Source organism: Microbulbifer sp. CNSA002, from assembly GCF_047324085.1.
GTDB lineage: Bacteria > Pseudomonadota > Gammaproteobacteria > Pseudomonadales > Cellvibrionaceae > Microbulbifer.
Map to the genome: position 1 here is coordinate 4,222,390 of NZ_CP172449.1, position 461,373 is coordinate 4,683,762.

The 461,373-nt window shown below is 49.0% G+C and carries 370 protein-coding genes, 4 tRNA genes, 1 other RNA gene and 2 pseudogenes (2 of these 377 cut by a window edge); 198 read left to right on the forward strand and 179 right to left on the reverse strand.

Annotated features, from left to right (window positions below):
* From ACG1BZ_RS18790 to mpl, 4 genes are all read right to left on the reverse strand, one after another.
* Positions 1-1,215, reverse strand: the beginning of a protein-coding gene (locus ACG1BZ_RS18790) for an efflux RND transporter permease subunit (RefSeq protein WP_413663149.1). The gene continues 1,368 nt to the left of window position 1, outside the view; the window shows 1,215 of its 2,583 coding nt (coding positions 1-1,215); the start codon lies at positions 1,213-1,215; its stop codon lies off the left edge, out of view.
* Positions 1,216-1,333: 118 nt separating this feature from the next.
* Positions 1,334-1,621 (reverse strand): SelT/SelW/SelH family protein, encoded by a 288-nt coding sequence (locus ACG1BZ_RS18795; RefSeq protein ID WP_282931461.1) that lies wholly within the window; start codon positions 1,619-1,621, stop codon positions 1,334-1,336.
* Positions 1,611-2,243 (reverse strand): flavin prenyltransferase UbiX, encoded by a 633-nt coding sequence (locus ACG1BZ_RS18800; RefSeq protein ID WP_413663150.1) that lies wholly within the window; start codon positions 2,241-2,243, stop codon positions 1,611-1,613. The genes ACG1BZ_RS18795 and ACG1BZ_RS18800 overlap by 11 nt, the downstream gene beginning before the upstream one ends.
* A 61-nt stretch (positions 2,244-2,304) precedes the next feature.
* Positions 2,305-3,687, reverse strand: a complete 1,383-nt coding sequence (gene mpl, locus ACG1BZ_RS18805) for a UDP-N-acetylmuramate:L-alanyl-gamma-D-glutamyl-meso-diaminopimelate ligase (protein WP_413663151.1) — start codon at positions 3,685-3,687, stop codon at positions 2,305-2,307.
* A gap of 287 nt (positions 3,688-3,974) precedes the next feature.
* Here mpl and ACG1BZ_RS18810 point away from each other — a divergent pair, with 287 nt between their 5' ends.
* Positions 3,975-5,237 (forward strand): 6-phosphofructokinase, encoded by a 1,263-nt coding sequence (locus ACG1BZ_RS18810; protein ID WP_282931458.1) that lies wholly within the window; start codon positions 3,975-3,977, stop codon positions 5,235-5,237.
* A gap of 66 nt (positions 5,238-5,303) precedes the next feature.
* Here the strand turns inward: ACG1BZ_RS18810 and ACG1BZ_RS18815 are convergent, their stop codons facing one another.
* The 3 genes from ACG1BZ_RS18815 to ACG1BZ_RS18825 form a co-directional block, all read right to left on the reverse strand.
* Positions 5,304-5,666 (reverse strand): VOC family protein, encoded by a 363-nt coding sequence (locus tag ACG1BZ_RS18815; RefSeq protein WP_413663152.1) that lies wholly within the window; start codon positions 5,664-5,666, stop codon positions 5,304-5,306.
* Between the two features lie 30 nt (positions 5,667-5,696).
* Positions 5,697-6,065 (reverse strand): hypothetical protein, encoded by a 369-nt coding sequence (locus ACG1BZ_RS18820; RefSeq protein WP_413663153.1) that lies wholly within the window; start codon positions 6,063-6,065, stop codon positions 5,697-5,699.
* Between the two features lie 456 nt (positions 6,066-6,521).
* Positions 6,522-9,374 (reverse strand): ExeM/NucH family extracellular endonuclease, encoded by a 2,853-nt coding sequence (locus ACG1BZ_RS18825; protein ID WP_413663154.1) that lies wholly within the window; start codon positions 9,372-9,374, stop codon positions 6,522-6,524.
* Positions 9,375-9,638: 264 nt separating this feature from the next.
* Here ACG1BZ_RS18825 and ACG1BZ_RS18830 point away from each other — a divergent pair, with 264 nt between their 5' ends.
* Both ACG1BZ_RS18830 and ACG1BZ_RS18835 read left to right on the forward strand, forming a co-directional pair.
* Positions 9,639-10,109 (forward strand): MarR family winged helix-turn-helix transcriptional regulator, encoded by a 471-nt coding sequence (locus ACG1BZ_RS18830; RefSeq protein WP_413663155.1) that lies wholly within the window; start codon positions 9,639-9,641, stop codon positions 10,107-10,109.
* 2 nt (positions 10,110-10,111) lie between these two features.
* Positions 10,112-11,086: a S41 family peptidase gene (locus ACG1BZ_RS18835; protein ID WP_413663156.1), complete on the forward strand. Its 975-nt coding sequence runs from the start codon at positions 10,112-10,114 to the stop codon at positions 11,084-11,086.
* Positions 11,087-11,114: 28 nt separating this feature from the next.
* Here the strand turns inward: ACG1BZ_RS18835 and ACG1BZ_RS18840 are convergent, their stop codons facing one another.
* The gene (locus tag ACG1BZ_RS18840; RefSeq protein WP_413663157.1) at positions 11,115-11,714 is read right to left on the reverse strand and encodes a pyridoxamine 5'-phosphate oxidase family protein; all 600 of its coding nucleotides are present in this window, start codon (positions 11,712-11,714) and stop codon (positions 11,115-11,117) included.
* Between the two features lie 103 nt (positions 11,715-11,817).
* On the opposite strand from ACG1BZ_RS18840, the gene ACG1BZ_RS18845 reads away from it, so the two are divergent.
* The 3 genes from ACG1BZ_RS18845 to ACG1BZ_RS18855 all read left to right on the forward strand — a co-directional run bounded on the left by ACG1BZ_RS18845 (position 11,818) and on the right by ACG1BZ_RS18855 (position 15,475).
* The gene (locus ACG1BZ_RS18845; protein ID WP_413663158.1) at positions 11,818-13,272 is read left to right on the forward strand and encodes a PLP-dependent aminotransferase family protein; all 1,455 of its coding nucleotides are present in this window, start codon (positions 11,818-11,820) and stop codon (positions 13,270-13,272) included.
* 260 nt (positions 13,273-13,532) lie between these two features.
* On the forward strand, positions 13,533-14,342 hold the full coding sequence (locus ACG1BZ_RS18850; protein WP_413663159.1) for a right-handed parallel beta-helix repeat-containing protein: 810 nt from the start codon (positions 13,533-13,535) through the stop codon (positions 14,340-14,342).
* Positions 14,343-14,542: 200 nt separating this feature from the next.
* Positions 14,543-15,475 (forward strand): ADP-ribosylglycohydrolase family protein, encoded by a 933-nt coding sequence (locus tag ACG1BZ_RS18855; RefSeq protein ID WP_413663160.1) that lies wholly within the window; start codon positions 14,543-14,545, stop codon positions 15,473-15,475.
* A gap of 178 nt (positions 15,476-15,653) precedes the next feature.
* Here the strand turns inward: ACG1BZ_RS18855 and ACG1BZ_RS18860 are convergent, their stop codons facing one another.
* The 5 genes from ACG1BZ_RS18860 to ACG1BZ_RS18880 all read right to left on the reverse strand — a co-directional run bounded on the left by ACG1BZ_RS18860 (position 15,654) and on the right by ACG1BZ_RS18880 (position 21,467).
* Positions 15,654-16,697: an alpha/beta fold hydrolase gene (locus tag ACG1BZ_RS18860; protein ID WP_413663161.1), complete on the reverse strand. Its 1,044-nt coding sequence runs from the start codon at positions 16,695-16,697 to the stop codon at positions 15,654-15,656.
* 25 nt (positions 16,698-16,722) lie between these two features.
* A complete protein-coding gene (gene msrA / locus ACG1BZ_RS18865; protein ID WP_413663162.1) occupies positions 16,723-17,316 on the reverse strand; it encodes a peptide-methionine (S)-S-oxide reductase MsrA in 594 nt (197 codons plus the stop codon).
* Between the two features lie 62 nt (positions 17,317-17,378).
* Positions 17,379-18,563: an iron-containing alcohol dehydrogenase gene (locus ACG1BZ_RS18870; protein WP_413663163.1), complete on the reverse strand. Its 1,185-nt coding sequence runs from the start codon at positions 18,561-18,563 to the stop codon at positions 17,379-17,381.
* Between the two features lie 105 nt (positions 18,564-18,668).
* Positions 18,669-20,081, reverse strand: a complete 1,413-nt coding sequence (locus ACG1BZ_RS18875) for an aldehyde dehydrogenase family protein (protein ID WP_413663164.1) — start codon at positions 20,079-20,081, stop codon at positions 18,669-18,671.
* Positions 20,082-20,093: 12 nt separating this feature from the next.
* Positions 20,094-21,467 (reverse strand): glutamine synthetase family protein, encoded by a 1,374-nt coding sequence (locus ACG1BZ_RS18880; RefSeq protein WP_413663165.1) that lies wholly within the window; start codon positions 21,465-21,467, stop codon positions 20,094-20,096.
* A gap of 162 nt (positions 21,468-21,629) precedes the next feature.
* Between ACG1BZ_RS18880 and ppa the strand changes: the two genes are divergently transcribed.
* The gene (gene ppa, locus ACG1BZ_RS18885) at positions 21,630-22,166 is read left to right on the forward strand and encodes an inorganic diphosphatase (RefSeq protein WP_282931443.1); all 537 of its coding nucleotides are present in this window, start codon (positions 21,630-21,632) and stop codon (positions 22,164-22,166) included.
* An 83-nt stretch (positions 22,167-22,249) separates the two neighbouring features.
* On the opposite strand, the gene ACG1BZ_RS18890 is transcribed toward ppa, so the two are convergent.
* From ACG1BZ_RS18890 to ACG1BZ_RS18900, 3 genes are all read right to left on the reverse strand, one after another.
* Positions 22,250-22,723, reverse strand: coding sequence for a hypothetical protein (locus tag ACG1BZ_RS18890; protein WP_413663166.1), 474 nt, complete (start codon positions 22,721-22,723; stop codon positions 22,250-22,252).
* An 18-nt stretch (positions 22,724-22,741) separates the two neighbouring features.
* Positions 22,742-23,548, reverse strand: coding sequence for a serine O-acetyltransferase (cysE, locus tag ACG1BZ_RS18895; RefSeq protein WP_282931441.1), 807 nt, complete (start codon positions 23,546-23,548; stop codon positions 22,742-22,744).
* 156 nt (positions 23,549-23,704) lie between these two features.
* Positions 23,705-24,424 carry a M15 family metallopeptidase gene (locus ACG1BZ_RS18900; protein ID WP_413663167.1) on the reverse strand — a complete coding sequence of 240 codons (720 nt, stop codon included), beginning with the start codon at positions 24,422-24,424 and terminating at the stop codon, positions 23,705-23,707.
* 260 nt (positions 24,425-24,684) lie between these two features.
* Between ACG1BZ_RS18900 and ACG1BZ_RS18905 the strand changes: the two genes are divergently transcribed.
* The 6 genes from ACG1BZ_RS18905 to ACG1BZ_RS18930 all read left to right on the forward strand — a co-directional run bounded on the left by ACG1BZ_RS18905 (position 24,685) and on the right by ACG1BZ_RS18930 (position 28,762).
* Positions 24,685-24,969, forward strand: a complete 285-nt coding sequence (locus ACG1BZ_RS18905; protein WP_108735343.1) for a TfoX/Sxy family protein — start codon at positions 24,685-24,687, stop codon at positions 24,967-24,969.
* Positions 24,970-25,143: 174 nt separating this feature from the next.
* Positions 25,144-26,028, forward strand: a complete 885-nt coding sequence (htpX, locus tag ACG1BZ_RS18910) for a protease HtpX (RefSeq protein WP_282931439.1) — start codon at positions 25,144-25,146, stop codon at positions 26,026-26,028.
* Between the two features lie 117 nt (positions 26,029-26,145).
* Complete coding sequence (locus ACG1BZ_RS18915; RefSeq protein ID WP_413663168.1) at positions 26,146-26,490, forward strand: hypothetical protein; 345 nt, start codon at positions 26,146-26,148, stop codon at positions 26,488-26,490.
* Positions 26,491-26,518: 28 nt separating this feature from the next.
* Positions 26,519-27,028 carry a hypothetical protein gene (locus ACG1BZ_RS18920; RefSeq protein ID WP_413663169.1) on the forward strand — a complete coding sequence of 170 codons (510 nt, stop codon included), beginning with the start codon at positions 26,519-26,521 and terminating at the stop codon, positions 27,026-27,028.
* A gap of 285 nt (positions 27,029-27,313) precedes the next feature.
* Positions 27,314-28,369, forward strand: a complete 1,056-nt coding sequence (locus tag ACG1BZ_RS18925; RefSeq protein WP_413663170.1) for a S1C family serine protease — start codon at positions 27,314-27,316, stop codon at positions 28,367-28,369.
* A gap of 48 nt (positions 28,370-28,417) precedes the next feature.
* Positions 28,418-28,762: a Rieske (2Fe-2S) protein gene (locus ACG1BZ_RS18930; protein WP_108734344.1), complete on the forward strand. Its 345-nt coding sequence runs from the start codon at positions 28,418-28,420 to the stop codon at positions 28,760-28,762.
* 18 nt (positions 28,763-28,780) lie between these two features.
* On the opposite strand, the gene sfsA is transcribed toward ACG1BZ_RS18930, so the two are convergent.
* Positions 28,781-29,482: a DNA/RNA nuclease SfsA gene (sfsA, locus tag ACG1BZ_RS18935; protein WP_413663171.1), complete on the reverse strand. Its 702-nt coding sequence runs from the start codon at positions 29,480-29,482 to the stop codon at positions 28,781-28,783.
* Positions 29,483-29,740: 258 nt separating this feature from the next.
* Between sfsA and dksA the strand changes: the two genes are divergently transcribed.
* From dksA to ACG1BZ_RS18960, 5 genes are all read left to right on the forward strand, one after another.
* Positions 29,741-30,178 carry an RNA polymerase-binding protein DksA gene (gene dksA / locus ACG1BZ_RS18940; protein ID WP_108734345.1) on the forward strand — a complete coding sequence of 146 codons (438 nt, stop codon included), beginning with the start codon at positions 29,741-29,743 and terminating at the stop codon, positions 30,176-30,178.
* A gap of 29 nt (positions 30,179-30,207) precedes the next feature.
* Positions 30,208-31,131, forward strand: a complete 924-nt coding sequence (gene gluQRS / locus ACG1BZ_RS18945; protein WP_413663172.1) for a tRNA glutamyl-Q(34) synthetase GluQRS — start codon at positions 30,208-30,210, stop codon at positions 31,129-31,131.
* 142 nt (positions 31,132-31,273) lie between these two features.
* Complete coding sequence (locus tag ACG1BZ_RS18950; RefSeq protein WP_169337099.1) at positions 31,274-31,450, forward strand: hypothetical protein; 177 nt, start codon at positions 31,274-31,276, stop codon at positions 31,448-31,450.
* The gene (locus ACG1BZ_RS18955; protein WP_413663173.1) at positions 31,440-34,403 is read left to right on the forward strand and encodes an ATP-binding protein; all 2,964 of its coding nucleotides are present in this window, start codon (positions 31,440-31,442) and stop codon (positions 34,401-34,403) included. Before ACG1BZ_RS18950 ends, ACG1BZ_RS18955 begins: the two co-directional genes overlap by 11 nt.
* Before the next feature lie 129 nt (positions 34,404-34,532).
* Complete coding sequence (locus tag ACG1BZ_RS18960) at positions 34,533-35,924, forward strand: sigma-54-dependent transcriptional regulator (RefSeq protein ID WP_282931423.1); 1,392 nt, start codon at positions 34,533-34,535, stop codon at positions 35,922-35,924.
* Positions 35,925-36,107: 183 nt separating this feature from the next.
* On the opposite strand, the gene ACG1BZ_RS18965 is transcribed toward ACG1BZ_RS18960, so the two are convergent.
* Positions 36,108-36,587, reverse strand: coding sequence for a hypothetical protein (locus tag ACG1BZ_RS18965; protein WP_413663174.1), 480 nt, complete (start codon positions 36,585-36,587; stop codon positions 36,108-36,110).
* Positions 36,588-36,737: 150 nt separating this feature from the next.
* Here ACG1BZ_RS18965 and pcnB point away from each other — a divergent pair, with 150 nt between their 5' ends.
* The 7 genes from pcnB (at position 36,738) to ACG1BZ_RS19000 (ending at position 44,226) form a co-directional block, all read left to right on the forward strand.
* Positions 36,738-38,114 (forward strand): polynucleotide adenylyltransferase PcnB, encoded by a 1,377-nt coding sequence (pcnB, locus tag ACG1BZ_RS18970; RefSeq protein WP_413663175.1) that lies wholly within the window; start codon positions 36,738-36,740, stop codon positions 38,112-38,114.
* Entirely contained in the window at positions 38,114-38,590 is a 477-nt protein-coding gene (gene folK / locus ACG1BZ_RS18975; RefSeq protein WP_282931421.1) for a 2-amino-4-hydroxy-6-hydroxymethyldihydropteridine diphosphokinase, read from the forward strand. The genes pcnB and folK overlap by 1 nt, the downstream gene beginning before the upstream one ends.
* Positions 38,591-38,691: 101 nt before the next feature.
* Complete coding sequence (locus tag ACG1BZ_RS18980; RefSeq protein WP_413663176.1) at positions 38,692-39,378, forward strand: deoxynucleoside kinase; 687 nt, start codon at positions 38,692-38,694, stop codon at positions 39,376-39,378.
* 5 nt (positions 39,379-39,383) lie between these two features.
* Positions 39,384-40,196, forward strand: coding sequence for a 3-methyl-2-oxobutanoate hydroxymethyltransferase (gene panB, locus ACG1BZ_RS18985; protein WP_413663177.1), 813 nt, complete (start codon positions 39,384-39,386; stop codon positions 40,194-40,196).
* A 78-nt stretch (positions 40,197-40,274) separates the two neighbouring features.
* Positions 40,275-41,066 (forward strand): acyl-CoA thioesterase, encoded by a 792-nt coding sequence (locus ACG1BZ_RS18990; protein WP_413663178.1) that lies wholly within the window; start codon positions 40,275-40,277, stop codon positions 41,064-41,066.
* A gap of 398 nt (positions 41,067-41,464) precedes the next feature.
* Complete coding sequence (locus ACG1BZ_RS18995) at positions 41,465-42,502, forward strand: endonuclease/exonuclease/phosphatase family protein (RefSeq protein ID WP_413663179.1); 1,038 nt, start codon at positions 41,465-41,467, stop codon at positions 42,500-42,502.
* A gap of 164 nt (positions 42,503-42,666) precedes the next feature.
* Positions 42,667-44,226 carry a hypothetical protein gene (locus ACG1BZ_RS19000; RefSeq protein ID WP_413663180.1) on the forward strand — a complete coding sequence of 520 codons (1,560 nt, stop codon included), beginning with the start codon at positions 42,667-42,669 and terminating at the stop codon, positions 44,224-44,226.
* A gap of 70 nt (positions 44,227-44,296) precedes the next feature.
* Here ACG1BZ_RS19000 and ACG1BZ_RS19005 read toward each other — a convergent pair whose 3' ends face one another.
* The 14 genes from ACG1BZ_RS19005 to ubiM form a co-directional block, all read right to left on the reverse strand.
* Positions 44,297-45,265: a zinc transporter ZntB gene (locus ACG1BZ_RS19005; RefSeq protein WP_413663181.1), complete on the reverse strand. Its 969-nt coding sequence runs from the start codon at positions 45,263-45,265 to the stop codon at positions 44,297-44,299.
* A gap of 51 nt (positions 45,266-45,316) precedes the next feature.
* On the reverse strand, positions 45,317-45,721 hold the full coding sequence (locus tag ACG1BZ_RS19010; RefSeq protein WP_413663182.1) for a GFA family protein: 405 nt from the start codon (positions 45,719-45,721) through the stop codon (positions 45,317-45,319).
* Entirely contained in the window at positions 45,714-46,364 is a 651-nt protein-coding gene (locus tag ACG1BZ_RS19015; protein WP_413663183.1) for a hypothetical protein, read from the reverse strand. Before ACG1BZ_RS19015 ends, ACG1BZ_RS19010 begins: the two co-directional genes overlap by 8 nt.
* Positions 46,365-46,478: 114 nt before the next feature.
* Entirely contained in the window at positions 46,479-48,602 is a 2,124-nt protein-coding gene (pnp, locus tag ACG1BZ_RS19020; RefSeq protein WP_413663184.1) for a polyribonucleotide nucleotidyltransferase, read from the reverse strand.
* A gap of 263 nt (positions 48,603-48,865) precedes the next feature.
* On the reverse strand, positions 48,866-49,135 hold the full coding sequence (rpsO, locus tag ACG1BZ_RS19025) for a 30S ribosomal protein S15 (RefSeq protein ID WP_252083174.1): 270 nt from the start codon (positions 49,133-49,135) through the stop codon (positions 48,866-48,868).
* A 146-nt stretch (positions 49,136-49,281) separates the two neighbouring features.
* Positions 49,282-50,223, reverse strand: coding sequence for a tRNA pseudouridine(55) synthase TruB (truB, locus tag ACG1BZ_RS19030; protein WP_108734360.1), 942 nt, complete (start codon positions 50,221-50,223; stop codon positions 49,282-49,284).
* Positions 50,224-50,226: 3 nt separating this feature from the next.
* A complete protein-coding gene (gene rbfA, locus ACG1BZ_RS19035) occupies positions 50,227-50,625 on the reverse strand; it encodes a 30S ribosome-binding factor RbfA (protein WP_108734361.1) in 399 nt (132 codons plus the stop codon).
* Positions 50,626-50,714: 89 nt separating this feature from the next.
* Positions 50,715-53,609 carry a translation initiation factor IF-2 gene (gene infB / locus ACG1BZ_RS19040; RefSeq protein ID WP_413663185.1) on the reverse strand — a complete coding sequence of 965 codons (2,895 nt, stop codon included), beginning with the start codon at positions 53,607-53,609 and terminating at the stop codon, positions 50,715-50,717.
* A 64-nt stretch (positions 53,610-53,673) separates the two neighbouring features.
* On the reverse strand, positions 53,674-55,176 hold the full coding sequence (nusA, locus tag ACG1BZ_RS19045) for a transcription termination factor NusA (protein WP_413663186.1): 1,503 nt from the start codon (positions 55,174-55,176) through the stop codon (positions 53,674-53,676).
* Between the two features lie 42 nt (positions 55,177-55,218).
* Complete coding sequence (gene rimP, locus ACG1BZ_RS19050) at positions 55,219-55,683, reverse strand: ribosome maturation factor RimP (protein WP_108734364.1); 465 nt, start codon at positions 55,681-55,683, stop codon at positions 55,219-55,221.
* 136 nt (positions 55,684-55,819) lie between these two features.
* Positions 55,820-55,896: transfer RNA gene (locus tag ACG1BZ_RS19055), tRNA-Met, on the reverse strand.
* A 37-nt stretch (positions 55,897-55,933) separates the two neighbouring features.
* A tRNA-Met gene (locus tag ACG1BZ_RS19060) sits at positions 55,934-56,010 on the reverse strand.
* A 41-nt stretch (positions 56,011-56,051) separates the two neighbouring features.
* Positions 56,052-56,128, reverse strand: a tRNA-Met gene (locus tag ACG1BZ_RS19065).
* Positions 56,129-56,416: 288 nt separating this feature from the next.
* Positions 56,417-57,583 carry a 5-demethoxyubiquinol-8 5-hydroxylase UbiM gene (ubiM, locus tag ACG1BZ_RS19070; RefSeq protein ID WP_413663187.1) on the reverse strand — a complete coding sequence of 389 codons (1,167 nt, stop codon included), beginning with the start codon at positions 57,581-57,583 and terminating at the stop codon, positions 56,417-56,419.
* Positions 57,584-57,778: 195 nt separating this feature from the next.
* On the opposite strand from ubiM, the gene ACG1BZ_RS19075 reads away from it, so the two are divergent.
* Positions 57,779-58,570 (forward strand): PhzF family phenazine biosynthesis protein, encoded by a 792-nt coding sequence (locus tag ACG1BZ_RS19075; protein WP_413663188.1) that lies wholly within the window; start codon positions 57,779-57,781, stop codon positions 58,568-58,570.
* Positions 58,571-58,657: 87 nt separating this feature from the next.
* A complete protein-coding gene (locus ACG1BZ_RS19080; protein WP_413663189.1) occupies positions 58,658-59,080 on the forward strand; it encodes a GFA family protein in 423 nt (140 codons plus the stop codon).
* Positions 59,081-59,162: 82 nt separating this feature from the next.
* Here ACG1BZ_RS19080 and ACG1BZ_RS19085 read toward each other — a convergent pair whose 3' ends face one another.
* Positions 59,163-60,323: an NnrS family protein gene (locus tag ACG1BZ_RS19085; protein WP_413663190.1), complete on the reverse strand. Its 1,161-nt coding sequence runs from the start codon at positions 60,321-60,323 to the stop codon at positions 59,163-59,165.
* 595 nt (positions 60,324-60,918) lie between these two features.
* On the opposite strand from ACG1BZ_RS19085, the gene ACG1BZ_RS19090 reads away from it, so the two are divergent.
* Positions 60,919-62,346, forward strand: coding sequence for a hypothetical protein (locus ACG1BZ_RS19090; protein WP_413663191.1), 1,428 nt, complete (start codon positions 60,919-60,921; stop codon positions 62,344-62,346).
* A 35-nt stretch (positions 62,347-62,381) separates the two neighbouring features.
* Here ACG1BZ_RS19090 and ACG1BZ_RS19095 read toward each other — a convergent pair whose 3' ends face one another.
* Positions 62,382-63,770, reverse strand: coding sequence for an MFS transporter (locus ACG1BZ_RS19095; RefSeq protein ID WP_413663192.1), 1,389 nt, complete (start codon positions 63,768-63,770; stop codon positions 62,382-62,384).
* Positions 63,771-64,355: 585 nt separating this feature from the next.
* On the reverse strand, positions 64,356-64,514 hold the full coding sequence (locus ACG1BZ_RS19100) for a hypothetical protein (RefSeq protein WP_413663193.1): 159 nt from the start codon (positions 64,512-64,514) through the stop codon (positions 64,356-64,358).
* A 535-nt stretch (positions 64,515-65,049) separates the two neighbouring features.
* Here ACG1BZ_RS19100 and ACG1BZ_RS19105 point away from each other — a divergent pair.
* From ACG1BZ_RS19105 to ACG1BZ_RS19125, 5 genes are all read left to right on the forward strand, one after another.
* Positions 65,050-66,393, forward strand: coding sequence for a hypothetical protein (locus ACG1BZ_RS19105; RefSeq protein WP_413663194.1), 1,344 nt, complete (start codon positions 65,050-65,052; stop codon positions 66,391-66,393).
* A 583-nt stretch (positions 66,394-66,976) separates the two neighbouring features.
* Complete coding sequence (locus tag ACG1BZ_RS19110; protein WP_413663195.1) at positions 66,977-68,272, forward strand: hypothetical protein; 1,296 nt, start codon at positions 66,977-66,979, stop codon at positions 68,270-68,272.
* A gap of 496 nt (positions 68,273-68,768) precedes the next feature.
* On the forward strand, positions 68,769-70,079 hold the full coding sequence (locus tag ACG1BZ_RS19115) for a hypothetical protein (protein WP_413663196.1): 1,311 nt from the start codon (positions 68,769-68,771) through the stop codon (positions 70,077-70,079).
* A gap of 1,245 nt (positions 70,080-71,324) precedes the next feature.
* A complete protein-coding gene (locus ACG1BZ_RS19120; protein ID WP_413663197.1) occupies positions 71,325-72,419 on the forward strand; it encodes a hypothetical protein in 1,095 nt (364 codons plus the stop codon).
* 496 nt (positions 72,420-72,915) lie between these two features.
* Entirely contained in the window at positions 72,916-73,215 is a 300-nt protein-coding gene (locus ACG1BZ_RS19125; RefSeq protein ID WP_413663198.1) for a cysteine peptidase family C39 domain-containing protein, read from the forward strand.
* A gap of 545 nt (positions 73,216-73,760) precedes the next feature.
* Here ACG1BZ_RS19125 and ACG1BZ_RS19130 read toward each other — a convergent pair.
* On the reverse strand, positions 73,761-74,600 hold the full coding sequence (locus ACG1BZ_RS19130) for a right-handed parallel beta-helix repeat-containing protein (RefSeq protein ID WP_413663199.1): 840 nt from the start codon (positions 74,598-74,600) through the stop codon (positions 73,761-73,763).
* 1,262 nt (positions 74,601-75,862) lie between these two features.
* Here ACG1BZ_RS19130 and ACG1BZ_RS19135 point away from each other — a divergent pair.
* The 5 genes from ACG1BZ_RS19135 to ACG1BZ_RS19155 all read left to right on the forward strand — a co-directional run bounded on the left by ACG1BZ_RS19135 (position 75,863) and on the right by ACG1BZ_RS19155 (position 80,849).
* A complete protein-coding gene (locus ACG1BZ_RS19135; RefSeq protein ID WP_413665889.1) occupies positions 75,863-75,973 on the forward strand; it encodes a hypothetical protein in 111 nt (36 codons plus the stop codon).
* A gap of 511 nt (positions 75,974-76,484) precedes the next feature.
* On the forward strand, positions 76,485-77,843 hold the full coding sequence (locus tag ACG1BZ_RS19140) for a hypothetical protein (protein WP_413663200.1): 1,359 nt from the start codon (positions 76,485-76,487) through the stop codon (positions 77,841-77,843).
* A 128-nt stretch (positions 77,844-77,971) separates the two neighbouring features.
* Positions 77,972-78,136, forward strand: a complete 165-nt coding sequence (locus tag ACG1BZ_RS19145; protein WP_413663201.1) for a hypothetical protein — start codon at positions 77,972-77,974, stop codon at positions 78,134-78,136.
* A gap of 278 nt (positions 78,137-78,414) precedes the next feature.
* On the forward strand, positions 78,415-79,638 hold the full coding sequence (locus ACG1BZ_RS19150) for a hypothetical protein (protein ID WP_413663202.1): 1,224 nt from the start codon (positions 78,415-78,417) through the stop codon (positions 79,636-79,638).
* Positions 79,639-80,033: 395 nt separating this feature from the next.
* A complete protein-coding gene (locus ACG1BZ_RS19155; RefSeq protein ID WP_413663203.1) occupies positions 80,034-80,849 on the forward strand; it encodes a NosD domain-containing protein in 816 nt (271 codons plus the stop codon).
* 147 nt (positions 80,850-80,996) lie between these two features.
* Here ACG1BZ_RS19155 and ACG1BZ_RS19160 read toward each other — a convergent pair whose 3' ends face one another.
* A complete protein-coding gene (locus tag ACG1BZ_RS19160; protein WP_413663204.1) occupies positions 80,997-83,450 on the reverse strand; it encodes a glycoside hydrolase family 19 protein in 2,454 nt (817 codons plus the stop codon).
* A gap of 846 nt (positions 83,451-84,296) precedes the next feature.
* On the opposite strand from ACG1BZ_RS19160, the gene ACG1BZ_RS19165 reads away from it, so the two are divergent.
* On the forward strand, positions 84,297-85,250 hold the full coding sequence (locus tag ACG1BZ_RS19165) for a hypothetical protein (protein WP_413663205.1): 954 nt from the start codon (positions 84,297-84,299) through the stop codon (positions 85,248-85,250).
* 376 nt (positions 85,251-85,626) lie between these two features.
* Here the strand turns inward: ACG1BZ_RS19165 and ACG1BZ_RS19170 are convergent, their stop codons facing one another.
* Both ACG1BZ_RS19170 and ACG1BZ_RS19175 read right to left on the reverse strand, forming a co-directional pair.
* Entirely contained in the window at positions 85,627-86,133 is a 507-nt protein-coding gene (locus ACG1BZ_RS19170; RefSeq protein WP_413663206.1) for a hypothetical protein, read from the reverse strand.
* A gap of 282 nt (positions 86,134-86,415) precedes the next feature.
* Positions 86,416-87,873, reverse strand: a complete 1,458-nt coding sequence (locus ACG1BZ_RS19175; RefSeq protein WP_413663207.1) for an MFS transporter — start codon at positions 87,871-87,873, stop codon at positions 86,416-86,418.
* A 76-nt stretch (positions 87,874-87,949) separates the two neighbouring features.
* Between ACG1BZ_RS19175 and ACG1BZ_RS19180 the strand changes: the two genes are divergently transcribed.
* The gene (locus tag ACG1BZ_RS19180; protein WP_282931385.1) at positions 87,950-88,384 is read left to right on the forward strand and encodes a helix-turn-helix domain-containing protein; all 435 of its coding nucleotides are present in this window, start codon (positions 87,950-87,952) and stop codon (positions 88,382-88,384) included.
* A 20-nt stretch (positions 88,385-88,404) separates the two neighbouring features.
* On the opposite strand, the gene cueO is transcribed toward ACG1BZ_RS19180, so the two are convergent.
* The gene (gene cueO / locus ACG1BZ_RS19185; RefSeq protein WP_413663208.1) at positions 88,405-89,976 is read right to left on the reverse strand and encodes a multicopper oxidase CueO; all 1,572 of its coding nucleotides are present in this window, start codon (positions 89,974-89,976) and stop codon (positions 88,405-88,407) included.
* A gap of 236 nt (positions 89,977-90,212) precedes the next feature.
* Between cueO and ACG1BZ_RS19190 the strand changes: the two genes are divergently transcribed.
* The 3 genes from ACG1BZ_RS19190 (at position 90,213) to ACG1BZ_RS19200 (ending at position 93,196) form a co-directional block, all read left to right on the forward strand.
* Complete coding sequence (locus tag ACG1BZ_RS19190; RefSeq protein WP_413663209.1) at positions 90,213-90,947, forward strand: tetratricopeptide repeat protein; 735 nt, start codon at positions 90,213-90,215, stop codon at positions 90,945-90,947.
* Between the two features lie 43 nt (positions 90,948-90,990).
* The gene (locus ACG1BZ_RS19195; RefSeq protein WP_413663210.1) at positions 90,991-91,494 is read left to right on the forward strand and encodes an endonuclease V; all 504 of its coding nucleotides are present in this window, start codon (positions 90,991-90,993) and stop codon (positions 91,492-91,494) included.
* A 343-nt stretch (positions 91,495-91,837) separates the two neighbouring features.
* The gene (locus ACG1BZ_RS19200; protein ID WP_413663211.1) at positions 91,838-93,196 is read left to right on the forward strand and encodes a hypothetical protein; all 1,359 of its coding nucleotides are present in this window, start codon (positions 91,838-91,840) and stop codon (positions 93,194-93,196) included.
* Between the two features lie 1,045 nt (positions 93,197-94,241).
* On the opposite strand, the gene cas6e is transcribed toward ACG1BZ_RS19200, so the two are convergent.
* The 23 genes from cas6e to rlmE all read right to left on the reverse strand — a co-directional run bounded on the left by cas6e (position 94,242) and on the right by rlmE (position 127,337).
* The gene (gene cas6e / locus ACG1BZ_RS19205) at positions 94,242-95,012 is read right to left on the reverse strand and encodes a type I-E CRISPR-associated protein Cas6/Cse3/CasE (RefSeq protein ID WP_413663212.1); all 771 of its coding nucleotides are present in this window, start codon (positions 95,010-95,012) and stop codon (positions 94,242-94,244) included.
* Positions 95,013-95,022: 10 nt separating this feature from the next.
* Positions 95,023-95,781 carry a type I-E CRISPR-associated protein Cas5/CasD gene (gene cas5e, locus ACG1BZ_RS19210; protein ID WP_413663213.1) on the reverse strand — a complete coding sequence of 253 codons (759 nt, stop codon included), beginning with the start codon at positions 95,779-95,781 and terminating at the stop codon, positions 95,023-95,025.
* Positions 95,782-95,789: 8 nt separating this feature from the next.
* Positions 95,790-96,866 (reverse strand): type I-E CRISPR-associated protein Cas7/Cse4/CasC, encoded by a 1,077-nt coding sequence (gene cas7e, locus ACG1BZ_RS19215; protein ID WP_282931378.1) that lies wholly within the window; start codon positions 96,864-96,866, stop codon positions 95,790-95,792.
* A gap of 183 nt (positions 96,867-97,049) precedes the next feature.
* Positions 97,050-97,628 carry a type I-E CRISPR-associated protein Cse2/CasB gene (gene casB / locus ACG1BZ_RS19220; protein ID WP_413663214.1) on the reverse strand — a complete coding sequence of 193 codons (579 nt, stop codon included), beginning with the start codon at positions 97,626-97,628 and terminating at the stop codon, positions 97,050-97,052.
* Entirely contained in the window at positions 97,628-99,229 is a 1,602-nt protein-coding gene (gene casA, locus ACG1BZ_RS19225) for a type I-E CRISPR-associated protein Cse1/CasA (RefSeq protein WP_413663215.1), read from the reverse strand. Before casA ends, casB begins: the two co-directional genes overlap by 1 nt.
* 739 nt (positions 99,230-99,968) lie before the next feature.
* A complete protein-coding gene (locus ACG1BZ_RS19230; protein WP_413663216.1) occupies positions 99,969-100,514 on the reverse strand; it encodes a hypothetical protein in 546 nt (181 codons plus the stop codon).
* Between the two features lie 2,955 nt (positions 100,515-103,469).
* Positions 103,470-105,509, reverse strand: coding sequence for a protease Lon-related BREX system protein BrxL (brxL, locus tag ACG1BZ_RS19235; RefSeq protein WP_413663217.1), 2,040 nt, complete (start codon positions 105,507-105,509; stop codon positions 103,470-103,472).
* 51 nt (positions 105,510-105,560) lie between these two features.
* Positions 105,561-108,185 (reverse strand): BREX-1 system phosphatase PglZ type A, encoded by a 2,625-nt coding sequence (gene pglZ / locus ACG1BZ_RS19240; RefSeq protein ID WP_413663218.1) that lies wholly within the window; start codon positions 108,183-108,185, stop codon positions 105,561-105,563.
* A gap of 25 nt (positions 108,186-108,210) precedes the next feature.
* A complete protein-coding gene (locus ACG1BZ_RS19245) occupies positions 108,211-108,948 on the reverse strand; it encodes a hypothetical protein (protein ID WP_413663219.1) in 738 nt (245 codons plus the stop codon).
* Position 108,949: 1 nt separating this feature from the next.
* Positions 108,950-110,080: an AAA family ATPase gene (locus ACG1BZ_RS19250; RefSeq protein ID WP_413663220.1), complete on the reverse strand. Its 1,131-nt coding sequence runs from the start codon at positions 110,078-110,080 to the stop codon at positions 108,950-108,952.
* On the reverse strand, positions 110,077-113,664 hold the full coding sequence (gene pglX, locus ACG1BZ_RS19255) for a BREX-1 system adenine-specific DNA-methyltransferase PglX (RefSeq protein WP_413663221.1): 3,588 nt from the start codon (positions 113,662-113,664) through the stop codon (positions 110,077-110,079). The genes ACG1BZ_RS19250 and pglX overlap by 4 nt, the downstream gene beginning before the upstream one ends.
* Positions 113,665-113,717: 53 nt before the next feature.
* Positions 113,718-114,407 (reverse strand): hypothetical protein, encoded by a 690-nt coding sequence (locus ACG1BZ_RS19260; protein ID WP_413663222.1) that lies wholly within the window; start codon positions 114,405-114,407, stop codon positions 113,718-113,720.
* Positions 114,408-114,430: 23 nt separating this feature from the next.
* The gene (locus ACG1BZ_RS19265; RefSeq protein ID WP_413663223.1) at positions 114,431-115,075 is read right to left on the reverse strand and encodes a hypothetical protein; all 645 of its coding nucleotides are present in this window, start codon (positions 115,073-115,075) and stop codon (positions 114,431-114,433) included.
* Between the two features lie 119 nt (positions 115,076-115,194).
* The gene (brxC, locus tag ACG1BZ_RS19270; RefSeq protein ID WP_413663224.1) at positions 115,195-118,896 is read right to left on the reverse strand and encodes a BREX system P-loop protein BrxC; all 3,702 of its coding nucleotides are present in this window, start codon (positions 118,894-118,896) and stop codon (positions 115,195-115,197) included.
* 23 nt (positions 118,897-118,919) lie between these two features.
* On the reverse strand, positions 118,920-119,501 hold the full coding sequence (locus tag ACG1BZ_RS19275) for a DUF1788 domain-containing protein (RefSeq protein WP_413663225.1): 582 nt from the start codon (positions 119,499-119,501) through the stop codon (positions 118,920-118,922).
* A gap of 34 nt (positions 119,502-119,535) precedes the next feature.
* The gene (locus ACG1BZ_RS19280) at positions 119,536-120,141 is read right to left on the reverse strand and encodes a DUF1819 family protein (RefSeq protein WP_413663226.1); all 606 of its coding nucleotides are present in this window, start codon (positions 120,139-120,141) and stop codon (positions 119,536-119,538) included.
* A gap of 630 nt (positions 120,142-120,771) precedes the next feature.
* Positions 120,772-120,857, reverse strand: a tRNA-Leu gene (locus tag ACG1BZ_RS19285).
* Between the two features lie 9 nt (positions 120,858-120,866).
* Positions 120,867-121,301 carry a preprotein translocase subunit SecG gene (gene secG, locus ACG1BZ_RS19290; RefSeq protein ID WP_413663227.1) on the reverse strand — a complete coding sequence of 145 codons (435 nt, stop codon included), beginning with the start codon at positions 121,299-121,301 and terminating at the stop codon, positions 120,867-120,869.
* A gap of 70 nt (positions 121,302-121,371) precedes the next feature.
* Positions 121,372-122,106: a triose-phosphate isomerase gene (gene tpiA, locus ACG1BZ_RS19295; protein ID WP_413663228.1), complete on the reverse strand. Its 735-nt coding sequence runs from the start codon at positions 122,104-122,106 to the stop codon at positions 121,372-121,374.
* Positions 122,107-122,225: 119 nt separating this feature from the next.
* Positions 122,226-123,578, reverse strand: coding sequence for a phosphoglucosamine mutase (gene glmM, locus ACG1BZ_RS19300; protein WP_282931361.1), 1,353 nt, complete (start codon positions 123,576-123,578; stop codon positions 122,226-122,228).
* 94 nt (positions 123,579-123,672) lie between these two features.
* A complete protein-coding gene (gene folP, locus ACG1BZ_RS19305; protein WP_413663229.1) occupies positions 123,673-124,518 on the reverse strand; it encodes a dihydropteroate synthase in 846 nt (281 codons plus the stop codon).
* 91 nt (positions 124,519-124,609) lie between these two features.
* Positions 124,610-126,529, reverse strand: coding sequence for an ATP-dependent zinc metalloprotease FtsH (ftsH, locus tag ACG1BZ_RS19310; RefSeq protein WP_413665890.1), 1,920 nt, complete (start codon positions 126,527-126,529; stop codon positions 124,610-124,612).
* Positions 126,530-126,716: 187 nt separating this feature from the next.
* Complete coding sequence (rlmE, locus tag ACG1BZ_RS19315; RefSeq protein ID WP_108734402.1) at positions 126,717-127,337, reverse strand: 23S rRNA (uridine(2552)-2'-O)-methyltransferase RlmE; 621 nt, start codon at positions 127,335-127,337, stop codon at positions 126,717-126,719.
* A gap of 143 nt (positions 127,338-127,480) precedes the next feature.
* Here rlmE and yhbY point away from each other — a divergent pair, with 143 nt between their 5' ends.
* The gene (gene yhbY / locus ACG1BZ_RS19320) at positions 127,481-127,783 is read left to right on the forward strand and encodes a ribosome assembly RNA-binding protein YhbY (RefSeq protein ID WP_413663230.1); all 303 of its coding nucleotides are present in this window, start codon (positions 127,481-127,483) and stop codon (positions 127,781-127,783) included.
* 34 nt (positions 127,784-127,817) lie between these two features.
* Here the strand turns inward: yhbY and ACG1BZ_RS19325 are convergent, their stop codons facing one another.
* From ACG1BZ_RS19325 to ACG1BZ_RS19340, 4 genes are all read right to left on the reverse strand, one after another.
* Positions 127,818-128,192 (reverse strand): hypothetical protein, encoded by a 375-nt coding sequence (locus ACG1BZ_RS19325; protein ID WP_413663231.1) that lies wholly within the window; start codon positions 128,190-128,192, stop codon positions 127,818-127,820.
* A gap of 1 nt (position 128,193) precedes the next feature.
* A complete protein-coding gene (locus ACG1BZ_RS19330) occupies positions 128,194-129,801 on the reverse strand; it encodes a S41 family peptidase (RefSeq protein ID WP_413663232.1) in 1,608 nt (535 codons plus the stop codon).
* A 213-nt stretch (positions 129,802-130,014) separates the two neighbouring features.
* Positions 130,015-131,406, reverse strand: coding sequence for a Re/Si-specific NAD(P)(+) transhydrogenase subunit beta (gene pntB / locus ACG1BZ_RS19335; protein WP_413663233.1), 1,392 nt, complete (start codon positions 131,404-131,406; stop codon positions 130,015-130,017).
* A gap of 15 nt (positions 131,407-131,421) precedes the next feature.
* Entirely contained in the window at positions 131,422-132,969 is a 1,548-nt protein-coding gene (locus tag ACG1BZ_RS19340) for a Re/Si-specific NAD(P)(+) transhydrogenase subunit alpha (RefSeq protein ID WP_413663234.1), read from the reverse strand.
* A 773-nt stretch (positions 132,970-133,742) separates the two neighbouring features.
* Here ACG1BZ_RS19340 and ACG1BZ_RS19345 point away from each other — a divergent pair.
* The 7 genes from ACG1BZ_RS19345 to ACG1BZ_RS19375 all read left to right on the forward strand — a co-directional run bounded on the left by ACG1BZ_RS19345 (position 133,743) and on the right by ACG1BZ_RS19375 (position 144,921).
* Entirely contained in the window at positions 133,743-134,330 is a 588-nt protein-coding gene (locus tag ACG1BZ_RS19345; RefSeq protein WP_413663235.1) for an ANTAR domain-containing response regulator, read from the forward strand.
* A 7-nt stretch (positions 134,331-134,337) separates the two neighbouring features.
* Positions 134,338-135,402, forward strand: a complete 1,065-nt coding sequence (locus tag ACG1BZ_RS19350) for a CmpA/NrtA family ABC transporter substrate-binding protein (protein WP_413663236.1) — start codon at positions 134,338-134,340, stop codon at positions 135,400-135,402.
* 180 nt (positions 135,403-135,582) lie between these two features.
* Positions 135,583-137,046, forward strand: a complete 1,464-nt coding sequence (locus ACG1BZ_RS19355) for a NarK family nitrate/nitrite MFS transporter (protein ID WP_413663237.1) — start codon at positions 135,583-135,585, stop codon at positions 137,044-137,046.
* On the forward strand, positions 137,036-138,817 hold the full coding sequence (locus ACG1BZ_RS19360) for a protein kinase domain-containing protein (RefSeq protein ID WP_413663238.1): 1,782 nt from the start codon (positions 137,036-137,038) through the stop codon (positions 138,815-138,817). Before ACG1BZ_RS19355 ends, ACG1BZ_RS19360 begins: the two co-directional genes overlap by 11 nt.
* Positions 138,818-139,087: 270 nt before the next feature.
* Positions 139,088-141,625, forward strand: coding sequence for a nitrite reductase large subunit NirB (gene nirB / locus ACG1BZ_RS19365; protein ID WP_413663239.1), 2,538 nt, complete (start codon positions 139,088-139,090; stop codon positions 141,623-141,625).
* A gap of 87 nt (positions 141,626-141,712) precedes the next feature.
* Positions 141,713-142,159, forward strand: a complete 447-nt coding sequence (gene nirD, locus ACG1BZ_RS19370; protein WP_413663240.1) for a nitrite reductase small subunit NirD — start codon at positions 141,713-141,715, stop codon at positions 142,157-142,159.
* The gene (locus ACG1BZ_RS19375) at positions 142,159-144,921 is read left to right on the forward strand and encodes a molybdopterin-dependent oxidoreductase (RefSeq protein ID WP_413663241.1); all 2,763 of its coding nucleotides are present in this window, start codon (positions 142,159-142,161) and stop codon (positions 144,919-144,921) included. The genes nirD and ACG1BZ_RS19375 overlap by 1 nt, the downstream gene beginning before the upstream one ends.
* 68 nt (positions 144,922-144,989) lie before the next feature.
* On the opposite strand, the gene ACG1BZ_RS19380 is transcribed toward ACG1BZ_RS19375, so the two are convergent.
* Positions 144,990-145,949: a LysR family transcriptional regulator gene (locus ACG1BZ_RS19380; protein WP_413663242.1), complete on the reverse strand. Its 960-nt coding sequence runs from the start codon at positions 145,947-145,949 to the stop codon at positions 144,990-144,992.
* Positions 145,950-146,324: 375 nt separating this feature from the next.
* Between ACG1BZ_RS19380 and ACG1BZ_RS19385 the strand changes: the two genes are divergently transcribed.
* The 3 genes from ACG1BZ_RS19385 (at position 146,325) to ACG1BZ_RS19395 (ending at position 148,230) form a co-directional block, all read left to right on the forward strand.
* Positions 146,325-146,927, forward strand: coding sequence for a LysE family translocator (locus ACG1BZ_RS19385; RefSeq protein WP_413663243.1), 603 nt, complete (start codon positions 146,325-146,327; stop codon positions 146,925-146,927).
* Positions 146,928-147,010: 83 nt separating this feature from the next.
* Positions 147,011-147,424, forward strand: coding sequence for a VOC family protein (locus ACG1BZ_RS19390; RefSeq protein WP_282931346.1), 414 nt, complete (start codon positions 147,011-147,013; stop codon positions 147,422-147,424).
* An 80-nt stretch (positions 147,425-147,504) separates the two neighbouring features.
* Positions 147,505-148,230, forward strand: coding sequence for a dienelactone hydrolase family protein (locus tag ACG1BZ_RS19395; protein WP_413663244.1), 726 nt, complete (start codon positions 147,505-147,507; stop codon positions 148,228-148,230).
* Between the two features lie 92 nt (positions 148,231-148,322).
* Here the strand turns inward: ACG1BZ_RS19395 and soxR are convergent, their stop codons facing one another.
* The gene (gene soxR / locus ACG1BZ_RS19400; protein WP_282931344.1) at positions 148,323-148,811 is read right to left on the reverse strand and encodes a redox-sensitive transcriptional activator SoxR; all 489 of its coding nucleotides are present in this window, start codon (positions 148,809-148,811) and stop codon (positions 148,323-148,325) included.
* Between the two features lie 84 nt (positions 148,812-148,895).
* On the opposite strand from soxR, the gene ACG1BZ_RS19405 reads away from it, so the two are divergent.
* From ACG1BZ_RS19405 to ACG1BZ_RS19425, 5 genes are all read left to right on the forward strand, one after another.
* Positions 148,896-149,051 carry a hypothetical protein gene (locus tag ACG1BZ_RS19405; RefSeq protein WP_413663245.1) on the forward strand — a complete coding sequence of 52 codons (156 nt, stop codon included), beginning with the start codon at positions 148,896-148,898 and terminating at the stop codon, positions 149,049-149,051.
* 18 nt (positions 149,052-149,069) lie between these two features.
* A complete protein-coding gene (locus tag ACG1BZ_RS19410) occupies positions 149,070-150,293 on the forward strand; it encodes an MFS transporter (protein WP_413663246.1) in 1,224 nt (407 codons plus the stop codon).
* Positions 150,294-150,385: 92 nt separating this feature from the next.
* Positions 150,386-151,351 carry an ABC transporter ATP-binding protein gene (locus ACG1BZ_RS19415; RefSeq protein WP_413663247.1) on the forward strand — a complete coding sequence of 322 codons (966 nt, stop codon included), beginning with the start codon at positions 150,386-150,388 and terminating at the stop codon, positions 151,349-151,351.
* Complete coding sequence (locus tag ACG1BZ_RS19420) at positions 151,348-152,109, forward strand: ABC transporter permease (protein ID WP_413663248.1); 762 nt, start codon at positions 151,348-151,350, stop codon at positions 152,107-152,109. The genes ACG1BZ_RS19415 and ACG1BZ_RS19420 overlap by 4 nt, the downstream gene beginning before the upstream one ends.
* A 58-nt stretch (positions 152,110-152,167) precedes the next feature.
* Complete coding sequence (locus tag ACG1BZ_RS19425; protein ID WP_413663249.1) at positions 152,168-152,632, forward strand: GFA family protein; 465 nt, start codon at positions 152,168-152,170, stop codon at positions 152,630-152,632.
* On the opposite strand, the gene ACG1BZ_RS19430 is transcribed toward ACG1BZ_RS19425, so the two are convergent.
* Positions 152,613-153,245, reverse strand: a complete 633-nt coding sequence (locus tag ACG1BZ_RS19430) for a TetR/AcrR family transcriptional regulator (RefSeq protein WP_413663250.1) — start codon at positions 153,243-153,245, stop codon at positions 152,613-152,615. The two genes, ACG1BZ_RS19425 and ACG1BZ_RS19430, sit on opposite strands and share 20 nt — an antisense overlap.
* A 134-nt stretch (positions 153,246-153,379) precedes the next feature.
* Between ACG1BZ_RS19430 and ACG1BZ_RS19435 the strand changes: the two genes are divergently transcribed.
* The gene (locus ACG1BZ_RS19435) at positions 153,380-154,498 is read left to right on the forward strand and encodes an efflux RND transporter periplasmic adaptor subunit (protein WP_413663251.1); all 1,119 of its coding nucleotides are present in this window, start codon (positions 153,380-153,382) and stop codon (positions 154,496-154,498) included.
* A 120-nt stretch (positions 154,499-154,618) separates the two neighbouring features.
* Positions 154,619-157,738, forward strand: a complete 3,120-nt coding sequence (locus ACG1BZ_RS19440; protein WP_413663252.1) for an efflux RND transporter permease subunit — start codon at positions 154,619-154,621, stop codon at positions 157,736-157,738.
* A 63-nt stretch (positions 157,739-157,801) separates the two neighbouring features.
* On the opposite strand, the gene ACG1BZ_RS19445 is transcribed toward ACG1BZ_RS19440, so the two are convergent.
* The 3 genes from ACG1BZ_RS19445 to ACG1BZ_RS19455 form a co-directional block, all read right to left on the reverse strand.
* Complete coding sequence (locus tag ACG1BZ_RS19445) at positions 157,802-158,704, reverse strand: MBL fold metallo-hydrolase (protein ID WP_413663253.1); 903 nt, start codon at positions 158,702-158,704, stop codon at positions 157,802-157,804.
* Positions 158,705-158,761: 57 nt separating this feature from the next.
* Positions 158,762-159,553, reverse strand: coding sequence for a glycerophosphodiester phosphodiesterase (locus ACG1BZ_RS19450; RefSeq protein ID WP_413663254.1), 792 nt, complete (start codon positions 159,551-159,553; stop codon positions 158,762-158,764).
* Between the two features lie 163 nt (positions 159,554-159,716).
* Positions 159,717-161,153 (reverse strand): hypothetical protein, encoded by a 1,437-nt coding sequence (locus tag ACG1BZ_RS19455; protein WP_413663255.1) that lies wholly within the window; start codon positions 161,151-161,153, stop codon positions 159,717-159,719.
* Positions 161,154-162,023: 870 nt separating this feature from the next.
* Between ACG1BZ_RS19455 and ACG1BZ_RS19460 the strand changes: the two genes are divergently transcribed.
* The 11 genes from ACG1BZ_RS19460 to ACG1BZ_RS19510 all read left to right on the forward strand — a co-directional run bounded on the left by ACG1BZ_RS19460 (position 162,024) and on the right by ACG1BZ_RS19510 (position 172,561).
* Positions 162,024-162,455 carry a response regulator transcription factor gene (locus ACG1BZ_RS19460; protein WP_413663256.1) on the forward strand — a complete coding sequence of 144 codons (432 nt, stop codon included), beginning with the start codon at positions 162,024-162,026 and terminating at the stop codon, positions 162,453-162,455.
* Positions 162,452-162,880: a CsgE family curli-type amyloid fiber assembly protein gene (locus ACG1BZ_RS19465; protein WP_413663257.1), complete on the forward strand. Its 429-nt coding sequence runs from the start codon at positions 162,452-162,454 to the stop codon at positions 162,878-162,880. Before ACG1BZ_RS19460 ends, ACG1BZ_RS19465 begins: the two co-directional genes overlap by 4 nt.
* Positions 162,880-163,299, forward strand: a complete 420-nt coding sequence (locus tag ACG1BZ_RS19470) for a curli assembly protein CsgF (RefSeq protein WP_413663258.1) — start codon at positions 162,880-162,882, stop codon at positions 163,297-163,299. Before ACG1BZ_RS19465 ends, ACG1BZ_RS19470 begins: the two co-directional genes overlap by 1 nt.
* A 32-nt stretch (positions 163,300-163,331) precedes the next feature.
* The gene (locus ACG1BZ_RS19475) at positions 163,332-164,204 is read left to right on the forward strand and encodes a CsgG/HfaB family protein (RefSeq protein ID WP_413663259.1); all 873 of its coding nucleotides are present in this window, start codon (positions 163,332-163,334) and stop codon (positions 164,202-164,204) included.
* Between the two features lie 59 nt (positions 164,205-164,263).
* A complete protein-coding gene (locus tag ACG1BZ_RS19480) occupies positions 164,264-164,806 on the forward strand; it encodes a hypothetical protein (RefSeq protein WP_413663260.1) in 543 nt (180 codons plus the stop codon).
* A gap of 467 nt (positions 164,807-165,273) precedes the next feature.
* Positions 165,274-166,296, forward strand: coding sequence for a hypothetical protein (locus ACG1BZ_RS19485; RefSeq protein WP_413663261.1), 1,023 nt, complete (start codon positions 165,274-165,276; stop codon positions 166,294-166,296).
* Between the two features lie 449 nt (positions 166,297-166,745).
* Positions 166,746-167,765 carry a hypothetical protein gene (locus ACG1BZ_RS19490; protein WP_413663262.1) on the forward strand — a complete coding sequence of 340 codons (1,020 nt, stop codon included), beginning with the start codon at positions 166,746-166,748 and terminating at the stop codon, positions 167,763-167,765.
* A gap of 244 nt (positions 167,766-168,009) precedes the next feature.
* The gene (locus tag ACG1BZ_RS19495; RefSeq protein WP_413663263.1) at positions 168,010-168,891 is read left to right on the forward strand and encodes a hypothetical protein; all 882 of its coding nucleotides are present in this window, start codon (positions 168,010-168,012) and stop codon (positions 168,889-168,891) included.
* Between the two features lie 411 nt (positions 168,892-169,302).
* Positions 169,303-170,187 carry a hypothetical protein gene (locus ACG1BZ_RS19500; RefSeq protein ID WP_413663264.1) on the forward strand — a complete coding sequence of 295 codons (885 nt, stop codon included), beginning with the start codon at positions 169,303-169,305 and terminating at the stop codon, positions 170,185-170,187.
* A 306-nt stretch (positions 170,188-170,493) separates the two neighbouring features.
* Positions 170,494-171,384 carry a hypothetical protein gene (locus ACG1BZ_RS19505; protein ID WP_413663265.1) on the forward strand — a complete coding sequence of 297 codons (891 nt, stop codon included), beginning with the start codon at positions 170,494-170,496 and terminating at the stop codon, positions 171,382-171,384.
* A 295-nt stretch (positions 171,385-171,679) separates the two neighbouring features.
* Positions 171,680-172,561 (forward strand): hypothetical protein, encoded by an 882-nt coding sequence (locus ACG1BZ_RS19510; protein WP_413663266.1) that lies wholly within the window; start codon positions 171,680-171,682, stop codon positions 172,559-172,561.
* A gap of 227 nt (positions 172,562-172,788) precedes the next feature.
* On the opposite strand, the gene ACG1BZ_RS19515 is transcribed toward ACG1BZ_RS19510, so the two are convergent.
* Positions 172,789-173,010, reverse strand: a complete 222-nt coding sequence (locus ACG1BZ_RS19515; RefSeq protein ID WP_413663267.1) for a hypothetical protein — start codon at positions 173,008-173,010, stop codon at positions 172,789-172,791.
* Between ACG1BZ_RS19515 and ACG1BZ_RS19520 the strand changes: the two genes are divergently transcribed.
* Complete coding sequence (locus ACG1BZ_RS19520; protein ID WP_413663268.1) at positions 173,009-173,884, forward strand: hypothetical protein; 876 nt, start codon at positions 173,009-173,011, stop codon at positions 173,882-173,884. The two genes, ACG1BZ_RS19515 and ACG1BZ_RS19520, sit on opposite strands and share 2 nt — an antisense overlap.
* A gap of 540 nt (positions 173,885-174,424) precedes the next feature.
* The gene (locus tag ACG1BZ_RS19525; RefSeq protein WP_413663269.1) at positions 174,425-175,300 is read left to right on the forward strand and encodes a hypothetical protein; all 876 of its coding nucleotides are present in this window, start codon (positions 174,425-174,427) and stop codon (positions 175,298-175,300) included.
* Between the two features lie 57 nt (positions 175,301-175,357).
* Here the strand turns inward: ACG1BZ_RS19525 and greA are convergent, their stop codons facing one another.
* The 7 genes and pseudogenes from greA to dapB form a co-directional block, all read right to left on the reverse strand.
* Positions 175,358-175,834 (reverse strand): transcription elongation factor GreA, encoded by a 477-nt coding sequence (greA, locus tag ACG1BZ_RS19530; RefSeq protein ID WP_413663270.1) that lies wholly within the window; start codon positions 175,832-175,834, stop codon positions 175,358-175,360.
* An 87-nt stretch (positions 175,835-175,921) separates the two neighbouring features.
* Positions 175,922-179,149 (reverse strand): carbamoyl-phosphate synthase large subunit, encoded by a 3,228-nt coding sequence (gene carB, locus ACG1BZ_RS19535; RefSeq protein ID WP_413663271.1) that lies wholly within the window; start codon positions 179,147-179,149, stop codon positions 175,922-175,924.
* A gap of 112 nt (positions 179,150-179,261) precedes the next feature.
* Entirely contained in the window at positions 179,262-180,410 is a 1,149-nt protein-coding gene (carA, locus tag ACG1BZ_RS19540; protein WP_282931318.1) for a glutamine-hydrolyzing carbamoyl-phosphate synthase small subunit, read from the reverse strand.
* Positions 180,411-180,740: 330 nt separating this feature from the next.
* Positions 180,741-181,316, reverse strand: coding sequence for a YfiR family protein (locus tag ACG1BZ_RS19545; RefSeq protein ID WP_413663272.1), 576 nt, complete (start codon positions 181,314-181,316; stop codon positions 180,741-180,743).
* A gap of 168 nt (positions 181,317-181,484) precedes the next feature.
* Complete coding sequence (gene rimK / locus ACG1BZ_RS19550) at positions 181,485-182,393, reverse strand: 30S ribosomal protein S6--L-glutamate ligase (protein WP_413665891.1); 909 nt, start codon at positions 182,391-182,393, stop codon at positions 181,485-181,487.
* Between the two features lie 129 nt (positions 182,394-182,522).
* Positions 182,523-182,807: pseudogene (locus ACG1BZ_RS19555) on the reverse strand (ATP-dependent zinc protease); the annotation flags it as partial.
* Between the two features lie 224 nt (positions 182,808-183,031).
* Positions 183,032-183,847, reverse strand: a complete 816-nt coding sequence (gene dapB / locus ACG1BZ_RS19560; RefSeq protein ID WP_413663273.1) for a 4-hydroxy-tetrahydrodipicolinate reductase — start codon at positions 183,845-183,847, stop codon at positions 183,032-183,034.
* A gap of 232 nt (positions 183,848-184,079) precedes the next feature.
* On the opposite strand from dapB, the gene ACG1BZ_RS19565 reads away from it, so the two are divergent.
* A complete protein-coding gene (locus tag ACG1BZ_RS19565; protein ID WP_282931315.1) occupies positions 184,080-184,529 on the forward strand; it encodes a hypothetical protein in 450 nt (149 codons plus the stop codon).
* A gap of 125 nt (positions 184,530-184,654) precedes the next feature.
* Here ACG1BZ_RS19565 and dnaJ read toward each other — a convergent pair whose 3' ends face one another.
* The 3 genes from dnaJ to grpE form a co-directional block, all read right to left on the reverse strand.
* The gene (gene dnaJ / locus ACG1BZ_RS19570) at positions 184,655-185,779 is read right to left on the reverse strand and encodes a molecular chaperone DnaJ (protein ID WP_282931314.1); all 1,125 of its coding nucleotides are present in this window, start codon (positions 185,777-185,779) and stop codon (positions 184,655-184,657) included.
* A 228-nt stretch (positions 185,780-186,007) separates the two neighbouring features.
* Entirely contained in the window at positions 186,008-187,954 is a 1,947-nt protein-coding gene (gene dnaK / locus ACG1BZ_RS19575) for a molecular chaperone DnaK (protein WP_413663274.1), read from the reverse strand.
* Between the two features lie 123 nt (positions 187,955-188,077).
* Positions 188,078-188,698, reverse strand: coding sequence for a nucleotide exchange factor GrpE (grpE, locus tag ACG1BZ_RS19580; protein WP_413663275.1), 621 nt, complete (start codon positions 188,696-188,698; stop codon positions 188,078-188,080).
* A gap of 228 nt (positions 188,699-188,926) precedes the next feature.
* Here grpE and recN point away from each other — a divergent pair, with 228 nt between their 5' ends.
* Complete coding sequence (recN, locus tag ACG1BZ_RS19585; protein WP_413663276.1) at positions 188,927-190,594, forward strand: DNA repair protein RecN; 1,668 nt, start codon at positions 188,927-188,929, stop codon at positions 190,592-190,594.
* A 281-nt stretch (positions 190,595-190,875) separates the two neighbouring features.
* A complete protein-coding gene (locus ACG1BZ_RS19590) occupies positions 190,876-191,475 on the forward strand; it encodes a 1-acyl-sn-glycerol-3-phosphate acyltransferase (protein WP_413663277.1) in 600 nt (199 codons plus the stop codon).
* A 50-nt stretch (positions 191,476-191,525) separates the two neighbouring features.
* On the opposite strand, the gene fur is transcribed toward ACG1BZ_RS19590, so the two are convergent.
* Positions 191,526-191,936, reverse strand: a complete 411-nt coding sequence (gene fur / locus ACG1BZ_RS19595; protein ID WP_282931309.1) for a ferric iron uptake transcriptional regulator — start codon at positions 191,934-191,936, stop codon at positions 191,526-191,528.
* 278 nt (positions 191,937-192,214) lie between these two features.
* Here fur and ACG1BZ_RS19600 point away from each other — a divergent pair, with 278 nt between their 5' ends.
* On the forward strand, positions 192,215-192,559 hold the full coding sequence (locus tag ACG1BZ_RS19600; protein ID WP_413663278.1) for an outer membrane protein assembly factor BamE: 345 nt from the start codon (positions 192,215-192,217) through the stop codon (positions 192,557-192,559).
* Here the strand turns inward: ACG1BZ_RS19600 and ACG1BZ_RS19605 are convergent.
* Together ACG1BZ_RS19605 and ACG1BZ_RS19610 are read right to left on the reverse strand one after the other, a co-directional pair.
* The gene (locus ACG1BZ_RS19605; RefSeq protein WP_413663279.1) at positions 192,556-192,909 is read right to left on the reverse strand and encodes an RnfH family protein; all 354 of its coding nucleotides are present in this window, start codon (positions 192,907-192,909) and stop codon (positions 192,556-192,558) included. The genes ACG1BZ_RS19600 and ACG1BZ_RS19605 overlap by 4 nt on opposite strands.
* On the reverse strand, positions 192,906-193,346 hold the full coding sequence (locus tag ACG1BZ_RS19610; RefSeq protein ID WP_413663280.1) for a type II toxin-antitoxin system RatA family toxin: 441 nt from the start codon (positions 193,344-193,346) through the stop codon (positions 192,906-192,908). The genes ACG1BZ_RS19605 and ACG1BZ_RS19610 overlap by 4 nt, the downstream gene beginning before the upstream one ends.
* A 190-nt stretch (positions 193,347-193,536) precedes the next feature.
* On the opposite strand from ACG1BZ_RS19610, the gene ACG1BZ_RS19615 reads away from it, so the two are divergent.
* The 7 genes from ACG1BZ_RS19615 (at position 193,537) to ACG1BZ_RS19645 (ending at position 202,802) form a co-directional block, all read left to right on the forward strand.
* Positions 193,537-194,955 carry a sodium-dependent transporter gene (locus ACG1BZ_RS19615; RefSeq protein ID WP_413663281.1) on the forward strand — a complete coding sequence of 473 codons (1,419 nt, stop codon included), beginning with the start codon at positions 193,537-193,539 and terminating at the stop codon, positions 194,953-194,955.
* Between the two features lie 15 nt (positions 194,956-194,970).
* A complete protein-coding gene (gene smpB / locus ACG1BZ_RS19620; protein WP_282931304.1) occupies positions 194,971-195,450 on the forward strand; it encodes an SsrA-binding protein SmpB in 480 nt (159 codons plus the stop codon).
* A 40-nt stretch (positions 195,451-195,490) separates the two neighbouring features.
* Positions 195,491-196,837 carry a sodium-dependent transporter gene (locus ACG1BZ_RS19625; RefSeq protein WP_413663282.1) on the forward strand — a complete coding sequence of 449 codons (1,347 nt, stop codon included), beginning with the start codon at positions 195,491-195,493 and terminating at the stop codon, positions 196,835-196,837.
* Between the two features lie 172 nt (positions 196,838-197,009).
* Positions 197,010-197,399: a transfer-messenger RNA gene (gene ssrA / locus ACG1BZ_RS19630) on the forward strand.
* Positions 197,400-197,994: 595 nt separating this feature from the next.
* Positions 197,995-198,588 (forward strand): hypothetical protein, encoded by a 594-nt coding sequence (locus ACG1BZ_RS19635; protein ID WP_108734457.1) that lies wholly within the window; start codon positions 197,995-197,997, stop codon positions 198,586-198,588.
* A 459-nt stretch (positions 198,589-199,047) separates the two neighbouring features.
* Positions 199,048-199,500, forward strand: a complete 453-nt coding sequence (locus ACG1BZ_RS19640) for a nucleoside deaminase (protein WP_413663283.1) — start codon at positions 199,048-199,050, stop codon at positions 199,498-199,500.
* Positions 199,501-200,240: 740 nt separating this feature from the next.
* Entirely contained in the window at positions 200,241-202,802 is a 2,562-nt protein-coding gene (locus ACG1BZ_RS19645; RefSeq protein WP_413663284.1) for a hypothetical protein, read from the forward strand.
* A gap of 478 nt (positions 202,803-203,280) precedes the next feature.
* Here the strand turns inward: ACG1BZ_RS19645 and ACG1BZ_RS19650 are convergent, their stop codons facing one another.
* Positions 203,281-204,168: a LysR family transcriptional regulator gene (locus ACG1BZ_RS19650; protein ID WP_413663285.1), complete on the reverse strand. Its 888-nt coding sequence runs from the start codon at positions 204,166-204,168 to the stop codon at positions 203,281-203,283.
* Positions 204,169-204,278: 110 nt separating this feature from the next.
* On the opposite strand from ACG1BZ_RS19650, the gene ACG1BZ_RS19655 reads away from it, so the two are divergent.
* From ACG1BZ_RS19655 to ACG1BZ_RS19685, 7 genes are all read left to right on the forward strand, one after another.
* Positions 204,279-205,253 (forward strand): MBL fold metallo-hydrolase, encoded by a 975-nt coding sequence (locus ACG1BZ_RS19655; RefSeq protein WP_413663286.1) that lies wholly within the window; start codon positions 204,279-204,281, stop codon positions 205,251-205,253.
* A gap of 82 nt (positions 205,254-205,335) precedes the next feature.
* A complete protein-coding gene (locus ACG1BZ_RS19660; RefSeq protein ID WP_413663287.1) occupies positions 205,336-207,168 on the forward strand; it encodes an amidohydrolase in 1,833 nt (610 codons plus the stop codon).
* Between the two features lie 56 nt (positions 207,169-207,224).
* On the forward strand, positions 207,225-208,448 hold the full coding sequence (locus ACG1BZ_RS19665; protein ID WP_413663288.1) for an MFS transporter: 1,224 nt from the start codon (positions 207,225-207,227) through the stop codon (positions 208,446-208,448).
* A 711-nt stretch (positions 208,449-209,159) separates the two neighbouring features.
* Positions 209,160-210,005: a pirin family protein gene (locus ACG1BZ_RS19670; RefSeq protein ID WP_413663289.1), complete on the forward strand. Its 846-nt coding sequence runs from the start codon at positions 209,160-209,162 to the stop codon at positions 210,003-210,005.
* An 862-nt stretch (positions 210,006-210,867) separates the two neighbouring features.
* A complete protein-coding gene (locus ACG1BZ_RS19675) occupies positions 210,868-211,857 on the forward strand; it encodes a restriction endonuclease (RefSeq protein ID WP_413663290.1) in 990 nt (329 codons plus the stop codon).
* Between the two features lie 18 nt (positions 211,858-211,875).
* A complete protein-coding gene (locus ACG1BZ_RS19680; protein ID WP_413663291.1) occupies positions 211,876-212,169 on the forward strand; it encodes a hypothetical protein in 294 nt (97 codons plus the stop codon).
* A gap of 181 nt (positions 212,170-212,350) precedes the next feature.
* Positions 212,351-212,671: a hypothetical protein gene (locus ACG1BZ_RS19685; protein ID WP_413663292.1), complete on the forward strand. Its 321-nt coding sequence runs from the start codon at positions 212,351-212,353 to the stop codon at positions 212,669-212,671.
* A gap of 69 nt (positions 212,672-212,740) precedes the next feature.
* On the opposite strand, the gene ACG1BZ_RS19690 is transcribed toward ACG1BZ_RS19685, so the two are convergent.
* Both ACG1BZ_RS19690 and ltrA read right to left on the reverse strand, forming a co-directional pair.
* Entirely contained in the window at positions 212,741-213,205 is a 465-nt protein-coding gene (locus ACG1BZ_RS19690) for a hypothetical protein (RefSeq protein WP_413663293.1), read from the reverse strand.
* A gap of 510 nt (positions 213,206-213,715) precedes the next feature.
* The gene (gene ltrA, locus ACG1BZ_RS19695; protein WP_413662121.1) at positions 213,716-215,014 is read right to left on the reverse strand and encodes a group II intron reverse transcriptase/maturase; all 1,299 of its coding nucleotides are present in this window, start codon (positions 215,012-215,014) and stop codon (positions 213,716-213,718) included.
* Positions 215,015-215,743: 729 nt separating this feature from the next.
* On the opposite strand from ltrA, the gene csrA reads away from it, so the two are divergent.
* Positions 215,744-215,953, forward strand: a complete 210-nt coding sequence (csrA, locus tag ACG1BZ_RS19700) for a carbon storage regulator CsrA (protein WP_413663294.1) — start codon at positions 215,744-215,746, stop codon at positions 215,951-215,953.
* Positions 215,954-216,120: 167 nt separating this feature from the next.
* On the opposite strand, the gene ACG1BZ_RS19705 is transcribed toward csrA, so the two are convergent.
* A complete protein-coding gene (locus ACG1BZ_RS19705; protein ID WP_413663295.1) occupies positions 216,121-217,323 on the reverse strand; it encodes a serine hydrolase domain-containing protein in 1,203 nt (400 codons plus the stop codon).
* Between the two features lie 49 nt (positions 217,324-217,372).
* Complete coding sequence (locus tag ACG1BZ_RS19710) at positions 217,373-218,218, reverse strand: alpha/beta hydrolase (protein ID WP_413663296.1); 846 nt, start codon at positions 218,216-218,218, stop codon at positions 217,373-217,375.
* Between the two features lie 220 nt (positions 218,219-218,438).
* On the opposite strand from ACG1BZ_RS19710, the gene ACG1BZ_RS19715 reads away from it, so the two are divergent.
* Positions 218,439-220,604, forward strand: coding sequence for a winged helix-turn-helix domain-containing protein (locus ACG1BZ_RS19715; protein ID WP_413663297.1), 2,166 nt, complete (start codon positions 218,439-218,441; stop codon positions 220,602-220,604).
* 140 nt (positions 220,605-220,744) lie between these two features.
* Here the strand turns inward: ACG1BZ_RS19715 and ACG1BZ_RS19720 are convergent, their stop codons facing one another.
* Complete coding sequence (locus ACG1BZ_RS19720) at positions 220,745-221,668, reverse strand: LysR family transcriptional regulator (protein ID WP_413663298.1); 924 nt, start codon at positions 221,666-221,668, stop codon at positions 220,745-220,747.
* Positions 221,669-221,814: 146 nt separating this feature from the next.
* Here ACG1BZ_RS19720 and ACG1BZ_RS19725 point away from each other — a divergent pair, with 146 nt between their 5' ends.
* A complete protein-coding gene (locus ACG1BZ_RS19725) occupies positions 221,815-222,939 on the forward strand; it encodes an alkene reductase (protein ID WP_413663299.1) in 1,125 nt (374 codons plus the stop codon).
* 323 nt (positions 222,940-223,262) lie between these two features.
* Here ACG1BZ_RS19725 and ACG1BZ_RS19730 read toward each other — a convergent pair whose 3' ends face one another.
* Positions 223,263-226,076 (reverse strand): Ig-like domain-containing protein, encoded by a 2,814-nt coding sequence (locus tag ACG1BZ_RS19730; protein ID WP_413663300.1) that lies wholly within the window; start codon positions 226,074-226,076, stop codon positions 223,263-223,265.
* Positions 226,077-226,717: 641 nt separating this feature from the next.
* On the opposite strand from ACG1BZ_RS19730, the gene ACG1BZ_RS19735 reads away from it, so the two are divergent.
* From ACG1BZ_RS19735 to ACG1BZ_RS19760, 6 genes are all read left to right on the forward strand, one after another.
* The gene (locus ACG1BZ_RS19735; RefSeq protein WP_413663301.1) at positions 226,718-227,077 is read left to right on the forward strand and encodes a hypothetical protein; all 360 of its coding nucleotides are present in this window, start codon (positions 226,718-226,720) and stop codon (positions 227,075-227,077) included.
* Positions 227,078-227,191: 114 nt separating this feature from the next.
* Positions 227,192-227,572: a DUF5329 family protein gene (locus tag ACG1BZ_RS19740; protein WP_413663302.1), complete on the forward strand. Its 381-nt coding sequence runs from the start codon at positions 227,192-227,194 to the stop codon at positions 227,570-227,572.
* A 26-nt stretch (positions 227,573-227,598) separates the two neighbouring features.
* Complete coding sequence (locus ACG1BZ_RS19745) at positions 227,599-228,159, forward strand: DUF4166 domain-containing protein (protein ID WP_413663303.1); 561 nt, start codon at positions 227,599-227,601, stop codon at positions 228,157-228,159.
* Positions 228,160-228,266: 107 nt separating this feature from the next.
* Positions 228,267-231,284: a DUF2339 domain-containing protein gene (locus ACG1BZ_RS19750; protein ID WP_413663304.1), complete on the forward strand. Its 3,018-nt coding sequence runs from the start codon at positions 228,267-228,269 to the stop codon at positions 231,282-231,284.
* 887 nt (positions 231,285-232,171) lie between these two features.
* On the forward strand, positions 232,172-233,056 hold the full coding sequence (locus ACG1BZ_RS19755; RefSeq protein WP_413663305.1) for a hypothetical protein: 885 nt from the start codon (positions 232,172-232,174) through the stop codon (positions 233,054-233,056).
* 36 nt (positions 233,057-233,092) lie between these two features.
* Positions 233,093-234,355 (forward strand): hypothetical protein, encoded by a 1,263-nt coding sequence (locus ACG1BZ_RS19760; RefSeq protein ID WP_413663306.1) that lies wholly within the window; start codon positions 233,093-233,095, stop codon positions 234,353-234,355.
* A 390-nt stretch (positions 234,356-234,745) separates the two neighbouring features.
* Here the strand turns inward: ACG1BZ_RS19760 and ACG1BZ_RS19765 are convergent, their stop codons facing one another.
* Entirely contained in the window at positions 234,746-235,612 is an 867-nt protein-coding gene (locus tag ACG1BZ_RS19765; protein ID WP_413663307.1) for an alpha/beta hydrolase, read from the reverse strand.
* Between the two features lie 396 nt (positions 235,613-236,008).
* Between ACG1BZ_RS19765 and ACG1BZ_RS19770 the strand changes: the two genes are divergently transcribed.
* From ACG1BZ_RS19770 to mnhG, 12 genes are all read left to right on the forward strand, one after another.
* Positions 236,009-236,746, forward strand: a complete 738-nt coding sequence (locus ACG1BZ_RS19770) for an OmpW/AlkL family protein (RefSeq protein ID WP_413663308.1) — start codon at positions 236,009-236,011, stop codon at positions 236,744-236,746.
* A 170-nt stretch (positions 236,747-236,916) separates the two neighbouring features.
* Positions 236,917-237,348 (forward strand): DoxX family protein, encoded by a 432-nt coding sequence (locus ACG1BZ_RS19775; RefSeq protein WP_413663309.1) that lies wholly within the window; start codon positions 236,917-236,919, stop codon positions 237,346-237,348.
* 47 nt (positions 237,349-237,395) lie between these two features.
* On the forward strand, positions 237,396-238,367 hold the full coding sequence (locus ACG1BZ_RS19780; RefSeq protein WP_413663310.1) for a glutathione S-transferase family protein: 972 nt from the start codon (positions 237,396-237,398) through the stop codon (positions 238,365-238,367).
* Between the two features lie 105 nt (positions 238,368-238,472).
* Positions 238,473-239,375 (forward strand): LysR family transcriptional regulator, encoded by a 903-nt coding sequence (locus tag ACG1BZ_RS19785; RefSeq protein ID WP_413663311.1) that lies wholly within the window; start codon positions 238,473-238,475, stop codon positions 239,373-239,375.
* Between the two features lie 102 nt (positions 239,376-239,477).
* Positions 239,478-240,170 (forward strand): pirin family protein, encoded by a 693-nt coding sequence (locus ACG1BZ_RS19790; RefSeq protein ID WP_413663312.1) that lies wholly within the window; start codon positions 239,478-239,480, stop codon positions 240,168-240,170.
* Positions 240,171-240,389: 219 nt separating this feature from the next.
* Entirely contained in the window at positions 240,390-242,675 is a 2,286-nt protein-coding gene (mbhE, locus tag ACG1BZ_RS19795) for a hydrogen gas-evolving membrane-bound hydrogenase subunit E (protein ID WP_413663313.1), read from the forward strand.
* Positions 242,672-243,091, forward strand: a complete 420-nt coding sequence (locus ACG1BZ_RS19800; protein ID WP_413663314.1) for a Na+/H+ antiporter subunit B — start codon at positions 242,672-242,674, stop codon at positions 243,089-243,091. Before mbhE ends, ACG1BZ_RS19800 begins: the two co-directional genes overlap by 4 nt.
* A 1-nt stretch (position 243,092) precedes the next feature.
* Positions 243,093-243,467, forward strand: a complete 375-nt coding sequence (locus ACG1BZ_RS19805) for a Na+/H+ antiporter subunit C (protein ID WP_413663315.1) — start codon at positions 243,093-243,095, stop codon at positions 243,465-243,467.
* Positions 243,464-244,969 (forward strand): Na+/H+ antiporter subunit D, encoded by a 1,506-nt coding sequence (locus ACG1BZ_RS19810; RefSeq protein ID WP_413663316.1) that lies wholly within the window; start codon positions 243,464-243,466, stop codon positions 244,967-244,969. Before ACG1BZ_RS19805 ends, ACG1BZ_RS19810 begins: the two co-directional genes overlap by 4 nt.
* Before the next feature lie 21 nt (positions 244,970-244,990).
* Positions 244,991-245,464, forward strand: a complete 474-nt coding sequence (locus tag ACG1BZ_RS19815) for a Na+/H+ antiporter subunit E (RefSeq protein ID WP_413663317.1) — start codon at positions 244,991-244,993, stop codon at positions 245,462-245,464.
* Positions 245,464-245,799 (forward strand): cation:proton antiporter, encoded by a 336-nt coding sequence (locus tag ACG1BZ_RS19820; RefSeq protein ID WP_413663318.1) that lies wholly within the window; start codon positions 245,464-245,466, stop codon positions 245,797-245,799. Before ACG1BZ_RS19815 ends, ACG1BZ_RS19820 begins: the two co-directional genes overlap by 1 nt.
* Positions 245,789-246,133 carry a monovalent cation/H(+) antiporter subunit G gene (gene mnhG, locus ACG1BZ_RS19825; RefSeq protein WP_413663319.1) on the forward strand — a complete coding sequence of 115 codons (345 nt, stop codon included), beginning with the start codon at positions 245,789-245,791 and terminating at the stop codon, positions 246,131-246,133. Before ACG1BZ_RS19820 ends, mnhG begins: the two co-directional genes overlap by 11 nt.
* A 3-nt stretch (positions 246,134-246,136) precedes the next feature.
* Here the strand turns inward: mnhG and ACG1BZ_RS19830 are convergent, their stop codons facing one another.
* From ACG1BZ_RS19830 to ACG1BZ_RS19845, 4 genes are read right to left on the reverse strand one after another with little or no spacing between them, the layout of a single operon-like run.
* On the reverse strand, positions 246,137-247,237 hold the full coding sequence (locus ACG1BZ_RS19830) for a 5-(carboxyamino)imidazole ribonucleotide synthase (protein ID WP_413663320.1): 1,101 nt from the start codon (positions 247,235-247,237) through the stop codon (positions 246,137-246,139).
* Between the two features lie 12 nt (positions 247,238-247,249).
* Entirely contained in the window at positions 247,250-247,741 is a 492-nt protein-coding gene (purE, locus tag ACG1BZ_RS19835; RefSeq protein ID WP_282931253.1) for a 5-(carboxyamino)imidazole ribonucleotide mutase, read from the reverse strand.
* 6 nt (positions 247,742-247,747) lie between these two features.
* The gene (locus tag ACG1BZ_RS19840) at positions 247,748-248,677 is read right to left on the reverse strand and encodes a sodium-dependent bicarbonate transport family permease (protein ID WP_413663321.1); all 930 of its coding nucleotides are present in this window, start codon (positions 248,675-248,677) and stop codon (positions 247,748-247,750) included.
* A 2-nt stretch (positions 248,678-248,679) separates the two neighbouring features.
* On the reverse strand, positions 248,680-248,898 hold the full coding sequence (locus tag ACG1BZ_RS19845; protein WP_413663322.1) for a hypothetical protein: 219 nt from the start codon (positions 248,896-248,898) through the stop codon (positions 248,680-248,682).
* A 113-nt stretch (positions 248,899-249,011) separates the two neighbouring features.
* On the opposite strand from ACG1BZ_RS19845, the gene ACG1BZ_RS19850 reads away from it, so the two are divergent.
* From ACG1BZ_RS19850 to ACG1BZ_RS19860, 3 genes are all read left to right on the forward strand, one after another.
* On the forward strand, positions 249,012-249,941 hold the full coding sequence (locus tag ACG1BZ_RS19850) for a LysR family transcriptional regulator (RefSeq protein WP_413663323.1): 930 nt from the start codon (positions 249,012-249,014) through the stop codon (positions 249,939-249,941).
* Between the two features lie 293 nt (positions 249,942-250,234).
* Complete coding sequence (locus ACG1BZ_RS19855) at positions 250,235-251,029, forward strand: OmpW/AlkL family protein (RefSeq protein WP_413663324.1); 795 nt, start codon at positions 250,235-250,237, stop codon at positions 251,027-251,029.
* 152 nt (positions 251,030-251,181) lie between these two features.
* Entirely contained in the window at positions 251,182-253,542 is a 2,361-nt protein-coding gene (locus ACG1BZ_RS19860) for an autotransporter outer membrane beta-barrel domain-containing protein (RefSeq protein WP_413663325.1), read from the forward strand.
* An 80-nt stretch (positions 253,543-253,622) separates the two neighbouring features.
* On the opposite strand, the gene ACG1BZ_RS19865 is transcribed toward ACG1BZ_RS19860, so the two are convergent.
* On the reverse strand, positions 253,623-254,540 hold the full coding sequence (locus ACG1BZ_RS19865) for a glycosyltransferase family 2 protein (protein ID WP_413663326.1): 918 nt from the start codon (positions 254,538-254,540) through the stop codon (positions 253,623-253,625).
* Between the two features lie 211 nt (positions 254,541-254,751).
* The gene (locus ACG1BZ_RS19870) at positions 254,752-255,654 is read right to left on the reverse strand and encodes a bile acid:sodium symporter family protein (protein WP_413663327.1); all 903 of its coding nucleotides are present in this window, start codon (positions 255,652-255,654) and stop codon (positions 254,752-254,754) included.
* Here ACG1BZ_RS19870 and ACG1BZ_RS19875 point away from each other — a divergent pair.
* The 12 genes from ACG1BZ_RS19875 to katG all read left to right on the forward strand — a co-directional run bounded on the left by ACG1BZ_RS19875 (position 255,653) and on the right by katG (position 270,028).
* Positions 255,653-255,790 carry a hypothetical protein gene (locus tag ACG1BZ_RS19875; protein WP_413663328.1) on the forward strand — a complete coding sequence of 46 codons (138 nt, stop codon included), beginning with the start codon at positions 255,653-255,655 and terminating at the stop codon, positions 255,788-255,790. The genes ACG1BZ_RS19870 and ACG1BZ_RS19875 overlap by 2 nt on opposite strands.
* Before the next feature lie 127 nt (positions 255,791-255,917).
* Positions 255,918-256,871 (forward strand): DUF1853 family protein, encoded by a 954-nt coding sequence (locus ACG1BZ_RS19880; RefSeq protein ID WP_413663329.1) that lies wholly within the window; start codon positions 255,918-255,920, stop codon positions 256,869-256,871.
* A gap of 125 nt (positions 256,872-256,996) precedes the next feature.
* Positions 256,997-257,554 carry a GbsR/MarR family transcriptional regulator gene (locus tag ACG1BZ_RS19885; protein WP_413663330.1) on the forward strand — a complete coding sequence of 186 codons (558 nt, stop codon included), beginning with the start codon at positions 256,997-256,999 and terminating at the stop codon, positions 257,552-257,554.
* 317 nt (positions 257,555-257,871) lie between these two features.
* The gene (locus ACG1BZ_RS19890) at positions 257,872-259,260 is read left to right on the forward strand and encodes a cytochrome ubiquinol oxidase subunit I (protein WP_413663331.1); all 1,389 of its coding nucleotides are present in this window, start codon (positions 257,872-257,874) and stop codon (positions 259,258-259,260) included.
* Entirely contained in the window at positions 259,257-260,276 is a 1,020-nt protein-coding gene (gene cydB / locus ACG1BZ_RS19895) for a cytochrome d ubiquinol oxidase subunit II (protein ID WP_413663332.1), read from the forward strand. Before ACG1BZ_RS19890 ends, cydB begins: the two co-directional genes overlap by 4 nt.
* 205 nt (positions 260,277-260,481) lie before the next feature.
* Positions 260,482-261,174: a TetR/AcrR family transcriptional regulator gene (locus tag ACG1BZ_RS19900; protein ID WP_413663333.1), complete on the forward strand. Its 693-nt coding sequence runs from the start codon at positions 260,482-260,484 to the stop codon at positions 261,172-261,174.
* Between the two features lie 314 nt (positions 261,175-261,488).
* On the forward strand, positions 261,489-261,740 hold the full coding sequence (locus tag ACG1BZ_RS19905) for a YdcH family protein (protein WP_282931240.1): 252 nt from the start codon (positions 261,489-261,491) through the stop codon (positions 261,738-261,740).
* Between the two features lie 83 nt (positions 261,741-261,823).
* Complete coding sequence (locus ACG1BZ_RS19910; protein WP_413663334.1) at positions 261,824-262,426, forward strand: glutathione S-transferase N-terminal domain-containing protein; 603 nt, start codon at positions 261,824-261,826, stop codon at positions 262,424-262,426.
* Positions 262,427-262,762: 336 nt separating this feature from the next.
* Positions 262,763-264,301 (forward strand): ethylbenzene dehydrogenase-related protein, encoded by a 1,539-nt coding sequence (locus ACG1BZ_RS19915; RefSeq protein ID WP_413663335.1) that lies wholly within the window; start codon positions 262,763-262,765, stop codon positions 264,299-264,301.
* Positions 264,301-264,942, forward strand: a complete 642-nt coding sequence (locus ACG1BZ_RS19920) for a DUF1566 domain-containing protein (RefSeq protein ID WP_413663336.1) — start codon at positions 264,301-264,303, stop codon at positions 264,940-264,942. Before ACG1BZ_RS19915 ends, ACG1BZ_RS19920 begins: the two co-directional genes overlap by 1 nt.
* Before the next feature lie 88 nt (positions 264,943-265,030).
* Positions 265,031-267,379 carry a DNRLRE domain-containing protein gene (locus ACG1BZ_RS19925; protein WP_413663337.1) on the forward strand — a complete coding sequence of 783 codons (2,349 nt, stop codon included), beginning with the start codon at positions 265,031-265,033 and terminating at the stop codon, positions 267,377-267,379.
* Positions 267,380-267,754: 375 nt separating this feature from the next.
* Entirely contained in the window at positions 267,755-270,028 is a 2,274-nt protein-coding gene (gene katG / locus ACG1BZ_RS19930) for a catalase/peroxidase HPI (RefSeq protein ID WP_413663338.1), read from the forward strand.
* 71 nt (positions 270,029-270,099) lie between these two features.
* On the opposite strand, the gene ACG1BZ_RS19935 is transcribed toward katG, so the two are convergent.
* Positions 270,100-272,307, reverse strand: coding sequence for a DPP IV N-terminal domain-containing protein (locus ACG1BZ_RS19935; RefSeq protein WP_413663339.1), 2,208 nt, complete (start codon positions 272,305-272,307; stop codon positions 270,100-270,102).
* 412 nt (positions 272,308-272,719) lie between these two features.
* On the opposite strand from ACG1BZ_RS19935, the gene ACG1BZ_RS19940 reads away from it, so the two are divergent.
* Positions 272,720-273,157, forward strand: coding sequence for a hypothetical protein (locus ACG1BZ_RS19940; RefSeq protein ID WP_413663340.1), 438 nt, complete (start codon positions 272,720-272,722; stop codon positions 273,155-273,157).
* A gap of 137 nt (positions 273,158-273,294) precedes the next feature.
* Here ACG1BZ_RS19940 and fghA read toward each other — a convergent pair whose 3' ends face one another.
* The 3 genes from fghA to ACG1BZ_RS19955 form a co-directional block, all read right to left on the reverse strand.
* Positions 273,295-274,152, reverse strand: a complete 858-nt coding sequence (gene fghA, locus ACG1BZ_RS19945; protein WP_413663341.1) for an S-formylglutathione hydrolase — start codon at positions 274,150-274,152, stop codon at positions 273,295-273,297.
* Positions 274,153-274,166: 14 nt separating this feature from the next.
* Positions 274,167-275,300 (reverse strand): S-(hydroxymethyl)glutathione dehydrogenase/class III alcohol dehydrogenase, encoded by a 1,134-nt coding sequence (locus tag ACG1BZ_RS19950; RefSeq protein ID WP_413663342.1) that lies wholly within the window; start codon positions 275,298-275,300, stop codon positions 274,167-274,169.
* Between the two features lie 174 nt (positions 275,301-275,474).
* Positions 275,475-276,488, reverse strand: a complete 1,014-nt coding sequence (locus tag ACG1BZ_RS19955; protein ID WP_413663343.1) for an AraC family transcriptional regulator ligand-binding domain-containing protein — start codon at positions 276,486-276,488, stop codon at positions 275,475-275,477.
* A 233-nt stretch (positions 276,489-276,721) separates the two neighbouring features.
* Between ACG1BZ_RS19955 and ACG1BZ_RS19960 the strand changes: the two genes are divergently transcribed.
* Complete coding sequence (locus ACG1BZ_RS19960; RefSeq protein ID WP_413663344.1) at positions 276,722-276,964, forward strand: DUF6868 family protein; 243 nt, start codon at positions 276,722-276,724, stop codon at positions 276,962-276,964.
* Positions 276,965-277,109: 145 nt separating this feature from the next.
* On the opposite strand, the gene ACG1BZ_RS19965 is transcribed toward ACG1BZ_RS19960, so the two are convergent.
* The 3 genes from ACG1BZ_RS19965 to ACG1BZ_RS19975 form a co-directional block, all read right to left on the reverse strand.
* Positions 277,110-277,685: a PhnA domain-containing protein gene (locus tag ACG1BZ_RS19965; protein WP_413663345.1), complete on the reverse strand. Its 576-nt coding sequence runs from the start codon at positions 277,683-277,685 to the stop codon at positions 277,110-277,112.
* A 272-nt stretch (positions 277,686-277,957) separates the two neighbouring features.
* Positions 277,958-278,374, reverse strand: coding sequence for a CBS domain-containing protein (locus ACG1BZ_RS19970; RefSeq protein ID WP_108734525.1), 417 nt, complete (start codon positions 278,372-278,374; stop codon positions 277,958-277,960).
* Positions 278,375-278,448: 74 nt separating this feature from the next.
* Entirely contained in the window at positions 278,449-278,877 is a 429-nt protein-coding gene (locus ACG1BZ_RS19975; RefSeq protein ID WP_282931225.1) for an Hsp20/alpha crystallin family protein, read from the reverse strand.
* Between the two features lie 315 nt (positions 278,878-279,192).
* Here ACG1BZ_RS19975 and ACG1BZ_RS19980 point away from each other — a divergent pair, with 315 nt between their 5' ends.
* Positions 279,193-279,630, forward strand: coding sequence for a host attachment protein (locus tag ACG1BZ_RS19980; protein ID WP_413663346.1), 438 nt, complete (start codon positions 279,193-279,195; stop codon positions 279,628-279,630).
* 52 nt (positions 279,631-279,682) lie between these two features.
* Here the strand turns inward: ACG1BZ_RS19980 and ACG1BZ_RS19985 are convergent, their stop codons facing one another.
* Complete coding sequence (locus ACG1BZ_RS19985) at positions 279,683-280,585, reverse strand: acyltransferase (protein WP_413663347.1); 903 nt, start codon at positions 280,583-280,585, stop codon at positions 279,683-279,685.
* A 570-nt stretch (positions 280,586-281,155) separates the two neighbouring features.
* On the opposite strand from ACG1BZ_RS19985, the gene ACG1BZ_RS19990 reads away from it, so the two are divergent.
* The 3 genes from ACG1BZ_RS19990 to ACG1BZ_RS20000 all read left to right on the forward strand — a co-directional run bounded on the left by ACG1BZ_RS19990 (position 281,156) and on the right by ACG1BZ_RS20000 (position 283,140).
* Positions 281,156-281,824, forward strand: a complete 669-nt coding sequence (locus tag ACG1BZ_RS19990; protein ID WP_413663348.1) for a hypothetical protein — start codon at positions 281,156-281,158, stop codon at positions 281,822-281,824.
* A 134-nt stretch (positions 281,825-281,958) separates the two neighbouring features.
* Positions 281,959-282,564 carry a cytochrome b gene (locus ACG1BZ_RS19995; protein ID WP_413663349.1) on the forward strand — a complete coding sequence of 202 codons (606 nt, stop codon included), beginning with the start codon at positions 281,959-281,961 and terminating at the stop codon, positions 282,562-282,564.
* Positions 282,565-282,576: 12 nt separating this feature from the next.
* Positions 282,577-283,140 carry a YceI family protein gene (locus ACG1BZ_RS20000; protein WP_108734532.1) on the forward strand — a complete coding sequence of 188 codons (564 nt, stop codon included), beginning with the start codon at positions 282,577-282,579 and terminating at the stop codon, positions 283,138-283,140.
* Positions 283,141-283,189: 49 nt separating this feature from the next.
* Here the strand turns inward: ACG1BZ_RS20000 and ACG1BZ_RS20005 are convergent, their stop codons facing one another.
* Positions 283,190-284,584 (reverse strand): cytosine permease, encoded by a 1,395-nt coding sequence (locus ACG1BZ_RS20005; protein WP_413663350.1) that lies wholly within the window; start codon positions 284,582-284,584, stop codon positions 283,190-283,192.
* A 715-nt stretch (positions 284,585-285,299) separates the two neighbouring features.
* Here ACG1BZ_RS20005 and ACG1BZ_RS20010 point away from each other — a divergent pair.
* From ACG1BZ_RS20010 to ACG1BZ_RS20020, 3 genes are all read left to right on the forward strand, one after another.
* Positions 285,300-286,274, forward strand: a complete 975-nt coding sequence (locus ACG1BZ_RS20010) for an FHA domain-containing protein (protein WP_413663351.1) — start codon at positions 285,300-285,302, stop codon at positions 286,272-286,274.
* A gap of 107 nt (positions 286,275-286,381) precedes the next feature.
* Entirely contained in the window at positions 286,382-288,964 is a 2,583-nt protein-coding gene (locus ACG1BZ_RS20015; RefSeq protein WP_413663352.1) for a protein kinase domain-containing protein, read from the forward strand.
* Between the two features lie 126 nt (positions 288,965-289,090).
* Positions 289,091-291,649, forward strand: a complete 2,559-nt coding sequence (locus ACG1BZ_RS20020; protein WP_413663353.1) for a protein kinase domain-containing protein — start codon at positions 289,091-289,093, stop codon at positions 291,647-291,649.
* On the opposite strand, the gene ACG1BZ_RS20025 is transcribed toward ACG1BZ_RS20020, so the two are convergent.
* The gene (locus ACG1BZ_RS20025) at positions 291,646-292,185 is read right to left on the reverse strand and encodes a hypothetical protein (protein ID WP_413663354.1); all 540 of its coding nucleotides are present in this window, start codon (positions 292,183-292,185) and stop codon (positions 291,646-291,648) included. The genes ACG1BZ_RS20020 and ACG1BZ_RS20025 overlap by 4 nt on opposite strands.
* Before the next feature lie 1,230 nt (positions 292,186-293,415).
* Here ACG1BZ_RS20025 and ACG1BZ_RS20030 point away from each other — a divergent pair.
* The 6 genes from ACG1BZ_RS20030 (at position 293,416) to ACG1BZ_RS20055 (ending at position 300,740) form a co-directional block, all read left to right on the forward strand.
* Positions 293,416-295,197 carry a trans-sulfuration enzyme family protein gene (locus ACG1BZ_RS20030; RefSeq protein ID WP_413663355.1) on the forward strand — a complete coding sequence of 594 codons (1,782 nt, stop codon included), beginning with the start codon at positions 293,416-293,418 and terminating at the stop codon, positions 295,195-295,197.
* A gap of 110 nt (positions 295,198-295,307) precedes the next feature.
* Positions 295,308-296,606, forward strand: a complete 1,299-nt coding sequence (locus tag ACG1BZ_RS20035; RefSeq protein WP_413663356.1) for a S1C family serine protease — start codon at positions 295,308-295,310, stop codon at positions 296,604-296,606.
* A complete protein-coding gene (locus ACG1BZ_RS20040; RefSeq protein ID WP_413663357.1) occupies positions 296,597-297,637 on the forward strand; it encodes an FHA domain-containing protein in 1,041 nt (346 codons plus the stop codon). The genes ACG1BZ_RS20035 and ACG1BZ_RS20040 overlap by 10 nt, the downstream gene beginning before the upstream one ends.
* Positions 297,634-298,707, forward strand: coding sequence for a histidinol-phosphate transaminase (gene hisC / locus ACG1BZ_RS20045; protein WP_413663358.1), 1,074 nt, complete (start codon positions 297,634-297,636; stop codon positions 298,705-298,707). Before ACG1BZ_RS20040 ends, hisC begins: the two co-directional genes overlap by 4 nt.
* Positions 298,708-298,783: 76 nt before the next feature.
* Positions 298,784-299,725 (forward strand): penicillin-insensitive murein endopeptidase, encoded by a 942-nt coding sequence (gene mepA / locus ACG1BZ_RS20050; protein ID WP_413663359.1) that lies wholly within the window; start codon positions 298,784-298,786, stop codon positions 299,723-299,725.
* Between the two features lie 4 nt (positions 299,726-299,729).
* Complete coding sequence (locus ACG1BZ_RS20055) at positions 299,730-300,740, forward strand: D-alanine--D-alanine ligase (RefSeq protein ID WP_413663360.1); 1,011 nt, start codon at positions 299,730-299,732, stop codon at positions 300,738-300,740.
* Between the two features lie 53 nt (positions 300,741-300,793).
* Here the strand turns inward: ACG1BZ_RS20055 and ACG1BZ_RS20060 are convergent, their stop codons facing one another.
* Complete coding sequence (locus ACG1BZ_RS20060; protein WP_282931208.1) at positions 300,794-301,363, reverse strand: HNH endonuclease; 570 nt, start codon at positions 301,361-301,363, stop codon at positions 300,794-300,796.
* Between the two features lie 786 nt (positions 301,364-302,149).
* Here ACG1BZ_RS20060 and ACG1BZ_RS20065 point away from each other — a divergent pair.
* From ACG1BZ_RS20065 to tcuB, 7 genes are all read left to right on the forward strand, one after another.
* Positions 302,150-303,637 carry a PQQ-dependent sugar dehydrogenase gene (locus ACG1BZ_RS20065; RefSeq protein ID WP_413663361.1) on the forward strand — a complete coding sequence of 496 codons (1,488 nt, stop codon included), beginning with the start codon at positions 302,150-302,152 and terminating at the stop codon, positions 303,635-303,637.
* Between the two features lie 50 nt (positions 303,638-303,687).
* A complete protein-coding gene (locus ACG1BZ_RS20070) occupies positions 303,688-304,002 on the forward strand; it encodes an exodeoxyribonuclease VII small subunit (RefSeq protein ID WP_413663362.1) in 315 nt (104 codons plus the stop codon).
* Between the two features lie 15 nt (positions 304,003-304,017).
* Positions 304,018-304,911, forward strand: a complete 894-nt coding sequence (locus tag ACG1BZ_RS20075; RefSeq protein ID WP_413665892.1) for a polyprenyl synthetase family protein — start codon at positions 304,018-304,020, stop codon at positions 304,909-304,911.
* 95 nt (positions 304,912-305,006) lie between these two features.
* Entirely contained in the window at positions 305,007-306,923 is a 1,917-nt protein-coding gene (gene dxs, locus ACG1BZ_RS20080; RefSeq protein WP_413663363.1) for a 1-deoxy-D-xylulose-5-phosphate synthase, read from the forward strand.
* A 140-nt stretch (positions 306,924-307,063) separates the two neighbouring features.
* Entirely contained in the window at positions 307,064-308,914 is a 1,851-nt protein-coding gene (locus ACG1BZ_RS20085) for a DUF885 domain-containing protein (protein WP_413663364.1), read from the forward strand.
* A 100-nt stretch (positions 308,915-309,014) separates the two neighbouring features.
* On the forward strand, positions 309,015-310,403 hold the full coding sequence (gene tcuA, locus ACG1BZ_RS20090) for an FAD-dependent tricarballylate dehydrogenase TcuA (RefSeq protein WP_413663365.1): 1,389 nt from the start codon (positions 309,015-309,017) through the stop codon (positions 310,401-310,403).
* Positions 310,390-311,457, forward strand: coding sequence for a tricarballylate utilization 4Fe-4S protein TcuB (gene tcuB, locus ACG1BZ_RS20095; protein WP_413663366.1), 1,068 nt, complete (start codon positions 310,390-310,392; stop codon positions 311,455-311,457). Before tcuA ends, tcuB begins: the two co-directional genes overlap by 14 nt.
* Positions 311,458-311,475: 18 nt before the next feature.
* Here the strand turns inward: tcuB and ACG1BZ_RS20100 are convergent, their stop codons facing one another.
* The 4 genes from ACG1BZ_RS20100 to ACG1BZ_RS20115 all read right to left on the reverse strand — a co-directional run bounded on the left by ACG1BZ_RS20100 (position 311,476) and on the right by ACG1BZ_RS20115 (position 317,428).
* Positions 311,476-313,554, reverse strand: a complete 2,079-nt coding sequence (locus ACG1BZ_RS20100) for a TonB-dependent receptor (RefSeq protein ID WP_413663367.1) — start codon at positions 313,552-313,554, stop codon at positions 311,476-311,478.
* Between the two features lie 584 nt (positions 313,555-314,138).
* The gene (gene speA, locus ACG1BZ_RS20105) at positions 314,139-316,073 is read right to left on the reverse strand and encodes a biosynthetic arginine decarboxylase (RefSeq protein ID WP_413663368.1); all 1,935 of its coding nucleotides are present in this window, start codon (positions 316,071-316,073) and stop codon (positions 314,139-314,141) included.
* Positions 316,074-316,083: 10 nt separating this feature from the next.
* Complete coding sequence (locus ACG1BZ_RS20110) at positions 316,084-316,413, reverse strand: DUF2218 domain-containing protein (RefSeq protein WP_413663369.1); 330 nt, start codon at positions 316,411-316,413, stop codon at positions 316,084-316,086.
* 331 nt (positions 316,414-316,744) lie between these two features.
* Complete coding sequence (locus ACG1BZ_RS20115) at positions 316,745-317,428, reverse strand: response regulator transcription factor (protein ID WP_413663370.1); 684 nt, start codon at positions 317,426-317,428, stop codon at positions 316,745-316,747.
* A gap of 476 nt (positions 317,429-317,904) precedes the next feature.
* Between ACG1BZ_RS20115 and ACG1BZ_RS20120 the strand changes: the two genes are divergently transcribed.
* The 6 genes from ACG1BZ_RS20120 to ACG1BZ_RS20145 all read left to right on the forward strand — a co-directional run bounded on the left by ACG1BZ_RS20120 (position 317,905) and on the right by ACG1BZ_RS20145 (position 326,716).
* Positions 317,905-319,287, forward strand: coding sequence for an MATE family efflux transporter (locus ACG1BZ_RS20120; protein WP_413663371.1), 1,383 nt, complete (start codon positions 317,905-317,907; stop codon positions 319,285-319,287).
* Positions 319,288-319,412: 125 nt separating this feature from the next.
* Positions 319,413-321,254: an IucA/IucC family protein gene (locus ACG1BZ_RS20125; protein WP_413663372.1), complete on the forward strand. Its 1,842-nt coding sequence runs from the start codon at positions 319,413-319,415 to the stop codon at positions 321,252-321,254.
* The gene (locus ACG1BZ_RS20130) at positions 321,241-323,160 is read left to right on the forward strand and encodes an IucA/IucC family protein (RefSeq protein WP_413663373.1); all 1,920 of its coding nucleotides are present in this window, start codon (positions 321,241-321,243) and stop codon (positions 323,158-323,160) included. The genes ACG1BZ_RS20125 and ACG1BZ_RS20130 overlap by 14 nt, the downstream gene beginning before the upstream one ends.
* Positions 323,144-324,451 carry an AMP-binding protein gene (locus ACG1BZ_RS20135; RefSeq protein WP_413663374.1) on the forward strand — a complete coding sequence of 436 codons (1,308 nt, stop codon included), beginning with the start codon at positions 323,144-323,146 and terminating at the stop codon, positions 324,449-324,451. Before ACG1BZ_RS20130 ends, ACG1BZ_RS20135 begins: the two co-directional genes overlap by 17 nt.
* A gap of 43 nt (positions 324,452-324,494) precedes the next feature.
* Entirely contained in the window at positions 324,495-325,871 is a 1,377-nt protein-coding gene (locus ACG1BZ_RS20140) for a DUF6005 family protein (RefSeq protein WP_413663375.1), read from the forward strand.
* Positions 325,868-326,716, forward strand: a complete 849-nt coding sequence (locus ACG1BZ_RS20145; RefSeq protein ID WP_413663376.1) for a sugar phosphate isomerase/epimerase family protein — start codon at positions 325,868-325,870, stop codon at positions 326,714-326,716. The genes ACG1BZ_RS20140 and ACG1BZ_RS20145 overlap by 4 nt, the downstream gene beginning before the upstream one ends.
* A gap of 53 nt (positions 326,717-326,769) precedes the next feature.
* Here the strand turns inward: ACG1BZ_RS20145 and ACG1BZ_RS20150 are convergent, their stop codons facing one another.
* Positions 326,770-327,657, reverse strand: coding sequence for a carbon-nitrogen hydrolase (locus ACG1BZ_RS20150; protein WP_413663377.1), 888 nt, complete (start codon positions 327,655-327,657; stop codon positions 326,770-326,772).
* 58 nt (positions 327,658-327,715) lie between these two features.
* Positions 327,716-328,750, reverse strand: coding sequence for an agmatine deiminase family protein (locus tag ACG1BZ_RS20155; RefSeq protein WP_413663378.1), 1,035 nt, complete (start codon positions 328,748-328,750; stop codon positions 327,716-327,718).
* Between the two features lie 475 nt (positions 328,751-329,225).
* Here ACG1BZ_RS20155 and ACG1BZ_RS20160 point away from each other — a divergent pair, with 475 nt between their 5' ends.
* Complete coding sequence (locus ACG1BZ_RS20160; protein ID WP_108734565.1) at positions 329,226-329,543, forward strand: DMT family transporter; 318 nt, start codon at positions 329,226-329,228, stop codon at positions 329,541-329,543.
* Between the two features lie 39 nt (positions 329,544-329,582).
* On the opposite strand, the gene rsgA is transcribed toward ACG1BZ_RS20160, so the two are convergent.
* Positions 329,583-330,701 carry a ribosome small subunit-dependent GTPase A gene (gene rsgA / locus ACG1BZ_RS20165; RefSeq protein WP_413663379.1) on the reverse strand — a complete coding sequence of 373 codons (1,119 nt, stop codon included), beginning with the start codon at positions 330,699-330,701 and terminating at the stop codon, positions 329,583-329,585.
* Positions 330,702-331,290: 589 nt separating this feature from the next.
* On the opposite strand from rsgA, the gene pulA reads away from it, so the two are divergent.
* Both pulA and ACG1BZ_RS20175 read left to right on the forward strand, forming a co-directional pair.
* Complete coding sequence (pulA, locus tag ACG1BZ_RS20170; protein ID WP_413663380.1) at positions 331,291-334,617, forward strand: pullulanase-type alpha-1,6-glucosidase; 3,327 nt, start codon at positions 331,291-331,293, stop codon at positions 334,615-334,617.
* Positions 334,618-334,769: 152 nt separating this feature from the next.
* The gene (locus ACG1BZ_RS20175) at positions 334,770-336,044 is read left to right on the forward strand and encodes an amidohydrolase family protein (RefSeq protein ID WP_413663381.1); all 1,275 of its coding nucleotides are present in this window, start codon (positions 334,770-334,772) and stop codon (positions 336,042-336,044) included.
* Between the two features lie 125 nt (positions 336,045-336,169).
* On the opposite strand, the gene ribA is transcribed toward ACG1BZ_RS20175, so the two are convergent.
* The 13 genes from ribA to ACG1BZ_RS20240 form a co-directional block, all read right to left on the reverse strand.
* On the reverse strand, positions 336,170-336,787 hold the full coding sequence (gene ribA, locus ACG1BZ_RS20180; protein ID WP_108734569.1) for a GTP cyclohydrolase II: 618 nt from the start codon (positions 336,785-336,787) through the stop codon (positions 336,170-336,172).
* Between the two features lie 17 nt (positions 336,788-336,804).
* Positions 336,805-337,440, reverse strand: a complete 636-nt coding sequence (locus ACG1BZ_RS20185; protein ID WP_413663382.1) for a TIGR02281 family clan AA aspartic protease — start codon at positions 337,438-337,440, stop codon at positions 336,805-336,807.
* An 18-nt stretch (positions 337,441-337,458) separates the two neighbouring features.
* Complete coding sequence (locus ACG1BZ_RS20190; RefSeq protein WP_413663383.1) at positions 337,459-337,947, reverse strand: phosphatidylglycerophosphatase A; 489 nt, start codon at positions 337,945-337,947, stop codon at positions 337,459-337,461.
* 42 nt (positions 337,948-337,989) lie between these two features.
* Positions 337,990-338,931, reverse strand: a complete 942-nt coding sequence (gene thiL / locus ACG1BZ_RS20195; RefSeq protein ID WP_413663384.1) for a thiamine-phosphate kinase — start codon at positions 338,929-338,931, stop codon at positions 337,990-337,992.
* 10 nt (positions 338,932-338,941) lie between these two features.
* A complete protein-coding gene (gene nusB, locus ACG1BZ_RS20200) occupies positions 338,942-339,385 on the reverse strand; it encodes a transcription antitermination factor NusB (protein WP_282931196.1) in 444 nt (147 codons plus the stop codon).
* A 69-nt stretch (positions 339,386-339,454) separates the two neighbouring features.
* Positions 339,455-339,925, reverse strand: a complete 471-nt coding sequence (gene ribE, locus ACG1BZ_RS20205) for a 6,7-dimethyl-8-ribityllumazine synthase (RefSeq protein ID WP_108735355.1) — start codon at positions 339,923-339,925, stop codon at positions 339,455-339,457.
* Between the two features lie 77 nt (positions 339,926-340,002).
* Positions 340,003-341,124, reverse strand: a complete 1,122-nt coding sequence (ribBA, locus tag ACG1BZ_RS20210) for a bifunctional 3,4-dihydroxy-2-butanone-4-phosphate synthase/GTP cyclohydrolase II (RefSeq protein WP_413663385.1) — start codon at positions 341,122-341,124, stop codon at positions 340,003-340,005.
* 78 nt (positions 341,125-341,202) lie between these two features.
* The gene (locus tag ACG1BZ_RS20215; RefSeq protein WP_108734575.1) at positions 341,203-341,865 is read right to left on the reverse strand and encodes a riboflavin synthase; all 663 of its coding nucleotides are present in this window, start codon (positions 341,863-341,865) and stop codon (positions 341,203-341,205) included.
* Positions 341,865-343,010 carry a bifunctional diaminohydroxyphosphoribosylaminopyrimidine deaminase/5-amino-6-(5-phosphoribosylamino)uracil reductase RibD gene (gene ribD / locus ACG1BZ_RS20220; RefSeq protein WP_413663386.1) on the reverse strand — a complete coding sequence of 382 codons (1,146 nt, stop codon included), beginning with the start codon at positions 343,008-343,010 and terminating at the stop codon, positions 341,865-341,867. Before ribD ends, ACG1BZ_RS20215 begins: the two co-directional genes overlap by 1 nt.
* Complete coding sequence (gene nrdR / locus ACG1BZ_RS20225; RefSeq protein ID WP_108734577.1) at positions 343,007-343,474, reverse strand: transcriptional regulator NrdR; 468 nt, start codon at positions 343,472-343,474, stop codon at positions 343,007-343,009. The genes ribD and nrdR overlap by 4 nt, the downstream gene beginning before the upstream one ends.
* Positions 343,475-343,627: 153 nt before the next feature.
* Positions 343,628-344,896, reverse strand: a complete 1,269-nt coding sequence (gene glyA / locus ACG1BZ_RS20230; protein ID WP_108734578.1) for a serine hydroxymethyltransferase — start codon at positions 344,894-344,896, stop codon at positions 343,628-343,630.
* A gap of 219 nt (positions 344,897-345,115) precedes the next feature.
* Positions 345,116-345,613, reverse strand: coding sequence for a porin family protein (locus tag ACG1BZ_RS20235; protein WP_413663387.1), 498 nt, complete (start codon positions 345,611-345,613; stop codon positions 345,116-345,118).
* Positions 345,614-345,762: 149 nt separating this feature from the next.
* Complete coding sequence (locus ACG1BZ_RS20240) at positions 345,763-346,251, reverse strand: outer membrane beta-barrel protein (protein WP_413663388.1); 489 nt, start codon at positions 346,249-346,251, stop codon at positions 345,763-345,765.
* Between the two features lie 480 nt (positions 346,252-346,731).
* On the opposite strand from ACG1BZ_RS20240, the gene ACG1BZ_RS20245 reads away from it, so the two are divergent.
* Together ACG1BZ_RS20245 and ACG1BZ_RS20250 are read left to right on the forward strand one after the other, a co-directional pair.
* Complete coding sequence (locus ACG1BZ_RS20245) at positions 346,732-347,307, forward strand: hemerythrin domain-containing protein (protein ID WP_413663389.1); 576 nt, start codon at positions 346,732-346,734, stop codon at positions 347,305-347,307.
* A 28-nt stretch (positions 347,308-347,335) separates the two neighbouring features.
* Complete coding sequence (locus ACG1BZ_RS20250) at positions 347,336-347,779, forward strand: STAS/SEC14 domain-containing protein (RefSeq protein ID WP_282931190.1); 444 nt, start codon at positions 347,336-347,338, stop codon at positions 347,777-347,779.
* Between the two features lie 68 nt (positions 347,780-347,847).
* Here ACG1BZ_RS20250 and ACG1BZ_RS20255 read toward each other — a convergent pair whose 3' ends face one another.
* The 4 genes from ACG1BZ_RS20255 to ACG1BZ_RS20270 form a co-directional block, all read right to left on the reverse strand.
* A complete protein-coding gene (locus ACG1BZ_RS20255) occupies positions 347,848-348,549 on the reverse strand; it encodes a putative adhesin (RefSeq protein ID WP_413663390.1) in 702 nt (233 codons plus the stop codon).
* Between the two features lie 369 nt (positions 348,550-348,918).
* On the reverse strand, positions 348,919-349,581 hold the full coding sequence (locus ACG1BZ_RS20260) for a putative adhesin (protein ID WP_413663391.1): 663 nt from the start codon (positions 349,579-349,581) through the stop codon (positions 348,919-348,921).
* Between the two features lie 400 nt (positions 349,582-349,981).
* Positions 349,982-350,647 carry a fumarate/nitrate reduction transcriptional regulator Fnr gene (fnr, locus tag ACG1BZ_RS20265; protein ID WP_413663392.1) on the reverse strand — a complete coding sequence of 222 codons (666 nt, stop codon included), beginning with the start codon at positions 350,645-350,647 and terminating at the stop codon, positions 349,982-349,984.
* A 226-nt stretch (positions 350,648-350,873) separates the two neighbouring features.
* Entirely contained in the window at positions 350,874-351,740 is an 867-nt protein-coding gene (locus ACG1BZ_RS20270) for an SDR family oxidoreductase (RefSeq protein ID WP_413663393.1), read from the reverse strand.
* Positions 351,741-352,042: 302 nt separating this feature from the next.
* On the opposite strand from ACG1BZ_RS20270, the gene ACG1BZ_RS20275 reads away from it, so the two are divergent.
* The gene (locus ACG1BZ_RS20275; RefSeq protein ID WP_413663394.1) at positions 352,043-353,065 is read left to right on the forward strand and encodes an adenosine deaminase; all 1,023 of its coding nucleotides are present in this window, start codon (positions 352,043-352,045) and stop codon (positions 353,063-353,065) included.
* 52 nt (positions 353,066-353,117) lie between these two features.
* Here the strand turns inward: ACG1BZ_RS20275 and fnr (ACG1BZ_RS20280) are convergent, their stop codons facing one another.
* From fnr (ACG1BZ_RS20280) to ACG1BZ_RS20300, 5 genes are all read right to left on the reverse strand, one after another.
* On the reverse strand, positions 353,118-353,789 hold the full coding sequence (gene fnr / locus ACG1BZ_RS20280) for a fumarate/nitrate reduction transcriptional regulator Fnr (RefSeq protein ID WP_238152063.1): 672 nt from the start codon (positions 353,787-353,789) through the stop codon (positions 353,118-353,120).
* A gap of 127 nt (positions 353,790-353,916) precedes the next feature.
* Entirely contained in the window at positions 353,917-355,299 is a 1,383-nt protein-coding gene (gene hemN, locus ACG1BZ_RS20285) for an oxygen-independent coproporphyrinogen III oxidase (RefSeq protein WP_413663395.1), read from the reverse strand.
* 123 nt (positions 355,300-355,422) lie between these two features.
* Positions 355,423-356,121, reverse strand: a complete 699-nt coding sequence (locus ACG1BZ_RS20290) for an OmpW/AlkL family protein (RefSeq protein WP_413663396.1) — start codon at positions 356,119-356,121, stop codon at positions 355,423-355,425.
* A gap of 398 nt (positions 356,122-356,519) precedes the next feature.
* The gene (gene mmsB, locus ACG1BZ_RS20295) at positions 356,520-357,425 is read right to left on the reverse strand and encodes a 3-hydroxyisobutyrate dehydrogenase (RefSeq protein WP_413663397.1); all 906 of its coding nucleotides are present in this window, start codon (positions 357,423-357,425) and stop codon (positions 356,520-356,522) included.
* A gap of 72 nt (positions 357,426-357,497) precedes the next feature.
* Positions 357,498-358,604 carry an enoyl-CoA hydratase/isomerase family protein gene (locus tag ACG1BZ_RS20300; RefSeq protein ID WP_413663398.1) on the reverse strand — a complete coding sequence of 369 codons (1,107 nt, stop codon included), beginning with the start codon at positions 358,602-358,604 and terminating at the stop codon, positions 357,498-357,500.
* A 180-nt stretch (positions 358,605-358,784) separates the two neighbouring features.
* Here ACG1BZ_RS20300 and ettA point away from each other — a divergent pair, with 180 nt between their 5' ends.
* Both ettA and ACG1BZ_RS20310 read left to right on the forward strand, forming a co-directional pair.
* On the forward strand, positions 358,785-360,449 hold the full coding sequence (gene ettA / locus ACG1BZ_RS20305; protein WP_413663399.1) for an energy-dependent translational throttle protein EttA: 1,665 nt from the start codon (positions 358,785-358,787) through the stop codon (positions 360,447-360,449).
* A gap of 1,445 nt (positions 360,450-361,894) precedes the next feature.
* Positions 361,895-362,872, forward strand: a pseudogene (locus ACG1BZ_RS20310) (IS30 family transposase).
* A 1,753-nt stretch (positions 362,873-364,625) separates the two neighbouring features.
* Here the strand turns inward: ACG1BZ_RS20310 and ACG1BZ_RS20315 are convergent.
* The 3 genes from ACG1BZ_RS20315 to ACG1BZ_RS20325 are packed head-to-tail and all read right to left on the reverse strand — an operon-like array spanning position 364,626 to position 370,511.
* The gene (locus tag ACG1BZ_RS20315) at positions 364,626-366,743 is read right to left on the reverse strand and encodes an ATP-binding cassette domain-containing protein (RefSeq protein ID WP_413663400.1); all 2,118 of its coding nucleotides are present in this window, start codon (positions 366,741-366,743) and stop codon (positions 364,626-364,628) included.
* Positions 366,733-369,465: an ATP-binding cassette domain-containing protein gene (locus ACG1BZ_RS20320; RefSeq protein ID WP_413663401.1), complete on the reverse strand. Its 2,733-nt coding sequence runs from the start codon at positions 369,463-369,465 to the stop codon at positions 366,733-366,735. Before ACG1BZ_RS20320 ends, ACG1BZ_RS20315 begins: the two co-directional genes overlap by 11 nt.
* Positions 369,466-369,467: 2 nt before the next feature.
* Positions 369,468-370,511, reverse strand: coding sequence for an HlyD family secretion protein (locus tag ACG1BZ_RS20325; protein ID WP_413663402.1), 1,044 nt, complete (start codon positions 370,509-370,511; stop codon positions 369,468-369,470).
* A 1,628-nt stretch (positions 370,512-372,139) separates the two neighbouring features.
* Here ACG1BZ_RS20325 and ACG1BZ_RS20330 point away from each other — a divergent pair.
* The gene (locus ACG1BZ_RS20330) at positions 372,140-372,457 is read left to right on the forward strand and encodes a hypothetical protein (protein ID WP_413663403.1); all 318 of its coding nucleotides are present in this window, start codon (positions 372,140-372,142) and stop codon (positions 372,455-372,457) included.
* A gap of 90 nt (positions 372,458-372,547) precedes the next feature.
* Here the strand turns inward: ACG1BZ_RS20330 and ACG1BZ_RS20335 are convergent, their stop codons facing one another.
* Both ACG1BZ_RS20335 and ACG1BZ_RS20340 read right to left on the reverse strand, forming a co-directional pair.
* Positions 372,548-375,535, reverse strand: coding sequence for a TonB-dependent receptor domain-containing protein (locus ACG1BZ_RS20335; protein ID WP_413663404.1), 2,988 nt, complete (start codon positions 375,533-375,535; stop codon positions 372,548-372,550).
* A 572-nt stretch (positions 375,536-376,107) separates the two neighbouring features.
* The gene (locus ACG1BZ_RS20340) at positions 376,108-376,809 is read right to left on the reverse strand and encodes a glutamine amidotransferase-related protein (RefSeq protein ID WP_413663405.1); all 702 of its coding nucleotides are present in this window, start codon (positions 376,807-376,809) and stop codon (positions 376,108-376,110) included.
* A gap of 315 nt (positions 376,810-377,124) precedes the next feature.
* On the opposite strand from ACG1BZ_RS20340, the gene ACG1BZ_RS20345 reads away from it, so the two are divergent.
* The 4 genes from ACG1BZ_RS20345 (at position 377,125) to ACG1BZ_RS20360 (ending at position 382,331) form a co-directional block, all read left to right on the forward strand.
* Entirely contained in the window at positions 377,125-378,726 is a 1,602-nt protein-coding gene (locus ACG1BZ_RS20345; protein WP_413663406.1) for an AbgT family transporter, read from the forward strand.
* 736 nt (positions 378,727-379,462) lie between these two features.
* Entirely contained in the window at positions 379,463-380,521 is a 1,059-nt protein-coding gene (locus ACG1BZ_RS20350) for an AraC family transcriptional regulator ligand-binding domain-containing protein (protein WP_413663407.1), read from the forward strand.
* Between the two features lie 396 nt (positions 380,522-380,917).
* Positions 380,918-381,172 (forward strand): hypothetical protein, encoded by a 255-nt coding sequence (locus ACG1BZ_RS20355; protein ID WP_413663408.1) that lies wholly within the window; start codon positions 380,918-380,920, stop codon positions 381,170-381,172.
* A 52-nt stretch (positions 381,173-381,224) separates the two neighbouring features.
* Positions 381,225-382,331, forward strand: a complete 1,107-nt coding sequence (locus tag ACG1BZ_RS20360) for a YHYH protein (protein WP_413663409.1) — start codon at positions 381,225-381,227, stop codon at positions 382,329-382,331.
* Positions 382,332-382,413: 82 nt separating this feature from the next.
* Here ACG1BZ_RS20360 and radA read toward each other — a convergent pair whose 3' ends face one another.
* Positions 382,414-383,808, reverse strand: coding sequence for a DNA repair protein RadA (radA, locus tag ACG1BZ_RS20365; protein WP_413663410.1), 1,395 nt, complete (start codon positions 383,806-383,808; stop codon positions 382,414-382,416).
* Between the two features lie 261 nt (positions 383,809-384,069).
* Here radA and ACG1BZ_RS20370 point away from each other — a divergent pair, with 261 nt between their 5' ends.
* The 8 genes from ACG1BZ_RS20370 (at position 384,070) to ACG1BZ_RS20405 (ending at position 390,869) form a co-directional block, all read left to right on the forward strand.
* Positions 384,070-384,513 carry a pseudoazurin gene (locus ACG1BZ_RS20370; RefSeq protein ID WP_413663411.1) on the forward strand — a complete coding sequence of 148 codons (444 nt, stop codon included), beginning with the start codon at positions 384,070-384,072 and terminating at the stop codon, positions 384,511-384,513.
* Between the two features lie 13 nt (positions 384,514-384,526).
* Complete coding sequence (locus tag ACG1BZ_RS20375) at positions 384,527-385,324, forward strand: MBL fold metallo-hydrolase (RefSeq protein ID WP_413663412.1); 798 nt, start codon at positions 384,527-384,529, stop codon at positions 385,322-385,324.
* 82 nt (positions 385,325-385,406) lie between these two features.
* Positions 385,407-385,754 carry a hypothetical protein gene (locus ACG1BZ_RS20380; protein WP_413663413.1) on the forward strand — a complete coding sequence of 116 codons (348 nt, stop codon included), beginning with the start codon at positions 385,407-385,409 and terminating at the stop codon, positions 385,752-385,754.
* Between the two features lie 108 nt (positions 385,755-385,862).
* Positions 385,863-386,351, forward strand: coding sequence for a DUF411 domain-containing protein (locus ACG1BZ_RS20385; RefSeq protein WP_413663414.1), 489 nt, complete (start codon positions 385,863-385,865; stop codon positions 386,349-386,351).
* A gap of 11 nt (positions 386,352-386,362) precedes the next feature.
* A complete protein-coding gene (locus tag ACG1BZ_RS20390; protein ID WP_413663415.1) occupies positions 386,363-388,153 on the forward strand; it encodes a copper resistance system multicopper oxidase in 1,791 nt (596 codons plus the stop codon).
* Entirely contained in the window at positions 388,146-388,892 is a 747-nt protein-coding gene (locus ACG1BZ_RS20395) for a copper resistance protein B (protein ID WP_413663416.1), read from the forward strand. The genes ACG1BZ_RS20390 and ACG1BZ_RS20395 overlap by 8 nt, the downstream gene beginning before the upstream one ends.
* A 146-nt stretch (positions 388,893-389,038) precedes the next feature.
* The gene (locus ACG1BZ_RS20400) at positions 389,039-390,310 is read left to right on the forward strand and encodes an alpha/beta hydrolase-fold protein (RefSeq protein ID WP_413663417.1); all 1,272 of its coding nucleotides are present in this window, start codon (positions 389,039-389,041) and stop codon (positions 390,308-390,310) included.
* A 49-nt stretch (positions 390,311-390,359) separates the two neighbouring features.
* The gene (locus ACG1BZ_RS20405) at positions 390,360-390,869 is read left to right on the forward strand and encodes a DinB family protein (protein WP_413663418.1); all 510 of its coding nucleotides are present in this window, start codon (positions 390,360-390,362) and stop codon (positions 390,867-390,869) included.
* A gap of 114 nt (positions 390,870-390,983) precedes the next feature.
* Here the strand turns inward: ACG1BZ_RS20405 and ACG1BZ_RS20410 are convergent, their stop codons facing one another.
* Positions 390,984-392,054, reverse strand: a complete 1,071-nt coding sequence (locus ACG1BZ_RS20410; RefSeq protein ID WP_413663419.1) for an MBL fold metallo-hydrolase — start codon at positions 392,052-392,054, stop codon at positions 390,984-390,986.
* Positions 392,055-392,188: 134 nt separating this feature from the next.
* Between ACG1BZ_RS20410 and ACG1BZ_RS20415 the strand changes: the two genes are divergently transcribed.
* Entirely contained in the window at positions 392,189-392,800 is a 612-nt protein-coding gene (locus ACG1BZ_RS20415; protein WP_413663420.1) for a TetR/AcrR family transcriptional regulator, read from the forward strand.
* Between the two features lie 89 nt (positions 392,801-392,889).
* Here ACG1BZ_RS20415 and gbpA read toward each other — a convergent pair whose 3' ends face one another.
* The 4 genes from gbpA to ACG1BZ_RS20435 all read right to left on the reverse strand — a co-directional run bounded on the left by gbpA (position 392,890) and on the right by ACG1BZ_RS20435 (position 398,923).
* Positions 392,890-394,542: an N-acetylglucosamine-binding protein GbpA gene (gene gbpA, locus ACG1BZ_RS20420; protein WP_413663421.1), complete on the reverse strand. Its 1,653-nt coding sequence runs from the start codon at positions 394,540-394,542 to the stop codon at positions 392,890-392,892.
* A gap of 785 nt (positions 394,543-395,327) precedes the next feature.
* Positions 395,328-396,155: a DUF417 family protein gene (locus tag ACG1BZ_RS20425; protein ID WP_413663422.1), complete on the reverse strand. Its 828-nt coding sequence runs from the start codon at positions 396,153-396,155 to the stop codon at positions 395,328-395,330.
* Positions 396,156-396,310: 155 nt separating this feature from the next.
* A complete protein-coding gene (locus tag ACG1BZ_RS20430; RefSeq protein WP_413663423.1) occupies positions 396,311-396,679 on the reverse strand; it encodes a cupredoxin domain-containing protein in 369 nt (122 codons plus the stop codon).
* Positions 396,680-398,923, reverse strand: coding sequence for a heavy metal translocating P-type ATPase (locus ACG1BZ_RS20435; RefSeq protein ID WP_413663424.1), 2,244 nt, complete (start codon positions 398,921-398,923; stop codon positions 396,680-396,682).
* Positions 398,924-399,123: 200 nt separating this feature from the next.
* Here ACG1BZ_RS20435 and ACG1BZ_RS20440 point away from each other — a divergent pair, with 200 nt between their 5' ends.
* From ACG1BZ_RS20440 to ACG1BZ_RS20460, 5 genes are all read left to right on the forward strand, one after another.
* Positions 399,124-400,431 carry a DnaT-like ssDNA-binding domain-containing protein gene (locus ACG1BZ_RS20440; protein WP_108734619.1) on the forward strand — a complete coding sequence of 436 codons (1,308 nt, stop codon included), beginning with the start codon at positions 399,124-399,126 and terminating at the stop codon, positions 400,429-400,431.
* Complete coding sequence (locus ACG1BZ_RS20445; protein WP_413663425.1) at positions 400,343-401,008, forward strand: replication protein P; 666 nt, start codon at positions 400,343-400,345, stop codon at positions 401,006-401,008. Before ACG1BZ_RS20440 ends, ACG1BZ_RS20445 begins: the two co-directional genes overlap by 89 nt.
* Positions 401,009-401,150: 142 nt before the next feature.
* On the forward strand, positions 401,151-401,861 hold the full coding sequence (locus ACG1BZ_RS20450) for an outer membrane beta-barrel protein (protein ID WP_413663426.1): 711 nt from the start codon (positions 401,151-401,153) through the stop codon (positions 401,859-401,861).
* A 217-nt stretch (positions 401,862-402,078) separates the two neighbouring features.
* Positions 402,079-402,789: an outer membrane beta-barrel protein gene (locus tag ACG1BZ_RS20455; protein ID WP_413663427.1), complete on the forward strand. Its 711-nt coding sequence runs from the start codon at positions 402,079-402,081 to the stop codon at positions 402,787-402,789.
* 591 nt (positions 402,790-403,380) lie between these two features.
* The gene (locus tag ACG1BZ_RS20460) at positions 403,381-403,818 is read left to right on the forward strand and encodes a VanZ family protein (RefSeq protein ID WP_413663428.1); all 438 of its coding nucleotides are present in this window, start codon (positions 403,381-403,383) and stop codon (positions 403,816-403,818) included.
* Here the strand turns inward: ACG1BZ_RS20460 and ACG1BZ_RS20465 are convergent.
* Positions 403,796-405,676, reverse strand: a complete 1,881-nt coding sequence (locus ACG1BZ_RS20465; protein WP_413663429.1) for a phytase — start codon at positions 405,674-405,676, stop codon at positions 403,796-403,798. The two genes, ACG1BZ_RS20460 and ACG1BZ_RS20465, sit on opposite strands and share 23 nt — an antisense overlap.
* Before the next feature lie 131 nt (positions 405,677-405,807).
* Positions 405,808-408,411 (reverse strand): TonB-dependent receptor, encoded by a 2,604-nt coding sequence (locus ACG1BZ_RS20470; protein WP_413663430.1) that lies wholly within the window; start codon positions 408,409-408,411, stop codon positions 405,808-405,810.
* A 229-nt stretch (positions 408,412-408,640) separates the two neighbouring features.
* Here ACG1BZ_RS20470 and ACG1BZ_RS20475 point away from each other — a divergent pair, with 229 nt between their 5' ends.
* Both ACG1BZ_RS20475 and pstS read left to right on the forward strand, forming a co-directional pair.
* Positions 408,641-410,563, forward strand: coding sequence for a PhoX family protein (locus tag ACG1BZ_RS20475; protein ID WP_413663431.1), 1,923 nt, complete (start codon positions 408,641-408,643; stop codon positions 410,561-410,563).
* 111 nt (positions 410,564-410,674) lie between these two features.
* Positions 410,675-411,757, forward strand: coding sequence for a phosphate ABC transporter substrate-binding protein PstS (gene pstS / locus ACG1BZ_RS20480; protein ID WP_413663432.1), 1,083 nt, complete (start codon positions 410,675-410,677; stop codon positions 411,755-411,757).
* A 1-nt stretch (position 411,758) separates the two neighbouring features.
* On the opposite strand, the gene ACG1BZ_RS20485 is transcribed toward pstS, so the two are convergent.
* A complete protein-coding gene (locus ACG1BZ_RS20485; protein ID WP_413663433.1) occupies positions 411,759-413,621 on the reverse strand; it encodes a diguanylate cyclase in 1,863 nt (620 codons plus the stop codon).
* Between the two features lie 917 nt (positions 413,622-414,538).
* Between ACG1BZ_RS20485 and ACG1BZ_RS20490 the strand changes: the two genes are divergently transcribed.
* Complete coding sequence (locus tag ACG1BZ_RS20490) at positions 414,539-414,898, forward strand: putative quinol monooxygenase (protein ID WP_413663434.1); 360 nt, start codon at positions 414,539-414,541, stop codon at positions 414,896-414,898.
* Between the two features lie 128 nt (positions 414,899-415,026).
* On the opposite strand, the gene ACG1BZ_RS20495 is transcribed toward ACG1BZ_RS20490, so the two are convergent.
* Complete coding sequence (locus ACG1BZ_RS20495) at positions 415,027-415,761, reverse strand: sulfite exporter TauE/SafE family protein (protein ID WP_413663435.1); 735 nt, start codon at positions 415,759-415,761, stop codon at positions 415,027-415,029.
* A 149-nt stretch (positions 415,762-415,910) separates the two neighbouring features.
* Positions 415,911-416,519, reverse strand: a complete 609-nt coding sequence (locus tag ACG1BZ_RS20500) for a MarC family protein (protein ID WP_413663436.1) — start codon at positions 416,517-416,519, stop codon at positions 415,911-415,913.
* A 156-nt stretch (positions 416,520-416,675) separates the two neighbouring features.
* Here ACG1BZ_RS20500 and aceK point away from each other — a divergent pair, with 156 nt between their 5' ends.
* Together aceK and ACG1BZ_RS20510 are read left to right on the forward strand one after the other, a co-directional pair.
* Positions 416,676-418,430 carry a bifunctional isocitrate dehydrogenase kinase/phosphatase gene (gene aceK, locus ACG1BZ_RS20505; RefSeq protein ID WP_413663437.1) on the forward strand — a complete coding sequence of 585 codons (1,755 nt, stop codon included), beginning with the start codon at positions 416,676-416,678 and terminating at the stop codon, positions 418,428-418,430.
* Between the two features lie 56 nt (positions 418,431-418,486).
* Entirely contained in the window at positions 418,487-418,996 is a 510-nt protein-coding gene (locus ACG1BZ_RS20510; RefSeq protein ID WP_282931142.1) for a hypothetical protein, read from the forward strand.
* Between the two features lie 127 nt (positions 418,997-419,123).
* Here the strand turns inward: ACG1BZ_RS20510 and ppk1 (ACG1BZ_RS20515) are convergent, their stop codons facing one another.
* Entirely contained in the window at positions 419,124-421,175 is a 2,052-nt protein-coding gene (gene ppk1, locus ACG1BZ_RS20515) for a polyphosphate kinase 1 (protein WP_413663438.1), read from the reverse strand.
* Between the two features lie 359 nt (positions 421,176-421,534).
* A complete protein-coding gene (gene ppk1 / locus ACG1BZ_RS20520; RefSeq protein WP_413663439.1) occupies positions 421,535-423,583 on the reverse strand; it encodes a polyphosphate kinase 1 in 2,049 nt (682 codons plus the stop codon).
* A 385-nt stretch (positions 423,584-423,968) separates the two neighbouring features.
* On the opposite strand from ppk1 (ACG1BZ_RS20520), the gene ACG1BZ_RS20525 reads away from it, so the two are divergent.
* The 3 genes from ACG1BZ_RS20525 to ACG1BZ_RS20535 all read left to right on the forward strand — a co-directional run bounded on the left by ACG1BZ_RS20525 (position 423,969) and on the right by ACG1BZ_RS20535 (position 427,583).
* Positions 423,969-425,441 carry a Ppx/GppA family phosphatase gene (locus ACG1BZ_RS20525; protein ID WP_413663440.1) on the forward strand — a complete coding sequence of 491 codons (1,473 nt, stop codon included), beginning with the start codon at positions 423,969-423,971 and terminating at the stop codon, positions 425,439-425,441.
* A gap of 72 nt (positions 425,442-425,513) precedes the next feature.
* Positions 425,514-426,980: a protein adenylyltransferase SelO gene (locus ACG1BZ_RS20530; RefSeq protein WP_414686423.1), complete on the forward strand. Its 1,467-nt coding sequence runs from the start codon at positions 425,514-425,516 to the stop codon at positions 426,978-426,980.
* A gap of 183 nt (positions 426,981-427,163) precedes the next feature.
* Positions 427,164-427,583: a DUF2147 domain-containing protein gene (locus ACG1BZ_RS20535; RefSeq protein ID WP_108734638.1), complete on the forward strand. Its 420-nt coding sequence runs from the start codon at positions 427,164-427,166 to the stop codon at positions 427,581-427,583.
* Between the two features lie 64 nt (positions 427,584-427,647).
* Here the strand turns inward: ACG1BZ_RS20535 and ACG1BZ_RS20540 are convergent, their stop codons facing one another.
* The 4 genes from ACG1BZ_RS20540 to ACG1BZ_RS20555 all read right to left on the reverse strand — a co-directional run bounded on the left by ACG1BZ_RS20540 (position 427,648) and on the right by ACG1BZ_RS20555 (position 434,907).
* Entirely contained in the window at positions 427,648-428,727 is a 1,080-nt protein-coding gene (locus tag ACG1BZ_RS20540) for an HlyD family secretion protein (RefSeq protein ID WP_282931136.1), read from the reverse strand.
* On the reverse strand, positions 428,720-429,169 hold the full coding sequence (locus tag ACG1BZ_RS20545; RefSeq protein WP_413663442.1) for a MarR family winged helix-turn-helix transcriptional regulator: 450 nt from the start codon (positions 429,167-429,169) through the stop codon (positions 428,720-428,722). The genes ACG1BZ_RS20540 and ACG1BZ_RS20545 overlap by 8 nt, the downstream gene beginning before the upstream one ends.
* Positions 429,170-429,306: 137 nt before the next feature.
* The gene (gene parC / locus ACG1BZ_RS20550) at positions 429,307-431,556 is read right to left on the reverse strand and encodes a DNA topoisomerase IV subunit A (RefSeq protein ID WP_413663443.1); all 2,250 of its coding nucleotides are present in this window, start codon (positions 431,554-431,556) and stop codon (positions 429,307-429,309) included.
* Positions 431,557-431,859: 303 nt separating this feature from the next.
* The gene (locus tag ACG1BZ_RS20555) at positions 431,860-434,907 is read right to left on the reverse strand and encodes a hypothetical protein (RefSeq protein ID WP_413663444.1); all 3,048 of its coding nucleotides are present in this window, start codon (positions 434,905-434,907) and stop codon (positions 431,860-431,862) included.
* A gap of 698 nt (positions 434,908-435,605) precedes the next feature.
* On the opposite strand from ACG1BZ_RS20555, the gene ACG1BZ_RS20560 reads away from it, so the two are divergent.
* Both ACG1BZ_RS20560 and ACG1BZ_RS20565 read left to right on the forward strand, forming a co-directional pair.
* The gene (locus tag ACG1BZ_RS20560) at positions 435,606-436,211 is read left to right on the forward strand and encodes an ATP-binding cassette domain-containing protein (RefSeq protein WP_413663445.1); all 606 of its coding nucleotides are present in this window, start codon (positions 435,606-435,608) and stop codon (positions 436,209-436,211) included.
* Entirely contained in the window at positions 436,208-437,008 is an 801-nt protein-coding gene (locus ACG1BZ_RS20565; RefSeq protein ID WP_413663446.1) for an ABC transporter permease, read from the forward strand. The genes ACG1BZ_RS20560 and ACG1BZ_RS20565 overlap by 4 nt, the downstream gene beginning before the upstream one ends.
* Before the next feature lie 72 nt (positions 437,009-437,080).
* Here ACG1BZ_RS20565 and ACG1BZ_RS20570 read toward each other — a convergent pair whose 3' ends face one another.
* The 3 genes from ACG1BZ_RS20570 to ACG1BZ_RS20580 form a co-directional block, all read right to left on the reverse strand.
* On the reverse strand, positions 437,081-437,386 hold the full coding sequence (locus ACG1BZ_RS20570; protein ID WP_282931129.1) for a hypothetical protein: 306 nt from the start codon (positions 437,384-437,386) through the stop codon (positions 437,081-437,083).
* Between the two features lie 292 nt (positions 437,387-437,678).
* A complete protein-coding gene (locus ACG1BZ_RS20575) occupies positions 437,679-438,086 on the reverse strand; it encodes a GFA family protein (RefSeq protein WP_413663447.1) in 408 nt (135 codons plus the stop codon).
* 389 nt (positions 438,087-438,475) lie between these two features.
* Positions 438,476-443,674 (reverse strand): DUF748 domain-containing protein, encoded by a 5,199-nt coding sequence (locus ACG1BZ_RS20580; protein ID WP_413663448.1) that lies wholly within the window; start codon positions 443,672-443,674, stop codon positions 438,476-438,478.
* A gap of 258 nt (positions 443,675-443,932) precedes the next feature.
* Between ACG1BZ_RS20580 and selD the strand changes: the two genes are divergently transcribed.
* From selD to cobB, 3 genes are all read left to right on the forward strand, one after another.
* On the forward strand, positions 443,933-446,215 hold the full coding sequence (gene selD / locus ACG1BZ_RS20585; RefSeq protein ID WP_413663449.1) for a selenide, water dikinase SelD: 2,283 nt from the start codon (positions 443,933-443,935) through the stop codon (positions 446,213-446,215).
* A 207-nt stretch (positions 446,216-446,422) separates the two neighbouring features.
* Positions 446,423-447,730 carry an NAD(P)/FAD-dependent oxidoreductase gene (locus ACG1BZ_RS20590; RefSeq protein WP_413663450.1) on the forward strand — a complete coding sequence of 436 codons (1,308 nt, stop codon included), beginning with the start codon at positions 446,423-446,425 and terminating at the stop codon, positions 447,728-447,730.
* 195 nt (positions 447,731-447,925) lie between these two features.
* On the forward strand, positions 447,926-448,636 hold the full coding sequence (gene cobB, locus ACG1BZ_RS20595) for a Sir2 family NAD+-dependent deacetylase (protein ID WP_413663451.1): 711 nt from the start codon (positions 447,926-447,928) through the stop codon (positions 448,634-448,636).
* On the opposite strand, the gene ACG1BZ_RS20600 is transcribed toward cobB, so the two are convergent.
* Positions 448,633-449,196 carry a SixA phosphatase family protein gene (locus ACG1BZ_RS20600; protein WP_413663452.1) on the reverse strand — a complete coding sequence of 188 codons (564 nt, stop codon included), beginning with the start codon at positions 449,194-449,196 and terminating at the stop codon, positions 448,633-448,635. The genes cobB and ACG1BZ_RS20600 overlap by 4 nt on opposite strands.
* Positions 449,197-449,365: 169 nt before the next feature.
* Positions 449,366-449,842: a DNA binding protein gene (locus ACG1BZ_RS20605; protein WP_282931121.1), complete on the reverse strand. Its 477-nt coding sequence runs from the start codon at positions 449,840-449,842 to the stop codon at positions 449,366-449,368.
* A 550-nt stretch (positions 449,843-450,392) separates the two neighbouring features.
* On the opposite strand from ACG1BZ_RS20605, the gene ACG1BZ_RS20610 reads away from it, so the two are divergent.
* Positions 450,393-450,839, forward strand: coding sequence for a CBS domain-containing protein (locus ACG1BZ_RS20610; protein WP_413663453.1), 447 nt, complete (start codon positions 450,393-450,395; stop codon positions 450,837-450,839).
* Positions 450,840-450,850: 11 nt separating this feature from the next.
* On the opposite strand, the gene ACG1BZ_RS20615 is transcribed toward ACG1BZ_RS20610, so the two are convergent.
* Both ACG1BZ_RS20615 and ACG1BZ_RS20620 read right to left on the reverse strand, forming a co-directional pair.
* Positions 450,851-452,692: an SLC13 family permease gene (locus ACG1BZ_RS20615; RefSeq protein ID WP_413663454.1), complete on the reverse strand. Its 1,842-nt coding sequence runs from the start codon at positions 452,690-452,692 to the stop codon at positions 450,851-450,853.
* Positions 452,693-452,820: 128 nt separating this feature from the next.
* Positions 452,821-453,411, reverse strand: coding sequence for a hypothetical protein (locus ACG1BZ_RS20620; protein WP_413663455.1), 591 nt, complete (start codon positions 453,409-453,411; stop codon positions 452,821-452,823).
* Between the two features lie 350 nt (positions 453,412-453,761).
* Here ACG1BZ_RS20620 and mnmH point away from each other — a divergent pair, with 350 nt between their 5' ends.
* Positions 453,762-454,865, forward strand: a complete 1,104-nt coding sequence (gene mnmH / locus ACG1BZ_RS20625) for a tRNA 2-selenouridine(34) synthase MnmH (protein ID WP_413663456.1) — start codon at positions 453,762-453,764, stop codon at positions 454,863-454,865.
* Between the two features lie 6 nt (positions 454,866-454,871).
* On the opposite strand, the gene ACG1BZ_RS20630 is transcribed toward mnmH, so the two are convergent.
* The 9 genes from ACG1BZ_RS20630 to ACG1BZ_RS20670 form a co-directional block, all read right to left on the reverse strand.
* Entirely contained in the window at positions 454,872-455,801 is a 930-nt protein-coding gene (locus ACG1BZ_RS20630; protein ID WP_413663457.1) for an SDR family oxidoreductase, read from the reverse strand.
* A 23-nt stretch (positions 455,802-455,824) separates the two neighbouring features.
* Positions 455,825-456,199: a VOC family protein gene (locus ACG1BZ_RS20635; RefSeq protein ID WP_108734658.1), complete on the reverse strand. Its 375-nt coding sequence runs from the start codon at positions 456,197-456,199 to the stop codon at positions 455,825-455,827.
* A gap of 55 nt (positions 456,200-456,254) precedes the next feature.
* Complete coding sequence (locus ACG1BZ_RS20640; RefSeq protein ID WP_413663458.1) at positions 456,255-456,623, reverse strand: DUF2750 domain-containing protein; 369 nt, start codon at positions 456,621-456,623, stop codon at positions 456,255-456,257.
* Between the two features lie 61 nt (positions 456,624-456,684).
* Entirely contained in the window at positions 456,685-458,046 is a 1,362-nt protein-coding gene (gene rlmD, locus ACG1BZ_RS20645; protein WP_413663459.1) for a 23S rRNA (uracil(1939)-C(5))-methyltransferase RlmD, read from the reverse strand.
* 43 nt (positions 458,047-458,089) lie between these two features.
* On the reverse strand, positions 458,090-458,797 hold the full coding sequence (locus ACG1BZ_RS20650) for a M48 family metallopeptidase (protein ID WP_413663460.1): 708 nt from the start codon (positions 458,795-458,797) through the stop codon (positions 458,090-458,092).
* Between the two features lie 33 nt (positions 458,798-458,830).
* Positions 458,831-459,259, reverse strand: coding sequence for a hotdog fold thioesterase (locus ACG1BZ_RS20655; protein WP_413663461.1), 429 nt, complete (start codon positions 459,257-459,259; stop codon positions 458,831-458,833).
* A gap of 83 nt (positions 459,260-459,342) precedes the next feature.
* Positions 459,343-459,957 (reverse strand): DUF2799 domain-containing protein, encoded by a 615-nt coding sequence (locus ACG1BZ_RS20660; RefSeq protein ID WP_108734663.1) that lies wholly within the window; start codon positions 459,955-459,957, stop codon positions 459,343-459,345.
* A gap of 55 nt (positions 459,958-460,012) precedes the next feature.
* Entirely contained in the window at positions 460,013-460,663 is a 651-nt protein-coding gene (locus tag ACG1BZ_RS20665) for an MBL fold metallo-hydrolase (protein WP_413663462.1), read from the reverse strand.
* Positions 460,664-460,713: 50 nt separating this feature from the next.
* Positions 460,714-461,373, reverse strand: partial view of a hypothetical protein gene (locus tag ACG1BZ_RS20670; protein ID WP_413663463.1) — the 3' portion only. The gene runs 234 nt beyond the window's last position; the window shows 660 of its 894 coding nt (coding positions 235-894); its start codon lies off the right edge, out of view — the gene reads right to left on this strand; the stop codon is at positions 460,714-460,716.

Genomic DNA, 461,373 nt, shown 5'->3' on the forward strand with positions numbered 1-461,373 from the left:
CGACAGCAGCAGAGCCACAGTCACACCCATCGTCATCATCCAGCCAAAATCGATAACCGGGCGAATGCCGCTCACCACCAGGGACACAAAAGCCACGATGGTGGTCAGTGCGGTATACAGGCAGGGCTTGGCCATAAAGCGCACTGTCTGCAATACCAGCTTTTCAAGATCCCAATCCGGGTTCTGGGCAATATATTCCCGGTAGCGCACCGCCAGGTGGATGGTAATTGCCAAGGTAATAATTAGCAGCAGTGCGACAAAGTTGGCCGAGATCACTGTCAGTCGCCAGTCCAGCCAGCCGAGTAGCCCCAGCATCACCACCGCAGTGGTAACACAAGTCATCAGCGGCAACAGCACCCAGCGCGGCTGGCGGAAAATCAGCAACAGAGTAATCACGATAAAAGCGAGAATCCCCACACCGAATACCAGCAGGTCGCTCTTAATAAACGAAATCATATCGGCGGTAATCATGGTGACACCACCGAGGAACAGCTCCGCTTCGCCATTGTAGCCAGCCAGAATCGCGCGCACGGTATCGACTCGCTGGTGGGCAATTTTCTCTTGCCCAGTACGATGGGCCAGATAGACGGCGCTGATCTCCTCCAGGCGAACGGCCTCTTCCGGAGTCAGTCCCTCTGTATTGCGCTTACTGCGCAAAGCATCCCGCTCGCGCACCATCTCGATGCCGCGGCTATCCAGTTTCAGGTTCGCCAGTATGGCCGTCGTCTGCCCGTCCGGGCTCAGGATCAACTCCCGATAAATCGGGCTGGAGAGGAACTCTTGCCGGGCCATATCCCGATCGACATCGGGCCTGGCGAGCGTGCGCACCTCATCGCTGATATCGGTGAGAACCAGCTTGGGGCTGTACAGCAGTGGGACATCGAGAATGCTCTGCACACTGGACACACCATCTACCTTGGCCAATTCATCCCGCAACTTGCCCAGGGTTTCCAGGGACTCATCACTGAACAGGTCCCCAGTCTTGGAGCGGTAAGTGACGACCAGGAAGTCGCCACTGGCATAGCGCTCGGAAATCTCGCGGAAATAATCCAGGGATTTATCAGCTTCCAGAGTGAGGGAATCGGCAGAGGCATCGATCTTCAGGCGGGACAATCCGAGGGCTGCCAGCAGGGTTAACAGGCCGATAACCACCAACACCACAGCGGGCCGCTTGGTCACCAAGTATTCATAAGACTTCTGTAAAGCTGACAGCATAAATTTCCGCTTCTTTCCAAACTAAAAACTGGCCGCATTGCGGCGCGCATATTGTTCGCCTATGCGATGAATTAGCAAACCTAAAATTTGCCACCGCACCGTTTTATTGGAACTTTTTTCAGGGATTGTCGATATGCCCCAGGTCGCGTTCGGGAAACAGGGTATCCCTGACGCGACGTTTGAGCTCCTTAGCACCGGGAAAGCCGCCGTCACGCTTGCGCTCCCAGATCAAAATTTCGCCAATCCGAATCTCGAATACTCCCCCAGTACCCGGTTGCAATGCAACCTGATTAAGGTCATCGGCGAAAGTGTGCAGCAATTCCTGGGCCATCCAGGTGGCTCGCAACATCCAGTTGCACTGCACACAGTAGTGAATCGTAATACTCGGTTTTATCTCATTGCCCATCCTGCTCTCCCCAGCTGGGCAACAGCTTCTGCTCGATGCCCAACTGGTCGAGCAACCGCGCCACCACGAAGTCCACAATATCTTCCACCGAACTGGGCCTCTGGTAAAAGCCAGGGCTGGCCGGCAGGATCATGGCCCCCATGCGGGTGAGTTTCAGCATATTTTCCAGGTGAATCTCGGAGTAAGGCGCCTCGCGGGGAACCAGAATGAGCTGGCGGCGCTCTTTCAGGGCTACATCCGCAGCCCGCTCAATCAGGTTGTTCGATGCTCCACAGGCCACCGCAGACAAGGTGCCACCACTTGCCGGGCAGATCACCATACTGGCTGGCGCCCCGGTTCCAGAAGCCACCGGGGAAAACCAATCGCGCTTGCTGAAAAGGGTCAGCTGGCCTTCCTGCGCGGCAAAACGATCGGCGAGGAAATTCTGCAACTCGCGCTCATCGCCCTCCGGCAACTGCATATCAGTTTCGGTGTTGATGACCACCTGAGCCGCCTCGGATAGCAGCAGCCATACGCGCACATTCGAAGCCAGCAGGCACTGAAGCAGGCGCAAACCATACTGGGCGCCGGAGGCCCCGGTCATAGCCAGGGTCACGGTCTTCTCGAAAGGAGATTGATGCAAAGTCGATACCTTATTAAGCCCTGCGAGCATAGGGCTGCGCAGGAAACATTAGTCTTCTGACTTAGAGATCGTATTTCTGTTCCAGGGCACCGATAAGGCGCTGGTGGATACCGCCAAAGCCGCCGTTGCTCATCACTACGATATGGCTACCGGAATCGGCTAGCTGCAACACAGATTCCACACCATCTTCAATCGAATCAAAAGTTTTGGCCGGCACCGATGAGTGGTGGGCGACGTCTTCCAGGGACCAGTTAACCCCCTCAGGCTGATACCAGAGCACCATATCGGCCCCGGAGCAGGAGTCGGCCAGCTTGCCCTGGTGCACTCCCATACGCATGGTATTGGAACGCGGTTCAATCAGGGCAATGATTTTATCCTCCCCTACCTTCGCCCGCAGACCATTGAGGGTGGATTCAATCGCGGTAGGGTGATGGGCAAAATCATCGTAAACACGGATGCCGGCCACTTCTCCCAGGCACTCCATACGGCGTTTAACCCCCTGGAAGCGTGCCAGAGCTGCCGCACTCAAATCTGGGGTGACACCCACATGCCGCGCCGCAGCCATAGCCGCGAGGCCATTTTGCACATTGTGCTGCCCGGTCAGGTCCCACTCGACCCGCGCCACAGCTTCGCCTTTAAACTGAACCGTAAAGCTGCTGCCATCAGCGGCAATATCCACTGCGCACCAATCACCCACTCGCACACCATCGGCAGACTCGCTGCCAACCCGCTGTACTTCACTCCAGCAGCCTTTATCAAGCACCTGCTCTACATTCTCTTCGGCAGAGGCCACTATCAGGCCGCTAGCAGGCACAGTTCGTACCAGGTGATGGAATTGTTTCTGGATTGCCGCCAGGTCCTCAAAGATATCTGCGTGGTCAAATTCGAGATTGTTGATAATCACCGTGCGCGGGCGGTAGTGCACAAACTTGGAACGCTTGTCGAAAAAGGCAGTGTCATACTCATCCGCCTCAACAATAAAGAAGGGAGACTCTCCCAAACGAGCAGAGACACCAAAATTAGCCGGGACCCCACCGATCAGGAAGCCAGGCTGCATATCTGCCGCTTCCAAAATCCAGGCCAGCATACTGGCGGTGGTGGTTTTACCGTGAGTCCCGGAAACCGCCAATACCCAGCGGCCACCCAGGAAGTGATCGCACAACCACTGGGCGCCAGAGGTGTAAGCCAACCCTTTTTCCAATACCGCCTCTACTGCCGGATTTCCCCGGGACATGGCATTGCCAATAATCACCAGGTCCGGGGCGGGCTCCAGCTGTGCGGGATCATAGCCCTCGGTAATTTGGATACCCGCCTGTTGCAACTGGGTGCTCATAGGTGGATAAACATTGGCGTCACTGCCGGTTACGCGGTGCCCTTCCGCCACCGCCAGTTGGGCCAAACTGCCCATAAATGTGCCGCAAATACCTAGAATATGAATATGCATAGCGGAAAAATGTACTCCTACGGGTTGCGGCGCAAGCTTAACACGGCAAATCGGGCCAGTAATTGCCAAATACCCCAGTTACCATGCAATTTACTCGCTATTCCATTAGACTCCGCCCCCGCATTGGTCGGCCTCATCCCCGGTACGGTGGTAGGAATTTTCCCGAAAGGGTCGACACCCGATACGAGCTCCCGGTTATCCCCACTGGCACAAATGTTTAAAACTAGATGCGAGGCGGATTACCGGATCGGGATACTTCTCTATATCTCTATAAGCACAGGATAACCATGTCGAAAAAGAACGCCTTTTATGCGCAGTCCGGTGGCGTTACCGCCGTGATCAACGCATCCGCCTGCGGCGTAATTGAAGCTGCGCGTGAAAACCCGGACCAGATTGGCAATGTCTACGCAGGGCTAAACGGTATTCTCGGCGCGCTGCGCGAGGAGCTGATCGACGTGAGCCAAGAGAGCGCAGAAGATATTGCTGCACTGCGCCACACCCCCTCCGGTGCCTTTGGTTCCTGCCGCTATAAACTGAAGAGCCTGGAAGAGAACCGCGCAGAATACGAGCGCCTGATCGAAGTCTTCAAAGCGCACAATATTGGCTACTTCTTTTACAACGGTGGCGGCGACTCCGCAGACACCTGCCTGAAAGTATCCCAACTGTCCGAGACCATGGGTTATCCAATCCAGGCCATCCATATTCCCAAAACTGTGGATAACGACCTACCCCTGACCGACAACTGCCCGGGCTTTGGCTCCGTTGCCAAATATGTTGCCGTTTCCACCAAGGAAGCGGCCATGGACGTGGCCTCCATGTGCGCTACTTCCACCAAGGTATTTATTCTCGAGGTGATGGGCCGTCACGCGGGCTGGATTGCCGCTGCCGGCGCTCTGGCCCAAGAACAGGAAGGCGATGCACCCCACATTATCCTGTTCCCGGAAATCGCTTTCGATAAAGAGAAGTTCCTCGCCAAGGTACAAAAGACCGTAGACGAGAAAGGCTACTGCGTTATCGTCGCCTCCGAAGGCGCCCAGTACGGCGACGGCACCTTCCTTGCCGATGCCGGCACCACTGACGCCTTTGGCCACAAACAGTTGGGCGGTGTTGCACCGACCCTGGCCAACATGGTCAAAAGCGAACTCGGCCTGAAGTACCACTGGGCCCTGGCAGATTACCTCCAGCGCGCCGCCCGCCATATCGCTTCTGCTACCGATGTTGAGCAAGCCTACGCCGTAGGTCGCGCCGCAGTGGAAATGGCTGTAGCAGGCAAAAATGCCATTATGCCTGCCATTATTCGCGCAGAAGGTGAAGAGTACAGCTGGTCCATCGCAGAGGCGCCGCTGTCTGAAGTCGCCAACGTAGAAAAATTTATGCCGCGCGAATATATCAGCGAAGACGGCTTTGGAATTACTGAAGAGGGACGCAAGTACCTGCTGCCATTGATTCAAGGCGAGGACTACCCTCCCTACAAAAATGGCATTCCCCAGTACGCCACCCTGAAAAAGCAGCTGGTGGAAAAGAAGCTGGGTACCGATTTCGAAGCTTAATAGAAACGGTTGCCAGTCTCCCAAAAGCCTCCGAGTAAAATCGGGGGCTTTTTTCTGTAAACGCCTCTACGCAGACTCCACATCAGACCAAACCGCAAATTCATTGCCGCAAGGTTCCCTAAAATGGAAGCGCCTGCCACCGGGAAACGGGAAAATTGGCTTGGCTATTTCGGCTCCGCATCGCGTGACCTTCTCCAGGGTACCCTCCAGGTCGCGGCTGTATAACACCACTAATGCAGATCCATTTTCAGTAGTGCTCTGCAGCTCTGCCTTGAAAAAGCCACCGTCCAATCCAGCATTTGAAAAAGCGGTGTACTCCGGACCGTAATCGGTAAAAGTCCAATTAAAAGCCTCGGTAAAGAATGCTTTTGTCTTACCCAAATCCCTGGAGGGCAACTCAATATAATTAATTTTCTCGCACTCTCTCATAAGCTCACCATTTTCCTTATTTTTCAATTTTCAGGCTGTAGGTCGCACCGGAGTATTCACCACCTGAAAACTGCCATTTGCCAGCGCTAGTGGCCGATCCTGATAGAGAATAATGGCGCGATCCATCATCTGTACAAAATCGAGCATCGCATAAAGCACCACACCTTTTCGCCCCTGATATATATCAGGCCGATAAATCAACGCCGCCATCCTATCGTCCATGGCTTCATAGGTATATGAAGCTTCCCCAACTAATTTTCCCGACGCCGTAACGTAACAATGTGTCGCGGTTTCATAGGTTACCGTGTGGGTAGAAAGGTCGGGGAAATCACCTTGTTTTGAATAGTGTGTGCCGGTCCATTCCAGGCTTAAACCTTCCAATGTCTTAAATGCCTGCAAACTATGTCTCCCCCAGTGGTTTAATAGCTTCGCTGATCACTAGTAACTGATTTACCTGAAGCAATAAAACACACGCTGACTGAAAACGACACTCCTTGCATTAAATATTTATCTATTTTGATACGTCTCCGATAGGCCCCAATGATACCTCAATACTCCAGAAAGACATCTTAGGCATTTAACTCAAGTCTTTTTCCAATTCAGGGATCGGGCACGCACAAACACTTTCCCCTCCAATAATCCATATAATAAAGATTTTAATGGCTCGCAATGGAGTCTTGCCGGGCTACCAATATGAAAACGAGGAAGTGAAACACTCGGGCATATGCCCAAGGAGGTAAAGATGAAAAATACGTAATTAACGTGGGGAGAAAAGAAAACGGCCGAATATCTCTTGCCTTAATATCCGACCGTTCAATATGTGGAGTTAATTATTTATTGTTGTTGATATCCATCTCAGTGCCAAAACGGCTTGCGAATCTCAATTTCACGGTAGGCTTTATCTTCATTACCCAGATCGTCTTTCACTGTCAGGGTAATTTCATAACTACCACCGGTGGCATAGCGATGCAGTGCCATGGGGCCGGAGCGGCTGGTGCCATCACCAAAGTCCCACTCATAGCTCAGGTTACCGTCGCCATCGTAACTACTGCGCTCTTCAATCCACACCCAGCGCAGGAAGGTGTGGACTTTAAAATCAGCCCGAAGATCAACAACCTCCTCAACTGGTACAAGCTGCTCAACGGTGGAGATCGCTCCCCGGTCGTCCTCAACCTGGAGAATTACAGAATAAGTGCCTGCTGCATCGTAGCTATGACTGGGGTTTTGCTCAGTACTGGTAGTGCCATCACCAAAATCCCAGGCCCAGCTAACGATAGTGCCATCGGTATCGACGCTGCTGTCGAAGTAGTTCACTTCGAAGCCTTCAACACCCCACTCAAACCCAGCAACCGGCTCCTGGTTATCTGCCCCCAGATCCAGCTCAACCACAAGCGGATCGTGATCTGAAGCGCGGAATGCATCAGTCGAGTAGAAACTCTCCACCTGCTCATCGGTTTTATTCTCGATGTTGTAATCCAGCACCCGAGGCTCGTCGGCATTGATATGCCAATCGGCCGCACCTGTTACCAAAGGAGCCAGTGACTCACTGGCGAGGGCGTGATCCAAGTAACCGGACTCACCGCTGTAGACATAGGAGTAAGCTTCTCCTTCACCGAAAACCTCCAACAAATCAGCGTAACCAGCGTCCTTTAGAGTGCTAATTGGGTTTTCGCGGGCGTAGCTATTGAGGTCGCCGAGCACCAGAACACGGTCGTTGCCGCTACCTGTCGGGTCAGAATCAATCCATGAAACCAGGGCATCTGCAGCTTCGGTGCGCAGGGAGTTCCAGCAGCCCTGTCCATCACCCAGATCATCGTTCAAACTGCCATCTTCGGGACAGCTTCCCTTCGATTTAAAGTGGTTGACCACCACGGCCAGCTCTTCACCACTTGATAGTTCGGCAAAAGCCTGTAGCAGAGGTTGGCGGTTACCGTCATCAAAGGGATAGCTATCAGTTGTCGCGGCAGCGCCTACAGGCATTACCCGATCGCTGCGATAAATTAGCCCTACAGTAATTTCATCGGTGCCCAGTTGTGTCAGGTCTGGATTAATAAATTGATAGTTTTCACTGCCAGTAGCCGCGTTAAGGCCATTAATTAAATCCTGAATAGCACTTTCCGAACCGTAGCCATCGTTCTCAATTTCCATTAAACCAACTACATCGGCATCCAGGCCTAAAATAGCGGAGATAATTTTATGTCTCTGGCGCAGGAATTCATCTTCAGTATCAGCCCCACGGGAAGTAGGGAAACCGCCGCCATAACCATCGCCATTGAAATAATTCAGAACATTAAAGCTGGCGATCTTTAAACTGCCCTTACCCGGTAATTGTGGATCGTTTTCACGCAGGTTGGCAGCAACAAATTCTGGCGCCTCCACGGGATGTACTCGGTAGGCGCTGTAGCTATATCCCATTACACCGCGCAATCCCTCTACCGTATCGCCATTGCGTAAGGTATTACTGGCACTGAGGCCGGAGACGGGATAAGGCACAGCTTCCGGGTTCTGCACACTGGAACCATCGTCCAGCACAATCCTGTTCAGATCGTTTGCACTTTCCTGTGCTACGGCTGCAACCCCAGGCTCATTGTTGTGGGTGGGAGTATAGAGGCGGCCATTGGCCAGGGTGACTTCACCATAGCGCCCCAGGTTATAGTGATCATTCACTGTCAGGGCTTGCGGGAACTCAACCAACATACCCTCGTATTGCTCCTGCTCTTCGGCAGAACTAAACGGCAGTGTAACTTCCTCGGCAGTCACACTGTAGCCGCTACCACAAACCGTGACGCCATCAACCTCGTCTAATTCAGTAAAGTCATAGTATTCAGTAACCACACCACCGACGCGAACCAAGTCCCCAACTTGCACAGCTACACCGAAGCCTTTGTCGTGTACAAACAGTCCTTCAGAGGTATTGATCTGGCCATCCTGATCACTGTCTTCCTCTTGCAGGAAGAAGCCGGAAAGGCCGGTGCTGGTATCTTGGAAGTCACCAACAACAACCGCTTCAATTTCGTGGCGCTCATTCTCCAGAGTGCTTTCAAACTCATCACCCTGAACCTGGCTGATTAACGTAGAAATATCTCCGCAATCGCCGAGAACAACATCGTCATCACCGCCGTCATCTCCACCACCAGTGCCGTCTTCGCTGTGCCAGCCGAGGTTGGAAAAGTCATCCTGACCCAAGCTAGACCACTCTGAATCTGGGTCAAAATCCGTACTGCCGTCGGCACGACCTTCACTCACACTCCAGTCGCGGATTAAGGTTTGATTTTGGGTCCCCAGACTGCTGTCGCCCCATTGGCTACCGGGATCAACACCGATCTGGCCGATAACATCCACATATCCATTGGGGCCACTCAGGGCAACCGCATCATCCCCGTTAAACAGGCCGCTGGTATAAATCTGATCGGCTACTGACAGGATTGAGGAATCAGCACTTGCGTGGGCGAATACGTAAACATCGCCGTCTGCCAAGCTGCCACTTAGGGCGATGGTTGAAGCCGCCGCAGAGGAGCCATTGAAGTAAAGTTCAATGCTGTAGCTACTGAGGTCAACCGCTGCACCCGTGCCATTGTAAATCTCAAGGGCCTTATTATTGCTACTGCCCTCGATATATTCAGAAATAATGAGGTCGCTGGCTTGAACCTCTTCAGCCAAAAATGGTAACCCCAAGGCTGCAAGGGCAGCCAAGCCAATCTCTTTCATAATGTTCTCTTCACTCGTACCTGACACAGATTACGCGGCGCAAAGATTGGCGGTTAATTCCTAAAGTTCGATGAATGAAATATGAAATTTAAATTTCAGCTCTTTGTTCAAAAATCCATTTCACACAAAACCCGCCAAACTCGCCACACAATGCAAAAAAAGCGCCAAAGAATTTGTGCGGGGTGATGAATAGCGGCAAAGAAGCTTGAAAAGTTCGCCAAAAATTATATAGTCACTTATATAAGTGCTTATGGAACAGCTTTTATGAAATACAGCCAACTGGGGACTCAGCTTCGTCACCTTCTGGAATTACTGGATGGCGATGTAGCAGAGAGCTATAGGGCCTGTGGCCTGGAGAATTACAAACCCCGCTACACCCCGATAATGCGTGCACTTATCCACAAGAGAGATATCACCATTAGTGAGGTGGTAGCGAGCACCCATATTTCCCAGCCCGCAGTGAGTCAAACTGTAAAAGACATGATTAAACAAGGGCTGGTACAGACCTCTTCTGGAGAAGATGCTCGCCAGCGCAAAATACGCTTGACCCGCAAAGGCAGTGCGTTGATACCCAAGCTAAAACAGCAGTGGATAGCAACTCTGGAAGCTGAGCAGTCCCTCAATAGCGAATTACCGACAGAACTATCAGAGCTGCTCAATCAAACAATTCAAGCTTTAGAGAAACGCTCTTATTTAGAGCGGATAAAAGAAAATCTATCAATAGAGGCTACATAAATATGAAACGCCAACTCAAGATGAGTTTAGCGGTATTTATCAGTTTTTTTTCCGTATCTCTCGCGGCAAGTTCCGGCGCAATGAGTTCCTGCCAGTTTGAGACAGGCCCGGTTATTAAAGCTGCTGCAGTAGCTATTCAGAAGCACTATATATTGGAGGAAAAAGGACAGGCGCTATCCGCTCAACTCAATAGCCTGGCAGAATCCAAACACTTTAATCATCTTTGTAGTGACTACCAACAATTAGCCAGCGCACTTACCAAAGAAATTCGCACCCTTTCCGGTGATAAGCATTTCTATATAGAGCATATAGATAACCAAAAAGAAGCCCACAATTGGATTGAACAGTGGCAGGCTGAAGCGCCCAGCAATAACTACGGCGTTAAGAAAATTGAGATTCTTCCCGGTAACATTGGCTACCTTTCTCTCTCCTCCTTCCACACCTATAAAAATGCCCACCAAACCCTCGCTGCGGCTTTCACCCTGCTTCGCCACAGCGAGGGCCTAATACTCGATTTACGCAGTAATGGCGGCGGAGACGAAGAAACCGCCAATGCTGTTCTGCAGTCATTTATTGACCCCCATTCTCCCTTTCCCTTTGTTATTGAAAGCCGCAAGGGGAGAGAAATACCGAAACGTATTTCACCTCAACCCTGGCCCAGCTATGGGAGTGACAGACCAATGGTCATTCTGATTGATGGGAGATCCTTCTCTGCATCTGAGAGTACCGCCTTCGCACTACAACAGCTGGGCCGAGCCACGATTGTCGGTAATGCCAGCGCCGGTGGGGCACATATGATGGAGTCTCCCCAATCCCTCCCCTATGGCTTTGAAATCGGTATCCCAGATAAACGCCCGGTTTCTACGATTGCCGGCAGCCGCCCCAACTGGGAAGGACAGGGTGTTATCCCCGATATTGAAGCCGGCCAGCAGGAGATCATTCAAATCGCATTAAAAGTAGTGACAGAGGCCCTATAAGGCTCCCTTTACTTTGCTAAATTGAGCACTAGCGAAACGGGCACACAGGCTTGACCCCGCTCCACACAGGCAGAGCCGAATCCTCTTTATTATCTGATGGCGCGCCAGTTCGGCTTTTGAAAGCCCCCTCCTCTATGGTCAGGCGCATCAAAGCTGTTCCCTTGCGCTCCTGTAGGCTGGGGAGGCGCACCTGATCCCAGCGCTCCGGCTCTATATCTTCAATAATCGCTTTAAAAACTGCATCAAATTCCCGCTGCTCTTTGACCCTCTCACCTCGGCAAAACAATACCGCAGAGCGATAATTAGCACTGTGATGATAAGCTGACTTGGCCAGTACCCACTCATCGCAGCGGGCAAATGAAATACAGACCTGTTCTCCTGCCTCCAATAGTTTTTGTAGCCGGCTCTTGTTAGCCAGGTGAAAATACAAAAACTCCCCCAGACGCCAAATGGTTAAAGGAATAATGATGACTTCACCGTCTTCAATAAAACCGACATGGCCCAGTTTTAGCTCATCGACAAGCTTATAAACATCCTCTCGCCGATAACTGGCACGTTTCGGGGCACGACGTACACGACTCTTCGCTGAGGTTGGCAATTCATCAGAGATTGGCGAATGTAAATTCATAAAACCTCCTTTAATTCACTCTGGTATGAAATAGATATCGCCAATGTAGGATCTTGCTGGTACGCTGATAAGCGCCAGTTTTAACTATTTTATGGTGCCAGTTTTGAGTGCCGCCGAGCTTACAGACCTAACTCTCGAATCAGGCCAGCCGCTACAGGAACAGTTGTATCGACAATTGGTAGATTGGATCTGCAACGGCCGGCTGGCTGCTGGTACCAAGCTCCCCTCCTCGCGCCGGTTGGCTGAATCCCTCTCTATCAGCCGCAATACGGTGACATTAGTTCTGGACCAGCTGAAAGCGGAAGGCTTCCTTACCAGCCATCCTGGGAAAGGCGTATTTGTATCTCCCGAATTGCCGGCCTACACAAAGAAAACACACAGGCAGGGTTGGCAAGCACAGAAGAATAGATACTTACCATCACTTTCTCACTATGGTGATTTTGCACAGACTTTATCTTGGGGTAAGAAAAGTGAAGATCAATCTCTTCCCTTCACCCCCGGCCTACCGGATCTAAGCGCATTTCCATTCACTATTTGGAATAAATTATACCGCCGCCACCAATCCAGGTTAGCTCTCACAGGTTACGGGCAAAGCCAAGGTTATTTACCTTTGCGTATGGCACTTACGGAATACTTGCGCAACTCCCGGGGAGTTCGCTGTAACACTGAACAAATTATTATTACCAATGGAGCTCAGGAGGCCCTGAATTTATGTGCACTAGTCGCGATTAACCAGGGAGACAAGGTTTATATAGAAGATCCGGGATATCGCCGTGCTCGAGCAGCTTTCCAATCTATTGGAGCAAAGCTCGTACCAGCGAACCTGAAAGATAAGCACTTGGATGTTGATAAGCTGGTCAATAGTGCAACCCAAGCCAAGTTACTTTTTACCACACCAACACATCAGTACCCTATGGGTGGTGTTATGCCTGCTGGTGAACGAATCAAATTATTGGATTGGGCGACAGAGGCAAGCTGCTGGATAATTGAAGATGATTACGACAGTGAATTTTCATTCCAACACAAACCCATCGCAGCACTCCAGGGCATGGGAGAAAATACACCTGTACTCTACATGGGGAGCTTTAGTAAGACCTTACTACCCAGCCTACGATTGGGCTATTTAGTGGTGCCTAGTTCCACAGTAGAGGCATTTACCCAAGCCAAAGAAATGTTATCTGGCCACTCCCCCTTAGTCACACAAGCCGTCGTGGCAGACTTTCTCGACGAGGGGCATTTTGTGCGACACCTTCGCAAAATGCGTGCTAACTATATGAAGAAATGGGAACATTTCTGTCAGCTTATTCGAGAAGAAGTACCACCTCCAGCCGGACTAATTGCCAGTAGCGCCGGTATGCACTTGGTAATATCTACGCCGGGACACGACGACATCACCCTTTCAAAAAAACTACGCGAATACGGATTTGGCAGCACACCACTATCGCTCTTCTATTCCAATAAAACTGAAGATCCAGGATTGGTGCTCGGGTTTGCCAACACAACTTTCGAACAGAGGGCAGATTGCGCAAAGATTCTCGCAAAAACCCTGAAAAAGTAGCCATAACACACCCAAACAAAACTTATTTTTATAATGCAGGTTTCTTCATTTTTCGCACCAGCATTAAGCACCTCCACCTAAAATAAAAAAGTAAATATTTTAATAGAATAAAAACAATCTATTATCACCAAAATATCAAATAAAACCCAATAAATTAGGAAAAATTTCCTATGGCTCTTTCCCAAACCTAGGTCACAATCTCCATGGCTTTGGGTGTTCACTCTCTTTTTTAATTACTCAGATAATTAGGGAAATTTGATATGAAAAATAGAAATATGAATTCTATAAAAGCATCATTGCTCGCTGTATCCGGTATTGCCGCACTATCGCTCTCCGCCGCCGCTTCAGCTGTCAGCTGTGGAGATACCATTACAACCGCAGAATCACTTACCAGCGATATTCTAAACTGCGCAAGCCATCCTGCACTCGTGATAGATGCTGGCGGATCACTCGATATGGCGGGTTACCACCTCAGCTGCGATGGCAGTGGAATTGGCATTCAATTGAAAGACAGCGATAGAGTCCTTGAGGATACTGTTGGTGGAAGCACTATCACAAACTGTAACAATGGCGTATCTGCCGAAGGTGATGGCAGCCATCAAATCTTTGATATCACTGCTTCGTCAAACTCTATTGCAGGAATCGCCCTTTGGAGTTCAGGTAATACTGTTGAAGCCTCCGATGCTAGCGGTAATGGGGGTATGGGTATACGCGTTATGGGTGACGGTAATCGTGTGAGATACTCTTATGCATCAAGTAACGGTCTCCAAGGAATAAAGATCGTTGGTGACAATACTCTCATCAGATTCAATGAGACGAATCTCAATACGTCGAGTGGGATTGTAATTGATAGTGGGGATGGCGGCATTGTTGCCAACAATCTATCAGATAATAACGGCGTTAACGGCATTATGATGTTGGGATTGGGTCAAGTCGGATACTTGATCATTGGCAATACCGCGGAAAATAATGCCGGCGCAGATCTTGCTGACCACAATCACCCTGCTTGCACTGGCAATGTATGGATTAGAAATACTTTTGGAAGTGCTAACGATGCCTGTATTAATTAAATGATATAGCGACTTTAGTGGCGAGCCGATTAGTTTTAAATATCGGCTCGCTCTCACCTAAAATAAAACCCTTTCCCTCGACGGCCATCAACTGCCAATATATGTTTTCTAGAATAAAACTGTTACTTATAACAGCAATTAATAGTGGTCCTTATAGCTAGTAGCGACTTCCCCTGAGAATAAGGTATAGAAATCAAAAAATGATAAAGCTGAGTAAATATAGAGGTTGCTTTAAAGGAATAGCCATCGGCGATTCATTTGGCGCCCCGTACGAGGGTGGCGTTCTAGAAAGACAACTCTGGAAAATTATCGGGAAAACCGAACAGGGTAAAAAGCGTTACACCGATGACACGCAGATGTCTATTGATATTGCGACCTCCTTTCTTGAGCATAATTACCTTGATCAGGACCATATAGCCAAAAAGTTTGCCCAAAGTTATCGCTGGAGCAGAGGGTATGGTCCCAGTGCAGCGAAACTACTCAAAGGCGTCAGGGATGGTAAACGCTGGCAAGATTTAAACCGAAAAAAATTTAAGCATGGTTCTATCGGCAATGGGGCCGCCATGAGAGCACCTATTATTGCCCTCTGCCATCCCCAAAATGACTATCGCCTCAAGCAATATGTACAATCGGTGTCTGAAATTACCCACGCCCATCCAGTTGCTGTCGAGGGAGCATACTTGATCGCTATCGCCATCTGTGAATCCCTGCAAGACCGTTCAAACAGAGAGATATTGAACAAACTGGAAGTAAGTTGTAAGTCCGAATTATATCGCTACAAACTGGAAAAGTGTGCGACTCTACTGTTTAATCAGAAAATCCCACATCCGCAGCAAATCAAGCAATGGCTAGGTAATGGCATTACCGCGCCAGAGTCCTGTATCACCGCCATTTACTTTGGACTTAAGTATCGAAACTCTCCTTTAACGTCTGTATTAGCTAATGTTTTTTCTCTAGGTGGTGACACAGATACCTTGGGTGCCATGGCTGCTAGCATCTGGGGGGCATTAAATGGAGAAGACCGAATGGAAAGCATGGCCGACAAGGTCGAAAACATCGATTTCATTACCGAGCTTTCTGAGAAACTCTATTTCACCCAATATCAGCATGAAAAAGCCTTACAACCCGCATAGCCTACTAAAAAGGGAGAAGGGAAGAATACACCGCGCTTGGACCCTATGGTGATTCTTTTCTTCCACCCCAGTAGTAAGCCTTAAACAAGTAGAGCAGATCGTAAAATAACCAAAATGTTAATTTAAAAATCTCTGACAGCTTAACCAGAGCACCATGAGGCTATTAAGAAGTGCTTTATTAGGACTGGATACTTCTCACCCTGACCAAAAGCTTTTCGATACTTTCAACAGTAGTACGCGCCCCAATAGCGCCAACAAAGAAGAAATGGTTACCTGTAACGGTCTGTGAAAAATAAGCGGAAGACGAGCGGATAATAAGCTGTACTAGCTCCCATCTTTCCCTTGGAATCTGCTCTGGAGATGCACCTCCTAAAAGTTTACTGGCAAGAACTCGATTGCGAATAAATGCCCAATCATCAATATTGCACAGCACGTTTTCCAAATCCCCCATTGAATCACTCTGAATAACAACGGGAATTGGATAGTCCAAGAAGTCAAAGGTGTTTGCCGTTTTCAATGCCCTGGAAAGATCTTCCTTAAACCCTTGCCCATCATACATTAACCCAGTGCCAATAAGCGCGATGGGAATTGCTCCAAGGAACGCCTCCCGATAGATATCTTTGGGGATAATTGTGTGTTGGTTTAGAGCATTCTGCTCATCAAGCGCGGCCAAAAAGGCAGGATATATGCCCTTTCGACTGGCCATCCCATCAACTGTCATTTCGATGGCCTTGGCATTAGCTTCGGGAAGAAAGCCCGGCAACGCGGGTTCTGCGGCCATAGCCACAAAGCATTCAATCGAAAAATTCAAGGCTTTCGCCGCCCTCGCTAGAGCCCCAGCGATTTTCCCTCCCATACTCCATCCGCACACCACTACCGAATTTGGAAGGTTATATTCAGACAAAATCTTGGCAATAATTTCTGCAGCCTGATCTCCCCAATCTTGAATTGTAAACTCCGGGTGAGTACTGCAAAAAACCGCATTTTCCATAGGGTAAGAAATAGCAAGGAAGGGAAAATCCGCTCGATTGACCCAGTGACTTATAAAATCATCTGAGCGGCCACCGGGATAGCCGTAGAAAATACGCGCTAGATGTGCTGTGCCTGGAATAAATACCATTAGCGGATTGGTACTAACCGCCGGTATATAACGGTAAAGCACTGGAAAATCATTGATTGTTTCCAGGACTTCCCCGTCAAACAAAGTGGGACTCGGTGCCATATTCACCCTGCGGAGAGGCAATCCGTTAACTTGGCGCTTTCCCCCAGACCTCCTCTAAGCGCTTATCACGCCCACAGCGGTAGCGATAATACTTGTAACGCAGGGGATTACGTTGGTAATAGTCCTGATGGTAGGCCTCTGCGGGATAAAAGGTTGCAGCGGGTTTTATTTGTGTCACCACCTTTTTACCCAACTCCGCTTCTACCTTTTTCTTGCTCTCCTCTGCTAACACCTTTTCTTCTTGATTGCCGTAAAAAATCTCGGCTCGGTACTGGTCACCGCGATCGCAAAATTGACCACCGGAATCAAAAGGGTCAACGTTGTGCCAAAAAATATTCAGTAAGTCGGAATAGCTGACTTTATTCGTATCGTACTTTACCTGAACAACTTCCGCATGCCCCGTACCACCGGAAGATACCTGTTCATAGGTCGGGTTTTTGACATGGCCACCGCTATATCCTGAGGTGGTTTCCAGGACGCCATCGACCTTGTCGAATGGCGGCTCCATGCACCAGAAACACCCTCCTGCAAAAATAGCCGTGCGAATATTCGATGAATCCTGAGCCAGGGAAATACTGGCCAATGAGAGGAACAAGAGAGCAATAATACTGCGCATCATTCAGTCCTTTACCGATTGTCGATGGAACACATTCTCTTCTGTCGTCTATTCGCAGGAATTTATTACAGGGTGACGGTACCTTCACAGGCGCGCAAGAAAATATCCCGATACTCTATCCCGTTAAAACGCATCGGGTTAGTACTAGCGGAAGGCTCCACCGATGCCATTTTCCCAACTCTGTCGGCATCAGTGTCATCAATTCCAATCTCCGACAGGCTGTGGGGAATCCCCAACTGTTTGCGCAATCCGAGCAACCAGTTGAGTACCGCATCAAATCCGCTATCAAACATCTCATTACCGGCCAGTTGTAGATAAAGTGCCAGATGCCCCATAGGCACCTGGATGGCTGGACGGTTGGCGATCAGAACGTAGGGCATCAATATCGCATTTAACAAACCGTGGTGCTTGTCATACAGGGCCCCCAATGGATGTGCCAGGGCGTGGATAGCGCCCAAGCCCCGCTGGAAAGCTGTAGCCCCCATACAGGAAGCTACCAACATTTGCTGACGCGCCTCGAGTTCTGCGCCTATAGCATAAGCTCGAGGCAAATACTCCTTGATCAGGCGCATCCCCTCCAGGGCGATTCCCTCGGCCATAGGATGGTATTGAGGGGAGTAAAAAGACTCGAGATTGTGTGACAGCGCATCCATTCCCGTCGCTGCGGTGAGGTCTGGGGGTAACCCCATTGTCAATTGAGCATCGAGAATAACGATATCCGGCATCATGCGCGGATGGAAAATCAGCCTCTTAACCTGGGCTTTCTCATCGGTAATTACCGCAACCCGGCCAACTTCAGAACCTGTGCCAGCCGTCGTGGGAATGGCAATCAGCGGTAAAATACCCTCTGGGTCCACACGCCTGTAGTTGTCGCCAATATCCTCAAAATCCCAAATACTGTGCTGCTGTCCCGCCATAAGGGCAATGGCTTTGCCCGCATCCAGGGCCGAGCCCCCGCCCAAGGCAATGACCCCATCGCACTTCTGCTCACGCAGCTTGGCCACCCCATCGGCGATATTTATCTCATTGGGATTACCTTTGATTTTGGAAAAAACGCTAACTTCCAGACCCTCCTGTTGGCATGGGTTAATCGCACTATCGACCAGTGGCAATGCGGCGACTGTAGGATCAGTAACTAACAGAGGCTTGTGAATATTCAGCTCCAGGCAAGCTTCAGCCAATTCAGTAATGCGACCGGGGCCAACCCAAACGGTCGTGGGATAATTCCAATTGACATGGTATTTATCCACAATTTCCTCTCTGACGTTCTGTCACTTTTGCATATTCAAAATAGGCTGTGACCTTTCGGAAAACAGGCAGACAATTTCACTTTCTGCATCCGGCAATCGTTCCCGCTAACCATCATGTTTAAAATGAAATGACTTGGGGCGGGTTAAATTCTCAAATCCAATTTTAGAAAGCGTACATCCACGACCAGATTGCTTAACACCCGTCCAGGCCAATTCCGGATCCAGGTAATCACAACGATTTAAAAAAACAGTGCCGGCCTCTAAATACCCTCCCATCTCCATTGCAACATCTTCATCGCGGGTAAAAATAGCCGCAGTAAGACCAAATGGGCTGTTATTCATAAATTCTAGAGCTTCGCCATCATCGTGCACTTTCTGCACCCCCAGCACCGGCCCAAAAGTCTCCTCACGCATCACTCGCATGTGGTGTCGCACCCGGGTTAACAGTTGCGGTGCCATATATTGGGTACCCCGCTTGTCCATTGGGAATTCATTCACATCCAAGTGGACCTTCGCACCCTCTGCTATCGCTTCATCCACCTGTGCGCGAGCCCGGTCTGCAGCTTCCGCACGCACCAAAGGCCCCAAAGTGGTTTCCACTTTATCCGGGCGCCCCAGTCGATAGTCACGCAGTAAGTCGACCGCTTGGGAAATAAACTCAGAAAAAATATCTTCATGCACATAGGCCCGCTCAATACCGCAACAGGACTGCCCGGAATTAAAATAGGCGCCGTCGACTACCGCAGCCACAGCCTGATTAATATCGGCGTCGGCGCGGACATAAGCTGGATCTTTTCCCCCCAGTTCAAGTCCCACTTGAATAAATCGACCGGCAACTGTGCGTTCTAGATTCGCGCCAGCGCCAACCGAGCCGGTGAAGGCAACATGCTGGATTTCCCCCGCACAGGCTAATCGCTGGGTATAAGCATGATTTAAATGAAGAAACTGAAAGACACCGTAGGGCAGTCCCGCCTCGCGAAAAATCTCCACCATTCGCTCAGCACACAGCGGTGTCTGCGCCGAGTGTTTTAAAATCACTGCATTGCCCGATAGCAGTGCCGGTACCACTGCATTAACCGCCGTCAGATAAGGGTAATTCCACGGGGCAATTACCAGGGAGACCCCTAAGGGCTCGCGGCGGATAAACCGGGTAAAACCCGGCTTCTCAGGTAACTGAATGTCAGCGAGGGCTTCAGTAGCAAGCTGTGCCATGGTCTGCGCACGATCCATAAACCCGTTAATTTCTCCTCCTGCATAACGGATTGGACGCCCCATCATCCAACACAGCTCCCGCCCCAAACGCTCTTTTTTAACGGCAAATATTTCCACAGCCCGCTCGACAATGGCGATGCGCTCATTGAGGGGAGTTCGCCTCCATGCTTTTTGTGCTTTACTGGCCCGATCCAGCACTACACGGATTTCCACCTCTCCCGCCAGAGCGCGCTCTACATAAACACTGTTATCAATAGGGGAAATACACTGAAGGTGGTGCATGATTTTTGTAGTCTTCATCGGCATCGATACTCCCAATTAAATAATTTCGAAGTACCGCTCCAACTCCCAGTCACTCACATGGCGGCGATATTCCCGCTCCTCCCATTCGCGACTGGCAGAAAAGTGTTCAACAAAGTCGCTGCCAAATAATTCCTGTGCCGCTTCTGACGCCTTAAATTGCTGAGTGGATTCCCACAGTGTACCCGGCAACACTTGTTCGTTTTCCAATTCCAGCGAGTAAGCATTACCGGCGACAGGCTCACTGGGCTGCCACTGCTGCATAACACCGTAAAGACCCGAGCCCAAAGCTGCTGCCAGTGCTAAATAGGGGTTGGCATCGGCGGCCCCCAAACGGTATTCGACGCGCTGGGAAGTGTCGCCGCCGGGGATAGCACGCAGTGCCGTTGTGCGGTTTTCCACTCCCCAATTGGCTCCCGTCGGCGCCCAAAAACCGGGTACCAGGCGGCGATAACTGTTAACGGTCGGTGCCATCAGGGCAAGGAGTTGCGGCATCAGCCTTTGCTGCCCAGCTATGAACTGACGCATTATCTGGCTGATACCATCTGGCTGGCTCGAATCGAGAAAGGCGGAATCACCGCTGCCACTATTGCGCAGTGACAAATGAATATGCCCGCTTTGCCCCGGGTACTCACTGGACCAGCGGGACATAAAAGTAGCCATCAAACCCATCCGCTGTGCCAACACTTTCATAAAGGTTTTAAACAGAGCAGCTTTGTCTCCAGCGGCCTCAGCACCATCGACTGCAATAGCCGCCTCTAAAACTCCCGGGCCTGTTTCCGTGTGTAAGCCCTCCAAGGGGAAATCCATGCGCTCGCTCAGCTCCAGGATTTCCCGATACAGCTCTCCGTGTACGGAATTTCGCAGTATGGAATAGCCAAACACATCAGGGGTAAAAGGCTTTAAATTGCGGAAACCCTTGTTCCGCACTGAATCGGGCGTTTCGTCAAACAGGAAAAATTCGTACTCCAGGGCGGCACAGGGATCAAATCCCAATGCGCGACAGCGTTCAATCACCCTGCGCAGAACTGCGCGGGGGCACAGCGCCTGGGCTCGACCATCAAACTCCGCGAGAAACAACAACATATCGCCTTCAAAAGGCACATCACGGCAGCTATCGGGGAGTATACGTACCGGGGCGTCTGGATATCCGGTATGCCAACCGGTATAACGAGTGTTATCGTAGAGCTGATCCTTAACATCCCAGCCCAGGACCACATCACAAAACGAGAAGCCCTTTTCCAGGGATGAGAGGAATTTGGCGCGGCTCATATATTTGCCACGCATTACACCATCGGTATCGAATAAGCCCACTTTGACATGACTGAGGCCTCGTTCTTCGACAATTGCGTGGGCCTCCTGAGCGGTTTTTACCTCCCGTGCCTTTACCATGACTGGTCCTGCCCCGTTGTTGTTATCTCCGAGTTACAGGATAGACCCGCCAGACGAGCTTCGACGCCAAAAACCCGGCGCAGGCGTGACTTTCAGCCGAGCCCCTCAGCATATATAATCCGCGCTCCAGATTTTCAGTTATCTATTCATTCAGGACCAGCAATGAGCTTCGAAAAGATCCCGGCAGGTAAAGAACTGCCCAACGATATCAACGTAATCATCGAGATCCCTGCCAACCACGACCCGATCAAATACGAAGTGGACAAGGACTCTGACGCAGTATTTGTGGATCGTTTCGTTGCCACTCCGATGTTCTACCCAGCAAACTACGGCTATGTGCCCCAGACTCTGTCTGAAGACGGTGACCCCCTGGACGTGCTGGTTGTAGCGCCTTACCCGGTAATGGTTGGTTCTGTAATCCGCTCTCGTGTTGTTGGCGTTCTGAATATGACCGACGAATCCGGTGTTGACGCCAAACTGCTGGCCGTACCACACACCAAGCTGACCAAGCTGTACGATCACGTTGAAGAAATCAGCGACCTGCCCGAGCTGCTGATCAAGCAGATCGAGCACTACTTCGAAAACTACAAAGCCCTGGAAGCGGGCAAGTGGGTTAAAGTAGAAGGCTGGGCTGACGCCGAAGCTGCACGCAAAGAAGTTATGGCTTCCCGCGAGCGCTACCTGAAAGAAGAAGGCTAAGCCTCACTTCTTTCAGAAGACTCTGAGCAATAAAAAAACCGGCCTAGTGCCGGTTTTTTTATTGCCTGTTAGGAGAGACCCTGTCAGTTAACTTCCCAATTGGGAACAGGGACCGGAGACGGCTCCTCCCCCTTGCGCTCACTCTCATCCAGAAGCTGGCCTTCCGCTGCACGCAAACTGAGATGCTCTACCTCAACGCTGACCGGTTCCACCGACTTGCGTTCATGCTCCTTTACGAGGTTTCCCTCCATGGGTGCCAAGGTCCACTGCGGTTTGGCCGCAGCTTCCTCCTTGGGCTTGCTCTGCTCAGTAACAGCTGTTCCGCTTTCATCCTTAATGCTGACCTGTGCGCCTATTTTGGCCAGGTTTGCCTGAAACTGCTGTGCTTGGGGCAGAGACAAGCCTTTTTTCAGTACCAGCGGGCGCCCACTGAATAGTTTCTCTATCGCCTGGGGATTACTTTTAAACAGGCGCACCATACTGGCTTTTACATCACCAGCGGTAAAACCCGCCACCAAGTCACCGCGAAAAACCAAACTGTAGGTAGATTGCGACATCAATAATATTTCCCTGAGTTACTCTTCCGAATCCAGAGTCTGGTCCATGGTATAAGCCGGAGCCCCTTCAACACGCCCTCCTACCTGGCGGGCGGGAACACCGGCGACGGTTGTATGAGCGGGCACATCGTGCAAGACCAAGCTACCGGCGGCAATTTTGACGTCCTCTCCCACCTTAACCGGACCCAGTACTTTAGCACCGGCGCCAATCATCACTCCGGGGCCAATTTTCGGATGGCGATCGCCGCTGCCGCTGCCACTGCCGCCCAATGTCACCGAGTGGAGAATCGAGACATTGTCCTCAACCACACAGGTCTCCCCCACCACTAATCCAGTGGCGTGATCGATCATAATCCCGCAGCCAAATCGCGCTGCTGGGTGGATATCCACCGAGAACTGTTCCGATACCTGGCTCTGGAAATAGAGCGCCAAGGTATGGCGGCCTTGATTCCACAACCAGTGCGCTATCCGGTGGGATTGCAGGGCGTGAAAACCCTTAAAATACAGGAAAGGCGTCAGGTACTGGTCGCAAGCCGGGTCCCGGTCATACCAAGCGCAAATATCCTCGCTCATACAGTGGGAAATACTCGGATCATTAGCCAGAGCCGTGGCAATCACTTCCTGAAGTGCGGTTGCCGTGAGGGCATTGTGCTCCAACACCGAAGCCAGGTGATCCGCCATAGCATCACCCAGAGACTTGTGGCGCAAAATGGTATTGTGGAAATAACTTGCCAGGATAGGTTCGCCAGCAGCCGCCTCTGAGGCTTCAGCCCGCATCGCCTGCCAGATATCCCGCTGCCCTTGAACGGCTGCTTCCTCACCCATAATTCATCTCCCTTATATTCCCCAGGGCATTCACTGCGGCGCAGCTTGGCAGGATCACTAGCCCCTTTCAAGAGGAAGCCTCCATCGCAAAGTAGCTTTCTTGCCACCCCCCATTGAGGTGGTAATGAACTGTAACCAACCTATCTCAACAGGCCGCTATAGTTGCCCATTAAATGGGGGGTAGCAGTGATCCGGAACCCAGATATAGCGCGTATAGATTTCCTGAAGGTGCTCGCAAACCGCAGTGCCCAGGGATAGTTCTGACTCCTGCAGCAACTCGGACAGGCGCTCCACGCTGAGAAGTTCCTGAAGCTCTCGGGCCCTGGGGGCATAGCTCAGGTGCCAGCGTTCCGGTGCGACTCCGCCGCGATCCTCTGCATAGGGCCGGAACAGCCCATAACTATTACCCGTGCTGATTTGGTTATCCAGCCAGCGGTGGAAGGCGCCAAAAACTCCGTCGTCCGCCACCTCCTGGGGGGTGAGCTGGACTGCATAGTCAGCGGGGACTGCCGCCGCATCGATAATATCGAAATCGGTACCCCAGTGGTGACGGGATGCTCCCGGCAATGCGGACCAGCGCAGGATAGCGAAGATCAGCTCCCGCTCGCTTAACTGTTCAATATCCAGGGGAGTACCGTGACTATCGAGAACCGGGCGGTGACCCTGCGCTTTGGCATTCCAAATCAACAGTTGTCGATCAAAGGCGCGAAAACCGGAAACGATTTTAGGGGCAAACCCCTCTTCACGGGCATCCCGACTCAAGCGCTGGAAGGCGATCAGTGCTTCGGGATGTAAAAGCTGGTCAGAAGCTGGGTCGACAATGACATGCTCATCGCCGAGTCCAAATAACATACGCTTCAGCGGTGTCGATAACATTTGCATCTCATTATTAGGCGAACTCCAAAGGGCAGGCTAAATTATTCAACAGGCTATGCCTACTTTAACAGAGCGCAGACAATCGCCCTTAACTATGGCACCAAAGCAGGGGCACCAAAGCAGGGGCACCAAAAGCAGGCGCGCCGCACAATAATCTGGCGGTAATGTTTGTTAGCCACCTGTTAATTTATGTTAAGTTCAAAGCCGCAGTCGAGGGGTTGGCTGCGACAACGGACGCTCAAACTGGTAGGGAAAACCGAATGCACCCGAGTCAATCAGAACTATTAAAACTAAAAAACCTGGGCCTGGCCTCGGTCAATATTCTCCACTCTATTGGCATTCGCTCCCACGATGACCTGCGCAGGGTTGGGCCTGTCGAGGCCTTTATCAGCATTCGCAATCGGGGGATTAACGCCTCCAAAGTAATGCTCTACGCTCTTCAGGGCGCGCTGATGGATGTGCACTGGAACGACCTGGAGCCAGAACTGAAACAACACCTCACCAGCGAGGTCGACCGCCTCCTTGCCACCCAAAACTCTGACTAGCAATTCCCCTCAAACACCACGGAAAGCGTCGCAGACACGCGCACTCGACGGACTCGGCACAGCAGGCCAAGCTGTGCCGATCTACAGTAAGGCAAGTTGCGCCAACCCTATCTAAACTTACCGGTGGAGCCGCGGAATAATTCCGTAAAGACACTCACTCAAAGGAGAGATCCGATGTTGCGCATTGGGCTATTCCTGCTGACCAACCTTGCTGTCCTTGTATTGGTTGGCATTATTTTCAATATTTTTGGGATTGGGGGAATTCTTCAGGCAAACGGTGTCGATCTCAACCTCGGCGCCTTGTTGCTGATGTGCGCGATTTTTGGTTTTGGTGGATCTTTTATTTCCCTGCTCTTATCGAAAACCATCGCACGGGTCAGTACCCGCACACAAATTATCGAGCAGCCCCGCAGTGCCGATGAACAGTGGCTGGTAGAAACCGTACGGGAACTCTCCCGCAAAGCGGGCATCGGTATGCCAGATGTGGGGATATTTCCAATGCCCCAAGCGAATGCCTTCGCCACCGGTTGGAATCGCAACAGCGCTCTGGTCTCTGTCAGTGCCGGTCTGTTGCAGCGCTTCAGCCGAGAGGAAGCCCGCGCCGTTATTGGCCATGAAATTGGTCACGTGGCCAATGGCGATATGGTGACGCTGGCACTGATCCAGGGCGTGGTAAATACCTTTGTGATGTTCCTCGCCCGCTTGGTTGGGTTCTTCGTAGACCGGGTTATCTTGCGCAACGAAGAGGGATTGGGCATCGGCTATTTTGTCACATCCATTGTTATGGACATCATATTCGGCTTCTTCGCCATGATGATTGTCGCCTGGTTCAGTCGCCGCCGTGAATATCGGGCCGACCATGCCGGCGCCACACTGGCCAGCCCTCAATCCATGATTGCCGCACTGCAACGGCTCAAGGTGGAGTCCGATCGCGGCCACGAGGAACCCCTACCCGGCAATATGAAAGCCTTCGGTATATTCGGTAGTATGGGAGCGCTTATGGCCACGCACCCACCACTGGATGATCGTATTCTCGCCCTGCAAAACTTCCGTAATTAGTATCTAATTTGGTAGATAATCACAGCTGTACGTTCATTTTCTCACAGAGTTGTAACTTAAAAGGGTCACTTTCTGTGTGAACAGACGTAAATTAAAGCAACCATGAAAAGAGGTGCCATGAAGTACATCCCACTACTCGTCGCCATATTTTTAATTGGGTGTTCTCCTTCATGGAGTGACGGCCCTTACGAGATTTATTGGATAGATGGCGAAAAAGCCCTTGGTTTTAATTTGGGGGACGATGCTTATATACGCCGTATCGATGAACCACATCATATCAGTGCAAACGAGATGTTCGTCTCAGTCTACGCTTGCCCTGAGGGTGCCTGCGCTTACTATTACATAGATCGACTTAAAGACCACAAATTTGCAGATTCTTCCGAGTTTGTTTTTGGCCCCTACACAGAAAAGACCTTTGTTCAATTGGAACAAAAGCTACAACTACCAAAACTGGAGCAATAATAAAAACATGAGAAAAGCATCAAGATTTATGCCTAAATACAAAACTGAAAAGGCAAGTAAAGCTACGTTATTTGTTTTTCTCGCAGCAGTGTTAGCTCTCCTTATTTACCAGCCAATGTTCTTTTTATCTTTAGCTGGTTTAGCATTATTGGCCATAATTTGGGGCACTGTCGAACAGCGCAAAATTGACAGGCATTTCCAACGACTATGTAACAACCGCAAAGGTTTATCCATTTGTGAATTTGCCCGGGAGTTTGATCGCAAAATTGTAGACACATGGATTATTAGAGCGGTGTATGAGCAACTACAAGCGGCACTTCCCACCAAACAACTGGTCCCAATTCAAGCATCAGATGATTTCTTTAAGACCCTAAAACTGGATGAAGATGATCTCGATCTGGACTTAATTGAGGAGATCGCACAAAGAACCGGGCGAACCCTTGAGGACTATCAAAGCAACCCCTATTTAGGCAAGGTAACAACGGTCCGGAACCTGGTACTGTTTTTTAATCACCAGGCCTGTGGCGAGGCAACCTGACAGGCCGAAACAGGTTTTGCATCACGAAACAAAACTAGCGCATATGTCATCATTAATCCCACCGCAGAAATTTCATTGCTCCAGCAGCAGTCGGCGACACTCAGCCAAAGTGAGTTCCGATCCATAGCCCCCAGCTTTAAATCTCGCCAGCAGCCCCCAATAAACAGCCAACACCGCATAACGATTGCAAACAAGATACACTTTCAAAACAGCAACAAACAAAAAGGAAGACGACAGTTACAGACGTCTCTTCTAATCCGGCAGTTCAAAGGGAGGATTGTATTAATGACTCTACTTAAAACTCTACGCGCCAGCTTAATCTCAGTCTTTTTGCTGCTTACGCCAGCAATATCTGCACAGGCGGAAACCTTTGCCACCGACGACGAACACAACACCATGCAGGTGTTCAATTTTGCCAGTCCGTCGGTGGTCTATGTCACCAATGAAACCCTGGTGCGGGATCGCAGGACCCTGCGCCTCCACTCAGTGCCCAAAGGCGCCGGCAGCGGATTTATCTGGGACACTCAGGGCCATATTGTCACCAATTTTCACGTCATTGAAGGTGCGCGGCAAATCACTATTACTTTGCAGGATCGCAGTGAGTGGCCAGCCGAGCTGGTGGGATCCGCACCGGAAAAAGACCTGGCAGTTCTGAAAATTAACGCTCCCAGGGAGTTGCTAAAACCGCTGGTTGTGGGCACCTCCAGCAATCTCGCGGTAGGCCGTAAAGTACTGGCTATCGGCAACCCGTTCGGCCTGGATACCACTCTCACCACCGGGGTGGTCAGCGCCCTGGGGCGGGAAATTGAAGCCGCCAACAACCGCACCATTCGCAATGTTATCCAAACAGATGCGGCCATTAATCCAGGTAACTCCGGCGGCCCATTGCTGGATTCCCAAGCGCGTTTAATCGGGGTCAACACCGCAATTTACAGCCCCAGTGGCGCCAGTGTCGGTATTGGCTTTGCGATTCCAGTGGATACGGTCAAAAAAATTGTGCCGGAACTGATCAATCACGGCCGCCTGGTGCGCCCGATTATTGGTATCGAATCCGCCCCGGACCAGTGGAGTAGCCGCTACGGCTTTGAAGGGGTCGCCGTATTGCGTACCGCTCCCGGGCTTCCCGCAGAGAAAGCCGGCTTGCGCGGTATCCACCGCACCCGGGGTGGCGGCTGGGAATTGGGCGATGTGATTGTAGAAATAGAACAGCAGCCGATTCGCAGCTACGACGATTTGCTCAATGCCCTTGAAAAGCACAGTGCCGGTGACGAAATCACTATCGGCATACTGCGTGACGGGACAATTCGCTACACGTCCATTAGACTCGCGGCACCCGAATAAGCAGGCGATTGCGCCCTGAACAAGAATTAGGCCGGGAGCCGATAACCTATGCAGAAGTACTTCCTGTGTCGCTATGACGAATTAAGCGAAGGTCAATCCAAAGGGTTCTCCCTCGGAGACACTGCCGCCGGCACTGACAATGTGTTTGCTGTGATGAAAGATGGCGAGGTCTACGCCTACAAAAACACCTGCCCCCACCGGGGCATCAACCTGGACTGGCAGGAAGACCAGTTCCTCGATCCCGATGGCGCACTTATTCAGTGCGCCTCCCACGGCGCGCTATTCCTGATTGAATCTGGGGAGTGTATCGCCGGGCCCTGTACTGGTGATGCCCTGACCCCAGTACCGGTGGAATATGCACAGGACGGTCTCTACGCATTACTGGCCGACTGACAGCCCCCGGCCTTTCCCTCACGGGAGAAAAGGCAGGGCCTCCACCAGCTCGACGCCTTCAGCACCGAGGTTCGCGCGGTATGCGAGCACTTGCACACCAGCATCGACAGCGGAATCCAGGGCCTCAGCATAAGCGGGATCAATTTCCCGCGCCGCCTGCACCGTCTCGATACCGCTGTGTTGAACGCAGTAAAAAAGTACCGCCCGCACTCCGCTCTCAGCCAGCTTTTGCAGTTCGCGCAAATGCTTGGCGCCCCGGGCACTTACCGCATCGGGAAAGTAACCCTGTGCCCCATCTGCCAGGGTCACATTTTTCACTTCTACGTAGCAGTCCCCGTCGGCACCGGACAACAACAGATCGATACGGCTGTTTTCCTCGCCGTAGCGCACTTCCCTGCGCAGGGATTCATAGCCCTGTAACTCGCTGACTACGCCGGACAGAATGGCCTCTTCAACCAGAGCATTGGCGCGGCCTGTGTTCACCCCCGCCAGGGCTCCATCCGGGGTCGTACAGATTTCCAGAGTGTGACGGTACTTGCGCTTGGGATTGCCAGAATCGGAGTACCAGCAGTCTCCCCCCTCCACCCAACAATTCTTCATAGACCCCGTATTTGGGCAGTGGATGGTAAACACGTCGCCACTGGCAGATTCCACATCGGCGAGAAAGCGCTTGTATCGGCGCAAAAGTGTTGCCTTTTGCAACTGAGGGGTAAATTTCACGGGCTGGACCACTTGGCTGTAATTTCAGGCGCCACAAAATAGCAGACAACTATTTGTGGCGCGAATCGCGCAGATTTGATAGCTTCCTCGCTCTCGGTCGCCAGGGGTATCGGTACCGAGAACAGGATTAGCCTGACACCGCAGCGAATTTGATAGGTGAAAAAAGCATCACTTAGAAAGATTCCGGTCTAGGCTAGATTGAATTTGGTGGTATCGCCCCCATAAAGGGGGGCCCGTATAGAAAGAGAGGCAACGACTATGCCCAAAACTGCTGCGAGCACCGAATCTCTGCACGGCTTTGAGCCCTACAAGGAGACGCAGGGCGAAGAGTACATGAATGAGAAGCAGCAGGAGCATTTCCGCAACTTGCTGTTGGCCTGGAAGGCCGAGCTGATGGCGGAAGTGGACCGCACCGTTTCCCACATGAAAGACGAGGCCGCAAACTTCCCCGATCCCGCAGACCGCGCCAGCCAGGAAGAAGAATTTAGCCTGGAATTGCGCACCCGCGATCGCGAGCGCAAGCTGATCAAGAAGATCGATGCCACCCTGGAGCTTATCGACCAGGATGACTACGGTTTCTGCGAAGCCTGTGGTGTTGATATCGGCATTCGCCGCCTGGAAGCCCGTCCAACTGCCACTCTGTGCGTGGACTGCAAAACCCTCGCGGAAATCAAGGAGCGGCAGATCTCCGGCTGATCCACAACCGATAGCGGCACGGCGTTCGCTTGCGATCGCCCTGCTCGGAGGGGGCGATCAATGTATCGCCCCTATTCATTTTGAACAGCACAACTCCCTATATTGGTCGCTTCGCACCCTCCCCGAGTGGACCGCTCCACTTCGGCTCACTGGTGTGCGCCGTCGGCAGCTACCTCGACGCTCTCGCCCATGGCGGACACTGGCTCCTGCGCATGGAAGACCTCGACCCTCCCCGGGAAGAGCCCGGCGCGGCAACCCGTATTCTGAAATCCCTTGAAGCCCACGGACTGCACTGGCACGGCCCCGTCGAATGGCAGAGCAAGCGCTACGCACTCTACGAGGAAACCCTGTCCACACTGCGCCAACGGCAACTGATTTACCCCTGCGACTGCTCACGCAGCCAGATTAAGAAAAATGGTGGACATGCGAACGACTTCTGTCGCCTTAAATACGATGTGAGCGAACCCTCAGCGCTGCGATTGCAATGCGCGGGCGGCGAGGAAGGCTTTGTGGATATTTGGCACGGAGAGCAACGGCAGCTCATCCGCGAAGACACCATTCTCAAGCGCCGCGACGGCCTCTATGCCTACCAACTGGCAGTCGTTGTCGACGATATCGACCAACAAATCAACCAGGTGGTGCGCGGCTCAGATCTATTGGATACCACCGGTGCACAACAGCGCCTGTTTAAAATCCTCGGCGCTACTCCCCCCCAGTTCGGCCATCTGCCGCTGGTGATGGGCCCTGACGACAGGCAAAAACTCAGCAAACAAAATCACGCGCCGGCTATCGACGACAACATGGCTTCCGGTAACCTGTGTAAGGCTTTACAGTTCCTCGGCTTCAAACTGCCAAACACTGCCCTAACAGAATCCCCCGAGCATATTCTCAAGTGGGCTACCGCACGCTGGCGCCGCCACCAGATAGATATGCGCAACCGCCAATTGCACTGATTCCAAGCTGCACTTACCATTTCCGCGCCAGCCGCCCTTAGGGGTCCGGCTGATAACCCGCGTTGACGATTACACAGGGATGACTTCTCACCGGTACAGTGCGCGGGCAACAAATTTCTCTAGCGGGTTTTCAAGGCGATCTATGAGTAACCGCACACTATTAATTCTGCTGGTGCTGGTGGGTTATGTATTCTCCCCCACCATCTTTACCTGGATGATCAATCCCGTCGGCGCCTGGTACCGGCCGTTTATCCTCTGGTTCGTGCTGATCCTACTGGCGATTTTTATCCAGTGGAGGCGCAAATCAAATGAGCTTTGATATTGCCCACATTGCCCTGGTGGGAGTGGCTTATATCGCCACCCTGTTTTTTGTTGCCTTCGCCACCTCCAAGGGCTGGCTGCCTTCCCGCTGGGTGCGGCATCCACTGGTTTATGTGCTCTCCCTGGGCGTATCGTTATCGGCCTGGACCTTCTACGGTATCGTCGACCTGGCCTGGCAATATGGTTACGGGGTACTCGCCTACTATCTGGGCACCGGCGCCATGTTCCTGTTTGCGCCAGTAGCCCTGGAACCACTGGCGCGCCTGGCACAGCGCTACCAGCTGTACTCCCCGGCAGATCTTCTGGTGTTCCGCTATCACAGCCGCCAGGCGGGGACTCTCGCCACCCTGTTTATGCTGTTGGCGCTGCTCCCCCTGATCGCCCTGCAAATACAGGCGGTATCCGAGACCCTGGCGCTGCTGTCGCGGGATAGTGTGGCAGCCCTGGCACTGCCAGACAGCGGTGTATCAAGCAAAAACCTAATCGCATTTTTCTACTGCGTGCTGCTGGCGGTATTCACCAGTATGTACGGCGCCACCCGCGAGCGTGGCGAGGGCCTGGCCAGCGCCATGGCGCTGGAGTCCCTGGTAAAACTGGTGGCACTCACCGCGGTGGGTGGCTATGCCATTTACGGCGTCTTCGGTGGATTTTCCGGCCTGGATGAGTGGCTGCTGGAGAACCCCGATATGCACCAGCTGCTCTACACCCCCATCAAGCAGGGCTCATCCCACACCCTGCTGCTGGTGTTTATCGCCACTGCCGTGGCTATGCCACATATTTTTTACCTGAGTATTGCCGAGCGCCCCACCGGACAGGCAATGCGCACCGCCAGCTGGGGCTTCCCCCTGTTCCTGCTGCTGATGGCCCTGCCTATCTTTCCCATCATGTGGGCAGGCTTTGCCTTGGATGTGGCCGGCCCGGTGCAGTACTTCTCCCTGGCGGTTCCCCGCGCCAGTGGCTCGGCCCTGCTCACCACCCTGGCCTTTATCGGCGGCCTGTCAGCAGCCACTGGCGCATTAATTATGATCACCCTGGCCCTCGCCACCATGGTGATGAACCACTGGCTGCTGCCCGGCACCCGCTGGCACTCTGAGGACAATATGTACCGGCAGCTGGTGTGGCTGCGCCGCGCTCTGATCGCCGCTCTATTTATTGCCGGCTTTGCCTTTTACCTGTTACTCAACAACCGACTCTCCCTGTCGGACCTGGCCCTGCTGGCATTTATCGGATCACTTCAGTTCCTGCCGGGGATTTTTGCTGTAATCCACTGGCCGCGAGGTAATCGACGCGGATTTGTCGGTGGTCTGCTGGCGGGCATGTTGCTTTGGGGGGGCGGCCTGTTAATTCCGTCAATTTTTGGGATTACCGGCATCACCCTGCCCGGCACCTCCCTCCAAATCCCCCTGGGGATGTCTATCTGGACACAGATCACCACCCTGTCACTGGGGGTCAATGTCCTGTTATTTGTCGGCCTATCTCTGTTCACCCGCACCAGCAGCCTGGAGCAGTACGCCGCTGACCTGTGTAGCGACGACACCATCGCCCAGGCTCTGCGCCTGGGACTGGATGTGGAATCCGCCGCAGATTTTCGCCTGCGCTTGGCTGAAAGCCTCGGAGCCGCTACTGCAAATAAAGAAGTTAAACGCGCTCTCGCCGCCCTCAATCTGCCGGACAACGAGCGCCGCCCCTACGCCCTGCGTCAACTGCGCAACAAGCTGGAGTCCAATCTCTCCGGCCTGCTGGGGCGTGTTCTGGCGGTGCAAATTATTGATCGACACTTCCCGTTCCAGAACAGCGATCAGCCGGCAAACAAGGACATTCACCTGATCGAGACCCGATTGGGCCGTTATAAGCATCAGCTCACCGGCCTGGCCGCAGAACTCAATAACCTGCGTCTGTATCACCGCCAAATGCTGGAAGAGCTACCGATGGCCGCTTGCTCCCTGGGGCGCGACGGAGAAGTCCTGTTGTGGAACTACGCCATGCAGGACCTCACCGGTATCAGTGCCAGCGAGGTAATCGGCTCGAAACTGGAATACTTGGCGGAACCCTGGCGCAGCCTGCTGGGGGAATTCGCCCTATCCACCGATGCCAGCCGCTTTAAGCAACAGGTGAGCCTCGACGGCAACAGCCACTGGCTCAACCTGCACAAGGCGCGGCAAAAACGCAGCCGCAGCGACCGCTCCCGCGACGAGCGCGGCGATGCACAAATGTTGTTGCTGGAGGACATAACCGAAACCCAGGTATTGGAGCAGGAACTTATCCACAGCGAACGCCTGGCCTCTGTGGGCCGCTTGGCCGCCGGCGTGGCCCACGAAGTGGGCAACCCGGTAACGGGAATCGCCTGCCTGGCGCAAAACCTCCAGTACGACTGTGACAATCCGGAAGTCCTGGAAACCGCCGACCAGATCTTGAGCCAGACCCAGCGCATCAGCCGTATCGTCCACTCCCTGGTCAACTTCTCTCACAGCGGCAACCAGGAAGACAGCGAGCGGGCCCCAGTGGACCTCTATGCCTGTGTACAGGAGGCGGTCAACCTGCTGTCCCTGCAACGGGATAAGACCGAGGTCCAGTTTGAGAACCGGGTACCTGAAGACTTGATCGCCCCGGGAGACAACCAGCGCCTAATCCAGGTGTTTATCAACCTGCTCAGCAATGCCCGCGATGCCAGCCCCGATGGCGGCCAGATTGTAATCGAGGGCTATCGCAAGAGCGGCAGCGCCTGTGTCTCTGTCACCGACAGCGGACCGGGAATTTCAGCTCAGCATCGTGAACGGATTCTGGAGCCCTTCTTCACAACGAAAGAGCCCGGCGAAGGTACGGGGCTGGGGCTGGCAATGGTTTACAGCATTGTCGAGGAGCACGGCGGCCAGCTGGAATTGGTCAGTCCCGCAAATCCGGAAACCGGGACTGGCGCCCGATTTATTGTGCAACTCCCCCTGGGAGACTGAGGTGGCTGGACAACCATATCGATCATTATTTGTGCAAAAATAATCCGATTAACCGTTTTTGAGTTGCATCGAAACGGCGCCCGGGTAAAACTAGGCGCTTACTGAGCATTTTGTAACCAGGCGTAACATATGAGCCACATCCTCATCGTCGAAGATGAAGCCATTATCCGAACGGCGCTGCGCAAGCTTTTAGAGCGGCACCGCTACAAAATCAGTGAAGCGGGTTCTGTGAAGGAGGCGCTCACCAAGTACCGCCTCAATGAAGTTGACCTGGTTATCTCCGATCTGCGCCTGCCCGGCGCACCGGGCACCGACCTGCTCAAGCACGCCGGTGATATTCCGGTACTGATCATGACCAGTTACGCCAGCCTCCGCTCTGCGGTAGATTCCATGCGTATGGGCGCCGCCGACTATATCGCCAAGCCCTTTGATCACGACGAAATGCTCGCAACCGTCCGCCGAGTCATAGGCAAAGCGGAGCAGAATCGCGCCCAGCCCGTCAACGAGAAAGAAAATACCGGCACTATCGCCGGCATGATTGGCAGCAGCCCTGTAATGAGGGAGCTCTACGGTCGCATCCATAAAGTTGCCCCCACAGATGCCACCGTCCTGGTCCACGGTGAAACCGGTACCGGTAAGGAACTGGTTGCCCGGGCTATTCACGAGGAGAGCCGCCGAGCCAACAAACCCCTGATCTCCGTCAACTGTGCCGCAATTCCCGACACACTGATTGAATCGGAGCTGTTCGGCTACGAGAAAGGCGCATTTACCGGTGCCCAGAGTTCCCGCGAGGGACTGGTAGCGGCAGCCGACGGAGGAACCCTGTTCCTCGACGAAATCGGTGAGCTGCCCCTGGAGGCACAGGCCCGCCTGCTGCGTGTATTGCAAGAGGGCGAAGTGCGGCCAATTGGCTCGATCGAATCCCGCAAAGTGGATGTGCGCCTGGTAACAGCCACCCACCGCAACCTGCGCCAGCTGTCAGCGGAGCGTAAATTCCGGGAAGACCTCTACTACCGCATCAATGTGGTGCAAATGACGCTTGCCCCCTTGCGCGAGCGAGGCAGAGACGTCCTAGCATTGGCAGAGCACCTGTTAGAAAAGTTTTGCACCAAGATCGAGCGTCCTTTATTGCGCTTGTCACCGGAGGCCATCCAGGCTGTTACCACCTACACCTGGCCCGGTAACGTGCGCGAACTCGAAAACGCCATTCAGCGCGCTGTGATCCTGACGGATAAGAACAGCCGTGAGATCGACCACAAAACCCTGGACATCGATCTGGACCTGGTACCGATCGAAGAAGCCGATGGCATCCCTCGCCCACGCAGCCTGCACACAGACCCCCGCGAGGACCTGTCCCTGGAGGACTACTTCGCCCGCTTTGTTATTGAACACCAGGACACCATGAGTGAGACGGACCTGGCCAAGAAGCTCGGCGTCAGCCGCAAATGCCTGTGGGAACGCCGCCAAAAGCTGGGTATCCCCCGCAAGAAGAGTCGCCGCAGCGCTGCCGCAGAAGTGTAAAAACTAACCCTATCCCCTGGGGGCTTCCGCCCCCTGCTCCCATTCCTCCCCCACCTGCCAGTCTCCTCCATTACTTTGTTACCCCACCCCCACAGGGGTTACCAACCAGAGTGTTACCCACACCCACCCAGAAGTAACAACTCTCGCACCTTCCGTAACGCAATGGCTCTCAGAAAAGTTCCGTCAAATTTCGTAAAGATCGTAACTTATTGATTTATAAGGATTTTTAAAAGTTGGCATACTAAGTGCTTTACTCTTAGTACAAAAATTGAAAACAGCCAACAATAAAAATAAATGACTGTTAAAAGCCCTATAACAACTAACAATAAGTGGGGCGAAACATAATAAAAATAATGGGGCGGCCGACAATAAAAGCAATGAGTGGCCAAAACCGCAAGAACAACAATAAACAATAACAATAAAACTCAAGAAGAATAAGAATAACAACAAGCGCGTTGCAAACTGACTGAACTGTACCTGGGAGAGGGTGTTTGCTTGAAAGCAAATTGAGAGCGCAAGGAAGCCGCTGCCTTCATACTGGTAATAATAATTCCCATATTTCTTTTCCCCCGAACTTACAGGCACCCGCATATTGCGGGCGCATTCCTTTGCGTGTGTTAGAATCGCGCCCGCGAGTTCCGATCTCTGAGGGTAAACAGCCACTGAGGCTCCTTTCCGGACTCGCTCCTGGGGTAGCCCAGGTATAGAGGCTCCAGCAGTGCCATCGTGAATCTCCCCAGAGGGACCACCACTTATACAGGCCGCCAACCAATGCGTGGCCAAGCACAGCGGGGCTTTCCCGGCCATCCCTAAATGGCAGCAGTCAACATAGACAGCCGTATGCTCAACAACCTGATTAGTAGTATCAAACGCTGGCGCAAGCCGGCCAGTAAAGGCCCCAGGGTTATCGCCCGCAACGACCACAGCATCTCGCGCCGAGAAATTAGCCGCGCGGCCTTAACAGTTATGAAGCGCCTTCAGGATGCCGGATACCAGGCGTATATCGTAGGTGGAGGTGTACGCGACCTGATGCTCGGCGGTCACCCCAAGGATTTTGATGTGGCCACCGACGCCACTCCAGAGCAGGCCAAGGTGCTTTTTCGCGGCGCACGCATTGTCGGTCGTCGCTTTCGCATCCTGCACGCCCGTATAGGCCGTGAAGTTATCGAAGTGACTACCTTCCGCGGTCACCACAGCGATGGCGAGACCCACGAGGCCAAGCAGTCCGAACACGGTATGCTGCTGCGTGACAATGTCTATGGCGACCTGGAAAGTGATGCCATGCGTCGAGATTTCACAGTCAACGCGCTCTACTACACCACCAAAGGGTTTGAAATCCACGACTACACCGGCGGTGTCGAGGATATTGAAAAGCGCCTGATTCGAATGATCGGCTCCCCAGAGGTCCGCTACAAGGAAGACCCGGTGCGCATGCTGCGCGCAGTGCGCTTCGCCGCCAAGTTGGATTTCACTATTGAAGGCACGACGGAAGCTCCCCTGCACGAGCTGGCGCCACTGTTACGCAATATTGCCCCGGCTCGTCTGTTCGATGAGATTCTCAAGCTGCTGATGAGTGGCCACGGAGAGCGCACCTTTGAGCTGCTGCGCCAGTACCAGCTCTGGCAACACCTGTTCCCGGATAACGCCGCACAAATTGAGGCCAACAACGCGGCCCTGAAACTATCCCAACAAGCCCTGCGGAACACGGACCAACGTATCCGCGCCGATATGCGTGTTACCCCAGCGTTCCTCTACGCCGCCCTACTCTGGCCTGCGGTGAGCACCGAGCAACAAAAGCTGATTGCCAAGGGCACCCCACCAGCGCCAGCGCTGGCCCAAGCGGCACAAAAAGTTACCAGTTCACAGCTGGCCCACACCGCTATTCCCAAGCGCTTCTCAATCCCCATGCGGGAAATCTGGGACCTGCAACAGCGCCTGCCCCAGCGCGGTGGCAGCCGGGCCCAGCGCTTACAGGAGCACCCCCGTTTCCGCGCCGCCTACGACTTCCTGTTGCTGCGGGAAGAAAGTGGCGAGATTGAAGCGGGCCTGGGCAAATGGTGGACCGACTTCCAACAGGCCGACGATGAGCAGCGCCAGCAAATGGTGCGCAAGCTACAGCGCACAGGCAGCGGTGGGCGCCGCAACCGTAACTCTCGCGGCCGCCGTCGCAAGCCGAGAGCAGAACAGTAATGGAAACGGTATACATCGGCCTGGGCAGTAACCTGGCAGAGCCCGGCAAACAACTGCGCAGCGCCCTATCGGCCATGGAACGAATCCCCAGTACAGAATTATTGGGGTGTTCGAGCTTTTACCGAAGCGCCCCAGTCGGCCCCGGCGATCAACCCGATTACATCAATGCCGTCGCAGCATTGAAAACAGCACTGTCCCCGCTAGCACTACTGGACCAGCTCCAATCTATCGAGCTGTCCCACGGGCGCGAGCGCTCCATCCGCTGGGGCGCCCGCACCCTGGACCTGGATATCCTGCTGTTTGGGGAATCTCAAATCGATGAGCCCCGCCTACAGGTCCCACACCCGCGCATGGCCGAGCGCAACTTCGTACTGCTACCCCTTTCTGAACTGGCTCCCGCGATGGAACTGCCCGGATTGGGAGCCCTGCCAGCACTCTTACAGGGCTGCCCGGAAAACCGCCTGGAAAAGGTTTGATCGACTGAGGCTCCCCAACTACTCGACGGGCGGCCCTCTCAATAGTACTTTTGCGTTTGCAACTCATCAGGGAAGACCCCAGACAAAGAGGAGTCGCTCAAGTGGTTATCGAAAAACCCGAGACCAGCACAGCTGAACTCAACCGGTCTAATAAAACACCGCCTAAGTTTATCGCGGTGGAAGGCAATATTGGTGTGGGAAAAACCACACTGGCAAAGAAGCTGGCCTCCACATTCAATTACGACACGCTGTTGGAATTACCCGAGGAGAACCCCTTTTTGGAGCGTTTCTACCGGGACCCCCAAAATGCCGCACTGCCCACCCAGCTGCACTTTCTCCTCCAGCGATCACAGCAAATCCAGGCACTGCGGCAGGACGATATCTTTGAGCCGGTGCGGGTGTCGGACTTTTTGATCGAAAAGGACCAGCTGTTTGCTGAAGTCACCCTGGATAAGGATGAGCTGCACCTGTACCAACAGGTGTACAAACATCTCACCCTGGAAGCACCCAAGCCGGACCTGGTGATCTATTTGCAAGCCCCCCTCGATGTGCTGCAAGCCCGAATCCGCAATCGGGGAATCCCGGCTGAGCAGGCGATAAGCAATGAGTACCTCGCCACCCTCAACAACGCCTACACCCGCTTTTTCCATTTTTACGATGAGGCGCCTCTACTCATCGTCAATACCGAGGAGATCGACATTGTCGATAGCCCAGAGGACTACCAACAGCTGGTCGAATATCTGTTCACGATCACCAGTGGCCGGCACTATTACAACCCAGGAAGTTAATCGTTATGTATGCACCCTCTGAATTAGAAAAGCTCGTAACCGTTCAAACCCTGCGAAAAATGAAAGCGAATGGTGAGAAGTTTATTACCGTTGCTCTCTACGATGCCCCTATGGCTGCGATGGCACAAAAGTCCGGGGTTGAGACACTGCTCGTCGGAGATTCCCTGGGCATGACCGTGCTGGGTTACGACAGCACCGTGCCAGTGACGATGGAGCAAATGATTTACCACGTCGAGGCGGTCGCGCGCGGCAATAAGAAGTCCCTGATTATGGGGGATATGCCGTTTATGACCTACGCCACCCCAGAGCAGGCACTCCAGAATGCAACCCGGATCATGCAGGCCGGTGCACATATGGTGAAGATTGAGGGAGGCGCCTGGCTCGCCGACACCGTGAAGATCCTTACTGATCGCGGTATTCCCGTTTGCGCCCACCTGGGCCTCACTCCTCAATCAGTACACAAACTGGGAGGCTATCGCGTTCAGGGGCGCGACGAAGAACACGCCAAGCAAATTCTCGAAGACGCCTTGCAACTCGACGAAGCCGGAGCTGATCTGTTGGTGCTGGAATGTGTTCCCGCCGACCTGGCAAAGCGTATTACCGAAGCCGTATCCATGCCCACCATCGGCATAGGCGCGGGCCGCGACTGCGATGCCCAGGTACTGGTAATCAATGACATCCTGGGCCTCACCCAACAGCCCCCCAAGTTTTCCAAAAACTTCCTGGTAGAGGCCGAGGATATTCCCGGGGCCCTGCGCAAATACGCCGAGGACGTCAAGCAGGGCGTTTTCCCCGGCGAGGAACACATATTTAAATAATACTCCCCTCATCCGGGTGCTTCTCACCCGGTATTTTTCTGCGGCAGGTCCCACCTGCCGCTCTCAAGCGGTAACACTATGACTTTCGACCAACTAATCCAGGATTGGCTCTCGACCAATGGCGCCACTTCTGTGCCCGAAGGCTGGACCCAGGGGCGAGCTACATTTGGCGGCCTTGTAGCCGCAATGCTGTATGAGCAGATGGCTTCAGAGCTGCCCTCTGAGAGCAGCTTACGCTCTTTTACCACCTCATTCGTAGGCCCGGTTGCCCCGGGGGAGATTAACACCCGTGCGGATGTCCTCCGCGCAGGCCGCTCTGTCACTCAGGTACAGGGGCACCTCGATCAGAATGGTGCCGTTATGCTGGCGGGCCTCGCCAGTTTTGGTCGCGGCAGGGAGTCATCCGTTCTCGCCAAAGGTCCCTCAGCACCGGAGTACCCCACCCCGGATAAATGCCTGCCCCTGCCCTATATCGAAGGTGTAGTACCGGAGTTCACACAGAAGTTCGATTACCGTATCGCATGTGGGAGCCTCCCTTTCAGCGGCGCGAAAGAGAGAGTTTTAGGTGGCTGGGTACGATTCAAGGATGGCAGTAAAGGCCGTACCGGTATCAGCCACTTACTCGCACTGATCGATGCCTGGCCACCGGCGACACTCCCGATGATGAAAGAGCCGGCTCCCGCCAGCTCATTAACATGGACAGTGGAGTTTATGGAGCCACTCCCAGAGCGCACCGCTTCTGACTGGTGGCAATACGAGGCCGAAGTGGAACAGGCTGAGGATGGCTACGCAGTAATACAGGCCCGCTTGTGGGATGCCGATGGACGTTTAACCGCCCTCTCCCGCCAAATGGTCACTATCTTTGGTTAACCAGCACTCGTCGATCAACTATCCCTTTACCGCCACTCATTGAGTGCCTTGGCTCCACGGATGGAACCATTTAAACGGTCCTAAAGAATTTTGTAACTTTTCTGCAGCCTTCAGATAACTCTAAATAATACTTCCCGATCCTGCTTAACCCGCCTAACGAATCAATTATTACCTGCATAAAAATATACAACTTTCGTGATTTTTATTATTTTTTTATGAAAAAAATAATTCGCGCCGCCCTTACAGAAAAATAAAATAAAAAAAACCTCCTTTACTCCAATTTGTAATCTACGCTATCCATCATCCCCTCCATCGAAAACAAAGGGGCCGCCAGAGAAACGCCCCAATTTTCGACCCCACTACAAAACCGTCGGTAATAACAAAGTTGGAGAGCAATAATGATAAAAAGAATATTTTTTTCACTCACACTTCTATTCAGCCATTCCGCCGCAGCAGTAGATTTTGAAGACGTTTGGGATGCAATTACTTCTTGTAACTGGTTTGAATTTATTGATGATGTCGACGATACCGGCTCAAAAGACCTGGACGGCTATGAATACGGTGACACTGAATTTGCCGATGCCAATTCAGGCAGTTTTGACATGATCGTCTACAACATGGATGGATTTTTGGAGTGTATAGGCGGCAACAGCAAGTCTGACTTCAAACAAATTATTAACACTTTTGATAATAACCCCAAAGACCTCTGGTTGATGCAGGAGGCTTGGAGCAAAACCAAAGCCAATTATCTGGACGACGACGACAAGCTCGATAACGACACAGTCCCCTATCGCTCCAAACACTGGAAAGGCACTGGTACCAGCTTTGGCAATGGCCTGCTGACCTTTTCCAAGTTTCCGTTTGACCGAGATAATCGCGATGACGACGACTACACCTTCGCCACTTATGAGGAGGAAACTTTTGATAAGTGCGCAGGTAATGACTGTGATACCGAAAAAGGCTTTACCGTAGCAAAAGTTGAAGTGACCAAAAACTTCCATATTCATGTGTACAACACCCATATGGATGCAGGACACCAAGACGATGACCTAAATGCCAAAGCCAAGCAACTCGACCAGATTGCCGATATGATCGTCGCCCACTCAAGTAATGCCACAGTCATTTTGGCTGGTGATTTCAATATGGCGTTTGATGAAAATGACGACGGCTGGCGCGGTACAAACTACCAAACCTGGAAAGCATTTTTTGCCAAAACCGGCGGCAAGCATGCCTGCCAATATATGCTATCTGGCAGTGACACCAGCTTGGAAGCCTGTGCTGATGAACTTCAGGACGATACCGATCATGTCGTCGTTATTAATAACAACCCCAATTACACGCTGGACGTAACCAATTATTATATTGGCTCCGCGGAGTACACCGGGCTGAGCGACCACGACCCAGTATTTGTAGACTTCTCATGGGTTAAGCACTAAACGAGCGGTTCACAGCCTCTTCCGCAGGGGATCGGAAGGGGCTTAACCAATTTACCGACAGAGTGAACGACACCGGACTGAAAACACAATCCAGCTACAATTTTGCTTATTGAGGAGAACTTTAACCCACGCATAAACCGCATGCTTGGCGGGAAGGGCTTTCAGTGGACAGGATTAAGAACCTAGTTGTCGGGAGTGGTCCTGCGAGTATCGCTACAGTCAAGGCATTGCAAGATATTGGGCAAGAAGTCGAAGTCATTGACGTCTCATATGATCTTGAGCATCACATTAAGCACCAGGTTCACTCCTTATCGCAAAAACATGTGGACAGCTGGAAAGATGAAGAAAAAAAACGGATTTTCCCTCCCCCCAAAGTCTCCAGCAGCGGCGTAGAAAGAAGGTATATCTTTGGGTCTGATTTTCCTTATAGAACCCCAGAACACTTTCAAGTCAACACAACCAACTGCAACACAGAGTTTTCCCACGGCTTTGGTGGCCTTGGAAACGTGTGGGGTGCAGCGATCCTTCCCTACAGCGAGCGCCAATTAAGAAACTGGCCACTCTCCCTAAGTGAACTGGCCCCATCTTACAAAAATGTTCTCCGATTTATGCCAATAAGTGCGGAGCCAGACAACCTCCAGACAAAATTCCCACTGTTTTCGGAAAATTTTGAAACCCTGAAAAGAAATCCAGCAACAGATTTTATATTGCAAAAACTCACCAATGTCGAAGACAACCTCCGGGGCAATGGCATTGAGTTTGGTCGGGCTCGGTTAGCCGTGGATGCAAGCTCTGGCAAACGTGGATGTCGATATTGCGGGCACTGTCTTTACGGCTGCGCATATCAATCCATCTTCAACCCCAAAACATTATTTGAAGATTTGCAAGAGGATGGTTTGACCATACACCAGGGATTTGTTGTATTGGAGCTGAAAGAGAATAAAGAGGGAGTCGAAGTTATTGCGGTTAGCATAGACGATGGAAAGGTATACAATTTTTTTGCAGAGAAAGTCTTCTTGGCTGCGGGGCACTTCGCCACAACTACTATCGTAGCAAGATCCCTTAACCTGCTAAATACACCCATCGAGATTCAAAGCAGTCAATATTTCTTTTTTCCTTTTCTCACCTATAAAAGACACCACTATGAAATTGAATTCACATTAGCAGAAATTTTCCTGGAAATAGAGAACGCGAACATAAGCCCAGAACAGATTCACCTTCAGTTATATGGCCGCAGCCAAATCATTGAAGACCAGGTTGCGGCTTTATTGCCATCATTTATCTCAAAAGATCTTGCTTTGGACCGTTTATATATCATTCAGGGTTTCTTATCTTCGGAAGATTCGGATACTCTGGAATTGACTTTAACTAACAAACGTCCAGATAGCTCTACAGTAGAAATAAAAGGGATTGAAAACCCCAGGGCCCGCTGGGTTATAGCAAGAACTCAATCATTGATAAGGCGCAGTTTAATTAAGTTGGGTTTAGTACCTCCCTTTTACTTGAAAGTACTTCCTCCGGGGAAAAGTTACCATAGCGGTGGAAGCTTTCCAATGAAGGGGGAACACGAAACCTTTTCCTCTGACCTGTTAGGACGGCCTGCAAACTTCAAGAACGTCCATATTGTGGATTCCGCTAACTTCCCCAATATTGCAGGTTCAACCATTGCTTATACAATAATGGCAAATGCAGATCGAATTGTAAGATCTATAAAATTTTCGTAATTAACTGCTATATCGCCAAAATTACAAGTATCCCTGAGCGACTATTGAATTCAAAAACAGCGAAAGAACGCTACAACCACTTTTTCCAATAGAATAAAGCGACTTGTCCAGCCAATGCCACCACCAGCAAGATACAAAAAGCAATAAAGCCCAATGATGACTGCCCCCAGGGAATACCACCGACATTAATCCCAAACAATCCAGTGAGAAAGCTCAGAGGCAGGAAAACTGCTGCCACCACTGATAGTACATACATACGACTATTCAACTGATCTGAAGTGCGACTCAACAATTCCTCCTGAGCGATTGCCGCGCGCTCCCTTACCGCATCGATATCGTCGATATGGCGCTGTAATCGATCATTTACCTCTCCCAGGAGGGCGTGGCTGTGCTCATCAAACCAGGATAGGGATTCCTGCTGCAAACGCCCGAGCACCTCCCGCTGCAGGCATAAGTAGCGTCGCAATACGATAGTTCTCTTGCGTAGCCGAACCAGTAGGGAAGAGAGCTCCGAACCTCCCTTATCTAATAACAGGTTTTCCAGGTCATCGATTTTTTCTTCGAAGTCTTCGGCCCGATCACACATACGCAAGACCAACAGATCTGCCAGGGACATCAAAAGAGCCGCAGTTCCACGGGGACCAAAGCCACTGCGCAAGCGAGAAAGCAAGTCATCCTCTGACAGCAACTTCCGTCGGCCGGTACTGATAATACGGTTTTCCTCGGCCCAAATGCGAATGGCGATCATATCCTTTGCGCGCGGCTTGGATTTTCGCTCAATGCCGTACATAGCCAACATCAGCCCCTGATCCACAGTCATTACACAGGGGCGCGTTGTCTTCGCAGACAGGGTCTCTATCGCCGTAGCTGTGAGTCCACTATCCTGTTGCAGCCACTCGACGGTGTTGGTGCTGTCGTAGTCAAAATGCAGCCAGAGAATTCCCTGATCAGGTTGCCAGGATTTCACCTCTGCCCAGGAAAGCTCTCGGCCCGAGCCTTTGCGATCGAGTAAGACAGCGTAGACCAGACCAGTTTCCATAGGCTCTCATATCACCTGATATTAATTGGAGCATCACTTTCTTTACGCGACTTATTTACTGAGATGGGCCAGCTCTGCGGCGTTCTGCTCCCAGTTTTGACCATCGAAAGGTTCGACCTCCAAGTCTCCGGGTCTCTCATCAAAACAGCGCGCATTAAGACTATAGCCATCCGGGTTGGAGCGCGGCACATAAAAAGACTTAACGCCGCAATGGCGACAAAACAGGTGCTTGGCCACCCCCGTATTAAACGTATAACAATCCAGGTCTTTTTCCCCAGACTCCAGCTTAAAGTTTTCAGCGGGAATAATGACGTGCAGAAAACCCACTTTCTCACACATCGAGCAATTGCACGCATGGGCTACCAGTTTCTCCTCTGAGTCGCGCTCGTGCCGCGCCCGATAGCGAATAGCGCCACAGTGGCAACCTCCGCGAAGTTCAGTAGTAACTTTACTCATTTGAATTATTGTCCTTTTCAAATAACGGGCGGGCAGCCAACAGTGAAAACAGCGAAAGGCCCAGCAGCAGGTGGAACCAGTTTGTACGCGCCAAGCCCAGCACTCGCGGAGCGCCGGTACCCACAAACAATCCATCCATTGCAATGACTACTGCCCCTGCCCCCAGTAACAAAGGGCCCGGTGGCGATAGTCGTCGCGGTGACATCAATTCCATCATTGCAACCCACAACCACAACAAAAGCCCCAGGGCGGAAAATACCTCTGTCACTTCCTGCGGCGATAACCTGCCACTTTCCGAGACGCCAATAGACGAGGCCAATACCAGCACCAGCACTACATAAGCGGGTCCCCGGGTACTCTGTCCAATACCTATCTCGAAACGTGCCCAAACCAACCCTATTCCAATTAGCAACAGCGAACTAAACCCGGATAGTTGCAGTAAAGCCCGGTGTAATTGGGTTGCCCCGGGATCAATACCGTAGCGATAGGCACCGACAATCGCGGAGACAGCGATAAATAGAAGACCCGCCATCACCAAGAGTGCAGCTGATTGGAAGCGAGCATTGGTAAGACGCCAGTACTGATTGGCAATCAGCAGTGCGGCGAGGGTGAGGAGAATGTCGATCAGCCAGAAGTTGTCCAATGTTTTGCCCTTTTTTTCCAGAATTCTAATAGAAAACCGGTAATAAGCGACAATTCCGCTTCGGCAGATACAAAAAAACCCGGCTTAAAAGCCGGGTTTTTTCAGTCCGTAGACTTAAGCTTCGTCGGAAGCTTGCTTGGCTTCTTCAGCGGCAGCTGCATCGGCCTTGGCTTCCTTGATAGAAAGCTTGATACGTCCACGCTGGTCAACGTCGAGTACTTTAACCTTAATCTTCTCACCTTCACTCAGGTAATCAGTTACGGCATTTACGCGCTCTTCAGCGATCTGGGAGATATGCACCAGACCGTCTTTGCCCGGCAGGAAGTTAACGAACGCACCGAAGTCTACGATACGTACCACGGTACCTTCGTAGATAGCGCCAATCTCAGCTTCCGCAGTGATCTCCTCGATGCGGGTTACCGCCGCTTCCAGGCTCTCACCGTCTTCACCGAAGACCTTGATAGTGCCGTCATCTTCGATATCAATGGAGGCGCCGGTCTCTTCAGTGATGGAGCGGATAGTCGCACCGCCCTTACCGATCACGTCGCGGATCTTATCCGGATGGATCTTCAGGGTCGCGTAGCGCGGTGCGTTCTCATTCACGGTGGTACGGGAAGAGTCGATCACCTTGTTCATTTCCGCGAGGATATGCAGACGCGCGTGCAGAGCCTGCTCCAGAGCGGTCTCCATGATCTCTTCGGTAATACCTTCGATCTTGATGTCCATCTGCAGCGCGGTCACACCAGAGGCGGTACCCGCTACTTTGAAGTCCATATCGCCGAGGTGGTCCTCGTCACCGAGGATATCGGTCAGAACCGCGTAGCCTTCTTCTTCCTTCACCAGACCCATAGCGATACCGGCTACCGGTGCCTTCAGCGGAACACCCGCATCCATCAGCGCCAGGCTGGAACCACAGACGGAAGCCATGGAGCTGGAACCGTTGGATTCAGTGATCTCGGAAACTACACGCACGGTGTAGGGGAAGCTGTCCGGGCTCGGCAGAACTGCAGCGATACCGCGACGAGCGAGGCGGCCGTGACCGATTTCGCGACGACCGGTAGCACCTACACGACCCGCTTCACCTACAGAGTAGGGAGGGAAGTTGTAGTGCAGCATAAAGTAGTCTTTGCGCTCACCTTCCAGGGCGTCGATGATCTGTGCATCGCCAGTGGAACCGAGGGTAGCCACTACCAGAGCCTGGGTCTCACCACGGGTGAACAGCGCAGAGCCGTGGGACTTGGGCAGAGCGCCAACTTCCACAGCGATCGAACGTACAGTTTTGCTGTCGCGACCGTCGATACGGGGCTCGCCACGCACTACAGCGCCACGCACCAGCTTCTTCTCCAGCTTGCCGAAGTAGCTTTTTACCAGATCAGCGCTAATTTCTTCAGTAGCCAGGGCTTCAGCGGCTTCGCTGCGCAGTTCCGCCAGGCGGGTGCTGCGCTCTTGCTTGTTGGTGATGCGGTAGGCTTCGGCAACCTTCCCGCCAAACTGAGCGTCCAGGGCAGCTTTCAGCTCGGTGTTTTCCGCCGGAGCCTGCCAGTCCCACTGGGGCTTGCCCGCTTCCGCTTTCAGCTCTTCACAAACCTTGATAATGGCCTGCATTTCCTGGTGTGCGTAGAGTACGGCACCCAGCATGATGTCTTCCGGCAGCTCCTGGGCTTCGGACTCCACCATCAGTACGGCGTCTTTGGTACCGGCAACGACCATGTCCAGCTCGGAGGTCTTCAGAGCTTCGTAGCCCGGGTTCAGCAGGTAGCCGTCTTGCTGGGTGTAACCCACACGCGCAGCACCGATTGGGCCAGCGAAAGGAATACCGGAAACAGATAGCGCTGCGGAGGTGCCGATCATAGCAGCGATATCCGGGTCCATGTCCTTCTCAGCGGAGAGAACAGTACACATCACCTGAACTTCGTTCATAAAGCCGTTCGGGAACAGCGGGCGGATCGGGCGATCGATCAGACGGGAAGTCAGGGTTTCTTTTTCAGACGGGCGGCCTTCACGCTTGAAGAAGCCACCGGGAATTTTGCCAGCCGCGTAGGCTTTTTCTTGATAGTGCACGGACAACGGGAAGAAGCCCTGATCTGGCTTGGCTTCTTTAGCGCCGACAACAGTACACAGGACAACAGTCTCTCCCATGCTAACCAGGGCAGCACCGGTAGCCTGGCGCGCGATACGGCCGGTCTCGATGGTGACTTGGTGTTGTCCGTATTGGAAAGTTTTGCTTACTGGATTCACTAGTTTTTTTCCTATTTCCTTACGGTTACTGGCCCATTCCAGTAACCCCTACAGTGGTTGCCTGGATAGAAGTTCCAAACCTTCAGTCCAGAGCGATACGGGGATGTACCGCTACCGACCCGGGTGGCCGGTGCAAACGCAGCACATCCGCCGGGATATTTGCCCCTGGGGTTGTGTTGCGAAACTGCCGAAAAGTGACAACAGCGCCACTTTTCAGCAAGCATTAAAGAAGAAAGCCCGCCAGAGGCGGGCATTCCAGGGTCTTAGCGACGCAGGCCGAGCTTAGCGATCAGCTGTGCGTAACGGTTCAGATCCTTGCGCTTCAGGTAGTCCAGCAGCTTGCGACGCTGGTTTACCATGCGGATCAGACCACGGCGAGAGTGGTGATCCTGCTTGTGCGCAGAGAAGTGACCCTGCAGTTTGTTGATGTTGGCAGTCAGCAGGGCTACCTGGACTTCCGGAGAACCGGTGTCGCCTTCAGATTGGCCGTGCTCTTTCAGGATTGCTGCTTTTTCTACTGCAGACAGTGCCATAACGATTAACCTCGTCGTAATATGCTTTAAAAGATTCGGCTGGCCCGTGCATATTTACAGACCAGCTACTCACTGTTGTGGACATAGTCCACTGCAATACTCTCACATCAACCGCTATCGGCTCTCACCAATATAGCGTTTTCTGCTTAAGTACTGCTTACCAGACGCCGAGGCGCTACGCACCCGTCGTCAGTAATTTCCCCTACGCCCAGAAAATCGCCATTTTCCAGGAAGAGGCGCACCATATCACCTTCTTCACCGATACGGTAGACCTGCAAATCCATTACCGGCTGCCCCTGACGCACATAGTAACCAGACTCGTCCGGAAGGGTGAGTTTGGGCAGCGAAGAGGCGGGAGAATCCACCGATAACAGGTGGTGATCCAACTCCTCCGCCATGCCCTCACCGCGCTCTGCGGTGAGCTCATCCAGAGTCACTGAATCGGCTTCGACGTAGGGACCGGCTGCGCTGCGGTGCAACTCTTCCACATAGGCACCGACACCCAGAGCCTGGCCCAGGTCTTCGGCAATACTGCGAATATAAGTGCCCTTGGAGCAGTGAACCTCAACTTCTGCACGGGGCTGGGCGCCCGGTGTAAAGCTCAGCAGTTCAAATTCAAAAATCTCTACTTCCCGCGCCTCGCGCTCCACTTCCAAGCCCTGGCGCGCCAACTTATACAGCGGCTGCCCCTTGTGCTTGAGGGCCGAGTACATGGACGGCACTTGCTTGATGGGACCGCGAAAGGCTTCCATCGCTTTCAGCACGGCTTCTTCAGTCAAACCGGAAGCATCTTTGGTTTCCAGTACATCGCCATCGGCATCGCCACTAGCAGTGGTCATACCGAAAACAAAAGTACTGCGATAGCGCTTGTCCGCATCGAGCAGGTACTGGGAAAACTTGGTCGCTTCGCCGAAACAGATCGGCAATACGCCGGTTGCCAGGGGGTCCAGCGCTCCGGTATGACCGGCGCGATTGGCGAAAAAGAGTCGTTTGGCTTTTTGCAGGGCGTCGTTGGCGGTAATCCCGGCGGGCTTGTTCAATAACAGCACGCCGTGAACCGGCCGGCCCCATTTTGGTCTGCGGCCCATGGATTAATCTTCGTTGGAGTCGCTATCGTCGTCTTGGTGTTTGCGATCTTCTTTAACCGCCTTGTCGATCAGGGCAGACAGCGCCTGGCCGCGCACCGAGGTCTCGTCGTAGCGGAAGTGCAAACGGGGAATAGTGCGAATCTGGATTGCACGCGCGAGCTGCGTGCGCAAAAAGCCGGCGGCTTTGTTCAGCACTTCGATAGAGGTATTAATTTTGCTGCGATCATCCTCACCCACCAGGGTGACAAAAACTTTAGCAACGGTTAAGTCGCGGCTGACTTCAACATCATTGACGTTGATCATACCCAGGCGAGGATCGCGAATCTCGTGTTGGATCAGCTGGGCCAGCTCGCGGCGCATGGCGTCGGCGACGCGGTCTGCGCGATGAAATTCTCTTGCCATTGTTTACCTATTGAGAATGGCGGTTTAAAGACAGGAAAACCCGCACGGCTAAGCCGCGCGGGTTTATCCTCGATCCGCTGCGGAACTCCTTAGAGTTCGCGAGCAACCTTAACGATATCGTAAACTTCGATCTGGTCACCGGACTTAACGTCGTTGTAGTCCTTAACCCCGATACCACACTCCATGCCGTTGCGCACATCTTGCACATCGTCTTTGAAGCGACGCAGGGATTCCAGTTCGCCCTGGTAGATCACAACGTTGTCGCGCAGTACGCGGATCGGCTTGTTGCGGTAGACGGTACCTTCAGTAACCATACAACCGGCAATGGCACCAAACTTCGGTGAGCGGAACACATCGCGAACCTGGGCAATACCCACGATCTCTTCGCGTATTTCCGGATCAAGCATACCGGACAGCGCCTGCTTCACTTCGTCGAGCAGGTTGTAGATCACGCTGTAGTAACGAATCTCTACGCCTTCTGTCTCAGCAACCTTTCGGGCAGCCACATCAGCACGGGTGTTGAAGCCCAGTACGATAGCGCCGGAGGTCAGGGCCAGGTTGATATCGTTCTCGGCGATACCACCTACACCGCTGGACACGACGTTGACAGAAACTTCTTCGTTGCCGATATCCGCCAGTGCGCCCAGGATAGCTTCCAGGGAGCCGCGAACGTCCGCTTTGATAACAACCGGCAGTACTTTGCGCTCGCCGGCTTCCATGTTCGCAAACATGTTTTCCAGCTTGGCCGCCTGCTGGCGCTGCATGCGCTCACGACGCTCTTTATCACCGCGCTGTTCAGCTACTTCACGAGCTCTGCGCTCATCCGCAACCACCATGAACTCGTCACCGGCGTTGGGTGTGGTGTCCAGACCCAGCAGCTCAACCGGAGTTGAAGGGCCAGCTTCTTTAACCTGCTTGCCCAGCTCGTTGGTCATGGCACGAACACGGCCGTAGCTCTGGCCTGCCAGTACGATATCGCCGCGCTTCAGCTCGCCGTTCTGTACCAGCAGGGTGGCCACAACACCGCGACCTTTTTCCAGGCGGGATTCGATCACAACACCTGTTGCCGGTACCTTGACCTTGGCCTTCAGCTCCAGCATCTCTGCTTGCAGGGAAATCGCTTCCAGCAGGTCGTCGATGCCTTCACCAGTGTGTGCAGACACATTGATAAACTGGGTATCACCGCCCCAGTCTTCAGGAATTACATCTTTCGCAGCCAGCTCGTTTTTAACACGATCGGGATCGGCAGCTTCTTTGTCGCACTTGTTGATTGCAACAACCAGCGGTACACCGGCAGCGCGGGCGTGGTTCACAGCTTCTTCAGTCTGCGGCATCACACCGTCGTCAGCAGCCACCACCAGGATAACCACGTCAGTCGCCTGGGCGCCACGGGCGCGCATCGCAGTAAAGGCGGCGTGTCCGGGGGTATCCAGGAAAGCGATCTCGCCCTGGCTGGTTTTCACACGGTAAGCACCGATGTGCTGGGTAATACCACCGGCCTCACCGGAAGCCACCTTGGTCTTACGGATGTAGTCCAGCAGGGAGGTTTTACCGTGGTCAACGTGACCCATAACGGTAACTACTGGTGCGCGGGACACCTCAGTGCCTTCACTGGCCTGGGTCTCGGCAACCAGCGCTTCCTCCAGCTCGCTCTCAGAGCGGAATACCACCTTGTGGCCCATCTCTTCGATGATCAGCTGTGCAGTTTCACGGTCCAGGCTCTGGTTGATAGTAACCATCTCGCCCATTTTCATCAGGCGCTTGATCAGGTCACCGGCTTTCACATTCATCTGTTTGGCCAGCTCGCCAACAGTGATGGTTTCGCCCAACTGTACTTCGTACACCTGTTTCTCCGTGGGCCTTTTAAAGCCGTGCGTAGGTTTAACCTTCAAGGTCGGACGAGACAGGGAGCGCGTGCTGCGCTTGGATGCTTCGTCTTCCTCAAATACTTCCAGCGCCTGTTCGTACAGAGCGGTTTTGCTGGATTTTTTCGGGCCGGACTTGGAGCGGCGACCGCGACGCTTACGCGGCTCGTCCTCAGAGCGATCAGCTTCAGCGGGAGCAGTGGATGCTGCCTCCAGCTTGCGACGCAGAGCTGGCTTGACCTCAGAGGTCTTCTCAGCACTTTTTGCCGGTGCTGGCTTAGCCTTGGCTGTCTGTGCAGCTTGCGCAGCTTTCTCTTTCTTTTCCTGGGCTGCGCGTCGGTCAGCTTCTACTTTAGCTTTCTTCTCTTCAAGTTCACGCTTTTCCTGCTCAGCCTGCTGCTTGCGACGCTCCATCGCGGCAATTCGCATTGCCTCGATATCGTCTGAGTAGCTTGAGCGGATTGGTGCGGCGGGCTCTGCCTTTTTCACTACGTTTTCCGCGGTCTTATCCTCTGATTTAGCCGCATCTTGATCGGCTTTTACTTCATTGCTTGCTTTCGCTTCGGCTTCAGCCTTGGCTTTTGCTTCTGCTTCGGCCTTGGCTTTCGCTTCGGCTTCAGCCTTGGCTTTCGCCTCGGCTTCGGCTTTGGCTAGCGCCTCTTCTTCCGCCGCTAGGCGTGCAGCTTCTGCCTCGGCTTCTACGCGAGCGCGTTCGGCTTCGGCCTCCAGTCTTTCCTGCTCATTTTGCAGGGCATCGACTGCCGCTTCCTGCTCGGGGCTGCTCGATTCTTCGCCTGCCGCTACGGTTTCAAGCTCAGCTTGAGGGCGCTTCACATAAGTGCGCTTCTTGCGCACTTCCACATTCACAGTCTTGCGGCCGGTGCCAGAGCCAGTCTTCAGCGTGCTTGTGGTTTTGCGCTTCAAGGTGATCTTGCGCGGCGCGGCGCCCTGCTCCCCGTGACTGCTTTTCAGGAAACTGAGCAAGACCTGCTTTTCCTCGTCTGACACCACTGCATCCACAGAGGTGTGAGGCAAACCCGCTTCTTTCATCTGCTTGAGCAGACGGTCTTCGGTGGCACCAACCGATTTGGCGAGTTCACTAACTGTTACTTCGGCCATTCTCTCTCCTAAAAGTCACTTGGTCGGAGGGGGTTACTTATACGTAAGTTATTTTTCGCTGCACTTAAGCTTCTTCGCCGCTGTCATCGGCAAACCAGGGCTCACGCGCCTTCATAATCAGCGCTGCAGCGCGCTCCTGGTCGAGACCTTCGATATCCAGCAGGTCATCGACAGCCTGCTCTGCCAGGTCTTCCATCGTGGAAATACCACGGCTGGCCAGTTGGAATGCCAGCTGGCGCTCCATACCGTCCATATTCAAAAGGTCTTCCTGGGGCTCAGATGCATCCAGCTTCTCTTCGGATGCCAGCGCTTGGGTCAACAGGGTGTCCTTGGCGCGGGCGCGCAGCTCCTCAGCGATATCCTCATCGAAGCCCTCAATTGCGAGCATCTCTTCGATGGGTACATAAGCTACTTCTTCCAGAGAGGCGAAGCCCTCTTCAACCAGTACACCGGCAACGTCTTCATCGATATCCAGGCGATCCATAAACACCTGCATGATGGAGCTGGACTCGGCTTCCTGCTTGCTCTGCCACTCGTCACTGCTCATGACATTGATCTGCCACTGGGTCAGCTCGGAGGCCAAGCGCACATTCTGGCCGCTGCGGCCGATAGCCATTGCGAGGTTTTCCTCTGCCACGGCTACGTCCATAGAACCGGTGTCTTCGTCGACTACGATGGATTCAATTTCTGCTGGCGCCATCGCATTGATAACGAACTGAGCGGGGTTTTCATCCCACAGAACGATATCTACGCGCTCGCCAGACAGCTCGTTGGATACCGCCTGAACACGCGCGCCGCGCATGCCCACACAGGCACCCACCGGGTCGATGCGACCGTCGTTGGTATTTACAGCGATTTTTGCACGCAGACCGGGATCGCGGGCCGCGCCTTTAATTTCGATTACCTGTTCGGAAATTTCCGGCACTTCAATGCGGAACAATTCGACAATCATTTCCGGACAGGAGCGGCTCAGCATCAGCTGGGGCCCGCGGGCTTCCGGTTGGATTTCCAACAGGATTGCGCGCACGCGATCGCCGAGTCGGAAAATTTCGCGACCAACCAGCTGATCGCGAGGCAGGCGCGCTTCGGCATTATTACCCAGGTCTACAGCGATAAAGTCGCGGGTCACCTTCTTCACAGTGCCGCTAACCATTTCGCCGACGCGATCGCGGTACTCGTCTACAACTTTGGCGCGCTCGGCTTCACGTACCTTTTGTACGATGACCTGCTTTGCGGTCTGTGCGGCGATGCGTCCAAATTCTACATTTTCCACCTGCTCGCGGAAAACGTCACCTGCTTTCAGGTCAGCATCTTTTTCGTGGGCTTCTTCCAGGGTGAACTGGGTACCCAACTCAGCCAAGACTTCATCACCGACCACTTCCCAGCTGCGGAAAGTCTCGTAATCGCCTGAACGACGATCAATGATAACCTCAATGGTTGAATCTTCGTCGTAGCGCTTCTTCGTGGCCGTTGCCAATGCCGCTTCGATGGCCTGGAAAATAATCTCCTGGTCAACGCCCTTCTCGTTGGATACCGCCTCGGCTACCAGCAAGATCTCTTTGTTCATGCAACTGTGCCTCAAAATCGCCTGAGCTCAGGCTCCTACAGGTTATTTGGTAAATTGGGGAATGATATTTGCTTTTTCGATACTGTCGATCGGCAAAAGGTATTCGTTTTCACTATCTACACGCAGAACCACTTCATCACCCTCTACACCGGCCAGCAGTCCGCGCCACTTACGCTGCCCATCCAGAGGCATACGCAGGCGAACTTCAATCTGGGCGCCGATAAAGCGCTCGTACTGGGCCAGTTTATAAAGAGGGCGGTCGAGCCCTGGGGAAGAGACTTCAAGTGTGTACTTACTACTGATGGGATCTTCCACATCCAGTACAGCACTGGATTGGCGGCTCACTTTCTCGCAATCCTCAACGGAAATACCGTTTTCGGAGTCGATATAAATGCGCAGCAGCGCGTTGCGACCGTGGGTTTGGTACTCAATACCCCACAACTCACACCCCAGCGATGCCACCACCGGCGCCAGAAGCTCTTCCAGCAATTCGCGTTTGCTCGCCATTCTCGTCACCACATACAAAAAATGGGCCTACGGCCCACTTCGAAAAATATCTGCAACTTTTCTTGCAGATACGAAAAAGCCCCTGACGGGGCTTTGACCGCACATTCGTGCAGTCAGTGTGCACGAATGCAAAATTTGGTAGCGGGGGCAGGATTTGAACCTACGACCTTCGGGTTATGAGCCCGACGAGCTACCAGGCTGCTCCACCCCGCAACAACGAAAGCGCAATCAAAGTTTCCCTAAGGAAAGTTGGTAGCGGGGGCAGGATTTGAACCTACGACCTTCGGGTTATGAGCCCGACGAGCTACCAGGCTGCTCCACCCCGCAACAACGAAAGCGCAATCAAATATTTTACCCGAAGGTAAAATTGGTAGCGGGGGCAGGATTTGAACCTACGACCTTCGGGTTATGAGCCCGACGAGCTACCAGGCTGCTCCACCCCGCAACAACTCCAAGAAACAAAGCCTGGTTGATCTTTGTTTCCCTGCGGCGGGACCAGCCCAACCACTCAAGAGGCTGCGCATTCTATTGGTGCTGACCCGGTGAGTCAAGCCGTAATTGGCATTTGTTTTCACCGGGGGGTTAAAGCCGTCTCTACCATCTCGCAAATCAGTATAGAAAAGGAAGAAAATCCCGCAAGCAGGCCACCTTCATATACCGTCTTCTTTCTTGCACATGTACTTTTTATAAAAAGAACGAAGAGTAAAACTCTCTTAACAAGCCTCTGAATAAGCTAGCGAGTTAACTGGTGCACTATTGCTTTTCGAATTGGGGGAAAGCGATCACTGACCCGCAACACCATTTTGCGCAGCAACTTGGCCGGCAGGCGATCGTCGGTAAACAAATCCACCACCCTATTAGTTCCAGAGTAAATCGGCTTGGATTCAACCCGGTGCAGCATCTGGTAACGGGCCAGGGCCCGAGTCAGCTTGGCCGGGTTATATAGACGGCTAACACTATCCAGTTGACGGGCCAAAGTATCCGCACCGGCCAAGCCCAAATTAAATCCATGTGCGGTCACTGGATGCATTCCCACAGCGGCATCTCCCACCAAGGCAAAGCGCTCAGCGAAAAAGTGATGTGCGTATACCGCAACCAATGGATAACAGTGGCGCTCACCAAAAGCTTCGACACCGCCGAGCTGGGACGCGCTTTCGCGGGATACGTGCCCGGCAAACTCTTCATTACCCATCGCCATAATCTGGGCAGAGAGACTGGCGGGAACAGTAACCACGGCCGATGAAATATTTGCCTTGGGCAAAGGCAACAGCGCCAGTGTCGAGCCGTAGCGGAAACACTCCCGGGCAATACCATCGTGGGTTAATTCGGTGCGTACAGGGCCGACAATCGCCACTCGGCCAAAGTCGCGCATATCGGCGCCAATTCCCGCCATGCGTCGCACTTCAGAAAAACGGCTGTCGGCTGCAACCACCAGGGAAGCGCGCACGCCCTCCCCCTCTGCCAACTCAAGATGACGCATAGCGCCACTCAATGTCATCCCGGTAACGGTCGAGTTATCGAGCAGCGTTATATTCTCAGTCTCCAAAACTGCCTCATATAAGATTCGCCGGATTGCAGAGTTGGAGACAATAAAACCCAGAGGCCCCCTCTCTCCCGGGCTAAAGTGGAGTGTCGAAGGGGAATTGCCGTCGACTACTTCGGCAGCATTTAGCGGACTAATCTCTTCCGGGGATAATCTCTGCCAAGCCCCCAGTTCTTGCAGCAGCTTGTAGGATTTGTGTGTCAGGGCAATCTCGCGGCCATCGTCAACGGGAGCGGACAGCGCCGACTTATCCTGGCGCTCAATAATTGCCACCTGACACCCTTTGCGGGCGAGCATCACCGCCAAGGAAAGCCCCGCCGGTCCAGCACCTACGATAGCTACATCGGACTCCGTCATTTTCACACCCCTGATTTGCACGCAACAAATACAAGTCACTCTAGTGACTCACACCTGGGATAAACTGATCCAGATCAGGTTAAAGCCAATCCTAAGCCGCTCTACAGAGGTATAAATTGGTGAACTTTAGGGGTATAAAACATCACGCCCGCCACCAGCGCTTCCGAAAAAACTGGAGCACCATGGAGTTCAAATATGGAACTTAAAATTCATTTCATTAACGCTTTTACCGACAAAGTCTTTCACGGAAATTCAGCCGGAGTTGTTGTTACTGAGGATTGGCTGGATGAAAATTTAATGCAATCCATCGCTGCAGAAAATAATCTTTCCGAAACCGCGTTCCTGGTAAAACGTCCGGATACCAGTTATGGAATTCGCTGGTTTTCACCGTTAACGGAAATTGATTTTTGTGGTCATGCCACCCTGGCGTCAGCCCATGTTCTTTTTTCTCAAAACCCTCAATGCGAGCAACTCCAGCTCCATGCGGCCGCTGTGGGCAAAATGACAATAAGCCGAGGGGAAAATGGAATTATTTCCATGGACTTCCCACGAAGGGAGCCACAACCCATAGATCGCATACCGCCAGAATTACTGGAGGGGCTTTCAATAAGACCAAGCCAGGTGTTACTTAACAACCAAGCTTACTTTGCCACCTACGATAGTGAGCGAGATGTTTTGGATGTACAGCAGGATGCTAGCAGCCTGCGAAAGCTCGCCCCCTACGATGTGGTCGTCACGGCAAAATCCGATAAGTACGATTTTATCTCTCGATATTTCTGGCCATCCAATGGTGGTGCCGAAGATCCGGTGACCGGTTCTATTCACACAGGGCTCGCCCCTTACTGGTCACAAATCCTGGACAAGAAAGAGCTGATCGCCTATCAAGCCTCCAAGCGCGGCGGCCTGCTGAATTGCACCGTCGCCGGGGACAGGGTCATTATCTCAGGCAAAGCAGTACCCTATTTGAGCGGGACCATACGGGTTTGATACCCCGAAAACCCGCCGAGACATCCAAAATAAATCACAATTTCCCCCAATTACAATAAGTACAACTAAACAGAGGAGCGTTGAGCAATGGAACAAAAAGGATCGTGCCTATGTGGCACTATCAACTTCGAAATCGAAGGTGACTTTGGCGGCTTCTTTCTCTGCCACTGCAGTTACTGCCGCAAAGATACCGGTTCAGCCCATGCAGCAAACCTATTCTTTGCATCAGCGAAACTTGAATGGCTATCCGGTGCAGAACAGGTCAAAACCTTTAAGCTGGCAGGGACGAGGCACAGCAAAAGCTTTTGCAATCAATGCGGTTCCGCAGTGCCACGAGAAGATCCCGAAGTTGGCCTCTTAGCGGTTCCCGCTGGCAGCCTGGACCGCCCAATAGATGTAAGACCTAATGCCCATATCTTTATGGCCAGTAAAGCCGAGTGGGATCGGGAACTGGAAACTGTACCTAAAGTAGACAAACTACCCCAGGTGGCTAGTGCGGACTCTGAATAGACCTGTTAATGATGGCTTTACTCGACCACAGTTGCTGCGATGATAAGGTTTCTCGCAGCAACTGAAGATCACATAGAGAGCATTAGCCGGGATGACCGTCAACACGCGGCTGGAATAGCACCGGGGTGTAATACAGCAGGAAAAGCGTGTAACCGACTACCCAGGCAATAATTGCTGCGAGCAAACCACTCGGGGCGGGTGCCCAAAAAACACGTGCGAGAGCAGACAACGCCAGAGCCATAAAAGCCAGGGGCATCAAGCGCGGCGCCTTCAATATCCGACCTGTGTGGCCGAGACTGACGCGGCTGGTCATAGACAAGATCAATCCGCCGATACCGCCAACGGCAAATGCGTGCAAGGCGGGACTCTGCCAGGAAGGGGCAATTTGGCTCCAAGCCAGAGCCGCGAGAAAACACCCCAAAATAACCAACCAGTAGCTCACATGTAGAGACCAAACCATCGGTTCTGCCCATATTTTTGTCGGGTGCCAGCGCACTACCCGGACCACCTGCAAAATACCCAGAGAGACCGCAAAAAAGGCCCAAACCATTTGCGGCAAGCCAACAGCCACCGACAGTAACAAGCCCACCGCAGCAATATGGGTACCCCACTCTACAGCCGGTATCTTATCTCTTGGGCTCAAGTGAAAGCGGCGCGCCGTAAAGAAGGGTATAACCCGCCCGCCGATTATCAGAATAATCGCCGTCACCAACAGCAGAGCCAGTAAGGCGATTCGGCTCTGTGCCCCTGGCAGCAACCAGTGGCTAGCGGACAATGCGGCAAACATCAGCATCGCAGGCAATACAAACATATTTCGCCACTGCTTGGTTCGCAAAACCCTGGCTCCGAGCAAAAACGCTGAGAACAGGAAAAAGGAGACTTCAGCAATTACCGGCATCCAAATAGGAACCGCTGCCAACAGGTAGCCCAAACGGGCCAACAGCCACAGGCCGACCAAAGCAATAAGTTGGGTTCCCTTTGGCGAGGGGATACCAGTCCAGGTTTGCATGGCCGTGCCGAGAAAACCTACAACAACAGTAGCCGCGAACCCGAACAGCATCTCATGAGAGTGCCAGACTACCCCCATTCGAAAAGCCGGCATCTGCCAACCGAATAACTGCCCCTGCCAGATAACCAGGGCAACCATACTCCACAGAGCAGCTCCCCAGAAAAAAGGGCGAAACGGCATACGCCAAATAGGTGCAATAGACTCCGCGCGCGCGCGGTCAACGATAGGTATCAAAATCCATTCTCCTTACCAACTACGGGAACACCAGGCTCCCTACACAAATAATTCGCAGTACAAGACCACCCCGACAGGCCTGCTTTGCTTGGAGAATCAAAGGCGTCCTAAAAAAAGCAGGACACAGGGGTTTATCTGTCCGGCGGCGCCGCAACCTAGGCAAAAGCGCCGACTTTTCAGTCATCCGCATCAGTGCGGGATATCGCCCGAGATTCCATTTCCAGGGATTGGGAAAGAGCCCTATTCTCACTCAATTAACAAAAATAGTTAACAAAAAAATGAGTAGTCTGTGAATTATTCTAACTGGGGTGAAGAATCTTTTTCCGTGTAGATAACCTGAAAAAAACCACACGTTTTATAGGGTTATTTCTATTTTCAGGAAAAACTGGGCAAAGGTGAAGTGGACTTGAAGTATCTCACAAGTTTACTCAAATTGGGAAGCACTTCCATTTACAGAAACATACACGGAGCCACCAATAAACAAACACTCAACCAGGAATAAAGCTTGAACCTATTTCCCTAGTAATTCAGTACTTATCTCTCATATACAAACCATTATATTTTCACCATAATTTTATATGGCAATCATTACACGGTGCCCAGTGCCGGCAAGATACAGCCTAAGTTAAAGATTTACGCCAGCCTGTGCAGTGGAGGAATTATGCTCATACCAGGCTATCTTATCGCGGCATCAACCTTACTATTCTGCTGCCAGGCCCTCGCAACCAACACTTATATCCTGTCACAACAGGGTATTGGCAATCGGGCTATAGGGGACCAAAGCGACCCAACCATCATTAACAATCTCATCATGCAAACACAAGATGGTGAATTTAATAATGTGGTGGCTCAGCAATCCAACGGCAATACTGAAGGATCTATTATCCAGTTGCAGAGAGGCGTATCAAACGAGCTAATGTCAGCCCAATCCAGCAGCCTGGGTAGCACGACATCAGTCTCCCAGCTTAATGTTCTCAACAAGGCCGAAACCTCACAGACAAGTACACTGTTTAGCACTATAAGCATCAGTCAGGAACAATCCCTAAATCAAATTACGAGCATACAAAACCTTTCCACTGGTACAACTGCTAACATCTCGCAGATAGGAACCCTAAATTTTTCGGAATCTATCCAAGATGATGTTGCTCTTAGTGATGTCTCTATTAGCCAGTTAGGTAATTTTAATAGAGCTGAGATTATCGATAAAGAAAGTGGCATAGCAAACTCTGCCAGTATTATCCAAAGTGGAAGCCAGAATATTGATACTAGAATTATCCTGATACAGTCTCTGGGAACCAATAATCAAATTCAACAATTTGGCAATAACAACACTGCCCGGATAACAAATACTAACGGCGCCTTTAATACCAACTCAATAGTACAACTTACAGATTCCAGTGCTACTAGCATCCAAACAAGCAACTCTATTCAGGGATTTAACAGTTCCATCCAGCAAGGACAGAGTAATCGCGCTTCTATAATTGTTAATCTTGCTCAAAACAACCAGGCCTTTACATCTCAAAGTGGAACAAACAACGGGTCCACAATCAACCAGATAAACATTAATAATTTTTCCGAGATAACACAAACAGGAACAAGTAATAGCGCCACGTCAATACAACTCGCTATTGAAGGGGCCAGTAGTGTTGTCACACAAAGTGGATCGGATAATAGTGCTGATATTAGTCAAAGTGGATCAGCCTCTGAGGCAGCTATAGACCAGGAACTTGATCAAAACACATTAATAGCCATTCAAGATGGCTTTAGTGCAAGACTACAGTTGCTGCAACAAGGCCTACAGAATCAAGTAAGTTCAACGCAGTCTGGTTATATTGATGATGCGGACATCATTCAACTGGGTGAGCTAAACACTATCAATCTCACTCAAACCGGCAGCTTTAATAGTGCAGAGCTACTACAACTAGGTACAGACAACTTTCTCCAGGTAATTCAATTGAGTTTTGGTGCTACTATCTCCATTTCACAGATTGGCAGTAACAATTCTGCGATATACATACAGTAGAGAAAGAGGCTAAGAAAAACCATATTATTTATTGCTCAGATTTTTTCTTTCTGGGAAACATCCCCTTTCACAAACAGCAAACTTACAATCAGTGCTGCAGCAGCCAAACACGCATTAACAGTAAATGCCCGATCAATACCTTCAGATAATTCCGGAGCCATCGCAACAACCGTTGTATTCATCGCCAGACCAATAGCACCGCCGATAATTTGGAACATATAAATTAAGGCCGCCGCCAAGCTTGCCCTGGCAGGCCCCAATACCGTAACCGCAGTAGTCGTTATCGTAGGAAAATATAAGCCTAATCCTATACCGAGAGTGAGCATTCCCGGTACCAAGTGCAGATAGTGATCGCGAACCACTAGGCCAGAAAGTAAAAACATTCCCAAACCTAAAAAGAGTGCCGCTCCCGCTAAAATTAGGCGAGCCCCCAAAAATTCATATAACCACCCTGCTATATATGAGACTACCGCATAGGTAATCATCACCGGCAATAAACCCGCACCAGACCAAACTGCAGAATAGCTCAACTCCTTAATTAAAAATTGAGGAATATAAAGCAACATAGATACAAAAGTGACCGATAGAAGCAAAGTCACCACACAGATAGAAAAAAAGCGCCAATTAGTAGCTACATCCGGGGGAATAAGTGGGTCAGAGCGAGTATGAGGCTCAACCCAGGCAAATACCAAAAAGAAAATCACCGATGTTACTAAAAGTCCAATCACTAAAGGACTTCTAAATCCTACATCGATAACAAAATCCAGAGATAACATTAAAGCCAAAAGGCTAATTGATAATGAGGCCATCCCCCAATAGTCAACCTTTTCATTGCTCTCATCGGGCTTATCATCCTCAATTACTTTCCAACCCACCAACATTGCCGCCAAAGCGATGGGTAAGTTAATAAAAAAAATCCAGCGCCAGCTAAGAAAATCTGTAAAAAAACCACCCAACAGTGGCCCTACAGAGTTCGCAAAGCCACACACCGTCATTATCAAACCGCCTGCCTGACCGGCGCGGTCATCAGGCATGATCTGATAGGTCATGCCGAGCACAGCGGGCCACATCAGAGCACCACCAACACCCATTAATGCCCGGCTTCCCAGCAGCATCCATTCATTGACGGCCAGACCACCCAAAACTGAAAAAAAGACGAAGATTGAGGTTCCAACAAAAAATAGCCGGCGTCGACCAAACATATCCGCCAAGCGCCCGCCAGTAACTATAAAAATCCCGAACACCAATGCATAACCGTTAATCACCCACTGAAGGGTGGAGATATCTGCGTTAAAATGTTTTTCCATTGCAGGGATAGCGACGGAGAAGGCCGTAAAATCATTGGCCACCAAAAAGACTGCCAACGACAATGCTGTTAAGCCAATAATCTGTGATCGCGATAGCGGGGTCTTTGAGGCTGCCATAAATGCCAAACTTCACACTTTGCAAGTTATGCAATGGATATATAAGCTTGGACCAATGAAGGACCAACTGCAGCGCAAATTATCAGGCAACACCAAGTAACAGCCTAGAACCAATGGGGTTCTCATAAACTTTATTACTAGAATCTCGGTGCTTTTCTCCTATATCCAGAATTACTTTCTTCCGCAATACTCTGATTAGGTCCCAGCTCAGGCATAGACAAGCATTAATGCCAACAACAATGGCTTGATGTCAGTGTAAGTCCGCAGTCTCACTAATCCTCATTCCATGTTTAGCAGATCGAATCAGTCCAAAAGCAGTATCCGGTAGCAGAAGTATTTAAAGCTATCAGCCGATGATCAATCAGGATTGATCGACAGGCTTGAGCGGGGCCCCTTCTCCAATTCTTATAAATCAAAAATCAAAGACTGACAGGATTTTCCCATGAAGGTGCTATCTTTAGCCATTACCATTCTCTCGATCAATCATGGCCATCAGGCCCTGGCGAACAGTACTTACTCATCAACCAAGTAAGAACTGGCAACACTGCTACTGAAGATCAAATTGAACAAACAACCACTAACAACTTAATAAATCAAGCTCAGATTGGTGACAATAATAACGTTGAAGCAACACAATTTAACGGCAACAACAATTAAATAATGCTCACGCAGGCAGGAATTAACGATAGCATCACCACTACTTAATTTGGTAATAATACTGCGATTTCTCTGCAGTAAAGCCATGTGCCAATCTCTAGGAACTTGTATGTTCAGACAGCTATCTCCCAGAATCTATCATCCAACCCTCCTCCCAGCAGCCACATCCGAACACACTCAAAATATCAGGTATTTCCCGACTTTAGTCCCAGTATCTCAGTGCTTTTATCTCATTCCCCTGAGGAGTCTCATTGTCAATACTTTTTCCAAGGTTCCAATATCTGAAACGAGCTGGATTTCGACTTTTGGAGAGCCCAATCAAACGGATTACAGAGGAGAAATATCTATGACAAACGGTGAGCACTTATGCCCACCAGAATTTGGAATCATTGAGTCTTTTTTAGAAAGCCGCCAATGATCTTAGCCCCGGCATATCCAAGTACTAATGCCAATGACAATGGCTTGGAGCCAGTGCAAGTAAGCAGTCTCACTACTTCACTCACCATTTAGGGCCGATCAAATCACCCCCCAATGCCCAGCGGACGGTAGAGGCGGAATGTAGTCTCCGTTCGTTTACACCGAGATTGGATATGGATTTCACCTGTGTTGTACAGGAAGTACTGTGGACGTCATCAAAACGCCACAACGAATTGAAGTAAAGGAGTTACTTGTGAAGATCTTACCTATAGCCGTTACCACCCTATCCCTTGCCATCAGTGGTCTGATTCATGCAGATGACAATGAATATATCCTTTATCAAGAGGGTACGGGAAATACCGCAATGGGGGATCAAAGTGATCCCACTATTAGCAATAACCTGATTGAGCAAACCCAGATCGGCGATAATAATATTGCTGAAGCGTCACAATCTAATGGCAATACTAATGGAGTGATCATTCAGTATCAAGAGGGCGATACCAATGATGTTTTTGCCTTTCAGGATGGAACAACTGACTCCAGCGGAATCATGACCATTGTTGGGGATAACAATCAGGGAGCAACCCAGCAAACCTCTACTAGTAATACCACGATGGAATATACCATCACTGGCTCCAATAATACCGGCGGATCATTTCAAACTTTAACTTCAAACAGCATAATGGAATTCACGATAACAGGAGATAACAACATTGGTAGCTCCTTTCAACAAAACTCTGACTCTGTATCTTTGGTAGTTGATATCAATGGTAACGATAATATTGCATCAACTTTTCAGGAAGATAGTTCCAATACCAGTATTGTAATACAACAAACTGGTGACTCGAATATTGTTAGTGGTTTTGATGATGATGGCAGTGCTGATAATAGCGTTGTGAATATCCAGCAAGGAAACTCAAATACTATCAATTTTGTTCACGATGTAAGCTTTAACCAAAATGATACAATTGAACAATATGGAGACGACAACTTTTCTGGGTCATCTTCAAATAACACCAGTGGTAGTACAAGTTATTTGTTACAGGTAGGCGATCAAAATAACTCCTTTATCCTATATAATGACTCGGCAAATATCACTGCCTCAATCATTCAAGAGGGCTCAAGTAATAATGCTGATACATTATTAAGTCAAGCCTTTGATAGTAATTCCTCAGTGACCCAAACAGGAGATAACAACGACTCGTTACTTGCTCAAAGTGGGTCTTCTCACTATGCAGAAATCATACAAATCGATGATTTGAATACTATAGACGCTGAACAAAGCAGTTTTGATGCATATCTATACGCGGTGCAAAGTGGTGAAGACAACTTAATTAGCTCCTTGCAAGATGGAGACTCAGAGTCAGCTACTCTGAACCAAACAGGAAGTTTAAATGAAATAGATTTAACTCAGAGTGGACAGCAGGATACCGCTATTTTATCTCAGGATGGCAATAATAATTTCTTGATGGTCACGCAAACAGGCTTCAACGACAGCATTAATGTTACACAGCTTGGTGACAATAACAGCGCAACTTATATGCAGTAAGGTAAATTAGAGGGTCTACATAAATTATGTAGACCCTTGTAAGACTGCCCAATTATTAACGGTAATCTAAGTCATAACAGATATATATTTCTTCTTGGAGCAACTTATCCTTCAGCCTTTATTACTAGTATGTCAGTGCTTTTGTCCTATACACACAATGATGAATACTGCCAATACTAAGTAAGGACATTAACAAACACGATCATTGAGAAATGAGTGTTTGCTGATGGTTTTACAAATCACCTTACGAAGGAGGTAAATTCTCACCTATTAGGTGAATAAATAAGCAGCTAGAGAATCATTGAGTCCTTTTAGAGAAAGCCGCCAATGATCAAAGCCCCGGCATATCCAAGTACTAATGCCAATGACAATGGCTTGGAGCCAGTGCAAGTAAGCAGTCTCACTACTTCACTCACCATTTAGGGCCGATCAAATCACCCCCCAATGCCCAGCGGACGGTAGAGGCGGAATGTAGTCTCCGTTCGTCTACACCGGGATTGGATATGGATTTCACCTGTGTTGTACAGGAAGTACTGTGGACGCCATCAAAGCGCCATAGCGAATTGAAGTAAAGGAGTTACTTGTGAAGATCTTACCTATAGCCGTTACCGCTCTATCCCTTGCCATCAGTGGTCTGGTTCATGCAGACGACAATGAATATATCCTCTATCAGGAAGGTACTGGCAATACCGCCAGCGGGGATCAAAGCGATCCCACCATATTTAACAACCTGATCGATCAAACCCAAATTGGTGATAATAATGATGCTGATGCAGCGCAAACAAACGGCAATACCAATGGAGTGATTATCCAGTACCAAGAGGGAAATAATAATACTTCACTTGCCGATCAAGATGCTACTACCGATTCAACATCAGAAGCATACCTCACTGGTGACGACAACAATTCAGATACCAGTCAGACATCTACCAGTAATAGCACTATAAGCGTCTTTGTAACGGGAAATAGTAATAATGCGGGAGGCACTCAAGATATAACTTCTGACACATCCCTGATTATTACTATAGAAGGGGATAATAATATTGTTAGTCCACTTCAGGAAAATGTATCCAACAGTTTAATGAATTTTACTTTTGTCGGCGATGGTAATATCGGCAGTTCACTCCAGGAGAACTCCGATTCTGCAACACTGATTTCGGAAACTTATGGTGACGATAACGTTGTTACTACTACCCAAGCCGATAGTTCAAGCACTACTGTACTGATTTTCCAAACCGGAAATAGCAACTTAGGCGCCACAGGGGATCAGGATGGCAGCGCCAACAATACAGGTACAATTACACAAGTAGGAAATTCTAATACCGGTGTATTTGCTCGTTTCACAAGCTTTAGTCAAAGCACCACAATCGATCAGTTTGGAGACAGTAACCTTACTGATACTTCTGCCACAGACTCAAGCAATAGCACAGGAATTGTGCTACAACAGGGAGATGGAAATATTAGCGCCACCCTATTACAAACAGTTTCTGATAACAGTTATAACGTCTCCCAAATCGGTGATGGAAACTTCGCATTTCTTACCCAGTCTGGATCAAGTCACACTGCTGAGATCATTCAGATGAGTGATTTAAATGAGATAAATGCAGATCAACAAAGCTTTGATAACGACCTTTACTCCCTGCAAAACGGTGAGGACAATCTAATCAACTCATTACAGGATGGCGATATTGAAACGGCAACGCTGAATCAAGTGGGAACTTTAAATGAAATAGATCTTACCCAAAGCGGGCAGCAGGATATTGCCACCCTATCTCAGGACGGTAACAATAACTTCCTAATGGTTACTCAAACCGGCTTTAGCGACACCATCAATGTCACCCAATTAGGTAACAACAACAGCGCCACCTATATGCAATAGATTGAGTAGGGGAGTCTGTATACGTCACATATAGGCTCCCACCCCTACTATCCATTAGCTCAGATCCTACAAAATCACTATAGAATAGACACACTTACGAAAACGTCCAGACCTACTTTGTTACTAGTTTTTCAGTGCTTTTATCCCATTCCCTTCCCGGCGCCTTCTTTTAATACTTCTACCGATTATTCAGGATTCAAATAGCGCAGAGTTATTCAGTCCAGGAACTGGAGAGGAGGAAAGTCAAAGGTCAATATCCCAGCATAAGCAAGTATTTATGCTAACAATAATGGCTTGAAACCAGTGTCAGTCAGTAGTCTCACTAATTCTCTCCATTAAGGGCCAATAAAATCCCCCAATATCGGGCGAATTACAACGGCAGACTAATTTGCTGTTAACCAACACCAGAATTGGATATCGATGCCGCCTGTGTAATGCAGGATGCGCTGTGACCGCAATTAATGCGTCATAGCTAATTAACATAAAGGATTTATTTGTGAAAATCTTACCTATCGCCGCGACTGTACTCCCCCTAACCGCACTGGCCCTCGCCATCAGTGGCCTGGCCTACGCTGACAACAATGAATATATTCTGTATCAGGAGGGCAGCGGCAATACCGCTAATGCGGATCAGAGTGACCCCACGATTGGCGACAACCTGATTGAACAAGTCCAGATCGGCACGACCAACTCTGTCGATGCATCACAGACCAACGGCAATAACGGCAGCACCATTAGCCAGTATCAGGAGGGCGATAATAACGTATCGCTTAGCACTCAAGACGGTAACACTAACTCAACCGTAGAAACCAGTGCTATCGGTGACAACAACGATTTTGACACTATGCAGACTTCCAACTCCACAAGCTTTATCGGCGTTTATGCTACAGGTGACGGTAATGAAATAGAAAATACGCAAACAGGGAATTCAGATACCACGGTGATATATGCCATTGAGGGAAACAATAACGATGGGGACTCATTCCAAGCTAATAATAGTAATGTCAGTACTAGTTTTACCCTTGTTGGTAATGGTAACCGCGGCAATTTAAATCAGCAGAATTCGGACACCTCAACAATAATTTCGGAATCTTATGGCAATAACAACGATGCCAGACCTGCCCAAGGTAGTGTCTCAAATTCCACCATTACGATTTTTCAAACGGGCAACAACAATACTACCACTCTGCTAGATAGCGCTGGCGGCGCCAACAATATCACCACCCTTACCCAGACTGGCAATTCCCACCTTGCCAACTCCTTCACTTTCTCGAGTGTTAATCAGACCAACAACCTTGTACAAAATGGAAATAGCAACACTATCAGTGGAAATGCAAACAACGCAAGCAATAGTACAGCTGTTGCCCTTCAAGGAGGGACCGCCAATAATATTTTAATCTTTCAATTTAGCGTTTCAGATAGTTATGTGTCGATTACCCAAAGCGATATTCTAAATGTTGCCACAGTCAATCAATCTGGCTCCGGCCATAGGGCAGAAGTTATCCAAATGGATGATTCCAGTGTAATAGATGTCGACCAGGATAATACAGATAACGATCTGTACGCTCTACAAAACGGTGAAGACAATATGATTGATGCGACACAGAATGGCGTAAGTGAAATGGCGATGCTTACCCAGATCGGCATGATCAATGAGATAGATCTGACCCAAAGCGGCACGCTGAATACCGCCATCCTCACCCAAAACGGCAATGACAATACTTTAACCGTTACTCAAACTGGCACCAGCGATACTATCACCGCGATCCAGTTGGGGGATAACAATAGCGGCACCATTTCCCAGTGATTGAATTTAGGGGCAATCAACAAACAGCAAGCACCCTACCGATAACCTAATTTTATTTAAGCCCGCATTAAATACTCACACCTGGAGAGATGTGCAATATCTCTCCAGGAATTTTTTCCTAACAAATCCATACTTTTCCAACTTGCTAAGAATTCTTTACTGCACAATAACTTTTTAGAGCGTCATTATTTTCAACATCCCAGAGATTCTGATCAGCAATTTACTATCCGCACAAATTAAAGGTACAGCCAGGCCTAACAACACTCGATGCGACTGGCTCATTGACCATAGGAGGTGACCCATATAGAAATATCGATTTAGGGATATATTAGTAGCGCTCTTGAGATTATCGATTCACATCTAAACAGCCAGTATGCGAGTAATACCAAGGCAGATTAAGACATCAATAGCAATTAGATGGATTCGAAGTTTGCAGTGCAAAGCCATATCGACCTTTATCGCCATTTAGAGTGACAATTTAACACCTCAAGTTCAGTAGGTATTATATTTTAATTTAATCGATTGTTCGGAAACTATGACTTGAAAATATATTCCCACCCGGGAACCTCTAAGTAGCTCAGAAAGCTATACGGCCACAATGCACACACCAGAGCCAACTATTAGTAATAACCTTATAGACCAGACACAAACTGGAAATCACAATGATATAGATGCACGTCAAATAAATGGAAATACTGGAGGAGGTATTATCCAGACCCGGGAGGGAAATAATAACTTTATTGTTTCTGTTCAAGATAGCGCCTCAAATTTGTCTGTAGTAATTTTTCAAAGCGGTAACAGCAATTCAGTTCTAGTCTTGACCTTTTGGACGAACAACATAGAGAATAGAATCTTATCAATTTACTCCAAGATAGTGTTAATGAAATAGCAACACTAAGTTTGACCGCAATGATGATCGAGTTAGATCTCACGTAGATTGGCCAACAAAATACCGTCACCTGAACTCAGGATGGCAACAATAATTTTCTAATACTTACCCAAATCGGTGCGAACGAGAGTATAAAAATTGCTCAACTGAAAAATAACAATAGCGCTATTTTACTAAAAAATGGATTAAATGGCTTTCCTAAATAAAGTGGGGAGCCATCTCCAGATACAACGTTTAAAAAAATAAGAAAAAATAGGCCATGAAATTCTAGATATCTCCATATAAACTGTATTTATGATAGAAGTACTCACTTCAAGAAACTGCTATTTGCTGTTCAGTCATAGAAAGGAGTTATCATGCACACCAAGGTTGGTATTTGCGCCGTTCTAGTTTCATTCTCTGCCACATTTTCACTGGCTGAAAACAATAATACTTTCCTCCATCAGGAGGGAAGTGATAATAGTGCCACTGCCAATCAAAGCGACATTACCAGTATTGGCAACCAGATTACGCAAATACAAATTGGTAACAATAACTCGCTAGAGGCAACACAGAGCGACAGCAATTTGCGTGGCTCCATATTACAGACGCAGATCGGTGATAGTAACAACGCCTTTGCTTCACAAGAAGGCACAAGAGATACAAATTCCAGTGGTTACCAGATTGGTATTAGCAACCAGGGAAGCTCATTACAAGGCTCAGTTACCAACAGTCAGTTCAACTATACCCAGTTAGGTAGTCAAAATAGCGCTCAAGGCGTCCAAACGGATTCCGACAATGCTTCTATTTCCATCGCTCAAGAGGGCACAGGAAATACAGTTACTAGCTCACAGGACACTATTACCAGGGGAGAAATGCAGTTTTACCAAACCGGTATTAGCAATAAATCTACAGTAGCGGATTCCAATAACGGCTCTGATAACGGATTAACTTCTACCCAGAGCGGGGACAGCAATCAAAACAATGTGTTTCTTAACGCGACAAACTCCGCAACAGATCATCTCCAGCAAACCGGTTCAGACAACCAGATTTTCCTGGTCCACAGTATCAGTGACAATGATACAGTAGAGATTCTGCAAGCTGGGACGCAACAAACGCTCAATATTAGTCTTATCTCTACGGCTGATAATGAAGTCACTATTAATCAATTAGGTAGTAGTAATATTGGTACCTTAAATTTGAGCGGCACAAGTAGCGGAACGCAACTGCAACAGGATGGATATCTTAATAGTGTCAATCTTACTCAGGGTGGAGAGGGAGTTAACCTATACGCCCATCAAATAGGTAGTAATAATGAGCTGGATCTAACCCAGGGTGGGCGACAAAATACTGCCACACTCTCCCAATTTGGTAACAGCAACTATATCTATTTGATGCAAACAGGAATTAATAGCAGCATTAACATATTGCAACTTGGCAGTAACAATAGCGCAAGCTATCAACAGCAGTAGGCTGCGCCTTAGGAGTTACCAACTACAAGAAGTCAGGAGAGAAAGAAAAACTGTATTTAAGGCTGTATGAGCTGTGGATGCCAAATACGAGCTTACCGATGTGAATTCACAGCAGCACTCAGAAACAGTGTATTCCTTCTGGATCAGTAGTACACGTAAACATCAGCTTCCTCTTTTGAACCAAAGAACATTGTATGTCGAAACGAACAAAAACCTACTGATCTTGCCTCGTTTTAACGGACACCTCATCTGTTTGACTTTGGTACCCGTTAAAACGGGGCAAGATCATAGGCCGACGAAGAAAGTGAATTATTTACACAATGACTGATAAGTTAGTCACATAAACTATATTTTATTTTCTATTTATTGAGATCGATTCTCAAGTTTGTTTATACTGCGTGCGCTCTGGAATGATTCCGGGATGGCAGATGGTATAGCAGGGCTTTTGCTTGCTATAAAGTTGTATTTAACATGGATGTTGCGGCGTAGTAGTAAGATGGAGGCAGTTTCAGAGATCGACACAGGATTGCATGCGCTGGTTGCCATAGCGCGTTTCCATCAATTGCCTGCTGAGCCTGATCAACTTTCCCACCAGTTTGGTCATGAAGGACAATCCTTTTCTGATACCCAGCTCCTACAAGCAACCAAGGTCCTTACGTTAAAGGCCAAGCAGCTAGCGTCTGATGTCAGCGATCTGAGTAATGCCATGCTGCCCGCTATCGCTAAGGCACACGATGGCAGTTATTTTATTGTGGCACGCCTATCCGATGGTGAGGCATCTGCTGATTTCCAATAATGTCCAAGTGGATATTATTGATGTAAGAAAACCACCCACTTCCGCTAAGAAAGAAAAACGTCGAACTACCGTAAAGCTATGGATGAAATCAGAATCTATAGTACAAATTACAAGGACATTGGATGTTTACAGCCGAGCCGTACAAAACTGGAATATTGCTTACAATATCGCGCAGTTTCAAGGCATTAACCACTAAAAAATGCAGCTATCCGAAAGAGATGAACCATAGGCTTTAATATTAAGGAAAAAGTATAATTTGATTTATACAAAAACATCTAATGAAAGAAAATGCTACCAGCCACGTACTCGAGAGCCTTATATAAGCTACTGATCTTGAACGTTTTTTACTTTATGTGAAAGTACAGTAGAACTCTACCAGAATCTAATCACAAAAAAGGAAGCTCATATATTTAACATACAAGCTCCCAATAGACAACTGATTGATAAATTTTATAGACAAGTTAAATAAAGCCCGCTATGAAATCCTACAAGATGTAGCCACCAGTTTAAGAGACTTTGAAAAAAGACTCGCTCGAAAAAAATTTTCAATCCAGGCAATCTGGATCTTTAGTGAGATATTCATTGTTTACCCAAATATTAGTACCACTGCAATCAGGGTCAACTGTATCCCTCAGATCAAAAGGATCATTATCAAAAGAAGAGTTCGCAGAAATAATATTGAAGTTGGAATTAGTAAAAATAAGAACTATACCACCATCTTGGCTATCACCGTTGCCATTGTCGGTAGTTGTATTCTGTGATATCACATTATTTGACGATCCTTCTATTAGAATACCAGCCCCTCCATTTCCACTTGAAGTGTTGTTAAAAACTCGTGAAAAACTATCATCCACCTGGATTCCGTCGGCAACACTTCCTGTTACAGTACAGCCAGAAAAAGTATTGTAGTCATCATCCATATCGACTCCGACTCTACCACTATCAGTAATAACGCAGTCATTTATAGTATTGTAAATACTATCTATATCTATCCCATCATTAACACTATTAACAACTTCGGTATTAAGTACTTTGTGATACCCCTCTCCCTCTAAGAAAATTCCATCAAAACAGCCATCAATAACGCCTCCAGTGAGGGTGGCGCCATTGCCTTCGATTCGAATTCCTGCACCACCTAGATCCCCTCCTGTAGTACAGGTCAGGGAATAGTCGCCCATATTTAAGCTGCCACTTGGGCCGACAATAGTAAGTGCATCAGGTTCATCGGTTGTTAGATCACAAGATAAGTCCTCAGTAAGCACTTCTGCAGTTGTAATTACATCGCCACAAGCCACTTCAGCCAAGGTAATTGATGAATATGAAGACGCCGAAAAAGCCATTATCGCTAATAGTGCCACCTTATCTACAGATTGCTTAATTTTCACATCCAACTCCTATCAGTTCAGAAAAAATAATATACCTCAGCACAGAGATACTGAGTCCCCTAAGTTTGGATGCAATAATAACTTCCACCATAAGAAAAATTGCCCAAAGTAATTGACGTTCGAATGAATAAAAAAACCAAGTCATTCCTTTGAAGAATCTAACGCAGCTAAATCGACAACAAAGATTAAAAACAGAACCCTAAGCTGGCGCAATTACTTTCTAAGTATTACTAACATTTAATCCAGAACACCATACTCTGATCCAACTTGGGAAAGTACGATTTTATTCGCCAGCTAATGTATGCAGCTTATTAGGAAAGACTTAGATTATTTATATAAAACTTACTCATGATAGAAGTACTTGCTCCGGAAAACTATTACTTAATGTTCGATCATAGAAAGGAGTTATCATGTACACCAAGGCTCGTATTTACATTGCTCTAGCTTCACTTGTTGCCACAGATTCTTAGGCTGAAACAAATATTAAATCACTGCATCAGTAGGGTAGCGTTAATAGTGCCACTACTTACCAAAGCGATATTACTAGTATTGGCAACCAGATCATACAAATACAATTCGGCGATGATAACGATACCTTTGCTTCTCAGGAAAATACAAGAGACACAAGCTCCAGTGGCTAACAGATTAGCAATAGCAACCAGGGAAGTTCACTACAAGACTCCATTACTAACAGCCATTTTAACTATATCCAGTTAGACCATTAAAATAACGCCCAAGGTGTTCAAACCTACTCTAAAAATGCTTCTATTTCTGTCTATCAAAAAAACACAGAAAATTCTGCCACTAGTTCACAAGGTAATATTATTAATGGAGAAATGCAACTTCATCAGATAGGACTTAGTAACAAACCAACAATACTAGATTCAAACAATGGCTCTAATAATAGTACACTTTCCGCTCAAATCGGTGATACCAATCAAAACTAGGTATTTATTAGCACGACAAACTCGGCAATAGACTATATCAAGAAAGTTGGTGCGGACAACCAGGTTTTTCTAATTCACAGTGTTAGTGATAATGACAAAGTAGAGATTATACAAGCTGGGGCCAGGCACACTATCGATATTAGTCTTATCTCTACAGCTAATAATAAGGTCATTATTAATCAACTCGGCAGTAGTATTATTAAAACAGTGAATTTGGGCGGCACAAGTAGCGAACTGTAACTACTGCAGGAGGGATATATTAATAGTTTAAACGTCACTTAGAGTGGAGAAGAGACTCACCTCTACACTCACCAAATAGGTAGCGATCATGGGCTCAGTCTAACCCAGAGTGGGAGACAAAATACTGTCGAACTCTCCCCAATTGGTAGCAATAACTTTATACAAATGATGCAAACTGGGGGTTAATAGCAGTGCTGACATACTACGAATAGGTGGTGACAACAGCGCAAACTACCAGCAGCAATAATCTAGCCCTTTCAAGGTTGTCTCGAAAGCTGTGCTGATCGGTGAGCTGATTTGATCATCAGGGCGCAACCTCCCTATATTCTTGTCAATCTATAAAATATAGATCAGCCCAGTACGTAGTCAGTCAAAACGCAAACTCGACTTTATTCCTAACTTTGCCAAACTAAATTCTCATAGCTACATACCAATTCATCGACAAAAATTAAAGTAGCCTTTGATTGATCTGACGCTATAAATCAAATGGCTAACAACCCAACCTATGGCTTTAAACCATATCATCGTGTAGTAGAGTGATATTTTTTATGTACTAGCCTCCACTTAAGATTCCCAATCATTATTGACCGCACATAATTTTTCGTAGAAACACGAAAAACACTCTGCCTTTATATGGATGTTAAAGGCAGAGTATATGCTTACCACCCAAAGTCCAAATTGGTAAAGGAGTTATCCAATGAAGACCTATTCCCTTATAGCCACGGCCTTATCCTTTATGATCAGTGGGATTTCCTATGCGGAAAATACTGTCATCCAGAACCAGATGGGTACAGATAATAACGCGACAGCTGATCAAAGTGATCCGACCGTATTTGATAACCTTATTGTGCAAACACAAATTGGTGATAACAACGACGCTGATGCCAGTCAAACTAATGGCAATGTCAGCGGCGCCATTTATCAAACACAGCAGGGAGATAATAATAGTGTCACCTCGACACAAGATGCCACAACCAGCACTACGGCATCAGCACTCCAGGTCGGGGATAACAATATCGTTTTAACCAGTCAGGAAACCGCTTCAAACGGTAGCAGTGAAATCCTCCAGAATGGTGACACTAACTTTGCCAGCTCTGAACAAACCTCCTCAGATTCTGATTCTATTTCAATCAGCCAGTATGGCGATCAAAACCTGGCTACTAGTAATCAGGACACGAGTTCCAGCAATATTGTAGTCATTACCCAATCCGGTGACTTAAATATTTCAACTACATTGCAAAACACAGCAAGCTCTGGTAACAGCGCTACCACAATTCAATTCGGGCAACAAAATGCTGCTGGGATATCTCACCTTAACTCCTTTACCAATTCAGACTTGATAAGTCAGGTTGGTGATTTCAACAATGCCTCAATTAACAGAAACACCTCAAGTTCCGATAGTGCTATCGTAGTACAGTCCGGAGACTCCAATTTTGCCAGTGCTACTAGTTTTGATACTGCAGACAATACATTATCCATCTACCAATATGGGGATAATCAATCAGCGGTTGCCACACAAAGTAGTGCTTTTGAAAGTAACATTTATATTAGCCAAAGTGATGACAATAATATGGCTTTGGCAACACAATCAGGAGCCAGTGACAACATTGAAATTTATCAGTCAGGCTCATCCAATATGGCTACAGCCTTACAGGCGTCGACTGACAATAGCTCCAATATTATTTCCCAGGACGGTACACAAAACGATGCTACTGTCACACAAAGTGGTTCATCGGATACATCCTCTGTTGAACAAATTGGAAATATGAATATGGTTTCAGCTAGCCAATCAGCATTCAGTGGCTCACTGGATATCACCCAGGAAGGTGATGAGAACGAAATTACCTCAACACAGGATGGAGATACGGAGACAGCAACCATGTTGCAGGCAGGTAACTTGAATTTGATTGAGTTGGCCCAGAGCGGCATGCAAAACACTGCAACATTATCTCAAGACGGTAGCAGTAACTACATATCGGTTACGCAAACTGGCTTTAATGATGCTATCAGTGTTACCCAACTTGGAGACGGCAATAGCGCTACATTTATACAGTAGACTAATAGAGACTTTCGTTAAGGTGCCCTTTGGGCATCTTAACCTACTCAATATGCAAAAGTTAATGAGCACATCGCCTAAACATCACCATATGCTGTCATAGAGATTTTGTAGTCAAGGAGTATCTTATGAAACTCTCTTCCTTCCTTACCGATTCCCTCGCGCTGACCATCAGCAGTGCTGCTATCGCCGAGAATAATTTTGTTACTTCACAGCAAGGTGGGGCCTTTCTGAGCACCGCTGTAACACAAAATGGCAGTACCATGAGGCAGACAATACCCATACGGATCTGAGAAATTTGATGATATTAATCCAGATTGGCTGCTGTCATTCTGAAGAAACTTCACAAAGTGTATGTAAACCAAACCTCATTTACGTTACAAATTGGTAATGCCAACTTTGCCAGTATGCAGCAATAGTTATATCCAAAACTCACAGGATTAGGCTCTGTATGCAGTATCGTTCATCGGCAGAGCCTCAAGTGGATATCAGTGGTCAATTCGATTTACAAGGAGGAAGCAGTAACTGAACGGACAATGATTTAGGGATTTTTAGTTTAAAGGAGTAACTTATGAAAATCTCACCACTTATCTTTAGCTCACTTGCGTTGGCAATCAGCAGTGTGGTTTTTGCCGAAAACAATTTTGTAATCCAAAACCAAACTGGCATAGGTAATACCGCCACAGCCAATAATGCAGACTCTGATGTTAACAACAGCTTAATAGTACAAACTCAAATTGGAGTCAACAACAGCGAGGATGCCCTCCAAATTGATGGAACCACTGAAAGCACCATCGTGCAAAGCCAGATCGGTGTCGCCAATGACAGTGAGACTGCCCAGGAAAATACCAGTAATGGGCATATCAACACTTCTCAGACAGGGGATAGTAACAGCGCTAATGCTGGCCAGGGAAGCTCATCAGACGGATCGATTATCGTCAATCAAATCGGCGTATCGAATACCGCTACCTCCCAACAGGTTGTGACCTCTTCAAGCTCATCACTCACCACTCAAGTGGGTGAGCAAAACTCTGCAGAAATTTACCAGGAGAATATAAGCTCTGCTAGTGGCACACTTCAACAATTTGGAGTATCAAATACGGGGAATATTCTGCAACTGCTAAGGTCTGGTAGCACTGGAACTCTGCTTCAGGTCGGATCATTAAATACAGGCCGTATTGACCAAATTGACAGCGACACCGCTCAAGGGTCTATTACCCAAATTGGAGGTAATAACTATGCGAAGATCTCTCAACTGGATGCCAATTCTGATAGTGCAGAAGTATTACAAACTGGCACTCAGAACTCCGCTGAAACTACCCAGACTATTAGTAACTCTAATAGCGTATTTATTGCCCAATTAGGAACCTTAAATACAGCAACTACTAATCAGAATCTATCTGAAGATGGCTCCCTAATCGTAACCCAAGGCGGTTCAGGAAACAGCGTTGAAGCCGACCAAAATACACTGATTAGTAGTGGTGAGATTGCTCAGCTCGGAAGCCAAAATACAGTGGATACTGATCAATTAGGGCTTGATGTACACTTGCTGGTTGCACAAATCGGAACAGCTAATACCGTCAGCCTACAACAGGATGGCGTTATTCTCAGAACAGATGTTGCCCAAATTGGTAATTCCAATGAAGCAATGATCTCACAAAGTGGCCTGAATAACTCCATCACACTCCTACAAGTCGGCGAAGGGCATTACAAGGAGATATCACAATCTGGTGAAGGTCATTCCTCTTTCACGATCCAAATCGGCAGCGCCAACTTTGCCCAGGTCACACAGTAGGAGTAAACCGACACCCCTATTTTTAAGTGGCTCTTGAATATGTTGTAACACCATGCCGCCAATATCCTTTGTGATATCCGGCGGCATTATAGTTTATTAGCCCTATCGTATATTTCCGCCTTATACACAAGGCGCAGTCACGATACCACAGAGTAAAAAGAGTAATCTGCACGTATAAAAACAGCCGATCCAGGAAGTTCTGAGCCGCTAATTATTCCTACCTGTTTGGCTGGAATCTATGCAAACATCAATAACATGCACCCATTTCCCACGCCTGATCTCCGTCACCTATTACCTCACCTCCCAATCAATCATATCTATATTTTTCTCAGAATATCCGCTCAAAGGATCTCTTTTAAGCGCTACCTTAAAGCAACTGACAGAGAAGAAACCCTATGCAGGCAGGAAAATATTTCCCATTCATTTTTGCATCCGTGCTTTTACCAGCCCTATCTTTTGCTGACGTTCAGTGCGGCGATACCATTACCACCGCTGAAATAATGACTGAAGACATATTATTCTGCACTGCTATGCCGCCAATCACCATATCCGGTCCTAGCGGCAATCTGGATATGAACGGGTTTACCGTGCACTGTGCCGAACTTCCCGTGCTAAATACTGGCATTATTTTGTCTGGTCAGGGGGCTTTTCTCTCAAACGGGACTATTGAAAATTGTTATACCGGCGTCAGCGCAGAGGACTCGGGATTTCATGGAATTTACAATATCCTAGTGCAAACTAACGAAATAGGTATTTCCCTAACCAGCAATAACAATTTTGTTAGCAGTTCGACAATTTCTTTAAATACCCAAATGGGTATCTCTTCCGATGGGGATTTTAACAGCATACTTTCAAATGAAATTGTAAATAACGAGAGGGACTCTATTGTTATCCAAGGGGACTATGCACTCGTTTCGCAAAACACCATAGAGCCAGTAACTGGAAGTTTCGTAACAGGAGAGAATGGTATCGTTATCGGAAGCTCGTCCGGGGGTATTATTACGCAAAATACCGTTTTAAATATTATGTTTAGCGGCATATTGATGCAGGAGTTTGCGCAAACCAATTACCTTATCACTGGCAACAGAGTTGATGCGGGCGGCGTCGGCGTTGGCTTCGACCTTAATGACGCCAATGCGGATGCCTGTACGTCTTCCAATACATGGATCTCTAACACTTTTACAACTGCTAACCCCAGCTGCCTGGATTAAAATTTTGTCTAACAGAAATGTACATACCTGTAGATAGATTCAGAGAAAGGTAACACCGAAGGAAAGGCAATAAAAAAAGTGACCTGGCTGCGGGGGAGAACCAGGTCACTGAAAGGGTTTGGGTGGGGCTATTCAGCCCCCTGGTTTTTAGTCTTGGTAATCGATGGTCATATCAAAGTTGCCCTCAACACACTTGGCATAGTCGCCCTCATTCAGTGCAGAGTAGGCAGTCTGGTAATTCACCAACTGACATGCGTAGCTCTCATTATCGGGGGTATCCGCAGACCATCCCCAATCTTTATCCCAGTAAATATCCAGGGATGCTGCACCACCAGTCTGGAACTGCCCCATATTGGCACAACCGAGTTCTTCATCTGCCGGAATTTCTACACCGAAGTATTCCGCTGTGCTCTGGTAGTACTCGATCCGATACTGTGAGCGGTAGTCTTCAGTACCAGAACTACATTCGATGGCACCATTAATAATATTGGTGGTAACACCGAATCCAGCAGTCAGGTTATTGGCCAGATCTACACTGTTCGGTTCCCAGGTGCCATCGATTACATGCAATATGCTTGGCTTGGGAGGCTGTGGATAGACGAAGAAGAAGATGGAGCTCGCCAGGTTCAACCAGGTATCCGCTACCAATTCCGGCGCTTCCAGCAGGGTGTAAATATCACCGTACATTGCCTGGGAGAAGGGACCGTAGTTATAGTTCCAGCTCAACTGCTTAGCACCGCGGCCGAAGTAGCTCTTATAGCCACCATCACTATTGATCGCACAGGGCCATGCTTCTGCTGCCCAGCTGCTGCTGGCATCACAGGCGCCGTAGCCACCGGAAGTATCTTCTGTCCAGCCAATTTCCCGCAACCAGTACAGGCCCTGGCGCCATTCCGGTACTTCCCAACCTGTTGCGTGGGCACCGGTTTCCTGGGCGTAGTGTGCAAACATTACCGCCATCGACTTGCGACAGATCGCCTCGGCATCACGGCCATCGGTATAGTCACCACAGAAAGCTGGGAACTTGGCTACGGCACGGAGGAAATTGGTGTAGGTGTACTCTTCCGCTCTGAGGGCGAAAAGGTAATCCCAGTCTTCTTCAGACAGGATACTCTCAACGCGGAGGACGTTTTCGGGGTTTGCACTGCGGCCAGGTTGTACCGCCTCAACCACGGCGTTGTCCCGGGTTTCGACAGTATCCTTTACTTCCTGAAGCAAGGAATCACTGCTGGTAATCGACTCTTCTGCAGCTTCCAGTTCGCTGATGCCCATCACATAGCCATCGGCTGCGGCACAGCCATCCTGGCTAATGGAGACCTCGTCCACATCACTGGCTTGAGTAGAGTCAGAAGCTGTCAGCTGGAAGGTGTAGGTTACATCGCTGTATACCTCAGACAGGGTCACTGAGGTAGCGCTGCCGGTATAGTTGGTCATCTTTACAACCGGGCCACTGGTTTGGCTCCAAATGTAAGAGATATCGCTGCCGCCGGTACTGCCTGAGCCATCCAGATTAACCGTTCCACTACAGCCTACATTGATACTTGAGGCCGAGATATTTGCGGTTACTGAGCTTTCAGAACCATCGGTATTATCATCATCGTCGTCTTCATCGGTATCGTCCACAGCGAGGTTTTGCACGGTTACCTGTGCTTCTTCAGTAGTGTCACCATCACTGACGATCAGGCTAAAGACATAGCTCACATCAAAGGTGCTTGAAGGTAGGGTAACAGTGGTGGATGCGCTGGTCGCAGAGGCAATATCTGCTTCAGGAGAGGCCGGGGATAATTGGGCCCAGCTGTAAGATAAGTTGCCGTCGCCACCGGAGGCACTGGCATCAAGTGTTACAGTGCCACCACCGGTAATTTGTGACTGCGATACTGAAGCACTGATCGTAATGGGAGTGCTGTCAGAATTATCATTGTCATCGCCACTGTTGTCGTTATCGTCGTTATCACTGCCGCCATCGTTGCCACCGGTGCCGGTGCCGGTGCCGGTGCCGGTGTCATCATCGGAGCCACCATCACTGGAACAACCATCCGCTTCCTTAAGAAGCCAAGGGGAACCCCAGGTATTTTCAGCCGTTAATGCATCGGTGGGGTGGTCGTCACCATTAGCCCACCACTGGGCAACAAATAGGTCGCCGTCGTAACAAACTTCTTCGCCTTTGCGATAGTTTTGACCGGAAATATAAGTATCGGAGTCATCGGCGCCACCAGTGCCACCACCGCTGCCGGAATCTGTATCATCATTGTTCCCAGAATCCGTATCTCCATTATTTCCGGTATCAGTATCATCATCAGAATCGGTGTTATCACCATCACCGGAATTGGAGTCATCGCCACCACTGGTATCGCACGCACCTGACTCTTCCAAGATCCAGGGGGAGTCCCAGCGGTTTTCTGCTGTCAGGGCATCCGAGGGGATTTGAGAAGCTGTTGCCCACCATTGAGCTTTATATAAGTTTCCCCCGTAGCAAACCTGGCTGCCACCGGAATAACTCTGCCCCGCAACGTAGTCGTCGGCGGGTTGTGCCGCACTCAAACCTTGAGTGCCCAGCATCAGCGCCGATGCTATGGCTGTGCGAATAAAAATATGGCTCATAGAATCTCCAATTGTCGTTTTTAGGGTTCTATTTAAAGTTTTACGCGATGAGGCAAATACCAAACTGCCAGGTATTATTTGCAAAAATAGAGATCGAGAGCTTGTGTGAATAACGTATAACGGAAGGCATTAATAAATAGAGCAGACATTCTTGGCATAAATATTTATACACTGCCAGGATGCTCTAAATTGAAAGGAGCCCACTTCCCTTCCCCGTCTTTATTTACTCAACTGGGTGCAACTGCCCCTGCACCTTTAATAATTATCACAAACACTTACTTTATTTCTGTACGCTGTTCAAATAGCCCCATACGTACTCAGCAGTTTCGATAAATAGCAAACGGAATGGTTCCAGATTTAAACAGAATATTTCGTGACCATATCGACACAGGTCACGTGCGCCAGTGAGCAAATGTCTAAATTCAAGATCAAAGGCACGTAAAAAGCGGAAATTATAGGTTTTTAAATCTACATAAAACCATAAAAGAGAAAAGTTTTACCAATAACAATACAGGATCAAAATGTAAGGATAATTACCTAGCCAACAGACACCGATAGATAAGTTCATGGCGCTTTACATCGTCTAAGTGAGAAAAAGTTCCCAATCTAATCAGGAACCACAACTGATAAATACAGTTTGTCACAATTCCTGTATCTTTCGTCAGTGACTTTTCTCTCAAAATAAAAGTACTTCTGGCCCATAGTATTTCCCTCACTCCATGGCGACACTTTAGATCGGCAATATCAGCAGTAATAAGCCGTAACTGACAGTCACTTATCCTTTGGCTAGCACCCCGTGCCCCAAGCAGGAAAGAACTCAAATTAGTTCAACAAAGGGAGATCTTTGTGAAGCCTTACCCTATCCTTTTTTCATCCACAATTCTGTTGTTAGGTACTCTTAGCCACGCGGACACAAGTACTGCCACTGTAGAGCAATACGGCGATAGCAATCTGGCAACAGCCGAGCAAGCCGACTCAACCATTGAAAATAACTTAATAGAACAAAGGCAAACGGGTAGCTCCAACTCTGCCGAAGCGATGCAATCTGTGAATTCATCCTTGGGCTACATACTTCAAATGCAAACTGGAGACAGTAACAGCGCCATCGCCAGCCAAGAAGAAAGCACTTCAACCACGGTGCAAATTGTGCAATTGGGTGATAATCAGACCGCACTCAGTACCCAGATACTTACCACTACGACTAATGGGGAAATCTATCAGGAGGGGCTATTGAATAACGGTAGACTCTTCCAAAGTGACTCCATTGGCAATACAGGCTACTTGTTCCAATCTGGACAAAGTAATATGGGGTTTGTTCGCGCCACAAGTGGTGACTTCCACTCAGGCTCACTTCTCCAAACAGGAACCTTGAATGATGGTGCCCTAATTCAACTACGCGGTACCTTCTATACCTCTACCGTGACACAAAACGGAATAGGAAATGAGGCGACCAGCTTGCAGAACTTTGGCGAGTCCCTTATTAGTGAGCTCACCCAATTAGGTGATGGTAACAATGCCATTCTCTGGCAAATATTCAATGAAAACAGCTACGCCCAAACAAGTCAGATCGGATCAGACAATATCTCTTCCTCTCGACAAGAAGGTGAACTCATGAGCATCACCACCACACAGGAAGGTATGTTTAATGAGGCTGTTGCATTTCAGGAGGGTACTTCGAGTTTCGCCTTATCTCAACAAAATGGGCTGGATAATTTTATTGATATTTCACAGAGTGAAGTCAATGGAAATATATCAGCCAGTCAAGTGGGCAATGGCAATATCGGAATGATATCCCAATAATAGAGATTACGATTTTTAATCGAGAGTTTTGATTGTACTGGGCTTAGGGAGCCTCTGAATAACTCCGTGTTACCTCTGGCTTGCAGAGCGGTTCACAATCAAGGCGCGGCTTTGCAGGAATGTCTAGACCTTTCAAGAAGTCGCAACGCGGAGTGTGAATCGCTCTGCAAGCCCCGAAGGGCGGGCCTTGAAGGCCACAGCTGCTGCGTTGCAGCTCTTACAAAGGACTAGAGCCATTCGCGGCGAGCTGCGCCTAACATCTGCAGCCTTCAAGACCCGCAGAGGCATTACGGAGTTATTCAGAGGCTCCTTAGGAACCGTCCAATCGATAATTGCCCGTTAGCAACTGGCCAGCGGGCAATTGTTAAACTCTTGCTTAAGATGCAAACACCCTAAGACGTCCCTCACGCTTCTCCTCGCTAAAGTCACAGCTGGTCAATCTAAACATCAACACATACTCGGAAAGGCAACGAGTATCGTGAATATCTCCTGGTAAGAACGCACTACAGTCACCGGGCTTCATTTGATAACAGCCCCGGCTCACCAGTTGTTCACCATCGTCTTGATTGAGCAAACCATAGGTAGACATCTCCACTTCACCATGTTGCACCGCGTAAAATACCCAGCCATTGCCATGGTTATGTGGTGGGCGATAGAGCCCACGAGGCTCAACATGAGCCAGCAAGATAAAACCCTTATCTTCGTCACGGTATAGCTCTACACTGGGTTCTTGGCGACTGTGTAGATCAGCCAACCATGCTTCATCAGAATTTGATGCCGCCAATTTTCCCAGGGCCTCTCGACATCTCACAATCGATGAAGTATCAAGTCCCTGCCAATTCGCTTTAAGTGCTTCAACACACTGTCTCAAAGAATTCGTCACTGATTGGTCCTCCTAAAGCTCTCTCGATATCTTGTTGAAAATTACTGCGAATCCACAAATTCAAGATACAACTTCAAGCCAGCTTTAAGTCAACCAGATCTGTGCCTGATTTTTTTTGCTATTAAGGTAGTGGGTGAAGTGTAAAAGCGTTGGCCTCAAAAATAGGAATAAATCGGGAAATAAAGATGGGTATTAATAGCTCCAGCAGTAATTAATACCCGCGAGTGCTCACTAAAACGAAGCACTCGCTAATGGGTTTACTTTATAGCTCTGGGGTAATCTTTAATTTTGCGCTTTGGAAGCAAGCCTGCTGGCAAGAATAGACACCACCTGTATTATTAATGCGGTTAACAAGAACACTGATGCCAGGCGATAAACGGCATTGAGACCATCCGCTATCTGCGACGGGCTCATGTCTTGCAGGGGCTGGCTGGGTACAAGCCCTACAAAAATCACACTCATCACTGAAGCTCCGGTCAATAAACCCAAACCTCGTGAAAGGCTGAGAAACCCGGAAATACGCCCACGAACTTCGGCCCGGGCGCTATTCATGGTCATGGTATTAACTGTCGACAGGTAAGTTCCGTAACCCATTGCCATAGTGACGGAAAAAACCAGATAGCCTACCAAGCCCTGCTCCACCCTGAGCAGCCCCATTCCCATGGCTCCACAAAGCAAAATTAACAGACCCAGTAATACGATACCCCGACTATTGAATCGATCCACGGCTCGACCGGCAAGATTTGAACAAGCAGCCACCATAAATGAACCGGTTGTCATCACCAGCCCTGCGATAAAAAGGTCCAGATCCAGTGCCAGGGTCAAATAAAAAGGCCCTACAATCAGGCTACTCATTACCGATGAAGCCACCAAAAAGTTTCCAGCCACATTCGCCAAGAATGTCTGCTTTCCAGAAGACTCCGTAAATCCTTCACGCAGGGGTTGCACTTTCTGCCTGACATAAAACAACCCCACACCAAATATCACCGATAGAGCGATAGCAATGCCATTAACTGCGGAATATCCCTCTCCCAATGGTTTAATTGCCAGGGTATAAAAAACAATGCTAAAGAACAGGAATGCCGCAGCCATGTAACGTTTGAATCGACTTCTGCCATCAACAACTTCGCCGACTATGTTTTCCGGCAGAGTTCGATATGCCAGGAAAAACACCCCCAATCCCACCGGCACCACCAGCCAAAAGATGGCCTGCCAATTCAGATTTTCGACAATCAAGCCGCCCACGATAGGGCCCATACCAGTCCCAACAGCAGACAGACTGCCCAGTAATCCAATTATCTTTCCCGTTTCACTTTTATCGAAAACGTCGCTGGCAATAGCCATAGACACAGCCACGAACATCGCGGCACCGACCCCTTGTATTGCGCGGAAAAAAACCAGGGTCCAAACATTAAAAGACAGCGCGCAAAGTAATGTCGATAAGGTGAATATCAATCCGCCACTTAGAAACAATTTCCTGCGACCCAGCTTGTCACTGAGGCTTCCGGCAATAGGCAGGGTCGCAGTCATACACATCATGTAGGCCACGGTAATCCACTGAGTATTACTGAAGGAAGCCCCCAAGCTTTCGATTAATACAGGCAGCGCCATATTAATTGCACTGACTCCCAAGGCTGCGAGCAAGGTCGCCAAACACAAGGTGACCAGGACTCCTCTTTTGGAAACCTGAGCAGCCTCTTGGAAAATTGGGTCTTCGGAATAACTTTTCGCGGTGTGCATAAGCTGAACTTTGACTTGCCAGTAATGACGCGTGAAACTAGCATACAACTTCAAGTGAGCTTGAGGTCAATAAGCGATGAATAACAGGGAAGAACTGGATATACGCGAAGTCTCCAAACTGTCGGGACTCCCCTCTTCCACACTTCGGTATTATGAGGAAAAAGGCCTGATAAAGTCATGTGGTCGTCGGGGGATTACCCGGATTTTTAAAGCCACAGTGATAGAACAGTTGTCCCTTATCTCCCTTGGCCGCTACGCCGGTTTTTCCCTGGATGAAATTGGCGAGATGTTTTCCTCTAATGGCAACCCCGCTATCGACAGGGAACAGCTCCTCGCCAGGGCCGACGATCTGGAAAAGAATATCCGCCGACTCGAAGCTATGCGCGATGGGCTACGCCATGTGGCCAACTGTCCCGAGGTCAATCAGCTGGAGTGCCCCAACTTCCAAAACCTAATCAGGAAAGCGACCAAGTTACAGCATAAGGAAGACAGGAAACAGAAGCGACGCTGACAGAATAGCAGCGAATAAAGTCAGGAGACACTAAACTCTGTCATCATTCCCGAGTCCTCGTGTTCCAAAACATGGCAGTGCGCCATATAGGGCATATCCGGCATCGCCGGCAGTGGGAAACGAACAAATATTTCCGCTTTGCCGCCATCGGATATGGGCATCGTATCTTTCCAGCCACGCATATAGAGTGGCGGTTCTGCATTATTGTATTTCGTGACTCGAAACTGGCAGCCATGGATATGTACCGGGTGTAGCATTCGGTCCTGTCCTTCTGAGATCTCCCAGCGCAGGTCCTTATTCCTCGCGACCTTAAATCCAGGCTCGGTAAATGCAAAGGAAACCCCATTAATCGCATTCGCAGTTAGCTGCTCTTTTAACGGCAATGCCGGCCCCTCAGTAATCAGCTTCAATACCTTGGCCACCACATCGGGGTTGGTCGTACCGGCGGCAACCATCTGCGGTAGCCCCGTTGCACCAATCACTGCTTGCGCCTGCTTCTGTCGGTTCATTTGCATCACCAGCTTCTGACTGATTGGTGGCAGGTTTGGGGGAATTGTCGGCAGGGATACCAGGCGCTCCGGCAATTTTCCTTTCCCCTCAGATGTTCCAGGCACCACACTGAGAAAACTGTGGGCCTGATCAAATGGCGGCAGGTGCATTATTGGCTGGGGCACTGGCAGTGTTTGGAAGTCGAAAGGCTTGCCATCGCGGGTATCGATCATTACTTCGTAGCGCTCTCCCGCAGCAATAGGTAGTACGTCCACTTTCACTGGTTCCGAGAGAAAACCGCCATCGCTGGCGATCACGTAGAGCGGTCGCTTGTCACTGGTGGCAAGCCGATAGTTGCGTCCGTTGGAGCCATCCAAAATACGAAAGCGCACCCAGCCTTTAGGTGGCCTGACCACCGGATTAATAACGCCATTAACCAGAAGTCGATCCCCACAATAGCCCGCCGCAACCGTCACTTCGTTAAAGCGATGGAAGAACTGACCATCATCGGTGAAGCGGCGATCCTGAATCACTAGCGGAATGTCATCCACACCCCACCGCGAAGGTATCGGCAGTGCATCGCCTTCTTCATCGTCGATAATAATCAATCCCGCCAAGCCTTTGAGTACTAACTCGGCGGTTGTCGGGTAGAGGTGGGGATGAAACCACAGGGTGGCGGCGGGCTGGATTATGTTCCAATCTACGGTCCAGGTTTCGCCAGGCTTCAATGGCATATAGGGGCCACCATCGGCATTGCCGGGTACGATCAGTCCATGCCAATGCGCAGTTACATTTTGCGGCAGATGATTGACCACGCTGACGGTTACTTTCTCGCCCTTACGCACCCGTATCGCTGGACCTAAAAACGGACCATTGAACCCATAAGTACGCGTAGTCACCCCCGGCAGGAAAGACTGCTTGCCCGGGCGCGCTGCCAATTTAATCCGGCCTTGCCCATCTGCACGCAACTCCGGGGGAATCGGTAAAGCCTGACGGCGACCCTTCTGTGCCTGGGCAGCTTTGGAAGTCGACACCCCTGTTAGCAAGGCCGCCCCCAATGCGCCAGTGGCAAAACAAAATTCCCGTCGCGACAATTGAGCCATGGGTCCACCTCCCTATGCGCCATAGCTCCAAGTGTCTAGGGCACTGGTCATTTTTATCCCCAGAAATCTTAGACGGCTTATTCCCATGGCCCAGTAGTATATTGCGACAACTGTACACTCAATACAGAGTGGTACCCTGGTGCACAACTCCGTGATCCACAGCTCTTGTGTTCTAAGCGAACTCGGTTAACCTTGCCCACGAAAAGTTAGTAGCGAAAATAAGAAGAGTAATCCCTATGCCGTTTCTTATTCTATCCATCCTTATTCAGGCAGCTTTTGTAATTCACGTGCTCAAAACCGGGCGCAACACCACTTGGATTTGGGTTCTGGTGATGCTGCCCATGGCCGGAGTTATTGCTTACCTGGTCCTGGAAATCCTGCCGGAATTAAACCAGTCACGCAGTGCCAAAAATGCGCGCAGGACGGTGCGGGAAGCTCTAAATCCCAATCGGGATATCCATCAGGCTGCACAAGAATTGTCCCGTTCCAATAATGTGGAAAACTCTATGCGCATGGCTGATGAATGCGTGAAACGCGGCCTTTATCACGAGGCAAAAACTCTCTATGAAAAGTGCCTCCAGGGGGTTCATCAAGATGACCCTGAGCTGATGTTTGGGTTGGCACGCTGTCAGTTTGCTCTCAATCTGTTTGAACCGACTAAAGAGACACTGGACCAATTAATCGAAAAGAACCCCGATTTTAAAAATCAGGATGCTCACTTACTTTACGCTCGTACACTAGCGGCATTGAAGCAAGTAAAAGAGGCCTACCACGAGTATGAAACGCTGTACCAATACTACAGCGGACCAGAAGCGACTTTTTACTTTGCCTTATTCTTGAAAGATCAATCCCAGGTGGAAAAGGCCAATGTCTTGTTCAATGAAATCCTTGATAAATCCAAAACACTGGGCAAGCACTACAAAGCGACCCATAAGCAGCTGTTAAAGCAGGCAAAACTGGAAGTATCCTGAACCAATCACAACATTCGGCTCAATGGAAAAAAAGGCTCCCAATATGATTTTGGCAGTAGATGTAGATTACCGGGACCCCGGAGCAATGGTAGCCGGGGTCGGCTTTGAGAATTGGTCAGCTCCTGAGCCCGAGCAACTATATCTCAGTAAAATAGAGAGTACCTTGGCCTATGAGCCCGGTGCTTTCTACAAGCGAGAACTCCCCTGTATCCTCACCCTAATCGAGGAGCACAAGATAGAAGCAGAACTGATTGTTATCGATGGTTATGTATTTCTCGGAGGGGAACAAAAACCGGGTCTGGGTGCCCATCTCTACTCTGCTCTCCAGCAGGAAGTTCCCATCATCGGTGTCGCCAAGAAACCGTTTAAGGACACCCCTTTAGAGGCGGAGCTGCTGCGGGGAAAAAGTATAAAACCGCTGTATATCAGCAGCCTCGGTCTCCCTTTGCCGGAAGCCAAAAATTTGATGAAAAAGATGCATGGGGACCACCGTATCCCCACTTTATTGAAACGCGTGGACCGCGAGTGTCGAAAGTCCCCACGATAATTCCCGAGAGAATGAAAGGCAGTTATCGCCGCCATTTCCCAGTCACATCCCTGGGACTTTCTTCCTACATTTTCAATACTTATTTCTCATATCCTACCCCTTCGATGCCAGCAATAATTTTTCTATTCGGCGGGAAATAGCTACTGAAAGTAAGAGCTACCTGGCATCCGTTTATCCCATAGGGATAGTTTGGCGCTTAGATAGACGGCTAGAAATAGCTAAGATCCCATACTGATGTATTCGGCTCGTAGTTTTTGATATCCACTTGTGAAGTGCGAGTGGACGATATTCATTAGCAGCCCCGAATGGGCTCCTTGGAAGTTTTGTAGTAAAGGAGTTACTCATGAAGTTATGCGCCAGTATTGCGACACTCGCACTGGTTGCCTTTAGCGGCAATGCGCTGGGCACCAACTCTACTGACTTGGAACAAATCGGCTCAGGTAACTCAGCAAATTCCGATCAAACTGAAGCGGGTTTCGGCAATACTATTATCAAACGCCAAATAGGTGACACTAATACCGCTACCGCCACCCAAAGTGGCGGTATTATTAACAGTAGTATTCAGAGTTCCCAGATCGGTAGCCAAAACGAGACCACGATATCTCAATCCGGTGGTGCTTCTCTAAGCGCAACCAATACACAAATCGGATCGCAAAATACTTCCGAGATCACCCAAGAACTCTCTCTCGACAGCCAGGTATCTATTCTGCAACTCGGTACCTCCAACGCTTCCACTATCGAACAGCGCTTTGGCAGTGGTAATACCATTACCAATATCCAGGATGGAGACAGTCACTTTTTTATTGGTCGCCAGGAAGCCAGTGCTAACGGCAGCATTTTTGTATTCCAGGACGGCGAAAGGCAAAGTGCTGTGGTAGAGGAAACCGCAGGCAATATAGGCAGTTCCGTTTTAATCTTTCAGTTTGATCGGGACGACTTCGCCACCGCCAGCCTGGTTGCCACAATCGATGGCACCTTGGACATACTGCAGGATGGCAGCGATATCTATGGCGGGCTCGCACAATTTGCCAGTATCAGCAGCAGTATGACCTTACGGCAAACAAACAATCGCCACTTCGCCTTTGCAACCCAAGTAGACAGTCTGTCCAATGACCTTCTGATTATCCAAAGGCTCGGCGATGCCAATATCACCTCGATTACCCAAACCGGTGCCTTTAATACCCTTGAGTTGCGCCAAAATGGTGGGGGCAACAACGCGGCTTTAGAACAATCCGCACTGAGTAGCAGTATCGATATACGCCAGACCGGTACCACCAACCAGATTACGGGTTCCCAGCTGGGTGCCGAATTCAACTCCATGAACAGCGAACAGTTCCTGATTGATAATGTGGTTGTTATTAATCAAGGCGGCTTACTGATCAGCGCGACCAATGAACAAACCGGGTTGCAGAATGTTGCCAATATCGAGCAGGCTGGAACAGAAGTAGATATATTCACCCGTCAATTGGGTTTTGATAACCGGGCAACGTTTGAACAGGCTGGTGAGTCTCTTTCAATAAGCTCCCGCCAGTTTGGCGATAGTAATAACATCACCATCACCCAGAGCGGTGACTCCAACTCAGCCTTTAGCCTGCAAATTGGTAACAATCACACCAAGGAAATTACTCAGACAGGTTCTAATGGCCGCGCTTTTAACTTCCAGATCGGCGGCGAGAGTAATACTGGCGTAATCTTCCAATAATTCCAGCCAAAATTCAGAAGCCCCCACACTGCGGGGCTTTCGAATGCGATCGCTACAGGAAAAAGAAGAAGGGTAAAGTCGTTGTGCAGCCCCGCGAAAGCGGGGAACAACTAGGATGCACTCCGACAACTTCTCCATCGTCGGTTTATCCCCGAGTATTCAGGGAACACCTTGCGCAGAGCACAAAGGCCATGCCTTATCCGGTTTACCCCTGTACAAACAGGGAACAGTCGCGCAAAAGGAGCGCGATCATAGCACACCCTCATTACATCCCCGAGCCTTCGGGGAAACATTTTCAGAACTAATGTCCGTGCGCTATCGGCTACGGTCCAGCCCCGCCCAGCGGGGGAACAAACTCAGGTGTCGGCACAACCCAACCCCACACTCGGTTTACCCCCGCAGCAGCGGGGAATAGCCCGAATCATTACCGTGCAGCTTTGACGATTTTCCACGGTTTAACCCCGCCTGGGCGGGGAACAGCCTCGGTTAAGATCGCCTTATTGCGCAATTACCGGTGCAACTCCGCTTATGCGGAGAACCTATTCGGAAAGGAGTGTATAACAGGATACCCTCCGGTTTAGCCCCGTATATACGGGGAACAGTATGAAGCTGGTTTGACCATCATCTCACCGGTCGATTTATCTCCGCTGATGCGGGGAACTCTCTAAGTCTGCCTATTTGCTATCCGCTAAAGCCTTAGTAGTGTTGCCGGCACTTTTGAATTCCAACCCTAGGGAGCCTCTGAATAACTCCATGATACCTTTGGCATGCAGAGCGGTTCACAATCAAGGCGCGGCTTCGCAGGAATGTCTAGACCTTTCAAGAAGTCGCAACGCGGAGTGTGAATCGCTCTGCAAGCCCCGAAGGGCGAGCCTTGAAGGCCGCATCTGCTGCGTTGCAGCTCTTGCAAAGGGCTACGGCCATTCGCGGCGAGCTGCGCCTAACATCTGCAGCCTTCAAGACCCGCAGAGGCATTACGGAGTTATTCAGAGGCCCCCTAGCTCTTCAAACACTTCCAGCTGTATAACAACTCTATTTATCCCAATCAGATTCGGCGGATTAACATCAATCCACAACCAAATGCTTTGGCCGGCCCCATACCCGCAAAAATATTTTTTATAAATAATTCGGGTTCAGTAACCAAAAGCTCTCCCCGGTAATCTACAGAACTGAAACCAGCACCGCGCTGCTTTTTATGTAACAAATTCCAACGATACCCATTGCAGTGAAGCTTTGGTGGGTAAATATCAAATCCGAGGCGCGTCCCCCGGTGAATTAACCAGCTGCGGGCGGCAGTTTGGCTGACATCCTGTAACCGGGTTTCAATCTGCCCCTGGTCAAACTGCTCCGGCTTTTCCTGCACCAAGCTCTGCTTCAGCTGCCCTTTGCCACCTTCAACAGGTAAACCATGCAATTCGCACTGCTCCCTCAACCAATGGTATTGGGCATCCATCAGCACATCGTGCCGCTTGCCGCGCTTTTGCCCTTCAGTTTTACGAGCAACTGTAGGGTTCGCCCGCAGGCGGAAGGCCAGCCGATCGCCGGGGTTTAAACGGGGCTCGAAGATTTTTGTCTCTACCAAAAATATCGGATTGTCCTGCGCAGGCCGGACTTTAGACAGCAGGTAATACACCGGTAGATTGCGTTTGCTAAGCAGCTGTTCCCGCGAGGATTCCTCACGAAATAAAAAACGCTCATCACCATCAAAAAGATCCCACAAGATTTGATGAATACCGTAGCTGTTTTCGCTGAGCAACCGTGCCAGCTGCTTCTGCACCGCCAGCGAGGGAGATAGTTGAACTCTGGATAAATACATAGCCGCTCCCTTATGACTGCCAGAGATTTTCAATACGCGGCTGGAACTGCCAGCGCTTGCGAGATAGGGGCTGATCGAGACGGCTAAGCCGCTGTACAGATCCTGCTGAAAACACTCCATCTTCCGCAGAGAAATCATCCAAGCTACCCTCCCAGTAGTAACGACAACTCTCTTCAGTGGGCAACCAGCGCTCCTGCCGGGCCCATTCCGGTTGGTAATCCAGCAACTCCGGGGAATCATAATGATCCAGGGCGCTGCGGAAATTATCCGCACCGATCACCCGTGCGGCAGTGGGGGCTGAAAGTGGAAATGCTTTTCGCCCCAAGTAGAGGTGATACTTTGGCCGGGTTAGGGCTTCACACAGCTCCGCCAGAGTCCAGTTAGCCTCTTCACAAGACCTCATGGCCACTATCGCCTGCGCATCCACCAGATACTCCCTGCGGGATAACAGGGTTCCCAGGCGCGCTTTCCCTACAACCAGCTCATCCCGGCGCGTATGGTAGCGGCGCTTGCCGGCGGAATCTGGGACCTGTACCGTGTGGAAATCCTTCAGCAAAGTACCGACATTCAGCACCTTTACCGCCTGGCGATATTGCCGGGCCAAGTTCTGATGTAAATCCTCTCGCTCCCGGGGTATCCCCAGTGCCGCACCAAATAGTCCCGCAATAGCGGATTTACCCGGATAGTGTGCGCTGTGGCGGGACTCTCCCACAGCCACTTCCCCCCAGGAAGCCATGGCACCGTAAAGACGAAATACTAGGTATTCCATAGCGCCACCTATTCGCTGACAAAGGCCAAAAGTTCCTCGATATTACCTTCGCCAGTTACGGCATTGAGGACATAGCGGCTATCGGCACAATCCCCGTACACCTTATCGAAACTCTGCAATTGCTTTTGCAGTGCATCAATAGCGTCATGGGCGTAATCCTCGCTATAGCGATCAACCGGCTTCAGGTAGGCCGCAGAGAGAGAGCGCGGTTGCTGGTCACCGGCTTCGGCCACGACATAAGAGGCATAGGCACGGCTGGCATAGCTGTTTTGTTTACCGCTGGGAGAAACTTTAAGGATTGTCTCAGTCAGCGCAGCTACGGCTCGATCGGCCAGTGGTTTATCCCCGCCCAGGTTTTCAATTAGCAGCTCTTTGTTAATGCAGATATAGGAATAAAATAATCCCGCAGCAAAACCCGCCTCACCCAAGTGAGCAGCACCGGCATCCTCGCTGCGATCATTCAAATCGTCTACCGCAGTAAAGTAATCATCTTCAATCACTACAGAGTGAGCCGAGAGTGCATGGGCCACCTGGCACGCAGCTTCAACGTTATAGGTGGGCTTGGAAGCGAGCATACGGCCAAACAAGGCGATATCCACCGCCATGTTTTCCTTACGCAATAAATCCAACTCTGTCTTCTCCGGCTCCCTCCCCTCTTCTGCCAAGGTTTTCAGTAGTGCACTGATCCCGTTTTGCTCAGCACTACTGAGGTGAACCAACTGCTCGATTTCCAAATCGGCCAGAGGGTTATCTTTTTCCGGCTTTTTTAACTTACCGAATTGCTCGGCAATTTTCTGTGCCCACAATTTGGCCTTTTTTTCAGAGACACCCAGATCCAATAAAGTCTCATAGGCCAGTACCCCTTGACGCTTGGTTCTGGTGCCAATTAGGCTATCCCCCTGCTCCGTAGCCAATACCTGCTGGAACAACTCTGACGTTCGCCAGTGACGCTTAAGGCTCTGGGAAGAGATTCGCAGGCGATCACAACCTCCCATCTTCGCTGTTTTTGGCCGCCCCAAGTCATCCCGGTTCAGGTTCGCAGGGGGATAGGCGGTCAATACATGCAATTGAATAAAGCGGCTCATAAATCTCTCCTTGTTGCGACCGTCAGGCCATCACATTACTTCGATTCATTTCTCAAGTATCTGATCAACAGTCACTGTCAATCGGTCTGGCTTTGCTCTGTGCTTAGTGTTGTTATGGGAATAGCGTTTAAAATATTTTTAGGCCCCTAAGACCCCTTTAATTTGGAATTCTCTAAATACTTCTCAGTCTGGTAATACGGCGTAGTAATCAGTTGCCCAACGCACAGCTAGGCGTTCCTGTGGATGTCTTGCGGGAATCGTGCGCATTTCTCTTTGCCAGTGCAGCAAATCATTGGCAAGAGAAGCTATATTGGCCCTGCCATCCAGCAGGGCCAGGGCCCGTACTATGCGGCGATAAAACTCGGCCGTATCGCGACTTTTTTGTAACTGAAAAAAGCGCAGCTCACTTAAAGGGGGGCGCCCGCCCCTCTCCCGGGGCATAGCCAGGGATCGGGCAAAGCTGACATCCATAGCCTCGCTGCTATCAATATCAATTGTTTTGCTCGTGTTATCAGCTTTTACGTGTGCAATTACTGTGGCTACCAGAGCCGCATCTTCGATACGAATTTGCTCATCTTTCTGCCAGCGCTCTGGCATATCCTTTAAAAAACGGATAAAGGCGGGAGTAGGCATTACATCCATGGGCTCTACCGCACGGCGCAAACGCGCTCGATCGGCCCTGCCAGCTTTGTCATTGAGCCAGCGGTGCCACTCGCGCAGTCGGCTCACATCTGTATCGCTAAGATATTGATATCCGGCCATCACAATTCCTCCTGTTGTTGCTCAACTTTGGCTGTATTATCCAGAGCATTTAAACTTGCCAGACTAGCGAGCTTATTTCTTAAAAAACGTCGCGCCCGGGTCACTCGCTGCAATTTCAAGTCTTCCGCAGAGCCCTCCATTGACCAATGGTCAAACTGCGCCAAGGCCGTTTTTTTCAATATGTGTGCCCAGGCAATAGCCACCGGTGCAGGTGTAAATTGGGATTTCTTGGATTCGAGGGATAATTGCTTGAGCGAGTGATAAAACTGGCTTTCCGTCGCCTGCCAAAACGCCTGATCGACAAATGAAAAATCCCCTTTAGCCTCATTAGGGTTATTAAACCAGGCAGCCTTGACCCTAAAGCGCAGCTCTTTCAAAGTATCTTTTGCAGCCGTTAAAAGCTGCCCTGCCAGCTGAATAAATAGCGACCGGTACTCGGGGGAAATAGGCAGTACTGGCATTTCCTGTTCATACCAGCAACGTGCTTTCATATTGTCCATGTCATAGCCAAATCCCCACAGGCGCACATCGACATTCGAATCCAGTTCTTCGAGAATTTCCGCATATTCCTCATGGAACAAGCGCACCGCCCGGCTCGCTTCATCGCCATTTGAATGGTCATTCCACATAAGCCCCAACCAATGCCGATAACCGAGGCCACTCTGTTGACCTTTCAAACTCAAGGGTGGGGCTTTTTTCTTGGGATCACGTCGATAGGGCGTCAGGGGATGAATCCAGGGACCCTCGTAATTAATGCCATAATTCTTAGTGGTATATTCCCGGATTAATTGATTCGTCTGCTCTCCACAAAGGTCGCAGTAATCCTTGCCTTCTCTCGGGATTTGGAAACGTATCCTGCGCGGCATACCCCAGTACATTTGCAGAGGATGGGTATCATTGGGAGACGTAGAGGAACCTTGTTTGTCAGAGAGGCGGGAGGGAGCGAGCCAGGGGAAGATACAACTATCAGAGCTTTCAGACCTCGCCCCAAACTCCTTTTGTGGCAAGATATTGAGCCACAATTTCTGCCAAAGGTTGGCATCTTCTGCCTCTGGAATTATCAATGTGGTCAAAGGGCCACCACCACGCAAACTGGTTCTATGCCCCACTCCTCCGGAGGGGGCGTTAATTTGCAAGGTAAACAAGGCACTAGCGGCACAGCTGGGACATACACCCTGCACCCTACCGCCCTTAATAAATAGATCCTGATTATCTCTACAGGTTTTACTGCCCGGCGCCTCAATCAGTAGGGCAGCAATCGACTTTGATTCCCCCACACTCAATTCCAAGTCCTGCATAAATGCAGGCCCGGACTCTTGAAACAATTCAAAATTGGGAGCGTAGTTTTGCAGCCGTGATTTCAGTGTTTCCTCAGTAGGCGCCTTTTTCCAGTAAACTCCCCAATCATCGACACTTTCAGGTGCAAAAGCTGTTTGCAACAGGCCAATTAAAAACTGGAACAGCGCCCCGCGAAAATCCGGTCGTACCGTACAGATATCTACGACAGGATTATCCACCTCGGCAATTTGCCAAGGAGCAATTCTTTCCTGCATACCGCATCGCCGGATAATTGGCAGCCAGGAATCTTCAACCAAATTCACCACGATCCTCCCTGATCCAGTCTCCGCCCTCTTACTCCGTTATAGCCATGCTTTTTTCAAGAGCTAGAGGGAACAGTTACACTCAGAGCAGTGCGAGCGCCTCTGCCTCATTTTTGAGTGCTCAATCTCTCAGCGTCACTGCCGGGACACTAATTCCGTTACCTTATGCCACTCTGACTGGGGAAAAATGATCTGGCTCAAGTCTGGGCATCTTTCTCACTTTCCGCACCGGAAATCAGGGTCGCGCCTACTACCTCACACAAAGAAAATTGCTCAGTTATCGCATAGACCACACACAAGATAAGGGTATTAATCCCATTCGCCTCTCTATATGAGAATATTCCTGTACAGACAATTCCCCCACCCTTTAGCCTGCATCAGCTATTGACCTCAATTGTTAATCAACAGATACAAAAAAGCCCCTTGATGGGGCTCAAAACTAGCGACAGATTCTATTGTGAAGGAAATTTAACGAATCGGTATCCAGCTCAATACTAAGTTAATCACTTTTAACCGGCCGGTAGCTATCGGCACTGAATCGCCACTACTAAGCCGTTCAACCCTTACCGACTTCAGATAAAAGAAAAGTCTTTATTAACTGCTTCTGACTCTGCTACAGAGCTGACATCATTTCTATTAGGTGTGCGGTGATCCACTACTTTTGATTGTATGGATATACTAGATTGGAGTTCGACTGTGAAAGTGCCGGCAATTATTACCGACACTTTCATACTATTAACTAGAAAATTTCGTAGGTGAAAACTTTTAAATTTACATCTTCAATAGCCTCTAAATCACCCTGAATATCAACCGTCAAGGTATCGCACATATCCGCGGCAATTGAACCATTATCTATCGTTAAGACTACTTCATTGCGAAAATCTGAAATGGGCACATTCGTATAAATATTTTTATCGTCCCTATCAACCCCTATTGCAGTTTGAGTACCATCTTTGGCAACACAACTTGCCGTGATCGCAACATCATATACAAAATCAAAAATTCTAGGATGATTTCTAGTGTAGCAACGCTCTCCCCTATGGGAATAACGACAAACAACATCTGGCCTCAACCGCCCCAAACCAGATACAATCGCAGTAATATCGAAACTGATTTCTTGCGCACCATCACCCAAGACATCAATCTCAGCAATTCGCCGAGTATCCGAAGTATAAGAGTACTCAGCAACATTGTGCTTAACGCCACTAACAAAAGCCATTTCTGCAAACGACTGACTCGCTAACATCAAGGCAAACACCGGCAACACAGACTTCAAAAACTTCATTTTTCATCCTTAAAAAAATAGTCGAGCAGGCAGTATAAATACCCAATTATTAACTATCAAGAAAACCCACCCAAAAATTAAAATTATAAATATTTCAGTAATTGCTACAAAAAAACTTACATATTCAGGCTGCATTCACACTCAATGTGCCCCTCAAAAACGTCAGAAAAATATAAATCCAAACTTAAATCAACCGGCCATTTAAATTACCCACTTATCTTTTTCCGCTACAAAATGGCAAATTACAACACCCCATCAAATAACAGGAAGCCATTCACAGAAAAGCCTGACTTTCATTTAAGCCTTACCTTGTGATTAAAAAGCGACAATTAACGAAGTATAAGAAACATCAACCACATCGCAGACATCGACAACATGCTTAAGAATTTTCTGATAATTAACAACCAAAATGAGCAGTGTAATAAATTGTTAATTCAGCAACCTAAAGCTTGTTCCCGATCGCATTACAGCTTAAGCTGCTCTTTTAGTTTACCTAAAATACACTACCTCGATTACAAGCTAGATCCTGGGTTATCTCAAGCGGGTTATGTTTATTTCACTCGCTCCAACCACTTTTCTTTATTACTGAATCTAGCATAAATACTCCTCAATCAGTTTTCTGTCATTACTTGATCTACTGGTGAAGAAGTAGCAGATATTGACTCCAACTATCCACTCTTTTCCTTATGATCAGCTGATACCCTTCAGAGTTGAAATCTGGTGACCTACCACCTAAAGAGAAAACAAGATCAGGAGGAAGATCCTTGCTGTATTCCAGGTTATGGAGGCCACAGAGAGCGATTAAAGACAATTGCCCGGTACTGTCTTAACTGGGAGAGTCTTGGAGAAGTGAAAAGAACAATAAGGGAATATTGCCCACGGGCTAAACATGTATCGAAAGCTGTAGAGGCCTTCTTAGCCAATCATAAAGCTATCAACTTGTTAAAGCACGATAAGTGCTGGCCGTGCCATTGTGTTCACCGTCAGCTGTCTGACTGGATACGTCCAGTAATCGTTAATACCGCCCAATTCCAACAAGAAGTTTTTTAACCACAAAATGCACTACCCCCAGGTTCTCTATAGTCTTGGCTCTTTATTATCCGCACAGCCTATATACAGCTCTGAATATTTCGCATTGGCTACTGGCATTCAACAAATTGGTAAGGTACTGGGCTTTTATGAAGTAAAAATTAAGTGAAAGGTGGCGGCTATCCGGGCGCGTCAAAAGGTACATGAGTGTGTATGAATTGTATGCGAGCGAAGTACCAGACATAAAAAAGGGGGGCGAAACCTCCTTGGAACTCTTTGAATGGACTGAGACTTTCTCTCGGTTTCATGTGTAGTGGCAGAAAAACAACCTCTAGAGCGGTGCTTACGGCGTGCATAGGGAAGCGCAGAAAAAAAAGCACCACATGTAATTCCCGCCCCCGACTAAGGAGTCTCAACGGCTGAGCATAATGCTGAAATTTAAGCGTGGTTTCACCTACTCCAATCGACAAAGTATCGGTTTACTCAATGCTGAGCAGGAAACTCGCTTTAGGCGAAGTGATTTCCAAAACATCCCAAAGGGCGCCCGGAATCACGGCCCCCTAAAACCCTTGATGGTCGGTAATGTACAGAAACTTAAACCTCATAGGCCGCCAAGACGACACTATGCAGCTATGCATATGCGCGCCTGTAAAAATTTTCATTCGTCTTCGCTATACATACCAGAGTAAAGCCATGTTGAGAAAGCGACGAACATTGCACCAACTACAAGATAGCCAATCACCCACAGCCATGAATAGGCAAACAGCCAGCGAAGGACATAAATTAGGAGTAAAGTACTAGAACTTATAAATAAGCAGCGACGTAAGACATTCATAATTGTTCCCTTACTTAGTCGAATGGCTAGTAACCATATAGTTATTTCTGAAATGACTAGCTATCTACTTGGCCAAAGTTAAGGTCTAAAGTTGAAACTAAGGTTCAAGTTATATTGGTTACATCACTTTCCGTATTGAACACTACAACCAAAGTGCTTGATACAAAACTATCAAAGACGAAGAATACCTGCTCCCCACCTGTAATCCCTCCACAAAAATTCTACTTTTGGGCTACGCACGACTAGCGCGGCGGTGACTGCTGGATCAATCATAGAGATTAAAACCACCCCTCCCACCTCCAGTGTGATTTTTGTATTCAATTCAGATCACATAAAAAATAACTTAGGTCGGCGGTAGTTCTGTAATGAGTTACCGGATTAGCAACCTCTCCCCATAGGTTCAGCTGGTCAGAACACCAAACCCCGAATTAGGGGGGTGCCCCTAATTGTCTCTAAGGAGGGGATAACCCCCTAGGAAAAATCAAATATCTGTTAAAAACACACGCCCGAATCACTCGTGTGTTGGCTCCCTCAGGAGGATCCGTTAAACTCTAGGCTTGGTTTAGAGTTCAGCTATAGCCATCACTAACTAGTGGGCAGTTAATCTATATGTTGTCCCAGAAGTCGAAATACCGAATGCCCGCCCCGCCAAAGACTCAGCCATAAACTGGAGCTACGACGTTACGCCTGCTAGATATTCACAGCCTGAGCCACCATGCATGGGCGTGAATTAAACTCACACCTTTACCGTCCAGGGTACGCACAATCTGCGTTCTCTAGAGGAGAAGTAAGTACATCCGAATAGATTCCCCACTCCGTCATGAATAGAGGCCCAGGAGCAATTCAGTAATGCCCTCTCAATATCTGCCGGGGTATACCTTCCACATCTAACACTTTGATGATATCCCCCTAGTCCGCAAGGTCTGTGTCAGACAGCCCATCCATCCCAACTTATCAGTTCGATATTTATATCCACTGTGATTTACACTCAAATTTTGGCTTGACTGAAATACAGCTTCATAAAAAGCAAAATCATCAGGATAGATTCGCCCCAGGAATTAATGGGCAACCTTACTCACTAGCATTAAGCCTCAATCTACCCCCAGCGCTTTAAAAACAGCATCGACCGGATCTGCATAGAAGCTAGTTTGGAACTTGGTAAACAGTTCTGCGGGAATTGTGGGGATATCTGCGGCACTGGTAATCGGTAGTGCAACACGCTTACCTCCTCCATCAAAAGCGACTTGCAGACTCTCCGCGATACTTTCGGCAGGAGTAACGCTCCCCCCCAGACTCATATCCCCTAGCACAACTAATTGGGCCTGAGCGGATTTCCCCATAATGCCGGATGCGAATGCCACCAAGCTCGGCAACGCCAGGGAAGTCAGTGGGCCGGTATTCTGGAGTTCAACAACATGTAGATGAAAATCGTACTCCAGCACCTTGGCCGAGGCGGAGATCCGGGAGGCATTGGCCTTGAAGTAGTTGAAGGCGATTTTAACCTGCTCTTTCGCCGTATTGGAGTTCCACAGCCCTGAAGTCGCCAACTTGCCAGTGCCCTTGGTAACCTGTAACTCCAAGCGATAGAGCCCCGGAACCCCCTTATTACTAATGCCAATGGTATGGATAAAGCCCGGTTTCCCAGGGCCCTCTGCAATCAAAGCGCCACCGCCCTGCTCTTTTACGGAGACAAAGTGCTCTTCCAGGGATTCAGCATCGATATAGCTAAAGTGCACATCATAGAACTCCATTCCACCGATTTTCTTTAGCTGCTCTTTCACTCGCCGACGCACCTGCAAAGCGTACTCCAGACACTGACGAACGGCTTCTTTATCGAACTGGCCATGAGGATATAACAGCTTAAGCAGGCCCGAGACGGTTTTGCGCACAGCAATAGTGTCCCGCTGGTTTAGGTTACTGCCGAGCTTGAAGTACTTATCGATAGCGTCGGCAAAGCTGCGTTTACGCATTTCGCGAAAGAACTCCGCCAGGTAATCGACAATTAAACCGTAGCGGTTGGTGAAAAACTCCGGGCGCATTTTGGGAATTTCCCAACCTGGAATATAGGCGTGAAAACGATCGAAGAAGGCGGAGTCGATCATCGGCTCTGGAAAGGGCGCCAATAGATGGCTCGTTTTGACCAGGGACTCGACAGACTGGTTGATGTTGCCCACGAAGACCATGGAAGCAGAGGCCTCCATCTGTTCACGACCACGGGCAAATGAACCCGAGGCCATGTAGTCTTTCATAATCTGGACACCGTCTTTATCTTTGAAATTAATGCCGGCTACTTCGTCGAATGCGACTAAGTCCCATAAACCCACCAAGCCAATACGGCGCGAGCTCATGTTGTAAAACAAATTGGCAACGGTTGTTTGCCCCCCGGACACCAAAATACTGTTTGGCGAGCACTCTTTATAGATATGGCTCTTACCGGTACCCCGGGGTCCGAGTTCACACACGTTGTAGTTGTTCTCTACAAACGGGATCATCCGCGCTAGCAGGTGCCACTGCACCGAATTATCCAGGTTAGAGGGCTCCATGCCGATAGAGCGAATTAATGTTTCTCGCCAATCCTGCACACTCAGAGCCTGCCGGCCCGCGTACAACTCATCCATATGCATGTGCGGCATCTGGATGGGTTTGAGCACCGTTACTCCAAATGGTGAACCTTTTTGCCCCTCCTCGTGGTAGTAGCTCAGGGTAGCAATAACCCAGATTCCACCAACGAGGAGTTTTTCATTATCCTTAACGATACCGGCAGAAATCTCCGCATCCTTGATCCCCAGATTACTAAAGGTCGCCTCATAGACATCTTTGCGCTCGTTCAAGCGCACACTGACACGGTCAATAACTTTGTAACTTCCGCGCTCACGTACCAGGGATTTCACCTTCTCGGCTTCATCCGGGCGCACATAATTTTCAGCCAATACGGTTTTAACATTATTTAGACCCTTTTCAATCACTTCCGGGTCATCCGAGGCGCAGTACATACCCAGTAGATATTCCAGCACGTATACGGGAACGTTGGCACCCTCTTTGATCAGCTTGGTTAAATCTTTGCGTACCACACGGCCGGCAAAGTGTTCATTCAAAAGCTGGTCTAGATCCCTGTTAACTTCACTGTTCATTGCGTCTTCTATTTATTAATCGCTTTGCAAGCAGCCCGTTGATACGGCAGCTCAGAAAAAATCATCGGTGATCGCAAGGTCAATCACTACCCGGTAGCGCGCAATCTCTGTGCCTAAATCCTTATCTCGCAGCAGCAGGAAATACTCCTTTTTGCGGTCAAAGTCAGTACCTGAGAGAGATAGGCGAACTTTCTTTAAAAGGTGTGAAACCTCTGTGGAAGTGCTGTCAAATGTCACGGTCTCTTCACTAGATACCAAAACCTCACCCTCATAAATTCCCACGGCGATGGTTACTGGCAACACCTGCTCGCTGACCTGCTCTGTCTGCATCAGGTCAAACGATTGAATATTGTTCACCATTTTCAAGCTGGGCTTGGGCGAGATCACAGATACTTTGCGTTTGGTGCGGCGCTCTGCTTTATCGCCGCGCAATTGCTGCACCGTGAGCACTGGCACCACAATTTCCTGGGGCATGGCACCGCCGTGTACAAAGCGGGCACCACCGACAAAGTGAAAACGGTTTGCGCCCTTTGGTATCCAGAAATGGGTATCCGACTGGGTACCCGCTGTATTTCGGCTGGAACCACACCAGGCCGTGCCGGTGCTCGGCATATTGTGGCCAATAACGTAGCGTTTTTTGCTCTTTAGTGTGTTATTCGGTTTATCCGCCAAGGATGTTCGATCAGCGGCTTCCAATTGACTGTGTTGGAATAAAAAACCATGGTCCGCCGTAATGAGTACCGTACTCGTATTAAGCGCCATCATGATCTTGCGAGTAAGTTCTGTCAGCTCCTCAATGGCGTGCTCCACCGCATTGAAAGTCTCGGACTCGGTAGAGGCGCTATCACCCCGGGCATCGACCACATTGTGGTATACATAGACCAGCTGTTGGTTCTTTAATGCCTCGCGGCCTTCGTCTCGGGTCCACCGTTGTACCGTCTCCGCTTGCACCGCCATACCGCTGTAAGCGCTGAGAATCTTGTTGCGGGCCTCGGTGCCCTTACTGGATTTGCCATCCACAAAGACATCGTCACCGCTGTCCTCGCGGTATTCCAAAGTTTGATGGGGCAACAGGGAGGCCATTCCCAGCGTGGTATAGCTCGGCAATACGCCCAACTGGCTGGCTAGCGTCGCTTCGCTATAGCGTTTCTTATTGATACGCTCCCGCAACTCCACAGCGGCCTCGTACCTAAAGGCATCGCTGATGATAACCACCAAACGGCGCTTGGGTGCTTTATCAAACTGGCTGCGCACCCAATGCTGATAAAAGTTGTGTTGATTGGGCACGCCTGAAATCTGCCAGTGTGCCAACCTATCCTCAGCTTCTATCAACTCTCCCCAGTTCCGCGCCAATTGGCCCATAAACCAGTTGGCATAACACTGCTCTATTTCGGTATCCAACGGTTTGAGAAGCTCCACCTGCGCATTGTGAGATGCCGTCCAGTAGTGGCGGTAGGCGCTGTCGAAGCGGTATAGCTCAGATTCATAGGCCTTATAGAGCGCCTCTGCTGAAGAGAAATGGAAACCACTGTGATACTCGTAGCGCAACTCAAACAGCTCAATAGCCGCAGTCAAGGCTCTGTACACCCTGCGGAACTTGCGCCGCAAGGGGTCATCTTTATGGCGCGAAGCCCAATAGCCATCGAGCCGCTCCGAGATCACCCGCTGGAAGTGCTTCAGATCCGCAGGCTGCGCCTCTGGAATATGCTCGGCCAGGTCGGCGATGATTCTCAACTCGGCTTGTCGAAAAGTAGCTACATTGACCAGCGTATCCATGGGTAGACTCTGGATACGCTGTTCTATATTGAGCGCGGTCGCAACCCAGTCCGCAATAACATCGTAAGCCCCGTAGTAGCGGGAACTGTCTCTCCAGCGGGAAAGCAAAGTGCGCGCAGTGGCGCGGGCGTCGGCGCTGGAAATCACTAAAGAGCGAGCCCAGTCAGGCACCTCTGAGATACTCTCACAGAAACCGGTGGCCAGTAACCGCAGCAGACACTGGCCAAGTTTGAACGGCTCCTCACCCTTCAGTTCTTCTGGGGTGGCCGGGTATCCCACTTCCGCCTGCAATGCCTCTACCAGTGACGGCACCAGGGCGTACTTCTCCAGCGCGTCCATCGAAGCGGGATTTTCTTCCAAGACGCGCTGTTTATCGGTGAGCTCAGCGCCCAAGGTAAACAGAACAGAGGCGATATCGGCACTCTCGGCAGCAGTCACCACCGCAATCATGGCAAGATCCAGTGCCGCTTCATCCATATCCGGCGATACAAACCGTTTGAGCCCCGCCAGACGCTCTTTGCTGCTAAGAAACTTTTCGCGCTTGGCCAGGTGTGCACGCAGGGATTGCCGATGCAGCCCCAGATCGTTAAAGAGGATGGAGATTCGATCGGCATGGAAGCACCGGGCATAGAGCTTAATATCCAGCAACCAATCGTCTTGTGCGACGGGCTCTGCGTAAGGGAAATACAGCAGATATTTCCCGGCACTATCCTCAAGCTCCAAGCGCAATTTAACCGCGAGTGAAGACTCGGCCGACATATTGAGTGTTGTTACCTCTGCTAGAGAGATATCGGCAAGCACCTCAGTAAAGCTTTGCTCGGGATCGTACCAAAATACGATGCGGTGGTTTTCCTGAAAGAATGCCTGTTCCAATCCTTGGCGCAACTGTTCGGTATTCATACTTTGCTCTTTTGTCTCGCCGCACTCATGTATTGCAAGCCCTGAGCACCGCCTGCCTAAGATCTTCTTTGAATACATTGAGCGATGGCATATCTATTAGCTCTGCATTGATTTCTTTATTACGCACTCGCTCATTTACTGCGTGAGTACTGGAATTATTATCAAGGGCATTATCAAGCTGCGTTTTTAGCGGATTTTGCGCGCAGTCATTACCAGATTCATTTTCAAGATGCTCACAGTGCTGGTAGGGGTTATCTTTTACGGCACATAGGAGCCATGCTTCAGATTTCGGTTTGGGGATCATTGCCACACCCAGCTCATAGCCTTCCGCAGCAAAACCTGCCAGGATTGATTTTCTTTTATCCCTCCATTCACCACGGCCAGCGGAAGCGGTACCATCCGAATCACGAAAAAGAACAGCTACTACATTATCCTTCTCTTTTTCTCGCTTTACTCGCGCTACAGCCGCGAGAGCTCTGGCATTCTCATAGTAGTACTTTGTTTCTACCGCTTTCTTTTTTCCCCGCAAAGACATTTTCTTCTTCTGCGGTGGCTGCTTGTTTTTTGCCAAGTATCTTTCGGACACATAGCTTACGCGCTCTGTACCCAGGTGTGACATTTCATAGCCCAGATAATGCTCTACTAGCTGATCCACCATAATCGCCATTGGACCTTCTGAAAATTCCGAACGGTCACAATTGTCATCAGACGGGTTGCACACCCCAATATCGCCAGGTCCCTCTCCACTTAACAATAAGTACACATCAACCTCCGTGTGTATCTATTGCTACAATCTCATTGTGAAGCTGCGTTAAGTCAGTATCGATAAACGCTTCCCCTGGCCCCATAAATTCTAGCTTTTTGGCTAAGGAAGGTATTTCGAACAGGCGCTTGGCTTTAGTTCCTCCCTGTTTATTCTTGTACAAATAGATCACGCCCTTCTTTGCAATTTTATCGTCAAGGAAATTCAAGATGACCGGGCTGTGTGTAGTGACCAATACCTGGTCATCAGAGTCCACGAGGTGATCCATCAGATACTCTACAAGCTCCGGATTAATACCATTTTCAATTTCATCAAACAGTAAAAAAGCATTTCCAATTTCCAACTGTGTCAGAATTGCCATCAGCCGAAGCATACCGTCATTGACGTGCCTGGCAGTGGAAGTCAATTTCCCCTTGCTAAAATGCTCTATTACCTGGAGCTGCTTCCAGCCAGACGGCAAAGATTTGGTTTTAATCTCGTCTAATTGTGGATAAATTGTTTTCAGCTCTTTTCTGAGCGCAGCTTTTCCTTCAGCACCTGACTCATGAATCAGTGCAGATAATTTTTCACCTCCCAAGCCTAATTTTCCTTTGGCCGCACGACTCTGACTGCGAAGCAATTCTGGACTAATAAGATCCAAGGAGCGAATATCCAGTACCGTCTGCTTAAGCTTTCGCAAAGTTTCATTTAGCTGACTTTCCTTAAGCACAGAAAGAATCGAGCCCTGGAACTCAAAAACAATCTCGTGGCGAGAACCATCGATAATGTATTCGCCATCTTCTACCTGCAATTGCCTAGAGTCTTTAATTACAACGCTTTCTTTCGTGCAGCTCAATGAACGACGGTTGAAACTTCCACCCCAAATTACCTCTTCGCCGTTCACATCAATGATGATCCGGAAATCGATATTGTTCTTCCTGGTTAGCTTTGAATTAAGATCTGCACTTTGCCAGTGTCGAGCTTTCAACCACTCTTCGACGTCGCCCTCCATCAATTGAGAAATAAAGTCAAGCGCTTGCAATACTGTCGACTTGCCAGAACCATTCAGGCCGACTAAGCAGTTGAACTTTGCCAACGGCAAAGTGAAGTCGACCAGTGATTTAAAGTTATCTATCCATAAAGACTTGATCATGCCGCCTCCGGTTTCTTTCCGGTAATCGCTTTAACCTCTGCCAACAAATCGCCGAACTTGCCGTAGTTCACTTTTACCCCATCATCCAAATCCAGTGGAATGCGCTGATCCGCGAAGTGGCGAAGTTTTTCGTCGAACTGGGCTAGCTCCGCCTGTTGTTTGTGCAGCTTGGCGATTTCTTTTTCCAGGCGCCTGGTTTCCGCCGCTGAGCTGCTGGCCGCCTTGTCCTGCTCCAGTTTTTGCTCGTAGGTACTCATTTTTGCGCTTAAAGGAATCACATATTCGGTGCGCATACGCGCCAGTGTGCCTTCGTTATAGCGATGTAGATAGACCAGGCATTCAAAGGCCTTTTGCTTGCCTGAGCTGAACAACCAATAAATGGGACGCTTTTTATAGGTTTGCAGGTGATCTTTGAAAAACTTAGCGCTGATATAGCGGCGCAGGGTGTCGCGGCTGGACTCGTTCTTTTTGGGCGAGAGGTTGTCGGCCAAAAAGGCCAGGTTTTGCTCCAGCTGTGCCGCATCCCACGCTTTGCCGATAAATTCGATCACGCGATTGCAGGCGTCGTCTGCAAACCACTCGATATCCGTCAGCGGGATAATGCCGTCTTCGTCGGCGGGAAAGCTGGGGTACTGACTGGAATCAAAGCCCTCGTTACCGCTATGGGCATAAATCAGGCCGGGCCGATCTAATGAATAGCGCCCCATGATGCAGCCGATGGCGTAGGAGACCAGCTCCTGCAGGGTGTCTTGGCGGAAGCGGGTCCACTGCTCCTCGACTGTCAGCTTGCCGCCATAGCGGTAGGCGGGATTTACCGTGAGGGTAATCTGCTCGATAGGGACGTCAGGAGTGAGCTCGTCGGCCAAGCCGTAGGCGTCGATAAAGAGGCGGTTATTCTCCTCCTCTAAGCGCTGCATTTCGGCAATAGTTGCGCGGTTTTGGGTGATCCAGGCGGTGTAGCTGGATTCCAGAGTCGGCGTGGGCTCGGAAGAGGCATTCAGAAGAGGGAGGGATTGGAAATCCCAGGAGCGCTCGTAGGCATTCCAGTCGGTTCTGGCTGTCGCCACCAGTGCACGAATCCATGTCCGCCACGCCACATCAGCATGAGAGTCAAGGAACGGAGTGGCTCGAAAATCCCCGGTTTGAAAGTGGAACGTTGGATTAAGAATCTTTGCGAAATCCTGAACGAACTTCGAGTTCAGTAAGCCGATTACAGTAACCTTCACATCTTCATCATCGAAGAAAGCACAGGTTCCACTTCCATCAAAAAGAAACCCGGTATCGTTCCAGCGCACGGATAACGAACCCGAAGTGATGTCCGACCATGTTATTGAATCGCGGAAGATCATATCCAGGTTGAAGTTGTGAGCCCATATTCGCCCGGTCGGATGTTTTCGCGTCTGCATTTCGTGGCCATCGTTTAGCCAATCTACGACGTGAGTGTTGTTCCCGAACCACTTGCGGAAGGGCCCGCCCTTCGCGTAGGGGAACCAACGTCGCCCAGACTCCTTGGCCCTAACCCGGGACTCCATGTTATATGCGACCTCGTGACGATCGACCTCGTGCCACAGCCGCACGTACTTATCGTTATTTCCGGTGGCCAATCCCATTCGGGCCCTTGCGACATCGCCCATGGCTTTAGGGGACCTCGCTAGCTCCCGCACGCGATCACTCACCCAGTAAGCCAGCGGGCTTCCCGGGATACTTCTAAACTCACTTTGTGCTGCGGCATCGAAGCGTTGTTCGTTGCAACACAGAGCCGTTTGTTTTTCAAACTCGTTGCCTTCTACCAGTCGGAAAAACACTGGCCTATAGCCCGCTAGCTTGCAATTCCTGAGCACTGCCGCAGTGGTCTGAACGACCTCTCCCGAAATGCTCCCGAAGGCCCGCGCACCGAGGTGTGCCATCGTGCGGATGGTCTTCTCCCGCAACATCCGCTCTCTCATCTTCTCGAAAGATGACAGAAACATCCAACTCTGCATCGTAACCATGGCATTGTGACCAGCACCTTTTGCCAGCACGAAACCACGCTCAATGAAACAAGCGAAGAGATCACTCTTAGTGTCAGCAAAATTATCTTTAACAAATTTTTTCAATACGCCGGTCATCCCTTTGCTGCCCATATACGGCGGATTGGCCACCACCGCATCGTACTGCGCCGCCAGCAACTCGGCCTGTGCTACCTGCGGCCCCAAGCGCTTGAGCGCCTCCGCCACAAACAGATCCTGAGTCGTAGTCTCGCCCAGCTGCTTTAGCGCCGGCAGCTTTGCCGCCAGCTCCTCCGGTACCTGAATCAAGGACCCAAAGGTTGTCGCGTGCTCGAACAGGCGCTTTAGCTCGATAAGATCGCCAACCTTCAGCCCATAGTCCGCGAGCGTCGCTTGCACTTCGGGGCTTTGCGCCAGCCCCTCTACATCAAAGCCTGCGCTGTCTTGCAGTGCCATCACATTGAGCTTTATACCGCGCTCAAACAGCCGCCGGTCATCGGCGCGGCCCTTCATCATCAGTGCAAAGCCCGTCAGCTGCGCGGCGCGCTCATCAATATCGAGACCGAACAGGTTCTTCTCAAGAATCAGTTGCGGTAGATCCCGCTGCCGATATCCGCGCTCTAAATAGATGGCCTTAAACAGCTCATAGGCCTCCACCAGAATATGCCCGGAACCACTGGCCGGGTCGATCAGGGTCAGCGCTTCGGGGTTGAGGCTATCCGGTGTTATGGCGGCGAGCTGCGCGTTGACTTCATCAGTCTGCTCGGCGGGTTCGATGTAGTACGCCATCTGCGCCTTGAGGGGTGACTCGGGATAGGTCGCCAGCCACTGCGCCCCGAGGGAGTTCTGCACCATGTACTTCACGATCCAATTGGGTGTGAATAGCTGGGTGGCCGCCGGAATATCTTCTGACTTAACCACCTTGCCGATCACCTGATCTTTCTTATCGGAGATATAGAACTGGTACAGCCAGCCGATAATCTCGATATCCTGCCAGTCCTGTTCCGGAATCCCGGCGATTAAGTCGCGAATCAGTGAGTCGGTTTTAGTGAGGTTTTGCGGCAGCAGCAGTTCGGTGGCATCGTCGAGCGCCTCAAACAAAAATGGCATGGCGCTGTGCAGGGCGTGACACTGGGCCAGTAACAGCTCGCGGTACAGCGCCTCATCGTTGCTGCCATCCAGTTTCAGCTCGACTAGGGTTTCCCTATCCAGCCCTGGCAATTCGATATCCAGACAGTCATCCAAAATCTGGAAACCTTGCGGGTCGCTAGGGTGTGAGAGTACGCGGCGGCCATGGTCGAGATAGCCTTTGAGCTCCATAAAACGGATAGCACAGAGACGGTTAAACCAACTGTAGGCAGCCTGATCCATGGTGGCGTGGAAGCCTTGCGCTTGCACCTGTTGCTGAAGGGCATTGCGGGCACGGGCAATACTTTTCGGAAACGGGCGCTCGCCAATCAGTACAAGGTCACCCTTTTGCACCATCGGCTCAATACACTCAGCGGTGATGCCATAACGGGCCGCCTGGCGGGTGACGGCATCGATAAAATCAATACGGGCTTTGGGCGCGTAGCGGGCGATATTATGGGTATTCATTACAATATCAATTCCTGGGCACTCAACCGCAGCGAGCGCTTTACTATTTATATTCAGTGGGTTGCTGAGAGAACGGCGAGCTGTTCCAGGCGCTGGAACAGGAGTTTTTCACGCTCGGTGGCGCCCTCGGCCTGGCTCTGAATGGCATAGGGGAGATCGCTATGCTGTAGCAGCTCGGCCACCTCTGTGGCGATGTAGTGCCTGACACCCGGTTCTGCAGCCTCTACCTCTGCCTGAAGTTCCTCACGGCCGTCAATGAGATTGAGGATATCCTCAATATCTCGACTGGACATGGGGTCACTGTTGCCCCGCCCTTTATAGGCCTCCAGTTTGGTGGCGATAAAATAAACGGGATTGATAAGGTTAATGTCCAGCTCGTCGCCAAGGGCGTAAGTCGTGGCAGTTTCCATGGCATCGCGGTACCAGCGATTGCCAAAGCCGAGGATTTCTTCATCGTCGGGCATAAAATCGACGCGCAGATCACCCAGCCGCATTGCGCATACCGGGAAGTCTTCGTCAGAGGCAGCGCTGTACTGCTTAAATCCCCGCCCCCGCAATTGCTCTTGTAAGTGATGAAAACCCACGTAGCCCATCACGTGGACGATAAGGTCCACGTCATCGGTATGGCGCACTTGTTCCTGCGTGTAAGCATCGGTGAGCAGCAGCCCGGTTGTGCAGCCACCCACGAACGTCATTTGCCGGCGCAGCTCGGGACCCAGCGCCCGCGCGACCAATTTCAACATGTCGATATGCCGATTAAACGCGGTCATTCGGGAAGCTCCAGATGCTGCTTTAATAGTTTGGCGGCTAGATTGCGCTCGCGGGGCTGGCCTATGCGTATGGCATCGACCAACGCCAGTAAGGCATACATCTCCGGGTCTCTCTTCACTGCTTGGGGAGCGCTTTTAAATAAGGGGGCGACTTCCATACCTTTGGTATTGCCGCAGGCATCCGCCCAAACTGGCTGAAATTCGCCCGCGCTCATCAGCTTTTCCTGCAAAACCGGAGCGGCAAAGGCCGTGGCAATACCGCGAGTGATTCGCCCGGGCCTTGCCGGGAAGACATAGCGAAGGCCGTACAGGATAAATTCGTACAGTGCTTTGGTATTAGCTCTGGGCACGCCGAGCTTGCGATCTTTAATAGCCAGGCCAACCTCGATACAGCGATTCAGGGACAGGCTGACCTGGCTTTTGCTAATACCGGTCTCCGCCGCCAGGCCCCGTGCCGAATATTCAAAAGCCGGCAGAGCACCCAGCGGTGCAAGTACACCGCCACCAGCCGGCGGATCTTCTGGCTCCCAGCCTTGCCAGTCGTCAGGCCAGGCCTTTCTCGCTCGGTCACAGCCTCGCTGCGCCTCCCGCTTCTGCAAAGAGACCAGCTTGAGCAGCAAACCAATATCTTGACTTTTCATATCTCTCCATTCTCGCCCGTCCCAAGTCCCGGGACAAAGGACAAGGTTGATCTTATACTTTTAAGAAAGCAAGCGCTATGGGGGGAAATTTGCAGTGCCGAGCGTCATTATTTGGCTTGTTAGCGCAACCGAATGCGCTTTTTGCCCTCAATCGCGGTTTCCAGCTCTTCTCTCAGGGCGGTGAGGAACCGATCGATATCCTCCTGGGACTCCAGATAGGCACCGCTGTGGACTTTGCTCAGCACACTACTCGTGTTAATCACGACGGCGGGGTTAAGCCCGGCTGCTGCAGCAGATGCCGGAACAGGCTGAACACCACCGGACGGGGGAGCCGGCTCTTTTGCCTTGCCGCCGGTGGCCGGAGCACTTTTCTTAGCCGCTTCCTTAGCACCTTCCTTGACAGCTTCCTTGGCAATCGCGTCTTGTTCGAGGCGCGCTTTAGCCGCTAGCTGTCGCTCTAGCTCGTAAAGACTGTCCTCCAAACGCTCTTCAGCGGTTTTCTGTTGCAACATATAGATCTGGGCAATACCGGTCTCGGCCTCTATATCCTTTTTGACCTGTTGCAAGGGATGCAGCAACGAGTTACTGAGTTCCGGGGTTCCAATACCGCTTTTCGCGATTTCAGCCAGAAGCTGCTGGACTTTAAACTCAACACGTTCACAGGCGTGTTCACGGCGCTGTTGCAACAGCGCTTTATTGACCTGATCCAAGGTTTCTACCAACTCGGCAACTTTGTTCAGTTGGCCGTAGGGAGATTTGGCCTTATTAATATGCTCCAGTTCGGCCAGTGCTTTGGCCGCAGCAGTATTCTTTTCCAGCTCTACACGGTTTTTACCGAAGTGCTGCAGGGCATTTTGGAGCTGCTGCCAGGTGTGTAACTGCTTGGTAAAGAAGTCATGGATATCCCGGTAGTCTTCCTCCAAGTCCAAGTAATCATTTTTCTTGTCTACCAGTGCTTTGAAAAAGTCAAAGCTCTCCCGGTTGGCCAGCAATCGCTCGAGGGTAAGCAGGCAATCTTCTATCTGCGCGGCACCTGGAAAATGACCGACATCGGTCTTGCTTTTGTAGCTCTTCAGATGAGCGAGCCACGCATTGAAGTGCGTGCGGTAAAAATCAAACAGCTCTTTTTCTGCGTCTGGGCCGAGGGCGTTGAACAAATCCCGGGTTAAGTCGCGCGCCTTTTTAAGCACGGTATTATCGGTCTGCCGCTTTTTCTGTACCGATATCTCACGGCGGCGACGGCTGTTGTTAAGATCTTCGAAGATCTCCTTAACCGGCAGCGATGGACCTCCGGCATGGAAGGAGATACGCCCTGCAACAGCAAGACGCCCAAGAATAAGAAGAATTTCACCATCGGGCCAACCGTAGGGCCGAGAGGAAAAACGCCCGATTATATCGCTGACAAGCAGCCGGTCTCTCTCGGCGCGCAGAGCAATAAACTGCTCCACTTCCTTGACCGCCTGGGGATTGCCCTCTTCACCATCCAGGGCGAGTTTCATTTGACCCAGGTCATCGATGGTCAATACCGCCTTTAATTCCCGCAAAGGCTCCTTTTGCAGGACTTTAAGCTGAGAAAGCTTGTTATAAGTGTTTTCCAGCAAGTACTTGCAGGCTTCATCATAACGGCTAGCAAGGCTATTAGTGGGCAGTTTGAGACGCTGGCCCAGGGCATAGCTCTCTGCGCGCAAAAGTAGATCTTCTAATGCTATGCGCAAGCGCTTGCGACGGTCCTGGTTTTCGCGGCCCCGATCGGCAAGGATACGAGTAATATCGGCATTGCTGCCATCGTCATTCAGGCGAATGAATTTATCGGTTTTCAGCCAGGTGCGCAGTTCGGTAAAGAATTGCTTGTCATCGGCTAGTTTCCACAGGGCCAAGCCACTGCCTTCGGTAGATTTGTTGATGCAGCCTGCCTCGTTGTATTGAGCATAATCGAGGTCCTGCGGAGAGACGATTTCAAGTCGCAGATCAGCTTCGTAGCGGCCATCCAGGGTGTGGCCGTCCAAGTAGCGGCCAATACTGTAATCGGTTTTATTTAATGGATAGCGGTATTTATTTTTGTCTTTAAACAGGTCCTTGAAAATCAGCTCGGAGAGCGCTTTATTTTCATCGCTACTCGCAATTTCAACCGCTTTGATCTTACGGGTAATATCTCGCTCTTCATTGGTGAGGAACAGGAACTCATCACCGTTACGAGTAATTAGGCTTTCTTTTTCCAGCCGTTGAAGCGTTTCTTCAATGCGTTTGCGCAGTGCAAGCTTGTCTTCATCGATCTTTTCAATGGATAGCGTAACCAGGTTATCCAAAGTGCCTTTAACCAACTCTACATAGCGGATCATGAACAAAGTGCGCAGTATCTGCACATCAAACACATCCAGGGAGGCGTTCTGATTGGCTTGATCAATAGTTCGTTTTACGGCGGTATCGAGAAAGCCCTCTACAGCGCGATAAAAACTATGCATAGGTATCAGTGCACCAACCCCCTGGTCAGAGATACTCTGTGCGGCCATTTGAAATGCGTCGAGCATAGAGCGCTCGCCGTAGGCGAGGTGCGCACCCGTAGCGCCCACCTTGCGAATTTCTTCAAAGACCTTTTGGACCAGCTGGAAATGATAGGGGGCGAACGGATAGTTAACGACGAAACTTTCGGCACCATCGAAATTGCGCAGAGTGGGGCCAGTGCGATCGAAGGTGATTTGGTTGCGTAAAATATCGCCGCTCTTTTCCCAAGCACTACGCAGTTCACTTTCCGCTTTGGGAGTCTTACGCAACAGTCGCTTTTGAATCACCTCATCCGTATTTGAGCTGGACAGGGATAGGCGGGTTTTGAAACGGCCTGCAATCTTGGAGAAGTCGTTTGCCTTACTGGCGGTGAGTTCACCGATTACCGCCTCCATATCCGCCTGGGAGGTCACAATGATCCAGGCTCGACCACCACAGATGGTGCCCAGGTTCTCGGTAATGGTCTGCAAGGTGAGCATCAGCCTAGTATTGGAACCGATAAACTGGCCTACCTCATCCACCATAAAGACTATGCGCTGTTCTGGCCCCTTTCCGTCCAGGTACTCTTTGACCCAGCGGCAGAAGTTTTCCACAGAAACAGAGAATGTCTCTTCCGATGCTTCAAACCACTTATTGGCGGCCTCGGGGGAGAGGTTCAAGGCAGTTGCAATAGCCTTTTCTATATCGTCTTGATAAAACTGGTAGCCATCGCGCTCTCTTTCCCAAGTCGAGCCTGTGCTATCTGCAAATGCATCTTTAAAGCGTTGGTAGGCGCCCTTCTGCGCCAGGTGGCGTTCCATATGCGCGATATGCGGGTGGTCGCCGCTGAACCCCTGATGCTCATTAAATACGCGCAGAAATACATTCAGAATCGGATTGCCGGCGTCATTGGAACTGGCCTTGCTGTCGATATTGAACAGGATGACATCTGCAGGGTGGGTAACGGCCTTATCCAAGTCTGCGCGGATCATGGCATCGCGCAGCTTTTGCTCATCAAAAAATTCCACCGCCTGACGCCTATTGCCGCTGGCACCCTGAGCTTCAATATTGGCCAGCAGGTAAGACAAGGTTTTCAAGAAATGCGATTTACCAGAGCCGAAAAAGCCGGAGATCCATACTCCCACTCGGTTTGCGATAGATGGGTCGTGCAGGTCTGTGCTATAGCTTTCAAAAAAAGCGCGGAAGTGACGTTCCAGCTCATTGGTGACGACGTACTCATCCAGCTCCTGCCAAATCGTGGCATCGTCGGCTTGATCAGCCTTAACCACGCCATTGATGGATCTATCCAGGGATTTGGAAAACAGGTCTTTAATGATCATCACAAGAATCCTTGTACCACCGATTATGTGCGAGGAACGAGCGGGAATGCTCGGTAGTAGTTATTGCTGGAAATCTGGTTAAAAAGGGTAAGGCTCTGGCCACTATATTCACCCGGATAGAACAACACTACTGGTTTGTGTCCGAGCAGGGCGTGGAGCTTGTTGAGCAAATTGTGCGCCCGCAAAACAGGCCAGACTGAGCCGACACCATGAATCAGAATCATATCCTGCTCGCCCCCCACAATCTGATCCATTAGAAAGGGGCCAAAATTATCCATGTGCATAGGGCCCGCCAGGGCTTTTAACAGCGCCTGATCACCTTTTGCTAACTGCATCTGATAGGCTTTGTCGAGAAAGCGACGCTTGGATAGGTAGTCCCGCATAATCTGCAGCAGGTTAATAGTGGCTACCTTTAAATGAGGGTGTTTCCTTTCTAGAAAACTGGTAAGAAAACCAAGGTACTCTCGGACTTTCAGTTCCTCTTCCGGCGCGTAATCAAAAATCCAAAATCCAATTTCATTTCCGAGACCTTTCCCCTGGAGAAACTCATGAGAGAGGATTTTGTCTGGAATCTGGTTTAGCCGTTCTTCTAGCGGCTGAATCATATCGCGACCTTTACTTCATTATTTTTGATCTATGTCAGAGAGCACTGGAAATATTGAGACACTTTTTAATACGCTGGCAGCGACTGCCATCCAGGAGTCCGTTTACCTCAGGCCGCACCAAAATATGCTGCAACTGAGGATTGCGGGTACTTTTCACAAACCCCACCTCTGCCAACATTCGAAGTACCACCTGCCCCATTTTCTTTTTGGATGACTCGGTCCAGTTCCCGATCTTACTATCGCGCTCTACCCTTTCCTCAAGAAAGCTGCCCCACAAATAGGGTTCTAACTTCTCAGCTTTAACGGCGAATGCATCGCTAACGACAGCTTCAACAAACTCCACTAATAACAGATTCCGCGCTAGGGCTGCAACAAATGCGACCTGGGTGGCCAGCTGCTCGTCACCGTCTCGCAACACTCGCCAGAATGGTCGATCAAGACGCTCCAACCGCTGGCGCAATGCGCGGGATTGGCGCTTGGCCGTTGCCGGACTGCGCTTCTGTAGTCGGTTATTCACCTGGATCTCGAGCTGCCACCTTTCCGCATCGACGCCCTGCAGTAGTAATTCTGCGACCACCCGGCACTCGCGCACTTGCAGAGAACCAGCAGTGAGATCACTATCGTAATGAAAGTTATACATATCGAATATCAGGCTTTAGATACAACCGGCCAGTGTACCGGGCAAAAGTACTTAGTCAGCAGAATTTGCCCGTTGCCTCCCACACGCCAGAGCAGACATGTAGACAGGAATTTCTTACGAGTTTATCCGAGAGCATGACCAAGTTCACGCCATCCAGCCAGTATTTCTAATGATTTTAGGGTTTCACCATGAGGACCTGTGGGAGGTTTGAAACCATGTGAGGAGTCAGGATTATTTCAACTACACCAGCACAATTTAAAGCCAACAAAAACCAATTCTTCCCATTATATGGTTGCCGCTACGATATGTTTTGGGTAAGCGCTTTTGGTTGCTAGTCAGAACCAGACAGAAGTGATACATGCTGCTGTCACCCATACCCTACTCACAGCAACAAGCGCGCCCCAGCGATTCCGGGGAGCCCCTACCCAACTATAGGCCTCTGATCCTTGCCTTTTAACTTAACCTTTTGAGTATTTATAAGAGCTATTTAGGGGGTAGCAGCTTCCAAATTGAATCGGATAGCACCGGATGACAACGAACGAGAGTGGAGGGCTGTGTACCCTCCAGATAGCAAAAAGCCCGGATTTACCGGGCTTTTTGGATGATTCCGAACTTCTTCGGATCTTGATGTGGTGCCCAGGGCGGGACTTGAACCCGCACGAGCATAGCTCACTACCCCCTCAAGATAGCGTGTCTACCAATTCCACCACCTGGGCAAAAATCTTTTACTGCTGTTCCTCACTTTCCTGGTTAGCAGCTGGCTCTTCTGAACCGGTGCTGTCTGCAGGAATCTGCGGGATATCGCCAGTTTCCAAATCTGTTTCGAGCTGCGGGATATCGCTGTCGATAGCCGGCAGTTCTTCGGCTGGGCCAATTTGCTGTACCGCTGCTGGAATTTGCGGAAGGTCCGCATCAACATTGGTGCCTGCACCTTGCTTAGCCAGGATGGCCAGGCCGAAACTGGTGACGAAGAATACCGTCGCAAAAATTGCTGTCAAGCGGGAAAAGAAATTTCCGCTACCTTGACTGCCAAAAACTGTCTGGGACGCGCCCGCACCAAAGGATGCACCGGCTTCGGCACCTTTACCTTGCTGCAACAAAATCAGGCCAATAATGCCCAATGCGGTCAAAACGTGTACAACTAATACCAATTTTTCCATTTTCTGGAAACTCTCTACCGGGGTCTAAACAACCCGTTATTCAGTATTCGCCAACCCGCGTGCTGTCAATTCAGACAGCAGCGCGACAAATCTCAGCAAACTCGCCGGCATCCAGCGAGGCTCCACCCACCAGGGCGCCATCAATATCTGCCTGGGCAAAAAGCTCCCTGGCATTTGCGGATTTTACACTACCGCCATATAAAATCTGTACTTCAGCACCCAAATCTCCCAACTGTGAGCGAATAAACGCATGTACAGCTTGGGCTTCATCAGGGGTAGCAGTTTTTCCAGTGCCAATGGCCCATACCGGCTCATAGGCAATCACGGACTGCTTCCAGCCAGCCGAATCAATGATATCGGCAACCGCTTGAAGTTGTTCTGCAACCACTTCGAGAGTGCGCTCCCGCTCGCGTTCTTCAAGGGTTTCCCCGACGCAAAGTATTGGAGTCAATCCCGCCTCTTGGGCCGCAACAAATTTTTTCGCCACTAACTCACTGGTTTCTCCGTAGAGACTACGGCGCTCAGAATGCCCGACAATAACGTAACGGGTATTCCAATCCAGTAACATGCTAGCGGAAACCTCACCAGTAAACGCCCCTTTGGGCTCCTGGCTAAGGTCCTGGGCACCCAAGCTGAAACCTCCGCTATTTTCCGCCGCATCAGCCACCAAGCCGAGGTATGGAAAAGATGGGCAAACAACAACACCGGACTTCACACCTTCGAGGTTGAGTTCGGTGAAAAAACGTTCGGCAAACTCGCGGCTGCCGTTCATTTTCCAGTTTGCTGCTACTAGCGGTGTTCGCATGTGTGCTCCTTCAAGGGGCGCAAATCTTAGCGACATTGACGCCAACATACAACCAAAATTATACGAGTTTCTTCTACGCCCCAAGAGGACCGATTTACTACGGGTTAAATCGCAGCAGATCAGTTATTTCCAATTCGCTCCACTACAGAGGAAATATCTTTGGCCAGCTGTTCCACCAGGGCGCTGTCGCGGCCTTCAACCATTACCCGGATCAGAGGCTCTGTGCCCGATGGCCTTAGCAGCACACGTCCGCTGTCTGCGAGCTGACGTTCTGCATCGACAACAATGGCCTTAACGTCTGTGTGATCGAGAACACCATCGCGATGAGCCAGTTGCACATTAATCATGTGCTGGGGGAACATTGTCATACGGGATTTAAGCTGATGCAAGGGCTCATCAAATTCACACAGGCCACGCAGTACCTGCAGTGCGGCAATGATACCGTCGCCGGTGGTAGATGCATCGGCACAGATAATATGGCCTGACGACTCACCTCCCAGCTTCCACTGATTAGCTGACATTTTTTCAAGCACATGGCGGTCGCCCACTTTGGCTCTCTCAAACGGGATTTTGTTTTCGCGCAATGCAAGCTCAAAACCGTAATTGCTCATCAAGGTGCCGACAACACCACTACAACCGCCCAGGAATTTATGCTGGTGCATAGCGATGATATACAACAGCTGATCGCCATCGACCAATTCCCCATTGGCATCGACGAACAACACCCTGTCCCCGTCACCATCAAAGGCTATACCCAGGTCCGCACCGCGCTTAACCACGGCCCGTTGCAACTGCTGAGGTTTAGTGGAGCCGCAATCTAGATTGATATTGAGTCCATCAGGGCCCGCTCCAATTACGCTGACTTCTGCTCCCTGCTCACGAAACACCATTGGCGCTACGTGATAAGTGGCACCATTGGCGCAGTCGAGGACAATTTTCAACCCCTCAAGGGAGAAACCCCAGGGCGTAGAAGCCTTACAAAACTCAATATAACGCGCGGCTGCATCATCAACACGATAGGCGCGACCGAGATCGTCGGAAGTTTCCATCGGCAGCTCGAGAGCGGCTTCAATCTCCAATTCAACCTCATCCGGTAACTTGGAGCCTTCAGCGCTGAAAAACTTAATGCCATTGTCGTGGTAAGGATTATGGGAGGCGCTGATAACAATGCCTGCACCGGCATGGAAAGTCCGGGTCAGGTAGGCTATCGCCGGAGTCGGCATTGGCCCCAACAGGGCGACATCCACGCCAGCATTAATCAGGCCCGCCTGCAGCGCTGCCTCAAACATGTAGCCGGAGACCCGAGTGTCCTTACCGATAAGGATGCGGGGGCGCCGGTGGTGTTTAGCTTTGGAAATTCTTCCCAGTACCTTGCCCGCTGCATATCCCAGGCGCAGCATAAAATCGGGAGTAATTGCTCCCTCGCCAACGCGACCACGAATACCATCAGTGCCAAAATACTTTCTTTCCATAACGCTTCTCAATTGTGTACTTCGCCGCTTTTCTGTTCTGTCGGAAAACCACAACAGGACCCTGCGACTTAAGGTCTCTGTAAGACATCACTCATCAAATTTCGCTGCAAACCAATTGCTGCATGCGCAACACATCCACGGTTTCCGCAACATCGTGGACACGTAAAATTCTTGCACCCCTTTGCGCAGCCAACATGGCCAGGGCCAGGCTACCGGGGAGTCGGCCATCTACATCTCGATCGAGCAGGCGGCCGATCATCGACTTGCGCGATAAGCCCGCCAGTATGGGCATATCCGCCGGCGCCAGCTGCGACAAATTACGCAACAACGCCAAATTGTGCTCATCGGTTTTGCCAAAGCCAAAACCCGGGTCGAGAATAAGCCGGTCCCGTGTCACCCCCAGATCGATACAGAGATCGACCCGTTTCTGCAGATACCTGGCGACATCCTCTACAACATCAGTGTAAGACGGATCATCCTGCATGGTGCCGGGCTGACCCTGCATATGCATCAGGCAGATCGCCAAGCCACTCTCGACGGCTGCTTCCAGTGCACCCGGGCGCTCCAGGGCGCGAACATCATTGATCAGTCCCGCCCCTACCGCAGCTGACTCGCGCATCACTGCCGGGGTACTGGTATCGACAGAGATAATCGCGTCAAAGTTCGCTTTGATTGCCTCCACCACCGGCACTACCCGATCCAGCTCCTGCTGCTCGGTGACCGGCGATGCGCCAGGGCGTGTCGATTCTCCGCCAATATCCAGGATTTTCGCTCCCTCAGAGAGCATCTGTTCTGCTCTTTGCAGAGCCAGGGTCAAGTCCAGGCTGCCGGAGGCATAGTAATTGCCACCGTCGGAAAAGGAGTCCGGCGTTGTATTCAGAACCCCCATAACCACCGGTTGGGAGAGATCTAAGGTGTGGTTACCACAAATAATTTTCATTGGCTGAAATAAAAAAATGCCGGATCGGAACAGGCTTTCGCCCTATCCCCAACCCGGCATTTGGTTTTGTCCAGTTAGTCGCTTCGGAGAATCAGTGGCCGTTTAATGGGCCGCCGACGGTATTACTCTTATCCGCCTCAGTTGAGGCCTCTGTGGTTTCAGTATCCTGGGTCGGGCTGTTTCCACCAGAGCCGAAGTTATTGTCTTCCCAGTCCCTTGGTGCGCGTACTTTGCGACGAGCCATCAGGTCGTCCACCTGCTCCGCATCCAGGGTTTCGTATTCCATCAGCGCATCTTTCATCGCTTCAAGAATATCGCGGTTATCTTCCAGCAGTTTCTGCGCGCGCTCGTAACAGCCGTCAATAATACGGCGTACTTCGGCTTCGATTTCATAAGTGGTCTTGCCGGAAACAGGATTACCCTGGCCGGGCTGACCACTTTCATCTTCGCCGTAATGCAATGGGCCAAGCTTTTCAGACAAGCCCCACTTGGTCACCATGCTGCGAGCCAAATCAGTGGCCCGCTCGATGTCATTGGAAGCGCCCGTAGTAACACCGTCGATACCCAGTGTCATTTCTTCAGCAATACGGCCACCAAACAAGGAGCACAGCTGCGATTCAATCGCACGCTTGGACAGGCTGTACTTGTCTTCCTCCGGCAGAAACTGAGTGACGCCCAGAGCGCGGCCACGGGGAATAATAGTTACTTTGTGTACCGGATCATGCTCGGGTACCAGTCGACCAATAATGGCGTGACCGGCCTCGTGGTAGGCGGTATTCACCTTCTCCTTTTCATTCATCACCATGGACTTGCGCTCGGCACCCATCATGATCTTGTCACGGGCGCGCTCAAACTCCTCCATGGTCACGGTGCGTCTATTGGCTCGCGCAGCAAACAGGGCAGCCTCGTTGACCAAGTTGGCCAGATCGGCACCGGAGAAACCAGGGGTACCACGGGCAATCGTCTGCGGGTTCACCTTATCGTCCATAGGCACCTTGCGCATATGAACCTTGAGGATTTGTTCGCGGCCGCGAATATCTGGCAGCCCGACAAATACCTGGCGGTCAAAACGACCTGGGCGCAACAGGGCGTGGTCGAGTACATCCGGGCGGTTGGTCGCTGCAATAACGATCACACCCTCATTACCTTCGAAACCATCCATCTCAACCAGCAACTGGTTCAGAGTCTGCTCGCGCTCATCGTGACCACCGCCAACACCGGCTCCACGGTGACGGCCAACAGCGTCGATCTCGTCGATAAAGATGATGCACGGAGCCTGCTTCTTGGCCTGGTCAAACATATCCCGCACCCGGGAAGCGCCCACACCAACAAACATCTCAACAAAGTCAGAACCGGAGATGGAGAAGAAAGGTACTTTTGCTTCGCCGGCAATTGCTTTGGCAAGCAGGGTCTTACCGGTACCGGGAGGGCCACACATCAATACGCCACGGGGGATATTGCCACCCAGGCGCTGGAACTTGGTGGGATCGCGCAGGAACTCAACCAGTTCCTGCACCTCTTCCTTAGCTTCGTCTACACCGGCAACATCGGAAAAAGTTGTCTTGATCTGGTCTTCGCCCAGCAGGCGCGCCTTGCTCTTACCGAACGCCATAGGGCCTGAGCGACCGCCGGCTCCGCCCTGCATTTGGCGCATAAAGAACATAAACACAGCGATAATAATCAGGATCGGGAAGCTGGCTACCAGAAGCTGCTGCCAGATACTCGGTGACTCAGGCTCGCGACCAACGAATTGCACATTGCTGCGAACCAGCTCATTGGTGAGTTCATCGTCGATAATCTGTGGCTGGATAGTCTTGAAGCGGCTGCCATCGGCTTTTTCGCCGGTGATTACCAGACCGTCTACGATCACGTTCTTAACTTGGCCCGACTGCACATCCTGAACAAAGTCGGAGTAACTGAGAGCCTCATCCCGTGACTGCGGTTTAAAGTTTTGAAAAACCATCAGCAGTACCGCTGCGATGATCAACCACAGTACCAGGTTCTTTGCCATATCATTCAAAGGGATAGCCCTCTCGCTTTCGCAATCAAAATCCGTTCATTCCGGCAATGCCGGCCACATCAATACCGGATAAAACCAGTATAGGTGCGGGGGGTCAACAGCCTTCGCCCCCGATACAGGTATCGCTTATACCATATGGGGAGTCAGACTAGAAATACGCCGATGTTCTCAGTCGCTCTCAGCCCTTAAATCCTCGCGCCACCACGTATACTTCACGTGAACGGGGGCGGGAAGCACCAGGTTTGCGAGTTACGACACTGTTGTAGCTCCCACGCAAGTCGCGGATCAACTCGTCGAAACCCTCTCCCTGGAATACCTTTGCAACAAATGCACCACCGGGCTTAAGTACCTGCCGGGCCATATCGACCGCCAGTTCCACCAAATACATGGAGGCGGGCTGATCAACATCGCGTATCCCACTCATATTGGGGGCCATATCGGAAATCACAAGGTCTGCCAGTTCATCGCCCATGCGCTGTAACAGTTCACTGAGCACCGACTCCTCTGTAAAGTCCCCCTGGACAAAGTCCACACCGGCCAGCGGGTCCATCGGCAATATATCTGACGCCAAAACCTTGCCTTTGTGCCCTACCAACTCCATCGCTACCTGGGACCAGCCCCCTGGAGCCGCACCCAGGTCGACAACAGTCATTCCCGGCTTGAATAAGCGGTCCTTATTTTGTAGCTCCTGCAGCTTGTAGCTGGCACGGGAGCGATAGCCCTCTTTTTGGGACTGTTTGACGTAATGGTCATTAAAATGTTCACGCAGCCAACGGTGGCTGCTCTTAGATCGGCCCATCGGGTACAATGCCTACAATCACTACAGCTTAATTATAAGAGCGGCCACTGGCCGCGATCGGGTCCGCCGAACAAACGCTGGCGACGATCGCGATCTGTGGCCGCTCCCACATCGAATTCCACAAAGTGGTAATGGAGTATTGTATGCCTTTAACCGCCGACCGCAAAAAAGCTCTTCGCTCTCTAGGTCACAACCTGAAACCTGTCGTGACCGTAGCCGGCAACGGGCTGAGCGAGGGGGTGATGGAAGAACTGAACCGTGCACTCGAAGACCACGAGCTGATCAAGGTCAAACTGATGATCGCCGACCGGGAAGTACGCCACCAAATCGTTGGTGAGCTTTGCGAAAAATCCTCATCCGAGCTGATACAGGAAATCGGCAAGATTGCCCTGATTTTCCGTGCAGCGCAAAAACCGGATATTCGCAAGTCCAACCTGCTGCGTTAAACAAAAAGGGGAGCTAATGCTCCCCTTTCTTTTCTCAACCAGTGGAAACTGGCTTACACATCACAGGCAACTCCCAGGATTCTCCATTGGACAATCGCCTCAACCAGCATTTCTCACCATTGCCGACTAATTGAAACTTGATCGGCCGCCCCATATCCCGGCCAATCAGAGCCATCTTTTTGGGATCATTCTCAATCACCAAAATAGTATCGTCCACAAACACCCTCGGGCCCAGGGTCACATTAACCCCACCCAGCGCTTGCGAAACTGCCACCTGCAGCTTGTCCTGAATCTCCGGGCTCGTTTCCAGTAACAGTGCCGGTTGTGCAGTTTCAATATTTTGCTGGGAGGAGCAGCCAAGACACATCAATGCAAAACCACAAAGTTTAGCCAAAGCTGCCTTTTTCATTTTATTTCACCATTATGCGGTTACTGCGAGAGACTTCCTTGGTCACTCGTGCATTGAAAGCGGGGGCACCCTCGCTTTCACCGGAAATGGAGAATGCGCTAACCGCAATATCTCCACATTCGCCAGTCTCAATGTAATTCAACGCAGTGGCAAATCGCGCTTCATCAGCATCACCCAGGAGATTGTCAAAGTCATCACCAATCACACACCCGGGCAAATCAGCATCAGTTCCATAATTACCATTGGGTACAAAGCCATCGGAGTAATCGCCAAAGCCTTTTGCATTCACACCGGAGAACTGAATAGTGAAATAAGTGGTGCCACAGTTATCCAGGGGATAAAAACCGTAAGGCTTACCGCAAGTAGTCTCACCGATCTGAATAACTTCTACATCAATTCCGCGCAAGCCATTGATAATGGCCTCACTGGCTGAGCAGGTATTTTCACTGGTTAAGACAAACAGCCGCGACAGATTTAAAGTCGGCAATTCTTCCCCGTATAAAGACTCATCAACAAAGCCCAAACCGGTCGAGTAGAATGGAGTCCCATCCAATGGCGCTCCGGTAATTGGATTAGTTTCCGGATGCTGGTCGTTAAACTGGGCAATTTCAAATACCTGTCCCGCAGTATTATCACCTGCGATCATATAAGCTAACTCTGCAGCGATATCGAGATAACCACCACCGTTATAACGAAGGTCTAGTACTAAATCGTCAACAGACACAGACTCAAGCTCGCTGACAGCATCAATCAATTCCGCTTCGGCTGTCGCAATATGATCATTGAACAACATATATCCGACTTTGCGGCCCGAATTTGTGTCCACCGTTTTAACATATTGAACAGGATCTGATTGCACTGGTGATGCAACCAAAGTGACAGTCTCAATCGCTGAAGAACCCAAAGGTCTTATTTCAAATACATGGGACTCACCATCGTTTTCCGGCCACATACCGTAATTTAAGGTATCGACATCATCACCATAAGCCAGGTCAACGCCGTCCACACTGATAACTTCTGCACCGCGGGTGATAATATCCGGCAGATTACCACCGTTTTCCTCATCCAGATAAGCGACTACCGCTTTACGTGGCGGCTTATCGGAAAGTAGGGCCCACTGGACACCATAACCAACGTACACACCAGATTCAGTTTGTGAATACCACTCATCTGACGGAACCGTATAATGGAAGCGGTCCTTTTCTCGACCGGAGGGAGTTAGAGCGAAAGTTCTTAGCTCTTCGAAATAAGCTAAAGAATCATCGAAGCTCGCTGGATCCTGGTCTTCAATCTCGTCGTACCATAGGTAGAGCTCATTACTCATTGAGCGCAGCCAGTTATTCTCGTCCTCGCGGGTGCCCGCTACATCAGCATAAGCTGAACCCGTTGCTGGGTCTGTGCCACTGCGGGGAGCAACACACCGGCTCGCATAAGTTGAGACAGGCAGGAAGTTATCCTTTTCCCAAGTGCCGCCAACGGCAGTTGGCGTCTCAGAACCATCTCCACTATCAGAGTCAGAGCTACCTCCGCCTCCCCCACAGGCTGCCAAGCCTAAAGCTCCCAGAGTAACAACCCCTGCTAAAGCTAGCTTACGTAGACGGATTTCCATCCCCAAACTCCTATTAACCTTTTTATTAGTAAAGATATGTAAAGCGGTGGAGCCTACCACTATTTGAAAAAGGGTTCGATAACCAAGTTTTTCATCAAAAGAAATTGCTAAACCAAAATACAGAAAGGCCTGAAGAGGCACATCACAATTTGTACCCCACTAGGCCTTTCAGTACAAAATAGGTTAATTACTATTAATAACCCGAGTCAGCAACTAATTGCCGACTTTACCCAAAACCCCCTGCAAACTATCTTTTGCATCACCGAACAGCATGCGTGAGTTTTCTTTGTAAAACAGCGGGTTAGCAACTCCCGCATACCCTGAAGCCATAGAGCGTTTGAGGATAACAACCTTACCGGCCTTCCAAACTTCCAACACCGGCATACCGGCGATAGGCGAGCCCGGTTTTTCCACTGCATCCGGGTTTACCGTGTCGTTAGCACCGATCACCAAAACCAAATCTGTAGCGGGAAAATCTGGATTAATCTCATCCATTTCCAGAACGATATCGTAGGGCACATTGGCCTCGGCCAAGAGAACATTCATATGTCCGGGGAGACGCCCCGCTACCGGGTGAATACCAAAGCGCACTGTTTTACCTGCCTTTCTCAAGCGATCGGTCAAGTCACTAACCGCCTGCTGGGCATGGGCTACCGCCATTCCGAATCCGGGAACAATAATGATACTGTCCGCCGCATCCAGTTCATCCGCAAGCTCCTGCTGATCAATGGCAATTACTTCGCCATCGACTTCCTCATCGGAAACTTCACCACCATCAGAGCCAAATCCACCGAGAATAACGCTGATAAAAGAGCGATTCATTCCCCGGCACATGATGTAACTCAGGATGGCACCGGAAGAACCCACCAAGGCGCCCACTACAATTAACAGGTCATTGCCCAGCATAAATCCGGTAGCGGCAGCGGCCCAACCGGAGTAGCTGTTCAGCATGGATATAACCACCGGCATATCAGCGCCGCCAATAGCCGCCACAAGGTGAATACCTAACAGCAATGCAATTGAGGTCATTAACAGCAAGTTAATAACCGTACCCGCATGCACATCTGCCGGTACAAACAACACACCCAGAACAATACAGGCCAAAATGGCAATCAAATTAAGCCAGTGCCGGGCCGGTAGCATTAATGGTTTCCCGGAAACCAATCCCTGCAACTTACAAAAAGCAACCAAAGAACCGGTCAGGGTAATTGCCCCAATAAATACACCCAGGTATATCTCAGTGCTGTGGACAACATGAGCAGCTCCGTGTAACTCCACAACCGGATCGAGGAAACCGCCCCAACCAATTAATACCGCAGCTAAGCCGACGAAGCTGTGTAGCAAAGCAACCATTTGTGGCATTTGAGTCATAGCTACACGCTTGGCCAGTGCCAAACCAATCACCGCGCCGACGATCATGGCGATGGCGACCATCCAGTAAGCCCCGGCGGCCACTCCAGCAATAGTGGCGATAATGGCAACTGCCATTCCCACCATGCCGTAAATATTTCCCCTGCGCGCAGTTTCGTGACTGGATAAACCTCCCAGACTCAAGATAAACATCACTGCCGAGAAGAGATAAGCCATTGCAATCATACCGTTCATCACTCTCTCCTCCCGTTACCGGCGAAACATTTTCAACATACGGTAGGTCACAAAGAAACCACCGAATATATTAATACTGGCCACCAACACGCCGATGAAAGCAAGCAGGCTCACCAAACCCGAATTGGCAATCCCAAGCTGTACTAATGCACCAACAACCACAATGCCGGAAATTGCATTAGTAACACTCATTAACGGAGTGTGTAGCGCATGGGTAACATTCCAAATCACTTGCCAGCCAACAAATATTGCCAGGACAAATACGGTAAAGTGCGAGACGAAATCAGGAGGTGCCACGCGCCCCAACCACAACAATAAGATGGCAGCGACCGCCCAAAATGCAAAAATAGATACGGGAGATTTTCGTTTCTCAGCTTTCTCCTCAACAATTTTCACTTCTTCAGTAGCTTTCGCCGATGGCTTGGGCTGGGCAGAAATTTTTGGTGCGGGTGGAGGCCAGGTAATCTCACCGGATTTAACCACCGTGGCTCCACGAATCACTTCATCATCAAAATTGAGATTAATCTCACCATCTTTCTCTGGAGTCAGCTCCCCAAGCAGGTGAGCGAGATTGGTTGAATACAGGCGCGAGGATTGTGCCGCTGCTCGACTGGGCAGGTTGGTATAACCAAGAATAGTGACGCCGTTCTGCTCCACTTTTTCATGGGGCACTGTATAGTCACAGTTACCGCCCATTTCTGCCGCTAAATCCACGACGACAGAACCCTTAGGCATACTGTCGACCATATCTGCAAGCCACAATTTTGGAGCGGGTTTCCCCGGAATTAGGGCAGTGGTGATCACAATATCCACTTCTTTGGCCTGCTCGCGGAACAGTGCCATTTCAGCATCAATAAATTCCTTCGACATCACCTTGGCGTAACCACCGGAGCCCGAGCCTTCCTCCTCAATTTCTACGGTGAGGAATTCAGCCCCCATGGACTCCACTTGCTCACGTACTTCAGCGCGGGTATCGAAGGCCCGCACTATAGCTCCCATGCTTTTTGCCGTACCTATTGCAGAGAGCCCCGCTACACCAGCACCAATAACAAGTACTTTTGCCGGGGGAATTTTTCCTGCTGCCGTGATCTGCCCGGTAAAGAAGCGACCGAAATTGTGGGCAGCCTCCACAACCGCACGATAGCCGGCAATATTTGCCATGGAGCTGAGCGCATCCATTTTTTGCGCGCGGGAAATTCTTGGAATCGACTCGACCGCTAGCGCATTGATATCGCGCTCGGCAAGCTTCTGTAGGAACTCGGCATTTTGTGCCGGCTTCAGAAAGGCGATCAGCGTAGCCCCTTTGGGAATCAGGGCCAACTCTTGATCAGTTGGTGCTTGTACTTTTAATACTATGCCCGCATCAGCCAGGCACTGTTGCATATCCTCACGGATTTCTGCACCGGCTTCAGCATAAGCTTCATCAGTAAAACTGGCCCTGTTACCAGCCCCCTTCTCCACCGCTACGGAAAAACCCAAATCGCGTAATCGTCTTACGCTATCGGGAGTCGCTGCAACACGTGCTTCTCCCTCTGCGGTCTCTCTAGGTATGGCTATAATCACCGCCGTGCCCCTCTTAGTTGATTTTATGAACTTACAGCTACATCTACCTCAAAAAGTATTGGATTGCCCAATTTATAAACAGATCGAGTGTAAACGTCGTCAAAGGGGATGAAAAGGGGGATAACCTGATAGCCGTAATTGGTGAAATTAATAAGACTATATATCCTGAATTGGCTATATAGACCTGAGAGAAATAAGCAAAAATTAGTCTCGCTCGAAACCTTTTCCCTGAAGTTAAATTGCTATTTGTTTATCCAAAATATAAGGGATTTTCCTTTTTGAATGGCCTTACCGATCAATTCACTATGAATTTTCAATCCAAAAGAATCCCCACGGTAGAGCAAGCACCTGCAAATAAACAGAAACTACAAAAATTTAGGGGTAACTGACTATTTTTAATAACCAAAAATAGATCACCAAATACATCATGTTAGTTAAATATTATCGACGAATACGGATGCCACATTACGCTTATAACAAAAAATACCGCGCCATATGACAGTCTATCCACACAAACCGCAAATGTGCAGATGATTTTGCCTCCATAGTACCAAGTCACACTTTTCTGCCTGAAAAATATGTACTAGCCCCCTACTTGTGCAAAAAAAACAATATCCGCAGAATGTCGCACCAGGAAAAAGCAGTAACATCAGATTTATCTCATGGAATTAGAGACATACATCCACTCCCCCACCTCTGCGTATTTGGCACAACTATTGATTAAAAGTTGGTAAAGCCCAATAAAAAATATTAGATGAGTGCCGCAGTAAATTGTGACTAATCCAAGCCCTGGAATCATGCTGGTTGATGACAATCCCGAGCGAGCTCACTTGGTTTGTGAGCGATTACGTGCTGCTGGCTACAGTATTCTTGCCCAGATCAACAGTGCTGAGGGACTTCTTTTCCAGGTGGAAAAATACCGTCCGGATATTGTGTTGATAGATATCGAATCCCCGGACAGGGATATCCTGGAAAGCCTGGCCATAGTTAATCGTGAGGCGCCGACTCCGGTGGCCATGTTTTCAAGTAGCGGCAACGCAGACTTCATTAGCCGCGCGGTCGACTCCGGGGTAAGCGCCTATATGGCCGAGGGGATGACCCCAGAGCGCGTGGCACCAGCGATAGAAATCGCTATGGCACAATTTAAACATTTCCAGCAATTGCGTCAGTCTCTCGAGCGCACCCAGCAGCAACTCACAGAGCGAAAAGCGATCGAGCGGGCCAAAGGGCTATTAATGGCCAAGAAGAACCTCAGTGAAGAGGATGCCCATAAGACCTTGCGCAATCTCGCGATGAACAGCAACTCGACCATCCATACAGTTGCCGAGCAAGTAATCCAATATTTTCAGAAAGAGCATTAGAGTACCGATGTCAGCCCTTCTGTGCCCGGAAAAAAAGACCATCAAACTGCTTTACCTGCGCCTGACCGACAGCGCACCGCTGATTGTCGCCAAGGAGCTAGGCTACTTCCAAGAATATGGATTAAAGGTACAGCTGCAAAAAGAAACAAGCTGGGCCACCCTGCGAGACAAGTTAATTGCGCGCAAAGCCGATGCTGCAGCAATGCTCGCTCCTATGCCCCTGACACTGGAACAAGCACTACCCAATTGCCACGAACGCTTGTTAAGTGGATTAATTCTCAGCTGCAATGGTAACGCTATTACCCTTTCCGCAGAATTATTCGAACGCCTGCAAAATTACTGTGAAGGTGACTCACAAAGTGATATCGCCTTGGCGCTAAAGCGCTACCTGCACGACAATAAATACCCACCTACTGTCAGGCTCGCTACAGTTTATCCATTCTCCAGTCATAGCTTGCAATTAAGATACTGGTTGCGCTCTGCCGATATCGACCCGGACCGGGATATAAAACTGGTGGTATTACCGCCTGAACAAATGCTGGAAAACCTCCACAGTGGCGTTATCGATGGCTATTGTGTAGGCGAACCCTGGAACTCCCTGGCCGCCCACAAAGGGTCCGGCGTAGTCATTGCGGCTTGTAATACACTGCTGCCAGCTATGCCGGAAAAAGTGCTGACCGTCACTGAGAGCTGGCACCAAGCCAATCCTGCGACCCACTTGGCCCTAAGGGCAGCTCTTCTCAAGGCCTGCTCTTGGCTTGCCGCACGCACAAACAGAGCCGAAGCTGCCAAGCTCTTATCCCTGGGGCAATACCTCAACCTGCCTGAGGAGCTGATTCAACGCTCCCTCAATGACCAGATTCTCTACCACCGGGACCGGGAAATTCTCGCCAATCCCGGCTGGCACCTCTTTGCCCATATTGATAACGACTGTGGGCGTCCAACTCAGGAAAAAGCACGGCAGCTGCTGGAGATGTATTCAGACCTGGGGAGTTCGACGCTCCGTGCAGCAGAAGCCTATCGTCCAGACCTCTATCGGCAGACAGTGGATTTCCTGCTCGCAAAAAAATAGTGGCACATTAATTGAATGGAAATAATTCGATGATGCAATTGCCTTCCCTCAGGCGCATCAGCGCGGTGAAGCGGTTGTTCGCCGAATATAACGGGCAACGAAGTCCATCGTCTGCAGTCAAGCGGCTGCAGCTGTGGGCTTTTTTTGTGCCTGCGGAATTAGCAAACAAAGGAAATGCGCATGTCCAGTGACTCACTCAATCTATTCTCGTTCCGCGGGAAGATAAAAGTGCTCCACCTAACCTGGGTGGCCTTCTTTATCACTTTCTTTGCCTGGTTTAACCACGCACCACTGTTAATGGCAATTGCGAAAAGCCTTTCATTAACTCCAGACCAGGTCAAAACCCTACTTATTTTAAATGTGGCCCTGACAATTCCCGCGCGTATTGTGATCGGGATGCTCACTGATAAATATGGTCCCAGACTCACCTATTCGCTATTACTGGCAATCGGCAGTGTGCCTTGCTTTATTTTTGCCCTGGCAGACAATTTTGTGCAGGCAGCCATTGGCCGATTCCTTTTGGGCTTTATTGGTGCGGGTTTTGTCGTAGGTATCCGCATGGTATCCGAGTGGTTCCCGGCTCGACAGCTGGGTACCGCAGAGGGTATTTACGGGGGATGGGGAAATTTTGGCTCAGCCGCAGCGGCCATGTCCCTGCCCACCATCGCCCTGTTTTTTGGCGGTGACGACGGCTGGCGCTATGCCATTGGCCTCACCGGCGCAATCGCACTGGTTTACAGCGTAGTTTATTACTTCTCTGTGACTGATACGCCCAAGGGGTCAACCTATTTCAAGCCCAAAAAAATTGGTGCTATGGAAGTCACCAGTCCCGGGGATTTTATCCTGCTTCTGGTGATGAAAGTGCCCATGTATGCGGCGCTGGCTCTGCTAACCTGGAAATTATCCAGCGGCGTTGCATTAATATCCAACCTTACCGCCAACCTGATCTATGCAGGCCTGGTATTACTGTATCTTCTCGACGCGTATAAAACCTACAGTATTAACCGTGAAGTACTCAGCAACCCACCAGCACCGGTACACCGATACAAGTTTAAGCAAGTAGCAGTTTTGAATCTGCTCTACTTCGCGACTTTCGGTTCCGAATTGGCTGTGGTTTCCATGCTGCCCCTATTCTTCTCCGAGACCTTTACACTAGACCCGGTAAAAGCTGGCTTGCTGGCCTCCGCCTATGCCTTTATGAACCTCATGTCACGCCCTGCCGGCGGATTGATTAGTGACCGCTGGGGCCGCAAGTCTACCCTGCTGATCCTCACCGCTGGCCTGGCTCTGGGTTACTTCACTATGAGCATGATCGATGCCGAGTGGCCCCTGTACCTGGCGGTCGCCGCTGCCATGGCCTGCTCCTTTTTTGTGCAAGCTGGTGAGGGCGCTGTATTCGCAGTGGTGCCCTTGATCAAACGCCGCCTTACCGGGCAGATTGCCGGCATGACTGGCGCCTACGGCAATGTCGGAGCCGTTTTCTATCTCACCGTTCTCAGCATGGTGTCTTACCAGGCCTTTTTCCTGGTAATCTGCGCTACCGCATTGCTCGGCTTTGCCGCCCTGCTTCTACTGGAAGAACCGGAGGGACAAATGGCAGAAGTACACCCCGATGGCAGCGTATCCATGATTGATGTTGCCTAATAACGATCTACCCACTGCAGCGAGCACAGAAGAATCCGGGCTCGCTGCCAGTGACAGTTCGCAGGGCGATAAAGAAGATGCCCTGCAACTGTTCACTGCCTCCTGCGCTGGACTTCGCCAACACAATGACGACGCCTGCGCAGTGAGGCTTCCCGAAGGCGCTGAATTACAGCGCCACGGCAGCCTTGCCGCAGTAGCCGACGGTGTTGCCAATGCAGAAGCCGGCGGTGAAGCAGCCCGCGCTGCCATCAATGGATTCTTTTCCGATTATTACAGCACCCCGCAAACCTGGTCGACAAAGCACTCTGTTGCGCGGGTTTTGCACTCGCTCAATAGCTGGCTGTTTCGACAGAGTGGCGGCAGTGCCGAAATTAAACGAGGTTGGTTGACCACTTTTTCTGCCGTTATTTTCAAAGGCACCAGCGCACACCTGGTTCACATCGGCGACTCCCGGATCTACCGACTACGCAACAGGAAATTAGAGTGCTTGAGTAGCGATCACAGCCACAGCCTCGGACCTGGACGCACCTTTTTGAGCCGCGCCCTGGGAATGGATGCCCATATTGAAGTGGACTACCGCTGTGAGGAACTGCAACCCGGGGATATTTTCCTGGTGAGTAGCGATGGGATTCACGATTTTCTGCCTGAGACAGAGTTAATTGAGCTATTGCTTAATTTTTCCAGCTCAACCCCACAAGGGCTTATTGATGCTGCTCTGACAGCGGGCTCCACCGATAACCTGACTGCTGTCACTTGCCGGATAAATTATGTAGGGCTGCCCCAGTGCGATGAATTGGCTATGCGCAATCGCGAACTCCCGTTCGCACCTGACCTGCGCCCGGGCCAAAAGCTCGACAACTTTCTTGTTTTACAGGAATTACATGCCAGCAGCCGCAGCCATCTCTATCTGGCCCGAGACCTCAATACCGAAGTATTACGGGTGATAAAAACTCCCTCGGTTAATTTCTGTGATGACCCCCACTACATCGAACGATTTATTGCTGAGGAGTGGACCGGGCGACGAATCTCCCACCCAGGAATTATTAAAGTTTTTGCTCCGACTTCTGAAAGGCACTGCCTCTATCATATTCTCGAATATATCGAAGGACAGACTTTGCGTCAGTGGATGCAATTACATCCACAACCTCAAATTCCCCAAGTGCGGGAGCTAATGGGACAACTGGTTAGTGCGTTGCGAAGTTTACAGCGGTTGGAGATCGTTCACGGCGATCTCAAGCCAGAGAATATTATGATGCGCAACGACGGGCGCCTGGTAATCATTGATCTCGGTGGTGCCGATGGCCCAGGGCTCAGAGAGCAATTACATCTATCTGGTGAAACAGCACCCGGCAGTAAGAATTATGCAGCTCCGGAATTCTTTTTTGGGGATAGCGCCAGCCATCGATCAGACATCTTTTCCCTGGGAATCATTGCTTATGAATTACTCACGGGAAAATATCCCTACCCCGAACGCTTTGGTAGCTACCACTACCGTTTAAAGAGCTATAGCCAAATGCGCTTTGCTCGCGCATCCGCACACCGCAAAGATATTCCCTACTGGATTGATAGCGCCCTACAAAAGGCTTGTGCTCCTGACCCTAAAAAGCGCTACAACGCATTGTCAGAATTTATCCAGGATCTGCAATCTCCCAGCCCAGATTTTAAAGCTCCCCAAAGCCGCCCCCTGCTAGAAAGAAATCCGGTTCTTGTCTGGCAGCTACTAACTTTAATTCTACTGCTCTCTCATCTACTCTACTTCTTTTGGCGCTAATACATAAGATTTGAATAAGCACATTTACAGCGCAGAAAATTAATTAAATGCACCACTTTGTCGCAAAAATTGTGGACAATCAGGCCAAACCCCCTTTATTACTAAAAATAAAATTGGCATAGAGATTGAATGTATTTAATTACCAACAAATTATTCCCCCATTACGAGGCAACGGCGCCTGTACTCTTCGGCAGAAGAGGAGACGCCCTTGCCATTTCAGACGGGCCCTCTTCCTGCCGAATAAAACGAATTGAGACGGCAGGATTGTAAATGAAGGCAAATGTTAAACCTCAAAAGCTGATTGTGATTGGCAACGGTATGGTCGGGCACCATTTCCTGGAACAGCTCGCCAACCATCAATACGCCAACCAGTTTGATATCACCATATTCTGTGCAGAGCCCCGTCCCGCTTATGACCGGGTCCACCTTTCCGAATACTTTGCCGGACGCACAGCTGAAGACCTGTCCATGGGAAACTTGGAGCAGTATCAGCAGTGGGGTTTTAATATCCTGCTCAATGACAAGGTGGTGCAAATTGATCGGGACAATAAAACAATTACTGCGGCAAGTGGAGCCAGCCACTCTTACGACCAATTAATACTTGCCACCGGCTCCTACCCTTTTGTTCCGCCAATACCCGGTCATCAACACCAGCGCTGCTTTGTATATCGAACCCTGGAAGATCTCGATTCCATTCGCTCGATTGCCGCCAGTGCAAAAAGTGGTGTAGTTGTCGGCGGTGGCCTACTGGGCCTGGAAGCTGCCAATGCCCTGAAAGCCCTGGGACTTGAAGCCCACGTTGTCGAGTTCGCCCCAGGCCTTATGGCCACTCAGTTGGATGAAGGTGGTTCAGCCCTATTAAGAACAAAAATTGAAGCACTCGGGGTTCAGGTACACACCAGTACCGCCACGGAATTGATTGAAGAAGTAGACGGCCGCCTGCGTATGCAGTTCAAGGGAGATAAAGAACTGCTTACCGATATGATTGTTTTCTCCGCAGGCATTCGCCCCCAGGATGAACTGGCAAAATCCAGCGGGCTGGAAGTTGGCGAACGCGGCGGGATCGTAATTGACAGCAACTGCCGTACTTCAGACCCGAATATTTTCGCTATCGGCGAATGCGCGCTTTACGATCAGAAAATTTTTGGCCTGGTCGCTCCCGGTTACAGCATGGCGCGTACTGCTGTCGCTCAACTGACCGGTGGAGAGGAAAGCTTTAACGGTGCTGACATGAGCACCAAGCTGAAACTCCTGGGCGTACAGGTCGGTTCTATTGGCGATGCCCATGGTCGCACCGACGGCGCTGCCGCTATTACTTTTGTAGACGAGCAAAGCGGCGTTTACAAACGTATGATCACCGATAGCGAGGGAAAAAAGCTCCTGGGCGCGGTAATGGTAGGAGATACGGATGACTACGATACCCTGCTGCAATATCACCTCAACGATATTGATCTGCCCGAACACCCGGAACAATTAATTTTACCGGCAACCGATGGCGCCACTCCCGGGCTAGGTGCTGCTGCACTCCCCGCTTCGGCTACCGTATGTTCCTGCCACAATGTAAGTAAAGGCCAGATTATCGACGCCGTTGCCGGTGGCTGCCACTCACTGGCTGATGTTAAGGATGTAACAAAAGCATCTACAGGTTGCGGTGGTTGTGCTGGGCTACTGAAAAGTATTGTCGATGAAGAGCTAGCGGCGCTCGGCATGGAAGTGAACAATCACTTATGCGTGCACTTCCCCTTCTCCCGCCAGGAGTTATTCCACATTATCCAGGTGGAAGAAATAAAAACCTTTAGTGAATTATTAAGTAAACACGGTTCAGGGCGCGGCTGTGAAATTTGTAAACCTGCGGCCGCATCCATATTTGCCTCCCTGTGGAATGAACATATTCTGGAGCAGACTCACGTCGGCTTACAGGACACCAACGATACTTTTATGGCGAATATGCAGAAAAACGGCAGCTATTCCGTAGTTCCGCGTATTCCCGGCGGCGAGATCACACCGGAAAAATTAATAGTGATCGGCGAAGTCGCCAAACGCTACAACCTCTATACCAAAATTACCGGTGGCCAGCGTATCGACTTGTTTGGCGCGCGCCTGGAGCAGCTACCGGAAATTTGGCGAGAGCTGATTGATGCAGGATTTGAAACCGGCCATGCCTACGGCAAATCCCTGCGCACGGTTAAGTCTTGTGTTGGTAGCACCTGGTGTCGCTTTGGGGTTCAGGACAGCGTTTCAATGGCCCTTCAAGTAGAAAACCGCTACAAGGGATTGCGCTCTCCACACAAAATAAAAATGGCCGTTTCCGGCTGTACCCGTGAATGCGCTGAGGCTCAAAGCAAAGATGTCGGGGTTATCGCCACTGAAAAAGGTTGGAATCTATTTGTTTGTGGCAACGGTGGCATGCGCCCCCGCCATGCAGATTTGTTCGCCACCGACTTGGATGACGAAACCCTTATCCGCTATATCGACCGTTTCCTGATGTTCTATGTGCGCACCGCCGATAAATTACAGCGCACATCTGTGTGGCTGGAAAATCTTGACGGCGGCCTGGATTACCTGCGCGAAGTCATTATCGATGACAAGCTGGGGATTTGTGCTGAGCTGGAAGCCCAGATGGCCCGAGTAGTAGACACCTACCAGTGCGAATGGAAAACAGCCATTAACGATCCGGAAAAACTCAAGCGCTTCCGTCAATTCGTTAATAGCAACGAAACCGACGAAAAGATTGTTTTCGTTAAAGAGCGCGGGCAACCGCGTCCGGCGACCACTGACGAGCTAGTGGAAACAGCCGAATCCGCCTAAAGCTTCACCCGGCGGCGCAAGCCGCCAGTTATACCGTTATTAATAAATTGCTTTTGAATCCTTTCCATCCATTGTGAGGAAATTATTATGAGCCTGGCTGCCCTGCAAGAAACTCCCCCAAATTCAGTTGCCATAACCCACCCCCAATGGTCTCCAATCTGTCAGCGATCAGATTTGGTCACCAACTCTGGGGTATGTGCGCTTTGGGGCGATACCTCCGTATACCCAACGAAGGCTTTGAATACAGTGACTAAAACTGTCTATCAAAGAAGCATCGCCCTGTTTTTTTTACCCGACCAGGAACAACAGCTTTATGCCGTTGACAACTGGGACCCAATCGCACAAGCTGGTGTGATTGCAAGAGGAATTATTGCGGAGTTGGAAGGGGAATTAACCATTGCTTCCCCAATGTATAAAAACCATTTCCGCCTTAGCGATGGAGTCTGCATGGAAGACAGCGATATCAAGCTTGCCACCTACCCGCTGGCATTTAGTGGGAACACGGTTTACATCGGCAACAATAAGCTACAGTAATGGCAGTACAGGAATTTCTGAGCGCGCACCGCTCCTGCACTACCTGCCCCTATTGTGGTGTCGGTTGTGGGGTTTCGGTTAACAGGGAAGAGCGCGCAAATACTACAGCGATTACTGTTAGTGGCGACTCCCAGCACCCTTCAAATTTCGGCAAATTGTGCGTTAAAGGTTCTGCGCTCGGCGAAACGCTGGGCGAACACGGCCGTCTCCTGCACCCTCGCCTACACGGAAAAGATTGTGACTGGGATACTGCACTGTCTTATATGGCCGATGCCTTTAAGCAGACAATTCACGACCATGGCCCTGACTCGGTAGCTTTTTATCTGTCCGGTCAGCTTCTCACCGAAGACTACTATGTAGCCAACAAGTTAATGAAGGGATTTATTGGCTCTGCCAATATTGATACCAATTCCCGACTTTGTATGGCCTCTGCGGTGGTGGGATATAAACGCGCATTTGGTGCCGATGCGGTTCCCTGCTCCTATGAGGATCTGGAACAGGCTGAACTTATCGTGCTTGTCGGTTCCAATGCAGCCTGGACACATCCGATCTTATTCCAGCGAATGCAGGCAGGTGCTGCAAAGCTTGTCGTTATCGACCCCCGTGGCAGCGCTACCAGTGAAATGGCAGATCTGCACCTGGCAATTAAACCCGGCACTGATGCGGCACTATTCAATGGACTACTGCGTTTTCTCAGCCGGCACTATTATCTAGATACCGGCTATATAAAAAATCATACACAGGGATTTGCCGATACCTTAGCTGCGGCTCAAGACTGGTCACCAGAATTAACTGCGGCCACCTGTGGCATATCTATCGAAAAACTATTGGAATTTTTTCAGGCATTTGCAGCAACAGAAAAGACCATTAGTTTTTATTCCATGGGAATCAATCAGTCCAGCAGCGGCACTGATAAAAACAACGCAATCATCAACTGCCATTTAGCCACCGGACGCGTGGGCAAAATTGGTGCGGGACCATTTTCTATTACCGGCCAACCCAACGCGATGGGTGGACGCGAAGTGGGGGGACTTGCCAATACCCTCGCCGCGCATATGGAGTTTAACGAGCAGGATATTGACCGGGTATCACGATTCTGGAATTCCGATAAAATTGCTACCAAGCCGGGGATGAAGGCTGTGGATATGTTCCGCGCGGTAGAAAGCGGAAAAATTAAAGCCATTTGGATTATGGCTACCAACCCCGCCGTCAGTATGCCCGAAGCCGATAGAGTCAAAGCCGCACTACAGAAATGCCCGTTGGTTATTGTCTCCGACTGCATTGCCAATACCGATACCGCTCGCTGTGCCGATTTGCTACTTCCCGCAACGGGCTGGGGAGAAAAAAACGGCACTGTCACCAATGCAGAACGACGTATCTCTCGGCAACGTGGATTTTTATCCCCAGCGGGAGAAGCTCGCCACGACTGGCAAGCCCTGTGCGGACTGGCCCAGCATCTGGGTTATGGAGATCAGTTTAATTATTCACACCCCGCCGATATTTTTCGTGAGCACGCCCAGCTTTCCGGCTTCGAAAACCACGGCTCCAGGGCTTTCGATATCTCCGCACTCGCCAATATCAATCGCAGTGAATACGATGCACTGGCCCCGGTACAGTGGCCGGTCAACCAGGAGCACCCGGCCGGGTGCAAACGCTTATTCACCAGTGGACAGTTTTTTACTCCGGACAAGCGTGCGCGCTTTATCCCCATAGCGCCGCAGCCTCCGGAACAGCAGATCAGTGGCGACTATCCCATATGGCTCAATACCGGCCGTATGCGCGACCAGTGGCATACCATGACCCGAACCGGGCGGGTAAGAAAATTACTCGATCACAGCGAACTGCCGGAAATACAAATAAACCCCAAGGATGCCGCTCGCTTCCAGGTTAAAGATGGGGAATTAGTTCGGTTAAACAGCGCCTCATCTAAAATGGTCGGCCGCACCGCTCTCAACGGAGGGCAAAAAAGCGGGGAGATCTTTGCCCCTATTCACTGGAGTGAAACCTTCTCACAGGATTCCAAGCCCAGTGCCCTGGCGGACTCCAGTATTGACCCCTATTCCGGCCAACCAGAATTCAAACAGGTTCCCGTCAATGTCAGTCCTCTGGCAGCTGAATACTTTGCCACAATGATCTGTGCCGAAGAGACTGCCGATAGAGTATGGGATTGGTTACAGCGGGCCAACGACAGCAGTATCCTGCACTGGTATCGAGTCCCCTTGGAAAATGGCTTTCGCTATGAAATTGCCGCGAACCAGCTTATCCACGGGCGGGAACTGGCATCCAAGATAATGGACGACCAGCCCCAATTGTTCTGGCAGGAATTGGTTACCCCTAAAAGTCAGCGCTGGATCGCCTACGATAATAGCTTAAAACTGCTGATTTTCTCTGGTAGAGACTGGCACCAATTACCCAGCCGACAGCACCTGGAAAACTACCTGGCCACTCCCCTGCCTGAATCACCGGGGCAACTGCTTCATCCCATAAAGCCCGGTGTGAAGATGATTTGTACCTGCCTCCAGGTTTCCCGGCCACAGATAGAGGAAGCCATCGCCCAGGGCATTAACACCGTCGAAGCACTGGGAGAAACCCTTGGCTGCGGTACCAGCTGCGGTTCCTGCAAACCAGAAATTTCCAGCATTATTCGCACAGTTAATGCCTCTGAAGACACATCCATGGAGTCAACTCCGGCAAAGCAAGATCCGGCCAAAATAAACAGAAACGCCCCAATAAATATGGTTCAGGAATTTATTCCGCAGTAAGGTTTTAAATTCCCCCATGAATAAAAGAACCTCTGCCCGCAAGTGACCAACCTTGACGGCAGAGGCCTCTACCGAGCTATTGAGAACCTTCCGGGACAATCAACCGCTTCTGCAGCTAGCTTTTGCGTTAAATCGCGAGGATGGCAGGCAGCAAGCTGGGTATCACTATCGGCCAAATAATCAATCAGTTTCTGTATAGGACCTTCGGAGACTCCGTTTGAAGGTCTAACTGCATAGGCAGGTAAATTCGGAAGCTGCCAGTCTGGCAATAATTCTTGTACATCATCCTGTGCACTTATTAGAAATCTAGGTGGCGCCGATAGTCCCAGGCCGCAGCTCGTTAATCGATAAGCCGCTTCAACACTGTCGACAGTCGCTACCGGAGCGTAGCTAACTTCATATTCGCCCTGCTGCCGATGCAGAAATCGCCGGTGATTGGGCCGCATTTTCAGCCCAATCCAGGGCCAAACTGCAAGGTCGCGAGGATGACTCGGAAAACCATAACGATCCAGCATATCGCCACTGGCAATTAACACCCGCTCTAATTCAAATATCTTACGCGCTTTCAAATTGCTGTCAGGCATATTACCCAGGCGAATTGCCAAGTCAAAACCACCGCCAATTATATCCTCGTGCTGATCGCTGCATTGAAGTTGTAAATGAATACCCAGATCCCGCCGGACAAAGTCCACTATTTTGCTCAGCAAGCGGCTGTGGATCAAAACGGCGGGGATTGCAATTTTAAGCCGACTGATACTGCGTTCCTCTCGCGCTTTGTATTCTCCGAGACCATCGGCATACAAATCCAATATATTCTGTGCCGTTTTATAAATCTTTTCCCCATCTTCGGTCAGGGACAACTTGCGGGTATTGCGATACAAGAGCGCAACGCCAAGACTTTCCTCCAACCTCGCCACATACGAACTGACACTGGCGATAGAAATATCCAGTTCCGAAGAAGCGCCTCTAAAAGAGCCGCTTTCCACAACCTTGGCAAACACCAGTAAATAGCGAATATCCTTTAGCACAATAGCAACTCCCTATGAATTCTCTAAAGGTACTTCTGGGTCAACAGGAAAGAATACACCGCTCTTGCGAAGATCTGTGAATATATTGCTGTTAGCACGTAATCGGCACCCAGTCTCATGCAGCACACTCTTCCATACTTACTACTGGGGTGGAAGGAAAGAATACACAGCACTCGAGACACGCAGTGAATACATCCCTGTAAGCTCCTAATCGGCATCCATGCCTCATAGGGTCCCGAGCGCAGTGTATTCTTTCCTTCTCCCTTTTTAGCAAGTAAATTTTTATAAACAATATATTTCAGTTTTAAGTATCTAATCATTTTCCTACCAGGCCATTAAAGTCTCCAAACAATTGATAACTGCCAGGAGCAGCGAATGTCACTACTTCTTGCTATGTTTGGGTTTTCCCTGGCTATGTCCATTACACCGGGGCCGGTGAATATGGTTATTATTTCCTCCGGGGTGAATTATGGATTTATCCGCACCTTGCCCTTTGTATCAGGAGCCACAATAGGCTTTACACTGTTACTTGCAGCTATAGGCCTTGGGCTCTATCAGGTAATAGAAATTTATCCCCAGTTACTACGATATGTTGCGATACCAGGATCAATTTATGTGGCCTTTATCGGCTACCAAACAGCGGCTGCACCTACTAATCATGCGGATATTGAGCAGTTACAGAAACCACGCTTTTACCAGGGGTTTTTATTGCAATGGCTCAATCCGAAGGCCTGGATCGCCTGCCTTTCTGGAGTGGCTATTTTCTCCAGCAGCGATAACCACAGCAATTTACTCTCATTCACCCTGATTTACTTTCTGGTTTGCTACATCTCATTAAGTATTTGGGCTATTGCCGGAGATCGGGCTCGCCTATTATTAGAGAGTCAATACCGGCGCAAAATATTTAACAGATCCATGGGGAGCCTTCTGATTATTTGCGCTACCTACCTTCTCTATAGCCAGGCTTTTACAGATTAACTAAAAAATCTCTAACATTTAATTCACTCGACAACTACCTTGGGGTCCACCTAGTCTTAGTAAAAACTAAGCTTGGGCAGCCTATGATTAAGCTCCACCATATTGACCATATTGTATTGCGTGTCCAATCTCTAAAACCCATGCTCGACTTTTACCAAAATATTCTTGGATGCAGCATTGTGCGCCAACGGGACGATATTGGCCTCTACCAACTCCGCGCAGGCACTTGCATGATAGATTTAGTGCCAGTTGATAAACCTATAGGCCAGAGAGGGGGAGCAGCACCAGGAAAGGAAGGGCGGAACCTGGATCATTTTTGCTTCCGGGTTGAACCCTTTAATCCGGAGAGCATTCAGGCCTTTTTAGCGCAGGAACAGGTAAAGTTTTCGCCAGCAGAAGAGCGCTTTGGCGCCGATGGAATTGGCCTGTCAATTTACATCTCAGATCCCGAAGACAATGTGATTGAGCTGAAAGGGCCACCCACTGGCAACAACTGAAGTTTGTGCCACGCTTGCGGAGTAGCCGGGCCCAAACCGGTTTCCCAACGACTCTTTCTCGATCAGCCAGGCGACTCACTATGGAAGCGGAAGTAATTGACTACACCGTAAACGGGGATACTTTTTGCGGATATCTCGCATGGGATGAAAATATCAGTGACAAACGGCCGGGGGTTTTACTGGTACACGAATGGTGGGGGCACAATGCCTTTGTTCGCGAGCAGGCGGAGAAACTGGCCAATTGCGGCTACCTCGCTTTTGCAGTGGATATGTTTGGCGCAGGCAAACAGACCGATGATCCACAAGAGGCACAACAGTTCAGGGATGAAGCCCTGAAGGACCCGGTGGCCCTTGAAGCGCGCTTCCGCACAGCATTATCACTGCTCCAGCAGCGGCCCCAAGCAGACCCGGACCAGGTCGCAGCACAGGGCTATTGTTTTGGCGGCGGAGTCGTACTCGCTATGGCTCGAGTCGGCGTGGACTTGCGCGGCGTAGTCAGTTACCACGGGGCACTGGCAAGAAGTACCCCCGCACAAAACAAACCTATTAATGCTGAAATACAGGTCTACACCGGCGGCGCCGATGTGATGGTTCCACCGGACCAGGTCGGCCAGTTTGTTACTGAGATGCAGGAATCCAAAGCCAAATTAACTCTGGTCAGTTACCCGGGGGTTCTACATGGATTTACCAACCCCTGTGCAACAGACCGGGGAGAAAAGTTCGGCCTGCCGCTGGCCTATAACCGTGAAGCCGCTGAGGACGCTTGGCGGGGAACACTGGCATTTTACGAGAAGATTTTCTCCTGAAGTGAACGCCGGAAAACTGCTAGCAACCTTTTAGCGCGATAAAAGTACGCCTTGGGAGTTGGTAGCAGTACTCGTGTATTGCTACCACTTTCCTATTCGGTCAAATCCAAATAGCGAGCTCCCCCTCCCTGCTCCGCAGCTTCATCCCCGGGATTCCGTAAAGGGCATTTCTGCATAGACAAACAACCGCAGCCAATACATCCCTCAAGGTCATCGCGCAACTTGGTTAACTGCTGGATACGCTGATCCAACTCTTCACGCCAGTGAGAAGAGAGTGATGACCAATCCCCCGCATTGGGCGTGCGTTTATTGGGAAGCTCCCCGAAAGCCTCGCGTATTTCCGACAGTGGAATCCCGGTACTCTGGGCCACCTTGATAATGGCCACTCGGCGCAATACATCCCGCGAGTAACGCCTTTGATTTCCGGAGGTCCGCCAGCTGGCAATCAGGCCTTTGCTTTCATAGAAATGCAGGGCGCTGACTGCCACGCCGCTGCGCTCGGCCACCTCGCCAACAGTCAGCTCCCGCTTGATTTGCTTTGACTTTACCGCTCCTTTTTCGGCCGATTCTTCAGCTGCCATAAAAATGCCCACCAACCATTGACCTAAACATTAGTTGAGGTTTTACACTGCTGCACAACCTAATGCAAGCGAGGGAGAAAAGTGATGGAAAAGCACCAAGCAAACGGCGTTGCGCAACCAGTCGGTCAAGCCAACCCAAACCTGTTCTTACTACTAGTGGCAGCTGCAAGCCTGAACCCCAAATTTGCTACTGAAATACGCGAGTCTGGAGATACCGCGAAGAGAAACCCTGGGACCTAGAAGCAGCGACTAATAATCATGAAGCACACGACCAGCGGGATACCGTCTCAGAGCCGTATCACATTACTGTGCCTGGCAGCACTCACTATCATGTCGGGGGCCACTGTAGCCCCGTCACTACCTGCACTGCAGCAGTATTTCTCAGGGACACCCAATAGTGATTTGTGGAGCCGACTGGTAGTGACCCTGCCCGCTTTGAGCATCGCCCTCTGCGCTCCATTAGCAGGCTGGATTGCTGATCGCCATGGCCGCCTGCAATTATTGAAAGCAGCCCTGGTACTCTATGGACTATCCGGTCTACTAGCCCTATTTCAGGATAGTCTCGCAGGTATCCTGACTAGCCGCTTACTATTGGGAGTTGCCGTGGCCGGAACAATGACCTCGGTAACAGCCCTGGTGGGGGATTATTTCAGCCGGGAGCAACGCCTAACTTATTTGAGCCAGCAGAGTACTTTTATCAGTATCGGTGGGGTCGTATTTCTAACCCTGGGCGGACTACTGGCCAGCTTACATTGGCGCGCCCCCTTCGCAATTTACTTGTTGGCCTTACTACTAGTTCCAGCAGTTAAAATTTTCCTTTGGGAGCCCATGCGAGTAAGGCCTTTCAAGCACAGAGACCCCAAAAAAGAAAAGCAGGATAACCCGCTTGCATTTTATGCACTACTGGCGGCGGCAACTTTAAATAGCCTGGCTTTTACCCTGATTCCAACTCAGATCCCTTTTTACTTGCGCGAGATAGAAATTTCCTCACCCAGACTTATTGCTATGGCTATCGCCTCCAGTAATGTTATGGGAGCCATCGCCTCATTATTGATTTACCGGCGAGCCCGGAATCGACTGGGAGTGCTCGGCGTTTTTATCGCAAGCTTTACTATTATGGCCGCCAGCTTTGGGCTGCTCGCCGGCGCTGAAAACCTGACGGAAATAGTTGCTTTTATTGCCCTCTACGGACTTGGAATGGGTACCCTGATACCACATATCTTTTCTACGGCTCTCGAGTCTGCTCCGGAGTCAAAAAGAGGGAAAACTGCGGGATTTCTGACGACTGGAATTTTTCTTGGGCAATTTATTTCGCCTTTCATCAGCCAGCCCTGGATTGATAAAATGGGATATTCCAGTGCATTCTCATCCATGGCTTTAATTTTGATGTTCGCCGCCTCCAGCGCGGCTTTGATATACATCATTAAAATTAAAAAAGAATTCTCATTGGCATATACTTCCGGGCTGGGATCGGGAAACTGATCCGACAGGAAAGGTATTCCTCCTTTCTGCCCGATAAATCCACCTGACAACACACAGCCAAAGCCGTACGGTAATTTTGGCAAGGAGAAAAAGTGGAATCGATTATTTCCATCAAAGGCTTGGGAAAAACCTATGCCGAGGGGTTTACCGCCCTGAAGAATATCGACCTGGAAATTCAGCGGGGAGAACTCTTTGCCTTGCTCGGCCCCAATGGTGCGGGCAAGACAACCATGATCAGCATTATCTGCGGCATCGTAAATCCAAGCTGCGGTGAGGTCACTGTCAATGGTTACAATATTCAGCGGGACTATCGCAATGCCCGCAATGAGATTGGTCTGGTGCCCCAGGAGATATCCACCGATGCCTTTGAAACCGTTTGGGCGGCAGTGAAATTCAGCCGCGGTCTATTCGGCAAGGCTCCCAATCCCGCCTATCTGGAGAAAATTCTACGGCAGCTATCCCTATGGGAGAAAAAAGATAACAAAATTATTACGCTTTCAGGAGGAATGAAGCGCCGGCTGATGATCGCCAAAGCGCTATCCCACGAGCCCAATGTGCTCTTCCTCGACGAACCCACCGCCGGGGTCGATGTGGAGCTACGCCAGGATATGTGGCAAATGGTGCGCGAACTGAAAGAGTCGGGAGTAACCGTTATCCTCACCACCCACTATATCGAAGAGGCCGAGGAAATGGCCGATCGTGTCGGTGTTATCAATCACGGCCAACTGGTTCTGGTTGAGGAGAAAAATGCACTGATGAAGAAAATGGGGGAGAAAGAACTCAGCCTGCAACTGCCCACACCACTGCAACAAATTCCAGAGAGTCTCGCTGACCTGCCACTCAGTCTCAGCAGCGATGGCAGCCAGCTGGTTTATCGCTTTGATATCAAAAGCGAAGACACTGGTCTTGCGGAATTCCTGCGCCGTTTAAATGCCGCCAATATTGAATTCCGCGATTTACACACCCGGGAAAGCTCCCTGGAGGAAATTTTCGTCAACTTGGTTCACGGTGCCCGCCTTGAACGGGAAGAGCAGCTCAGTAAGGAGGCACAGGCATGAATTGGTATGGAATTGGCGCCATCTATAAGTTTGAGATGGCCCGCACCTGGCGCACCCTGATGCAGAGCATCGCCTCACCGGTGCTCTCCACATCTCTCTATTTTATTGTCTTTGGTGCGGCGATTGGATCGCGTATGGGGGATATCGACGGTGTCAGTTATGGGGCCTTTATTATTCCAGGATTGGTAATGCTGGCGCTGCTCAGCGAGAGTATTTCCAACGCCTCTTTCGGAATATTTTTCCCTAAATTCTCCGGCACCATTTATGAAGTACTGTCCGCTCCCATATCCTCCTTCGAAATCGTCACCGGATATGTGGGTGCCGCAGCGACAAAGTCCATTTTATTGGGGCTGTTGATATTGCTGACCGCTCGCTTTTTTGTGGATTACGAAATTGTACACCCCTGGTGGATGCTGACATTCCTCGCGCTGACTGCCGTCACTTTTAGCCTGTTCGGATTTATTATCGGAGTTTGGGCCGATGACTTTCAGAAGCTGCAAGTTATTCCGCTGATGATTATTACGCCGCTCACTTTTCTCGGCGGTGCATTTTATTCGATCAGTATGCTGCCAGAAATGTGGCAAAAAATTACCCTGTTCAACCCGGTGGTTTATTTGATCAGCGGCTTCCGCTGGGCTTTTTACGGCGTAGCCGATGTTAACCTTGGGCTGAGTATCGGCATGACTTTGCTCTTTCTGGTGCTGTGTCTCACCACCGTCTGGTGGATTTTCCGCACCGGATACCGCATCAAAACCTGATTCCTCCCCCACGCCGCTGTGCCAACCTTAGTAAAGGCGGTACAGCGGTGGACTTAGCATGGTGGAGGAATATCACGAAGGGGGCTGCGTTTGCGGGCAACTGCGCTTTCGCGCCCTCGGTTCCCCTCGCCGGGTCAGCCTGTGCTCTTGTCAGTGGTGTAGAAAGCGCAGCGGTAGTCCCATCGGCTTATCGGTCTACTTCAAAAAGAAACAAATAGCCTTTCTTCAGGGCCATTTGCAAACCCACACTCTTTACTCCGATGCCGGTCGCTGGATAAAGAGCCAGTTCTGCCCCGATTGCGGCAGCACGCTCACCTGGACACTGGAATTCCTACCCGAATATCGGGGCTTTGGCGGCGGCGCCTTTGATGCACCGGAATTTATTTATCCCGAGCGCTATGTTTACAGCCGCAACAAACCTGAGTGGCTCCAGGTCGCCAGTGATATTATCCTGTGCCCCGCGATGGCGGAGCAGCCCAAGAATACAGGCAATAATCCCGGCGCTAGTGGTGGGCACACATAAAGGTTCTCACCGCCTTTTGTACGCGCTCACGGCGCTCTTCCTGTGTCGACATTTGTCGGCAGCCGATCAAGACCTGCATATGGTGGCAACCCAGCAACAAACCGATAAAATCTTCCGCCGCTACGGCGGGATTATCCACCTTCAACATCTGTAACTGATTGGCTCTGCGCAATAGCTGCTCTATCTCCCCCAAAATCCGCTGGGGACCTGCGTCAAAAAATAGCTGGGCCATTTCCGACTCCTGGGATGCCAGAGCACACAAAAGACGTAACAGACGCACGCTATCCTCGCTCTCCACCATCCCCATAAAAGCGTCGCCAATACGCTCCAGGACCTGCTCTACCGATTCCCCCTCTTCTAAAGCAAAGATGGGCAGGGGCATCATCATTTCGCAGCGAGAGGCAATAGCGGCGCTAAAGAGCGTCTCCTTATCGGAGAAGTGGCTGTAGACCGTAAGTTTGGATACTCCCGCAGCCGAGGCCACCGCATCCACGCTGGTAGCGGCAAAACCGTGGGATAAAAACAGGTCCCGGGCGGCATCCAGAATGGCTTGGCGTTTCACCGGATCCTTGGGGCGACCGCGCTGGGCGGCCGTCTGGGTCTGCTCAGACATAGCTCTCCATATACTAGACTCGTTAGTTCATTAAATATACTATACTCGCCAGTATAACATTGATGGCCGCCCGGCCATGCTTGACCCAGTCACGGATCTGCCTCGACGCGCCAGCGCCGGGGAAGGAAGCCAATATGTACCGAATGCTAATCCTCGCTGCGCTCTCACTCAGCCTTTTGCTGAGCGCTTGTGCCCCCTCTGAATCCCAGGAACAAGAAACCAAACCGCGCCCCGCTGTTATGGTGCGCCCCACCCTGGCCAGCGCCCAAACCGATGTCTATCCCGGTGAGGTAAGAGCCCGCTTCGAGCCGGCACTGGCCTTCCGTATCGGCGGGAAAATCCAGCGGCGCCTGGTAAATGTCGGCGACCGTGTGGAACAGGGCCAGCCCCTGGCGGAACTGGACACTGAAGACCTGCTGCTACAACTGGATTCAGCTCGCGCCAGCCATACTTCCGCCGAGGCAGACCAGCGCCTGGCTAGCAGTGAACTCTCGCGCCACCGCAAGCTATTGGAAAAGCAGCTGGTGAGCCTCTCCCAATTCGATACCGTAGAAACCCAATTCGAAGCCAGCGAAGCGCGACTACAGCAGGCCAAGGCACAGCTGGATGTTGCCCGCAACCAGGCTGCCTATGCCGTACTCAAGGCGCCGGAAAGTGGCGTGATCGCCCGCCGCATGGCCGAGGCCGGCCAGGTCGTTGCCGCAGGACAAGGCATTTTTGAGCTGGCAGCCGATGGTGAACGGGAAGTGCGTATCGACCTGCCGGAACAATCCATCAGCCGCTTTAAAGTGGGCCAACTGCTAACTGTCGAACTCTGGTCCCAACCGGGCCAATCTTTCCCCGCACGCATCCGCGAACTATCGCCGGCAGCCGATCCCATATCCCGCACCTTTGAAGCCAGGGTCGCTTTCGAAAATAAAGTGAGCGGTGTAGAAATCGGCCAGAGTGCACGGGCATTTGTCCCCAGGGCGGAAAAAACTGATGTACTGCAAGTTCCGATGTCAGCAGTCAGTGCCGACGATGGCGCCGCATTTGTATGGGTATTAAATCCAGAGACAAAAACACTACATAAAACCCCGGTCAGCCTGGGCCCCTACGGTGAGGAATTTGTCTCGGTATTTTCCGGGTTGGAACGCAATGACTGGGTCGTGGCCGCAGGTACCCATTTGTTGCAGGAAGGTATGGTGGTGCGCCCTGTGGACCGTATGAACCGCCCCATCGAACAGGGGCCGTCTCTCGCCCATCAGGAATAAATTAAAGACGCGGGAACAATAACGCCTGCCCGCGAAAATTAATTCCCAATAAAGCCTCGATAACAATTTCCAAAGTGCGGCCGCGAAAAGCAGAGCCGCCCTTGAAACAGAGAAACTGCCATGGGTTTTAACCTCTCCGAGTGGGCCTTAAAAAACCGCCCGCTGGTGCTTTACGCAATGATCGTCCTGGGACTGCTGGGAACCTTTTCCTATACCCAATTGGGGCAAAGTGAAGATCCACCCTTTACCTTTAAGGTGATGGTGATCAACACCGTCTGGCCCGGCGCCAGTGCCGAAGATGTGTCCCGCCAGATTACCGAACGGATAGAAAAGAAGTTGCTGGAGACCGGTGATTACCAGCGTATCTCCTCTTTTTCCCGTCCGGGGCAATCCCAGGTATTGTTTGTTGCCCGGGACGATATGCACTCCCGTGACATTCCCGATCTCTGGTATGAAGTGCGCAAAAAGGTGGGGGATATTCGCCACACCCTGCCACCGGATATCCAGGGCCCATTTTTTAACGACGAGTTTGGCACCACCTTCGGCAATATTTATGCCCTCACCGGCAGTGGCTTCGATTACGCACTGATGAAGGACTACGCTGAGCGGCTGCAACTGGCCCTTCAGCGAGTTAAGGATGTAGGCAAGGTCGAGTTACTGGGACTGCAGGACGAAAAAATTTGGGTGGAAATATCCAACACCAAATTGGCCTCCATGGGCATTCCACTGTCTGCGGTTCAAAACGCCCTGCAAGCGCAAAACCAGGTCACCGATGGCGGCTTTGTGGATACCGTCAGCGACCGGGTGCGCATCCGTGTGAGCGGACAATTCACCTCCGTCAATGAAATACGCCAGTTTCCTATTACCGCAGATGGCCGCACCCAGCGCCTGGGAGATATCGCCCAGGTCCACCGCGGCTTTAGCGATCCGGCCCAGCCCCGCATGCGCTTTATGGGAGAGGATGCCATCGGCCTCGCCGTTTCCATGAAGGAAGGGGGAGATATTTTAAAGTTGGGTAAAGCCCTCGACGAAACCTTTGCCCGACTACAGGAAGATCTGCCCATAGGTATGGAACTGCGCAAGGTCTCCGACCAACCGGCGGCAGTAAAACGCGGCGTCGGCGAATTCCTGCAAGTGCTGGCTGAAGCCCTGGGTATCGTACTACTGGTGAGTTTTTTCTCCCTCGGCAGCCGCCCCGGATTAATTGTGGCGCTGTCGATCCCACTGGTATTGGCGATGACCTTCGCGCTGATGCACTACTTCAATATCGGCCTGCACAAGATCTCGCTGGGGGCACTGGTACTCGCCCTGGGCTTGATGGTGGACGATGCCATTATCGCGGTGGAGATGATGGCGATAAAAATGGAGCAGGGGCTCAGTCGGCTAAAAGCCGCCGGCTTCGCCTGGACCAGCACCGCTTTTCCCATGCTCACCGGTACACTGATTACCGCCGCCGGTTTTTTACCGATTGCCACCGCCCAGTCCGGTACCGGTGAATACACCCGATCTATTTTCCAGGTGGTCACCCTGTCGCTAATCGTTTCCTGGATTGCCGCCGTGGTCTTTGTACCCTATCTGGGCCACTACCTGCTGCCGAACCTGGCGCGACACGGCCACGGCGGTGAAGTGGCAGACCCCTACCAGAAACCCTTTTACCAGCGCTTCCGCCGCTTTATTACCTGGTGCCTGCGCAATCGCAAAACAGTGATCGCGGCCACCCTGGCAATTTTTGTCGGCTCGCTCGCTCTGTTCAAACTGGTTCCGCAACAGTTCTTCCCCTCTTCCGGACGCCTCGAATTGATGGTGGACCTGAAGCTGGCCGAGGGTGCCTCACTGAAATCCACCGAGCACCAGGCCAAAAGGCTGGAAACCCTGCTGGCACAAAACGATCAGGTGGAAAATTACGTGGCTTATGTGGGCACCGGCTCCCCGCGCTTCTACCTGCCTTTGGACCAGCAACTGCCCGCTGCCAGTTTCGCCCAGTTTGTTGTAATGACCCGCAGTGTCGAAGAGCGCGAGCAAGTGCGCAGCTGGTTGATCAATACGATGAATGAGGAGTTCCCCACCCTGCGCAGCCGTGTGTCCCGCCTTGAGAACGGCCCACCCGTGGGCTACCCCGTGCAGTTCCGCTTGTCCGGCGAACATATTCGCGAAGTGCGCGGGCTGGCCCGGGAAGTGGCCGAGCGCCTGCGGGACAATCCACAAGTGACCAACGTGCACTTGGACTGGGAAGAACCCAGTAAATCCATCAACCTCAATATCGACCAGGACCGCGCTCGCGCCATGGGCGTCAACAGTGCAACCTTGTCCCAGGCTCTGCAAAGCTCCTTGACCGGTATCACTGTGAGCCAATACCGGGAAGATAACGAGCTGATCGACGTGCGTGTGCGCGGTAATGAAGACGATCGCTATGCCCTCCGCCAGTTAGGCAACCTCGCAGTACAAACCGACAGCGGCCGCAGTGTACCGCTAAACCAGATTGCCACCCTGGAATACGGTTTTGAGGAAGGTATTATCTGGCACCGGGATCGCCTGCCCACTGTTACCGTGCGCGCTGATATTTATGGGGAAGAGTTACCGGCGACCGTAGTCAATGCCGTGTGGCCTCAGCTTCAATCCATTCGCGATAAATTACCGCCGGGCTACTTGCTGGAAGTGGGTGGTACCGTGGAAGAATCTGCGCGCGGGCAAAAATCGGTCAATGCCGGTATGCCGCTATTTGTGCTGGTGGTCTTTACCCTGCTGATGCTTCAATTGCGCAGTATGTCCCTATCCACCATGGTATTCCTCACGGCTCCCCTGGGCCTGATCGGCGTTACCCTGTTCCTGCTGCTGTTTGGCAAGCCCTTTGGTTTTGTCGCAATGCTGGGCACCATCGCCCTGGCGGGAATGATTATGCGTAACTCGGTGATTTTGGTGGACCAGATACAGCAGGATATCAGTCAGGGCCTCAGCCCCTGGGATGCAATTGTCGAGTCGACGGTAAGACGCTTCAGGCCGATTGTATTAACCGCACTGACTGCGGTATTGGCGATGATTCCATTGTCCCGCAGTGACTTCTTTGGCCCTATGGCGGTCGCCATTATGGGCGGGTTGATTGTCGCAACTGGACTCACCCTACTGTTCCTGCCAGCACTCTATGCCGCTTGGTTCCGAGTGCGCGAAGAGCACAATGAAGAGGCGGTGGAAAATAGCCCTAAATTTGGCGGGCCCATGACCCCGAATGCCACTACAGAATAAAATCACTGGGTAATCCAACAAAAAGGCGGCGCAGGTTTTCACTGCGCCGCCTTTTTTTATTTTCTAAGATTTTGTCAGGGAGTCGTAAACGATCCCGGTCCAAATATCCGGTGTCATAAAACCCTGGCCATACTGCGCATCAAATTCCGCTGTGGGCTTTGCAGAAATCACTTCCTGCCGGGTTTTACCCTCATCCACCATCGCTTTCACTTTGTCCCTAAGCCCTGCCAATATATTGCGCTGCTGTTGCAGTTCTGCCCGATTACTGAGAGGACCGTGACCGGGAATAATTTTGGTATCTTCCCCCGCCATCGCCAAAGCGGTGTCCATAGCTGCGATCATGCCATCCACCGAGCCGCCGGAAGAGAGATCGATAAAGGGATAGTTACCGTTAAAATAAATATCCCCCATATGAATCACATCGGCTTCGGCAAAATGCACGATGGAGTCACCATCCGTGTGGGCGGGCCCCACATGCTGGACCTTTACCCTATCGCCATTCCAGTAAAAGGTAGTGGCATCGGTAAAGGTAATCACCGGTAATGCTTCTGGAGGAGACGGCTCAACCTTGCGCTTAAACGCCTCAATAAACTGCTCGGTACTTACCCGTTTGCGCACATTCTCGTGAGCCACAATCAGGGCGCCGCTTTTACCCAGGTTTTCGTTACCGCCGGTATGATCTCCATGCCAGTGGGTATTAATGACAAAACGCAAAGGTTGCTTGGCTAACTCAGCTACTGCCTGTTGAATTTTTGCGGTCAAAGGCGCGTATTGGTCATCCACCATAAAGGTGCCGTCCTCTCCCACCAGTACTGCAATATTGCCCCCAGCCCCTTTGAGCATATAAACATTGCCAGACACGGCTTCACTACTAATTTCCACATTGGCAAACCGATCCTGTGCAGAGGTAAAAGATGCAGCCAATACAGAAACCGCCAGGGCGACGGAACCTACTACGTTCTTCATAAAAACTCCCAGTTGTTATTATTTCTTTCCAATATCTTCGGCAACTGATTATTTAGCTCAGGCTGCCTGCTTCAATAAAGTTTCTCGCTGCTGCGCCAACATCTCCAACAGCAGATCCGGTCGGTCAGTCACAATGCCGTGTACGCCCAGATCAATATAGCGCCGGTAGTTTTCCGTGCCATTCACGGTCCATACCGCCAAGTGGACTTTCTTTTTATTAGCAGCGCGCACCATACTTTCAGTAACTACGGGAATACCTTTTTGCTCCATCGGTAGCTGCATTGCGCTATAGCGTGGGCGCAGCAGTTTCTCTGCTCGGAGTAACTGTGCAATATAAAATACCACCGACTCTACGGTAGGCGTGCCCGTCGCCACTTGCGGACAGAGTCGACGAAACTCATTAATCACCCCTTGGTGAAATGAGGAAACAACGACCTGCTCGCCTTTTCCACACTTTGCCAGCACATCCTTCAACACTTTTGCAGCGCGATACTGGCGGCTTTTAATCTCCAGTATCATTGGCATATCCCCCACCATTGCCAGTGCCTCTTCCAGAGTCAACACTCGCAGGGGCTTTTCTTTATAGGGGTAATGCTCTCCATCCCGAGTCCAGAAATAGGCAACATTTAACTGACGCAGCTGCTCTAAGGTTTTATCCTCTACAAACCCCGCACCATCAGAGAACATTTCCAGCTCCCTGTCGTGAATCAACACTAAATGGCCGTCGGCGGTGAGCCACAGATCCACTTCAATAGCATCCACGCCCAGTTGCACCATTTTTTCAAGGTAAATCGCCGTGTTTCCTGGGTAGAGGCCATTGCCGCAATCATTACCATGTGCAATCACCATCGGCCCTTCCCCCCGAGGAAACCACAGAGGACAAGGTTTGCCCGGTGCAGACCGGGCATAAAGGAATAGGACGACTAGGGCAATTAAAAAGAACGACAACCAAAACATGCTTCACCACACTTATTATTTTGTCAGTTTTCAAGCTGGATAGTGTTAGCTTCGATCACGCCTCTTCCGCTAATTTGGCAACAGAATCAGTGTCAGCAAGCACGGCACTCTTTTTGGATTCTTCTTTCCCCGCCGGTTCTTTATCCTCACTTTCAGTTCCCTGTTTCTGACGCACATATAAAGCCTGTAACCAGAGGGGAGCAAAAATAACGATGTCGTAAAAACGATTAACCAAAACACCTAAGTGCAGTGAAGCCATCGCCAAAAACCGCAGTATTAAGGTCATTCCCCGCAGGGATAAGCCCACCCCAATACCAATCACCGTTCGCGCTGAACGGATAAACTGCTCCAAAGGAATTGCCAGAAAAGCCAGAATCAAGGGAAGCACAAACCCAAGTCCCATCTGTGCCAGAGGAATTGGCCAAAGCTGCTCAGAACCTAATAACTGCTGTTGCAGAATCAACTCACGTGAGAAAGCCAGGTTTCCACCGACTACAGCCAAAACCAATAAGAGTGCCAAAGCCACTCCCAGCAATAACCTGCGCGTACTCTCACCGAGGGAACCTACCGCAGGAAACATTCGAGTAACCTGCAAGCATTCCATAATCAACAACCCGACAGTGATCTGCAAAAAGATAACCACTGCGGCTGAAATACTGGCGAGACTATAACTGCCAAGTGAAGCTTCAGCGCCCAGTACTGCCGCCATAGGCTGTGCCAGTAACTGAAAATTCACCATAGCGCCAGCCAAAGCAACCACTAACACCAAAGAAGCTGTCAGAAAGCGGCCGAAAGAAGATGAAGACAGTAAGTGAAGACTTTTATCCGTCTCCTGCAAAATCTCTTCATAGCGCTCCATATGGCCATCCAGCGCTTTGGCCCGCCGAATAACCGATTCTACATTTTTGTTAATACGTCCCAATGTCGAAAGCATTGCACGCCAACTGGGCAGCATACGTTTTAGTAATTGATGCCTCTCCCGCGTGGACTCACGATAGGACTCCAGAGCTTTGGACTCGGCCTTACGCATAGACTGATTAATAGTATCGAGAACATCAGCTACCACTGGGTCCTCTTTACCGGGTATTTCCGAGACAGCTCGAATAGCCCTGGCCCAGTTTGACGGTTCCGGTGCTATTTCAGCACTGCGTACATAGTCTTCATCCAAGCTGCTGAGTTGTTCACAGAGCTTTCTATGTAAGGTTGGATACAGTGCCAAATCCCGCTGTACGGTTTGATCAATACGTTCAAATTCTCTTTCAATCTGGCGCTCTGCCGTGTCCCTGCCTTCGGCAAAAAGTACTTCTCGATTGCGCTCTACCAGTCTTTGTTCTGCGGAATCAATATTACTCGCCACAAAGCGCAACGCCCGATGGCCCAGACGCGCTATAGCATATACGGCGCGATGCACAGGCTCACGGGCCAGGAACAAAACAATCAATCCCAGGATACCCCAAAGCCAAAGTGGTAAACTTTGCATTAGTTGACTCATCTCTCCCCCCTTCATTATCAGCCCAATTGGCCTCTATCCTAACAGCTGCGGACAGCACATTCGCCCAAAAGTTCACAATTTGTACAGGAGTATGACGACAGCTTTGCCATTGGGATCAGGCCCTAATATGGGAAACACAGGGAAAGCTGATATAGACGCAGGGCCGTTAAGGCGACCCAACAATACGGAACCATACAGGTGACATCAATAAAGTTATCTGAAAACAGTTGTTCTTTTACATCAATTTAAGTTTATCCCATTAGAAGTTAAAAAAATAAACGTCTACATCGAGTAGAGAAAATCAACAATAAAGCACAATAGTTGCCAAAGAAAAAAAACAGCACCATATGCGAGACACAAAATGCCAAAAAAATAAATTGCACGCATACCTTTCAAAACTTTGACTGAGAAAAACAATACATTTCCAAACTTAAAAACCACAGCCAAACCAAAGCAAAAATATTCAAACCCCATAAATAAGGCACATTTTTTCCTAAGCCTTACCCCTCCTACGTCTACACTCCAAACTAAATTCTCATTGAGTGAGTGTTTTTCCCTAACACGGCAGAAAGAATTTTACGCTGACTCCCACGTCGTCATGGCAGATAACGTGGGGTAATTTTGGGAACCTAAACGACAGGAGTCGATGGAAGGTCAAACTCTTATTTTTAGAGAGATCTATCTGTATCAAGGAGAGGTACGAGGTATATGCCGGTTCTTTTTTTTAGCAACTCCGGCCTTCAAGGCGATCTATTATTTTCACTGTTTTCACAAGCTATTCCCATACCCTGGGAAAAATCTAGCATTGGAAAACAAAAAAACTGCCTGCAGCATTATCAGGCTATCGTGATAGATTGCTGGCAAATTGGTGTGAGTTCTGACTCAAAGCAGTTTCTTTCAGATCTAAAGAAGATTAGTCATGCAAAAGCTTTACTGATTAATCTCCCAGCCAACCTACCCATTCATATATCGGAAAAGTTACGCCAGAAAGGTTTTCACCTACTTTGTGATAGCAATACCAGTCAGGAAAACCTTATTCACAAATTGGATACCGCGATTCACAGTGCCGAGGGGCGACAACATATCAGCCCACAAAGCTCCCTCCCTCTTACCCGCAGGGAACAGGAAATACTCGGACAACTCACTACCGGTGAACCCAACAGTGTGATCGCAACAAAATTGCACCTTAGCGAACACACTGTGAAAAATCACATGTATAACATTTTCCGAAAAATTGGAGTTAAAAACCGGCTGCAGGCCAGTAATTGGGCCAAGCTCAATCTCCAGGAAGAGAGGATATGAGACTAACCCTGTTGATGTTGACACTGTGTGCATCCCTGGCCTTTGGCCAGGATGACACAGAGGTCCCTCCAGCAGATACCGATTCTGGAAAACTCGAAGACGAAATCAGTGGATTCAATATTGATCGAACAATAACCCGTACCGGGCACGATTTTGCCCGCTACATGAGCGAATACAGAAACCTTAATTATCCAGATGCCACTTACAACTTAACTATTTACGAAAGACCCTCAGCACGCTGGGGAAATCTCATTTGGGTTACCTATAACGACAAAATTGTTTTCAGGCGTTTTATCAGTCCAAGCACCAATAATATTCATCGCTTGGCCGATGAGGCCGCGCAATATATTCACCAGGAAGTACTGCAAGCGCGTGTTCGCAGCTCACTCACAGACACCTTTGATTTGGGTAAGGATGAATTCTAATGAAGATCAAATCATTACTGGGTACCGCTTTTTTTTCTCTGGCGGCGTTCTCATATCATCACGTCTCGGCCACCGAATTAATCTATGAACCGGTAAACCCCAATTTTGGTGGCAACCCACTCAATGGTACTTACCTTCTGCAAAATGCGCAGTCACAAGATACTCACGAAGATCCGGATAAACCAGACAGCCTCTATGAACAACCCAGTGCTCTGGATAGGTTCAGCGACTCGCTGGAAACCCGCCTGCTAAACCAACTTCTAACCGATGTTGGTGATGGTAATAGTGGAGAACTGATTACAGACGACTTTATCGTACAAATCGTTGATAACGATGGTGTCCTAACAGTACTTATCACCGACCGCAGTACCGGAGATAAAAGCGAAATCGTTGTAAGCGGGCTAAACCCGACAAACTAACGAACGTTTAAATTTCAAAGGATTCTTTGGCAATGCGTAATGCAATAAAAAAAGTGATAGCTTTGCCCATCGTAGCGACATTAATGACGCTAAGTAGTTGTTCCGCCGTCAAAGATGTGGGCGATGCACTTTTTGGTCCGGGCATCACAGATGCAATGCTCACCCCGAGGAAAAACACCTATCGGGACCTGATCAACCTTCCGCAACCGAAGGGTAAAATATTGGTGGCGGTATACGGTTTCCGCGATCAGACCGGCCAGTATAAGCCCGCACCAAACAGCAGTTTCTCTACCGCAGTCACCCAAGGTGGCGCGGCCATGCTCATGGACGTACTCAATGAGTCCGGCTGGTTTATCCCGTTGGAACGTGAAGGGCTGCAAAATCTGCTGACAGAGCGGAAGATTATCCGTGCAGGATTAACCAAGCCGGACATTCCCGTCAATAACAGCGTGCCACTTCCCACACTCGTAGCTGCGAATGTCCTATTGGAAGGCGGCATTGTTGCCTACGACCAAAACATTCAAACCGGTGGCGCAGGTGCTCGCTATTTTGGTATTGGCGCAGACGAGCAGTATCGCGTGGATCAGGTAACTGTGAACTTGCGGGCCATAGATATTCGTTCCGGGCGGGTACTGCACTCTGTATTGACATCTAAAACCGTCTACTCCAAGGCAATCAGTGCCGATGTATTTCGCTACGTAAAATATCGGCGCCTGTTGGAATTGGAAGCTGGTACTACTTATAACGAACCCGCACAGCTTGCTATGCTTTCAGCGATGGAATCCGCTGTGATTCATTTGATCAGTGAAGGCATCGTGCACAATTCCTGGGCACTTGCCAATCCGGATGAGATCGAAAATCCGATATTGCAGTACTACCTCAATGACAGCACTGTCATTATGTAGAATCAATGACTGACAAATTATATTTTTAAGCCCGGCTTAAAATTGGGATACTTGAAAAGATGTACCATAAATTCAGAACTATTTTTTCTGCCACCCTAGCAATGGCTGTTGTTAATCTTCCGGGTTTAGGTCATTGCTCAGACTTGGATTCCAGCAGTGAATTGGCTGTTGCGAGCGAATTAAGCGCAGCCAATCTTTACTCCATCACAAATTTAACCGTAATCAACCAGGAAGGTGGAAACAATAACGTACGTACCCGCCAATCAGGCAGTAACAACTACACTTCTGCTCACCAGGACGGCAATAGAAACAGTTTGTCGGTCACCCAATCTGGTGAGGACAATATTGTCACATCGAGCCAGGCTGGGGATTACAACTATTCAATATTGATACAAATAGGTTTTGAGAATTTTATAGATATCGACCAGTATGGAGTTGGCAATACTGCGGGCATATCCCAATTTGGAATACAAAATAGTGCCCATGTGGAAGAGATTGGCAGTTTTCATAACGTCAATATTTACCAAAGTGGGAATGGCCTTCACACCTCGGTCACTGTTACCGGAACCGCTACAACAACGTATATTAGCCAATATGACTAACAACTAATAATACTTCTCTGATCTTCCTTCATCTGATTAGACTTCTTTATTTCAATTCATGTAAGCTTATTAAGTGACAATAATTATTACAGCAACTTAGTAAGTTCATCAGAAATGTGAATATTTGCACCTCGCGCCGTATAAAAGAATTTTCTGACAAGCTTTATCATCCCACCTAAAAAAAGAACTTTCTTCCTAAAGTTTCGAGACTTCTGCCCTATAGCCACAACACCCAAAGACGACAAAACTCTATTCAGCATCAAGCTGCTGTTAAAAATGATATTGCTAGATGTTTCACTAGGAATGTGAAGGTTAGAAGCAGTCGGTTTCACTCCAGATAACTCACATACGCCTGGCACAGCCGTATCGTGTCCTGAGACAAAACACTCCCAATATCTAATGGTGCTGAATTCTTTTTATTTGTAAAAAGCTGTACAGCTATATTTGACATCCCTATGGAGTTACTGATGACTAAGTACACACCTATTGCCGCCAGTGTTCTTCTGGCGATCGCCAGTACCGGAGCCTTAGCTACCAACAACACTGCCATTCTCAACCAAAATGGCACTGGCAACATGGCCACGGCTGATCAGAGTGATGCCACTGTATCCAACAACCTGATCACACAAACCCAAACCGGTGACAACAACGTAGTTTATGCAGAGCAAACCAGTTTTAATGATTCCGGTGTAATTACCCAGACTCAAGTCGGGGATATGAATGACGCAGAGTCCTTCCAGAATGATTCCAGCACTGCGATTGTTACTATCACCCAAATCAACGACGGTCACTTTGCAACAACTACACAAAGTTTTGTAGATACCAGCGTTGCTACTGTCACCCAAAGTGGTAATCCGCAAGTAGCAGCAGTAACCCAAGCTTCCAGTACAAATGATAATGCTGTAGTGACTCAGTCCGGCGACGGTAATGTAGGTAATGTTATCCAAACTAACGGTTCATTTAACACCGCAATCTTAACCCAAACAGGAACCACCAATACTGCAACTTCTACTCAAACTTCCAGTACCTCGAGCACTGTTAACGCTATCCAGGCAGGTACCACAAACTCTGTAGTACACATTCAAACTATGGCCACCAACAGTACTTCTGTTTCCTTCCAGGATGGCACTTCCAACACATTCACTACATCACAGACAGCAGGTGATGGGAACTACAGTGAGGGCTTCCAAAATGGTACTACTCAGAACTTAACCCACACTCAATTTGGAGATGATCACTGGGCTTATACTGAGCAAGTGGGCACTACCAACACTGGTGTGATCACCCAAACTGGCTTAGATAACTATTCTGAAGGCTACCAGGATGGTACGTTCAATGTCTTAACCGTTGCCCAGCCAGGTAGTTTCAATACTACTGTTGCCTCGCAAACAGGTAATAACAATACTATCAACGTGACCCAGGCAACCGATACCAACATGGCTACACCTACCCAAGTAGGTGATTTCAACATGGCAATTATTATTCAATAATCATGGGAATAGGCCGGCTTAAAATGCCGGCCTATTTTCAACTTGGTGGGCTAAGTGCAAGCTTCAATTATTATTACTAGCCCTAAATTCTCATGAAACAACCATTTCATGTATTTAATGCCACCCTCCAAATCAGCTGACATTATTTGCCATAGCTAGTTCAAAAAAGAACTTTATTCCTAAGGTTTCGGCACTTCCGTCCTATGGCTGTAACCCCAGAAGACGACAAAACTCTAATCAGCATCAAGCTGCTGTTTAAATGATATTGCTAGGTTTTCACAAGGAATGTGAAGGATATTAAGCAGTCGGGTTCATCCCAGTTTCCTCACATACTTCAGACACAGTTGTAATATGCCTGAGGATGAGACTCTTCCAATATCAAATGATGCTGTTTTCCTTTTGTTTGTAAAAGCTGTACAGCGATATTTGACATCTATATGGAGTTACAGATGACCAAGTACACACCTATTGCCGCCAGTGTTCTTCTGGCGATCGCCAGCACCGGAGCCCTCGCCACGAACAATACCGCCATTCTCAATCAGAACGGTACTGGTAACATGGCAACCGCTGATCAGAGTGATCCAACGGTAACCAACAATGTTATCACCCAGACTCAAACTGGTGATACGAATGAAGTTTATGCTGAGCAATCCAGCAATAACGATTCAGGCGTAATTACTCAAACTCAAGTAGGAGATATGAATTACGCGGAATCATTCCAAAACGATTCCAATGTGCCAGTGGCTACTATCACCCAGATAAATGATGGCCAGTTTGCATCGACTACTCAGAGCTTTGTAGATACCAGTGTTGCCGTGATAAATCAAAGCGGTGGCCCGCAAGATGCAACTATTGCCCAGACTACCAGCGCAAATGACACCGCCGTAGTTAATCAATCCGGTGACGGTAATGTGGCAGTCGCCATTCAAACCCTGACCTCATTGAATAGCGCAATTATTACTCAAACCGGCACCAATGGCACCGCTTCTGCAACGCAAAGTAATAGCACGCAGAACACCATGAATATGATCCAAGCCGGTGATACTAACACTGTCGCTCACCAGCAAATATCTGCGAGCAACAGCTCAACTTTCTCCTTCCAGGATGGCTCTTTCAACACCTTGTTTTTTAGCCAGACTGATGACGGAAACTACAGTGAGGGCTTGCAAGACGGTACTACCCAGACTTTAGTCCACAACCAAAGTGGCGGTGACCACTGGGCATACACAGAACAAGTGGGACTCACTAATGTTGCTGTCGTTACCCAAAGTGGTTTCGATAACTTCTCCCAGGCGGCTCAGGATGGTACTTTCAATAACCTGACCGTGACACAACCTGGTGATTTCAATAGCGCTACATCATCGCAAGTTGGCAACTTCAACTCCATAACTGTGACCCAAGTAGGTGACTTCAACGCAGCCGCACCCGCCCAAGTGGGCGATGGCAATGTGGCAGTAATTATTCAGTAATCAAGCTAAAGGCCGACTGTTAAAGTCGGCCTTTTTTCAACGAAAAAATTATCTCACAAACTTTAATCTCAATTTATCCATACTAAGTTCTCATAGCCACCATAAGTGAACACTCTACAATAGTTCTGCATATATAGTGTTTAAGAAGTAAAAATCACTATATCTACCAGATAATCAGCTTCTTCGTTTCATTCAAGCTGTTCAAGATCTTTTATATTCAAAATTAAAATTCTACGGAGATAAAATGATACGCTACCAAACGTTAGCCATTGGACTCTTACTGTGTATCCCAAGCTACAATGCTATCGCATCCAATAATACCGCTACAGTTTTACAAAGCGGATTAACCAATAGCGCCACTGTGGATCAGGGTGATCCTACTGCTATTGGAAATTTAGTTACTCAAATTCAGACCGGGAATCTAAATACTGCTAATGCTACGCAGATAACAAACAGCACCTCTAATGGAATTGATCAGGAACAACTCGGAGACAGCAACTCCATTTTTTCAACTCAAACGGCAGCTACTAATACAACAGCGATGGTCTACCAAGACGGCGTTAGTCACAGCGTAACTACAAGCCAGACTAATACAACAACCAGCAGCGGTAGTGTTGAGCAATTCGGAACCCTTCAATCTGCCACCATCAGCCAGGTTAATAGTGTTTCTGACAATGCCGACTTTGAGCAATTTGGCACTCAGAACCTAGCTACAGTTACCCAAGCAAATAGCGACTCAAGTACCACCATATCTTCACAATCTGGAGATTCAAATGGTGCTGGATATACGCAGACAGGCCTGGCCCACTTGATTGATGCCACTCAGATTGGTACCTCCAATACAATCAGTGCTGTACAAAGTAGTCAGCAGGGCTCAATCACCATCATGCAGGATGGTGATAACAACACTTCTTTTCATGGACAATTCGGGACATTTGCAACTGGGTCATCGACGCAAATAGGTTCTATGAATATGATTAATATGAACCAAGGCGGCAGTAATAACTTGGCAACCACCTTGCAAATAGGAACAAACAACTCACACCAGACCGGACAGAATGGCATCAGCCAAACAGCCAATGCCACTCAAAATGGCAGCAATAATATGGGGTTTATTTTTCAATAACATCACGTTTAATTGTTTATTAACGGGCTACTCTAACAGGTAGCCCAATCTAAACCTCACTATAGCTCTACAAACCTTTCGCTTAAATCCGTTTATCGTATCCCTTTACAGGCACATCCAGGTAACGCAAAAAACAACAACAAAGAAGTTTTTCCTATTTTTTAGGCACTAACTTCCCATAGCAATATTTAAGGCTTACGATAAAACTCATACCAGCATCAGGGTATTGTCAGGTACTCCAGTGATAATACCTATTAGGGATAGCAATAAAACAAGGTGTGCCAAATTCCTTGCGCAATAAATGCCACGCCCTATCTATGGAGTCTTTTGTCCTTCCTAGGCTTGATGCTTCACCGTAACTGAAATCATGGGGATAAGAAAAATCCACCTTACCTTCAATCGGAGATATCGATGAGAATCCATACACCAATTTCCATGGGCATCAGTCTATGCCTTGTCGGGTCAATTGCTTATGCGGATGGAAATACAACTACCGTGGAACAAACGGGTAACAATCACCAGGTGACTGCAAACCAAGTAGACCCAACAGCAACCAACAACCTTATTGAGGTTATTCAGGCAGATGAAGCACAGGTTAGCAATAGCCTGCAAGACACTTCAACCAACTTGAGTATCATCAGACATGAACAGGTAACGCTGGGGAATGAAGCTGACTCGACCCAAACTAATTTCTCAGATGATGCAGAGGTAAATATCTATCAGGAGGGCGCTGGGAATTTCGCCTCTACTTTACAAGACAGCACATCTTCCAGCCTTGTTGACATTTCTCAGTTCGACAATGCAAATGACATCATTTTTTCCCAAACGGACAGTAGTTTCGATACAGTCAACCTCAATCAGTCTGGCTTTGATAACCAGATGTTAGTGACTCAAACTACCACCACGTTTAACAGCCTAAATGTGTCTCAAACGGGTGATCAAAATAGCGCAGATGCCGAACAAACAGGGTTTGATAATCTGTTGACCTCCTCGCAAACGGGCAATCTGAATACTTACTTTTCTATTCAAACGGGTGACATCCTGGTAGCAACAAGTACCCAGATAGGAGATGGTAACATTAGTACCCAGACCCAGACGGGAGATATTTTGTTGGTTTCTACGCTACAAGATGGTATTGGCAATATGTCCATCGTGGATCAAACTGGAGCAATGCAAACTGCAAGTAGCACCCAGATCGGCACAACTAACCTTCACACTATTACCCAAAGCGTCGACAATCAAACGGCTATTGGCACTCAGAATGGCGTGTTAAACCAAGGATTTATCATGCAGTAGCGGCATATTCGTTCCGGCTGAAAGTTATTATATTTTCAATATAGATAGAGGAAAGAATGCATTTTTCAATGCCAGCTTTAATTTATGAGTAACTCAGAAAGCTACCCAAAGAATGGCATTCTTTCCTTACCTGATAAAAATACTGCATCAATATTTTCTTACGTAGCAGAGGTTTCAAAATTCTTCGTCTACAGTTTTCCATGTAAACGATTTCTCACATTTTGACGTTACTCACTTCACAGGTAACACAGGCAAAAGTTTTAACGATCGGATTTACCACTAGACGGTAATACACAGGAGTTAGCCGTGCAGAAGATTACCGTAATTCCACTGGTATTGGCGATATCTGCCACCAGCTTGGGTTATGCTGCAGAAAATACTACATTAATCACCCAAAGCGGCTCCAGTAACTCAGCTGTAGCAGATCAAACTGATCCAAGCGCTATCGACAATCACCTGGAGATCAGTCAAGACGGCTCTGCTCATATTGCAGAGGCCGTACAGCAAAACGAAATTGAAAGCTCAATTATCCAAATACAAGAAGGCAGTCTCAACGACGCCTATAGCCTGCAAATGGATGGGATCGCAAATAGCGTAGAAATATTCCAGTCGGGCTCTAATAATCGTGCCAGTAGCTATCAATTAGCCACACAGCATGGGCAATCAACAATACGGCAGGTGGGGTCCGGTAACGAAGCAGAGATCCAACAACACCTCGGCAGCGACAATGTCTCTGTTATTGAACAAATGGGTGAGTTGCATGGCGCCTTGATTGGTCAATACGCGAGTTTTAATTCCGATGCGTTGATATTCCAGCAAGGCTCAAGCCATGAGGCCATAATCAGCCAGGAAGGCACCGGGCACTACGCCAGTATCCAACAGATCGGCGCCGCCAACAGCGCAGATGTCGCTCAATCTGATATGTACAACGAATTAGACCTCTATCAGGATGGCGAGGGCAACATGGCCACCATCGTGCAAGTGTCCTGGTATAACAGTGCCTACGTCACTCAAGATGGCTACTTAAATTCCGCCAATATTATGCAGGCCGGCAATGGTGGATTAGGCGGTGGCCATATGGTGATCGTTAATCAGTCTGGCAGTATGAATGACGCAACTGTGATTCAAAACGGTTTCTCCCAATCCGCCAATATTACCCAAACCGGTACCGGTAATACGGCAGTGGTTTTACAGTAACGGAGTTATTACCAGTCGGAGTAAGATCAACTTATTCCGACTGGAACCCTGAAGTAAAAGCATTCATTTCTTGATACTTATTTCTCTTTAAATTGAGAATAAAGCCCTATAGAAAATTACTATACCGCCATCAACAATGAAAATAGCGGTAGTTGGGTCAATTCGCTTTTAGCGCTCTTAATAATTACTGTCTGGAATTTAATTTCCTGTAGTAATTTCCCTATGTTTGCCTGCCGACGCCGCACTTCAAAGCCGTAATTTTCATGCTCCTTGTTATGTAGTCGTGGAGGTATTCGTGAAAAAAGTTATTTACTCGCCGGTAGTTACATTTATCTCATTTCTTTCCATCAATTCCGCTTCTGGGAATGACCAAACCGTAGAGCAGATACAGGTTGGCATTGGCAACAATGCCGTTGCCAACCAGAGGTTTCCGCTTAATGAGGGCAACTTAATCCTGCAAGAGCAAATTGGCTTTTTTAATGACGCCACCGGCATTCAATCCATAGAAATCAACAGCACAATTTCCCAATTTCAAACTGGCCGCAATCATTTTTCCAGAGTCTCCCAATCTACAGGGAGCGACAATGCGGGACAGAGCGTACAGATTGGCTCTAATAGCAGATCGCTCACCCGGCAAGTTAACCAAATAAACGGTTTCTCCCTGCATACTCAGGATGGCCAGGGACAGGTTGCCACCACGGTACAGATTTCCGGAGCCAATAACAGCGTCAACATTGAGCAGACAGATAGAGCCAATGTCGCCGCCGTGGCACAAGTATTCAATTTTACGGGTAATGCCTCAATCTCACAGGCGGGTTTGCTTAATTTAGGTGTCAGTGAGCAAACCGGCATCGCTCATGAATCTTCAATTACCCAGGCAGGCGCACTTAACTTTTCCGAAATGGAGCAGCTGGGTACGGGGAATTCATCGTCAGCTTCACAGGAAGGGTTGTTAAATTCAGCAAATTCTTTGCAAGCTGGTATTGGCAATACCAACCAATCAAACCAAATTGGGCTGGAAAATAACGTTTCATTTTCTCAACTAGGTCTGAATCAAATGGCCAGTAGCACCCAGATTGGCTTATTTAACCAGGTCCAAACCAATCAGGTGAGAGCGGGAGCATCCAGCAACACCCTACAGATCGGCATTTCCAACAGCAGCCATATTTCCCAGTAAATAGGCTCGTAGCAAAATTGCCAATCAAAAAATCCGACTTAAATCCCTGCGCTATTCATAGCAACAGGCAAAAGCTATAGAGAGAGAAAAGTGAAATTAGAACTCTGCAATAGAACTTTCTTCTCAAGGATTTACAACTTCTCTCCTATAGCGACTGCCTCAATTCCCAGCAAGAATATTGAGGACGGAACGAAATTTTGGACTCCTAAGCAGTATCAGGGAAGCCATCAAAATGTATCAGTCCTACTCTCCCACTTACCGGTTTGACTGGCGGCAATGCCTTTGCGGCAACGCTGCTCCCCCTCTTTACAGTGATACCTACCCCCCAGGCTAGGTGCACCTGCTGTAAAACCCTCGGCGCAGGATGACGTGCCACCCCCTTTCAGCCATTTAGGCTGGTATTTCACCATGTGATGCTCATTGAAGTTTGTAGTAATGGAGACACTCATGAAGACTTTGACCCCTATCGCTGTAGCCCTAACCCTGGCCATCAGTGGAACCGCTTATGCGGGCGGCAACACTGCCACTCAGGACCAGAATGGCGGCCACAACAATGCCACTATCGATCAGACCGGGCCGCTGACCTGGGATAACAACGCTATGCAGGAACAGCATGGCCATAGCAATGATGCAGAGATCACTCATAGCATTGAACTCGGCAGCTATGGGTACCAGTATCAGGAAGGTGATCACCATTCAGCGGAGTTGCTGCAAAGCGGTGGTGCCGGCAACGAGTCATTCAGCTTCCAGTCCGGCAGCACCAACGTGTCTGAGACTTACCAGATTGGACAGCTGGGCAGCTACTCCGCCCATCAGCAATCTGGCGACAACCACTACGCTCTCACCTATCAATTTGCAGGTGCTGGCAACATGGTGATGATTAGCCAGATGGACAGCCACAACACGGCAACCGCCACCCAGGTTCTGAGCGTTGGTTCTGAAACCGTTATCCGTCAGAGAGGAGAACTGCACAACGCAGACACCTTCCAGAGCGGCTTTGGCCACGATGCCAGCATGCGCCAGTCCGGTGAATCCAATGATGGTGATATTCGTCAGGTAGGTGGTGATCACTACGCCCGTATGCGTCAGCGTGGCCACAACCAGGAAGCGGATATTTCCCAGGCTGGGTATGACCACAGTGCACGCGCCCGCCAGAGAGGCCACCACAATGATGTGTACCTGGGACAGATCGGTTCCGGACACACCGCTTCGGCACGCCAATCAGGGCACAACAACAATAGCCTGGTGGGACAGTTCGGCCTCTATGAAACTGCTACGGTAATGCAGTCTGGCCACGCTAACCAAAGTTACGTTTGGCAGTAGCCCTGGCTGCAATTAAAAAGGGCAACCAATAGCTCAGCGCTAGTCAATTAAGCACTTCTGCTTTCTGATTAAGCTAGAAAAATCCGGAACTCCTAGCAAGGATTCCGGATTTTTTATGCATTTCTGCCCAACATGAGTTCTCCTCTCTTCCAGGATTAGAGAGTTAAAAGCAATACTAAGAAAAGGGGGGGCAAGATCAGAAAATAGAACTTTCTTCTCAGGAATTTACAACTTCTTTCCTATAGCGACTCACTCCGATTTCAGCAAAACTGATGAAGGCGGAACAAAATTTTGGACTCCTAAGCAGTATCAGGGAAGCCACCAAAATGCATCATCCCTACTCTCTTCCTCTGCTCTTGCACTGGCGACCATGCCTATGTAGCAGCGCTGTCCTACCTATTTACAGAGATACCTTTTCCTCCAGTGAGGTATACCTGCTGTAAAACCCCTGGCACTGGATCACTTGCCAGATTCTTCAGCCTTTTTGGCTGCTATTCCACCATGTAATGCGCATTGAAGTTTGCAGTAATGGAGACATTCATGAAAACCTTGACACCAATCGCCATAGCCTTAACTTTGGCTGTAAGCGGAACCGCTTATGCCGACTTTAACACCGCCACCCAAGATCAGGATGGAGGCCACAACCTCGGAACTATCACCCAGGTAGGCCCAAACACCTCACACAACTCAGCCATGCAGGAGCAGAATGGGGACCACAACAGCGCAGATATAGTTCATTCTGGTGAACAAAGTAGCTATGCGAGCCAGTACCAGGAAGGTGATCACCACACAGCCGAAATACTGCAAACTGGTGGACTTGAGAACGAGGCATTCAGCCTGCAGTCGGGAACCTACAATGTTTCAGAGACTATTCAGGTCTCGCAGACCGGCAGCTATTCCATGCATCAGCAGTCCGGCAGCAATCACTTTGCCCTGACCTTTCAGCTGGAAGGGGCAGGTAATATGGCTGAGATTACCCAGCACGACAGCCACAACACCGCAACTGTCACTCAGGTTTTAAGCTTTGGTTCCCAGTCGGCATTAAGGCAGCGGGGTGAGCTAAACAATGGAGACACATTCCAAACCGGTGCCAGCCACGATGCCGGTATGCGCCAATCTGGAGAATCTAACGACGGTGATATCCGCCAGATTGGTGAAGGCCACTATGCCCGTATGCGCCAGCGGGGCCACAATCACGAGGCAGATATCTCTCAGGCTGGATTCGGCAATAACGCAACATCCAGACAAAGAGGCCACCACAATGATGTGTACCTGGGGCAGATTGGTGAAGGGCATGTGGCTATGGCACGCCAATCCGGACACAATAACAACAGTCTTGTAAGTCAGTTCGGCCAATATGAAACTGCTACAGTAATGCAATCTGGCCATGCTAACCAGAGCTACATTTCCCAGTAGAGCTGGCAACAACAAAAAAGGGCGGCCCATGGCCGCCCTTTTTTTATCACCTGTAATTTACAGGTGCTCAACCGCATCGATTTCGTACTCCACCGCACCGGAAGGTGTTTGGACTACCACCACATCACCCACTTCCTTTCCAATCAGCGCGCGGGCAATCGGAGAGTTCACCGAGATCTTGTGCTTTTTAACATCGGCCTCGTCGTCACCCACAATTTTGTATGTGACTTCCTTATCGTCATCCAGGTGAATAATCGTTACCGTAGTACCGAAAATTACCTTGTCACTGGGCTCGATGCTTTTCACATCAATGACCAGAGAGTGAGAAAGCTTGCTTTCGATTTCCTGGATACGGCCTTCGATAAAGCCCTGCTTTTCCCGCGCCGCGTGGTATTCGGCATTTTCCTTCAAATCACCGTGTTCGCGCGCTTCAGCAATCGCCTGTACAACGGTAGGGCGTTCAACTTTTTTCAGATTGTCCAGCTCTGAGCGCAGCGCTTCTGCGCCTTCAACGGTCATTGGTACCCGGTTCAATGTGGGACCTCCATTATTGTTACGACGAAACCGGGCCCAGTGAGATCACGGGGCCCGGTTGGATTTCACAAGTTGGTTTTAAAGCTATTAAGACAGCTTTACGACACGCTGGTGAAGGTCTTGCAGGCGGCGAACCTGTAGCGGCTGCTCCTGACGCATGGCCATAGCCATGGCCTGGGCCGCTGCCAGGGTGGTGGTGTAACACACCTGGTGGTTCTCGGCACTGCGACGGATATCCGCAGAGTCGCGAATCGCCTGGCGCCCTTCGGTAGTGTTCACTACCAGTGCAATCTCGTCGTTCTTAATCATATCGACGATATGCGGGCGACCTTCACTCATCTTGTTGACGGTTGTAACGGGAATATTGTTTTCTTGCAAGACCTTGGCGGTGCCGCGACTGGCAATTACTTCGAAGCCAAGCTCCACCAGATCGCGAGCTACGCCCACTGCGTCGGCCTTGTCGAAGTCACGCACAGAGATAAATGCGCGTCCGGACTCCGGCAGGCAGTCGCCTGCGGCAACCAGGCCCTTGTCGAAGGCTTCTGCGAAGGTAGCGCCTACGCCCATTACTTCGCCGGTGGATTTCATCTCGGGGCCGAGAATCGGGTCCACTTTCGGGAACTTGTTGAACGGGAATACAGACTCTTTAACGGAGTAGTAGTCCGGTACGATCTCTTCAGTAAAGCCCTGCTCCTGTAGGCTGATACCCGCCTGACAGCGCGCAGCCACTTTCGCCAGTGAAGTGCCTATGCACTTGGAGACGAAAGGTACAGTTCGGGAAGCGCGCGGGTTCACCTCGATCACGTAGATCTCGCCGTCCTGGTAGGCCAGCTGGGTGTTCATCAGGCCGACTACGCCCAGCTCGCGAGCCATGGCTTTCACTTCTTCGCGCATACGGTCCTGCACATCCGCCGGCAGGCTATAAGGCGGCAGGGAGCAAGCGGAGTCACCGGAGTGAACACCACACTGTTCAATGTGCTGCATGATTGCGCCGATCACAACGTCCTTGCCATCGGACACCGCATCGATATCCACCTCAATAGCGGCGTTGAGGAAGTGGTCCAGCAGTACCGGCGCTTCGTCGGAAACCTGTACCGCTTCTTTCATATAAGTGAGCAGCTCGTCTTCTTTGTAGACGATCTCCATGGCGCGGCCACCCAGTACGTAAGACGGGCGCACAACCAGCGGGTAGCCCACGTCTTTCGCCGCCTGGATGGCTTCGGAAACAGAGCGCACGATGGCGTTCTTCGGCTGCTTGAGGCCGAGACGCATGATCATCTGCTGGAAACGCTCGCGGTCTTCGGCGCGGTCGATCTGCTCTGGGGTAGTACCGATAATCGGCACACCTTCGTTGGCCAGGTAGCGCGCCAGGTTCAGCGGAGTCTGGCCGCCGAACTGTACGATCACGCCTTCCGGCTTCTCTTTGGCAACAATTTCCAGCACGTCTTCCAGGGTTACCGGCTCGAAGTAGAGGCGGTCGGAAGTGTCGTAGTCGGTGGAAACAGTCTCCGGGTTACAGTTGACCATGATGGTCTCGTAACCGTCTTCGCGCATCGCCAGAGCGGCGTGTACACAGCAGTAGTCGAACTCGATGCCCTGGCCGATACGGTTGGGGCCACCGCCGAGTACCATGATTTTCTTCTTGTCGGACGGCTGCGCTTCGCACTCCTCATCGTAGGTGGAGTACATGTAAGCAGTGGAGGTACTGAACTCAGCAGCACAGGTATCCACGCGCTTGTAAGACGGGAATACACCCAGCTTGTGGCGGAACTCGCGCACAGTCTTCTGGCTCACCCCCAACAGGTCCGCCAAGCGGCGATCGGAGAAGCCTTTGCGCTTGAGGAAGCGCATTTGCTCAGTAGTCAGCGCCGAGGTAGGCAGTGACTTGAGCGGCTCTTCGATTTTGATCAGCTCTTCGATCTGTACCAGGAACCAGGGATCGATACCGGACAGGTCGTAAACTTCGCCGACGCTCATGCCCATACGGAAGGCGTCGCCCACGTACCAGATGCGCTCGGCACCTGGAACGGAGAGTTCGCTGCGCAGACGGGTCTCAGCGCCGTCTTTGCTCGGGTCAATTTTACTTTCCAGGCCGAAGCTGCCCACTTCCAGACCGCGCAGGGCTTTCTGCATGGACTCCTGGAAGGTACGGCCGATCGCCATCACTTCACCCACAGACTTCATCTGGGTGGTCAGGCGCGCATCGGCTTCACCAAATTTCTCAAAGGTGAAGCGCGGAATCTTGGTGACAACGTAATCGATAGACGGCTCGAAGGACGCAGGGGTAGCACCACCAGTGATATCGTTCTGCAACTCATCCAGGGTGTAACCCACTGCCAGCTTGGCCGCGACCTTGGCGATCGGGAAGCCGGTGGCCTTGGAGGCCAGTGCGGAGGAGCGGGATACGCGGGGGTTCATCTCGATCACAACTACGCGGCCAGTCTTCGGGCAAACGCCGAACTGTACGTTGGAGCCGCCAGTCTCAACGCCGATCTCGCGCAGTACCGCGATAGAAGCGTTGCGCATCAGCTGGTATTCCTTGTCGGTCAGCGTCTGCGCCGGGGCAACGGTGATGGAGTCACCGGTGTGTACGCCCATCGGGTCGAAGTTCTCGATGGAACATACGATGATGCAGTTGTCGTTCTTATCGCGAACCACTTCCATCTCGTACTCTTTCCAGCCGAGCAGGGATTCGTCGATCAACAGTTCGTTAGTGGGGGAGAGGTCGAGTCCGCGCTTACAGATCTCTTCAAACTCCGGCCAGTTATAGGCCACACCACCACCGGAACCACCCATGGTGAAGGACGGGCGGATAATTACCGGGAAGCCGAACTCTTCCGGTACTTTCTTCGCCTCTTCCATGGAGTGGACGATCTTGGCGCGCGGAGTTTCCAGGCCGATGGCCTTCATCGCCTTGTCGAACAGGTCGCGGTCTTCCGCTTTCTCGATAGCGTCTTTGTCCGCACCGATCAGCTCGACATTGAATTCCTTCAGGACACCGTGCTTATCCAGGTCCAGGGCGCAGTTCAGTGCTGTCTGGCCACCCATGGTAGGCAGGATGGCGTCGGGACGCTCCTGCTCAATAATCTTGGCAACGGTACGCCACTCTACCGGCTCGATGTAAGTGGCATCGGCCATGGCCGGGTCGGTCATGATGGTGGCCGGGTTGGAGTTCACCAGGATCACCCGGTAACCCTCTTCGCGCAGCGCCTTACAGGCCTGGGCGCCGGAGTAGTCAAATTCGCACGCCTGGCCGATCACGATGGGGCCTGCGCCGATAATCAGAATGCTTTGGATATCTGTGCGTTTTGGCATCTTTCTTCCGTTCTACTACCGGCAAAGGCCGGCTGCGCTAAATTTCATTCGTTTCTTGTTAAAACCGCCGCAAAAGCGGCGGTTAATTGCCCTACCCTGGGCGGCTACGCCCTTAGGCGCGCTCTTTCATCAAATCGATAAAGTGGTCGAACAACGGCGCCACATCGTGTGGGCCCGGGCTCGCTTCCGGGTGTCCCTGGAAGCTGAAGGCCGGCTTGTCCTTCAGGTGAATACCCTGCAAGGTACCGTCGAACAGGGACTTGTGGGTAACTTCCACATTGTCCGGCAGGCTGTCGGCGTCCACTTCGAAACCGTGGTTCTGCGCGGTGATCATCACCTTGGTGCTGTTCAGGTCTTGTACCGGGTGGTTACCACCGTGGTGACCGAACTTCATCTTGGCAGTTTTACCGCCCACCGCCAGGCCCAACAACTGGTGGCCCAGGCAGATGCCGTAGGTAGGGATGCCCGCGTCCAGGATTTCGCGGATAGCGGTGATCGCGTACTCACAGGGCTCGGGGTCGCCGGGGCCATTGGACAGGAATACACCGTTGGGATTCATCGCCAGTACTTCGGAAGCCGGGGTCTCCGCCGGTACTACGGTGATGTCACAGCCGCGATCCACCAGCATACGCAGGATATTGCGCTTCACACCGAAGTCGTAAGCCACTACTTTGAAGGGCTGTTCCGGCGCGGCCTTGTGGCCTTCGCCCAGTTCCCAGGTACCTTCGCTAAAGGGGTAGGCTTCCTTGGTGCTCACTACCTTGGCCAGGTCCATCCCTTTTAGACCGGCAAATTCCTTGGCCTTGGCCAGGGCTTCTTCGCGGTCGATATTGTCACCGGCAACGATGCAACCGCTCTGCGCACCTTTGTCGCGCAGCAGGCGGGTCAGGCGACGAGTGTCGATATCGGCGATACCAACGATATTGCGCTCGCGCAGGTAGTCCTCCAGGGACTGCTCGTTGCGGAAGCTGCTGGCCAGCAGCGGCAGGTCGCGGATTACCAGGCCGGCGGCCCAGATATCAGCGCACTCTTCGTCTTCCTGGTTGGTGCCAGTGTTGCCGATGTGCGGGTAGGTCAGAGTCACAATCTGGCGGGCGTAGGAGGGATCGGTGAGGATCTCCTGGTAGCCGGTCATGGATGTGTTGAACACGACCTCGCCAACAGAACTGCCATGGGCACCGATTGCGCGTCCTTCAAAGACACTACCATCTGCGAGCACCAGCAGCGCGGGAGTTGTACTCTGCATAAAGTTGTGGGGCATGAAAGCCTCCGACGTAGGGACAGCTTTAGTCAAATTGAACTCCAATCTTCAGAACTGCTTCCGGGCGGGGTTTGCGGGCTTCGGAGCACGCGGGCTCCTGACTGGTGCGCGCATAAAAAAGCGAGATGAAACATCGCAGCTTCATCTCGCTTTAAAAATCTGTTCACGCGTGATTCTCACAAAGTGGCCGACGGTTGCCGCCAGCTTTTTAGTAGGCTCACGCTGCGCGATTCAGCTTCGCGGCACCGGCCCAAATCGGGCGCAGATTCTACGCGAATTCACCTCTGGACGCTAGTGCAAAAATACGCCAGGCTACTTTCCCTGAAAATCTCACTCCGGCTTACGTCCCAACCGGAAAAGACTACTGCCCATTTTCAGCTCCGCCTTCTCCAGCATGGTCTTATTCATACGCAGGGCCACCTCCCGGCCGCTGTCGGCAAACTCGATCATACCGCCAGTGGCGGCAAAGCGCTCGGCATCGCTAACCGTCAGTACCGGGAAAAACTCCAGTGCCACCAACGCCTTGAGCAGTGTGGGGCGATCCAGGGTACTCAGCACCACAATTTGGCACTTGCGCGCCCGCAGCATCTCCTTGACCTCGATCTTCTCAAGCTCTACATCCCGCCCATCAATACGCTGATTTTTGAACCGGGCTGCCAGTGGCTCACCGAGAGAGTCCCCACCCATCAGGCACACCTTGAACGGGGCACTGCTGTTGGCAAAGGCGTTGACCGGCCACTGCAGGTGGTAGGCGAAGTGCACTATGTAATCCACCATTACCCGCCGCCCCAAAGGCGTATCGGAGAGCTGCACCGCAGCCTGGGCACCCACACCAGTGAAAAGTACTGACAGGAAAAGTATCAGGGCGGGAATAATGCGAAATGAACCTGGGCTGGATATCGTCATAGAAGCTCAAACCCTGCGGTTTGCACCTCCCGAAAGGAAGCTGCGGTGGGCTGTTACCCGCAGCGGCCAAAGCTCGCTGCGGCTCTATTTGCGCGCCAGCGAAAAGCCCGGCCACCTACTCAGGTTAGCCCAACGCAAAGGCCCCCGCCGGGACCAGAGTTACAGCGCCTAAAGATCCTCCCCCGGCAATATCGGGCGCCACTTCAACGCCTTTTCGATAGATATGATCATGGCCCCAGCCACATCCTTGCGCGTAGCGCTCTCGATGCCTTCAAGCCCCGGGGAGGAATTTACCTCCAATAACAGCGGCCCCTTGCGGGAGCGAATAATATCCACACCCGCCACTTTGAGCCCCAACACCTTGGCAGCCTTGACCGCCAGGCGCTTCTCCTCGGCGGTGACCTTCACTACTGAAGCCGTACCGCCCTGGTGAATATTGGCACGAAATTCCCCCGGTGCCGCCTCACGCTGGATCGAGGCCACCACACGACCGTCGATAACAAATAGGCGAAGATCCTTACCCTCCGCCTCGCGAATAAACTCTTGTACCAGGAGATTGGCCTTGAGGGACTTAAACGCATTAATCACCGATTCCCCAGCCTTGCGGGTTTCCGCCAGAACGACACCGCGCCCCTGGGTTCCCTCTAGCAACTTCACCACCAGTGGCGCACCGCCCACCATTTCGATCAGCTCGTTGGTATCCACCGGGGAATTGGCAAACCCAGAGGTTGGGATATTTAATCCACTTTGTTGCAGCAACTGCAGGGAAAACAATTTATCCCGCGACTGGCTGATAGCGGCGGAGCCGTTCAGGGCAAAAATATCCAGGCTCTCAAAGTGCCGCGTCAGCGCACAACCGTAAAAAGTCTGACTGGGGCGAATACGGGGAATCACCGCATCCAGGCTATTGAGTATGCGACCATCCCGGTAATGCACTTCCGGCTCATCAGGGTCGAGCTTCATATAGCACTGGCGGATATCGAGAAAACTCATGCGATGTCCGCGTTCGGCTCCCGCTTCCATAATGCGCCGGTTGCTATAGAGATCCGGGTTCGATGCCAGCAGCCCGATGCGCAGGCCAGTACCGGCAATATGGTGCTCATCCCGATAATATTCATCCAACTGGCTTTTCGGGATATCGCCAATACAGAAGCTCTCAGCCGGGTCCACCAGCATTCGCCCAATCATGGCTTCGCGCCCCAGCAACATGCGATAGCCCATGCTGTCCCGATTGGTCAGGGTCAGTTCGATATCCCAGACACTGCCACCAATGGAAATAGAGGTACGAATTACCGGGCGTTTTTCGCTTTCACCGGAGGAGCTGCGCACCAGCCTTTTATCCAAAAGCCGCGCCTCACAGCGCACTGAAGGGCGGCGCTGGTGCTGCAGTGGATGCGCCTCAAAACTCACCCAGGGTTCGCCATCGCGCTTGAAGGTATGGATGTTGTACGCGTGCAAACAGGAAGTTTTTGCCCCGGAGTCCACACGCACCTTAATCGCCGGGACGCCGAGTGCGGGAAGCCCGCACCACTCTTCGCTGCCGACAATCAGCTTTCTTTCCAATCGAGGTTCCTCAAAGGAAGGTTACAGGGTGACCGGTCGAACGAATGTTGCCGGCCTTTTAGTTTTACCCGCAAAAATGGCGGGCAAATGAAAATCGGAAATTTCTTTCACAGCGCCCCTGCAGGCGCTGAATTTATTTACTCTAAGTAAGATTAGTTAAGGCCGAGTACATCGCGCATATCGTAGTGCCCCGGCGCCCGCGCATTCCCCTCCTCTCCCATCATCCACAGTGCCGCGCGCACGGCACCGCGAGCAAAAGAGAGCCTGCTGCTGGCGCGGTGGCTAATTTCGACCCGCTCACCTTCCGCCAGGAACATCACCGAGTGTTCACCTACCACATCACCACCGCGCACTGTCGCAAAACCGATAGTGTCCCGATCGCGGGCACCGGTTTGACCTTCGCGGCCGTAAACTGCCACTTTATCCAGGTCGCGCCCCAGAGTTTCCGCAATCACTTCTCCCATACTCAGTGCCGTGCCGGAAGGTGCATCCACTTTGTGGCGATGATGGGCTTCGACAATCTCAATATCGGCCTCTTCAGCCATTACCCGCGCAGCAGTTTCCAACAATTTAAAGCACAGGTTTACCCCGGTGGAAAAATTACTGGCGAGGCACAGCGGCACCTGATCCGCATAAGCCAATACTTTATTTTTTTGCTCGCTATCAAAGCCCGTGGTGCCGATTACAATGGGGAGATTTTTCTCCGCGCAATAGGCAGTATTTTCCACAGTCGCTTTAGGGGCAGTGAAATCAATAAGTACGTCAAAGTCTGCCTTATCGAGGCTGTCCACAATAGCGAGGCCGCTGCGGCCCAGACCGGCAACTTCACCGGCATCGGCGCCGACCAAGCTGGAGCCAGGCCGCACTATAGCCGCTGACAGTTCGGCTTTATCAGACAGGGACAAAGCCTCCGCCAACGCTCGCCCCATTCGACCACCAAATCCCGTCACCGCCACTTTTACCGCCATCACAGCACTCCAGTCCAAATCAATAAGGTTCTGGATTCTACAACGCACCCGGTAGAGCGCATAGATACCAGTAAGCCAGTATTAGCATGTCTAAAAATCGCTAGTCACTCCGCAAAAGTAAAACAAAAAGAAATATCCACATATTTTTAAATTACCAAGAGGATACTTGCGCAAAAAGCGATATCAGCGGCCACTGCTACGCTTTACTGTGAGGGGTAAATGGAGCGCCAACATGCGACTGATGATCCTGTCCAACCATCTACCACACATCATGGTGGTAGTGATCTCTCTGAGCCTGGCTTTTGGCAGCACGCCGGCATCTGCCCAGCAGCAAAATGCCAATCCAGACTTTTGGGAGAAGTATGATGATATTACCGATTGGGTGACGCTGCGTTTGCAGCTCACCCCGGGACAGGAAAAAACCGTATTACCCATTATGCAAAAAAGCTTCGCAGAGAAAAAAGCGGTGCTGGAAAAATACGGATTACTCAGTGGTGAAAAGGTCGCTCTAACCCCCAAGCAACGCGGCGAAATTGGCGCTCAATTCGCAGCTATCAGCCTGGAAACACACAAAGAATTGGAAGGTATTTTAAATAAGGAGCAACTGCGCAAAGCGCAAAAAATCCAACAGGAATTCCTGAGTGAATTCGCAGCCCGCTTGAGAACCAAAACGTCCCAATAGAAGGCATTCCATTGGGGGGATAAAACTCACCCGGAAATAAAAAAGGCCCGAAAGCTAATGCTCTCGAGCCTTTTTAAATAGGCAACCCGCAAAACAATTTAAGGTTTTGCCGGTGCTAACAGCGATTAAAGCTTCATATCACCAAAGAAGTTTTTCACTCCTTCAAACCAACCGGTCTGACGCGGTGAATTTTTCTTTTCGCTGAGGGTATTAGAGAACTCTTGCAACAAGTCTTTTTGCTTGCCGGACAGGTTCACCGGTGTTTCTACCACAACGCGACACAGCAGGTCGCCGGTTGCACCACCGCGAACCGGGGAAACACCCTTGCCACGCAGGCGGAACAGCTTGCCGGTCTGGCTTTCCGCAGGAATCTTCAGCTTCACTTTACCGTCGAGAGTCGGCACTTCCAGCTCACCACCGAGGGCAGCGGAAACGAAACTAATCGGCACTTCGCAGTAGAGGTTCTTGCCATCACGCTGGAACAGATCGTGCTCTTTTACCACTACCTGTACATAGAGGTCACCAGCGGGGCCGCCATCGGGCCCGGCTTCACCTTCACCAGACAGGCGAATGCGATCGCCGGTATCCACACCGGGCGGTACCTTAACGGACAGGGTTTTGGTTTCCTCTACGCGACCGCGACCGTGACAGCTGCCACAGGGATCGGAGATAGTGGTACCGCGACCGCGACAGTTGGGGCAGGTTTGCTGAACAGAGAAGAAACCCTGCTGCATACGCACCTGGCCAGCACCACCACAGGTGCCACAGGTTTGCGGAGAGGAACCGGGCTTGGCCCCGGAACCGCTACAGGTACCACAGGCTGCCAGAGTCGGAACGCGAATCTTGACCGTGGTGCCGCGCACCGCGTCTTCCAGGTCCAATTCCAGGTCATAGCGCAGATCGGAACCGCGAGCAGGGCCGCCGCGACGGCCACCGCCGCCACCACCGAAGATATCGCCGAACACATCGCCAAAAATATCGGAGAAGCCACCGAATCCACCAGCGCCGCCACCGCCCATCTGGCCTTCCACACCGGCGTGGCCAAACTGGTCATAAGCTGCGCGCTTCTCGGAATCCGACAAAACCTCGTAGGCCTCATTGGCCTCCTTGAATTTGTTCTCAGATTCCTTGTCATCGGGGTTACGGTCCGGGTGAAACTTCATTGCCACCCGGCGGTAGGCTTTTTTCAGCTCTGCATCCGAAGCGCCGCGCTCGACGCCGAGGACTTCGTAATAATCGCGTTTCGACATAAAACTATGTTCTCTGGTCCGGCATCAAGAACGGCCAAACTCTCTTTCTACTTCTCGGTTTCTAACTAAGCTCCGCGAACGGAGCACCACCAAAACTGCGAAAACTCGGCAAATATTGGCGGATACCTGAAACAACACAGGGCGCGGGCCTCTGAAAGTAAGGCGCCGCGCCCCTGAAGTTCTCCGGCGGCCACTTTAAAAGCTGCCGCCGGAATTGCAAGCGAACGCTTACTTAGCTTCTTTTTTGTCGTCCTTAACTTCTTCGAACTCTGCGTCTACCGCGTCGTCGCCAGCGGAGGACTGCTGCTCGCCCTGGGCGCCAGCACCAGCGGCACCTTCAGCACCAGCGGCTTGAGCCTGCTCGGCGTACATCTTCTGGGCAACCGGACCAGAAGCTTCTGTCAGCTTGGTAGTTGCAGCTTCCATAGCGGCCTTGTCATTGCCTTTAACTGCTTCTTCCGCTTCGGTAACAGCCGCTTCAATAGCTGCCTTCTCTTCAGCGGTAGCTTTGTCGCCAGCTTCTTCCAGAGTCTTCTTAGTCGCAGAAATCAGGCCGTCGAGCGTGTTGCGAGTCTGCACCAGCTCTTCGAACTGCTTGTCCGCTTCGGCATTGGCCTCAGCGTCCTGAACCATCTTATCGATCTCGTCCTCGGACAGACCGGAGGAAGCCTGGATCACGATGGACTGCTCTTTACCAGTGGCCTTGTCCTTCGCGTGTACGTGCAGGATACCGTTGGCATCGATGTCGAAGGTTACTTCGATCTGCGGCATGCCGCGCGGTGCCGGTGGGATATCGGCCAGGTCGAAACGCCCCAGGGATTTGTTCTGTGCAGCCTGCTTGCGCTCACCCTGAACCACGTGAATGGTTACCGCAGTCTGGTTGTCATCCGCAGTGGAGAAAACCTGGGACTTCTTGGTGGGGATAGTGGTGTTCTTGTCGATCAGCGGAGTCGCAACGCCACCCATGGTTTCGATACCCAGGGTCAGCGGGGTTACGTCCAGCAGCAGTACATCTTTAACGTCACCGGACAGTACGGCGCCCTGGATAGCAGCACCCATGGCAACGGCTTCGTCGGGGTTAACGTCTTTGCGCGGCTCTTTGCCGAAGAATTCGGTTACTTTCTGCTGAACCATTGGCATACGGGTCTGACCGCCTACCAGGATCACTTCGTCTACACCGGAAGCGGACAGGTCGGCATCTTGCAGAGCGATTTTTACCGGCTCCAGGGAGCGGGTAACCAGCTCTTCTACCAGGCTTTCCAGCTTGGCGCGGGTCAGTTTAACCACCAAGTGCTTGGGACCAGTGGCGTCTGCAGTGATGTACGGCAGGTTGACTTCGGTCTGCTGGCTGGAGGACAGCTCGATCTTGGCTTTTTCTGCAGCTTCTTTCAGGCGCTGCATTGCCAGGGGGTCACCTTTCAGGTCGATGCCCTGGTCTTTCTTGAACTCGTCTGCGAGGTATTCGATCAGTCGCAGGTCGAAGTCTTCACCACCGAGGAAAGTGTCACCGTTGGTGGACAGTACTTCGAACTGCTTCTCACCGTCTACGTCGGCAATTTCGATGATGGAGATATCGAAGGTACCACCACCCAGGTCGTATACCGCTACAGTGCGGTCACCGCCCTGCTTGTCCAGGCCGTAAGCCAGTGCAGCGGCAGTCGGCTCGTTGATAATACGCTTAACGTCCAGGCCCGCAATGCGGCCGGCGTCTTTGGTGGCCTGACGCTGGGAGTCGTTGAAGTAAGCCGGTACGGTAATTACTGCAGCTTCAACTTTCTCGCCGAGGAAGTCTTCCGCAGTCTTTTTCATTTTCTTCAGGACTTCGGCAGAGATCTGCGGCGGAGCTTTTTTATCGCCTTTCACTTCTACCCAAGCGTCGCCGTTGTCAGCTTCAGTGATGGTGTAAGGAACCATCTTGATATCTTTCTGGACAACGTCGTCTTTGAATTTACGGCCGATCAAACGCTTAACCGCAAACAGAGTATTTTGGGGATTGGTCACCGCCTGACGCTTGGCAGACTGACCTACCAGAATTTCGTTGTCGTCAGTGAAGGCAACAATAGAAGGTGTAGTGCGATCGCCTTCGGCGTTTTCGATTACACGCGCTTTGTCACCATCCAGTACCGCTACACAGCTGTTAGTGGTACCCAGGTCGATGCCGATAATTTTTCCCATCTGTAAAATCCTCTTTTGATGCGCGCTGCCAGCTCTGTTCTATTTACACCGCGCGAATAATTCTTGATGTCAGCTATATTGGTGCCGGCCGCTAAATTTCAAGGCCGCTTTACACTTCTGCCGTTACGGCGCTTTGCTGACCACCACCATGGCCGGGCGAACCAGGCGGCCATTGAGGCGATAACCTTTTTGAAACACATCCAGAACCGTGTTCGGCTCCACCTCGCCGTTGGGCACCTGGGTCATAGCCTGGTGCAGCTCTGGGTCGAAGGGCTCACCGGCCGGATCGACAACTTCCACAGCATTTTTCGTCAGGGTTTCAACGAAAGATTTGTGGGTCAGCTCGATACCTTCTACCAAGGCCTTGTTGGCTTCGTCGGCCGTATCGATCGTCGCCAGTGCACGCTCGAGGTTGTCCACTACAGGCAGCAAGTCCTGTAGCAACTTCTCTACCGCAAATTTGCGCGCTCGCTCGATATCCTGTTGCGCGCGGCGACGGGCGTTCTGCTCTTCCGCCTGGGCGCGCAGGGCCATATCCTTGTGCGCTGCCAGCTGCTCCTGCAACTTGATAATTTCCTCGTGCAGGGCATCGGCACCTTCGGCCTCTTCCCGCAGGGCTTCCTCGGCAAGTTCGCTTTCTATAGAGGAAGGGTCTTCAATCTCTGCTGAAACGCCCTCTTCTGTAGCTGGTGCGTGCTCCGCCCCCTCTTTAATCTGATCTTCTTCGCTGCGCTCTCTGGCCACTGCTTTCTCCGTCGCGTCGACTCTGTCAGTAATGTGAGTTGAGCCCGTCTCTCGGGCACTGGAGCCTATATGGGGACATCCCCGCACAGTTCAAGTGGTTTTTCGCGCTAGCGCACATCCTCAGAGTAATGTGGCCCCGCCCCTATAGCTAACCGGGAACGAATACTGTATAAATAACCACTAATTGGGCCGGGCGCCCGCCGATTAGCAAGGACACAAGCGATCTCTATGCTGCTGCATCTGTCTATCAGCCAATTCACCCTGGTGGACCAACTGGAGTTGGAGTTTGGTCCCGGTACCAGCACCCTGACCGGCGAGACCGGCGCGGGTAAGTCAATCACCTTAGATGCCCTCGGCCTGGCGCTGGGCGGTCGCGGCAGCGCTGAGCTTGTGCGCACCGGCGCCAATCGCGCCGATATCAGCGCCACATTTGATATCGCCGAGCACCCCAGCGCCGCCAGCTGGCTTGAGTCCCAGGAGCTGGACGCCGGGCAGGAAGTCATTCTGCGCCGCACTATCGGCGCCGACGGCCGCTCCCGCGCCTATATCAACGGCCAACCGGTCACTCTGTTGCAGCTACGCGCCCTGGGCGAGCAGCTAATCGATATCCACAGCCAGCACGAACACCAATCCCTGCTGAAGAAAGAAACACACCTGCGCCTGCTGGATGAATACGCCCAGGCCCAGGATCTCGCCGCAGAGACCCGCAGCCGCTTCAAAACCTGGCGGGATCACTATCGCCGTTATCGCACCCTGGCCGACAGCGCCGAGGAAGCCGAAGCCCGCCGCCACTTGCTGGAATACCAGCTTAAGGAACTGGATCAGCTGGGCTTGAGCGAAGGGGAAATAGAGTCCCTCGAGAGCGAACAGCAACAGCTGGCCAATGCCGGGGAAATCCTCAGTGGCAGCTACCAGTTGGCCGCTTTCTTGTCAGGCGGTGAGGGTGATATCGCCGAACAGCTGCACCGCGCCCTGCAACTGCTGTCCTCCATGCCCGGGCAGGCTCCGGCCTTAGTGGAAGTGGCACAGATGCTCGACAGTGCGCGCATCCAGGTGGATGAGGCCGCAGCCACCCTCTCCCGACACATCGATCGCTTCGAGATGGACCCTGAACGGCTCTCCGAAGTTGAAGACAGGCTCAGCGCCATCTACCAGGCGGCGCGCAAACACCGAGTCCAACCACAGGAGCTGCCGGCACTACAGCAACAGTTACAGGCAGAGATGGACGATATCGGCAGCCCAGATGCCCTGGAGCGCCTTGCCGCAGATTGTGAACAACTGGAAAAGCAATATAGAAAAGTTGCCGGCAAGCTCAGCAAGCTGCGCAGTAAAGCGGCAACTTCGCTGGCGGAGGCCGTAAACGGCCAGCTGGCCGACCTGGCCATGCCTCACGCTCGAGTAGAGCTATCACTACAAGAGCTGGATACGCCCAATAGCCAGGGACTGGAAGAAGCGGAAATATTAATTTCCACCAACCCGGGCCAACCGCCTCGTCCCCTGGGCAAGATTGCCTCCGGCGGTGAACTCTCTCGGGTCAGTCTGGCAATCCAGGTGGTAACTGCGCAAACCTCCCGCACCCCCACCCTGGTATTCGACGAGGTGGATGTGGGTATCGGCGGTGCCACCGGTGATGTGGTGGGCCGCCTGCTGCGTCAACTGGGAGAAACCCGCAATGGCCGCAGCGGCCAGGTAATCTGTGTGACCCACCTGGCCCAGGTAGCGGCGCGAGCCCACCGCCAATACCTGGTGGAGAAGCACAGCGATGGCGAAAGTGTTTTTGTGGCACTGCGCGAACTCACCAACGGCGAGCGCCGCGAAGAAGTGGCGCGCATGCTCGGCGGCGCCCCCACCGCCCAATCTCTGGCTCATGCTGAGGAAATGCTGGAGAGAATTTAATCCCCCAAACCCTTCTCTCGGGCTGGCTATGGAGTCAGCCCTACCTCCTTCATACGATTCCGGCGCCAAATGTCACCAAAGGACAAAAATGGCGTATTTTGGTAAGCAATCTTATACCGTAGATCAATAAATGACCGCCACACAATCCGGTATACCACCCCTTTCGTCGGATATATGTGCCGATTTAGGACAAACGCACAAATATGACTGGGAGCGGCGGCTAAAGTCACCATATACTTGGCGGCTTATTTTTCGATGTATGAGTAGTCCCGGCCGAGGTTATGCAGAGAACGATTTTCAACACCCCTATTGTCACCCCAATCCTCCGCTTGGTTGCACGGGTGCTACTGAAGTTGCACGGCTGGCGTGTCAAAGCTGACGAGCAGTCTCTCAAACTAAAGCAGTACGTATTGATCGGCGCCCCCCATACCACTAACTGGGATGGCTATTACTTTATTCTCGCCGCACTCAAACTGAAGATGACCCCGCAGTGGATGGGCAAAGACAAGCTGTTTACCTTCCCGCTGGGTGGCCCCATGCGCTGGTTCGGAGGTATCGCCGTAGACCGCAGCAAAGCCAACAACCTGGTGGATGCCACCGCCAGGCAGTTCAAACTGCGCAAAGAACTGGTTATCGCTATTCCCCCCGAGGGCACTCGCGGTTTGGCGGAACGCTGGAAGACCGGCTTTTACCATATCGCCCGCAACGCCAGGGTTCCGGTGGTGCTGGGCTATATCAGCTTCCCCAAAAAAGAAGTGGGCATCGGCCCGATAGCGCAATTCAGTGAAAACCTGGAAGCCGAGCTGTTGAAGCTCAAGGAATTTTACGCGGATAAAATTGGCAAGTTCCCAGAGCTTTACACCCCACCCTGCCAGTCGTAACACCCAGCGTAAGCATTTGAAGGGTGCGGTGAATACCGCACCCGAAAGAATCACTTCTCTTTTTCTGTCACATACAGAACCAGGCTATGGCCAGTCAGCTCATAGCCGTGCTCTTCAGCGATCTGGCGCTGTAGCTCCTCAATCTCTTCATTGTGGAACTCGATAACCTTACCGGTATCCGTGCACACCATGTGATCGTGGTGATCGCCACGGTCCAGCTCGAATACGGAGTGGCCGCCATCGAAGTTGTGGCGCACTACCAGGCCCGCGCTCTCAAACTGGGTCAATACCCGGTACACAGTAGCTAGGCCGACATCCTCTCCCGCCTCCAGCAACAGCTTATAGACATCCTCAGCACTCAAATGCTGCTCACTAGTGCTTTCGAGCAATTGCAGAATTTTCACCCGCGGCAGAGTGACCTTGAGGCCAGCCTTGCGCAATTCCTGGTTTTCGTTCGACATGTATCAATATTTCCCGGCAGGATTTTAAAAGTTATCCGAAGTTGCCCAAACCCACAGCGGCCATTTATAAAGGATTCCGACCCTGGAGTCCCGTCTGTCAGCGAGCCAACTCTTCAGGTATTATCCCATGCCCTACGGAGTCAGAGAAACCCCGTACTGCTCACTTAGGGCAGAACTGGTAAGTGGAGGAACTTTTTTTCTCCACTTGAGACTAAACTGACTGTTTGTAAGAAATCAGCGTGAGCGCTGCCGTTTGAAACCGAATAATGGAGCAATGAATGCCGCCTAGTCTGAGATTTCTCACTATCGCCTTCCTGTGCAGCTTGCTGGGAGCTTGCACACTCGTAAAATTCCCCGGTGTACACCGTATTGAGGTGCAGCAGGGCAATATCATTACCCAGGAGATGGTGGATCAGCTAAAGCCAGGGATGACGCGACGCCAGGTACAGTTTGTTCTGGGCACTCCGCTGCTGGAAGATACGTACAACCCCAACCGCTGGGATTACGTCAATCGCCTTCGCGACAAGAAAGGCAACATCACCCAAAAGACCTTTAGCGTTTACTTTGATGAAGACTCCCTGGTAGCCACCAGCGGCGACTGGCAGCCCACAGGCTGGCCCTAAGCGGAAGTCCCCTCGGCGCCTTTCTTCTTCTCAGCCATACGCTTGGCTTTCTCGGCGCGCTGCTTGCGCGCCTCTTTGGGATCGGCGATCAAGGGGCGATACACCTCAACCCGGTCCCCGGGTTGCAGGACATAACTTTCCGCCGGCGGCAGCCCCTTACTCCCCAGCACCTGGGCAAAAATACCCATCTTTGCCGTATCCGGATCGACTTCAGGATACTCCTTGGGAATTCCCGAGCGAATTAGCGCCTCCCGCGCAGTGGTACCCTCTGACACCAACAAACGCATTAATCGCTGTTCGTGGGGCAGTGCGTACACCACCTCCACCGAGATTGTTTTCTCTTCTGTCATTGGGGTTTCCCGTAAACTTCTTCCGCGCGCTCACACATAACCGCGACCATCTGGTTGGCCAGGTCACTGAAAATTTTTCCCGCAGCCGCCGCGATCAATCGATTTTTCATCGAAAACGAAAGGGTAAAACTAACTTTACAGGCATTTTCAGCCAGTGGAGTAAATTCCCACAGTCCCTCGAACTGCTCGAAAGGACCATCCACCAGCTTGAGCGTCATCGACTTGGGACGCACCAACTGATTTCGGGTTACAAAGCTCTGCTTTATACCCGCGCGCGACAAATCCAGGCGCGCCTCTAAAGTAGTGTCATCGCTGTGGATAATCTCCGCAGCGCGACAGCCGGGTAAAAATTGTGGGTAACTGGCCACATCGTTGACCAGATCAAACATTTGTTCCGCGCTGTACATCACCAGCGCACTGCGTTCTATTTCAGTCATTCCTACTGTCTAACCCAGTCCATCAGGCAAAATTACCTGGGATTACCGTTGAACGGCTAATTTTGCCAGTCGGCGCTACTCAAGCAAGACAATTCCTGCAACAATCGCATTTTTTACCGGTGGGCCACACTTAGCCCCAGCCGCAGTAACAAAAACTACAAGCATTCAAAAAATAATAGCGAGAGTACTTATGACCGCAGTGAGAGAGCATTTTGGGTCAAGGCTGGGCTTTATCCTGGCCGCAGCAGGTTCCGCCGTCGGTATTGGCAACCTGGTCGCATTCCCTGTAGCAGCCACCAAGAGCGGGGGCGGCGCCTTCTTACTGGTCTACGCTCTCTTCGTATTTCTGATCTGTCTGCCTGTGATGATGGCCGAACTCGCTATGGGACGCCGTTCAGATAAAGACCCCGTCGGGGCCTATCGGCAGATATCCAAGGGCTCCACGCTGTGGAGTATTCCCGGCTGGCTGGCCCTGATCACGCCATTTATGATCGCGGTTTTTTATCTGGTAGTTACCGTATGGGTAATGGGATACCTGGTAGAGATCTTCTCCGGCAACCTGGATAAGCTCGCCACCCCGGATTTCTTTATCCACTTTATCAATACACCCACGGTATTTATTTACCTGGTTGTCCTGATGCTGATCATCAATGCCATTCTCGCTATGGGCGTTAAAGACGGTATCGAGCGGGCCGCAAAAACCCTGATGCCCATGCTGTTTGTCATGTTATTGGGACTAGTGTTCTTTGTACTGACTCTGGATAACGCCGCCCTCGGTTTGCAGTACTACCTGGTACCCGACTTCAGCAAAATTGATGGCAACGTAATCAGTAAAGCCATGGCCCAGGCCTTCTTCTCCCTGTCTCTGGGAATGGGCATCATGATTACCTACGGCTCCTATATGAAGAAGAAGGACTCCATTCCCGGTTCTTCCCGTGCCGTTGCGATTACTGACACATTGGTAGCCTTTACTGCTGGCCTGCTAATTTTGCCGAGTATTTTCCACTTTAACCCGCAGATTGATCCGACAGAGCTGAGCGACTCGTCCGCCGGTATGATCTTCCTGTTCCTGCCGAAGATATTCCTCGCTTTGCAAGACGGAATCGGCTACATGGGCGCCAGCGCCGTAGCGGCCATCTTCTTCTTCCTGGTACTGGTTGCCGCCATTACCTCACTGGTTTCCATTATCGAGGTGCCTATCGCCACCCTGCGCGACGAGCGCAACATGGAGCGTAAGAAGGCCATCTACATCGTTGCGGCAGTTCAATTTGTACTGGCCATCGCTTGCGCCGTATCATTCGGTATGGCCACTTGGTTTACAGAGTTTGTACAACTGGCCGGCGCAAACAAGTCGTTCTTCGATTTGGTGGAGATCATCTTCTACGACACCATCCTGCCTTTAAACGGCCTGCTGGTATGTCTGTTCGTGATCTACAAATGGAAGAAATCCAATTTTGATAAAGAGCTGCAAGAAGGTGACAGCAACTTTGCAGGCTCGTTTTCGCAAAAATACGTTAACTTCTCCCTGGGCACTTTTATCCCATTGATACTGCTGCTTATCTTTATCAATACCGTGGCCCTGAAGTTTTTTGGACACAGTTTTATATAGTCACTCGTAGTTTTCATGGCCAAGAAAAAGAAAGCACAAACATCCAATACCATCGCCCTCAACAAGAAGGCCCGCCACGACTATTTCATTGAAGAAAAGTTTGAGGCGGGCGTTGAGATGAAAGGCTGGGAAGTCAAAAGCTGTCGGGAGGGCAAAGCCCAACTGACCGACAGCTATGTCATTTTCAAAAACGGTGAAGCCTGGCTGCTGGGTGCCAACATCCAGCCGCTGCCCAGTGCCTCCACCCACTTTGTTACCGAGCCCGACCGCACCCGTCGCCTGCTGCTCACCAAGCGCGAACTTTCCAAGCTGATCGCCGCTGTTGAGCAGAAGGGCCACACCGTGGTTGCCACAGCCATGTACTGGAAAGGGCATCTAGTGAAGTGCGAAGTCTGCCTTGCCAAAGGTAAGGCGAGCCATGACAAACGCGAGACTGAGAAGAAGCGCGATTGGAACCGCGAAAAGCAGCGCCTAATGCGCTCGGCGCACAAATAGTGCACAGTGAACTATTAGAAGAATAATTACGGGATTTACCATGAGTGCACCGCGAGGACAGTTCAGCTCGAATATTGGCTTTTTGATGGCCGCGGCGGGTTCCGCCGTTGGTCTCGGCAATATTTGGGGCTTTCCAACCAAGGCTGCCAGCAACGGCGGCGCCGCCTTTGTAGTCGCCTACTTATTTCTAGCCTTTGCGCTCGCCTATCCGGCCCTGATGGCCGAACTCACCATCGGCCGCCACGCGCGCCGCAATATGGTGCAGGCGCTGCGCTCCATTTCCAACGGGCCCATCAGCCGCTTTTTCGGGGGCCTGACCGGCTTCGGCGGTATCCTGGTGGCCTCCCTGATCCTGAGCTTCTACGCCATTGTGGCGGGCTGGATGGTGGCCCACCTGGCCCAACCTTTCGCCAGCCTGTTCGGCGCCCAAGAGGCGGCCCAGTGGTTGGCCGGCAACAGCACCGATCGCAATATGATCATGACCGCCATCTTCAGTGGTCTTACCATGCTGATTATCGCCAGTGGTGTTGAGAAGGGGATCGAGCGCTGGTCCACCCTGTTGATGCCATCGCTGATCATCCTGTTATTGCTGTTGATCTGCTACGTACTCACCCAGCCCGGCGCCCTGACCGGCCTGGAAGTGTACCTGATGCCCAACTTCGACCACTTCACCCCGGATCTGCTAATTTCCGCCATGGGCCAGGCCTTCTTCTCCCTATCCCTGGGTGTAGGCACCATGCTGATTTACGGCTCCTACCTGAGCCAGCAGGAAAGCCTGCCGCGCCTCGGCGCCCTGGTAACCCTGATTGATGTGGGCATCGCCTTCACAGCGGGCTTGCTAATCCTGCCCGCCATGTACGTAGCCCAGGAAGCCGGTACCCAGATCTTCTCTGCCGACGGTTCCCTGATCGCCGGCCCGAGCTTGATTCTGCAAGTGCTGCCAGCACTGTTCGACACCATGGGTGAAGCCGGGATATTCGTCGCCATCGCCTTCTTCGCACTGATGGTTATCGCCTCCCTCACCTCCTCCATTTCCATGCTGGAAGTGCCGGTGGCCTTCTCTATCGAGAACCTGAATATCCCCCGCCGCATCGCCACCCCGATCGTTGGCCTGATCATCTTCGGCGTGAGCTGCGGCATCATCTACAACTTCGACGCCCTCTTCGGACTGGCAGTCAGTATCAGTACTGAATATGGCCAGCCCCTGCTCGGCATTGCACTATGTATCTTTGCCGGCTGGATCTGGCGCCGCGACCAGCTACTGAGTGAGCTCAAGAAAGGCCATGAAGATATCGAAAACACCCTGTTCTGGAAGATTTGGCCCTGGTACGTGCGCATCGTCTGCCCACTGCTAATCCTGACCGCTTTCGTACAGTCCATTCGCTAAACTGATCTCCCCCCGGCGGTACCTCACCGCCGGGAACTCCCTTCCCACCTAAGCCCTCCCTCAAAGCGCCTGACTAAAGCGACTCTGATCGCTCAAATGCCAATTACATAAAATTTATTGCTAACGTGAATTTTGAGGTATACTTAGGTGACACACATGAGTGTTTCTTATCGGGGATGACTTGGATTCGACGCCGGTTACGAAACCTTGGGTGCATGCCGAGATGGCAGCGAATCTCGTAAATCCAAAGCTGTATTTTATTAGTTGCCAACGACGACAACTACGGTGCCCAACTCGCTGCGTAAGCAGCTTGTGAAGCGCTAACTAAGGGTTCGTCCCTTAGCAGTCTTCAGCAAGGTTCCAGTATCGCGCTGTAGACTGTTATACAGAACTGGATCGCCGCAAGCCATACCCGTGGGTAAGCGGTTAAACAAATTTCGGGATCGCCCTATACGTCCTGACCGCCGGGCTGTAATGGGTTAAATCAATAGACGGAGCTAAGCATGTAGAGCCTCTGGCAGAGTGCTGACGGACGCGGGTTCGACTCCCGCCATCTCCACCAAATTGCTGTCTCAGACAGCCCACGAAAGCCCCGCAAACCTAGTGTTTCCGGGGTTTTTGCTTATCTGGACCATCCCAATTAATCTAACCCAAATCCAGCCATTTTTAGTGGGGTTAATTGCGGGGGCGAGCAGGTTTGCGCCACTGCCCCACCAAGAAAAAACACCTGGCAGCAATTGCAGACCCTACTGAAATCGGGCGCCTACTAACTGCCATAGACGACCCCAATAGTAAGAGCAGCCCTAAAACTACCCCCTCTCTTACTCTGCCCGCTAGAGAATTGCGAAAACTTGAGTGGACGGAAATCAATTGGGATGCCAAGCACATAAAACTGCCCAACGAAAAAATGAAAATGGGCCAGCCACACATTAACCCTCTTGCTAAACAGGCTCTAGCCCTGGTCACTGGGCTATGACAATGAAACCATGACCGCCCCCGGCTTCCGTGCAATGGCCCGTACTCTATTAGACCGCGACACTCGGCAGATTTAATTTAGAATTCGCGTTTTCATCAAGCAAAAACCTGAATGTGGCACATTCATCTCAAATCAGAGAGGTGGAACACATTCTTCAATGGATTTACGAGGATAAAGGGATATGTCCATCAACGAACATGCAACCAAGATACAGGTGAGTCGACTGGTTAACACCGCTCTGACAGCGATTAAGGATAAAGATCCGAGATTTGATCAGACTCTGGTTCGCACCCTGGATCAACTTAACTTAATCAGCCGGAACCTGAATACCGCCAAACATAACGTACAGCACTTTGCTGGAATGATGGCGAGCGGCGCTCATGGACAAAACGCCTACCGAGTCAATCAATCCATGAACTCGAAGCTGAGAACCCTTTCATCACTTGAAGCCTTCCTCGCAGAAGAGTGGAAAAAGCTTGGTAAAGCAGTTGACGCATATAGGACACAGCTACCATGGGAAGGCAAGACCGAATTGGAACTCCTGGATATGCTTGCGGGAGAAATCGAGTCGTTCGATAAATTACTTAAGAAAAACGTCATTCAGGTTCCAAAGCACCAGACCAACCCACACCAAACGATGACCCTTCAAAGAGAAATCACGCAATTAAAGGCAATACCCGCTCATACAGCGCCAAGTATGCTTGTCTTAATTTCCATCGGCCTTCGTTTATTTGCAATGTACGTCGGCTCTAAAAGAGTGAATAGCAATAGATAATCTCGATTTCCCTTTCGGCAGCTCGCTAGGCGCTGGACGTTTTTCATCTGACAGGCTCAATGCCTGTCGGAACCTTCTAAATAAGCGGGGCAAATCAAGATTGTGTTAGGAATACCCATATTTCTACCCATTAACCTGGTTAAAACAATACCTTAAAAAAACCACTTAGCCACTCACCCCATAAAGAACAAAGCCTCACCCATCGATCATGTGATGCACTCCTTACAATACTCACGAGCTGCACCTATACACGAGAGAAAGGTTTATCAACAATCAAGCAGGCTGCTCGCCTGTTGACACCGATAAAGGTTTTTTCATATCAGTAAGAGCCATCACTAGTCGAAAAATACAAACCTATTGGCAATAGTCTTCGCCGTCACCTTAGCTTTCATTAATGTATCAATAAAGCTATTCACTCTATACTTCAAGCATCCTTAAAAATTTAAATAAAGGACTGCCATGAGCAAGTCTGAGCACGAAGCGTTTATGCAAGCAGCCATTGAGGAAGCGCGCAAGGGCTTGGCCGCAGGAGGTGTTCCCACCGGCTGTGTAGTAGTGCGTGATGGAGAAATTATCGGCAGAGGCCACAATCAGCGTATCCAACAGGATAGTGTTATCAAGCATGCTGAAATGGACGCATTGGAAAAGACTGGAAGGTTACGAGCGGTCGAGTATCAAAAGTGCACGCTTTATACGACTCTTTCGCCCTGTCCAATGTGCAGCGGAGCCATACGTTTATACGGTATTAGGAATATTGTTATCGGTGAAAACAAAACCTTTCAGGGAGATGAACTGTTACTCAGATCTGAAGGCATAAGCCTAACCATCCTAAATAATTCTGATTGCATTAGTCTTATGAATGAATTTATCCAGCAGCACCCTGAGATCTGGCATGAAGATATTGGCGAGTAAAAACATCGAATTAAAGTGGGGTTAACTAAAAAACAATAAAAGAATTATTACTGTACCTAGAGAATGAGCATTCAATACCTCGGTTTTATGGATGCCCTGCCGTTAAAGCCTCACTACAGAGTAAGCTAGAAATACTTAGTGAAAAGATACCCCGGCTAACACAGAGCCGGAATTCGCTAGCTCAGTTTATGGGCGAACTCCTATCAGATAGAGTTGAGATTTTTTCTTTTATCATTTAGACCAGAGTCATGCAGGTTTCCCACCATGAATATCATGCCGCATCGCATTTTCACCGCCACTAAAAAGCCCAGTCTTATCCGTCTCTTCAAAATCTGATAACAGCTTTTTGGCACGTTATTTAGCCCTCTCCTTCCTCCGCTTTTCATATCCAAGGGAACGTTTTTGATCTGTCACACAATACTCATCCAGTAGCAAAAACCTCAAGAGCTATTGATAAAGCCTTTGCTGCTGCAATAGTCCCGTAACTTTTCACCGAAAGGCTTCATTTAGAACATCTCAATAACGGCGCAAAAAATGTTATCAAACAAAAGACATCAATATTTTCCCTCATAATGCCTTCGACCTTGTTGGCTGGTGCCCTTTTGAAGAGTAACTTAGGACGGGTGGCAATTTTCTAGTAGGCCTGATGTTCGATTGCCGCATCAAAGAGGGCTCGTGGTGTTACCCGGCCACTCGCCTTTTCAAAAAAATCAAACTAATGAATATTACGGAGCATCATCATGGAAGAGACTCTCACACTCTCTCCCGACAGCCTGCAGCGCCGCCTCAAAAAGCAAACCGCGTCCCTCACACTCTCTCCTGACGACCTGCAGCGCCTGCTAGGCAAGCAAGCCTCACAATTAGATAGTTCGACCTCTCTCTCTTTCGAATTCACGCCAACATCTCAAACAGACCCACTGCGACGTGACCCCGTCCTGAGCAACCTATTGCAACATGAAGCTCGCATGCTCAAGTGGCTCGGTGAATCTGAAGGCAATGCACGCCAATTTGCGCTCGACCCAATTTCGACCTTTCAGCGGGTATGCGACCCGAACCCCGAGCTGGTCGAGGAGCTGCGCGGCCTGTTTGACCGAGAAGAGCCAAGCGACTTAATTGAAGAAGAAATTGAACAGCAGCAAGGTCTGCAAGAAGTTGAATCCTCGCCAGATCCAGACCTTTCGCAAGGCTGGGATTTGATCAGTGCCTCGACTCAAGGAGCGGTCAACAATTGGATTAGCGAGCTCTTCGAAGGCGACTCCGGCCAATGGTCATTCAGCGGAAGTGTCGGCAAGGGCCCCGCCAAGGTTCGCTACGAGTTCGCATTTGATTGTCCCGCCTTCATCGCTCCCGAAGACCTAAAGGCGACGCTCGACCTGCCCATCACAGGGTTCATCAAGTTCCCAGGTATCACAAGCAACATCGAAGATGCGCAGGGCCAAAGCCCCGGTCACGCCCGGCTCGTTCTTGACCTAGACAAAATGCAAGCCAGCGCCAGCATCAACCACTATGGGCAAGTCACCGTGACCATCAAGAAGCCCAACTGGGACATGATGGAACTTGACCTCAGCGATATTCAACTTTCAAAGTCGATCAAGGGCCTCGACATTACCGACGCGATGAAAGGAGCAGTCGACCAACTCATCTCAAGTTTTGATTGGCCCATCAAGTACACGGTTGCTCAACACACCCCCCTGCCCGCCGGGAACCTGGATATCGGGGTGATGTATACAGCCTTTGATGGCGACTCCGACTCAAACCTGTTCGGACTTGGGATATGCCGTGGGAATCGCCAGCCAATAGACGCGCTTCTACCACAGACTGTCCCTAGCAACTGTACATCCGCACTCATCGTATCCAACGACATCATATTGACTTCGGTGGCCGCGGCGATTGCTGAAGCAACACCACTGACCTCATCGCAGCTGACGGTGACCGATACCTACCCCGAAAAAATGTACCTCAACACAGACGTCGAGGATGTGATTGAGGGTGCGCATATCAAAATCAAAGAAAACAACCTCCAAGCGGCGTTCAACAACGACGGCGATCTTGTTATCAGTGCCGACATCAGAGTGAAGCGTGGGGCCATGACCCTGTGGGTCTACCAAACCCTAAAGCTCTCTGCGACGATAAGCTTCAACGCCTACGACGATGTGCTCAACATTCAGGTGAAAACAAAAGCGAAGCTCCCCTTCTGGTGGGCATTCGTTCCGCTTGGCTGGGTCATTCAATTGATCATCTCAATTTTGAGTTCGAAGAAAGGGAGTGTCGACATCGCGATTCCCGGCTTCCAGGTCAAGAAGACGAATTCGCCCGCCTATCTCCAGGTTGGCGGTGACTGGGCCTATATGCCAATCAAGCTTCATTCCACCCCAATCGCGCCTCCGAATATTCAGATGATGCACATCAATCAGCAGCTGGATGAAAACGGCGGAAGGTTCCGGTTTGACTTCAGCAGATACGGCTCAGAAGTGACGAGCTTCATCGTTGCCGCCACCTACTGGTTCTTCAAATACGAAGGAGGTACGGACCACCAAACTCAAACGCTGGGCCTGTCGCTCACCCAGGTCCACAACAAGAATGCCGTCCTCACCGTCACTCCTGACGCCACCCTATTCGGCCAGAAGAAAGGTTTAAGCCCCTCAGACTCCCAATTGACATTGTCTTGCATCGCAGTGGTCGACGGCCCCAAAGACGGTGTGATCCTACCGAGAACCATCACCGATATCCCCGATGAATCAACCAGCCAATACATTCCCCTCGATGAGCCAGAGGCTTATGCTGCCCTGGGAGGCTGGGCGTGCGAGTACCACAAGGACAACGACCCGAGCGAACCCCCAAAGTCACACCACGTTCGCACCATTGAGCTCGATGCAACCACCGCGGTTCCTAACAACTACGAAGTGGGTATCCAATCGACTGCACAGATGCACGATGACTCAGGCAACAATGCCATCGCATCGATTGATGGCAATCTCATTGAGCTGAGCAAGAGCCCCCCTCTGATCGCAAAGTACGTGACAAACCTCCAAAAAACGAGTGATGACGTGTATGTCGAGATGGGCCAACCCATAAGCGACGCGGTAGTGTTCCTGTCTGGCTATCGCGTCCACTACGACAGCAGTGACCACGACATCCGGCAAGTCGGCGGAGGTTCGGAAACCTACTCCACGTCAGGCTCGCAGGTCATACTGCACAATCCACACGCACTGATCGGCGACGGCGACTCGGGGAACAGCAAGCACACTCAAGAAAACAGCGAATCACACGTGTCGTTTCTAATTATCGCAGTACCGGAGTAAATCGCGCGGTTGCTCGGGTGGCCATTGCACGCCCGGGCAACCCATGCGATACCTGGCGACCGCTAGGCTGGTATTTGGTGGCACTCGACTGCTAGGGAGCCTCTGAATAACTCCGTAATGCCTCTGCGAGTCTTCAAGGCCAGCCCTTCGGAGCTTGCAGAGTTATTCAGAGGCTCTCTAGACATTCTCAAGAGGAAGGTTTACTCGTATCAGTAGCAGCTATCTATTCAGGTTGGAGTATCAGCCTAAATTTACACAATAATTTACCACTTTCTACCGGATAACTGATTAGGCTCCCCCGCATAATAAAGTTTTTGATCATCGCTATCCTCAGTGACATTGCGAAAGCAATCCACATTTATCTATAGCTTCTTTATTAATCATTCTAAATTTAAGGATGGTAAATAATTGATAATGCTTTTACATTTATATGCGAACTGCTAAAGGACTTCTGGTCGACTATAAGATCGAATTAAAATCAGCAACTTTTAATTTGATAATTTTTTACCATATCGAACAAAATTTTTGAAAATAGCTTGACTGAATTATTCTGTGCTTTATTACCTACAGTTAAATAAAGAGACACTGTATAGGAAAATCCATGAATCATATCAATTTTACATAGCTCATTTGACTGAACATCCTCGGCAACCATATGCACCGGCAACCTGCCATAACCTAGCCCCCCCTTTACAAGGCGATAGGCCTCGTTCAAGTTGGAAACGGAGCATTTCACATTTGGCGAAAGCCAACCGAAAGAAACATCCATCGACCCGGAGTCTGCTACTAGAACTTGAGTCTCTCTCTTCAGTTCATAATAAGAAACATTTTTTTGGTTAGATAAGCTATGTTCTGGGCTACACACTAAGATAAATTCAACATCTAGCAATTTATCACTTAAGAAACCGGGGGGTGGAGTCATACCGATACATAAATCCACCGCATTATTAAGAAGTAACGCATTAGTTCCAGACATCGCTTGCTCCTTTATAGACAAGCGGACATTTTTTTGCTGGCTGTGAAACAATTTCAAAGTAGTATCGAGAATACTCTTTGGAAATGAAGTATCTACTGCAATACTCAACGTAGCTGCCGCCCCCTGTTTTAGCTGGCCAGCTAGATTCTCAATGTCATAATGTTGCCTCAATAACACCTCAACTTGCTCACTCAAAAGTAAACCGGCATGATTTAATTTGGTTTTCCTTCCATCTTTTTCAACCAGAGTTAAACCTAGGGTATCTTGAAGTTCTTGTAGCGTATAACTAATTGTGGATTGACTCTTGCCAAGTTGATCAGCAGCTTTTGATACTGAGCCTTCCTTCCTTAAAGCATCCAAAGCTTCTAACTGTTCGAGCGTGGTTTTCACGGAAGTACACCATATATCGATAGATTCGATCCATATTATCTTTGCCGTAACTACTAAGCAAACATGATGTAGGATTTCTCGCGTTTTAATAATTACCGGAAATGTCTACAATGCTTAAATCCATTACTACACTGCTGGCTGGTGTAGCTTTTACTGTGAACGCGATTGCCCAAGAGCCCGTGTGGGATGGCAATACAGTCATCCTTGAATCTCAAAAGGTTTCAGATGGCATATATGCTGTAATACCTTCAGACGCCTCTGAAAAAGCTGGCAATGGCTATCCTATTGCAACAAGTGGCGGATTTGTTATCGGCGAAAACTCTGTTCTGGTGATAGAGTCAATGATAAATGAGCGCCTTGCCGAACAAATGATATCGTTGGTCAAGGCTGAAACAGATAAACCCATCAAGTATTTAGTTAATACAAGTTATCACGGTGATCACTCATATGGAAACTATGTTTTTCCAAGCAGTGTATCTATTATCCAACATGAAAGTGCAAAGGATTATGTAGATAACTACTTCGAGCAAGATACTGCGTTCATGATTAGTAACTTCGGTGAAGGCAGGGGAATTGAGGATGTAATACCCAAAACCGGCGATATCTTAGTCCCCAAAAACGGAAGTATTTCTATTGATTTAGGAGGCAAAACTGTAGACATAGATGACTTTGGTTTTGCTCAAACTGGCGGCGATCTATTTGTCTCCGTTAAAGGAGAGAACATACTTTGGACAGGTAACCCCGTAGTCTCTACCAAACCTGCCTTGCCTTGGCTGCTTGATGGCCATCTATTAGAAACATTAGCAACCATGAAATATGTATATGGCGCAATAAATGAATCTACATTAGTTATCCCTGGTCATGGCCCAATTACAAACCGTTCAGCAATAAAATGGCATATTGATTACTTGACTGCACTTAAAAATAAAGTGGAAAAGGCAATTGCAAGAGGACTATCCCTTGAGGAGACGGTTGAGAAAGTTCAACTGCCAAAATACCAAGGGTATGCCCTTCACGGGTGGGTTCACTCTGGATTGAATGTCCCCGCAGCATATAAAGAGCTTTCCTCTTCTAAAGTTAAATAACCCTCTGATCTCATTCCTCCATAAGCGCTTACTATACCTCCTGAGTAGGTAGGTAAGCGCTTTCAAATCTAAGAAATCTAGTATGTCATATTCAAAATATGTATGGCGAAAACGCCTAATCTTAATGGGTGCCGCCACGGTTTTGGCTGCATGTAAAAACGCAACCATCGCAAATGAGGGGGTGATAGAAAATTTCGACAGCGCCGTTTATGCGGATATGATCATTATAAATGCAAAGGTAACGACCCAAGATAAGAACAAGCCAGTTGCCCAGGCCATAGCGGTTAGAGACGGAAAGATTCTGGATGTAGACACCGATGAAATAATACATCAGTACAGAGGTGAAACGACTGAAGTTATTGATGCGAAGAATAGACGAGTTATACCGGGCTTGATCGACTCTCATTCACACTTCTTGCGTAGCGGATTAGCTTATACGAGGGAGTTACGTTGGGACGGTGTGCCCGATCTAGAGACAGCATTAAACATGTTGTCGGAGCAGGCAAGTAGAACACCAAAAGGTGAATGGGTAAGAATTATAGGTGGCTGGTCTCCATGGCAATTCAAGGAAAAACGGTTGCCAACTATTGCTGAAATTAATAAGGCAGCTCCCGACACCCCAGTATATATCCAATATTTCTATAGTGTTGGAATGCTTAACCAAATGGGCATGGATAAACTTGGAATCAACAGCAATACGGAAGATCCAAAGGGCGGAAAATTCGTACGTGACTCACATGGAACACCCACAGGGTTAATGCTAGCACAGCCACATCCTGGAATTTTTTACGGCAAAATCGCAGCTCTGCCAGACACTTCAGAAGAAGTAAAAGTAAATTCAACAATTCACTTATTTCACGAACTGGCAAAATTTGGTTTAACGTCTGTTATTGACGCTGGAGGTGGCGGGTTCGGTTATCCCGATGGATATAGTGTCGCGGAAAAACTGGCCACAGAAGGAAAACTACCACTGAGAACATCCTTCTATTTATTTGCACAGAATCCAGGGAAAGAGCTGGAAGACTACCACAATTGGACAAGGGGAAATAAAGCGGGGACAAACACTGACAGTACTAAAGAGCACGGCTTTGAAATTGATGGAGGAGGTGAGTATCTACTATGGAAAGCTGGAGATTTTGAAAATTTTAGATCCGACAGGCCAGTGTTGGATGCCGATATGGAAAAAGATCTAACACCAATTATTAAGTTACTGGTAGAGCGTAGATGGCCATTTAGGATTCATGCAACCTATGATGAATCAATTACCAGGATTTTAGACGTTATTGAAGACGTAAATAGCTATAAACCGCTACGCGGACTTCGATGGTCGATTGAACATGCCGAAACAATAGGCCTGAATAATATCGAGCGTATAAAGTCACTTGGTGGCGGCGTTGCCATTCAAAGTCGTATGGTATTCCTTGGTGATGACTTTTCTGAACGGTATGGAGCTGAAAAGGCAAAAGCTACACCTCCATTGAGAATGCTTGTCGATAAAGGTATCCCTATTGGTATGGGTACTGATGCCACACGGGGCTCAACCTTTAACCCTTGGGTAGGCCTACATTATTTAGTCACTGGTGAAACCGTCAGTGGCCGCAAGCTCTATGACTCATCAAATCTTTTAACGCGAGAAGAGGCGCTCAAACTTTATACAATTGGCAGTGCCTGGTTCTCAGGAGAAGAGCATATCAAAGGAAGGTTGTCTAAAGGTCAATTAGCAGATTTTGCAATTTTGTCGAAAGATTACATGGAAGTCCCCCTGAAAGAAATCAAGTCAATCAGATCTGTACTAACTGTTGTAGATGGAGAAGTTGTATATGGAGATGGGGATTATCAGTCTTTATCACCAAAACTAGAGCCCCTTCTGCCTAGTTGGTCACCTGTAAAATTCTATGGCAGCTACTGGCCATAAATAGCTTCCACAGAAAGGCCACTTTAAGCAGTGGCCTTTATAAAGAGAGTTAAGCCTTGACTTCCCTTGCCCCATTCAAAAATAAACTGTTTTTGATCATTTGGACTGCAACATTAATCTCAAATACAGGAACATGGATTCATGAAATTGGTGCAAATTGGCTAATGATTTCACTAACCTCATCACCATTTTGGATCGCTATGGTTCAATCTGCAGCATCCTTACCTACACTATTTCTTGCGATTCCAGCTGGTGCCTTCGCAGATATTGTCGACAAGAAGAGATATTTAATAATATTACAAATATGGATGCTCCTGCTTACCTCCATATTATGCCTTCTTACAGCAACCGGATCGACATCTATTTTATCGTTACTGACGTTAACCTTTTTAATTGGTATCGGAACTGCATTAATGGTGCCAGTCTGGTCTTCTATAACACCACTAATAGTAGCCAAAGCAGACTTACCCCAATCCATAGCCCTAAATAGCATGGGAATTAATCTGGCAAGAGTGATTGGTCCAATACTCGGCGGAGTACTTTTGATCTATTTTAACCTGGAGGTACTTTTCGCTTTAAACGCTATTTCTTTCTTATGTGTCATAATGGCTCTTAGCTATTGGACACCGAATAGAAACGGCGCAACAAATCAACATAGTGAGAATTTCGTATCAGCAATAAAAAATAGTCTGAAATACATAAAGCGAGAATCAAAACTTCAACACGCACTGGTTCGAGCGTTGTCGTTTTTTATTTTTGCTAGTGCTCTATGGGCGTTACTCCCCACTTTTTCATCTCAATTATATACAGACGATCCAAAAGCATACAGTTTATTAATGTCATTTTTAGGGCTCGGTGCGGTAAGTGCTGTGTTTTTCACCAATAAGCTCCGCACAATCTTAAAAGTAGATAATTTACTGTGTATCGCATCTATTGGCTATGCTACATCCATGTTATTACTGTCATTTCTAACCAGCTATATCCATGTATCAGTAGCAATGTTCACTGCGGGATTTTGCTGGTTACTCTTTTTATCTCCGCTTATTCTGGCTACTCAGGAAATGCTACCAAATTGGATAAGGGCAAGAGGAATGTCATTTTTTATGGCAACATATATGGGCGCTATGGCTATAGGAGGTATGCTCTGGGGAAAAATAGCTTCCTACGCAGGAATATCAAATACGCTGCTAATTGCTTCATGTTTTTTGCTTGTCGCAACAGTATTTGTAAGAAATCAGCTTGTAGGCCCTGCAGACCAGGAGGCCTTGAATATCCCCTAGCAGAGTAGACCTAAAACTCTTATTTTAATAACTTATGATACCAATAAGGAGCTCCCACTATAGCCTTGAAAAGTCAACTGTCATTAAGCTTGAAAAAAGTAAACCCATAATAGCTATTCTCAAAGGCACAAAAAGCACCCATGGAAGGGATATAAGCTTTTAATCCCGATTGAGACAAAACACTCATAAACACCATTAAACTCTAATCCATAACTGCAAAAAAACCTAAAGACAAGCAAATCACTATAGTATTTATCACAAGAATAGTTGAGTCCAATACATATTCGTTTTCTAACTGCTATTTTATTTAGCCTTCCCGGCAAGACAATTAAAAACCAATATAAGCCCACTTATTGGAACAATAAAACAGATACGACGCTGTAACCCGGCACCTCATTTTAACACCACCTGAAAATATAATATTCCACTCTATTATTTTTGTATCAACATATCTAACAATGACTGGAATCCACTTAACTCAGCCAGCTTCCTCTGACAATTCTAATAAATCGAACGAATACATCTATATATTCATATTTTACTACTGCCGATATGGCTTTAAACTCCCCCACATGGGTCTTTATCTGAACTATGTTCGTCAATAGTCTTCCTTTGAAATTTAGAAGTGGAGCATGAATAGACACAATCAATCTGATGAAGCCTTTGATCCTACCCATCAACAACGAAACCGATTAATTCAAGGAATTTACTATGTTAAAAGGTATTAGAGAATTAAAGTTCTCAACATCTGGTGAACAGGGTTCTGATGGAGCCGGAGTAAAGTTAACTCGCTTGATTGGGACACAAAACCTGGAAATGCTGGACCCCTTTCTTCTATTGGATTCATTCGAAAGCGACAACCCCAATGAATATATTGGAGGCTTTCCCAACCATCCGCATAGAGGTTTTGAAACTGTAACTTACATGATAAATGGAAAAATTAGACATAAAGACAATATGGGAAATGAGGGCATTATAGAGCCAAATGGCGTGCAATGGATGACTGCAGGTAAAGGTGTCATACATTCGGAAATGCCTGAGCAAAAAGATGGATTGTTAAGGGGCCTTCAACTATGGGTTAATTTGCCTAAAGATAAGAAAATGATTGATCCTGACTACCAGGAGTTTGAAGAAAGTCAAATTTCGTCTGAAGCAACTACAAAAGGCCAAAACATCAAAGTCATTGCAGGGACAACTAATTTTGGCACAAAAGGTGTTGTGGAAAATAGATACGTTTACCCCACCTATATTGATGTAACCTTGGCGCAAGACCATAAATTTGTACAGAATCTAGAAGAAACACATAATGCATTTATTTATGTAATTGAAGGTTCTCTAAATACGGGATCAAAGAAGTCAAAGCTGGTTGAGCGTCAACTAGGCATTTTAACAAAAGGAAGCCAAGTTTTAATCGAAGCCGGTGGTAAAGGTAGCCGCTTCATACTGGTTGCGGGGAAACCTCTAAATGAGCCGGTAGTTAGGGGCGGCCCTTTCGTGATGAATACAAAGGAAGAGCTTTTTCAAGCATTTTATGATTTTAATAATAACACGTTTTAGAATTATCATGTGGTTCTACTGACTAAGGGGACTATAACTTGGAAATATTGAAACCGATGGTACTTTTTCAAAGGTACTATAAAATCTAGAAATGGATTCCTAAAGGTAATCAGGATGTACTGAAATAGTTCGATCAGATTTGAGTATAGCATCAATGAGTATGGATAGAATTCGTAACCCAGTATTCGAGCCTTTCATACAATATTTCTTAAGACCACAAATTAGTCTGTCCCGTAGCGATTATGCGTGCCACTATTTTCTGCGTTCTCAAAATAAAAACCGCAAGACCCACGTAGAGAATAATCACGTTTATTATAAGGGTCTCTAATGCCACAACATCAATACAACCTGCAAGCTCCCCCTGCCTGTATAGTAGGCCAAGAGCGAACCAGGGTGGAGGTTATCAAATGTGTTATTGATGGAGCAGCAAGATGATCCACTTATCGTATACGGGAGTTTCAACCACTACTTAAAGCCAATTGTTATAAAATAGTTAGAGTTACAAGCTTTCTGTCTAGCGCCAAGTTTTCAAACCTTTAGCTTTCCTATAGGCTAGTGTCACTCATTAGAATGAAAGTAACTAAAAGAGAATATTGAATAAAGTTTAATTCAGGTAGCAGATTGCATTGACCTTCAAGTTACCTGGAGTTGGTTCTGGTAATAAGCCATTTAAAGGTCGGTAACTCATTAACTTAAGAGTTGCCTGGTTTGTGGCGACTTATTTTTGATCTCCGGTCTTGACACACCTACACCAAGTTTCATTGAATGCTACTCAGGACCACCACTCCTTGCGCAAACTATGTAAGGGTTACAATGTATCGACTAATTGATTAAATGAACTGGAAAATAGGGAACTCGAGGTATGACCAATGCATGGATGATCCGCGCCGGGCGCGGTGGTATTTACAGTGAAGACTTCGAGAAAGGCTTTGCCGCAATCGGTTGGCCACAGCTGGGAGACCTAAGCCAGTATTCAAGCACCGAGCGCTTGCGGGACGAATTCATCAAGATTTACGGCAATGACAAGCCTGCGGCTACCGGCAATGCCCTCGCTATGATCCTGAAATTTCGCGATCAGATTGTCGCAGGCGATTATATTGTGAGCTACAACCCGGAGACCCGGAACTACCTGCTGGGCGTCGATAAAGGGGAGTATCTCTTCCAGCCGGATATTATCGGTGACTACCCCAACCTGCGTAAGGTGGAATGGCTCGGTAAAGTCAGCCGCGACCAGCTGCCCCAGAAAGCAAAGAACTCCCTCGGCTCCACCCTCACCCTCTTCTCCCTAAGCCAGGAAACCATTGATGCCTTCCTAACCATATTCGAGGGCCGTACGATAACGCCCCTGGAAGACGAAGCCGCAGAAACTGATAGCGCACAGCTCAAAGACGAAACCGTGGCCCAGAGTCACGAACTAATCAAAGACAAGATCGCCGCACTGCTGCCCGAGGAAATGGAGGAGTTGGTTGCAGCGATACTGCGCGCGATGAGCTTTAAGGCCAAGGTATCCCCCAAGGGCCCTGATCGCGGTGTCGATGTGATCGCCTCACCGGATGGCCTGGGCCTTACCCAGCCGCGCATTAAAGCCGAAGTAAAACATCGCAACGGGTCCATGGGTGCCCCGGCCATACGCGGCTTTATCGGCGCCCTGCGGGAAGGGGATTCCGGCCTATTCGTGAGCACTGGCGGCTTCACCCGCGAAGCCCGCTACGAAGCCGACCGCTCCACCTTTCCCCTCACCCTAGTGGATCTCGATGACCTGGCCGATCTTATCGTCAGCCATTATGAAAGCTTCGATTTGGAAGGCCGGGCACTGATGCCTCTGGTGCGTATTTACTGGCCAGTGGATTAAGACAGGCAGGCTAGTACCGTGATCGAATATCGCTATCCAGAAGAGAAAACCGTTGCCCTGTTTTTTGCTGAATTACTGCAAGATACAGTGGCAATGGATATTTTAGAACGTGGATATGTAACCACTTCAGAAGAAGCCACTCATCTCAGTAAGTTCTTCTGGGCCATGGTTGAGAAATCCGCACAAGAGTCAGAGCTACCTTGCGAGGCCAGCTCTGAATACTGGCTAGAAAAGCTGTACAACAGCTTTGGCGGATACCTTTTCGAAAAGGGTTATGAGCAGCAGTGGGATGATGAAATTGATAATGCCTAAACTTCAACATCAGAACCATATAATAATGAAAAGCTGCTTTTAAAACTTTTATGGTCTCTGAAAATACTAGCATAAACCTACCTAAGCCTTCTGACATAATGCCTAGCGAAAATTCTCAACTTCCTCTACACCTCGAAAACTCTTTAAAAATTAGAATATATATCGAGGCTTACACATAGTGATGAAATTTAACGAACATAAACTTGCCATCAAAGATATAGCAATTCACTACTCCCACAAGCTAAAAAACCAACTGGCCGAAGACATTCTACTTGGCAAGAGAGATATCACTTCAGCTGAAGAAACTAAACTACTGACTCAGTTTTTCTGGCAAATGGCAGATCAGGCAGCTAAAGATTATCAAAACGATGGACAACCAGATATTGATGTCGACCTTGAGGATTGCATGGAAAAGCTAATGAATATTTTCATCGGCTATACCAAAAGAGCAGGCTTTAACCAACAATGGGTTGAAGAATCCAATAGGATTAACAGCACTTAAAGTTTTTTTCACCATCGAGTCCAATGCCAGCTATTACCGGCCTTTCATCTATCCGTTTCTCTAGCGCTATTATTCTCGGCGACTCAATAAAACTGGCCAACAGTTTCCTGCCATCAGTGAACTAAAATCATCAATAATTCTTCTATCTATTTTTTCTTCATAGACATAATAGACAATAAATCTCGGCTGCTTACTAGTGCCTAACTTTGACTCTTCATAAAAACAGAAGGAAAAGTGTTGAATAACCTCATCACCGTCTACATCTTCATAAGCCACAGTAAGAGAGTCCCATGAAGGCGAAGATATACCCTTAAGTAATTCTTTTTGGGCACGCACATTATGGTCCTTGTAAGCAACAGTCAAACCTGCAAGCTGGTTGCTGGACACATGGAAAGACACTTTCGTATCACCAAATGTTTCCGGTAGAGAATACATAAAATCTGCTTTATCCGCTTTTAATACGTCAGGAATTCCTGCCTGCGTAATCATAGAAAAAGAGGCTAGCAGCAATATTAAAATTCCACTTTTCATCATCCACCTTTCAGCTCTTTTGATAAAACCGTCCCACCTCATAAAAGACGCAAGAAATTCTAGCAAGTTAAAAATACAAATCACATCAACTAGAAAAAAAATCTACAGACCAATATACCAATCACCTGTGAGATATAGAACCAGACAACCAATAAAATATAGGCGCCCAAATAATCTTATTGGATTTTATTCAGTTTTCTTCAGCGTCAAAGCTGCGTAAAATCGATAGATATTTATCAATATTTTGGGCCGTGATCAAATCGGCTTCGACAAGCCAGCAGCCCAAGATAAAACAAGAACATCAAGAGTTGTATAAAAGACCCATTCTCAAAGGAGAACGGTAGCGTGACGTAAGAGTAAGTAAAAGGCGCTGACCCAAGGTGCGGCAACACCCGGGGCCAGCTAACCAAATTGATAGCATAATTATCAAAGGTCGAGTAGACCAAAGGAACTTCCCCTTCGACCTCTCACAGAACCGTACGTGAACCTCTCAATTCATACGGCTCTTCGTATTCAGCACATTTTCAATCTTCCCATTCTCCAGTGTGCAAACAAGCCGCGCATTTGTTGACGAACCTTTCCAATAAAGGCCCAACTCTTGAAACAGCTTCGCTTCAGATGCTTAAACTTCTTCCTAGCCCAACGCATCAGCGTTTGATCAAGATACTTCTGTAACCGATAAACACCATATCTCCGCCCAAAGTGACCATAATAGTTCAGCCAACCCTGTATTGCGGGATTAAGTACCTTTGCCATTTCAGATAGTGATCGATCCACCCAGTTAATCACACGCCACTGCCTAACCTTATCCTTGATCCTCTTGAAAGCTTTAGGGCTCATTGAAGGACTAAATGCGGTGAAGATCTGTCCTTGGCGATTCCTTGCTTTTCTGGGACCAAATCGAAACCCCAGAAAGTCAAAGTGGATCACTGGGTGGGAGTCTTTACGATTACTATTCTTGCAATAGACCTTGCGCGTTTTCTCTGGATGAGCCTCAAGCCCGCAGGTAGCCAGGCGTGCTTTTAGAGCCGCCAGTAAGCGATCCGCCTCACGAGGATTACGACAATGGTAAACAGCATCATCCGCGTAACGCTCAAAAGGAATATCTCTGTGCGTTCTCACCATCCAGGCGTCCAGCGTGTAGTGCAAAAACAAGTTTGCCAGTAGCGGGCTGATTACACCCCCTTGTGGAGTACCTTGTGTTCGCTCTTCAAGCTGTCCGTCCCGATGTTGTACTGGAGCCGTTAACCAGCGCTGTACATAGAGTCTGACCCACCGATGATTATTATGTTTATCTAATGCCCTCAGCAGAAGTTCGTGATTAATATTGTCAAAGAAACCTTTGATATCTAAATCAACTACCCAGATTCTATCCCAGCATCGTTGTCGAGCTCGACGCACTGCGTCTATAGCAGATTTGCCTGGCCGATAGCCGTAGGAGTCAGGGTGAAATACCTTCTCCAATTCTGGCTCCAGCAGTTGCTTAGCCACCATTTGTGCAATGCGATCTTCGATTGTGGGGATACCCAGTGGTCGCAGGCTGCCATCGAGTTTCGGAATATCCACTCGTTTGACGGCTGATGGAAAATAGCTGCCAGATGACATCCGATTCCATAGCTTGTAAAGGTTTTTGACGAGACTCGATTCGTATTGCTCTATCGTTATCTCATCAATCCCCGCTCCGCCGCCATTAGCCTTGATCTGCTTCCACGCTTCCCAAACCGCTCGCTTGGGAATATTGAATGGCTTTGCGCTAATCGTTAATTCCTCCCCATCTGGGTTGATTACACGGTTAGTCGCCGAATACGACAACCCCTTCGCTCCACGTCCATTACAGCCGCTTCTCCACTACTACGGGTTGTTCCGCCCCTGTGACCAGTCTTGGTACTCAACGTCTTGTAGGGCCTCTACTTGACGCTCTTCCTTAACACCTGGACGACAGGTTCTCCTGTTCCACCCAAAAGCCTGCTGTGTGTTCACGCCACCTCTATGCCGGATGCCACTCGGTCGGTAAACAGGTAACCTCCAAGCTTATCCCCGCACTTAGCCAGTGCACGGGTTTTGACATCATCTTGGTAATACGCTTTCGACACCTCATCAGTGGTTCATTTGCATTCGTCTCTACACAACATACCTGACGTATCTCGTACGCCTTTTCCTCAATCGCTTCTAACCAAAGCTCTTTACTCCGATCACCTTGAGGCGGTTTGTTACCACTTCCTGCAAAGCGATAACGGAGGGCCGACCTCCATCTCCTGGATAGCACGTATTTTTTTATTTATAAAAAAATAAATAAAAAAAAATACTCAGGACGCACTGGCTCCATGAATGGTACGCTAGAAACCCACTCGTCTTCAATAAAAGGTTGCACATTCAGTAACCTGAGGCGATTCCCCAAGCACTGGGAGTCTAGCGCCCGCCTTTTCTTCTTTTACGCCTACCGTTCTCGCGCCCCTCCTAATACCTGCAACCGATATTACTTTCCGGACCTTCCCGTTGCGGGAGGTTTGCCAATGCTTTGCGTCTCATTAGGAAACCAATATGTTGATTTTAAACCGCCGTACAGGCGAGAACCTCAGGATTGGGGAAAACGTCTCAATAACAATATTAGAAGTTAAAGGTAATCAGGTGCGGGTAGGTATAATCGCTCCCAAGACCTTACCGGTTCACCGTGAAGAGATTTATAGGAGAATCAAAAGACAACAGAGGCAAGACAATGGGGATAAAAAGCAAATTTTCCCAGTAGAGTGAACCCTAACAATCCTGCTTTGGTCCTACTACTTCAAAAACGATAACTACCGCAACCCTTGTGTAATCGAACAATCTGTCCGGCATTTAGGGCTTCCTTATTCCAAAGGCCCCAAATGCTGGACAGGAAAGTTTAACAGTGCCTAGGCAAGGTCAATTAATGTAACAATTTAGCCAGCTGTACCACCTAATGCAGAAGATGCAAAGGCCGGCAAAATACGTTGTTCTATCAAACCCAGGGTTTTGTCATCATCTCTGTGGCCGGTGATCGCAATCACTAAATCAAGATCTTCAATGGAGATCACATACTGGCCACCACCGCCCCAGCCAAACTTTGCAATATATTTCTTGTTTCCAACCTTCAAAGGCGTTCGCCAGAAGAAGTAGCCGTATGAAAAATTGGTGTAGTCAAACTCATCATCTTTGGGAACAGCTACTTTACCAGTAGCCTTGGCAATATACGCCTCCGGTATTAACTGGTGGCCATTCCATTTTCCCTTATTAAGTACCAAAGTGCCCCACTTAACCATACTGCGCGATGTCATCATGGCTCTTGATCCTGCCTGGGGCACCCCACTAACAGCTTCCTTCCAGTGATAGATATCTATCCCCATCTTCTCCAGCAGCTCTTCTTTAATAAAGTCACTCGCGGTGCCGGGAACTACAGCATCCAGAACCAGCATTGCAATCATTGGGTCTGAGCCTTGGTATAAATAAGTTTGCGAATCAGAAGTGATCGGCTTACTGTGACTTAGATAGATTTGGGCCAGCTTTTTTCCGGTTAACTGCTCTTTGTTTTCCAGTAAGACATCGAGTTTTTCCTCTGCAATACGGATTCCTGACTGCATGCTCATAGCATGATTCAGTGTGACAAGGTCTGCGCCTTTAACAAACTGCTTCCTATCCAATCCTTTGAGGAAGGAAGTGACAGGCTTGTCTAGGTCTTCCATGGTCAAATGACCTAACTGTATCGCCCTCCCAATTGCCAGGGCTGTATAGGCCTTGGTGGCAGACGCTTGTGGGTGAGGAAAATTGACACGACCAAGGGAGTAATAGGATTCAAATACCAGTTTGTTGTTTTGTGCAATTAGCAAGCTATCGTAAGGTGTATGTTGGTTATCAGCTATTTCTAGTGCCAGCTGTTGCAAACTCTCCTTGATTACATCTATCTCACCAACAGGAATACCGTCTTTTCTATCCGCTGGAGTTGTATCAATAAATGCTTTTTTAAGCTTTGGTATTGATCTCTCCAGGCCTGTGAGGTCACTACCATAGTCGGCCATATTTATTTCTGGAGCATGCAAATCTCCTGCGCTCGCAGTGGCGCTTATGCCATACATTAAGCCGATTGCGATTAGCTTTTTAATAATCATCTTAGAGCCCAAATTTATTTATAATTAATATGATTCGATATTCCATTGATTAGTGTTTCAGCTTATCGGCAAGCCAATAAATACTGCGCACGGATGTCTTTGGGAATGCTGTAGTGTGATTCGCCGATTCGATAACCACCGGCTCCAGAGATAAGTTAGCCAATTTTTGGCCCTTTAACTCGCCAACAAACTTTTCTACCGTAGCGCCGAGCTCCTTCTCTAATGCACCGTAAGCAATAAATACGTTTGTTTGCTTGGGTAGTTCCATCAACGGTTTGTTAGGCTCTGATTCAAGCCGGGAATCCATATAAGTGCCTATCAATCTTGATGGGCTACCGATAATGTAGTTTTGAAAAGTATCCGGTTGGCTTATTAAGGCATAAACCCCAAAGAGCCCTCCGAATGAGTAACCGAAATAAGTACGGTTATCTGGATTTGCGCGGTAATTGCTTTCGATATACTTAATAACGTCATTTCTTATAAAGGCGAGATGCTGATGAGCCTCTCCTTTATAGGTTTTTTTATCTTTATTATCTGAGGGTAGTGCTGGCTTAAAGTCCCGATATCGACTCGACCATTCATTTTCATCAGCTGGCTTATCTTTCTGCCAACCAATACCCACCAAAATGGCATCTTCCAGTGCGTATTCAGTAGTGGCCGATAGTATTTCAACTGCCCATAAAGCATCTGTATAGTAAATAACCGGGTGCTTCTTAGTATCACTCTCCTCGTATTTTTCAGGCAGCTTAATAAACAGCTCGTATTCTCTGTTACTGCTGGAGTCCTGAATGGGTATTACTTGGATTGTGGATAACTCCAGGGCCTTATGCTCACCTGCTTCAAGGGCAGCGATAGGTAGCAACAGGAGAAAGGCGACTAGTAAACGCTTTTTCATATCAGTATTTATACCGTTACATGTGATCGGAGAAGCGCTCAATATAAATAAGGAGCCAATGAAACACCTGAAATGCTCCTGATTTTTGGATGACTTTGTGCTGCTGGCATAAAGTTCTTATTTATCAATGAGTTACAAAGCACGCTTTAGATGTAATCAGGGTTTATGCTAGTATCGACGGCAAAAATTCAGCTCAAATTTTGTTCAGGTAGATACATCAATGGCTTTACAATATTGGGTGGGTGACTTCTTTATTGATTTATCCAGAAACCAGATCACCCGAAGTGAGCAATCGCAAACTATCCCCCCAAAAGCCCTTGCTGTCTTAACCCACTTGGCAAAGCATCAGCGAAAAGTGGTGAGCCAGGATGAGCTACTGTCTGAAGTCTGGCCCGATACAATAGTCACACCAAATACGCTGCAAAGAAGTATTGCGCAACTTAGAAAAGCCTTGGGTGAGGATCGAAAGCAGCAGTCTTATATTAGAACTCACGCCAAACAGGGTTATAGCCTGGAGTGCGATATTGTTTGGCAAGATGATGATTCTATTCCTCAGGATAAGACAGCACCGAAAGAAGAAGCTCCCTCCCCCACTTCCCCTAAGCCTGAAATAGATATAACACCGGCTAATCCAAGCCACCAAGCCCAGACTATCAAACCAAATCGATTTCCAATCTTTGCACTTGTCGGGTTGGTATTATTAGTATTTGCTATATTTAAATACTCTCCACCCGAGCAAAGCTCTCAGCTTGTATTTGATCGATTACAGGCAGTAACCGCAACTGACCGCAAAGAATTTGGCCCCTCTTATTCGCCAGATGGTGAATATATTATTTTTAATCGTTATCTAGATAAGCTCTGTGTTAATAAAATCTGGGCCAGGAATATACATACCCAGAAGGAGACGGAATTAACTCCAGAATGGGGTACTTATGGCCGCCATACACTATCACCAGACGGCAAGAAACTGGTATTTATTTCCGAAGAAGACTGCACCATACCGCTAACCCAGAATACCTGTTACAACCTGGTAAGCCTGGATTTTCAAAAGGCATTGGTAAGCCCACAACAACCAAATGTATTAATGCGCTGTAAGAACTCGGCCATTAGGAACCCTGTATGGTTAAATAACAATGATCTCGCTATTTTGCATAAAGAGACTAACCGTTGGCGGTTGATCAACTATTCAGTCAGGGATAATACCAGTCGAGTCCTTTATGATCTGGAGAATGGAAATCTGGCCTACTTTGATTACTCAATCGCTGATGGGTTAATAGCTGTAACCAGCCATCACCAAGATGGCCAGCTTTATATCGATATGCTGGATTCCAAAGGGGCACTTTTATCCAGCCACCCGGTAGACTATCCAGATGAAATCCCCCAGCGCAGGACTATATCCCCTAACTTTTCGCCGCTTAAAGATGAGTTAATCTTTAGCACAGGCCGACGACTCTTCTCTCTTACTTACGATGGAAAGGTCAGTAAGCTCGATTTGCCTTTGGATCAATCTGCCAGCACACCCGATTTTCACCCAAATGGGCAGAGGGCACTTCTCATTAAGGGCCGATACGATAGTGATATTGCATCAATACCGCTTAACCAATCTGAGTCATTCGAAACACCTTCGGAGGAAGATGTCAGCGAACTCTACCCAAGCACAACACGGTCGATTTTGGGAGAAGATGATGGCATTTTCCAACCCAATGGCAACTTGATTGCATTTACATCCAGGCGCTCTGGTGAAGACCAGGTGTGGATAACTGATGGCAGCGATTTACGGCAAGTCAGCCAGTTTCCAATGGATACCAATATCTACGGTATTAGCTGGTCCGCCGACGGCCAAAACATACTGGCGAGTGCCAATCAGGTACTGACTAAAATCTCCCTGGACGGTAGCAGAGAAGCCTATTCACTAGCGCATCCAGTTGACCGACTATTCCAGTGGGATAGTGTAAGTAACCTCGCGCTGTTAACTTTAACGGTTAAAGGCGTTACAAAGTTTGCAGAAGTAAACTTGGATAATCTTGAAGTAAGCATTATCAACGATACCCAAGTTAACTGGGCCCAACGAAGCAAGGATGGCCAGCTGATCTATATGGATCATATGAACCGCTTCTGGCAGCCTGGCCCTGCGGAAGACCAGCTAATCGAAGAGCTGGTTCATCAGGGCAGTGAGAAAAGGTTTGTACTCAAAGAGAATGTGATTTACTCAATCAATCGAGATGATCAGTTATGGTCTTACGACCTCGACACCAGTAACTTTTCTATTTTGAGAGCAGTGCATAGAGATATCGATTATTTGACTGATATTAATCAGGAAAACCTAATGATTACCTATGTTGTTGCCGCTAAAAAAGAAGTGGCTGAGTTATTCTTACGGGAATAGAAATACAACCTGTTTTAGTTTTAAAAAATAAGATGGTTCTCAATAAACCATCTTATTTTCCCACCGCGATTTAATTCCAAATATTATTCTTTTGTATACTTCTAACGCTCTATATAGGAGTCTATTAGTTACCCAAGAGGCTACTTAAAAAGTTTCATCAACTGTTCAACCATCCACATATGAAGCTGGCTATGGTTAGATCGACTATGCCATGCTGCTATAACCTCAAATTTTGGTGTTTGCGTGTCCAACTTAAGGGGAATAACTTTTTTATTGGGTAGAAGTCTTGAGGGATAGAACGCAATTGTGTCTGTAGCTGCAATTATATCTGGGGCAGCAGAGAAGCTGGGTATCGACATAACAATATTGCGTTTTAGCCCCTGCATCGCAAACCACTCATCGTGTGATCCTTTGAGGTTTGCCCGTGACGGTGAAATGATCAGTTGCGGAAGCTCGGCTACGTCTGCCAACGTTAATGACTTACTCTTCAGTGGAGACTTTTTTCCCGCTATACAGACATGTTGCTCCTCAAATAGCAATTTGTATGGCAGGTCATCCGGGATGAAATCAGGAAAGGTAAGCGCTAAGTCGATCTCACCAGCAACCATTAACTGATTGAGATTATCTGTTTCAAAGTCCCTGACGATAACTTTAAGTTCCGGGGCAGATTTACGGACAACCTCTAATAGCTGGGGCAGTACCGATTGAATTGCGTAATCCGTGGCACTAATACTAAAAATCCCTCTATAAGTTGCCGGATCAAACGCTATTGGGGTTAGCAGTGACTCTACATCCTTCAAAATACTACTGATCCTGCCTCCCAGCTGCTCAGCAACAGGGGTGGGCACCATACCGTTGCCTTGCCGGATAAACAGCCGGTCATCAAACACTTCTCTCAGCTTACGCAACTGTTCGCTTATCGCTTGCTGGGTTAACCCCACCTTTTCCGCTACCCGGGATAGATTCCTCTCTTGAAGCAGTGCTTCCAGTATACGTAGCTGTTTTAGGTCCAGGCGGCTTATACCATTCATATTTGTAACCAAGACAAAGAGTAGTTGTTTCAAATTGTATCCTTGCACCTCTAGTATTCCCACCATCACAAGGCACAGCCAAAACTCGCTGGGGCTATTCAGTTGCCCTTATCACCGCTGCTTTTTACCTGTGTCTTTTCAAACACTCGCTGCAGTCAGTTTTTAACAGGAAGGTCATTATGAAAAACGAGTCACTATTCAGTGAGATCAACCTGGGCCCTTACACCCTGAAAAACCGTATTGTTCTGCCACCCCTGACCCGATCACGCAGTAGCCAGCCTGGAAATATTGCCAATGACTTGATGGCTAACTATTACTCACAGCGTGCTGGTGCTGGGTTTATGGTTACAGAGGGCACGCAAATCGAACCAAGAGGCCAGGGCTACGCTTGGACACCCGGAATCTATTCGAAGGAACAGATCGAAGGCTGGAAAAAAGTGACCAAAGCCGTGCACGATCAAGGCGGTATCATCTTTGCCCAGCTCTGGCATGTTGGGCGTGTATCCCACACTTCACTACAGCCTGGCAATGCAGCGCCCGTTGCGCCATCTGCTATCCGTGCAGACGCAGTTAAGGTATTTATCGAGACAGGTCCAGGACAAGGCGCCCTGGCTGACCCCAGTGAGCCTCGTGCGCTGACAACAGAGGAAGTTAAAGAACTGGTTCAACTCTATGCCCAAGCCGCACGAAATGCGATGGAAGCTGGTTTTGATGGTGTTGAGCTACACTGTGCCAACGGTTACCTTGTGAACCAGTTTATTTCAGAACATACCAATCATCGCGATGATGAGTATGGTGGTAGTTTGGAAAATCGTCTGCGTTTCCTTAAAGAAATTGTTGCAGCGGTATCAGAAGAAGTCGGCAGCGAACGACTCGGTGTCCGGTTTGCACCGCTTTTCGAAAGTACCGATGAGGACAGAGTCTACCTAGGTCTGGTAGAGAGTGATCCCCACAAGACTTATATCGAGGCTATCAAGCTGCTAAACGAAGCTGGAATTGCCTATCTGTCACTGGCCGAGGCGGATTGGGATAATGCACCGGATTTACCTGAGAATTTCTATCGAGAAGTACGTGAAATCTTTGGCGGACGCATCATGTATGCAGGAAAGTATTCCCCCGAGAAAGCTTTGCGGGTGCTTGACGCAGGTCATGGAGATATCTTTGGCTTTGGCCGACCTTTTATTGCCAACCCGGATCTTCCCACGCGTATTCGCAATGAATGGCCACTCAATCAGGTTGATCCAAACACTATGTATGGCGGCACCGAAGTAGGATATACCGACTACCCTCTCTACCAGCCGTGATCTGGCGTAGGCTGGACTTGTTCATTATGAATTGCTAGCTGTAAGTGGCATTTCTATAAATATTTCTAAAGTCTATCAGCGCTATTCAAAAGGCATAAGCGCTTATTGATTAGAAATAGATAACCTCAGAGAATTCTATTTTCTGGGGCTTCTTTTATTGAGCTACTGTAGAATTATTTATTGCCGTTTTTAAAGGACTTGCCATTCAAGCAGGGCTTCCAATACCGATCCAGAATCATCTCGTAGTTCCAGCACCTGCTATACAAGCCTCGTAATTCGATATAAAGATACCGGGCCCCCTTTATTTGGGACCCGGTAGGCTCCTATTTGGAAGCCAGTGCGCGTTGGCCAGAACGCAAGTCAATAACAACAACTCCTTGCACGCCATTCCAGCCACCATCGTAGGCAAAGAGACGGCGGCCTTCTGTGTCAATAGCCATGGAGGAGAGGCTCTCCACTTCAATTCCGTCACCACGGCAGTCGCTATCACAACCCTTGCCACTAGATAGAATTGACTGTGAAAAGTCGTCCATATCAATGGCTACTAAATTTCCGCTGCGGGTACCTACTAAAAGACGGTTACCAATTGTATCCAAAACCACATCATGAGGGTCCATATCTGCGGTGCCGCCATTCACAGACGAAACAAAAGTGCTTATTTCACCGGTAGTCAGTTCCACTTGCCAGATACCACCAGTCCCGTAATCGCTAACAAACGCACGGTTATTAGTGAGATCCAAAGCTAAGCCGTTGGCGGAGTCAAAGGAGGGCCCTATGCCGGTATTATTATCAGAGATAACTTCCCTATCGCCACTATCAAGATCTACGCTTACTAACCCTGTATCCTGTAGCAAAACCATGTGATTGTTAGTGGCATCCAACTCCATGGCTTCTACGCCACCGGAGAACGCAGGGCCTTCACCAATACCAGGCGCAGAGATACTCTCGAATTCACCACTTTCCAAATCAAGCTTAATTAATTCATCGTTGCTCTCATCGAATATATATGCATATTGACCTGAGTCATCCGGAACAATCGCAGACGGTCGAACACGAGCTGAAGCGGGCGGAATAAATTCAGCCGCGATGGTGCGGTTGCCGTTTTGTAAATCTATTTCCGCCGCTATGGAACTATCTACAACAACAGTCAGTAACCGGTCAGTCTTACGGTTATAGCTTATATTGTTCCAAACATAGCTGGGGCCCGTACCAACATGATTGGAGGAAATTTCTGTACGATCTCCCGTATTGATATCGACAGACATGATCACCGGGTCGAAGAGAATTCCGGACACCAGAAGGCTATCGCTACCGACCCCTTGACTAATTGACTGGGGATTTACAAGCCGCAATCCTTCCCCCTTGGTCCAGTCAGTGACAACTGTGCGATCACCGGTTGATATGTCCACTTGCAGGATATTCTGAACTTGGCCATTGGTAACATAAATCTTGCCACTGTCAACATCGACGATTAAACCCTCTGGTTGCGACACGGGTTCGCCGCTGCCGATACCATTACCACTTATTGTTGTTCTATCACCACTTGCAATATCTATTCTAAGTATAGAATCTGTGCTGTCGTCACCCACGTAAAGCTGCCCATTTGGCTCATCTAGCGCAATACCCTTTGGATATATCATGTCAGCGCCAGCGCCAATCGGGGACGATGAATTAGAACTGGATATCACGGAGTAACCTCCATTCAGCAGGTCAAATTCAATAATTTCTCCATACGATCCCTGTGCTCTTGTGGCGTAAGCAATACCTCCATAGCCAGTCAATGCCAATGAAGTGAGATCTGCCGGAACCCATGTGGACAATTGCGTACGGTTACCGGTTGTCCGTTGTACAGAGTAGATACTCCCGTCCCTATTCAATACGATAAAGTAGTCATCAGCTGGATCGGCGCGCACCGTGGGGAATTTTTGTACCATATCGATTGGATTCAGAGATGGACCGGACCCAACCGATGGCCCAGAAATTTCCCGGCGCGTATATGTAAAATCTATCTCAAATATCATGTTCAAGCCGGTATCAGCGAAATACCGACTTCCATATAAATTGTCGTAGGACACCCCCACTGGCCAATGGATTAAAAGCTCATTCTTGACAGAGTGAAAACTTTGGACCGTTTCGCCTGAGACAAACTGGGCTGAAAGAATATAGGAGTCGCGACCTTTATCAACTGTGCTATCGAGATACCAAATTGACGAGGACGTTGCATCCATAATCGGTGACTGACTATCAATCGTGATGCTAGACAATTGCTCGGTAGTATTTTCGCCACTTTCCAAGTCTAAGACCCTGGTAGTAAGAGCGAGGCTGGAAAGCTTCCCTCCCATATTGGCACCCGCAGTGGGGAAAACCATACGAGGGGAAGGTATAACTAGATCAGTCACAGACACTTGTAGCGTAAGCTGGTTGGCGACTCCTTCACTATCAGCAGCGCTGATTGATAGCTGATAATAATTATCTTTGTCACTATCTGCAGGAGACTCAAAATCTGGAGCAGTGTTAAAGCTAAGTTCACCGCTAGCAGAATCAATAGAAAACAATGCAGTATCAGCATCGTCGCTCAATGAAAATGTGACCTCATCTCCATCTGGGTCCTGAGCCATAGCGGTGTAAAAAACCCCGCTTACATCTTCTTCGACTGTAACTTCTGTTGCAGATGAAAACTCGGGAGCGCCATCGTTGACATTAGTAACTGTTACCACAATTTCCTGGCTCGTCTGACCTCCGTTGCCATCGCTAGCCTCGATTGTCACCTGGTAGATATTATCTCCATCTGCGTCGGCAGGATTCTCGAAGTCTGGAGCAAATCCAAAGCGCAACTGGTTACCGTTATCTATCAGAAATCGGGACTGGTCTTCGCCGCCAATAGTGTTGTAACTAATGCTGTCCCCATTGGCATCACTAGCGGATAGTGTAAGCAAAGTACCGGTACTATTTTCCTCAGTAGTGACTTCACTTGCAGAGACAAACTCAGGAGCGCTATTAGTTGAACCACCACCCGAACCACCACCCGAACCACCACCCGAACCACCTTCATTCGAACTGCCACCGCCGCCTCCACCTCCACAAGCGGAAATAGCAATGATAGAGCTGAAGCACAGAACTTTTTTAAAGCTACCCATTAAATGAACTCCCCAAGAACTTTTAACAAAAATTTTTTGTTGTACTTTTATGGGGCGCAACTTTAGCAAAGAAAATTATGGAAAAATTAAGGATATTTATAGATTTTACACATAAATCGTACCAACTAGGTTAATGACCGGGCATTCACTGTATAGACCTTTGAACAAAGTGATCCTAGAGGTTAAGTAGCAATTTCTTCTGATCTTTTTTATCACTGACTTGATTGAAATAACCTTTTTGGGTCTCTCCAAGATTATTAAAGAAAAGACTAGAAACCCAATAACTAGACAGATCAGAAACCTTTGACTCAGAAACTCCTATAGGACGCACGAGTGTCGAAATTTGAGCAGAAGACAATAAGTTCAATATAGCTAGGAAGCATTCCATAATACTAATTATAGAAAAAACACTTAGAACCACTTACAAACCAGTTTCTAGTACGAAAGCTCTATCTTACATGTATTTTTATCAACCAAATTGAGCGATATATAATCAGCCCTGCCCGATTATTAACTACAATTCGAGTTCTGTTACGACTCTATAAGGCGACTCATGTAAAATGATCCTCTAGACTTCTGAACGGTAGGCTTACCGTTCTATCAAGGGTTAAACACTACAATTTCCAGAGCCTAAAGAAGAAATGAACAAATTCTTAACCATTATTGCAATAGCCTTGGCCACCACTTCCTGTATGACGCTTGAGGTACAGCCTGGCAACGTTATCGGGGACACTGTAGATGCGGGTAAAGAGGCGTTCCAAAGCATCAAGCGAAGTCGTAATGGTGAAGAAGAAAGAGACTTTTCTCACAAAATCAATTACGACCCGACTACCTCTAATGCAATCAACATTACCAACTGTAAAAAGGAAATGATGGAGGTGATCTCTGCCTCTGAACTTACCGTCTCAAAAATTTTGACTGAATCTTCTGAAGTTGTTGGAGAGGAAGCTAGCAAGAGCGTACAGTGCACTGCAAAAGTGGTAGTCACTAAGAACACTTAAAGCACCAGGCTGCTGGCCTTGATATAGTTCTGGTATAGAGCTCCTCTTGACCCTATACCAGTTCTCGGCCCGCTAATGAACTCCCCTGATACTCCACAGCCAAGGAATGGGAAAATGATTAAAAGTCTCTCAACTTTACTTACTATTATCTCGCTAAGTATGTCCTCCATCCTGGCTCAGGCAGATACTCCTATCAACGAAATAAACCACCTAATGGAGTTTGTCTCTGCTTCAGAGTGTACCTTTATCCGCAACGATAGTGAGCACACTAGCCAGGAAGCAGTGGAGCATATGGAGAAGAAATATAAGTATTTCTCCAACAAAATTGATAGCGCGGAGGATTTTATTAGGCTAAGTGCGACCAAGAGCACCTTTAGTGGTAAGCCCTACCATATTCAGTGTGCCGATAAGCCTAAAGAAGAATCCCAAAGGTGGCTTCTGAACGAATTAGCACGCTACCGTGAAACGACACAGCTAAGATCCAATGCTAATTGAGAAACTAGCAATGCAATCAAAATAGCATGGTAAATGCTGTCACCAGTTGGTTTGGCTCCGACTTCAACAAGCTAAACCCGCTACTACAACGCCTACATACAACAGGGGCAAAGCTCTCCGGGGAGGTTAAAGTTCAGTTCGGCTCTGGACTAGCTGGAATTATAGGCAAACGAATTGCTGGAAAGCTGGGTGTCCCACAAAATACAAAGGAATCTCCTTTTTCAGTAAATATTCGGCACACCCAGCATAAATTAGTCTGGTCTCGTACTTTCTCAAATAGCCATTCAATGATTTCAGAATTTGTACCTATAGGGACAAGAGAAAAAGCTGGTTATTGGATTGAAAAAACAGGGATAATTAATATCCGACTTGGCGTTTCCATAGAGAAAGGAAACTGGTTTTGGGACCCACAGTCAGTTTCTATTCTTCATATCCCAATTCCCTCGATCTTAAGGCCCAGGATCGTCGCAGGCAAATCAATCATTAACAATCAATATCACTTTGAGGTATCGATTTCGTTACCGATTATAGGGTTCTCATTTGGCTATTCGGGAATATTGCGTGAACAACTCCCTGAAACTAGATAGCTGTGCGATTAACCTCTGGTAAAAGGTATTTCAAAAACCTTGATTACATATACTTGTAGCCGAGCGTAACGAGAGATAATCTCACTAAAAACAATAGTGAAAGATATATGGAAAGTGAACTGCAATCACTTCGCGCGGAACTAGCTCTGCTGGAGCGAGACAATCGCCGTCGCATTGAGATATTCGAACAGCGGTTATCGGCTTTAGAAGCGCAGACACAGCAAGATACTAGGGATCAGTTAGCAAGCCAGCTCCCGACAGTGGATGAGCCAGAAGATGAGCTATCCCAATTGATGGGTACGCATCCCTCCAGATCCCCGTCGACAAAGCAACCTAATCCCTCTCTTCCTGAAACCCCAACCCAGCCAGCAAGTACTATTACCAATGCTCCTAACAGAACCGAGAAGCCTGGTAGACAGGCTAAATGGCTATCTGAGGAGCTACCGAGCCTATTGGAACCTGCTCTCGAACCCATGAGCCGAGTGTGGGGCTCCCTAATGAGTTTCTACCGGCACTACCAAAGCCAAGGGAAGGCTCCTGTCTTCTTTATGACCGCTGCCGGCATCCTGGCGCTGGTGTTTGGCTTTGCTTACCTGTTGCAGTTTTCTTTCAATGCCTATTTGGGGCCTGTAGGTAAAGTGACTTTAGGCTTCCTGGTAGCAGCGGCGACTACTACTGGTGGAGTAATGTTCAGGCGGCGCATGCCCAACATGGCGGATTACGGCTCAGGACTGATCGCTCTCGGGGTCATACTGCTTTACTTATGTGGTTACTTTACTGGGCCTTACTATCAGCTGGTTCCGATTCCTATCGCTGTGGGGCTGCTTGTAGTAACTACCGGAGTTGCTTATTTACTCGCCCTACTATTCGAGACCCGGGTTGTTTCCATGGTGACTCTGCTGGGTGGAGCCACGATGCCCTTGGTGGCCAATCATTTTGATCCATCCGCAGTTATTTATCTCAGCTACTTGTTGGTGCTCGCGCTCGCAATGCTGCGTTTGTCCAAGTTGATTCAATGGCCTCAGCTGGCAGTGGTCACCATGGTGCTCAGCGCAGGGATGTTCGAGTTTTCAGTCGCAAACTTGGGCGAGTCTAGCTCAAACTGGGGTCTGTTACTGATACTGCATGGTTTCTTCTACGGGTTTGCCCATTACATACTGGGTGGGCTTAGTGGCAAGGAAATCGATAGGAGGCGCCTCGGTTTGCTGGTAGCAAACCTGGTGCTATTTATTCATATTAGCTGGTCTCTAGCACCCACTGCTAATGCACTAGGTGTGGTTTGGTTACTCAATCTAATACCCTGGGCCGCGCTCGCCATCTACTCACGCCACCTGTTCGGATACAGTGTTAATAGTTCCTCGGCCCGTAGTATCCTCGCAATGGCTTTACTCCATGGGGGCTTGTTAACAGGCCTGGCAATTCTGGCACTTTGCAGCCCTGACTTTTTGGGCATTGTGTGGTGCCTGGAAGGCCTCCTGCTGATTTACCTTGGAATACATTTTGGTTTTGTCAGCGTGCGAAGTGAGGGCTATATCGCTCTAGCCCTCGCCGGCGTAACCTTATTCTTGCAAGCTCTCGTATGGGTGGCTGAGAGCTTGGTTCCTGCTCCACTACTATTATCCTTAGAGGTGAGTGCAGGCTGGACTAACTGGCTGACCCTCACTGCTGGAGCCTTTGCTCTCACCCAGTTATTACGCCGTAGTGCCGGTAAAATCACTCCCGCAGAACAACGTTTCACTTATATCGCAGAGATTGCTTTCGGACTGCTTTTATCTGCGAGCTTCCTGCTATCGGTGGGTATTATCTGGCCGCAAGGGATGTGGTTGCTGGCACCACTGCCAATGACTTTCCTGATCTGGCGTAGCCAGCGCACGAATTCAGCATTTAGCGAGTGGCTCGGTCTCTGGCATTACCTTCTGTTGTTTGTCCCACTGTTAGCCAGTGCATCGGTTGTAGGCAACCTTCATTTCTACGATCAAATCCCCTACGGAAAAATCGCCAGTATTGAAGCTTTCCTGGGACTTTGGTTGCTTGCGGAGCTTTATCACCAGCTGAAAATACAATCACCAGGGCAGAAGCTGGCATTGGCACTGCGTAAACTCTTTTACGCTTTACTACCCATTATCGCCTTACCTACCATACTGTATAAAGCCAGTGACTACTTCACTGTTGCTATGTGGTTCTCGTGTGGTATTGCCTTATTCCTCTCCACATGGCTGCGGATGGAACATCTAAAGCAAGAAGTTCGCATTTTGATTTCTGCTGCAAGCCTTATCACTATCGGCGGTTGTCTCCTACAGGAGTTTGTCGGCTGGCAGGGCAAGGCGATGGAGGGGCTATTACTGGGAGTCGCCAGCTTCATAGGGCTCATATGGCTTGGCCAGGGCTTAAAGCGATACCCCGCAGGTAGGGAGTGGCAGCATGCTATTCACTGGGTGCTGAAGCCTGTATTCCCGATGGCCTTCTACTATTTTGCGGCAGTACTGATAGCTGTCAGTTACACTTTAACTCATGACTTTGTCCTGTCATTACTACTCACCCAGCTCTATTTTGGAAGCCTCTTTTTCAGCCAACCCAAGCTAGGACCAGTACGCAACCAGCTTACGCCCTTCTACATACTGACACTGGGTATTTTTGAATTAATCACACTGATTCAAGTCGGAGCTGTCATTGTGAAATCGCACAATGCAGAGTGGATTGGAGCCTATAACCTGGTCTCTCTTGGCATCGCTGTCCTGCTGGCTTACCACAAAACCCTGCCTACAAGAGCCGTTTGGTCTGGTCATCGAATGGCAAATATGTGGCTGGTGCATGTTACCGCGATTATTGTTTACGTAGCTCTATTAGCACAGCTATTTGATGCCATGTGGCTACCGGCAGTTTCTTTCGCTCTCGTTGTCCATGCAACCCTACTATTGTTCCAGACATTAAAGCCCGAAACTCAGAAGTTACTTAAGTTGTCACTAATTATCTACGGCATAGCTGCACTGAAGATTGTGCTCTGGGATATGCAGGACTTCTCACTAATACAGAAGATAGTCGTTTGTATGTTAGTGGGATTATGTATGCTGGGGGCGGCATATCAATATCAGAGGTTTTTATCTAGACACAAGTTGCTCGAATAGCAGCTAGTTCATCAAAGCCACATCGGGAGTTTGGTATCGACAGACTCCCGATTATTTATCTGTCCATTTATCAAAATTATCCGCCGCTTCTACCGAACCGGTGGCCTTCGCCCCTCGGATTGGCAAGCCACTGGCAGTGAGTAATCCGTCGTTAAGACCATTATTACTGGATTTTAAAAAATTAATGTATCAATCTATCAATAAGCTGATGAGATCAATGCAGTAGAAATTTGTAAAACTATAATAAGCCAACTTTTCACCTCAAAGCCAGAGAGAGAAAACCTAGAAAATATTACTTAAACAATAGCTATGTAACTATATTTTATGTATCTACCAACGGTATAACAAAGATGACATCCCAACTTATATATTATGAACACCAACATCAACTTCGAAACCAGTTTCTTGTAATTCTATTTATTTCTTATTCAGTGTTTATTTTTTATCATGCAGGATGTCTACTGGCTAGCAAACCTTTCATATCAAAGTTGAAAAAAACATCTTGTCAAAATTAACTCAAAAATTAGGTATGCTAATTTATGTTGTTTTTCTATTAATTAGAGATACCTATTTTATTAGTGACCAAAAGGGTCTATTATTTGGCTTGTTAACTCTTCTAACACATTTGTTACACTGCAGAAACAATCAGTCAATAATGATTTTAAACAAGTATAAATGGCTCCCATCTACTTAACTCCATAGAAAAGATTCCCCACCAATAATACTTGGCTGATAACATACCCGATTACTGCACGAGCGTACCTCAAATAAGACGCTCCTCACAATAAAAACGTGAAATAGTTTGCATTTCATTATGTGGCCAGCACTATAATGCGGCATCCAAAATCCTGTAAGCGCTAGCGTTGTGGATAGGAACCACCAAGTCTATGTTTGAACGCCTCTTTGCCTCCAGAAAAAAGCCATTTGTACCAAATCGGGACAAACTTGAAACACTGACTGCCAACTTGTCCGGTAGCCGCTTTAGCATCTCAATACCGCCCAACAGCGTGCCCGATATTGACGAGGAATATTATGGTCCCCGTCTTGATATCTATAACCGGGAGGCCTATGACGATCTAAGTCGTGGCAAATGGTACCAAGAAGGGAGAATGCCTGGGCAGTCCATTTTAAAACGCCATTGGGGCTTTTATGGCCCCCCCTGGATTTCCATGGAATATGGATTCCTTTCACTGATAGTTAGGATCTTCCGTGTAGATGATTTACCGGAGAGTATGAGCTGCTTTAATCCAAGTCATTTAGAGCAAATCATTTTAAGAGATTTGTATTTTCGCTACGGCCCTCCCAAACTGGATATGAATCCTAGAGCAGCCCCAGTGAAATGGCAGAAAAAGGATATTAACGGTACAGACTGGCTTTACTGTGAGGCGCACCCAAAATGTAGCGAACAGGAATTACGGAAAAATCCATTTAGTGAAGCCGTTTATCACTCTCAGCTCTATGCCCCGCTGGATGACCAATACTATATTAATGTTTATTTTAATGCTATGGGCTACGCACCTGCCATTTATAGTATTACCGCCATGGATAAATTAATGTCTGAAACTTACTCAACTCTTCAATTAGAGTTGAGCCCAGCCATGCAACAGCGAAAAGAGGAAGTTATCCAACGATTTCCAAATTCACACTTTAGCGAAACCCGCACCCCAGAACCCTGGATTTACCATAAAGTGCGTGAAGGTAATTGCGGAATTGGGGAAGACTTACTTGAAGTGGTTGAAAAGGGCTCGCCGCCGCCTAGCTTTACACCTTAATAGATTTTTTACCTGTATTTATTATAAGGAAATAATATGCCAGCATTTAGAGCCGGTTGGACCAAGATTATTGAAATGGCCCCAATGGGTACAAAACAGGGCCGCGATGTCTATGTTAACAATACTCACTACCCTATGTATGAAAAAGTAAAGCAAGAGGCACAGACTAATTACTACTCTGCCACTTTACTGCGCGCACTCATAAGCCTGAATGCCGATACTGGCAGCAGTCAGAGCGCCAATGGCGCCGGGACTATTCGCTATCTGGTACGCAATGGTATGGCCATTGAGTACTATATCGACAATGGCGATGTGTTGATCCATAAACTCCATTTCGACAACTCACTGCAAACAGATTCCGGAAGTCAAGGAACAGGAGTTTACAGAGTTCAATATGATGGAAGCACTTGGGGAACAGGTGACTCTCCCGGCAAGCAAATGAATCTGAAGCATAAATGGAATGGTGCTCATTATGCAGCAGTAAGCGGTAAGTTTCGCTCAAAGGACTCTGCTGGAAAACTGTTAGTTAGGCATATTGAGAAATCCTATGGAGGGACTGAAATACTGCCCAGAGACATTCCCCAGATGGATAACTTCTACTCACTTTATTGGATTAACAATAAAGAACATAGTGCACTTCCATCTGTCGATGGCCTGACCTCCTTGATTCAGCAGGCAGCAAGCGCCAAAGAATCCGTCAACTGGTTGGTACACGGTGAGGGTGCCAAGACTTTCCAGCGCGCGCTGGAAATTTTGCAGAACACCCCTTCTTTGAGCCGTTTTGAAGCAAAAGATGAGGAAATAGTTCGCAATTTGCGCAATAAAATGTCCGGACAAAAAGTTTTCTTCTCCAACCCAGTAGGAGCAAGTCCCGACAAGTTGGAAAAGCTCTGCAATGTCGTTGGCCTCACCTATGTAGATAGCAATACTAACCCCCGCAATCTTAAAACCGCCGCAGGAAGAGAAAACTCCTGGGGTGAGATTAAAAGAATCGGCGCGGCAGCGTTCACTACCGGCGGAACAGCAGTTGCCTTAAAAGAGACAGGTGTCATTAGTATTCAAAAACAAGGTAGCATGTTATCGAACGTGTTTGAAGCTGCCATGAGCAACCCTACTGCAGCCGGAGTTGGGACTGCCATATTCGCTACTGGTGTCGCTTTTGTGGTTGGTAAAACTCAGGCAACTAAGTGGGCAAGCCAAGTCCGAGCGGTACAAGCAACCGCTAGCAGTACTTTTGGACGAGGTAACGAATATTGGTATGAAAGCGATGAAGATCTTATAGAGCAGCTATCTGCTTGAGTAAGATAAGAATATTAGATTTATAAGATCAAAAAGTGGGTTATAAATTAATGACTACAGGATACTCCAAAATAATTTTATAACCACTGACCTTCTCAACAATTTTTAATTAATGTGCGACTTAGTAGAAACACCTAGTGCTTTTACAAAGTCGCAATTAAGCATTGCGTACCCATCTAAAAATTAGCAGGCCACCCCTAAAGGTCATCTCCAAATTTAATCACAAAATATACATTTAAAGCTAGAAACCCTTATATATTTATAGATGTCTAAAAATCGAAAGCCTCCCCGAATTAATTTACTAATGTATCCCCCAAAATCACAAAGATTAAAAAGTTAACATTTAATATATTTACCAGACAAATAAAGATTGAGAGCTTATTACAGCAATCAAGCAATTTTATTTATATCAATGCTGTCTATTTTTTCATTACTAGCATTTGATAACAGAAACTCCACCACAAATTCTATCACTTCAGTATCCCAAACCATTTTCCGATGACCAACATCGTTGATTTTAATCATCTCCGCTGCGGGCCAGGTTTTATGAATTCTCTCTCCATGAAAAATCGGCACTTCATCGTCTTCAGTATCGTAAATCATCAGAAGCGGGGTCTCTTCCGGTGTATACATTTTACACTGCAACAACTCTTGCCAAGAATACCCTATTTGACTGGCAATCTTGTCTTGGCATAACTCTGCTGTTCCAGTGCTCACCTTCAGCATTTTTTTCATAATTTCTATAATGGGCAGGGGAGCACTCGGTGAGCCAAGTATTGCGTAGCACCGGGCTTTAAGCCCAAATTCCCGTGCACGCATTGTCATCATTCCGCCCATCGAGTGACCGACGATGGCAAATATTTCCGAAAACTGTCTGGCTAGAGAGCAGATATCTTTCGCCATAATATCGAAATTACAAACTTTGCCCTCAGAGTGGCCATGAGCGGTAGCATCGATGGCTACCGCTTGGAAACCCTGATCGGCAATTGCCATTGCTAGGGTTGCCATTTTTGCGGCTTTGGCCTCCCAGCCGTGGCATAGAATCACCACAGGGCCCTCACCCCAGGACCAGGCTGTGTTTTCTGTACCTAAAGCACCCCGGTAGGTAATCTTCTTGGCTTGGGCCAGCTGCGATCTCTCACGCTCGGAGTCAGCATAGCGTCTGGGTCGTGAAGACAGATACATTGCAATATTTGCCGATAACTTTGGGGATAGTCGCCCTGTGAGCTGCATTGCTCCCTGTATTATCTTAAGCATGTTATTAAATCTCTAGCCTGGTGTCTTATATGATCATTGATAGTGAGTTTTACTGCACATTAAGCAAAATACACTGATCAGGAATCGCTAAATACATATCAACGTAAAAACACAAAATAATACAGGGCAATTTCACTCAATAAATTAACCGATTCTACAATTATCCGCGCAATAGGAAACCAAACCCTTTTCTGGGCAATCTTTCTCAGAAAATAGGAATTTATTCCCAGCAGAAGCTTACAAAGTTATACCAATAAATTACTGCGCCTCAGCTCTTGCTATCTATAAACCCAGACCTCGAAGACATCTACACTAATAATCTAGCGATAGATTACAGTATTCCTGTAGCTATCAACCCTCCTACATATTTTCAGTCGTACTTCTGGAAAGTTGGGCATGAAAAGAATCAATCTGACATTAGTTTTTTGCACGGTACTATTGCTTACCGGTCAGTCGGTTGCAGACTATAAAAAGGGAGATTTTATCGTTCGCGTTGGCGCTGCTGCGGTCGATCCAAACGACGACTCTGGCAGACTCCGCCTAAATGGCACCCCCTTGGACTATACCCGGGTCTACGTGGATACAGGCTACTCCGCTAGCATCACGGGTACCTGGTTATTTGCAGACCATTGGGGACTGGAATTACTAGCAGCTGTACCTTTCCGGCACGATCTTGATGTGCGCGGTTTACCGGACCCGGATACCGGTGATCCACTGGGTCGGGTATCCCTGGGTGACATCAAGCACCTTCCCCCAACCCTCAGCGTACAATGGTATCCGGTATGCACCGAGTCCTGGGTACAGCCTTATATTGGTGTGGGAATTAACTACACCCATTTCTTCGATGAAGATATCAGCCGCACGGCACAAAACTACTTCGATACAGCCCTGGGTGCAGACTCAAGAGCATCCTTGAGCCTGAGCAATTCCTGGGGCCTGGCAGGGGAAGTGGGCATAGATATTGCCTTTGGACGAGAGAGCAACTGGCTGTTTAATGCGGCTATCTGGTACTTAAGTATCGATACCAAGGCAAAAATTCGCTTCCGCACAGAAGATAACGACTACGACCGCATCAATGTGAATGTAGATATTGACCCCTGGGTCTACTCAATAGGTATCGGCTATCACTTTTGAGCGGCCTTTTGTCCACTTCTCAATGAACTCGGCCAATCCGAGGTTCGATTTATTCGAATGATATGGTCGAATTTAACCAATTTTCATTCTACTCGTCCTCTATAAACTGCCCTTTATCCACAGCAGCTACTCCGCAGTGGCACTCAATTTACAGTTTAAGGACCGACACAATGAATACTTCCACTTTATCCACAGCATCAAATGCCCCCAGTGGTTCCTTGTTTCCAGCCGTCGCAGACCTTTCCGGACGTATTGGCTTGGCAGCAATCTTTTTACTGGCAGGCGTTAACAAGATCCAAAACTATGAGGGTAGCGCTCAGTACCTGGCCTACGGTGGTCTACCCGAGTTTCTACTCCCATTGGTAATCCTATTTGAGATAGGCGGTGCCTTAGCTCTGATTGCGGGTTTTCAAACTCGATTAACTGCTCTGGCATTCGCCGGATTTAGCTTACTCACTGCGCTCCTGTTCCATAACAACCTGGAAGATCAAATGCAGTTTCTAATGTTCTTTAAGAACCTGGCTATAGCCGGTGGTTTTCTGGTGATAGCAGCCCATGGCGCTGGTCGTTTCAGCTTGGACAACAAAAAGAAAACACATTGATTCCATCTGAAGCCAGTCACAAAACAACCGCTATTTAGGAGTATGACATGGGATTGTTAATTAATGGCCAGTGGCACGACCAGTGGTATGACACCAAGAATTCAGGTGGCGCATTTAAGCGAGAGGCTGCACAGTTACGCAACTGGATTACTGTCGATGGCAGCGCAGGGCCCAGTGGCATAGGTGGCTTTAAAGCTGATTCCGGGCGCTACCATCTATATGTATCCCTGGCCTGCCCCTGGGCTCATCGCACCTTGATTTTCCGCAAGTTGAAAAAGCTGGAAGAACATATCAGCACCTCCGTTGTAAGCCCGGATATGCTTGAGCAGGGATGGAGCTTCAATACCGATGAGGGTAGTAGCGGTGATGCACTATTTGCTTATGACTTTATGCATCAGGTTTACACTCGCAATAAATCCGACTACTCCGGCCGCGTTACGGTCCCAGTACTTTGGGACAAACAGCAAAACTGCATTGTCAGCAATGAGTCATCCGAAATAATTCGCATGTTTAATAGTGCGTTTAATGAAATTACCGGTGATACACAGGACTTTTATCCCAAAGACAAACAGAAAGATATCGAAGCCATAAATCAATTGGTCTATGAAAATATCAATAACGGGGTTTATCGCTGTGGTTTCGCGACGACTCAATCCGCTTATGAAGAAGCCTACCGAGACTTATTTGATGCCCTGGATAAGGTAGAAGCAATATTAGGTAAGCAGCGGTACCTGACAGGCGATAAGGTCACTGAAGCAGATTGGCGACTATTCACAACTTTAATTCGCTTTGATTCCGTTTATCACGGCCATTTCAAGTGTAACCGGCAGCGTCTGGAAGATTTCCCCAACCTGCGCAATTATGTCCGGGAACTATACCAATGGCCCCAGATCGCAGAGACAGTGAATTTCCACCATATTAAACGCCACTACTATTTTAGCCATAAATCCATCAACCCCAGCCAGGTGGTACCGGTGGGTCCGATGATCGATTACAACAGCCCCCACAATCGGGTATAAATGCCCTTGCCCCTCGCTTGGGGCAAGTATTTGGGGTTCTAGGCCGTACAGCTTTACCCTTGATGTTTATCCACAACTACCGGTATAAGAATCAGGGGTTACATAATGCAAAAAACCACCTTAGAACAATGGCGCATGTTTAAAGCGGTAGTGGATGCCGGTGGTTTTAATCAGGCTTCTGCGCGAGTCCACAAAAGCCAATCCAGTATTCACAATGCGGTTAGCAACCTGGAAGCTGCTCTCGGAGTCAAGCTTTTTGAGGTATCTGGCCGCAAAGTGATACTCACGGAAGTTGGCAGCCTAATGCTGCGCCGTGGCCAATACCTGCTGGATGAAGTCTCCCGTATCGAGGATATTGCCAAAACCCTTGGTGAAGGTGTGGAATCAGAACTGCGTATCGCTGTAGATGGCGCCTTCCCCCAAAGTGTGGTTTTTCAGGCACTGGAGAAAGTTTCGGCGAGATATCCCCAGGTGAATATCGATATTGTCGATACCGTATTGTCCGGTACCAATGAGTTGATCCAAGAAGGGCTTGTGGATTTAGGCCTTTCTGTCTTTCGTATGAAAAATGCTCTCAACGATGAAATTTGCCGTATAGAATTTGTCGCTGTCGCTCATAGAGATCATCCGCTACATCAATTAAATTGCGAACTGACGTACGAGAATCTGAAATTATATCGACAGATTATTGTGCGGGACTCAGCTATGCAGACAAACAGGGATTCAGGCTGGCTAGGAGCCGAACAGCGCTGGAAGGTAGGTAGTTTACGGGCCTCCTTGGATCTTATTGAACAGGGCCTCGGATTCGCCTGGCTGCCCATCCCCCTAATTTCTAAGTTACTCAATGCTGGGACGCTTAAAAAGCTTAAGTTAAAAAACGGCAGCCTGCGCTCCACAAGTTTTTTCTTGAACTTTAAAGACCAGGATAAATTAGGCCCTGCCGCTAGAGAGTTTATTGGTGAGCTAAGATTACTGACCTTAGATATGCCAACCTCTGAAGAATCTTAAACATTCTATTAATACGAATAACCGATTCATTATTATCCAATATCTCCTATAACCACAGCAGCCTACCATAGCCAAATTATTTCTACCGATAAGGAACCGGCTATGTACTACTTCAGACCATCAGGGGAACGGGGGCAAGCCCGTTTTGGTTGGCTACACAGCAAACACAGTTTTTCATTTGGGCACTATTATGACCCGAATCATCTGGGGTTTTCCGCGCTGCGAGTTATTAATGATGATACCGTAAAGCCTGGGGCAGGATTTGACACTCATGGTCATCAAAATATGGAAATCATCTCCTATATTCTGGAGGGTGCTATCGAACATTTAGATAGCGAGGGAAACCACTTTGTCGTTCCCGCCGGTGAGATTCAAAGAATGAGTGCAGGTAAAGGTATTACCCATTCAGAGTATAACCACTCAAAGACTAAAAATCTTAAATTCCTACAAATCTGGATTCAGCCTAACCGGAAAGATATTCAACCCAGTTATGAACAAAAGACAATTACTCAAGCTGGGGCGCTAACTCCATTGGTAACTCCCGATGGACGCGATAACTCACTAATTATTCACCAGAATGCCAGCTTATTTCGCCTCCAGCTACGCACCGGTGAGAGTTTAAGGCTGGATACCCTTAAACGCCCAGGATATCTTCATATCATCGCTGGTAATGCCGAACTCAATGGCAGCCACCTGCTCGTGGCGGGAGATGGCTTGGGAGTTTATCAGGAAAAAATAGTATTAACCGCTTCAGTAAATGATCTTATCGCACTATGGTTCGACTTGCCTCGATAGTAGGCGATCTATCAACAGACTAATTCTGTGTGGGCTGTAAACCTGCTCTAAGATACCGCTTCTCGTAACAGGTATTAAACTCTATCTAACCGGCATATTCATATTCACAAGCACAAGACTACTCACTCTAAAAGCGACAATCTCTGGTTTACACCTAAACTATTAACTTGGCAGTGAATCACTGCTGTATATAGGAATCGAGTCACCAGGGATAAAATAATGGGATCAGCAGGCGACATGGAAAGTCGCAATGGCGATAAAAAAACGCCGGGAAGATGGATCTCCCTGCTTTCTCCGATTCCTCCGGCCATTATCGCCTTATCATTGCTTTTTCATCTGCCCGATATTTCCGCAGGTAGAGAGTTTTCTTTTGGCATTAGCTGGGTTCCAGAACTGGGGGTATCCCTACGCTTCTATATTGATGGCCTCAGCTTTTTATTTGCCTTATTAATCAGCGGTATTGGCTTTTTTATTACCATTTACGCCGCTGAGTATTTACGCGGCAATCCACTATTGCGACGTTTCTTCCTCTATCTCTATCTCTTTATGGTCGGAATGCTGGGTTTGGTATTGGCATCCGATCTCATTACTTTATTTGTGTTTTGGGAAGTGACGACAGTCGCGAGCTATCTCCTGATTGGCTTTAACCACTCCAGTGCTGTTGCACGACGCTCAGCATTGCAAGCCTTGCTGGTAACTGCCTTAGGGGGACTTTGCTTACTAACCGCTTTCCTATTAATGGGACAAATTGTCGATAGCTATGATCTTGAAGAGTTGTTAATAAAAGGAGAACAGATTAAATCCAGTTCACTGTATCTTCCTATCTTGATACTGGTACTTATCGGAGCATTCTCAAAGTCGGCACAGCTGCCCTTCCATTTTTGGTTGCCCAATGCCATGGCGGCTCCAACACCGGTGAGCGCATATCTACACTCCGCCACTATGGTCAAAGCCGGTATTTACCTTCTTGCGCGCCTACATCCGGTACTGGCTCACACTGAATACTGGGAGTGGATTTTAACCTGCACCGGTATTGCCACTGCCGCAGTAGCGGCATTGGCCGCCCTGCGTCAAACAGACCTGAAACTGGCCCTCGCTTATACCACCGTGATCGCTCTGGGCACTATCACCATGTTTCTGGGTTCTGATGCTTCAGCTGCCGTCGCCGCTGCAATTACTTTCTTGCTGGTTCACTCTTTTTATAAAGCCGCACTGTTTATGGTGGTGGGCATTATCGATCGGCAGACAGGTACTCGGGATTTAACCAAGCTTCATGGCCTGGCGAAGTTATTGCCCTTTGCTTTTATAGCTGCACTGGCTTCAGCCCTATCCATGGCAGGATTCCCGCCGTTCCTTGGATTTATTGGTAAAGAACTGAAATATGAAGGTGCACTGGCGGTAGCTTCAGAGCCCGCACTGGTGGGCACAGCAGCAATTTTTGCCAATGCGGTAACGGTGACAGTAGCCGGCATGGTGGCCATCAAACCCTTCTTTGGGCCTCCCCCCAAAGATGCCAGCCGTATTCGCTGGGCACCCCCCGGTTTGTGGATAAGCCCACTGGTTTTAAGTGCCTTCGGCCTCACATTTGGTTTGGCCCCGGACTTAGTCGGTGGCGGACTGGTGGAACCGGCACTGACAGCGATACTTGGCCTTCCGGAAACCATCGACCTAAAACTCTGGCACGGTATTAACATTCCGCTCCTGATGAGCATTCTTACTTTTGTGCTCGGGGTGATTATGTATGTCAATTTAAAACGTATGCGTGCCTGGCTAAACTGGGACTTTACCCATGCGCCAACTAGCGCCGATTTACTGTGGGATAAATCCTTAGAATTATTAAAAGCTTTTGCCGCACTGCAAACACGCATATTGCAAAATGGAATTATGCGTCGTTATCTCACAGTCATTTTTGTTACGCTCTCGATGGCCCTTTTTTATGCCTTTGTTCATACCGGCCACTTCTCACTGGAATACACTGCGCCACGACTTAATTTAAAAGAGTGGGCAGCCATACTGCTGACGGTAGGAGGTACATTTACTGCGGGTTTTGCGCGTAAACCTCTGACCGCCATTTGCGCTCTCGGCGCTCTCGGTGTGGGTATCGCTCTAATTTATCTCTTCTTTGGTGCACCGGATGTGGCCATTACACAGATTCTGGTGGAAACACTCTACTTGGTATTAATTGCTGCGATTCTTCCACGTCTGCCCGTATTTACTCCCGGTAAGAAGGAAGGCTTTCGTCCAAGGGATGCATTGCTCGGTGCCACAGTTGGCCTTTTATTTACCATTAGCATTCTGGTGGTTCTGCAAACCCCATTCGAGAGCCCAGTGAGTGAATTTTACAAGGAAGCTGCTGTACCCGAGGCTCATGGGCGCAATATCGTCAATGTCATTCTGGTGGACTTCCGGGCCCTGGATACTTTCGGGGAGATTATTGTGGTGTTTACCGCAGCTGTCGCTGCGGTGACCTTACTCGGTCATCATTTAAGACGGGGCAAGCAGTGAATTCTATTATCCTACAGACAGCGACCCGTGTGTTGGTAGCCCTGATCTTGGTCTTCTCCATTTATATGCTGTTACGTGGACACAATTATCCCGGAGGCGGATTTATTGCTGGTTTAATTGCCGCTTCTGCTTTTGCCCTGTTTGCCATGGCTTGGGGGATGGAGGCGGCACAAAGTGCTCTGCGCATACCTCCAGGGACCCTCGCCGCCTGGGGAGTTGTCATCGCCGGATTATCTGGATTGATGGCTCTATTTTGGGGAGACGGCCCCTTTTCTGGACAGTGGTTTGCCATTGTAGGTAGTAAGGAAAATGGCGGAATCATTATCAGCAATCTTTTATTTTTTGATATTGGGGTCTATCTGACAGTACTCGGAGCCGTTCTCACACTAATTTTTGCCTTGGAAGAGGCCAGCTGATATGGAAGCTCCCCTCGCCGTTGTCGTCGGCATCCTGATTGCTACCGGCGTTTACCTTATGCTGGCCCGCCACCTATTGCACTATCTGTTCGGCTTGGTACTGATTAGCAATGCCGCCAACTTGGCAATTTTCATCGCGGGGCGGTTGACCCGCGCCTCACCACCGCTGGTACCCAAGGATCAGGAAGCCCCGCAAATTATTGTTGCCAATCCCCTACCCCAAGCCCTGATCCTAACCGCAATCGTAATTGGCTTCGGCCTGCTGGCCTTTGCCCTAGCCCTGATCGCCCAGGCTTACCGTGAGCTGGGTACATTAGATGTGGATAGCATGCGTATTGCCGAGCCTGTGAAACCCAAGAGGAAGAAGACCACTTGAGTTGGTTATTGGCCCTGCCATTCCTAATCCCTATCGCCACGGCGTTAATCACATTTCCCGCTCGAGGCCGTAGATACCTTTGCTCTGCCATTTCGATATTGGGATGCCTCACTGCCCTCTGCATTAACCTTTATATTCTTGTCCTGGTAGAAAGCCAGGGCCCTCAGGCTGGGCAAATGGGAGACTGGCAGGCTCCCTTCGGAATCACATTGGTCGCCGATCGGCTCAGTGCGGTAATGTTGTTGATCAGTGCCATCGTGGGTTTGTGTGTCTCTCTATTTGCCATTTCAGATATCAGTGAGAAACGGGTGAAACTTGGCTTTCACAGTTTCTTTCAACTGTTATTGGCCGGTGTCAGCGGTAGCTTTATCACCGGTGACTTATTTAATTTGTATGTGTGGTTTGAGGTGATGCTGATTGCCTCTTTCGCGCTACTGGTACTAGGGGGTGAAAAAATACAGCTGGACGGTGGCATCAAGTATGTAGCATTAAACCTTGTATCCACGCTGTTGATGCTGACCTCTATCGGGTTGCTTTATGGACTCACCGGCACCCTTAATATGGCGCAGCTGCATATTTCTTTGGCCGAGGTACAAAATCCCGTCGCGATTTCAACATTGGCAGTTATTTTTATCTGCGCTTTTGGAATTAAGGCGGCAATATTTCCACTCTTTTTCTGGTTGCCCGCTTCATACCATGTTCCACCGGTCGCTGTAACCGCTGTATTTGCCGGTCTTCTGACCAAAGTCGGCGTCTATGCGCTAATTCGCACCTTTACTTTAATATTTCCCAATGATTTGGAATTCACCCGGGATATTTTATTGGGAGCTGCATTACTCACCATGCTGACGGGTGTTTTGGGCGCAGCAGCACAGTACGAATTCCGCAAAATACTCGCATTCCATATCATCAGCCAGATTGGATTCCTTATATTGGGATTAGCACTGAACAGCCCTTTAGCATTGGCCGGATCTGTGTTCTACATGGTCCACAATATTGTGGCAAAGACAAATTTATTCCTGATTAGCGGTACTGCCCAGCGCCTTACTGGCAGTTATGAGCTCAATGAAATTGGTGGTTTATATCGCGCCAGCCCACTTCTCTCTACTTTCTTTTTTATCGCCGCATTTAGCTTAGCGGGGTTCCCACCATTATCTGGATTCTGGGCGAAACTGCTATTAGTCAAAGCGAGCCTCGACCAGGCCGCCTATATCGTCGCTGCCGTCGCACTGATTACCGGGGCGCTTACCCTGTTTTCAATGAGTAAAATATGGGCAGAGGCGTTCTGGAAGCCACACCCCCAGGAGCATTGCAAAAATTTATATAGCCTCAGCGGCGCAGAGCGCTTCCAGCGGCTGTTGCCAGTCGCGTTATTGGCATTAATCACTTTGGCTTTGGGATTGGTTCCCGAGCCTTTTATCGAATACTCCCTGGGGGCTGCCGGAGAGTTATTGGAGCCTGATGATTACCTGAACGCCGTGTTACCAGGTACCACTCATTAACTTTGGGATGGATAAATAGAAATGCGTATTTTTCTATTAAATTTATTGCTCGCGATCAGTTGGTCGGCCCTGACCGGCAATGCTTCCATGGCAAATTTTTTCTTTGGTTTTCTGATCGGATTTCTGGCACTGCGAGTCTCACCTATATTACCCGGGGCACAGACTTATTTTACCCGCTTGCCCCGTTTGGCTCATTTATTCTTTTTCTTTATCGAGGAGCTTGTTTTATCCAGCCTGCGTGCCGCCTACGAAGTCTTTTCGCCCCGCTTGCAAAGCCGGCCCCTGGTAGTACGACTACCCATGGAGAGGCTCGATAGAAACCAGATTTTTATTCTCACTAACTTAATTTCGCTGACACCGGGCACTATGGTATTGGATGTCACACCCAACAATGATGCCTTAATCGTACATACTATGTTTGTCAGTGATCCAGAAACCTTTCGCGAGGAGATTAGGGAGGGATTTGAGAAACGGGTTAAGGAGGCCGTTTCCTGATGTTTCTCACAATTATCGATATTCATTCGCCACTGGTCACAGTAGCAATCAATATTGCCTCCTTTCTATTGTTACTCGCCCTGGTGATGTGCTTCCTGCGTATCGCTTTGGGCCCCACCTTAGCAGACAGGGTTGTCGCCCTGGATGTTCTCAATATTTTGGCGGTAGCCTACTGTGCACTACTGGCAATTGCCTCGGGACAGCCCGTGTATCTGGACGCTGCCATCGCCCTGGCCCTGGTCGCATTTTTAGTGAGTGTGGCCTTTGCCCGTTTTATTGAAAAAAGCGGCTCGCGCACAGTCACCCACAGCCATAGGGATCATGATGACATTTGATGAAATTTTTATCGCTTTGATAATTCTGGTGGGCAGTTTTTTTGGGTTCAGCGCCGCTTTGGGCTTGCTGCGAATGCCGGACTTTTACACTCGAATGAGTACATCGGGAAAAGGGGCTACGGTGTGTTGCGGATTATTGCTGGCGGGCGTAGCAATTCTTTTTAGCGACGCTCAGGTAACAGCCAGGGCCATAGCCGCTATTTTATTCTTATTACTTACAGTGCCAATTGGTGTCCATATGATTGCCCGGGCGGCTTATCGAGCCGGCACTCCCATGTGGCGGGGTACCGGCTACAAACTCAAGTTCAAGAACCCGATGCGCAATATTCAGTAAGCACTAAATCTTTTCGCCGTAAAGTTCTTCAATCATACTTTCGCTGCGCTGACGCAGGTGCTCCATATCCGGGTCCTGTAAAATGACATGACCCATTTTGCGCCCAGGGCGAAGTGCTTTGCCGTACAGCCAAACACCATCGTTATCTTGCTTCGGAGCTACATCAACCCCCAACATATTGACCATCGCAACTGGCACCGGGCAGGCAGTATCGCCCAGGGGCATATCCAGTATCGCGCGGATATGATTGGCAAATTGGCTAGCCTCAGGGCCGACAAAGGTCCAGTGACCGCTGTTGTGAACTCGCGGTGCCACTTCGTTGACAATCAGGCCGCCCTCACTGACAAAACACTCAACGGCCAATACACCCACATAGTCCCAGTCCTTCAGCAGGGTCGCCAGGTAACCCTCTGCGGCCTTGAGCAGCTCCGGGTTGTCGTAGGGAGCGGTGGACAGCAGTAAGGTGCCGTTGCGGTGGCGGTTTTCCGTCAGCGGATAAGCTTTGATTTCACCGGATGCCGAACGAGCACCGATAATGGAGACTTCACAGGCGAAATTCACCCCAGCCTCAACCACACACTCCTGATCTCCAGCTTGGGGAATGGCAGCATCCAAGTCTGCAGCACTCTTCACACACCATTGGTTCTTGCCGTCGTAGCCATTTTCACAGCTCTTAATAAACGCCGGATATCCCAGTTGGTCGACCGCTTCCCGCAGCTCTTTTTCACCCTGTGCTGCTGCGAAAGGTGCAACAGGCAGGCCAGCGTCTGTGAGTGCTCGCTTCTCACGCAAGCGGTGCTGGGCCTTCTCTGTAATATGCGGGTCCGGATATACCGGACAGAAGGGCTGAAATGAGCGCAGCAAGTCCACACTCACTTGCTCCCTCTCACTGGTGATCACTTCCGGGCGTCCCAATGCCTGATACAAGGCTTCAGGGTCCTGTCCCGGTTCCATCTCCACGATAGTCCCCAGTCCCTTCACACAGTCGGTGTTTTCACCGGTCTCAGCCAGGAAACTGAACTCCACTCCGAGGGGCTGCCCCTCTTGAGCCATCATCTGTGCCAACTGCCCACAGCCAATAATGGCAACTCGTCTCTTACTCACAACGATCTCCTATCACTCAACCGTGATCGGGACTTGCTCGGTCTGGCGCTCACGCCAGGCGATCAGGCGCTTCTGCAATTCCGCATCAGCCAAAGACAACATCTGCGCAGCCATTAAACCTGCATTGTAGGCACCGGAAGCACCGACCGCCTGGGTTGCTACCGCCACACCGCGAGGCATCTGCACAATGGATAATAAGCTGTCCATACCCGTCATAAAGCGGCTCTCAACCGGCACTGCGATCACAGGCAGGGGAGTCAAAGCAGCGATCATACCCGGCAGGTGGGCGGAGCCGCCGGCGCCGGCAATAATCACTTCGGTACCGGATTCGTGGGCACGGCTGGCAAATTCAACCATGCGCTGGGGAGTTCTGTGGGCCGAAACCACAGCAGTAGCAAAGGGAACTTCGAGCTCTTCCAGAGGCTTAGTCGCGTTGCTCATGGTGGCCCAATCCGAGCGGGAACCCATTACGATAGTGACTTTTTCAAAGGGAATCGGCTTCACTTGCGATTAACTCCAATATTGAACGAGCGCCAGATAGACGGGAATCGCCACCAGCACATTGAAAGGAAAGGTAACTGCCAGGGACAAAGTGATGGACACACTAGCATTGGCCTGCGGCAGGGCAACGGACATAGCCGCAGGCACAGCGATATAAGAGGCACTGCTACCGAGCACCGCGAGCAGAAAGATACCACCAGGCGACAAACCCAACAAACTCCCCAAGATACCGCCAGCGGCACCGCCAATCAGCGGCATAAAAATGCCGAAGCTGAGCAGGAAAGCACCCTGCCCTCTAACATCGGCCAACCGCGCCGCAGCGACACGCCCCATTTCCAGCAGAAAGAGCGCCAATATGCCATGAAACAGGGTCCCAAACAAAGGCATTACTGAAGCGGTGCGCTCTCCAGCCCAGGCTCCGATAACGATTCCCCCCAGGAGCAACAGTACTCCCTGGTTGCAGGTGACCTCGTGAAACACCCGGCGCTTGCTCGAATTGCCCATCGATTGCCGCGCCAACAACATGCCGACAATGATTGCCGGGACTTCAAGAAGCGCTACAAACAGAGGGAAATACGCTTCGTATTCAATATTCTGTGACTGTAGCAGGGCTACAGCCACCGCGTAGGTGGCAACACTGACAGACCCATAGTGCGCCGCCGTTGCCGCCGCATCCACACGTGACCACTTGCCAATCCAGCGCAAGATAGGGAAAGCCACCAGGGGTAACAGGGCACCAAAAGCCACCACCGCCAGGGACTGGGGAACCAGGGTGGCAGCGGAATACGCACTTAAAGCAGCACCACCTTTCAGGCCGATGGCGATTAGCAGGAAGATAACGCAGCTCTGGTAAAGACCTTTGGGTAAACGCAGGTCACTGCGAACCAGCTGGGCAAAGGCGCCCAGCAGAAAGAAACCAACAACAATATCCAACTGCATCTCTATCGCTGTCCCCGGCGCTGTCTGGAGCGATTATTAGAGATACGTATGCGTTTCGGGGTTTGCTGCGCCATCAGCCAGTAAGCAGCATTGGCCAGAACCACTACTAGGCCTACAGCCATCAAGGGAACCCCGTTTATACCGGCAAGATTTACTGACAAGCCTGCGCATAAAACTAACAAGCCGACAACCACGCCAAAGAAGAGTTGTGATCTCTGCATTGATAATGCCCCCACTGGTTATTGAAATTGACGCATTATCGGAATTGCTATTGATAGATAAAAATAGATATTTATTATGTAAACTATAAACCAAAACCTATATAGGTGATTTTGTGCCCCTAACTCGTGCCCATGCCCGCATTGGAACCGTTCGACAACTGGAGATCCTGCTCTGCGTCTATGAGTTGGGCAATATCAGCGCCGCAGCCAGAAAACTGCACCTAACCCAGCCGAGCGTATCGATGCAACTGGCCAAACTCTCCGATGCGGTGGGTTTACCTCTGTATTACTCGGTGGGCAGGCAACTGCAATTTACGGAGGCCGGGCAAACCCTGGTAGAAAGTGCCCGGGAAATCCTGAAGAGTTACGAGTATCTGGACCTGAAACTGGCCCAATTGCGAGGGTTGGATACCGGCAGCCTACAACTGGCAGTAGTGACCACCGCCAAATACTTTATCCCCCACCTGATCGGGGAGTTTTATCAGCAGCATCCGCGACTGGATATCCACTTCAGGGTGGGCAACCGCCAACAGATCATTGATTACACTGGTGAGGATGAAGATGACTTCTACGTTTTCAGCCACCCTCCAAAGAGCCAGGACCTGGAGCTGGTGGAGTTTCTACCCAACCGATTACTGGCTATAGCGCCTGAGAACCACCCACTGGCCTCCCGCAAGAAAATCTCCCTGCAAGAATTTGCAGGATGTCAGTTCCTACATCGGGAAGAGGGCTCCGGTACACGCCATGCCATTGAACAGTTCCTGCGCAAACGTAATGTAGACCTCAAGCTCCGTATGACCATTGAGAGCAATGAAGCCATTAAGCACGCGGTTATGTCCGGTCTGGGGGTCTCTATATTGTCGGAGCATACCCTGGCATTTGGCGGGCGTGCAGGCTTGTCAATTCTCGATGTCGAAGAGCTTCCTATTGTCACCCACTGGTATTTAGCTCGACGCAAATCACGCCCACTATCACCAGCAGCACAGAAGTTCCTGGAGTACGCCCGCAATCTGGAAAAAGTGCCCCTGGGTAATCTTCCATAGCCCAGCCTTATCATTGGAAAAGAGGGAAAGAATACACTGTACCCAAGACACGCAGTGGAAATTTCCCTGTAAACCCGAATAGACACTTATACCCCCAAAGGCACCAAGCGCATTATTCTTTCTCTTCTTATAAATTCCCTTCTCCCTGTAAACCTGGCTAGATAATTTAGGCCTCAAATTTTGAAAAATTCCCTACGGTCTTTTTCAGTCCTGCTACTTTTTGGGGTACTTGGCCCATGTACTGCCAATAATTATCAATCACAGCCACCTATGGCAGATAAGCTGTTTTGCCTGTGTCCGGATTTTCAGAGATGGATATCGAGATGACCTCAAAAGGAATTAATAAAGGAATTATTACTCTACTTTTCACTCTCTCAGCACTATCGACCCATGCCCAGGATGATTGGCGTGATATCGAATGGGGTGAATTTATTGTTCGTTTTGGCCTGACTTATGTCCAGCCAAACGATGAGGGCACCGCGCTTAAATACAGAGTTTTACAGCAATGGGATTTATACAACAGCAGTTGGCAAATCGACTCGACCCATGCATGGCAAATATCGGGAGTGTGGCGGCCCAGCGATCGCTGGGGCATAGAATTAATGCATATTAATGGCGCCAGCTATGGTACAAAACTGGATAATTTCACCGGCAACCCTGGGCGAAACCAAATCCAGCTCGGCGACTTTAGCACTACAACGACAATGGTTTTCGGCAACTGGTACTTCTTAGATCCATCCTATCGCGCTCGCCCTTATATCGGTGCAGGAATCAATTACACCAATTTCCACACCGTTGAAATCAGCCGCCAGTTTAACGAATACCTGATAGATTCAGAGCTCTCGGTCGCACCGGGATCATTTAATATGGGGCACTCGTGGGATTGGGGGCTGCAAGCCGGCCTGGATTATATCTTTGATTTCCGCGACTGGAGATATCCTCTACTACTTAACGCATCCGCGATTTATTACCTGGCAGACACCGATGCCACTATCGACTTCCCTACTGAATTGGGCAGGGATCGCCTCTATGCCCATTTTGACTACAACCCCTGGATCATAAATTTCGGGGTAGGCGTTAAATTCTAGTTACCGGAGCAATTTCATACAGTTGGGCGACAGTGAATACTCTTAAAATTTGAAGTTAAGTCACACTCGAGCTGCGTTGTCCCCAACTATAACTTCGCCGCTAAAAACTTAATCGGTATTACAACTATCTGGCACAATATAAAGGAATAACTGTGTCTCCCCAAAAAACTGGTTTCCAGCTTTCTCCTGTAGGATTCGTAAAAATATTCCTACTCATTATGACGGTTTCTGCACTGCTTATTTTTAGCCGCCACTCTCTAGCACAATGTACCCCCGGCAATAGTGGTACCACTGCCGCAGATGAAATCACCTGTGACGAAGACAATGACCCCGATGGTGCGGACATAGAAACTTATGCCGGCAACGATACCATCATTCTTAACGGTGGAACGGCGGAAAATGTACTTGCGGGAGAGGGAGATGACGAAATTACTATCACGGGAGGGATTGTTACCTTATTTGCCGACGGTGGCGCTGGCAACGATACGATAACTCTCGATGAGCGATCCAGTGATGTAGGGAATTATCTCGGGGGAGGAGGCATTCATGGAGGCGATGGAGATGACACCCTGATTCTACTCGATGGGCTGTCCTTTCACGTCTGGGGAGGAGAAGGAAACGATACCATCACCTTGGATGGAGGGTTCATTTTTAACTACCTGGATGGCGGAAACGGCGATGACTATATCTATTGGGATGAGGGCATCAGTAACGAAATTCGAGGCGGCTCCGGATCAGACACCCTACTGATAGATTCACACTCTTTCGATGGAGACGTCATACTGGATGGTGGTGATGATCTCAGTGCAAATGATGGTGAAGTCGACAATTTAATATTTAAATTGGATTACTCTGTTGATGGGACTCTTCTAAACAATTGGGAAAGAGTCGTTATCTGGGGTAGCTCCAAAATGACATTCACTGGGAGTTTAGCTGTCGGAGGAGGTCTCGATTCGGAAGGAAATTCCCTCGGCCTGGATATTCGCTGGGGTGGACAGGCATTTTTTGATAGCGACAGTTATGTAATTTCAGGAGATGTATCCAATAGTGGAACCATTGATCTATCCAACAATAGGTTCAACACCCTCACCATAGCCAAAGACGATAATGGAAACTATGGGCAGTACCGCTCTGACAATGGGCGCCTATGGGTAGACGCCATCCTTGAAGATGATTTCTCACAGAGCGATCAACTAATTGTAGAAGGAGACAGCTCTGGCACTACCACTATCTCTGTCTTTAACCGCTCAGGTAAAGGAAAGAGGACAAAAGGCAATGGCATTAAGGTGGTTTCCGTTAAAGGCGAATCAAATGCACAATTCACCCTGGCAGGGGACTTTGTCAGTAAAGATGATCAGCAGGCAGTGATAGGTGGAGCCTATGCTTACACATTGCACCAGAACGGCGCAGGAGGAAGTGATGATGGCAGCTGGTATTTGCGTTCAACTGTGGATAACTCTTCAGTATTTCCTGAAGGCGGAATGATCCGCTGGCAACCTACTGCAGTACTCTACGAAGCCCTCCCGCAAATTCTCAGAACACTCAATATTCCCTCTTCACTGCGCAGCCGCCTGGGCAATCGCTATTGGGTAGGTACAAGCTATTTGGACTTGGCCAGTAGCGAGTATAGCGATGCCCAAGAGCAGGCAATTGATAATCGTGGACTTTGGATCAGGAACTCTGCCCGGCATATTACCCTTGACCCCAATGAGTCCAGTACCCGTGCAAACTGGAAACAGACTTACTATCAAGTACAAGTGGGCTTTGATTTACCAATACAAGTCTCCGTATTTGGAAGCCAACTTATTGGCAGCGCCGCTTTGCACTACGGCGATTCAAATAACGATGTGAGTTCATTTTTTGGTGATGGCTCAATCGATGCGAGTAACTACGGCGTCAGCGCATTTGTCACCTGGTATGGATTGGATGGCATTTTTATTGATAGTCAACTTAAGCTAAATTGGTTTGACTTTGAAATGGATGCCAAATCACTGCGCGAACTCAATAATAGCGATGAAGCATTTGGTTACGCCTTGTCTATCGAGGGCGGCAAGAGTTTTAAACTGCATGATTACTATTCCTGGACACCCCATGCGCAATTGATTTACACCTCGGAGGAAGCCAATAACTTGCAGGATATCTATGCAGTACAAGCTACAGATATCAATAACAATGGCTTCCTCTTACGCTTGGGAACCATCTTTGAAAAGCGCAAGAGCCAACGTAAGAGTAGTCGCAATATGTATGGCTCAATTCCCTTGGAAAGGTTCTCTCTGTTCGCAACTCCAAGCCTTATTTACAATATCGACCAGAGGACTAATTTACTCGTATCGGAAACCCGACTTAGTCAAAAACCTGATACCTGGTACGGTGAATTGCGCTTGGGCGCGAGCTACGATGAGTGCGGTGATCACTGTTCTATCTATTCAGAAATTTATTACAGCAGCAGTTTGGAAAACCTGGGGAATAGTTTTTCCGGAGGCTTGGAATTAGGGTTTCGTTATAAGTGGTAGCAATTTGAGATTAAACTGAAAGCAAAATATCAACCTTAGAGTGCGACAGCTACATTAACTCTAGATTAAGCAGCGCCTATTCACTCTAACAGTAACTGAGATAAATTATATTCAGAGAATACTCTGCGTATTTTCTTATCGTTACCACACTTTCCCTTTAAATTCTGTTTCTTCAAGCCGCTAGCCTGACACCCAGGGATTGTTAAAAACCTATCCCTCCAGAAACGAACATCTGGCACTCTTGCGCAACGGACTCCTTGCCTCATGCTCATGGCTTTAAGCCAGATATCATCCGCATTAGGACATAACTCCAAAAACTTATCTTTATTCAGAACATCGGGATGTAAAGAGCCGGGATAATATAAAACACCCCCAACTCCAGTAGGAAAAACGCGATAAGAAGGTTTGATATTCATACTGCACTTCCAAGTTTCCCGCGTTGTCCTCCATTTATTGTAAGGTAATACATTACCTTTTTTATCAACACCTATCCTGTGAGCTCGATGACAGAAAATATGTGACGGAAACTTTAAATATGACTGATACAGCATATCGATGGCATCCATCGGGTAGAGGATATCGTCATCCACCGTGACTATCAGGCTATCAGGAAATTTTTGAAGCGCGTAATAATACTTTGTGTAAGGTCCTAGATCTTCATCAACAAATTCAATTCTCAACCCACGATCCACCTGCCTCATTAAAATGTTGGGCAACATATAATCTGGAAATTCTTTGGTCGATAGCCAAAGTACAATTAAATCCGCCTTTAGCGACTGCTGAAATAAACTCTCGATACATAAATGGATATCATGGATTCGCTTTCCATAACTAGTCAGAGAAACAACAATACTGTGTTTAGCCGCATTACCTACCCCAGAATCATTACCACTGAGGGTCGACTGCTCCAATATTCTCTTCCAGACCAGAGCATCTAATTTTAGGTTGTTGTTGATTGTATTTTTCTTGCTGCGCTTCGCCGTAAAACCCTTGAACATATTGACTTTACAATCTGGGGTTGAGACAACTCAATGCCTGGCTTTAGACATATACCTAAAAAGGACATTCAGTAATCCGTGGCCGCACATTAGAATTATTGAAATTCATAGTGCAGTAACAGAAATTGGTATAGGCGAGCTCACTTTTCCAAGATCGACCACACCCTCAATAGTAAAGGTATGGTCTAGTTTTCGGTAAATGCAACATTTACTACCCTACTTCACCTGCTCCTTCCGTCTCTGAGGCCAGTTTTTTCGTTGCACCACGGCGACCATATAACGCCAAAAGAACGCCAGATGGGAACATCAATACACCGTAAACTGCTGAGGGCACGGACATCTCACTCGAGTGTAAGAGCGTGAGGGTTACCATCATTCCGATGGTACTGTTCTTAATACCGAGTTCCGTTGCAACCGCAACCCCTTCCCGCTTTGGCAGGCCAACAACCCGGCTGATAAGAAGCCCCAATAGCACACCACAGAGATTCAATAGAATGACCGAGGGTCCAGCTTGAACCATCAAGTCTGCAAGGCGATCGCGAATTCCCCAGATAAGGCCTGCTACCAGTGCAAGCAATACAACCCCGCCAAAAATACTGACTATTCCCTCTGCGCGGCGAGCCAGGTGCGGTCTCCAAGCACGAAATAGCATCCCTATCACAACAGGCAAGAGGACAATACTGGATAACATCACCACTGTACTGGCGAATGGCAGAGTTACAGTCTGGTCAGCTCCGAAATAAGTTCGAAGCGCATAATTTGCGAAAAGCGGTAAACTGGCAATAGTAATCAGGCTGGCAGAAACTGTTAATACAATAGAAAGCGCCACATTGCCGCGAGCCATCAAGGTAAACAGGTTCGATGTTGTGCCTCCCGGACAGGCGGCAATAATGACTAGGCCAACAGCAATGGCCGGTGGTAGATTTAAGCCCCAGCAGAGGCCAATTGCTATAGCTGGCATCAGGAGAATTTGGGTAAAAGTTCCGATAATAAGGCCAATAGGCTTTACCGTTACCTGATGGAAATCCCTGGCAGTTAGGGTCATCCCTATTCCCACCATGATGATAAACAGCGAGATAGGCAAGCCGATCGAAATAAGGGGACCTGATTCCATGATTTTCTCCAGTATCAGTCACTGTAAGAAAAATACCCGAGCAAAATCAACTCCCAGATTAAAGCTGGCACTGGAGATGGATAACGAAATCAAGGCAGAAACTCCACTGCCAGGGGACTTATTTCGACATCGGTAATTCGCTGATTTTCTTGGTGCTCGGATCGATTCTTATAAGTGTAATTATTATTTTTAGTTCAGATGGTAAAGCAATCATAGATGATTTCACCAATCTGTCTTGTATTTTAGCAATATACAGAAGTTTAATGACTCAGGAAACGATACAGAAGGCCATGATTTCCTCCCTGAAAAGCGGACAGGTAGATAATTGGGACAACTTAATGTGGTCCGTGGGAAGTTCGGATACTCCCACTAGCGAGGACTCCGTTACAGCTTTTAGTGCAGCTAATCAACTCCCCTGGCTTCTCCCCACGCGACGAACGTCCTTATTGGAATACTTCTCCTGCCCAAAAGTAAAAGATGCACTTTCCCCTGAGTTGGATAATTACCTGCACGAACTCAGCCTCAACAAACCCAATAACCGCTTGGGCACTTACTTTGAAAGGCTCTGGTCATTTGCCTTTGACAAACATCCCGACTACCAGCTGCTCTACCAAAACCTCCCTCTAAGGTCCGGCGGCAAGACACTGGGGGAACTCGACTTCGTCGTGCAACACCTGCCCAGCAACCAGTGTGAACACTGGGAAATTGCCGTAAAATTTTATCTCCAGGTTACCGATATCCATTGGGTAGGGCCTGGAATCAAGGACCGACTGGATATCAAACTGGCAAGAATGGCAGATCATCAACTACCACTGATTGAAATGCCGGCAGTTCAATCAATGCTGAAAAAGCACGGCCTAGAGATAGATCGCCAGTGGGCGCTAATGCCCGGGAGACTATTCAAACCGCTGGATACATTTCGCCGGCCCTCCAGTCATGATCTTTGGTGGGTATCGTTATCTGAGTTTCGGTCATTCTCCCTGAGCCAGGCAAACCGCAGTGCTCTCGAGTGGCTGGCGCTCCCCAAGCAAGCCTGGCTGGCGCCTCAGAGCAGCACCACCGGCATGACTGCCGATCAATTGCTAGAGGCGCTGCTTCCCGAAAGCTTTACCCACCCACTGTGCATCGCCGCCGTCGATAAAAATGGCGAAGCCTGCAGAGGCTTTATCGTGCCCGACAACTGGTACCAAAGAGCCAAAAGTAGCTTGAGCATATAACCAGCCTCTCCCCAGATCAGAATCAGAGGCCCTCTCGCTGGCCTCACATTATTTTCTAAATTGGTGATTGACATAGATCAATTTATATTTACAATTTTCAGAAATTTCTGAAACTTAAGAATTAAATGAAACTATCGAGTCAAGCCCAGGCATTCGTACTGCACTTTGGTGAAATGGGTAGTCGCTGGGGATTCAATCGCACGGTGGGACAAATGTTTGCCCTACTCACCATTCATCCCGCGCCACTCAATGCCGAGCAATTGGCCCAGGCACTGAAGATCAGTCGTGGCAATGTCAGTATGGGGCTCAAAGAGCTACAGGCCTGGCGCTTGGTTGAGCTGCACCATCAACCGGGCGATCGCAAAGATTATTTCACTGCAGCTGGGTCAATCTGGGACCTCGCTCGCACTGTCTTCGAGGAGCGCCGCAAGCGAGAGCTCGACCCTACATTAAGTCTGCTTCGCCAGCTGCTGCTCAATGAGCCCCAAGATGAGCTGGATGCCCAAGCACAAGAAAAAATCCAGGAAGTTTACAGCTTGCTGGAGCTACTCGAAGAATTTGCCAACACACTCAGCAAGCTAGAACACCAGGACCTGCTTAAATTGATGAAGCTAGGCTCCGGTATCGTCAAGCTACTGGAACTCAAAAGTAAGATGACAGGTGGACAGAACACCTCAAACTAGCGAAAAAAACGCTAGTACGAGGAATATACCGCTGCACTCAAAGCGAAATAACACCTTCATCTGAAGCACTTATTCCGGGGAGAAACCCATAGGGCCAAATCCATGGCTAAAAGCCCCGGCATATTTTTAATCCAGCAGCCCATAGTGCTGGATTAAAAACGGCACAAGGCCGTGCCGCTGCCGATCCAAAGTCGGCTCCTGCAGGATTGTATACGCGGGAACACACACCTGCCTCTATATTTTCTTGCAGTGCCGATTAGCACAGGAGGTGCTAATCGGCTCACTGGTTCAAAGATCTCAGACCAGCAGAGGCTCTCATGCTAGATACCCTGATCCTTTCCAGGATACAGTTTGCCGCAAATATCAGCTTTCATATTCTATTTCCAACCATCACCATCGCACTCGCGTGGATCGTTTTCTTTTTTAAATTACGCTACGACCAAACTAATAATCCGGTCTGGATGCGCGCATATCGTTTTTGGGTAAAAGTCTTTGCCCTAACATTTGCTCTCGGCGTAGTGAGTGGCATCACCATGTCATTCCAGTTCGGAACAAACTGGCCCGGCTTTATGGCCCAGGTCGGCAATATCGCCGGCCCGCTTCTCGGATACGAAGTACTTACTGCATTCTTTCTCGAAGCAACCTTTCTCGGCATTATGTTGTTTGGCATTAATAAGGTGCCAAGCAAAATACATACTTTATCTGCCTTTATTGTGGCAACAGGAACCACTCTATCCGCTTTTTGGATTATTGCTCTCAACTCCTGGATGCAAACACCTGCCGGATTCGATTTACGGGATGGGGTCGCCTACCCGGCAAGCTGGACGGAAATTATCTTTAACGCCTCTTTCCCCTACCGACTTACACATATGCTGCTGGCTTCGGGTTTGACGGCATCTTTCTTTGTTGCGGGGATTTCCGCTTATCGGATTCTTAAAGGAGACCCCAAACGCGCGCCCCGGCTCGCCCTTAAAACAGGACTGATTCTCGCTGCCATCTTTATTCCGATTCAAATCTATGTGGGTGACTTACACGGACTCAACACTTTTGAGCACCAACCGCAAAAAGTCGCCGCAATGGAGGGAGTCTGGGAAACAGAGCGCGGTGCGCCCCTGCTGTTATTTGCGATACCCGACGGAGAAGAAAAGACCAACCATTTGGCGATCGGCATTCCCAAGATGGCCAGCCTTATCCTTACCCATGAGTGGGATGGTGAGATCAAGGGAATAAATGAATTCCCCGATAATCACCCACCGGTAGCCCCCGTATTTTTCGCCTTCCGCATTATGGTCGGCATAGGAATATTGATGCTGCTAACCGCTTGGGGAGGGGTCTACCTATTGCGTAAAGGTGAGCTGCCTCGCTGGATGCTTAAAACCCTGGTCGCGATGACATTCTCCGGCTGGATAGCCACTTTGGCCGGTTGGTATGTCACAGAAATTGGACGCCAACCCTGGCTCGTAACAGGAGTACTGAAAACCGCCGACGCTGTTACTCCAGTACCACCTTCTCATGTCGGTTTTTCCCTAACCCTTTATCTGGTTGTCTACGTGATATTGCTCTATGCGTACATAAGAACCCTGAAAGTGATGGCCCTGAAGTCTGTAAAAGTCGAGGAGTTTGAAACTCAGGAACTATTCGCCGGCACTAGCTTAACCAACCGCCCAAAAGATACCGAGAAAAATGACAAGGGAGAAGGCAAATGACCGGTAGCGCTTCTGCAGCGGCCTATTGGCTGCCTGTCGCCTTTGTCGCCCTTATGGGCCTGGCGGTAATAGTCTACGCAATTCTGGATGGCTACGATCTTGGTGTGGGCATTTTGCTCCCCATGGGAGAAGAGGAGGAATCGCAGCGGGATACCATGATCGCATCCATTGGCCCCTTTTGGGATGCCAACGAAACCTGGCTGGTGCTGGCAATCGGTTTGCTCCTGATTGCATTCCCAATCGCACACAACCTGGTGTTAATGCATCTATATATACCAGCTGCGATTATGCTAGTCGGGCTAATCATGCGAGGAGTGGCATTCGACTTTCGTGCCAAGGCTGCCATCGACAAAAAGCTAACCTGGGATCGAACCTTTAAAGCGGGGTCTATTATTACCAGCCTTGCGCAGGGGTACATGCTGGGGCAGTACGTGATTGGCTTTAAGCCCGACTGGTCTGCACAGCTTTTTTCAGCGCTCAGCGCTCTGGGAGTTACCGCCGCATATGCCTATATTGGCGGCGCCTGGCTGGTTCTTAAAACCGAGTCGGAGCTGCAAAAACGAGCGACTACGTGGACCCGTTACGCAGGGCGGGCCACCCTGCTTGGGGTGATTGCAGTATCGGCCATCAATCCACTGGTAAACCCAACCGTATTCGACCGATGGTTTACCTACCCTCTGGTTATGTTTGTACTACTCGTCCCCACCCTGTGCTTTATCGCCTTTGTCTCCAATGATGTTCTGCTGGCGAGAATGCCTAAGCCTGCAGATAGACATAAAGCGGTTCCTTTTTTCACGGTCGTCGTTATTTTCCTGATGTGCTTTATCGGCCTGGCCTTCAGCTTTTTCCCTGATATTGTTCCCGGCCAACTAAATATTTGGCAGGCAGCCAGTGCCACCGCCTCATTAAAATTTATTCTTGTGGGTGCGGTAATAGTAGTTCCCGTCATCCTCGCCTATACCGTTTTCTCTTATTACGTCTTCCGAGGAAAGGCGACAGAGCTACATTATCACTAGCTGCATTTCCATTCGGCTGGCAGAAATACCTGCTAGCCGAATTTAATTAATTAAGGTGGAACTACCCCACAAATCAAACAAGTTCTTCTTGCTCGCCCGAATTTGGTACGATTATAATAATCAATTCCAAAAGACAATTTTTTACATGGAAGTAAAGCGTATGCTAGCCCATGGCCAGTACCGCTTGTCTAAAGGGGGAGGTAGTTTGAACCAAATCGATCGACGAGCAATCAGCCGGCGCGACACCGCCAGTCCGCGCAAACCACAACGCAAAAATGGTCGGGAGAAGTATGAAAAGCTTCTTGACGCCCTTGAAGTATTAATTACTGAACAAGACTCTACGGATATTAGCCTCGCAAACCTTAGTCAGGTTGCAGGTGTTCCAGCAGCGTCTGTTTATCATTTCTTCCCAAGTGTAGATGCCAGCTTAACCGCCCTGGCCGAGCGTCACTATAAGTCTTTCGGTGACGTAGTATTGGGCCATTCGGATTTTTCTCCGTCAGAAAGCTGGCAGGATATGCTGAATCAGCTGTGCGACCTTGTGCGCGGCTACTATGAAGAGAATCTCGCGGCACTAAAAGTACATTTTGGACCTCAGTCCAGTTGGGCATTACGCCAACTACAAATGGAAAACAATTGGCGCCTGGCAGATACTCTGATCAAAAACCTGTCTCGGGAGTTTGAGTTACCACCCTCTCAGGATTGGCGAGACCGGTTTATGTGTGCCATCAACATTAACGACTCCTTCTGCTCCCAGTCTTATTCCCGCTTTGGAAAAATAACAGAAGACTCCGCAGCAGAGGGGAAACGGGCCGCTGCAGCCTACTTAAAGCTCTACCTCGGTGAGCTTTTGCAGAGGCGCCAATTGCGCTTTGCCCCACTGGAGGCTTCGGCCTAAGCCCAGTAGCAGAACCGCAACAAAAAAGCCCGACAAGTAATTGTCGGGCTTTTTTGTGCCCGTCACTTCCTCCCAGCCCTCTGCTTAAGCCTCACCTGACTAACAATTACCAATAATCAAAAAAAAGAGGGTAAAAAATATTTGCTAATAAAATAGCTTCAACTTTTATATATATCAAATGGCTATATACAAACTTATATTAACTTCACTTTATAACTATGTTGATTAAGGGAAGCAGCGCTAGAATTGCACTTTTGTGACTGGCAAGACTGAACCTACACTTCATTAACTAATATCGATTGTGGAGGTCCCTTATGCCCATTGCTTCACACGAGCTCTCGGTGGATTTCCCAGAATATGCAGACACAATCAAGCAGCTCATCGAAGACGATATTCAATTCAAACTCGAAAACGACATCTACAGCAAACTGGATAAACAAATAAGAGGCCTTCAGGATAGTGGTATTGGCACCGACGACGATCACTATTCCAGCCTCAAAAAACAGAGAGCCTACTTGAAACAGCACCTCTATAACCGCATTACTTCAGTGATTACCCATCACTAAAGTACGCGTTAACAGTTGCTCGTAGCAGCACTGGCGGTCACTGCAGTTGCTGAAAGGGCACGCAGCTAAAAAGAGCTTGGCCTATGCAACTGTACCTGACCTTTTCCTCCCCCTTTGCGCGCAAGGCGCGCATTGTTGTGCAAGAACAGCGTCTGCACTCTGTGGTAACAGAGCATTTCTCTCACCCCTTTCACAATGACGACGAACTTATTTCCAGCAACCCCTTGGGAAAAGTCCCCTGCCTAATCCTGGATAATGGCTCCTCGATCATTGACAGCGAAGTCATCTGTGCATTTCTTGATAAAAGCTTAGGGGATGGTCACTTATCTGCGCCACTGGACAACAATTGGGATCTGTATACTTTTCACAGTGTCAGCTCTGGATTAATGGACGCAGCAGTGCATCTGCAAATGGAAAAGCTGCGCGCACGGGAAGAACTTAGGTCTGATTTTTGGTGGCAGCGCTACTTCAGTGCTATTGAGAGATCTCTAGACTACCTGGAAAAGTACCTGGATCGATTACCCGCCAGTCTTAGCTTGCCACATATTAACTTGTGCTCAGCACTATCCTATCTTGATTTTCGCCATGAAGATTTTGACTGGAGAAGTGACCACCCGAAACTTATGGCCATATCGGAAGATTTGGAGAAAAATGAAAGCCTGAATAAGTGTCAGCTGCATGAGTAGTTACATAATGCGGAATACCAACAAGAATAAGTTATCCCGCTATTTGTTCTGAACAGGTCAAAATACTGAGTAGTACACTATTGGGTCAGGCGGAACGGAGACTCTGCAACCGAGATTCACTGTGATTATATCTCGGTAAGCTCGGGATCGGTATTCATTCTTTATGCGCTTCTACAGCGCAGTGCGTTCTTCCTTTTTAGGCGCCATGACTCCATCAGCAGAATGTAGTCTATTTTAATTAATATAAATGCCACACTTTTTTACTAGCCTGATCCCTTTTGGAATACTCCCATGGCCAAACAACCGAAGAGTACTCTTTGGATAATTCTGCACAGCGTGGCCATTGTTGCAGTTTTATGTAGTCTGCTAACGGGGCTCCGTATCTCCACCTTGACTAAGCCAAGTATTGGAAATATCGAAGAACTTTTACCCCAGGGACAGATTCATGATATTCACTTCTTTGTCGCAATTGTTACTTCAGCCATCCTTCTCTGTTACTTATTCTATAAAGTAACAATTAAATTAAAAAATACAAACTCATCCAGTGAACCTAATAAAACATCAATTAGCTACCATAGAGTAGTAACACGCATTGGCTCATTTTTTTTAACACTCATGATCTTAAGTGGCTGGATTTTATTTATTGGTTCCGGCAATCCTTCTATCTTTCGTCAGGCACACTTTTATAGTGCTTTTGCGATCTTACTTTATATATTTCTTCACGCTGGCGTTTATCTAACAACCTATGGCCTGAAGACTTTGAGTTACTTACTTCCCAATACTCGATCGGGCTATCGAACTTCAATTTTTACCTACTTATCTGTCGGCTGTGTCACTTTATTACTTTGGGTTATTGTTACAAATAACAGTTACCACGATCTTACAGTTGAGAAAATAAGTCCGGAAACCTTTATAAACATAGATGGAATACCCCAAGAATCCGCATGGTCCTCAGCCATATCACTTAAAATCCATACTGACGGAGGTGCTAACTTTATTGATGGTAGCTCAACCGTCAACTTGAGAGCCTTGCATAACCAACAGGAAATATTTTTTCATATCACTTGGGAAGATCCCACTGAAAGCCTGAAACACCTACCACTGAAAAAAGTAGATTCTGGCTGGGAAATACAGCAGCAAGGTTTTCAAAATTTTAATGAAACCCGTCACTATGAAGATAAGTTTGCCATCCTGCTTTCCAATTCCTGTGATTTCGGTGCTTCGGGAACTTCTCACCTGGGCCGCAAACCATCAGCACAGTTGCCCGCAAATTGGCATGGCAAGGGCTACCACTACAGCTCATCCGATGAAATACACGATCTCTGGCACTGGAAAGCAGTAAGAACCAATAAAATGCACCTGGCAGATGACAATTATATTGGCAAGCCTGATATTGTAAGGCCAGGAGCACGCCGCTATACCGCAGGATATCTCCAGGATGGCAAAGAGTCCGGGGCATACTTAATGAACTGGAAGTGGTACTCCTCAAAAAACGTTACACCAAAACGACTACCCAAAAGTCCCTCCAGCCTGACTCCATATCAAAACGAGGATACAAAGAGAGATTGGTCTATTTCCTGGTTTGATTACCAGCCATACACGGCTGAAGATGACAATTATCCTATCAATACGATTATGCCTTCAGTCCTCTATACCTCAAATCGCTTTGAGGGAGATCGTGCCGATGTCAGGGCCTATGCTGTTTGGCAGGAAGGCCAATGGTCTATGGAGATGGTACGAAAATTAAATACTGGGTCAGCGTTAGATGTAGCAATAAAAGATGGTATTTGCCTCTGGGTTTCGGCCTTTGATCACTCGCAAATCGCCCACACTCGCCACGCCCTCCCCGTCAAAATCAAGTTGGCAGATCAATAATGTTTGTGCGCATATTTTGGGTATTCATTTTTCCTGCAATCACGGTCTGTGCAGCCATACTGCACCAACCATCACAACCTCTGCCAAGGGAATACCACTTAGTTAAAATTGATAAAAATGGGGAGCCTATCGGGGCTTGGGCAGGTCCCTGGTCCTGTATCTGCGACACCGATACAGGGCTTCTTTGGGAAGTAAAAACCGACGACGAAGGAATTCACGATGGAAGGTGGACCTACTCGTGGTATCAATATGAAGAAGGTATAGAAAATAATGGAGATTGTTATTTTGAAGAAGAGCGGTGTGATACCGAGGATCTGATTCGCAATACCAATCAACAGAAATTGTGTGCAACGCAAAACTGGAGACTCCCCGATATTACAGAGTTACGATCCATTATCCTGCAGGAGAGTAAATCTGGCAGACCTCTAATTGCGACTGAATTTTTCCCGAAAACTCAAAGGGGAGATTACTGGACCCGTAATTTTGACAGGCCTTTATATGGCATCTACCAATACCTGGGAACAGGTGCTGGCGCAATTAATTTTATGAATGCAAAAACCGTCACAATTCCCTACCGAAACGCCGCTTTCGTTCGTTTAGTCTCCAATCATTCAACGGCCTGTAATAAAGATCCACAATAATTCCGGCGCGCCGCACAATTTTTTTTGCGACTAATCTCTATAGCTGCTGCGCCTGAAAATAATAACCACTACTTACAGGAAACCCCCGATGAGACGGTTCTTAAGCACTGCTTTTGCTATCTCGACTCTATGTTTGGCAATTGATGCCAGTTCAGCAACTAAACACCACAGATTGGCCTGGGATGGTGATGCATCCACCAGTGCCGTTATCGGTTTTTCGCCAGACGGCCACACGAGTAATCCTTACATTAATTTTGGCTATTCAACCAATGAAACTAGCTGGAGCAGTCAAGGGGTTGATTCAACATCTACCTTCGATGGCAGCTTAGATAGCTACTTTGTCAGATTGGAAAACCTAACACCGGATTCTGCAGTTTACTATCGTGTGTGTGATCAGGACGGCTGTGGCGACCGGTTCTGGTTTAAAACGGCTCCTGCGGAGGAATCTCCCTTCGTCATAGTCGCTGGGGGAGATACCCGCACGGGGCATACAACACGGCGCGAGGGCAATGCTTTACTAGCCAAAATTCGCCCGCTGGCCGTTATGCATGGCGGTGATTTTACCAACGCCAACAGTGCATCGGAAATGGATGACTTTTTACAAGACTGGACGCTGACCTACTCCAACGACGAAATTGATGGCTATAGCTATCAACGTATTTACCCTCTAATACCTACCCATGGAAATCATGAGGATGACAACTATTCAACCACCTGCCAGGTCTTTGGTGTGGACTTCAATGCGGATGGTAGTTGTAGCCCCAGTGATACCTACGGCGCAGTACAAATTTCCCCCCTATTGCGTGTCTACACACTAAACAGCCAGTTTCAGGAAAGCGGCTGGTCATCTTATGCTACCGCCATGAACAATTGGCTTGAGAGTGATTTAGCTGGGATTGGCGCCTACAGTCACTGGCGCTTTGCCCAGTACCACAAGCCCATGTTCCCCCACTACAGCGGTAAATCTGACAACCCCACATTATTTAATTGGTGGGCACAACCCTTTTATGACTACGCCATGAATATGGTGGTCGAATCAGATACCCATCTCACCAAAGTCACCGAAGTCGTTGCCCCCGGTAATAGCGATTTTTCAACCAACGAAACCGGCGGTACCGTTTACGTTGGTGAGGGAAGCTGGGGAGCACCAGCTCGCTCAGCAAATGATGCCAAGTTTTGGACCATAGATATGGCCAGCATCCAGCAGTTCAAAGTTATCCAGGTCAGCTTTGACCAACTCACTGTACGCACAGCACAGTTCGATAACAGCGCAAGTACCCTGACGCGAGAAGATCGAGCCAATAATCCTCTTGTATTACCGGAAAATATCAATTGGTGGAGCGCCAACCGAATTGGTGAAGCTATGGTTCTCGCACAAAATAACGTTGGCAGGAGCGTTATGCTTGAGGACGACAGTGGTAATGGCGAACTCTCACTACCAGTGACTGATGACACATTTATTTCATCGCGCTACTCTTCCAGCAATTTTGACAATGACTCAGATGGCCTTCTCGCAGATGGCAGTGATAGCACCTATGGAACGCTTTATTCACTGATTAAATTTGATCTCTCCAATTTATCTCACTGCTCGACGATAAATTCAGTTGAGATCGAATTTAATATCACCAACCGGTCCAGCAATAGTTATGGTATTTACTTGGCTGAATCCAACTGGAGTGAGGAATCAGCCACCTGGGATTCTGTCGGTGGATCAACGGTGCTTTCACAGTTGGCCGCCAGCTTTACCCCGTCGTCTACTGGAACCCAAGTGGTGAACTTGAGTTCATCAAGTCTTCTGGATAGTTGGCTGAACAATGAAAATACTGGCTTGGTCATTGCCTCACTGAGTGGCAGTGATGGGGTAGATATCTCTTCACAAGAAACCGGTATTGCCCCAGCCCTCAGGGTAACCGCCGATTGCAGCGATTCTATTAGTGAAGAGGTATCTCAAGTTGCTTCAGACGATGTGTTTATTTCATCTAGAAAAGAGGATGATAATTTCGATGCTGATAGCGATGGACTCCTCGCCGACGGCAGTGATCTAACCTATGGAACTCTCTATAGCCTCATTCGCTTTGACTTATCAGATTTAAGCTGTCGCCAGTATATTGATGCGACACTCGAGTTGAATGTAACCAATACCTCCAGCAATAGCTACGGCATTTACATGGCAACACAAAGTTGGCGGGAAGAGTCGGCCACTTGGGATTCTGTCGGGGGTAGTTCTATTCTCGGACTCCAGGTGGGCAGTTTTATCCCCTCCTCTACCGGCCGGCATCTCATTGACCTGGGAGCCTCAGGAATCGTCGACAGCTGGTTAAACGATAATAATAACGGCCTGGTCATCGCATCGGAACGGGGCATTAACGGTCTGGATTTAAGCTCCAAAGAGAGCGGGCAGAGCCCTTTTCTTACCTTACAGACACTCTGCAATTAATTGCCTTCAGGGCTCTCTGTCCGGAGAGCCTTATTTATCCCGTTCTGTGTATCTTATTTCTCCAACACTGGTTTAGATTTACAATCCAAATTTTTTGGCACGAACTTCTTCAAAATATAAAAATATCCACGTCGCCCTACCCCAAAACCATAATTCCTTTAAATAAAAGAACCAGTAATTAAGTTTACCAATCTACCTTATTAATTCCTTTTAAACCTGACGCTATAAAATTTATATACTATTAATCCCATGTCCAAGACTACGCTTCAGCCAAAGGGCAAAAGAAATCAGCAGTAAGGAATAGAGTCAGGTATTTCATCATCAAATAAATAATGAGCCAAAGGATGTACCAACGATCGTACGGAGATACTGTAAATGTTAATAAAATATAATCGTAGTTATGTCGCTTTATTGATCTCAATATTTATAGTCGCGCCATTTAGTGTCGCAGATACCCATGAGGAAGTCGTCACTGATCCAGTAATTCTTGAGGGTGCAGTAGAAGGACAGCCAAAGTCCAATCGGTTTTGGTGGCCTGATCAGCTGGATCTGCGTCCCCTCAGGCAGCACTCTCCAAGATCCAATCCAATGGGTGACGACTTTGATTACGCTGCCGAATTCCAAACCCTGGACCTTAAAGCGGTAAAACAGGACATCGAAACTCAGCTCAAAACTTCACAGGACTGGTGGCCCGCAGACTACGGTCATTACGGCCCATTTATGATCCGAATGGCCTGGCACAGCGCTGGCACCTACCGGATCGGTGATGGTCGCGGTGGTGCCCGTGGCGGCCAACAGCGTTTCGATCCCCTCAACAGCTGGCCTGATAATGCCAACCTCGATAAAGCCCGCCGTCTACTCTGGCCCATCAAACAAAAATATGGGCGCAAACTGTCCTGGGCTGATCTTATGGTGCTAACCGGCAATGTAGCCCTGGAGTCCATGGGATTCCCCACTTACGGATTTGCCGGGGGGCGACAGGATGACTGGGAGCCCGACCTGGTTTATTGGGGGCCCGAAACCAAGATGCTCGCAGATGAGCGTTACACCGGCAACCGAGAGTTGGACAAGCCCCTGGGCGCTGTGCAAATGGGGCTTATTTATGTCAACCCGGAGGGCCCCAATGGCAATCCCGATCCGGTGGCTGCCGCCACAGATATCCGCGAAACCTTTGCCCGCATGGCGATGAATGACGAAGAGACAGTAGCCTTGATTGCCGGAGGCCATACTTTTGGTAAGGCTCACGGTGCAGTGAAAGCTGATTGCCTCGGCCCAGAGCCCGCTGCCGCCCCAATTGAGCAGCAGGGGCTTGGCTGGGAAAATAAGTGTGGGAAAGGTAATGCCGACGACACAATGACATCCGGCCTGGAAGGGGCCTGGTCTGCCGCCCCGATCAATTGGAGTCAGCAGTATCTGGACAACCTGTTTAAATTCAATTGGGTCAAAACAAAAAGTCCAGCTGGTGCCGTTCAGTGGATTCCCGATGATCAGAGCGCGGCAAACCTGGTGCCCGATGCATTCGACAAGAACAAGCGCCATGCCCCCATCATGTTTACCACGGATTTATCCCTTAAGTTCGATCCCAGCTACAAAGAAATTGCCAAGCGGTTTCAGGAAAATCCGGAAGAATTTCAACGCGCCTTTGCCAAAGCCTGGTTCAAGTTGACTCATCGGGATATGGGCCCTCGCGCGCGCTATTTGGGAGCGGAGGTGCCCGAAGAAGATTTAATTTGGCAAGACCCTATCCCCAAAGTTGATCACCCTCTGATTGACAGCCGGGATATAAATTCTCTCAAAGCAAAAATACTGGCGGCAGGCATTAGCGTTCCCGATCTGGTGAGGACTGCCTGGGCCTCTGCTTCTACCTTCCGTGGTTCAGATTTTCGCGGTGGCGCCAATGGTGGCCGTCTTCGCCTGGAACCCCAAAAGGACTGGTCGGTAAATGATCCCTCTGAACTATCACAAGTCCTGGCATCGCTGGAAAAAGTCCAGCAGGAATTTAACAGTTCCCAATCCGGGGGCAAAAAAATCTCAATGGCAGATATCATTGTACTTGGAGGCGCAGCAGCCATTGAAAAAGCAGCAGAGCAAGGCGGACATAAAATTCAGGTCCCATTCAAACCTGGACGCACCGATGCTTCCCAGGAACAAACAGATATTAATTCTTTTGCGGTACTACAACCTCTGGCCGATGGCTTCCGCAACTACTTTGGCGATGGTTATGGGAGAACCCCTACAGAGTTATTAGTTGATAAAGCCAGCCTGTTAACCCTGAGTGTGCCTGAAATGACTGTTCTGGTTGGAGGAATGCGCGCACTTAATGCAAATACCGACTCCTCACAGAATGGTGTACTTACTCAGCGCCCCGGCACACTGACGAATGATTTCTTTGTGAACCTGCTCGATATGTCTACTGTCTGGTCCAAGTCGGCAAAGTCAGAGGGTATCTATGAAGGAAAAGATCGCAAAAGTGGCCAGGCAAAGTGGACAGCCACACCTGTAGATCTGATTTTTGGTTCAAACTCTGAATTAAGGGCAGTCGCAGAGGTTTATGCTTCCAGTGATGGCGCTGACAAGTTTGTAAATGATTTTGTGCAGGCCTGGACCAAGGTAATGAATTTGGATCGGGTTGATCAGCCTCAGTCTTAAGAATCATATACCTCAATAAAGAAAAAACCGAGGCTAGCCTCGGTTTTTTCTTCTGGGAGATTATTTAAGTTTTAATCCTGCCCCTTTAAATGCCGATCAAAAAATCGCTTGATCATGCTGTATTGGTGGATGCGAGTCTGCTTACCGTGCAAGCTATGCTTCTTGCCTGGATAAGTCATCAGCTCAAATTGTTGGCCGTTGTCCTGCATCTGTTTTATGAGTTTAGTGGTATTGGTAAACAACACATTGTCATCCGCCATGCCATGATAAATCAGCAGATCACCTTGTAAGCCCTTCGCATAGGGAAACACAGAAGATGCCTCATAGGCATCCATATCCTTGGTTGGATTGCCCATATAACGCTCAGTGTAATGGGTATCATACAGCGTCCAGTCCGTAACCGGCGCACCCGATACCCCCGCCTTAAAGTAGTCTCCGGCTTTGAACATACTCATCAGTGCCATGTAACCACCGTAGCTGTGACCGAAGATACCTACTTTATTTTTATCAACGTAAGGCAGGGTACGCAGGAATTCAACGCCGGTAATTTGATCTTCCACTTCAGGAGATCCCATATTCTTAAAGATAGGATTCTCAAAAGTGGTACCGCGGTTTGCTGAACCACGATTATCTAGGGAAAAAACAATATAACCCTGTTGGGCCATATACTGGTTGAATAGTTTATCCCAGCTATTGGTAACCACCTGAGCGTGTGGACCACCATAGATAAACACCATTACCGGGTAACTTTTCTTCGCATCAAAATTAGCAGGTTTGTACAAGCGGTAGAAAAGCTCCTGGCCATGGGGCGCCTCAATACTGCCAAATTCCGGAGTGATCCATTGATCTTTATAAGGATAGAGAGGGTGAACACGATTTACAGCGTTCTGCTCAAGCCAGGTGATTCTGGCCCCTGAGCTGCTGTGCAGGCTCACTTGAGGCGGCGTGGTAACGCTGGAAAATTTATCAATATATCCAGAGGCATCCTCAGAAAATTCGATAGAGTGCATACCACTACGCTGTGAAATTCTCTTAATGTCGCTCTCCCCTTGCAGGGAGACTGCATAGAGATGCCTCTCGATTGGAGTATCTTTTCGTGCGGTAAAATACAGACGGTTAGCCTGCTCATCAACAGCCTCTAACTCGTCAACCACCCAATCTCCCTTAGTCAATTGTGCCTGTAATCTGCCGCCAAAATCATATTTATACAAGTGTTTGAAGCCATCCCTCTCCGATGACCAAATAAATACATCGCTATCTTCCAAAAAGTGGAGATCATGGCTCAGGTTAACCCAGGTATCGCTGGACTCGGTAAGGAGCGTTCGGGTTTTTCCCGTATTGAGATTGTAAGCACGAAGCTCTAACTTTTGCTGGTCTCGAGATTGCCACTGGAAAGTTAACAGGTGATCACGGGCCCATTTTACTCGGGGAATATAAATATCCTGATTATCTCCCAGGTTGACCCAACGGATATCCCCCGAATCAATATCTATAAGGCCAAGTCGGATTTTTGCGTTCGCACGCCCAGCAGCGGGGTAACGTTGCTGTATCATTTCGATACGATCCGCATAGATTTCGCTACGGGTTACCTGATCAACTGGCGACTCATCAACTTGCAGGAAAGCAATATGCTGATCATCAGGAGACCACCAATAACCGGTCATCCGGTCCATTTCCTCCTGGGCAACAAACTCAGCCATTCCATTTTTAATATGATCTTTGCCGTCGCTGGTTAGCTGCTTTTCCCTACCGGTTTTCAGATCGACAATATAGATATTTTGGTCGCGAATAAACGAAACAAAGTGCCCCTCGGGAGAAACCTTTACATCGGTTTCAAAGGTTTCCGTTTCAGTCAGTCGACGCGAAGAACGGTCTTTGAGATCGTAATAGTAAATATCGCCGGCCAAAGGGAACAACAGAGACCGACCATCCTCTGACCAGCTGTACTCCATTATTCCACTACCATAAATTCGCTGGCGCTCCCGTCTTGCCTTTTCCTCATCCGAAAGAGTTTCACTACCGCTGTGCAGACTATCGGAATTGACCAAAATTCGGGACTGACCGTCTTTCAGGTTGTACTCCCAAAGATCGTAACGGTTGTAATCTTCAACTCTACCTTTGAGGAAAGTTACACGCTGCCCATCAGGTGAATATTCCAGCGCTCGGGGAGCGGTACCACTCAGAGCCGGGTCGGAGAATAACCGTTCAATGCTGAGTGACTCTGCAGAACATATTCCTGCAAAAGTACATCCAAGTAATGCAAGCAGTGCTTGTTTCATAGGAAAACTCTTTATATTAAGTATTGTTGGCAATTCACGTACCACTTTGCTAGCAGGGGTATTATTTAGAAAATTCTGATTAATTCCATGTTATCTCCGGCTTCCCTAGGAGCCGGCCTAAATGACATCCAGGTAAGCCATAGCTTCTCTTTGGCACTTGTTCTGATCACCAGAAGTATCTCAAATTTATCGGAAGCCCTCTAAAAAATGCAGCTATATTGTGGATAGAGCAAACCGGTGAAGGATTCTACAACGGAACCTTCCGGGACATGCAGTACCTTACAGTTTTGGGTTTGCGCACAAACAATCCTGCTGCAATAGCCCCCCTTTACAAATGTTTACTCTGCTTAACCAACATTTGTGGTTAGCTAATGTCGGACTAAAGCTTTTATCAAAATATGGGGTAAGAATAATGAAGGTTCATCTCTTTGCATCTGCAGCTGTGATTTTGATCGCTGCTGGCTGTAGCTCTACACCAGAGATCCCCACCACTGAATCGTTTGTCACTGACATCACCGAACTGGGCCATCGTCGCTTTACCTACAAGGCAACCATTGGAGCTGGCCCCAAGGGCCAAGGCGGTAAGCGTGGTGGTCCGGGTGGTGGAGGTCCAGGTGGCGGTGGTCCCGGTGGTGGTGGTCCCGGCGGCGGTGGTAAGGGTAGTGGTGGCCCAGGAGGTGGCGGTCCCGGCGGCGCCAATTCTGGAGATGTGAAGAAAGTTGCCCGGCAGAGAATGGAACTCTTGCTAGCCGAAAGTGGCTTCTGTCCCAATGGCTGGTTCCTGATCGAACAAACTTTTGACCAGAACAGAGCTGAAATTATTGGCGAGTGTCGGGCGGTTGCACGATAAGCTTACACCTCTCACTTTCGCTCTATGTATTCTGCTCGTATCGCTTTATACATAGCAACTTGCCAGGGCGCAAAGCCCTTTGCCTAAATAGCCCCTCAACTGAGGGGCTAACTTCACTAGTCCGCGATTTACACTGCCTAATACCTATGCCTGCTCAACAATGAGTCTGCATGGAACCTTAAGTGCTCCTCAATAAATGAAGCGATGAAATAGTAACTGTGATCGTAACCTGCATGGTGCTCTATCCGAAGAGGATAATCACTGGCTTCAGCAGCTGTTTGCAGGGAATGTGGTCTCAGCTGTTCCTCAAGAAACTCATCCTGTTCCCCCTGAGAAACCAAAATCGGCGTTTTCTCTACAGCGCGCCCCATTAGCACTGTTGCGTCATATGGCTCCCAGCTCTTGGGATCAGCTCCCAAGTATGTTCCCAGCGCCTTTTCTCCCCAAGGGCAAGCAATAGGATTGCAAATTGGACTAAAAGCAGAAATTGATTGATATCGCTTGGGGTTTCGCAGACCGATGACCAGGGCACCGTGCCCGCCCATGGAGTGCCCGCAAATCCCGCGTCGACCATTGGTGGGGAAATGAAGTTCTACCAGGCTTGGAAGTTCATCCACGATGTAGTCATACATTTGATAATGCTGCTTCCAGGGTTCTTGAGTCGCGTTCACATAAAAACCAGCCCCCTGCCCCAGATCATAACCCGGGTCATCCGCCACATCGTCTCCTCTGGGGCTGGTATCGGGTATCACTAAGATAATCCCTAACTCTGCAGCGACTCTCTGAGCACCAGCTTTTTGACTGAAGTTTTCATCCGTGCACGTCAGGCCCGAAAGCCAATAAACAACAGGATATTTCCTCTGTGTATTCCCCTCTGCATCCTGTGGTAAAAAAATGGAGAAGACCATAGAACAGTTGAGCGTGCTGGATTTATGTCGGTAACGCTGCTGAAAACCGTCAAATGATTTAGTACTGCTAACCAATTCAATCGACATTTTAAGTGGTCCTATCAAGCCTGCTGGAAATGAATAACACTGCGAATACTTTTACCTTCATGCATTAAATCGAAGGCATCATTTATTTGCTCAAGGGGCATTGAGTGAGTAATAAAGTCATTCAATTTAAATTCTCCAGCCAGGTAACGCTCTACGAAAGAAGGCAATTCAGAGCGCCCCTTTACACCGCCGAATGCTGATCCCTTCCAAACCCGCCCTGTAACCAACTGGAATGGGCGGGTACTGATTTCCTGTCCCGCACCTGCCACTCCAATAATAATGGACTCCCCCCATCCTTTGTGGCAAGACTCCAAGGCAGCTCTCATCAGGTTAACATTGCCCACACACTCAAAAGAATAATCCACTCCGCCATCGGTAAGCTCTACGATAACCTCTTGAATAGGCTTATCGTAAGCCTTGGGGTTAATACACTCAGTGGCTCCCAGTTTCTTCGCCAGCGCAAATTTGTCCTCATTAATATCGACACCAATAATTCGTGAGGCGCCAGCCATCTTGGCTCCGATCACTGCGGATAAACCAATTCCACCCAAACCAAAAATTGCCACACAGGAGCCCGGCTCAACCTTGGCGGTGTTGGTAACGGCTCCCATTCCCGTAGTAACACCACAACCCAGCAGACAAACCTCATTTGAGGGGGCTTCGGGATTAATTTTGGCCACAGATATCTCAGGAAGGACTGTGTATTCAGAAAAAGTAGAGCATCCCATATAATGGAAAATGGGTTTCCCATTCACCGAAAAGCGTGTCGAACCGTCAGGCATTAATCCTTTGCCCTGGGTGCCCCTGATTTTTTGGCACAAATTGGTCTTTCCAGAGAGACAAAACTTACATTCGCCACATTCGGGGGTATACAAAGGAATTACATGATCCCCGACAGAGACACTGGTCACCCCCTCACCAACGGATTCAACAACACCCGCACCTTCGTGACCAAGGATTGCCGGGAATACCCCTTCAGGATCATCTCCTGACAAAGTGAACGCATCTGTGTGACAAACGCCGGTGGCGTGTAATTTCACGCGAACTTCACCCCGTTGGGGAGGCATAACATCGACATCCTCAATAACCAAACGCTCCCCAGGCCCCCAAGCTACAGCTGCTTTACAACGGATTGTCTCTGCACTCATTTTCAATTCTGCCTTTCATCATTCGTTCCAGTGGCGCCCAGCATAGTCCCCTAAGATTATTGGTGCAAAGCCAAGCGCCGCTGCTGAAGTAAAATCAGGAAAAATCTAAAAGCTCACCCTTATAGTAATAATTGGTAGCGCTGAACAATTATTCAAAATAATTCCTTTAATTGATTAACAATTAATAGCTTGTCGCTTCCTCCACTGCAGTGGGGAGCTTCCATGAATGGCTCGAAATGCTTTTGAGAAAGCACTGATATCGGTGTAGCCCAAACTTGCTGATAGTAATCCCACATCAATACTTGAGGCCCGTAGATGCCAGCGAGCAGTCTTCATTCGCGCCCCCTGTACCAACTGCTTAAAGGAGGTTCCCGCTTCATTTAAACGGCGCTGAAGCGTTCTCATTGGCATACCGAGTAAGCGAGAAATTTGCTCCAGGGAGTGCTGCTGGGCCCCGAGAGTTTGAAGGATTAAGACTTGAACCTGTCGGCTGATATCACCCTTGTGCTCTGCCAATAAGCACTTGGAAAACTCCTCAAAATATCTCATAAGACCGCTGCTGGGTTTAGCGAGGGGATAGTTCATCAATGATCCATCAAAAACCAAGCGATCTCGATCTTGCTCAAAACTAGCCTCAATGCCAAAAAAATTTTGGTAACTACTCAGCGGAGATTGGGGCTTATGCCGAAATGAAACAGAGCGGGGAGATACTTTAGAGCCAACCATCTCCTGTATCAGGCGATAGGCAGCGCCTACTGAAAGTTCAGTATACTGTTGCGCGGGAATTGCGTCGGGGAAGTGATTAACTCTCTCTGCAATCAAGCAGTCATCGGTTTGGTAAATTTTCCAGTGGTCCGCCTGGTTGTGTAACACCATATACCGATGAGTTACTGTCAAAGCACTGGATAGATTCTCACTTTCCAGTATCAGCTTACCAAGGACACCCAGCATACGTAGCCCTTGCTTCCCCGCCAATCGCAAGCCAAAGTCACTACAGGACAAGTCCCGTGAACACAAATTAAGGAGGTCCACCAGCGTTGCAATGGGGATCAAGATATTTGGACGACGTGTACAATCCGCAGGAAGCCCCACTTGCGCTAAAAAATCTGATGACTGACCACCGAGCTGTGGCACCAATAGATTAAACCCAGCCAGCGCACCACTGCGAATTTCATAGATAGGCTTCATGTTTTATAGCTACCATATTGCCAACCTCTCATTTGCACTATCACACAGTGTCTAGGAATAATGAGCATCGGACAATAGCTATATCATATAACATAGCTCTTCAACTAACTGGGACTACCCCTATCCACAAACGCAACTTATTTGAAGGCTAGTGCCTGACTATTGTGGCACTTTCCACTATCTACTCATAAAACTATCGGTTTATACGAGAAAGAACTGCAAGGAAATTTCACATGGAAACTGAAAATCTAACACTATTTTTAGGCTGGGCTTCGATTATAAACATATTGATACTACTGGTATCAACTATTGGACTTGTCTGCCTGAGGAAGTCGATCACCAGGATTCACGCACGAATATTTGAGCTTAATGAACAAGATTTAGGCCGTGCATATTTTCAATATCTGGCACAATACAAAATTGCTATTATCGTCTTCAATATTACACCGTATTTTGCTCTAAAAATTATCAGTTAATTGATAAAAGCGGAAATATTTTGCAAAAAAATAAGAAAGGTAAACTATACCTTTCTTATTTTCATAATTAAGACGGACAGGGGAGTATTTCGGGTCCGCCGGCAGATACCCTTTTCAGAAAATGAAGTTATTTCTGAAATATTTATCAGCCACTCTTTTTCACAAACTTTGTCAGAATTACAATTCTCTGACCCTCGACCCGTCCTTCGATATGCTCAGGGTTATCGCTTAAGCTGATACCGCGAACTGCCGTTCCCCGTTTTGCAACCAAACTGCTTCCTTTTACATCCAAGTCTTTGATAATAACTACATTATCTCCAGCTTGTAACTGGGCACCATTACTATCCAGATGAATCACCAACTCACCAGCCTCTGGTATTGCCCCGGCCTCTGCCCAGGCCAGCAAATCGCCATCCAAATACAACATGTCAAACAAGTCTTGGGCCCAGGTCTCGCCAGATAAGCGCTTTAGAATACGCCATGCCAACACTTGAATTGCCGGCTCGGTACTCCACATAGACTCCGACAGACACTGCCAGTGCGCACTTTCCAGCTGTGCAGGATTTTCCAGCTGGTCCCTACAGGTTTGACACAATAATACTGCCGCATCTGGATAGCCCTCTGACTGGGGTACGTCATAAACCGCCAAGCCATTTTTTGCTTTACAGAGCTCGCACTGATTTCCACTGCGTTGTGCCAACTGTTCCTGAGTCACAGCCATAAGTAACCTCAAAAAAAGTAGGGATTATACGACTGATTCTTCCTTCACGCCTCCCAAATAATCACATTTAACGGACATCGTGGTCGACCGTGAACATGGTCAAGCTCAGACAGGAAGTAAATAAGACTATCAACAGCCCAGTAGTAGATGGAGCCATCAGGTTGCCGAGGGATTCACAGGCTTCAGACAAGACACTCTAGAGCACTAAAACTTCCAACAGCCGCCAATATAGATTGACGACTGTAAAGAGCATTATGCGTTAAGTCCCACACTCAGTGGTGCGAGGAGACCGCTGCTGCGAACTGCCCACCCTGCTTGCTGGCGATGGCACTGGTAATATCCCCTAAACTGAGAATACCGACCATACGCTTTTCACTATTGAGTACCGGCATTCGTCGTAACAACTGTTGCTCCATTTTGTGGACAGCAGACAGCAGATCATCCTCTTCCCAGCACCATTCAATCCCCTCTGTCATAACATCTCGGGCGGACAGCGAGCTGAGATTGCCCCCCTGAACCACACCGCGACATACAATATCTCTATCAGTCACTATTCCTACAAGCCTGTCATTTTCTCCGATCGGCACTGCACCAATATCTTCATCTCGTAAAATTTTTGCCAACTCCTGTAATGGAGTATCCGGGGTGCACCAGGTTGCCCCCTCATGCATTGCGTGTTTAACTTTCATAGGTACCTCAAAGCTCTTTAGACAAATGCCAAAGAGAGTGACGGGTAAAACCCATCACCCTTAACCCCTATAGATCAGTGCACTTCAATCCGCTTTCTTTGCGGGGGATGCCCCTCATGTTTTGGTACCGTGAGCGTGAGAATCCCATCTTTGAAATTTGCATCAATCTCACTTTCGCGAACATCTTCACCAAGATTGAAACTGCGCAAGAACTTGCCGTAACGCCGCTCCTGACGAAGCACGCGGCCATCCTTCTTCTCCTTAACCTCGCGGTGCACCTCAGCTTCAAGGGTCAAAACCCCATTTTCTAGGGTTACACTGATATCGTCCTTACCCACTCCCGGCAGCTCAGCGCTAATTTCATACATATTCTTGCGCTCACTCACATCGATACGCGGAGAAAAAAATCCCTCGCGTTCAGAGCCGATTGCACGGGTCGGTGAGAGCATTTGTTCAAACATATTATCAAGGTCCAATAGGGACCCTCTGGGGATCAGACTCATATCTACAACCTCTTTTTACGCTAAGCCGCAAAAGGCGCCAGAAAACTCAAGAGTCCGTCTTGCGCCTGTTACATCTTGAGTACAGTCTAGGAAATACTGCGACAAACGAAGGGATTAAGTGCCGATAAAAGCCATTACAAATTGAATATGAGAGCTGTCGTATATTTCTTTTGTACATATAAATATTAAAAACTTCCTTTCCAATTGCACCTAAAGAGAATTTCCACCTCCATATCCATCAATAAGCAACCAGGGCTCGTGGCCAATATGGCTATTTACTAGGATTAAATAAGGCAGTTAAACGAGGATATGTTCATGGCCTTAGCATGGGTCCTTGTGGCTAACCAGTCCCAAGCGCGAATTTTTGAAGCCAACAAACGCGCGGGAAATCTCAATGAAATCCAGGCACTACTCCATCCAGAATCACGGCTCTCTGGCAGAGACCAAGAGAGTGATGCACCCGGACGCACTTTCGACAGCTATGGTCAAGGAAGGCACTCAGTAGGTAATTCTGCAGGATTACATCGCCGTGAAGGTGAGAATTTTGCCAGAGAAATTGCACATACCCTGGAGAGGGGAAGACAGGAGGGCCAGTACGAAAAACTGTATATTGTTGCAGAACCCTATATGGTTGGCAGCTTGAGGGATGCCTTGAAAACTCCAACCCGCGCAACAATAGCGGGAGAAACAGGAAAAAATCTGGTGGCTTGTGAACCCGAGGAGATCCGGGCTCAGCTTCCTATTTGGCTATAGTGACGTTCGGCCAGTAGAGAGGGTCACGAGTGAACCTCTCTACGAACCCCGCTCAAGCCCTGCTTTCCATTAAAAGCTTATCAATCAGGGCATCCTTTTCAGTCCATAACTCATTTACCCACTGATTAAACTCCACCCGAAACTCCTGATCGGTTGCGTAGTCTCTCTCAAAAAACCGGCTCGGCAACTGGACTTTCTCAATGCGAACAATCACTTTCTTTAACTTACCGGAAAGGAAATCTTTAAAGGTAGGTATACCATCCGGGTAAACAATGGTGACATTCAGTAGCTGGTTCAGCTGCTCACCCATACAGTGCATTGCAAAGGCAATCCCTCCGGACTTGGGCTTTAGAAGGTGTTTGAAGGGCGATTGCTGTCTTTGATGCTTCTCTTTACTAAACCTTGTTCCTTCAAGGAAGTTCATAATACTGGTGGGTATTAGCTTAAATTTTTCGCAAGATTTTTTCGTCGCTTCAAGATCCTTACCGCGCATCTCCGGATGTTTTTTCAAAAACTCTTTGCTGTAACGCTTCATAAATGGAAAGTCGAGTGCCCACCAGCACATTCCAATCACAGGAACTTTGATCAACTCTTGCTTCACAAAAAATTTCAGGAATGGAATTCTTCGATTAAAAATCGACTGCATAATAAAGATATCAACCCAGCTTTGATGGTTCGCTGTGACCAGATACCATCCATGTTTATCGAGATGCTCTATCCCCTGTACATCCACCTGGGTTCTTTGGGTCAGCTTCATCCAGCCTTTATTTAGGGTTATCCACATTTCTGCCCAAGAAATAAAAAAACCCATGAAAAGTTTTTGCAGAAAGGCAAAAGGGAAAATGAACCTAAAAACTGAAAACAAGAGTATGGGGGCTGCACAAACCAATGTGCTAACGGCCAGCAACACCGAAGATATGACCAACAGTAAAAACGAGGGGAGAAAGTTAAACATCTAAAGGCTCTTTTAATTTTCCGGGTTTACAGGTCAGGCTGTCACGCCATATTCACAGGTTACCCGTTTCTTTTTTAATATCTTGAAATCCACTTATCACAAACTAAGCGGACTCTGCTCTCATCAGTGTATTTACATAATCCGGGCTACAGGCTGCCTATCGCAATTAACATGGCTGTGTATATTTATGGCTCATGGGAAACTGCTCCACTGCAATCAATTCATGCGCCGAGCGCCTAGGATTTAGCCGCGCTAGTGGCAATATCAAACCGCAGCAACTCTGGGAGAGTAACACGCATTTCAACCCCATATTTTTTGACTGAATAGTCTGAAGCTATCAGCGATACATCAGCGCAAACTGCACGGATGAAACCAGTGGCAGCAGCCCGGCGAGCGGCCTCATTTTTTTAGCATGCCCAGGATATGAAAAGACGCCATTGTACTCTTTCTATAACCGTGGATTAGCAACTTTTATCTTCCCACGCCGCAAAGGCACGATAGTAACTGGAGCAGCGTTGCACCCTGCTAAACTTGGGGCTCCAGGTCGTAGAATTGCGCCGGGAGAATAGAATGGGAATTACAGGTAATAAGCAACACTTCCACCGCAAGCAATGGCTCAGCGTACAGCAAGCCGTTGACCACCTGAGTGCACTGTCTGAAGAGCCACTAACCAGTGCGCATCTTGCAGACCTGGCCGATGAGCAGCTTCTTAACCTGTACTGGTACCGTCCTGGCCAAAAACTGTCTTTGGAAGATCACAAGGGGACCCGTGAACTGGTAGAGCCCGTCAGGCTCTGTTACGAAAATGCCAGTGACTGGCACGCCATCGTGGATATCTTGCGGAACAATCCAGCGCTGCCCGCCTACGAACATGACACCCCGCTTCTGGAAGATGCCGACGGAAACCGGCTGCGAATCACCTTCGACTACCACCAGCGGCCAGAACCGTTTAGCAGCCGCTGGTACCCTACCTATGCGGAGTTAGTGCTCAAGCGCAACGATTTGGAACAACTGGAACCCCATCTGTTTACCAGCCAGGCGGTTGAGACCGGGTTTGAGCGTGAGACCCTACTGAATGTTATCTGGCAACTGGAACAGCTAGCCCTTGGGGATGAAGAGCACTCCACCAGCTGGCTGGCAGACCAACTGGCACAACGCTCTTCCGCGCTGGATCGGCTATCTTGTGAGCGCATCCTTCAGGCGGCCGAGCGCGAAAGCTCTCCGGGGCGCTCGATATAGCACGGCATTTCCTACTAACACCTTTGACTCCTTTCCCATACTCAGGAACTCCCCATTGGTGGTAGAGCCCAAAGGCTGTACCCTAGTGGCACTTAGCAAATCTAAGTGTGACGTACTACCAATAGGAGAGAGAAGTGCAGGCCAAAAACAGCTCCTCCAGCTACGGCTGGGTAGCCATCGCCCTCCACTGGATAATGGCCCCTGCGATCATAGGGACTTTTATTCTCGGTTGGTGGATGCGCCAGCTATCCTACTACGATCCCTGGTATCAACGAGCCCCTGAAATTCACAAAGGGGTGGGCATCATCCTGCTTGTGTTTCTACTCTTCAGGCTGGCTTGGCGCTTTGCCAACCCATCTCCGGCGAGCAACCCCCAAACACCCAGCTGGCAGAAGTTTGCCGCCACCGCCACTCATGGACTGATTTACCTGTTACTACTGGCAATCATGGTTTCCGGCTATCTGATTTCTACCGCCGATGGCCGTCCTATCGATGTCTTCGGCATAGTGAGTATCCCTGCAACCTTACAAGGGATTCCCAATCAGGAAGACATTGCGGGATCTATCCACGAAATCCTTGCCTGGGGCCTGATTGGACTCGTAGCAGCACATGTCTTGGCAGCCCTCAAGCATCACTTTATTGACCGTGACGGCACACTGCGCAGAATCCTTGGCATCCGTGTAAAGGGTTCTACAGACGATCACTCACACGTACAAACAACACTCTCAACCACCAAATAAGGAAAAAATGACATGAAGAAGCTCTCTGTATTTCTTATTGCAGCTCTGATGGGGACTGTAGCTCAAGCAGCGGAATACAAAATCGACACCAAAGGGGCTCACGCTTTTGTGCAGTTTCGTATCAAGCACCTTGGATACAGCTGGCTGTACGGCCGTTTCGATGACTTCAACGGCTCCTTCTTTTACGATGAAAAGCAACCAGAAAAATCTTCTATCAATGTCGACATCGATGTAACTAGCCTCAACAGCAATCACGCTGAGCGAGACAAGCACCTGCGCAGTGATGACTTCCTCGATACCGCAAAATTCCCCACTGCTACTTTCAAGAGCACTAGCTTTGAACCTTTGGAAGACGGCAAAGCCCGTCTAAATGGCGAACTGACCCTCCGCGGTATCACTAAGCCAATCACAATTGACGTTACCAATATCGGTGGCGGTAAAGACCCTTGGGGCGGCTACCGCCAGGGCTTCAGTGGAACCACTGAGTTCGAGCTGAAAGAATTCGGTATCAAATCCCTAGGCCCAGCCTCGCAGAAAGTTGAGATGATCCTGGATATCGAAGGTATCCGTATCTAACAACAAAAAAGTACACCCCCTGAGCCCGGAAATTCCTCCGGGCTCCCCCCTAACTGCGCTTCGCAACACTCCAATAAACAACGCAAGCAGCAGCTGCAGCCAATAGCCAGTCGACGCCTGCCATCAACCCTCTCGGTAAGAAAAAAGCTAGCATTGTGATGACAATACATGTCCCCAATAAAGTCAGCAGTGCTCGCGGGTTCCAGCCACAGAAATAGTAATAACGCCCATCACTATCGCTGCAATACAACTGCTCTACCTCCATCTGGCGCTTCTCTATTAAGTAGTAGTGAGACAATATGACACCGTAGGCAGGCGCCAGAAAAACCCCCACCCAGTTTACGAACGCCACTAAACCGATTTGTTTGATAACAGCGGGCCACAAAGCACTAATCAGAAAGGCCAGAAACAGCGTTATCAATGCCGCCCTGCGAAACCCCAGGTACTTTGGCAGAAGATTTGAAATATCGTTAACTGGAGCCACAAAGTTCGCCACCACATTGATACCGGCCGTTGCTGTAAAAAAAACAACCGCGGCGATCAATGACAGCTCCAGATTCCCAAGCTTCTGCACAATATCAGTGGGATTTGCCAAGTTCTGGTGGAAAACTGACTGGGCGGCGATAGTGGTGAACAGAACAATTATCGCAAAGCCAGTCATGTTTATAGTGATTCCCAGCCAATTTCCCTTTCGCATAACAGACACGTTCTTACAGAAGCGAGCAAAATCTCCATAACTTAGGATTATCGGCGCATAGAGAGCCAACATAGTACCTGTGACTTTGATGAGCTGGACCAAGCCATCGCCCCAGGATGCTATAGACCGATCAAAGAAAGTAGCAACAGCAAATGCAAACTGTCCGTCACTGCGAACCACTAGCATCCACAACAGCGCTAGCATCACTCCATAGACACAGGGTGCAGCCAGGTTGATAAACCAACGGATCGTATTGATACCTTTGAAAAATAGAAGAGCTTGAAATAATGAGACAAGTACGAGGGAAGCCCAATCGATCCGGTCCATTGCCAGCCACTGCCCTCCGACAGCTTGTGGCCACCACTCTCTCAGTAATAAAGACATGGCATGGGCAGCAAACCAAGTCTGCGCACCGTACCAAAATATTGCCACGCTCCCCCGAAGCAGCGCAGGGACGTTAGCACCTCGGATCCCCATACTCGCCCTGGCCAATACGGGAAACGGTATACCGCATTTAACACTCGGTTCACCGATTAAATTTAACAAGATGATAATTAAAATTGCTGCAATAGCGATCCCAGCGAGAACCAGCCAAGCATTCGTATTGGGACCGAGGAATAAGGTTGCCGCCAGGGTATAGCCAGCGAGACTTTGTGCAGCGTTGGCCCAAAGGTTAAATATCGTCAGAGTGCCCCAGCGTTTAGCTTCGGGCTTCACCACCGCTAAATTTTCATTCTTTAGCTGCAAAGTGTCACCTAAGTGCATCTGATAAATAGCGCGCCAAAGCAGCTACTTCAAATCAGCCTTTTCAACAATGACATACAAGCCGTCAAAAGTGCCAAATTTAACAGTTAATAATATATATTCTCTTTTACAATTGAGACTTATTTTCAATAACAGTAAAAGTGGTATCCATTTACCAAATTAGCAGTAATGCCGCTAGCACTGGCGCACAACTGTGAAATATATTGTGTAGCCATCGATTAAAGAAGATCCGGTCGACAAAGATACAGGCAAGTATCCATTAAACTAGTGTGCAGCCGTGTATTTGGAGAACATTAACCAAGTCACAAGTAAAAGTACGAAAAGGTCTTTAAGATTTTTGACGGCGGCACAACTTTTCAGCGAAAATGGAAGCAATTACTGACAATTATTGCACTTCCTCTAGAGACAATTATCAAGGGAGCGCAAAAATAGAACAATTTCCAAAAATCGTAGTGACTAAATCATTCAGAACTGGGGCAATCCTCTCCGAGACTAGCAGTGAGACAGCGGCGCAGAGCAGCGCCCATCACAACAAGTAGTATCTCAGCTCAAGGGAAATAATCGCCGCAGATGGTAAGCCAAGACTCCGTACTGCTGAGGTATTCGCAGGACAAGCACAGCGGGCATCCACCAGTATGAATGAACTTTGTCGCAATCAGGCCACAACTTGAGTTGGCCACGGCAGAAGGGTAGGAATATGGCTTGCTTACAGCATCCAGATAGGGAACAACCAGTTTACTTAATGGCACACCACACCATTGGGCGCCGGCAGGGTGCAGTAGACACAAGAATCACAAGTGCTGAAATATCAGGCATCCATGCAGCAGTGCAGTGGACCGGTACACATTGGAATATTCGCGACCTGAGTCGCAATGGCACCTGGCTAAATGGCCAGCAGTTGGTACCCGCTAAAAGCTACCCACTCCAGACCGGTGATAAGATCGCTTTTGGGCGGGCGAATAACCCAGCTTGGATCGTCGAAAACCTCGATGCTCCCGAGAATTTGCTGATCGATATTCACTCTGGCGAGGCACAACCGCTGGAACAATACCACCTGCTGCCCGATGAGAACGAGCCCCTCGCCAGTCTTCAGTACAGCCCCTTAACAGGGCAGTGGTTGTACGAGTTCACAGGTCCATCCGCTGAAGACGGCGATAAGACCCTGATAAATCATGGCGATCGTATCGATTGCGGCCTGCATAGCTGGCAGCTCTTTCTTGCGGACAACCAAGGGGCAACGAAAGAGTTGTCTCTGCAACAACTGTCTATTGTCGACTTTGAGCTGAAGTTCTCTGTGAGCTCCCACGAAGAGCATGTACAGTTACAACTGCAGCGGGAAGGTATGAAGCAATCCTTACCAGCAAGAATCCACAACTACCTCTTGTTGTACCTTGCTCGTGCCCGCCACAAAGATATGCAGAGCGGCATGGATACTGACTCCCAGGGCTGGGTTTCTATTCAGGTAGCCACTCACGAGCTGGGTATCACTGTTAACCACTTGAACACCCAAATCTTCCGCGCCCGCAAACAAATCTCTGAATCACTACCTGATGCAGTAGATACTTCGAGCCTGGTAGAGCGTCGATCCTGGGAAATCCGTATTGGTTGCCCACAATTCGAAATTTATAAAGGCAACCAACTCGAGGCAAAAACAGAGCCGGAAGCGGTATAGCTTAATCTCCAGATAGGGGGCTTAAGGCTAGGCCCCTTCATTACCTATTCAGTAATTATTTGCCAGGGTGGCGGAGCTGAATCCTTTATCCCTCGGCAAGAATTACAATGTCAGCGCAACCACCCTCTTATATCGGCCGGTACAAGATCATCAGGCAGCTTGGAGCCGGGGGAATGGGAGTTGTGTACCTCGCCAAAGATGAGCGACTTAACAGAGAGGTCGCTATAAAGCGATTGCTCAACAACCCTGAAGACGAATCTGCCTCACAACGAATTCGCCAGGAAGCATTACTGCTCGCACAACTAAACCACAACCACATCGTACAAATTTATGATGTTGTGGAGGAACAGAACGATGTAGCCCTGGTTATGGAGTATGTTGATGGCCGCCCACTCACCTATTGGACACGGGAGTTTAACCCCAGCCTCCGCCAGAAAATCCAGCTACTCAAGCAAATCACTACTGGTCTTGCGCGTGCCCATGCGGCTGGAATTATTCACCGCGACTTGAAAGCGGACAACATTCTTATTGACAGCAATAACATCGCAAAAATCGCTGATTTTGGAATTGCCCGGAGCTGGCAGGATACGAAAGAAGTTACCCGCGAGCAGCATATCGCCGGCAGCTGGTACGCGATGTCCCCGGAGCAGGCCCTCGGTGAGAAGCTGGATAACCGCTGTGATTTATTTGCCCTGGGAATGCTCGCCTACCACTTACTTTGTGATCAGCCTCCCTTCGGTAAGCATGGAAGCCCATACGTTATTATCGATCGAATCATCAACAACCCGCATCCACCCGCAGGAGCCATAAACCCCGGACTTCCTACGGCGCTTTGCAAATTACTGGATAAGCTGCTGGCCAAAAACCCGGACAAACGCCCTGTCAGTGCTGCCGTTGTAGCCACCGATTTGGATGTGATACTGAGTCAATTAATATCGGACCAGGAAACCGCCGATGACCATGACATCACGATCACCACTGAAGACTTTCATGTACAACATCGACGTAAAAACAAAGGACACAAACTTCTAACCGGCATTCTCCTGGCATCCGGTGCGATGTTACTAGGCTTAACCGCCGCTGTTTTTCCTGAACTTTCTCTATGGGGAAGTAAAAAACCCTCGGCAAAGTACATTGCGATTATTGAGCCTGACTTATCAAACCTGCGCAGCCGAGAGGAAAAGCTACTGGCTAATAACCTTCTCAGCTCCATCAAGCAGGGGCTTTCCGATCAACCAGCGCTACTACTGGTACCCTATTCGGAATCCCAGCAACTAAAAGGCAAGCCCTTGCGCGAGCAAGCAAAAGCGCTCAACGCTCAGCTGCTGCTGCAATTTGCCCTGAACTGTGAGGCCACCGCCTGTGAAGCTTCATTTGCCCTGATAGAAGCCGAGGGGTTTGCTGAAATCGCCAACCGCAGCGCCATGCTGAATCTGGATGCACCGCTGGAGAGCCGCGCACGTGTCTTGCAGCAACTGCACTATCTACTTCCCAACTACCCAACAGAAAGCCAAGGAGCTCAGCTCAACCTTAGCCATGAAGATTACCAGCAATACCTTGAGATATTCGAACAGCGCAATAATGAAGCTAATGTTGCCGGGGCAATTACCAAAGTTGAGGCTCTGCTAAAGAGGAACCCCTACTTCCCCTCCTATTATGAATTGTTCGCAGATCTACTAGCCACCCACCTATATCACTCGCGGGATACCAAAATACGCGGCCGACTCAAAGGGCTTCTCAACAACATACCCGCAAAGATTTCCAACCACCCAACGGTGTTGGTTACTAAGGTGCGTATTGCCATCTTCCTGGCAGATACAGAGCTTACAGAGTCCTTACTTGCAAAACTAAAGCTGCAACTACCTGATCAGGCTCTCTACTACTTCCTGCGCGCGAAAGCCCACCAGCGAGGGGGGAATTACAGCCGTGCGCTGGAAGTCATTAACCAAGCTCTTAACATTCGTACCAGCCCCCTTTATCTTCGCCAAAAGGCTCTGACCTTGACCCTGATGGGGCAAATGGAAAAAGCGAGGCCTTACCTTTTACATGCTATCCGTCTCAACAATCAATATATTGATGCTATCTCCCTACTTGCAGCCAATGAATTGGATTCAGGCCGCCCCAAAGAGTCTATCCGGCTCCTTAGTGAGGTGGGCTTAGAGCATTTAGGGGACCGGGACACCTTCAACCTATGCTTGTCCTATTACATCGAACAGCAGCTGCAGGATACAAAAAACTGCCTGAGCCATGTTGCTGAACGAGCCCCTAACGATCCTCACGTATATCTGCTGCTGGCAGAAATTGCCCGCCTGGAAAATAGACAGCTGCAGTTACAAGAGTTTGCCTTGCGAGCTCTGACCTTGGCACAAGAGCAGGAGGACTGGCTTGGATTGTTACTGCGGGCAAGGGCCTATTCTGAACTGGGCCAGGGTGAGCAAGCCATTGAGACACTATTAAAGATGGATAACACCGCTCCAGACGGCCTATTTGTCAATTACAGCCGCGCCCAGGTTTACATGGCTAGCGGCGATATGCTTTCCGCTAAAGCCTACATAAGAAAGACTTTAGAGTTAGGTATGGCTCCAGTCTGGTTCACAACTATTGGCTTTCAATCTATTTGCACTATGGCAAATTTTGATGATTTACGTGCCACTTATCCAGCATTATGTTCTGACAGGATTGACAGCTAAAAGGTTAAAAGCAAGTCAAACAGAATGGAATAACGTGAACCATTTCCCTTTAAGAGGCGACAGATGCCTTCACGAAATTGTACTATCAGGTAAAATCCCCCATCCATCCGATAAGAATTCAATACAATGGACGTAGTTGCGTTGGAAAAAACCGAGGAATATCAAGGCCGTTACAGGGTTGAACGCACCCTGGGTGCCGGCGGTATGGGGGTCGTTTACCTCGCTGAAGATATCAAACTGGGGCGTAAAGTTGCAATCAAGCAACTCCGATCTGATTTAACCGGCAACTCCGCTGAAGCGCGCTTTCGCAGTGAGGCCCAACTTCTCGCGAGGCTCAACCATCCCAACATTGTCCGTTTATACGATGTACTTGAAGAGAAGCACAGTATTGCCCTCGTGATGGAACTGGTTGAGGGAGTAACACTTAAGGAGTGGATGCGGGAGAACTCCCCAACCCTAGCGGAAAAGCTAGACTTGTTGATGCAAATTTGCCAGGGCTTGGGGAAGGCACACTGCCTGGGAATCATCCATCGCGACTTAAAACCAGAGAACATTCTCGTCACTATTGATGGCATCGCCAAGATTACCGACTTTGGTATTGCCAAAGCCCTGGACTGTGATCAACAGCTGACCCGCGAAGACCATATTGCTGGCAGTGTTCAGGCTATGTCTCCGGAGCAACTGCAGGGTACAAAATTGGACGCTCGCAGTGATCTATTTAGCCTTGGAAGTATTGCCTACGAGTTGCTCTGTAACGAAAAACCCTTTGAACGCGGAGAGATGGGCGCACTCGCCTTTGCCCAACAAATTACCACCAAACCCCATATCCCACCTCAAAAGACTTGGCCGGAGATCCCCAAACCCCTAATCGCCCTACTCGACCGCTTACTGGCGAAACGGCCAGAGCAGCGCCCCGATAGTGCACAGCAGGTTTTTGAGGCCCTAGAGCTGGTGCACAAACACGGTATTGACGAGGATACTCAGCAGTATTCGGAAACGGTTACGCAGTTACTGATTAAACCCAAAAAGCAGCGTCGCCGTATTGGCTGGGCATTAGCGGGCTTAGCCGCCCTCAGTGGTACAGGCTTTTGGGTTTGGCACACCCTAATGCAGCTGCCCGCGCAATATATTGCAGTTCTACCAGTGCAAATCAATGGGAGCTTAAAAGGCGGTAATGAAACTGAAGTACTAGTGTCCACAATGGTCCGGCGTGCCCTGATGAGCACCCCAAATAAGCTGAAGTCAAGTGCGCTTGTAAGCCATAACCCCGCTAAAAATACCAATATAGATACACAATTAGAGACTTTGCGTGGTAGGGGTATCACCGATGCCCTATTTGCTCAACTCGAATGTCTAGACAACCGCTGCAATATCGAGCTCCAACGAATTAGCCCTACAAATAGCCAGGTAAAGCAACAGGAAAGCTTCGTCTTTCTGATCAACAAGCAGCAGGAAGCTCAATACTCCATTGAAAATACTGCTATAGAGTTATTCTCCAAAAGCTACCAAGAGAAGTCAACTAATCAAATTCGAATGACATCTCTAGACTACGATAATTACTTAGCAATCTTATCAAAACTAGGAACCCCCAGCGAACTAGAAACTGTTGAGATACTTGAAAGCTTAGAGTTACTTATCAGTAAATACCCAAGGAATACAAACCTGTATACGGCATATGCCGAAGCAGCAGCCAAAATCTTCCAACAAACAAACAAAAGTAGAGTCCTTACCTCTGCTCTTGCAATCTTGATGACAGGAGAAGATTCTGGGGCCGATAAGACAGCCTTATTAGAAGCAAAGTTAATGATCAAAACCGTAGGGGCTGATAGAGAAGGATTTGAAACAACATTGCAGCGCCTCCAATCTCGAGGCTACCCTTCCGCTCACCTGTTAACCCAATTTTCTCATTTTAACTATATGCAAGGTGATTATGAACAAGCCTTAAATTACGCATTACAGGCAACGGCCCTTAATCCTTCCCCTATCAATTATTACTTTGTTGCAATAAACCAACTTGCCACTGCGGAGTATCCTTCAGCAAGGAAAACTACTCAAAAACTTATTCATCGAGAACCAGACTACTGGCCTGGCTATGCAGTTTTAGCTGCAATCGAACTGGAAATGGGAAACTTTGAGCAGGCTGAGAAAATCCTTACTACCATTCCACCAGAGCACCGCACCTGGGGAATAAAAAGTAATCTGGGAACAATATTATTTTTACGTGGAAAATATAGGGACTCACAGGAAGTCTATTTTGAACTACTAGAAAAATCACCCCAAAATATAGTAGTACTGAATCAAATAGCAGAAACTTATTTAATGTTGGGGAATCAAGTTGAAGCAAATGAATACTACAGGAAGGTCTTAAACCTTACCGCTGAAAACTCTGATTTACGGACTAAACAGTACCGATCAATAGCCCTAGCACATCTTGGCAAAACTGCAGAATCAATTGCTCTCGTAAATGAACTACTACAAGAATCCTCTGCTGACACATACGTCAAACATGCAGCTGCTCAAGTTTACGCCATGGCTGAAGAATGGCAATCTGCAAACTACTATCTCGAGCAATTATTAGACCAGGGGCTGAGTGCGGAATGGTTTAGCCTACCGCCCTTCCAAAAGCTGTGCATCCAGCCCCAAGCATCTCAAAGAGTAATTAATTTAGCATGCCTTCCCAATTAGGTGCTGCCATCTGAACCACTATTACTTCCACCTGAGGAGGAGCCTCCACCGCCAATTGGAATTGGGTCAACCACCGCCTGGGGGTCACCCGATACAAAATGCATACCGGTTTCAGGGTCGACACACATCCACAGGAAATTAAAGCGATCCTGGATGTCAGCTCTATCCTTGATGCGGATAATCAGCTGAGTGTAATCCCCATCCACTTCACGTGCACGAGCGCGGAACTGGTGACGGAAATCCGGGGTCAATGCAATGAGACCGTCCAGCTTATGACCCTGGCGGTAACGTACAAACTCAAGCTCACGCCCAGGAACATCTGACAAATCCAGCTTTACTCGCAAGATTAGTTCAGCCTTCCGGTGAATTTTGAAATGCATATTGCCAAACTCTTCTCCAGGAGTCCCTTCAATATGCAATGGCCAGTATACCGGCTCATTATTTTTCTGCTCCTGGGGCCGCAAAACCAGATCTAAAGTCATCCCCTCTTTAGGCACCTCAAGGTCCAATGGGAGCTTCTTATCACACTCGCCCATTATTCATCCCCCTCCAAAAAAATTGTTATTTGGTGTCATCAACGGACATTTTAATTGATATAAAATACGTCCGTGACTGTATCATCACAACCGGCTCATCCCCTAAAAAAAGCCGGCGGTAATAAAACTGCCGACCCGAAATGATGGTCCCAACCATCGACGGTTACAACAACACTATCAAGAGCAAAATTCGGCATCCGTGCCCGGACAAGCATATCCAGTTGAATCGACCAAGGCTCTGCACCTACCGATTCCAGCTTGACCGCTCAGCTTGCGCTGAATCCCTTTACTCCCTAACGCACAGAGGGCGATAGGGGAATTAAATCCATCCGAAATTTTATTGTGGGAGCTGCCCTTCCATGGCGAGGTAACTGTTCCCACAATCACCTGTACTCCCTCAACTGGGCCTGAATGTACAGACTTAAGGACTACAGGTCGATCACGCCTCATTACAGGGAAGCACACACCAAATATTTAAAAGGGGGACATAGAGCGCAAAAAGTCATCATACGCCAAAAAAATATTTAATAAGCGCTTAATTTAAGCAGAAGTTAGAGCGGAAGGATTATTCCTTTTCCACAATGGTGGCGCCGAGACCAAAATAAGGCCATGTTTCTTAAATAAATATAAAACTATTCTTGGAGCTTGTTGAAATCAATCGATGATCCCATTCGCCAATTTAATCTAACTTGAATTGCGTCACAAAAGATTATTGGGTATTACTCGATAGGCTTAAAGAATGGAAAATACTTTATAGGTAATAGCTCTCAAAATGGAGTCCAAATTAAAAAAAAAGCCGGCAGTAATAAAACTGCCGGCCCGAAATGATGGTCCCAACCATCGACGGTTACAACAACACTATCAAGAGCAAAATTTGGCATCCATGCCCGGACAAGCTCATCCAAGAGAATCGACTAAGACTCTACACCCGTCGATTCCAGCTTGACCGTTCAGCTTGCGCTGAATCCCTTTATTTCCTCACGTCACCTGAGGGACCGAGGAAATTAAATCCTTTCGAAAAATTGTGGGGGCTGCCTTTCCATGGCGAAGCAACCATTACCACAGCCACCGACCCCCTCAACTGGAAGCTACTGTACAGATTTCCAAATTACAGATCGATCACGCCCAAACACAGCAAATTACACACTAATTACTCGCCAAGTGTTTTATACGCCGCACAGGACTGTTAGAGTCGCCATATAACAAAAAGCATCACGTAGTGAGGACACAATGGAAGCGAACCTAGAAGATGTAAAAATTCTCTCTCCCCGCCGCAATAGCACCGAGGCAAAAAATATTGATGAACTGGCAAAAGAGCAACTGCAGCACTTTTGTATTGATAGTGAATCAGAACATGGAAAACTGTTAGAACAGACCGCAACCCTGCTCTACCAGGCACAGGGCAATCTAAGCCAGCTGTGGAGCCAGGTAACGGACACACTCCAACGCTTAGACAAGTCTGACAAGATTGCCTATTTCAATGCCAAGCGATTTATGAGTTTCCAGCTGGCTAAATTATTGGACACCTTACAAAACCCATTGCGAGCTAGCTTTCAAAGCCTACAGGGGGACGACTTTAATATCACCACACGGGGTGGTTATCCCCTGTTCGATAATATTCCCGCTATTTTTTCTGCAACCCCGGTAATTGCTCGCACAGCAACTTACATTTATGCCTGCACCGAGTGGGTGGACGATGCTTTCCGTGGGCGCGAGCCAAGCCACGATATTTATTCACGTTTACTCAACCCCACTTCCATTTCCCTGGCCAATGCTATTGTGGATTTGGAATGCGGACCTGAAGCCAGTGAATATATGGCCTGGAATTTTAATTCCGGTATGGCTGCAATCGATGCACTCCTGTCAAATCAATTGCGCCACGGGGATATCTTAATTGTTTCCAGGAATATCTATGGCGGCACTCACCAACTATTACAGGATTTCTACGCGCGCAAAGATAAGCTGTCTATCAATCTGGCCTGGTTTGATGGCACTACCGGTGAAGAGTTTGAAAAGCTATTGGCTGATACCCGGCAAACACATATAGACGCAATCAGTGCCGGAGCAAAAATACATGTCTATATTGAATCGCCATGCAATCCCCACGGGATCATGCTGGATGTACCGGCTATTTGTAAAACCGCTCACCGGGAAAATATCCTGGTAAGCCTGGATGCCACCTTGGCAACCCCTTTCCTATATCAGCCACTACGCCGCAAAGATAGGGAAGAGAGACCGGATTTTGTTGTTCACTCCTACACCAAGGATATCGGTGGCACCGGTGCCGCCACTGCCGGTGTGGTTATCGGCGAAAACCACCGCATGTTTATCCCTAAAGGCGACAGCGCAAAAGGCCTTAATTGGGATCAGTGCATGTTCTGGGATGTTTATTACATCAAAGGGGCTTTCCTGGATGCAGACAAGGCCTGGGAAGTGCATTGCGGTATGCGCACCCTGGAAATGCGCATGCTCACCAAGTGCATTAATACTTTGAGCCTCAGCCATTTCTTCGCCAGTCACAGCAAGATCCGTGTCAACAGCCATGCAGTGGAAACCCATCCCAATTCCGGGCTGCGAGAATCGCTGATGCGCTACCAGTTCCCCACACCATTATTCAGCATTGACATGGAAGCTGCGCAAATTCCCACCGAAGCCTTTAAAAGTTTCTTTGACGCGCTGGAGCCCGCTTTCGGGCAGATGGTGAGCTTAGGCCAGACAAATACTATGGTGCTGTGCCCCGCCCTGACATCTCACTCAGAGTTATCACCTGAAGCGATGGAAGCGGCAGGTATATTCCCAACCACTATCCGAATTTCTGTTGGGGATGAAAATATGGCGCAGATGGCCGCCCATGTGATCAACTGCGCGCGCCTGTATCTCGATCCTGTTAGCCCTGGTTTTAGCGAGGGCTTTATCGCCCCGGAAGAAGCCGACAAACTCTTCAGTCGCTTTTATCTCGAGTCGCACCAGAAAGTGATAGAGACACAGCCAAAAATTGTGGACTATCTCTAACCACCCAAAACAAATCCATCACCGGTAGATAGCGCCGGTGATGGGCGCTTGTTGCACTATCCTATATCCCGTAGTATCACGCTTCCTGTCCACAATTTAATCAATTCAAAATGCCGAAACTTTCCACGTGGCTCTTCGCCTGGATTCTGTGCTGCTTATCCACTGTTGCAATGGCGCAAGGCTATGAAAAGCTCTACAGTGATTATCGCGGCAGCCTCTATCAAATTCGACTTATCGAAAAATCCTCCAATTCAAAAGCCGGCCTGGGGTCAGGCTTTCAAATCTCTCCCGATGGATTGATCGCCACCAATTACCACGTAGTGGCACAAGCGGTTAGCGAGCCAGACGAGTACTCCCTGGAATATCTTGCAGTTAATGGCACCCGGGGAAAATTAACTCTACTGGATATTGATGTGGTCAATGACCTGGCGCTGCTGCGCCAGGAGAAACCGGGAGACGAATACCTGGAATTGGCGACAGACACCCCCAAAAAAGGGGAAACCATTGTCTCCCTGGGCAACCCATTGGACCTCGGCATGACCTTGATTCCCGGAACCTATAACGGTATTGCCGGCGGTAGCTTCTACGATCGTATTCACTTTGCCGGATCTATTAATCCGGGAATGAGCGGCGGGCCAGCGATCAATACCCAGGGGCAGGTAGTGGGCATTAATGTGGCAACTGCGGGCAACCAGGTTAGCTTCCTGGTGCCAGTGGATAAGCTGTCGTCACTTTTAAAGCACTACCGCGCCGAAGGCGGCACTCTCAACCTTAAGCAAGTAACTTATCAACAGCTTTTGGATAACCAGCAAAAAATTATCGACTCAATACTTAGGGCCGACTGGCAGCGTCGCGCCCTCGGTGAGGCCCAGGTTGTCGGTGAAATAATTCCAGCCATTAAATGCTGGGGAAACACCCAAGAGAGCGAAACTAACCCGATCAAGCGAATTGATAAAGGCTGCACCGGACAAGATGTTATTTTCCTGTCCGACGACTTCAACACCGGACGAGTAGAGTACGAATTTTTCTGGCTGCAGGCCGAGGATCTTCTGCCCGCGCGCTTTTATGCCGAGTACGAAGGGCAGATGGACTCCTTTTACCCAGGCAATAGCGCTGGAGAAGAAGATGTAACCAATTTCCGCTGCCAGCAAGGATTTACCTCTCAGGAGCGCGGCAATGAAACCTCGGTGTCCAAGCCGGATCGCAATCGCGAGCCCCTGATCGCGCGCACCAGCTACTGCGTCAGGCGCTACAAGGACTTCCCAGACCTCTACGATATTTTCTTCCTGAGCCTAAGTGTGGATCAGAAAAATCGCGCACTGGTCAGCCACTTTACCTTGTCCGGCTTTACCCAGGAGTCCGCCGACGCCTTTACCCAGAAGTTTACGAGCGAGATCCAATGGCCCTGATTATTGAAGAACTCAATCGCGCCCACCGGGTGCAGCTGCGCTACCGAATGGACGGGGATAAATTTACCCTGGGCCGCGCTTACGACAATGATGCAATTCTGGAGGACATCCACTCCGATGCCCACCATGCCGAAATCAAGCGGGGAGAGGACGGCCAGTACGTCTTACACGACCTCAATTCGATCAACGGCTGCCAGCTTTTGGGAAACCTGAAAGACAAGTCCGTTAAACCCGATACCATCGCTCAACACAGGATCTCCTCCGGTGACTTGCTGCAGTGTGGGAAGTCACGCTTCCGGGTTTTCCATACGGATGACCCGGTAACTGAAGCTACCCCTCTCCATTCACTGGAAAACCTGTTTTCCAGCTTGTCCCACCCCCTGGGAGCAATACTGCTGCTGTTGTGTTTTGGCTTCGCCAGCGTACTGATGAGCTACCTCGGTTACGCCCGTAACTATCAATGGACTATTGCCGTCAACATTCTTGCTACGGCCATAATTGGCATGGTGATTTACGCCGGAGTCTGGGCGTTTATCGGCAGGGTAGTCAGGCATGAAACGCACTTTTTCACCCATCTATCCATCGCCGCCATAGGTGCACTTACTTACACCTTTTGGGAATGGCTGAGGGGGCTAATCAATTTCAATTTTGCCATCGGCACTACTATTCAGGTCCTAGACTTCCTGGTACTTGCCATCATATTACCGGCAATGCTCTGGTCCGCCTGCTACCTGGCCACCAACCTCGCCAGAGGCTGGCGCTGGACAGTGGCACTGACACTGCCACTGGCATTCCTCGGCCTGGGCTTAGCTGAAAGCGTTAACAACATGGACGAATTCAGCGAGGTTCCACCGATCTCCACAGAGCTGAAATACGATAATATGCTATTCCGTAACCCTGTTCCCATGCAGGAATTTATTGGAAATTCGGCCGATCTGTTTGATATCCCCATCAAGAAAAAAGAAACTAAAGAGGGCGCTGAAGACTCCTCCAGCGACAATCAAAGTAGTACCGCAGAGGTAGAATCATGAGCAAGATTTATTGGAGCCCAGGGCTCGACCAGCTGGAACCCTATACACCCGGGGAGCAGCCCAAGAGTGAAACCCTGATTAAGCTCAATACCAATGAGAACCCCTACCCTGCCTCCCCCGAAGCTTTAAGGCTCTTGGAGCAACACGACTTTGCCGATGCATTGCGCCGCTATCCCGACCCTGAGTCCTGTGAATTGCGCCGCGCTATAGCCGATAAGCACAATCTCTCTGCTGAGCAAGTATTTGTGGGCAATGGCTCCGATGAAGTGCTGGCACTGAGTTTTTACAGTTTTTTCCGCCGCAGCGAGCCCCTGCTATTTCCGGATATCACCTACAGTTTTTACCCGGTTTATTGCCAGCTCTTCAATATCAAAAGCCGCACTGTTCCCCTGCACGGTGATTTCTCTATCCAGCTTGAGGACTATGCCGCTCCCGCAGCCGGTGTAATTATTCCCAACCCCAATGCACCCACGGGACGGTACCTGCCGCTAGAGCAGATTGAACAGCTCTTGCGCTCACAGCCTGAAAGAGTGGTGGTTATTGATGAGGCCTATATCGATTTTGGCGGCGAGAGCGCAGCAACACTCATCGATCGCTACCCCAACCTGTTGGTGATACACACACTGTCAAAGTCCTATGCCCTCGCCGGGCTTCGCCTCGGCTTTGCCATGGGGCAGAAGCACCTGATTGAAGGATTGCTAAGAGCCAAGAACTCCTTTAACTCCTACCCCATTGATGCCATTGCACAGCGTGTGGCCACCGCAGCGATCCGCGATACCGCCTGGCACAGCGACAATTGCGGCAAGGTCATCGCCACCCGCGAGCGCTGTGAGCGGGCGCTTACAGACCTGGGGTTCGAAGTGATTCCCTCCCAAGCCAATTTCCTTCTGGCCAAACCACCGGAGCCCGGCGCAGAAGCCCTGTATCTGGCACTGCGGGAGCGTAATATTCTCGTACGTTACTTCAACAAGCCCCGGATCAGTGAGTACTTGCGTATCTCTATTGGCACCGATGAGGAAATGGAGCAGCTGATACGGAACTGCAAAGAGATACTTGCGTCACAGAGCTAGCACTCTGTCTGTCTATACTCGTCGGGCGCCACTTGAGGTGGCCCGACAACTGTGACTTATTGGTATCCAGGGACCTATGCACCCGAAAGCTCAAAATTCAGTATCCACTACCGAGGCCGTCAGCCCCTTTAAAGCGGGATTATTACGGCAATTAACCCACACCCTGATTCTCGCCTCGGCCCTGGCGAGCGGCGCCGCAAGTGCCAACGACTGGGATAAGGTCGAAGGGCCCAGTGCACAGACACCATCGAGTATTGGCACCTACACCAATGGCTGCCTAAGTGGCGGGGAGACCCTGCCATTGAGGGGAGAGGGCTATCAGTTGGTGAGGACTGGCCGCGATCGACATTTTGCCCACCCCCAGACCATTAACTTCCTGAAGGAGTTTTCCCAGAGCGTGGCGCAGAAAGATCTGGGCAGAATCCAGATCGGTGACATGTCTATGGCTCGAGGGGGCCCTTTCGGCAGTGGTGGGCACAACAGCCACCAAACTGGCCTGGACGTAGACATCTGGTATTCCCAGGATCGGCGAGCCGCAGAGCGTCCCCTCACCCCGTGGGAGCGTGATAATATTTCTGCTGTTGCCTTAGCTGATGAGCGCAAACACCGCCTAATCCCTGAGAACTGGGACGACCGGGTTCCCAAAATCCTGCGCTTGGCCTCAGAGGACCAGCGGGTCGAACGAATTTTTGTACACCCGACCATCAAGCGCCACCTGTGCGAAATATCCGGCGAAGATAACGAGTGGCTGCGCAAAGTGCGCCCCTGGTGGGGGCACAATTACCATTTTCATGTGCGCCTGGCCTGCCCAGAGGGAAGCACCAACTGTAAGCCCCAGGCACCAGTGACCACTGCAGCCTGTGGCAGTGACCTGGATTGGTGGTTTAGCGATGACTTCTATGCAATTCTCAATGGCACTAAACCCCAGCCGAAACAGAAAAAGCCGAAACCAAAGACCTTGCCTCAACAGTGCGAACAGGTATTAACCGCACCTTCGGCAGGCACTACGACGGAATAATTTTATGATTAACACCTTGCTTATCTGCGGCGGTGGCGGCAGCGAGCACGACGTATCCCTCAGAACTGCTGATTTTATCGAGGACAAGTTGTCAGCGGCAGAGGACATCGCCCTATTGCGGGTGGAAATGGATAGCAGTGGCTGCCTTACCGACAGCCAGGGCCGGGTTTACCATATCTTTTACGATCGCAAAATTCGCGATGAAGAAGGTAACTCCTGGGATGTGGACTACGTAATTCCTGCAATTCACGGTTACCCGGGAGAAACCGGCGATTTGCAGTCGCAACTGGATATGTTCGGCATCCCCTATTTCGGCTCTGCACCTGAGCCCAGCAAAATCTGCTTTAACAAAATTAAAACCAAGATGTGGCTCAGCGCTCTGGGTATTGAAAACACACCTTACGAGTTTTTGCACAGCACTGAAGTCGAGGAACTACAAAAAGCTCACGATGCCCTGGAGAACTGGGGCGAGGTATTTGTAAAAGCCTCCAATCAGGGATCTTCCGTAGGTTGCTTTAAGGTCCGTGACAAAGAGGAGTTAGAGGCCGCGATCGAGGATGCCTTTAAACTCTCCCCTTATGTGCTGATAGAAAAAGCATTGAAAGCCAGAGAGCTGGAAGTTGCGGTTTACCACTACAACGATGATGTGATCGCAACCCGCCCGGGAGAAGTACGCGCCCCAACGGATACTTTTTACACTTATAAGGAAAAGTATGCCGAGGGCAGCCGCGCGGTCACCTTTATCGAAGCTGCTGATCTTCACGAAGAACAGCTTCAATGGATAGCCGAAGTATCCCTGCGCACTTTTAAGGCCCTAAAGCTGAAGGATTTGTCCCGCATAGACTTTTTCCTGACAGAAACCGGCGAACTCTACCTCAATGAGGTCAATACTTTTCCCGGTATGACCCCAAACTCCATGTTCCCCAAAATGATGGAAAACCACGGGCACAATTTCACCGAATACCTGGCCGGTCTGATCCGCTCTGCGGTATCTTCACCTAACGACAAGACATAATTAAAAGGGGCTTATTGGCCCCTTTTCTTTTTTGCTCATTTCGATCCGACGGGCTAGTGCAACAACCACCCCTGTTGACGTCGCCGTGAAAACTGGCCGCGCAGAAACTCCATCTGATCGCCGCGAATCCGCTCACTGTTAATCAGGGCAAGGTATTCAGCTGCATTGGGGCAGAAGGGCAAGGCCAACAGCTCCATGTCGATATTTTCCAATAATTGATTGCCCTTATGCTGGTTACAGCGCCTGCAGGCCGCAACCACATTTTCCCAGGAATCAACTCCGCCTTTGGAAACAGGAATAACATGGTCCCGTGTCAAATCCACACTTTTAAAGAAATTACCGCAATAAAGACAAGTATGGGAATCGCGAAAAAACAGTGCTCGATTTGTTAGAGGTGGGCGCCGGCGCGGACGGGCCATACGTGCACCGCCACAGGCGATAATAGCGGCCAGATCAAGGCTGGAACGATCGCCATTGCGATTAAAGCCTCCTCTCACCCGCTGGACAACACCTCCCAGCGACCACGTAACCAGCTCCCGCACGTACAGACAGGATGCCTCTTGCCAACTCAGCCACTCCAGCGGTTGTCCCGCCAGATTTAAACGCAATATTCTCGCGTGCATAACCTCGCCTCCCCACTGTCGAATAGAACAAGGCAGCCCCGGAACTGTTTCCGTGTAATCACAAAGGTTTTTATAAAGAAGAAAAAAGAAGTTTTGGAGTGACAGATCGAAGGGACTGGATGACGATGACAGAGGCTGGCGCAATTCGCAGCATTAGAAAAAACTGCCACCTTCGAAAGTAAAAGCTTGCTCCCAGACAAGGTGGAGGAGTCTGAAAGCTTTTTTACCAACGAAAATACAGATGCCCACAGGCGTAGTTTTGCCTTGGGTAATACGGGCACTTCTGCTGGTAGATTACTGAATGCGCCACCCTCCGCCGGCCCATGGGTAATTTGGCCGGCCTATCAACATTAAAGCGGATAACTATTACAAATTCCAGACAGCGACATACCGCTGATGGAATAACAGCAAATTACAGAAGAAAGGTGTAAATTGTGGAAAGCGTTGCAGGCAGGTTAAAGCAGAATGTAAAACACCGCCCAGGCAATCCGGCCCGGGCGGTGCGTCTCACAGGATGGTGCCCATATCCCTAGGGCGAGCGGCGCAATCCATTTATCCATTGCCGCAGTAGTGCAGTCCCTTTCGCGTCCTTGCAAGTTAATTATGGACATCAAGGGAGAAAAAAGTAGGGGAAATCTGCTGAATTTTGTGTAAGAGATATCTCACAAACTGAGCTACCTGTTACAAAAGGGAGGGGAGACAGGAAATTAATCCCGTGTTAACTATAGGGGTAAATAGATAAGCGCGGCAACTATAAACATCTTTATTTCAAGTTCAATCGATACCATGAAGAAAACGTTGAAATATACGCTAATATTTTTTATCGCCCTCGGCGCGGTGCTTTCTACCGCCTTAGCCACCTTTAAATCCAGCGTCAGCGTGCCTTGGCGCCAACTGGTCGGTGGTATCAAAACAACAGAAAAAGAAGTGACAGGCCGGCTGACCGCAGCAGATGGATACTCGGTCCAGTTATTTGCAGGGGATGTTCCCGGCGCACGCTGGCTCACAGTGACCCGCAATGGAGACATCATCGTCTCTCAGCCTAAACATGGCAAAGTTTCACTTTTATTACAAGATAAAGACGGCGACGGCCGCAGTGACGGGCAAAAGACTCTTATTGATAATCTTCAACGGCCCCACGGATTATTGCTACACGACGGTTGGTTATATATTGCCGAAAGTGACGCAGTTGGACGGGTTCCCTTTGATCATTCCGATGGGCGCCTGGCTGGACGCTACCAGAGAATTATTGAAAACCTTGAGGACAATGGACACTGGACAAAAACTATTGATATGAGTCCCGATGGATGGCTTTTTCTCAGCAGTGGTTCCAGCTGCAACGTTTGTATTGAAAAAGATCCTCGCCGCGCAACCATCATGAGAATGAAACTAAACGGGGATAATTTTGAAATATACGCCACCGGCCTGCGTAATAGTGTGGGGTTCGATTGGTCTCCAAAAGATGGCGGACTTTACGCAACAGATAATGGCCGCGATTGGCTCGGCGACAACCTACCGCCAGATGAGCTCAACCTGATTCGCAAAGACCAATTCTACGGATGGCCCTACGCCTACGGTGACCGGGTTCCCGATCCGGATCTTGGGGTGGATGCAAGCCCTGAAATCCAGCAAAAGATTGCTGACTCAATTCCTCCCGTGTACGAATTTCGCGCTCACAACGCACCACTCGGGATTAAATTTTTGCGCAGTGTGGAACAGCCTAAGGATTATCGCCATGCAGCGCTGGTCGCCCTGCACGGCTCGTGGAACCGTAGCGTGAAAGATGGCTATAAAGTTGTCTCCCTACACTGGAGTGACGACGGGAAAATTCAACAGAGGGATTTCCTGTGGGGATTTCTCAGTAATGACCGCCAAACGGTTTACGGCCGCCCTGTCGCCATCGCCGAGGATAAACTGGGCAACATCTATATTTCCGATGACTACGCCGGTGCAGTTTATCGTGTGAGCCAAGGGGCCCCTCGCCAAGCTGTATTGACAACACAGCAGCCACAACTGCAAAAAACAACCACGGCCAACGCACTTTCAATAGATGCCGAGGTGGTGCAACTGGGCGCGCAGCTCTATCGGTCTAACGATTGTGCCCACTGCCATCAGGCCCAGTTTCCCCTGCGCAACCTGTCCGCTAAATACACAGCGCAGACCCTGGCTGACTACTTCGATGCCCCAACACCACCAATGCCTAACTACAACTTTACTGCGGTGCAGAAAAAAGCCCTGGCGCACTATCTTTTATCCCGGGAGTCGAGCCTCTAGGAATTGCACGCCTAAACGACACTGAGAAGAGGCTCCCGGATGAGGGGGCCATGGAATTGACCCCCGCAGCGCCAGCCGCTAAGGTTGCCCCGCAATTAAGAGGCGATGCTATGGCGGCAAAGAAAAAAACAGCAACTTTTGAAGAGAGTCTCGAGGCGTTGGAACAGCTGGTTGAGCGACTCGAAGGCGGAGATCTCCCATTGGAGGAGGCTCTCGCTGATTTCGAAAAGGGAGTGAAACTCACCCGGGAGTGCCAACAGAAGCTCGCCAAAGCCGAGCAGAAAGTGAAGCTGTTAATTGAAGAGAGCGGCAATATCCGCGAGCTCCCCTTTGATGCCGACGACAACTCCGGGGACCCAGTTTAAGTGAGTTCCGCAAACCTGCCAGAGGAGCTGAAAGCCTTTCTACAGGCCTCCTCCACACGCGTCGAAAGCCGAATCCAGCAGGCGCTCAACACCCCGATCGACGGCTCAGAAAAGCTGTTCGAAGCAATGCGCTATGCCGCACTGGGCCCCGGCAAACGCCTGCGCCCCGCTCTCGTCTACGCTTGTGCCCAGGTTTTTCGGGGTGTCGATTTTGACCTGGCCTATTGCGATAGCACAGCGGCAGCCCTAGAGTGCATTCACGCCTACTCCCTGGTCCATGACGACCTGCCGGCAATGGATGACGACGACCTTCGTCGAGGTCGCCCCACCTGTCATATCGCCTATGACGAAGCCACAGCCATTCTCGCTGGCGACGCACTGCAAACCCAAGCTTTCGAGTTACTTCTCGCAGAACCGCTTGCCCCTCAATTGCAGTTACAACTTATGCGTGAGCTCGCCACTGCGGCGGGGGCCCGAGGTATGGTCGCCGGCCAGGCTATCGACCTGGACTCCGTTGACCAAACCCTCACCCTGGATCAGCTGGAGCCCATGCACCGCCTAAAGACCGGAGCTCTGATTTGTGCCAGCGCACGTATGGGCGCACTGCTGGGGGGGGGCAGCGAGAGGGAGCTGGAGGTTATTACCCGCTACGCCCAAGCTATTGGCCTGGCATTCCAGGTCCAGGACGATATTCTCGATATCACTGCTGAAACCGCGGTTCTGGGCAAAACCCAGGGCGCCGATGCCCTGCGCAACAAACCCACTTATGTCTCTCTGCTCGGCGTCGACGGCGCCCGGGACAAGCTGGCAAAACTGCACGCCCAGGCCTCCCAGGCACTGCAAAGTCTCCATGGCGATACCCTGCTACTACAGCAGCTCGCAGACTATATCGTGCAGCGCGGACACTAAGTCACAGCCTTGCCTGTGGGGTTTGGGATGCAATATGCCCGCCACGGGCATACAATCCCCCTCAATATCACCATCTGTTGCAACTGATACATTTGATGCTCGAAGAAATTCCACGCACACGCCCGCAGACACCGCTTCTCGACTCGATCGACGACCCGGCGCAGCTGCGCGCCCTCGATGAACGCCAATTGCCGGAACTCGCCAGCCAATTGCGCGAGTACCTGCTGTATTGTGTCGGCCAGACCGGCGGGCACTTTGGTGCCGGTCTCGGTGTGGTGGAACTGACCATCGCCCTGCATTACATATTCAATACCCCGGAGGACCGGCTGGTTTGGGATGTGGGCCACCAGACCTACCCCCATAAAATCCTCACCGGTCGCCGCGAACAGATGCTGTCCATGCGCCAGCAAGGGGGCCTGTCCGGCTTCCCCAAGCGCAGTGAGAGCCCCTACGATACCTTTGGAGTCGGCCACTCCAGCACTTCGATCAGCGCCGCCCTGGGTATGGCCCTGGGCTCCCCTGACGATCGCAAGGTAGTGGCGGTGATTGGTGATGGCGCCATGACGGCGGGAATGGCTTTCGAAGCCCTGAACCACGCCTCCCATACCGGCAAGGACATGTTGGTTGTTCTCAATGACAACAGTATGTCTATCTCAAAAAATGTCGGCGGCCTGGCTACCTATTTCGCCAAAATCCTGGCCAGCAAAACCTACCTGAACATGCGCGAGGGCAGCCGTAAGATACTGTCTGCCATCCCCAAAGCCTGGCAATTGGCGCGACGCACCGAAGAGCATGTCAAAGGCATGATCACGCCGGGTACCCTGTTCGAAGAACTGGGTTTTAACTACGTGGGCCCCCTGGATGGCCACAACATGCACGACCTGGTCCACACCCTGCGCAACCTGCGCAGCCAGCCTGGCCCGCAACTCCTGCATATTGCCACCACCAAGGGCAAAGGCTTCGGCCCCGCTGAAGAAGACCCGGTGGGCTACCACGCGCTGAACAAGCTGGAGCCGGAAGCCAAGGTGCAAGTGGCCGTACCCGGCAAGAAGAAACTGCCCAAGTACCAGGATATTTTTGGCCAGTGGCTGTGCGATGCCGCAGAACAGGACGAGCGCCTGGTCGCTATTACCCCGGCCATGTGTGAGGGCTCCGGTATGGTGGAGTTCTCCAAGCGCTTCCCGGACCGCTTCCACGACGTAGCCATTGCCGAACAGCACGCCGTCACTCTCGCTGCGGGCCTCGCCTGTGAAGACCAGAAGCCGGTAGTTGCTATTTATTCGACATTTTTACAGCGCGGCTACGACCAAATGGTGCACGATGTGGCAATCCAAAACCTGGATGTCACTTTCGCCATCGACCGCGCCGGCCTGGTGGGCGAAGACGGCCCCACGCACGCGGGTAGTTTTGACCTCACATTTATGCGCTGCCTGCCCTACCTGGCTATCGCCGCGCCCAGTGACGAAAACGAATGCCGCCAGCTGCTCTATACCGCCTACAAACACAACGGCCCCACTGCTGTGCGCTATCCGCGCGGAACCGGTATGGGTACCGCCATCAACAAGGAAATGACAGAGCTACCGATCGGCAAGGGGCGCCTGTTGCGCCAGGGCAGTGGTGTAGCCATCCTCAGCTTCGGAACCTTACTCGGCCCCGCTATGGCCGCTGCAGAGCAGCTGGGGGCCTCCGTAGCCGATATGCGCTGGGTAAAACCCCTGGACGAGACACTGATCGATGAACTTGCCGAGAGTCACCAACTCTTAGTTACCATCGAAGAGAACACCATTGCTGGTGGTGCTGGCAGTGCCGTACTCGAATACCTCAATAGCACTGCGCGGTCGGTACCGATGCTGCAACTGGGGCTTCCAGATCAAATTATTGAGCACGGCAAGCACAAAGACCTGCTGGCGGCCATCGGCCTCAATGCCTCCGGTATTGAGGAACAGATTCGCAGGCGCTTGCAACTGATCAATCACCAGGAGTTTGGCAGTCGCACAGCGGCAGCCAACTGACCCAGCCCGCCTTTGGCAGCCAGCTAATGCGGCTGGCTGCTCTTCAAATGCCCGGCAATAAATTGCCGGCAGTGGTAACAAACCACCCATTGACTAAACCCGGCCACTATTGGGGCCACACGTTTTCACTTGAGGGGATTATGTCGTTTATCAGAAAAGCCCTATTTACATCCCTGGGACTTGTTGTGAGCCTCAATGCCTCAGCGATGGACCAGGACACCTTCCGAAAAGCTTACAAATCCCTTCCTGAGAGCAGCGCCTCCGAGCGCCTCACCGCCCTGCAGGATTTACGCTATCGCTGGATCATGGAGAGTTATCCCAGCCAGGCAACCTACGAGGGCTATCCCGGGCAAAATCATCGCTGGGTGGATAACTCTCTTAAGTCTGTGGAACTGCGTCAAAAGCAGACCAGAATCCTTTTAGGGGCTGCACGTAATATCGATCAAAGCGATCTGCCAGCCGAACAGCAATTGGATTACCAGCTGCTCTACCAGGATTTGTTGGGGGAAGTAAAAGGCTTCCAGTTCCCGGATCACCTGCAACCGCTTACCCATATGAGCGGCATCCAACGCAGTATACCGGAAGTGATCAACAGCATGCCCAAGCGCACTGCAACCGATTACGAAACAATAATCAGCCGTCTGGAAAGGTTGCCAATCCTGATTGAACAAACCCAGGGGCTGATGCGCCGGGGTCTGCGCAAAGGAGTCACACCACCACAAATCACCCTGCGCGACCTACCGCGTCAAATACGCGCACTGGTACCTGCCGCGCCGGAGCACAGTCCATTGCTGACTGCATTTAATCAAATACCTGAGGCCATTCCAGCAACTAAGCGGAAAAGCCTGCAGCAACGCGCCTATGCCATTTACAGTAAACAACTGGTACCGGCCTGGCAGGGTATGGCTGAATTTGTTGAGCGAAAATATATTCCCGAGGCCCAGGTGGATACGGCTTTAACCAGCCGCCCTGACGGTCTGCGCTGGTACGCCCATAAAGTGGAAGAGAATACCACCACCGACCTCAGCCCCGAGGAGATCCACCGCATTGGGCTTGCGGAAGTGAAGCGAATTCGCGGGGAGATGGATAGAGTTATCCAGAAGACTGGCTTCCAGGGAGACTTCAAAGCATTCACCGAGTTTCTGCGTACCGACCCGCGCTTTTACCACACCAGCCGGGAGGGGTTACTGCGGGATTACCGCGATATTGCCAAGCGCATTGATGCAGAGCTGCCCGCTCTGTTCGGCACCTTGCCACGCCTGCCCTACGGTGTGAAACCGATACCCAGCTACTCCGAACAATCCCAAACCACAGCTTATTATCTGCCCGGCTCCAACGAAGCTGGCCGTGCAGGTATCTTCTTTGCCAATACCTACAACCTGCCCAGCCGCCCGAAATGGGAAATGGAGGCGCTCACAGTGCACGAGGCGATGCCGGGTCACCACCTGCAAATTGCCCTGGCTCAAGAGCAAACTGATATTCACCCGCTGCGCCGTATGACTTTCTACACTGCATTTGTAGAGGGGTGGGGCCTTTACTCCGAGAGTCTTGGCTACGACCTGGGCCTGTATAAAAATCCCTACAGCGAGTTCGGTGCTCTCTCTTACGATATGTGGCGTGCAGTGCGTTTGGTAGTGGACACCGGTATGCATCAGCTGGGCTGGAGCCGCGAGGAAGCGATCGAATACTTTATGGAGAACAGCGCCAAACCGCTCCACGATGTGACCGTCGAGATAGACCGCTACTTAATTTGGCCCGGCCAAGCCCTGGCCTACAAGTTAGGGCAGCTCAAAATTAAAGAGCTGCGCAAAGAGGCGGAGGAAACCCTGGATAGCAATTTCGACATTCGCAGTTTCCATGACGCTCTGTTGGGATCTGGAGCACTGCCACTGAATATTCTTGAAGAGCGCATGGACAACTGGCTGGAAAGCCAGGCCTCTGTATCTGTTCATATCGACATGCAGCAAGCTGAACAACCCGCCACCAGCTGACGATTTTTGCCGCAGGAATTACCTGCCCGCCTATTTATTCTCTATTTTCACCTACCTTTTGCAATGAGACACAAGTCCATTGCAAAAGGGTTTTCTATCGGTGAACAATCACTACGACCTCGCCGTAATTGGGGGTGGCAATGCCGCTCTGTGCGCAGCGATAACTGCTGCCGAACTCGGGGCCAAGGTGATTATTCTGGAAACTGCGCCCAAACCCTATCGAGGCGGTAATTCCCGTCACACCAGGGATATACGCTGTATGCACCGAGGTCCCCTTGGGCCACTGGAAGGTGACTACAGTGAAGACGAGTACTACGAAGATCTATTAAAGGTTACCGGGGGTAAAACCAATGAGCAGTTAGCTCGGTTGGTGATACGCTCTTCGGAAAGCGCACTTCCCTGGATGCAAAAACACGGAGTCCACTTCCAAGCTCCTCTGTCCGGCACACTATCCCTCACACGCACAAATGCTTTTTTCCTTGGCGGCGGTAAGTCCCTGGTTAACGCCTATTACCGAACTGCAGGCAAATTAGGTGTTGATGTGCTGTATCGGGCACACGTTAAGCACCTGCAGCTAGAGGGCAATCATATTACTCGTGTCGACTATGTTTACGAGGGACAGCAATACCAAATTGAACCCAGCTCAGTTGTAGTTGCCTCCGGCGGATTTGAAGCCAATCTGGAGTGGCTGGAAAAAGCCTGGGGGCCAGCTGCCGAAAATTTCCTGATACGCGGAACACCTTATAACCGGGGTGTGGTGTTGGAGGATTTACTGGAGCAAGGCGTACTGTCCGTCGGAGATCCCACCCAGTGCCATGCAGTGGCAATTGACGGGCGAGCGCCGAAGTTTGATGGCGGCATAGTAACACGCCTCGATTGTGTGCCCTTTTCCATCGTCGTTAATAAACAAGCTCGGCGCTTTTATGACGAGGGAGAGGATATTTGGCCCAAACGCTATGCCATCTGGGGCCGCCTTGTCGCACAACAACCAGACCAAGTGGCATTTGCAATTATCGACTCCAAGTCTTTAAAAATGTTTATGCCGTCAGCATTCCCTCCTACCGAGGCGAATACCTTGGAGGAAATCGCGGAAAAAACCGGTTTACCCTCTGAAAAACTGATCGACACAATAGCGACCTTCAACGCTGCCTGTAGCAGTAGTGAAACTTTTCATCCCACTGAGTTAGATGGTCTCACCACCACCGGCCTGACACCAGAAAAAACCAATTGGGCCCGTCCTATCAACGAGCCACCATTTTACTGCTATAGCTTGCGCACCGGGGTTACCTTTACCTATCTGGCGCTCAAGGTTGATGAGAATGCCCAGTGCAACACTGCCACTGGGCTGGTAAAAAATCTGTGGGCTGCTGGGGAAACCATGGCCGGATCAATTCTCAGTCAGGGATATCTTGCCGGCCTGGGTATGATGATCGGCACCGTTTTTGGACGTATCGCTGGCAGGGAAGCCGCTAACTATGCAATTGGATAATTTGGAAGAGGCACGGCGACAAGCAGATATTTGTAATGCTTGTCGCTATTGCGAGGGCTACTGTGCCGTTTTTCCGGCACTTCAACTACACCGCTCTTTCTCAGAGGGAACCATCACCCAGTTGGCCAACCTTTGCCACAACTGTCGAGGTTGTTACTACGCCTGCCAGTATACCGCTCCCCACGAATTCAACATCAATATTCCCCAAGTCATGGCTGAAGCACGACAGAAAAGCTGGGAGTCTTTTGCCTGGCCCGGAGGTATCGCCAGAATTTTCCAAAAACGCGGCAGTCTGATCGCCCTGGCCACTATAATCGGATTTGCCGTTATCTTTTATGTGATAAGAGCACTGAAACCCAGTGGTGGCGAGAGCTTCTACGCAGTTATTTCCCATGCCACTATGACCGGAATTTTTCTACCCGCTTTTCTGTACCCGCTGTTTAGTCTAAGGATCAGTTTACGGCGCTACTGGAGGAAGGTCGGCGGGGAAAAAATTTCCTGGGATCACTTTAGAAGAGCATTAATCTCTGCAGGGAAACTAAAGAATCTATCCGGGGGCCACGGGGACGGATGTAACTTCGAGGAGGAAGACCGATTCAGCAACCAGCGAAGATACGCGCACCAAGCTGTTTTATACGGTTTTTTATTGTGCTTTGCCGCTACCTGCTCGGGTACTGTCATGTATTACTTTCTAAACATGCCAGGGCCATACCCAATTTTTTCGATACCCAAATTACTTGGTATTCCAGGTGGTTTACTCATATTAGTAGGGTGTAGCAAACTTATCCAACTAAAGCTCAAGGCTGATCCAGAACTGGGCTCGGCAAGAGTTTGGAGTGGGGAGATGGGGTTTGTTGGGCTACTGTTATTTATCGCACTCAGTGGTCTCCTACTATTTGCCCTGGGGGGAACAGCCGCACTCCCCCTACTATTGGATTTACACTTGGGTGCAGTTCTCGCTTTTTTTTTACTTACGCCCTACACCAAAATGGCTCATGGTTTTTATCGGATGGCAGCTTTGATTCGTGATGCTCAAATGAAACCTGAAAATTAAAAGCAAGCCCTTACTACATTACCAATCAAAATTAATTCCGAGGTAAATTGAGCGTGGCTCTCCGGGGAAGTAGCGGCTACCACTAAAACTACTGTAATCCGCGCGCTCAGCATAGGCTTTATCGGTAATATTCAGTATTCGAGTAGAAATTTCATATTGTTTCCACTGCCAGGCCAAATGGAGGTTCAGTAAGTCATGTCCTAGATACCGATGAGCATTTTGAGGATCTGTAAAATAGCTACCCTGGTGTAACCATTCAAGCTCCGCTGATACCAAAGAATTCGGGGACCAGTGAAGTCGATAACTACCAAAGGTCTTTGGCGCAGAATCTACAAGCTTTCCATCCAGTTCTACACCTTGCAACTCCCTTTGATCTGCATAGCGATGTTCTGCATAGCTGGTACTCACCTCTAGCCGTAAGCTTTCAGTGAATTCATAATCTACAGCCAACTCAACTCCCCAGTGCCGGGTTTTGCCATTGGACTGGTTAAAATAGTCGGCATCACGAAATATTACATTCTCCTTTTTCATCGTATAAGCCACCCACTCATATGACAAAGAGTCGCCTATTTTCCGCAGCCCTACTTCAAAGCTATTAATTTCCTCTGGATCCAGCTCTGCTACCGTCTGCTCTCGCTGTAATCGATATAACTCTGTCGCTTGGGGTACACGATAACCCTGGGCCAATTGAGTAAAGAGTTGTAGTTCATTACTTAACCATAATAGCGCTCCCAACTTGGGGGATATATTGTTAAAGCTATCTTTTCGGTCATTTGGCCGGCTAAACCGACAGCCTCCAAAGTCACAGGGTAATCCATTTTCATCTGTGCGCCCGGGAAGCATTTGATTGTCGTAGTCATAGTGTGCAGATTCAATCCTGACTCCACCAGTGACTTCTAATTGATCATTAACCTTCCAGGTTGCCGATGCATAGGGGGCGATATTCCAGGCTACGACTTCATAATCGTAGTGCTTTCCCTCTGGTATGGTTGCCTGCAGAAATTCAGAGCCCTCGGTAACACTCTCTTGGGCTTCCAAGAGATATCCTTTACTTAATTCAGTATCAATACCGGTTAGCAGATTAAGCTTTTCACCCAGCTCCAGATAATAACCGCTTCTTATCCCAACACTCTCCTGGCCATTTTCCTCCATTGGTTGCCCCGGTAAATAATGCTGCCGAAAACGCATGTCAGTTTTACGGAGGTAAGGAGCCAAATGTAATTGACTAGTTTGATTCATAGGTATATCAATCAGAGAGTAAAATCTGAGAGAATTGGCATCTCGAAACGCCTCTGGATTAGGGTTGGTACGACTCAATCGACGATTGCGGTAAACTCCGTCACCCTCGAGGTAACCAGCCGTCTCCTGATTTAAGCTTGTCGCTACTAGACGAGTTCGAACTCTGCTATCACCGACCTGGTGGGTATACTGGATGCTAGCCTTTTGCTGGTCCAATCCTGACTGATCCCTATATCCTCCATCAGTCATCAAATACAAATCTGCACTGATCACATCACCTTCACTACTGAGGCGATGATCTGCTGATACACCCAATCGATAGTAATCGTGGGGCCCCGCTTCAGTGTTGAGAGATCCATTCTTTCCTTCTACAGGATCGCGGCTGATAACATTGATCAATCCATGCATTGCATTAGAGCCATAGAGGGTACCAGCAGGCCCTCTAACAACTTCGACATGCCGAGCTGTCTCGCTGAAGGATTCAAATAACTCATTGATATTACAAAATCCATTTGCTCTCAGTGGAATCCCATCCTCTGCTGTCAACAAACCACCACAGGCTCCCGCACCAGTCAGTACCGGGGAACGTAGGGCTGGCAGGTATTCCTGTCCATTCCCTCTTGCTAGGTTTGCTCCAGGTACACTCACCAGGCTTTGTTGAATATGGGTATTACCACTTTTTCTGAGTACATCATTATTTACAACAGAAATACTCTCCACCCGCTGTGAAATATCCTGTTCATATCTACCCGCAGTCACAACGATAGTTTCAATCTGAGTTTCACTGCTATGTGAAAAACTGATCGGAAGCAGGACCAGTGCAATATAACCCAAAGTGATCTTATTTATGATCCTCAAGTCCACATCCCTATTCTTTAAAAGATATAATATCTTATGTTGTGACCAGATAATACCAGAAAATCATATTCATGATCCTTATGAATATTAGCTAACCCTAGTTTCCTTACTAAATGGCGTAAAATTTAATATTTTAATTCTCGTTACTTTTTACGCAATAAAAAATGCAAGTAACAATCAGACAAAGAAACAAGAAAGATCAAAACTCTTAACAATTTTTACAGAGAGGTTATCTTTCGAGTACAAGCACACTAAAGTATAAAAGTAAGTATATTCAGAGTTCTGCACTAGCCATAAAGAAGAATAGATTCTATATAATTGTATATACTATCACCACAGGAAATTAGCTGGCGCTAAAGTAACCAATATAAACCTAAAACAATAAATCAGGATAGGTGCTAACAGCATAACCATATAAAAACAAAGAATTTATTAATGTGGTCAGGAGCTAGCTTCACAGAGCAGGGCTTAAATATTTTAGCCAGATCGAAGATCTGGCATGGTCGACATACTTAGATTTAAGCCTTCATATATACAGATAAAGATTTAAACAGGTCATGCCTCTCACTGTTTTCTGCTCTATTCTAATCTCTTTCATAATAGGTATAACCTTGCATACTTGCATTGAAGGTCTTAATTATTTGCTGACGTTCACGAGCGCTAATACGCCCACTGCGAACAGCCGCTTCAACCTTATTACGAAAACGCGTCTTTACTTCATGCGGCTGATACTCGACATAACTTAAAACATCCTCAATAGTATCCCCATGAACCTCTTTCACAAACTCAAAGCTGGCATCTGAATTCAGTCTCACACTGACAACATTCGTATCACCAAATAAATTATGCAGATCACCTAGAGTTTCCTGATAAGCGCCCACTAGGAAAACACCGAGGTAATACTCCTCGCCGTGCTTTATTGAATGCAGAGGTAAGGTTCTTTCGACTTCCTGGTTGACCACGAATCTCTCAATTTTTCCATCACAATCACAGGTAATGTCGGCCAAGATAGCACGCCGACTTGGAGTCTCATTTAGTCGATGAATAGGCATAACAGGAAATAACTGATCAATAGCCCAGCTATCAGGTAAGGACTGAAATAAACTAAAATTACCATAATAGATATCAGCTAGTGAATCTGCCAAGCCTTCCAGATCTTCAGGTATTCGCTTCATTTCTGAAAGAGTCTCTTTTATACGATGCAAAACATTGTAATAAATTGTCTCTGATACAGAACGAACACGAAGATCTATTTGGCCACGCTTGAATAATTCGCGAACTTCGTCCCGATAAAACTGCGCATCATTGAAGCACTCTTGCAATCTTTGAGGCTTCAAATAAGTCAGAATTTCACGCATATTTTGAAGTAATTGATGCTCATCTTCCTCAGCTTCTTTTAGCTCTTCTGAGTCGAAACTTACAACATCAAGGATATTAAAGAGCAAAATTGATGTGTAGGCTACAGTAGCACGACCAGACTCCGTAACAATTATCGGGTGGGGTAAGTTCTTGCTATCTAATGTACTCTTAATTGTATCAATAATATCTTCGCAGTATTCCTCAAGTGAATAATTGCGGCTTTGCCCGGTACTTGACTGTCTACCGGTGTAGTCAACTGCTAAACCACCACCTAAATCAATATACTTTAATGCCGCGCCCTCTTTACATAAATCGGAGTAATAGCGACAGGCTTCTAGTACACCACCGCGGATATCGCGGATATTCGGAATCTGAGAGCCCAAATGGCAATGTAGTAACTCAAGGCAATTGAGCATTTGATGCTCTTTTAAGTAATCAACCACATGTATAAGTTGGCTTGATGACAGTCCGAATACACTTCTCTCACCACTGGTAGCACTCCAATGCCCACTCACTTGAGTCGTCATTTTAACGCGCACGCCAATATGAGGGAAAATATCTAACGCTTGACTTCGCTCTACAATAATCGGCAGTTCGGTTAAGGTTTCAATAACAAAGATACATTTCAACCCAAGTTTTGTTGCCTCTAACCCCAATTCTATAAATTCTTGGTCCTTATAGCCATTACAAATAATTAGGCTATCAAGTTCTTCGATGGTGGATAAAGCTGCAATCATTTCGGCTTTACTACCAACTTCAAATCCATGTTGATAGCGAGAACCAAATTGAGCTACTTCATCGACAATTTGGGCCTGCTGGTTTACTTTAATTGGATAAACACCTTGGTATTTATTCTGGTAATCCAGTTTTTCGATTATCTGACGGAAAGTTTCATTAAGTGAGCTAATACTTTTATCAAGAATATTCTCGACACGCAGTAAAACAGGCATGTGTAAATCGCGGTCCCGCATACCCTCTACAATTTGCATCAAGGGAACAGCGTCTGCCCCATCATCACTAGGATTTTTTATGACAACATTACCCTGTGAATCTATATCGAAATAACCATTGCCCCACTGGTTCACACCATAAATATTACCTGCCTCAGCTATATTCCACTGAGTATTAACTTCACTCTCTAGTTTATCTTTCTCTAACATCTTTTTACCATTAAGAATTCATTAGATTCCATTGAAGTGAGCATTCCACACCTTTCGCAAATCGTAAGAAGTGGGAATCGATGCAATCTATGACCTCTTTTAACTCCGCATCAGAGTTAGCACCACAACGCAAATCCAATTGATCTCCACTTCCGTTCATATCACAGAAACCCATATCAAATTCAATATGGCCGCACTCGCTGCTCCAGTGGGCATTAACTTTATGAGCGAAGTGCTTACATAAACGCCTAATCATCCTCTCGCTGTCAATGTGAATTACCGTTGAAAAAGCTAAAAATTGGCTATCATGCTCAGCCTCAACTTTATTAATAGTGCTCATATCCCCACTTCTTAATTAATTCACTTTATGCCGAGCCAACTTTCAAGCGAAAAGATGTATTCAGCAATTAACATCTTTGGTAATGATAATCATTATCAAAGATGTTAATTGCTTTTATGCCCGAAAAAAACCACTTTTACAATTGTTACGACAGCATAACAGCTAATAAAAACCGTCAATAATTAAAACATTTTGAACTCAAAGACAGCTTTAAGCTTGCTAATGTTAAACAAGCCTGATTAGAATTTTAGAAAGGAGAAAATACTTGAATAATGCCTAAACCGATACTTAGTACACCTAAATTTACCGTTTAACTTAAGCTAGTCTTTTATTATGAAAATCTATACCCTTTGCCATGAATCGTAGCAAAGCGGTCAGCCGATATACCAACTTCAATAAACTTTTTCCTGATACGACTAAGATGCATCTCAAGGCTTCGATCATAACGGGAAAATTGCCTGTTGAGTACCGCACGATATAAAAATTGCTTACTAACTACCTTGAATCGGTTCTCAGCGAGTATCCAAAGTAGTCGAAACTGAATAGGTGTAAACGCTAAATTATCTCCCCTATAAAAAACCTGCTGCTTTGATTTTAATAACCTTAAATGATCGATATCAATCTCACCCTCAATGTTACTTTCCCCCTTGTGAGTTCTACGCAGTATTGCGTTTACACGCAGCACTACCTCGGTGGAATCAATCGGCTTGGATATAAAATCATCAGCCCCCTGCCGAAAGCTCTCTATCCTTTTTGCCGTTGTATTAATTGAAGAGAGAACAATTACAGGCGTTTGCCCCCAGCTACGTATAGCCTGTAAAGGTGATAAATCATCATTGGTGGGCAAAAACGCATTAACTAAAATAAGATCAAAATAGTCTGCGGGCATTACCATCAACCCTTCACTAACATCTTGACATTGAGTGACATTAAATCCTTGTTTTTGCAAAGTGCCGCTCAATTGTCTGCTTATTTTAGTATCACTTTCCAATATTAAAATATGCGCAGTTGCCACAACAGCCTCTTATCCACAACCAAATTAAAACTTGAATTTTTTGAATCCAAAATTATTCATAGCGCAAAAATACTCTCGCCCACCGACGACCTTAATATGGGGGAACCCGACTGGAACCTACACATAGCTCTTACTTTTGACGTCTGACAGTAATTTTAATAGTACATTTTCTAAACTATTTTCAATGGATACACATATGACTTACCAGGACATTTAGCACTGCAAAACATCAATACTGCTGCGCACTTCCTGTACAACCATTGCCCGGGACACGCCACTAACATGCTTAGTGCCCAACACAATATTGCATTGGCTATAACACAAATCTGTTCACATTTAGAACATCAAAACTTCACGATGCAGCTTTATGTATCAACCTAAATTCACCGATATTAATGATAATCACTATCATTTGCAACAAGTGGAATATATAATACTGCCTCAGAACCTATTTTCTCATGATTTGAGACACTTTAATGTCAGCCCAAAATCCAGCGCTTTCCGGTCGTATCGTCAAGACTTTTTTTTACTATGTACTACCTTCAATAGTCGGCTTAGTTGCAATAACAAGCGCCAACCTGATTGATGGCTTTTTTGTCGGCAACACCATAGGTACAGACGCTCTCGCTGCAATCACTCTAATGATCCCGTACTTCACCTTGTTGATAGCTATTGCCATCATGCTGGCAATAGGCGGGGCTGTGAGCGTAGGTAAAGCCATAGGTGAGAAAGATCCGAAAACAGCAAACGCCATCTTCAGCCAATCCCTTATTGCTGCTGTGGTTATTAACACTCTGTTAGCGCTGGGCAGCTTAGCCTTCAACGATTTACTTTTTGAAATACTCAATATTTCAGCCCAGGTTGCTGTATTAGCAAGGGAATATTTCGACGTCATTCGCTGGGTGTTCATTTTACAGTTAACCACAATGGTGCTGTATTATTTTGTACGTGCTGATGGCCATCCGATATTAGCCACATGTGCATTAGTAATCGGCGCTGTTCTCAATATTATTCTCGATGCCTGGTTTATCGTGTACTTGGAATTCGGATTAGCTGGGGCTGCTTATGCAACTGCAATAGCACAAGTTATACAATTTTTAGTATTGAGCCGTTATTTTTTTAGCAAGAAAAGAACACTTAAGTTCGAATTACAACAAAGAAACTGGAAACTACTTCTTAACTCAGCTTATAACGGTATATCAGAGTTTATAAACGAGATATCTGTTGGTATTATTTTTTTCATTCTAAATACTTTAATGATAATGCGGCTAGGCGTAGATGGTGTAGCGGCATTTACTCTGGTCAATTACTTCATTTTCTTAAGTGTCATGCTTAGTTATGGTTTAGCTGATGCACTTCATATCGTTGTCAGTCAAAATTTTGGCGCTCGGCACTTAACTAGAGTGAAATCTTTTTTGTCAATTGCAATATTAAGTACCATCTGCCTGGGTATCATAATCGTTGCGCTGCTCGTTTTTTGGCCAGAAACTGTTCTGAGTTGGTTTACCAATGAACAAGATCAGGAAATATCCCGAGTCAGCATGCAATTGCTGCCATTGTTGCTTCCACTATTTTTAATTAATGGGACTAACATCGTCTTAACCTGTTACTTAACAGCAATACACAAACCAAAACCTTCAGCTTTAATTGCTATTAACCGCAGCTTATTATTCCCCGCCGTATTTTTGATTGCCTTTTATTATATGTTGCCCAGCTGGCACTTATTACCAGCAGCAATAAGTGATTTATCATTTATTGTTGCACTGCCATTAGCAGAATGGTGCACTTTTTTGTTGGCCGCCTATTTTTGCTACCAATACAGGCCTACGAAGCTGAAAGTAAATCAAACTTCAGTCTAAGTAACGCCAAGTGAGATACAGCTCTAAAACAATAGTAACAATTGTAAACTTACTTGCTGGTGAGAATGTGTATCATTATCATCTGGGTAAGTTCTTTTACTTAGTATCTCCAGGAGAATATCGTCATGCCATTCACCGCAAAAGAGCTGGCGGAAAAGGCTTCTTTTCAAGCATTTGCTAATGCATATATAAGAGAAGTTGACCCCGGTGTTTGGCATACAAGCTCTGATTGGCAATTACAAACTGGTGTGGCCCTTGAAGAAGAAAATGGTTATGCACTAGAACTTTATTTGAACGGAACTGGAGTTACACTTGCTTTAGAGGCTTCTTATCGTTCAATTGTCGGCCGACATGTATTTACTAAAAGCTATCGCAAATTAGCAAATCAATGGAATTGGCAACCCATAGATTTTACTTCTGCGATTATGATGTTAATAGATAACATTTATGCAAAAGATAATAACCAAAACAATAAGCCAAATACTCCAGCCAACAAAATAGAACTATTAAATCGCACTTTAGAAAGTCTTCAAATCATGCAGGATTATCTTACTAAGCGACTAGATGATCCTACACTTAATAGCTCCGATTATATTTGTTCTGAACAGTCTCTGTTATTTGGACATTGGCTTCATCCAACACCCAAGTCACGCCAAGGCATTCACTCTTGGCAACATGAAAAGTATACGCCGGAATTGAAATCTAAATTTCAATTACACTTTTTTGCCGTGTCAAAAGATCTTCTGGAGCAAGATTCTTTACTCGACGAGAGCGTTGAGGAAATTATCAATAATATATTAGGGGCCGATATTGATATTGATATCGATAAACAACTAATACCTGTACATCCCCTACAAGCACAGTGGCTGTTACACCAGGACTATGTTCAGCATTTACAACGTGACGGATTAATTGTCGACTTAGGTCTTATGGGTAAGATGTTTACGCCCACTTCTTCTGTCCGCACTTTGTACTGCAGTGAGCTGAATTATATGATTAAGCTCTCGATCCCTGTAAAAATAACTAATTCGCTAAGAAAAAATATGGCTCACGAATTAGATCCGGGATTAAATGTTGGAAAGTTGTTCTCATTAAGCAACTTCAAGCAAAAATTTCCACAGTTTGTTTTAATTGAAGATCCTGCCTTTATTACTGTTAAATTACCTAATATGCAGGAAACAGGCTTTGAAACTATTATACGGCAAAATCCATTCAGTAAAGATACAAACAGTCTAGAACTACCCACAGTTTCAATCGCTGCATTGGTACAAGACCCTATCTTATCTGGAACTCAGTCTAAATTAGCGCAGCAAGTTTTAAGCTTGGCTTCCAAGCAGGGCATTAGCGTAGAGGAAGCAGCGTTAAAATGGTTTAATTGTTATTGGCAATGTGCAATTGAACCAACAATTAGACTTTACGATAGTCAGGGTATTGGTTTAGAAGCTCATCAACAAAATTCTCTATTAACTATTTATGATGACTGTCCAATTAGATACTACTACCGAGACAATCAAGGTTTCTACTTGTCAGAAAAAATGCAGGATAAGTTGCTCGAAGCTGTACCTGAGTTGAGGAATAATCCTGACTTATTTTATCCTGACAATATGATTGCAGACCGGTTTGGATACTATCTTTTTGTCAATCAGTTATTCTCAATTATTGGCCGTATGGGACAAGATGACCTTATTGATGAGAATAAACTATTACAATTAAGTTACAGCAAGCTTAATTTTCTAAATTCTAGAGTACTGACAAGCGTCGGCAAAAACTTTACAGATAGATTATTTAATAATTCTAGCATTCCCTGCAAGGGAAACCTTCTAACTCGCGTTGAAGATGTTGATGAGCTGGAAGCGGAAAAAGAATTAGCTGTTTACACTAATATACGAAATCCTTTCTTCGACCTGCATCAAGAAAGCTTGACTACCCATAAGCAAGTTAACGAGGTGACTCTTGCTCACAGTTAACCCACAGCAGCATTTATCTCAACAAGACTTAGAAATCTCTCCTTATAAAAATTCTGACAGCCACTTAGCTGAAGAAAAAAGAGTGATTCGCCAGCTCTTGGAAGCATTGTTGTTCGAGCATCTTTGTGATTACTCTTATCACGATGGTTTTTTCTATTTTACATTAGGAAGATCTTTTTATCGTGCTTCAGGAAGAATTTCTGGTTTTAGTCGAATTAGAATCAATGCAGAAGAAATGTTTTTTTCTCAAAGAGATGAAAAGCATGTAGATACAAAACTTCAGGCACAATGGATAAAAAATATATCTCAAAGCATTGATTGGCAACCAATAACACTAAATGCCCTTGTTGAGGACTTGCCTACTTCAGTAGTAGTAAAGAAAAAGCTGGCAATTGAGCTCGAACAAACTGTTAAACTTTGCCAGTGGAACAATAAGCATTTAAACCGCCATATAAGCCGTCGTGAATTAACATATACCCAGTTAGAGTCTGCAATTGATGAAGGGCACCCTTATCATCCATGCTTCAAGGCACGAACTGGGTTTAGTGAGCTTGATCATAAACTTTATGGTCCAGAGTTTGGCAATAATTTTCAACTACATTGGTTGGCGATTAGACGATGCTATTTGAAGCGTCGATTTAACTCTGTAACTGAAAAAATATTTTGGGAAACTGAGCTTGGTGAACAATGTTACCAGCAGTTAAATACACAAATTAAAAATCTAACTTCCGATAGTACTGCATTTTCATTGATGCCCATCCATCCATGGCAGTGGAAGTTTTTAAAAGATAAACTTGAGCCCGCTATTGCTGATGGACAAGTATTTTACCTTGGAGAGGCTGGCGATCAATATCAAGCCAGCATTTCTATTCGTACATTATTAAATATTAGCCATCCTGAAAAAGCTAATATAAAACTACCTCTGAATATAATTAATACTTCTTCACTACGCACTATAGAAAGTCACACCATTTGTACTGCACCTGCTATATCAAACTGGTTAATACAAATTCTGGAGTCGGATAACTACCTGAAGCAAAATATGATTTTGCTGGCGGAGTACGCCGGAATAAGGCCTACAAATGATGGCACTGAACATCAGGAATGGATTGAGAATCTCGATGGTCAATTGGGTGTAATTTTTCGACAGAGCCTGCACTCATACTGTGATGAGAAAACTGTAATACCTTTTGTAGCCCTAAGTATAATAGAACAAGATGGCAGCCCTTTTATCGAGCCCTGGATTGCCGAATATGGTTGTCATAGTTGGCTGGAGATCCTGCTCGAAAAGGTGATTATTCCCATATGGCACTTACTAGTTCATCACGGTATTGCAATTGAGGCGCACGGGCAAAATATCTTATTGCAACATAAAGATGGTTGGCCTGAAAAAGTTATAGTGCGCGATTTTCATGAAAGCATGGAGTACGTTCACAATTACTTAGCACAACCGGAATTAGCGCCTACTTTTACTGACTTCGAGGAAGAATATAGTTTTGGCGGGCCAAACCAATATTATTGGATGGAAAGTGTCGAAGCTTTGCGCGAACTTTTAGTAGATACCTTATTGGTTTTTAATTTATCTGACTTGGCCGTATTACTTGAAGATTACTACCAATTTCCAGAAAGTGAATTCTGGAAATCAGTTTATCACAGCTTTAGAAAATATCAGCAATCAAACTTAACTGATCAAAAGCGCATAGCCCAAATCGATTTATTCCAACCGGAAATTAAAACCGAATCACTATTGGATAAGAAATTTCGCGGGAATCGTGAAACAGAATTTCATCATCACATAAGAAATCCGTTAGCAGACGCTGCTTTACATGATACCCAAAAGGAAACCTCCAAGACATCAATATCAGTGCCAGCAGTACCAGGAAAATCCTATGCTTACAATAAATGATAAGTTTTATAGTAAAGAAGACTTTAACGAGCAACAGCAGTCCTATGTCTCAATAAATACTATTAATGAGAGTAACGCTGTTGCGGTATGTGTTGAAGATAATTTTATTTGGTTGACTCTATGTTATTACTTAAAGTCAAAGAAAATATCTGCCATGCCTATCCACCCCAGTGTTCCAAAGGATACTGCAAAGCGTATGGCAGAAAAAGCTGGCTGCGAATTGCTGATTTATGGTGACTTAGCAGGATTAATTGAGCTACCGGCAACTAATTTGAATAAATCTGAAGCAGGTATTATTCAAATGAGCTCCGGCACCACAGGTGAACCAAAATGCATATTGCGAAGCTGGGCGGATATTGATATTGAGGTAAAGAGTTATTGCCAGGCTTTCAGCGACCCGGACAGCATGACTCCAGTTGTCGCTTGTCCCGTTACCCATTCATATGGATTAATTTGTGGCGTAATGGTTGCTCTGAATCGGGGTCAGTCACCACTGATAATTAGCAATATCAATCCTAAATACCTTATCAAGAAGCTGCAGAGTTGTCAGCGTCCGCTTTTGTATTCTTCTCCGGTAATGTTGCAGGGATTATTACGTTTATGGCCGGCCAATAGCAAACTATTTGCTGCTATGACTTCAGGTTCCACTATGCCACAACAGGTATTTGAGCAGATTCAGGCACGTGTAGAAAACTTATATCAACAGTATGGATGCTCTGAAGCGGGCTGTATTAGTATAGGACAGGATTTATCTGCTGCTAACGATCAAGGAAAGCCATTACCTCATGTCGAAATTACCTGTGGTAATCTCGACAATAAACAGCAAGAGATAGTTGCTTATGTAAAAACTGCATCAGGAATTAAAACTGTTAAAACACAGGATATCGGCTATTTGAGTGAAAATGGTCGACTGCATTTTCTTGCACGAATGGATGACACAATCATCGTATCAGGGCTAAATGTATATCCTGCAGAAGTAGAAGATATCATACTTGAACACCCGCAAGTTAATGATGTAGTGGTATTTAAGATAGATGATCAATTTGCGGGCCAACGAGTTTGCCTACAGTATGTCGCTTCCCCAGCAATAGACCCCTCCGAACTACGCCAATGGTGCAGTCAACACTTAGCACTATTTCAAGTACCGCAAATATTACAGCCGGTCGATGAGATAATGCGAATGGCTAACAGTAAAGTGAACCGTAAGCAGATTGCGCTGAACTATCAACAGAACATACTAACCAAAACAAATAAAAGTAGTGAAGGAAAACAAGCTGAAAGAGCCAACTAGTAAGTAGGGGCTATCTATTGAGCAAACAAACAATATATTAATTATGCAAAAGACTGAAATAGTAGATTCGATTCAGAGCATACTTACTAATGAGTTGAATCTAACACATATAGAAGATGTTCAGCTTCACTCCAAGCTAAATGAAGATTTATACCTTGATTCCGTACTGATCCTGCAAGTACTTATTAGCTTGGAATTAAAGCTGGGAATTGATATACCCGATGAAGCCTTGAACTTGAAGGATTTTGATACAGTCGATAGCTTTAGTGAGTTTATATTAGGCCGGGTTAACTATAAGAGCGAGAATGGCGCTTCTCCCAAACATACCGATCCTCAAGAGAAATCAGGAGTCGAAATAGCTCCAGCAGAACAAGCTGAAGAGCAGACAGAAGAGTTTGAGGATATTAAAGTACATTGTTTTGTGAGTTGTCTATGCGAGTGTATCAAAGCAAATGATCATGTTGACCATAGACCATTTTATTTTGGTGTATGGGACGCCGATGTTGTAGTTGATAATGATTATTGTATCAACTATCACGCTGAGAATTTGAACCATGACTTCTTTCGAAACTGGTTCGAGAAAATTTATGGTGTCGAGGTAAAGTCCTGGTACAACCAAGGCTTATCCAAAAGCGACAATATTAACACCTTACTAACATTACTAGACAATAAATCTGCCAGTCAGAACATAATGGTAATGCTAGATATGTATAGGTTGCCAGAACGCGAAAATAAGTTTAACCAGAATCCATTCCCTCACTACGTAATGCTGGAAAATAGCCAAAATCCAGAAATGTTATTTATGTGGGATCCTGATTTTCGCTGGGAAGGAGAGCAAAATAAAAAACAAGTATTACACGCAATTGAGTCGGATGCTGTTGCTGGCGGTTATATCTTTGATAGCAGCCAAATTAAACCAAGCTCCAATCAGGCAATCCATGACTATTTTACTACCTGTTTGAACTTAAACAATAATCCGATGACGGATGCTGTGCGAAAAATTGTCAAGGCACATTTGGCTCCTGAAAGTCAGCTAAGCCCCTCTAATTTGAGCCGTGCTCTCACTCAGCTTCCCGTATTGGCTATTCGAAAGTATGCCTACGAACATGGCTTAGCATATTTTATGTTGCAGCTAAATTTGGATTTTGATGAATTTGAAACATGGTGCGACATTATTGAAGAGTTAGTTTCCACTTATAAGCAGATTCAATTTCGTTCTATGAAAATCGCGAATTACGCTACTGAAGGAAACTATCCATCCGAATCATCGACAGATATTAAAACAGAAATCATGCAGCTACTGGATCAACAAGATCAGCGAGAATTTAAAATCAAAGGTCAGCTACATACATTATTTCAACAATGGCAAAACCATGTAGCTATTACTAACAAAGAACGTTCCAATGAGGTGTGCATATGATTTTATCTATCTGTACAATCTCTTTTCGCCATCAACTGGTTTCAATTGATCATTTGGCAAGGTGGGCGAAGCATAATCATTTTCAGGGTATTGAATTGTGGGGAACTCACGCAAAAAACCTCGCCTCTCAACCAGAATATAATAAAGATTGGTTGGCGGACTACGGCCTAAAAATCACGATGTTAAGTGATTATTTAGCACTATATGCCACTGAAGCTGAGTTACATAAACAAGTAGAACATTTATGTTACTTAGCAAAACATTGGGGTGCTAAGAAAATTAGGACTTTTGCCGGCTCCGAGGCAAGCGCAAACACATCTGAGCATGGCTTTGCACGATTAACAAAGACGTTGCGCAAGGTCTGTCAATGGATGTCCCGACATGATCTCAACTTGATTATTGAAACACATCCCAATACATATGCGGATTCCGTCCCAGCAACAAAGCATTTATTACAGAGCGTTGCTTGTGACAACCTTCAAATCAATTTTGACGTACTCCATGTCTGGGAATCAAAAACTGAAGTGATCCCAGCTTTTGAGGCTTTAAAAGATAATATTAATCATATCCACTTAAAAAATGTAAGTTCTGCAGAATTCCTGAATGTGTTCTCGCCTGCTAATGTATATTCTGCTTCTGGCTCGCGGGAAGGTATTGTCCCGCTGTTTGATGGCGCTGTTAACTATCAGGAATTCGTAAGTCATATTAGTCAACATCCAGACAAGAGAGTCCGCAACATTGAAGCTTCACTGGAATGGTTTGGTGATGACTGTAAAGAAACACTAGCTAGAGATAGATACCTAATTCAACAACTTCAGCAGTGTCGCGAACCACTAGCCATTTAGTAAATTGGGTCTGCTAATTTCTAGGAAATCTGGCAGACCCAAACTATCAACTCTTAATCACGGTAAATTTTCGTTAAGTCTTGGTAATGATCGACACGTCTATCTCGCAAGTATGGCCAAATACGACGTACTTGTTCACTTTTCTCCATATCTATATTCGCAATTAGTATCTCACCATCACTTTCACTTGCACAGGCAAGTAGCTCGCCCTGTGGACCACAGATAAAGCTATTACCCCAGAAATCAATGCCGGCAGAACTTCCACTGGAATCACTTTCATGGCCCACACGATTACAACTAATAACTGGTACGCCATTCGCTACCGCGTGGGACCTTTGTACAATTTTCCAGGCTTCAAGTTGCCGTTGCTGCTCAGCCGCATCATCGCGCGGGTCCCACCCAATTGCGGTTGGGTAAATCAGTAATTCTGCTCCAGCCATTGCCATCAGTCGGGCAGCTTCAGGAAACCATTGATCCCAACAAACCAATATGCCCAACTTGCCAATGCTCGTATCTATAACTTCAAAGCCCAAATCACCAGGCGTGAAATAAAATTTTTCGTAAAATCCCGGATCGTCCGGAATATGCATTTTTCGATACTTTCCGGCAATAGAGCCATTTTTATCCAATACCACTGCAGTATTGTGATAAATACCTGCAGCACGCTTTTCAAATAAAGAGGTCACTATGACCACGCCGAGTTCTTTTGCAAGCCTTCCAAAATAATCCGTACTGGGTCCAGGGATCGTCTCAGCTAAATCGAATAAACTCACATCTTCTGACTGACAAAAATACAGACTACGATGCAACTCCTGCAGCACTACCAAATCAGCACCTTCACTCGCTGCGGCACGTATTCCCTGAGTTGACCTATCAATATTTTGTTGGCAATCAACAGTGTTATCTTGCTGAACAAGTGCCACTTTAACTATGTTACTCATTAATAAATTCGCTAGATTGTTTAATTTTAGATTAGATGCAAAAAATTTTTTTTAACGCCTAATTAGCCAAGAGGTTTTTCGGCAGCTGCATAGTTAAACAATGCAAACTACCGAACTGTTCGATAATGGGCCGGCAATTAACCGCAACTATCTGATGCTCCGGAAATGCCATCTGGAGAGTTTGTAACGCCTCAGTATCTTCTTCAACATCATATACAGGAGCTAGTACCGCATCATTGATAATTAGAAAGTTGGCATAAGTGGCAGGTAAACGCTCGCCACTTGCATTTGCTTGTCCGCTAGGCCATGGTAATTCCAGCAAATTAAATGGTTTCCCATCAAGCGAGCGCATTTGTACTAAACTCTGCTTCATTTTCTCAAGTTCATCAAAAAAACGATAACCACTTTCATTACAGCCCTGATAGACAATAGTTTGGCCAGGTGCGAACCGTGCAAGAGTGTCGATATGACTATCTGTATCATCGCCCTCTAATGCGCCATGATCCAGCCATAGAATATTCTTTGCACCTAACTCAGTTTTTAGCAGTCCCTCGATATCCGCTCTTGTCATGCGGTGGTTACGATTTTTATTTAGCAGACAGCGCTCAGTCGTTAAAAGGTTGCCCTTTTCATCAATATCTATTGCTCCACCTTCAAGAACGACGTCAATTTTCCGCCAATTACAGATACCCAATTGCTTAAACATTTCCTGGTTAATCTGATTGTCTAAATCAGCCGGGTATTTGCTTCCCCATCCATTAAACGTAAAATCGAGAGCAACAACTTCTCCTTGGCTGTTCACTACTGAAATTGGGCCATGATCTCTCGCCCAACTATCATTTGTGGCAACAATAACAAACTGAATATTCTGAATTATTACATTAGCCCCATGTAATAACTGGCTAATATGTATTTTTAAAACCTCATCATGACAAACGACTACCAGTTTTTGCCGAGCAGTTATAGCTTCGCAAATAGAAACATAAACCGCTTCTACTTCGCTTAGTATCGGTTTCCAATCAGTATCCGCATGGGGCCAAGTGAGCATTATTGCATCTTGCTTGGCCCATTCAGGTGGCAATCTATTTGACATAAGTTTTAATTACTTTATCTGATAGTTATTTTAAATTTACAGGGGTATTGAACCAGCACCAAATGATAATAATTATCATTACAATGATATAGAAAAATTCATTTCGCGCAAGTTTGGGCTCTGATTTAAATAGACTTTCGCACAGTTTTATCGTTTTCCAGATTTCATCTGGAAAACAATGCAAAGCCCTCTCAGTAAAGATTTTATTTATTTAGCATGCTCTAACTTCCTCCGAAACAATGCACTTGGCAATGTAACTAATAGATAGCGTTTTAAGAGCTGAAACAGGTCCGGCTGCACTTTGAGATTAATTACTGGATGGGAGCGAGGCACAGCTCTCCACCTGACTTTCAATAAAGCCATCTCAGCTATTCTCAACTATATCTGTTCTAATACGGGAAAGACTTGTTTACTGACATGTCAACATTGATTTCTCCGCTAGAAGCAAATCGCCGAGTCTCTTTAAAGGAATATCATGGCCTGGTTCTACTTAATACTCGCCGGACTATGCGAAATTGGTTGGGTGCTGGGACTGAAAATTTCACAGGGCAGTAACACCCGCCTTCTGGGTGTGGTTATGGCTGTGGTATTTATTGGGGTCAGTGGATTTCTTTTGTGGCTGGCGCAGCGGGAGATACCTATTGGTACTTCCTATGCGGTCTGGACAGGAATTGGTGCCGCCGGAGCCTTTGCGGTAGGGGTGCTGTTCTTTGGAGACTCCACCAGCCTTGGACGCTACCTGGGGGTTTTGCTCATTATCTTAGGCGTTGTCACGTTAAAACTTTCTCATTAATTGAGAAGCACCCGGGAAAATTCCCGGGCGCCAGTTCTATTAATCCTCTGAATATTTGTGTTTACGCGCCTGGTTTTGTACAGATCGATACATCTGGGATAGCGCTCTCTCCCCTGCCCGTTTCTGCGCGAGAGTTTGACCGTTACGGCTTAGTTCCTGTTGCAGTTTTTGCCAATTGCGCAAGCGCCGATCATCCAGCGAATCGCCCGTTATTGCCTCTTGTACCGCACAGCCTGGCTCTGACTGGTGCTGGCAGTCAGAAAAGCGACACTCTCTGGACAAGGCCTCGATATCAGAAAAAGTCTCCGCCACGCCATCTTCAACATGCACCAATCCTAGCTCCCGCATTCCAGGGCTATCGAGTAACAGCGCTCCCCAACTCAGGGAGTGAAGAGAGCGTTTCCGTGTAGTGTGACGTCCTTTACTATCGGCTTCGCGAATGGTCCCAGTCTCAGCCAGGGGTTCGCCATACAGCGCATTTAGCAAAGTGGATTTACCCACTCCAGAAGAACCTAACAGCGCGATAGTTTCCCCAGGTAAGCACCACTGGCGCAGCTGTGCCACGCTTTCTCGATCCAGGCTATTTACCATTGCAGCGGGTAATTCGCCGAATGGACGCAATGCCTGAAGAAAAGGGGCTGTATCTTCACACAGATCGGTCTTAGTCAGTATCAGGTGTGGGCTGCAACCAGACTCCCGAGCCAGAGCCAAATAGCGCTCGATACGTGAGAGGTTAAAGTCATCATTCAGAGACGAAACAATAAAAACACTATCGACATTGGCGGCGATCATCTGCACCTGATGCCCCCCAGGTGCCATGCGCTCAAACTGGCTGCTGCGGCTCAACAAACGCACGAAATATCCACTGCTCTTCTCTAACAACAGCCAATCCCCCACCGCGGGCAAATTAGCCACAAGACTCCCGGTTAGCGGAAGGGACACAGCCCCCTGCTCGCCGGCCAATTCCAGGCGACTGCGGTGTACAGCCATAATCCGCAGCGGCAAACACTGCTCGAGTTCTTCGAGCGTCAGCTGCTGTTGGAAAAAAGACTTCCAACCGAGTTTTTGTAGCGGAGAAGCTTCCCGCTCAATTTTGATAGATAGGGAATTAGTGCCGAATCTATTAACAGACCGGCGGGTAAAGTGAGATTTACTCAAGATTGAAACCCTCTGGGCGCAACAAAGCACCAAGCGACCGCAGATACGCGGCCAACAGAGCTTTCTCAGGGAAAGCCCGACGTCTAGGAATCTATCGCCGGGCGTGGGCAGCTGGAGGCTGCTACTGGACCCGACGGAGGGTTGTAACAATCATCAATCATCCTCCGCAGTCATTGAGTTCTGGATTCCGCCAAAGTACCTGGCGGGCTATGGGCAAATTAGCACTACCCGGGGATAGGAGCAAGGATAATCCCGGGAAGCCTCTTAGTAATTGCCCCGCCACAAAAAGCAAAGCCGGCAAAAGCCGGCCTTCGAATCCGATTACAGCGAGTGCATCACCTTTCTCGACTCACCATAACCCGATCAGTTGAGTATAGATCCGGCTTTTTCTTTCGCCATCGCGTTTACTCGAGAAGCATCTTCTCCTGCGGGTGTTTCCACCAAGTGACGAATTTATAAAGGTTTTATGACACCCCCAACCACCTCCCCCAGACCTCCACCTCCTCGGGGTGGGAGGCCGTCAATGCGTGACTACGATTCAATACCAACTGAGAGAACCGCAACAAGTACAAAAAAAATGGGAAGCGCTATGCCAACAACAAAATTCACAGGGCCCGGCACAAAGGCCGGGCTGATTCTGGGGGCAGTCTTCTGCTCCATCCAAATACCGGTGTGGGCATCTGACACACCAGACCCCACAGAGGTCAATATTCCCGGCAACCTACAAAGCCAACTGGGCTGCGATGGCGACTGGCAACCAGGTTGTGTCGCCACCCTGCTCAGCTATGACAGCGAAGACGACAAATGGCAAGGCAACTTTTGGATACCCGCCGGCAACTGGGAGTACAAAGCCGCTCTCAACAACAGCTGGGATGAAAATTATGGCTGGGGCGGCCAGCGGGACGGCGGTAATATTCCCCTTAGCCTGGATGAGGCGCGCGAAGTTAAATTTATCTACGACCACGAGAGTCACTGGATCACCGACAACCACAATAGCGTGGTCGCCACTGTAGCCGGCAACTTCCAATCCCTGCTGGGGTGCCCGGGAGACTGGCAACCCGGTTGCCTGCGCAGCTGGATGCAGGATGCCGATGGAGATAGCACCTACACCTTTATCACCTCAGCGCTTCCTGCCGGCTCCTATGAATTCAAGGTAGCCCTGCACGAAGGCTGGGAGGAGAGCTACGGCAACAATGGAGCCAACGTCAGCTTTACCGTGGCTGCCGATTACGATGAAATCTACTTTGCTTTTGACTCGAATAGTAAAGAAGTCACCGTCAGCAGTGATGGCTTCGCCAAGGGTGACCTGAGCAGCGATAAAGCTCACTGGGTGGATAGCAGCAGCTTTGCCTGGGATATCCAGGTGCAGGAAGGCACCAAGGTTAAATTGCACTACAGCAACACCGCCGAGCTAAAACTGGAGGACGGTGATATCCGTTCCGATGGCACCATCGATCTCACCCCTCTCGCCACCCTGCCCGACAGCGCCCAACAAAAATTCCCGCACCTGGCCAGTTTCAGTGCCTGGCAATTGCCGGGGCAGGCTTCCACTGGTGATCTGGTCACCCAGCAACTCGCCCTCGCCGCTTACGATGCGGAGGGCACGTTACTGGATGCGACTGGTGTGCAGATGGCAGGCGCGCTCGATGATCGCTTCTACTACGACGGTGAACTCGGTGCCCGTGTCGGCGAGGAGAATATCCAGCTCGATCTTTGGGCTCCCACCGCACGGGCAGTAAAGCTGCACCTGTTTACAGACTCCAGCAGCGATAGCGCCGATCAGGTGGTATCCATGCTGCGCGATGAATCTACCGGGGTTTGGAGTGCCGATATCGACAAGCAGTGGGACCGCAGCTTTTACCTCTATGAGGTCGAGGTGTATTCCTACTTCAGCCGTCAGATTGAAACCAACCTGGTCACCGACCCCTACTCCCTGAGTCTCTCCATCAATAGCGGCAAAAGCCAGATCATTAACCTGAATGACCGGGACCTGATGCCGCGCGGTTGGGACCGCCTGCGCAAGCCCAAGTTAACCCAGCCAGAAGATATCAGTGTCTACGAGCTGCACGTACGCGATTTCAGTATTGCGGATCAAACTGTCCCCGAAGCAGAGCGCGGCACCTTCAAGGCTCTCACCCGCAAGCACAGCGACGGCATGCGCCACCTCAATAAACTGGCCCGCGCCGGCCTCACCCATATCCACCTGCTGCCGGCCTTTGACTTTGCCACAGTCAATGAGGATCGCACGCAGCAGCAGCAAACCCCGGACCTCTCAGACTACGCATCGGACAGCAGCGAGCAGCAGGCCCAGGTAGATGCGATTCGCGATACCGATGGCTTTAACTGGGGCTACGATCCATTGCACTACACGGTCCCCGAAGGCAGCTATAGCAGCGCTCCCGATGGACCTGCGCGCATTCGCGAATTCCGTCAAATGGTGCAAGGGTTATCTCACTCCGGCCTGCGACTGGTGATGGACGTGGTTTACAACCACACCAGCTCCTATGGCCAATACGACAACTCCGTACTCGATAAAATCGTCCCCGGCTATTATCACCGCCGCAATCTGGAAGGCGGTGTGGAAATGAGCAGCTGCTGCGCCAATACCGCCAGTGAGCACGCCATGATGGAAAAGCTGATGATCGATTCCCTGGTCACCTGGGCCCGGGCCTATAAGGTGGACAGCTTCCGTTTCGATCTGATGGGACATCACAGCCTCGACAATATCCTCAAAGCGCAAGCGGCACTGCAATCACTGACCCCGGCAGCCGATGGTGTCGATGGCAGCGCTATCTATCTGTACGGCGAGGGCTGGAATTTTGGCGAGGTGGCTGACGATGCTCGCTTTGTACAGGCCCGCCAGGGCAATATGGCCGGCAGCGGTATCGGCACCTTTAACGATCGCCTGCGCGATTCCGTGCGTGGTGGCAACCCCTTCGGAGGCTTTGAGGAGCAGGGCTTTGGTACCGGTCTGTTCACCGACAGCAACGGTAAGTTTGAGGGAGAAGATGAGCGTGCCACACTGCTTACCCTGGCAGATAAAGTCCGCGTTTCCCTCGCCGGCAACCTGGCGGATTATCCTTTTGAAGATGCCAACGGCAATATCATTACCGGCAGCGAGCTGGTCTATAACGGCCAGCCCACCGGCTATACTGCCGACCCGCAGGAATCCATTAATTATATTGCCGCCCACGACAACGAGACGTTGTTCGACGGAGTACAGATCAAAGCCAGCGACAGCGCCGACTTGGCTGAACGAGTGCGTATCCAGGCATTCAGTAATTCCCTGGTTCTGTTCGCCCAGGGAGTGCCGTTTATCCACGCAGGCCAGGATTTCCTGCGCTCAAAGTCGATGGATCGCGACAGTTACAACTCCGGTGACTGGTTTAATGCACTGGACTTCAGCCTCGCCACCGATAATTGGGGTGCGGGTTTACCTATCGCAGATAAAAACGAAGATAACTGGTCCCTGATGCAACCTTTACTGGCAAACCCGGAACTGGCTCCCGAGCGCCGGCACCGCTTGTGGAGTTCTGCTCTATTCCGCGAGCAACTGGCGATTCGCAACAGCTCTCCCCTGTTCCGCTTGTCTGATGCAGAGTCCGTAGAGGCACACCTTAATTTCCTCAACACCGGACCCGACCAGATTCCTGGGCTGATTGTGATGGAGTTATCCGATTCCAATGGCAACATCGATCGCCGCTTTGAACGTATTGTGGTGCTATTTAATGGCGATGACGAATCATTGGAATTTACCAGCGAAAACCTTATTGGTGAGTACCTATTCAAGCACCCACGTCAGCGCCGATCAGTAGACTCACGCCTGCACAAAGTAAAATTTGATAGGAGCAGCGGCACCTTTACTCTGCCCGGCCGAACTACCACAGTATTTGTGCAGCCACGCCGTAGATATTAATTCTTTATAAATTTTAAAAGGCCGGATTTTCCGGCCTTTTTTTCATTTTTTAGAAACTAATTTCCCGGCTCTCACCAAGTAATCAGCTCGCAATTGTCATATTCCGCAGATTGATTTAGCGTGTACCTAAATAATAAATAGGTGTACAAATCATGAAGCGTCTCCTTCTCTGCGGCATCGCAACTCTTCTCTCATCCGCGACACTGGCAAAAACTACTGTTATCCATGCAGGCACACTCCTCGCCGTTCCCGGTGAGAAACCTTTGCAAGAGCAAAGTGTAATTATCGAGGACGGCAAGATCAGTGCTGTCAGATCCGGTTATGTAAGCCCGGATAACGCTGAAGTCATTGATCTTAAGAATAGTTTCGTAATGCCGGGCTTAATGGATATGCACGTGCATTTACAAGGTGAGCTGGGCCCTAAAAATGATACCGAGGCTCTCAAGATGTCCATGCCGCTGACCCAGATGCGCTCGCAAATGTTTGCCATGCGAACCCTGGAGTCTGGTTTTACCACTGTGCGCGATGCTGGTAACAGTGGTGAAGAAATGTATGCGATGCGCGATGCGATCAATAAAGGTTGGGTAGATGGCCCGCGAATTGTTGCAGCCGGCAGGGTGGGAATAACTGGTGGCCACGCAGATATCAGCGGGGTCAGTCCAGAGCTAATGGAGCTGCATGATGACAAGACCAAAACTGTATGCGACGGCCCCTACGAGTGCCGACGCGCGACCCGCCATGCGATCAAATATGGTGCTGACTTTATCAAGATTACCTCTACCGGTGGTGTGCTCACCGATCGCGCTACCGGAACTGGTCAGCAGATGGAAATGGATGAGTTAAAAGAGGTGGTCCTTGCAGCCAAACGTATGGGCCGCAAGGTGGCCAGTCATGCGCATCAGGAAGAAGGCATTATCGCCGCACTCGAGGCTGGTGTAGACAGTATTGAGCACGGCACCTACGCAGGTCCCCGCGCCCATAAGTTATTTAAAGAAACCGGCGCTTATCTGGTTCCGACACTTCTCGCCGGCGATACTGTGGTACAGCTGGCAAAAAATACCGATGTCTTATCTGAGGCTCAGAAGGAAAAAGCCATTCGTGTTGGCACAGACATGCGCGGCAATTTCCGTAAAGCGGTCAATGCCGGAGTAAAAATTGCTTTCGGTACCGACTCAGGTGTATCCAAGCACGGCATCAATGCCCGCGAGGCGGTACTGATGAGTGAAGCCGGTATGGACAATATGGCCATCCTGCAATCCGCTACCGTTAACGCCGCCGACCTGATCGATATGAGCGATTCACTGGGCACCATTGAGTCCGGTAAGTACGCCGATATTATCGCCACCGATGGCTCGCCACTGGATAATATCGATGAACTTTTAGATGTGGATTTTGTGATGAAAGGGGGCAAGGTCTTTAAGAATTAAAAGCTTCTGAAAAGTTTAATAGCGAAATTAAAATATTCGAACCCAGTTTTAATTAATTTCTACAAAATAAAAAAGGCCGGATAACTCCGGCCTTTTTTATTGGGGTGCTTCAAGAAAAGTGAAAGTTAGTTTTCCTCTTTTCCTTCTTCATCCTCATTTTCGATCAAGTGACCAAGTTTGCCTTTTTTGGTGGACAAATACTTGGCATTGTGGGGATTGCGTCCGGACTGGTGCGGCAGGCGCTCAGTCACATTGATGCCCAAGTCCTCCAGCGCTTTAACTTTGCGCGGGTTATTGGTCATCAAGCGAATGGCATGGATACCCAGGTGTTCGATCATTGCTTTCAGAATCGAGTAATCCCGCATATCGGCGCCAAAGCCCAACTGCTCATTGGCTTCCACCGTATCCGCACCACAATCCTGCAAGTGGTAAGCGCGAATCTTATTTAACAGACCGATACCTCGGCCCTCCTGGCGGAGATAGAAAATAGCTCCACGCCCCTCCATCGCTATGCGATGCATCGCATGTTGTAGCTGGGCACCACAATCACAGCGCAGGGAGAAAAGTGCATCTCCGGTCAGGCACTCAGAATGAATACGGGCCAACAGAGGCTCTTCGGTATCGAAGTCACCCATGGTGAGTACCACGTGCTCTTTTCCGGTTTCCACTTCCTCGAAACCGTGCATCTCAAACATACCCCAAGAGGTGGGCAATTTTGAGGATTCCACAAAACGAATGGTCAACTTAATACCTCTTTAAATCAGTGTCGAGCGCGCAGTAGCAGCACGCCGCCCTGCTGTTCCATATCAACCCGACTGAGAAAACTATTGCCGAGAAGCACTACGCTGGGAAAATCATCGGAGTGTACAGTCGCATCAACATTGTGAAGCTTGATTCCGCCAATGGTTACACTGTTCAAGCTCACTTTGTAAGCCCTGGTAACTCCATTGGCAGTGGAAACCCGTATTTCTTGTGCAGTATCCAAATTCAAACCGAGACGGCGAGCGGTGGGATAATTGAAGGCAATGCTGGTAGCACCGGTATCCACCATCATCGGCACTCTCAAACCATTAACCCAGGCATCCGTCATGTAATGACCCCGGCTATCAGCGGAAAGCCGTACTTCAGCTTTTGCCGCCTTGGCAAAACTGGTTGCGATAGGAGCTGCCAAGGTCAGCTTTTGCTCCTGCCCAGCAACACTGATCCGTGCATAACGAGTAGTCGCTTCCAACAGGGTGACGCCCTCTGGGGATTTTTGTCCCGCCTTAAGGATTTTCTGGCGGCCATCAATCTCCAGCATGGCGCTATCGCCAAACAGACCTTTTAGCTGCACCTGCTGAGCATTGACATTCAGTGCAAATAAAAAGCTAACTACAAATGCAAAATAGCTGCGCATTGATCTTCCCTATCCAACCTAGACACCCAGTACCCATGCGGTTAATTGCAGCACCAGTGACGCGTAAACGGCGGCCAGTATATCGTCGAGCATAATTCCAACGCCACCTTGCACCTTGCGATCAGCCCAACCAATGGGCGGGGGCTTGGCAATATCAAATATCCGGAAGAGGACAAAGCCGTACAGTGCCCAAGCCCAACCTGCAGGAGCCATAAACATGGTGAGCCAGTAGCCCACCATTTCATCCCAAACAATACCGCCGTGATCGTGAACTCCCATTTTCTTAGCAGCTGCACCACATAGATAGCAACCTACCACACCAGTAACAAACACAATGGCCAGATACCAGAATGGAGGCAAATCCTTCATCAACCACCAAAAAGGAATCGCTGCCAGGGTACCAAACGTACCCGGCGCTTTGGGTGCCAGCCCGGAGCCGAACCCAAATGCCAACAGTAGGGTGGGATCGCGCAACAGCTGGGAAAATGTCGGGTTGTTAATGCTCATGTTATTGAATTCTCACAAAGGCACTATGGTCTACACAATGACTTAAAAGTGCCTATAGCCTGGCGATTGAGCAACCCAGGGGTTCCCGTGATAGGAGCAGCGTACCTGCGGCTCCCCCTCAACGAGTTTCCCTATGGGTGTGAAACCCAGCTGACGAACTTGATCAACAGCGGCTGCCGGTGCAGTAAAACAGAGCTGATAGTCATCCCCTCCACAGGCCGCCAGCTCTACGGCGGTATCAGCTGCCAATCGATTGGCCAGGGGTGCTATGGGCAGAGATTCCAGGTTTATTTCTGCTGCCACACCGCTCGCTTTGCAGATATGGCCCAGATCCCCCAATAATCCGTCGGAAATATCCAACGCACTGGTAGCAATGCCTGCAATCGCGCTGGCGGTTTCTAATTGCGGCTCGGGAAAATAGAAAGCCTGCTCCGCCTCCCGCCGCACTGACTCAGTCACATTCCGCTCTGCCAAAATAACGGGCAGGGCTGCTGCGGCAGCGCCCAGTGGGCCGCTCACATAAATATTGTCGCCGACAGAAGCGCCGTCCCGCCGGAGGGGCTTTTCGGTATGGCCGATCACCTGAATCGTAATGGACAAGGGGCCAGCGGTAGTGTCGCCACCCACAAGGGAAACCCCAAACTTGCCAGCAGTTTCCAGCAGGCCACTGGCGAATTTCTCCAGCCAAACGGAGTCGCTATCGGGTAAGGTCAGGGCAAGGGTAAACCAGAGGGGGCGGGCATTCATTGCCGCCAGATCACTGATATTCACACGCAGTGCACGGCACGCAACCATGAATGGGTCAGCACCTGCGGGGAAGTGACGGCCTGCTACCAGGGTGTCCATAGAAGTGGCCAACTGCCCGCTGACAGGTGCTTGCAATAGCGCGCAGTCATCGCCAATCCCCAGGGCTACACCTTCGCCCTGGGGAGCGCGGGCGAAGTAATCGCGGATGATCTCAAACTCCCCCGGCGCTTTAGACATAATTGCTGGCTCAGCCCTTCTTGTCTGCGGCTACCTCTGCCGAGCGCAGGTCCGCAGCGGTCTTATCCAAAATGCCGTTGATAAACTTGAAGGCATCGGTGGGACCAAATTTTTTCGCCAGGGCCACCGCCTCATTAATGACAACCTTGTAAGGTACATCGATACGGTTTTTCAGCTCGTAAGTGGCCATGCGCAACAGCGCGCGGGATACAGGGTCCAGGTCTTCCACTTTGCGATCCAGGTGCGACGTGTAAGCGCCCTCTACCTCATCGAGGTTTTTCGCTACGCCGTGGAAAATATCGCGAAAATATTCCACGTCGGTTTTGCTCATATCATTATCGGCGTGAAACTCGGCCTCAATGGAATTGAGGCTGGCGCCGGCCATCTGCCACTGATAGAGCGCCTGCATGGCGTAGTGACGTGCCTTACGGCGGGCGGATGCAGTTACGGTCATTGTCTTTTCCGGTAGATACTTCACAGAATGGGCTGCACCGGCACACCTTTTGTGCCGGCGCGCCGGCAATTAAATCTTGCCGAGTAGGGAAACCATTTCCAGGGCGGTTTCGGCAGCTTCACAACCTTTGTTGCCAGCCTTGGTGCCTGAGCGCTCGATAGCCTGCTCAATGGAGTCCACAGTCAGCACGCCAAAGGTGACGGGAATACCAGTATTCATGGATACCTGAGCCAGGCCTTTGGTGCACTCGCCAGCCACATACTCAAAGTGGGGGGTGCCACCACGGATAACCGCGCCCAGGGCAATAATGGCGTCAAACTTTTTAGTCTCAGCCAGCTTCTGTGCCGCCAGGGGAAATTCGAATGCGCCCGGGGCGTAGTAGATAGTGATATCTTCATCCTTGATACCCTTGCGGCGCAGGGTGTCCAGTGCACCATCCTTTAGGCTTTCAACCACAAAGCTGTTCCAGCGGCTCACCAACAGTGCGTATTTGCCCGTACTGCCGACAAAGTCCCCTTCGATCACTTGAATATTGCTCATAATTTTCAATCCGTATTTCTTGTCCATCGCCGCCGCTATCAGGACAGTAGCGGCGCTTCAGTATTGTTACTCTTTTATTAGGGTTGCGGCGCCTCTACGTTCAGGTATTCCTCTACCTCCAGGTCAAACCCGGAAATAGCACTGAACTTGAACGGTGCGCTCATCAGGCGCATTTTGCGCACCTTGAGATCCCGCAGAATTTGCGAACCGGTACCTACCTGCTTGTACACCAGATCCTGGCTGGGGCGCTGTTGCTTGCCGCTGATCAGCCAATCAATACTCTCTTCGATTTCTTCGGTGGTTTCGTTGTGGCAGATCAGTACCACAACACCCTTGCCCTCTTCTTCAATACGCTGCATCGCGCGACGGAAGGTCCACGGGGTGAATTTTTCATCGCCGCGCTGAATCGTAAGCACATCGCGCAGAGTATTTCCCACATGCACACGAACCAGGGTCGGCTCTTCTGGGGTGGGGTCGCCTTTAACAAAGGCAAAGTGGCGCTCGCGGCGGGCCTTATCGAGATAAGTGCGCAGCTTGAACTCACCGAACTCGGTGCGCACCTTGCGCTCATTAACGCACTCAACGGTTTTCTCATTCAGGGCGCGATAGGTAATCAGGTCGGCGATAGTGCCGATCTTCAGGTTGTGCTCTTTCGCGAACTTTTCCAGGTCCGGGCGGCGGGACATGGTGCCGTCTTCATTCATGATCTCAACAATCACCGCAGCCGCCTCAAAACCCGCCAGGCGGGCCAGGTCGCAACCGGCTTCGGTGTGGCCTGCGCGGCTTAATACACCGCCGGGCTGGGCCATAATGGGGAAGATATGGCCGGGCTGTACAATATCGCTGGGCTTGGCATTTCTGGCCACAGCGGCGCGAACCGTACGCGCGCGATCGGCGGCGGAAATACCGGTGGTGACACCCTCTGCCGCCTCAATGGATACGGTGAAGTTGGTGCTGAACTGGGCTCCGTTGTCCCGCGACATCAGCGGCAGGTCCAATTGCTCACAGCGCTCTTTGGACATGGGCATACAAATCAGGCCACGGGCATGAGTGGCCATAAAGTTGATGTCTTCAGCGCGAATCTGCTCCGCAGCCATCACCAGGTCGCCCTCGTTCTCGCGATCTTCATCATCCATCAGGATTACCATTTTGCCCTGGCGGATATCGTCGATCAGTTCTTCAACCGTATTTAGTTCCATGGTTAACTCTGGATAAATTTATCAATTGCAAATAGAGCGGCTATCGCTGCTGTTTTCGCCGTGGTGCACGGCCCATCTTTAGCGCTTGTAAAACCCGTTCTGGGCCAAAAATTCGAGGGTCATACCCCCACCACTAGGCTTGGCTGCCTCATCACCGAGGAGTAGCCGCTCCAAGTAGCGCGCAATCAGGTCCACTTCCAGGTTGACCCGAGTACCGGCGGTATAGCCGGCCATAATCGTTTCCTGCAACGTGTGTGGCACTATGGTGAGTTCAAACTCAGCCCCATCCACGGCATTGACCGTGAGGCTGGTGCCATCGACGGTGATAGACCCTTTATGGGCAATATAGCGAGCCAGATTTTCCGGTGCGCGCAGGCGGAATCGCTCGGCGCGAGCCTCGGACTTGCGCCATACCACCTCGCCAATACCATCCACATGGCCGCTGACAATGTGTCCACCCAGGCGGGTCTGGGGTGTCAGTGCTTTTTCCAGATTGACCCGATCGCCTTTTTTCCAGCGGCCCACCGTTGTCACATCCAGGGTTTCCGCAGAGACATCCGCCCAGTAACCATCACCGGGCAGGTCCACAACCGTGAGACAAACACCATTGGTGGCGATACTGTCCCCCAGTTGCACATCACCCAGATCCAGCTTACCGCTGCGCACACGCACACGCAGGTCGCCACCCTGGGGTTTTAACTCTGCGATCTCGCCTAAGGCTTCAATAATTCCGGTAAACATCAGCGCTCGATATCGGTTGTTGCAGTAATGCGCCAGTCGTGACCAACTGCGCGCATATCGGTAATCGTAATCGGCAGCATCGAGCCCATACGCTCGATAGGCAGTTCAAACAGCGGCCGCCCGGTGCTACCCAGCAGTTTTGGCGCCATATAAACAATTATTTCGTCGACATGGCCACGATAGAGGAATTCACCAGAGAGGGTCGCACCGCTCTCTACCAAAACTTCATTGCACTGGCGTCGCGCCAACTCCTTGAGCAGGGCGAGCAGGTCTACGCGGCCCTCTTTGTCGTGGGGTAAAACCACGACTTCCGCACCCGTTTTCTCAATACGCTCGCGGCGCTCGGCCTCCGCGCGCTCTGTCGTGCACACCAATGTGGGGGCATCCCCCTGCAAAATAAAGGCTCTCGCTGGGGTGCGCAGCTGACTGTCAACAATTACCCGCAGCGGCTGCACTTCGGCGGCTCGCTCTGCGGCCAGCATTTCCAGTGCCATTTCATCGGCGCGCACATTGAGATTGGGATTGTCGAAGCGCACCGTCTCAACCCCGGTGATCACCGCACAACTGCGAGCGCGCAGGCGCTGTACATCGGCGCGAGCCGCTGGGCCCGATACCCACTTTGACTCCCCACTGGCCATAGCGGTGCGCCCATCCAGGCTCATGGCGGATTTGCTTCGCACCAGGGGCAGTCCCAGGGTCATACGCTTGATAAAGCCAGGGTTTAGAGCGCGACACCTCTCTTCCAAGATGGGGCCTTCCACTTCGATCCCAGCATCGCGCAATATTTGCAATCCGGCACCGCTGACATTCGGATTCGGGTCCTGCATTCCGTAAATAACCCGGGCCACGCCGGCCTTTACCAGCGCCTCGGCACAGGGACCTGTGCGGCCGGTATGGCTGCAGGGCTCAAGAGTGACATAAACCGTAGCCCCCTGAGCCAGGTCGCCGGCATCACTCAGGGCTTCGATCTCAGCGTGGGGTTCGCCGGCCCGCTTGTGCCAGCCTTCACCGACAATATTGCCATCCCCGTCAGTAATCACACAGCCCACTCGCGGATTCGGCATAGTGGTGTAGAGACCGCGCTCTGCCAACTGAATAGCGCGGGCCATCAGTGCTTCCGCACTGTGTACAACCGTTTGACTCATTCTGTCTTCGATCCCTTACTGGTCAGGCGTTCAATCTCTTCTCTAAACTCGCTGACATCCTCAAAACGGCGATAGACAGAAGCAAAGCGCACATAGGCCACCTGGTCCAGCTCACGCAGTTGCTCCATCACCAATTCACCAATAGCACGCGCCGGCAACTCCCGTTCTCCGGTCGCCTGCAGGGCGTGTTTTATTTGAGATACCGCCGACTCCACCCGCTCAATACTCACCGGGCGCTTTTCCACAGCGCGCTGAATACCCGCGCGCAACTTGTCTTCATTAAACGGCTCGCGCTGGCCGTTTTGCTTGATCACTCGCGGCAGCAGCAGCTCCGCAGTTTCAAATGTGGTAAACCTCTCGTGGCACTCCAGGCACTCGCGCCGGCGGCGTACTTGGTCGCCCTCAGCCACCAATCGGGAATCGACTACTTTTGTTTCTTCTGCGCTGCAGAACGGACAGTGCATGTGGGATTATCCCCGGAATGGAAAATGGGCCGCAGTTTACCACAGCCGTTGCACTGTGTGACCGCGGCACGCACAGCCACAGTGCATCGCAAATTCAACAGGGACACATAAAAAAAGCGGCTCTATGAGCCGCTTTTTTGTCAGCAGTGCTGATCAACCTTTTTTATACACAGGAAACTCTGCGCAAATCCCCAGAACCTTCTGCTTCACATCGGCGATAGTGGCTTCAACATCACCTTTCTCCAGTGCATCCAGCACGTCGCAGATCCAGTGAGTGAGCTGTTGGGTTTCCTTTACACCAAAGCCGCGAGTAGTGATTGCCGGAGTGCCAACACGCAGGCCGCTGGTAATGAAAGGAGAGCGCGGATCGTTGGGTACCGCGTTCTTATTAACGGTGATGTTAGCGTTACCCAGGGCTTCATCCGCATCCTTACCGGTGTACTCTTTGCCAATCAGGTCAACCAGCATCAGGTGATCATCGGTCCCACCGGATACAATGTTGATACCGCGATCGAGGAAGGTCTCCGCCATTGCGCGGGCATTTTCCACAACCTTCTTCTGGTAGGCCTTGTATTCAGGGGTCATGGCCTCTTTGAAAGAAACCGCTTTCGCCGCGATCACATGCATCAGCGGGCCACCCTGACCACCGGGGAATACGGCGGAGTTGAGCTTCTTCTCAATTTCTTCGTTGGCGCGCGCCAGGATGATACCGCCGCGGGGGCCACGCAGGGTTTTGTGAGTAGTAGAAGTCACAACATCGGCGTGGGAGATTGGGGAGGGATACTCACCTGCGGCAACCAGGCCTGCAATGTGAGCCATATCCACAAACAGGTAAGCACCCACTTTGTCAGCGATCTCGCGGAAACGCGCCCAATCCATTACTCGGCTATAGGCAGAGAAACCAGCTACGATCATCTTCGGCTTGTGCTCAAGCGCCAGGCGTTCAACTTCCTCGTAATCCACTTCGCCAGTTTCCGGGTTCAGACCGTACTGCACTGCATTGTAGATCTTGCCGGAAAAGTTAACGCGGGCACCGTGGGTAAGGTGGCCACCGTGGGCCAGACTCATGCCCAGCACAGTGTCACCTGGGGCACAGAGCGCCTGATAAACAGCCGCATTAGCCTGTGATCCAGAGTGCGGCTGCACATTCGCGTAGTCAGCACCAAACAGCTCCTTGGCGCGCTCAATGGCCAGGGTTTCCACTTTGTCCACGTACTCACAACCGCCGTAATAACGCTTGCCTGGATAGCCCTCGGCATACTTGTTAGTCAGGCTGCTGCCCTGAGCTTCCATTACCATTGGGCTGGTGTAGTTCTCAGAGGCGATTAACTCGATATGGTCTTCCTGACGAGAGTCTTCCTCCTGGATGGCTTCCCAAATTTCCGGGTCGTAAGAAGCTAAAGTGACAGATGAATCAAACATGGTGTTCCCTCGGTAAAGCGGGCTTGAGTAGAGGCTTGTAAAACTCGATACCACAGCGCCCAGACTTATGAGTAGGACCAAAGGCTCCCAGCGTGGGATGGCCCTACTGCTCAATGCATTCTGGGCATTTTAGAAAGGCGCGCATTGTACACCAAGGGCAGCATGAATGCGCAAATGCAGAGACGTGGCGGGACCAACCCGTCCACCTTAAAAAGACGGTCAGAATTTGTACACCACAGAGCCAGACCAGTAATCCACATCTGACTCAATGATGGTGTAATCCAGTTCCAGGGTCGCCTCGTCGGTCAGTTTGAAACCAGCCCCGAGCCCGGCAGATGCACCGTTATCCGAGTACTCTTTCTCCCAATTATCTATCTCCAACTCCTCATGGAGGTAGCCGATACGACCTTTCAGATAAATATTGCCCGGGCTGCGATAGGTGGCATAAACAGCTTGTGTTGCCAAGGAGTAGTTGTAATCGTACCAGTAGTAGTCGAACTCACCATCAATGACAGAGTCGGTGACTTCTGCCTCGAATCCCCAGCCAGAACCCCAGGTATAACCGGCTCGAATCCCCCCATTTAAAGGACTCTCCCCCCTGGCATCAACATCCAAAACACCGAAGACGCCACCGATATACGCACCCTGCCCATAAGCGGTAGCGGAACACAACAGAGCGGTAAATGCAGCCATTGCCTTGAGATTAAAGCCCACCATCTTCCCCTTAAATCTCGAAGTCTGATCAAAGGGCAGGGATTATAGGGGCACAATCAACTGGCACAAGTGTTCACTTAGACAGGTCAGCATGTAATCTGGGAGCTTTTAAAAAGAGGTGTCACCTTTAGTCAAACTTAGGAAAGGGGCAATTAAAATCTCAGGCTAAACCCGCCTGACCAATAACTGACATCCTTCTCTAATACGGTGTACTCAAGCTCCAGATGATAAATTTCATTCAGGCTATAACCAATTCCAGCCCCTAAGCTGACACCCAAGTCATCACTACTTTCGCTGCCAACAGAAACGTCTTCATAGAGAAGGCCCAGGCGCCCTTTCAGGTACCAGTCCCCCCCTGTTCTGTAAGTCGCATAAGTAGCAAGAGTGCGTATGTCTACATCCACATTCCGACCATAAGCCTCAGTCTCACCACTTAATAGTGAACTGGTATATTCACCTTCCACCCCAAAACCCGAGGCCCGCACATAACCTGCTCGCAGTCCCAAATTCAGAGGATTATCGACCCCTTTGAAATCAAAATCTGTTATTCCGGCCACGCCCCCCCAGTAGGCGCCCTCGGCAATTGCGCCCGTTGAAACAACGAGTGCCAGCACACCTATACCAGCCTTAACTATTTTCATTAACACTCCCATCCTGTTGCATTAACTTTGTCGTGACACATAAATAGAGCGCTGCGGAATAATTCGATGACAACCTACGACTTCAGCACCAATAAATTTATTGAACAACGGGAAACATCGCAGCATGCTTAAATGTGCAACAACACGTCATTAGAAATTATTAAAATATGAAGGATCAGACACACCCTTATCTAGGTCCGACAGAAGAGCGTACTTGTGGAAAAAACTGAAGAAAGGGCTACTCGAAAATAGGTTTAATTTATCTTGTGGTCAAATACAACGAAGTACAGATAAGAGTTGGCCCAAGGAATTCAGCGGCATGGTCAGCCTCATACCTATTGATAACCTCAGCCCTCCCCTGAGTAGGTAGCGGTAAATTCCACCTTGAGTCCCACTAAGTCCCCCTCACTTGATCCAAATCAACTTTGGATTGGTACATATGGCAACAATAGACCCATCGACAAATCGCGGAGGTCTGGGATGAATGCCATCTACCGACAACTGTGCTGTGACCATAAACATATGCAAGAGTTGCTCAACGCCTTTGAGCAATTACTCCTGGATCTTTTTGGCTGCAGCGATCGCGATCCAAACACCTTGTCACTGATCCTTGATGCTTTGGATTATTTATCGGCGTACCCAGATAGATATCACCACCCAGTTGAGGACTTAATATTTTCTCGGCTGTTGACTAAGCCAGTACATGACAGGGAATCAATTTACGAAGCGCAAATGCAGCATGAAAATATAGCCGCAGCGACAAAACACATGTGCGATTTATTTTACGCTATTGCCAATGATGCGACCGTTGAACGGAGAGTGCTGCAAGGAGCTTGCAACACCTACCTGAAGCTGCAACGCAAGCATATGGACTTGGAAAATAAATCTATTTTCCCACAGATCGAACAGTACCTGGGGACTACCGACTGGATTTATATTCAGAAACAGGTCAGTGAATTAAGCTGCAGATATTTCGACAGGGCAACCAGAAAAATTTACGAGTCCCTGCACGAAGATCTGACACAACATCAAATGCCCGCTCAGGCATTAGCTTAGGTCACCAAAACAGCAGGAGGAAATGTTAATGCAGTTTAAACGCCACGGCATATCCATTGGCATGGAACGCATAAACGATGAGTTTTTCCTTTACATAAAGGCAATTGGTGAGTTAACCCATGAGGATTATGAGCATATAACACCACTATTAGAATATGCTCTGGAAGGGGTAAAAAAACCTCAGGTTCAATTACTGATTGATCTCCGGGATTTCGAGGGCTGGGGGATGCACGCGATCTGGGATGAGTTCAAGCTGGCCTTAAAGCACGGCAATGAATTCTCGCATGTCGCTGTACTTGGGGATGAGGAGTGGCAGCAAATAGCCACAAAAGTCGGGAGCTGGTTTGTTAGCGGTGAAGTCCGCTATTTCAAACAGCAACAAGAGGCCATGGATTGGCTACAGGAAACAAGGAAGACGGGTATTGGTCACAAGGAATCTGAAAAGGAATTAGCTTTCTCCACACACTCCTGATAAGTAGTGGATTAAGGGGGCGTTTACGCCCCCCTTTTTTTGCCCGAAAATTACTCAGTTACTTATTTCTAAGTATTCACCTTCCTCTTTTTACTGTCCCAGGAAGGCGTTCCCAATATAAGATTACCTACGCTCAACTCGTTACGGCAAAAAGAACAGTAAATGTTCTCATAGTGTAAGTTGTTCCGATGCAGAATATTGAGCACATCAGCCAGGGTTGGACTCTTTTGATTATGTCTATTTCGAATCGTCAAGAAGTCAGCTTCCATCTTTGTGGTGTACAAAGAAGCACCAACCTTTGCGTCATACAGAGACTTTTGAAAGGGATCATTTAAGTCATATTGCTGCAGTCTTGCCTGATTCCGAATAGCTTTCACATTGTGTTTATGGGCTTCATCCACAACACTCTGAATCTGGGCGTAACTCTCACCATCATTAATAAATCGGCGTGATAGGCGACCAAAAATCTGTCCGGCCGTACTGCCGTGGTACCCCTGAAATTTTTTCAGCATATAGTTACGGCATATCTTACCCTTACCAATATGCTCATGAACTTTTGCTTTCCCATCTACAACATCTTGTAGACCAGGGTCTTCCAACGTGTAACCGTGAGGTGCAAAGAAAAGCAGGTTATCGCCACCGTGACCTTTATTATAAAAAACCTGCTTGGTTGCGGCACCGTGGGCAGAAATCACCAGGGACGGCGCATCCCCAACATTGGTACCTTCCGGCGCAAAAATTTTGACCAAATCCAATTCACGAACAGGCATATGACACCTATCTAACGTCGAGTACAGAAATAAGAGGGTCACCCCTCCAAACAAAACAACCGTGCCAACAACCTACTATGACCAATCATCCACACTCAAGTTTTATTGCATGATTTTTGACATTAGTCACGAAGAGGAAAATTTTTTGGACTAAGCATTAGTCAAATAAGTGGGGTGTGAAATAAATATGACAGAAATAAGGAGGGATTGAGGAAGGCAGTGCAGACCCGGCAAACTCAAAGCTCAAAAAAGTGAGCCGTAACAAATTGGTAGATGGTGACCCATAATAACAATGCATTCACATTTTTAGCTTAACGGGCACCATCTTCTCTCTACTTAAGAATTGAATACGAAATTAAAAAACACCGATTAAGTGGTTGGATGCTGCATTTTGCAGTCCCAGGATGGGGTTCCAATAAGGATATTGCTAAAACTTACTTCGCTTCGACAAAAAGAACAGTAGATATTTTCATAGTGCAGATTATTTCTATGCAGAATGTTTAGAACATCCACTAAAGTGGGATTATCCATTTTTACTCTATTGCGAATAGTCAATAAATCCGCCGACATTACCGGCTTAACCCCTTGATCAATAAATGGTTGATGCATAGGATTATTAGGGTCCAGATTATTCACCCTCTCATTGTGCTCATGGGCATTATCCACAGCCTTTTGCACATCAGCATAGCTCTCACCTTTTATAAAAGGCCGGGTAATACGCCCTAAGATCTGGCCAGTAGTTGACCCGTGATACCCCTGATATTTACTCAGGGTATAGTTATGGCAAACCTTTCCCTTACCAATCCATTCATGATATTTCGCGTTGCCACTCAAGACACTACCAATACCTGGATCATTTAGAGAGTAACCATGGGGAGAAAAGAAAAAGAGGTTATCCCCTCCGTGCCCTTTGGGATAAAAAATTTGCTTGGTTGTTGCACCGTGAGCAGAAATTACCAGGTTGGGAGCATCTCCCACCTGCGTTCCTTCCGCTGCAAAAATCTTAACTAGATCAAATTCTCTGACAGGCATACTTCCCTTCCTCTCACTTCTTATTTTTTTGAGGCTTACTCACTAGCGCTCTGTGACAAAGGCTACTATGGCTTATTGGATATTTGCTAGAGGTGTGAAATACAAAAAATACCAGGCAAAAGAGCTACAAATATCCAGGCTATACAGCCAAACCCTCTTAAACAAAGGAGAAAAGAAAACACTTCCAAAATAGTGACACCAAATTAGAACCATCGTACCCTTTTGAGACGGCAGTATTCGCAGCTATTCTGGCTAAAATGACCCAGATACTGCCGAAATAGACAAGGAATAAAAATTAAAATTAGGAGGCTTTATGCGCCAGCGTGCTCAATAGCCACTATAAAAAAGAAGCGATAGGTTCCAGAAAATCAATTGGAAAAGTGAAAAACCTTTACCGATATCAGTCGTAGCCGCAATGGGTTCCGGCCAATTCACTCAACGCCAACAAGTCAAGGATTTCAACCATTCGACCACTAACATTCACCAGTCCATCTCGCTGAAAACGCGAAAATAAACGGCTCACCGTCTCCGCTGTTAACCCCAAGTAATTGGCGATGTCCGTTCTCGGCATAGAGAGTACAAATTCACGGGGGGAGTAACCACGACATGCATAGCGACTGGAAATATTAATCAACAATGCCGCTAAGCGAGCATCAGCAGCACGCTTTCCCAACAACATTAAGATTTCATTTTCCTGCCGCAACTCTTCGGAAAAAATGCTATAGATTTGCTGCTGCAGTGCTGGAACTTCCTGAGCTAAGGTTTCCAGTTGGTCAAATGGCAACAAGCACACACTGCTATCTTCCAGCGCCTCCGCATAACTGGGGTGAACCCGACTACTATAAGCATCGAGCCCCAACAGCTCACCAGGAAGGGCGAAATGTGTTACCTGGATATTCCCATCTGCACCAATGACTACCGTTTTGACACTTCCAGAGCGAATCGCATAGAGATTTTGGAAAGGGTCACCTGCTCGATACAAGGTTTCACCCGCTTTAATTACCTTTTTCTTGCGGGTAACCCGTTCAAGCCGGTCAATATCTGCCTGCACCAGCCCTGCAGGCAAGCACAAACGCCTGACTGAACAGTTACTACAACTTATGGCCTGCGCTGACTTGGTCATAGCTAGGCAACCAAATTCTTTTACTGACAATAATACTATTGCCGGCCATGAATCAGCTTTTTGACTCTTTCATCACCGGCTTGTCCTGGTAAACACACTCCATAATACTAAGCGACACACATGGTAGTTAGTAACTTGCCCTATGTGCTAACTTCGTAAAGTTAAAAGATTAAAACTCAGGTAAAAAGCTTTCGATTACCATTCGTTGCTGTTTTTTGCCATCCTGATCCAAGCCGCTCTTAAAATTGCAAAGTTCATTGGCCCACTTGGATGTTCTGACCCGAATAGGTGGCTCCTCAGCCTGTACCACTTGTAAAACCACGTCGGCTACTTGGTCAGATGTCTGGTATATCTCAGCTGTCTGCTCTGGGCTTCGCGACCTCATACCACCAATATACTGATTGAAGACCCCCTGGTATTCATCTTCGGGATACCCCTGGCTCCGCTCCAACTGCGAAAGCACATTATTGGCAAACTCTGAGTGGATTCCACCGGGCTCGACAGCGGTAAAATTAATATTAAAGGCAGGGGTTATATAACTTGCCAGGGCCTCTGTATAACCCTCAACAGCAAACTTTGCCGCACAATACAGCTCATTGAACGGCTGCCCAACTAGCCCACCCACTGACGAAATATTGATAACGTGTCCACTACGAGCTTCACGCATATAGGGTAAAACTGCTTTAGTGCAGCGAACTACACCGAGGTAGTTCACATCCGTCACCCAACGTATCTCTTCTTCGCTGGCGTGTTCCGTGGTCTTTACAAAACCAGCGCCAGCATTGTTGATCAATAAATCGATACGCCCAGCATCCCGGATAATGGTATCTATGCAGTTCTGAATACTGTCAGAATCTGTTACATCCAATTCCATCACTTCGAGAGCCGCCCCCTGAGAAGCCGCATTTATCAGCTGGTCGGCCTTGGAGAGATCTCTCATGGTGGCAAAGACCCTAAACCCCTGCTTGGCCATTTGCAGCGCCAGACTCTGCCCCAGCCCTGTGGAAGTCCCGGTAATCAAGGCAACCTTGCTCATTGCTCTCACCTCAGTATTAGTTAATCAATCTCAAAATGTAAACTACCCAGTGCAGTATACACACGGATAGCAGTAAGTAAACCGATCGGTGTATTTTTTGGCAATGTACCTGGCTGCTGCTAAACAATAGGGCTGGCGAGTCAGAATAAGCCGTAAAATAAGCTCCGCCAGCTTTATTCTCAGAGGGCGTAACCTGATACCATTAGCGCCCTTTTATAGCCCAGACAGTTTCTGTGAGTCGGAATGTTGGATAGCCTCCGGCGCATTCACGTTCACAGGTAGTCCCGCAACAAGGTATTTCTATGTCCATTGCCGATTTGAACTTTTTGAAAGCACTGCCAAAAGCCGAGCTTCATCTCCATATCGAGGGTTCACTGGAACCGGAGCTAATGTTCGAGTTGAGCAAGCGCAACAATATTGAAATTCCCTTTTCCAGTATTGAGGAAATTAAAGCTGCTTATAAATTTCATAATTTACAGTCGTTCCTCGATATTTATTATCAAGGCGCTTCGGTCCTGATCCATGAGCAGGATTTTTATGACCTGACCATGGCTTATCTCAAGCGCTGTCGTGAAGACAATGTTGTCCACACAGAGATCTTCTTTGACCCCCAAACCCATACAGAGAGGGGCATTGATATCGGTGTGGTTATCAAGGGCATTAACAGCGCTCTTGATGATGCAAGAAATGAGTGGGGAATAAGTAGTCACCTTATTTTGTGCTTCTTACGCCACCTGAGTGAAGAGGAAGCAATTGCCACCTTGGAAGCGGCAAAACCATACCTCAACTTAATAAAAGGTGTAGGGCTGGACTCTTCTGAGCTGGGTCATCCACCCAGCAAATTTGAAAAAGTTTTTGCTATGGCCAAAGAGCTAGGGCTTGAGAGAGTTGCCCACGCTGGTGAAGAGGGGCCTGCCGATTATATCGTAGAGGCTCTCGATCTTCTGGACGTGAGCCGTATCGACCATGGGGTTCGCTGCGTTGAGGACGAAGCACTAATTGAGCGCCTGAAAGCGGAAAATATCCCCCTGACCGTTTGCCCGCTCTCCAATACCGCACTCTGTGTGTACGACAATATGAACCAACACCCCATTTTGTCACTCCTCGAGCGCGGCCTGTGTGTCACTGTTAATGCAGATGATCCCGCTTACTTTGGCGGTTACGTTAATAAAAATTATCTGGCCCTTAGCGAAAGTCTGGGCATGACTAAAGAGCAGGCGAAAAAACTGGCCCTGAATAGTTTTAAAGCGAGCTACATTTCAGAGGCAGATAAAGAAAAGTGGGCGGAGGCAATATCAGCAATCGAAACGGTTGCTGAAGTTTAGTGGATTGGGTAGTGTCCTGACTTACCATAAAGCCAGGACACTATTTCAAAATTCAGTCTTCATCATATCCGCAGTGAGTACCCGCTAGCTCACTGAGTTCAATTAAATTAATAATCTCAACTGATCGGCCACTCACTTTAATTAATTTTTCTCGCTGAAAACGCGAGAAAAGCCGGCTGACAGTTTCCGCTGTCAAACCCAAATAATTGGCGATATCAGTGCGCGGCATCGATAAAACAAACGCACTGTGAGAGTATCCACGGCGAGCGTAACGGCTGGAAATATTAATCAGAAGAGCCGCCAAACGAGTATCGGCAGAGCGCTTGCCCAACAACATTAAAATATCGTTTTCCTGGCGCAACTCTTCAGAAAAAATGCTGTAAATCTGCTGCTGCAGGGCTGTCACCTGCTGGGCCAAAATTTCCAGTTGAGTAAAAGGCAGCAGGCAAACACTGCTGTCTTCCAATGCTTCCGCATAACTCGGATGTACCCGAGTACTGTAGGCATCCAGACCGAGCAGTTCCCCAGGTAAAGCGAAGTGGGTGACCTGAGTGTCACCATCTGCGGCAATCACCACAGTTTTAAAACTGCCTGAGCGAATTGCATAGAGATTGGCAAATGGATCGCCAGCTCGGTAAAGGGTCTCCCCCGCTTTAATTATTTTCTTTCGACGCGTGATCTGCTCTAGCCGATCAATATCAGACTGACACAAACCAGCTGGCAAGCACAAACGCCTGACTGAACAGTTGCCGCAACTAACAGCTGTAGAGGAATCCATCATACTAAACCGGTCGGTAAACTAATTTGCCGCAATTGTAACGGCTGTCGAGCCGTTAGTCTCCTGCCGGTAGCTATAGAACACGTGAATATTTCGCATCTGTTTCTTGACTGTGCAAATACATATCAAATGCAGCGGCAACATTTCTCACGAACCAGCGGCCTTCCTCGGTAACAATAATATTTTCGTTATCCTGATAAATTAGACCATCGTCAAACATAGGCTGTAAGCGCGCTAATTCCTCAGAGAAATACTCCTCAAAGGAAGCACCTATACGCTGTTCAACAAGGTTTTTATCCAGGCGCAAACGACACATTAATTCACTAATAATCCACTGGCGCAAACGATCTTCATCATCCATTAACCAGCCGCGGCAGGCTGCAGATTTCCCTTCTCCAATCGCCTGAGTATATTCTTTTAAGCGATGTAAATTTTGCCAGTAGCCATCGCGACTGTAGCTGATCGCCGATGCCCCCAGACCGACCAAAGCATCTGCCGGCATTAGGGTGTAACCCTGGAAATTGCGCTGCAGCATACCGGCATGGGCTGCCTTAGCCAGTTCATCCCCAGGACGGGCAAAGTGATCCATCCCCAAAAATTCATACCCCGCCTTACCCAGGTGCTCTACAGCCGCCAGCTGCATCGCCACTTTTTCTGCGGCAGAAGGGATTAAATCCGTATCAATCAGGCGCTGGGCCTTAAATCGGTGTGGCAGGTGTGCATAGTGATAGAGAGCGATGCGGTCCGGTTGCAGCTCCAGCACTTTATCCAAAGTGCGGTGCAGGCTGCTCAGCCCCTGCTTGGGTAGTCCGTAAATCAGGTCGTAGGAAATGGACTCAAACCCGCGCTCACGCGCCGCTACGGTCAACTCCGTGACTTGGTCGGCACTGCAGATACGATTGATTGAACGCTGAACTTCGATATCGAAATCCTGCACCCCCAGGCTCAAGCGGTTAAAACCCAGTTCACGCAGGGTATCCAGGGTCTCCAACTCAAGGGTACGTGGATCGGCCTCAATACTGTATTCAACTCCGTCGCCTGGGCGCAAATCAAAAACTTCAGCGAGTCCGTCCATTAAACGACGCATATCGCCGTCACTTAAGAAAGTCGGCGTGCCACCGCCCAAATGCAATTGAGTAACGGGGACATCAGCCACTTTATCCCGATACCATTGAGCCTCCTGCAATAAGTGATCCAGGTAGCTGGAAGCCAGGCCATACTGGTTAGTAATTACTTTATTACAGGCACAGAAGTAACAGAGAGAACGGCAAAAAGGAATGTGAACATAAAGGGACAAGCTGCGAATATCCTGCAGCGCTGCCCAGGGCTCAATTCCATTTAATGTGTGAAAACGATCGGCGGTAGGATACGAGGTGTAGCGCGGGCAGGGTCCGCTATAACGGGATAAGAGTTCTTCAGACAACCCTCCCACGGGGCTTTTAATCTCTTGCTTCATATTCATTCACACCTCGTTCGGTAGTTTGCTTGGAAATCCGACACAAACAAAAAAGCAGCCACCGGGTCTTCGACCAGAAAACCACAGTGACTGCTCTACCCCAGACCTATTTATTGCTACCTTTTAGAAGCGGTAGCCCAGACCAGCCATATAAACCAGCGGGTCGATATCCACTTTGGCGGTCACTTCGCCCACATTGGGCACTTTGACTGTGGCATCGGTCTCGATGTCCATCCAGAACACAGACATATTGAATAGCCAGCGCTGATCGGCACCGAAGGTAAAATCGATACCGGCTTCTGCTGCCAGGCCAAATGAATTATCCAGGGATAATTCAGCATCACCGGTGGCTCCAAGCCCTTCGAAAACAGCATCAGCGGTGCTGCTGATTTCTTCATCAAAGAAAGCGGTGTAGTTCACACCCAGGCCAACATATGGCTGAATGTTGGACTGTGGCTCCATCGGATACCATTGAACCAACAGAGTCGGCGGCAGGTGCTTGGTTTCACCCAGGTCGAAGCTGCCCAGGCCCTGGCCTTCAACTTGAATATCGTGGCTGAATGGCGTCGCGGCAACCAGTTCCACACCCCAGTGATCGCGGAACATGTAAACGCCAGTCAGGCCCAGTGCAGAACCGTTATCCACATCGACGCCAGTCTGGTCAATGCCGGTCCCATTCAGGGAAAGAACGCTGGAATTGGTATCAGGTGCTACAGTGGCCATGCCACCGCGCAGAATAAAACTGCCTTCTTCATAAGCCAGTGCGGGTGCAGAAAGTACGGCGGTCAGAGCGACTGTCGCACAAGCAGTTAAACGGTTCATTAACTTCTCCATAAAGCGATTAGGCATTTTTCCCGACTCAGGAAGGGCCCCCCTCCAGGCACAATCACAAGTCGCGGATAGGTTACTCGCTGACTGCCTGAGACTGCTTGATCCAAATCAAGCTGCCGAATTACCTGGAAAAAAATCCATTGGAGCAATGCAGCAGCAGGATAATTGCGATGCTTAAGGGAGACCCGTTTCCGGGAAGGGGCGGGGAAGATAGCGGCTCAGAAAGTCCGAGGGAACCGAGCACTCTATGGTATTTGATACGATCTTGCCAAATTGAGAACTACCGCAAATTTTTTCTTTAGACGACAGGGCTGAGGGCAAACAAAACAGGCCTAAACTGCACCACTGCCGACATTGCCAGACTGTGGTGCAAGGCCTTTAAGCAGGCGCTAAGTAAGGCTACCCGCCGGACGCCGGAACATGTTCTGAATACTGGAGAAATCCAGTTGCTGGTTTTCCTCACTGGCGCCATGCAGTTGGAAAAGATTTTTCGCCAGGGCTCCCATCGGGGTAGAAGATGCACTGGTTGAGGCAGCATCCATAGCCAGTCCCAGGTCCTTGAGCATCAATGCCACACTGAAACCGCCGGCATAACCCTTTGCCGAAGGCACGCTCTCCATAGTGCCCGGGTAGGGATTGTAGTTAGCCAGGGACCAATTATTACCCGAACTTTCCCGCATAATATCGCTCAGTACCTTGGCATCCAGCCCCTTATCCACCCCCAGCTGTAAAGCTTCTGCGGTACCGGTCATATGGATCGCAAGCAACAGATTGTTGCAAATCTTTGCCACCTGCCCGGCACCGGCAGCACCGGCGAGAAATATCTTGCTGCCCATCACCTGCAGCGGGGCCCGCGCAGCATCGAATGCCGCTTCATCCCCGCCGCACATAAAGCAAAGCGTCCCCGCCTGTGCCGCAGTTGTACCTCCGGATACCGGGGCATCTATCGCTCTCAACCCACGCTCCCCGGCAGCCTGGTTGACCAGGCAGGCATCCTCTGCGGAGATAGTCGAACAGTCGATAATCAGGGTATCGGCCGGGAGTTGCTGCAACAACCCAGCCTCTCCCAGGTAGAGCCCTTTCACTGCGTCGCCACTGGGCAGCATGGAAATTACGATATCCGCGCCCTCAACAGCCTGCTCGGCACTGTCACAGGGCAGGCAGCCCTCTCGCTGTGCCTGTTCCAGAGCAACAGGGCTCAAATCAAATGCCGCGACGGTATAGCCGGCCTTCGCCAAGTTGGCAGCCATGGGGCCACCCATATTACCCAAACCAAAAAAGGCTATCTTTTCCATAAAAGCCACTCCCTATTTTGTTGTTGGTATCCCTGGCAATTAACAGCCCGGGACGCTCGGTAAATACGATATCTACAGGTCGGCCAGCGGGTGCTCACCGCCCCAGGGTCCCTCAAAGCAGCTTTCCACCTGCGCAGGTGCAATCTGTTCCAAGCTGTCAGGTTGCCACTTGGGTTCGCGGTCTTTATCAATCAACAGCGCACGCACTCCTTCCTTGAAGTGGCCACTGGCACAGAGGTTTACCGCGAGTGCCAACTCCATGCGGTAGATATCCGCCAAGGACAGGTGTCGAGCCCGCTGTAATTGCTCCCACACAATCCAGGGGGTCAGCGGAGAGCCACCTGCCAAAGTGGCAGCTGCCCGCTGCAACCACTTATCCACACCCTGGTATGCACTGATGGCGGCACAAACCTCTGGCAAGGTGGCAAAATCGGTAAGCTGCTGGATTTGGTCATAATGCTCTCGCAGAGCAGACTCAGGCCGCTCCAGAAGGGGCAGCTCCTGGGATTTAAGGTAATTGCTAATTAACTGGTGATTGGCTTCCAGGTTTTCACCGAAACTGAGCTCCGCTAACGCAGACAAGACTGATTCCCGCTGATCCTGGCCTATCATGCGGTCCGCCATACCGGTAAACAGGGCATCGGCACCATTAAACTGCGCACCGGTCAGCCCCAGGAAAAGTCCAAGGCGCCCGGGCATACGATTCAGGAACCAGCTGCCCCCCACATCGGGAAACAAACCAATCGTAATCTCCGGCATTGCCATGCGAGTGGTTTCGGTCACAATCCGGTGGCTGGCTCCCGCCATAATGCCGATACCGCCTCCCATCACGAAGCCACCGCCCCACACCACGACGGGCTTGGCGTAAGTGTGAATCTGGTAGTCCAGGCGATATTCGCGGGAGAAGAAGTCGCTGGTGAAGCCGTAGTCCGGTGTCTCACCATAGGCGGCGGACTCCCGATACAGCGCCACCACATCGCCGCCAGCGCATAGCGCCTTGTCGCCACTGCCATCGATCCAGACTGCTGCGACTTCAGTGTCTTCAGCCCAGCGGTCCAACTGGGCCGACAACAGATCGATCATGGATGAATTTAAGGCATTGAGAGCCTTGGGGAGGTTTAGTGTCGCGATCGCCAGGGCGCCGCGCCGGGAAAACAACACCGGGGAATCCTGATCCATTTTTATTCGTCTTATAGCTCTTGTACTAGATAGTGTCGCAGTTAAACACAGATCACATTTGACGTCAGCCACACGCGAGTACAGCGGGCTACCTAAGAGATGCCCGGTTGCACTTTTTACGCAAACTGATAAGTTGCGCGCAAAATCTGACCGATTCCAACACCCATTACGGAACCCCAAATGGCCGAATACGTATACACCATGAACCGGGTGGGCAAAGTAGTGCCCCCCAAGCGCGAGATCCTCAAGGACATCTCCCTCTCCTTCTTCCCCGGCGCCAAGATCGGCGTACTCGGTCTAAACGGCGCAGGTAAATCCACCCTGCTGCGCATCATGGCCGGGGTCGACCAGGACTTTAACGGCGAAGCCCGCGCAATGCCCGGCATCAAGGTCGGCTACCTGCCCCAGGAACCGCAACTCGATGCCAGCAAGACCGTGCGCGGCAACGTAGAGGACGGTGTACGCGAAGCCATCGACGCCCTTGCCGGCCTGGAACAGGTCTACGCCGATTACGCCGAGCCCGACGCAGACTTCGATGCCCTGGCCAAGAAACAGCAACAGTTCGAAGACATTATCCAGGCCTGGGACGCCCACAACCTGGAGCACCGCCTGGAAGTTGCCGCAGACGCACTGCGCCTGCCCCCCTGGGATGCGGACGTAAACAATCTGTCCGGCGGTGAAAAACGCCGTGTGGCCCTTTGCCGCCTGCTGCTGTCCCGCCCGGATATGCTGCTTCTCGACGAACCCACCAACCACCTGGATGCGGAATCCGTATTCTGGCTGGAGCGCTTCCTGCACGATTTCACCGGCACTGTGGTTGCCATCACCCACGATCGCTACTTCCTCGACAATGTTGCCGGCTGGATTCTGGAACTGGACCGCGGCCACGGCATCCCCTGGGAAGGTAACTACACCACTTGGCTGGAACAGAAAGAAAAACGCCTGGAGCAAGAGCAGCGCGGCGAACAGGCCCGCGCCAAAGCCATGCAAAAGGAACTCGAATGGGCCCGCCAAAACCCCAAGGGCCGTCAGTCCAAAAACAAGGCCCGTTTGTCCCGCCTGGAAGAAATGCAGTCCCAGGACTTCCAGGCCCGCAATGAGACCAACGAAATCTACATTCCGCCCGGCGAGCGTCTCGGCGACAATGTGATTGAGTTTAAAGGTGTGAGCAAAGGCTTCGGCGAGCGCCTGCTGATCGACAACCTGTCTTTCCGCGTGCCCAAGGGCGCAATTGTAGGTATCGTCGGCGGCAACGGTGCCGGTAAGTCCACCCTGTTCCGTATGATCAGCGGCACCGAACAGCCGGACTCCGGCGAGATCAAGATGGGTGAAACCGTTAAGGTCGCCTACGTTGAACAGGGCCGTGAAAATCTGGATGACAGCAAGACCGTATGGGAAGCCATCTCAGACGGCCACGATATGCTCAAGATCAACAACTACGAAGTGGGCTCGCGCAACTATGTTGGCCGCTTTAACTTCAAGGGCAGTGACCAGCAGAAGCGCGTAGGCGAACTCTCCGGCGGTGAACGCGGACGCCTGCACCTGGCCTATACCCTCAAGCAGGGCGCCAACGTACTACTGCTGGATGAACCCTCCAACGATCTGGATATCGAAACCCTGCGCGCCCTGGAAGAAGCCCTGCTCAACTTCCCCGGCTGTGCCCTGGTAATCTCGCACGATCGCTGGTTCCTGGACCGCGTTGCCACCCATATCCTCGCCTATGAGGGTGAGAGTGAAGCGGTATTCTTCGAGGGTAACTACACCGAGTACCACGAGGACTTTGTGCAGCGCAAAGGTGAGGATGCAACACCCCATCGCATGCATTATAAGAAGCTTAAGACTTGATTTTGATAATAAAAAAGCCCGCGTAAGCGGGCTTTTTTACTTAGAATTGAAAACCAATATCTATTCCAAGCATCAATCTAAACTCTCCAAACTGGCTTTCTCCACTCTTGCATAATACAGGTACACTTATATCTAACAACTAACACTTGCCCTGATTACAACCGAGACAACTCACCTAGCACTATATCGTCAAACTGAAATTAGGTATAAAAGATATCCACTAAACATTAAAAACGTAGTATCCAACGTGCATCAGTTAACGATAACACCTACTCGTACCCCATAAGACTGTCATCTTCTTCCCTTAAGGTAGTATGAATAATAAATTTAGTCCCGACTTGTAAAATTTTAAAGATTGAGAGCGGACTTAAACAATATATAAATTGGCAGAATCCAATTTTGTTATGCCATATTTTTATATAGTAATTGAAATACAATCAGCCATAGAAAATTACCAGATACAAAAATACAGCCTACAAATTCCAGAAAAGAAAACAGCTTCCTAGGGGAGAGTAAAATCCAATATTTTAAGAATAGAAATAGCTGAGCCAGGAAAGCATACAAAAATCACTCCGCAGTCATCCCTGGCTCAAAGTATCAACTAAATGCTGATTATGAAAGATCAGCCTGAACTAGCCGATATCTGGAACCTCAACAACTGCTTGAGGGCCAGCTTGGATATCAGTTTCAATATGCATATTACGTCTCCTTTATCGTTTCTTTCTCAAGGGTGTTTGCGCCAAACAATTCAGCGTCAAACAAACTACAGCTTAACTCGATTACACCATACCACACCAATGAAACTCAAACTTTTTGAGGATAATGTCACAAAATTTGAGTAACAAACCTATTCCACGAGATATTAGATAATTTAATCAAATAAATTATGAGCAATAGGCACCAGAGTACTACTTACAGTAACTTACCGCCTTACACTACGACTCTTCAAGTACCGCCAAGCACAAAAATAATCAAGCTAAAAACCACTTATTGGCACGTATATCTCAGAAAACAAAAAATAGTTATCCAACCAAAAGGGTATTAGCTAAAAGTTAACTTTGCTTTATTGGCACTTCTATAGAAAACTCTATACCTTTAATTAGAAGGGACATTTCTCTATAGAAAGCACCAAAATAAAGAACGCATATAAATCATGCCAACCTGATCAAAAAATATTGAAGTTATTCCCAGAAAAGTAGCTATGCAATAGATACCAAAAAGTTATAAACACACGATAACGATACAGATGAAACTGTTATTTAAACTACCTTACACACAATCCGGTAGCCTATAGTGCCTATTACAATCCTCTGTGTACATTCAACACCGCAGGGCGCAACCCCTATCAAACTTGAAAAGTGTATCTCTTAAAAGGGCATCCGATTGGAGCTGCTCACAACACCTCGCTCTAAATACCTTAAATAAGGAGGCCAGCTGGCTGTAGACTGGTTAGCTTTCACACAAACAAACCAGGAACCTATACTAACCAGCTGACCTTGAAAGAACGATACCAGATCGAAGTCCTCAATGGACAGAGCTATTCGGCTCTAGCCATTGCACTACAGCTCAATCGCCCCAACAAAACTATCTCTCGAGAGCTTAATCGATTTCATCCTTACTGTGCTGAAAGCGCTCATCGCCAGGCGTTACAGAGGCGATAAGGGGCTCGTAAGTACACCAAGTTTGATTTCGCCATGAAGATGCAAATCGACCATCAGCTAAAAAACACTAGTCCCGAACAAGTTGCTGGTCGGATAAAGCTTGAGAAATATGAGAAAACGATCAGTTGTTCTACTATTTATCGCTGGATAGCTCAGCTTGGTTGGAGGCTGCAGCTTCCACGAAAAGGCAAAGTCTACCGAAAGCGTACAGGCTCTGAGGCAGGAGCGAAGCTCATTCCGGAGCGTATTGATATTGAAGAACGGCCTACGATTATTGATGGAAATACCGGGTTCGGCCACTGGGAGGGCGATGCGGTTTACTGCCAAGATAGCTATCTTGTGACTTTAGTTGAGTGAGTCTCTAAGTTGTTGCTCACTCGTAGGGTACCCAACAAGAGTGAGACGACGGTAAGTCGCACAATCAAGCAGATGCTGAAGCTATATCAGGCAATATGTAAAACAATAACGTTCGATAACGGAGGGGAGTTTGCAGGTCATCGATCAGTTGCACAGAAACTGGGATGCAAAATATATTTTGCAAAGCCTTATCACTCTTGAAAACGTGGATTAAACGAAAATACGAATGTTCTGCTGAGACGTTTCTTCCCGAAGGGTATGAAAATTGACAAGATACCCAAAAACCGTATTGACGAAGTAGTGTTCCGAATAAACACTCGTCCAAGAAAACTTCTAAATTACTTGAGCCCACTAGAACTTCTAACAGGCAGCGTGTGTCACTTATGTTGGCAATCTAGGAAGTAGCTGATTCAAAGATAAGTTAATCAACATTCAAGAGAAATTGATTGAATTCCATCTATCCGGCTCAAGCGAGGAAAGGAAGCCCCAAGCCCATTGTTGATAAGGTGGCATTCCGAGGGCTTTACGCCCCAAAAGTGCTAGAAAGGCCTTTCTACACACCATCTTTCATCGAGCACCAAGGAAGGCCTTTCCGTTGGCAACTTTACACTCACTGTGATACGGGAAATCCAGGTGAGGCAAGAGTTCATAAAAGCAGTGATTAACGGACAGGGTATTTAATTTGGTGAAGCCTTACATCACTCTCACCGGCAGAGGTAAGGCAACTACTTGACCCTGTGTATAAGACTCTTCACCTTAGGTGTGACAAAGCGAGGACTTGGTACTACTTAGAGATAATATGTTGAGCCGAGGAATCCATCTCATTCATACACACATAGTAAATAAAAATAAAATTCATAAAGACTGCACACAAAGATTAAACCATTATAACTTTATGAAAGCTTTCCAGGCTCCGAGTCAATTTATTCGATGAGCGGAGGTTACGGCACGTAAGTTTATACAAGCGCAATGTAAATATCCCAATGCGTTCCTCACTTATGGCTCTGTAGTTAAGGCAGCGCGAGGAATCGTCTGACTTTCAGTTTTATGCACACCTAATGCCGCCTTTTGGAACATACCTGAGCTCGAGCTGGCGAGCTCAGGTTACTCATCGAGCACCGGGGGCATTAGGCTAATTGCAGCATGAAGCCCATTTCAAAGAGTATAGGTCGTCCCCTCAAGTTACTTAAACCCCAAGTAGAACGCATAACTATACTTGAGCGATGGCTCTTCAATCAGGTTGGAACTGGAGCTACTCGGGAACCGGGTCTACCTGAGCGTCTGGACCAGCTTGAATATCAGTTTCAATATACATAATTTATTTCCTTCCTACGTTAATAGTACTCAAGTACGGAAAACCACAACTTAAGCAAAACCTATTTAATCAAACTCCAATCAGATTGGAGCTGGGGTTACTCAGGAACCGGATCTACCTGAGCATCCGGACCAGATTGAATATCAGTTTCAATATACATATCGCATCTCCTTTCTTTCATTTATCACTCAAGCAAGAATCATTAAACTTGAGTGCGCCACACCACCCAACCCAATCACAGGGTTGGAGATATTTCCAAGTCAGAAACTACCTGAATATATGAATTACCGTACATTTCAGATCTCGTTACGAGATTTATTATGCAGAATGAAGATTCAACTCACTGTGTACTGCAACACAGTCTGCCAAAGTTCTATCCAGGTTGACGACTACCAAACCCAACATCGAATCAATTATGACTCAGGAATAAGGCTCACTATCAGATCAGGACAGGCCTGAATTTCTGCTCCGAAATAGATACCATACCCCCTTTCAATCATTTTCAATTGACATAAAGTAACAATTATTTTTGAGCCGCATTTAATTCAGTTTCGGATCCTGCCTGAATATCAGCTTCAAAGCTCATATCGCATTCGCCCCTTTTTACTGAAACAAATTAGTAAAGTTAATTCTGGAGAACTAAAAAAACACTTTGCAACAACTCTAGATCTCTAATTGTTTTTCACCTTCAGAATTTCCCTCACCGCCCCGTTAGATGCGCCTGAGTTGATTACTACTTTGAAGCTCGCTTTAACATCAATCTTAAGCCACATAGAGCTTATCCTTCCTCTTGCTGCTTATGTAAACCGAAGAGAGAATGCTCCCAATTAAAAATTCACTGTCTCATGGGTGGGCAATCACCATCAGGGTTTTTGCATTTTTCTGCACACAGGCTACCGCCATCTGCAGGTTCTCCGGATCAAGTGCCGCAAAACTCTCATCCAGAACCACTAACTCAGCATTTTGCAAAAGCGCACGAGCGATAAATAAACGGCTCATCTCACCATGGGACAACCGCCACCCCATCTCGCCAACTGTTTGTAAAATCCCCGCCGGCATTTTTTTCAATAGCGGGGTCAGCCCCAACTCATCACAAATTGCATAAGCCTTGCGCAGGCTCTCCTGGCGAGGTGGCCACTGGTCTCCCATTAATAAATTAAAAAGAAATGAATCTCCCAACACATGATTTTCATGAAACTGGGGAGCTGATGCGACCATCCTGCGCCAAGGTTCAGCACCGATACTTGCGCGGTCGTAGCCATTGAGCAGCAACAGGCCATCATCCGGTTTCTGGATGCCGGTGAGAACATTCGCCAGAGTAGATTTCCCTGAACCAGAAGTGCCCTGCAGTAAAAGCCGGTCGCCGGGATAAATGCTGAGGTTGCATCCCGCCAACACTGCTTGATCTTTTCCCTCGTAGGTGAAACGGATATCGCGTAAATAACACAGCGGCTGCGAGGAATCCTGCTGGCCGGCCGACGCGGCCATTGCCAAACCCGCACTGCCCCTTAAGTGGCGATCTTCAAGGGAAAACAGTTCACGTACTTTTTCCCAGGAAATTGCCGCACTTAAGGCGCTGGTAAAACCATTCATACACTTTAAAATTGCGCGATACCCCAACAACATTCCTCCGAAGGCAATTGCGAGTTGGGTGCTACTGGCACTGTCGCTAATAAATATTGGGGCCAGCCCCACGATCCCTAAAAGTAACCATAGGCGTGGCAAAAAAGCCTGTAAACGCGCCATGGTGTTATCCATGTGAGAGGAACTCTCCAGGTAGTCATTTAACTCACTGTCTTCACCCTGGTGCCACTCGCCGGGAGCCTGCTGCGCGAGCCGGGTGCGGTGGCCGATCATTTTCTCAATCAAACGATGGGTCATAGACAGACGCTGTGCTGTCCACTCTTTGCGGCCGTAGTACTGTGCCCGCCCCAGGAAAAATGCAACCGCTAAAAATAGGGGCAAAATTGCTGCATAGATAAGACCACCAGCTCCCATCAGTAAAATTGAGGCTGCAATTAACAGTTCTACAACACCGAGCAATAATAAAAAGGCACCCTGTAATGCACTGGCTTCTATATTCTCCGCATCGTAAACCCTGCCCAATACCTGACCCGAACCCATATGGCGAATACGACTGGGAATGACGCGCAGCGCGCTGGCGAGCAATCGCTGTTTCAGAAGTGCGCCGGTCTCAACGGAGACCACACCGCGCAGCCGGGCTGTGAGCAGGGATAGGGGAACCTGAGTCACCAACAACAACACCCAGGCAGATAGCCAGCCGGTATCAATATGGCCCTCGAGCACAGCCCTACCTATCACCCACCAACTGCACAGAAAAATAGCCATCTGGGCACTGTGACAGGCAAGCATGGCGGCAAAGCGCCAATACAGCCCACGCTGGCGAAGCTGTAAGCGGAAAGACCGATGAGAGGATTGACGCAACAACCAGAAATCATCCAAGCGTACGCTGGCAAGATTTTCCCGCAGTAGAGCCGTCGTGGCTTTCTTGCGACGACGCCCTTGAATGTGTGCGCTATCCAGCAATTGTTCGATACGCTCGCGCTGGGGCCCCTCAAGCTCGCAAGCCAACTGCTGAATAACCAGCTCTAGGCAAACTTTCTCCACTTGCAGTGCCGGTGTGAGCAGCCGTAACTTATGCCCCCTGCCACCACACAGTGCGATAAAATATTCCCCCTCGGGAAAGCGAACCCGCAACAGTGCCGGGGCGGCTCCCAACAGCATGGTTTCCAGCTCTGGATAGCTGCAACTCACCTGCTCCACTTGCAAGTCCAAAGTTTCAGCACCTGCCTGCAACCTGGCATTCAACTCCAAGGCGCTTCCCAGGGATTTGTGCTCCGCTACCTCAGGTTCCAAGCCACTGTATTTTGCCAAGGCTTGTAAGGCGGCCTCCAGCTGCGACACAGGCCAGCAATGGGGCATTAATTCTTTACAGCTCACTGGCCACCTCTGTAAACCGGGAGGCCGGTATCGCCCCGGGAACTCCTTGCACTTCTGTCAATTGACCGCCGGCCATGCGTAAGTGACGCCAGCTGCTACTCTGCCAACACTCTTGCCAAAGGGTGCTTTCAGCCGCCAGTAGCTGCGCATAGCGAGTGTTGCCTTGGGCTTGAAGCTCACTGGGCTTACCATCTTCAATAATGCAACCATCGTCCATGACCAAAACACGAGGAAAGTCCCGGGTTTCGCTGATATCGTGGGTAATACAAATCAGGGTAACCCCCTGCCAAACCTCCCGCACCCGGCTCATCAGACGCTGCCGCTGTTGGCGATCAAGCCCCCTGAACGGCTCATCCAGAATCACACAAGCAGTTTCCTCACGGCCAAGTGCGCGCCCCAGACGTACACGCTGCCCTTCACCACCACTGACCAGGGCACCACTTTCGCCCAGCGGGCTTTGGAGCCCCTCCGGTAGCGCTGCTACCAGCTTAAGTAAATCCGCTTGCTGTAAAATGGGGTAAAGGGGAGCTCCCGGCTTATTGCCGTAACTCAAGTTCGCTAAAAGGCTGCTATTCCAAAGCTGAATTGCGGGATCTACCCAAGCACAGTGAAGTCGGAAACGGTGCAGTAATTCTCCCTTCAGTTCTCCTCCATTGAGCATTACACGGCCACTGGCCGGTTTGTGCCACCCCAGCAATAACCCGGCAAGGCTCGACTTGCCAGCGCCGGATGCTCCGACCACAGCAATTTGCTCACCGGGGCTGATTTCCAGATTTACCCTGTCGAGAATAGTGCGACCGCTGGCATTAACGGTAACATTCTCAAACTTGATACCCACCGGTTTTGCCGGGGAAAATTCCACACTATCAGCGGAACTTTTATCTGTGTCTGTTTCGGTGACTGCTTGCAGCGGTTCGAGGGCTCTCAGTAAAAAATTCCGTTGCCGTGGATAACTTCGCATCAGTCCCGCAATTTCTTCACCCAGCGGCGGCAGTGCCAACACCCAATAAATCAATAAAAGCAGATCGGGACTTGCCCCTCGTGCATTAACACAATAAATCACCAATACACTACTGAGGGTACAATTAATCAACAGCTGTACCGCCTGGCTATTGAGCTGAAAACTCAGTGATGAGTATCCAGCCCTTATCCATTCGGTGAGCAGGTTTTCATGCTCACGCCGTACAGACTCGCCGGCGCCGTGCGTGCGGATTGGAATAACTCCCAGCAGCGCATCCATATAGAAGCGAGCCAGGGCTCCCGCATGAGTTTGTACTCTCATACTGTAATCAGCGAGTACCGGATGGAACATCAAGGGTACAGCAACTTGTAATACCGACATGATTAGCACCAGAGGGGCAGCAGCGGGAGCAAGCCAGATTATTCCCAGTGCAGTAGCAAGCAGGGAGAAAACTCTAAAAATTAGGCTCGTTCCGAGAACAGGCAAACCTCTCAAGGCGGCAATACGATGTGAGCGTTCGGCGGTATCAGAGGTGGGGCGGCTCTGAAAGAAGTGATCGGGTATTTGGGGTAGAGCGGCTAAAAACCGTATGCGGAAACGATTTTCCAAACGGCGCCCGACCACCATTTGGACTTTTGCGGCGGGAAACTGCAATAGCATTAATGTGATCATAAAGACCAACAATAATGCAATCGTGCCTGCTCGCTGTATCTCTGTCGCTAACTCACTGTGGATATCAATCAGGCCACGGAAAAGCAAAGCTTCGAACATCAGCCCCAGTACCGCTCCGAGCATAGCAATAAATATAGTGAGTGGCGCAATCAATCCATCTTCGCGCATCAACCCCCAGAGTTGCCTTAGAGGTTGAACCGGTGGCTCCCGCAAAGCCCTGGATAGCGCTTCCGATTTTGGTTTTACTTCACTGACATCGCGAACCCCTTTTACGCTCACAATGACCGCGCCACTAAACTCCAACTGCTCTGGCGACAGTTCAATTGTCTCTGCAGGCTCACTTCCTCGGAGACGGGACGGCCGGGCGCACCAGTAATTCTCTGGTACTAAAGAAAATGCTTGGCTGATATCTGTAGAAAATTCAACGGACAGCCGCTGCAACATACCACTGACTTCAGTTCCGCGCTTTATCGCCCCGGACGTAACCAATGAGGTGAGCATTCGAACGGATGCGTCGAGAAATGCCAGCGAAAGCCAACTCTCATCCTTAAGCGCTTTTTCACAGATCGCGGTGGCCACTGTATTGCCAACCTTTAACTGTGCAATACGCTCTTTCAGCGGGGCAATAAAATCATCGCCACCTGCCCAGTTTCTCCAGCCCTGAGGGGGCACCCGTGCGGTATGAACATGCAACTCATCCAAAAAACGACGCGCGCTGGGCCAGCGCCTACCACTGGCGGGGTCCATCACCTGCACAATACCGCGATGATTTTCCCAGGCCACGACAAAATGAGTGTTACCGTTTGGTAGTCGCACCACAACCAATCCTGGCAAGTAGCCAGTGGAACTCAATAAGAGATGGTCCACGGGAACCACCATCTGGGCAGCTTCAAGCCCAAGCTCTACCGCAATCTTTTCCAGGGTATTTATCGAAGTACCATCTACATCAGTCTGGCAGGCATCGCGCAAATGGCCGTAGTGTGTATTTACACCAAAACCTTCGAGCAAGCACTTCAGGGAAGCCGGACCACAGTCCATATTAGAGGTCTGAACTACCTCTGGAACTAACCAGCGTCTTTTGCTTTTCACTGTTACGCTCCCTCTTCCACGGTCTCTGTGGGAGCTTTGGCCGAGAGTATCTCACCCGTCCTTTGTAGAAGCAGTTGGTATGGTGTTTTCTTGCCTGTGGCAATTTCTACCCTGGCCGGTAAATCATGCAGTAAAGGGAGATGGGGTGGTGCTTCACCTTGTAAGGATAGCTGTACAAGAACTTTGCCTTGCTGGACGGCACTAGCGACCCGTTCTACTCGGGCCTCCAATTGCCCATAACGGGCCCAGGAAAATCCATCCAGTTTTACATGGGCATTCTGCCCAGGCTGAATATGCCCCAAAGCTAATGCGGGTGGAAAAAATGCCTGTATAGAAATAACACCTTCTGCTTGAATGGTCGCAACTTGCTGCCCAGCGACCAATACTTCGCCTTCCCGTATTTTTGCCAGCGAGGCCAATACCCCGGTAATTGGGGCACGCAGGTTCTGTTCGCTAACAGCAAGGTGGCTTTGCTGAATACGGGTGTCAACTTCCGCAATCTTCCCATCAATATCCTGATGCCGCTGCTTTAAAGCACTCACTTCAAGCTGATATTCACTTATTAGCTGTGCTCGACGATCCTTCAAAGCGCGAATATCCGCCTGTACTTTCAAGGTTTCCATCGCCATTTGTTGGTACGTCCGTTTTGCGGCAAGGTAATCCAATTCTGAACTCTGCTGTTTTTGTAACAGCCGTTCATAACGATCGGCAACATCCGCTTGAATTTTCTGATTACTGACTTGAAGCTGGTACTGTTGCTCCAATAGCTTCAATTGATCACTGAGTGCCTTCTCATCTTCGCCAAATTTCTTATCCAGCAGCTCTCGTTCTCTTTCAACTGATTCAAGTTGATCGCGTAAGCTTCCAGATATCTTGCTATCCCCCCGCAGGCTCAAATCAAGTACGGACGTATCAAGACGAATTAGCACATCGCCCTGCTCTAAGGTATCCCCGAGCTCTGCCTCAATTTGAACAACACGTCCAACTCGCTGGGTACTGACATGAACAGTATTGTGCTCCTGCTCCAACCTAGCGTCATCACTCACGCTATATGTTGTAATTTCTACTGTAAAAAACCAAATAGCCCAAACAGCCAGAAGCAGGACACCGAGAGCAGTTACTATAACCAAGGTACGGATAGAATCTGAAACAATGGCGCGTGTAGTGTGAAAAAAAGGCGTTGACAATATGAAAAACCTACTAACTGTTATCGCACAGGAACGAAGCGAAACTTAACTTTCTTCCCTCGATTTTCTTGAAGTTTTCTTCCAAAAAAATCCGCAGTACCCAAATTTAAATTTCCCCGATTTAGGAGTCAATTAGAATCTATACCTAATTTCACTGGTACAACAACTAGCAATTCACATTCTGAGCCCTAGTTATAATACAGAGAGGTAGCTATGCACTAAGGTTCCAGTGGTGTTTCAGCTAAAATTTTTTGACCTGAGATTATTCTCTAAAAATGAAGCTCTATATCTTTGAAGAGTTCACATCAGCAAAATTGACATTCAAATATAAAGCGTAAGTAAGTATAAACTTACATTGCGACGCAATTAGATTCTATTGAACACCCACACAACAGTCGCACCCATCGATTGGCAAAACATTGAATAGGGATACGATATTAGCAACAGAAATCGGGAATGTTACATTTATTACAAATCCCAGCGTTTAATCTTAAAATTACTCAGGTAACACCTCACCTTCAATTAGCTTAAATCACCAGAAGGCACACTTAAGAACCTTCCAGCAGCTAACTGACAATTAAGTATTTATCTGGTGGCAATCCAACCTTCTCATCTGAATTTTCATTAAAACGACCATCCCCGATTAGAAGCTTGCCTTGTGCAGTTTAAATACAGAATTTACAGCTAGCCATAATGCACCTAACAAACAAGGGACAAGTTTAATTAGGGATAATTGATCACTTATATTCTTGTTAGATTACTGATAAGCCTCAATAAAAAACACTTTTTCCACTCAAAACAACATATGTCTAAGTAGAAAAATACTATCTTTTGGCTATACACACACAACTTAAACAATATAAAAATTACAATTCACCATCAACCACATAAAGCGCAAGATGTATAATTATACCCAGATATACAAATACATATGAAGCAGAACAAAGCTTTAAAATAAGGAAATAAAACACTAGAAATTACAAAAAGTTATAACGCCACTAAAGAACCAGAAGGAAACCTAAAACTTTGCACCACCATTTTACCTTAGCTAATCTCTAAATACAGAAACAGGAAGAAATGCTTAACCTTTTGCTACGTTCCTAAAAGTGGTCTATAACACCACCTTGAAATGGGACTTCCCTATGATTAGCTGCAAAATCTATTTAAGCCCTCTAAAGCTGGCACCAGATTCAGCATCTAAATTATTGCAAGAACTTGTTATCAAACAATTAGACACCGAGGAGGACCCCAATATAGCCATTATCAGCATTATTCAAATGTTTCCTGATGAGTGCTATATAGAGCTATTTTGTTCGAAACAGCCAGAACTGACACACAAAAATTACAAGTTTTGGCTATTTAACTCGATGAACGGGCGCGAAGCTATTTTCAGATCGAAGATCCAATCAAAGTAAGAATGATAATTTATGAAGAAGATTTCATTAATGGAATAAACATATCCATCTGTATTAACCAGGAATCAATACATGATCAGCTGCAAGATTTTTTTAAGCTCACTTAAATTAGCCCCGGACTCAACCCCAGCGTTTTTTCAAAAATTAATTATCAAAGAACTTGAAACTGAAGAAGACCCAAATATAACTTTTATTACAGCCCAGAAAATTACACCCGATGAGTGCTATATTGAAGTATCCTGCTTAAAGAGACCAGATCGAACACACCAAAAACTTCAAGCTTTGGCCATTCAACTTGATGAAAGCGCGAGGCGATATTTTCAGATTGAAGACCCTATCCGGGTAAGAATTATTCAGATCGAGGAAGATTCTGTATATGGGGTCAATTAATCCTCCAGCCATCAAAAGTGTTAATTTTAATTACTTTAAATGTGTATTGAAGTTAGGGCCGCCAATTGGCGACCCTCTTTCAGATTAAAATTAAAAGCGTGCACTGGCACCCAGTCTAAAGTATCTAGGTGTCTGGTAGTACTGATTAACCCCCCAGTTAGGATCAGCTATTCCGGGACTAATTTCCGCAAACTCATCAACTTCTGTTTCAGCATCTGCATTTAATAAATTAAAGACATCTGCTCTTAACTCCACATCAGCCAAACCAACTTGAGTACTATATACTAGCGACAGATCAATTTGATTAACCCAGCTCGTTCTACCTCGACTACCACGCTCCGTTCTTACCAAATTCCCATCTGGGTCGGTTAAGTAATAAGTATCTCCGTAGGAGGGTGTTCCATTTGGATGGCCTGCTCCAAAAGAGTTAATTGGCCGTCCTGACTGAAGGAGAAAGTTAGCCCCTAATAATAGGTTTTCCATAACTTGATAATTCCCATAGATTTTAAATTTATGGGTACGATCATTTGGCAGATAGCCATTGGCACCATCCATAATTTCAGGGAAATCAAAGTCTTGAGTGATCCCAGCATCATCCTGACCATTATCAGATTTGACATACCCTTCTGTATTTCCTTTACTTTCAGACCAAACATAACTGGCTGTTAAACCCCAAACGCCATCAAAAGCTCTATCTACAGAAAACTCTAGCTCTTTATAGGTCCGCTTAGCTTCAGGATATCCCAGCAATTCAGCCGAGAAAGTTGTCATTTCCAACTCACCAGTACCATACCTATCATAAGGAATAGTCACATCACTTCCAGGATTAGCAAGAACATAACCATGAGCATCCCCTGTATGAGCATAGCCTAGCGCGTCAACTGCATGGTCTATACTGATATCATCTATATGAGATTTCAGGTCGCGATATGTCGCTTTAACACCCACACTCCAACTATCATTGAGAACCTTCTCATAACCAAGAATATATTCATCCTGGTACATCGCCTCCAAATCCCGATCGGATAATTGTCGACTATCGGGAACCTCTCCGCTAGAAGTAATATTTACTGTACCTACTTCTTGGGTGGTCGGGACACCTTCAGCCCCAATATCTAAAGGAATATAACTAACCGAATCATAGTCGCCATTAAAGATAAAATAACGCTCGAATCCAAGCTCTCCACCGGATAATCGAACATTTGTATTGGCTGCGACGGGCATATGGTATCTGCCCCAATTACCAAAAATCCGTGACTCTCCATCTCCAGTGAGATCCCAAGAGAAACTCAGACGTGGCGCCCACTGGTCATCAATTTCAATAAATACATCACCCTCTCCATTGTAGTTAGAGAAAGTTTCGTTTCTAAGCCCGGCACTTACAGTAAAATTATCGGTGATATCCCATGTATCCTCAATGTAGAAAGCCTCTGATTCAACCTTGAATGAACCAGAAACATCCCCTACTCGATAGCGCACTAGATGAACCGGACTTCCATCCCCATTAGCATTAGGAACTATTCCCCCATTCGTAAGCTCCGCCCCAGGAAGAGCGGTGTAATAACGATAATAAACACCTTTCCCATCCCGCAATCCCGTGCCGGCATAAGTCTCAGAGGAAGAGGAGGAATTATCTTCTCGATCATATCCAAAACGAACAGTATGGTCTCCAAGCACCCAATCAAAGTCGATTCGATTTGCTTCGCGCTCATCACCTCCAGTCTGAACCCTATAATTCGTATCGCATCCTGGATATAACGAAGAGTTTCCTGGTAGAGCTCCATCACTTGTATCAACTACATATGGGCATTCAACATCTGTTGTGCCGATAGTAGTGAGCTCATATTCATTTTGCCCATGTAACAAAGACATGCTGAGGTTATCTGTTAATTGGCCATCATAGCGTAACAGCCAGTTTTCTCCACCCCGATAATCACTGATCGTACCCTTGTAATCGAGCTTATTCTTATTGTAATAATCATAATTTGACTGCCTATTTTCTCGGATACGCTCATCGGAAAAATGAACATAACTTAAGATGTGATCATCGGTCACATTCCAAGTTAAGTTAACTCCCCAAAAGTCATCAGCCACTTCCCTATTATTAAAGGTATCTGGGGCCTGGAGAGTGTTATACTCTTCAACAGTTTCCTGTTGTTCATAGAGCGCATAGAAAAATAATTTGTCCGGTACAATCGGACCACTTATATAGTAGTCCGTAGTATATCTAGACTGTTCATTCTCCGAATTGAGATCATAGAGCGTTCCATCTGTGGATAATGTATCCGGGCTTGTTTCCCTTAATGATCCTGGCTCAAAGTAAGTAACTACACCATATTTAAAATCATTGGTTCCACGCTTTGTAACAGCATTTAAAACGCCACCTAAAGACCGCCCAAACTCTGCACTATATCCACCAGTTTTAATTTGAAACTGATCATAAAATTCAAAGGGTACAGAAGAACCACCTAAGCCATTGCGAAAATTGGTAACATTCAAGCCATCAATATAGTAAGCATTTTCACCGACAGAGGCTCCGCCAAATGATATAAGATCTTTATCCTCTCCGAATGCGTTATCCCCCAACACAGTTCCCGGAGCAAGCAAGGCAACAGATTCTATATTTCTCCCTACAGGCAACATCTCAATATCCTCTAAACTGATATTGAGAGCAGATTCAGCTGTTCCAGTACGTATTTGTGGTAAGGCCTCAGCTACAACCAAAACCTCTTCCATATCGCCTTGGCTCAAAGGGATACTTAATTTACCTGTGCTACCGATAGACACTAGTACCGATTCGATTACTGCCGGTTGGTACCCTGATTTCTGCGCGGTTATTTTATAAACTCCACTGGGTAACTTGACCTTGAAATCCCCATCGTCACCGGTTGAGATAGTCCTTTTGAAGCCATTTTCTTCATTTTCAATAAAAATGGTTACGTTAGGAATTTCACTACCATCTGCCCCAATAAGTCTTCCGTCAATTCCCCCATTTACATTTCCAGCCGCAAGTACATTAGTGCTAGCTACTGACAAGCCAATGGCACTGGCCAATACTGCCATTTTAAATAATTTCATAAACCTATCCTTTTGCTTATAGAAATATTTATAGATTTTTTTAGATTAAGAGGCTGTGTTAATTATTAATCCATACTCCCCGATCGAGTTGCGAACACCCAAGACCTCCATTTAAATCAACTAGAATACATACACGCCCCCAGAAAAATAAAACTGGCACAAGCATGTTATTTAATTGAATACCCACCCTAAACAAGAACCTTTAAATGAACAGCTCCATATTAAACACCCACTACTTTTTAAAACAACCTTAAAAGTCCATATTACCGACATATAAATCTAGAGATAGTGACAAACATAAACATGAGTGCAAAAATAACTGCCAGTTACCGGAGAAAATTATATTTTGGTAGTTAAATCGTTATATTCAAATAAAATTAAAAAATACAACCCTATAAGAAGTTTATATGCCCTTTAAGACATATAGAACAAAGGTGAATAACGATGCGATTTAATACATGTATGAGCATAAACCCCACTTATAAGTGGGGTTTCAAAAGGTCAGATGCCATTGGAATGAGAAAGAGAAAATAGCTAAATAAAGGTTTCCTATTTTCTTCAATGGGGAAAATTTACTGCCGTAAAAACTCCAACATCCATCTGGCAACTGCATTTTCATGGATATCGTTCTTAAGAGACTCCTGCCCTTTATCAACCACAGCTTCACCAAAAGCCTCCCGACGAAGCTCCATTAAGCTATTCGAGTAGGGCTTAGTAAATTCCGGGTGCGCCTGGAAGCTAAGCATATGATCATCCACCTGCACCATTGCCATTGGGCAGAACTCACTGGAAGCCAGTACTCGCCCACCAAGCGGCAGCTGATCCACCTGATCCTGATGCGTTACTAAGAGACTAAAGTTGGGCGCGGGTTCAGACATCCAACTAGGCGTCTCCTGCATTTCGTAGGTGTGCACCCCCAGCCCCCAGCCCTTATCTGACTTACGAGCCCGGCCTCCCAGTGCCTGGGCAATTAACTGGTGACCAAAGCAAATACCAATGGTCGGCTTCTTCTCACCATGTAACTTGCGTACAAAATCCATTAAGGGCGCAATCCAGGGTTTGTCGTCATAAACGCCTGTCTTGCTACCGGTAATCAGGTAAGCATCTACTTCATCTATATGATCGGGATACTGGCCGTGCTGGACTTCGTAGGTGTTAAACTCCAAATTGGAGTCCTGGTCGCGCAACAAGTCGGCAAACATCTCCGGGTACTCCCCAAATTCGCCGACAAGCTCTTTGCGCACATCATCGGTTTTTAAAATTCCAATCTTCATTATTTTCACCGCTGAATTGACTACATAGTATTGGGATTATGGCATATCCAGTCATCTGAGACCGCTATCAGAAAGACTTACCCCGATATGACAAGCGCCATAACAGCACATCTTTCATCATAGATCTTTTACCTATCCGGGTCGCCTGATAGCTCTTTGGCCCGCCGCCTAGGAGCAACATTTCTCTCTGGGCATTCTTAGCTGAAGTAGTTTTGTGTATGATCTCGGCTTTAGCACATTTTTCAGCCAACCCTTCGGCTACAAGGCGGCCCAGAGGCAATTAGGGCCGCTTGCTGTAACGACTGAGGACCAACAATGACCACAACAACCTCCCCGAGTGATCGGCAGGACAGTCCCCCAGGGCGCAAGACAGCCTTTATCCGCTTCTTAGATGCAGTGGAATGGCTCGGCAACCTTCTCCCCCACCCAATCACACTGTTCGCACTATTCGCCGTTAGCGTGATAGTCATTAGTGGTATCGCTTCTTACTTTGGCCTGTCTGTCCCCGACCCCCGCCCGGTTGGCGCTGCTGGCCGAGCGCCAGATGGCGTTATTGAGGTTTTCAACCTTATGAGTGGCGATGGCCTCAGAATGATCGTTACCAGTCTGGTTAAGAATTTCACCGGATTTGCTCCTCTGGGGACAGTTTTGGTGGCTCTACTGGGGGTTGCGATTGCCGAGCACTCCGGCCTGTTAAGTGCCGCTGTTCGCGGTCTGGTACTCCAGGCCTCCAAACGCACAGTCACTGTCATAGTGGTTTTTGCCGGCATCATCTCTAATACCGCCTCTGAATTGGGCTACGTGGTACTGATCCCATTAGCCGCAATGATTTTCCACTCCCTCGGTCGACACCCTATCGCTGGCCTGGCCGCCGCGTTTGCCGGTGTCTCTGGCGGCTACAGTGCAAACTTGCTGCTGGGAACGGTGGACCCATTGCTATCGGGGATCACAGAATCTGCAGCTCACATGATCGACCCGACCTACTCCGTGGGCCCGGAAGTAAACTGGTTCTTTATGATTGTCAGTACCTTCCTGATCACCGGAGTTGGTAGCTGGGTGACCATGAAGATCGTAGAACCCAAGCTGGGTAAATATGATCCCAGTGAAGCATCTGTCGATCTGACTCAAGACAAAGTTGGCACCCTGACCGACGCCGAGAAGCGCGGCCTTAAGTACGCAGGTTTGGCTGTTTTGGGCGTATCTGCAGTACTCGCTTTGACGGTGGTGCCTGAGTGGGGTGTTTTACGTAATCCCGAGACAGGCTTGGTCGCGGGCTCCCCGTTCCTTAAAGGTATCGTCTCACTGATCCTAGTGTTCTTCGCTATCCCGGGATTTGTTTACGGCAAGGTTGTCGGCACCATGAAGAATGACCGAGATGTCATTGATGCTATGGCCAAGAGCATGAACAGTATGGGGATGTACATTGTCCTTGTATTCTTTGCCGCACAGTTTGTCGCCTTCTTTAAGATCACCAACCTGGGCACCATTTTTGCCGTTTTAGGTGCTGATGCGCTACAAAGCATCGGCCTCACTGGGCCACTACTGTTCCTGTTCTTCATCATGATGTGTGGCTTTGTGAACTTGATGTTGGGCAGTGCCTCTGCTCAGTGGGCGGTGACAGCTCCCATCTTTGTACCCATGCTGATGCTGCTGGGCTACGCCCCCGAAGTAATCCAGGCGGCCTACCGTATCGGTGACTCTGTGACCAACGTTATCACGCCGATGATGAGTTACTTTGGCCTGATCATTACTTTTGCTGTGCGCTATAAGAAAGACTTGGGCATGGGTACATTGATCGCCACTATGATTCCCTATTCCATCTTCTTCTTTATCGGATGGACAGCCCTGTTCTTCATCTGGGTTTTTGCCCTGGGACTGCCCGTCGGCCCCGGTGCAGCTACCTACTATGGTGGCTAATCCACTGATTAATCAGTAATCCTAGAGCCCGCTTATGCGGGCTTTTTTGTCTCCCCAAGATGACCGTACATTTGAACTGGTCATTTATATCCGCTGGTAACTACCCAAAAAGTGTTAAAGCGTTCCTGAAATCACCAGTCATTCAAGATAGCTTTAGGCAGGGGTAAAAAAGTGGATAAATTAAGAAAAAATTATTATTCCCAGATATGGAGTCACCATAAAACAAAAAAATTTTTTTGCTGTCATAGGGGAATAAAGTTTCAATGTATTAACTTTAATTGGTATTTTTTTTCATTAGGTGACATTTTGATTATGAGCAAAAGCCAAAAGCCCTTCGAATCCACAAAAAAAAACAAGTAATATAGGCCTTGAAATAATACTTAGCGGAGACTGATAGGCGGATTGCGCCAGTTTCGGCTGCCTTGTTTTAATCTCATATATCATTTTCTCAGGATGAGTCGTGTGCACTTTGTGGTAGTTAGTGCAGTAACAGTTATCCATAGCGCACAATACATATCAGGAATTCGAAATAAAACAGGCATTCGCCAATATGACGGTTTTGCAAATCCGTCAGACAATGCCCAGGAATGTGTAATCCTGGAATTTGCATTTATTTGTAGATTCCTAAAATTATCGGGCGCGCCTATCAGTTGAATATTTCCGCTCAAATAGAAGTTGCGACCCGGCACGCCTAATAATTAAATCAGGCTGGGTTCTTGGAAGGATTTGGAAGAAATTGACCCAACAAATAAGAGCTAAGCTGTTAACCGGCTTTTATGACCAAGTATCCCAGCTAAACGGCTGCCCGGAAACACTGCTTAATAGCGCCGGTATTAACCCCGAGCAGGTTGAAAAACTCGAGGGGTATCTCCCGTTGAGTAAAGTGACTGACCTTGTTGAAAAGGCCGCACGACAACTCAATTGCGCGGATTTCGGATTGAGACTGGCAAAAAGCCAGGGGGCTGCCGCCCTCAGTTCTCTTGGAGCAGCAGTATTGCAGTCGTTGACCCTCGGGGAATTCCTCAATGCTGCCGTAAAGCAATTCGCCGCCCCTCCTTATAACCTGCGAGTTGAATTGGAAGTTAAAGGGCTCCAAACGTTTATAACTTTTCATTGTTTAAATGATTTAGAAAGTTATATACCTTCGGACTCTCCATTGCCTCTCGAGCTATTCCGGGAATTTCTCCTTGGGGTTTCTGTTGTCGCACTACAAATATTATGTGGTGAAAAGTTCAATCTGGAGGCGGTTCATTTAAAGTCCAAACAGCCCCTCCACGACCAATATGAAAACTTTTTTGGTACAAATGTACAGTTTTCACAAAATAGCGACACCTTGATTCTAAGTAGCGGCCAGCTGGCCCAACCGACCGAGAAGTGCAACCCGGTTTTAAGGCCTCTATTAAAGTCTTATATCGACAAAGTACTGGAGCAAGGTGAGTCAAACCTGATTCACCAAGTAGAACAGCTGATCTATTGCCTGATGCCGCTAAAGCGCTGCAGTTTGCAGGAAGTCGCCAATCAGCTGGGGATGCACAAGCGCACACTGCAGCGCAGGTTGCGAGATCGGGAATTGGTGTTTGAGGATATTCTCGACCGTATTCGCCGCGAACGCGCAGAGCATTACCTCAGTAGAAAGTTGCCACCTATGGCCCAGATTTCCAATATGCTGGGGTATCGGGAGCAGAGCTCATTTAACCGCGCCTGCGACCGCTGGTTTGGTACCACTCCAATGAAAGTTCGCCGCAGGTTGTTGAGTGAAGCTGCGGCGAAAGCTGCACTGGAAACTGAAAGTTAAAGTCCCTTCAGAAAAATACAGGATCAGTCGTAACACACGCCAGATTTTAGCTTGTGTCACGACTGATTAAATACCCAGCCTTTCCTGCTTGCTCAGCCCCTAATTCCCACCTCCACCACTGATCAATTAGAGCCTGTCAGCTCTCTGGATCATTAGTCGTAAAGTGAGCTCTCCAGCCCCACACTTCTTTACAAGTTATCCACATTACTTACTCATTCCTCGACTATTTTCGATGGCAGTCCCAGGCCAATTCGAGAAGCCAGCCCTTCGCTGAGCGGTAATCGCCATTTCCCGAGTCTATAGTTTCGGGCGACAGCAATAACCTCTGTCAAAACCCAATGAGCAAAGTTGAGGCTCCAGGGACTCCCCTCAAAGTGCCTACGACAGGAGAACACGATGAAAAAAATATTTATCCCAGTAGCAGCCCTCTTACTGGCCACAAATGTATCTGCACAGCCGCGCCAGCCTCCGCAGGAAGCGATTGATGCCTGCAGCAGCTTGGCTGAAGGAGACGCCTGCACTGTCGAGACACCCCGAGGCACATTAGAGGGCACCTGCCGTATGCCCCCGCAGATTGAGCAGCTGGTCTGTGTACCTGCCGGCGGCAAGGGCAAAGGCGGCCCTCGCCCCATGGAAGATGAAGAACAGTAACTCCCAATAAATCGCAACCGGCCAGCGGTACTGTAAATCTTGAGATGTCATTATGAAGAAGTGGTTATTTGTGGGGCTTTGCAGTATTGCGCCTCTCTCGCTGGCTCACGTACCCGATAGCGCCCTGGAGGCTTGTCGAAACCTGTCCAGTGGCGCCAGCTGCTCAATGGAACTGCCCAATGGCCGAGTCAGTGGTCGCTGCCGCAACCACCCCCAATCACATGGCCTAGCTTGTGTTCCCGAGCGCAAACTGACTGCGCGCTCTACAGGAGGGGGCGCCACTGGTGGACGCCACACCGCTCGCAAACACACAGTGGTGCAATCCGATGGTCTGCAGCACACTGTTCCCGCTACCGAAGCACCGATTACCTTTAGTGAAGTGAGTATCAGTATCCAGGGACCCTGGCGCGTTATTGAGGCCAATGGTATTTCCGAGCATAAGACTGGTACCTTCCCCAATCGCGGCAATCCCCATGAAATCGAGGTGCAGCGCTACCGTTTCCGAGTTCCGGCTATTCCCCAAATTGCCGCTCAATCTACACCGGTTCCGTTGCAGAATTTTGGTATCGGACTGAACGGAGTGCCTTTCGACCCCAGTGCTGCGGAATGGTACCTGGGCAATCGGGGACGCTGGCGCTACGAAGCCCTATCCGGTGCGATTCAGCTGGGTGTAGACGATAACTACGCCCATGTTCAGCCCAATGGTGCCTATCACTATCACGGAATTCCCACCGGTTTATTACAGCGCCTGGGGGTATCTAAGGAAAGGCATTCGCCACTGATTGGCTGGGCTGCCGATGGATTCCCCATTTATGCCCTGTACGCCTATGCCGATGGTTGGGAACCGAAATCCGGAATTGCGGCAGTGACTTCAAGCTATCAGGTGAAACCCGGGAAACGCCCCAAGGGCAGTAAAGAACCCGGTGGCTACTACGATGGTACCTTTGTGGATGATTACCACTATGTGGCTGGCTCCGGCACATTGGATGAGTGCAACGGCAGAATGGTTCGCACCCCGGAATTCCCCAAAGGCACCTATGCCTATTTTCTAACAGAGGACTGGCCCATTATCCCGCGCTGTTACAAGGGCACCCCGTCAGAGGATTTTCGTCGGGGCCCCGGTAACAACCAGCGCAAGGGAGCAACTAGGCGCCCCTAGCGCAGGAGGCTCTGAAAACTCACTTCTCCAGGGGAATACGCAAGGTATTCCCCTGTCAAAACAGCTGTCCCCAACTGGAGTGTCAGCTCATATCAATTACCGCCAGCGCTTCCGCCAGGGTTTTGACCGAGTGCATTTCCATTCCCTCGATATCGTTTTTAAGACGGTTGGCTGCAGGCACAATGGCTTTGCGGAAACCGTGTTTGGCGGCCTCGCGCAAACGCTCTTGGCCCGAAGGCACTGGGCGAATCTCGCCTGACAGCCCCACTTCCCCGAATACCACCAGATCCCGGGGCAGGACACGGTTGCGGAAACTGGAGACTACCGCCAATAACAGTGTCAGGTCGGCACTGGTTTCCATCACCTTTACCCCGCCGACCACATTGATAAAGACATCCTGGTCCCCCACCAAGACCCCACCGTGGCGATGCAACACAGCGAGCAGCATGTTCAAGCGGTTCTGGTCTAGGCCCACCGCTACCCGGCGGGGGTTGCCGAGACTGCTATCGTCCACCAGGGCCTGCAACTCCACTAACAGCGGCCGGGTGCCCTCCCACACCGAGGTCACCACAGAACCGGCTGCGATCTCCTCGGCCCTTTGCAGGAAAATGGCTGAGGGATTGGATACCTCTTTCAGGCCCTGCTCTGTCATGGCAAACACGCCGAGTTCATTGACGGCCCCAAAGCGATTTTTATGGGCCCGCAGTGTGCGGAAGCGGGAGTCGTGGGTGCCTTCGAGGAGAATGGAGCAGTCGATAATATGTTCCAGCACCTTGGGGCCTGCGAGGCTGCCATCTTTGGTGACATGCCCCACCAGAATGAGCGCCGTGCCGGTCTGCTTGGCAAAGCGGGTCAGGTAGGCCGCACTCTCGCGCACCTGTGCCACAGAGCCCGGTGCCGATTGCACATCGCTCATATGCATCACCTGGATCGAGTCCACTACCATAACCCGTGGATTCACTTCCTTGGCCGCCATACAAATACGCTCCACATCGGTTTCACTGAGCAATTGCAGAGAATCCGTGGGCAGCCCCAAGCGCTTAGCGCGCATAGCAACCTGCTGGAGAGATTCCTCACCGGTGATATAAAGCGCCGGCATTGAAGTCGCGAGATGGCACAAGGTCTGGAGCAAAACAGTAGATTTACCCGCACCGGGATGGCCGCCGATCAATACAACGGAGCCCGGCACCAGCCCGCCGCCCAGCACTCGATCCAGTTCCGAGGCCGTAGTGGGAATACGCGGCAATTCACTGAGATCGATTTCCGATAGTTTTTGCACTTTGCCAGCACCAGCGGAGCCGGCGTAGCCACTTTGCGCATCGGTAAAATTCGCGGCGCGGCTGTCCTTGTGATCCGGTCCCAGGCGTACTTCCGATAGGCTATTCCAAGTGCCACAAGCACTACACTGCCCTGCCCATTTGGTGTAGTCAGCGCCGCATTCATTACACACGTAGGCAGTTTTACGTTTTGTGGCCAAAGCACTCTCCCGAAAAGTCACAGAATTGATCGGCGCACAGTTTACCCCTTATCCGGCCGAGGCGGGTGGTGCTCAGCGGTCTAAAATGACTCTCCTACACGGATCCCTTCTATTGGCATCTTCTCCTTCTAATTGGTCTATCTACGCGATTGATCTAGATCAATTCACCCAGCCCCCTCCGAGATAACATCCGCCGCTGCCTCTACCCACTAATGGGGAGGCGCTGAACAACACTGACTAACCATCGAACAGGAAGTAAGTATGTCGTCTATTACTCTTCGCGGCGCGATTCTGGCGCTCGCCATGGCCTCGACCTCCGCCCTGGCTGCGGATCACGAAGTTAAGATGCTGAACCAGGGCAAGGACGGCATGATGACTTTTGAACCGGCATTTCTCGCAGTAGCACCGGGCGATTCTGTCACCTTCCTGCCCACTGATGCGGCCCACAACACTCACTCAGTTTTGTCCCCTGCCGAGGGCGCTACCTGGAATGGCAGTATGGGAGAAAAGGTGACTGTCACTTTGAACCAGGAAGGTGTCTACGTATACCAGTGCGACCCGCATCTGCCGCTGGGTATGGTTGGGGTAATTCAGGTAGGTAAGGCAACCAACTTGGAAGAAGCCAAGAAGCATGCCGAAGGCATGAATGCCGGTATTGCTATGAATAAGGAGAGGCTCACTCAATACCTCGGCCAAGTCCAATAAGAGGAGTCGCGGCGTGGACATCCTATTTGAAAAAGGTCACCACCTGGTTGCGCGGTTCGGCGATTTGGTTAAAGAGCAGAATGGCAGCGATGGGGTACAGGCCAATCAATTTGTTATTCGCCGCGGCACCAAAGGGGCGCTTATCGATCCCGGCGGCGATCTGACCTACACACACCTCACCATTGAGCTCAGCCGCCATTTGAACCTGAGTGAACTGGATCTGATCCTGGCCTCTCACCAGGACCCGGATATTATCGCCTCGCTGCCACGCTGGATGCTGCATTCGCGCTGTAAGGTGGCGGTGTCGAAGCTGTGGTCGCGGTTTTTGCCACACCTGGTTTCCGGCTTTGTCGCCTCGCGTGCCGGTGCTGAACGCTGGCAGGAACGCATCATGCCTCTGGACGATAAGGGAGAAATTATCCCCTTCAGCGACAGCGAGATTTGGGCGCTGCCAGCGCACTTTATGCACTCCTGTGGCAACTTCAGTTTTTATGATCCGGTAAGCCGCATATTATTTTCCGGCGATATCGGTGCCTCACTCGGTGGTGAGGAGGGTGAAGTCAAAGATTTCGACGAGCATCTGCCGTCGATGGAAGGGTTCCACCGCCGCTATATGGGCGGGAACTGGACCTGTCGTCTCTGGGCCAAGATGATTCGGGAACTCAACCCCGCAATGATTGTGCCCCAGCACGGCGGTTACTTTGCCTCGGGCGATATCAAAGAGCGTTTCCTGGGCTGGCTTGAGCGCCTCGAATGTGGGCCGGACCTGTTGCGACACCAGGACTTCCGCCTCCCCCTGGGCCGCTCTTAATCCGCCATTCCGCAAGCGGGAAAGTTGCACCGGCAGAGGCCAGCCCATACACTGCGGGCTGGCTTGTTTTCTGAATACCGCCATGCACACCGGGATCTTCCGCCTATTTTTGCTCATACTACTACTGGCCTTCGGCGGCCAGGCAGTTGCATCATCCTGTGCGGAAACACACGAATCCCCAGCGGTATCTATCGCTGCAGAAGAAAAAGCCCACTGCGACGAGGTAACCCTTGAGAACTGCAGCGACAGCCATCCCTCCAGTTGCACTGCTGAATGCAGCTGCTGTGCAGGGCCAGGCACCAGCTCTGCGGTAAACGCTCAATATAAAATCCTTGTATACAACCGCAATCTACTTGTAACTGCCTACCGGGAATTTAATTCCTCTCCAGATCCGGAAATGGCACTGCGCCCACCCATATTCCGCACTTAACGGGCCCCGTATGCCTAGGCATACGCATACTCCCCAGTTTTACTCCAAGTATTTTTTATAAATACTCACGCGCCTGTGTGCGCCCTTAATCTCATCATCGGAGTTCATATGAACCGTTCAATTTTGATCGCTATTGCTGCGCTACTCACAACCCTGGCATTAAGTGCCTGTGCCGAATCTCCAGACCCCAAAAAGGAATCTGTGAGCCTGACCACTTACAAATCCGCCACCTGCGGCTGCTGCAAAATTTGGGTTGAGCATGCCCAACAAAGTGGCTTTGACGTCGTAGCAAAGGATGTCGAAGACCTTAACGGCGTGAAAAAGCAGCACCATATCTCTCCGCGCTACCAATCCTGCCACACCACAGTGTCAGAACAGGGCTATGTTTTTGAAGGGCATGTACCGGCAAAGCTGATACAGCGTTTCTTACAGAATCCACCGCAAGATGCCATTGGTCTCGCAGTGCCAGGTATGCCCCTGGGCAGCCCCGGTATGGAAGTGGGCGACCGTTTTACGCCCTATCAGGTATTGCTGCTTAACAAAGACGGCAGCAGCGAAATTTACGCCGAAATCAATACGGCACAGGAGCAGTTTTAGAAGGGACATCGATGACAGAGAGCTTCCGCACCGACGCCGTATCGAGGCGTACTTTCGTCACAGGTCTCGGAGCGGGAGCCCTGCTGCTGGGGTTACCCCACAGTTCACGCCCAAACTCGCCTACAGCTTCGGCAACAACCCTGCGCGGTAACCACTTTGATTTATCCATCAGTTACCGCCAGGTAAATCTTACCGGGCGCGAACGACAAGCCCTTACCATTAATGGCAGTCTACCGGGCCCCATTTTGCGCTGGCGGGAAGGGGAAACCGTCACCCTGAATGTCCACAACCAATTACCCGACAAATCCTCCCTACACTGGCACGGTGTTAGGGTACCCAGCGATATGGACGGCGAACCGGGGTTGAGCTTTAACGGGATTCAACCCGGGCAAACATTTCGCTACCGATTCCCTGTGCGCCAAAGTGGTACTTATTGGTATCACAGCCAATCCGGGTTTCAACAACAGCGGGGGCTAATTGGGGCAATAGTCATTGATCCGATATCTCCAGAACCATTTTCTTACGAGCGGGATTATGTTGTTGTCCTATCCGATTGGAGCGATGAATCTCCCCAAACTATTTATACCCATCTAAAAAAAGACCCGGACTACTACAACCGGCAACAGCGCACGGCTACAGATTTATGGCGTGAGGTGCGCACAAAAGGTGTCGCACAAACCTGGCGGGACCGGCATCAATGGAACTGGAAACAGCTTTCCGACCGCAGTATCTCCCAGGTCACAGGCGAGACTTACACCTACCTGATTAACGGGCATACACCCGATACCAATTGGACTGCATTATTTAAACCTGGTGAGAGGGTTCGCCTGCGATTAATTAACGCAGCTTCGATGACCTTATTCGACCTGCGTATCCCCGGCCTGAAAATGAAGGTGGTGGCGGCCGATGGACAAAATGTCGAGCCCGTTAGCGTCGATGAAATTCGTCTTGGCAGCGGCGAAACCTATGACGTAATTGTCGAGCCAGAGAGTGAACAGGCCTACAATATATTTGCGCAGTCCATGGACCGCAGTGGCTATGCGCGAGGCACACTGACAAGTGATATACGTCTGAGCACAGAAATTCCCGCGATGGATCACCGCCCAGTGCTCACCCTACAAGATCTGGGTCTGGCGAGAAAAACCGAAGAGACAAACAGCCACTTTAAAACAGCCCAGACTGCTCACACCGAAAAACATTCCGATTTGCCCGATGCAACTGAGGGGGGATGGTTTTACGGAAACCTCGCTGCAGCAGGGCTCGGTAGTAATAGTCCTATCATTCACCAGCCAAGTGAATCCGGCTTCAGGGTGGATCACCGCGCGCTGACACCAGCAAACGGCATCTCTGACCCCGGTGTAGGACTCAGAAACCATAAACATCGCTATAACCGCCGTGTACTGTCTTACAGCGACTTGCACAGCAGTGAACCCACCCAGGACGAACGGGAGCCACAGCGGGAATTACAGTTACACCTGACCGGCAATTATGAGCGCTATCTCTGGTCAATAAATGGTGAAAAATTTCGCGATGCCAGCCCATTATTATTTCGGCACCAGGAACGCCTGCGCATTACCCTGGTCAATGACACCACGCTTCCCCAGCCCATGCACTTACACGGTTTTTGGAGTGAGCTGGAAACCGGTGACGGAGAGTATTTACCCCGCAAGCACACGGTGATCGCGCAACCCGGATCAAGCATCAGTTACTTAATCAGCGCCGACACCTATGGCCGCTGGGCTCTACACAGTCAAATGCTTTACCAGAGGGCCGGTATGTATCGGGAGGTGCGCATTGTTTAAGAATGTTGCAGGGATAGCAGCAACACTATGGCTACTTGCTGCCCAGGCCAGCTATGGGCAGGCAGAACCTCAGCATCAGCACCACAGCTACCAGTCCTCTGGCGAGGATAACGAAGGAGAACCCATGGCTGAAGTCAGCCTCGACTATGTGGAACTGCGAGGTGATAACGGCGGGGAAATCGAGGGAGACTTCAGTTATGGCGGAGAGCAAAATAAGTTTGTTGCCGAAGTCGACTATGAGCGTAGCAGTGGGGAAATTGAAAAAAATGAACTCTGGGCACTCTATAGCCGGGCAATTTCAGCAAACTGGAATTTCCTAATTGGAATTCGCCACGATTTTAATCTGGAGACTAGCAGCCGGAATTGGGCTGCTGTGGGTATTACTGGAGAGTCTCCCTACAAATTCGAAATGGATGCGGTATTTTTCTATGGAGAACATGGCAGTACTGCATTTCGCCTGGAAGGCGAGTATGAAATAAAGTTGGCACAGGACTGGAATCTGGTCCCACGTATCGAGCTGAACTTTTTTGGGCAGAACGATGAGGCCCGAGGTAGCGGTTCCGGCTTATCGGAAGCGGAAGTCGGCTTTCGGCTCATGTATGAAGTCACCAGGAAATTCTCACCCTATATTGGCGTCCACTATGAACGGGAAGTGGGCAATGCCGCTGATTTCGCCCGTGAAGAAGGTGAGGATGTGGACTCAACCGTATGGGTACTGGGGTTTAGAGCTTGGTTTTGACAAAATCCAAATTTTTATATCTATACAAGTTGTACCACTTCGCATCAGCTGTAACCAACTTTACCGCCTCCTCAATCTGTCATAGCATCTAATAGATCTTAATCGCCTTTTAAAAAAATTTTAAATTCAGCAAGGATGCCGGTGATATGATTTCCCCCCGAATACTGTTAATCGCAGTTTCTCTACTGTGTGTGGGACTATCAGCAGAACCTGAAAGCCCAAAGAGCCACTCTTCTGTTAACACGATCAAACACCTGAGTTATGGCGATGAAATTCTTTTCTCATCCAGAATCTTGAGTCGTGAAATACCAATCAACATATATTTACCGCAAACGTTCCATCAAGCATCAAAGCAGCATAGATACCCGGTTATCTTTATTAATGGCACTCACGGCAAAGAATTTTTCCACGCCTTAACCGGGGCAGTAAAGCATCTAAGTAGCGTAGAACGTATGCCGGAAAGTATTGTAATCAGCCTTAATGATGGTGGTGATGAACCGGAAACCTACCTACATGGAATGTGGACACATACCACAGAGGAGAAATTTAGCGCCCAGGGAGACCCTGAGGCCTATAGTAAATTTCTAACTGAAGAACTATTCCCATATTTAGAAAGTAATTACCGCGCACTCAACAATCGAATGATTATTGGTGTTTCAACTAGCAGCATCTTTCCTCTCTACGCCCTAACTAACAAACCTGGATTGTTTCAGTCTTACTTCTTTTTATCTGCGGCCGATATATTTGGTATGGGACCCACTTCAGAGAGTACTTTTATTGATGAAATAACTACAAGTATGCAGACCTCATCAAACAAGATCAGTGCTTTTTATTTCGCCATGGCCGACAGTGATATGCGTAAAGATAAGCGCTATGATAAAATCTTAAGTCAAATTAATACCAAACTATCGCCTTACGTAAAAGAGAATCTCAAATTAAAAATAGAAGTTCTTAACAATGAAAACCACTACGGTGCCTTTATAAAAGCCGCGCTAACGGCTATTGAGCTTAATTATCCCCACGAAGAATGGTCCGCAAATTATCGAGAATTGATATCCCAACCTGGTGACGCCTTGCAAAATATCGATCATTTCTATCAATCACTCTCACAGAAATATGGCTTTCCTATTTTATCCAGGGCTACACGTTGGAGAAATGTTAACAAATTAAGCCATATCACCAAGTTGTTACTAAAGGATGGTCGTATCCAAGAAGCCATCAATGTCGCAAGGCGATGGGTGGAATATCGGCCAAATTCTATTGACGCCCACCAAAGTTTGGCCCAGGCGTTACAACAGAATGATGAAATTTCAGAAGCTTCTGATGTTTTGAAGAAAGCACTAGAAATTTCTCGCAATCAGGATAAAAGTAAAACGGCGGCGATAAATCGGCAAATAGCTGAACTCAAGCTCAATTAGAATACGATTAAAAATTGTATTTACTTAAAATAAAATGAGATAAATATATATGGATTTCACCAGTGCTTTTCAATATAAAAAATGGGCCAACTTAGAGCTATTATCAGCTGGCGAAAAGCAACTTCATCTTCTACCCAAGGAAGATGCGAGCTTCTTTATCCGTATACTCAATCATACTGCGGTGGTCGACAGCCTATTTATAAGCCGCATTACCGAAACACAGGAGCTGTTTTCTTCAGATAACACCATTGAGACACCTACGATTCCAGAACTAAGAGATAGAATGAATAACAATGATTCCTGGCTAATCAACTTCTCTCAAACAGCAACTTTATCCGATCTTGAGAGAGTAATTAATTTTCAATTTACGGACGGGGATTCTGGGCAACTATCAATCTACGAAATTTTCGTGCATTTATTGACCCATGGCAGCAATCATCGAGGAATGGCATCGCGAACGTTATCTTCGAAAGGCCTGGAAAGGCCAAAAGATACTTTTACCCGCTTTCTACATGAAGTTGAGCCTGAGAGACGGATGGCAGCTGCTATTACCGAATAAAAAACGCTATGCACTAAAGCGAGCCGGCTTTAATTTCCAGCTCGCCCACAGAAAACATATCGATATCTAAATCCAGCAGCACCCAGCTACTAATAGCAAATTCACAGAACCTCTCTACTCACTCACCAGGCGTAAATCCGTAGCCATCTCATCTTTCCACCAGGCCTTTGTTGTGGTGGGAGATTGCAGGCGAACAGCCTCTCCAATGATAGGCGTTACCAAAGTGACACCTTGATCTTTGGCTGCCGTCTGTGCGCGCTCCAGAGGTTCATACCAATCGTGTAGGGCAAGGTCAAAAGTACTGTTGTGGATAGGTAACATTGCTCTCCCTCCGAGATCGAGATGTGCCTGTACACTCTCTTCAGGCATCATATGAACCGAACTCCAAAGCTTGTTGTAAGCACCCGTTTCCATCAGTGTCAGGTCGAACGGACCAAATCGCTCACCAATTTCACGAAAGCCACTAAAATAGCCACTGTCACCGCTAAAGAATATACGGCCCTCGCGCCCTTCAATTACCCAGCTGGCCCACAATGTTGAGTCTTTATCCGTTAGTCCACGCCCGGAAAAATGTTGAGCCGGGGTCGCGGTAAAGTGCAAACTGCCCAAGGCAAACGATTCCCACCAGGCCAACTCCTCAATTTTTTCGGCCGCAATTCCCCAGTTACGCAAACGACTTCCCACCCCGGTAGGAACGATAAATTGCTCTACTTTATTCTTGAGTGAGCGAATACTATTTTTGTCCAAATGATCGTAGTGGTCATGGCTGATAACGACCGCTTTAATCGAAGGCAAGTCTCGAATCTCTATGGGCAATGGATGAAAGCGCTTCGGGCCCATCCACTGAACCGGGGATGCCCGCTTGCTAAATACCGGATCTGTCAAAACATACTGATCATCCATTCGAATCAGTACTGTGGAGTGCCCGAGGCGATATACGGCACTCTCAGCGACTGGGGCAGCCAGCTCTGCAGCGGGAATCTGTCGCAATGGAATAGGCTTCACCGGTGCGGGGGCTGCACGATCCGCCTTGATGTAGGCGCCGATCATCTCAACTATACCGCCACTACTGACTTTGTAGTCCGTATCACTGTTGCGGAACTTCTCGGGTTGATTTGTACAGCTACCAAAGAGACCTACCGACATAACAATCACTCCTGCCAGAATCCACCAGCGCTTCTTCATTTCACTTACCATGTAAACTATACAGTGCAGTGTATAAACTAACTATATGAAAGTAAACTATATAGTGTAAAATTTGCGTAAGAAGTAACTCGCCGGCAATGGAATCCCCCGGCCCAGATTTCACAGAGATACCCATGACTGAAAAGAAACCAACCAGAAGTGAGCTGAAACGCCAAGCTATTATTGATGCTGCCAAGCAGGCTTTTCAGGAGCTGGGAGTGCAGGGCACGAGTATGGACGAGCTGGCAGCCCGAGCACAGGTATCAAAACGCACCGTGTACAACCACTTCTCCAGCAAAGAAGCCCTGGTAATGTATTTGATCGGTGAACTCTGGCAGCAGGCCACCCAGCCCTCCGGTTGTGACTACAACCCGGATAGTGATATGCAATCACAACTCCGCACACTGTTAGAGCAGGAAATAAAAACGATCTGCAACCCGCAGTATATTGAGCTTAACCGCATGGCCTTCGACTACTTCTTCCACCAGCCGGAAGCACTACAGAAGGAAATGGAAAAATATAAGGCCCATGAAACCGGGGTGCAGCGCTGGATCAAATCTGCCGTAGCTGATGGGCGACTAAAGTCTCTCGACATAGAGGTCGCCAATGGGCAGATTCACAACCTGATTAAGGGCGGTTGCTACTGGCCTCAGTTACTTCAACTCTCTGGCCCACCGAACTCCGCCGAGCAAGAGGCACTGGCCGAGCGCACCGCTGCGATGTTTTTAAGTTATTACCAGGCTTGAATCGCTGCCCTAAGAGGCCATTTTTCACCTACTAATTTACCAACAAAAAAGGCCCCAAAAGGGGCCTTTTTTATTTTATCGGGAATAAATTAAAGTCTTTCCCAAAGTATCTCCCAGTTCCCACCAACACCTGGCTCGAACTGTATTGCACCTCTTTTTACTTCCTTACAGTAGTGGGAGTAAGCAGAGTCCTTACACTCGTAGACATTACCGTCACGGCCCAGGACTTTGGTGCCCGCAGCATAGTTTCTATGACCTCTAGGGAAGACATAATCATAATCCTGATCACTTGAAGATTGGTCATCGTCATTGGAGTTATCATCATCTCCGTTCGAAGTATCATCGTCTCCATTGGAGGTGTCGTCATCGCCGTTGGAGCTATCGTCGTCGCCATTAGAAGCGTCGTCATCGCCGTTCGAGGAGTCATCATCCCCATTCGAGGAGTCATCATCACCAGAGGTGTCTTCAACCAGGTAGAAGTTCAGAGTGTTTTGATCAACCATGTTGCCATCGCGGTCTTTTACCACCACTACAACCATATGGTGCCCTGCTACAGTCTCTGAGAGAGTCAAGCTAGTACTGGCAGTATCACCATCATCAATGTTATTGCTATAGCTTGCTAGAGTATCACCGCCATGATTTACCACTGTAACCTCAACGCTGACATCTCCCGTAGCACTGAGAGCCAAGTCTAGAGAAATAGCACCGCCTGTAATTGTGTATTCACTTTCAAGACCACTTACCGTTACTTCATAGTTGGGCTCTTCTTCGCTCAACTCGTAACCGATCTCGACATTTTCCAGGCCACTGCCATCTTTTAGATAAATGCGGTTGATACCGTACAGAGGCTCAAAGCTATTATCACCATCGAAATCACCGGCGCGGATATCGGTTTGCTCTGCATTAATCAACTCAGCCAAATCGTGTGACCAGTTTTCAGCGATGCCCTGCTCTTCGGAGGCAATTTCCAAAACAGTGCTGTAAGATGAGTTTTCACCTGAGCCATCAAATACGCGGGTATACACTTTATCGCCAACGTTCAAGTCCTGAGTCGGATTGATGGTACCCGCAGCGCTCCACTCGGTATTAGTGACATTATCGCCATCGAACTCCACATCGATAACATTGTAGAAAGCGTTAACCGTATCACCCACATCCCAAACAGCCAGAATTACATGATAGCCCTCGCGATCTGGCACCTGACACTCATGAGTTGTATTTACATTTGGCTGTTCATAATTGCCATCTATCTCACAGAATGGGTCGAGATCAAATTGATCGCGAGTCAAGACTGAATTCGGATTCCAATCTTCTTTAGTAATATAGTATTTCCAATCACGAGTTACATGGTTGGCGGTGAAGTACCATTTGAAGGTTTGCCAACCGGAGCTAATATAATTTTTTACCCAGCGATCAGATGTCTGTTCATTAAGCTCAGACCAGGCACTGCTTCCTCCACTGGCAATTTGCCCATCGGCAGGGCCGCTATCGGGAAAGCCTTCAGGACCTTCAATACTCTGTGGCTCCCACTGAACTGCGCCGCAATTCAAATTCATTTCACCGGTATCTAATGCGTATTTACACAGGGTACCACGCGCAGAAGCTACACCACCGTCAGCGGCCTCAACATAACCATGACTGAAAGCATTAGAACTGGCACCGGCTAATACCACTGCCATTAATGTGCGATTGACTATCGGTTGTTTAAATACGGATGCTAATTTTTTCTTACGTAGAATCATATCTCTGCCCATTTATTACTTTGCGCTCAACTTCCTTCCCAAGCTGAACACAAATTTTTACTTTTAGAGGATGTAAATCCTGCAACGCTAGCGACAGAGTTATGGACCACCACTAATTGGCACGGTTCCTATTATTTTTATAATTTAAACAAACAACTTTCAGCGTGTCGCCGAAAGATAAGTCTAATTTTTAATAAATACCATCCCATTAAAAGTTCCATACAAACACAAAAATAAAAACATAAATAATGACAAAATAATTTCTTACAAAATAGAAAAATGACGACCTAAAACAAAAAATAAGCCCATAATTTCGGGTAATTAATGCAACATAACATCAATAAAAGCGACATTTAGTGGTATTTTATTCCAGCAAGGGCAGTCAGGTACAAATCCGAATATACCGCTTATAAAAATATAAAAACAAAATATGGAAGAACTATGAATTTCACACTTAAGTCTTCCCGAAACTCAAAATGAAACCCTAACTAACTCCACCTATCGCTTACCGGCAAAAAAACACGGTGCACCCACGACAAAATAGAAACAGAAAAAACCTAGAAAACAACGGCCAATACTTCTTCTGTAACTAATCGGGCAGAGGGTTTTCCAATGAAAATTAAAAATAATAGTTTTTTAAAGCTTTCACTTCACTGAATTCACGCCGGCCAGATATCCCTGAGTCCACAGAAAATGCCACCTTTCGATAACTTACAAATAGTATTCCCAATGTATCAAAGCTGGCATTTTGGGGGCCTCAGAGCAACTCTTTGACCCCATCAGTTTTAAGATTTAATCATGGAGTTTCTAAAGCCCAAGATTAATATCAGGTTTGCGATAAACCACAGATCTTTAATAATAAAAATACCGCTGGAGCTAAGTTGCCAGGGAGCTACCCAACTGCCTGGATAGGAGTAGAGGAAGGTCTGGGTTGTTATAAATACTGCGGCACAAAGCAATAGTCCCGGCCAAAACAGCTGCCGGATATAAATACCCAAGGCGAGGATAGCCAGCGCAATCAAGTCATATATACCGATAAGATTTGAGGCCACCTGCACGCTAAATAGACTGTATAACCACGACATCAGTGGCGAAGTGCTTACCAGGCCTTCAATCCCCTCAGCCTCAAGCGCTGTGAATTTCATCCCTCCAATCCAGAGTAATACCAAGCCGACAGGGAAATAATTGAGCCATATCAGCTTTAGTGGACTCAACGAATCCCTATACAACCAGGTAATACCCAAGGTTAACAGGGCAAAGTACTTAATTATCCCCTGTCCTGAGCCAATTGCCGGAAAGCCGCCCAGGGAGTCGATCCAATGGCCGCTGCCAAGAAGACTCAGTAGGGGCACTAGCGATATTAAAATCAGAAGGATTGCCAGGGGCTTAACAACCCGCTCAAAGCGAAGGGCGAGTGCCCCCAAAATAGCGGCGACTGAAAAAATAATGGCGGTCATTAAACGTATAGAGGAAAGCACCTCCTCATTAGTGACACCGTAGAATTCAAATACGCGCTTGATACCACCCCATTGGCCGGAAAAAAGCGCCACCGTAATAAGCGCAAAGGCGATGGCCACCAGGGCGAAGGGAAGTTTTCGAAGAAGAAATGACATTTGTTGACGACCTCTTAACAAATTAGAGCTTAGTCACCATCCTGACCAGAGCCCCTTTCTCCATACAGGTGAAAGGCGGCTCTGGGGTATTGGTTAAATCTATGTCGTCTTGGCCCGGGGAATTATTACACCCCCATAGAGAATCACATTTACTGTTACTCCAGTATCAATGTGCCCCGATACATTTGCATCTGGCAGTTGAACGGGTATTCGCCCGGCTCGGCTTTTGGTATTTCCACCAAGGTATCCTGATTCAGGGCAAGCTGAGCGCTGACTTCCAAGTCTGGAAACAATACCCACTCGGAGCAGGGGCTTGGGTCCTCCCGGTGAAAATGCAAAGTCGCTGTGCGACCGGCGGGCAGGCGGATAAGATCCGGTTCGTAAACTCCATCCTTAACCAGAATCTGTAAATTATCCGTGCTCGGCGTCGCCTTACTGGCACCTCTTTTTGGCCCCAACCAAAACCACCAGATAACAGCCAGAATCATCAGCACACCGACGATATTTACGAGAACTTCAGCCATTTAGCGAGCCTCCGATGGTTTAAAGAAGCGCAGGCGGTTGGCATTACTGACCACTGTCAGGGAGGAAAGCGCCATAGCACCACCGGCAACAATGGGGCTCAGTAACATACCCGTAATCGGGTAGAGGACACCGGCGGCGATGGGAATACCCAGAGTGTTATAAATAAAAGCTCCAAACAGGTTTTGCTTGATGTTGTGCAAAGTGGCCCGGGACAACTCCACGGCATTAGCGACCCCGTGCAGGGAGGAACGCATTAGGGTGACATCGGCGCTCTCAATAGCAACATCGGTACCGGCACCTATCGCAAAGCCCACATCGGCCCGCGCCAGGGCCGGGGCATCGTTAATCCCGTCACCCACCATACCCACTCGCTCGCCTTTTTTTTGCAATTCAGCGACGATCCCCTCTTTATCTTCCGGCAATAGTTCTGCGTGAACTCGGTCGATGCCCAGTTGCCGGGCAACCGCTTCGGCACTGCCGTGATTGTCCCCGGTAAGCATTTCAATGCGTAAACCCAGTTTGTTCAGTCGCTCGATTGCAGCTTGCGCATCAGCGCGAATCGGATCGGCTACAGCAATAATCCCCCGCAACTTGCCGTCCACGGCGGCGTACATCACCGTGCGCCCCACCTCGGCCAATTTGGCTGCCCGCTCACTCCAGGCATCCAGGGAAACAGCCTCCTTTTGCATTAACTTGGTATTCCCCAATAGCACGCGACTGCCACCGATATCACCACTCACACCGTGAGCTGTGATGGCTTCAAAGTTGGCTGGAGACTGCAATTCAAGGTTTTTATCGTGAGCGGCCGTCACTATGGCTTCGGCCAAGGGGTGCTCTGAGCCCTGCTCCAGGCTCGCCACTAAACGCAGCAGTTCATCGCTGTCGCCATCACTATCGATATCTGTTAGACGCGGAGAACCCTCGGTGAGAGTCCCGGTTTTATCCACAACCAGGACATCCAGAGTACAGGATTGTTGCAGGGCCTTGCCGTTGCGCACCAGTACACCGTACTCGGCACCTTTGCCGACCCCCACCATAACCGACATGGGAGTCGCCAAACCCAAGGCACAGGGACAGGCGATAATCAGCACCGAAGTCAGTACTACTAACATATGGGCAACCCGAGGATCGGGGCCCAAGTTGAACCAAACCAGTGCGGCCACCAGGGCAATAATCATCACCACTGGCACAAAGATGCCGGAAATCTTGTCCGCCAAACGCGCGATAGGTACCCGGGAGCTCTGGGCATTCTTTACCATCTCGATAATCTGCGCGAGACGGGTGTCGGAACCCACTTTATCTGCGCGAAACAACAGGCTGCCATTTTTATTCAGGGTGCCGGCGGCGAGGCTGTCACCCTCCGCCTTTTTCACCGGCACTGGTTCCCCAGTGAGCATGGATTCATCTACCAGGCTGCGCCCTTCAAGCACAGTGCCATCCACCGGAATTTTCTCGCCGGGGCGGACGCGCAGCTGGTCTCCCTGCTGCACCTGCTCGATAGGGAGATCCACCTCTCGGCCGTCTCTCAATACCCGCGCGGATGTATCCTGGAGCTCCAACAGCTTCTCCACTGCGGCACTGGTGCGCCCGCGCGCCCGAATCTCCATTGCCTGGCCGAGGCTGATCAGGCCAATAATCATGGCACTGGCCTCGAAGTACACATGTCGTGCCGCTTCCGGTAAGAGATGGGGAACCAATACCACGATCATGGAAAAGAGCCAGGCCGTTCCCGTGCCCAGGGCCACCAGCGTATCCATAGTGGCATTGTGGTGACGCAGTGCCTTCCAGGCACCACTGAAGAAGTTGCCGCCACAGAAGACCAGCACCGCCAGGGTAATCAGCCCCATGACACCCCAGGCCAGCTGCTCCGCAGGGGTATTCACCGATACCTTGTCGGTGATCAGCCCCCAGGCCATCATTGGCACGCCCACGCCCAGAGCAAATGCCGAACGCCACAACTGCTGGCGGTAGTGCCGCTGTGTCTGCTCCCGCTGTTCCGCGCGCTGCTCTCGTTCACTACTTCGCAAGAGTTCAGCGCCGTAGCCCGCGCCTCGGACGGCTTCGATACAGGATGCAGCCTCTGCCGGGCCGTATACCGACAGGATTTTATCGGACAGGTTTACCCGGGCATCAGTCACCCCGGCTACGGCCTTAACCGCAGTCTCAATTTTGTTAATACAGCCGGCACAATTGACTCCACTCAAACGGAACACCGTTGGCGCAGATTGTTGCTCCTTCGTCATCTTGCTCTCCCGCAACACCAATTACAGCGACAAAGTTACAACCTTACCGCTAGGGGAAGGCAACAGTTGGCAGCGCACCGTCTGCCGAAATTTCGCAGTCAATTCATCCTTCAGCTTAGTGGTTGGCACCAGGGGCAGGAAAAGGCTGAGGATTCGCCAATGATCGCGCATGCGATGCGACGGAATGTTATTATCGCGCCATGACACATCCCCTGCTTCCCGAAAGACCCCTGAGTATCTCTCCTTCTCTGGCTGCCACTGTCGGCCTGGAGGAAGCTGTGCTGCTCACTGCACTTGGCGACCTGGCTCCATTCCTTCCCCTGGAGCCCTACGGAGGCCGGGATTGGTATACCGCCGAGGGGGAGCAGCTATATCTGCTGCTGCCCTTCTGGCAGGCAGCGGATATCCAGCGGGTAGCCACCAGCTTGCGCAACCAGGGTGCCCTTCTGCTGGGGGCGGCACCATTCGGCAGTAGCGAGATTCTGAAGTTCGCCCTGCCCGGTGAGTACAAGCGCCCGGTGGCAACACCCCCTACCCCGTCCAACCGCAATGCCAACACTATTGCCCCCAGTTGGCAGCCGGATAGTGAAACCATGGCCCGTATCGCCCAACTGGGTATTCCCGAGCACTTTGTAAGGGAGCAATTGCCGGAGTTTGTCACTTACTGGCGCGAGCGCGCCGAGCCCCGCCACTCCTTTGGCTCCCTGTTCCTGCGCCAGGTTAAAAGCAAATGGGAGGCTTTTCGAGCAACAGCTCAGCGCAAACAGCCACTGCCCAACGGCTGGCAACCCAGCGATGAGACCCTGCGCAAGCTGGCGGACGAGGGAGTCCCCAGCACTTTTGTCGGTCGCGGCCTACAGCGCTTTCTCGATTACCACCGCTCCAGTGGCAAGCAGTCCATTTCCTGGGATTTGGAATTCAATGACTGGATTATGGAAGACTGGGAAAAGCAGGACACGCCATTTATCGAAAAGCGCAAGCCCACTGCTATGTCCCGCGACTGGCAGCCCAGCGAGCACACCTGGGAGCAGTTGCAGCGCCTGGCCATCAATCCGCGCTTTGCTGCCGAATTGCTGCCGGAATTCATTTATAAATGGACCGAGCGCGGTGGCCACAGTGCCCGCTGGGGTGAACTGTTTATCGAGTATGCGCGGGAAGAGTGGGCCTATTACTGCCAGGGTATTGAGAAAAACCCGGTGGCTAAACCTATCTCCCGCAACTGGCAGCCCAGTGGTGACTGCCTGAGTCATTTGATGAACCAATGCGAGATAGATCGCGACTTCGCTCTATCCCTGGTTCCGGAATTTATTATTTACTGGCGCGGTCAAAATGCCGCACGTAAAAGCTGGGACGCCGTATTTGTGCGTCACGCGCGCCACCAGTGGGCGGAGCGCAACAAACTGGCAATAGGAAACTCTTATGGCAATCCACAAGACTCCCACAACAACACCAACCAGCGCACCCGCGACCGGTCAATCGGCGACATACTCACAGACACAAACTGGTAGTGAACAGGGCCAGGAACTGCTGAACGAAAAGAAGCGCGCAATCAATGAAGTATTTGCGCTGTTTAAACTGAATTATCACAATCAGTTCAGCGCAGCGTTTCCAGACACTGAAACCCTTCACCACGCTAAGCGCCTCTGGCTGGAGGCCCTGCTTGCTTTCGCTCCCCAGGATATTATGCAGGGTGCCAAGCGAGCGATCTTGCAAAGCGAGTACCTGCCCACCGTACATAAAATGCTGCAGCTGTGCGCCGCTGGGGAGAATGGTTTACCGGAAGCACGCGCCGCCTATCGCGAAGCCTGCAATGCCCCCAGCCCCAAAACCAATTACAACTGGAGCCACTTAGCAATCTATCACGCAGGGCGGGAATCCAACTGGTTTTTTCTTGCCAATAACCCCGAGTCTATCGCCTACCCGGTCTTTGCTGAGCACTATCGAAAAATATGTGAACGAGTCCTGGGGGGAGAAAAACTAACCGTTCCAGAGCAATTAAAGCTGGAGGAAAACCCCGGCTCACCACTTTCCAAGGAAGAAAATTCGAAAAGACTCTCGGAGATGCGAGCAAAGCTTGGCATTTAGAAATTAACAGCCAACTGCTTACTCTGACTTTGAATACAGGGCCTGATACCTAAAGGCCCTCACGCCAATGACTTGTGAAGTGAAAGCCCTGATCTAGCTTTACTGTGCTTGAAATAAAAATAAACAAAGCACAGGACAGATCATGAATAATTTTAAGACCACCGTAAAAACAAGTTTGTTTTCCAGCCTTATATTCACTTTCGCTACAAATACCAGCGCTGACTTTGCCAACAGGAAATATATTGGGGCTACCCTCGGTGAAACCTCTTATCCTCAATTTTGCTCATCTGCAAACCCCCGGATAAAATCACAGATTCCTCACGGATCTACAGACGGACGTTTTCATTGCAATAGTAGCGGCAGTACGATTAAGTTTTATGGCGGCTTGCGCTGGAACAGATACCTCGCCCTTGAAATCAGCTATCTAAAACCTTCAGCTGCGCAAAGCAGCTTTTATACCAATAATGAAAATGGAGAGTATGCAAAGGCTGCATACCAGGTTGAAACACATTTATTGACCGCCTTTTTATTGGGTTTTTATCCTGTTAACTCCAATATAAATATGTTTGCCAGAGTCGGGGCTGGAGCTTGGAGAGGGAAATTATCAGAGCAACAATCCGCTCAATTTTATATCCCCCAGCAATTATCCAATGGACAATTCACGGCACAACTTCAGACGTTCGATAAAGACACGTCCCAAAACCACAAAGGCCCTCACTGGGGAGTTGGGGTCGGTATGAATTATGTCTATAGGAATCACTGGATTTGGAGACTGGAGTGGGAGAAACTGGAGCCCACTGGAGTAGACTTCAATGCAGAAACACTATCACTGGGTTTAGGGCGGCTTTTTTGAATTTTGTTAATTGACACCTATAACTTTATACAAATTAAATAGAGTTCCCGCGCACTATTACTGGGAACTCTACCTTTAGGCGCCAAATCCAGTTAATAGAGTAGGTCCTACCTTAGACCAATCTAAAAGACGTTATTATTTTGGTGGTTGCCTTAATCAAATTTCACTCTAAAATCAGCTTCAGCGGTCCCCCATATAAGCTAAACAAGGTCAAGCCATGAACCGCTTTAGCCCCCTATTCATTATTTTTCTACTTTCCTTACCAGCCCTTGCTTGCGCCGATTTCTACTCACACAAATATGCTGGTATTTCTTTCGGTAACCAGCATGCCAATAACTTGTGTAGCGAAGCAGAAAAGCGAGTTCAACAAATTAGCGCCAGCTTAGATCAAGTGGATCTCAGTCTGTGTGATGATAAAAATAACGCCTGGAAACTATTTGCAGGAATTCGATGGACACCTTACCTGGCAATTGAAGCCAGCTATCAAAATTTCAATAAGTACCAGCTGGATACCCATATCTCATATGGGAATGGTGAATATTTAAACTATTTCTCTGATTTTGATAGCCAGCTTTTCAATATATTTTCCCTGGCGTATCTTCCCCTGGGAGAGTCATTTAGCTTATTCGGGAAACTTGGCACCGGCATCTGGTACGCGGAAACCAATGAGATTCAGAAGGGTGAAGTTTTTATCCTATACCAGCTTGAAGATGGCAGTTTAATAGAACAATTAACTCCAATCAGAGGTGAATTAACCGATAGCAGCAATGGATTCCACTGGGCATATGGTGCTGGTGTTAACTATAGCTATAGGGGCAAATGGAGCCTACGGATAGAGTGGGAACAGTTTTCAAAAATTGGGGGCGATACGTTTCTGGATGAAATAGATAGTGAAGCTATCACCATGGGGTGGAGTATGCATTTTTAATGATAAAATCCAGTTAAATACTGATAGAACTCCTCTCTATAAACAGCCATTAACTAACACATTCTAAAATGAACAACAAAAAGAATAAAATACTGAAGGAAAAAGATCTGGAGGAATACCAAGAAGACTATCGAGCGAAAATAGATTATGAAAACACGCTAAAAGAAACCAAAAAAACTCATTCAATTATATACATTACAATAGTATCTATACTATTAATTTACTCAATCTTCGTTTCGAGAAGCTCTAGGCAGCTAGATAATTTTCAATGGGCCATTCTTATAGTGTTTGTGCTGTTAATATTCGGAACAAAAAAACAGCTAGAGCAAGAAAAACTTGAAAATCCACCTATTTGCACCGACTGTAAGAAAAACATGGAGCCCTATGAGTTTCGCTCTAAAAGTAAATCACTAGATATTAATGGTATCGCCTACCTATGTAGGGACTGTAAGTCGAAAATAATTGATACTGAGCCATCACATTCTGGCTAATTCACATAGACAAATGGCCTATCTTTCCGATCCAATTAGATATCTATAAAATCAATAGCCAAGCTTCACAAGATTAGACGAAACTGTATCAATAAGTATTATGTCAAGATTTCTCAAGGCTTCAGTCCTACTGTTTTTTCTTTTTATTCTTTGGATTATCTATCTAGCCAATACCGGATCGAGTAGTATATTTTTTGACCTTGTCCGTGCTATCCCCTATGGCGATAAACTAGGCCATATCGCCTTGTTTGGTACTTTTGGTCTTATCCTGATAACTGCCACCCGCGCCACTTATTTTAAGCTCGGCTTTATTAGAGTTTACTATGGTGCTATCGCAGTGCTTGGCTTTGCCCTGATTGAAGAGATAAGCCAAGCATTTGTTCGCTCAAGGACTTTTGACTTACTTGATCTGGCCGCCGATATTGTTGGAGTGATACTTGCGAGCTCTCTGGTTTACCTGGTTCAGAGAGCCCGCAATATTAACAATTTAAGCCAGCCTGAAAACCCCGATACCGCTAGTGAGACAACAGACGATTGATATCTCTCCAATCAACCAATTTAAAATTCTGGGCTGCGCTGGGCATTCGGTTGCGCCCATCCTGGACAACTAACAAACCTCGAGGATATTCCGCACCCAAAGCTGAACTGGTAACGGCCAAACCATCGGTCTCCGAACTGCCATCCACACCTAGCTGGAGATTCACACCAACCCGAAAATGGGTAATAAATTCATTCCCACTACGGCTGAATAGTGCATAGCTATCATTACCTTGACTGGATATCACTAGATAGCCCTTATCGCCATCCTGATAAAGTGCCAATCCCTCTATATCTGCCACCAGCTTTTCACCATCCACTTCTGCCACCAACTCTGGAGAGGCCTCTGATAAGGACTTTAGGTTCAGCCGCCAAATCCCCCGGTCTTCCTCAGCAAAAAACAGGGTTCCGAACTGGTCATCCACAACACAGCCTTCAACCTGTCCATAGTCATCAAACTGGATACCCTGCTCAATCTCAAACTCATTGGAGGACTCAGAGACATTGATTTTTAGCTGATGCAAGCTGGCCTCCTTGTCAGAAACCCAGGCATAAAGCCCACTATCGTCCTGTTGCAGGCACAAGCCATAGGGATCATGAAGCCCTATACCCCGGTATCCAAGATACCCCACCTCGCCCGTTGTACTGATAGAAAATAGATCCAAACCGGGGTTAGTACGATTAGAGGCAACGGCAATCGCATCAATATTAGGGTGAGAAATTTTACGGATATCAACATTATTAACCCTGCCTACCGGAAAGTGCTGTTTTAAGCCGCCTGATAGATGATAGATATTGAGCCCCTTTTTTTTATCTGTAGCAAAAATCAGGCTGTTTGCCGGCGAATGAGAGTTCACCCAAATGGCGGGATCATCGGCAGCATCTCCATAAGAGTGAACCGGGTCAGTTTGTCCCCTGGCGGCAATAGTGGGAATAATCTCAAGCGGATTATCTGTAACGCTAGTCAGTTTGGTATTTATCGGGAAATAGGTTATTTCACTCTGCTTATCATTTAACACGGCCAACCTATCACCAAAAACTGCTATAGAGGCAGGACTTTCTGCAGGCAATGTCCAAGATTGGTCGGGCATACCACTTCCTGACAAGTCGAAAGCCTGTACTCCCTGTTCCACAGCAATCCAGATTTGGTCCTGCTGATAACCCAATCGCAAGCTGCCGAAATCATCACCGAGCTGTTTCGCCGAGATTAAAAGCTCACGCTCCTCATCTCGCTCTGCATCGGCATTCAATGCCAATATCCCTACAGGCGGCTGTGATACCAGTAATCGCCCCCGACGGTTATCCACGCTACAACTATTAACCTCCTCCCCCAAATATATTGGGCGGATCTCGGTAAAGTCCCAGTGCTCATCACTGGGAGAAAGCAGGTACTCAAACCCCAGTCCGTCCTCTCCAATGGCAAACAGGTGATCTCTTCCTGCTTGCAGTGAAAAACAGAGTGCGCTCACAGGCTTAGCACTCTCAAGCTTTCCTAAAAGTTGAAGCTGCAAATCATCGTTTAGATCAGTAAATAATTGATATAGATGTAATAGCGCTTCCTGCTCTTCGTAAGCCGCCACCAGGTAGCTGCCATCTTCTCTTGGCTGAATGGCAAGTGCCTCTACTCTGCCATCCTTTTGAACTTGTATTTCTGCGGACTCATCTACAAGCACTAGCCCTTTATCTTTACTGGATAGCAACAAGTATTGCTGCTCAGGGAAACTGACCAGCTGAATCTGTTCAGCTATCAGCCCCTTTAAAGAGATGATCTTTTGTGAAGATAATCTTTGACTATCCTTTTCAAGATCACATCCGAGTAATATAAGGCAGGACAAAACACCCACTATTGAAAAACGCATAATAAAACCTGCTTAGAACTTACCGGTAACTGACAGAAAATATTATTTTTACAAAAACAAAGCCCCCACAATATTGCAGGGGCTTTATCAGGGTAAAAAATTGCACTAATCCAAAAATTCCAGTGTAAATTCTAGAAAGTGCTATAGCTCAGCCCAATCGCATAGGTCGGACCGTATTCTTCGTACTGACCATTAAACCCAGACGTGTGAACATAGTAAGGTTCATCCGTGAGGTTAACCCCAGTAAAAGTAAGTTGAAGGCCATTATCAAAGCGGTAGCGGGCCGACAAATCCAATTGCAAATGGTCTTCTTCGTAGCGATCATTAGCCTCATTTTCAAGGTCTACTTCCAGCAGGCGTTCACTGCGAAAAGCTGCTGACAGGCGCATACTAAAGGCATCGCGCTCATAGCCTACAATAAAGTTGCCGACAAAATCCGCCTGGGAAGGCATAGATATTTTGTCACTGCGATCACTGCTATTGAGACCCAGATCAGCTTCTGAATCGGTAAATGTTGCATTGGCCCTGAGTAAGAACCCATTTTCAAAACCTTGGGTCCAGGCCAGTTCGGCACCGCTGATATGGGCGTTGTCTCCGTTAATCGGTTGCCATACTTCAGCATCATCAACCGCTAAATTACCTACAAAACGGGTAAAATCGGTATTACTGGAAACCTCAGACATGACAATAAAGTTATCGATACTCTTATGGAAAAGTCCCACAGAGAACATACCCAGGTCGTCCGCATAGTATTCGGCAGACAGGTCGATATTGCGGGATTCATAGGGGTCTAATTCTGGATTTCCAGCTTCAACCTCCAGTTCCCCATCATCGTATTCAATTTTGGCCGGAGAGGGGTTCAAATAGCCAAATGATGGACGCGATAAGGACTCCGAATAGGCTGCACGGAGAACTACATTATCGTTGTAATCAAACTTGTAATTAATACTGGGGAAGAAGTTGTCGTAGTCCCGCTCGTAGTTAACCTCAGTGGCATAAACCTCTTCTGCAATTAAATCGGCACCCGGCAGGGACTCTTCCGACTCCGCCACATTCACACCGTCAGCAGTAAATTCAGTGCGCTCATAGCGAACCCCAAAAACCAGCTGGGAGCGGTCTAACTCAATAGAATTCATCACATACAAGGCCGTGATGTCTTCATTCATTGCGTAGTCACGGGCGGATGCCAAAGCGGTCTCCGTCTCATCTATGTCAAAATCACTGAGGTTAGCATTGATAAAACTATTCAGGCTTCCAACATTGACGCCAGGTCCAAATGCATCCAAACCATAATCGATACTATTGCGAGAAAAATTCGCCAGAGTGTAATTCCCACCAAACCCTTCATATACAGTCGCATTTAAGTCACCAGCCTTTTCTCGCTGACGCTCATGTAATCCGAATTTAACTACTGAAGGATTGCCAGCCCAATCCATTTCTCTACTGATATCAATTCGGAAGCTGATTTCTTCATCTTCAGTAAAGTTATCTTCAATGACCAACTCATCGAGTTGATAACTGGCCGGGTCCAATACTGCTTCAACATCCTCACTTCCCACCGCCATACGGGGAGTATCACCAGCTTCAACATACCCCAGACGCAGGGAGTCCAAGACAAAATCGGTATCGCGGCGATTGGGTTCAGATTCCTCTGCATGGGAATATCCCAAGGCATAGGACAATCCCCATTGCTCAAAATTATGCTCTCCGCCAAATACCGCAGAAATAATTTCCTGTTCTTCCAGGCGGTCCTTCAGGGACTTCTCCAGTGCTGCCTCTTCCCACTCTGCCGAGTTGGCCGAAATAGTCTCCGGCTCATCGCGTTCATCATCGAGCTTCCAGGAATTGCGCTGGCGGATTTCCTGATCAGAAAAATCGGAGTACAAGCTGTGGAGATAGATGCTTGAGTCACTGCCCAGTTCCAGGTCGAAGTTGGCAGCAAGACCTGTGCGCTCCCGGGTAATACTGTAATCGCGATGTTCTATTTCGGTCGCGCCCTTAGCTACAGAGCCATCTTCAGCGGTCAGTTCTTCCCAGCTACCATCAGTCTCAATATTATCTGAGCCAAAATCCCGTTCCTGGTGACTTAGCGCCAAGGCCACCCCGAGACGGCGCTCTCCATCAAGTTCAAAAATATTGGTCATGGTCGCAGCCACTTTGGGGCTGTACTCTTCCTGAAGCTCGCTGTAACTATTCTCTACGCTGAACTTGTAGCGATTGCTGTCATAATCCAGGGCATTCAGACTTTTGATCTCAATGGCACCACCAATAGAGTCTGCGCTCATATCAGGCGTAAGAGTTTTAAATACCTCCAAACTCGCCAATAAGTCCGATGGAATAACATCCAGGGCTACCGCCCGGGTGTTTGTTTCCGGTGCGGGCAGGCTCACCCCATTAATTGTCGCCGCATTCAAATTTGGATCTATACCCCGTACCCCAACGAAACGCCCCTCACCCTGATCTCTCGCAATAAATACACCGGGCATCCGCTGTAACGCTTCTGTGACATTGGCATCGGGGAGTTCACCAATCGCATCAGAAGTTTGCACCGCTACGACCTTATTGGCGTCCCGCTGTCGATCCAAGTCGCTGCGCGCATTACTTGCCTGGGCGGTAACCGTCACCGTTTCCATTAGCTGCTCATTTTCTGCGACAGCATTTGCACTAATGATGGCAGTCGCCAGAGCCGCCAATGGCATTCCCAGTAACCGCAAGCCTGAAGTTCTGTATTTCATTGCGTCCCACTCCCACATTACCGGTGGTTAATTGAATTGGACGCAGACTAGAAGGCCGCTATGAACTTTACGTGACATTTTTTTTAAGCTTGTCATCACATAGTCAATTAGTACTGCGACGATAGATGTAAGCCCTGTTATTTACACAGATATCCATCGCCTTAAAAAGAACCATCAAGGCAATTAACAGTAAAAAGCGTCATATACTGAAGCCAAATATGGAGCAGTCATGAACGAAAGCCCCAAAAACCCAGCACGCCGGTCTCTTTTTAAAGTCTTGGGTGGTGTAACCGCCACCGGTACTGTAAGCAGCTTACTACCCGGCTGTAGTGGGAGTGAAAATCCCACACGCAACTCCCTCACCTTTCAAGAAATCCCCCATAGACTGGATTACCAACACCATCTACCAGAGGGCTATAAATCCACGGTTCTGCTGAGGTGGGGAGACCCTTTACATAAAGAGGAAACATCTTTTCAGCCTGAAGAACTTAGCGCCAGTAGCCAGGAACAGCGATTCGGTTACAACAACGATTTTATTGCTTTTATGCCCTTGGCAGCGGGGACCAGTTCCACCCAGGGGTACCTGCATATACAAAGTAAAAATAGTGATCGCGGGCTTTTATGTGTCAACCACGAATACACCCAGCCCCATCTAATGTTCCCCGGTTATAACGACGAATACAGTGCCACCCGGGGAGTGAGTGCCGAGCATGTGGCCATTGAACAGGCCGCCTGCGGACACTCCATCGTGGAAATTCAAAGAGCTAAACAGGGCTGGAAGTTAGTGGCTGACAGTCCCTATAACCGGAGGATAACTTCTACGACGCCAATGGAAATCACCGGTCCCGCCGCAGGCGACGAACGTTTGAAGACCCGCCAAGATCCCAGCGGAACCCAGGTCCTCGGCACCATAGGTAACTGTGCAGGAGGAAAAACTCCATGGGGAACCGTATTAATTGCCGAAGAGGGGTTTGGCGGCGCTTTTCAGGGAGACCCAAAAAAGCTCGAAGATTCCCGGGAGATCGAAAACCATCAACTTTTTGGTATAAAACCGGAAAATCGCAACTGGGGTGACCACGACCGCCGATTTGATATTCAGGTAGAACCCCATGAGCCCAATCGCTTCGGTTGGATGGTGGAGTTTGACCCCTATAACCCCCAATCAAAACCGCGCAAGCTGACCAGTTTGGGGCGCTTTGAGCACGAAGGCTTTACCCTGGTCTGTAAACCGGGACAACCGATCGTTGCTTACGGCGGCGATGATGATGAACATCAATTTATCTATCGCTATGTATCCCAAGATAACTATCAGCCCGAAGATCCCGATACAAACCGAAAGCTACTCGTTAATGGCACGCTCTATGCCGCGCGATTTGCCGACGATGGCAGTGGCGAATGGCTGCCGCTGATATATGGCCAGGGCCCACTGACCGCAGAGAATGGTTTTCGCAATCAAGCAGATGTAATGATTGATGCGCGCCGCGCAGCCGCGCTACTGGGAGCCACGCCAATGGATCGGCCGGAGGACGTGGAGACTAACCCCCACAATGATTGCACCTATGTAATGCTGACCAAAAATAAGAAGCGCAGCGATACCGATGCCGCCAACCCCCGCGCCCGCAATACTGCCGGCCATGTATTGGAAATAGCGCCCCCCGGGGAGAAGGGAGACCGCGACCACACCAGCTCCCAATTTCAGTGGCAGCAATTTCTACTTGGTGGAAATCCCAATGCTGAAAACCCGGCTGAAAGGGGCGCCTATGGACAGCAGTCCCCTTACGATATCTCTGAGCACGGCTGGTTTGCCAATCCCGATAACGTCGCTTTCGATCCCAGGGGCAATATGTGGATTGCTACCGATGGCTGTGAGCGCTTTGGGTTCCACGATGGACTTTGGGCAATGGCGACTGAGGGGCCTTTGCGGGCCGCACCCAAGCATTTTTTTGGCTGCCCGCAAGGGGCTGAAGTGTGCGGGCCGGAATTTACTCCCGACGGAAAAACCCTGTTTATTGCCGTGCAACATCCGGCCGATTCACGCAACTCCACTTATGACCACCCCCTGCACCGCTGGCCAGATAATAACCCCCTGTTACCACCTCGGCCATCGGTACTGGCCATTTACCGTGAGGACGACCAAATAGTCGGTAGCTAGGCGATTGATATGACAAACCAGGGACCCTGCTAAAATTTTAATCTAAAGCAGTTTTTGGCCTCTCACCCCGCCTATAGGCAGGTTGTCGGAGGCTTATAAGCCGAGGTCCCTATGATATCGAGGTGTGCAACCCTTATACGCCGCCTTACCGCTGTGCTGGCAATCGCCAGTTTTATCCTTGCGGCCACACCGGGAACTGCCCAGGTACCAGAAAATCCTGTAAATCTCCGGGGCAGCGGCGCCAGTTTCCCCTACCCAATCTATGTGGAGTGGTTTCGGCAGTTCACCCACCGGGAAAACAACATATTTATTTTCTACGAGATGAGCAGTAGCGGTGACGGCATCAGGGACTTTGTCGGTCATACAGTTGATTTTGCCGCCTCAGATGCCGCCATTGATATCGATGAGTTACGCAACCTAAAAGGTGGTGGCGTGGTACTGCCGGTTACTGCAGGGGAAGTCGTACTGGTATTTAACCTTCCAGGAATCGACAAGCTAAAACTGTCCAGGGAAGCTTATGTGGGGATTTTCCTGGGAGAAATAACCCACTGGGATGACCCCAAGATCGCGGCTGCAAACCCCGATATCAAGTTGCCCAGAGATGAGATTACCGTTGTCACCCGCTCTGAAAGTTCGGGAACCTCATATATCTTTTCTGGACATATGAGTAGCGTGAGCCAGGATTTCCGCGAAAAAATTGGTTTGGACAGAACACCCAGTTGGCCAAAGTTGCCCAGATTTAAAAGAGCACCGGGCAATCAAGGCGTAGCTGCTAAGGTTCGCAAGAAAGTTGGGGCCATTGGCTATGTCGAGCACGGGTTTGCCCAACTGGTAAACCTGCCCGTGGCTTTACTGGAAAACCGAGCGGGCAATTATATTGCCGCCGGCCCCAAGAGCGGAGCAGAGGCACTATCAGAGGTTGAGTTTCCAAAAGCATCACTACCAATTAGTGGTGCTCCCAACCTTATCGCCTGGATCTGGGACCCCAAGGGAGAAACCGCCTATCCCATTACGAGCTTTTCCTGGCTGTTACTCTACGCAGACCAGGATGATCAAAAAGCACAAGCATTGCGGCAAATGCTGGTCTTTATGTTGAGCAACGCATCCCAAAGCCAGGCCGGAAGCTTGGGCCTGGTGCCCCTTCCGGAGAATATACGTCAAAAAGTACTCAATGCCGTTACCTACGTACGCTAATTTACGTAGCTTCAGCGCACTCCACAATACGATTACGTCCAGCGCGTTTGGCCTGATACAACGCAGAGTCTGCCCGTCGCATTAGCTCCAGGATATCTTCTCGCCCCTGCAGACGGGCTATGCCAATACTTGCGGTAAACTGGGCTTGCCCAACTGCACTTTTAATCACGATTTTAGCGATATCCCGGTGTATACGATTGGCAACCTTCATAGCTCCTTCGACATTGGAGCTGAGTACTAGCGCGAATTCCTCCCCACCAATACGCCCGAAGATATCCACATCCCGCACGTGTTGAGAAATTACTCGGGCAGTCGCACAGAGTGCCTGATCGCCGATTAAGTGGCCATGAATATCATTAACAGATTTAAAATTGTCGATATCCAGCATTAATACACACAATGGCATTTGGTTATTAATTGCCACAGCCACCAGATTACTGGCCTCTTCGAAAAAGCAGCGGCGATTAAAAATACCTGTTAGCGGGTCTGTGCGCGCCTCCTCTTCAGCTTTGGCTTTAGCGTACTCCAATTCCTGTGTGCGAAGTTTTACCTGTTGCTCCAGCTCGGTTCTCGAGGCTTCCAGGTGTAGTAGATACCTTTTTTCTGCAGTCTCTTTTTGTTGCCTTAAACGTTTTACCAGTAATCCGATAGCTATCATTATTGCCAACATCTCAACAAAAGAGGCAACCGGGGGCCAATAGTAATTAATTGGATTGTGCACCACATAACCGAGATCCCTCATCGCCTGCACCAAAAGCCCCAACACCAAAACGCTCCAGGCTAAAGCAAAAACGGCCGCAGAAGTATCCCCCTGTCGCCAACGCACCAATGCGACAACAACAACACCAGGATAGAAAAACAGAGCAAGCATCATGGAAATGTGCGCCAGAGCTTCCCACTGCAGAACAACGCAAATAACCAGGAATAAACCATTGAGTAAAATTAATTTTAAAAAGTAATCCAATCTTGGGATGTACTTTTTCGTTTCAAGAAAGTATCGGGCAAAAAGAATCCCGGTCAGAATCGCCACAGCACTACTAATCGATTGATAGCGCCAATCAAATTGTTCTTGGAGCAAATATTGATGGGTATATCCCAGTAAAGATCCCCACACCCAAATTTTCGTTACGGAATATAACGAGTATAGATACAGGATATTCTTACGCGCAGTAATAGCACCAATCAGCGCAAGAATGGCCATCAAAAAATAACCACCAAAAAGAAATGACGTTAAAATGGCCTCAGCCTTACTCCTCTCTTCAAGTTGTTCAGGTCTCCAAATACGCATACTGGGAAAGGCAACGCCCAAAACTCCAACATCAAATTTAACCATCATTTCCTTTGATGCGAAGGGGGGGATTTTAAGTGGGAACGCAAAACGATGATGCTTGATTTTTCGACTGGAAAAAGGCTGGTTCGCAGACAGACTTGCCAGCTCAGTGTAAGGCTGACTGCCGCCCTGAATCCTAGAAAAGGCCGTCAGCCCATCGAGCTGGTTATCCACATATTCAATTGAGACATAAACTGTTTCACTACTGGAGTTTTTTAATATGAAGTGAGACCAGAAGGCTCCGGATTTAAGCCCGGTAGATCCGGCAGTTCCCAGGGGAAGAAAAAGTTTATTTTTGTAAGCTTTTTCAGCATCAACAATGCTTCCAAACCCCGATGGATCATGCCAAATTGCATTTAGGCCACTCGGTTTACTTCCTCCGTCCAACGAGGTGATATCCACAACCGTATGGGGGTAACTGGGCATAGAAAGAAGTATGGCAAACATCAGCACTGCATAACAAACCAAACGGTAGTGCCATTTAGGGCCACCCTTTTGAGTCCACAGTTCAAATTTACCAATTGTTTTTTTCATTCTTACTATGTAGATGTGCAACAATTTCCGTCTTCATAAAGACCAAATCAGTCATAATGGATACTGACTTCCAAAGTAAATTGATGATGCTTTTTGTATTTCAGAGAAATAGCTTCCATACAAGAAAGTCATCAATTCATACTTACATAAAATAGCTATGTATGAATTCTACAAGTCCGCACCTGTACAAAAAACACACTAGCAAGGACTTTAAATTATCAGGTACAACTTTTTTCTGCTCCCCCTATTTGGCAGTTTCACTTTTCATTTATCAAGCGCTTAAGTAATGTGTTTTATGCCTTTTAGCTTGAAATAAGGGTACACAGGCTGTTACGCCGTCTTACACCTTGGGGCTAAGCCTTAAAGTCAGGTATTAATTAGGATACAAAATCTTAAATACGCCAAAGAGAAAATTCCTGTTAACGATTACATTTGACTACCCACATCAAATTTAAATATTGTCTCTAGAACGCTAAATTTAGAAATTGTTGCTGATCCGGGGATCTCATCATTGTTTACCAATCAGTACATATAAAAAATATGCCACTCTTAGATATTAAGGAGCCTCTAAAGAACAACTGAATACAATTGGGCTTATCTCACAACCCAAGCATTGAACCCTCCCTTAGACCAAACAATGAACCAATAGTCACTCCTGAAGCAGGTTTCTTATACAAGGAGCCCGGTGAGGTTCAGTGCAACTGGAGAGCTATCAAATAGCTAGCCTTACCAAACTAGACGCCACGATGTCGTCTACAATATCTAGGACCATCACTTGATCTTCTTCCTGAGTAGAGCAGTTACTCCCCCTCTGGTATTTAGCGACAGGTTGCTTATCAGTCAGCATGCTCCCAGGACCTAAAAATTGTTGCTCTACCACTTATGTCAAAGTCTCTTAAACCGTATTGGAGATACTTATGTTTAATAATGTTGGCTGGCTTGTGGAGGCGAAAATAAAGAACGGACAGGAGCAGGCCTTTAGGTCAATTGTTGATGAAATGGTAGAGGTAGTCTCGCAGAAAGAAGCGGGGACATTGAATTACCAGTACTATATTTCTGATAGTGGAGAAATTATTGTATACGAGCATTTCAAAGATGTAAGTGCCGCGCATAAACATGTGGACACCTGGGAGAGTTATTCAGAGCGCTGGCTCAAGACGGCAGAACCCACTCGCGTCATCTATTTAGGCGATCTTCCCAAAGATCTTCAGGCACGCCATGCAGGCCTACCCCCCCAGCAGTATCACACCTATGCAGGATTCGAACGCAGCCATTAATAAACTGGATATAAAAAATTATACTATTTCTTATGATGATAGTATTGTAATTAGGGGAGCGAATTTTAATTCTTTGCTTTCCAAACGGCTAGTTCTAGCAATAAATTATAAATACTATCCCTATAAATCTAAGCCATGTCATAAAGCGCTTTTATCACTAATACCAAACCACACAAAAACATTACCAATAGAGTGTATTTCCTAAATTTTTTAAAGCTGACCTGATTCAATCTCCTTTTAGCGAGGGTTACACCAATAATCCCCCCGAGCCCAGCCGCCACACCATAGAATGCCAACTCTAGGGATACCGCCGAGAATGTAATATAAGTTCCCAGCTTTACAAGCTGCATTAACAGCCCATTAAAGGCCTTAGTGGCTATCAGGGATTCTTTCTCGAGGCCATAATTCAGCAAGAAAGGGTTCTTAAGGGGACCCATTGCCCCAATAAGACCGGAAGCAAAAGCGGTCACCAATCCCAAAGGTAAAAAATAGGGAAGTGACATGGGAAAAGATCTTTCCCTATGGCCAAAGCGATACTGAAGTATCGTGGACATTAAAAAAAGCCCAACCACTATTTGTATCCACTCTGGGGACATCTGTGTATAGGAATATGCACCTAGCAATGCCCCGACTAAGCTTCCCGGGGTAAGCCAGCGTACTACCCGCCAATCAATATAGGACCAGAAAACCAGTGCCCGGTATGGTGAAGCCAGGCACTTGGCAATGGTTACCGTTGGTGCAACCAGGTGTGGACCAACGATAAAGCTAATCACTGGAACAAGGAGCAGTGCCCCGCCCCCGGCCGCAAGCGTGCTGATATACCAAATCAAGACGCCAAAAAACAGCAGCAATAGCTCTATCATTTTACCGCTTCAGAAGTCACCAAAATCACAGTGAATAAAGTAGAAATTCAGGCTTGGACGCAATTCCACCACTAACCGGCAATCCAATACTCTCTTCACTAGAAGAAACGCAGCCTTAGCTCAACCAGTACAAAACCAAATGCCAGTAGCTAAATTGAAAAGAACTGCTGAATCCCAACAAGTACATTGGTTGTTGCCACTGAGGCCAGGATCAGCCCCATAACTCGACTCACGATACTGGCCCCGGCATCACCAATAAATCGATATATCCAGTTGGCAGTTAGCAGCAGCAATATCACTATCGCCAACACCGCTACCATGGCAGATGCTGTACTCAGCTGATGAACCACATCAAATCGATGGTTATCTGTGAGTACCACAGCCGCGAGCATGGCTCCGGGTGAGGCAATGGAGGGCACCGCAAGAGGGAAAATCGCTGTCTCATGCCCCTCACGGATGATTTCTATCTCCTGCTCTGGCTTGCTCTCACCAAATATCATGGTTAAGGCAAACAGGAACAGGACGACGCCTCCAGCTACCTGAAATGCAGAAAGGGGCACGCCAATCGCCTCGAGGAAGAATTGCCCTGCGACCAAAAAGAACAACAAGATCCCGGTTGCGACGAGTACTGCCAGCCAGGCTATCCTGCGCTTTTGCCACTCTGCATGTCGTGAAGTGACTGCGATAAACACTGGCAGAGTACCCACCGGGTCAATCACAGCAAAGAAAAAGACAAAGCTACTGATCCAATCGTTCAATTGGGACTCCGACGTGCCGTGCTACTATCCGCTTAATTAGAGCCCCAGGCAGTATGGGCAGGACCGGAGCGAGGTGTGCTTAGGGGGTCCAACGCCGTTATCTACGGTAACTGCTGGCGCAAGCGTAACTTGTAACTTAGAAAAAAAGTCTAGTGCATGACGAATCACTCACCGACCGCCCGACGCATCGCTAAAACCATCCTCAATGGTTTTGACGCCTATTTCGCAGACTATCAGAACATCACTTTGGGCGCCAAGGCCCGTTTTGAAACCGCCTCCTGGCAAGCGGCACACGAGGCCAATAAAGCCCGGATCGATCTGTACAAAACCAAGGTCACCCAAGTGGTGGACCTGGTCCATTCGGTAACCAGCAAGGACACCAGCCAGCTGGAGCTTTGGCGTGATGCCCGCGCCACTTATGCACAGCTGATTGCCAATCACAGCAATTATGAGATCGCCGAGACCTTTTTTAACTCGGTGTTTTGCAGCCAGTTTCACCACACCAACATTCACGACAGCAATATCTTCGTCAAGCCGTCCCGAGCACCGGAAGACAAACCGCTACGGGATTACAGCATCTATATCAGCTACAGCGGCCGCCACGGCCTCGAGTGTATGATCGAAGATATTCTCAAGGATTTCAGCTTCTCCACGCCCTGGGAGAATATGGAGCGCGACATTGCCCATATCTGCGAATCCCTGCGCAGCGCCCCCCTGGCCAATGTGGACAACGAGAAACACTTGCGAGTGGATATGCTGGAGTCGGTTTTCTACCGTAACAAAGCGGCCTATCTGGTGGGGCGCATAATCCTGAACGGCGAAGTTATCCCCATGATCCTGCCCTGCCTAAACAACGGGCGCGGCGGTATTTTTGTGGACACCCTTATCTACAATAACGACTCCGCCAGTATCATTTTCAGCTTTACCCGTTCCTACTTTATGGTGGATGCGCCAATCCCCTCCCGCTTTGTGCGCTTCCTGTCCACCATTATGCCGCTCAAGGAGAAGTCTGAGCTTTACAACTCTATCGGCTTCCACAAACACGGTAAGACCGAGTTCTACCGCCATATCCTCGCTCATATGAAGGTCAGTAACGACAAGTTTGTTATTGCACCAGGCATTAAAGGGATGGTGATGAGTGTATTCACATTGCCCTCCTACCCGGTGGTATTTAAAGTCATTAAAGATGAGTTCGACCAGCCGAAAACTGTCACCGAGAAGATCGTAAAAGAAAAGTACAAGTTCGTATCCCGCTCTGACCGGGTCGGCCGTATGGCTGACACCCAGGAGTATTCTTACTTTATTTTCTACCGCAATCGCTTCAGTGAAGAGCTGATCAAAGAACTGCAGGAAGTGGCACCATCAAAACTGATCATTGATGAGAAGCGGGTCATCATCAAACACCTGTATGTAGAGCGGCGTATGGAACCGCTTAACCTCTACCTGCAACACGCCAATGAAGAGCAAACCAAGGAGGCCATGGAAGAGTATGGCAATGCCATCAAACAGCTGGCAGCCGCAAATATCTTCCCAGGTGACATGTTGCTGAAAAACTTTGGGGTTACCCGTCACGGGCGGGTAGTATTCTACGATTACGATGAACTCTGCCCATTGACGGAATGTAACTTCCGCAAGATTCCCGAAGCTCATACCTCTGAGCAGGAGCTGGCCGACAAGCCCTGGTATACCGTCGCAGAAGCCGACGTCTTCCCAGAAGAATTCCGCCTGTTCTTCTCTGGCAATCCCACCGCGCGCGCTGCATTCGAAAAGCTGCACGGCGATTTATACAACTATCGCTTCTGGAAACTCTTACAAGATCGTATTCGCGCCGGACATGTGGAGAGTGCTTTCCCCTATCGACGCAAGTGGCGTTTCCCGCGCCGCTCCCATAACCGTGCACAACAAAAGTAGACGACCAATCTATGACTATATTGGTAGGAGGACTTTTCCAAGGGAGCGGATAATCCGTGCATATTTTTCGCTGGGCTCTAGTTGCCGCAACTTATACCCTGCTGACGACCAGCGGTTGCGGCTATTTCCCCAGCGAGATGTCCATCCCCGGCAAGCTCCCTCCAGCAAAACGCCCACCACCTTACGCACGAATCACAGGAAAACCCCATGTGGTCAGCTGTGCAACCCCCGCCCGGGGGTTTCCAACCCTGTCCTTTGATGAGGTCTTTACTTTTACTGAAAACCCACGCCAACCCTTCGTAGAGTCATATGGCCTTCCCCAACAGTTCGATGTAATCGGCTATGTATGGGGCAGTGAGAGGTGTACACCAGCGGCCTTCTGTAACTATGGAGACTATTACCAGCTGCTGGGACGCGGACCCAGAGGCGACTTTGCAACTTGGATTTCCACCCCGCAATATCCCCGTATTACAATTCAATCCCCCTGCGGCCAGCGACTGAAGGTGGGCCAGGGCTATCGCTTTTCATTTAGTGATGGACAACTGGTGGGATTTAGCCCCAACTAAAGAAAAGAGTTGCCACTAGTGTGAGTAGACCGTATTTGAAACATAACGTGGACACACTCACTTAAGCCTGTAAAGCTTCTATGCTCCATACACTCTTGAGCCCCACACTGCTTTTCTTCTGTCCTTTTTAGTACCTCTGGGAATGCTTCTTCAAGTAGCGGTAAATAGCGTCCTGGGCCCGACAGCCCCTACTCCCTTCATTAGCCAACCTGGTATTGGTTTGACCGGCATCAATTAAGCGGGCCTTCTGATTATCATGCCACTGTAGTTCCATGATCTTCTTAATGGTTCGGAGGTGTCGAGAATTGGTTACCGGATAAGTGACTTCGATCCGTTGATCCAGACAGCGGTTTTTCAGGTTCGCAGAGGACATCCACATCAGTTCATCGCCACCATTATGAAACACATAAATCCTTGCGTGCTCCAGAAACTTATCCACCAAACTGATCACCTTAATATTGTCGGATAATCCAGGGGTGTCGCATACCAAAGAGCACTCACCGCGAACGAGTAATCGAATATCTACTCCCGCAGCGCTCGCCCGATAAAGGTGGGCAATCAGTTTGCTGTCTATCAGGCTGTTGCACTTAAAAAATATGCCAGCTTTACGCCCAGCAAGGGCGGCCTCTATTTCCCGGTCTATGGCCTGCTCAAAGGAACTTCTCAATGAGAAAGGAGAAACGATAATATGCTTAAAAACCTGTTTTGTATTGGGGAATCGCATAAATTCAAACAAGTTATAGATGTCGCGACCCACTCCCTGATCATTAGTCAATACACTGAAATCACAGTAGACACGGGCAGTACTCTCATTAAAATTCCCTGTTCCCAACTGGGTATAAAAGCGATTCTTTCCCTGCTCACGGCGAACTACAGAAATTAATTTCGCATGAACCTCCATTTCAGGAACGCCGTAAACAACCAACACTCCCGCTTCTATTAATTTACGGGACCAATAAATATTGGCTTTTTCATCAAAACTCGCCCGCAATTCAACAACCGCAATTACTTTTTTATTATTTCTAGCCGCATTAATTAACGCCGCGATTACCCTTGAGTTTTTCGCCATTCGATACAAGGTAATACGTATCTCTTTTACCTGCGGGTCAATAGAGGCCGAAGCAAGGAAATTTGTTATTGCCCAAAAGTCATGGTACGGATAACAGAACAATCCATCATCGTCTTGCAATTGGTCAAAAATATTTTCACTGGTGGATAAAGACAAGAGCGGTGCCGGCCTTCTATACCGACAACTTTTGGAGTCCGGGGCAAAGCCCATAAGATCTTTGGAGTTGTGATAACGCCCACCAGGGGTATAACTATCCCTGGACCCCATCTTCAGCTTTTTCTTAATCAGCTCCAACAGTGTATTAGGCATTTCCATGTCGTAAGCAAGACGTACTGGCTCTGCACGCTTACGCTGTTTGAGTGACCGTTCAACACGTTCGAGAATATCCCGGTTGACATACTCTCCCAGCTCAATATCTGCATCCCGACTTATCTTGAACATATAGGCCTTGGCAGAAAGAATAGGCAGAACATTGCGGAAGACTTCTTCCAGGCACACTCGAATAATATTATCCAGAACGATGTAAACTTTCTCTTTCCTGCCTTGGCGCGATGGGATTTCCAGGAAGCGGGGAAGAATAGCAGTGGGAATCTCCATAACTGCATATCTGCTTGGCTGCCCTTTTAAATTCAAAGTGATAGCGAAATAGATATTGTTGTCACTCAGCAATGGCATTGCTGATCTGCCATCGATAAAAAAAGGCTCTAACTCCGGTAAAACCAGGCTATGGAAATAATTTTTTACAAATCCCAACTGATGGCTATTTAAGCTATCTTCTCGAACAAGATAAATACTATGTTTTTTCAACCCCGATAACACTTTGACATAAGCTTCGGCATAGCGCTTTTCAAGTGTCAAAATACGATCATTAATAGTTTTCAATAGCTGGGAAAAGTGCTCCCTCTGCCCCACACCAGAATCAATACTCGCCAACCTCCGTACACCAGCCACCTTAATGCGGAAAAACTCATCCATATTCTGGGAGAAAATTCCGAGAAAGTGTACCCGTTCGATAGCTGGGACTGTTTCATCCTCGGCTTCCTGTAGTACTCGTTCATTAAAAGATAGCCAGCTTAATTCGCTGGGAAATAGAGGAATATCATTCAGCATAGTTAGAGCACTTCACCAACGCTTCTACTATTGATCACCAAAATCCAAATACCAGCCTCCCCAAATCCGCCCTACTGGTACAGAGCTTAAAATCTGGCTAACTATAAAATAATAGAACAAGGTGACAGCGTATTTTTGGATTAACTCCTTGTGATATCGGCTATAAAACCAACAGTAGAGTTTTTATCTTGGTAGCGGGATCAATAAATAGAGAAAAGATGCACTCTATCAAGAGTGAAGCCTAAACTGGGTAGAATAATGATGTTAGCAGTGCAAATGGTATTTGTGACCCCACAGACAAACTGAAGGGTCACCATTTAATCTAAGGAAGGTCTGCAGCCCATTATTGGCGATCTATACTACTCCTCCTCACGCTGCTTTAAAAAGCGATAGATGGCATCCTGGGATCGACAACCTTTTCGTCCCTCATTAGCTAACTTGGAATTTGTTTGCTTGGCATCAATCAGCCGCGCCTTCTGATTATCACTCCACTGCAATTCCATAATTTTGCGAACTGTAGCCTGGTGCTCCGGATTCATAAGCGGGAAAGTGACTTCAACTCGCTGATCCAGGTTTCGTTTCATCAGGTCCGCCGAAGACAACCACATCAGCTCATCACCACCATTGTGAAAAATATAGACCCGGGCATGCTCCAGGTACTTATCTACCAAGCTGATAATACGAATATTGTCTGATACGCCCGGAGTTTCACAAACCAATGCACACATCCCACGAACGATAACACGAATTTTTACACCTGCGGCACTGGCACGATACAGCTGCTCAATAATCTGGCTATCCACAAGGTTATTACACTTGAAAAATAGCGCCGCTTCCTTCCCTGCCTGGGCGGCATCAATTTCACGATCTATCGCTGCAGTAATCGCATCCCGATAGAAAAATGGTGAAGTGATAATACGTTTAAAAGAAGGGCGCTTACGCGGTGCCTGCATAAACTCAAATACATTGTACACGTCCCGACCCAGCTCCTGGTTATTGGTCAATAAGCTAAAATCGCAATAGACCTTCGCTGTATTCTCATTAAAGTTACCGGTGCCAAGATGGCTGTAGAAACGATCTTTGCCATCCTCGCGGCGAAGCACAGAAATTAACTTGCAATGTACTTTGAGATTGGGCATGCCATACACCACATTCACCCCGGCATCGCTCAACTCATGGGACCAATGGATATTGGCCTTTTCATCAAAGCGTGCCCGCAACTCCACCACCGCAGTCACTTTTTTGTTATTGCGAACCGCATTAACCAGAGCCGCAACTACACGGGAGTTCTTTGCTACCCGGTAGAGATTAATCCGAATTTCTTTAACTTGAGGGTCTAGTGCGGCAGAGGCCAGGAAATTGACAATCGCATGGAAGTCATAATAGGGATAATAATAAAGCCGATCCCCTGCGCATAGCTGTGAAAATACACTTTCATTTTTCGGTAAGGCTGGCAGTGGTGTGAGGCGCTTATAGCGAAGTCGGGCGGATTCTCCCGGGAATTTCATCAGATCTTTGGAGTTGTGATAACGCCCACCGGGGGTATAGGTATCATAACGACCCATTTTCAGTTTCTTCTTCACCAACTCCAGTAGAGCCTCAGGCATATCACCATCGTATGCCATACGCACCGGATCTGCGCGCTTTCTCTTTTTTAGTGAGCGCTCCATTCGATCGAGAATATTCTGGGTTACCTCTTCACTTAACTCCAACTCAGCATCGCGACTGATCTTAAAGGTATAGGCGCTGGCTTTAACGATAGGCACCACATGGCGAAATATTTCTTTAAGGCATCCTCGGATAATATTATCGAGAACGATGTAGACTTTCTCCCGCTTCCCCTCCCGTGGAGGAATCTCCACAAAGCGGGGAAGTGTATCCGTAGGAATCTCCATTGCCACATAGCGCTCGGTACCATCATCCAACTCAAGTGCTATCGCAAAATAGATACTGGTTTCATTAATCAATGGCATGGGCTTGCGCCCATCGATAAAGAATGGCTCCAGCTCCGGCAGCACTTCCCGGTGAAAGTAACTTTCTACAAACTGGCGCTGGTTATCGCTAAGCGAAGTCTCCCTAACCACATGGATATCATGCTTTGCCAGATCCTTTAAAGCTTTGTTATAGGCCTTCGCATAGCGCAACTGTAACCTCAACACTCGATTATTAATCGATTGCAATAGATTACTGTAATATTCCTTCTTTTCTCCGCCAACGGAAAAGGCTGCTAAACGACGTACCGCTGCAACATGCACACGGAAAAACTCATCCAGGTTATTAGAGAAGATTCCCAAAAAATGTACGCGCTCAATAACAGGCACACTTTCATCTTCCACCTCCTGTAAAACACGCTCGTTAAATGAAAGCCAGCTCAACTCTTTGGGAAATAGAGGCACATCGTTAGACATTGCAAAACCATAAAACGCACCCAGTATCTAACGGCAGTTTAAAAATCCAGATTATTCTGGAAGCAGCCTTAACACGGGGCTGAGGGTCAAGATTAAGTAAAGAAATATGCCACTGAAATGTGGCTGTGAGCAAGCGCCTATAGCAATATAACGATCTAGTATGGCTTCACAGTTTTCTGCCACACTGTTTCAGTCCATAAATTGACACAAATAAATAAAAAATATCTTTTATTTATAAAAGATATTTAATAATTTTGTAACACTTTTAGAGGTGGCGCCTTTTTGGTGCGCTGTAAATTGACTGCACTCACTATTGGACTGAAAAGTGGCAAAATGAATAATAGAGCGTCCGACTCCATACATTAGCGCTTTCAACGGGATATTGATGCAAGCTCCAAACGAACGCTATGCCGCCCTAGATTTGGGCTCAAACAGTTTTCATCTGCTCCTGGCAGAATTTCGTGATCAGCGCATGGTACGCCTGCACACAGACAGAGCCATGGTGCGCCTGGCCGAGGGGCTGGATATTAACCACCACTTGGACCCGGCGGTAACCGAACGGGCCCTGACCGCTCTGCAACGCTTTCAGCCAGTGATGGATAAACTGCCCCTCGACCATGTGCGTGTTGTGGGTACAAATACACTGCGCATGGCTGCGGCCAATGCCGATGGTTTTTTGGAAGAAGTGGAATCAATACTCGGAGTGCCGGTGGAAATTATCAGCGGTATCGAGGAGGCCCGCCTGATCTTCACCGGGGTTCTCGCCGCCGCCAATGGCCCCCCTCGCTTGCGCTGCATTATTGATATTGGCGGTGGCTCCACGGAGCTGGTTCGCGGTGGTGATACTCCACAGCAACTGGAAAGCCTGGATATAGGCTGTGTTTCCTACAGTAAACGTTTCTTTGCTGATGGCCTGATCAGCCGCAATACCGTAAACCACTTCCAACGCGCGCGGCGAGCGGCGCGGGCCGAATTGCAGGAGCTACAGCATATTGCCGAAGGCGCGGAAGTTACCGGTTGCTCCGGGACTATCAAAGCGGTTGCCAGGATTTGCAATGATGGCGAAGTAAAGGCGATCAAGCGCGGGGATATCGATCAGCTTGCGCACCGGGTTTCCTCCGCCAAACATATCGCGGACCTGGATTTACCCTACCTGGATGAAGAGCGTCGCCCGGTATTCGCTGCCGGCCTGGCGATACTGCATGCAATATTCTGCGAACTCGACATTATGCGTATGGAAGTCTCCCCCTATGCAATCCGCGAGGGCATAGTGCACGACTTGGCCGGGCGCTTGCACGGCGGGGATCGACGTGCAGATACGATTGCCGCCATGGTAGAGCGCTGGCAGGTAGATACCAACCAGGCTAAACGTGTCAGTTCCACCTCACTCAACCTCCTGCAGCAGTTGCGCCCCCAGTACCCACCAGAAGGCAAGGTGCGACTGCACTGGGCTATCCAGTTGCACGAAACCGGCCTGGCCCTAACTCACAGCAGCTTCCGCAAGCTGGGGGCCTATATGGTTAAACACGCCGATATGGCCGGATTTGCCAAAAGTGAACAGGAGCACCTGGCCTATCTGGTGCACAACCAAAGGGGAAGAATCAAACCGCCACGGGAGCACTATGGCTTCCACCCCAGCCCAGACCTTCTGTTATGCCTGCGCCTCGGATGTATTATTCACCGGGACCGCACCGAACGCAGCCTGGACGGCTTAAAGCTATATGACCAGGGAGACGCCTATCACCTGGAAGCCGATCAACAGTGGCTGGAGGATAGCCCGGCAATTGCAGAATTGTTGGAGCAGGAAGAGCAACACTGGCGCTCACAGAATCGGCCCCTACAGATAACGGCGGTATAAGAGCCAGGGGCCCTTGTGAGCCACTCTGAACACTGGCGTTTTACGCAAATATTCACCCTACAATCAAAAGCTATGAAACTGAGCGAAGTCACTCTCGAACACCACTATGCGGATATGGGGGAAGCCTTTGGCATCCCCATAGCACCCACTCCTTTCCGCCACCCCAAGGTAATCGATACCAACCCTTCTGTGCTGCAACTGTTGGGAATAGACCCCAACGAGAAATCTGACCCCGCCTGGGCCGAGCTGGGCTGCGGCGCCCGCCTGTTTAAGGGAAGCCGCCCATTTGCGATGAAATACACCGGTCACCAGTTCGGGGTCTACAACCCAGACCTGGGGGATGGGCGAGCACTGCTATTGGGTGAAATCGAGAGTGAAGGCCGGCGCTGGGAACTGCATTTAAAGGGTGCAGGAAAAACGCCCTACTCCCGCTTTGGTGATGGCCGCGCAGTATTGCGCTCCACCATACGGGAGTACCTCGCCAGTGAGGCACTCTACGGCCTCGGTATTCCCAGCACCCGGGCACTGTGCATTGTCGGAAGCGACGAACCTGTCACCCGTGAGAAAATCGAAACCGGGGCCATGCTGATCCGAGTAGCGGAGAGCCACGTGCGTTTCGGTCACTTTGAATACCTGTTTTACACCAAGCAACTGGAGGCCCTACAGGAGTTGATCGGGGTTATTTGCCGACGCTTTATACCGGGTACAGAGGGTATGGCAGTGGGCGACCAAGCTGAAGCACTTCTGCGCTTTACCACCCGGCGCAGTGCAGAGCTAGTTGCAGCCTGGCAGTCCGTAGGCTTTGCCCACGGCGTGCTCAACACCGATAACATGTCGATTATTGGCGACACCTTTGACTACGGGCCCTACGCCTTCCTGGACGACTACGACCCCACTTTTATCTGCAATCACTCCGACCACACCGGCCGTTACGCCTTTGAGCAACAGCCTGGAGTCGTACTGTGGAACCTGAATGCTCTCGCCCATGCACTGTCGGCCTTTGTCGGTGTAGACGCCCTACGCGAATGCCTGGAGCAATTCCAGCCGGTGGTAAGCGAGGCCTATGCGCAACGTATGCGGGCCAAACTGGGCCTGGAAAAAGAAGAGGATGGCGACCAGGCCCTCTGCTCGGAACTGCTGAAGTTGCTTCAACACGGCCAGGCCGACTACAGCCTGTTTTTCCGCGCCCTGGCCCACTACCGGGGGGAGCGTCCGGCCAGCGCTTTGCACGAGTTACTCAAACCCACTCACCACAGCGCCCTGGATCAGTGGCTGGAGCACTACGATCGCCGCCTCACCCGGGAGACAAATAACTCCCGGGAGCGCAATCTAGCCATGCTGTCAGTCAACCCGAAATACATTCTGCGCAACTATTTGGCACAGAAGGTCATCGAGGCTGCTGAAGATGGCGACTATCATCCTTTGCGGACTCTGCGCCAGTTACTGCAATCCCCTTTCGCCGAGCACCCGGAGCGAGAAGTCTGGGCCAGTGCACCGCCAGAATCCGGCAAGCGTATCCCCTTGAGCTGTTCCTCTTAAAGGTGCCTTTGGGTAACTCACAAAGGTCCCGAAATTGGGACAAGTAGAGAGAAAAGGCAGGGATATGTGGCCAAATGCTACTTTTTGACTGTTAGATTTTACCTGATGACGACTAGCCCACTGCCCTCTCAGGTGACTTGATGTAATATCTGGGTCACCCTACTTTACATAGGAAAATAAGTGATGATTAGAAACCTGCTTCTGGCCACCTTTGGCCTGCTGTTCGCCCTGCAGGCCAGTGCTGCAGATATCCTGGGCAACTGGCGCACTATCGATGACGAGACTGGAGAGACAAAGTCCATCGTCAACATCTATGAAAAGGATGGGAAGTATTACGGCAAGGTAGTGGATCTTCTGATGAAGCCTAACGACACCGTTTGCGACAAGTGCCCAGGCGACCTGAAAGGTAAGCCCATTGTCGGCATGGATGTCATCAGCGGGCTGGAAAAGAAAGGGAAAAAATACGAGGACGGGGAAATTCTCGACCCGGTTAAAGGCAAGGTTTACGACCTGAAAGTCTGGCTGGAGGATGACAACACCCTTAAGCTGCGCGGCTACCTGGGCTTCCTCTACCGCACCCAAACTTGGCACCGAGTTCAATAAGCAACTAGGTGCAGCTCTCGGGCCCGAGTTCTTTCGGGCCCAGAAACCTCTCTCTCAAACCCAGTTAAAGCACCACCCTGCCGCTTTCACCGCTCGTTGCACGGGCCGACACCACTTTATCATCTTCACTGGTATCAATTCGTACCTTGGCGCTCATACCTGCGCGCAGAGGCGGAGAATCCTTGAGGGGGTATAGACGCAATCGCACCGGCACCCGCTGCACGACTTTCTCCCACTTGCCACTGGCATTCTGCGGCGGTGTGGAAGCAAACTCACTGCCACTGGCGGGGCTCATACTGTCCACCTGAGCCTGCCACTCAAAATCCGGGTAGGCATCCAGGGTCACTTCCGCCTGTTGGCCCGTGCGCACGCGACCCAGCTCGGTCTCTTTCAGGTTGGCCTCCACCCAAAGGCCAGTGGAGCCAATCATTTGCAGCAGGTTAATGCCCAGAGTGGCCATCTCCCCCACCTTGGGTACGGTATTGGCGATAGTGCCATCCACGGGAGCAATAATGCGCGTGCGCGATAACTGGTAGCGGGCGGTATCCAGCTGCGCTTGAGCCACTTTTAAATCTGCCTGCTCTTCCAGGGCAATACTGGGATCACCTCCCAGTTCAGCGCGCAAGCTGGAGAGCTTCTCAGCATTAATCGTGATCTGTGCACGGGCCCGCTCCAGCTGCTGGCGGGCGCTGTCCAGCTCCGCCTCGGAAAACGCCACCTTGCTCAGTTTTTCATTGCGCTCCAATTGGCGGCGGTAAAAGTCTGCATCTTTGCGTGCCTGCTGCAACGCTGCGTCTGCTTCAGCATATTCTGAACGGCGAGCGAGCAATTCGTTGCGCACCTGGGCCAGGCGCGCCTCCGCCTCAGTCACCGCCAGTTCGAAGGCCGTGCGGTCGATCTGAATCAATAATTGCCCCTTCTCCACGACCTGGTTGGCACTCACCAGTACCTGGGTGACAACACCACTAACCTCAGGCGCCAGGGAAATCTTGTCCGCTTTCACGTAAGCGTTCTCTGTCTCGACAATATCGCTGCCGCGCAACAGGTTCCATCCCCCTATCAGGACGGCCAATACCAGGAAAAAGGAGAGTGCGAACTCTCGTTGTCCGGCGCGGTCTAGCTTAATGGACAGCTTTTCAGTCACATTCAATCTCTTCACGTGTCAAATTCTTGCGCAACCGCAATAGCAGCGACTGCAATTGATCCACCTCTGCGGCGGAAAAGCCCGCAAGTGCCTCACTGCGGGTCTGCTGGGCTACACCGCCCAGTAACTCAAGGGCCGGCATTGCCTGCCCCGTCAGATAAATACGGAAACAGCGCCGGTCCTCGGGATCGGGCCTCCGCTCCACCAGCCCCTCCTGCTGGAGGTTATCCAGCTGGCGCGCCAGACTGATCGGCGCTAGGTCCAGGCGCTCGGCCAACTCTGCCTGCTTAAGGCCCTCCTCGCGCAGTAGATGCCAAAGCACCTGCCAGCGGGATCCACTCAGCCCGTGGTCCTTGGCTCTGCGGTCAAAGTTTCGCCGCAGCAGCCGTGCTGCACTGTGTAGTTCAAAACTCATTTCAGTAACGGCATCTTCCCTGGACATATCTGCTCTCCCTGTCTAAGGCCGCTCATTATAAGCCTGCTTATTATTTCATCAATGTGCGAGTTATCAATATCCCAAAACCCCATTAAAAAAGGCGGTCACTAGGACCGCCCTTTCGACCTGCATCCGGGATGGGTCTATTTCTCCAGAACCTCGATCTTATCGACCTTCTGGAAGCCCCGGGGCAGCTTGTTGCCACGCCGGCCACGCTCGCCGCGATAGTGATCCATCTCCGAGATCTTGATCTTGGTATGGCGCTTACCGGCGTGAACGACCAGCTGGTCCCTGCCCTTCAATACAGCAACACCGATGACCACCTCTTCGCGGGCCGCAGCTCGGGCCGAAGTGATATTGATAATCTTATTGCCCTTGCCTTTGGACAATTCCGGCAACTCAGTCACAGGGAATACCAACATGCGCCCTTCAGTGGTCACCGCTGCCAGCAAGACGTCATCGAGACTATCCAGCAATTGAGGTGGGAGTACCTGGGCCCCCTTGGGCAGGGTCAGCATGGCTTTACCCGCCTTATTGCGCGACTGCAAATCCGAGAGCTTGGCGATAAAGCCATAACCCGCATCGGAAGCCAGTAACACTCGCTGCTCATCAGGGCCCATCAACAAGCCCTCAAAGGTGGCACCGGAGGGAGGATTGATACGCCCACTGAGGGGTTCGCCCTGCCCTCGTGCCGAAGGCAATGTGTGGGAGGCAATGGAGTAACTGCGTCCGGTACTATCGAGTAATAACGCTGGCTGGTTACTCTTGCCACGCGCGGCAAAACCAAGACTGTCCCCCGCCTTATAACTGAGCGCTGCCGCATCAATTTCATGGCCCTTGGCCGCGCGAATCCAACCTTTTTCAGAAACGATAACGGTGATGGGATCTGAAGACAGCAGCTCGGATTCACTAAACGCCTTTGCCTCTTCACGAGCCACAATCGGGGAACGGCGATCATCGCCAAACTCTTTGGCTGCGGCCAGAAGCTCTTTCTTGATCAAGGTCTTGAGGCGACGCTCGCTATTCAGGGTCTTGGTGAGGGTATCTCGCTCTTTTTCCAGCTCCGCCTGCTCACCGCGAATCTTCATTTCTTCCAGGCGCGCCAACTGGCGCAGCTTGGTATCGAGAATGTAGTCCGCTTGGATATCCGTGAGCTCAAAGCGATCCATCAGCTCCTGCTTGGGCTCGTCACAGGTACGGATAATTTCGATCACTTCATCAATATTGAGGAAGGCAACCAGCAAACCTGCCAACAGGTGCAGGCGCTTCTCAACTTTATCCAGACGGAACTGCAGACGACGACGGGTGGTAGTGGCGCGGAAAGTCAGCCACTCCCGCAGGATTTTATCGAGGGACTTCACCTGCGGGCGCCCGTCGATACCGATCATATTCATATTGACGCGGTAGTTGCGCTCAAGATCGGTAGTGGCAAACAGGTGATTCATCACCGATTCCATATCCACCCGATTGGATTTCGGCACAATTACCAAGCGCGTCGGGTTTTCGTGATCCGACTCATCGCGCAGGTCGCTCACCATGGGCAGCTTCTTCGCCTGCATCTGCTGGGCGATCTGCTCCAGTATCTTGGCACCGCTCACCTGATGGGGCAGCGCGGTAATGACAATATCGCCGTCTTCCTTGCTCCACAGGGCGCGCATCTTGATAGAACCGCGACCGGAGGTGTAAATCTTACGGATATCATCCCGCGGCGTAATAATCTCTGCCTCAGTGGGCATATCCGGGCCGAGAATATGCTCACACAGCTCTTCTACTGTGGCCTTGGGATTTTCCAGCAGCTCTACAGTCGCGTTGACCACTTCGCGCAAGTTATGCGGGGGAATATCCGTAGCCATACCCACGGCAATACCGGTGGTACCGTTCAATAGAATATTGGGCACCCGCGCAGGCAGTACGCAGGGCTCATCCATGGTGCCGTCAAAGTTGGGCTGCCAGTCCACAGTGCCCTGCCCCAGCTCCGACAGCAGCACTTCCGAATATTTACCCATGCGCGACTCGGTGTAACGCATCGCGGCAAAGGACTTGGGATCATCCGGCGAGCCCCAGTTGCCCTGGCCATCAATCAGTGGGTAGCGATAACTAAACGGCTGTGCCATCAGTACCATCGCCTCGTACACGGCACTATCGCCGTGGGGGTGGTACTTACCGATCACATCACCAACGGTGCGCGCGGACTTCTTATACTTGGCAGTATTCTTCAGGCCCAGCTCACTCATGGCGTACACGATACGCCGCTGTACAGGCTTAAGGCCGTCACCGATATTCGGCAGGGCGCGGTCCAGGATCACATACATGGAGTAATCCAGGTACGCCTTTTCGGTGTACTCCTTTAACGGCAGGCGCTCTGTGGCCTCATAAACAGAGGTGTCGGTCATACAGCACTCGTTATTTTGTTCGGAAGGGGCGGATTATGGCGGACTGAGGCGGGAGGTTCAAAGGGAGCTGGTAATGAAGCACTATCTGACAAAGGGGATTGGCATAGTCCTCAATCTCGAACTGCTTTAGTTCTATGCAAAATGGTACTACTCAGTTATTGCATTAGGAAGGAGTAGGTAAATAAAAGGCCTTGTGCCGGCTCCCCTTTCCTGCCGGGAACGCAGTGACTAAAGCAAAAAAGGGATTGCGGCAATTGCGCGATCCCCTTTTCATATTTACGTACCCTCAAAGAAATAGGACTTTTACAAAGGGGTCGTACAGGTAGAGAAATTACGAGACCTGAGACGATGCGCAAAAATCAGCTCGATATCCTTGATTGCTTCAACATCTACCAGTGGACCGTAAATGTCTTCTAATAAGAAGGATAAACGCCAGCCTGTTGCCGCAACACTGCGCTCTTTGAATAAATCCGTAACTGTATTGATAGAGCCTGCTCCAGATCCAAATACATCCAAAGCCGCACTCATAGATACACGATAGCTATTGTTAACCGCGGCCAGCTGAGAGAGCCCGGCAGCATCCCAGAATAATGCACTGTAAGTATTGAACTCTCCCTCAACGCCAGCAGCGCCGTCATCAGTGGTTATTTCATAACCAGGCAATCGGTCCCGCACAACACTAGCACCGCCATAAGTGAGGTATGCAGGCGTTTGTGATTCACCACTGATACTGTACAGGGTGGGGATATTGAGGCCTATTGTTTCAATCTTATCCATATAGGACCCACCAACGAGTAAACAGCTCGATCCACCCTCCTCAAGGAACATCGGACCGGTAAAGAAATTGCCACTAACCGGTTCTTTCACCGTGCTGAACTCGATTGTTACCCAGGTGTCTGACCCGAAAGTGCGAGCTAGTAATTTCAGCTGCTCTTGGAAAGCCTCCCGGGCACTTAAGCGGGGACCACTTTGTTGATTTGGATCTGGGTGCAGGTAGGTTTGCGCAATACCGTTAACATTATCGATGTAACCAAATACTTCTTCTTTTATCGAAAAGGTATCAGTTGACTGGTGCAAAGCGGCTGTACCAGGCCAATCAAAATCCATCATAATACCGTAAAGATCCCACATATCCTCAGCATTACGCAGATGGAGTACAGACTCTTTACTAATGTCTAAATTGCGAATAACAAATGGTCTTTGCCATTTGTACTCAAGGGCCTCGGCAGTATAAAGAAGCCATTTTTGTGCTTGATCGAAATCATTGGCCGCTTTCAAGACCGCTTTTGAGACTCGACGTGAATGAATCAGGTCCGCAAAATAGCGCTGAGCTAGTTCTGGAGCATCATTGATTATATCTGCAACCATGCGATTAGCCTGATTCAAGATAATAGGCAGACGCTTGGATTCCTGCACCAATGTCGCCTCACTTTGTGCAAGCTCCAGAACAATGGCATTTACTTCAAACCATAGGCTTTCCAATCTATAACGACTACCAGCTTCTAAAATTTTACCGCTGCTATCGTAGAGTTTTACACGGTGCTCAGCTGCCAGGGCAGTATTCGCATCCTCCAGCAAAATAAAATCACCCAAAGCATCAATGGTGCTGTTAAGCGTATTCACACGATCTGCGAATTCACTAACAGCATCCCAGCTGCCATCCATATAGTCCTGGGCGGCTGTAGACAAAGATTCGAACAATACGGTACGAGATTCGAGCGCTTCTTGCTTCTCGCGAAGGCGGCTCATTTGAAGACCAAGCGAGTCCTGTTGCGAACGGTAATCCAGAACTATTTGCTCAAAGCCATCTTCAACACCGGCATCCAGTGCTAAGCGCTCCACTTCCGATTGGATTGTTTCCAAACGGTTATTTAGTCGCTGAAGACTTAGCTTCATTGAAGCTTGGATATTCGCTACATTTCGCGACCAAGAGGCTACTTCACTGCTTTTCCGGGTATCATCAGTTACATAGACACAGCTCTTTTCATAGCAATTATCGATAAATGTGGCACCCAACAGGCTATATATACGATTAGATAATAGTTGGTGGCGCCCTGAATAGGCCTCTGTTAATGCCTGGGCATTATGGAGGTAGTTATCATAATCCAACTTGGCAGTAGCAAGACTACTGTCCGCCTGCACAATAAAACCTGTGTCTTCCCCATCGAGGAACTCACTCAATATATTGAAAGAATCAAAATGTGTATCGCTGCTAAAGCCATGTGGCACAGCCAACTTCGACATACCGAGGAAGTTGGTATCACCGGTAAGCCAGGACATAGCATTTTTCAACTGATTAAGTTGAAAATGCCACTGCTCAACCGCCTGAGGTAAACCGGAATGCGGAGAGACTTCAGTAAAATCAGTGCCGGAGAATAGGGTGCGTAACTCAGCTTCCTTGGCTACCAGAGTATTCTGCAGAGATAAAATCTCATCGATCATTTGAGTAGACAAGGAAGAGTTAAGCTGGTCTGACTCTATCAATAAACCTGCCTGCTGTACTTTTACAGCCGCGAGATTACCCATTAACTGGTACAGCAAGGTGATATCTTTGTACTCGCCGGGCAGAACACCGGCTGGGGCGACATCGTTTTGGGTATTTGTTACGGAATCATAATATCGAGGGCTAACTTGCCCCCGAGAACTGGTCAATTGCTGCAGATAAGTGGGCGTATTCTCTACAAGAGCCACATACTCAACGAAAGCACTATTGAGCAGGGTAAAGGCATTCCCGACATGCTCAATTTCAATAGCAGCCAGCTCTCCATTCAAACGACTGGACAGCGCCTTATCCAGAGCAATATTGGCGTGAACAATTTCTGCGACCGCTCGATCGTAATAAAGATCCAGCAACGACTGTTGAAGCTCTAAATTCGCGGGGTATAACTCTAACTGTTCATAAATCAGAATTTCAGCAACAGAAATACGTGCACGCTCCGGATCGCCATATAAATCAGAAAACTCTTTGGGAGAAACACTGCTAAGATAGCTATTAATAACCTCTTCAGATTTAGCATCCAAGCTATACATTAAATCTAAATAACGGAATGCTGCATTATCGCGAGAATAAACCCCACCTTGCGGATCCTCTCCCTCAGCACTTACTGAATCAGCTTCGTTATAATAAAGCTGCTTACGAATAGCATCTACTAGTAGCTGACTTTCTACTTGAGTACCAATTCCAGTAGAAAACTCCAGTGCATTAGCTCCATCTAGTTTTGATGCAACTATCAATTCACTGCCAGACAACTTATCTGTGACTCCAGATTCGCCTCTAGCAGGAGAGTGCAACGACAGCCCAGCAACTAGTGCCAGCCCCATAACAGCTGTCGATTTCGACGAGTATTTCATTTATTCCCTTCCTATATTTTTATAATTTATCCCTTTAGCCTGCTACATCCATCCACATACGTTCACCGCAATAAAACAATACAACAGGATAAAATTCGCACGCTTTCTAACATGGCAATTAATTTAATTCAACAACAAAAATTTTCCACCAACCCGCATTACCACCAAACTCATTAATTAAATAAATTCGCATATAGCAGAGGCAGATATACATGTTAAATATATTTACAGAAGGACTCTCGTATAGCCCGAGAAACATCATTAAGAAAAATGTAAAATCTATAACTTATATCGCACAACCCACAAACTTAATTTAATACTCAACAACTCACCACATAAAAACCTATATTATCCTGACTATAAACATGATTTTCATAAAATCCATAATGGATAGCCTTAGAACATAAAATTTTCGATTCAGCTATATTGAACAACTCAAAGTAGTGCCTATAAGAAATAATCATATTTTGGTCACAACTCTATAGGAAAACATCAGAAAAATAATTAATTTTCTCAACATGGTTCCTTATTAAGCAAGAAATACAATTTCTTATATTGATATTTTTTTTAAACGATAGAACCAAATGAAGGTTTCTTATCCACGCAGAAATTATAAACATTCAATAGAGCTATAAATACTTCACTCAGAGCACCAATGCGGAGATAATTATTGGTATCCAATATCTATAGGGCTATCCATGCCGGACCTTAAAATCAAAGAGCTTTCTATCGGCACCTTACAGGGCGCAAGTTTTACCCTGGAACCCGGCCTAATTACCTGCATATCTGGGCCATCTGGTTCAGGCAAAAGCCGATTGCTTAGAGCCATAGCAGATCTGGAATCTCACAAAGGTGATATATTCCTGGGTGGTAAAGCTCAAAATTCTTACCCGGCACACAAATGGAGAAGCCAAGTGATGTTGGTTCCCGCGCAGACTGCCTGGTGGGAAGAAACTGTCGGCGATCACTTCGCAACCCCCATGAATGATGCACTTAAACTTCTCGGCTTTCCTGAAAATGCAGTAAAGTGGCAAGTAAATCGACTCTCTTCGGGAGAAAAGCAGCGCCTGGCTCTTATTCGCGCAATATCCTACAAACCTCAAGCCCTTCTTCTAGATGAGCCTACGGCCAACCTAGACGGCAGATCCGCGCAAGAGGTAGAGCAATGGCTGACAGGTCTCATTGAGGAGCACGAGCTGCCTACGATTTGGGTAGCTCATAGCCAGGAGCAGATTCGAAGGGTAGCTCACCGCCACTTGGCCATTGTTGATAATCAACTGAAAGAACAGGAGATCCGTCGATGAATGTAATCGACCTATCCTGGTGGCAGTTGTCTTTGGCAGCAGGGTTGGTATTGGCTCTAGCCGTATGCACTCATGTAGCGCGACTAAAACTAAGTAGATCGTTAATTGTTGCCGCTCTACGCACGGCTATTCAGCTCACTCTGGTAGGATTGGTACTGGAAACCCTTTTTGCAGTTGGCACCCTACTTTGGGTGGGACTTCTGGCTTTGGCAATGCTGCTATTTGCTGGGCAGCAAGTGGCAGCCCGACAAAAGTATCGCCTGCTCGGTGGTTGGAGTTTTGCCGTAGGCACTTTATCAATGCTGGTGTCCGCTTTCAGTATCACCATATTGAGTTTGGCCGTACTGATTGGCCCTACTCCCTGGTACCAACCCCAGTATTCCATTCCACTTTTAGGTATGTTGCTGGGGAATACAATGACTGGTGTTGCCCTAAGCCTGGACCGTCTAACAGAAAGTATGCACCGCTCCAGGGATATTATTGAGAATCGCTTGATGCTGGGGCATACCTGGCAACAAGCCAGCCTGGAGTTTCGGCGGGATGCGATGCGTGCAGGATTGATGCCGACAATTAATTCCATGGCTGCCGCTGGGATAGTATTTTTGCCGGGAATGATGACAGGGCAGATTCTCTCAGGCACCTCCCCTACAATTGCCGTCAAATATCAAATCCTGATTCTTTTTGCGATTGCATCAGGCACCGGTTTCGGCACTTTTCTCGCCGTTGCCCTGGCCTCAAGGCAGCTCTTTGATAAGCGGGAGCGCCTGCGCACTGATCGCCTGATTAAAAATGTCTAAAGTCTGTGGAGAGATGATTCGATCGAAGGAAGGAGAGCACTGGACACCTGAGAACCAGCGCTCTATTAACCTTTAACGGCCAAAGAATAAGATAGCCCCGGCGATAATCAGACCTACCAGCAAGGCCCATACTCCCCGCAGCATCAGCGATCGGGCATATTCCGCCTCTTTGTAACGCAATGCATAGGGAATGCCGGTAATCGGCCCGAGGACGATCGTTACAATCCCCCAAACCCAGCGCTTGTTACCCAAGGCCGTCAACGCAGCCATCAGGCCACCAAACCAGCATAAAGTTACGCCAATTACAATTACCACCAACGCCAGGATGGACCACCATTGATTGGCCAGGAAAATTTCTACAATTTGGGTTTCAGTCATGGAATTTAGCCAGTCCGTATTACCTTCCGATTACATCTTAATGCTCTCGGCACCTTAAAAGATTAGGTGCTTCCAGAACGAGACATCCGGATACCAACGCAAAGATGCTAAAAGAGCCGCCGCAGTGAGCGAAACCCATACAGATGACCCTTTTGGTACCCATCTAAGCTGAAATCACCATTGAGGGAAGCGGCGATACAGCCCTAGGACGCTATAGTAACCCTAAAGTGAATCCCGGGCGTATATTCCGTCTTGACTAAAAGATCCCCATAGAGATAGCGAGCACTCACTATCATGAGTACTCAGTAACTATCTCCAGCCCCGTGATCTTCTGGGTATCGTTGGCAAATTCGTAGTAATCCGGCTTTTCATCGATAAAGATTTGATGGGTCATTGTTGTCTCGGCCGGAAGATCAAAGATCCCCGCAGGTACTGAGTACTGGGAAGTTTCCTTTAAGCGATAAAAGAGGTGCGAACCGCACTTTGAACAAAAACCCCGTTCAGCCCAAATTGATGAATCAAATACACTGACATGTTCCTCACCGGTAATCTCAACACTGGTTTGACAATCCACCGCCAACAGAGGACCACCGCCCCATTTTTTGCACATACCGCAGTGACAAACCCCCAGATTTGAAGAGGGCAAAGATGCGCTAATTGTCACTGAACCACAGAGGCAACTTCCGTGTACTTGAGTCATTTTTTACCTAAGTATTTCTTACTTCAGAAAATCAATATTAAAATCGGGAGTGGAATCTACCATAGAAAACTAATCAGCCATTGATCAAAATCAGCAATATCGTAAGCTTCATATCGCAATGTGAAATAGTGCACAAACCTCCCAAGAAATAATCACTCCGCAATAAACAGCCAACAAACAATAAAGCACTGATTATTTAGCTCACCATACTAAACTCATCCTAATATCTAAAAAGTTAATGAAAATCCTATGATTTTTCAAGACAGCTAAATATGTGCACCTTATCAAGTAACATTAACGCTTATTTACTGGGATTCAGGCAAACTTATATATTCCCCGAGAGAACCCACTCAGTAACCAGACATTACTTGAATTATTTTAAATAAACTCTAATTCGAAAATTCCACCCTTGGATCACCAAAATCCTTACCAATATAGTCAGGTGCGCAAGGGATTAATTCTGAAGCCTCTATTCCCGCATCAATCAAATACTTTTCGACATTTCGGCTTCGCTCCATTGCCAAGTTTTCAAGTTCTTCACGAAGTTCCAGAGATGGGTTTTGGTAAAAAGCAACCTGGGATCTTCCGCTTCTGCTCATACCTGCCATGGAATAGGGGTACAGGGCTTGCCAGTCCCGGGCATTAGAGATACCGCATACTCCTGGCCGTGCGTCAGGGTTCTTGAGTAAAACAAAGACCATACGCTGTAGTTGTGTCAGTGCTAAATTAGTTAATTTTGCACTTCCAGGCTCAAAGTCAATAGACGCAAATGATTTCGCCCTGAAACGCCCCCAGGCATAACGTGCCAACAAATAAACGCCATATGGAGTCAAATAGCTTATCAAGGCATCTATAATTGCCTTTTGTAGCAACTCACTAAATACAAAACTAAAGGAGAACTTGGGATCGCGAATATTGCCGCTAACAGGCATGCCAAACTTGATATCCCCCCGCCCGTCTTTTAGCAACCATAGAGCAATATTCAAGGGAATCAGCGTGGACTTCACCGGTAGCTGATCATCTTTCCGCACCCGGCGAACTTTTAGTTTTTCCAGTCGTATATCGGCAAAGCCATTGAGTTCATTTTCAAATACCCGAATATTAACTACCGCATCTCCCTGCCCCTGAAGGATTTTGTAACCTAACAACTTGGCCATATAAGGCGTAGCAGGTATCAAATTTACGCTGGTGAGATATCCGGTAAGATCAGCATTCCACTTTTTATCTCCCAAGTAATCTACAGTTCCCCCTATCTGAACCTCACCAAATCCGCCAGGCCTTCCATTAACAACAATCACCGCAGGGGGGTGTTCGGCTAAGTTACTTAAATCACTGAGATTAAAGTTGATATCCCGGACCGGTAAGCGGGCCCTGAATTCATCTTGATAGTCTACCCAACTAAAAGTGCCGTGTTTTAGATATAGGTCACCGAGATGATATAGTAGCGGTGGGCTGCCTTCCTCCCTGAAAGCAAATGTGTCAATACCACCAAATCCTCGCAGTTCATTAATTTTTCGGGCTACCGGAAACTTCCCCGATAAATCCCTTAAGAGAATAAATCGAGGGCGCAGAAAGTCGATAAAACCAACAGTGAGTGTTTTCTTAGGGCGGTAGTAGCTCAAACCTTCAACCCACAGGGACTTAAAATCAGCCATCCATCTATGGCGATCAAAATCCAAACTATCCGGGTTTCTCTCAAAAAAATGAAAGTGAATTGCCTCACCACTGGCAAAGCGCCACTCGGTATCGGTAAAGAGCAAGTGCGACAAGGTTATGCTCTCACCGTGCACTAACTCTTCCCCAGAGGGTGAAAGTAAAGTGATGCCATTGACCCTCACAACAGCGAGTTCTGCCCCCTGACCACGGCGGTAGTTTCCCTCCAGCATTAAACTCGAGAAGCTGAAGCAATGATCTCCCTGATCCAGATAACCACTGGGAAAACATCCTGCAATTTCCTTAAACTGTAAATCCTTGAAGTCAACTCCCTGCCGACTGATATTTAAGTGCCCGGCCCCCATACCGGATACGGATAAAAGTTTAAGTGGCAATTCCTGTGGAAAATTTTGCTCATGCAACTGTACATTACTTATTTTTATCCCAGAAAGGATAAGCTGCCTACCGCTAGAGCCATTAATACCTTCTGCCTTGCCAATACTAAAGGCCCCAAATTCATAACAGGGCGCAATCTTTTCGTCTTTTAATAGCCCCCCTGGCATACATCCCCTCGCACCAGAGGCTTTCGCCAAAGATTCCCCTTGCAAGGAGATATTATCAATTTCAAATTTTGGTATTTTCAGAGGGCCCAAATTTTTCCTGGGTATTGATAACCCAACCAATTCTACAGAACCTTGAACTGACCAGGGGTGTGACAATTTGATTTTCTGTAATCCCGGCATGGATAATTTATCAACCCCAAAACAATGGTGGGAGTCACCTGCCCTGGCCCGACTCAGCTTATCCACAGTTACTGCAAGCCCCGTATCCCGCGTACACACCCGGATATTCTGCAAGCTTAGATTCGACACTGAGAACTCTGCACCGCTATCCCAGATAAATCGACTCCAACTCAAGCTCTGGACACCGGCTTCTAAATAGCCGCTACCCTTTTGCCAAAACGCGATAGGCTTACTCTTTAACGGTCCTAAATCCAAGCGGGGGGCGTCGGAATCTATACCCAATTTTGCCCAGGAATCACTAAAGCTTATTTGTGGGGTCTCAATGCAATCAGCAAGACCCATATCTTCATTATTTTCAGAAGAATAAGATCTCAACCCACAAAGCAGAACATCATCGATATTGAGCCCATAAAAATCGAGAGTATTGGAGGAAAAAGACGTTCTCTTCGTGAATACTCGCCCCAGTTGCAACATGGGTACAGTTTCAAAGTCCTCCTTTAATTCCACTTCTTCGATCGACCAACCGCTTTTCCCTACCGAATGGATATCTTGCCCAAATACACAGGTCGGTATCGATTTATACGCCTCTGCTAGCCAGGGAAGACACAAGGTTACTCTGTCAGCAGCAACATCCTGCAATGCAATTTTTGACTGGGTAGGCTTTTCCCGGGACCATAGCAACTCTAGCTTTGGTATAAGTACACCCCCAAGGTCAAAAACATTCTCGCCAGACAGGTTTTTCAACTGCACGGATTGAATTGCTGAGTCATCCATATTGGCAATTAGATTGCGTTGGCTGAAATAAACGAAGGAGTAATCTCCCAGTAAAAGGCGCTCAACATCTACACAGTGAATATTTAGTGAACTCACTTGCCTACCGCCGGGAAAGCAGCCACTCAACTGCTCAGCATTTGCACCGGGCAAAGCGATATAAGATTCAGAGTCTGGTGTACGTCTATGCCTTAGCCTGACAAGGGGTAGCTCTATCTTTTTTAAGTCAAATAATTTCCTGCCTCCCTTTGTCTTCGCTTCAGCACTAACCACGGAAATTTTTTTTACAGAGAGATCTATCCCCTGCTGCCAAGATATAAAGAGCGGCTCCCTTTGCTCTAATGAGTGGATATCAAAGCAAACTGGCAGGTTTTCGTGGTTTTTATTGGCGCGATAAAATAACCTTTTCCAACCTTCATTGAGACAGCCAGCCAGTTTCTTCAAAACAAGGTTTTTTATTTCCAGGTTTGGGTTTTCTATGGTGGCCAGCCCTAAGTCGTCAGGATTTTTATCCGCATCAATATTTTGTTGATCCAGTCTTCCTTTTTCGGTGCCGTAATTATCATCACCAACTCCTTGAGGAATACCCGGTAACTGACTGGTCGCCACCCAAGGATTATTTGTAACCTTTCTTTTAAATAAGCTATCGCCACTTTCAAACTGCTGTATCAGTAAGCCACTTCCTGCACCAGCGGAATCATTTAGAAGTAATCGGTGAAGGCGCAGTTTTCCCAAAATGGCATAGCCATCTTCACCTCCCTGCCAGGCAAAATGTCCCTGCCCTGAAAAGCTGTTCAAACGTGCGCACAAAGGCTGCCAATCCGAGGGGAGAAAGTCCTGCGGCAAACACCCTGATAGTGACTGGATAAAAAAGTCCTGAGCAGATAGCGGGCCGTTACGACCTATTGTATCAATGGCCCGCCAGCGTAGGTCCTGTAGTTTAGCTCTGGGACGGCCTCTGGCACCTATTGAAAATTGAGCCAATTGCAGAGGACCGCTAGAAAGCCCCCAATCAATATTGTGTTCAGCAGAGCCGAACTGAAAGGCAAATTCCTCTGTACTTTTGAGACCAACCATAGAGACACAGTGATCGGGCTTCTTCCACAGACCGCCCGGTACACACCCATTGGCTGTTTCTATCGCAAGATGGGCAAAAGATAATATTCGCGTTTTGGCATAAAACTGAAGAGGACCAAATACACCATTATTAGCCCTGATGGGATGGCTGGTAGATCGAGCCATATCCAAGAGGTAGCCCCGATTAATTGAACTGGCCCCTGTATTTATTTTTAAGCGATCGTTCCAGTCGAAAACCGTTTTTTCCGGCAGGTCTAAATTAGCCGCTCGCAGACACAGGTGGGAGTTGGCGTTACGCAGATGTCGTGGACACCAATCAAATGCCTGGGCAAAGCCTCGCCTCCATCCCAAGCGCTTTTTCGGGCGTTCAAAATTAAACTCACTGATGCTAATAACCCCGGCCCGCCAATCCTGCCAAAGGCGATCACTGTGCCTCAGTACAACACTCTCACCATTGAGCTGCCGCCACTGGGCACGAGCCTTGCGGCCAAACCCGAATTTCATATCGCCTTCTGCGGCAAGCCGGCGGGCGGAGGCGCAATGTCCAATCAGGCTTTGCAGCCCTGTTATTGCATCGGCCCAACGCTGTGGCGGGCATCCTATAAAGTATTCCGCAGTAAACTTGTTAAGATCTGTATTGAGGCTCGGCCAGGAAAAATTGACCTGAGTTCCTTTCAAGCTGCCTATCACCGTGTTGTATCGTGATTTCCCTCTCTCCCAGGCCAATAAGTCACCGACCTGTAAATCCCCAATAGCAATATCTACATTCAGGGGAACATCACCTTTGCGCCATAATGCCAGCGTGAATTTATCGGTTTGGAGTTTGCCGATGGCTGCGCAGGTAGCTTGGTTCCAAATAGGCTTGTGCAGGTAGCAAAGTTCACTATCTCGTATCTGGGCGCGACCGATAAGCAGCCTGAAATCGCGATCCTGCCGCGCTCCACCTCCAAGATTCCATCCACCTACCTCCCACTCCCGGTACAGTTCACCCGGGTAAGATTGCAAGTCCATATAGGCACCGCTCACCGATGCCTTGGGCAAATGAGCTCGTCCCCATAACAATTGCCACCAGCTGTAATCGAGCATTACCTCATGAGCGGAGAATCCCCGCCCTTCGCGATTCTCAGCTTTTACATCAATCGCTATAACACTTAGATTCAGCAGCGATACGCGCAAATGATCCACATGGAATTCAAGGCCTCGCTCCTCCATCCAGTCGCCAGCTTTTACCCGCACCCAGTTTGCTGCCCACCAGTGAAGAACTTCCACCAGCAATAGCCCAGCTAGCAGCCACCAGATTAAGCGGCGGAAAAAGGCACTCTGAGAAGCGGGCTCTGGGGGCATTAGAATTAAGCGCCAGAAAATGAATTTTATGCAGATTACAACTGCAATTAGGCCCATACAGTAAAGACCAGCACCTGGGGATTTTTTTGCCTTGGCGCTGCTATTCGCGATAATAAGCAGCTGCGTCGTCCATTCGCTCGCAGTCAAATGCGAACTGTCTACTATTTATCCAGGGGTGTATTTGCGCGGCGCGGAAGTTTGGGAAGCCAGTATCCTTACCGCCTCTCATTTTTTCTGTTACCCAGCCAGTGAGTAGACATGCAGGAGCATCCAAACTACCAGGACATCCTTTTGGTCGGCGGCGGCCATAGCCATGCTATTGTGCTGCAAATGTGGGCCATGAACCCTCTGCCAGGCGCGCGCCTGACCCTGGTCTCTCCCCAAGTGCAAACCGCCTACTCCGGTATGTTGCCCGGAATGGTTGCAGGCCATTACTCCCTGGAAGACACTCATATAGATCTTGCCAGACTCTGCCGGGCCGCTGGTGCCCGCTTTATACAGGCCTGTGCACACGAAATTGACATCGATAATCGCACCGTATCCCTATTGGGTAGACCTCCCATAGAGTACGACCTGCTCTCTTTGGATGTCGGCGCGACTCCCGCCCGCGAGTTACCGGGCTCCGAATTGGCAATCCCGGTAAAACCTATCGGGCATTTCTACCGTTTCTGGCAAAAGCTGCAAAAACAGGTTGGTGAAAACACCTCACCTTTTCGCTTAGGAGTTGTCGGCGGCGGTGCCGGAGGTTGCGAGCTGTCGATGGCAATGGCTCACGCTTTACAAGGCGCCGTTAAGAAAAAGCAGGTAGAGGTTCACCTGATTCATGGCGCCGCAGCAATTCCCCAGGGCTATCCAGTCAGAGCACGCAAATTAGTCTCAAAGGAGATGCAAGAGCTAGGGGTTCAGTTACACCATAACTGGAACGTTAATGAAATTACCGAACAGGGTGTCGTTAATGGGAGCGGTGACTGTCTGCCCCTCGATCAGGTAATACTCACCACCAATGCCTGTGCTCCCCCCTGGCTGGCCAACTCGGGCCTATCCCTCGATGACAAAGGCTTTGTGGTGGTGGATCAAACACTTCGCGCCCAGGGGCGGGAAGACGTTTTTGCAGCTGGTGATGTGGCCAGTTTCGCCCCAGAACCTCTACCTAAGGCTGGAGTTTACGCCGTTCGCCAGGGGCCAGTTCTATTTCACAATCTGCGCGCCTCCCTGACCGGACGCCGCTTAAAACAATACCGGCCACAAAAAGATTTTCTCAGCCTGCTTTCCTGTGGTGGCAAGCGGGCTGTGGCAGTTCGAAATGGCTTCGCCGCTGCAAGCGGTCTGATGTGGCGATGGAAAGACTCTATCGACCGCACATTTATGCGACGCTTCAGTGAGCTGCCAATGGACATGGCTGATCACACTGCCAAAACCAAAGACATCGTCGACCAGCGCTCAGGCTCTTCTCTATCTCCTATGCGCTGTAATGGCTGTGGCGCAAAAGTTGGAGCCGATATCCTGCGCCGCACGCTGGCGACCCTTCCGGATCAGCATTCGGAATACCTGTTAAAGGGCGTCGGTGATGATGCCGCAGTTATGGACCTGCCGGCTAATCATTTATTAGTGCAGAGCTCCGACCAATTGCGTGCACCTGTAGATGATCCATGGATATTTGGTCGCCTGGCGGCTCTGCACGCCCTATCCGACCTATTTGCTATGAATGCTCGACCCGCCACTGCACAAATCCTTGCAACCCTGCCTACGGCTGCAGAGGAAATTACCCGGCGAGACCTACAGCAGTTACTTGCAGGAGCCATCCACGAGCTGAACCGACACCACTGTGTCCTATCTGGCGGGCATACCGCCGAAGGTTCTGAAATGCTAATGGGCTTAACCGTCAATGGATTTTCCGAGCGGGAGCAACTCCTGGAAAAAACAGGTGCCCGCGGGGGAGACTGCTTGATCCTGAGCAAGCCATTGGGAGTAGGCACTATCCTGGCAGCAGAGGGCGCGGGAGAGGCTAAAGGCCTATGGTTGCAGCAGGCGCTGGAAACCATGTTGCATAGCAATGCCGACGCCGCAGAGATATTTGCCCGTCATAACGCCAATGCGCTGACGGATGTCACGGGCTTTGGCCTGCTGGGTCACCTATTGGAAATGCTCGGCCCTGAAGGGTTAAGCGCGACACTGATCGCTGAGAATCTACCGCTAATCTCCGGCGCCGCCACTTGTATCGAGCGCGGATGGCTATCCAGCCTGCAACCGCAAAATGCCAATGCCTACGCCTTTGTCGAAAACCCCCAGGAGTGGCAGCCATTGCCACAGTGGTCATTGATTACCGATCCACAGACTTGCGGGGGGCTCCTCGCTGCTGTTCCTATTGACCAGGCCGAAGCCTGCGTGGGCGCACTGCTAGAACGCGGTTACACCCAGGCGTCAATTATCGGTGTAGTAACAGACGCACAGAATCCAGAAGTAAGCGTACACTTGCGCAAGTCTGCAGACTGGCGAGCGCTAATTTCACAGGACAACGAGACTGTACCAGGACAGGTTTAAGGATTTTGCGAAACCGGAACAACAGCCGGTTATGAGCTTTGTATGATTTCTATTGAGAGAGGCCTTCACCGACTTTATTAACTTGTCATCTGTCTTTCAGCGCGACATACTGGCGTTAGAAAAAACATCGGTGACATATTTCCCGATACCAAAAAAGGTCTTCACAGATTGGGGAGTCGGCTTTTAGCAATCGACAGGAAGACCCCTATGAAAAAGATCGTCATTATTGGCGGCGGTGCCAGCGGCCTGCATTTGGCTACGCGGCTCGGTCAATATTTTTCTTTTACCCCTTTCTTTAAGCGCCGCCGCAAGTCCCCCGCTGCACAAGTTACTCTGGTCGATCGAAATCGCACCCACCTCTGGAAACCACTGCTACACCAAGTTGCCTCCGGCGCATTGGATGCCAATATGGATGCACTGAATTATCAGGTGCACGCCCGCATTCACGGCTATGAATTTCAGTTGGGTAGCCTGCAATCTCTGGATCGTGAACGACAGGTAGTTGAGCTCGGACCCGTTAATGATGAAGACGGTAGCGAGTTAGTACCCGCGAGGGAATTGGAATACGATTATTTGGTGCTGTGTATCGGCGGGCATAGTAACGACTTTCATATTCCCGGCGTCAGGGAAAATTGTATTTTCCTGGATAGCAGTTATGAAGCACAAAAATTTCACCAAAACCTTCTCAACCGTTTCCTGCGTTTAGAAACCCGTGTTGACGATAAATTGCAAGTGGCGATCGTTGGTGGCGGGGCAACGGGTGTAGAACTCTCGGCAGAACTAGTGGATGCTGTAAAGTTGGTTGGCAACTATGGACGCATTCGTCCCAATGCGATGGAAATCACCTTGATAGAAGGGGGTGATCACCTACTCCCAGCACTACCAAAACGAATTGGAAATAATGCTGAACGCGAGCTGGCCAAGATGGGGGTTAATATTCTTACCGGCCATCATATTTCAGCTGCAACAGAGAGCGGACTCACCACGTCTTGTGGCAAGGAAGTTCCAGCCGCTATCCGAGTGTGGGCTGCCGGCGTCAAGGCTCCGAAATTTCTCACTCAACTGGATGGCCTCAGTACCAACCGACTCAATCAAATCGAAGTGGAAACTACCTTGCAGACCCAAACTGACGCAAAGATTTTTGCCATGGGGGACTGCGCCAGTTGCATTGACGGCAATCACCAGCGAGTGCCTCCGCGCGCCCAGGCAGCACAGCAAATGGCTACCCTGGTTGGCGATAATATTATTGCCCTATTTGAAGATAGGCCTTTGCACCATTTTTATTATCGCGATCGAGGCTCCCTGGTATCCCTCAGTCAATACACTGCCGTTGGCAACCTGATGGGGGCGTTGGTTAAAGGCAGTCTTACCGTAGAAGGACGCCTTGCTGGCCTTGCCTATCGCTCACTCTACCGTATGCACTTGGCGGCAATCCACGGCTGGCCGAGAGCTATGCTGCTCTACCTAATCGGGCAGGCGAACCGGTTTGTGAAGCCGAAGCTCAAGATGCACTAAAGTATCGATCCCATGGAGCTAAGGGGATATTAGACAGTTAGTGCAAAACTAACTAATAGCACTACCAATAAACCCTGCACATGGAAGTGCCAGGGCGGTAACATTATGAATCAGACCAGCCCATCAATTAAGACCTCTGAGCTGAATGCGAGCTCCTTTGTAGATCCAGGCAAAGCCCTTGTGTGAAAATATAAAATGAAAAAACAGTATCAAAAAATTGTTGTACTTACCGGCGCAGGAATTTCAGCTGAATCTGGCATAGGTACTTTTCGCGGTGCCGATGGCCTGTGGGAAAACCATCGCCTGGAAGATGTCGCAACGCCAGAGGCATTTGATCGCAATCCGGCACTGGTACATAGATTTTACAATGAACGCCGCCAGCAGCTGCTATCTGCAGATATCCATCCCAACCCCGCCCATCTCGCCCTGGCCGAACTGGAACAGAAATTCCAAGGGGATTACTTACTGGTTACTCAAAATATTGACAACCTGCATGAGCGCGCGGGCAGTGAGCAGTTAATTCATATGCATGGAGAGCTACTAAAAGCACGATGCCGTAGGAGCGGAAAACTATATCCCCTCGATTCGGACCTTTCGATAACTGATACCTGTAGTTGCTGTCAGCAGGCGGGAAACCTTCGCCCCCATGTGGTCTGGTTTGGAGAAATGCCTCTGGAAATGGAGACTATCTATCAGGCGTTGTCCGATTGCGACCTATTTATCAGCATTGGCACATCTGGAAACGTCTACCCAGCAGCGGGATTTGTCGAATGTGCCAATCAGGCTGGAGCTCACACCATAGAGTTGAACCTGGAGCGCAGTAGTGTCGGCGATGCCTTCAAGGAACACCGCCACGGACTGGCGTCACAGGTAGTCGATACTTTTATAAAAGAAATTATTAATTAAGGTGACTCTGAAACTGCATTTTCTGTCTGCGAGGATTTCATCGGGCCATAGCGCTGTATCAAAGTGGTTACCCCCTCATTATCACGCACAAGGATATAGAGTCGGTCAAACTCACTGGCCTCTCGAATGGGTCGCCCTTTTTCACCGCCGAGCAATTCCGCCAGTTTTGGAGTGGTATTGCTGTGCCCAACCACTAAAATCCGATTTCCTGCCTGCTGCAAAGAGTTAGCAAATTCTTTTAAATCTCTGGGGTTATAAATTTCCACTTCAAGCCCCAGCTCTTTTGACAGAGGCTCAACCGTTTCCCGGGTGCGGTTGTAGTCAGTGCTATAGATAGCATCTATACCCACTCCCCCAAGAATATAGGCGAGTTGCCGAGCACGCTGCTGGCCCGCCTCAGTCAAATGAGGGTCGCGACCCACCCCGGGCCCTTTCTCTTTTTCTGCATGGCGTATTAAGTAAATAACCTGAGACTCAGAAGAGTCGGCTAAAACCCAATTTGAAGCCCCAACCAGAACAAAAAGTGTACAGAAAATAAACGACTTAAGTCTTGAAAGCACAGTATAAACTCCCAGGTAAATAACGGGGCAGACATATGCTGAATATAATAAGGTAAGTAAAGAGAGGATGCGGCGAAAATGCCAAATAATGCGATGAATTAAAATCGAACGATTTTTGAAAAAATATTTGATGCCGGATATCCGGCATCAAATTAGTGGTCATCCAGAATTAGATTTTCCACTCTTTTACGGTGTCCAGACCGTACTCATCAATCCACTGGCTCAGGGCCTTAGGATTACGCTTTTTCTTTTCAACAGTAGCGCCGGTATACGGGTTGCGATAGTGACCAGTTTCCAGCTTGGGCTCTGCTGCCTTTGCTGCCGGTGCTGCACGACGACCGCGACGGGGGCTGTCACCTTCCTTCTTGAGGTGACGGGCAACGCGAGCCTTCAGGGTTTGTACGTAGTCTGCAGGATCTTCATCACCCAGCTGTGCTACCAACCACTCAACGATTTGCTGGCCACGGGCAACGAAGAATTCCTCTTCATCCATGTGGTATTCTGCAGCAAGGTTTACCAGTGCTTTATCATAGGCAATTACGCCATCTTTCTTGCGTTCAGCCTGAGCCATTTGCTCTTGTAACTCTTCGATTCTTGCCTGATGTTCGGCGATTTGTTGTTCAAGTTGTTCGTATTCCTGAAACATTCAATAAACCTCAACGACGGTTATTAAAAAACACAGAGATATATCTGTGGCGCTGGGCGACACAGATTGTTATTTCGGATATACCGTGTAAAAAATCAACAAACATCATGGCTGGCCAATGGCAAGCAATTTAGTGATGTTTAGTCCGGCATATTATGAATTGCCCGATATACATGAGTAGATACCACTACACATCGTGTAGTTCTGGTGTTAGGTATATTCGGCAAATACATTATTAAAAACTAGCCGATTTCAGCTCGGTTCGGCAAACACTCCGAATCACTGATTATATTTTTCGACTGAGGTCGCGAATAATAATCTTTCACCGGCAAATATCAACCATTTGTGTCCCTACCTTTGAATATAATAGGAATAATTCAAAATAAGGGCTAAAAAGTGTAACAAAGGCGGCCATATCTGCAATCTTAAAAGGATATCCCTAGGGAGCGCAATTAGCTATATTGTAGCTACAGTCGTCAATTGCAAATTAGTCGCTGTGTAACGGTAATCGAGCATATTGCCAAATACAATTGGATACCCAGATCATACTATGTCCACTCACAATAATATCCACCATATACCGACTTTGGCCGCTCTGATGACGCCATTTCCCTACCATATCGATATCAATGCCACGGTAGAGGATGCTCTGGCAATGATGGAGGAGCACAAAGTACGCCACCTGCCGGTAACACGTGCAGGCGACTTGGAGACGGTCATTTCCCGAGGGGATATCGAAAGAGCCAATGCACCGGGACACCGTTTAGAAGAGCAGCAACTTTATGTACATGACCTATGTGCCAGACGTCCCTTTATTGCAGATATCCACGACCCGTTAGATAAAATTCTCTTAGCTATGGCGGATACAGGCATTGGCTCGGTACTGGTTATGCGGGAAGGCGAGCTGGTTGGAATTGTAACTGTGACTGATATTTTGCGCTTTTGTAGCAGGTTTATGGCGGAGTTGGCCCAGCCGGTAGACGATTCTATTGCTTGAACTCACTGCGATTACAGGGGCCAAACCCAAAGCAACATGGGGATACTCACAACGAGTACCAACAATTCTAGTGGCAGCCCCATTTTCCAGTAATCACCAAATTCAAACCCTCCCGGCCCCAGAATTAGGGTGTTATTTTGGTGTCCAACCGGTGTTAGAAATGCGCAAGAGGCTCCAATTGCGACAGCCATCAGGAAGCTGTCTGGATTCACCGCCAGTTGTTCTGCAGTGCTCATGGCAATTGAACACATCACTGCCGCAGTGGCGACATTATTCATAAAATCAGACAGCGTCATGGTAACCACCAGGATCAGCCCCAGGGCCAAAACAGCACTGCCCTGAGCCAGGACATCCAACAAAACCTGAGCGACCAAGTCTGCAGCTCCCGTTGACTCCATCACATCAGCAACAGCAATCAAAGTCCCCAATAGCACGACGACGGACCCGTCGATAGAGTCATAAACATTTCGCAACGGCACTATCTTCAACGCCATAAAAGCCAATACACAAGTGGCGAACGAGATTGCTGCCGGCAATAAGCCGAACGCTGCACCAGCGACACCAAGCACCATAGCCAATAGGGCAATGGCCGCCTTCTCCTTGTTAGGGATGCTAATATCCCTTGAGGCCAAAGGCACACAGCCCTTTTCCCTAGCAAAGCTGTTTAGGTTTTCATCGGCCCCCATCATTAACAGAGCATCACCGGCCAGTAATGGTGTCGAACGCAACCGGCGCACCGAGCGGCGCCCCTGGCGCGAGAGTGCTAGCAAGTGAATCTGGTATCTCGCTGCGAGGCGTGAAAACCTCATAGGGCGTCCCACTAAAGGGGAATCTGGCATGACAACCAACTCCCGCAGCTGCATTTCGGTACGATCCGCCAGTGCTTTTATTGGGGTCTTATTCTGAGAATCACTCTCGGTGTTATTGCTACCCGATTGTCGAGCCTTACCCGATGAATCTGCCCCAAGGGCTCCCACTGTTTTCAAACTGAGATTGGACAAGCAGGTGGCAAGGCTCTCCGGCTCCGCCTCAATGACCAAAATGTCACCGCTATTTACTTTATGCCAGGGAGTCGCGGGAGAGACCCTGGCATCATTGTGTACGACACCCACAACTTGGGCATCTTCTGTTCCCAGCATTTTGGAAATTTCACGTAGATTCTTACCGGCAGCTACACTTTTTTCCTCAACAAGTGCTTCTGTTAAATATGTGCCAGTTTCAAAGGAGGAGGCCCCTGTTCGGTTGCGTGCAGGCACCAAGCGCCACCCAACAAATGCAATAAACAAAACTCCGGCTATCGCAACTGCCAGACCCACCGGGGTGAAATCAAACATACCGTAGCTACCGGCGCCAGAATCCGCCCGAAAACCGGAAACGACCAAGTTTGGCGGTGTACCTATCAGTGTGGTCATTCCCCCCAGAATCGTTGCAAAAGACAGGGGCATTAAAACCCTCCCCAGTGCCACTTTCTGTTTCTCGGCCATATCCACAGCCACTGGCATTAATAAAGCCAACGCGCCGACATTATTCATAAAGCTAGATAAAAACGCGCCGAGCCCAATGAGTAACAATATGGATACTGAGATACTCCCGCTTTTGCGGACAACTCGTTGTGCAAGTGCATCCATTGCGCCGGTATTTTGTAAGCCGCGACTCAGGATTAACACACAAGCTACAGTCACGACCGCTGGATGGCCAAAACCAATAAAAGCATTTTCCGGGGGAATCAGACCGGTAAAGACACAAGTCAATAAGGCTGCTATAGCAACCATATCGTGGCGCCACCGCCCCCATATAAACAGGGTTATAGTGACACTTAAAATAATCAGGATTAGTAACTGGTCAACAGTCATGGAGAAAGATATCCCTGAATATAAAAGCTGCTCAGATTTCTGTTCAGCTATCTATTCAGGGTATACCCGGGAAATTACATGGAGCGCACTTCTACGCCATAACCCCAGCTACATTAGGGGTACAAAATTCAGGAGAAAGTAACTGCCCGCTCTTCCAATGGATAAAACTGAGTACCTACTTTAATACAAACCCTGGCAGTACTGCAGGAGAACCAACCTCTATATCCAGTGACCTGAATATTTCTATAGGTGCCAACCATCGCCTGGCGCAAGCGTTGAGCCCAAGGTCTTAACTTTTCTCCATCGTAGCCGGAACCACAGGCACAAACATGTAAATTAACGAAATTAGCAGGAAGCCCCTCTTTAACCAAGGTATCTGCTAGCTGTCGAGGCGTGTAGGTTTTCCACTCTCCTCCTTGCCAGTTAGGCATGCCGTTTACATATACTTTTTTCTGCTTGTTGTTACTCGTGGAGCGCTCAGCACCAATAAATTGTCCATCCCCGGCACCCGTGCCATGGGTTACGATGTAAAGGGTATCGGCAGGGTTCAGCTTACTCAAACACTGGTTCACCCACCGATACATGGCTTTTCCAAAACCGGAGGTTACTTTATTGGCCAGGATTTGATTCACCGGTATGCCCCAGGCTTTCGCCAACCCCTCCGCATATTCCTGCATTTCATCACTATTTATCGGGATATAGATATATTTTTTAGCCACGTTTTTATCCTCTATACATGCAGGAGCAACCCGCCCCTTATGTAATCCAAATGCTTCCAGGATTTTTAAATCCGCTGCAATAATTCAGGGAAGCTAAGATTTACCTTCTGTGACCTGAAATCGCATTAGGTTCAAAAAGTAAATGTAAACACTGAGCTATCGAGCAATAAATTAAAAAGTATTCTCTCATACTGAGCATTAATTTCCGGTGTAAATATCAAACTGTCATCTAACGCTAAGCACATCATATATTGCATACACAAGTAGCTTCTTCAGTTGCCATAGGCCTGGAAAGAAAATGGAGATACAATCAAATACCACCTATTTCCTAAATAAGCAGGAGTGCTACCTTGCGGACCGATACTGCGAATTACACGGACATCTTCCTGAATGATATTCCGCTGATGGACGTACGCGCCCCAGTTGAGTTTGTTCGCGGCGCTTTCCCTTCCGCAAGAAATCACCCCCTGCTTGACAATCACCAACGTGAACTGATCGGGACTGAGTACAAGAACAAAGGCCAGCAAGCAGCAATTGACCTTGGCTGGCGTTTAGCAACAGATGAAGTGCGAAGCTTATGTCTTTCACAATGGAGCGCATTTATACGTAAACAACCCCAAGGTTACCTCTACTGTTTCCGAGGCGGTTTACGCTCCCGAATGACACAAAAACTGCTACGCTCGAATAATATTGAATACCCGATAGTAGAGGGTGGCTATAAAGCCATGCGGCAGTTCCTGTTAAACAAGCTGGAAAAGCATTGTACCCAGCTGCCCTTTATCGTTGTTGCTGGTCACACCGGCAGTGGCAAAACAGAATTAATCCAGGCTGCGCGGCGGTATATCGACCTTGAGGGGATCGCAAAACATCGAGGTTCTAGCTTTGGACGCACCAGTAGTAGCCAACCTTCACAAATCGATTTTGAAAATCAGATCAGTATCGACCTGCTGAAGCTTTCCCAGCAGGCAGGTGCTATTGCGATTGAAGATGAAAGCCGTCTAATTGGACGCTGCGCACTTCCTCCAGTATTGCAAACCGCCATGAAGGCCGCTCCCCGGGTTCTTGTCGAGGAGCCATTGGAAACACGGGCACAGCGCATTGTGCAAGATTATGTTCACGAGGGCTTAGAGCGCTTTAAAAGCAGTGAAAAATCAGCAGCTGAATCTTTGGGGGAAGAATTACATCTCAACCTCAATAAAATCAGTAAACGCCTGGGAGGGCTGCGCTACAAGCAGCTCAACGAAGCCTTAGCTTCAGCTAACCAAGAATTACTGAGAACGAATAATAGTGATGTGTACATCCCTATCGTGGTGTCACTGTTGCGGGAATACTATGACGGCAGCTACGACCATCTTATGAAGAAATCGGAACAGAAAATTCTGTATCGAGGCAACTACAACGAAGTACAACAGTGGTTGAAGGAGTCCAACCACTCACTGCAAAAACCAGAATAACAATCCTCAGCTTTTGTGAGCTAGGCGATTTAATTTAAATCTCCGCATTAAAAACCAGTCCCTAAAACTGCGCGGCAGCCAGCGGGCCATCCAGGGCAACAGGCTGCTGCGGTTGCCAATACGCACCAAAGGACGAGCGCGTTTTCGCAGCAGCTCACGCACCAATTTTTTAGCCAGTGTGCTTGCCAATGTAGCATTCTGTTGGGACTCCTGGGCACGGGCCCTAACCGCCTCTTCCTGCCGTTTATACAGGGAGTCCGGCGGCAAAAGACCGCGCAGGGATGTCTCAGCGTGGCGACCAAATTCCGATGCGATCGCGCCGGGTTGCACCGTCATTACCCGAATGCCAAAGGGTTTTAGTTCAAGTCGCAAAACATCAGAAATGGAGTGTAGGGCCGCTTTAGAAGCACAATAGGCACCAGAGAAAGGTGTGGGCATTACCCCGGAAACCGAGCCGATATTACACACAATTCCGCCCTGCTCCGAACGCATTAAAGGTACACAGGCTCTAATCAAAGCGAGAGGGGCAAATACATTGGTTCGGAACTGCTTTTCCAGTGCTCGCGTGTCCAGTTCCAGCAGCGGCCCCATCTGACCATAACCGGCGTTATTGACCAAAATATCGAGCCGCCCGTATGCCGCTTTTACTGCGTGAACCACTCGATTGATATCCGCCTGGGAATTCACATCCAAGGCCTCTGTGGCAATTCCCAGGTCCGCCAGCTCTTGTAAACTTTCTGGGCGGCGCGCTGTGGCAATCACTATGGTTCCCCGGCGATGTAGCGCCAAAGCCAGCTCCCGCCCAATACCGCTTGAGCAGCCGGTAATTAAAGCCACTCGATCCGGAACCACATAACCCCGCCCAATTTGCGCAAGGCTTTCCGCAGCAAAACTTCGATTGGGGGAACGAAATCTGGAAATGGGCGGCTTATCCACAGGAACTGCTCCGTTTAATGGTCCTATCTCTCAATGGGCGTTTGCAGGTACTCAATCAATCCAAAAACATTGCCATAGGGGTCGAGAAAGCTCGCCATCAGCACACGTCCAGAAACTTCCTCTATATCCGTGTGCTGCCGCACCCCCATAGTACCGAGTCGCTCAATCTGCGCGGCCAAATCCAAAACCTGCCAGTAAGCAACTACACCATCGGCCCGGCTGATCGCACTGCGCGCATCGGCATTTAATCCGAGCTCGCAATCACCAATACTAAATGCCGCATAGCTATCGCTTTCATAGCTGGGTTTCTGTTCGAGTACCTGCGTATACCAGGCCACAGCCTCGGTAATGTTGGCAACTCCGTAGACTGTTTTGCGCAAGCCAAGAATCTGCCCCATTTGAGACACCCCGTTGAGTAATTTTTATCCACTGGGTGGGGCACTATGGCGCAGTTTATTGCAGCTCTTGCTCCAACTGCTCCAGTAGGTCCAGGGGTTCCATCTCAACCCCTTCCAGTTCGGCGTTCCAGTTTATCCCCACCAATAAGACATCTTCATGCATGCCGGTAAGCCAGTCATCCATAAATTCTTCCAGGTCAATTGCCACTGCCTCATAGTCAGCCCAGTCTCCTTCGCAGTGGTCTTGTGCAAATTCTCTTTGCGACCAAAAGGGCATAACGTCGGTATCGGCCCGCTTTTCAGACTCACAAAGTGCAAAGCCCTCCTCACCCTGCAGGGCCCAGACGCAGCCCTGGCCTACAGCTTCAGGCAAAAAGCGCGCGCAATTATCTTCAAAATTATCGGTTAGGGTTTCGCTTTGCATAACAACTTCGCTTAAACGGTTTTACCGCAGTTTACGTTAGTTTTCCCGGCCTCAATAGGCCCTAAATTCTGTCGAATACTGCCATCGACTCAACATGATCGGTATGGGGAAACATATCCATGACACCCACCTTACTCAACCGGTACCCCAACTTCACCAATTCACCGGCATCCCGGGCCAGGGTGGCCGGGTTACAGGAGACGTAGACGATCCTACTGGCAGAAAATCGCGCCAACCCGCGCACAGCCTCCAGAGCGCCATCCCTCGGTGGGTCCAACAGGATTTTATCGAAACCTGCTTCAGCCCAAGGCGCACCTGCCATTTTTTCGTTCAGGTCGGCAGAATAGAAGTGCACATTTTGTAATTGGTTCAAAGCGGCATTGTCCACACCCCGTTGAGTTAAAGCACCGACACCTTCGACCCCGATCACTTCCGCTGCACGACGCGCCAATGGCAGGGTAAAATTCCCCAATCCACAAAATAAATCCAATACGCGCTCGGAGGGTTGCGGATCGAGTAACTCAACGGCTCGACTCACCATCTGCCGATTCATCGCAAAATTAACCTGCACAAAATCCTGCGGTTTAAACCTCAGCGTCAGGTCAAATTCCGGCAACTGATAACTTAGATAAGCGGCTCCTTCTGTCGGCCAGATTCTCTCCAGGGAAGCATCACTGCCACCTTGTATATACAGGTGTATACCAGTGCTTTTAGCAAATGCTAACCAGAGCGCCAAGTCCTTATCTGACAGGGGCTTTAAATGGCGGAGCACCAGAGCTGTCACATCATCTCCAACCGCCACTTCCAGATGAGAAAAGTTTGCCCGGCCTTCACTTTCGCCAACAAGTTTTTTTAGCGACCCTAAATGTTCGGCAATTTTTGTATGTAGTACCGGGCACTCATCAACATCTACCAAATCATTGCTGTGCTTTTTTCGAAAACCAAAAAGCAGCTCGCCACCCTGGGACTTTTTTAATTTGCGAATGCCGATACGGGCCTTGCGCCGATAACCATAGGCATCAGCAGTTAACGGCGGCAGTATTTCTTCGGGTTCAATACCGCCAAAACGCAACAACTGATCCAAAAGAACTTTTTGCTTTTCAATAATTTGTGCCGATGGCTGCAGGTGTTGAACCGAACAGCCTCCACATGAATCTACATAGGCACACTGCGGCGCGCACCGATCCGCTGAAGCCGATATGACGTCCTCAACAATTCCCTCATCAAAACGGCCGCGCCGTGCGGTATAGCGGAATTTAACCTGCTCTCCCGGTAAGGCACTATCAATAAACACCGTTTTGCCACCTACCCGGGCAATACCACGCATATCGTGACTAAATTTTTCTATTGTCGCTTCAGCGCGGCTCGGCAAGTTTTTTTTAACCGGCTTGCGGCCAGTAATAAAACGGGGCTTCTTACTCATAATTAATTGGGAGAATTCAGTACAACTAAAGAATAGAAAAAAGTTACAGGGTCAGGCGGTGGCCGTTATCGCGCAACCAGCGGCGCAACTCTTTAAATCTGGGGCACACACTTTGGACCAAATCCCAGAAAGCGCGGCTGTGGTTATGGTGTTGCAAATGGCAGACTTCGTGAGCCACCAGGTAATCCACTATAGGTTCAGGAGCGAGACAAACAAGCCAGTTAAACTGCAGCTCACCGCGAATACTACAGTGACCCCACTTGCTTTTGGTACGACGGACTTTTACTGATGAAATACTTAACCCCAGCTGCTCGGCCAACACATGGGATTTTTGCGTTAACAATGCCAATGCTTCCCGCTGGTAAAGGCGTTGTAAAGCAGTTTGCAGCTGCGTGTCATCAGGCTCGCGATAGCGGGTATAAAGCCCGATAGCACCATCGCCAATACCGGCACTTTTACTGCTTGTCGCACGCTGTAAGGGAAGCTGCTGTCCCAGCCAGGGAAAACTCTCACCAAAAGCGTACCGATATTGCGGCACCTGCGCAGCGCGCCGGTCGGCTGCGAGTAACTGCGCTCTCACCCACTGGATATTTTCCTGCAGGAATTCATGCCCGTAGCGGGCTGCGCAACGCTGTGGAATTCGCACTTCCACACCACCGGAAGACAGTACCAGCCCCAGACGCTTTCGCCGGCTCGAACGTACCAAGCGATAGGGAATATCTTCAAAAATAAAATCCTGGGCCTGTTTCAAGCGGGATCTCCACACGCAACCCAAGAGATAATACTAGGCACCATGAGCTACAACAGCCATGGTAATGCGAGAAATACAACTGAGTTTCCCATTGGGTGCATAGATCAGAATTTCCCACACCTGGCTGCTGCGCCCAATATGCACGGGTTTTGCACGGCCGCGAACCTCCCCCTCGGGGACAGGGCGCAGATGATTAGCATTAACTTCCTGACCGACACAATAAAATTTATCGGTATCCACTAATAGGTTGGCACCTATGGAACCCAGCGTCTCCGACAATACGACATTAGCACCACCATGCAAAATACCGAAGGGCTGGCGAGTGCGATGGTCTACGGGTAGGGTCCCTTCCAGATAATCATCGCCAATTTCCGTAATTTCCATTCCCAGGTAGCCGGGCATGCATTGGGATATTCCCTGGTTCAGTTCTTTCAGTGAAGGATCTAAATGCCAAATTGCCATTACAATAAATCTCTTGTGCGTGTGATACCGGAGCATTAACCCGGACTTCTTTACTTACATTCAGGACCAATAAATTTTTCTACTTACCAATAAAATAATCTGGCAGAAAAAAATCCGGGGGGATAATAGCCGGGCGTTAAATGCGTGGGGCCAAACAAGCCATAACGAAACAACTCCATATCCAACATCCGCAGCTCCCAGCGAAGGCGGCTGCGCTGCAAGTACAATGCCTGGGCCTGGGCTTCACTATCAGTGTTCCGATAGGCGTAATGCAGGGAGAGCAACTCGCGCTCTAAATTATCCCGGCGCCACAAAAGGCGCTGGTAATGCTGCTCTATGCGGTATTCGGCGAGACCGCGCTCGTAATTCTGTAAAAACAAATCAGCAGTAGGGCCAGTGCAAACTCCTTGGTAATTACGTCCCCTACGCCCCTGGTGATAGCCATTTTCCGCAGTGCAGTAAGTCTCTATACCCTCTTCATGGCCCTGCAGCCATGCATCGCTATCCACATGCATGTCGTAGCTGTCACACTCTTGGGCAATATCGTACACCAGCGACTGTGAGCGACCGCGAGCGCCGTCTTGCAGGCCCCGCTCATACCAGAGCCCCGCGCGGCACTCCTCTTCGGAAATTACTGCGCAGCCGCTTAACCCCAGCACCAGCAAAACGAGAAAAAGACGTATTTTTCCTGCAAACATAAAATGGGACTCCCGGCGCTGTACTTCCCGCCTGTTATTGGAATCCAGGTATCACTTAACCAAAGCGCTTGTCGGCGACAAAAGGATTGGTTTGGCGCTCCTGGCCAAAAGTGGACATGGGGCCATGCCCCGGTACAAATTGAACCTCATCACCCAGCGGCCATAGGCGCTCTTTGATAGAGCGAATCAGGGTATCGTGGTCTCCCTGGGGGAAATCTGTGCGCCCGATCGAACCGGCAAACAAAACATCTCCCACCAGAGCCAACTGGCTGGGGCGGTGGAAGAAAATCACATGGCCGGGGGTATGGCCCGGGCAGTGGTGCACCTCCAGTTCCTGATCCCCTACAGTAACCGTATCTCCCTGCTCCAACCAGCGGTCTGGAGTAAATACTTCGACAGCGGGGAAACCAAACATCTGCGCCTGCATGGGCAACTGCTGAATCCAGAAATCATCGCCTTTATGCGGCCCTTCTATCGGCAGCTGGAGCTGCTTGGACAACGCCGCAGTGCCGCCTACATGGTCCAGGTGGCCGTGGGTCAGCAGGATTTTCTCCAGCTTGAGACCGCGCTCCTCCACCGCCGCCAGAATCTTATCGAGATCGCCACCGGGGTCGACAACAGCCGCGCGCTTACTGTCTTCACACCACAGCAACGAGCAGTTTTGCTGGAAAGGAGTAACCGGAATCAGGTGATATTGCAGCGACATAAGAAAGCGGCCCTTCATCTTTTACAGGAGACTGTTGAGGTAATTGGGGATTATACCGCGAGAGCCTGCTGAGAGGGTTGTGGATGCCGATGAGCGGGCTTATTCACTGTCTTGAGCAGGGAGCGCACATCCTCTATCAGCTGCTCAACAACTTTCGGGTTCCGCCAGTAATCCTCAGGGGGCGAGGGAAAAGCCACTGAACTCAAAGCGCCGTGATCGCTCAGCGAACAAGTCTCATAGTCTCGGCACACCGCCTGGTTATAGGAGGGGCTCAGGGGTTTAAGGGGCCAGCCAAACAGGTCATTGGGGTGATAAAAATTCTTCCAGCGAAAATTGTATCCCCGGGTATTGGAGGTGACCGCCTGAATTTGCTCCCGGGGTCGATCGGCGCACCACAGGGGCATTGTCGGCCCCAGGGTGTACCAATGGCTCAAGGTCTTGAGGCGCAAAAACCTCTCACGCGCCGACCCTTTGTGAACGCCTGCGGGACCACCATCACGCCAAACACCGCAACTGACATTGGGGCGCTGGGCATCCCAGAGGTAATTAGATAGGTTGATACAACCCACCGAATGGCTGATCAATATCACCGGGGCCCGCTCATCAACCTGATCAGCGGCCTTGGCCAGCGCCGCATAAATCTCGCGCTGGGTCTTTTCGTAGTTGCTATCCCGGCGATCCACAGTGCCGGACTGCGCCGCTGTCTGCGA

What these genes read in the sequence shown, in the direction of transcription:
- ACG1BZ_RS18795 (WP_282931461.1), bottom strand. Translation starts at nt 1,621, where the DNA reads ATGGGCAATGAGATAAAACCGAGTATTACGATTCACTACTGTGTGCAG.
- mpl (WP_413663151.1), bottom strand. Translation starts at nt 3,687, where the DNA reads ATGCATATTCATATTCTAGGTATTTGCGGCACATTTATGGGCAGTTTG.
- ACG1BZ_RS18810 (WP_282931458.1), top strand. Translation starts at nt 3,975, where the DNA reads ATGTCGAAAAAGAACGCCTTTTATGCGCAGTCCGGTGGCGTTACCGCC.
- ACG1BZ_RS18815 (WP_413663152.1), bottom strand. Translation starts at nt 5,666, where the DNA reads ATGAGAGAGTGCGAGAAAATTAATTATATTGAGTTGCCCTCCAGGGAT.
- ACG1BZ_RS18825 (WP_413663154.1), bottom strand. Translation starts at nt 9,374, where the DNA reads ATGAAAGAGATTGGCTTGGCTGCCCTTGCAGCCTTGGGGTTACCATTT.
- ACG1BZ_RS18830 (WP_413663155.1), top strand. Translation starts at nt 9,639, where the DNA reads ATGAAATACAGCCAACTGGGGACTCAGCTTCGTCACCTTCTGGAATTA.
- ACG1BZ_RS18835 (WP_413663156.1), top strand. Translation starts at nt 10,112, where the DNA reads ATGAAACGCCAACTCAAGATGAGTTTAGCGGTATTTATCAGTTTTTTT.
- ACG1BZ_RS18840 (WP_413663157.1), bottom strand. Translation starts at nt 11,714, where the DNA reads ATGAATTTACATTCGCCAATCTCTGATGAATTGCCAACCTCAGCGAAG.
- ACG1BZ_RS18850 (WP_413663159.1), top strand. Translation starts at nt 13,533, where the DNA reads ATGAAAAATAGAAATATGAATTCTATAAAAGCATCATTGCTCGCTGTA.
- ACG1BZ_RS18855 (WP_413663160.1), top strand. Translation starts at nt 14,543, where the DNA reads ATGATAAAGCTGAGTAAATATAGAGGTTGCTTTAAAGGAATAGCCATC.
- ACG1BZ_RS18860 (WP_413663161.1), bottom strand. Translation starts at nt 16,697, where the DNA reads ATGGCACCGAGTCCCACTTTGTTTGACGGGGAAGTCCTGGAAACAATC.
- msrA (WP_413663162.1), bottom strand. Translation starts at nt 17,316, where the DNA reads ATGATGCGCAGTATTATTGCTCTCTTGTTCCTCTCATTGGCCAGTATT.
- ACG1BZ_RS18875 (WP_413663164.1), bottom strand. Translation starts at nt 20,081, where the DNA reads ATGCCGATGAAGACTACAAAAATCATGCACCACCTTCAGTGTATTTCC.
- ACG1BZ_RS18880 (WP_413663165.1), bottom strand. Translation starts at nt 21,467, where the DNA reads ATGGTAAAGGCACGGGAGGTAAAAACCGCTCAGGAGGCCCACGCAATT.
- ppa (WP_282931443.1), top strand. Translation starts at nt 21,630, where the DNA reads ATGAGCTTCGAAAAGATCCCGGCAGGTAAAGAACTGCCCAACGATATC.
- ACG1BZ_RS18890 (WP_413663166.1), bottom strand. Translation starts at nt 22,723, where the DNA reads ATGTCGCAATCTACCTACAGTTTGGTTTTTCGCGGTGACTTGGTGGCG.
- cysE (WP_282931441.1), bottom strand. Translation starts at nt 23,548, where the DNA reads ATGGGTGAGGAAGCAGCCGTTCAAGGGCAGCGGGATATCTGGCAGGCG.
- ACG1BZ_RS18900 (WP_413663167.1), bottom strand. Translation starts at nt 24,424, where the DNA reads ATGTTATCGACACCGCTGAAGCGTATGTTATTTGGACTCGGCGATGAG.
- ACG1BZ_RS18905 (WP_108735343.1), top strand. Translation starts at nt 24,685, where the DNA reads ATGCACCCGAGTCAATCAGAACTATTAAAACTAAAAAACCTGGGCCTG.
- htpX (WP_282931439.1), top strand. Translation starts at nt 25,144, where the DNA reads ATGTTGCGCATTGGGCTATTCCTGCTGACCAACCTTGCTGTCCTTGTA.
- ACG1BZ_RS18915 (WP_413663168.1), top strand. Translation starts at nt 26,146, where the DNA reads ATGAAGTACATCCCACTACTCGTCGCCATATTTTTAATTGGGTGTTCT.
- ACG1BZ_RS18920 (WP_413663169.1), top strand. Translation starts at nt 26,519, where the DNA reads ATGCCTAAATACAAAACTGAAAAGGCAAGTAAAGCTACGTTATTTGTT.
- ACG1BZ_RS18925 (WP_413663170.1), top strand. Translation starts at nt 27,314, where the DNA reads ATGACTCTACTTAAAACTCTACGCGCCAGCTTAATCTCAGTCTTTTTG.
- ACG1BZ_RS18930 (WP_108734344.1), top strand. Translation starts at nt 28,418, where the DNA reads ATGCAGAAGTACTTCCTGTGTCGCTATGACGAATTAAGCGAAGGTCAA.
- dksA (WP_108734345.1), top strand. Translation starts at nt 29,741, where the DNA reads ATGCCCAAAACTGCTGCGAGCACCGAATCTCTGCACGGCTTTGAGCCC.
- ACG1BZ_RS18950 (WP_169337099.1), top strand. Translation starts at nt 31,274, where the DNA reads ATGAGTAACCGCACACTATTAATTCTGCTGGTGCTGGTGGGTTATGTA.
- ACG1BZ_RS18955 (WP_413663173.1), top strand. Translation starts at nt 31,440, where the DNA reads ATGAGCTTTGATATTGCCCACATTGCCCTGGTGGGAGTGGCTTATATC.
- ACG1BZ_RS18960 (WP_282931423.1), top strand. Translation starts at nt 34,533, where the DNA reads ATGAGCCACATCCTCATCGTCGAAGATGAAGCCATTATCCGAACGGCG.
- pcnB (WP_413663175.1), top strand. Translation starts at nt 36,738, where the DNA reads ATGGCAGCAGTCAACATAGACAGCCGTATGCTCAACAACCTGATTAGT.
- folK (WP_282931421.1), top strand. Translation starts at nt 38,114, where the DNA reads ATGGAAACGGTATACATCGGCCTGGGCAGTAACCTGGCAGAGCCCGGC.
- panB (WP_413663177.1), top strand. Translation starts at nt 39,384, where the DNA reads ATGTATGCACCCTCTGAATTAGAAAAGCTCGTAACCGTTCAAACCCTG.
- ACG1BZ_RS18990 (WP_413663178.1), top strand. Translation starts at nt 40,275, where the DNA reads ATGACTTTCGACCAACTAATCCAGGATTGGCTCTCGACCAATGGCGCC.
- ACG1BZ_RS18995 (WP_413663179.1), top strand. Translation starts at nt 41,465, where the DNA reads ATGATAAAAAGAATATTTTTTTCACTCACACTTCTATTCAGCCATTCC.
- ACG1BZ_RS19005 (WP_413663181.1), bottom strand. Translation starts at nt 45,265, where the DNA reads ATGGAAACTGGTCTGGTCTACGCTGTCTTACTCGATCGCAAAGGCTCG.
- ACG1BZ_RS19010 (WP_413663182.1), bottom strand. Translation starts at nt 45,721, where the DNA reads ATGAGTAAAGTTACTACTGAACTTCGCGGAGGTTGCCACTGTGGCGCT.
- rpsO (WP_252083174.1), bottom strand. Translation starts at nt 49,135, where the DNA reads ATGGCACTGTCTGCAGTAGAAAAAGCAGCAATCCTGAAAGAGCACGGC.
- truB (WP_108734360.1), bottom strand. Translation starts at nt 50,223, where the DNA reads ATGGGCCGCAGACCAAAATGGGGCCGGCCGGTTCACGGCGTGCTGTTA.
- rbfA (WP_108734361.1), bottom strand. Translation starts at nt 50,625, where the DNA reads ATGGCAAGAGAATTTCATCGCGCAGACCGCGTCGCCGACGCCATGCGC.
- infB (WP_413663185.1), bottom strand. Translation starts at nt 53,609, where the DNA reads ATGGCCGAAGTAACAGTTAGTGAACTCGCCAAATCGGTTGGTGCCACC.
- nusA (WP_413663186.1), bottom strand. Translation starts at nt 55,176, where the DNA reads ATGAACAAAGAGATCTTGCTGGTAGCCGAGGCGGTATCCAACGAGAAG.
- rimP (WP_108734364.1), bottom strand. Translation starts at nt 55,683, where the DNA reads ATGGCGAGCAAACGCGAATTGCTGGAAGAGCTTCTGGCGCCGGTGGTG.
- ubiM (WP_413663187.1), bottom strand. Translation starts at nt 57,583, where the DNA reads ATGACGGAGTCCGATGTAGCTATCGTAGGTGCTGGACCGGCGGGGCTT.
- ACG1BZ_RS19075 (WP_413663188.1), top strand. Translation starts at nt 57,779, where the DNA reads ATGGAACTTAAAATTCATTTCATTAACGCTTTTACCGACAAAGTCTTT.
- ACG1BZ_RS19080 (WP_413663189.1), top strand. Translation starts at nt 58,658, where the DNA reads ATGGAACAAAAAGGATCGTGCCTATGTGGCACTATCAACTTCGAAATC.
- ACG1BZ_RS19095 (WP_413663192.1), bottom strand. Translation starts at nt 63,770, where the DNA reads ATGGCAGCCTCAAAGACCCCGCTATCGCGATCACAGATTATTGGCTTA.
- ACG1BZ_RS19100 (WP_413663193.1), bottom strand. Translation starts at nt 64,514, where the DNA reads ATGGCTTTACTGCAGAGAAATCGCAGTATTATTACCAAATTAAGTAGT.
- ACG1BZ_RS19120 (WP_413663197.1), top strand. Translation starts at nt 71,325, where the DNA reads ATGCACACCAAGGTTGGTATTTGCGCCGTTCTAGTTTCATTCTCTGCC.
- ACG1BZ_RS19125 (WP_413663198.1), top strand. Translation starts at nt 72,916, where the DNA reads ATGGAGGCAGTTTCAGAGATCGACACAGGATTGCATGCGCTGGTTGCC.
- ACG1BZ_RS19140 (WP_413663200.1), top strand. Translation starts at nt 76,485, where the DNA reads ATGAAGACCTATTCCCTTATAGCCACGGCCTTATCCTTTATGATCAGT.
- ACG1BZ_RS19145 (WP_413663201.1), top strand. Translation starts at nt 77,972, where the DNA reads ATGAAACTCTCTTCCTTCCTTACCGATTCCCTCGCGCTGACCATCAGC.
- ACG1BZ_RS19150 (WP_413663202.1), top strand. Translation starts at nt 78,415, where the DNA reads ATGAAAATCTCACCACTTATCTTTAGCTCACTTGCGTTGGCAATCAGC.
- ACG1BZ_RS19155 (WP_413663203.1), top strand. Translation starts at nt 80,034, where the DNA reads ATGCAGGCAGGAAAATATTTCCCATTCATTTTTGCATCCGTGCTTTTA.
- ACG1BZ_RS19160 (WP_413663204.1), bottom strand. Translation starts at nt 83,450, where the DNA reads ATGAGCCATATTTTTATTCGCACAGCCATAGCATCGGCGCTGATGCTG.
- ACG1BZ_RS19175 (WP_413663207.1), bottom strand. Translation starts at nt 87,873, where the DNA reads ATGCACACCGCGAAAAGTTATTCCGAAGACCCAATTTTCCAAGAGGCT.
- ACG1BZ_RS19180 (WP_282931385.1), top strand. Translation starts at nt 87,950, where the DNA reads ATGAATAACAGGGAAGAACTGGATATACGCGAAGTCTCCAAACTGTCG.
- cueO (WP_413663208.1), bottom strand. Translation starts at nt 89,976, where the DNA reads ATGGCTCAATTGTCGCGACGGGAATTTTGTTTTGCCACTGGCGCATTG.
- ACG1BZ_RS19190 (WP_413663209.1), top strand. Translation starts at nt 90,213, where the DNA reads ATGCCGTTTCTTATTCTATCCATCCTTATTCAGGCAGCTTTTGTAATT.
- ACG1BZ_RS19195 (WP_413663210.1), top strand. Translation starts at nt 90,991, where the DNA reads ATGATTTTGGCAGTAGATGTAGATTACCGGGACCCCGGAGCAATGGTA.
- ACG1BZ_RS19200 (WP_413663211.1), top strand. Translation starts at nt 91,838, where the DNA reads ATGAAGTTATGCGCCAGTATTGCGACACTCGCACTGGTTGCCTTTAGC.
- cas6e (WP_413663212.1), bottom strand. Translation starts at nt 95,012, where the DNA reads ATGTATTTATCCAGAGTTCAACTATCTCCCTCGCTGGCGGTGCAGAAG.
- cas5e (WP_413663213.1), bottom strand. Translation starts at nt 95,781, where the DNA reads ATGGAATACCTAGTATTTCGTCTTTACGGTGCCATGGCTTCCTGGGGG.
- cas7e (WP_282931378.1), bottom strand. Translation starts at nt 96,866, where the DNA reads ATGAGCCGCTTTATTCAATTGCATGTATTGACCGCCTATCCCCCTGCG.
- casB (WP_413663214.1), bottom strand. Translation starts at nt 97,628, where the DNA reads ATGGCCGGATATCAATATCTTAGCGATACAGATGTGAGCCGACTGCGC.
- ACG1BZ_RS19230 (WP_413663216.1), bottom strand. Translation starts at nt 100,514, where the DNA reads ATGAAGTTTTTGAAGTCTGTGTTGCCGGTGTTTGCCTTGATGTTAGCG.
- brxL (WP_413663217.1), bottom strand. Translation starts at nt 105,509, where the DNA reads ATGAACAGTGAAGTTAACAGGGATCTAGACCAGCTTTTGAATGAACAC.
- pglZ (WP_413663218.1), bottom strand. Translation starts at nt 108,185, where the DNA reads ATGAATACCGAACAGTTGCGCCAAGGATTGGAACAGGCATTCTTTCAG.
- ACG1BZ_RS19250 (WP_413663220.1), bottom strand. Translation starts at nt 110,080, where the DNA reads ATGATCAAGTCTTTATGGATAGATAACTTTAAATCACTGGTCGACTTC.
- pglX (WP_413663221.1), bottom strand. Translation starts at nt 113,664, where the DNA reads ATGAATACCCATAATATCGCCCGCTACGCGCCCAAAGCCCGTATTGAT.
- ACG1BZ_RS19260 (WP_413663222.1), bottom strand. Translation starts at nt 114,407, where the DNA reads ATGTTGAAATTGGTCGCGCGGGCGCTGGGTCCCGAGCTGCGCCGGCAA.
- ACG1BZ_RS19265 (WP_413663223.1), bottom strand. Translation starts at nt 115,075, where the DNA reads ATGAAAAGTCAAGATATTGGTTTGCTGCTCAAGCTGGTCTCTTTGCAG.
- brxC (WP_413663224.1), bottom strand. Translation starts at nt 118,896, where the DNA reads ATGATCATTAAAGACCTGTTTTCCAAATCCCTGGATAGATCCATCAAT.
- ACG1BZ_RS19275 (WP_413663225.1), bottom strand. Translation starts at nt 119,501, where the DNA reads ATGATTCAGCCGCTAGAAGAACGGCTAAACCAGATTCCAGACAAAATC.
- ACG1BZ_RS19280 (WP_413663226.1), bottom strand. Translation starts at nt 120,141, where the DNA reads ATGTATAACTTTCATTACGATAGTGATCTCACTGCTGGTTCTCTGCAA.
- secG (WP_413663227.1), bottom strand. Translation starts at nt 121,301, where the DNA reads ATGGAAAAATTGGTATTAGTTGTACACGTTTTGACCGCATTGGGCATT.
- tpiA (WP_413663228.1), bottom strand. Translation starts at nt 122,106, where the DNA reads ATGCGAACACCGCTAGTAGCAGCAAACTGGAAAATGAACGGCAGCCGC.
- glmM (WP_282931361.1), bottom strand. Translation starts at nt 123,578, where the DNA reads ATGGAAAGAAAGTATTTTGGCACTGATGGTATTCGTGGTCGCGTTGGC.
- folP (WP_413663229.1), bottom strand. Translation starts at nt 124,518, where the DNA reads ATGAAAATTATTTGTGGTAACCACACCTTAGATCTCTCCCAACCGGTG.
- ftsH (WP_413665890.1), bottom strand. Translation starts at nt 126,529, where the DNA reads ATGGCAAAGAACCTGGTACTGTGGTTGATCATCGCAGCGGTACTGCTG.
- rlmE (WP_108734402.1), bottom strand. Translation starts at nt 127,337, where the DNA reads ATGGGCCGATCTAAGAGCAGCCACCGTTGGCTGCGTGAACATTTTAAT.
- yhbY (WP_413663230.1), top strand. Translation starts at nt 127,481, where the DNA reads ATGCCTTTAACCGCCGACCGCAAAAAAGCTCTTCGCTCTCTAGGTCAC.
- ACG1BZ_RS19325 (WP_413663231.1), bottom strand. Translation starts at nt 128,192, where the DNA reads ATGAAAAAGGCAGCTTTGGCTAAACTTTGTGGTTTTGCATTGATGTGT.
- ACG1BZ_RS19330 (WP_413663232.1), bottom strand. Translation starts at nt 129,801, where the DNA reads ATGGAAATCCGTCTACGTAAGCTAGCTTTAGCAGGGGTTGTTACTCTG.
- pntB (WP_413663233.1), bottom strand. Translation starts at nt 131,406, where the DNA reads ATGAACGGTATGATTGCAATGGCTTATCTCTTCTCGGCAGTGATGTTT.
- ACG1BZ_RS19350 (WP_413663236.1), top strand. Translation starts at nt 134,338, where the DNA reads ATGTCAGCCCTTCTGTGCCCGGAAAAAAAGACCATCAAACTGCTTTAC.
- ACG1BZ_RS19355 (WP_413663237.1), top strand. Translation starts at nt 135,583, where the DNA reads ATGTCCAGTGACTCACTCAATCTATTCTCGTTCCGCGGGAAGATAAAA.
- ACG1BZ_RS19360 (WP_413663238.1), top strand. Translation starts at nt 137,036, where the DNA reads ATGTTGCCTAATAACGATCTACCCACTGCAGCGAGCACAGAAGAATCC.
- nirB (WP_413663239.1), top strand. Translation starts at nt 139,088, where the DNA reads ATGAAGGCAAATGTTAAACCTCAAAAGCTGATTGTGATTGGCAACGGT.
- nirD (WP_413663240.1), top strand. Translation starts at nt 141,713, where the DNA reads ATGAGCCTGGCTGCCCTGCAAGAAACTCCCCCAAATTCAGTTGCCATA.
- ACG1BZ_RS19375 (WP_413663241.1), top strand. Translation starts at nt 142,159, where the DNA reads ATGGCAGTACAGGAATTTCTGAGCGCGCACCGCTCCTGCACTACCTGC.
- ACG1BZ_RS19385 (WP_413663243.1), top strand. Translation starts at nt 146,325, where the DNA reads ATGTCACTACTTCTTGCTATGTTTGGGTTTTCCCTGGCTATGTCCATT.
- ACG1BZ_RS19390 (WP_282931346.1), top strand. Translation starts at nt 147,011, where the DNA reads ATGATTAAGCTCCACCATATTGACCATATTGTATTGCGTGTCCAATCT.
- ACG1BZ_RS19395 (WP_413663244.1), top strand. Translation starts at nt 147,505, where the DNA reads ATGGAAGCGGAAGTAATTGACTACACCGTAAACGGGGATACTTTTTGC.
- soxR (WP_282931344.1), bottom strand. Translation starts at nt 148,811, where the DNA reads ATGGCAGCTGAAGAATCGGCCGAAAAAGGAGCGGTAAAGTCAAAGCAA.
- ACG1BZ_RS19405 (WP_413663245.1), top strand. Translation starts at nt 148,896, where the DNA reads ATGGAAAAGCACCAAGCAAACGGCGTTGCGCAACCAGTCGGTCAAGCC.
- ACG1BZ_RS19410 (WP_413663246.1), top strand. Translation starts at nt 149,070, where the DNA reads ATGAAGCACACGACCAGCGGGATACCGTCTCAGAGCCGTATCACATTA.
- ACG1BZ_RS19420 (WP_413663248.1), top strand. Translation starts at nt 151,348, where the DNA reads ATGAATTGGTATGGAATTGGCGCCATCTATAAGTTTGAGATGGCCCGC.
- ACG1BZ_RS19425 (WP_413663249.1), top strand. Translation starts at nt 152,168, where the DNA reads ATGGTGGAGGAATATCACGAAGGGGGCTGCGTTTGCGGGCAACTGCGC.
- ACG1BZ_RS19430 (WP_413663250.1), bottom strand. Translation starts at nt 153,245, where the DNA reads ATGTCTGAGCAGACCCAGACGGCCGCCCAGCGCGGTCGCCCCAAGGAT.
- ACG1BZ_RS19435 (WP_413663251.1), top strand. Translation starts at nt 153,380, where the DNA reads ATGTACCGAATGCTAATCCTCGCTGCGCTCTCACTCAGCCTTTTGCTG.
- ACG1BZ_RS19440 (WP_413663252.1), top strand. Translation starts at nt 154,619, where the DNA reads ATGGGTTTTAACCTCTCCGAGTGGGCCTTAAAAAACCGCCCGCTGGTG.
- ACG1BZ_RS19445 (WP_413663253.1), bottom strand. Translation starts at nt 158,704, where the DNA reads ATGAAGAACGTAGTAGGTTCCGTCGCCCTGGCGGTTTCTGTATTGGCT.
- ACG1BZ_RS19450 (WP_413663254.1), bottom strand. Translation starts at nt 159,553, where the DNA reads ATGGTGATTGCACATGGTAATGATTGCGGCAATGGCCTCTACCCAGGA.
- ACG1BZ_RS19455 (WP_413663255.1), bottom strand. Translation starts at nt 161,153, where the DNA reads ATGAGTCAACTAATGCAAAGTTTACCACTTTGGCTTTGGGGTATCCTG.
- ACG1BZ_RS19465 (WP_413663257.1), top strand. Translation starts at nt 162,452, where the DNA reads ATGAGACTAACCCTGTTGATGTTGACACTGTGTGCATCCCTGGCCTTT.
- ACG1BZ_RS19470 (WP_413663258.1), top strand. Translation starts at nt 162,880, where the DNA reads ATGAAGATCAAATCATTACTGGGTACCGCTTTTTTTTCTCTGGCGGCG.
- ACG1BZ_RS19475 (WP_413663259.1), top strand. Translation starts at nt 163,332, where the DNA reads ATGCGTAATGCAATAAAAAAAGTGATAGCTTTGCCCATCGTAGCGACA.
- ACG1BZ_RS19480 (WP_413663260.1), top strand. Translation starts at nt 164,264, where the DNA reads ATGTACCATAAATTCAGAACTATTTTTTCTGCCACCCTAGCAATGGCT.
- ACG1BZ_RS19485 (WP_413663261.1), top strand. Translation starts at nt 165,274, where the DNA reads ATGACTAAGTACACACCTATTGCCGCCAGTGTTCTTCTGGCGATCGCC.
- ACG1BZ_RS19490 (WP_413663262.1), top strand. Translation starts at nt 166,746, where the DNA reads ATGACCAAGTACACACCTATTGCCGCCAGTGTTCTTCTGGCGATCGCC.
- ACG1BZ_RS19495 (WP_413663263.1), top strand. Translation starts at nt 168,010, where the DNA reads ATGATACGCTACCAAACGTTAGCCATTGGACTCTTACTGTGTATCCCA.
- ACG1BZ_RS19500 (WP_413663264.1), top strand. Translation starts at nt 169,303, where the DNA reads ATGAGAATCCATACACCAATTTCCATGGGCATCAGTCTATGCCTTGTC.
- ACG1BZ_RS19520 (WP_413663268.1), top strand. Translation starts at nt 173,009, where the DNA reads ATGAAGACTTTGACCCCTATCGCTGTAGCCCTAACCCTGGCCATCAGT.
- ACG1BZ_RS19515 (WP_413663267.1), bottom strand. Translation starts at nt 173,010, where the DNA reads ATGAGTGTCTCCATTACTACAAACTTCAATGAGCATCACATGGTGAAA.
- ACG1BZ_RS19525 (WP_413663269.1), top strand. Translation starts at nt 174,425, where the DNA reads ATGAAAACCTTGACACCAATCGCCATAGCCTTAACTTTGGCTGTAAGC.
- carB (WP_413663271.1), bottom strand. Translation starts at nt 179,149, where the DNA reads ATGCCAAAACGCACAGATATCCAAAGCATTCTGATTATCGGCGCAGGC.
- carA (WP_282931318.1), bottom strand. Translation starts at nt 180,410, where the DNA reads ATGCCCCACAACTTTATGCAGAGTACAACTCCCGCGCTGCTGGTGCTC.
- ACG1BZ_RS19545 (WP_413663272.1), bottom strand. Translation starts at nt 181,316, where the DNA reads ATGACGATATCCAGCCCAGGTTCATTTCGCATTATTCCCGCCCTGATA.
- dapB (WP_413663273.1), bottom strand. Translation starts at nt 183,847, where the DNA reads ATGGCGGTAAAAGTGGCGGTGACGGGATTTGGTGGTCGAATGGGGCGA.
- ACG1BZ_RS19565 (WP_282931315.1), top strand. Translation starts at nt 184,080, where the DNA reads ATGCGACTGATGATCCTGTCCAACCATCTACCACACATCATGGTGGTA.
- dnaJ (WP_282931314.1), bottom strand. Translation starts at nt 185,779, where the DNA reads ATGTCGAAACGCGATTATTACGAAGTCCTCGGCGTCGAGCGCGGCGCT.
- dnaK (WP_413663274.1), bottom strand. Translation starts at nt 187,954, where the DNA reads ATGGGAAAAATTATCGGCATCGACCTGGGTACCACTAACAGCTGTGTA.
- recN (WP_413663276.1), top strand. Translation starts at nt 188,927, where the DNA reads ATGCTGCTGCATCTGTCTATCAGCCAATTCACCCTGGTGGACCAACTG.
- ACG1BZ_RS19590 (WP_413663277.1), top strand. Translation starts at nt 190,876, where the DNA reads ATGCAGAGAACGATTTTCAACACCCCTATTGTCACCCCAATCCTCCGC.
- fur (WP_282931309.1), bottom strand. Translation starts at nt 191,936, where the DNA reads ATGTCGAACGAAAACCAGGAATTGCGCAAGGCTGGCCTCAAGGTCACT.
- ACG1BZ_RS19600 (WP_413663278.1), top strand. Translation starts at nt 192,215, where the DNA reads ATGCCGCCTAGTCTGAGATTTCTCACTATCGCCTTCCTGTGCAGCTTG.
- ACG1BZ_RS19605 (WP_413663279.1), bottom strand. Translation starts at nt 192,909, where the DNA reads ATGACAGAAGAGAAAACAATCTCGGTGGAGGTGGTGTACGCACTGCCC.
- ACG1BZ_RS19610 (WP_413663280.1), bottom strand. Translation starts at nt 193,346, where the DNA reads ATGACTGAAATAGAACGCAGTGCGCTGGTGATGTACAGCGCGGAACAA.
- ACG1BZ_RS19615 (WP_413663281.1), top strand. Translation starts at nt 193,537, where the DNA reads ATGACCGCAGTGAGAGAGCATTTTGGGTCAAGGCTGGGCTTTATCCTG.
- smpB (WP_282931304.1), top strand. Translation starts at nt 194,971, where the DNA reads ATGGCCAAGAAAAAGAAAGCACAAACATCCAATACCATCGCCCTCAAC.
- ACG1BZ_RS19625 (WP_413663282.1), top strand. Translation starts at nt 195,491, where the DNA reads ATGAGTGCACCGCGAGGACAGTTCAGCTCGAATATTGGCTTTTTGATG.
- ACG1BZ_RS19635 (WP_108734457.1), top strand. Translation starts at nt 197,995, where the DNA reads ATGTCCATCAACGAACATGCAACCAAGATACAGGTGAGTCGACTGGTT.
- ACG1BZ_RS19640 (WP_413663283.1), top strand. Translation starts at nt 199,048, where the DNA reads ATGAGCAAGTCTGAGCACGAAGCGTTTATGCAAGCAGCCATTGAGGAA.
- ACG1BZ_RS19645 (WP_413663284.1), top strand. Translation starts at nt 200,241, where the DNA reads ATGGAAGAGACTCTCACACTCTCTCCCGACAGCCTGCAGCGCCGCCTC.
- ACG1BZ_RS19655 (WP_413663286.1), top strand. Translation starts at nt 204,279, where the DNA reads ATGCTTAAATCCATTACTACACTGCTGGCTGGTGTAGCTTTTACTGTG.
- ACG1BZ_RS19660 (WP_413663287.1), top strand. Translation starts at nt 205,336, where the DNA reads ATGTCATATTCAAAATATGTATGGCGAAAACGCCTAATCTTAATGGGT.
- ACG1BZ_RS19670 (WP_413663289.1), top strand. Translation starts at nt 209,160, where the DNA reads ATGTTAAAAGGTATTAGAGAATTAAAGTTCTCAACATCTGGTGAACAG.
- ACG1BZ_RS19675 (WP_413663290.1), top strand. Translation starts at nt 210,868, where the DNA reads ATGACCAATGCATGGATGATCCGCGCCGGGCGCGGTGGTATTTACAGT.
- ACG1BZ_RS19685 (WP_413663292.1), top strand. Translation starts at nt 212,351, where the DNA reads ATGAAATTTAACGAACATAAACTTGCCATCAAAGATATAGCAATTCAC.
- ACG1BZ_RS19690 (WP_413663293.1), bottom strand. Translation starts at nt 213,205, where the DNA reads ATGATGAAAAGTGGAATTTTAATATTGCTGCTAGCCTCTTTTTCTATG.
- csrA (WP_413663294.1), top strand. Translation starts at nt 215,744, where the DNA reads ATGTTGATTTTAAACCGCCGTACAGGCGAGAACCTCAGGATTGGGGAA.
- ACG1BZ_RS19705 (WP_413663295.1), bottom strand. Translation starts at nt 217,323, where the DNA reads ATGATTATTAAAAAGCTAATCGCAATCGGCTTAATGTATGGCATAAGC.
- ACG1BZ_RS19710 (WP_413663296.1), bottom strand. Translation starts at nt 218,218, where the DNA reads ATGAAAAAGCGTTTACTAGTCGCCTTTCTCCTGTTGCTACCTATCGCT.
- ACG1BZ_RS19715 (WP_413663297.1), top strand. Translation starts at nt 218,439, where the DNA reads ATGGCTTTACAATATTGGGTGGGTGACTTCTTTATTGATTTATCCAGA.
- ACG1BZ_RS19725 (WP_413663299.1), top strand. Translation starts at nt 221,815, where the DNA reads ATGAAAAACGAGTCACTATTCAGTGAGATCAACCTGGGCCCTTACACC.
- ACG1BZ_RS19730 (WP_413663300.1), bottom strand. Translation starts at nt 226,076, where the DNA reads ATGGGTAGCTTTAAAAAAGTTCTGTGCTTCAGCTCTATCATTGCTATT.
- ACG1BZ_RS19735 (WP_413663301.1), top strand. Translation starts at nt 226,718, where the DNA reads ATGAACAAATTCTTAACCATTATTGCAATAGCCTTGGCCACCACTTCC.
- ACG1BZ_RS19740 (WP_413663302.1), top strand. Translation starts at nt 227,192, where the DNA reads ATGATTAAAAGTCTCTCAACTTTACTTACTATTATCTCGCTAAGTATG.
- ACG1BZ_RS19745 (WP_413663303.1), top strand. Translation starts at nt 227,599, where the DNA reads ATGGTAAATGCTGTCACCAGTTGGTTTGGCTCCGACTTCAACAAGCTA.
- ACG1BZ_RS19750 (WP_413663304.1), top strand. Translation starts at nt 228,267, where the DNA reads ATGGAAAGTGAACTGCAATCACTTCGCGCGGAACTAGCTCTGCTGGAG.
- ACG1BZ_RS19755 (WP_413663305.1), top strand. Translation starts at nt 232,172, where the DNA reads ATGTTTGAACGCCTCTTTGCCTCCAGAAAAAAGCCATTTGTACCAAAT.
- ACG1BZ_RS19760 (WP_413663306.1), top strand. Translation starts at nt 233,093, where the DNA reads ATGCCAGCATTTAGAGCCGGTTGGACCAAGATTATTGAAATGGCCCCA.
- ACG1BZ_RS19765 (WP_413663307.1), bottom strand. Translation starts at nt 235,612, where the DNA reads ATGCTTAAGATAATACAGGGAGCAATGCAGCTCACAGGGCGACTATCC.
- ACG1BZ_RS19770 (WP_413663308.1), top strand. Translation starts at nt 236,009, where the DNA reads ATGAAAAGAATCAATCTGACATTAGTTTTTTGCACGGTACTATTGCTT.
- ACG1BZ_RS19775 (WP_413663309.1), top strand. Translation starts at nt 236,917, where the DNA reads ATGAATACTTCCACTTTATCCACAGCATCAAATGCCCCCAGTGGTTCC.
- ACG1BZ_RS19780 (WP_413663310.1), top strand. Translation starts at nt 237,396, where the DNA reads ATGGGATTGTTAATTAATGGCCAGTGGCACGACCAGTGGTATGACACC.
- ACG1BZ_RS19785 (WP_413663311.1), top strand. Translation starts at nt 238,473, where the DNA reads ATGCAAAAAACCACCTTAGAACAATGGCGCATGTTTAAAGCGGTAGTG.
- ACG1BZ_RS19790 (WP_413663312.1), top strand. Translation starts at nt 239,478, where the DNA reads ATGTACTACTTCAGACCATCAGGGGAACGGGGGCAAGCCCGTTTTGGT.
- mbhE (WP_413663313.1), top strand. Translation starts at nt 240,390, where the DNA reads ATGGGATCAGCAGGCGACATGGAAAGTCGCAATGGCGATAAAAAAACG.
- ACG1BZ_RS19805 (WP_413663315.1), top strand. Translation starts at nt 243,093, where the DNA reads ATGGAAGCTCCCCTCGCCGTTGTCGTCGGCATCCTGATTGCTACCGGC.
- ACG1BZ_RS19815 (WP_413663317.1), top strand. Translation starts at nt 244,991, where the DNA reads ATGCGTATTTTTCTATTAAATTTATTGCTCGCGATCAGTTGGTCGGCC.
- ACG1BZ_RS19820 (WP_413663318.1), top strand. Translation starts at nt 245,464, where the DNA reads ATGTTTCTCACAATTATCGATATTCATTCGCCACTGGTCACAGTAGCA.
- mnhG (WP_413663319.1), top strand. Translation starts at nt 245,789, where the DNA reads ATGACATTTGATGAAATTTTTATCGCTTTGATAATTCTGGTGGGCAGT.
- ACG1BZ_RS19840 (WP_413663321.1), bottom strand. Translation starts at nt 248,677, where the DNA reads ATGCAGTTGGATATTGTTGTTGGTTTCTTTCTGCTGGGCGCCTTTGCC.
- ACG1BZ_RS19845 (WP_413663322.1), bottom strand. Translation starts at nt 248,898, where the DNA reads ATGCAGAGATCACAACTCTTCTTTGGCGTGGTTGTCGGCTTGTTAGTT.
- ACG1BZ_RS19865 (WP_413663326.1), bottom strand. Translation starts at nt 254,540, where the DNA reads ATGTTCAAGGGTTTTACGGCGAAGCGCAGCAAGAAAAATACAATCAAC.
- ACG1BZ_RS19875 (WP_413663328.1), top strand. Translation starts at nt 255,653, where the DNA reads ATGATTTTCTCCAGTATCAGTCACTGTAAGAAAAATACCCGAGCAAAA.
- ACG1BZ_RS19870 (WP_413663327.1), bottom strand. Translation starts at nt 255,654, where the DNA reads ATGGAATCAGGTCCCCTTATTTCGATCGGCTTGCCTATCTCGCTGTTT.
- ACG1BZ_RS19880 (WP_413663329.1), top strand. Translation starts at nt 255,918, where the DNA reads ATGACTCAGGAAACGATACAGAAGGCCATGATTTCCTCCCTGAAAAGC.
- ACG1BZ_RS19885 (WP_413663330.1), top strand. Translation starts at nt 256,997, where the DNA reads ATGAAACTATCGAGTCAAGCCCAGGCATTCGTACTGCACTTTGGTGAA.
- ACG1BZ_RS19890 (WP_413663331.1), top strand. Translation starts at nt 257,872, where the DNA reads ATGCTAGATACCCTGATCCTTTCCAGGATACAGTTTGCCGCAAATATC.
- cydB (WP_413663332.1), top strand. Translation starts at nt 259,257, where the DNA reads ATGACCGGTAGCGCTTCTGCAGCGGCCTATTGGCTGCCTGTCGCCTTT.
- ACG1BZ_RS19905 (WP_282931240.1), top strand. Translation starts at nt 261,489, where the DNA reads ATGCCCATTGCTTCACACGAGCTCTCGGTGGATTTCCCAGAATATGCA.
- ACG1BZ_RS19910 (WP_413663334.1), top strand. Translation starts at nt 261,824, where the DNA reads ATGCAACTGTACCTGACCTTTTCCTCCCCCTTTGCGCGCAAGGCGCGC.
- ACG1BZ_RS19920 (WP_413663336.1), top strand. Translation starts at nt 264,301, where the DNA reads ATGTTTGTGCGCATATTTTGGGTATTCATTTTTCCTGCAATCACGGTC.
- ACG1BZ_RS19925 (WP_413663337.1), top strand. Translation starts at nt 265,031, where the DNA reads ATGAGACGGTTCTTAAGCACTGCTTTTGCTATCTCGACTCTATGTTTG.
- katG (WP_413663338.1), top strand. Translation starts at nt 267,755, where the DNA reads ATGTTAATAAAATATAATCGTAGTTATGTCGCTTTATTGATCTCAATA.
- ACG1BZ_RS19935 (WP_413663339.1), bottom strand. Translation starts at nt 272,307, where the DNA reads ATGAAACAAGCACTGCTTGCATTACTTGGATGTACTTTTGCAGGAATA.
- ACG1BZ_RS19940 (WP_413663340.1), top strand. Translation starts at nt 272,720, where the DNA reads ATGAAGGTTCATCTCTTTGCATCTGCAGCTGTGATTTTGATCGCTGCT.
- fghA (WP_413663341.1), bottom strand. Translation starts at nt 274,152, where the DNA reads ATGTCGATTGAATTGGTTAGCAGTACTAAATCATTTGACGGTTTTCAG.
- ACG1BZ_RS19950 (WP_413663342.1), bottom strand. Translation starts at nt 275,300, where the DNA reads ATGAGTGCAGAGACAATCCGTTGTAAAGCAGCTGTAGCTTGGGGGCCT.
- ACG1BZ_RS19955 (WP_413663343.1), bottom strand. Translation starts at nt 276,488, where the DNA reads ATGAAGCCTATCTATGAAATTCGCAGTGGTGCGCTGGCTGGGTTTAAT.
- ACG1BZ_RS19960 (WP_413663344.1), top strand. Translation starts at nt 276,722, where the DNA reads ATGGAAACTGAAAATCTAACACTATTTTTAGGCTGGGCTTCGATTATA.
- ACG1BZ_RS19965 (WP_413663345.1), bottom strand. Translation starts at nt 277,685, where the DNA reads ATGGCTGTGACTCAGGAACAGTTGGCACAACGCAGTGGAAATCAGTGC.
- ACG1BZ_RS19970 (WP_108734525.1), bottom strand. Translation starts at nt 278,374, where the DNA reads ATGAAAGTTAAACACGCAATGCATGAGGGGGCAACCTGGTGCACCCCG.
- ACG1BZ_RS19975 (WP_282931225.1), bottom strand. Translation starts at nt 278,877, where the DNA reads ATGAGTCTGATCCCCAGAGGGTCCCTATTGGACCTTGATAATATGTTT.
- ACG1BZ_RS19980 (WP_413663346.1), top strand. Translation starts at nt 279,193, where the DNA reads ATGGCCTTAGCATGGGTCCTTGTGGCTAACCAGTCCCAAGCGCGAATT.
- ACG1BZ_RS19985 (WP_413663347.1), bottom strand. Translation starts at nt 280,585, where the DNA reads ATGTTTAACTTTCTCCCCTCGTTTTTACTGTTGGTCATATCTTCGGTG.
- ACG1BZ_RS19990 (WP_413663348.1), top strand. Translation starts at nt 281,156, where the DNA reads ATGGGAATTACAGGTAATAAGCAACACTTCCACCGCAAGCAATGGCTC.
- ACG1BZ_RS20000 (WP_108734532.1), top strand. Translation starts at nt 282,577, where the DNA reads ATGAAGAAGCTCTCTGTATTTCTTATTGCAGCTCTGATGGGGACTGTA.
- ACG1BZ_RS20010 (WP_413663351.1), top strand. Translation starts at nt 285,300, where the DNA reads ATGGCTTGCTTACAGCATCCAGATAGGGAACAACCAGTTTACTTAATG.
- ACG1BZ_RS20015 (WP_413663352.1), top strand. Translation starts at nt 286,382, where the DNA reads ATGTCAGCGCAACCACCCTCTTATATCGGCCGGTACAAGATCATCAGG.
- ACG1BZ_RS20020 (WP_413663353.1), top strand. Translation starts at nt 289,091, where the DNA reads ATGGACGTAGTTGCGTTGGAAAAAACCGAGGAATATCAAGGCCGTTAC.
- ACG1BZ_RS20025 (WP_413663354.1), bottom strand. Translation starts at nt 292,185, where the DNA reads ATGGGCGAGTGTGATAAGAAGCTCCCATTGGACCTTGAGGTGCCTAAA.
- ACG1BZ_RS20030 (WP_413663355.1), top strand. Translation starts at nt 293,416, where the DNA reads ATGGAAGCGAACCTAGAAGATGTAAAAATTCTCTCTCCCCGCCGCAAT.
- ACG1BZ_RS20035 (WP_413663356.1), top strand. Translation starts at nt 295,308, where the DNA reads ATGCCGAAACTTTCCACGTGGCTCTTCGCCTGGATTCTGTGCTGCTTA.
- ACG1BZ_RS20040 (WP_413663357.1), top strand. Translation starts at nt 296,597, where the DNA reads ATGGCCCTGATTATTGAAGAACTCAATCGCGCCCACCGGGTGCAGCTG.
- hisC (WP_413663358.1), top strand. Translation starts at nt 297,634, where the DNA reads ATGAGCAAGATTTATTGGAGCCCAGGGCTCGACCAGCTGGAACCCTAT.
- mepA (WP_413663359.1), top strand. Translation starts at nt 298,784, where the DNA reads ATGCACCCGAAAGCTCAAAATTCAGTATCCACTACCGAGGCCGTCAGC.
- ACG1BZ_RS20055 (WP_413663360.1), top strand. Translation starts at nt 299,730, where the DNA reads ATGATTAACACCTTGCTTATCTGCGGCGGTGGCGGCAGCGAGCACGAC.
- ACG1BZ_RS20060 (WP_282931208.1), bottom strand. Translation starts at nt 301,363, where the DNA reads ATGCACGCGAGAATATTGCGTTTAAATCTGGCGGGACAACCGCTGGAG.
- ACG1BZ_RS20065 (WP_413663361.1), top strand. Translation starts at nt 302,150, where the DNA reads ATGAAGAAAACGTTGAAATATACGCTAATATTTTTTATCGCCCTCGGC.
- ACG1BZ_RS20070 (WP_413663362.1), top strand. Translation starts at nt 303,688, where the DNA reads ATGGAATTGACCCCCGCAGCGCCAGCCGCTAAGGTTGCCCCGCAATTA.
- dxs (WP_413663363.1), top strand. Translation starts at nt 305,007, where the DNA reads ATGCTCGAAGAAATTCCACGCACACGCCCGCAGACACCGCTTCTCGAC.
- ACG1BZ_RS20085 (WP_413663364.1), top strand. Translation starts at nt 307,064, where the DNA reads ATGTCGTTTATCAGAAAAGCCCTATTTACATCCCTGGGACTTGTTGTG.
- tcuB (WP_413663366.1), top strand. Translation starts at nt 310,390, where the DNA reads ATGCAATTGGATAATTTGGAAGAGGCACGGCGACAAGCAGATATTTGT.
- speA (WP_413663368.1), bottom strand. Translation starts at nt 316,073, where the DNA reads ATGTTAGAGAAAGATAAACTAGAGAGTGAAGTTAATACTCAGTGGAAT.
- ACG1BZ_RS20110 (WP_413663369.1), bottom strand. Translation starts at nt 316,413, where the DNA reads ATGAGCACTATTAATAAAGTTGAGGCTGAGCATGATAGCCAATTTTTA.
- ACG1BZ_RS20120 (WP_413663371.1), top strand. Translation starts at nt 317,905, where the DNA reads ATGTCAGCCCAAAATCCAGCGCTTTCCGGTCGTATCGTCAAGACTTTT.
- ACG1BZ_RS20125 (WP_413663372.1), top strand. Translation starts at nt 319,413, where the DNA reads ATGCCATTCACCGCAAAAGAGCTGGCGGAAAAGGCTTCTTTTCAAGCA.
- ACG1BZ_RS20135 (WP_413663374.1), top strand. Translation starts at nt 323,144, where the DNA reads ATGCTTACAATAAATGATAAGTTTTATAGTAAAGAAGACTTTAACGAG.
- ACG1BZ_RS20140 (WP_413663375.1), top strand. Translation starts at nt 324,495, where the DNA reads ATGCAAAAGACTGAAATAGTAGATTCGATTCAGAGCATACTTACTAAT.
- ACG1BZ_RS20145 (WP_413663376.1), top strand. Translation starts at nt 325,868, where the DNA reads ATGATTTTATCTATCTGTACAATCTCTTTTCGCCATCAACTGGTTTCA.
- ACG1BZ_RS20150 (WP_413663377.1), bottom strand. Translation starts at nt 327,657, where the DNA reads ATGAGTAACATAGTTAAAGTGGCACTTGTTCAGCAAGATAACACTGTT.
- ACG1BZ_RS20155 (WP_413663378.1), bottom strand. Translation starts at nt 328,750, where the DNA reads ATGTCAAATAGATTGCCACCTGAATGGGCCAAGCAAGATGCAATAATG.
- ACG1BZ_RS20160 (WP_108734565.1), top strand. Translation starts at nt 329,226, where the DNA reads ATGGCCTGGTTCTACTTAATACTCGCCGGACTATGCGAAATTGGTTGG.
- pulA (WP_413663380.1), top strand. Translation starts at nt 331,291, where the DNA reads ATGCCAACAACAAAATTCACAGGGCCCGGCACAAAGGCCGGGCTGATT.
- ACG1BZ_RS20175 (WP_413663381.1), top strand. Translation starts at nt 334,770, where the DNA reads ATGAAGCGTCTCCTTCTCTGCGGCATCGCAACTCTTCTCTCATCCGCG.
- ACG1BZ_RS20185 (WP_413663382.1), bottom strand. Translation starts at nt 337,440, where the DNA reads ATGCGCAGCTATTTTGCATTTGTAGTTAGCTTTTTATTTGCACTGAAT.
- ACG1BZ_RS20190 (WP_413663383.1), bottom strand. Translation starts at nt 337,947, where the DNA reads ATGAGCATTAACAACCCGACATTTTCCCAGCTGTTGCGCGATCCCACC.
- thiL (WP_413663384.1), bottom strand. Translation starts at nt 338,931, where the DNA reads ATGTCTAAAGCGCCGGGGGAGTTTGAGATCATCCGCGATTACTTCGCC.
- nusB (WP_282931196.1), bottom strand. Translation starts at nt 339,385, where the DNA reads ATGACCGTAACTGCATCCGCCCGCCGTAAGGCACGTCACTACGCCATG.
- ribE (WP_108735355.1), bottom strand. Translation starts at nt 339,925, where the DNA reads ATGAGCAATATTCAAGTGATCGAAGGGGACTTTGTCGGCAGTACGGGC.
- ribBA (WP_413663385.1), bottom strand. Translation starts at nt 341,124, where the DNA reads ATGGAACTAAATACGGTTGAAGAACTGATCGACGATATCCGCCAGGGC.
- ACG1BZ_RS20215 (WP_108734575.1), bottom strand. Translation starts at nt 341,865, where the DNA reads ATGTTTACCGGAATTATTGAAGCCTTAGGCGAGATCGCAGAGTTAAAA.
- ribD (WP_413663386.1), bottom strand. Translation starts at nt 343,010, where the DNA reads ATGAGTCAAACGGTTGTACACAGTGCGGAAGCACTGATGGCCCGCGCT.
- nrdR (WP_108734577.1), bottom strand. Translation starts at nt 343,474, where the DNA reads ATGCACTGTCCGTTCTGCAGCGCAGAAGAAACAAAAGTAGTCGATTCC.
- glyA (WP_108734578.1), bottom strand. Translation starts at nt 344,896, where the DNA reads ATGTTTGATTCATCTGTCACTTTAGCTTCTTACGACCCGGAAATTTGG.
- ACG1BZ_RS20235 (WP_413663387.1), bottom strand. Translation starts at nt 345,613, where the DNA reads ATGGTGGGCTTTAATCTCAAGGCAATGGCTGCATTTACCGCTCTGTTG.
- ACG1BZ_RS20240 (WP_413663388.1), bottom strand. Translation starts at nt 346,251, where the DNA reads ATGAAAATAGTTAAGGCTGGTATAGGTGTGCTGGCACTCGTTGTTTCA.
- ACG1BZ_RS20245 (WP_413663389.1), top strand. Translation starts at nt 346,732, where the DNA reads ATGAATGCCATCTACCGACAACTGTGCTGTGACCATAAACATATGCAA.
- ACG1BZ_RS20250 (WP_282931190.1), top strand. Translation starts at nt 347,336, where the DNA reads ATGCAGTTTAAACGCCACGGCATATCCATTGGCATGGAACGCATAAAC.
- ACG1BZ_RS20255 (WP_413663390.1), bottom strand. Translation starts at nt 348,549, where the DNA reads ATGCCTGTTCGTGAATTGGATTTGGTCAAAATTTTTGCGCCGGAAGGT.
- ACG1BZ_RS20260 (WP_413663391.1), bottom strand. Translation starts at nt 349,581, where the DNA reads ATGCCTGTCAGAGAATTTGATCTAGTTAAGATTTTTGCAGCGGAAGGA.
- ACG1BZ_RS20270 (WP_413663393.1), bottom strand. Translation starts at nt 351,740, where the DNA reads ATGAGCAAGGTTGCCTTGATTACCGGGACTTCCACAGGGCTGGGGCAG.
- ACG1BZ_RS20275 (WP_413663394.1), top strand. Translation starts at nt 352,043, where the DNA reads ATGTCCATTGCCGATTTGAACTTTTTGAAAGCACTGCCAAAAGCCGAG.
- hemN (WP_413663395.1), bottom strand. Translation starts at nt 355,299, where the DNA reads ATGAAGCAAGAGATTAAAAGCCCCGTGGGAGGGTTGTCTGAAGAACTC.
- ACG1BZ_RS20290 (WP_413663396.1), bottom strand. Translation starts at nt 356,121, where the DNA reads ATGAACCGTTTAACTGCTTGTGCGACAGTCGCTCTGACCGCCGTACTT.
- mmsB (WP_413663397.1), bottom strand. Translation starts at nt 357,425, where the DNA reads ATGGAAAAGATAGCCTTTTTTGGTTTGGGTAATATGGGTGGCCCCATG.
- ACG1BZ_RS20300 (WP_413663398.1), bottom strand. Translation starts at nt 358,604, where the DNA reads ATGGATCAGGATTCCCCGGTGTTGTTTTCCCGGCGCGGCGCCCTGGCG.
- ettA (WP_413663399.1), top strand. Translation starts at nt 358,785, where the DNA reads ATGGCCGAATACGTATACACCATGAACCGGGTGGGCAAAGTAGTGCCC.
- ACG1BZ_RS20330 (WP_413663403.1), top strand. Translation starts at nt 372,140, where the DNA reads ATGATCAGCTGCAAGATTTTTTTAAGCTCACTTAAATTAGCCCCGGAC.
- ACG1BZ_RS20335 (WP_413663404.1), bottom strand. Translation starts at nt 375,535, where the DNA reads ATGAAATTATTTAAAATGGCAGTATTGGCCAGTGCCATTGGCTTGTCA.
- ACG1BZ_RS20340 (WP_413663405.1), bottom strand. Translation starts at nt 376,809, where the DNA reads ATGAAGATTGGAATTTTAAAAACCGATGATGTGCGCAAAGAGCTTGTC.
- ACG1BZ_RS20345 (WP_413663406.1), top strand. Translation starts at nt 377,125, where the DNA reads ATGACCACAACAACCTCCCCGAGTGATCGGCAGGACAGTCCCCCAGGG.
- ACG1BZ_RS20355 (WP_413663408.1), top strand. Translation starts at nt 380,918, where the DNA reads ATGAAAAAAATATTTATCCCAGTAGCAGCCCTCTTACTGGCCACAAAT.
- ACG1BZ_RS20360 (WP_413663409.1), top strand. Translation starts at nt 381,225, where the DNA reads ATGAAGAAGTGGTTATTTGTGGGGCTTTGCAGTATTGCGCCTCTCTCG.
- ACG1BZ_RS20370 (WP_413663411.1), top strand. Translation starts at nt 384,070, where the DNA reads ATGTCGTCTATTACTCTTCGCGGCGCGATTCTGGCGCTCGCCATGGCC.
- ACG1BZ_RS20380 (WP_413663413.1), top strand. Translation starts at nt 385,407, where the DNA reads ATGCACACCGGGATCTTCCGCCTATTTTTGCTCATACTACTACTGGCC.
- ACG1BZ_RS20385 (WP_413663414.1), top strand. Translation starts at nt 385,863, where the DNA reads ATGAACCGTTCAATTTTGATCGCTATTGCTGCGCTACTCACAACCCTG.
- ACG1BZ_RS20390 (WP_413663415.1), top strand. Translation starts at nt 386,363, where the DNA reads ATGACAGAGAGCTTCCGCACCGACGCCGTATCGAGGCGTACTTTCGTC.
- ACG1BZ_RS20400 (WP_413663417.1), top strand. Translation starts at nt 389,039, where the DNA reads ATGATTTCCCCCCGAATACTGTTAATCGCAGTTTCTCTACTGTGTGTG.
- ACG1BZ_RS20405 (WP_413663418.1), top strand. Translation starts at nt 390,360, where the DNA reads ATGGATTTCACCAGTGCTTTTCAATATAAAAAATGGGCCAACTTAGAG.
- ACG1BZ_RS20410 (WP_413663419.1), bottom strand. Translation starts at nt 392,054, where the DNA reads ATGAAGAAGCGCTGGTGGATTCTGGCAGGAGTGATTGTTATGTCGGTA.
- ACG1BZ_RS20415 (WP_413663420.1), top strand. Translation starts at nt 392,189, where the DNA reads ATGACTGAAAAGAAACCAACCAGAAGTGAGCTGAAACGCCAAGCTATT.
- gbpA (WP_413663421.1), bottom strand. Translation starts at nt 394,542, where the DNA reads ATGATTCTACGTAAGAAAAAATTAGCATCCGTATTTAAACAACCGATA.
- ACG1BZ_RS20425 (WP_413663422.1), bottom strand. Translation starts at nt 396,155, where the DNA reads ATGTCATTTCTTCTTCGAAAACTTCCCTTCGCCCTGGTGGCCATCGCC.
- ACG1BZ_RS20430 (WP_413663423.1), bottom strand. Translation starts at nt 396,679, where the DNA reads ATGGCTGAAGTTCTCGTAAATATCGTCGGTGTGCTGATGATTCTGGCT.
- ACG1BZ_RS20435 (WP_413663424.1), bottom strand. Translation starts at nt 398,923, where the DNA reads ATGACGAAGGAGCAACAATCTGCGCCAACGGTGTTCCGTTTGAGTGGA.
- ACG1BZ_RS20440 (WP_108734619.1), top strand. Translation starts at nt 399,124, where the DNA reads ATGACACATCCCCTGCTTCCCGAAAGACCCCTGAGTATCTCTCCTTCT.
- ACG1BZ_RS20445 (WP_413663425.1), top strand. Translation starts at nt 400,343, where the DNA reads ATGGCAATCCACAAGACTCCCACAACAACACCAACCAGCGCACCCGCG.
- ACG1BZ_RS20450 (WP_413663426.1), top strand. Translation starts at nt 401,151, where the DNA reads ATGAATAATTTTAAGACCACCGTAAAAACAAGTTTGTTTTCCAGCCTT.
- ACG1BZ_RS20455 (WP_413663427.1), top strand. Translation starts at nt 402,079, where the DNA reads ATGAACCGCTTTAGCCCCCTATTCATTATTTTTCTACTTTCCTTACCA.
- ACG1BZ_RS20460 (WP_413663428.1), top strand. Translation starts at nt 403,381, where the DNA reads ATGTCAAGATTTCTCAAGGCTTCAGTCCTACTGTTTTTTCTTTTTATT.
- ACG1BZ_RS20465 (WP_413663429.1), bottom strand. Translation starts at nt 405,676, where the DNA reads ATGCGTTTTTCAATAGTGGGTGTTTTGTCCTGCCTTATATTACTCGGA.
- ACG1BZ_RS20470 (WP_413663430.1), bottom strand. Translation starts at nt 408,411, where the DNA reads ATGAAATACAGAACTTCAGGCTTGCGGTTACTGGGAATGCCATTGGCG.
- ACG1BZ_RS20475 (WP_413663431.1), top strand. Translation starts at nt 408,641, where the DNA reads ATGAACGAAAGCCCCAAAAACCCAGCACGCCGGTCTCTTTTTAAAGTC.
- pstS (WP_413663432.1), top strand. Translation starts at nt 410,675, where the DNA reads ATGATATCGAGGTGTGCAACCCTTATACGCCGCCTTACCGCTGTGCTG.
- ACG1BZ_RS20485 (WP_413663433.1), bottom strand. Translation starts at nt 413,621, where the DNA reads ATGAAAAAAACAATTGGTAAATTTGAACTGTGGACTCAAAAGGGTGGC.
- ACG1BZ_RS20490 (WP_413663434.1), top strand. Translation starts at nt 414,539, where the DNA reads ATGTTTAATAATGTTGGCTGGCTTGTGGAGGCGAAAATAAAGAACGGA.
- ACG1BZ_RS20495 (WP_413663435.1), bottom strand. Translation starts at nt 415,761, where the DNA reads ATGATAGAGCTATTGCTGCTGTTTTTTGGCGTCTTGATTTGGTATATC.
- aceK (WP_413663437.1), top strand. Translation starts at nt 416,676, where the DNA reads ATGACGAATCACTCACCGACCGCCCGACGCATCGCTAAAACCATCCTC.
- ppk1 (WP_413663438.1), bottom strand. Translation starts at nt 421,175, where the DNA reads ATGCTGAATGATATTCCTCTATTTCCCAGCGAATTAAGCTGGCTATCT.
- ppk1 (WP_413663439.1), bottom strand. Translation starts at nt 423,583, where the DNA reads ATGTCTAACGATGTGCCTCTATTTCCCAAAGAGTTGAGCTGGCTTTCA.
- ACG1BZ_RS20525 (WP_413663440.1), top strand. Translation starts at nt 423,969, where the DNA reads ATGCAAGCTCCAAACGAACGCTATGCCGCCCTAGATTTGGGCTCAAAC.
- ACG1BZ_RS20530 (WP_414686423.1), top strand. Translation starts at nt 425,514, where the DNA reads ATGAAACTGAGCGAAGTCACTCTCGAACACCACTATGCGGATATGGGG.
- ACG1BZ_RS20535 (WP_108734638.1), top strand. Translation starts at nt 427,164, where the DNA reads ATGATTAGAAACCTGCTTCTGGCCACCTTTGGCCTGCTGTTCGCCCTG.
- ACG1BZ_RS20545 (WP_413663442.1), bottom strand. Translation starts at nt 429,169, where the DNA reads ATGTCCAGGGAAGATGCCGTTACTGAAATGAGTTTTGAACTACACAGT.
- parC (WP_413663443.1), bottom strand. Translation starts at nt 431,556, where the DNA reads ATGACCGACACCTCTGTTTATGAGGCCACAGAGCGCCTGCCGTTAAAG.
- ACG1BZ_RS20555 (WP_413663444.1), bottom strand. Translation starts at nt 434,907, where the DNA reads ATGAAATACTCGTCGAAATCGACAGCTGTTATGGGGCTGGCACTAGTT.
- ACG1BZ_RS20560 (WP_413663445.1), top strand. Translation starts at nt 435,606, where the DNA reads ATGCCGGACCTTAAAATCAAAGAGCTTTCTATCGGCACCTTACAGGGC.
- ACG1BZ_RS20565 (WP_413663446.1), top strand. Translation starts at nt 436,208, where the DNA reads ATGAATGTAATCGACCTATCCTGGTGGCAGTTGTCTTTGGCAGCAGGG.
- ACG1BZ_RS20570 (WP_282931129.1), bottom strand. Translation starts at nt 437,386, where the DNA reads ATGACTGAAACCCAAATTGTAGAAATTTTCCTGGCCAATCAATGGTGG.
- ACG1BZ_RS20575 (WP_413663447.1), bottom strand. Translation starts at nt 438,086, where the DNA reads ATGACTCAAGTACACGGAAGTTGCCTCTGTGGTTCAGTGACAATTAGC.
- ACG1BZ_RS20580 (WP_413663448.1), bottom strand. Translation starts at nt 443,674, where the DNA reads ATGCCCCCAGAGCCCGCTTCTCAGAGTGCCTTTTTCCGCCGCTTAATC.
- selD (WP_413663449.1), top strand. Translation starts at nt 443,933, where the DNA reads ATGCAGGAGCATCCAAACTACCAGGACATCCTTTTGGTCGGCGGCGGC.
- ACG1BZ_RS20590 (WP_413663450.1), top strand. Translation starts at nt 446,423, where the DNA reads ATGAAAAAGATCGTCATTATTGGCGGCGGTGCCAGCGGCCTGCATTTG.
- cobB (WP_413663451.1), top strand. Translation starts at nt 447,926, where the DNA reads ATGAAAAAACAGTATCAAAAAATTGTTGTACTTACCGGCGCAGGAATT.
- ACG1BZ_RS20605 (WP_282931121.1), bottom strand. Translation starts at nt 449,842, where the DNA reads ATGTTTCAGGAATACGAACAACTTGAACAACAAATCGCCGAACATCAG.
- ACG1BZ_RS20610 (WP_413663453.1), top strand. Translation starts at nt 450,393, where the DNA reads ATGTCCACTCACAATAATATCCACCATATACCGACTTTGGCCGCTCTG.
- ACG1BZ_RS20615 (WP_413663454.1), bottom strand. Translation starts at nt 452,692, where the DNA reads ATGACTGTTGACCAGTTACTAATCCTGATTATTTTAAGTGTCACTATA.
- ACG1BZ_RS20635 (WP_108734658.1), bottom strand. Translation starts at nt 456,199, where the DNA reads ATGGGGCAGATTCTTGGCTTGCGCAAAACAGTCTACGGAGTTGCCAAC.
- ACG1BZ_RS20640 (WP_413663458.1), bottom strand. Translation starts at nt 456,623, where the DNA reads ATGCAAAGCGAAACCCTAACCGATAATTTTGAAGATAATTGCGCGCGC.
- rlmD (WP_413663459.1), bottom strand. Translation starts at nt 458,046, where the DNA reads ATGAGTAAGAAGCCCCGTTTTATTACTGGCCGCAAGCCGGTTAAAAAA.
- ACG1BZ_RS20655 (WP_413663461.1), bottom strand. Translation starts at nt 459,259, where the DNA reads ATGGCAATTTGGCATTTAGATCCTTCACTGAAAGAACTGAACCAGGGA.
- ACG1BZ_RS20660 (WP_108734663.1), bottom strand. Translation starts at nt 459,957, where the DNA reads ATGTTTGCAGGAAAAATACGTCTTTTTCTCGTTTTGCTGGTGCTGGGG.
- ACG1BZ_RS20665 (WP_413663462.1), bottom strand. Translation starts at nt 460,663, where the DNA reads ATGTCGCTGCAATATCACCTGATTCCGGTTACTCCTTTCCAGCAAAAC.